The sequence below is a fragment of the Duganella hordei genome (genome assembly GCF_040369125.1).
In the GTDB taxonomy this organism is placed as follows: domain Bacteria; phylum Pseudomonadota; class Gammaproteobacteria; order Burkholderiales; family Burkholderiaceae_D; genus Rugamonas; species Rugamonas hordei.
The window spans coordinates 507,641-847,120 of the sequence record NZ_BPWI01000002.1 but is presented as its reverse complement, the minus strand read 5'-3'; the positions used below and the strand labels follow the sequence as shown (position 1 = coordinate 847,120).

Sequence of the window (339,480 nt, the reverse complement as noted above, 5' to 3'; positions counted from 1 at the left end):
CCAGCTTCCGCTTCGGCTAAACAGATCCGGGGTCAGATCCGACATTTGGACACGAGCTCTGCCGTAATGGCGATTACGGCAGAGCTCGTGTCCAAATGTCGGATCTGACCCTAATGCCGCAACCTGCGCGCCTTCAACGCCCAAGGCGCGGCGGCCTCGCACGCGTTCGACGGCTGGCTGAGGGCGACGATGGCCTTGCCGCCGAAGGAGCGCAGCGCGCAGCTGCTGGAATGGGAAAAAGCCCCGGCCGCGCGCATGGCGCATCCGCGCGAGGAGCATTTGCTGCCGCTGATGGTGGCGCTGGGCGCGGCCGAAGACGAAGCGGCGGCCGTGCCCTACCACGAAGACGCGTTCATGGGATCGCTGGCCGTCTCCAGCTTCCGCTTCGGCTAAACAGATCCGGGGTCAGATCCGACATTTGGACACGAGCTCTGCCGTAATGGCGATTACGGCAGAGCTCGTGTCCAAATGTCGGATCTGACCCCGGATCTTTAAGAGCCGCGCTTGCCGTTGGCGTAGGCTTCGGCCTTGGCGGCGGCGATGGCGGCTTTTTCGGCGGCCTTGACCGCCATCTCGGCTTCGTGGATCTGCAGCCTCTCCTTGCGCGTGGCCGGCGTCTCCAGCGAGATGCGGCCCAGGATGCCGCTGCGGTAGTCGCCCAGGAAGGTGTGCGAGGCCTTCTCGAAATCGAGGTCGCCGCCCTTCTGGCGGAAGCCGCGCTTGGCCGCCACGCCCTCCACCACGGCGATGCCGTCGAAGGTTTCGATCTCCTTGAAGCCGTAGCGCGCCACCAGCAGCTGCGGGTAGTGCTTCAACAGCTCGTCGGCCAGGAACACCGCCACCTCTTCCTCGATCAGCGCGTTCGAGCCGATCGCATGGCTGGCGGCCAGCATCAGGCCGTCGCTCGGCAGCGCGATCTTCGGCCACAGCATGCCCGGTGTGTCGACCAGGATGGTGTTCTTGTCCAGGTACAGCTTCTGCTGCTGCTTGGTCACCGCCGGCTCGTCGCCGACCTTGGCCACGCGCTTTTTCAGCAGCGCGTTCATCAAGGTCGACTTGCCGACGTTGGGTATCCCCATGATCATGATGCGCAGCGGCTTGGTCGGCACGCCGCGGTGCGGCGCCAGCTGCTTGGCCAGCTCGGGCACGCGGGCCACGTCGGCCGGCTTCTTGGTCGTCATCGCGAACGCGGTCACGCCTTCCTGCGCGTTGTAGTACGCCACCCAGGCCGCCGTGGCGGCCGGATCGGCCAGGTCGATCTTGTTGAGGATTTTCAGGCATGGACGCTGGCGGAACTTGCGCAGCTCCTCCACCATCGGATTGGTGCTGGCCTCGGGCAGGCGCGCGTCGACCACCTCGATTACCAGATCGGTGTTCTCCATCTGCTCCGCCGCCTTCTTCTTGGCGGCGTTCATGTGCCCCGGGTACCATTGTATCGACATGCTCTGACCTTCAAAATCGTTCTGACAATCCGCTATTTTACCCGCAGCCCCGTCCGGACTTCGGATATCATGGGTCGCTTTTCGATTTTTCTGATTATATAAACAACCATTTATCAAACCGGAGTGCTGAAGATGAGCATAGCTGCACCGTCCAACCCGAAGGAAATCACTCTTCGCGGCATTATTCTGGGCATTCTGATTACGCTGGTGTTTACGGCGGCTCAGGTCTACCTCGGCCTGAAAGTAGGTTTGACTTTCGCCACCTCGATCCCGGCGGCCGTCATCTCGATGGCGCTGCTCAGCGCCTTCAAGGATGCCACCATCCAGGAAAACAACATCGTCCAGACCATCGCCTCGGCCGCCGGCACGCTGGCGTCGGTGATCTTCGTGCTGCCAGGCCTGCTGATGGTGGGCTGGTGGGCCAAGGTGCCGTTCTGGCCGACCTTCGGCGCCTGCGCCATCGGCGGCGTGCTGGGCGTGATGTACACGATGCCGCTGCGCCGCGCGCTGGTGTCGCAGTCCGACCTGCCCTACCCTGAAGGCGTGGCCGCGGCCGAAGTGCTGAAGGTCGGCATGGCCTCGCGCGCCGGCGCCGCCGAAGGCAAGGCCGGCCTGTGGGCCGTGATCTGGGGCAGCGTGGCCTCGGCCGTCTTCGCCGCCGGCGCCGCCGTCAAGCTGATGGCCGGCGAAGTGTCGATCTACTTCCGCACCGGCGCGGGCGCCACCGGCATCGGCGCATCGAGCTCGCTGGCGCTGATCGGCGCCGGCCACCTGATGGGCATCACCGTCGGCGTCGCGATGCTGGCCGGCCTGGTCATCGCCTGGGGCATCATGGTGCCGCTGATGACGTCCCTGACGCCGGCCGCCGCAGGCGTCGACGCCGCCGGCCACGCCTTGGGCATCTGGTCCAAGGAAGTGCGCATGATGGGCGCCGGCGTGATCGGCATGGCGGCGATCATCACGCTGGCCGGCCTGGCCAAGCCCATCCTCGGCGGCCTGAAGTCGGCGATGGAGTCGTCGCGCAAGGCCAAGGCCAACGGCGGCGTGCTCGATCGCACCGAACAGGATCTGCCGATCTTCGTGGTCGGCCTGGTCACGCTGCTGTCGATGGTGCCGGCCGGCTGGCTGCTGGCGAGCTTCCTGCAAGGCGGCCCGCTGGCGTCGCTGGCGTTCCCGCTGGTGGCCGTCGGCATCGGCTACATCCTGATCGCCGGCATGTTCGCCGCCGCCGTCTGCGGCTACATGGCGGGCCTGATCGGTTCCTCCAATTCGCCGGTGTCCGGCATCGCCATCCTGACCATCCTCGGCGCCGCGCTGAGCGTGGGCATGGTCGGCCGCAGCGTCATGGGCCCGGAAGTGGCGCAGGCGCTGATCGCCTACGCGCTGTTCGTCACCACCGTGGTGCTGGCCGTCGCCGTGATCGGCAACGACAACCTGCAGGACCTGAAGACCGGCCAGCTGGTCGACGCCACGCCATGGAAGCAGCAGGTCGGCCTGCTGATCGGCGTGGTCGCCGGGTCGTGCGTGGTGCCGCCGGTGCTGGAGCTGCTCAATCACGCCAACGGCTTCGTCGGCGCGCCCAACCTCAATTCGATCTCGGACCAGCCGCTGGCCGCGCCGCAGGCGCTGCTGATCTCTACCCTGGCCAAAGGCGTCATCGGCGGCCAGCTGCGCTGGGACCTGCTGGGCTACGGCGCGCTGGTCGGCCTGCTGCTGGTGCTGATCAACTACGGCCTGAAGAAATCCAGCAACGGCAAGTACAGCCTGCCGCCGCTGGGCGTGGGCCTGGCGATCTACCTGCCGAGCGCGGTGATCACGCCGGTCTGCATCGGCGCCGTGACCGGCTACCTGTTCGACCGCGCGATGGAGCACAAGGTCGGCGGCGACACCGCCAAGCGCCTGGGCGTGCTGGTGATGTCCGGCTTCATCGTCGGCGAGAGCCTGTTCAACGTCGCGCTGGCCGGCCTGATCGTGGTGTCGGGCAAGGGCGAGCCGCTGGCCATCGCCAACTCGCTGAGCGAGGCGCACACGATGATCATCGCGCTGGTCGTCGGCGTCGCCGTGGTCTGGGGCCTGTACCGCTGGTCGGCCAACAACGGCCGCGCCGTCAACGCCTGATCCGCATCCGCCAAGCACAGAAGCCGCCCGTTCCGCCGGGCGGCTTTTTTTACGTCAGAGTTCCGCCAGCGCCTTCAGGTGCGCGACCACGCTGCGGCCCAGGGCCGACAGGTTGTAGCCGCCTTCGAGGCAGCTGACGATGCGGCCCTTGGCGTACAGGCGCGCCACCTCCATCACCTGCTCGGTCATCCACGCGTAGTCGGCCTCCACCAGGCCCATGCCGCCGATGTCGTCCTCGCGGTGGGCGTCGAAGCCGGCCGAGATGAAGATCATCTCCGGCTTGAAGGCATGCAGCGCCGGCAGCCACTGCTCGGTGACGACGCGGCGCACCACGTCGCCCTTGCTGTGCGCCGGCACCGGCACGTTGACCAGGCGCTCGGTGATCGGCTCCGGCTCGCAGTAGGGATAGAACGGGTGCTGGTAGAAGCTGACCATCAGCGCGCGCGGCTCGGCGATCAGCGCTTCCTCGGTGCCGTTGCCGTGATGGACGTCGAAGTCGACCACGGCCACCCGCGCCAGCCCGCGCGCGTCGAGCGCGTGCTTGGCGGCGACGGCGACGTTGTTGAACAGGCAAAAGCCCATCGGCTCGACCGGCCGCGCGTGGTGGCCGGGCGGGCGCACCGAGCAGAAGGCGTTCTGGATCTCGCCGTCGATGACGGCGTCGGTCGCGGCCACGGCGGCGCCGGCGGCGCGCTGCGCGGCCAGCCAGCTGTAGTGGTTGAGCGAGGTGTCGCCGTCGATCGGATAGGTGTCGCCCGGCGCCGGCACGTTGTCGCGCACGATGGCGATGGCGTTCTGGCTATGGTTGCGCTCGAGGTCCTCGATCCGCACCAGCGGCGCCTCGCGGTGCTCGAGCAGGTCGCTGATGTGCGATCCGATCAGCTGGTCGGCAATCGCCTGCAGGCGCGCCGGCGATTCGGGGTGCCAGTCGCCCATGTCGTGGCGGGCGCAATCGGGATGGCTGTAGATGGCTGTGGTCATGGTATTTTGTACTGCGGATCAATCTGTATCCTCTGCGCAGTTTCTCGCATAGAATCCGGTAAGCGCTAATCTACCACACATACCATGTACACAAAATTGCACGCCGTCGCACGGCAGGTGGGCCACATCATCGTCGGCAAGGACCTGCAGATCCGCCAGGCGCTCACTTGCCTGCTGGCCGGCGGCCACCTGCTGGTGGAGGACGTGCCGGGCGTGGGCAAGACCACGCTGGCCCACGCGCTGTCGCTGTCGCTGGGGCTGCGCTTCAACCGCGTGCAGTTCACCAGCGACCTGCTGCCGGCCGACGTCAACGGCATCTCCATCTACGAGCGCGAAAAGAACGGCTTCGTGTTCCATCCGGGCCCGATCTTCACCCAGGTGCTGCTGGCCGATGAAATCAACCGCGCCACGCCGAAGACCCAATCCGGCCTGCTGGAGGCGATGGAGGAGCGCCAGGTCAGCGCCGACGGCGTCACGCGCGCGCTGCCGGAGCCGTTCTTCGTCATCGCCACGCAAAACCCGACCCACCAGATCGGCACCTTTCCGCTGCCGGAATCGCAGCTGGACCGCTTCCTGATGTGCCTTTCACTGGGCTACCCGGACGCCGCCGCCGAGCGCGCGCTGCTGATGGGCGAGGACCGCCGCGTGCTGCTCAAGTCGCTGAAGCCGGCGATGACGCCGGCCGAGCTGGCCGCCGCCCAGCAGGAGCTGCGCCGCATCCACGCGTCGCCGGCGCTGATCGACTACGTGCAGGCGCTGGCCGCCGCGTCGCGCCAGAACGGCCTGTTCGCCGAGGGCATGAGCCCGCGCGCGGCCATCGCGCTGCTGCAGGCGGCGCGCGCCTGGGCCGCGCTGGAGGGCCGCGACCACGTGCTGCCGGAGGACGTGCAGGCGGTGCTGGTGCCGGTGTGCGCCCACCGTTTGCGGCCGCTGAAGTCGGCCCACGGCGTGGCGCTGGCCAGCCGCGATCTGGTGCTGCAGCTGCAAAAATCGGTGCCCGTCTAGGCAGCCATGGCCGCGCCGCTGCAAAGTCTCTACCGCAAGGCCCGCGACAAGTGGCTGTTCCAGCTGCGGGACAGCGAGCCGGGCGTGGTGACGCTGACGATGCGCCGCGTCTTCATCGTGCCGACCCGCCCCGGCCTGGCCTTCTGCGGCCTGCTGCTGGTGATGCTGATCGGCGCGCTCAACTACAACCTCGGCCTCGGCTTCGCGCTGACCTTCTTTGCCGGCGCCTGCGCGGTGGCCGACATGTACCTGACCGCGAAGAACCTGGCCATGCTGCAGCTGGCGCCGGGCCGCGCGCAGCCGGTGTTCGCCGGCGAGGAGGCGCAGTTCGAGCTGCACCTGAACAACCGCGGCAAGCGCGATCGCTACGCCGTCTGGCTGGGCTTCCAGGCCGACGGCGAGCCGCGCCAGGCCACCGACGTACTCGCCGGCGGCAGCAGCGCGGTGCGGCTGTCGGCCGCCAGCGCGGAGCGCGGCTGGCTGGCGGCGCCGCGCGTGCGCCTGGTCACCCGCTTTCCGCTGGGCCTGTTCCGCGCGTGGAGCTACTGGCGGCCCGACCTGAAGGTGCTGGTGTATCCGGCGCCGGAGACGCCGGCGCAGCCGCTGCCGTCGAGCGGCGCGGCCAGCGAGGACGGCCACGGCACCGTGGGCCTGGATAACTTCGCCGGCATCCGCAGCTACCAGCCGGGCGATCCGATGCGGCACCTGGCCTGGCGCCAGATCGCGCGCCACGATCCGGCGCTGGGCGGGCAGCTGGTGACCAAGCATTTCGACGGCGGCGCGGTGGCCGAGCTGTGCCTCGATTTCGCCGAGCTGCCGCTGCAGATGGAGCTGGAACAAAAGCTGTCGCGCATGACGCGCTGGGTGCTGGAGGCCGAGCAGCGCGCCCTGCCCTACACCTTCCGCCTGGCGCAGCACGAATACGGCCCGGCGCTGGGCGACGCCCACCAGGCGGCCTGCCTGCGCGCGCTGGCGCTGTTCGGGCACGCATCATGATGTCCTGGTTGCGCCATCTGCCGCGCGACAAGTCCGACACGCTGTTGCTGCTGGCGGCCGCGCTGATGGTGCTGGCGCCGCACTTCGAGCACCTGCCGGCGTGGATCACCGCCACCGTCTGCGGCACGCTGCTGTGGCGCGCCGCGCTGACCTGGCGCGGCAAGCGCATGCCGCCCTTGTGGCTGCTGCTGCCGGTGTCGATGGCGGCCATGGCCGGCGTCTGGCGCAGCTACCACACGCTGCTGGGGCGCGACGCCGGCGTGGCCATGCTGGCGCTGCTGCTGGCGTTCAAGCTGCTGGAGATGCGCGCCAAACGCGACCTGTTCGTGGTGGTGTTCCTCAGCTTCTTCGTCCTGCTGACCAACTTCTTCTATTCGCAGACGATGCTGACCGCGCTGTGCATGGGCGCCACGCTGATCGTGCTGCTGACGGCGCAGATGTCGTTCCAGTACACCGGCGCCGTGCCGCCGCTGGCCGCGCGCCTGCGCATGGCGGCCAGGATCGCGGTGCTGGCCGCGCCGCTGGCGGTGCTGATGTTCTTCGGCTTCCCGCGCATCCAGGGTCCGCTGTGGGGCCTGCCGGGCGACGCCCACACCGGCCACACCGGCATTTCCGACAGCATGGCGCCGGGCACGCTGTCGTCGCTGGCGCAATCGGAGGCGGTGGCCTTCCGCGCGCGCTTCCTCGACGACCTGCCGCCGCCCAAGCATTTGCTGTACTGGCGCAGCATCGTGCTGGGCGACTACGACGGCCGCACCTGGACCCGCGTGCCGCGCCGGCGCGGCCAGCTGCGGCAGGAGATCGCCATCGCCATGCGCGGCAAGCCGCTGCGGCTGCAGGTCACGCTGGAGCCGGGCAACACGCGCTGGCTGGCGGCGCTGGAGCTCAGCGGCCCGGAACTGAAGCTGGCCGGCTACCGCGTGCGCGATTCCGACGAGCTGGAATTCTTCACCACCGATCCGCTCACCCAGCGCGTACGCTACGAGACCACCGCCTGGACCGATTTCACCATCCAGGCCGACGACGACCCGCGGCGCATGGCGCGCTGGACCGAACTGCCGGCCGGCTTCAATCCGCGCACCTTGGCGCTGGCGCGCCAGCTGCGTCATGCCGATCCGGCGTCCGGCACGCCCCTGCCGCCGCTGCCGGCCGCCGATTCGGCCGCCCTCGCGCAGCAGCTGCTGCAGCGCTTCCACGACGGCGGCTACAGCTACACGCTGCAGCCGCCGCTGCTGGGCCGCGACGCCGTCGACGAGTTCCTGTTCAATAGCAAGGCCGGCTTCTGCGAGCACTACGCCGGCGCCTTCGTGGTGCTGATGCGCGCCATGGGCATCCCGGCGCGGGTGGTGACCGGCTACCAGGGCGGCGAACTGAATCCCGTCGACGGCTACGTCACCGTGCGCCAGTCCGACGCCCACGCCTGGGCCGAGTACTGGAGTCCCGGCCGGGGCTGGCGCCGCGTCGACCCGACGGGCGCCGTCGCCCCCGAGCGCATCGCCCAAAACCTGGCGCGCGCGCTGCCGCAGACCTCCGCCTTCGGCCTCGGCACCTTGATCGACTTGCAAAACGATCCCAATTCGTGGCTGGCGCAACTCAGATTTAACTATGCCGCGTTGAATAATTCTTGGAATCAATGGGTCCTGGATTACAATCCAGATAGGCAGCGAAGTTTCCTTGAAGAACTAGGCGCGGCCTTCGCCAACTGGCGCAGCGCACTGGGCGCGGCGCTGGTGTGCGCCCTGCTGTACGGGCTACGCTGGCGGCGGCAGCGGCGCCCGGCCGATCCGCTCGACGGGCTGTACGACGCCTTTTGCCGGCAGCAGGCGCGCCACGGTTATGCGCGCCGCGCGGACGAAGGGCCGCACGCTTACGCGGCGCGGCTGCGCGCGATGCCGGCCAGCGGGGAGAAACACGCGGCCATGGAACAATTTTTATCCCTGTACGGTACGCTGAAGTACAGCGCGGCAGGGGCCGAACCACGATCATCGTCGCTAACGACGCTGAAAACACTGCTACCTCTATGCCGATGAAGACTCTGATTACCGCCCTGCTGCTGGGCGCCGCCACCCTGGGCCAGGCCGCCGCCGTCGATCCCTACGGCTACAAGCTGCCGCCGAGCATGCAGCCAAAGAAGAAGCCGGCCGTGGTCAAGAAGAAAGGCCCGCCGCCGATCGACTACGTCGGCGAGTTCGTCAACTTCGGCGAGTGGAAGGACGTGCGCGCCTTCCTCGACGACGTGGCCGGCCGCGACGGCTTCGACCGCGCCGCGCTGAACACGCTGATGGGCCAGGTGCGCTACGTCGATTCGGCGGTGCAGCTGGTCAAGCCGGCGCCGCCGGGCAAGCCGAAGAACTGGCAAGCCTACAGCCGGCTGATCATCGATCCGGCGCGCATCGACGGCGGCGTCAAGTTCTGGAACGACAACCGCGAGGCGCTGGAGCGGGCCGAGTCGCTGTACGGCATCCCGGCGGAAATCCTGGTCGGCATCATCGGCGTGGAAACCGTGTACGGCCGCAACACGGGCCGCTTCCGCGTCATCGACGCGCTGACCACGCTGGCGTTCTCCTATCCGGAAGCGCCGCAGCGCAGCGAGCGCATGGCCTTCTTCCGCAGCGAGCTGGAAGCGACCCTGCTGTTCGCGCGCCAGAACGGCATCGATCCGCTGTCGCTGCGCGGCTCGTTTGCCGGCGCCATCGGCATGCCGCAGTTCATGCCCAGCAGCGTGATGAAGTATGCGGTGGATTTCGACGGCAGCGGCCAGGTCGACCTGCTCGGCTCGAGCACCGACGCCATCGGCAGCGTGGCGGCCTTCCTGGCCGGCCACGGCTGGGAGCGCGACAAGGGCGGCCCGCTGGTGTACTCGGCCAGCGTGTCGCCGAACCGCGCCTGGGAACGCATGATCAACCAGGGCCTGAGCGCCAAATACCCGGCGCAGGAGCTGGCGGCGGCCGGCGTGACCACCGCCATCCCGGTGCCGGAGCAACAGACCTATGGCCTGGTGGACTTGCAAAACGGCGCCGAGCCGACGGAATACTGGTTGGCCAACAACAATTTCTTTGCGATCACTCAATACAACCGCAGCTATTTCTACGCGATGTCGGTGGTGGAGCTGGGCCGCGCGGTGCGTCTGGCCCGGGGCGGATTGTAAGGAAGCGTAAAGTGCCTTGTTGCGCGGCTTTGCTGCTTGTATTGTTTAGTTGACACTCGGAAATTATTTGTCCACACTTGTGATAATTGCCGGCAAAAGTCAGCGCGCTTACAACAAAATTATCTTATAATTAACTTTATCAGTTAATCAAAAGTGTGCACTCTCAGCATATCATATGAGTGGGTGTATAATTCTCACACAATGTTGCAACCGGACAACAATACCCTATGGGCAATCAGGTTTTTTTATTGCTTATGAGTATTAGATGGCGTGTTGTTGTAGAATTGTGTATATATTATGAAACTTGTTATCCCGGAATCCGTGTCCGTGTTTGAATTCGTTCCTTGGTAAGGATGAACATTAACGCAGCAAAGCGAGCTCCGAGTGTTGTACTTTGCAGGACAACTTTATCAGAAGGAAAAGACGAAATCATGACAAACCAAGTCGGCATAGATATGAACAACGATGCGGATGGCGATGATCTGCTGCAATACAATCCCAACCGCCTGCTCGATACCCTGATCGAGAACCTGCGCCTGAAAAACGACGCGGCCCTGTCGCGCGCGTTGGAAGTGGCGCCGCCGGTGATCAGCAAGATCCGCCACCACCGCCTGCCGGTCGGCGCCTCGCTGCTGATCCGCATGCACGAGGTGAGCGATCTGAGCATCCGCGACCTGCGTTACTTGATGGGCGACCGCCGCAACAAGTTCCGCATCAGCGACAAGCAGTTCAAGCCTAAAGAAGGCGAACCAGGCGGCGGCCAAGGCTGATCGAGCCGTTGTCCTGCTTGCACTCCCTCCCCCTTACTCGGGGGGCGAGGGAAGTAATGCTTTACGCCACGCCTTAGCCGCGCCTTAAGCCGGAAATACCCCGGTCGACAGGTAGCGGTCGCCGCGGTCGCAGACGATGAACACGATGGTCGCGTTCTCCACCGTCTGCGAAATGCGCAGCGCAATCTCACAGGCGCCCGCCGCCGAAATCCCGCAGAAGATGCCTTCCTCGGCCGCCAGCCGGCGCGCCATGCGTTCGGCCGCCGCCTGCGACACCGATTCCACCTGGTCCACCCGCGAACGCTCGTAGATTTTCGGCAGGTAGGCTTCCGGCCATTTGCGGATGCCGGGGATCGACGAGCCCTCCTCCGGCTCGGCGCCGATCACCTGCACCTGCGGGTTCTGCTCCTTCAGGTAGCGCGACACGCCCATGATGGTGCCGGTGGTGCCCATGGCGCTGACGAAGTGGGTGACGCGGCCTTCGGTGTCGCGCCAGATTTCCGGACCGGTGCCCTCGTAGTGGGCGCGGGCGTTGTCGAAGTTGCCGAACTGGTCGAGGATGCGGCCCTTGCCGTCCTTCTGCAGCTGCTCGGCCATGTCGCGCGCGTACTCCATGCCGCCGGTCTTGGGCGTCAACATGATCTGCGCGCCGTAGGCGGCCATGCTCTGGCGCCGCTCGATGCTCAGGTTCTCCGGCATCAGCAGCAGCATCTTGTAGCCGCGCAATGCGGCCGCCATCGCCAGCGCGATGCCGGTGTTGCCGCTGGTGGCCTCGATCAGCGTATCGCCGGGCTTGATGTCGCCGCGCTCTTCCGCGCGCTTGAGCATCGACATGGCGGCGCGGTCCTTGACCGAGCCGGCCGGATTATTGCCTTCGAGCTTGCCGAGAATAATATTGTTGCGGGCCAGCGCATCGGCGCCGGGCAACCGGGTCAGCTGCACCAGCGGTGTGTTGCCGATCGTGTCTTCCAGAGTCTTGTAAGCCATCGTGTTCTATCTTCAGTGAATTGCGCCAAAACAGGCATTTTAATCCGAGTTGGACTTGCGCGTATTGCAAGCCCCGCCGCGGCTCCTCCGTATGGGGGAAACGGGGTGGAAGTTTTGGACTGCGAGGGCCGCATGCGATAGACTTGCACCATTTCTGCAACCCCTTTCATTTTCCGGAATCGTCATGGCCACCACCTCCACGGAACTGCTCCCCGAAGAAACACCGGACGAGCCCACGCCGCGTCCCCTGATCGACGTGGAGCAACGCCGCCACCAGATTTTCCCCACGCTGAGCGCGGTCGACGTCAAGCACATGATGCGCTTCGGCCATGTGCGCCACTTCAGCGATGGCGACATGATTTTCGAAGCGGGCAAGACCAGCTTCGGCCTGATGCTGGTGCTCAAGGGCGGCATCGTCGTCAGCCGCTACGACGGACTGGGCAACACCTCCTACATCACCACCCACACGCGCGGCCAGTTCAGCGGCGAAGTGGCGCAGCTGTCGGGCCGCCCTTCGCTGGGCAACGGCGTGGCCGAGGGCGACGTCGAGGTGCTGGTGGTGCCGTCCGAATCGCTGCGCGCGCTGCTGGTGGCGCACGCCGACCTGGGCGAGCGCATCGTGCGCGCGCTGATCCTGCGCCGCGTCGGCCTGATCGAACAGAATTCCGGCGGCCCGGTGATCGTCGGCCCGCGCGGCCACGGCCGCATCCACACGCTGCAAAGCTTCCTGGCCGCCAACGGTCATCCGCACGTTGTGCTCGATCCCGAGCTGGACCAGCAGGCCGCGCAGCTGATGGCGCACTACCAGCCCAAGCCGGAAGAGCTGCCGCTGGTGGTCTGCCCGGACGGCATCGTCAAGAAAAACCCGACCGTGGTCGACATCGGCCGCTGCCTCGGCATGCTGCCCGACATCGACAGCGAAAAGATCTGGGACGTGATCGTCGTCGGCGCCGGCCCGGCCGGCCTGGCGACGGCCGTGTACGCCGCATCCGAAGGCTTGTCGGTGCTGGCGCTGGAAACGCGCGCCTATGGCGGCCAGGCGGCCGCCAGCGCGCGCATCGAGAACTACCTGGGCTTCCCCACCGGCGTCTCCGGACGCGCGCTGGCCGGCCGCGCCTACGTGCAGGCGCAGAAATTCGGCGTCGAGGTGGCGATCCCGGCACCGGCCGGCCGCCTGGTCTGCGACACCTATCCGCTGCAAGTGGAAATGTGCGGCAGCCTGCAGCGGCTGAAGGCCAAGACCGTGGTGCTGTCGTGCGGCGCCCGCTATCGCCGGCCGTCGCTGGCCAACCTCAAGCAGTTCGAGGGCAAGGGCGTGTACTACTGGGCCTCGCCGATCGAGGCGCAGCTGTGCAAGACCGAGGAAATCGTGCTGGTCGGCGGCGGCAACTCGGCCGGCCAGGCGGCGGTGTTCCTGTCGGGCCACGCGTCCAAGGTGCACATGCTGATCCGCAAGGACAGCCTGGCTTCCACCATGTCCAGCTACCTGATCGAACGCATCCAGGCGACGCCCAATATCGAGCTGCACACGCACTCGGAAATCGTCGCGCTTGAAGGCGACGAGGACGGCCTGAAGCAGGTGCGCATCCGCAATTCGCAGAGCGAGCAGGAATGCGACTACGACGTCTGCCGCGTGTTCCTGTTCATCGGCGCCGATCCCAACACGGCGTGGCTCAGCGATTGCGGCGTGGACGTCGACAGCCACGGCTTCATCCGCACCGGCTTCGACGTGACCAAGGCGCAGTGCAAGGCCAACTTCGCGCACGGAGTGTATCCGAAGGAATTGCCGTCGCGGGCGGCGCTGGAGACCAGCGTGCCGGGCGTGTTCGCCATCGGCGACGTGCGCGCCACGTCCACCAAGCGGGTGGCGGCGGCGGTCGGCGAAGGCGCGGCGGTGGTGTCGCAGATCCACCAGTTCCTGGCGAACTTGCCTGCGGATAAGGTCTACAACTAGGACAGGCATGCCCGATTCCCCTCCATGAGGGGGATCGTTCTCTTTTGGCGTTCTCTTTTTGTCTCTTCTTATCAGTTTTGAACTTCGACTTCGTTCGACTGTCTAACAAACAGTAAGAGAAGAAAAACGACAAAATCCTGAAGGAGAAAGAGCATGAACCCTCTCACGCATTCGAAACCGCAGCCCACATCGGCCATTCCTCCTGCCGCGCTCGCTGAACTGCAGGACTACCTGCGCCAGAGCGGCAGCACGTTGTCTCCCGCCGAGGCGATCTCCCACGCCATCAAACTCTGGATAGCCAGGGACCGTGACGACGCGACGCCGATGCGCGGCTATCAGTGGAAACAACTATTCCTGCCCGATGCGACGCGTCTCCGCGTGCACATGAACAATGAATGGCATATCGCCGAAGTCAGCGGCGACGACTTGATCTACGAAGGCCGCGCCGTTTCGCCCAACCAGATGGTGCAACAAGTGACGGGAGGTGGCCGCAATGCCTGGCGCGAGCTGTGGATACGCTTCCCCGGCGAAAAGACCTGGGTCAACGCCGCCAGTCTGCGCACCCGGCAAAGCAAGCAGGCCGCCACGCCGCCGCTGTCGCCGGCCGATGCGATGGCGGCCGCCGCCAAGTCGATGAGCGTCGCACTGAGCACCGCGCTGACGCTGGTGGAACACGCCAATCACCAGGCGCAAAACACGCTGGAACGCCGCCTGCCCCGCTATCGCCGCGAGATCGACCAGATGGACGATATCCACTAAGGCATCATCATGCCCGCCCGAGACGGCGCAGCTGCGCCGCCTGATAGGCGCCGAAGGCGTCGTTGAACAGGCAGCGTATCAACGGGTCGTCGACGATGTCGGCATCGGCCGGCGCGCCGCTGATGCGCATGTACATCGACGTCAGCGACTCGCCCAGCGCCAGGCCGGCATACAGCTTGGCCATCGGGATTTCGGTATGCCAGGTCGGCGCCTCCCCGTCGCCGGTCGCGGCGATGGCATCGCCGTGGATGCGGTAGCGGAACTGGTGGACCGTGCCCGCATGGCCATACACCGACAACTGCCAGATGCACGGCGTGGCGAAGTAGCTGTCCGCCGGCAGTTCCATGTCCGCGTATTTTTCAGCCAGGCCGGTGCGGCAGTAGTCCAGCACCTGCGCGGTCTGCTGGTCGCCGAGCGCGGCGAAATGGCTGGCGATCTCCGAGGTCGGCGGCGGAGCGATATCTGGACGGTAGTCGTAGTCGACATCCTGCTCGCCAACGGGCAGCACCCAAGGCAGCGGCGCGGCCGGCGTCAACGCATGCGGCGTCAGTTCGAAGGAGACCGAAGGATTGAGCCGCACGACGACGGCGCCGGGCAGCCATGCCTCCACCTCGCCGGCGAACTGGCGGTAGGTGATCGGGAACAGAGCGTGGTTGTACCAGGACCACGGCTCCTGCACGAACTGGCAGGAACTGGGGACGACGTAGCGCGGCGCCAGCGCGCGCAGCTGCTCCGGCCATTCCTCGGGCAGCACGCTGGCCGCGCGGGGATCCGGCGCTCCCGCGCGCGACGGCGCGATGACGTCGATCTCGCGCATGGTCTGGAATGGCCACAGCACCATGTCCCACGGCGCGTAGGCCTTCAGCTGCTCCAGCGTTTCCGGGTCCATCCACGAATCGACCACGTTCAGCACATTCAGGCCGGCGGCGCGGATGTGGAACATCGAATCCACGTCCGAGTCCAGCGCCTTGCGCGGAATGACCTCGAACGCCCCCACCCGCACCGGCGCGTCGACCGCCAGCGCCTGCACATTGGTGAAACCCAGTTGCCGTACCATCGCGAACAGCTCGTCGAACAGGCAGTACAGATAAACCGGCGTGGCGCGATCGAGCAGGTCGAGGCTCTCCATCGAGCAGTGGTCGTCGTGGAAGTGGGAGATGAACACCGCATCGGGCTTCATGCCGCGTATCCGCGCATGATCGAAGCGCACGTCCGGGAAGGCGTGGCAGTTCCTGCTGAACGGGTTCTCGAAGATCGGATCGAATGCGATCAGCGTGCCGTCGCATTCGAAGACATAGCCGGCGTGCAGGATGCGAGAGATTTTAAGCGTCATCCCGCCATGTTAGCACCGCAGCGATGACGCTGCGGTTTGCCGGCCAGCATGAGACTTACTTGGCGGGGGCGGCGGCCTTGTCGGCCTTGGCGGCGGTTTTGTCAGCCTTGGCGGCCGCCTTGTCCGCTTTGGCCGCAGGCTTGTCGGCCGGCGCTGCCATCGGCGCGCCATCGAGCGGCTTGCCGTTCACGGTCAGGCCAGCCTGCGACAGCTTGACCGCGCTTTTCTCGCCGATGCCCTTGACGCGCTTCTCCAGATCCGGCCAGTCCTTGAAATCGCCTTTCTTGCGCTCTTCCAGGATGGCCTTCGATTTGGCCGGGCCGATGCCCTTGATCGAATCGAGCGCGGCCGCGTCGGCCTTGTTGACGTCGACTTGCGCGAAAGCGAAGCTCATGGTTGCAATCAGGGTTGCAACTGCCAGCAATAGTTTCTTGAACATGTCTCTATCTCCGTTGTGGGTGAAAAGCAAGGGCGACAATCGCGCCTTGAGTTCCCTTAACGGCCAACCTCGGCCGCGGTTGACAACGCGGCCTTTGACATGGATCAAGCGCTGAACAGCTCCTCGCGCGTGACCGTCGCCGTGCCCAACTTGCCGACCACGATGCCGCCGGCGCGGTTGGCCGTCTGCACCGCCTCGTTCCAACCGGCGCCCGCTCCCAGCATGCAAGCCATGGTCGCGATGACGGTGTCGCCGGCGCCCGAGACGTCGAACACCTCGCGCGCCTGCGCCGGCATGTGGAACTGCGCGCCGTCGGTGTACAAGGTCATGCCCTCTTCCGAGCGGGTCAGCAGCAGCGCGTCCAGCTTCAGCTCCGCGCGCAGCTGCTGCGCCTTGGCCGTCAGCTGTTCCTCGCTGTTCCAGCTGCCGACGATGCGCTTCATTTCCGACTTGTTCGGCGTCAGCACGGTGGCGCCGGCGTAGCGGGAAAAATCGTCGCCCTTGGGATCGACCATCACCACCTTGCCGGCCGCGCGCGCCGAGGCGATCATGTCGGCCACGTTGACCAGCGAACCCTTGGCGTAGTCCGACAGCACGATCACGTCGTAATCGGCCAGCAGCGCCTTGAACTGCACCAGCTTGTCGCGCAGCACCGTGTCGGTGGGCGCCTCCTCGAAATCGATGCGCACCATCTGCTGCTGGCGCCCGATGACGCGCAGCTTGATGATGGTGGAGATGGCGTCGTCGCGCTTGAGGTAGCTGTGGATGCCGCCGCCCTGCAGCAACTGCTCCACCTCGGTCCCCGCCTCGTCGGCGCCGACCACGCCCAGCAGGCCGGCATGCGCGCCCAGCGCGGCCGCGTTGCGCGCCACGTTGGCGGCGCCGCCCAGGCGCGCCTCGCGCTTCTCGATGCGCACGATGGGCACCGGCGCCTCCGGCGAGATGCGGCTGACGTCGCCGAACCAGTAGCGGTCCAGCATGACGTCGCCGACCACCAGGATGCGCACCTGGTCCAGCGCGCGGGTTTGATACGTCGTCACGGCAGTGCTCACGGCAACCTCTTCAAGTGCGGGTCAGGATGGAACGGCCGATGCCGTGGTATTCGAAGCCCGCTTCGGCCATCACTTCCGGTTCGAACAGGTTGCGGCCGTCAAAGATGATGGCCTGCTTCAGCGCGGCCTTGATGCGGTCGAAGTCCGGGCTGCGGAAGGCCTTCCATTCGGTGACAATCACCAGCGCCTCGGCGCCGGTCAGCGTGTCCATCGGGCTGGCGGCGAAACGCACGCGCGCCATCTCCTCGGCGTTCAGGTCCAGCTCCAGCACGCGCTTGGCCTCGGCCATCGCCACCGGATCGTAGACCGCCACGGTGGCGCCGCCGTCGAGCAGCTGCTTGAGCAGCACGCGCGCCGGCGCTTCGCGCATGTCGTCGGTGTTCGGCTTGAAGGCCAGGCCCCACACGGCGAAATGCTTGCCGCGCAAATCGTCGCCGAAGCGCTTGACCACCTTCTGCCCCAGCACCAGCTTCTGCTTGTCGTTGACCGCCTCCACCGCGCGCAGGATCAGCAGGTCCTGGTTGTACTGGCGCGCCGTGCGTTCCAGTGCCTGCACGTCTTTCGGGAAGCAGGAGCCGCCGTAGCCGGCGCCGGCGTACAGGAAGCTGTGGCCGATGCGCGGATCGGAGCCGATGCCGTGGCGCACCGCCTCGATGTCGGCGCCCACCTGGTCGGCCAGGTTGGCCAGCTCGTTCATGAACGAGATGCGGGTGGCCAGCATGGCGTTGGCGGCGTACTTGGTGAATTCGGCCGAGCGCACGTCCATCCAGAAGGTGCGCTCGTGGTTGCGGTTGAACGGCGTGTACAGCTTCTTCATCAGGCCGTGCGCCTTCTCGCCTTCGGCCGTGCTGTCGCAGCCGATGACGATGCGGTCCGGCCGCATGAAGTCTTCCACCGCCGCGCCCTCTTTGAGGAACTCCGGATTGGACACCACCGAGAAGGTCGACCCGTCGCCGCGCGCGGCCAGCTCGGCCTGCACCGCCGCCTTGACGCGGTCCGCCGTGCCCACCGGGACGGTCGACTTGTCGACGATGACCTTGAACTCGGTCATGTGGCGGCCGATGTTCTTGGCGGCGGCCAGCACGTACTGCAGGTCGGCCGAGCCGTCTTCGTCCGGCGGCGTGCCGACGGCGATGAACTGCAGGCAGCCGTGCGCCACCGAGGCGGCGACGTCGGTCGAGAACTGCAGGCGGCCGGCGGCGCGGTTGCGCGCCACCACTTCCTCCAGGCCCGGCTCGTGGATCGGGATGCCGCCGTTGTTGAGCAGGTCGATTTTCTTCTGGTCGACGTCGAGGCAGAACACGTCGTTGCCCAGTTCGGCGAGGCAGGCGCCGGTGACGAGGCCTACATAGCCGGTGCCGATAATTGTAATTTTCATGTGTATTCCGCCTTCTTGTTAGCAGCGCTGCCGCCCCGCCGTCATTCCCGCGCAAGCGGGAATCCATGCTGAGTATGGGTTCCCGCCTGCGCGGGAACGACTGCGGCGGCGCCGTATTTAATTCATGACATTCAGTTCTTCGGTGCGGCGCGGCGGGTAGGTCTCCCAGCGGCTGCATCCCGGGCACTGCCAGTAGAACTGGCGCGCCTTGAAACCGCAGTGGCTGCACTGGTAGCGCGCCAGCTTCTGCGTATAGCCGTGTACCAGGTTCTTCACCATCGACAGTTCCGGCACCAGGTTGGCCGGCGCGTCCATCAGGCGCGCCTCCAGCAGCTTGTCCAGTCCCAGCAGGGTCGGCGTGCGGCGCAGCTCGTTGCTGACCAGCTGCTTGGCCGCGTCGACGCCGTCCAGCTCCAGCACCGCCTTGTACACCACCTCGATCAGGTCGATCGACGAGGCCTGCTCCAGGTAGGACTTGAGCAGGCTGACGCCTTCCTGCGGGCGGCCCACCTTGCGGTAGGCGTCCATCATGCGCTGCGCCACCAGCGCCGTGTGCGGCACGCTGATCTGCTCGACGCGGCGCCAGGTCATCAGCGCGCCCTCGACATCGCCCTGCGCCAGCTGGGCGTCGCCGGTCAGCATCGTGGCGCGCACGTTGACGCGGTCGGCCTGCAGCGACTTCTCCAGCAGCGGCAAGGCGTCCTCCGGATGCATGTGCACCAGCGCGTCCTGCGCCAGCTCGCAGTAGAACTGCGCGATTTCCTTCTGGCGCGAGCCGGCGCCCGATTCCTGCAGGCCGATGGCCGCCTCGATCGCGCGCGGCCATTCCTTCTCGCGCTGGAAGATCTCCAGCAGCGCGCGGCGCGCCTGCACCGCGTACTGGCCGCTGACCATCGAGGTGAAGGTTTCCTCGGCGCGGTCCAGCAGGCCGGCCTTCAGGTAGTCCATGCCCAGCTCGTACTGCGCGTGCTCCTTCTGCTCCTGCGGCAGGTCGGGACGCGACAGCAGGTTCTGGTGCACGCGGATGGCCCGCTCGGTCTCGCCGCGGCGGCGGAACAGGTTGCCCAGCGCGAAGTGCATGTCGGCCGTTTCCGGGTCCAGCCGCACGATCTCGATGAAGGCGTCGATGGCCTTGTCGGGCTGCTCGTTGAGCAGGAAGTTCAGGCCCTTGAAGTAGCCGCGCGGCAGCGTGCGCGATTCGGACACCAGTTGACGAATGTCGACGCGCGCGGCGACCCAGCCCAGTCCGAAGAAGACCGGGATACCCAATAACCACCAGAGTTCGAATTCCATGCTTTGTGTTTTTTATTGTGTGTTGATGCTGTCCGGCTGCGGCTGGACATTGGGCTGCAGCGCCGAGCTTTGCAGCGTCGAGATCGTGGTCTTGTGTTTGTTCGTTTCGCGGCGGTGGCGGAACACCGTCGGCGTCAGCGCCAGCACGCCGAGGAAGGCGCCGGCCACGAAGAAGCCGAGCAGCATCAGCACCAGCGGCCCGTGCAGGTCATAGTGGAGGAAAAAGTGCAGGTCGACTTCCTGCGTATTTTTCAGGGCAAAGCCAAAAAACAGGACGAAAAGAACGAATCCAATAATCGTGGAGATGAATTTCATTGGCCAGGTTTCCTGTTCAGTATTTCTAAAAAAAAGCGGCATCCGTAGACGCCGCTTTTATTTTAACTCATCAGACGCTTCAGTCCTCGATGATCGGTTGCCCGACCATCGCGTCAACCCGCTCGCGCAATTGCTTGCCCGGCTTGAAGTGAGGCACCCGTTTTTCGGGCACCATCACTTTGTCGCCCGACTTCGGATTACGTCCGATACGCGGTGGCCGGCTGTTGAGGGCAAAGCTGCCAAAACCGCGGATCTCGATGCGCTGACCGGTCGCCAGGGCGTTGGTCATCGCATCCAGTATGGTCTTGACGGCATACTCCGCATCTTTGGCCACCAGCTGAGAATAACGCTCAGCCAGGCGGTTGATCAACTCGGACTTAGTCATCGACTAGTTCTTAGTTCTTGTTGTCGAGCTTAGCTTTCAGCAGCGCGCCCAGGCTGGTGGTGCCCGAAGCTGCGTTGCTGTCGCCAGCGATCTTCTGCATGGCTTCCGCGGTTTCAGCGCTATCTTTCGCTTTGATCGACAGCTGGATGCTGCGAGCTTTGCGGTCGATGTTGATGACCAGGGCTTCGACGGAATCGCCAACCTTCAGGTGGGTACCGGCATCTTCCACGCGGTCGCGGGAGATTTCGGATGCACGCAGATAGCCTTCGACTTCTTCGGACAGTTGGATCACGGCGCCTTTAGGCTCCACCGATTTCACGGTGCCGGTCACCAGCGCGCCCTTGTCGTTCATGGCGGCGAAGTTGTTGAACGGGTCGCCTTCCAGTTGCTTGACGCCCAGGGAAACGCGCTCGCGCTCAACGTCGATGGCCAGAACGATGGCTTCCAGTTCGTCACCTTTCTTGAAGCGACGCACGGCTTCTTCGCCGGTTTCGGTCCAGGACAGGTCGGACAGGTGCACCAGGCCGTCGATGTTGCCGGCCAGGCCGATGAACACGCCGAAGTCGGTGATCGACTTGATCGCGCCGCGGACTTTATCGCCCTTCTTGTGGGTCACGCCGAAGTCATCCCATGGATTCGCTTTGCACTGCTTCATGCCCAGCGAAATACGGCGACGCTCTTCGTCGATTTCCAGTACCATCACTTCAACTTCGTCGCCCAGCTGGACAACTTTGTTTGGCGCGACGTTTTTGTTGGTCCAGTCCATTTCGGAAACGTGCACCAGGCCTTCGATGCCTTGCTCGACTTCCACGAACGCGCCGTAGTCGGTCAGGTTGGTGACTTTACCGAACAGACGGGTGCCTTGTGGGTAACGACGGGACAGACCGGTCCAAGGATCGTCGCCCAGCTGCTTCACGCCCAGCGAGACACGGTTCTTCTCTTGATCGTACTTCAGGACCTTGGCGGTGATTTCCTGGCCGACGGTCAGCACTTCCGATGGGTGACGCACACGACGCCATGCCAGGTCGGTGATGTGCAGCAGGCCGTCGATACCGCCCAGATCCACGAACGCGCCGTAGTCGGTGATGTTCTTGACGACGCCGGTCACGACCGTGCCTTCTTTCAGCGTTTCCATCAGTTTCTGACGCTCTTCGCCCATCGAAGCTTCGATGACGGCGCGGCGGGACAGAACCACGTTGTTACGCTTGCGATCCAGCTTGATCACTTTGAATTCGAGGGTCTTGCCTTCGAACGGGGTGGTGTCCTTGACCGGACGGGTGTCGACCAGCGAACCCGGCAGGAAAGCGCGGATGCCGTTGGTCAGAACGGTCAGGCCGCCCTTGACTTTGCCATTGACGGTACCGACGACGATCTCGCCCGATTCCATGGCTTTTTCCAGTGCCAGCCACGACGCCAGACGCTTGGCCTTGTCGCGCGACAGGATGGTATCGCCGAAACCGTTTTCCAGCGATTCGATCGCCACGGAAACGAAGTCGCCTACTTTGACTTCCAGTTCGCCGTGGTCGTTCTTGAATTCTTCAACAGGGATGAATGCTTCCGATTTCAGGCCGGCGTTGACGATCACGAAGTTGTGATCCAGACGAACGACTTCAGCCGAGATCACTTCGCCCGAACGCATGTCTTGACGCGACAGGGATTCTTCGAAGAGGGCTGCAAAACTTTCCATATTAGACATTGTAACTTCCAGGTTACCAACAAGGCTCGCGATATGCGACTTCAGTTGGGTTAGGGTTGAAAAAACCGGGGCACTCAGAGCTTGCCCAGGCACGTACTATTTACCGACGGCCGCATACCACTGCAACACCTGATCGACCGCTGCCTCAGCGGTCATGTTCGAGGTATCAAGCACATGCGCCCCCTCTGCGGGGACCAGCGGTGCGATGGCCCGATTCGTATCCCGGTCGTCGCGCGCCTGCAAATCCATCAGTAGGTCTTCCATATTAGCAGAAAACCCCTTGTCAATCAATTGCTTATATCGACGCTCGGCCCGCGCCGCCACGGAGGCGGTCAAAAACACCTTCAACACCGCGTGCGGGAAGATCACCGAGCCCATGTCGCGCCCGTCCGCCACCACCCCCGGCGCCTTGCGGAAACCCAGCTGCAGCCCCACCAGCGCGTGGCGCACGGCGGGAAATGTTGCAATTTTTGAAGCGGTATTGCCCACCTCTTCCGCCCGGATGGCGTCGCTGACGTTTTCGTGCGACAAGATGATATCGCCGCCCTGGAAGCTGCACTGCAGGTGCTCGGCCAGCTTGGCCACGGCGTGCTCGTCGGCCAGGTCGGTGCCGCGGCGCAGCGCCGACAGCGCCGTCAGCCGGTACAACGCGCCCGAATCCAGGTAATGGAAGCCGAGCTTATCGGCAACGCGATGCGCGACCGTGCCCTTGCCGGATGCGGTCGGGCCGTCGATGGTGATGACTGGAATTGGGGAAGTTACCATTTAATTCACTTTACTTATTTTGCACTTCTTATTTTGCGATCGCCGCGAACGCCGCGAAGTACTCCGGGAAGGTCTTGCCGACGCACTTGGGATCGTTGATGCGCATGACGTTGCCCTTGCGCGCGGCGCCGTCCAGCGACACCAGCGAGAAGCACATCGCCATGCGGTGATCGTCGTAGGTATCGATGGTAGCAGGCGTGATGACCGCCGGCGGGGTGACCTTGATGTAGTCCGGGCCCTCCTCGACGATGGCGCCGACCTTGCGCAGCTCGGTCGCCATGGCGGCGATGCGGTCGGTTTCCTTGACGCGCCAGCTGGCGATGTTGCGCAGCGTGCTGGTGCCGTCGGCGTACAGCGCGGCCACGGCGATGGTCATGGCCGCGTCGGGAATGTGGTTGAAGTCGGCGTCGATGGCCTTCAGCACGCCGTTCGAGCGCGCCTCGATCCAGTTGTCGCCCATGGTGATCCGCACGCCCATCTGCTCCAGCGCGGCGGCGAAGCGCACGTCGCCCTGGATCGAATCCTTGCCCACGCCCTCGACCCGCACCGGACCGCCGGCGATCGCGCCGGCCGCCAGGAAGTAGGACGCCGACGAAGCGTCGCCCTCGACGTGGATGGTGCCCGGCGACTGGTAGAGCTGGCCCGGCTCGATGGTGAACGACTCCCAGCCGCTCTGCTCGACCTTGACGCCGAAGCGGCGGATCAGGTTCAGCGTGATTTCGATGTAGGGCTTGGAGATCAGTTCGCCGACCACGTCGATGGCTATCGCGTGCTCGCGCGCCATCAGCGGCGCCACCATCAGCAGCGCGGTCAAAAACTGGCTGGAGACGTCGCCGCGCACCGACAGGCGCCGCGCGTGGATCTTGCCCTGCTTGATGTGCAGCGGCGGGAAGCCCGGGTTGCCGGTGTATTCGACGTCGGTGCCGGCGGCGTTGAGCGCGTCGACCAGGTCGCCGATCGGGCGCTCGTGCATGCGCGGCACGCCGTGCAGCGTGTAGTCGCCGCCGATCACGGCCAGCGCGGCGGTCAGCGGACGGATCGCGGTGCCGGCGTTGCCCATGAACAGGTCGGCCGATTTGTTCGGCAGCACGCCGGCCACGCCCTTGACGTGGTGGATGGTGCCGCTGGCGGTTTTCTCTTCGGTCCACTGCACGCCCAGCGCACGCAGGGCGGCCAGCATGACGGCGGTGTCGTCCGAGGCCAGCAGGTCGACGATGGCGACGTCGCCCCGCGACAGCGCCGACAGCAGCAGGATGCGGTTGGAGATGGATTTCGAGCCCGGCAGGCGCACGGCGCCCTGCACGTGGGCGACCGTTTGCAGGTCGATGTATTCGGTAGTCATGCTGGTTCCTGAATTAGTCAGCGCGGTTAAACTTCTTTCGCTTGCGACGGCGGCGCCTCGGCCGCCTCGATCGCTGTGATCCACTGGTGGCGGGCATGCTGGGCGTTGCTGTACACGCGCTCCAGCCCTGCCCCGTCGCCAGCGGCCAGGCGGGCCCTCAAGCCCGTCAATTGTGCCAGATACGCATCCAGCTCCGTCAACAACGCCGACTGGTTGGCCAGGCTGATGTCGCGCCACATCTCGGGCGACGATCCGGCGATCCTTGTGAAATCGCGAAAACCGCTGGCCGCATACTGGAACAGTAAATCCGCATGCGGCTTGTTGGCGATGTCGTCCACCAGCGCATACGCCAGCAAGTGCGGCAGATGGCTGACGGCGGCAAACACCTTGTCATGCTCCTGCGGCGTCAAACGATGGATGACCGCGTCGCAGGCCCGCCACGCTGCCGCCACGCGCTCGACATCATCGGCCGCGTTTTCATCCAAGGCCGTCAGCACCACCTTCTTGCCGACGTACAGATCGTCGATGGCCGCCTCGGGACCGTTGGTCTCGCGCCCGGCGATCGGATGGCCCGGCACGAACTGGCCGATCTTGCCGCCCAGCGCGCGGCGCGCCGACGCCACCACGTCGGACTTGGTGCTGCCCGCGTCGGTGACCACGGTGCCCGGCCGCAGGTGCGGCGCGATCGCGGCCAGGATGGCCTCGGTCTGCGCCACCGGCGCGGCCAGCAGCACCAGGTCGGCGCCGGCCAGCGCCTCGCTCATATCGCTCCCGATGACATCGATGATGCCCAGCTCCCGCGCGCGCTGCAGCGAGGCGGCCGAGCGCCCCATGCCGACCACGCTGCCGACGGCGCCGGCCTTCTTCAGCGACCGCGCGAACGATCCGCCGATCAGGCCAACGCCAAAGATGACGACTTTGTTCAGCATCATTTTTACTCTGCCAGCGCCTTGGTCAGCGCGGCGATCAGCACGGCGTTCTCCTGCGGCAGGCCGATGGAGATGCGCAGCCATTCCGGCAGACCGTAGTTGCCCACCGGGCGCACGATCACGCCCTGCTTCAGCAGCGACAGGTTGACGCGGGCGCCGGCCGCCAGGTCCTTGCCGACCTTGACCAGCACGAAGTTGCCGTACGACGGCACATACTCCAGGCCCAGCTTGTCGAACGCCTCGGTGAACTGCTGGTAGCCGGCGGCGTTGTTGGCCGCGCTGCGCTTGAGGAATTCCTTGTCGTTGAGCGCCGCGATGGCCGCCGCCTGCGCCAGCGAATTGACGTTGAACGGCTGGCGGATGCGGTTCATCAGGTCCGTCAGCGCCGGCTGGGCGATGCCGAAGCCCACGCGCAAACCGGCCAGGCCGTACGCCTTGGAGAAGGTGCGCGACACCAGCAGGTTGGGATACTTCTTGACCCACTCGGCCGATTCGAACTGGTTTTCCTCGGCCAGGAATTCGTTGTAGGCCTCGTCCAGCACCACCACCACATTGGCCGGCACCTGGTCCAGGAAGGCCTGGATGTCGGCGGCCGGGATGAAGGTGCCGGTCGGGTTGTTCGGGTTGGCGATGAACACCAGGCGCGTATCGTCCTTGATCGCCGCCAGCATCGCCGGCAGGTCGTGACCGTAGGCCTTGGCCGGCACCACGATGTGGTTGGCGCCCACGCCCTGCGTCGCCAGCGCGTACACGGCGAACGAATACTGCGAATACACGATCGACTGGCCGCGCTCGACGAACGCGTGGGCGGCGATTTCCAGGATGTCGTTGCTGCCGTTGCCCAGCGTGATCCACTCGGCCGGCACGTCGTAGCGCTTGGACAGCGCGGCTTTCAGTTCGAAGCCGTTGGCGTCCGGGTAGCGGCCCAGGTCGGCGGCGGCGGCGGTCATCGCCTGCACGGCCGATTCCGGCACGCCGAACGGATTCTCGTTGGACGCCAGCTTGACGATGGCCTCTTCGTCGAGGCCGAATTCACGCGCGACTTCCGCGATCGGTTTGCCGGCCTGGTATGGAGCGATGGCGCGGACGTACTCCGGGCCGTAATTCTTGGACATAGTCTCTCTCTGATTCTGGTTGGTTAGGTCAAACTCACGGGATAGGATCCCAGCACCTTGAAGAAGGCTGCATTGCCCTGCAGTTCATCCAGCGCCTTGGCCACGGCCTCGTCCTGCACATGGCCTTCGACGTCGACATAGAAGTAATACTCCCAGGTTCCCGTGCGCGCCGGACGCGACTCGAAGCGCGTCATCGACACATTGTGCTGGGCCAGCGAACCAAGCAGGCGGTAGATGGAGCCGGCCTTGTGCGGTGCGGCCAGCGCCAGCGACGTGCGGTCCTCGCCCGACGGGCCGGCCTGCAGGTGGCCGATCACGGCGAAGCGGGTGCGGTTGTGCGGATCGTCCTGGATGTTGGCCTTGACCGTGCCCAGGCCGTAGCGCACGCCGGCGCGTTCGCCGGCGATGGCGGCGATCGCGTGATCGTCGCGCGCCATGCGGGCCGCCTCGGCGTTCGACGACACGGCGCGGCGCTCGATGTCCGGGTAGTTGTTGTTCAGCCAGATCTGGCACTGCGCCAGCGCCTGCGCGTGGGCGCAGATGGCGGTGATGCCGTCCATGTTGCCGGTGGCGGTCAGCAGGCTGTGGCGAACCGCGATCGACACTTCGCCGCTGATGGTCAGCGGCGTATGCAGCAGCAGGTCCAGCGTGCGGCCGATGGCGCCCTCGGTCGAGTTCTCGACCGGCACCACGCCGAATTCGGCGGTGCCGGCCTCGGTGGCGCGGAACACCTCGTCGATGGACGAGCAAGGCAGCACGTCGACGGCGGTGCCGAACTGCTGGTACACCGCCTGCTCGCTGTAGGTGCCTGCCGGACCGAGGAAGGCGATGGTGACGCGCTTTTCCAGCGAACGGCAGGCGGACATGATCTCGCGCCAGATGGTCTGCAGCTCGGTATTGCCCATCGGGCCGGGATTGCGCTCGGCCACGCCGCGCAGCACCTGCGCCTCGCGTTCGGGGCGGAACACGGGAGCGTTGGTCTCGGCCTTGACGTGGCCGACTTCCTGCGCCACCTTGGCGCGGCGGTTCAACAGGTCGAGGATCTGCGCATCGATGGCGTCGATCTGTTCGCGCAGGGGTTTGAGTTTATCGTTCATGAGAGTCTATTTACCGGCGCGGCCGGCGAATTCGTTCAAGTAGTCCACGAGCGCTTGCACGCCCTCGATAGGCATCGCGTTGTAGATCGATGCGCGCATGCCGCCGACGGACTTGTGGCCCTTCAGTTGCAGCAGCCCGCGCGCCTTGGCGCCGGCCAGGAATGCCTCGTTCCTGCTCTCGTCCTTCAGGTAGAAGGGCACGTTCATGCGCGAGCGGCTGGTTTTCGCCACGCGGTTCTGGTAAAAGTCGTCCACGTCCAGCGCCGCGTACAGCAGCTCGGCCTTGGCCTTGGCGCGCTTTTCCATCTCGGCCACGCCGCCCTGCTTTTTCAGCCACTGGAACACCAGGCCGGCGATGTAGATGCCGTAGGTGGGCGGCGTGTTGTACATCGATTCGTTGTCGGCCACCAGCTTGAAGTCGAACGCCGACGGGCACACCGGCAGCGCCTTGCCCAGCAGGTCGTCGCGGACGATGACGATGGTCACGCCGGCAGGGCCGATGTTCTTCTGCGCGCCGGCGAAAATCAGCCCGTACTTCGACACGTCGACGGGGCGCGACAGGATGTGCGAGGACATGTCGGCCACCAGCAGCACGCCGTCCTGCGGCGCCGGCACGCCGGCGTCGAAGTCGTACTCGACGCCGTCGATGGTCTCGTTGGTGCACATGTGCAGGTAGGCGGCGCCCGGCGTGAGCTTCCACTCCGATTGCGGCGGCACCGACGTCATCGACGACGCGGCGATATTGACGTTGGCGTACTTGGCGGCTTCCTTGATGGACTTGCCCGACCACGAGCCGGTATGAATGAAATCGATGGTCGCTGGCTGCGGCTTGTGGCCGACGAGGTTCAGCGGGATCAGGGCGTTCTGCGACAAACCGCCGCCCTGCATGAACAAGATCTTGTAGTTGTCCGGTACTGCCAGCAGCTCGCGCAGGTCGCGCTCGGCCGCCTTGTAGATCGACATAAACTCCGGTCCGCGGTGGCTCATCTCCATGACGGACATGCCGCTGCCATGCCAGTCCAGCATTTCGGCAGCGGCTTGCGCCAGTACTTCCTTCGGCAATACGGCGGGGCCGGCGGAGAAGTTATAGATGTGAGTCACGTTGCGGTCCTTATTTGGTGGATTGTTTTTCCTGCAGCTTCTGCATCAGCGGGGTGATGCGGCGCGCGGCGACCTGCTGGCCGATCTGCATGGCTTCGGCCATCAGCTTGGGCATGGTCGACAGCATCTTGGCGCCGATCGGCGTGCGGTAGAAGGCGGTGATCTGCTTCAACTCGCCCGCGCTGTAAGTGCGCGCGTACAGCGGTACGGTTTCGGTGAGGATGTCGTCGATCATGGCCGGGTCGTTCATCGCGCCTTGCAGCACGGCGACGGCGGCCGGCAATTCCGCTTCCATCTTGGCCAGCGCCTCTTTCTTTTGCTCCGGCGTGGTATTCGGGTTGTTCTTGATGCCGGCTTCGGCGCCGGCGCGCATGGACTGGCCGATGCTCTGCGACATCTGCTGCATCACGCCGGTCATCATGGTGCGATAGTTCATCGCATCGAACAGCTCGCGCGCGGCGGCGGTGGAGGCGGCGTCGGCCTGGGCGAACGCCGGGGCGGCGCCGACGAGGGCGAACGCGGTGATCGCGGTGCTGACAATGGCTGCTATCTTCTTCATATGTTCGCCTAAAAATTAAAAACAAAAAAACGGGGCCAGTCTTATTGTCGCATTTATCCGCGAAATAAACCTGACCCCGCTGACCCCGGACCGCAGTCCGGGGGCGTGTTTGCTATGACTTACTCGGGTTGAGCTTCGTCTGGCTTGGCATCGGGGCCCGGTTCCAGCTCGACTTCGTCGATGTCGGTTTCAACCACGCGCTGCAGGCCGGACAGCTTGGTGCCGTCTTCGACCGCGATCAGGGTCACGCCTTGCGTGGCGCGGCCCATTTCGCGGATCTCGGACACGCGGGTGCGGATCAGCACACCGCCGGTGGTGATCAGCATGATCTCGTCGGTCGAATCGACCAGCGTCGCCGCCACCACCTTGCCGTTACGCTCGGAGGTCTGGATCGCGATCATGCCCTTGGTGCCGCGGCCGTGGCGGGTGTACTCGGTGATCGGCGTACGCTTGCCGAAGCCGTTCTCGGTCGCCGTCAGCACCGACTGCTGCTCGTTTTCCGCCACCAGCAGCGCGATCACGCGCTGGCCCTCGTCCAGGTTCATGCCGCGCACGCCGCGGGCGTTGCGGCCCATCGGACGCACGTCGTTCTCGTCGAAGCGCACCGCCTTGCCGGCGTCGGAGAACAGCATCACGTCGTGCTCGCCGTCGGTCAGCGCGGCGCCGATCAGGAAGTCGCCCTCGTCCAGGTCGACCGCGATGATGCCGGCCTTGCGTGGATTGCTGAAGTCCTTCAGCGGCGTCTTCTTCACGGTGCCCAGGCTGGTCGACATGAACACGTAGTGGTCTTCCGGGAAGGTGCGGTTGGCGCCGGACAGCGGCAGGATGACCGTGATCTTCTCGTTGTCCGCCAGCGGGAACATGTTGACGATAGGCTTGCCGCGCGAGTTGCGCGAGCCTTGCGGCACTTCCCATACCTTGAGCCAGTACATGCGGCCGCGGTTGGAGAAGCACAGGATGTAGTCGTGCGTGTTGGCGATGAACAGCTGGTCGATCCAGTCTTCCTCTTTGGTCGCCATGGCCTGCTTGCCGCGCCCGCCGCGCTTCTGCGCGCGGTACTCGCTGATCGGCTGCGCCTTCATGTAGCCGGTGTGCGACAGCGTCACCACCATGTCCTGCGGCGTGATCAGGTCTTCGGTGCCCAGGTCGGTCGCGTTGTGCTCGATGTTCGAGCGGCGCGGATCCTTCTGCGGGTCGCCGAATTCGTTGACCACGTGGGTCATCTCGTCGGTGATGATGGTGGTCACGCGTTCCGGCTTGGACAGGATGTCCAGCAGGTCGGCGATTTCGGCCATCACGTCCTTGTACTCGTTGACGATCTTGTCCTGTTCCAGGCCGGTCAGGCGTTGCAGGCGCATCTGCAGGATCTCTTGCGCCTGGTCGTCGGACAGCTTGTACATGCCGTCGGTCTGCATGCCGTAGTGCTTCGGCAGGTGCTCCGGACGGAAGGCGTCGATGCCGCCTATGGTGCCGCCTTCGCCGGTACGGGCCAGCATCTCGCGCACCAGCGACGAATCCCACGAACGTTCCATCAGGCCGGTTTTCGCGACCGGCGGCGTCGGCGCCGCCTTGATGATGGCGATGAAGTCGTCGATGTTGGCCAGCGCCACGGCCAGGCCCTCGAGCACGTGGCCGCGTTCGCGCGCCTTGCGCAGCTCGAACACGGTGCGGCGGGTGACCACTTCGCGGCGGTGCGACAGGAAGCACTGCAGCATTTCCTTCAGGTTCAGCAGGCGCGGCTGGCCGTCGACCAGCGCCACCATGTTCATGCCGAAGGTGTCCTGCAATTGCGTCTGCTTGTACAGGTTGTTGAGCACCACTTCCGGCACTTCGCCGCGCTTGAGCTCGATGACCACGCGCATGCCCGACTTGTCGGACTCGTCGCGGATGTCGGAAATGCCTTCGAGCTTCTTGTCGCGCACGTTTTCGGCGATGCGTTCCAGCAGCGATTTCTTGTTGACCTGGTACGGCAGCTCGTCAACGATGATGGCCGTGCGGCCGCCGTCCTTGCCGTACTCTTCGTAGTGGGTCTTGGCGCGCATCACCACGCGGCCGCGGCCGGTGCGGTAGCCGTCGCGCACGCCGGAGACGCCGTAGATCGTGCCGCCGGTCGGGAAGTCCGGCGCCGGGATCAGTTCGATCAGCTCGTCGATCGAGCAGGTCGGGTTGCGCAGCACGTGCAGCGCGCCGGCGATCACTTCATGCAGGTTGTGCGGCGGAATATTGGTCGCCATGCCGACCGCGATACCCGACGAGCCGTTGATCAGCAGGTTGGGAATGCGGGTCGGCAGGACGGTCGGCTCTTTTTCCTTGCCGTCGTAGTTGGGCTGGAAGTCGACGGTTTCCTTGTCGATGTCGGCCAGCAGTTCAGCGGAAATCTTGTCCAGGCGGCACTCGGTGTATCGCATCGCCGCCGCGCCGTCGCCGTCGACGGAGCCGAAGTTGCCCTGGCCGTCGACCAGCATGTAGCGCAGCGAGAAGTCCTGCGCCATACGGACCAGCGTGTCGTAAATCGACGCATCGCCGTGCGGGTGGTACTTACCCATCGTCTCGCCCACCACACGGGCGCATTTGACGTAAGGGCGGTTCCACACGTTGTTCATTTCGTGCATCGCGAAGAGGACCCGGCGGTGCACCGGCTTGAGGCCGTCTCGCACGTCCGGCAAGGCGCGGCCTACGATCACGCTCATGGCGTAATCGAGGTAGCTCTTGCGCATCTCTTCTTCGAGGGAAATAGGGATTGTTTCTTTTGCGAATTGATCCATTGGCGGGTCGACTGATCTTTGACTGTGGTTTATCTTTTATGCAATGTAGGCCGCACGTACTGCACTTCTACCCTGCCCTCCCAAATTGGACAGGCAAGCGTGCGATTTTAGCATGCGGGCAGGACGATCAGCGCAAATCCCGCGCCTGCCCCGGCATCCTCGGCCCCGCGCACGATTCACAAGCTTGTAACCCCTTGTAATATTCATGACACATTACTCAATTATTATCGATAATCACGTTGCAACAAAACAACATTTTGGTCGAAATCGAAAAGGGCGCGTGTTGCACCCTTTTTACGGCCGAAGATCGCTTGTGGCAAAATGGATTAGAAGTTAATTGCTTGTTTCGCAATCGGGAGACGGGCGCGACGCCCGTGCGTGGTAGAATTCGCCCCACGTATTACACGTCGCGCAGTTTTTCTGCGGATATCACCCCCGAAAGGAAGAAAAATATGAAAAAACTGATTTCGATGCTGGCCGTGTCGGCTGCCTTCGCTACCTCGGCTATTGCACAAACCGCGCCTACCGCTCCTCCGTATGCTCCTGTGACCCAGGACATCAAGGCAGCAACCCCTAAGAGCGCATACGTGCAGGATGCACGCGGCGTCATCGCCCGTGATCCGTTCGGCCTGTGCTGGCGTACCGGCTACTGGACCCCGGCTGATGCCGTTCCAGGTTGCGACCTGCCAATCTGCGTCGAGCCAGAAAAGCTGGAAAACGGCAAGTGCGTAGCACCGCCGCCACCACCGCCAGCCGCTCCAGCCCCTGCTCCGGCACCGGCTCCAGCACCTGCGCCAGTCCCAGTGCCTACCGCACAAAAAGTCAGCTTCGCAGCGGATGCGTTCTTCGACTTCGACAAAGCCGTTCTGAAACCAGAAGGCAAAGCGAAGCTGGACGACGTGACCTCGAAACTGGGTTCGATCAACCTGGAAGTGATCATCGCCGTCGGCCACACCGACTCCGTTGGTACCGATGAATACAACCAGAAGCTGTCGGTACGCCGCGCTGAAGCTGTCAAGGCCTACATCATCTCCAAAGGCGTTGAAGCCAACCGCGTGTACACCGAAGGCAAGGGCGAGAAACAGCCGGTTGCAGACAACAAGACTGCAGAAGGCCGCGCCAAGAACCGTCGCGTAGAAATCGAAGTCGTCGGCACCAGCAAGTAATTTCAGCTGCGCCACACGGAACCCCGCCCCGGCGGGGTTTTTTTACGCCCGCTGCTTTAGAATAGCGGGATGAGTCCCGTAGCATTTATTTAGTCCTTACCAGAGCCCATGAACGCCGATCCATTAGAACTGCAAAAATTCTCCGACCTCGCGCACCGCTGGTGGGACCCGACCTCCGAGTTCCGCCCGCTGCACGAAATCAATCCGCTGCGCCTGGAATGGATCAACGCGCGCGCACCGCTGGCCGGCAAGAACGTCATCGACATCGGCTGCGGCGGCGGCATCCTCAGCGAATCGATGGCGCGCAAGGGCGCCACGGTGACCGGCATCGACCTGTCCGAGAAGGCGCTGAAGGTGGCCGACCTGCATTCGCTGGAATCGGGCGTGCAGGTGCGCTACAAGCTCATCGCCGCCGAAGAGATGGCGGCGCAGGAAGCGGGCCGTTTCGACGTGGTGACCTGCATGGAAATGCTCGAGCACGTGCCGGATCCGGCCGCCATCGTGCGCGCCGCCGCCACGCTGGTCAAGCCAGGCGGCCAGGTGTTCTTCTCCACGCTGAACCGCAACCCCAAGGCCTACCTGTTCGCCATCCTCGGCGCCGAGTACCTGCTGCGCATGCTGCCCAAGGGCACCCACGACTACGACAAGTTCATCACGCCGTCCGAACTGTCGCAATTCATCCGCAGCGCCGGCCTGGAACTGCAAGGCTTCAAGGGCATGGGCTACAATCCGCTGACCAAGATCTATTCCCTGAACGACGACACCAGCGTCAATTACCTGGTCGCCACCACCCGTCCGCTGTAAGAACTCATCCATGACCCTACCTACTCCTCCGCGCGCCATCCTGTTCGACCTCGACGGCACGCTGGCCGATACCGCGCCCGACCTGGCCGCCGCCGTCAACCTGCTGCGCGCCGAGCGCGGCCTGGTGCCCACCGCCTATGAACTGCTGCGCCCGACCGCCTCGGCCGGCGCGCGCGGCATGATAGGCGCCGCCTTCGGGCTGAAGCCGGAGGACGAAGGCTTCGTCGAGCTGCGCGACGGCTTCTTCCACAACTACCAGGCGGCGATGGCGGTGCACAGCACGCTGTTCCCCGGCATCGTCGAGCTGCTGGCCGGCATCGAGCAGGCCGGGCTGCAATGGGGCATCGTCACCAACAAGCCGTCGCGCTTCACCGATCCGCTGCTGCCGCTGATCGGCCTGGCACACGCGGCCTGCGTGGTGTCCGGCGACACCACGGCGCACGCCAAGCCGCACCCGGCGCCGCTGCTGGAAGCGGCCGGCCGCCTCGGCCTGGCGCCGGAGCAATGCTGGTACGTCGGCGACGACCTGCGCGACATCCAGGCCGGCAAGGCCGCCGCGATGAAGACCATCGCCTGCGGCTGGGGCTATTGCGGACCGGTCGAGCCGCAGGGCTGGCAGGCCGACTATCTGTTTGATAGTCCTTTGGAATTGTTGGCGCTGATGCAACACTCGTTGACGGGCAATACCGAACTGGCCGCGTAAACTTAGCGACTTAGCATTTGATACCGCTAACCGTTGTATAGACGTATCAATGGTAACGGTGTCATTTGAAGCCAGGCACTAAACGGTTGTTCAGGAAACTTAACTACGTATAATCGGCGCCTGACTGCGTAGTATTACTTATTTCCTCAAGGCCACAAACTCGCTGAACGGAAAGGGAGACAGTCACCAACTATCTCAACTTTCCAATCAGGAGCATCATGAATTTTCCTGAGATGGCTGCCACGACCTCGCAGCCTTACTCCGAGCAGTTCGCTGTCTTAGCCGCCAACCTGGACGAGCCAGGCGCCCCGCAAAGCTGGATGGCCAGCGTGGCCGACGCCAAATACCACTGGTACGACCTGGTGGCCGGCTTCCCCGAAACCCCTGACATCCGCGATCCGATCGGCCGCTATCAGCGCCGCATGCAGTTCGAGCTCGAAGCGCTGGCGGAAAAACGCCACCTGTTCTTCGCCGTCACCCGTCCGCGCGTGCGCTTCGACGTCGGCGGCGCGATCCAGTGGGGTTTCTTCTCGCTGAAGCTGACGCTGCCGCTGCTGATGGGTCTGGCCGAAACCAAGGAAACCATTTCCATCGAACTCAAGGTGCCGTTCGCCGCCACCCTGAAGAAGCCGGCCGTGACGCTGACGCCGAACTTCATCACGCTGAACTGGGGCGGCCTGGTCGAAGCGTTTTCGATCCACGACATCCTGCAAACCTACGCCCACACGCTGAAGGTGCCGAGCAAGGTGGTCTACGTCGGCCAGACCCGCGACGCCGAGGCCCGCCTGTCCAAGGGCCGCCTGCCGGCGCTGCAGAAGCTGCACGCGCAAGCGGCCGGCGAGCTCGACATGCTGCTGCTGGTGCAGCAGATGGATGTGCAGGTGACCTGCGCCGACGGCGATCCGGCCGACGCCCCGCACAACGCGCATCCGGTCGCGGCCGACGCGCTGCAGGGCGAGCGCATGGACGTCATCGAGGCGGCGCTGATCCGCTACTTCGAAGGCAGCGCCGCCAGCCGCGTGCGCAACCAGGAAGAGCGCACGCTGCGCGCCGCCCGGCTGCAGGACGCCCAGGCCAACAGCAGCCTGGCGCAGCTGACCATCGACCTGCAGCTCGACCAGGCCAGCCACTACCGCTACCTGGGCTCCGAGCACGTGGCCGCCGCCAAGCGCCACCTGCTGAGTTGCTACATCGCCGACGGCGCCGCCATGGTCGCGCCGCTGCCGTTGCCGGCGCCCGCCAAGGGCGCAAAAAATTAAAGCTCCGGAGGCCGGCGCGGATGCGCGCCGGCCTTGCCAGTGTTACATTGTGTGTAGAATTACCAGATTCCCCAGATTGCCATGTGGAAATATTCACGTGGACGTACTATACTGGGGGAATACATACGAGACACTCTGGAGCCCGCCCCATGACGAGCGATTTGCCCGACTCGATCGCTGACGACTATCCCGACCCTTCGCCGGATGAGCTGGGCGTGGGGGCGCTGTTCGCCGAAGTGCAGGAACCCTTCCACGACCTGCTGGCGCCGCCGGTGGACCACGACGACCTGCTGCCGCTGGCGCCGCGGCGCACCGCGTCGCCGCAAACCTGGACCGTCACCGTGGCCGACGCCAAGTTCCACTGGTACGACCTGGTGGCCGGCTTCCCCGAGATTCCCGACATCCGCGATCCGGTCGGCCGCCACCTGCGCCGCATGCAGTTCGACCTTGAGGCGACCACCGAAAAGCGGCTGATTTATTTCGTCGTCAACCGTCCGCGCGTGCGCTTCGACACCACGCGCAGCACCAGCTGGGGCTTCTTCTCGCTCAAGCTGACGATCCCCATCCTGCTCGGCGCCGAGGAAAAACGCGACAGCCTCACCATCGAACTCGAAGTGCCGTTTGCCGCCACGCTGAAAAAGCCCAGCGTCATCGTCACCGACCGCTTCATCACGCTGAACTGGGGCGGCTTGATCGAGGCGCTGTCGATCCACGACATCCTGCAGAACTATGAGAACACGCTGACCTTCCAGAGCAAGGTGCAGTACGTCGGCCAGACCAAGGATCCGATGGGCCGGCTGGCGCGCGCGCGCCTGGCGCCGGTGCAGAAGATCCACCGCGACAATGAAGAGTTCAACGACATGCTGCTGCTGATACAGCGCATGAACATCGAGGTGATTTCCGACGACGGCGATCCGGGCGAGCTGCCGGAGAACCAGAACCCGATAGCGGCGGACATCCTGCTGAAGGACCGCATCGACGTCATCGAATGCGCGCTGATACGCTACTTCGAAGGCCCTCAGATGCGCGGCCGCAGCGACAAGGAAGCGGAAGTGCGCAGGCAGCGCCTGCGCGAGGTGCAGGCGGCCAACCACCTGGAGCACTTCCGCATCGACCTGAGGCTGGACAATCCAGGCAAGTACGAAGACCTGTTCTCGGCCCACGCGGGCGTGTCGCGCACCCACATCATCGACTGCACCATCGTCGACGGCGAGGTGCTCGTCACCCGCGTGCCGGACAAGCCGGCCAAGGGCTGACGTAAGATAGCGTTTCGACGCTGTCACAAAACGGCATGCCGCGTCGTCTAGTGGACTGTAACGTTTAAGCGTTACAGTTCACCACGGATCAAGTCCACTATTTTTTCGCGCCATGACCGAGCACACCTCCCCCGCCGAACTGGCCACATTTGCCGCGCTGCGTCCGCGGCTGTTTTCAATCGCCTACCGCATGCTCGGCACCCGCGCCGACGCCGAGGACGTGGTGCAGGATGCCTGGCTGCGCTGGCACGGCAGCGAGAAGGAGGCGGTGCAATCGGCCGAGGCGTGGCTGGTGACCATCACCACCCGGCTGGCGATAGACCGCCTGCGCTCGCGCATGGCCGAGCGCGAATCGTATGTGGGCTGGTGGCTGCCGGAACCGATCGTCGAGATGGACGAGCGCACGCCCGAGAGCAGCGCCGAAATGGCCAGCGAAGTGTCGATGGCGTTCCTGTGGGTGCTGGAGCGTCTGTCGCCGGAGGAGCGCGCGGCGTTCCTGATGCGGCAGGTGTTCGATCACGATTACGCCGATATCGCCAACATGCTGGGCAAGAGCGAATCGGCCTGCCGCCAGATGGTGCATCGCGCGCAGGAGCGCGTGCAGCAGCAGAAGCCGCGCTTCGACGTGCCGAAGGAGCAGCATCACGACCTGCTGGGTAAGTTCATGGAGGCGGCCAAACTGGGCGACCGTTCCGCGATGAAGGCGATGATGGCGGACGATGTACAACTGGTGGCCGACGGCGGCGGCAAGGTCAACTCCTTCCTGCACATCCTGCACGGCGCGGGGCGGGTGGCCGGCGTGTACTGGTCGCTGGAACACCAGAATCCGACGCAGGTCGCCTACCGCCAGGCGCGCGTCAACGGCGAGCCCGGGCTGGTGCGCTATGTGAACGGCAAGCTGGAGTCGGCGCAGTCTTTCCTGGTGGAGGACGGACGCATCGTTTCGATCTTCATCGTGCGCAATCCGGACAAGCTGACCGGCGTGCCGCAATTTATTTGAGTTTTTTTGCGTGGGCTGTCACAAGACGGCAAACCGGCCCGTCTTACAGGTATGGAGGGCGCAATGGTGTGCCCTCAACCTGACAGAAAGGCCTCATCATGAACCACGCTGCCCGTCTCAACTTCTTCCAACTCGCTCCTGCCAACCTGCAGGCCATGATCGCGCTGTCCGGCACCGTCAAGAAAAGCTCGCTGGGCGCGCGCCTGGTGGAGCTGATCAATCTGCGCGTCTCGCAAATCAACGGCTGCGGCGTGTGCGTCGACATGCATTGGCGCGACCTGATCAAGCAGGAAGCCAATCCACGCCACGTGAACGCCATCGCCGGCTGGCGCGAAGCGCCGTTCTTCAGCGACCGCGAACGCGCCGCGCTGAACTGGGCCGAAGCGGTCAACGCGATTCCGCACCAACATCCGACCGACGCCGATTTCGCGCTGCTGAAAGAGCATTTCAGCGACAACGAAATCGCCGAAATGAGCTACGCCATCGCCGTGATCAAGGGTTGGAACACCATCAACGCCAGCCTGCGCAACCAGATCCCGGAAGTGCCGGCGCCAGGCTTCTAAAAAATACGGGCCGCCCGGGCGGCCCGTATTCACGACATCAGAACGAGTACTGCACCTACGAACTGAAGCTAATCCCGCTAAAGCAGCGGAGGCCTGACTTTAACGGCCACACCCGCGACGATCTCATAGGGCACACGCACTAACGGTCCTTCGCCCCCAAAGTCGCCGGGATTACGGGTAATAATGATCCGCCCGGATGCTTCCGCAGTCGCTCGGATAATACAATCTGGGAGCCTGAATTTAGGCGGGTGAGCGATACTGTTGCCTCGGATCGTCGTTGCACGGCGCATGATGTCGTTGTTCGGATGCACAATGCGAATACCAGCGTCGTCAAGGAAGGCTTGAAACTGAACCTTGGCGGGCTCGTCCATCACGCATGCCACTTCCATCCAGGTGATTGAGCTGATGATCGCGTCGTCGTAGCTCAGAATCTCCAACGCTGCAGCGGCATGGCCGTTCAGGTTGTCTATCAGGATGCTGCTATCAAAAAGTGCTATCGCCATTCGGCACGCATCTCGCGTTGATAGTCGCCCCCATCTTTCGGCTTGGTCGGGTCATCCTTCCATATGCCATGCACACTCATAATGGCGGCCAAGCGTTTGGCGCGAGCGGCGCTGGGCTTTTGCGCGGTCAGCAGGTTTAGCAGCTGCAGCTTGGTCATATGTGTCGGATCGATGCTACGGGCACGTGCAGCGGAATGCAGCACCGCCATCTCGCGATCATCCAATTCCACGGCAAGTTGCTCCATGACATACCTCAAATCAGTCATCACTACAGGTAGTGTATAGCATTTGAGCGGAAGTGCCAGCGTCCGGGTCTCAGGCTGCGGCGAGCACCTTGCCGACGATCTCGCAAACGCGGTCGACGTCGTCCATCGACATGTCCGCATGTAGCGGCAAGGTGACGGTTTCGCGCGCGATGCGCTCGGCGTTCGGGAACTGGCCGTCGGTGTAGCCGTATTGCCGGCCAACGGTGGTCAGGTGGCAGGCTTCGTAGGACATGCCGGTGCCGATACCCTGCTCCTGCAACGCGGCGCGGAAGCTCTTGCGCGTGTGGCCGAACTGCTCGTATGGAATCAGCACATTGAACATGTTCCAGCTTTGGCGCGGCTGTCCTTGCGGCGGCAGCACCACGCCGGGCAGTTGCGGAAAACGCTCGAAGTAACGCCCGGCCAGCGCCGCGCGCTGTGCCAGGAAGCGCGGCAACTGCTTCAGCTGATGGATGCCGATCACCGCCGATACGTCGGACATATTGAATTTTCCGGCGGCGATGGCGACATCGCGCGTGTCGTCCGGTAGACGCTGGATGCCGTGGAAGCGCAGCACGTCGACCAGTTTGGCCTCGTCCTCGCTGGCGACGACGATGGCGCCGCCTTCGATGGTGGTCATGTTTTTATTCGGATGGAAGCTGAACGTGGCGATGTCGCCGAAGCCGCCGATCGGCTGGTCCTTCCAGTACGAGCCCTGCACCAGCGCAGCGTCTTCGATCACGCGCAGCTGGTGGCGTTTGGCCAGTGCGTAGAGCGCGTCGATGTCGCCCAGGGCGCCTGGGAAGTGCGTCGGCATGATGGCTTTGGTGCGCGGCGTGATTGCGGCCTCCACCTGGGCCAGATCAATGGCACGGGTATGCAGGTCGCAATCGACGAACACCGGCGCGGCGCCGACCTTGACGATCATGTTCATCGCCGAGAAGAAGCTTTGCGCCGAGGTGATGACTTCATCGCCGGGACCGATGCCGCAGACCTGCAGCGCAATCTCCATCGCGCCGGTTGCCGACGTGACGACGCGTGTAGGCCGCGAACCAAAGCTCTCCGATAACGCCCGCTCAAGTTCGGCCACCTTTGGGCCGGTCGCGATCCAGTTGGAGCGCAGCACGGCGGCTACTGCCTGGATGGTGTCTTCATCGAGTTGAGGCTGGGCGAATTTGAGCATGGTGTGGCCTGCGCGGCAGAACTGGGAAGACCGATTCTAGCAGCGCCAGCGAATGCCCGCTTCGCAGCACCTTAATTCGTCAGGTCTGATTTGACGAAGTACTTGCGTGCATAGGTCAGCAGCTGGCCGTCGTTCGGATGATCGACGGTTTCGACACTGATCACTTTTTCCGCTGTTTCGCCATAGCTCTTGGCCATGTGGCGCATGAGCACAAGCTTTTCCACACCGGGGCCGACCACCAGGATCTGCTTGGCGTCGGTGACGGCGGCGATCACTTCGTCCATGTAGGTATGGTCAGGCTCGGCGCGGTTGTTGCCGGTAACGCCGGCTTTCTGATGCTGCGAGGTGGTTTTAATGACTTCCGTCATGGCGTCATCACGCGTGAAATGGATGACATGAGCTTCGGTCTGGTCGAGCCAGACGACTGCGTGTTGGAACGGCATGGGGATTTTCCTTGAGGTGGGGATGGCCGATAAGAAGGCCAGTGCGTGCAGCTTGCGCGCCTGTCCCCTGCCCGTCTGTACGAAACCGTACCCAGCTGCCATTCAATCAAAGGTTTCGGCCGGCGTCGCGCGTCTCCAGTACCTGGTCGATCAGGCCATATTCCACGCCCTGGCGGGCCGACATGTAGTTGTCGCGGTCCGAATCCTTTTCGATCTGCGCCAGCGTTTGCCCGGTGCGCTCGGCCATGATGGTGTTGAGGCGATGACGCTGGTACAGCACTTCGCGCGCCTGGATTTCGATATCGGACGCCACGCCCTGCGACCCGCCGTGCGGCTGGTGGATCATGATGCGGGCGTTGGGCAAGGCATAGCGCTTGCCTTTCGCGCCGGCGGCGAGCAGGAAGGAACCCATGCTGGCGGCGAAGCCGGTGCACAGGGTCGATACGTCGGGCCTGATGAACTGCATCGTGTCGTAGACCGCCATGCCGGCATACACCGAGCCGCCCGGCGAATTGATGTACAGTGAAATATCCTTGTTGGGATTGTCCGATTCCAGGAACAGCAACTGCGCGACGATCAGGTTGGCCGATTGCTCGGTCACCTCGCCCACCAGGAAGATCACGCGCTCCTTCAGCAGGCAGGAGTAAATGTCGAAGGCGCGCTCGCCGCGTGCGGTTTGTTCGATGACGGTGGGTACCAGACCCAGTCCCATGGGAGAATTCGAAGTCATGATCGTCCTTTGGCGGTGGAGTTGAATCACGGAGTTGACTCACTGCCCGCTTGACGTCCGCGGCCGGGTGCCGTGTGACGCGAAAAATATATATAGTTGGCGTGTCACATCCGGGCACCACCAAGCGTCAAGTGGTACCACCACCGCAACAGGAGATTCAAGATGCCACGCACCACCGATACCGACTGCGCCATGTTCGAGCAACTGCGCCCGCGCCTGAAGGCGATCAGCCGCCGCATCGTCGGCAGCGAGGCGGAAGCCGAGGATATCGTGCAGGACTGTTTTCTCAAGTGGCAGGGCGCCGAACAGGGGACGCTGACAACGCCAGCGGCGTGGCTGACTACTGTCGTGCAGCACCAGTCGATCGACCGCCTGCGCAGACGCGGCCGGGATGCGGTGGCGGCGCGCATCGCGATGGAGCTGGTGCCCGATGTGCCGCCTGCATTGCCGGAGGATGAGCTGGTGCGGCGCGCGGAGCTGGGTGAGGCGCTGGCCCGCTTGCTGGCATGCCTGACGCCGTCCGAGCGCCTGGCGCTGGTGCTGCATGAAGTCTTCGAATGCGAACATGCCGACATTGCGGCGGCACTCGGCACGAAGACGGTCAATGCGCGGCAATACCTTGCGCGTGCGCGCCGGCGGCTGCGTGAGGAGAGGGATGAGGCCTCGTCGGACGAAAAGCTGTGCCGCGAACTGGTGCTTCGCTTCCAGGCCGCGATCAACGGCCGGGACGTACCGGCGATGGTGACGCTGCTTGCTGACGAACAGCCGATGTCCGTGCACGAAACCCCGCAGTTGCGGATCCGCGTTGGCGCATGTGCCAATGATGCGTGGTATGGCCTTGCGTTGGCAGCCTAAAGACGTCTACAAGTTCAGTTGTTCCGGCAAGATGCCCAGCGCCAACGCGATCTTTTCACGGGTCGATTTACGGAGCTTTTCGCTATTCTCCTGGACGGCGTAGGACGGCTGCGAAATCCCAAACCTGCCGGCAACTTCCGCTTGGGTCAGCCCAAGATATTCACGCCACGCGCGGATCGGCGTAACACCGTCCTTGATGATCTTGCCGACCACGGCGTTAGGAACGTTGCGTGCTGGCACTTGCTTGGTCAGCACCAGGTAATCATTGTAGGGAATGACAGCGAACGCGGGCTGGCCATCCGGTCCGTTCAAGAACTGAATGTTAGTAAGTGCGTTCATTTCGCTTTCTCACTTGTGAGATGGTGATGATGACCGGGTTGCCGCCTTGGTCGATTTCAAAAATCACTCTGTAGTCCCCCACGCGCAAACGGTAACCAGCTACTCCTTGCAAGCGCTTGATATCCCCGACACAGCTCAGCCACAGCGCCAAAGCCTGGACTGCGTCATAGATCGCATCACGCTTCGCCTTTTCCGCAATCTTGCGAAGTTGGCGCACGGCTTGAGATTTCCAAACGATAGAGTTCACGGAATTATAGGCCACATATAGCCTTACAAAAATAAGGCTATAACGCGAATCCACCTGCGAACTTGCTCAAGCTTCCGTGCGGAATTAGATGATGTAAAGCAAAAAAACCGCCTCCGGCGGTTTCTAGTCGGACGAATCGGAGAGGCCTTGCGCTTGCAAGCGCAAGACCGCTCCGCAGGCGCCCCGCATGCGGGGCGAATTCCCTGCTCCGCCCCGCGTCCCGCGGTTTCGATTCCCGGCCAGCGCCAGCAATAGGATTAAAAACAAAGCCCCGCCAGGCTTTCGCCTGGCGGGGCTTTGTTTTTAATCCAGTGGTGGAGACGGCGGGAATCGAACCCGCGTCCGCAAGCACTCCACAGACAGTTCTACATACTTAGCACTATCATTTAATTTAACCAGTACAACACGGACGTGCACGTTTTGGACTAGCGATTCACCTTAGATTTAGCGCGGATTGAAGTGACCCCTCACAGCGCGAGTCCCTGTAAATGACTCCACAGCTTTTAACGGCCCACCCCAGGGACGAGGTGTTGTGGAGCTAACAGCAATTAAGCTGCCAGTGCGTACGAGTTATCGTTTGCAGTTAAGTTTTTTCTGGGTGTATTTACGAGGTAACCAGCCCTCGGTATGCCCTGCTCTGCTTTGCAACCCACGTCGAAGCCAGGTCGTCCCCACAGAACTTCATTTTACCGCATTTCGGGCCATGCAGTACATTCCCTTGCCCACCACGTCAAACGCCCGTCATATTTGGCCGTTATGATGGCTTCAGTTCTCACATGGAACGACCATTTAGCGCCTCGTACAGGCGGCTACTACCGGCGCCGGCGGTCGGGAAATATACCGGCACCAAATTCTCTGTCACTCACACCAGGCGGGCGTACAATCCGCCGATGCCGAGAAGCAATGTGACCAGCAAGCCCATCAGCCAACGGAACTGGACTTCGCTGTGTCTTGAGGCCTCTTTCCTGAATTCGTCCAGCTTCATATCCAGGAATCGGTAGTTGTCCCAGGTTTGCTGCCTCGCCTCGTCGAGCTTGGCATCGAGGAGTGTGTAATTGTCCCAGGTTTGCCGCCTTGCCTCCGCCAACTTGCCCTCGATCAGCCTCAGACCATCTGCGGTCTGCTTTCTAAGCTCCTGCATGCTTTCTGCCGTCTGCTTTCTGGCTTCTTCCAGCTTGGCCTCAATCAGCCGCGAATACTCGACCGCCTCGCGACGGGACTGTTCAATTTTGACCTCGGTCAGCTTGAAGTTCTCTGCAGTCTCCTTGCGCAACTCGTCTATCCGGGCGGTCACCTCCCGGCGCACTTCGTCGATACGGGCGTTGACCTCCTTGAAGCCGGCGCCCATTTCCTGTCTCATCAGAGTTAGTTCAGCGTCCATATCCCCATCCTCGGCGGCACCATTGCCCGTGTCAAGCTGAGCCAACGCTGTATTGGTCGAGTTCATCCACACACATTACGCTTTCGACCGGACCATCTGCTGATGCGTATCAATCGCTCTTTTGAGACAATTTGTTGCATCGCAGCACAAAATGCGCTAAATGGCTGAGAATTTTGAATTTGCCACAGACACTGCATTAAAATGATAGTCATCACCTCCCCCGCACCGGTCCTCGATCATGCCCGACGCCGCCTCTGATACCGCTCCCAGCCCGAAGAAACGCGGGCGGCCCCAGAAAGGGGAAAGCGGCGGCCTGCGCGCGGAATTGATCGAGAAATCGGCCCAGCTGTTCCGCACCAAGGGCTATGACAACACCACCGTGCGCGACATCGCGGCCGCCGCCGGCATCCAGGCCGGCAGCTGGTTCTACCACTTCAAGACCAAGCAGGACATCCTGGCCGCCATCATGGAACAGGGCATGGAGCGCTCGCTGGCCGAGATCGAAGCCATCGCCAGCCAGACGCTGCCGCCGCGCGAGATGCTGCGCCGGCTGGTCGAGGTCCACCTGCACACCCTGCTTGCGCCCGACCACCATTTCATCGCCGTGCTGCTGTACGAGTGGCGCTCGCTCGACGAGCCGGCGCGCGAGCGCCTCACCGCGCTCAAGGACCGCTACGAGGCGGTCTGGGACCGCGCGATCGCTGCGCTGCATCATTCGGGCGACTGGGCCATGCCGTCGCAGTTCGACCGCCTGCTGATCTTCGGCGCGCTGAACTGGACCGTGCAGTGGTATAAACCCGGCAACGGCGCCGACGTCAAGGAATTGGCGCAACAGGCCATGCTGTTCATCCTGCGCACGCCGGCCGCGCTTGAGGCACAATAGGGGCATCCGCAGAAATTAAGGAATGCCCATGATTTATGAAATCGCCGAGCTGTACATCAAGCCCGAATCCCACGCCGCCTTCCAGGCCGCGGTCGCCGAGGCGGTGCCGGTGTTCAAGGCCGCCACCGGCTGCCTGTCGATGCGCCTGGACCGCGACATCGAGGTGCCGGATACGTATCACTTGGTGGTCGGCTGGCAGACAGTGGACAACCACATGGTCGATTTTCGCGGCAGCCCGGGGTTCCAGACCTGGCGCGGCCTGGTCGGCAACCACTTCGCCCTGCCGCCGAAAGTCGAACATTTTGAAACCGTGGTGGCCGGCTTCTGAGCCTGCCATCGACAGCGCAGTCTCACTCCGGAGGCTATCATGACCCGCACCATCCACCGTAACTTCGAGCAGGTGACGGACGCCGAAAGCGCCCGCAGCGCCCTGCTGTCGAACGGCTTTCCCATCGCCAGCGTCAAGCTGACCAAGCACACGCCGCTGCCGCCCAACGTGGCCACCAGCACCGTCGGCAACATCCTCGACTCGCTGACGCCTGGCGGCCCGGCCGCCGCCGCCCACGCGCGCATGCGCAGCGGCGCCATGCTGACCGTCGATATCTACGATGACGACGACCGCGAAAAGGCCGACGCCATCATGAGCGGCTTCGGCGCCCATCCGGCCTAAGCCGCCCGGCCAGCCCCGTCACCCCGCCAGCGCGGTCGGTTCGTCGTCGCCGGCCGACGCCCGCTCGCGCCGCATCCAGTCGCCGGCGTCGGCCACCGTCAGCGGACGGGCGTAGAAGAAGCCCTGCAGCTAGTGGCAGCCGGCGTCGCGCGCGGCGATCGCCTGCTCCAGCGTTTCGATGCCTTCGGCCACCACCTGCAGGTTCAGCGCGGCGGCCAGCTGGCAGATCGCCGTCACCACCGCCACCGCGTCCGGCGCCGGCAGCGGATCGATCAGGCCGCGGTCGATTTTCAGGGTGCTCAACGGCAGCTTGCGCAGCATGCTCAGCGACGAGAAGCCGGTGCCGAAATCGTCCATCGCCACGTCGATGCCCAGCCCGCTCAGGTGCTGCAGCTGCTGCTGCGTGTCGTCCAGGTTGTCGATCGCCGCGCTTTCCGTGATCTCCAAGGTCAGGCAATGCGGCGGGATGCCGGTTTCCTGCAGCGTGCGCTCGACCAGCTGCAAAAAGCCGCGGTTGAGCAGCTGCACCGGCGACACGTTGACCGCCACCGGCACGCAGTGGCCGATCTCGGCGTGCCAGGCGGCGATCTGGCGGCAGGCGCGCTCCAGCAGCATCGCGCCCAGCTCGCCGATCAGGCCGGTGCGCTCGGCGATGGCGATGAACTCGACCGGGCTGACCATGCCCACGTCCGGCCGCATCCAGCGCGCCAGCGCCTCGAAGCCCAGCAGCCTGCCGCTGACGGCGTCGATCTTGGGCTGGTAGTCGAGGTAGATTTCCTGGTTCTTGATGCCCTTGCGCAGCGCCTGCTCGTTTTCCAGCGCCTTGCTCGACATCAGCTCGAAGCGCTGCTCGGCCATCGCCAGCGAGGTGCCCGGCGTGCGCTTGGCCTGGTACATGGCGGCGTTGGCGGCGCGCAGCAGGCCGTCGGCGTTGCCGGCGTGGTCGGGGAACACCGCCATGCCCATCGAGGCGTCGATGTAGTATTCGCTGCCGCCCACCTTGAGCGCCTGCTCGCACGCGCTCAGCAGGCGGCCGGCGATGTCGCGCGCGTTGCTGGCGTCGGGGTCGACGATGGCGAACTCGTCGCCGCCCAGGCGCATCAGCTCGGCGCGCGCGCCCAGCGCCTGCTTGACGGCGGCGGCGAAGGCCTTGAGCACCTGGTCGCCGGCCAGCTGGCCCTGGCTCTGGTTGAACAGCTTGAAGCGGTCGATGTTGACCACCACCAGCGTGCACTGCAGCGTGCCGTCGGCCAGGTAGCAGTATTCCTTGAGCCGCTGCATCAGCACCGTGCGGTTGGGCAGGCCGGTCAGCTTGTCGTGCGTGGCCTGGTGCACCAGCGCGCGGGCGCTGGCGTTGCGCTCGGTGTCGTCGGTGATCAGGATCTGCGTGGCGGCCACGCCGTCCCATTCGACCCGCCACGCCTCGAAGCGCAGCTCCAGCTCGCGGCCGCCCGCCACTTCGCGCCGGCCTTCCCAACTGGCGATGTCGAGCTGCTGCGTCTGCAACAGGCCGTGGTAGTGCTGCAGCGTGTCGTCGCTGAAGCTCTCCGGCGGCAGGTCGGCAAACACCACGTAGTTGCCCAGTCCCAGCGGCATGCCGTAGATGCCGCGCACGGCGGGATTGGCGTACAGGATGCGCTTGCCGTCGGTCACCACCACGCCCTGCACCGAATGTTCGGTCAACAGCTGGAAGCGGGCCGCCACCTTGCCGGCGTCGCGCACCGCGCCTTCCAGCGCGGACAGGCCGAACATCACGCCGATGGCCGCGCGCAGCAAGGTGGCGACCAGGATGTTGGCGGCGATGCCCTGCTCGCCGTACAGCACCACCGGCAGCTGGCCCAGGCTCAGCAGCAACAGCATCGGCCCGACCAGCCGCTCCAGCGGCTGGTTGCGCCACAGCCAGCGCGTGGCCAGCAGGCCGAGGCCGGCCAGCAGCGCCATGTTGAACAGCGGCCAGGTCAGCATGCGGTAGCCGGGCGCCAGCAGAGCGACGGCGGCGCCCAGGCCGATGGCGATGGCGGCGCCGCGCGTCAGCCGGCGGCCGGTCAGGTGCAGCACGCCGGAACTGAGGAACAGCACGTTGGGTATGGCGCCGGCCACCATCAGCGGCAGGCCGACGGCGTTGAACGGCGCCGGCGCCGAAATGCGGATCAGGTAGCCGGCCGACAGCAGCGAGGCGAACAAGGTCGACCAGCCCAGGTCGCAGGTGAAGCGCTGGGCCGGATGGCGCCGCCACACCTGCAGCAGCGCCACGCCGATGATGACGAACATGCCGAAGTTGATCAGGTACAGATAAGTCATGTCTGGCCGCCGGCCGCTTGTGCCGGATGGTGGAACACCTGGCGCAGGTAGGCCAGGAAGGTCTCGTCCTTGCACACCGTCTTGCCGGGCGAGTCCGACAGCTTGGCCACCGACTGGCCGTTGCAGCACACCAGCTTCATGACGATGTTCAGCGGCATCAGGCCGACATCGTTGGTCAGGTGGGTGCCGATGCCGAAGCCGGTCATGATGCGGTCGGCGAAGTGGCGGTACAGGCGGAACGCGGTCTGCAGGTCGAGGCCGTCGGAGAACACCAGGCGCTTGGTCTTGGCGTCGATGCGCAACGCGGCGTAGTGCGCCAGCGCCTTTTCACCCCACACCACGGGGTCGCCCGAATCGTGGCGCAGGCCGTCGAACAGCTTGGCGAAGTACAGGTCGAAGTCGTCGAGGAAGGCGTCCATGCCGACCACGTCGGTCAGCGCGACGCCCAGGTCGCCCCGGTATTCCTGCACCCAGGCCTCGAGCGAGGCCTTCTGGAAATCGCGCAGCCGCACGCCGAAGGCCTGGAACGATTGCATGTATTCGTGCGCCATGGTGCCGATCGGCACCAGGCCGAACTTCATCGCCAGGTAGACGTTGGAGGTGCCCTTGAAATACTCGGGCACTTCGCGCGCCAGCCGCTGCACCACCTCGTCGTGCCAGGCGCCGGAATAGCGGCGGCGGGTGCCGAAGTCGGAAAACTCGAACGGGTTGCGGCAGGCCGGCTCGGCGCCGAAGGCCTTCAGCGCGGCGATCTTGGCGCCCAGCCGCGCGCGTCCCTCGGCCAGCGCGGCGGCCGCGTCGAAGCGGCGGAAGTACAGCTCGTTGACGATGTACAGCACGTAGATTTCAAAGCCCATCACGTGCACCTGGGGGCCGCTGGCGTGGATCGCCAGGGTGTCGCCGTCGGCGCGCACGGTGATGAACTTGCGCTGGAAGCGGAACACGGTCAGGAAGTCGACGAAGTCGCTCTTGATGTAGCGCAGCGAGCGCAGGTAGCTCAACTCCTCGTCGGTGAAGCTCATCGAGCACAGGTGGTCGAGTTCGCGCTCGACGTCGGCCAGCAGCTCGGCCAGCGGCCAGGCCGGCGTGTTGCGGCAGACGAATTCGTACTCGGTGTGCGAGTTCGGATGGCCGTGCAGCAGCGCCTGCCACATGGTGAACTTGTACAGGTCCGTCTCCAGCAGGCTGCGGACGATGGGCTCGGTCATTGCGCTTCCTGGGCGTTGGCCAGCAGTTCGGGCAGCACGTCGGCGGCCTGCATCAGCTGCACGCCGCGCGCCTGCATCGCGCGCAGGAAGGCCTGGTACTGCGGCTCGAAGCCGGCGACCGGGCTCATGCAGTCGGTCACCAGCACCAGCTTGGACAGCGGCTGGCCGCCGAAGTTGTCGGCGATGTGCTCGACCGTGGCCTTGACGCAGTGGCTGCCGGCCTCGCCGGCGATGTAGATGCGGTCGGCCCCGGCCAGGGTGGCGATGAATTTGGTGTTGAGCTGGGTGTCGGGATCGTCGGCGTCCGGCACCTCGGCCATCACGGCGGAATAGTGCTCGGTCCACGGGTTGGAGCCCTTGGCCAGCTTGGCGACGATGCCCAGCGAGGCTTCCTCCCAGGCGCCGTAGGCGGCGCGCACGTCGTCGTGCACGTTGTTGCCCCAGGTGCCGATCTCGCAGTGCACCGGCCACACCATCAACTGGTAGCGCCCCGCCGCTTCCAGCTTGTCGAGGTAGTTCAGCGCCAGCGGCAGGGCGGCCGGATGGCGCGGCAGGTATTTTTGCGCGCGCACGTCGGCCGCGCTGATGGTGGTGTAGGGCTGCACCGGCGCGCCGTCGGCGGCGATCCAGAAGGTCGGGTGGGCGATGTCGAAGCGGTGGTGCGAGTCCAGCGTGATGCTGATGGCGCTGATGCCGGCGCGGCCGCGGTTGATCAGGCCGGCCAGCCGCAGCATGTCCTGGTGCGCGCCGGGCACCGGCAGCGCCGGCACATGGGACGCGCGGTGGCTGGCCGGCAAATCGCAAAAATCGTTTTGCGGGTCGATGACCAGCAAATGCAGATTCCGTTTCATGTAAGGCTCCATGACGATGTATGCCTTCATGATACCGTAACCATCAAAAAGCCCCGCAAGCGGGGCTTTAATTACGACAAATACTGTTGCTTACAGGCGCTAGGCGTCACACGGCGATCGCGGCGATCGAGGTGCGGCTCTTGGCGATGGCGGCGGCCACCGCTTCTTCGCCCATGGCCACGCCTTCGGCGACGATGAAGGTGACGTCGGTCATGCCGAGGAAGCCCAGCACCGAGCGCAGGTAGGTGGTCACGTGGTCGTAGGCGGCGGCAGGGCCTTCGCTGTAGGCGCCGCCGCTGGCGACGAACACATAGACCTTCTTGCCGCTGACCAGGCCTTCAGGGCCGTTGGCGCCATACTTGAAGGTGCGGCCGGCGCGGGCCACGTGGTCGATCCAGGCCTTCAGGCCGGAGGTGACGGAGAAGTTGTACATCGGCGCGCCGATGACGATGGTGTCGGCGGCCAGCAGCTCGTCGACCAGCGCGTCGGAGGTCTTGATGGTGTGGGCCTGGTCGGCGTTGCGCTGCTCGGCCGGGGTGAAGTAGGCGCCCATCATCTGCTCGGTCAGGTGCGGCACGGGGTTGGCGGCCAGGTCGCGGGTGATGACGGTGCCCGACGGGTTGGCTTCCTGCCATTTTGCGACGAACTCGGCGCCCAGCTGACGCGACAGCGAGCCATTTTGACGAACACTGCTGTTGATGTGGAGTACGGTTGCCATGATGTGCTTCCTTTCAAAGAGATTGGTTGCATGCATCATAGATCGAGTTTAATATCGATGAAACGGTGTAAATTTAAATGCTACTTATCGATAATATCGATATCAAACTTTCAAGATAACCCCATCATGCGCGATCCCGGCCTCCCCTCCCTCGACCAGTTACGCGTGTTCATCGCGGTCATCGACCACGGCGGCTTCGCCCACGCGGCGCGCGCGCTGCACCGCACGCAGTCGGTCATCAGCTACACCATCGCCAACCTGGAAGAGCAGCTCAACATCGAGCTGCTCGACCGCAGCAAGCGCAAGCCGGTGCTGACCGAGGCCGGCAAGGCGCTGCTGGCCGACGCCCGCGCCGTGTCGCTGAAGGTCGACGGCATGCGCGCCCGCGCCAAGGCGCTGTCGTCGGGGCTGGAGGCGGAGGTGTCGGTGGTGGTCGACGTGATGTTCTCGACCTGCAAGCTGGTGCGCATCCTGCACGCGTTCCAGAAGGAATTCCCGACCGTGTCGATGCGGCTGCGCACCGAGGCGCTGGGCGCGGTGACGCAGCTGGTGATGGAGCGCGAGTGCCATATCGGCATCAGCGGCTGGATGCCCGGCAGCCAGGACGTCGTCGAGCGCCAGAGCTGCGGCTTCGTCACGATGGTGCCGGTGGTCTCGCCCGAGCATCCGCTGGCGCAGATCGAGGGCCGGGTGCCGACCGACATCCTGCGCGAGCACATCCAGCTGGTGCTGACCGACCGCAGCACGCTGACCAAGGGCCAGGACTTCGGCGTGCTGGCCCTGCGCGACTGGCGCCTGGGCGACCTGAGCTCCAAGCACGCGCTGCTGCGCAGCGGCATCGGCTGGGGCAATATGCCGCTGGAGTTCGTGCAATGGGACCTGGACGCCGGCCGCCTGGTGCAGCTCGACATCGCCGAGGGCAATTCGTTCAGCTTCCCGCTGTACGTGATACGGCGCGGCGACGAGGAGCCGGGGCCGGCCACGCGCTGGCTGATGCAGCAATTCCTCGAGCTGGAGCAGCCTGGCGTGGCGCTGCCCAATCACGACGCCCGCCCGCAGCCGGTGCCCGGCGCGCCCAGCGTCGCCTACCACCCGCCCGGCGGGCACAAGCCGGCCGGCGCGCCGTCGGGCAAGGCGGATAAGCCGGGCAAGGCGGCGCGGCCACGGCCGCCGATGGCCGAGCCGCAGGCCGGCGCCAGCGCGCCGTCGCCTATTTCACTCCGGCGGCGCTGAGCTTGCCGCGCAGGCGGCGGATTTCTTCCGACAAGTCGACCACCAGCGCGGCGACATCGTCGTTGGCCTCGAAGTCGCGCTCGATCTGGCACAGCCGGCGCGCGCGCACCAGGTCGGCGCTGGTGAAGCGCCAGCCGGCCGTGCTGTCGGGCGCGTCGTCCAGCAGGATGCCGGTGCGCACCCGCTGCACCACCCAGTCCGGCTCGACGGCGCAGGCTTGCGCCAGTTCATCGAGCGTCAGCGCGGCCTCGTCGACCAGCACCGCGGTTACTATTGCCTGTCCCATCGCTCGTCCTCCATGACTTGTCCTCCATCGTTCATCCTGCCGCGCGCGGGTTGAACGCCAGCTCGCGCGCCATCGTTCGATACACTTCGCGGGCCTGTTCGGTGTTGGCCGGCGGCAGCACCACTTCCAGCAGCAGGTACAGGTCGCCGGCCTCCTTGCCGGGAATGCCGCGCCCGCGCAGGCGCAGCTTGCGCCCGCTCTGCGAGCCGGCCGGCACCGTCACGGTGACCTTGCCCGACGGCGTGCCGACCTCGATCTCGCCGCCCAGCGCCAGCTCCCACGGCGCCACCGGCACCGTTTCGTAGACGTCGCGCCCGTCGATGCGGTAGCGCGCGTTGGGGCGGAACTGGATTTCCAGGTACAAGTCGCCCGGCCCGGCCGCGCCCGGCTGGCCCTGGCCGCTCAGGCGCAGCTGCTGGCCGGCCGTCACGCCCTTGGGAATGTTGACACTGAGGTTGCGCTCGCGCGTGACGATGCGGTCGTGGGCGTCGCGTTCGGCCACCATCAGGCTGATGGTGCGGGTGGCGCCGGTGTAGCTGTCGCCCAGGTCGATGGCGATGCTGGCGTGGCTGTCCTCGCCGCGCCGCGGCGCCTGCTGGCGCCGGCGGCCGCCGCCGCCCAGGTTGGCGAACAGGTCGGCGAAGAAGTCGCTGCCCATGGCATCGCCGCCGAAGCCGCCCGGGCCGGCGCCGGCGCCGCCATTGCCGAAGCCGCGGCCCCAGTCCGGCGGCGGGCGGAATTCCTGGCCGGCGCGGTACTGGTGGCCGCGCCCGAGCTCGTCGTAGGCGGCGCGCTTTTCGGCGTCGCCCAGCACGCCGTAGGCCTCGTTCAGCTCCTGGGTTTTCTTTTGCGCATCCGCTTCCTTGCTGACGTCCGGATGGTATTTCCGGACCAGCTTGCGGTAGGCTTTCTTGATCTCTTCCTCGGTGGCCGTCTTCGGCACGCCCAGGGTCTGGTAGTAATCCTTGTATTCCACGTCGCGCGCTCCCGTAGTTCGTCCAGCACAGTCTACCGAAAAACGCGGCGCACCGTCGTGCGCCAGCTCACTTGCGGCCGGGCTTGTCCTTGTCGGCCTGCTTGGCGTCGCGGTTCGGCTCCAGCTCGCGCACCGACGACATCATGTCGTTGAAGTTCTTCAGCTCGGCGTATTCGCCCTTCTCCAGCACCAGGCACTTGCCCTTGTAATGCTTGCTTTCGCACACTTCCCAGGTGCCGCTGTGCACCACCACGCTGGAGGTGCGGTCGTTGAAGCCCAGCTTGTCCAGGTCCGGCTCCGAGCCGTGCAGCTGCAGCGCCGGGCCGCCGAAGTGGTCGCGCGTGTACAGCGTGATGTCGCCGGCCTGCGCCGCCGGGACGGCGGCGGCGCTCAGCAGGATGGTGCACAGCAGGGTCTTCATGACGGTCGTCTCCGCGGCGGGGGTGTGGCCCGAATGATAACGCATGCGCGTCAGCGCAGGCGGCGCAGCGACGAGATGCGGTCGTTCATATTGTCCAGCTGCTCGTAGCGGCCCGGCTCGAGCACGATGCAGCGGCCGCCGAAATCGGCATGCTCGCACAGCTGCCAGCGGCCTTCGTTGACGATGATGGAGCCGGTCTGGTCGTTGAAATCGTAGTCGGTCAGCGTGCGCACGACGTCGGTGTGCAGCTCGACCTTGGCGCCGCTGAAGCCGGCGTGCGAGTACAGGATGATGGGTTCGCCCCGGCGGCCGTAGCCACGGTCGTCGTCGCGCCAGCCATGGCGCCCGTCGCGCTCGCCGCCGCGGTAGTCACGGTTATCGCCGCGGTTGTCACGGTCGTCGCGGCCGTCCCGGTAATCGCGGCCGCGGCCGGCAACCTCGCGCGCCGACGACACCTGGTCGTTGAAGCCTTCCAGCACCGGGTACTCGCCGCGCTCGAGGACCACGCAGCGGCCGCGGAAATCGGCGTGCTCGCACAGTTCCCAGGCGCCGGAGCGCACCACCACGCTGGAGGTGCGGTCGTTGAAGCCCAGCGGCACCAGGTCCGGCGTGGTGTTGCGCAAGGTGACCGAGGCGCCGCCGAAGTTGGCGTGGGTGTACAGGGTGATCTCGCCCGCCTGGGCGCCGGCGGCAAACAGCAGCGGGGCGGCCAGCATCAGGGCGGCGGAAGTCAGGCGGTGCAGAAAGGTTTTCATTTGGAATACCGATGTTAGTTGTTGTTCAGCCATAACGTGCGGGCCGGCCGTTGCGACGACGGCCGAATTTTACTAAATTGCAAGCAATTGTAATCGAGCGCGAAATCGAACACGATGCGGCGGCGGCCTCGGCGCGGTAAAATCGCCGGCCCGACGCCACCGCCATCGTTCGCCATCCTTATGCCGCATACCTTCAAACCCGCCAACATCCGCCTCGAAGCCGCCGCCCTGTGGCGCCTGGCGTGGCCGATGCTGGTCGGCCAGCTGGCCACCGTCGGCATGGGCGTGGCCGACGTGGCCATGACCGGCCACGCCAGCGCCGACGAGCTGGGCGCGGTGTCGCTGGGGGCGTCGATCTGGTCCATCATCCTGGTCACCGTCAGCGGCACCATGATGGCGATTAACAGCGTGGTCGCGCACGACGTCGGCGCCGGCGCGCTGGCGCGCGTGCCGCACGTGGTGCGCCAGTCGCTGTGGAAGGCGCTGGGCGTGGGCGTGGTGGCCATGCTCTTGGCCAACCTGGCCACCCTGCTGTTCGACCACCTGTACCTGACGCCGTACGTGCACCGGCAAGCCTCGCTGTTCGTGCACGTGATCAGCATCGGCCTGCCGCCGTACGCCGCCTGCCGCACGCTGTACGGCTACAGCACCAGCATCAACCAGACCAAGCCGATGATGGTCATCGCGCTGCTGGGCCTGGGCTTCAACATCGTCGTCAACTGGCTGCTGATCTTCGGCCACTGGGGCCTGCCGGCGCTGGGCGGCGTCGGCTGCGCGGTGGCGACCGGCCTGTGCATGTGGCTGATGCTGGGCGCCATGCTGGTGTGGATGCGCCTGGCGCCGGCCTACCGCGCCACGTGGCCGTTCACCCACTGGGAATGGCCGCACTGGCCGGAGATCCGCGCCATGCTCAAGCTGGGCCTGCCGATCGGCGTCACCTATTTCGCCGAGGTCAGCGCGTTCGGCGCGGTCAGCCTGCTGGTGGCGCGCTACGGCGTGGTGCAGATCGCCGCGCACCAGATCGCGCTGAACTTCACCTCGCTGGTGTTCATGGTGCCGCTGAGCTTTGGCATCGCGCTGATCACCCGCGTCGGCCAGTCGGTGGGCGAAGGCGATCCGCGCAAGGCGCGCTTCGTGGCCTGGGTCGGCGTGTGGATGTCGCTGGCGTTCGGCGTGCTGTCGGCGCTGTTCATCGTCGTGTTCCGCCAGCAGATCGCCGCCGCCTACACGTCGGACGCGGCGGTGCAGGCCGTGTGCGTGCGGCTGCTGCTGTTTGCCGCGCTGTTCCAGCTGTCGGACGCCACCCAGGTGGCGACCTCGTGCGCGATCCGCGGCTACAAGGTCACGCGCCAGCCGATGCAGATCCAGCTGCTGGCGTTCTGGGGCTTCGCGCTGCCGCTGGGCTGCTGGCTGGGGCTGGCGCCGCAATGGCTGCCGTGGACGCCGGCCGCGCCGATGGCGGCGGCCGGCTTCTGGATCGGGCTGGTGATCGGCCTGACGGTGGCGGCCGTGCTGCTGAGCTGGGCCTTGCAGCGGCTGGCGCGCCAGCGCGTGGCGGCGGGCTAGAAACATAGCGATACATTACGCCGAAGGAAAAACGGTTTTCCATAGCGCATTCAGAATATTGCCATCTCGCCACAACCGGGCCGGTCTGGTATCGTCTTGGGTTCCGATAACCGAGAGACACTCACTCCATGCGATTTATTCTCTGCTTCCTTGCGCTGCTGGCCGGCGCCCAAGCCTCCGCCGAAAAACTGACGTTGGACCGGCTGCAGGCCGACCCGTCGCTGAGCGGCCCCGGCGTGCGCAGCCTGAAGGTGTCGCCGGACGGCGCCCGCGTGACCTTCCTGCGCGGCCGCGAAGACAACCAGTTCCAGATGGACCTGTGGGAATACAATCTGCACGACAAGTCCACCCACCGCCTGGTCGACTCCAAGACGCTGGTGCCGGACGAGAACCTGTCGGCCGCCGAGAAGGCCCGCCGCGAGCGCGAGCGCACCGCCAGCCTCAAGGGCATCCTCAGCTACAGCTGGTCGCCGGACGGCAAGCAGCTCTTGGTGCCGATCGCCGGCAACCTGTACCTGATCGACGTCAGCAAGCCCGACGCGGCGCGCATGGTCGCCTCGGGCAACGTGCTCGATCCGAAGATCTCGCCCAAAGGCCGCTACGTATCCTTCGTGCGCGACCAGAACCTGTACATCCTCGACCTGGCCAGCGGCAAGGAAAAGCAGCTGACCAGCGACGGCGCCGGCACCATCCACAACGGCGAGGCCGAATTCGTCGCGCAGGAAGAGATGGCGCAGACCACCGGCTACTACTGGGCGCCGGACGACTCGGCCATCGCCTACAAGCGCTACGACGAGGCGCCGGTGCCGGTGGTGCGCCGCTTTGAAATCTTCGCCGACCGCACCGACGTGGTCGAGCAGCGCTACCCGGCCGCCGGCGATCCGAACGTGCTGGTGCAGCTGAAGATCGTCTCGACCGCGACCGGCGCGACCCGCGACGTCGACCTCGGCGCCAACCAGGACATCTACCTGGTGCGCGCCGACTGGAGCGCCAGCGCCAAGGCGCTGCTGTTCCAGCGCCAGAGCCGCGACCAGAAGAAGCTGGAACTGGTGTCGGTCGACGCCGCCACCTTGGCGCAAAAGGTGCTGGTCACCGAAACGTCGCCGACCTGGGTCAGCATCTTCGACGACCTGCGCTTCCTCGGCAACGACAAGGGCTTCATCTGGTCGTCCGAGCGCAGCGGCCGCAAGCACCTGTACCTGTACGACATGAGCGGCAAGCTGCTGCACCCGATCTCGCGGGGCGAATGGGGCATAGACCGCGTGCTGGCGGTGGACGAAAAAGGCGGCCGCGTGTTCGTGCAGTCGAACCGCGACGCCGTCATCGACAGCCAGACCTACGCGCTCAAGCTCGACGGCAGCACGGCCGACAAGCCGGTCCGCATCACCCAGGGCGACGGCTGGCATGACTCGTCGTTCGCGCGCAACGGCGAAGTGTTCGTCGACACGTACTCCGACCCGAGCACGCCGCCGCAGGTCAGCATCCGCCGTCCGGACGGCGCCATGATCAGCTGGCTGGAGCACAACGAACTGAACGCGTCCCACCCGTACGGCAAGTACATGGACGCCCACCTGAAGACCGAATACGGCACGCTCAAGGCCAAGGACGGCCAGACCTTGTACTACTCGATGATCAAGCCGAGCGGCTTCGACGCGTCGAAGAAATACCCGGTGTTCCTGTCGACCTACGGCGGCCCGCACTCGCAGCACGTGGCGCGCAAGTGGGGCAACTTCTTCGACCAGTACATGGCGCAGCAGGGCTTCATCGTCTGGCGCCTGGACAACCGTGGCGCGTCGCGCCGCGAGCGCGCCTTCACCGACGCCAACTACCATCAGCTGGGCAAGGTCGAGGTCGAAGACCAGGTCACCGGCATCGAATGGCTGGGCAAGCAAAGCTACGTCGACGCCAAGCGCGTGGGCGTGTTCGGCTGGAGCTACGGCGGCTTCATGACCTTGCGTCTGCTGGCCGAGGCGTCGGACAAGATCGCCATGGGCGTGTCGGTGGCGCCGGTGACCGACTGGTCGCTGTACGACACCCACTACACCGAGCAGTTCATGGGCATGCCGAAAGAGAACGCGGCCGGCTATGACTACAGCGGCGTGTACTCGCACCTGGACGGCTTGAAATCGCCGCTGCTGCTGATGCACGGCATGGCCGACGACAACGTGCTGTTCACCAACACCACGCGCATGATCGACGCGCTGGTCAAGCGCAACGTGCACTTCGAGCTGATGACCTATCCGGGCGCCAAGCACGTCATCTCGGGACGCGGTCCGCAGCGTCACGTGTACGGCAACATCGAAGCCTTCTTCAAGAAAAACCTGATGCCGGAAGCGGCGAAGTAATTCGAACGCGGGTAAACCAAAAACAGCCGCCTCGTTCACCGAGGCGGCTGTTTTTTTATGGGCTGCGGCAATTAGTTGCGGTTGCCTTTGGTGATGTCCTTGACGGCTTCTTTCGCGTCGCCCAGGCCTTTTTGCAGCTTGCCTTCAGCTTGCTTGTTCAGGCCCTTGGCTTGCTGTTCCGAGCTGCCGACCAGCTTGCCGGCTTCCTGCTGGATTTTGCCGCCGATGTCCTTGGCCGTACCTTTGACTTGATCCTTGTTCATGGTGAACTCCTTAATGGGTGATGAAGCTACAGGGACACGCAGCGTTGTGCTGTGTGCATGCGTTCCACTATAGGCCGCTGCGCGCACCGCTTCTGTGCGCTCGCGAACGCAGTCCATCGATCAAGATTTCCGCCAGACACTAGCGAGCCACGGCTGCTGATCGCGCGGCAACCCTGCCGGGCGATAGTAATGTTGGACAGCGATAAAACCTGCTGCGGTCAGGTAATGTTCCCATGTGTCGTAGTCGTAGTAGCTGCCGTAGCGCGGGCCGTTCCAGCCTTCGCGGTTGTCGCCGCGCGGATTGGAGCTGAACAGGACGCCGCCCGTCTTCAAGGCCGCGTGCAAGTCGCACAGCACTTTCGGCAACGCCGCGCTGGGCACGTGGAACAGGGAGGCGTTGGCGTAGATGCCGTCAAAAAACCCGGCCGGCAGGTCGAGCTTGACGAAGTCCTGCTGCCAGGCCTGGCAACCGCTGTAGGCGCGCGCCATCTCGACGAATCGCGCCGAGCCGTCGACGCCGATCGCCTCGTGCCCCATGTCCTTGAACGTTTTCAGGTCGCGCCCCGGCCCGCAGCCCAGGTCCAGCAAGCGGTAAGGCGCCGGCGCGTCGATCGCATCGAGCAAGGCGGCGATGTTCTGGCTGACGTCATGGTCGATGGTGCCGGCGAAAAACTGCTCCGCGTTGCGCTCGTAGTGCTGCAGCGTGGTCTGCGTGATTTGTTCGATGTCGTCGGAATTCATGCCGCTAGTATACATACCGGGGTACCCGCACTCCACTCTCTCGTACAAACATGCTCTTTTGTATAGCTCTTTTTTGCTCTTTTCGCTTCAAATGAACTTCAGGCGGCGGACCTCGTCCAACAGAGACAGGAAGAAGCAAAAACCGTCAAAAAGAGCAAGGAGAAAGAGCATGAATGCACGAGAGGCTTGTTTGCCACCACCCGCTGCCTGTGCCCGACTGAAAGATTTTCTGCGTCGCAGCGGCAAGCGCTGACCACCGCAACTAAAACCATGGGCGACGCGTTGCACGCCGCCCTGCTATTGATCGAACACATCGACCATCAATCGAAAACATTAATGGAACGCCGCCTGCCTAAGCACCGCCGCGAATACGACGAACTCAGCGACGATCACTGATCGTCGCCGCGCTTTACCAGACCCGCACCCGGTCCTTCGGCGCCAGATACAGCGTCTGCCCCGGCTGCACGTTGAAGGCGTTGTACCACGCATCAAGATTGCGCACGGTGGCGGTGCGCCATTTGTCCGGCGCGTGGCCGTCGGTCAGGATGGCGCGGCGCAGCGCCTCGTCGCGCTCCTTCTCTCGCCAGCTCGCCGCATAGCCGATGAAGAATTGCTGGTCCGCCTCCGGCGTCACGCGCTTGTTGGCCAGCGTCGCATGGTAAGCGTCGTACGACGCCGACAGCCCGGCCAGATCCGCCAGGTTCTCGCTCAACGTCTGCTGGCCGTTGATGGCCAGGTCCGGGAACGGCTTGTACGCCGAATACTGCGCCGCCAGCACCGCCGACGCCTGCTTGAAATGCTTGCCGTCGGCAGCCGTCCACCAGTCGCGCAGGCGCCCCTTGGAATCGAACTGCGCGCCCTGGTCGTCGAAGCTGTGGCTGATCTCGTGGCCGATGGTCGCGCCGATGCCGCCATAGTTGACGGCGTCGCCGGCATTCGGGTCGAAGTACGGCGGCTGCAGGATCGCGGCCGGGAAATTGATCGCGTTCTGCATCGGCATGTTGACCGCGTTGACCAGCTGCGCCGGCATGCACCACTCGGCGCGGTCCACCGGCTGGTGCAGCTTGGCCAGTTGCTGCTGCGTGTGCAGGCGTTCGGCGCGCAACAGGTTGCCCAGCGCGTCGTCCGGCACCACCTGCAACTGCTCATAGCTGGCCCACTTCTCTGGATAGCCTATGCCCACATACAAGGTCTTCAGCTTGGCGTGCGCCTCCTTCTTGGTGGCCGGCGCCATCCAGTCCAGCTTGTCGATGCGCAGATGGAAGGCGTCGACGATATTGCTGACCATCTGCTGCAGGCGCTGCTTGGACTCGGGCGGGAAATACTTGGCCACATAAATCTTGCCCAGCGCATCGGGCATCGCCGCGTTGACTGCGGCCAGGCTGCGCTTCCAGCGCAGCGATTGCTGCGGCGTGCCGTTCAGCGCGCGGCCGTAGAAATCGAAATGCTGGTCGGCCAGCGCCTTCGGCAACGCGGCGCTGACCTGGTTGATGCTGTGGAAGGTCAGGAAATCCTTCCACGTTTCCAGCGGCACCGAGTTGACCAGCCTGGCCGCGCCGGCGATCGCGGTCGGATGCCATACGATGAACTTCTTCTGCCCGCCCAACCCGGCGCTTGCGAAGAACGCGGCCCAGTCCACGCCCGGCGCCTTGCGCGCGAAATCGGCCGCGCTCCAGTTGTTGTTCGCCTTCAGCACGTCGGCCGAATCCTCGCGGTTGGCGTGGGTGGCGGCGATCTTGGTTTCAAGCTCGAACACGCGCGCCGCGCGCGCCTCGGCACCGTCGATGCCGGCCAGCCTGAAGGTGGCGGCGATGTGCGCCAGGTACTTGCCGCGCAGCTCCTTCATCGACGGCGTGTCGTCCAGGTAGTAGGCCCGGTCCGGCATGCCCAGTCCGCCCTGCAGCAGATACGGCGTGTAATGCGCGCTGTCCTTCAGGCCTTGCGCGATCCACAGGCCGAACAGGTTTTCGGTGAAGAAATTGGTGGCGTTGAGCGGATCGACGTCGGCCTGCAGGCTGGCGCCCAGCGCCTTGGTCAGCGCCCGCTTGTCGCCGATGGCGGCGATCTGCGCCAGCGCCGGCTGCAGCGGCGCCAGCCCCTTGGCCTCGATGCCCGCCTCGTCCATGAAGCTGGCGTAGTAGTCGGCGATTTTCTTCGCCTCGGCCGACGACGGGTCGGCCGCCAGTCCCTCGATCAACTTGACGATGCGCAGATTGGTGTCTTCGACCAGTGCCGCGCCCACGCCCCAGCTGCTGCGGTCGGCCGGGATCTCCACGCTATTGAGCCACTCGCCGTTGACGTAATCAAAAAAATCGTCGCCCGGCAGAACCGCGGCCGGCGCGGCCCATGCGGCCGGCAAGGCGGCTACTAAAACTATACTGATGGCAAGGCGGCGCGCTGAAGCGGAGAGGTGCATGATTTGTCCCGGGATTGTCAATTCCAGCGAATATATCACGACATAAAAGAGACGCCGCCATAGCAAAATTCTTTCATTCGTCCGGGGAATCGCTATATAGTTAGCCTATAGCAACGCGCTAATCACCACGGAGATAATTATGAAGCTTGAAGCCCTGTTCCAGAATCCCACTGCGTTGCCCACGGCGCCCAAGGTCGTCGAAGAACTGATCAGCAGTTTCGACAAAGCCAGCGTCTCGACCGAAGAGATCGCGAAAAAATTATCGACCGATCCGGTGCTCAGCGCCAAGCTGCTGCGCCTGGCCAACTCCGCCTACTACCACGTGTCGCGCAGCATCGGCACGGTCGAAGACGCGGTGCTGATGCTGGGCTTCGTCACCGTGCGCACCCTGGTCATCAGCTCCGGCCTGGTCAGCGGCTTCAAGACCGTGCCCGGCCTCGACCTCAAGCAATTCTGGCGCTACAGCCTGCACACCGCGGTGTGCGCCAAATGGATCGCCAAGAAAACCAAGGAAAACACCGACCTCGCCTTCACCATCGGCATGATGCACGCCATCGGCCAGCTGGTGATCCACTCGGCCATGGCCGAGCAGGCGATGGCGCTCGACAAGGTGGCCGGCCCGATGGACTCGCGCCGCCTGGACGCCGAGCAAGCCTCGTTCGGCTACACCTTCGCCGACGTCGGCGCGGAACTGGCCAAGCGCTGGAAGTTCCCGCAAACCTTCTCGGAAACCATCCTGGCCTTCCCCGAGCCGCACCACAACGGCGAGCTGAACCGCCTGGCCGCCGTGGTTTCGCTGGCCGCCTGGCGCGCCCGCGTCGAGCAGGCCGGACTGAGCGACGATGAAATCGCCGCCTGCTACCCGGCCGACCTGGCCGAGGAACTGGGCCTGGACGACGACGCGCTGACCGACGAGATGCCGTCGCCGGACGAACTGAGCGCCGGCCTGGAAGAGCTGGTCAAATAAGCCAGATTAAGCAATACACAAGCAAAAGCCGCCGGTTTTCAGACCCGGCGGCTTTTTTTTCACCTTTTTCAAAAATATTTAAAAAAGACCCTAAAGTTCCGGTTTAAGGCGACGTTAATCTGGACATGCGGTAATCCATCTTACCGCTTAAACGAGCCCAAGGTGCGAACATGACCGCCAGCGAAGTCCTCTCGATGTACGAAAACATTGCCGGTTTGAGCAACCAGATGGTCGCCGCCGCGCGCATCGGCGACTGGGACGGCCTGAGCGACCTGGAAGGCCAGTGCGCCAGCGAAAGCCGCGCAGTCGCCACCGGCGTGCCGGCCCTGAGCGGCGCCCCGCGCCTGCGCAAGATCGACCTGCTGAAACAAATCCTGGCCAACGACCGCGAAATCCGCGACGTGACCGATCCATGGATGAACAAAGTGCCGGGCATGCAATAAAATGCTCCGAACGTAAAAAAAGCGCCTTCAAGGCGCTTTTTTTACGTCCGTACGACAGCAATCAGCCGGCCAGCGCCACCCGCAGCGACAGCGCGATGCCCTGCGCCGCCTTGGTGATCTCGTCCAGCGACGGGAAGCTCGGCGCGATGCGGATATGGCTGTCCTTCGGATCGTTGCCATAAGGGAAAGCCGCGCCGGCCGGCGTCAGCGTGATGCCCGCCTCCTTGGCCAGCGCCACGGTGCGCTTGGCCGAACCTTCCGGCGTCACCAGGTCGATGAAGTAGCCGCCCTGCGGACGGGTCCACGACACGCCCGGCACGTCGCCCAGGTAGTGCTCGAACTGCGCCAGCACCGCGTCGAACTTCGGCTTCAGCAGCAAACGGTGCTGTTCCATCAGCGCCTCGACCGTCGCCACATCCTTCAGCAGGCGCACGTGGCGCAGCTGGTTGATCTTGTCCGGGCCGATGCTGCGGATGCCCGCGTGCTTGGTCCACCAGGCGATATTGGCCGGCGACGCCGCCAGCGCGGCAATGCCCGAACCGGCCCAGGTCACCTTCGACGACGACGCGAACACGATCGCGCGGTCCGGATTGCCGGCCTTGGCGCAAGCGTCCAGGATATTGGCCACGGCCAGCTTCTGCTCCCCCAGGTGATGGAAGCGGTAGGCGTCGTCCCACATCAGGCGGAAGTCCGGCGCCGCGGTCTTCATCGCCGCCAGGCGCGCGACCACCTCGTCCGAATACACCACGCCGCCCGGATTGCTGTACTTCGGCACGATCCACATGCCCTTGATGCTGGCATCCTCGGCCACCAGTTTCTCGACCAGGTCCATGTCCGGACCGGCTTCGCTCATCGGGATATTGATCATCTTGATGCCGCGCGCCTCGCAGATGGCGAAGTGGCGGTCGTAGCCCGGCACCGGGCACAGGAAGGTCACCGGCTCGCGCACCCACGGCGCATGGCCGGGCGTGCCGTTGAGCAGGCTGTAGATGATGACGTCATGCATCAGCGACAGGCTGGCGCTGCTGTCGACCACCACCTGCGCGGCCGGCACGTCCAGCAGCTTGCCGAACAGTTCGCGCGCTTCCGCCAGGCCGATGGTGCCGCCGTAGTTGCGGCCATCGGTACCGTCGGCGGCCTTGTAGCCGTCCAGCGCATCCATCAGGGCATGGGACAAATCCAGTTGCTCGGGCGCTGGCTTGCCGCGGGACATGTCCAGTTTCAGGCCGAGTTGTTTGAAAGCTTGGTATTGCTCTTGATGCTGAGATGGCAGATCTGCTGCGGTCATAAGACTCTTTCAATAGTGGGTAGACGGGGGGACGTCGAATACTATAACCCAGATCGTCGAGCCTGAATAAGAGCTTGCAGCTATATGCTTATTACGGTTGCAACATGGATTCCGGCGTCACTTCGTGCAGCGGCTGGGCTTCCTGCGGCGCGCCGCCCTCGCCGACAGGCTTCTTCTTGCGGAATCCTTGCCAGATTTTCAACGGCCCGCTGCCCCGTTTTTTGCGCAGCAACACATAGCCGCCCGCCCCCAGCAACAACAGCAGGCCGGCGCCGGCGGCGATCATCGTCGTGGTGCCGAAGCCGCTTTCCGCCGGCTTGTCCTTTTCCTTCTTGTATTTCAGCTTGGGCAACACGCGCACCTTCTTGACCGAAGCAGCCGCCTCGGCCGACGCGCCGCCTGACGCCACCGAAGCAGCCGAAGCAGCTGTCGCGGCCGATGCCGCCTTCGCCGAGGCGGCTCGCGCCACCGGCGCCGGCGTCTGCGAGGCCGAAGCCGAGGCCGCAGCTGGCGATGCCGGCGACGCCACGGCCTTCCGCGCCGGCGACGTGGCCGCCCCCAGCGCGCCCTGCAGCATCTTCACCTTGCCCTCCAGCTCCACCAGCTTGCTGGACAACGCCGCGCTGTGCCCGTCCAGCGCCACGCACTCCTTCGCCGTCATGCCCGACGGCGCGCACGCCGCCGGATCCGCCGGCCGCTTGACGCCCTTCGGCAACGGCAAAGGCGGCAACGGCAACAAAGCCTGCGCCACCGTCAACGGCACCATGCCCTCCGCACGCGCCGGTTCCGCGCTGACGGCCGGTTTGGCAACCGGCGCAGGCGGCGATACCCGCCGCGAAGCAGGCGCCGGCCCGGCGGCGGCCTTCAAATCCCCCGGCTTGCCCACCTCCGACTCGTGCGCGGAAGGCAAAGGCGCCGGTCGCGCCCGCTGCGGCGCAGCCGGTACAGCCGGCACAGCGGCCACCGGCGCGGCTGGCGCGGCAACAACCGGCTCCGCCGCCCTGGCCGCCGGCAAGGCCACCTGCACCGGCGGAGGCGGCGGCGCCGGATTCGGATCCACCTGCAGCCATACCGTGGCCGCCCGCACATCCTGCCGGCCGGCCGCGCTCAACTCCAGGAACAAATGGACGTACTCCGCATCGATATTGCGGGTGGTGGTCACATGCAGGAACTGCCTGCCGTCGCGCCGGTAGATCGACATGTGCACCGAGCCCAGCGCCGGATTCATCGTGATGTTCGCGCCGCGAAACACATCCGGCTGCGCCAGCTTGACCTGCAAGGCCGACACCTCGTCCGGCGCCAGCTGCACCAGCTCGATATCGGCCGCCAGCGGCTGGCCGATGAAGGACCGCACGGTGACATCGCCCAGTTCGGCCGCCCGCGCCTGGGCAGCCGCCAGCAGCAGCGCGGTCGCGCCGGCAAGGATCGAGGTCAGAAAAGGTGTGCGCTGCTGCATGTCGGAGTCGCTGTGACGCGAATGTTAAAAGTGTATATCAGCTATAACGGCTGATTTTCCCCGTTTTGTAGCCCCCGGTTAATTTTTGCAGACTGCGCTACACTATATCGTCCTTGTCAAACTCACATCATTGCACCCCAGCGCAAAGGAAAAACCATGAGTACCCGAAGCGAACGTGACAGTTTTGGACCGATAGCCGTGCCCGACGAGCAGCTGTGGGGCGCGCAAACCCAGCGCTCGCTGGAACATTTCCGCATCTCCAGCGAGCGCCTGCCGCTGGAACTGATCCACGCGCTGGCCAGCGTCAAGCGCGCCGCCGCCCACGTCAACCTCGAACTGGGCCTGCTGGAAGGGCCGAAAGCGGTCGCCATCACCCAGGCCGCCGACGAAGTGCTGGCCAACCGCCACCCGACCGAGTTCCCGCTGGCGGTCTGGCAGACCGGCTCCGGCACCCAGTCCAACATGAACATGAACGAAGTGCTGGCCAACCGCGGCTCCGAGCTGATGGGCGGCGTGCGCGGCGAGCGCCGCATGCTGCACCCGAACGACGACGTCAACAAGGGCCAGTCCTCGAACGACATCTTTCCCACCGCCATCCACGTCGCCGCCGCGCAGGCGCTGGCCAACCACGTGCTGCCGTCGCTGCGCCAGCTGCGCGACAGCCTGCACGCCAAGGCCGAAGCGTTCGCCGACATCGTCAAGATCGGCCGCACCCACCTGCAGGACGCCACGCCGCTGACCCTGGGCCAGGAATTCTCCGGCTACGTCGCCCACCTGGACTTTGCCGAGCGCGCCATCAGCACCGCGCTGCCCGGCGTGCTGCAGCTGGCGGCCGGCGGCACGGCGGTCGGCACCGGCCTCAACGCGCACCCGGAATACGCGCACCGCATCGCCGCCGAACTCGAGCACAACCTGGCGCTGCCCTTCCGCAGCGCCGACAACAAGTTCGCCGCGCTGGCCGGCCATGACGCGCTGCTGTCCGCCCACGGCGCGCTCAAGACCTTGGCCGCCGCGCTGATGAAGATCGCCAACGACGTGCGCTGGATGGCGTCCGGCCCGCGCTCCGGCCTGGGCGAGATCACCATTCCCGAGAACGAGCCGGGCAGCTCCATCATGCCGGGCAAGGTCAACCCGACCCAATGCGAAGCGGTCACCATGCTGTGCTGCCAGGTGTTCGGCAACGACGTCGCCATCACCATGGGCGGCGCCTCGGGCAACTTCGAGCTGAACGTCTACAAGCCGATGATCGCGCACAACTTCCTGCAAAGCGCGCGGCTGCTGGCCGACGGCATGCGCAGTTTCGATGAACATTGCGTGCACGGCATCGAGCCGAACCGGGCCCGCATCGCCGAACTGATGGAACGCTCGCTGATGCTGGTGACGGCGCTGGCGCCGCACATCGGCTACGACAAGGCGGCGGAAATCGCCAAGAAGGCCCAGCACGAAGGCACGACCTTGAAACAGGCCGCGCTGGAGCTGGGCTACGTCAGCGCCGAGCAGTTCGAGCAGTGGATCGTGCCGCTGGACATGACACGTCCGGGCGCCAAAGGCTAGGTGGAAAGCTAGAAGCCGTAGGAGTAGCGCACGCCGGTCAGCCAGTCCGGCCGGGCGTTCGCGTCGTGGCCGGGATTGACGCGCCACATGACGGCGCCGGTCACCTTGCCCAGCCGGCCATCCTTGCCGAACATGGTGGTGTAGCCGAATTCCAGGTCGCGCTCGGTGGCCGTCGGCCGCAGGTTCAAGGTCGGCGCGCCGTAGACCGGGGCGCCGGCATCGCCGCCCTGCTGCGCCGGCCCGCTGAATTGCAGCGTGCCGCTGCGCACCTTGGCCGGGATCGAGAACGTCACCGCGAAGCGGTCGTGGTTGTTGAACAGCTCGCGCGTGGCCACGCCGACGCTGAACGCCACCGTCCGCACCGACGACACCTGCGCGATCAGGCTGTCCGGCGTGCCGATGCCCTCGGTCCGGCCGTAGGACGCCATCGCCATCAGCGAGCTGCGCGCGCTCAGCGCATAGCCCAGCGATGCCGACGTGAAGGTGGTGGTGGGGCGCACATACGAGGACAGCGTGGGCGTCTGCTGCGTGCCCAGCGCGGTGCCGTTTTCGCGCAGGATGCCGATGGTCACGATGCCGACCGCGCGGCCGATTTTCTTTTCGAACTCCGCACTGCTGAGGAAGCGCCTGCTGTGCTCGTTGAGCATCGGTCCCAGCGGATCGAGCAGCGCCAGGTTGTCCGGCAAGGCGCCGAAATGCAGCCGGGGGCCTCCGCTGAAGATGCGCGACTGGCCGTCATTGCGCGCCTGCACCTGCTCGCTGAGCGCCGACTGCCGGTCGGCCGTATCGAACAGCAAGGACGAACTGGCCCGTTTTTCAAACGCGGGCGGCAGGCTGGAAGAAGGGAAAGGGTCCGATGCGGCTGCGCCCACCACTGCTGGGAGCGGTAACAACATCCAGGCGACAAACCGACAAGACTTATTCATGATGCAACTCGCTGAGGGACAACCGTGCTGCACAAATATTCAGCAGTTAATTCAGCATAGCCTGTTTTTTTCTCGACGGCAACCTCAACCGGAACGCCGTCGGGGAGTAAACTGCGGGCCTGTCGGAATGCCGCTACACTACCGGAAAGGCGGAGCGGCGCCGATTTCACATCATAGCAACAGAGGATAAAATGCAGAAAGTAAGTTTTGAATTGAGCGGTGAATTTGTTGAGCTGAATCAGTTATTGAAGCTGGTCGGCCTGTGCGACAGCGGCGGCGCCGGCAAGATGATGGTGGCCAGCGGCACCGTCAAGGTCGACGGCAAGCAGGAGCTGCGCAAGACCGCCAAGATCCGCGCCGGCCAGCAAGTGACCGTCGGCGACATCCGCATCAGCGTCGACGCCGTGTAATTTCATCTTGCATTTGAGCAACAACGCGCTAAGCTGAAGGTAAGGGGTGGCGCGTTTGACGGCGCGCAAACCGGCGGACCGGCCCGTCGCTATATTGGGATAGCTTGTCGTGCGGCTTTTTCAACCAGTTTATTTATGAGCAGGGGAACGTCATGGACGATCCTGAACACAACTTGCCCACCCAGGAGCGTCTGCTGGACGACCTGCGGCAAGTGATCGAAAACGCCGAAGAGTTGCTGAAGAATACAGACCAGTACAATGGCTCGCTGTACCAGACCGCCCGCGCCAAGCTGGCGCAGGCGCTGCAGACCGCCACCGAAGAACTGGCGCGCTTCGAAGACATCCAGCTCGACCGCATGATCGAGCTGACCGCCGCCGCCAACCGCCTGCACCGGGACCTGACCGGCGAGGCGAAAATCCTGCGCGCCTTCAAACCGACCTGATCAGCGACGCCGCGCCAGCCACGCATCCAGCGACACCTTCCCCGGACCAAACGCCACCAGCACCAGCAGCAGCGCGCCCCAGTAAAAATGGTCGTTGATGGCGGCCGGGCATTCAAAGCTGAACAGCTGCGGGTAGGAAATCACCGCCATCGCATTGACGAAAAACAGCGCCAGCGCCGCCGGGCGCGACACCAGTCCGACAAACAGCAGCAGCGGCAGCAGCAGCTCGCCGGTGGCTCCGGCATACGCCGCCACATCCGGCGGCAGCAGCGGCACCTTGTATTCGTCATGGAACAGCGCCAGCGTGGCGCTCCAGTCGCCGACCTTGACCATGCCGGCTTTGATGAATTGCCAGCCCACATACCAGCGCAGCGCCAGGCTGATCAGTGAACCGCCCCACTCCGTCAGCGCGGCGTCGTAGCGGGACAGTTGTTGATGAATGCCGAGGATAGCTCTCATGATTCTGCTTTCAAAATTGGTTAGTCGCCGTTATGCGGCTATCCTGACAATCAAAGCGCAATCCATCCACAGCCGCAGATTGCCCGCCACGTCGTAGGCCTCGTCAAGCTCGAACGCCGCGTCCAGCGCCGCGCCGAACTCGCCGCCGGCCGCCAGCGCCGACAACGCCGCGTGGCTGGCCGCGTCGAGCGGCAGCACCTGCGTCTTCCACTGCGGCCGCGTGACCAGCCCGTGGCAAGGCAGCGCCAGCTCGGCGGGAAACTCGACGCCGCTGTCCGGCTGGTGCGCCTGCCACAGCGCGATCGTGGCCCAGTCCGACGCCAGCAGCGTGCACGCCGGGTGCAGCTGCATCCGCGCCGTTTCGATTTGTTCCGGCGACAATGCCGCCATCTGTTGCGGCGTCGCCGCTTCCGCCGACGGCGCATAGTGCGCGCGGTGCAGCGCCCATTCCAGCGTGGCCATGTCGGGCAAGTAGGGATAGTCGGCCACGTGCGGGAAGTGGCGCAGGAAGGTGGCGAAGTGCGCGCCGAACCGGTTCAGGTCGCCGCTGTCGGACGGATGTGCGCGGCCATAGGCCTGCGCCAGCCCGCCAAAGAATTCCTCGCCCACCAGTTGCCGGATCACCGGATAGACGGCGGCCAGCGTCTTGTCCCAGGTGGCGGTCAGGTTGCCGCGATACAGCGCGAAGCGATGCTCGTTCTGCTGGCCCTTGAACTGCGCCAGCACCTGCGGCGTCTGCCGGGCGTCGAACAGCGCGCCGGCAAACAGCTGCTGGCTGGCCGCCAGCGCCGGGGCGTCTTCCTCCACCGCCGCATCCGCCGGTACCGCCGGCACCGCCGCCGGGCCGATGCCGTTGCCGGCGGCGTGGCGCCGATGCAGCACCCTCGCCTTTTCCGCCTCGCCCAGCACCACTTCCAGCGCCGGTATATCGGTATCCCATTCGATCAAGGTCGGCACCGCGCCAAACCGTTGCAGCGCCGCCTCGTACAGGCGCCACACCGGCTCCGCCACCGTGTCGCCGTGATGGTCGATCACCGCCTGCGGCGTCACCAGATGGCCGGCCAGATGCATCTCGCCCACCATGCCGGGTTGGATCGAGGCAAGCGCGGCCAGCGCATCCTCGCCGTGGTTGCATTGGTTGACGTACAGGTTGTTGATGTCCAGCAGCAGGCCACAGCCGGTGCGCGCCGCCAGCGCCGCCATGAACTCGGCCTCGCTCATCGAGTCCTGGTGGAAGCGCACATAGGTCGACACGTTTTCCAGCAGCAGCTGGCGCTTCAGCGTGTCCTGGACCCGGCCGACGCGGGCGCTCAGCAAGTCCAGCGCGGCGCGGTCCAGGGTCAGCGGCAACAAATCATTGAGCTGGCGGTCGCCGACGGCGCCCCAGCATAAGTGCTCGGATACCAGCACCGGCTCCACGCGCCGCACCAGGTCGCGCACCCGTTGCAGATGCTGTTCGGAGAAGCCGCGCGCCGAGCCCAGTCCCAGGCCGACGCCATGCAGGCTGATCGGATAATCGCGCCGCAATTGCTGCAGCACATGCCAGTCCCAGCCGGCTTGATCGAGATAGTTTTCTGTATGAACTTCGAGCCAGGCGGCGCGCGGCCGCTGCTCGATAAACTGCCGATAATGCGGAGCCCGCAGCCCCACGCCCACACCCGGCATCCGCTCCGGTAGACGTGGCGACGTCATGGCTCCGCGACAGGCTGACGGATTACTTGGCTGGCGCGGTGGTTTTGCCGCCGGCCTTTTCGCAGGTGCCCTTGGCCACATATTTCCACTCGGCGGCGCCGTTGTCGGTTTTCGACTGGCCGGCGCAGGAATGCGCACCGTTGGCAGCGGCGCAATCGTTCTGGCCAGCCTTGGCGATGCCGTAGCACTTTTCCTTGTCATCGGCGGCGGCGGCGGAGCCGGCGCTTGCGGCGCATACGGTAACCAGGGCGGCGGCGATCAGGGCTTGACGTTTGTTCATGGTAAGTCTCCTAAGTGGAAGAAAAGGTTGAATGTGCAACGTAATCGTCTGCAACTGTACGATAGTCGGCAGGCGATGGTCCAGCCTTACAGGATTTTTTAGGTTTTTTTTCAAAAAAGGGAATCTCAACCCGAAAACAGACGCAGCGTACCAGCAATAACGCTTGTACGCATCAAACTGTTGACTGGATTCAAAACGGGGAGAAAGCGCGGCGCAGGAACACGCCAGCGCACCGCGCGCCGGGATGGAACGCGGTGAGTTGCCGCTCAGGCGGTCGTATTGATGGTGTTGCCGAGATGCGAAGGCAGATTCGGCGCCGATGGCACCGGAGGAATCGCCTCGATCAGGGCCGCAGCACTGGATGCCTGGATGTCCTGGGCTTTCTTCAACACGGCAACGCCGACAGCCTGTTTGGTACCAGTGTCTGCAATAGTCGTTGCGGCTTGAGCAATACCTGAAACGTCCATGTGATTCTCCATTAAGGCGTATCCTTAATTTACGGACGTTTCGGGCGTAACTTTAGGCGTTTGGCGGACTTTTTTTCAGATGGTCGCGCAGCCAGGCCAGCACCAGCGGCGGCTGGTTCAACTCCAGCCACGCCATACCGGCCGGCAAGTCGGCCGGCGCCGGCTGGTCCGAAGCCACCGCGATCACATGCGGATCGTGCGGATACAGCGGCGGTTTGCCGGAGGCGGCGCGGTAGACTTCCAGCTTGTCGATCGGATAGGACTTGAAGCCTTCGAGCAAGGTCAGGTCGGCTGGCGCCAGGCGGCCGAGCTGTTCTTCCAGCGATGGCTCGGGCGCGCCGCGCAGCTCGCGGATGATGGAGACGCGGAACGGCGATGCCACCATCACCTCGGCCGCGCCCGCCATGCGCAAGCGCGCGCTGTCCTTGCGCGGTGGCTCCAGTTCCAGGTCGTGGTGGCTGTGCTTGATGACATTGACCTTCAAGCCTTCGGCCGCCAGCTCGGCGATGAGAAACTCCAGCAAGGTGGTCTTGCCGCTGCCCGACGTCCCGATGACCGCCAGGACCTGGCGCTTCTTTCCCTGCTCTTTCTGCATTCACAGTACCCCACAGCACGATCTTGCCGCCATTATACGCAGCAGTCGGCAACCGGAGAGCTGCGGCTTATTCTTCCTTCAGGGGTTTGAAACTTTCTCTGCGGGCACCACCGGCGCCCAGCAGCAGCAAGCCGATGCAGGCCAGCGCCGCGCCGGAACCGATTTCCCGCTGCGGCGCTTCATGCTGTTCCGCCGCATGGGCACGCGGCAGGACGAAGGCGGCCGCTATCAGCAGCGGCAACAATTTCAAGTGTTTCATGATACATCCCTTGCATTGAGTTCAATGATGGAAAAATATCATTTTTACGTGACGACCTTGTGACACGTTCAATACGGAACGCGGTAGCGATAGCCCTTGAAATTGAACACCGCTTCCTTCGGCTGCAATTTCTCCAGCGTCAGCCCGGGCGCCACCTCCTCCCCCTCGTGGCGCAAGACCTTGTCGATCAACAGCAGGCGGTCCGCGGCATTTTTCGAATAGATATAGCCGCCGACGGCGATCTGCGGAATCGAACGCTGTATCGGCTCGGGCAGGTCGCGCAAGTTCATCACCGGCTCTTCCGGCGCGGCCTTGGACGGCAGCTGGACAGCGGCGGCCGGCTGAGGACGCGGCTGCGGCGTAATCGTCGCCACCGGCGGCGGCAGCGGGACGGCCGCCGGCGCTTCGGCCGGGGTCGCCTTCAGCACCAGGTCCGGCCGGGGCGCCTTGGGCGGCAGCTTTGCCGCAGGCGCGGCGGCCTGCTGCGCAACCTCCGGCTGGCCTTGCTGCCCGGGCCGCAGCACGATCGCCAGCAGCACCAGGACCAGGATCACCACGCCCATGCCCAGCAGCGCCAGCATCATCGGCTTCCTGCGATTGGCGCCGGCAGCCTGTTCGGCCGTCTGCAGCGTCGGCGCGTGCAAGGTCGGCGCCGTGCCCAGTTGACGTTCCGCCTGCGCCTTCTTCAGCGCTTCCAAGATATAAGACATATTATTTCCCTGCCCCGGCGGCGCTGGCCAGCAAGCGCGGCTCCTGCACGCCGCCCAGCTGATACAAGCGGATGAAAGTTTTCGGACCGGCCACGCCGTCCGCCTTGAGATGCTGCTCCGTCTGGAAATCCACCAGATGCTTGCGTAGGCCGGCGTCCAGCGGCTGGTTTTCCTGCGGCTTCTTCAATCCGTAGATTTGCGCCAGGCGCTTGGCCAGCCAGTCGACGTCGGGACCGTGGTCGCCGGTCGAGATCTCGTCGCGCCAGCTGCGCGGCGCGCGCCAGAACGTGGTGAACTCGCCATCGAAGCGCGCCGCCAGCGCATCGACGGCGATGGTCTGCGGCTTGCCGTCGGCCGCCACGATGGTCGCGCCGTGTTCGTCCAGCGCGGTCAGCAGCACGTAATTGGGCGCGGTCGGATCGTCGCGCAGCGTCAGCATGGCAGGGCGGTCGAGCAGGCGCAGGTCGTCGATGCCGCCCCGGGTTTGCAGGCAGCGCAGGTTCAGCCGCGCCGCCGTCGGGCAAGGCTCGCCCTCCGGCAAGGCCAGGCCCCAGATCGCCGCCAGTTGGCGCAAGGCCGCGGCGCCGCCGCCGGCAGCAGGCGCGGCCGCCGGAACAGCTGATGCGGCCGGCACCGGCGCAGGCGTCGCCGCCACCGGTGCCACAGCCGCCTGCGCGGACCGCACCACCGGCTTGACATCATGCGCCGCCAATTGCCACACCGCGACACTGATCGCCACGCCGCCCAGCACGCCCGCCGCCACCAGAGGCCAGCGCGCACCGGACAGCCAGCCGCCCTGCCCGCCGGCCGCCGCATCCTGTCCGGCAAACACCTCGGCCGCCGCCTTGCGCAGGATATTGCGCGTCACCTGCGGCTGGTTCTCCACGTACGCGCCCAGCAAAGCCCGGTCGCACAGCAGATTGATACGTCGCGGCACGCCCTTGGCCAGGCCGTGCACCAGCCCCATCAGCCGGCGCGGAAACGGCGCGATCGCGCCGGCCCCGGCCACCGCCAGGCGATGCTCGATATACGCCCCTGTTTCCGCCTCCGACAGCGAACCCAGGTGATAGCGCGCGATCACCCGCTGCGCCAATTGCTCCAGCTCCGGACGGGCCAGCATCGTGCGCAGCTCCGGCTGGCCGATCAGGATAATCTGCAGCAGCTTGCGCTCGCTGGTCTCCAGGTTGGTCAGCAGGCGCAACTGCTCCAGCACCTCGGCCGACAGGTTCTGCGCCTCATCGATGATCAACACGTTGTTGCGGCCCTGCGCGTGGCTGGCCAGCAGATAGGCATTGATCGCATCCACATAGCCCTTGACGCTGACCGCGCCCGCGCCCTGCGGCGCCAGCTCGATGCCGAACTCGTCGCAGATCGACAGCAGCAACTCCTCCACCGACAGCTTGGGATTGAAGATATAGCCCAGCTTGCAGTTCTCGGGGATCTGTTCCATGAAGCAGCGGCAGACGGTGGTCTTGCCGGCGCCTATCTCCCCGGTCAACAGCACGAAGCCGCCGCCGCTGCCGATGCCGTACAGCAGATGCGCCAGCGCCTCCCGATGGCGCTCGCTCATGAACAGGTAGCGCGGATCGGGCGCGATGGAAAACGGCGATTGCTTCAGATTAAAGAAATGCGTGTACATGAAGGCCCTGGCAACGCGCTATTTCAAGCGCTGCCGCACCGGCGGTGGTTGCACGGGAGGCAAGGGCTTGAACTTGGCGCAGTAAATCTTGGATTTGGTATCGAAATACACGATGCGGCTGGCCGGCTTGGCCTCGCGCACCGGGAACGCCGAGCTGTCGATTCTCGCATAATGCACGCCGACCTGGGTGATGATGGATTGCTCCAGCACCTCAGGGGTCGCCTCGGCCACGGCGCCGACGAAAATATAGGTGCTGGTGTCGTCGCTGACCATGACTTCGGAAATCGCCGTGCCCCACAGGCTGGCGCCGTCGGTCTTGAACCAGTAGGCGCCGCCGTCGTGCTTGTAAGGCTGGCCGAAGGCCTTGCGCAGGTACTCGTAGAAATAGAGGTTGTCGGTCTGGTCGCGGCACAGCAGGCCGTTGCCGATGATGGTGCCGAACGTGGTCGGCACCGATTGCGCGCCGGCGGCGCAGCAGGCCGCCATCAGCACGGCGCACAGGGCGCCGCGCGGCATGCGCGAGAGCGGCGGCATTATAACTTTGACAGCCAGGACCGGTTGGCGCTGATGCGTGCCTTGGCCGTGGCCGGAAGGGCTTCGTAACAGCCAGGGTATTGTTTCAAGGCGCTTTCCCGAATTTCCTTCTGCAAACCGTTAATCAAAAAGATATACAACACAGAGCCGTCGTCGGTGTTTTTAGTTCCCATGTATCGAATCATATGCGCTCCTTATTTCCTGCGCAGGTGTTTCCCCGGCAACACGTCATGATTCCTCATTATGACATTCCGGGGTAAAAACACATACTGTTTCGCAGCAGTGCGCCCTCCCTGTTGGTAACGGCCGCCACACAGCGAAGTTGAATTGCAGCTCAGTGCCGGTTTTTTGCAGTTGATCCCATCGTTATGCGCATCCGTCCCATTCCGCGCGCCGCCGTGGTGGTTTTGTCATATTGTTCAATCCTCGCCACTTCCCATAATCGAGATAAAAAATGAAGCAGACGATCCAATACACCGCGCTGGCCGCCGCCCTGCTGATGGCTGCCGTCGCCGTCCAGGCTGAAAACAAGGATGGCAAGGAAGACAACACCATCGGCACCGAAACGCGCACCGTGGCGCCGTTCACCAGCATCGCGCTCAGCGGCCCGTTCCGCGTGATCGTCACCGCCCAGGCCGGCAACGGCATCGAACTGTCCGGTCTGCGCCGCCAGTTCGCCGACATCGAAACCTCGGTCAGCGGCGACACGTTGACGGTGCGCCAGCCGCGCCAGAAAAAAGGCTGGAACTTCAACTTCAGCTGGGGCAAGGACAGCAAGCCGCCGATGACGATACGCATCAGTGCGGCCAACCTGAAGAGCCTGCGCAACTCCGGCAGCGGCGACGTCGACCTGCAGCAATTCCAGGGCCAGCAGCTGGCGTTGACCTCCGAAGGCCCGGGCGACATCCACGCCAGCGGCAGCGTGCGCGACCTGACGGTGAACGCCTCGGGCAGCGGCGACATCGACCTGCGCACCCTGAAAGCGGGCAGCCTGAACATCACCATGAACGGTCCCGGCGACGTCAACGCCAACGGCATCACGCAGGATGTCAACCTGGTGGTCAGCGGCTCGGGCGACCTCGACATCGGCGACATGCACGCCGGCAAAATCAACGCCGCCATGCACGGGCCGGGATCGGTCACGCTGCGCGGCACGGCCAAGGAAATCCGCGCCGAAGTGGCCGGTTCCGGCGATCTCGAAGCATGCTCGCTGTCGGCCGACGCCGCCAGCGCCATGCTGCACGGCCCCGGCGAAGCCTGCCTGGCCGGCAACATCAAGAAATTCGACGCCGAGGTGCACGGCTCGGGCGACCTGACGGTGCGCGGCCTGCAGGCGCCGACGGTGCGCGCCCTGCTCAGCGGTCCGGGCAATATGAACCTGTCGGGCAGCGTGGGGATGCTGAGCGCGGAAGTGAGCGGCTCGGGCGACCTCGACGCCAAGAGCCTGCAGGTGGCGCGCGCGGTCACGCGCAGCCGCGGCCCGGGCAACATCTACCTGGCCAAGGTCAGCGACGCGCTGGAAGCGGAAGTCAGCGGCTCGGGCGACCTGAGCGCCACCACCGACTGCAAGGACGTGCGGCTGAACATGCACGGCCCCGGCGAGGTCAAGCTGGACGGCAAGACCGCCAGCCTGACCGCGCAGCTGAGCGGCTCCGGCAACCTGAACGCCCGCCAGTTGTGGACCAAGCAAGCCGACGTCACGGTACGCGGCCCCGGCAACGCCGTCGTCAACGTCAACGACAAGACCACCACCTACGAGCGCAACCGCCAGCACACCAACTAAACTAAAGCGGGGTCAGTTCCGGCAACCTGCCACGCGTGGCAGGTTGCCGGAACTGACCCTAATGCCGTTAAGTTAAGGCGCGTCGTTCCCGCGAAAGCGGGAACCCATACTGAGTTTGCCCCGGACTCGCTGCATGGATTCCCGCTTTCGCGGGAATGACGATGAGCGATATCGCCTTAACTTAACGGCATTAGGAACTGACCCCGCTTTTTTAATCGAAGCAGAGGCGCTTCTTGGTGGCGGCGATCAGTTTCGCGTCGTATGGATGCAGGTTTTCGATAAACAGCAGTTCCGTCTCGTCCGGCTCTTCCAGACACATCGTAATCATCATCGGACCATCCTCCATGCGGCCCAGGAAATGCTTGGGCCAGCGGTTCTTGCGGTGGGTCTTCAGCACTTCCATTCCCAGCTTGGCCAACGGCGCCTTCACGCCGGCCGCCAACGCTTCGCGCTGCCAGTCGTCCCAGTAATCACTCATCTTCTACTCTCAAAATTGCACTAAACCGCTAGTGTACTCCCTCGGCCCCTCCGCCTACCAAAACCAGACCAAAGTGGCATGCAAATGCGACACCTGACCACTTGCTGCGTTTTTATTCAATAGCCAATAAAAACAATAACTTACAAATACATTCAAAGACGACAACGCCAGTCCACTTCAATATTTTATAATACCAGTTAAATACCTGTTGACAAGCTGGTTTGCCAACCATATAGTGCCCTCAACTCTCCGGATTACCGGATATCCCAGCGACAGTTTTCTCAGATAACCATGATCGAATTTTTAATCGGCGTTGATGGCGGCGGCAGCGGCACCCGGGTACGCCTGGCCCGCACCGACGGCGTTGAATTGGCGGAAGGCATCAGCGGACCGTCCGGCCTGCTGCACGGCATCGCCAACGCCTGGGCGTCTGTCGAGGATGCCGCCGGCATGGCCTTCCGCGCCGCCGAACTGGAATTCCCGGCCAAGGACAAGATCGCCATCGGCCTCGGCCTGGCCGGCGTGCACAACAAGCAGTGGGCGGCTGAATTCGTCGCCGCCAATCCCGGCTATGCCCGCGTGGCGCTGGAGACCGACGGCCATACCACGGTGCTGGGCGCGCATCGCGGCCAACCCGGCGCCATCATCGCGCTCGGCACCGGCAGCGTCGGCGAGATCAAGCGCGCCGACGGCAGCCACGTCGAAGTCGGCGGCTGGGGCTTCCCCGCCGGCGACGAAGCCAGCGGCGCCTGGATGGGCCTGCGCGCGGTCAACCATATACAGCAAGTGCTTGACGGCCGCCTGCCCGGCAGTGCCTTCGCCGACGACGTGGCCAACGCCTGCGGAGGCGAGCGCAACGCAATCCAGAACTGGCTCGCCAAGGCGACGCAGACCAATTACGCGCAACTGGCGCGCATCGTGCTGCAGCACGGCGAATCGAACGAGGCGGCGCGTCTGATCCTGCTCGAAGCGGGACGCGAAGTGGAAATCATGGCCAACGCGCTGGACACCACCGGCACGCTGCCGATCGCCCTGTGCGGCGGACTGGCCGCGCCGCTGCGCCCGTACATGCCGGTATCGATGTTGAAGCGGATCGTCCTGCCGCAAGGCGATTCCGCGGCAGGTGCCCTGCGGCTGATCCAACAACGCCTGAAGGAGTGAACCAGTGCTAGCCCAGTTGAGCGATTTCAAGCCGGATGCAGACAGCGATACCCCGTTATACATGCAGCTTGCGAACAAGCTGTCCGACGGGATCGCCGACGGCGGCTGGCGCGCCAACGAGGCTTTGCCGTCCGAGCGCGTGCTGTCGGAGATGCTCAACATCTCCCGCGTCACCGCCCGCAAGGCGATCGACATGCTGTGCGACCGTGGCATGCTGACCCGCAAGCGCGGTTCCGGCACCTACATCACGCCGAAACTGGAGCAGCCCTTGTCGCGCCTGACCAGCTTTTCCGAGGAGCTGCGCGAACGCGGCTTCACCGCCGGCTCGCGCTGGCTGCAGCGCGACATCGGCATCGCCTCGCCGGTCGAGCTGCTGTCGCTGGGCCTGTCGCCGAACATGCCGGTGGCGCGCCTGAAGCGCCTGCGCACCGCCGACGACGTGGTGATGGCGATCGAGACGACCACCATCCCGGCCCAGTACATGCCGAACCCGCACAGCGTCACCGATTCGCTGTACGGCTACCTGGAAGCCAACGGCACCATCCCGATGCGCGCGCTGCAGCATATCCGCGCCGTCAACGCCAGCGCCGAGCAGGCGCGCCTGGCCAATATTCCTGCGGGTGCTGCGATGCTGCATATCACCCGCGTCAGTTATCTCGACAACGGCGCAGCGGTGGAACTGACCCACTCGTATTGCCGCAGTGATTATTATGAATTCGTAGCGGAGTCGCGCAGATGAGCGATGCAATCAAAGGCAATATCCTGACATCGGCGGGCTGGGTCCGCGGTGAGATCACGTTCGGTGTACGCATCGCGGCCATCCAAGGCAGCAGCGTCGACCCTTCGCAAAACGAAGACGTCTATATCCTGCCGGGGTTTATCGACCTGCACGTGCACGGCGGCGGCGGCAAGGACGTGATGGAAGGCGGCGACGCCGTCCACACCATCGCCGCCATCCATGCAAAGCACGGCACCACCAGCATGCTGGCCACCACGATGACGGCGCCGCCGGACGATATCGACCTGGCGCTGAAAGGCATCGGCGCCGCCGCCGTCAGTCGCGGCAAGGGCGAGGCGCGCGTGCTCGGCGCCCACCTCGAAGGCCCGTACATCAACTCCGGCAAGCTCGGAGCGCAGCCGCCGTTCGCGCGTTCGGCCAAGCTGGCCGACGTCGAGCGCCTGGAAACCATGGCGCCGCTCAAGCTGATCACCGTGGCACCGGAAATCGGCGGCCATCTGGAACTGGTCAAGGAACTGTCCGACGCCGGCATGCGCGTGCAGATCGGCCATACGCTGGGCACCTATGAAGACGGCGTCGCCGCGCTGAAGCAGGGCGCGCACGGCTTCACCCATCTGTTCAACGCCATGACCGGCCTGCACCACCGCGAGCCGGGCATGGTCGGCGCCGCGCTGGCCCACGCCCAGTACGCCGAATTCATTCCCGACCTGCTGCACGTGCACCCGGGCGCCATCAAGACCGCGCTGCGCTGCATACCCAACCTGTACTGCGTCACCGATTCGACCTCCGCCACCGGCATGCCGGACGGCGAGTACATGCTGGGCCGCCAGGTCGTCATGAAATGCATGGGCGGCGTACGCCTGCCCGACGGCACGCTGGCCGGCAGCACACTCACTATGGACCAGGCGCTGCGCAACCTGGTCGGACTCGGCCTCGATCTGGCGGATGCCTCGGCACGGGTCTCAACGTATGCGGCCGATTATCTCGGCCTGCAAGAGCGGGGTCGTCTGGCCCCCGGCGCCTACGCCGACTTCGTGGTGCTCGACCGTGACCTGAACCTTAAAGCCGTCTATATCGAAGGAGAATTGTTGTGACCTCAATGATGTTGAAAGAAGCCCTGTCCGCAGCTGATTGCGTAGCCCTGCAACTGGCCAGCGACGGCGATCGTTACGCGGAACTGGGCCGCAAATTGAGGAGCACTTCCTTCTCGACCGCGCTGACCATCGCGCGCGGCAGTTCGGACCATGCCTGCGCCTACGCCGCCTACCTGATCATGGCGCGCCTGGGCCGCGTGGTGGCGTCGCTGCCGATGTCGCTGGTCACGCTGAACAAATCGCCGCTGATCACCCGCGACACGCTGGCCATCTCGATCTCGCAATCGGGCCAGAGCCCGGATGTGGTCGAGCCGATCAAATACTTCCGCGACGGCGGCGCCACCACCATCGCGCTGGTCAACGACATCGATTCGCCGCTGGCCCATGCCGCCGAATTCGCGATGCCGCTGCGCGCCGGCAAAGAGCAGAGCGTGGCCGCGACCAAGAGCTTCATCACCAGCCTGGTGGCCGGTGCCCGCCTGGTCGCGCAATGGCAGAACGATCCGGAGCTGTTGGCCGGACTGGAAGCCTTGCCCGACTCGCTGCGTGCAGCCGCCAAGGAAGACTGGACCTCGGCGCTGGAAGTGCTGGCCCCTGCCCGCAACATCATGGTGGTCGGTCGCGGCATCAGCTTCCCTGTGGCGCTGGAAGCCTCGCTGAAGTTCAAGGAAACCTCGGCATTGCAGGCGGAAGCCTTCAGCGGCGCGGAAATCAAGCACGGCCCGATGGCGCTGATCGAAGAAGGCTATCCGCTGGTGATCTTCGCCACCCGTGGCCCGACGCAGGCAAGCCTGCTGCAGCTGGCGACCGAAATGCGCGGCCGCGGCGCGCGCGTGCTGCTGGCCGCTCCGGCCGACGTGGCCGAACGCGACCTGACCTTGCCTGTCGCGGCAACGCCGGATCTCGATCCCATCGTGGCGATCCAGGCCTTCTACGTGATGGCGGCGCAACTGTCGGCGGCACGCGGCATGGATCCGGACGCTCCGCGCCACCTGAGCAAAGTCACCAAGACCAACTAAGCGGCCTCGCACCATCAATGAAGAAACGCTTATTGCTTGCGGCATTGATGGTGCAGACCCTGGCGGTCGCCTCGGAGAAGATCGAGTTCTGGACCTTCAGCATGAAGCCCAAATTCACGCCCTACTTCGAGACGCTGGTGAAGAACTACGAAGCCGGCAATCCGGGCGTGAAGGTGGAGTGGGTGGACTTCCCGTGGGACGTCATCCAGACCAAGCTGGTCACCCGCATCGTCGCCGGCACGCCGCCGGCGCTGGTCAACCTGAACGTGCCATGGGCCGATGAATTCGCCCGCGACGGTCTGCTGACGCCGGTCGACGCCCTGCTGGCCGACGCCCGCCCGCGCTACCTCGCCAGCACGCTGGAGGACCTGACCTTCGGCGGCAAGACCTACGGCTTCCCCATGTACAGCAACGTCGCCGTCATCGCCTACAACACGCAGATCTTCAAGGCAGCCAGCATCCCCCACGCGCCGCGCGACCTGGACGAGCAGCTGCTGTTCGCCCGGCAGATCGCCGCGCGCACCGGCAAGGCCGGCCTGTGCCCAGCGCTGTCCAAGATCGACGGGCTGATGATGCAGCAAGGGCTGGCCGTCATCAGGGACGGCAAGGCCGTCTTCAACTCGCCCGCGCACATCGCGCTGATCAAAAAGCTGGCCGATACCTACAAGGCGGGTGGCCTGCTGAAGGATGCGCTGTTCGCCGAAGATAACTTCCCCGCCGCGATCGACGCCTACAAGGGAGGCCGCCTCGGCATGCTGCTGGCGCCGCCCACCGCGGTCAAGCGCATCCAGAGCGACGCCAAGGACATCTACGCCATCACCGACGTCGCGCCAGCACCGCTGGGCCCCACCGGCATCGCCGACGGCGGCTGGCTGATTCACTTTGCAGTGCCGAAGAACGTCGATGCGAAGCTGCTGCCCGCCATCGGCAAGTTCGCCCGCTACCTGACCAACGACGCCAACCAGCTGGCCTTCGCCAAGCAGGCCAGCGTCTATCCTGCGATGGCGCAGGCGGCCAACGATCCCTTCTTCATGACGGTGCCGCCGGGCGCCGGCGCGGCGGAAAAGGCCGTATCGGCGGGCGCGGTGTCGATGCCGCATTCGCATACGCTGTACGTGGCCGGCATCACCGACTACGACGAACTGCGCCGCTACCTGGTCAAGGCTGTGGAAGCCGGCGTCACCGGCAAGCAGGACGTGAAGCAAGCGCTGGACCAGGCCGTCGCGATCTGGAACAGGAAACTCGTTTCGCAGCGGAGCCACTGAGATGACGCGCAACCTCACCGCCTGGCTGTTCCTCGCCCCCGCGCTGGCGCTGCTGGCGGTGTTCTCGTTCTGGCCCGTGGCCTTCGGTTCGCTGCTGGCCTTCACCGACTACAGCCTGATACGCGAAACCCACTGGGTCGGCCTGGACAACTTCCGCTACATCTTCGACAACGAGATGTTCGTCACCGGTCTGAAAAACTCGCTGATCTTCCTGCTGATGGTGCCCTTCGTGCAGATCGGCGCGCTGAGCCTCGCGGTCCTGGTCAACAACAAGCTGCCCGGTATCCGCTACTTCCGCGCCGCCTTCTACGTCCCCGTGGTCACGACGGTGTCGGTGGTCGGCATCATGTGGGGCTTCATGTTCCACGAGCAGGGTGCGCTCAACTACGTGCTGATGACGCTCCAATTAGTCGGTGCGCCGGTCGGCTGGCTGTCCAACGACAGTCTCGCCTTGTTCGCCATCATGTTCGTCACGCTGTGGCGCGGCCTGGGCTGGTACATGGTGATGTACCTCGCCGCGCTGCAAGCCGTCCCCGCCGACATGCAGGAAGCCGCCATCCTCGACGGCGCCAACCGCTGGCAGCGTTTCTGGAAGATCACGGTACCGATGCTGCGCCCGACCATCATGGTGTGCTCCATCCTGTCCGTACTGGCCGCGCTGAAGGCCTACCAGGAAGTCGACGTGCTGACGCAGGGCGGCCCGATGAACTCCACCTTCACCGGCCTGTATTACGCCTATGACCAGGGCCTCAAGCACCTGAAGCTGCCGCGTGCGCTGGCCGCCAGCTTCGTGATGTCGATCTTCTGCATCGGCATCGCCTTGCTCTGCCTGCGCTACATCAAGCCGAAACACAGATGATGAAGACCGCCCTCCACTATCTGCTGCTCTGCGCGATCGCGGTCGTCTGCGTGTTCCCGTTCTGGTGGACGCTGGTCACGGCCGTCTCCACCGAAGGCAACATCTTCGCCTTCCCGCCTACCTTCTGGCCGAACCAGCCGTCGCTGGACAACTTCATCGAAGTGTTCAATGCCATTCCGATGTGGTCCTTCTTCCGCAACTCGGTCTTCATCGCCGCCTGCACGGTGTTCTGGAAGCTGGCGCTGTGCTCGGCCGCCGCCTACCCGCTGGCGCGCATGCAGTTCAAGGGACGCAAGCTGGTGTTCGGCCTGATCCTCGCCACGCTGGTGCTGCCGTCGGAAGTCAACTTCCTGGTCAACTTCATCACGGTGACGAAACTGAGCCTGGTCGACACCTACACCGGCGTGATCCTGCCCAACGTGGTGACGGCGGTCGCCATCCTGCTGCTCAAGCAGGCCTTCGAGGAAGTGCCGCAAGACCTGATCGACGCAGCGCGCGTCGACGGCGCCTCCGAATGGACCATCTTCAGCAAGATCATGCTGCCGCTGATCGCGCCGTGGCTGGCCACGGTCGGCATCCTGACGGCGGTCGAAGCATGGAACGAATACATCTGGCCCTCGATCGTCATGAGCAAGCCGGACGAATTCCCGCTGTCGGTGGGCGTGCTGTATTTGCGCGGCACCTTCGGCAGCAGCACGCGCGTGATCGCTGCCGGGACAGTGCTGACCATCCTGCCCACGCTGGCAGCCTTCTTATTTACTCAACGATTCTTCATGCGCGGCATGGACGGAGCAGTGAAATGACTACACAAAACGAACTGAGAAAAATCGCCGGCCAACTCATCATGATCCGCTTCCCCGGCACCGTGCTGGACGCGGCCACCGCCGACTTCCTGAAAGCGAACAGCATCCGTGCCGTCTGCCTGTTCCGCGGGAACATGACCGACTCCGAACAGCTGGCCAAGCTGACCGCCGACCTGCGCGCGGTGATGGGCCCCGAATCGCTGATCGGCATCGACCAGGAAGGCGGCGCCGTGGTGCGTTCGACCTGGGTGCCCGCGCCGCCGGCCGCGATGGGCCTGGGCGCCGCCAACGACACCGACCTGGCCTACCGCACCGGCGCCGCCGTCGCGCGCGCCGTCAAGGCGCTCGGCTTCAACTGGAATTTCGCGCCGGTGCTGGACCTGAACAACAACCCGCACAATCCGGTGATCGCCGAGCGCTCCTTCGGCGCCGAGCCGAAACGCGCCGCCGAACTGGCGATGTCGTGGATGGCAGGCAGCCATGCGGAAGGCGTGGCCTGCTGCGTCAAGCATTTCCCCGGCCACGGCGACACCAACGTCGATTCGCACCGCGACCTGCCGACCGTGAACAAGCCGGTCGAAGAGCTGGACCGCCTGGAACTGGCGCCGTTCCGCATGGCCTCCGGCGCCGCGCCGGCCATGATGACCGCCCACATCGTCTACCCGACGCTGGACCCGGACAATCCGGCCACGATGTCGCGCCGCATCCTCACCGGCCTGCTGCGCGAGGAATGGAAGTACAAGGGCATCGTCATCACCGACGGCATGGACATGCACGCCATCGCCGGCCGCTACGGCGTGGGCAACGCCGCCGTGCGTGCGCTGACCGCCGGCGCCGACATGGTCATGGCCCTCGGCACCACCGAAACGCAGAACGAAACCCTGGACTCCATCGCAGCGGCCATCGCATCGGGCGAGCTGACGATGGACGAAGTCAAGGCCCGCCTGGACCGGCTGGCCTCACTGGCCCTGGCCTATCCATGCAAACCGCGCTCCTACAAGGAAGACGCCGCCGACCGCGAAGTGATGGCCGAAGGCTGGCGCCGCAGCCTGACCGCCTATGGTGCACCGCGCCGTCCGGCCAAGGGCGCCAATGTGCGTCTGGTGGTGCGCCAGGACGTCGTCAGCGACGGCGTTTCCGAAGCCGGCGTGCCGGCCGAGGAAGTGGCCGCATCGCTGCGCCGACTATACGATGTCGAACTGGTGACTTTCGCCAACGCCGACACCTTCGACTGGAGCGCGCTGCCGAAAGACGGCCGCTTCACCATCCTGGCATCGACCTCGCGCCTGCGCTACGGCCAGCACGCACGCGACACCTGGCGTCCCGACCTGCACCTGGCGTTATGGAACCCGTACCAGGCGCTCGACATCCAGGCGCCCTCGCTGATGACCTACGGCTTCGCCAGGCCGGCGCTGGACGCCGTCAACGGCTGGCTGTCCGGCGAACTGGAAGCCACCGGCCACGCGCCGGTGCCAGGCTTCGCATAAAAATACACGGGGAGGACACAGCATGGACAACAAACAAAACATACGCAATCCGAAGTTCTGGGTACCCAGCCTGTACCTGGCGCAAGGCCTGCCGTTCTTCGCGGTGGCGATCGTCGCCAACCAGATGTTGAAGAGCATGGGCGTGCCCAACGACGAGCTGAATCACTGGACCGGATTGATCGGCTTCGCGTGGGTGTTCAAGCCACTGTGGAGCCCCTTCCTGGAACTGGCCAGCAGCAAGAAGCTGGTGGTGGTCGGCTTCCAGATCCTCGGCGGCCTGTGTCTCGGCGGCGTCGCGCTGGCGCTGCACGCGCCGTTCTGGTTCGCCGCCTGCATGGCGATGCTGGCCCTGGTCGGCATCTCCGCCGCCACCCATGACATCGCGTGCGACGGCCTGTACATCACCAGCCTCGATGAAAAAGGCCAGGCGCAGTACGCCGGCTGGACCGGCACCTTCTTCAACGCCGGCAAGTTCTTCACCACCGGCGGCCTGCTGCTGCTGGCAGGCCACTTCGAGAAGACCATGGGCGTGGTGCCTGCATGGACCATCTGCTTCTGCATCCTGGGCGCGATCATGATCGGCCTGGGCCTGTACAACAGCTGGGCCCTGCCGCTGGCGAAGAACGAAGTCACCGCCGACACCAACGCCGCCGCCATCGCCCGCACCTTGTGGGAAGTGATCGTCGAATTCTTCAAGAAGCCCGGCATCTGGGTCTCGATCGTGTTCATCATCCTGTTCCGCGCCGGCGAAGCGCAGGTGCAGTCGATCGGCCCGCTGTTCCTGCGCGAGGCGCGCAACCTCGGCGGCCTGGGCCTGACCACCGCCGAAGTGGGCGCCGTGTACGGCACCGTCGGCACCGTGGCCTTCGTGGTCGGCAGCATCGCCGGCGGCTACTTCACCTCGTGGCTCAGCCTCAAGCGCGCCATCCTGTGGCTGATCCTCGCGGTCAACCTGCCCAACCTGGCGTTCTACCTGCTGTCCTACTTCCAGCCAACCGACCTGTCGGTGATCGGCGCCGCGCTCAGCGTCGAGATGTTCGGCTACGGCTTCGGCTTCGTCGGCCTGATCCTGTACATGATGCAGGTGGTCGCTCCGGGCAAATACCAGACAGCGCACTACGCCTTCTCCACCGGCATCATGCAGCTGGGCTTCGTGCTGTTCAAGCTGTTCAGCGGCGACATCCAGATCTCGCTGGGCTACCAGCACTTCTTCATCTGGGTCATGCTGTGCGCGATTCCGGTGGCGGTGCTGTCGCAGATCATTCCGATGACGGCGCGCCCGCAGCCGGAACAAGAGCAGCCGGCGCCGCAAGCGGCCCACGCAGGTTAATCCCATGGCCAGCGTCAGCCTCAAACAGATCGTCAAGAGCTACGACAAGACCCCGGTCATCCACGGCGTCGACCTCGATATCGCCGACGGCGAATTCATGGTCTTCGTCGGCCCGTCCGGCTGCGGCAAGTCCACGCTGCTGCGCATGATCGCCGGACTGGAATCGATCAGCGGCGGCACGCTGCACATCGGCGGCACGCTGGCCAACAACATCGCGCCCGCTCAGCGCAAGCTGGCGATGGTGTTCCAGTCGTACGCGCTGTACCCGCACATGACGGTGTATGAAAACATGGCCTTCGCGCTCAAGCTGGCCGGCCACAAGCCGGCCGAGGTGCAGGCCGCCGTCGAACGCGCCGCCGCCATCCTGCAGATCGCGCCGCTGCTCAAGCGCCGGCCGAAGGAGCTGTCCGGCGGCCAGCGCCAGCGCGTCGCCATCGGCCGCGCCATCGTGCGCAAGCCGGAGGTTTTCCTGTTCGACGAACCGTTGTCCAACCTGGACGCCAGCCTGCGCGTGCAGATGCGCGTGGAAATCAGCCGCCTGCACCAGGAGCTGAAGACCACGATGATCTACGTCACCCACGACCAGGTCGAGGCGATGACGCTGGGCCAGCGCATCGTCGTCTTCAACGGCGGCCGTATCGAGCAGGTCGGCACGCCGCACGAACTGTATAACCATCCGGCCAATTTGTTCGTGGCCGGTTTCCTCGGCACGCCGAAGATGAACTTCATCCCCGGCGAGATCGTCTCGGTATCGCGGCATGGATCGCAGCAGCGTGCCGGCGTGCTGCTGCCTGGCGGCTCCATCGTCGATGTCGATATCGATGCCGCCGCCGGCCCGCAGTGCGGCGACAAGGTCACGCTGGGCGTGCGCGCCGAGCATTTGTCCATCGCCGTCGAAGGGCAGGCCGACAACGTCATCGACGTAGGCGTCGGCCACGTCGAGTACCTGGGCGACCTGTCCATCGTCTACGCCACGCTGGCCGGAGTGCCCGAGATGATCGCCGTCAAACAGACCGCCGAGGCGGCTCCGCTGCATGCCGGCAGCCGCGCGCGCGTGCACCTGCCGCCCTCCCGTTGCCTGTTATTTAACGCCGGGGGCCGAGCCCTTGCGCGGGCGCAGGCACACGTTTGAAATTCGGAGTTTCGAGCGGTTTTATGTAACAATACGCAGGTTTACTCTACCGCGACGGTCTGGCGCATCCGCCGCCCGTCTAATTTGTTTGATTGAAGGATAACCATGTCCCACATTCGTCTCGCTCGCATTAGCCTGATCCTGGCCGCCATCGGCCTGAACGCCGCACCAGCCATGCTGGGCATGTCCCCGGTCTATGCCGCCGAAGCCGCCAAGCCGGCCGAACCGCCGAAAGACGCCGTGCGTCCGGAAATCTACAAGCTGATCGACCCGGCCCAGACCAAAGAACTGCTGGCAGCCAAGAACTACACCGAATTCCAGAACCGCATCAACACCGCCGCGGCGATGCCGAACATCACCCCATACGAAGCCTTCGTGCTGAACCAGATGCGCGTGCAAGTGGGCCAGGCCAGCGGCGACAATCCAGGCACCATCAAGGCGCTCAGCGAGATGATCGATTCGGGCCGCCTGAAGCCTGAAGACAAGCTGCGCTTCATCGACGCCGTCGCCGGCATCTACTACAGCAACCTGAAGGACTACGACAACGCCATCGTCTGGTTCAACCGCTACGGCACCGAATCCGGCGACGTGAACAAGCAGCGCCAGTACATCGTCCGTTCCTACTTCCTGAAGAACGATTTCGCCACCGCGAAAACCGAAGTGCTGAAGGATATCGAAGCGGCCAAGAAAGCCGGCGTCGCGCCGCCGAAGGATGAGCTGAACCTGCTGGGCAACGTCGGCATCAAGACCAAGGACACCGAGTTGTACCTGCAAGCCGTTGAAGAACTGGCCCGCTACTACCCTACCCCGGACTACTGGTTCGACCTGCTGAACCGCACCCGCGGCAAGAAGTCCTATGCGCCGCGCCTGGACCTGGATATCGCCCGCCTGAAAGCGGTCGCCACGCCGACCAAGATGGAGCCGGAAGACTACGCCGAACAGGCCGAGCTGGCCGTGCTGGGTGGCTTCTTCACCGAAGGCAAGATCGCGATGGACAAGGGCTATCCTGACGGTATCCCTGCCGGCAAGAACAAGGCCGCACTGCAGAAAATCCGCGACAGCGCCAACAAGGGCGCCGCCGACGATGCGAAAAACATCGACAAGGGTGTTGAAGCTGCGCAGAAGTCGAAAGACGGCGTCGGCCTGGTCAACCTGGGCTACAACTACATCACCCTGGGCCAGTTCGACAAGGGTATCGACCTGATGAAGCAAGGCATCGCCAAGGGCGTAGCCAAGAATCCTGAAGACGCCAAGCTGCGCCTGGGCTACGCCCTGGCCATGGCCGGCAAGAAGGACGAATCGATCAAGATCCTGGAAACCATCAACGCCCCCGACGGTCGTGGCGACCTGGCGCGTTACTGGATCATGTACCAGAACAAGCCGCCAGTCGCTGAAGCGCCTGAAGCAGCCAAGTAAAAACAAAGCCGGCGCAAGCCGGCTTTTTACATCAGGGCCGCATCGCGGCCGACAGGGCATCCAGCATCTGGTGCCCGCCGTCGCCACTGAGCTCCCAGAACATCGCCCCCCGCAGCCCCTGCGCCTTGATGTAGCCGGCCTTCTCCTTCAGCGACGCCGGATCTTCGTACGTGATCCAGACCTGCTCCGCCGGGTTGTACAGGTACGGCACCTTGGCCGACGCATTCCAGTATCGCTGGTAGCCCTTGCCGCCCGCCGTGGAGCCATCCGCCGCCAGCGTAATCACGCCTTGCTTCAGCAGATGGCTGAAGCCATACGAGTTGCCGCCGTTGGTGCCGCCCGTCGCGCCGCCGTCGCAAGTCTGGTACTGGCCGTCGCCATCGGCGCCCGCTGCGCAACCCTTCCAGCCGTAGCCATAGAACGGCACGCCCAGCACCAGCTTGTCCGCCGCCACGCCGGCCTGCAGGTAGCGCTGCACCGAAGCGGCGGAATAGAATCCGCTGGCCGTCACCGGATCCCTGGCGTCGGCCGACAACGCCGCATGATGGCCGCTGTTTTTCTCCCACGGCATGTGAAAGTCGTAGGTCATGATGTTGATCCAGTCCAGGCTCCGCGACAGCTCCTTGATCCACGCGCTGCCGCCGCCGTTTTCATTGATGTAGTTGGCGTTGCCGCCGGCGGCGATGGTGACGCTGTAATGCTTGCGGTCCTTCTTGCCGGCGCTGTCGAACGCCGCGCGCAGCTCGCGCGCCAACACGATGAAGTTCTGCTTGTCGGCCGGCCGCGCGCACACCGCGCCCGCCACGCAAGGCACGCCAGCCTCGGTCGGATACTCCCAGTCGATGTCCACGCCATCGAGCCCGAAGCGGCGCATCAGCCGCACCGACGACGCCACGAAGCTGGCCCGCGCCGCTGCCGAATCGGCCATGTTGGAAAACTGGTTCGACCAATCCCAACCGCCCACCGACACCACCACCTTGAATTTCGGGTTGCGCTTCTTCAGCGCCACCAGCGCGCGCAGGTTGGCGCCGTCGGCCGCATCATCGCGGAACGCCAGCGTGCCATTGGCTCCCTGGCACGGCGCGACGTAATTCACCGAAGGTTCCGGGTTGCCATGCTTGCCGTTCCAGCAGACGTCGACGAAGGCGTACAGCGCCATCGTCAGCTTGCCGGCATCGACGTTGGCGGCGGTGACGGGGAAATCGGCAGATTTCCAGCCGGGATAGTAGCCAACCACTTCAGGCGCTGCTCCTGCTGCGGCGGCGGGCAGGCTGAAGGCGCAGGCAAGCGCCGACACCAGGGCCCATCGAGTTAAACGAGTATTCATAATTCCCTAAGGTCAGGTGGCGTTCAGTTCAGCCACAAAGTCATACATATCGCCGCGGAAGTAGGAGCGGCAAAACTCCACCGCGCGGCCATCGCGCAAAAAACCCAGCCGCTCGACGGAAAGGCCGGCATCGCCCTCCTTCGCCTGCAGCAGCATGGCCTGCTCGGCATTGAGCAGCAACGCGGAGAGGCGCTGCAAGGCACGCACCGGACGGTTGCCGGCCTTTTCCAGCGCGTCGTACATGGACACGTCCACCGCGTCCAGCGACGGCAGGCAGGACGCCACGATGGTCGCGTACTCCAGGCACATCGGCACGTCGTCCGCATAGCGCATGCGGTTGAAACGGTAGACCGCCGCGCCGGGACTGAGCCGCAGCCGCATCGCCTCGTCCGGCGTGACGGTGCCCTCGGAACGCTTCAGCCACACGCTGCGCGGGGTTCGCCCACGCGCCCGCATGTCCTCGGAAAACGACGTCAGCTTGGCGAAGTTCTTCTCGATGCGCGTGTTGATGAAATTGCCGGAGCCGGGCCGCCGCACCAGCACGCCCTCGCCGACCAGGCCGTCGATCGCCTTGCGCACCGTGATGCGGGAGATCTCCAGGTCGGCCGCCAGCTGGCGTTCGGCCGGCAAGGCGTCCTCCGGCTTGAGCAGATGCTGTTCGATGGCCGAGCGCAGGGCCCGCTGCAGGCGCTGGTAGAGGGGTAGGTTACTGGTCTCATTGAGGTGCTGCCGGATGTGTACCAGTGGGGCCATATGATCGCGTTCCATAACGATGAAGACATCCTCTCCGTAGTTGTCGGACGATAATACCAAAAAAAGACCACAAGTCATCCAGCATTGCCAGCCCATCTTGCAAATATTTTGCGCAGTTTGGCAGGAACCCTTATAGCTACAGGGTTCTTGCCTGTTGTATATCGTCACAGACGCGCACCATACCACCACCCAGCCGGTATTACATTGCTCTACAGCATGGAGTGTGTATGCCTTATACAACAAACAAAAAAGAATTTTAAAGTGGTAGTGATCTGGTATTAAAACACGGGTATATTGGCGTTGGATTGGTTTTGTAGGTGGTTTTGAAAAGAAGTGAAAAGAATTACACATCAACAATCAGTGGGCTCGGCGGAGCCTTCATCAACGGGAGGGAACATGTATCACAATACTAACAACACGAAAATGTCCAAACTGACGCCTATCGCGACCGCGGCTGCCATCCTGGCGCTGAGCGTTTCGATGACCGCTCAGGCACAACAAGCCGCAACCGAGAAAGAGCCGGAAGTGGTGATCGTGAGCGGCATCCGCGGCTCGCTGCAGCAATCGCTGTCGGTCAAGCGCAATGCGTCGAGCAACGTCGACGTGATCACCGCCGAAGACGTCGGCAAGATGCCGGACAAGAACGTCGCTGACTCGCTGCAGCGCGTCCCAGGCGTGAACATCTCCACCTCGGGCGCTGGCTCGGGCGGCTTCGACGAAAACGACCGCGTCTCCATGCGCGGCACCGCACCTTCGCTGACCCAGACCCTGATCAACGGCCACGCCGTATCGTCGGGCGACTGGTTCGTGCTGGACCAGGTGGGCGGCGCCGTCGGCCGTTCGGCTTCGTACTCGCTGCTGCCGTCGGAAATCGTCGGCCAGGTCGTGGTTTACAAAGCACCGACCGCCGACCAGATCGAAGGCGGCTCGAGCGGCTCGATCGACATCCGCACCCGCCACCCGCTGGACTTCAAGGCCCCGCTGTCGATGGAAGCCAACGTGCAGGCGGTCTATTCGACGCTGGCTGAAAAAACCGATCCGCAAGTAAGCGCGTTGATCAACTGGAAAAACGAAGCAGGCACCATCGGCTTCATGGCACAGGGCTTCTCCGAGAAGCGCAGCCTGCGCCGCGACGGCCAGGAACTGCTGCAGTGGACCCAGGTGTCGCCGACCAACGCCGCCGTCAAGACCAATCCTGACCTGGCCAACGTCTGGTTCCCGCGCCTGATCGGTTCCTCGCTGTTCCAGCAGGAGCGCAAGCGCAAGGGCGGCCTGCTCGACGTGCAATTCAAGCCTAGCCGCGACTTCAGCCTGGAAGCGACCTACTTCCGCTCGAAGATGGACGCATCGAACTACAACACCAACTACATGACCGACATGAACGGTTCGGGCATGCTGGGTTCGGGCGTCGCGCCTGATCCAGGCTACGTGGTCCGCAACGGCACGCTGGTGTCGGCATCGTTCGCCAACAAGGGCACCGCCGCCGCACCACTGCGCTACGGTATCGTCGACGACATCGTCCGCGAAGGCGCTTACGCACAGACCGAGTTCCTCGACCTGGACGGCAAATGGCGCGTTACCGACAAGCTGGTACTGACCGCCAAGGCCGGCGCCACCAAGGGCAAGGGCGTAACCCCGAGCCAGGGCGTGTTCGAAGGTGACGTCAACAACTCCGGCGCCAGCTACACGCTGAACGGCCTGGGCAGCCCGGCGACCGTCAAGTTCCCGAGCATCGACGTGACCAAGTTCACCGGCACGCCGCTGGACTGGGTCTTCGGCGTATCGCCTGCGACCACCGACGACAAGGAAAGCTATGGCCAGATCGACGCGGCCTTCCAGCTGGACAGCGGCGTGTTCCGCGAAGTCAAGTTCGGTATCCGTGGCACCCACCACACCCGTTCCAACTTCGAAGTGGCGCAAGGTCCTAACTGGGCCAACACCGATGTCGGCGGCACCAGCACCAACCCGGCCTGGAACGGCACCACCTATCCAGGCAATTTCGGCCAGGACCTGGGCGGCGACTTCCCTAAAAACGTCTGGATCCTCGATCCCGCGATCCTGAACGCATGGGGCAACCTGCACTCGAACCGCGATGTCAGCCGCACCTACTACCAGGACATGTTCGACCTGACGGAAAACACCAAGGCGTTCTACGTCCAGGGTGAAATGGAAGGCGAAGGCTGGAGCGGCAACGTCGGCGTGCGTGTCGTGCGCACCGAAGGCACCTCGAACGGCTACCAGATCCTGCCGAACCAGCCAGCCGGCGAAACGCTGCCAGCGTATCCATGGGGTGGTTTCGTCAAGAAGACCGCGATCGACAACAACACCACGATCCCGCTGCCTAGCCTGAACCTGAAGTTCGACCTGCGTTCCGACGTGGTCGCTCGTCTGGGCCTGTCGCGCACCATGACCCGTCCCGACTACGGCGCATTGGGCGGCGCGGTGATCCTGACCGACGAAACCCACACCGGCAACGGCGGCAACTCGGCACTGAAACCGGTCAAGTCGAACAACCTGGACGCTAGCCTGCAATGGTACTTCGCACCACGCGCGCTGCTGTCCGCAGGTATCTTCTACATGGACCTCCACGACTACGTCGGCTACGGCACCAGCACCGGCAACTTCATCGACACCCGCGCTTCGCAGGAACAGAAGAAGCCAGTGTTCGCCAACTACACCATCACCTCGCCGATCAACGTCGGCGCCAAGGTCAAGGGTCTGGAACTGGCGGCACAGGTACCGCTGGGCATGGGCTTCGGCTTTGACGTGAACGGCACGCTGGCTGATTCGCACCTGGACTTCGGTGCCTGCCCTGCGATCCAGACGTCGACCTCGGGCGATCCATGCGACATGCTGGGCGCTTCGAAGACCACCGCCAACGCCGGCGTGTACTTCGAAAACGACAAGTTCAACGCACGTATCGGCTACGCATGGCGTTCCTCGTTCCTGGCAGCCCAGGACCGCGGCACTCCGCTGTACCAGGATGCGTCGGGTCAGTTGTCCGCATCGTTCAACTACAACATCAGCAAGAACATCCAGCTGACGATCAGTGGCCAGAACATGAACAACCCGATCCTGAAGAACTACATCTTCAACAAGGACCAGCCGGCACGCTTCTATGCCAACGGCGCCCAGTACTACGCTGGTCTGCATATCAAGTACTAAAACGTAACCGTTTCATTGTGTAGTCTGTTCCCGCCACGGCTCTCCCGGCCCTGGCGGGTTTTTTTATGCGATCATACGTTTCATGAACCAGCCTATCGAATACCGCGACCTGGATCCGGCCCGCTTCTTCAGCGACGTCGCCGGCAGCTACCGCCCGGCCGTCCTGCGCGGCTTCGTCAAGCACTGGCCGGCCGTGCACAAGGCGCGGCAGTCGCCGGAAGCGCTGTGCCAATATCTGATGGATTTCGACAGCGGCCACGAAGTCGACGCGGTGATGACGCCCCCGTCCGAGCGCGGGCGCCTGTTCTACAAGCCGGACATGGAAGGCTTCAACTTCGTCCGCAACAAGGTGCCGGTATCGAAAGTGATCGAACAGCTGGCGCGCTACTCGCAGTTCGACGCGCCACCGTCGGTGGCGGTGCAGAGCGCGCTGATCGACGACTGCCTGCCGCGCTTCGCGCTGGAGAATGTCGCCCCCGCCCTGCCGCCGTCGGTGCGTCCGCGCATCTGGCTGGGCAATACCATCACCACGCCCGCGCACTTCGACGAATCCTACAACCTCGCTTGCGTGGTCAGCGGCGAGCGCCGCTTCACGCTGTTCCCACCCGAGCAGGTGGACAACCTGTATATCGGCCCGCTGGATTTCGCGCCGACGCCGACGCCCATCAGCATGGTCGATTTCCGCGATCCGGATTACGCAAGGCACCCGCGCTTCAGGCAGGCACTGGACGCCGCGCTGGTGGCCGACCTGCTGCCCGGCGACGCGCTGTACATCCCGACGCTGTGGTGGCACCACGTGCAATCGAACGGCGTCCTGAACATGATGGTGAACTACTGGTGGAAGAACGAACAGCCGGCAGCGGACGCCGGCACCACGTTCGACGCGCTGGTCGCCACGCTGAAGTCCATGAAGCACCAGCCGCCGGAAGTGCGCGCCGCATGGGGCGCGATCTTCCGGCACTATGTGTTCGATCCGGAGCAAGACCCGGGCGCCCACATTGCGGAGCACAAGCAGGGCGTGCTGCAAAACGCCCGCCCACCGCGCCGCCCCTGACACAACGCATCTAGGCGGCTTTGTCCAGGCCGAAGATCAGCGACTGGTGCGCGGCCGCGCCGGCCATACCGCCGTCGGCCACGGCCATTCCTACATTGCCGAACATGCGGGCCGCGTCGCCGCAGACAAACACGCCTGGCACGCTGGCCGCCTTCATCGCATCGGTGCGCACGTGCGATCCGATCGCGCCTTGCTCCAGCGCGCAGCCCAGCTGCTCGGCCAGCGGACTGGCGCTGTGGATGCGCGTCAGCACGAACAGCCCCGCCATCTCCAGCGTGCGACCGTCCTCGAGTTCGACGGCGGCATGGCCGCCGATGGCCTTGACCTGCGTGCGCTCTATCGCGACACCACGCTCCTTCAGCGATGCCAGCTGCGCCTCGTCCGGCTCGAACGCGCCGTTGAGGAAGAACGTCACCCGCCCCCAGTCCGGCAGCATCAGCGCGTGATGGATCGACATCGGACCGGTGGCCAGCACGCCGATCGCGCCCTCCATCAATTCATAGCCATGGCAGTACGGGCAGTGGAAGGCGCTGCTGCCCCAGCGCTCGGCCAGGCCGGCGACAGGTGGCAACTCGTCGACCACGCCGGTGGCCAGCACCAGCCTCAGTGACTGGAACGTGCTGCCGTCGCTCAGCGTGACGCGAAAGCCGTGCTCCGTTCGCGCCGCCTGCTCCGCCGCGCCCTCCAGCCAGCGCACGGTCGGATACTTCATCAGCTGCGCGCGGCCGTCGGCGACGATGGCCGCCGCTTCGCGGCCGTCCTGGCCAAGAAAGCCATGCGAATGCCGGGCGTACCTGTTGCGGCGCTGGCCAGCGTCGATCACCAGCACGCGGCGGCGGGCGCGCGCCAGCGGCATGGCGGCGGACAGGCCGGCGTAGCTGCCGCCGATGACGATGACGTCGAACTCAGTCGTCGGATGGGGGATGTGCATGGGAAGCTCCTTTGTGATGTGCGTATCCGTCGTTGAAGCGGGCCGACAGGTCGGCAAGCGTCACGTCCTTGAAACGTTCGATCAGCAAGGCCTCGGCTTCGTCGAAGGCGCTGGCCAGCGCGTCGTTGACGGCGCGCTCCACCAGGCATTGAGGGTTCTCATCGCGGTTGCCCATCGCGAACACCGTGGGCGAACCGACCGCCTCGTAGATATCGCGCAGCGTCACCTTGCGCAGGTCGCAGGTGATGCTCCAGCCGCCGCCGTGCCCCTTGCCGGAGCCGACGTAGCCGCGCTCGCGCAGCCCAGCCAGCACGCGCCGCACCAGCACCGGGTTGGTGCCGAGGAAGCCCGCCAGCTCGTCGGAAGTGAACGGTCGCCCGGCGTGCGCCATGTGCAGCAGCACGTGCAGGATGGAAGATAGTTTGCTGTCTCGTCTCATGTAACTAATGATAGTACATAATCGGAAAGCGTGCACGCGGCACTATCGTCGCATCATGTTCAGCAGTTGCGCGCGCAGCTTGCGCGCCGCGTCCTGGTCGAACGGGGCCAGCACCCCGCGCGCGGCCGGCGGAATATGTCCGGCCTCGCCGCCATCGCTGTCGAACACGTAGTGGCGAAACAGTTCCTTCCAGGCCTGCCTCTGCTCCGGCGGCAAATCGCGCACCGTCATCAGCGCCAGCAGCAGTGCGTTCATCGGCGTGTCCATGAAGCCCGGCGACTGCCGCCACCAGTAGTTGACCAGCACATTGAAACTGTCCAGCGCCTCGATATGGTGCCACCACATGCTGGGAATGAAGACCGCGTCGCCGGCTTCCAGCTCGGCCACCTGCGCATGCTCCAGCGCGGTGGCGAATCGCGGAAACGCCGCGAAATCGGGACGTGCAAAGTCGACCATGCTGATCGCCTGCCCCGCCGGCGTAAAGTCGAGCGGCCCGATATACAGATTGTCCAGCTGCGCGGGCGGGAACAGCGTGAAGCGGCGGCGGCCGGCGGCCACGCAGGCCAGGTTGTCCGGCAAGTCGTAGTGCGCCGGGATGCGCGTGCGGTTGCCGACCCAGATGCTGGCCAGCGGATCGCGCGCGCCGAAGCCGATATCGTTTTCCGCACGGAAGCCCGGCAGGCAGGTGTCGACCGTGGTCGAGCCGACATACAGCGCGGGAGGCTTGTCGTCGTTCAGGTGGTCGCGCAGCGCGTCGAGCACCGTGTCGAAGCGCACCCGCGCCGTGTTGAAATTGAATCCGCTGACGTCGTCGTTGTAGAAAAAGCGCCCTTCTATCTCCGGGCCGCCGTGCATGGCGTTGACGGTGGCGTCGCGGTAGAAGCGGCGCAGGTAAGTGTCGGCCGCCTGTGCCGAAGTCCGCGCCGCGCCGACCATCGGCCAGGAAGCGGCCAGGCCGCGCAGGACAACGGGCTGGGTCGAGGTCAGTATCTCGTCCGTCAGCTGCTGCGGACCGACGCCCTCGATTTCACGGATGCGTTTAATGGCGGGCGGCATTCAGGCGGTTCTTTCGGTCCTGGTGATCTATATTGTTCAGTAAAACAGCCTTGGGCATGGGAATTCACAGTGCTTGATATGAAACAGGCCATCTTACGCCCGTTGCCGGGCAGACGGCCTGTTTCGCTAGGTTATAACCCGATTAGAACTTGTAGCGCGCACCCACCATGTAGCGTGGGCCTGCCTGCGTGACATTCAAGGTCGACATTTCGGTACGGCCATGCTGACGCTGGATGGAGTCGCCCAGGTTGATCGCTTCAAGCTGGAAGCTCAAGTTCTCGTTGAGGGTATAGCCGATGCTGACGTCCACCTGGCCATACTTGTCGGTATAGACCGGAGCGGCGCGACCGCCGCCGTCGACCGTCGACGCCAGGAACTCGCCGCGCCAGTTGTACGCCAGGCGCACCGACCACTGCTTGTCCTCGTAGATACCCACCAGGTTGGCGGAATTGCTCAGGCCCAGGATGGCGAACTGGTCGTTGACGTTGGCGTTGTCGTACTTCAGCGGCGAGTGCACATAGGTGTAGTTCGCCTGCACGCCAAAACCGCTGCGGCCGAACATATGCTGTACGTTCAGTTCCGCGCCGTTCACGCTGGCCGACTTCTGATTCGAGTACGTGGTGGTAAGGAAGCTCTCCAGCGGATCGGTCGGCAAGCCGGTGATGTTGCCGGCGATATTGCCGTCGGCATTCACGCCGGTCTTCTGCACGCCAGGCTGGCCGTTGAAGTTGTTGAAGATGTAGTTGCGGATGCAGCTGGTATCCGCCACGGTGCAGCCATGCGACAGCGCCGCGTTGTAGTAGGCGCCGCCGACCGGGGTGTGCAGGTTGTACAGCGGTTGCGGGACGACAGTCTGGCCGGCGTAGTTGTCCAGCCCCTTGCGGAACAGGCCCAGCGACATCAGGCTTTCCTTGTCGTAGTACCATTCCCAGGACAGGTCCAGGTTTTTCGACTTGACCGGTTTCAACGCAGGGTTGCCGGTCGACGCGGTGCCGTTGTAGGTGTTGGCGATGGTACCCAGGGTCAGGCCGCCCTGCAGCTGGTCGTAGCGTGGACGGCCGATGGTTTCGCCCGCGCTGGCGCGCAGTTTCATGTCGCTGCGGATATCGAAGTCCAGGTTGATGCTCGGCAGGACGTTGGTGTACGACGCGGTCGTGGTCGACATCGAGGTGCCGGCAAAGGTGACCGGCAGTTCATTCTGCGATACCCACACCAGCGCCGTCGCCGGCATCACCTGCGCCACCGAGGTCACTTCCGTTTTCTCCAGGCGAACGCCGAACGACGAATGGAACGGGATGGCCGTATCCCAATCGGTGTTGAAGGAGGTGTAGGCGGACGTCGATTTTTCCTTGAGCAGGCGATCGGTGTCGGCGGTGGCGAAGTTCGGCAGGTAGGCTGCCTGGTTGCCGACGGCGTTGGCCGTGGCCGCGCGCACGGCGGCGAAGTCGAAGGTGTACAGCGTGTTGTACGCGCCAGCCGTATTGCCGCCCGGGATCTTGTTGAAGTAATCGCTCAGGTTGTTGGCCTGGAACAGCGAGCCCGGATAGTCCGACGCCTTGGTCGCGCCGCTCCAGGTATTGTTCTGCACGTTCGAGAACGTGGAACGGTTCTGCGAATCGGTCAAGCCCAGGCCGAAGTTGACGCTCGATGCCTCGAACACCTGGATGGCGCCGCTCGCCTGCACCTGGTTGATCGTCGATTTTTCATAGCTGTTGTGGAACCACGAGCCGGCCGCCTGGATCGGCTGCGCCGTCAGGTTGGCGGCAGGCATGCTCAGCACCGGCAGCTTGTGGGTGAAATCGATGGTGGTGGTGCCGCGGCTGAAGCTGGCGTTGGCCAGGTCGTTCTCGGAACCGAACGGGCTGTCCGCGCCGGATTCGGCGGTCGAGTGGTGCGCATCGAACTCCAGACGCACTTTCGGCGAGTACTTCCATACGGTGTTGAAGCCGATCGACTGGTTCTTGGTCTTGGTGGCATAGTCGCCGCCGATGACCGAGATGTCCTGCGGGGTCGAATAGACTTCCGAATACACCAGCGGCGACTGCACGTGGCCGCCCGGCCAGGTGCTGGTCGAGGTTGGCGTTTGGCCGAACCAGACGCTCAACTCGTTACGCTTGGTCTGGACCTTGTTTTCCGAATAGGTCAGGTCCAGCGTGGTGGTCAGCTCCTTGACTGGACGGAACTGCAAGGCCAGCTGGCCATTGGTGCGCTGGCGCTCGATGCCGTTGACGCCGTAGCCGAAGTTCTGCGGGATCGAATACAGGTCGGTAGGACCGGGACGGTTGGTGATGTTCTGCGAACCCGGCTGGCCTGGCTGCGGCAGGGTCGAGCCGGCGGTGGTGTCCGAACCCAGGTACGGCCCCTGGTAGCCGTTGGCCAGGCCGGCGCGGTTGAAGCCCGAATCGCGCACCTGGTAGCTGCCGCTCAGCGCCACGCCGAAACGGCCGTCTTCGCTGGTGTTGGTGTAGATGCCCGAGATTTCAGGCGTCACGCTGGAGCCCTGCAGCGAACCCGGCAGGTGCTTGTTGGAGGTATCGGCGACGCCCTTGATGCCGATGCTCGAGTGCATGCCAGGGTTGTCGAACGGACGCGCGGTCATCACGTTGATGGTCGCGCCGATGCCGCCGGTCGGGCTGTCGGCACGGCCGGTCTTGTAGACCTGCAGCTGGGAAATCGCTTCCGACGCCAGGTTGGAGAAGTCGAACGAGCGGCCGGACAGGTCGCTCAGGTCGGTGGTCGGCATCTGGCGGCCGTTCAACAGCACCAGGTTGAAATCGGGACCGAGGCCGCGCACGGTGACCTTCTGTCCTTCGCCGTTGCTGCGGTCGATCGACACGCCGGAAATGCGCTGCAGCGACTCGGCCAGGTTGGTGTCCGGGAATTTGCCGATGTCCGAAGCGACGATGCCGTCGACGATGCCGTCGGCGTTGCGCTTCAGGTTCAGCGTGGACTGCATGCTGGCGCGCAGGCCGGTGACGACGACGGTGGTTGAACTGTCTGCCGGGGTTGCGGCCGAGGTGGCTGCTTCCTGGGCATATACCGGAGCAACCAGGCCGGCGCAGGCGCTGGCAACTGCCAGGCTCATTAAGCGCTGCTTGGTGTTGGGATGGAACTTGTTAGCTTTGTGATGATGTCGCATGTCTCTTCTCTTTCCTCGTTTGAATAATCAACACCGTTACGCGTCTTGCAACAGTGTCTTGTGGCACTACAAAAAACTCTTTACGGCCGAATATGAAAACGTTTTCATAAAAGGTCGAACTGACCGCCGGGGAACTGTGCAAAACCCGGAAAACGGTTGGACGAAAGGGGTGATTGGGGCTGGGGAGGGTTGGGAACCCGGCGCGACAGGGCCTAATGCAAATGATTGCGCAACCATTTTAATGTGAAATTAAAAATGACTAACGTTTTCAAGGCGCTAGTCTTGGTTGTTTTTTGACTGTCCAACATGCTTGTCTCCTCCGGCGCATTACTGCGGTTTATTGTTTTTTTTCGCCTGCTGCCTTCTAAAGGCGCCGCGATCAATTCAGTGTAAGAGGGTTAAAAAGTCATTGTCAATCAAAAATATATTTCAATTGTTATACGCTACCATTTGCTACCAATAAGGTATCCACTTGATGACGGAAAAATAACGCTATCGTCGCGGCTGCACAGGAGCCGGACTCGGGTGGAAGAATGGGAGTGCCCCGGAAGCAAACTTGCAAAGTGTGGCATTACCGCCACGACTCTGATCGCTCGGGCTGCTTGCGTTCCCGGGGCTGGGGAGTTTACAGCGTCGGCAGGATCTTGAAGGCGCCGTCCGCCGACGCCTGGCCCGCGACATCTTCGACCACGACATTCGATACGAAGGCGGCGGGCGGACCGCGCCTGGCCCAACCGACGAGGGCATCGACCGCCTGCGCATCGCCGTCCACGCCCGCCTCCACCGAGCCATCCCGGCGATTGCGCACCCAGCCGCCCAGGCCCAGCGCGGCCGCCTTCTTGGCGAAGGCGGCGCGGTAGCCGACGCCTTGCACCCGTCCTTCAATCAGCAGTCGGATCACGATACCTCCACAGCCTTTACGGCTTCTTCGCCGGCGCCGTCGCGGCGCCAGCCCTGGCCTTGGCTTCGTCGCCCGCCACCACCACGCTCAGCTTGGCCGGATCGACGGCCTTGCGGAAGGCCGCGTTGACTTGCGCCAGCGTCGCCGCCTTCAGCTTGTCCTCGTAGTCCTTGCTCCAGCTGTAGGTGCGGCCCAGATACAGGTTGCGCGTCCAGCCGGCGGCCAGCACGTTGTCCTTCGAGCGGTTCTGCACGCGCTGCTGCAGCAGGCCGGACTTGGCGCCCGCCAGTTCGGCGGCGGTGAAGCCGTCCTTCACCGCGCGCTCCAGTTCCTGCCTGATCGCCGCTTCCAGTTTCTGCAGGTTCTGCGGCGCGGCGATGGCGTCGATGCCGAAGCTGCCGGCGCGGTCGATCTCGCCCGGCTGCAGGCCGGTGCCGCCGCCGTATGACAAGCCATCCTTCTGGCGGATACGGTCCATCAGGCGCGATTTCAAGCCACCGTCACCGAAGATGAAGTTGGCCAGGTCCAGCAGCGGATAGTCCGGATCGTCGATGTTCAGGTCGAGGTTCAGACGCGCCGTGTAGAAGCCGTTTTCCTTGTCCGGCGCGTTGATGCTCTTGTGCAGCGGCGCCTTGTCCTCATTGGTGCTCTTCACCGGCGCGTAAGCCACCTTGCTGTCCCAGCCGGCGAAGCTTTCCTCTATGGTCTTGCTGATCGCGGCCTTGTCGAAATCGCCGACGATGGCCAGCTCGCCGTGATTGGCGCCGTAGTAATTACGATGGAAGGCGATCACGTCTTCCAGCTTCAGCGCCTTGACGGCGGCCAGCTGCTCGTCCACCGTCATCGGCGCGCGCACGTCGCCCTTCGGATAATGGTTGAAGTACAGGTCGACCTCGGTGCGCGCCAGCGACTGCGGCTCGTTGCGCGACGCTTCTATGCCCACCAGCCATTGCTGGCGCAGCTGTTCGAATTCCGCCGCCGGGAAGCTGGCGTCCTTCAGCACATGCGCCACCAGCCGCAACGCGGCGTCCAGGTTCGGCCCGGTGGTGTCGAAGCGATACAGGCTGCCGGATATCTTCAGCTTGGCGAAGGCGTCGGCCAGCTGCTCGCGGCTGTACTTGCTGGTGCCGCGCATCAGCATCTCATTGGCGGCCGTCGAGACGATGGTCGTGTTGAACAGGTTCTTCTCGTCGCCCCAGTGCAGCTGCATGTCCACCGACACGGCCTCGCCGCGATTCTTCTTGGTCAGCAGCGCCACCTTCAGGCCGCCGATGGTCTTGACCTCGGTGCGGGCGTTGATGTTGGCCTGGCTCGGGTCGAACACTTCCGACGTCAGCACGCTGTCCTTGCCCTTGAAGTCCTTCATCACCTCGGCCACCGTCGGCGCCGGCGGAATCTCGGCGCGCAGCGGCGCGTCTTCCGGCACGAAGCTGCCAACCACGCGGTTGTCGCGCTTCAGATAGCGCCCGGCCGCGGCGGCCACCTGCTCCGGCGTGATGCTCGGCAGCTTGTCGCGGCCCTCGAACAGCAGGCGCCAGTCGCCCAGCGCGATCTCTTCGGACAGGCTCACGCCGACCTTCTGCGGATCGTTCAGCGACTTCTCGATGCCGTTGGCGAAGTTGCGGCGCGCCCGCTCCATCTCTTCGGCGGTCGGCGGCGTCTGCGCGAAGCCTTCGACCGTCGCGATCAGCGCATCGCGCACCGGCTCCAGCGGCTCGCCCGCCTTCACCACCGCGCCGATGAACTGCAGGCCGGGCGCATAGCCGGTCTGGCCAAAGCTGAACACCTGCGCCGCCTTGCCGGTTTCCACCAGCGCCTTGTGCAGGCGGCCGGTCGGCGTATCGCCCAGGATCTCGGACATGAAGCTCAGCGCATCGCTGTCCTGCTGCAGCGCCGACGGAATCTTGTAGCCCAGCGCGATCAGCTGCATGTCGCCCTTGCGGCGCACCACGAAGCTGCGTTCGCCGTCCTGCGTCGGCTCGACCGTCCAGAACGGCGGCAGGCTGCGCTTGGGTTTCGGGATCACACCGAACGATTTGGAGATCCATGTCAGCGTCTGCGCCGGGTCGAATTTGCCGGCCACCAGCAGCACCGCGTTGTCCGGCTGGTAGTAGGTGCGGTAGAAGGCCTGCAGGTTCTCGATGCGCACGTTCTCGATGTCGCTGCGGTTGCCGATGGTGGAGCGGCCGTACGCATGCCAGTCGTAGGCCACGCTCTGCATGCGCTTCATCAGCACCGAGAAGGGATCGTTCTCGCCGCTCTCGTATTCGTTGCGCACCACGGTCATCTCGGAATCGAGGTCCTTGCGCGCGATGAAGGAATGGACCATGCGGTCCGCCTCCATGTCCAGCGCCCATTTCAGGTTGTCCTGGCTGGCCTGGAACACTTCGTAGTAGTTGGTGCGGTCGTAGGACGTGGTGCCGTTGAATTCCATGCCGCGGTTGGAGAATTCCTGAGGGATGCTGCGGTTCTTGGGCGCGCCCTTGAACATCATGTGCTCCAGCAGGTGGGCCATGCCGGTCTCGCCGTAGTTCTCGTGCCGCGAGCCGACCAGGTAGGTGACGTTGACCGTCACCGTCGGCTTGGACGCATCCGGAAACAGCAGCACCTTCAATCCGTTCGGCAGCCGGTATTCGGTGATGCCTTCGACGGAAGGTCCCTTGACCACGCCGGCCGGCAAGGCCTGCGCCCAGGCGCTGCCGGTGGCGATGAAGGACAGGCCGCACAGCATCAGGCTGGCGGCGGCGGCTTGTTTCAGACGGCTGTTGTTCATGGTCCCTCGCGAAAAAAACTGAAGAACAGGCAGCATACGCCCTACCCCGCCATCGTGGGTAGACGCTTAAGCAAATTTTAATTTCAGTTTTTTTCGGGCAGGATGCAGGCGTCGACCATCTGCAGGTCGTTGTCCTTGGCGAAGGAAATGACGAAGTGGTAAGCCAGCGGTTCCAGCGCGCGCAGCTTGCCGTTGACCACCACCGACTTGACGCCGTTGACGACCGTCGGCGTGACGTAAGGAGAGAACTGCAGGTGGGAGTCGCGGCCGCCGCCATAGCCTTCCGGCTTGAAGCAGGCCATCACGCCGCACAGGCGCTCAGCCCAGTCACTGGGACGGAACTGCCTGCCATCGCTGGTTTGGCCAAGGATGAAGAACGAGTCCTGCTGTTCTACCGGTTTTTGAACTGACTCTGCCATAGGCGGCTGCTTATGAGTAGATACTTGTTGGTAACAAGAATGCGTGGAAGACCCCGACGGGTTGCCTCGGGCGGATATCATTCTGTAAGAATCTTACGTATTATATCTTATAGAAGACCTGAATACGTAAGCCATTGATTTCAATCCATTTTCCTGCGCACTACGCCACTTTGGTGCAGAAAAATCATCTTACCGCACCACAGCAATGCCGCTATTGTACTCGCTTAGGGGGTCGCTCCGAGCCACACGGCGCCCGACAACAGCAATAACAACATCATCCACAGCAGCAGCGCGCGCCACACCAGGCCGACCGTGCTTTGCAGCGCACGGACATTGGGCTCCTCGCCCGGCAGCACCTCCGGCTCCTCGTCGCCGGCATCGACGGTGGCGGCATCCACCGGCAGCACCTTGGCGGCATTTTCCGCCGGCGTGCCCAGGCGCACGCCCATTGCGCCGCCGCCCGCCGACAGGATGATGCCGATCGCCTCGTCGGACCAGCGGTGGGCGAAATTGCGCCAGGCGTAGATAGCGTCTTCGAAGTTGCCGACCACGGCGAACGCCACGGCGGTCAGGCGCACCGGCAACCAGTCGATCCAATAGAACGCGCGGGCGGCGAACTGGCCGAACGCCTCGTTGCGCATGTGTTCAGGCTCGTTCCAGGCGCGCGCCAGGTGTTCCGACACGCGGTACATGACGGCGCAGGCCGGGCCCAGCGGCATCAGGAACCAGAAGAACACGCCGAACACGTTGCGGTGGGTGGTGATCAGCGATTTTTCCACGGCGATGCGGGCGATCTCGGACGTTTCCATGCCGACCGTATCCTGCCTGGTCCACTCGGCCAGCAGGGCGCGCGCGGTGGCGTCGTCGCCGGCGTTCAGCGCCAGCTGGATCGAGGTGAAATAGTGGCTGTAATGACGGAAGCCGAGCGTCAGGTAGACGATCAGCACGTTCCAGGCAAAGGCCGCCAGGAACCAGTTGTAATGCTTCAGGACCCAGTAAATCAGCGCGGTCGGCACCATCAGGATCGCCATCATCAGGAACCAGCCCATGCGGCCGTGGGTCGGGTGGCCGGCGTTGAACCAGGTTTCCATCCGCAACGCCAGCCGCTTGATTTCAGCGTAGATCGGATTGTCCGCACGCAGCGGTTTCATTTGCTCGATCAGCAGCGCGCATAGAATGGAAAGAAAAGTCATTGATGGTCCTTTAAGTCGGCAGTGCCTTGATGCCCGCTACGATAGCTTAGTGTGACTATGCACGCAAGAAATGGAACAGATTGCGCAGCATGCCGGCGGTGGCGCCCCAGATGTAATAGTCGTTGTACGGCATGGCGTAGAAGGTGCGGCGCCCGCCCGGCAAGTCCACCGTCAGGCGCTGGTGATTCAGGCCGTCCATCAGGAAGGCCAGCGGCACCTCGAAGATTTCCGCCACCTCGGACGGGTCGGCCGCCAGCTCGAACGGCGGCGTGACCAGGCCGACCACTGGCGTGACGCAATAACCGGTGCCGGTCAGATACTTGGGCAAGGTGCCGAGGATGTCGACGTGGCGGCGCGCCAGGCCGATCTCCTCTTCCGATTCGCGCAGCGCGGTGTCGATGGCGCTGCTGTCGTAGTCCTCGGCGCGGCCGCCGGGAAAGCTGATCTGGCCGGCATGATCGGTCAGGTGCGCGGTGCGCTGGGTCAGCAGAAGGGTCAGGCCGCCCTCGCGCGGCACCAGCGGGATCAGCACCGAGGCGGCGGTCGGCGGGCGCTCCGCCCTGCCCGGCAACGCCTGCTCGCCCGTTTCCGGAGTCCACAGCGGATGCTCGGCGAAACGGCCGCGCAGCCACGCGGGCGTCAGGCGCTCCGGCGCGACGGCGGCTTCGCCGGCGATCGACTCGATCGGCAATTGTTGTGGGTCGAACATAAGCTTGGCCAACTTGCTACCTCCAGATAAAAGAAAAGGCGCCAGCGGCGCCTCTTCCATCCAAACACAAACGCGGCTATTAAGCTGCGGTTGCTTTCGCCGCTGGGCGACGGTTTGGCAGTTTTTCCTTGATACGTGCCGATTTACCGGAACGATCACGCAGGTAGTACAGTTTAGCGCGACGTACGTCACCGCGGCGTTTCACTTCGATCGAAGCGATCAGCGGGGAGTACAGCTGGAAGGTACGCTCAACGCCTTCGCCGGACGAGATCTTGCGAACGATGAAGTTCGAGTTCAGGCCACGGTTGCGACGGGAGATGACGACGCCTTCGTATGCCTGGGCGCGCTTGCGGGTGCCTTCGACTACGTTAACGTTGACGATCACGGTATCGCCAGGGGCAAAGTCAGGGATGCTCTTGCCCAGGCGAGCGATTTCTTCTTGCTCGAGTTGTTGAATCAGATTCATTTTTATGACTCCATAAACCATCATGCTGGCGCGCAATGAGTTTTAAAAAAACTCGCCCAGTAGAGGATGGGGGTTAAACAAGCAGGTTTATAAGCCTGCCAAAAATCGCTCGTCGAGCTTGGTGAGCAGTCCTGCCTCACGCGCTTTGACAAGCAAATCGGGGCGCTTGCGCGCGGTCGCTTCCAGCATGCGCTGGCGGCGCCATTTCTCGATCTCTGCGTGGTTGCCGCCCATCAGCACCGGCGGCACGCCCACACCTTCATACGTTTCCGGCCGCGTGTAGTGCGGCGAATCCAGCAGGCCGTTGACGAAGCTGTCTTCGATCGCCGAGGCATCCGTGTTCAGCACGCCGGGAATCTGGCGGATCACGGCATCCATCAAGGCCATCGCCGGCAGCTCGCCGCCGGACAGCACGAAATCGCCGAGGCTGATTTCCTCGTCGATGCAGCGGTCCAGCAAACGCTGGTCCACCGCCTCGTAGCGGCCGCACAGGATCACCAGACCGGGTTCCTGCTTCAGCTGCATCACGCGCTCGTGCGTCAACTGCTTGCCCTGGGGCGACATGAACACCACGCGGGGCGCGGGCAGACCGGCATCGGTCTGGCGCTGCTTCGCCGCGTTGAGCGTCGCTTCCAGGGGTTTGGCCAGCATCACCATGCCGGGACCGCCGCCGTACGGGCGGTCATCCACGGTGCGGTGATTGTCGGTGGTGAAATCACGCGGATTCCACAACGACAAGCCACATTTATTCTGTTCAAACGCGCGCCGGGTCACGCCCGACTGCGTCAGTGCGGCGAACATTTCCGGGAACAGGGTCACGACATCAAATTGCATGGCGGGCCGCCCTCAATGTTGCGCTAATAAAACTAGTAATCAAGGCCCCAGTCGACGGTGATCTTCTTTGCGGCCTTGTCCACCTTGATGACAAACGCGTCCACAAATGGAATCAGGCGCTCCTGCGCCGCTGCCTCTGGATCAGCTTCGGGCGTTGCGGCTGGCGTAATGCGCAAGATCGACTGCGGACCGTTGCTCATCATGTCAGTCACCGTACCGAGGTGCTCACCTTGCAAATTCTCTACTTCCAGACCGATCAACTCGGTCCAGTAAAACTCGTCGTCGGACAACACCGGGAAACGACTCTTCGGTATCGACACGGCTGCGCCCTTCAGCGCTTCCGCGACATTCCGGTCGGTCACTCCCACCAGTTGCGCGACCACGTCGCCACCATGCAGCTTGCACTGCTTGACATCGACATCGTGCAGGTTCGGCTTGTCGATCCACCAGGTTTTCACCTGCAGGAGTGCATCCGCATCTTCCGAGAAAGGACGAATCCTGACCCAGCCAGCAACGCCGTAAGCACCGAAGACAAAGCCTACCTGTGCCAGATCGTCGGGGACTTGCACCCCGGATGCATTCTTATCGGTCAAACCAGCAACCAGACTTAAGCAGCTTTGTTCGAAGCTACCAGGCGAGCAACGGTCGGCGACAGTTGGGCGCCAACGGATTGCCAGTGAGCCAGACGGTCAGCGGTAATGCGCAGTGGCACTTCGCCACCGGATGCCATCGGGTTGTAGAAACCGATGCGCTCGATGAAACGGCCATCGCGACGATTGCGCGAGTCGGTTGCAACGATGTTGAAGAACGGACGCTTCTTGGCGCCTCCACGAGCTAAACGAATAACGACCATAATATTTCCAAAAAGTGTGCTAGGACGGAAAAAGCCGCAAATTATAGCGCGCTTTGCCGCGAAGCAGCAAGCGTTAATGAAATAATCGGGCAATGTTGGGGTAATCGAAGATTATCCCCCGAACCGGCGTGCGGGGCAATAGCCCTGACCATAAAAAAGGTCTGCCGGGGGCCGTATTATGACCGATACTGCATGTTTTCCGGCTATTTAAGCGACAACCATGACTGTTTTGCACCACACATCCCACAAAAACAAGACGTTGGCCGCGCTGCTGGCCTTCCTGTTCGGCGGTCTGGGCCTGCAGCGCCTGTATTTGCGCGGCCTGCGCGACCCGTGGCTGTGGGCGCACCTGGCCGCCCTGCCGGCCTGCGCGCTGGTCTCGCTGGCGGCGCCGGATGCCGACGGCTTCTACAAGCTGCTGCCGCTGATGGTGTCCGGCCTGGTCGGCTTCCTCGAGGCGCTGGTGCTGGGCTTGATGTCCGATGAAAAGTGGGACGCCCGCTTCAACCCCGGCTCCGGCAAGCAATCGGACACCAACTGGCCGCTGGCCGTGGTGCTGGTGGCGGCCATGATGGTGGGCGCCGGCAGCCTGATCGCCACGATTTCCCGCTTATTTGACTTGTTGTACACTGGTGGTTCCTACGGTTAACAAGGAGAACAAGACATGAACCGTTCCATGCTGGTGGCACTGGCCATCGCCGGCCTGAGCTCCACCGCCCAGGCCCAAAGCCCGAAAGAGCAATTCAACGCCGAAACCAAGCGCATCGCCACCCGCTACGCGGATGACAAGAAGCTGTGCGCCGAAGAAAGCAACTCGTCGACCCGCATGCAGTGCACGCGCGACGCCAAGTCCGAATACGACAAGGCCATGACCATGGCCAAGGCCCAGTACAAGGCCAGCCCGGCCAAGCCGGGCAGCTGCATGGAATGCGGCAAGGTGACCTCGATCGTCGTCAGCGACAAGGCCGGCGAAGGCAGCGCGCTGGGCGTCATCGCCGGCGGCGTTGCCGGCGCCCTGCTGGGCAACCAGGTCGGCAGCGGCCATGGCCGCCAGCTGGCGACGGTGGCCGGCGCGGCCGGCGGCGCCTATGCCGGCAAGAAGATCGAAGAGAAGGCCAAATCCACCAAGCAGTGGACCGTGCACGTGCAATACGACGACGGCAAGCAGGCCAGCTTCAACTTCGACCACGACCCGCGCATGCTGAGCGGCGACCGCGTCCGCAACGACAACGGCAACCTGGTCCGCAACTAGCGTCAAACAAACAGCCTCCGGGCTGTTTTTTTTCGCCTGTGCCACAATATCTTGCTGATTCGACCACTACAGGAGACATCGTGCAAGTACCGACCTTCCCCGCCCAATGGCAAGCGCTGGTAGACCAGGCCGCCACCGCCCTGCGCACGCTGGCGCTCGATGAGGCCGCCAAGGAAAAATTCTGCAACGATCCGCTGCTGCGGCCCTATATGCACAAGGTGTCGCAGCGCTATGTTGCCGGCCGGACGGTGGCCGAAGCGCTGCAGCGCGTCGAGCACATCATCGCGCAAGGCCATGCGGCGTCGGTGGAGTACATGGGCGAAAGCGTGCGCGACGAAGCGTTCGCGATGGCCGAGACGGAGGTGTTCATGGAGCTGGTCAAGGCTGTCGGCCAGCGCAACCTGAACTGCTCGATCTCGTTCGACCTGTCGCACGTGGGCCTGACGGTGGACAAGGAACTGGGCTACCGCAACGCCCGCCGCATCGCGCTGGCAGCCGCCGAGATCAACCGCGAGGCGATGATCTCGATGGAAGCCATCGACCGCGCCGACGACATCTACCAGCTTTACGCGCGGCTGCACCGGGAAGACGGCTTGCACAATGTCGGCATCACGGTGCCGGCCAAGCGCCACCGCACGGCGCGCGACCTGCCGTCGCTGATGAAGATCCCGGGCCGCATCCGGCTGGTGAAAGGCGCGTTCCTGGAGTCGGAGGAGGTCTCATATCACCGCAACAGCCCCGAGCTGGCGGCCGCCTACCGCCGCTACGCGCAGGAGTTGCTGCTGAGCGGCCACAAGTGCTCGATCGCCACGCACGACCGCGGCATCCAGCAAGACCTCGGCGCGCTGATACTGCAAGAGCGCATCGATCCGCGCTGGTATGAATTCGAATCGCTGATCGGCCTCGGCACCGAGCAGATCGTCGACCTGAGGGCGCGCGGCTTCCCCACCCGTGAATACGCGGTGTTCGGCGACGAACACTTCCTCTACGTACTAAACCGCATCGCCGAGGAACCGGTGCGCGTGTACCAGGCCATCGTCGACGTGATGGGCCGGCCGGCTTGAATTACCAGCCGCCGCCCATGTGCGGCGCGAAGCGCTGCGTCAGGAAGTCGACGAAGGCGCCGACCTTGGCCGACAGGTTCAGGCGCTGCGGGTAGACCGCAAAGATGTCGGCGGCCGGCAACGACCATTCCTCCAGCACCGGCAGCAGCCGGCCGGAACGCAGATACGGCGCCGCATCCCATTGCGAGCGCATGAGAATGCCGTAGCCTTCCAGCGCCCATGCCAGCGCCGTCTCGCCGTCGTTGGTGCTGAGCGTGCCGCGCACCTTGACCGTCTCCTGCCGCCGGCCATTGTTCAGCTGCCAGACGCCGTAAGCCGCCTCATCCTCGCGGATCACGATGCAGTCGCGGCGCTGCAAATCGTTGGGCGTGAGCGGCGCCGCGACCTTGTCCAGATACAGCGGCGAGGCGCACAGCAGCCGCCGGTTGGACGCGATCTTGCGCGCCGTGATGCGCGCGTCCGGCAGCTCGCCGATGCGGATGCCGACATCGTAGGCCGCATCGACCAGGTTCATCGGCCGCTCCGTCATCTGCAACTGCACCTCCACTTCCGGATAGCGCCGCGCGAACGCCGCCACCGCCGGCGCGATATGCCGCCGCCCGAAGCCGAAGCTGGCGTTGACCCGCAGCAGCCCCTTCGGCTCGGCGCGGCTGCTGACCACCTTCATCTCCAGTTCCTCGATATCGGCCAGGATGCGCGCGCCGTTGCTCAGGTAGACCTCGCCCTCGTGCGTCACGCTCATGCGCCGCGTGGTGCGGTTCAGCAGGCGCACGCCCAGCCGCTGCTCCAGCGCGGCCAGCCGCTTGGTGACCACCGGCGGCGTCACGCCCAGCTCGCGCGCCACCGCCGCCAGACTGCCCTGCTTGATCAGCAAGGCAAAAAACGCCAGGTCCGAGACCGCATCCATTATTAATCCTGAAGAAAGAATAGATTTAATTCTCACGAATTATATGCCTGATCTGCGGTTATACAATGCTCTGCAACCAGGAGATATCATGTTCCCTCACTTTGAACGGCACACCATCGACGTCGGCGACGTCCCCATTCACTGCGTCAAGGGCGGCAACGGCCCCGCCCTACTGCTGCTGCACGGCCATCCGCAAACCCACGCGATCTGGCACAAGGTGGCGCCGCAACTGGCCGAGCGCTACACCGTCATCGCCGCCGACCTGCGCGGCTACGGCGACAGCGGCAAGCCGGCCGGCCTGCCCGACCACAGCAACTATTCCAAGCGCGCGATGGCCGCCGACCAGCTGCGCCTGATGCGCCATTTCGGCCACGAGCGCTTCCTGGTGCTGGCGCACGACCGCGGCGCCCGCGTCGCCTACCGCATGGCGCTCGACCATCCGGCAGCCGTCAGCCGCCTGGTCACGCTGGACATCGCGCCGACGCTGGCCATGTACGAGAAGACCTCGATGGCCTTCGCCACCGCCTACTACCACTGGTTCTTCCTGATCCGTCCAGCGCCGTTCCCGGAGACGCTGATCAACTCCCATCCGGGCGACTACCTGAAGCACACCATCGGCGGCCGCAGCGCCGGCCTGGCGCCGTTCACCGACGAAACCTACGCCGAATACCTGCGCTGCCTGCAGGACCCGGCCACCGTGCACGGCATCTGCGAGGACTACCGCGCCAGCGCCACGATCGACCTGGAACACGAACGCGCCGACCTGGCCGCCGGCCGCAAGATCGCCTGCCCGATGCTGGCCCTGTGGGGCGCGCACGGCGCGGTCGGCCAGTGCTTCGATCCGCTGGCCGAATGGCGGGCACTGGCCAGCGACGTGCGCGGCAAGGCGCTCGACTGCGGCCACTACATCCCGGAAGAAGCGCCGCAGGCGCTGCTCGACGAAGTACTGCCTTTCCTCTCCACCCAGACGCCATAGAAAGCCGCGCCATGCCATCCACCCTGTACCAGAAACTGGTCGCCTCGCACACCGTCAGCCGCATCGACGCGCAGCACGTGCTGCTGTACGCCGACCTGCACATCATGAACGAATACACCAGCCCGCAAGCCTTCACCGCGCTGCGCGCGCAGCAGCGCCGCGTGCTGCGGCCCCGGCAGCAACTGGCCGTGGTGTCGCACATCATTCCCACGCACCCGGTCGGCAACGCGCAGCGCACCATCATGGACCCGGCCTCGTCGCTGCAGGCGCGCAACCTGAAGCGCAATTGCGACGAGTTCGGCATCAGGCTGCTCGACACCACCGACGCCGACCAGGGCATCGAGCACATCGTCGCGCCCGAACACGGCCTGATCCGCCCCGGCATGGTGGTCATGTGCGGCGACAGCCACACCACCACCTACGGCGCGCTGGGTGCGCTGGGCTTCGGCGTGGGTACCTCGGAGGTCGAGCACATCCTGGCGACGCAGACGCTGGTCTACCGGCTGGCCGGCGACATGCGCATCCGCATCGACGGCGCGCTGCCGCTGGGCACCTCGGTCAAGGACCTGATCCTGCTCATCATCGGCAAGATAGGCGCCCAGGGCGCGCGCGGCTACGCGGTGGAATTCTGCGGCACCACCATCGCCACGCTGTCGGCCGAAGCGCGCATGACGATGTGCAATATGGCGGTGGAGGCCGGCGCCCGCGCCGCGCTGATCCAGCCCGACCAGATCACCTTCGACTATATCGCCGGCCATGCCAGGGACCTGCGCGGCGCGCCATGGGAACAGGCCATGGCCAGCTGGCGGGAATTGTATTCCGACCCGGGTGCGCGATTCGACGTCGAGCACGCCTTCGACGCGGCCGAGGTGGAGCCTTACGTCACCTGGGGCACCAGTCCCGACCAGGCCATGCCCATCAGCGGCCTGATGCCCGATCCGGCCGCCTGCGGCGACACCCACGCGCAGGACGCCATCGCCCGCGCACTGGACTACATGGGACTGCGCGCCGCGGCGCCGATCGAACGCACGCCGGTCGACCGCGTCTTCATCGGTTCCTGCACCAACGGCCGCATCGAGGATTTGCGGCTGGCGGCCGCCATCGTGCGCGGACGCAGCGTCGCGTCCGCCGTGCGCGCGATGGTCGTGCCCGGTTCGGGCAGCGTGCGCCGCCAGGCCGAACAGGAAGGCCTGGCACAGGTCTTCATCGACGCCGGTTTCGAATGGCGCCAGCCGGGCTGCTCGATGTGCCTGGCCATGAACGACGACGTGCTGGAGCCGGGCGAGCGCTGCGCCTCCACCACCAACCGCAATTTCGAGGGCCGCCAGGGCCGCGCGGGCCGCACGCACCTGATGAGCCCGGCCATGGCTGCGGCCGCCGCCATCACCGGCTACATCGCCGACGTCCGCAAACTGGGAGTACACCATGCATAAGTTAGAAGGCATCGCCGCGCCGCTGCTGATCGACAACCTCGACACCGACCAGATCATGCCCAAGCAATTCCTGCGCATCATCACCAAGGAAGGTTTGGACCAGGGCGTGCTGTACGACCTGCGCTTCGAGCCCGACGGCGCGCCCAAGCCGGAATTCATCCTGAACCGCGCGGCGTACCAGGGGGCCAACATCCTGATCGGCGGCGCCAACTTCGGCTGCGGTTCCAGCCGCGAGCACGCCGTCTGGGGCTTGCAGCAATTGGGCATCGAAGTGGTGATCGCCTCCAGCTTCGGCGAGATATTTTTCGGCAACGCCTTGAACAACCGGCTGCTGCTGATCGTGCTGGAGCCGCCGCAAGTCGACGCGCTGGCGGCTGAGGCTGGCAGCGGCGCCCCCCGGCTGACGGTCGACCTCGACAGCATGACCGTGCGCGGCGCCGGCGGCCTGGCGTTTCCATTCACGCTGAGCGCGCGCCACAAGCGCATGATCACCGAGGGCCTCGACATGGTCGGCGCAACGATGTGCCAGCTGGACGCCATCGCCGCGTTCGAGCAACGGCATTTCCAGCGCCATCCGTGGGCGCAGGTGCTGCCTTGATCCGCTAGTGCAAGCGCAACTCGACCAGGGACATCATGCTGGCTTCGGCGTTGCGCAGCGCGCGGGCCGACTGCCGGGCGCCGGCGGCGACGGCCCAGGCCAGCACCCAGTGGCCGGCCTGGATTTCGTCCGAGGCGGTCTCGGCATGCAACAGGCGCTGGGCAGCGATATTCATGCGATGGATCGCATACGCCTTGCGGTCGGCGTTGACGCTGACTGCGGACAGGATGATCGATTTCATAGGGACCTCGTGGTTGGCATCCTCCTTGTACGCAATCCGCGCGGCAATGGATTCAACTTTTTTGAGGCCCAGCGCGAGCACAGGACGCCCCGTCAAGTCAGGCAGCGACATCCACTCTGCGACAATTGTCCTTTGATAATGTCTGCTACATATAGCCGGTCAGCAGCGCGCGCGCCCAGTCCGGGCGGCCGTTGCGCTGCGCCAGCTCGGCCATTGGACGGCTGTCGTACGGCACCGCGATCAGGCCGCTGGTCCATGCGCCGTCTATCCGCTCAACAATGGCGTAGCGCGCATCGGGCGAGCCGTTCTGGACCATGTGAAAAGTTGGATGTTCGTCGTCGTAAGCCTGCAATCCGACGCTGCCGGGGTTGACGATCAGCGTGCCGTTCGGCGCGCGCACGGCACGCGGCACATGGGTGTGGCCGCATATCACCAGCTCGGCCTTCACATCGCCCAGCCGCTGCGCCACCTCCTCCGGCGCGGCGAGCCGCACATGGGGCTGGCCGGGATCCACCGATTCCAGGAAGTATTCGAGATCGCTGCGCGGCGTGCCGTGGCACAGCAGAACCTGGTCGTTCAGCCGTTGGCAGGATTTGAGCGACGCCATCCAGGCCAGTTCACGCACGCCCAGCTGCGCCCGCGCATAAGCGTCGGACGGCCGGCGCTGCATATTGTCCGGCGCATCGGGATCCAGCTCCAGCACTTGCCGCTCGTGATTGCCGGCCAAGTGTATCCAATCCTGCGCCATCAGGAAGCGCACCGTCTCGCGCGGCAGCAGTGGCCCGGAGGCGCTGTCGCCCAGATTGACCACCAGATCCACGCCGCGCCGGTGCATATGGCCCACCACGGCTTCCAGCGCCGGCAAGTTGCCGTGTATGTCAGACAGAATCGCGATGCGCATAGGGCCTCCCGGGTGGTTCCACTTCACAGTGTAGCGCGATAGGCGTAAAAAAAGCAGCCCGAAGGCTGCTTTTCGTGAAGCGGCGAGACCGGCTTAGAACTGGTCTTCGCTCAGCGCCAGCACGCCGGCGCTGCCGTCGATGATGGCGATGCGCAAGCCCGAGGCTTGCGACAGGATGTGGTCGGCGAAGAAGCGCGCGGTGGCGATCTTGGCTTTATAGAAACCGGCGTCGCCATCGTTGGCGTCCAGCTTCTGCTGAGCGATCACGGCGGCGCGCGCCATCTGCCAGCCGCCCAGCACGATGCCGGCCAGCTTCAGGTACAGCACGCTGCCCGAAAACACGCCCTTGATGTCGCTCTTCATGTTGGCCACCACGTAATCGACCACCGCTTCCAGGTCCTTGCTGCCGGACGACAGCTGCGCCAGGATGGCCTTGAAGTCCGCGTTGTCCGACGCCGCCAGTTGCGCCTCGGTCGCCCGCACCTGGGCGATGATGCCCTTGGCCACGGCGCCGCCGTCGCGCACGGTCTTGCGGCCGACCAGGTCGTTGGCCTGGATCGCCGTCGTGCCTTCGTAGATCGTCAGGATCTTCGCATCGCGGTAGTGCTGGGCCGCGCCGGTTTCCTCGATGAAGCCCATGCCGCCGTGCACCTGCACGCCGTCGCGGGTAACGTCCTGCGACATCTCGGTCGACCAGCCCTTGATCACGGGCACCAGGTATTCGTACACCGCCAGGTTGGCCTTGCGCACTTCCGCGTCGGCGTGGCTGTGCGCCACGTCGCTGATGCCGGCGCCGACGTAGGCCAGCGCGCGCGCCGCCTCGGTCTGCGAACGCATCGACATCAGCATGCGGCGCACGTCCGGGTGATGAATAATCGATACCGGGCCGGCCGAACCGGCCAGGTCGCGCGACTGCACGCGGTCCTTGGCGAAGGCCACGGCCTTCTGGTAGGCCCGCTCGGCCAGGCCGATGCCCTGCAGGCCGACGCCGAAGCGGGCCGCGTTCATCATGATGAACATGTATTCCAGGCCGCGGTTCTCCTCGCCCACCAGCGTGCCGATGGCGCCGCCGTGGTCGCCGAATTGCAGCACGGCGGTCGGGCTGGCCTTGATGCCCAGCTTGTGCTCGATCGACACGCAATGCGCATCGTTGCGGGCGCCGACCGAACCGTCGGCGTTGACCAGGAACTTGGGCACGATGAACAGCGAGATGCCCTTCACGCCCGGCGGCGCGTCCGGCGTGCGCGCCAGCACCAGGTGGACGATGTTCTCGGCGAAGTCATGCTCGCCGTAGGTGATGAATATCTTGGTGCCGAACACCTTGTAGGTGCCGTCGCCCTGCGGCACGGCGCGGGTGCGCACGGCGGCCAGGTCGGAGCCGGCTTGCGGCTCGGTCAGGTTCATGGTGCCGGTCCACTTGCCCGACACCAGGTTTTCCAAATAGATGGCTTTCTGCTCGTCGCTGCCGGCGGTCAGCAGCGCTTCGATCGCGCCGTCCGACAGCAGCGCGCACAGCGCGAACGAGATGCTGCCGGAGTTGAGCATTTCAATGCATGGGGTCGCCAGCAGCTTCGGCAGGCCCTGGCCGCCGAATTCCACCGGGTGCTGCACGCCCTGCCAGCCAGCCTCGGCAAATGCCTTGAAGGCTTCCTTGAAGCCCTTGGAGGTGGTGACCTGGCCGTCGTGCCACCAGCTCGGTTCCTTGTCGCTTGGGTTGTTCAACGGCGCGACCACGCCGCTGACGAATTTCGCGTTCTCTTCCAGCACGGCTTCGGCGGTGTCCGGGGTCGCGTCTTCGTTGCCCGGCAGCGCGTTGACGCCGGCCAGGTCGGCCAGTTCGTTCATCACGAACAGCATGTCTTTCAGGGGTGCTTGATATGGCATCTTATGTCTCCAAGAAAAAGGCCACGGCAATCCGGCGTTCCGGATCAGCGTGGCCTGATGTGCGGTGCGCGGGCTTAGCCCAGTTCAGCAACCAGTTGCGGCACGATGTCGAACAGGTCGCCGACGATGCCGTAGTCGGCAACGGAGAAGATCGGCGCTTCAGGATCTTTGTTGATCGCCACGATGGTCTTCGAATCCTTCATGCCGGCCAGGTGCTGGATCGCGCCCGAGATGCCGACGGCGATGTACAGCGTCGGCGCGACGATCTTGCCGGTCTGGCCCACTTGCCAGTCGTTCGGCACGTAGCCGGCGTCGACGGCGGCGCGCGAGGCGCCCATGGCGGCGTTCAGCTTGTCCGCCAGCGGTTCCAGGATCTTGAACGCTTCGCCCGAGCCCATGCCGCGGCCGCCGGAAACGATGATCTTGGCGGCGGTCAGCTCAGGACGGTCCGACTTGGCCAGCTCGCGGCCGACGAAGGCCGATTTGCCGATGTCGGCAACTGCGGCGACGGTTTCGGTCGCGGCCGAACCGCCGGTGGCGGCAGCGGCGTCGAAGCCGGTCGAACGCACGGTGATGACCTTGATCTTGTCCGACGATTGCACGTAGGCGATCGCGTTGCCGGCGTAGATAGGACGCTCGAAGGTGTCCGGCGAGTCCACTTTGGTGATTTCGGAAATCTGTGCCACGTCCAGCTTGGCGGCCACGCGCGGCAGGATGTTCTTGCCGTAGGCGGTGGCCGGGGCCAGGATGTGGCTGTACGAACCGGCCAGCGCCAGCACTTGCTCGGCGATGTTCTCGGCCAGGCCGTCGGCGAAGTAAGCGGCGTCGGCCACTATGACTTTCGACACGCCGGCGATTTGCGCGGCTGCTTCGGCTGCGGCACCGGCGTTCGAGCCGGCAACCAGGACGTGCACGTCGCCACCGCACTGGGCGGCAGCGGTCACGGTGTGGAGGGTGCTGCCTTTCAGGCTAGCGTTGTCGTGTTCGGCGATAACTAATGCGACCATGGTTGTTCCTTTAGATGACTTTGGCTTCGGTGCGCAGTTTTGCGACCAGGGTGGCGACGTCCGGTACCTTGATGCCGGCCGAGCGTTTTGCCGGCTCGACGACTTTCAGGGTTTTCAGACGCGGGGTCACATCGACGCCCAGGTCTTCTGGCTTGGTCACATCCAGCGGTTTTTTCTTGGCCTTCATGATGTTCGGCAGCGTCACATAGCGCGGCTCGTTCAGGCGCAGGTCGGTGGTGACGATGGCCGGCAAGGTCAGCGCCAGCGTTTCCAGGCCGCCGTCCACTTCGCGGGTCACGGTGACCTTGCCGTCTTCCAGCACCACTTTCGACGCGAACGTCGCTTGCGGCCAGCCCAGCAGCGCAGCCAGCATCTGGCCGGTCTGGTTGGAATCGTCGTCGATCGCCTGCTTGCCCAGGATGATCAGTTGTGGCTGTTCCTTGTCCGCCAGCGCCTTGAGCAGCTTGGCCACCGCCAGCGGCTCCAGCTCGACGGCGGTTTCCACCAGGATGCCGCGGTCGGCGCCGATGGCCATGCCGGTGCGCAGGGTTTCCTGGCATTGGGTCACGCCGCACGATACGGCCACCACTTCGGTCACCTTGCCGGCTTCTTTGAGGCGCATCGCTTCTTCCAGCGCGATCTCATCGAATGGATTCATCGACATTTTGACGTTGGCGATATCGACGCCGCTGCCGTCGGACTTGACGCGCACCTTGACGTTGTAGTCGACCACGCGTTTGACGGGTACCAAGACTTTCATAGCTGTGCCTTTGGAAAAATTAAAGAATTCGGGACAAATAATGTGGGCTAGATTATATGAGAAATCCAGCCTGCACAAGAAATTTAAGCACGATCGTGCGTTTTTTGGCTAGTAGAAATCGTCTAAAAAATAAATGCTTTAGACGATATTTCTGTAGAAAAAGTAGCTAAGGGAAGACGCGGCGCTTATTTGCGCTGCATCAAAAAGACAAATTCGCGGCCAGTCTGGACATGCGACAACAGCGCATTGCCGGTTTGCTTGGCGAAAGCCTGGAAATCCCGCACGGAACCCGGGTCGGTCGCCATAATCCGCAGCACTTCGCCGCTCTGCAACTCAGACAAGGCTTTCTTGGCCTTCAGGATCGGCAGCGGACAGTTCAAACCGCGCGCATCGAGTTCCTTATGGAATTCCATGATTTCGTTTTCAAGTATCGTGTCGCTCATCAAGAACCCGCTCGTTTTGTTTAGGACTGTCGTCATACTACTCCAAAACGGGCCGCATGACGCGCTGCACCAAAATAGTTCATTGCGCGTTGCAAGTTTGCAACGCGAGCTGACGAGTATACAACAGGAATCCCCAGACGACAACGGCCCGCGCTTGACACGCGGGCCGCTTATTTACGGGCTTTTTACTGGCTTCTGAGCAACTTAGGCGCGCTCGCCCACCCATGCGGCAACACCCGCCAGAGCCGCCGGCAGACCGCTTGGATCGGTACCGCCGGCCTGCGCCATATCAGGGCGTCCGCCACCTTTTCCGCCCACTTGTTGTGCAACGAAGTTCACCAGCTCGCCCGCCTTGACCTTGGACGTGGCGTCCGCCGTCACGCCGGCGATCAGGCTCACCTTGCCGTCGGCAACGCTGGCCAGCACGATGGCGGCGGTCTTCAGCTTGTCCTTCAGCTTGTCCATGGTCTCGCGCAGGCGGGCCACGTCGGCGCCGTCCAGCGTGGCCGCCAGCACCTTGATGCCGTTGACGTCGACCGCTTGCGCGACCAGCTCGTCGCCCTGGCCCGAAGCCAGTTTCGATTTCAGCGCGGCCAGTTCCTTTTCCAGCGCCTTGACGTGGTCCTGCACCTGGCCGATACGCGCGGTCAGTTCCTCGGGATTCGACTTCAGCGCGGCCGACGCTTCCAGCAGGCGGCGGTTCATCGATTGCACCAGCGCCAGCGCGCCTTCGCCGGTGACGGCTTCGACGCGGCGGATGCCGGCGGCCACGCCGCCTTCAGCGATGATCTTGAACAGGCCGATGTCGCCGGTGCGCTGCACGTGCACGCCGCCGCACAGCTCTTTCGAGGTGCCGATGTCCAGCACGCGCACTTCGTCGCCGTACTTCTCGCCGAACAGCGCCATCGCGCCGTGCTTGACCGCGTCGTCGAAGGACATGTGCTGCGCCTTGGTCGCGTGGTTTTCCAGGATCTCCTTGTTGACCTTGGTTTCCACTTCGGCGATCTGCTCGGCCGTCAGCGGCGCGTTGTGGCTGAAGTCGAAGCGGGTCTTGTCCGGATCGACCAGCGAGCCTTTCTGCGCCACGTGCGAACCCAGCACTTCGCGCAGGGCCTTGTGCATCAGGTGGGTGGCCGAGTGGTTGCGGATGGTGCGCGCGCGCTTGGCTTGATCGACGTTGGCGCTGACCGCATCGCCCACTTTCAGCGCGCCCGACTCCAGCACGCCGTGGTGGCCGAACACGTCGGCCTGGATCTTCAGCGTGTCGCTGACGCTGAACTGCGCCGCGCCCGAGCTGATGACGCCCTGGTCGCCCACCTGGCCGCCGGATTCGGCGTAGAACGGCGTGGTGTCGAGCACCACGATGCCGGCCTGGCCAGCCTTCAGTTCCTGCACCGGCGTGCCGGCCGCGTACAGCGCGACGACCTTGCTGCTGTGCGTCAGGTTGTCATAGCCGACGAATTTGTTTTTCTCGCCCGAATACTCGACCTTGCTGTCCTTGGTGGTCTTGCCGCCCTTGCGCGACAGTTCCTGGCTTTCCTTCAGCGCGGCGTCGTAGCCGGCCTGGTCGAACTCGATATTGCGCTCGCGGCAGATGTCGGCCGTCAGGTCCGGCGGGAAGCCGTAGGTCTCGTACAAGGTGAAGGCGGTGGCGCCGTCGATGCCCTTGCCGTCCTTGGCCAGCTGCGTCTCCAGCACTTTCATGCCGGTTTCCAGCGTCTCGCCGAAGCGCTCTTCCTCGGCCTTGAGCATCTGTGCCACGCGGTCCTTGGCCTCTTCCAGCTCCGGATAGGCGGCGCCCATCTCGATCGCCAGGTCGGCCACCAGCTTGTAGAAGAACGGCTTGGTCTGGCCCAGCTTGTGGCCATGGCGCAGCGCGCGGCGGATGATGCGGCGCAGCACGTAGGCACGGCCTTCGCTGCCGGGAATCACGCCGTCGACGATCATGAACGCGGCGGCGCGGATGTGGTCGGCGATCACGCGCAGCGATTTGTTTTCCAGGTCGGTGGCGCCGGTTTCGCGCGCGGCGGCCTTGATCAGGTGCTGGAACAGGTCGATCTCGTAGTTCGAGTGCACGTGCTGCAGCACGGCGGCCAGGCGCTCCATGCCCATGCCGGTGTCGACGCACGGCTTCGGCAGCTTGTGCATCACGCCCGCTTCGTCGCGGTTGAACTGCATGAACACCAGGTTCCAGATTTCGATGAAGCGGTCGCCGTCTTCGTCCGGCGAGCCTGGCGGGCCGCCTGGAATGTCGGCGCCGTGGTCGTAGAATATCTCGGTGCACGGACCGCATGGGCCGGTGTCGGCCATCTGCCAGAAGTTGTCCGACGCGTAGCGCGCCCCCTTGTTGTCGCCGATGCGGATGATGCGCTCTTTTGGCACGCCGATCTCATTGGCCCAGATGTCGTAGGCCTCGTCGTCTTCCTGGTAGACGGTGACGGTCAGCTTGTCGACCGGCAGCGCGTAGACCTTGGTCAGCAGTTCCCAGGCGTAGTTGATGGCGTCGCGCTTGAAGTAGTCGCCGAAGCTGAAGTTGCCCAGCATTTCGAAGAAGGTGTGGTGGCGCGCGGTGTAGCCGACGTTTTCCAGGTCGTTGTGCTTGCCGCCGGCGCGCACGCAGCGCTGCACGGAGGTGGCGCGGGTGTACGGACGGCTGTCGGTACCGGTGAACACGTCCTTGAACTGCACCATGCCGCTGTTGGTCAGTAGCAGGGTCGGGTCGTTGCCAGGTACCAGGGAGCTGGAACGGACAATCGAATGACCCTTGGATTCAAAAAACTTGAGGAATTTGTCGCGGATTTCAGATGATTTCATGTCGTAAGCAGAGGTAGCTGGCAAATGCAAAGGGTTGATTATATATGACCACGCCGCAGGCAGGGTCTCAGGCGAAGGTGGGGCCGATCAAATCGATGCGGTCGGTGCAGAACCCGTCCACGCCCCAGGACAGGATCTCCCGGCCCCGCTGCGGATCGTTGACGGTATAGCAAAACAGGCCGTAGCCGGCCGCCTTGACCTGCGCCGCCAGCTCGCGCGTCAGGTGCTTCTGGTTGGTGTGGATGGCCACGGCGCCCAGTGCGCGCGCCTGCTCCTGCCAGTCGGCGGGGATCTTGTCCAGCAGATAGCCGCGCGGCAGCTCGGGCGCGGCGTCGCGGGCGGCCGCCAGCGCGTCGAAGCTGAATGACGACAGCAGCGGGATGGCGGCAGGGTCGCCGGCGGCGAGTTCGGCGGCATAGCTGTCGCGTGTCACTTTTGCAACCCAGGCGCCGGTTTCGCGCTCGAAACCGTCGGCCGGCTTGATTTCCACGTTCATCCAGATGCGTTGCGCCTTGCAATAATCGATGAATTGGGTGAAGAATGGTACCGGTTCATCGCGGAATTGCGGGCCGAACCAGCTGCCGGCGTCCATCGCGGCCAGCTCGACGGCGTCGGTGCCCGGCACGCTGCCCTGCCCCGCCACCGTGCGGCCGAAGTCGGGGTCGTGCATCACCATGCCGATGCCGTCGCGCGACAGCATCACGTCGAACTCGACGGCGCGGAAGCCATAGGCCAGCCCGGCGCGCAGTCCGGCCACCGTGTTTTCCGGCGCCAGCGTCCCGCCGCCGCGGTGTGCAACAATTTTTGGGTAGGGCCACATGGCTATGCCTCGGAAAGGTTGTCATGACAATCATATCAACACTATCACGAATGGCGCCAGCCGTGCTGCTGCTGTGGTCAGCTCTCGCCGGTGCCGAAGCGCTGACCCAGGAACTGGTGGTCTCCCGCGCCGCCATCCTGTACGCCGGCCGGCTCGACAAACTGACGCTGGACGCCGACCCGCGCTTCAGCGAGCGCGTGCGCAACATCGCCCTGCCGCTGATCGCCCAGGCCGGCCGCGACTACCCGGACACCGCGCACTGGGCCTGGGAAATCCATACCACCGGCGACCCGGAGCAGAACGCCGACTGCATGGCCGGCGGCAAGATCCTGGTCAGCGCCGACTACGTCGGCCGGCTGGAGCTGAGCGACGCCGAACTGGCCATGCTGCTGGCCCATGAAATCGAGCACGCCGCCCTGCATCACAACCTGAAGGAATACCAGCAGGCGCTGCTGCTCGATCCGCGCTGGGCGCAGCGGCCCTACCTGGAACTGGAACACGCGGTCGACCACGACACCGACCTGATCGACCTGCTGGCCGCCACCAATTACAGTCAGGAACAGGAAGCCGACCGCGAAGGCCTGCTGTTGGCCTGGCGCGCGGGCTGGCCGGCGGCGCGGCTGGCGACCTATTTCAAGAAGGTGGCGCGCGCCAGCGACCGTCCGCGGCGCAGCAAGCCGGACTATCCGTCGCCGCTGCAGCGCTGGCAGGCCGCGCGTGAACTGGCCGGCACATTGCAAAAAAATTATGTGCAAGCGCCCGACTGAGCCACTACACTAGCGGCCTGATAGCATTACTCAAAAGGTTACACACATCATGACAGCTCCAAAAGCGCTAGGCCATATCCGCGTCCTCGACCTGAGCCGCGTGCTGGCCGGACCGTGGTGCTCGCAGAATCTGGCCGACCTCGGCGCCGACGTCATCAAGATCGAACGCCCCGGCAGCGGCGACGACACCCGCGCCTGGGGCCCGCCGTACGCCAAGGACGCCGCCGGCAACAACACCACCGAGGCGGCCTACTACCTGGCCGCCAACCGCGGCAAGCGCTCGGTCACGATCGACATCGCCAGCGCCGACGGCCAGGCGCTGATACGCGAGCTGGCCAGCCACTGCGACGTGGTGCTGGAAAACTTCAAGGTCGGCCAGCTGAAACGCTACGGCCTGGACTATGAATCGCTGAAAGCCATCAAACCCGACCTGGTCTACTGCTCGGTGACCGGGTTCGGCCAGGACGGCCCGTACGCGCACCGCGCCGGCTACGACTTCCTGATCCAGGGCATGGGCGGCCTGATGTCGGTCACCGGCGAGCGCGACGACCTGCCCGGCGGCGGCCCGCAAAAGGCCGGCGTGGCGCTGACCGACCTGATGACCGGCATGTACGCCACCATCGCCATCCTGGCCGCGCTGACGCACCGCGACCGCAGCGGCGAAGGCCAGTACATCGACATGGCCTTGCTGGACGTGCAGGTGGCGATGCTGGCCAATATGGGCAGCAACTACCTCAACAGCGGCAAGCCGCCCAAGCGCTGGGGCAATGCGCACCCGAACATCGTGCCGTACCAGACCTTCCAGTGCGCCGACGGCTACATCATCGTCGCCACCGGCAACGACGGCCAGTATCAGAAGTTTGTCGAGGTGGGCGGCCGCGCCGACCTGGCCTTGCACGAGCGCTACGCCACCAATCCGCTGCGCGTGCAGAACCGCGACGAGCTGGTGCCGCTGCTGGCGGCCATGGTGCTGGCGCAGCCGCGCGATTTCTGGATCGGCAAGCTGGAGGAAGTCGGCGTGCCCTGCGGCCCGATCAACAACCTCGACGACGTCTACAAGAATCCGCAAGTGCTGGCGCGCGAGCTGGTGATGGAGGTGCCGCATCCGACGGCCGGCAGCATGAAGCTGGTGCGCAGCCCGATGAAGATGTCGGCCACGCCGGCCGACAACGCGCTCGCGCCGCCGCTGCTGGGCCAGCACACCGACGAGGTCCTGCGCAACCTGCTGGGCCAAAGCGACGACGACATCGCCGCGCTGCGCGAGCAGGGAGTGCTGTAATGGAAAAGCTGATCGCCGAATTAAAACGGCTGTACCTGCTCGACGACCAGGAGTGCTTCCCCGCCGGCGAACTGACGGCGCGGATGCTGGAGCAGCACTTGAGCGGCGAGAAAACCACGTCGCTCAACCTGGTCTCGGACAACGGCCTGGTGCGCGCGCTGATCGTCGATTTCAACCGCATGGGCGACGCGCCGGCGCTGCAGCATTGGGACCGCCTGTGCGGCGTGGCCAACGCGCTGCAGGACCAGCTCGGCCTGCCCGCGCCGGCCGTCAGCATCAGCGGCGCCGGCGGCTACTCGCTGTGGATGTCGCTGGCGACGCCGGTGCCGCTCAATCAGGCGCAGCAGTTTCTGCACCTGCTGCGCAAGACCTATTTCCCCGACATACCGAACGAAGAGATCGGCCTGCGTCCCGACACCGTGACCAGCACCACCGCCGAACTGCCGCCGTGCCTGCACATGGCCAGCGGCAACTGGGCGGCGTTCATCAATCCCGGCATGGGCGCCTCGTTCGCCGACGAATCCGGACTGGAAATGATGCCGCCATACGCCGCGCAGGCCGCGTTCCTGGAAGGCCTGCAAGGCATGACGGACAAGCAGTTCACGCACGCCATCAGCACCATGCACCCGCCGCACGGCAAGGAGCGCCCGCACAAGCCGGCCGAGCCGGCGGCGGCACCGCAGGCCGCCCCAAGCGGCCTGCTGCTGAAGGACGCCACGCTGGAAGACATCATCCAGCACCTGCACGCGAAAAACATCGAGCCGACGTTCAGGCACGTCATGCCGAAGTAAGCGGCCGGCCCCCGTCCGTTACGGGCTGATGCGCATATCCCGCTTCAGCTCCATGATCTGGCTGTGCATATAGCTCACCGCGCCGCGCAGCTGCGGCGACAGTCGCGGAATGTTGAGGCATACCTGCCTGGCCCGCTCGGCCAGCCGGTCCATTTCCCGGACCAGCTTGTGCAGCCGCAGCTCGTCCCTGGAAAACACCACCTCCTGCGCGGTGTCGGAATGCCGGTCCAGGCGCTGGATGCTGTCGCGCAGTTCGCTGGGCAGATTGGGCTCGCCGGAACAGGCTTGCGCGGCCTGCCCTATCGCTTGCTGAACCAGATGGAAACGGTGCTGGATGTCGTTCGCTTGCAGCATGATGAACTCCTCCTCGATGGATCGGGCACAGGCGTGCCGGTGCAGATTCGACCATCCGCTCCTTCCGCAGTTTCAAGCCCCCGCCCGCCTGTTTGACACAGATCAGACCGTGATCAAACTCCATCACTTGTTGCGCGCAAGCTAGTCGTGTGGCCATCGCATCTTGTGTTCTGTTAGTATTGATCCACATCGTTTCCGCCCAGCCGAATGGATATGGATCAGCAAGAATATCCCCCTCATGGTCGCGACCCCGGGCGCCAACTGGAAGCGTTGGATTGCCACGCGGACTTCGAACATTTTTTCGCCGACAGCCCCTACTTCGCCTTTGTCATGGACGAAAACGAGCAGCTGCTGGCCGTCAACCGTTATTCCATCGCGACCCTGGGGCCGACCCAGGCCGGCGCTGCCGTCGCCACGTTGTATACGACATGGGCGCTGGCGATGCTGCGCGGCGAAGCGCTGCCCGCCGTGCGCGCGCGCGGCTACTGGCGCGGCGAGCTGGAACTGCTGGACGTCGACGGCATCGGCCACATGGTGACGCAAACATTGGAATGGCGCGCAGCCACCAGCGGCCAGCAAGCGTCCCTGCTTTGCCTGGCCTACCCGCTGAACGACTACGACGTATTCGAATCCAAGCTGCGCTTCAAGCATCTGTTCGAAGAGCATCCGCAGCCGATGTGGGTGTACGATTTGGAAACGTTGCGCTTCCTGGTGGTGAACGCCGCCGCCGTCACCCACTACGGCTATACGGAGGCGGAATTCCTGCAGATGACGATCAAGGACATCCGTCCACCGGAGCAGATCGAGCGCCTCGAGCGCAACCTGGCCGTCGCCCCCGCCAAGGGCACGGAACGGGCCGGCAGCTGGATCCATCGGCGCCGCGACGGCAGCCTGATCGATGTGGAAATCTCCTCCCACTCGGTGACCGTCGCCGGCCATCTGGCCCGCTTCGTGGTGGCGCACGACATCACCGAGCAGCTGCGCATGGAGGCGGAGTTGCACGCCTCGCGCGAACTCAAGCAGCTGGTCATCAACCACATCCCGCACCAGATCTTCTGGAAGGGGCTCGACGGCGCCTACCACGGCTGCAACGCCGTGTTTGCCCGCTTCGCCGGTCTGTCCAGCACCGGCGACGTGGTCGGCAAGCGCGACGAGGACTTCCCGTGGGCGCACAACGCCGAGGCCATCCGCGCCGACGACCGCGCCATCATCGCCACCGGCCGGCCCCAGCTGAACCTGCAGGACCACATGACGCTGACCGACGGCAGCGTGCACTGGTACCTGATCAACAAGCTGCCGTTTCACGACCGCCTCGGCAACACCATCGGCGTGCTGGGCACGATCGAGGACATCAGCGAACGCAAGCAGGCCGAGCTGACGCTGCAGCTGCGCGGCCGCGCGCTCGACGCCAGCGTCAACGCCATCGTCATCACCGTCAACGGTCCGACCGGCGACCTGATCGACTACGCCAACCCCGCCTTCGCGCGCCTGTTCGGCTACCCTTGCGAGAGCGTGCTGGGCCGCAGCCTGGACATGCTGTTCGGCCAGGGCCGGCAGGACGAGCGCGACGCGCTGCACTCGGCCATGCGCTCGCGCCAGGAAGTGACGCTGCTGCTGCGCACCAGCCACCGCGACGGCGCCGCGCTGTGGACCCAGCTGCACGTGGCGCCGGTGCAGGCAACCGGCGGCGAGATCGACCATCACGTCTGCGTGCTGACCGACATGACCGAAACCATCGATTACCAGGCCCAGCTGGAGCACCAGGCCAGCCATGACGCGCTGACCGGCCTGCCCAACCGCGCGCTGTTCGGCGACCGCATGGCCCAGGCCATCAGCTACGCCCAGCGCTACGGCCACGGCCTGGGCGTGGTGTTCATCGACCTCGACAACTTCAAGCTGGTCAACGACAGCATGGGCCACCTGTCCGGCGACGAGCTGCTGTGCAGCGTCGCCACGCGCCTGCGCACCTGCATTCGCGACAGCGACACCGTGGCGCGGCTGGGCGGCGACGAATTCCTGCTGCTGCTGCCCGATGCCGATGCCACCGCCATCGCCGCGCTGCTGCAGCGCGTGCTGGAGGCCGTGGCCGCGCCTATCGCGCTGGGCAAGCAAGTGTTTACGGTCACCTGCAGCATCGGCGTCAGCGTCTATCCGGTCGACGGCACCGAGGCGCAGCAGCTGCTCAAGCATGCGGACATCGCCATGTACCGCGCCAAGGAGGGCGGCCGCAACCAGGTCCAGTTCTACGAGCCGGCCATGCACATCCGCATCGCCGAGCGCACGCTGATCGAGGCGGAGCTGCGGCACGCGTTGCCGCGCAACGAGCTGAGCCTGGAATACCAGCCCAAGGTCGACCTGCGCAGCGGCGCGGTGATCGGCATGGAGGCGCTGGTGCGCTGGCGCCATCCGACGCTGGGCATGGTGTCGCCGGCGCGCTTCATCCCGGTCGCCGAGGAGACCGGCTTGATCGTCGCCATCGGCCGCTGGGTGCTGCGCACCGCCTGCGCGCAGAACATGGCCTGGCAGGCCGCCGGGCTGACGCCGCTGCGGGTGGCGGTCAACCTGTCGGCGCGCCAGTTCCGCGATCCGGCGCTGGCCAGCGAGATCCAGGCCGCGCTGACCGACAGCGGCCTCGATGCGCAATACCTCGAGCTGGAGTTGACCGAGAGCCTGATGATGGACAACGTCGGCGCGGCGGTGTCAGTGGTGTCGCAACTCAAGCGGCTCGACATCGCGCTGTCGATCGACGATTTCGGCACCGGCTATTCCAGCCTGGCCTACCTCAAGCTGTTCCCCATCGACTACCTGAAGATCGACCAGTCCTTCGTGCGCGAAATGCTGACCGAGCCGAAGGTGGCGGCCATCGTGCGCTCCGTCATCGCGCTCGGCCACAGCCTCGGCTTCAAGGTCATCGCAGAAGGGGTCGAGACCGAGCCGCAGCTGGCCTATCTGCGGCGCTATCTGTGCGACGAGATACAGGGCTATTATTTCAGCCGGCCGCTGGCGCCGGACGCGTTCGCCGACCTGCTGCGGCAGGAACGCAGCCTGGCGCTGCCGAACAACGAGGAGCCGCGCCAGCAGCAAACCCTGCTGCTGCTGGACGACGAGCCCAGCATCCTGGCCGCGCTGACCCGCGTGTTCCGGCTCGACGGCTACCGCGTGCTGCGCGCCAACACGGCCGAAGAGGCGTTCAACTTGCTGGCGCTGCACCAGGTGCAGGTGGTCATGAGCGACCAGCGCATGCCGGGCATGAACGGCACCGAATTCCTCAGCCGCGTCAAGAAGCTGTATCCGGGCACGATACGCATCATCCTGTCCGGCTACACCGAGCTGGAGACGGTGCTGAACGCCATCAACCGCGGCGAGATCTACCGCTTCTACACCAAGCCGTGGGACGACCAGACGCTGCGCGAAAGCATCCGCGAAGCGTTTCAATATCACCGCCTGATCCACAACAGCATGGAACAGCGGGAACAGCCCGCCGCCGGCATCGAAACCCGTTCCTGAAGCCCACTAGCCGCCGCACACCGGCAACGCCAGCGCCTGCAGCACTTCGCCCTGCGGCGTCTGCACGAAGGCGCTGACGCCCAGCCTGCCCGCCGCCGCGCCGGCCGGCAGCGCCAGCACCTGCCTGAACGACGCCGCGCCGCCCGCCAGCGGCACCGGCGCCAGCCACTCGCGCACGACAAAATCATGCCGCAGCAAGCGGCCGCTGTTTTCGCCCGCCCTGACCTGGCTGGCAACGCCGTTCTCGACCAGCGCGATGAACAGCTTGCCTTCCCGCGCCGAACCGGCCTTCACTTCCACCGGCAGGCCGCCGGCGCCGGCCGCGCCCAGCGTGATGCTGATGTCGGCCTGCGCCGCCAGCCCGTTGACGCGCCTGACCGCGTCGGCCACGCCGCGCGGCCAGCCGCGCTGCTCCTTGCCGCCGACGAAGATCTCCGGCGTGTAGATGGTGCGGGAGCCGGCCAGGTCGCTCAGCCAGCGCTGGCGGTCGGTGAAGGTCTTGCTGGAAAACGGATCTTTCCAGCCGATGTAGTTCCAGTAATCGACATGCTCGGACAGCAGCACCGCCTGCTGCGCCGTGATGCCGTCGCCGCGCAAGCCGCTGACGTACTGGTCGGCCGGCGGGCAGCTGCTGCAGCCCTCGGACGTGTACAACTCCAGCAAGGCGATGCGGTAGGCGGGACTGTGCAGCGTACAACTGGCGGCGGCCAGCGCCGGCGGAATGTTCAGCGCGGCGGCCGCGGTCAGGCTCAGGATCAGGTGTTTCACGGGTGGCTCCAGACGGTAAGCGATGCAGCTTGGTCGCGCCGCCAGCCGCAACCTTACAAGGTGGCGCGATATTGACGGCAATTGAGCCTCCTCTGCTCGACGACAGCGCGCTGGCCGACTATGCCGTGGTCCACGCAGTGCCAACATTGGGTGGCGAGCACGACGCCCGCTGGAAGGGATTGCTGCTGGCATTGTAATAACCTGTGACAAAGTTGATAACTGCCTGAATTACAAGTTATTCTTCCGGCATGACCTTGCGACGACAACACCACCTTCCCGGACTGCTCGCCACTGCGCTGCTGCACATGGCGATACTCTATGCGTTCATCCAGCGCCAGCAAGCGGCCGATGTGCCGCGCACAACGGGCCCGGAGATCCAGTGGCTGCTGCCGATGACAACGCCGCCCAGGCCGCTGGATAAGTCGCGACCTGCGATCCGGCCCCATGCCGGCCGTCCGCCTGTTACCGCAATGCCGTCGCAATCCCGCGCGCCATCGATCCAGCAACCGGTCACCGTCGACAACCCAACGCCGGCAACGCAGCCGCCAGACGATCCGTTCGCCCTGCCCGCCACGGCAGCGCAAGGGCCGGCGACAGCTGTAGACATCCTGAGGCAAGCCAAGCTGGACTTGGGAAAAATCGACAAGGATTTGCGCGCCACCTTCCCCGCGCGCCCGTCGTCGCCAACACCGGACAGCAAACAGGCCATGCTGGAACGCGGCATCAGTGCCGCGCATGACGCGGTCGGCCCGAAATGGTTCCAGGCTGCCCGCATCACCGAACTGACGTCGCCCGATGCCCGCGCGCGCATCTACCGCATCACCACGGGCGTAGGCAGCTACTGCATCAGCATCGACGAAGGGAAGAAAAAGTACTACCTGTGCTGACCGGTTACCGCTCCGCCGCACCCAGCGGCGCCAGGCGGCGCAGGCGCAGCGCCACCAGCATTGCCAGCGCCAGCGCCGCGCCCAGCACCATCACCACGCCCGGCCAGCCGTCGCGGCCCCACATGACGCCGGTGGCCGAGCCGACCACGCTGGAACCGAGGTAGTAGAAGAACAGGTACAGCGCCGAGGCCAGCGACTTGTTGGTGGTCGCGCGCCGCCCCACCCAGCTGCTGGCCACCGAGTGCGTGGCGAAGAAACCGTAGGTGAACATGGCCACGCCGGCGACGATCAACGGCAGCCAGTTTGACAAGGTCAGCAGCAGCCCGCCCAGCATGATGGTCAGCATCACCCACAGCACGTGGCGGCGGCCGTAGCGGTCCGCCAGCCGCCCGGCCCACACCGAGCTGTAGATGCCCAGCAAATACAGGAAGGACACGGCCCCGACCAGGCTCTGGCTCAAGCCGAACGGCGCGCCCAGCAGCCGGTAGGCGATGTAGTTGTACAGGCTGACAAACGCCCCCATCAGCAGGAAGGCCAGCGCGAACAGCCACGGCAGGCCGGGATCGGACAAATGCAGCCTGAAGCCGGCCGGCAGCGAGCGCCAGCCGCCGCTGACCGGCACGAAATGGCGCGACGCCGGCAGCGAACGCCAGAACTCCCACGCCGCCAGCACGCCGGCCACGCCGACCGCCGCCAGCGCCAGCCGCCACGAGAAATGGTCGCTCAGCACCGAAGTGATCACTCGCCCCGCCATGCCGCCGAACGCGCTGCCGCTGATGTACAGCCCCATCGACAACCCCAGCGAGGTCGGCTCGATCTCCTCGCCCAGGTAGGCCATCGCGATGGCCGGCATGCCGCCCAGCGCCACGCCCAGCGCCGCGCGCATCAGCAGCAATTGCGGATAGCTGTGGGCGAACGCGCACAGTATCGTCAGCAGCGCCGAGATGGCCATGGCCGCCACCATCAGCGGCTTGCGGCCCAGCCGCTCCGACAGCGCGCTCGACGCCACCAGCGACACCGCCAGCGCGGCGGTCGATACCGACAGCACCATGCTGCTCTGCGCCGCGCTCAGCGCGAACTCGTGCGACAGCAAGGGCATCAGCGGCTGCACGCAATACAGCAGCGCGAAGGCGGAAAAGCCGCCGAAGAACAGCGCCCGGTTGCTGCGCTTGAACTCGGGACTGCCGACGGCAATGCGGGGCGCCGACATGGCGGAAGCTAGGGACATGGAATGATCCGGTCAGAGGTACGATGACCTCATCATAGGATTGCACATAACCACTGTCCAATATATATTTAAGCCGTTACTCATACTTTAAAAAGATAACAACCATGGAATTGCGCCACCTGCGCTACTTTGTCGCCGTCGCCGAGGAGCTCAGCTTTACCCGCGCCGCCGAGCGCCTGCACATCGGCCAGCCGCCGCTGAGCCACCAGATCCAGCAGCTGGAAGCCGAAGTGGGCGCTCAACTTCTCGAACGCAGCAAGCGCTGGGTGCGGCTGACGGAAGCGGGCAAGCTGTTCCTCGACGACGCCCGCCGCGTGCTGTCGCTGTCCGAACAGGCGGTGCAGACGGCGCGCCGGGCCGAGCGCGGCGAGGCCGGCGAACTGCGCGTGGGCTTCACCTTCTCCACCCCGCTGACGCCGCTGTTCGCCACCGTGGTCAACCGTTACCGCCAGCGCTATCCGGGCGTGACGCTGACCCTGCATGAAATGTCGACGCTGCGCCAGATCGACGCCATCGCCAACCGCGAGCTGGACCTGGGACTGGTGCGGCCGCCGGAAGCGGCGGTGCCCGATTCGGTCGGCATGACGGTGCTGCGGCACGACCCGCTGGTGCTGGTGCTGCCGCTGGAGCATCCGCTGGCGAAGCAGCAGGCGGTCGCCATCAGCGACCTCGAGGGACAACCGTTCGTCATGTATCCGAAGACGGCCGGCACTGGCATCTACCCGCAGATTTTCCGGCTGTGCCGCGCGGCCGGCTTCATGCCGACGGTGGCGATGGAAGCGGGCGAAGCGTCGACCATCATCGGCCTGGTGGCGGCCGGCTGCGGGATTTCGGTGCTGCCGAGTTCCTTCGACATCATCCGGATGGGCGGCGTGTGCTACCGCCCGCTGGCGGACCCGGAGGCCAACACCACGCTGCTGCTGGCGCAAAGAAAGGAAGAAGCGGCCCCGCTGGTGGCGGCCTTCGTGGCCGTGGCGCGCGAGGCTGCCGAAGCCTAGGAGTAGTCCGCGTCCAGCTCGGAACCGGCGTAGTTTTCCAGTTCCGCGAACAGCGTTTTCATCGCCGTGCGGCCCTTGATGTTCTGGATCACCGTGCAGCTCTTGCGGTAGCTGTCGATGCGCTCCAGCAGCACCGGGTGATGCTGCACCGGCACCTTGGCCACCAGCGCCGCCCAGCCCTCTTCGTAGTCCGGCTTGGCCTTGCGCACCGCCTTGACGAAGCGCTCGAACTCCTTCTGCCCGGTGCGCGCGACGATACGGCCGCCGCCCTCGATGGCGAAGATGATGGCCAGCGCGATCACGCCTTCCGCGTTCAGGTCGGAATCGCTGACCGGGCCTTCGCTGTTGTGGCGGCGCAGCCAGCCGGCCAGCCGCACCACGGCCTGCACTTCCTTGCGCTGTTTGAGCATGATCTCGTAGCGCTCCATGCCGTTCCAGTTCTGGTTCGGATCGGTCTGGCACAGGTCGATGAACAGGTCCCGCAGCCGGCGCGCCGAGTACACCGGATCGGTATCGTACTCGCCGACCAGCGCATCCTCCGGCAGCGCCGACAGCTCCTTGATCAGGCGGAAGCCGATCTGGAACGCGTGCTCGGCGCCGTGCTCGACCAGGAAGTCCAGCGCCGCGAGGTCGCCCTCGTGCAGCAGCGCGTGGTCCAGGCCCAGCGACACGCCGCCCACCGTCAGCTGCAGCGCCTTCTGGATGCCGTCGGCGGTGCGGTCGTTGGTGAACTTCTCGGCCACCATGGCGGTGATGCCGGTCAGCTCATCGGCCAGCGCGTAGGCCGCGTCGTCGTCCGGATGGGTCGCCAGTTGCTGGATCGCGCGGGTCAGGCGCGGCAAATTTTCTACAACGATTGCTGGCAGCATGTATCAGTATTCCATCACGAGAAAATGCCGGTGCCCAGGCTGCGGCGCGAACCAGGCTTGGCGGCGCTGCGCGTGGACGGTACCTGCTTGCGCAAGCGGTACAGCAATTCCTTGGTGGAGCGCTGCAGGAAGGTCGGCTCCTCGTCCGGGTCGTCGCTGAACTCGGCGTCGGCCAGGTCGGCGCTGTGGCGGAACTCGGGGAACAGCTCGAACAGCGCGCGGTCCCAGCCGTCTTCCGACGCCTGCGCCAGCGCGATCGCCAGCGGAACCACGTCGTTGTCGGACGAGGTCTGGCCGGTCAGGTACGGGCCTTTCGAGATGATCTCGCCGGCCACCTCCAGGATTTCCTTCGGCGCCATCGAGAACAGGATGGCGAACGCGGTCGCGCCGTGGTCGGTCGCCGAGGCGGCCTGCAGCAACTCGACGCGGCGATCCTCGTCGTCGGTGGAAAACACCACGCCGTGGATGTGCGCGAACAGCGATTCGGCGATGCGCTCCGGATCGTCCTCGATCTGGTCGTCCGGCCAGGTGGCGGCGAAGAACGCCAGGCTGTCGGCCCAGGCCTTGGGCGGCACCAGCAGGGTCGCCAGCGACATCTTGCCGCCGTCGAAGCCGGCCATGTGCAGCGCCGTCACTTGCGGCGGAATGTTGTTGAGCACCTCCACCACCGCCAGGTCGCCGAACTGGTCGGCCGCTTCGGCGAAGGCTTGCTCGGCATGGCTCAGCGAACCGGCCAGCACCAGTTCCGTCACTTGCTTGCTCAGCGCCGGCAGATTACTGGACTTTGTAGTTTCGTCGGACATGATTACTCTCCATCCTGGTCGAACATTTGGGCGAAGTCGTCGGTGGCCTGGTGATCGTCGTCGTCGACATCGTCGCCGTCGTCGTTGGCCGACAGTTGTTCCAGCGACTGGTCGTCGTCGTCCCACTTGCGCGGATTCTTGTACAGGAACGCCGTGATGATGGCCTGGCGCGCCAGGTCCGGCAGATTGTCTTCCAGCGCGGCGTACATGCGCGCCGCCTCCTCGCCCTTGCACGAGGCCATCGCGAACACGCGCGCGGCGTCGCCGAACTCGTAGTCCTCGGCCTCGGCCAGCAGGCCTTTCGGGTTGTTGAACTCGAGGTGGTCGACCAGCGCGAACGCCAGCATGTTGACGTCCTCGATGCCGCCGCCGCTGGCGTATTCGGACACCAGCGCGTCGATCATGCGCTGGTAGTTCTTGCGGTCCGGCGGATCGCCCAGGATGCCCTCGATCTGGCCTTCCAGCTCGCGCGATTGATAGGCGAACTCGGGGTGTACTTTTCTAGACATTGCTTGCTTTCTTGTTAGTGAGGCCGGCTCAGGCCGGTGGCAGCACGGTGCCATGCAGGTTGAACACCGAACGCCACAACTGGTACGCTTCCGCTTCCGCATCGATGATGATGCGGTGGTTCACGCTCTGGTTGTATTCCTCGCGCTTGACCGGGTCGGACAGGATTTCGTAGGCCTTGGTGATGCTCTTGAAGCGCGCCTCCGCGCCGGGCGCCTGATTGCGGTCCGGGTGGAAACGCATCGCCAGCGAGCGATAGACCTTCTTGATTTCGTCGTCGGTGGCGTTAGGCGCAATACCCAGTGTGTTGTAGTAATTTTCCATTTTGGAAACTCCGGGCCGTGATGCCGAACAATTAAAGACGAATTATACCTGTGCGGCAGGTCCAAACCGCCCGCGGGCCGCCGCAATGCAGCATTTCCCCTCAGCCAGCAGGAGGGATACGGTAAAATGCCCTTCACTCGAACTTTTGCAAAGCCAACTTTTCAGATGAGCAACGACAAAAACAGCCCAGCGCCCGTCCTGACCTCCAACTTCCTGCGCGCCATCGTCGAATCCGACCTGGCGGCCGGCACCCACGTCCGCGAGGGCATGCCGAGCGTGATCACCCGCTTCCCGCCCGAGCCGAACGGCTACCTGCACGTGGGCCACGCCAAATCGATCTGCCTGAACTTCGGCCTGGCGCGCGACTACCAGGGCCGCTGCAACCTGCGCTTCGACGACACCAACCCGGCCAAGGAAGAGCAGGAATACGTCGACACCATCATCGACAGCGTCAAGTGGCTGGGCTTCGACTACGACTATCCGACCGCCGACGGCGGCTTCGAGCACCACCTGCACTACGCGTCCGACTACTTCGACCAGTTGTACGCGATGGCCGAATACCTGATCGAAAAAGGCTACGCCTACGTCGACAGCCAGTCGGCAGACGATATGGCGGCCAACCGCGGCAATTTCAACACGCCGGGCAAGAACTCGCCGTTCCGCGACCGTCCGGCCGCCGAATCGCTGCAGATCTTCCGCGACATGAAGGCCGGCAAATACGCCGACGGCGAGCACATCCTGCGCGCGAAAATCAGCGAGGACGCGATGTCGTCGCCGAACATGAACATGCGCGACCCGGCCATCTACCGCATCCGCCACGCCCACCACGTGCGCACCGGCGACGCCTGGTGCATCTACCCGATGTACGACTACACGCACCCGATCTCGGACGCGCTGGAAAACATCACCCACTCGATCTGCACGCTGGAATTCCAGGACCACCGCCCGTTCTACGACTGGCTGCTGGAAACGCTGTCGGCGGGCGGCTTCTTCAAGCTGCCGGTGCCGCGCCAGTACGAATTCTCGCGCCTGAACCTGACCTACGTGATCACCAGCAAGCGCAAGCTGCGCCAGCTGGTCGACGAGAAAATCGTCGACGGCTGGGACGACCCGCGCATGCCCACCATCGTCGGCCTGCGCCGCCGCGGCTACACGCCGGAAGCGATCCAGCTGTTCTGCGAGCGCATCGGCGTGACCAAGTCCGACGGCTGGATCGACATGAGCACGCTCGAAGGCTGCCTGCGCGAGGACCTCGATCCGAAGGCGCCGCGCGCCACCGCCGTGCTGCGTCCGCTCAAGCTGATCATCGACAACTACCCTGAAGGCCTGAGCGAGGAATGCACGTCGCCGGTCCATCCGCACCACCCGGAAATGGGCGTGCGCACCTTCCCCATCACGCGCGAGCTGTGGATCGAGGAAGAGGATTTCATGGAAGTGCCGAGCAAGGGCTATTTCCGCTACTACCCGCCGATCGACGACAAGCCGGGCAGCCGCGTGCGCCTGCGCCACGGCTACGTGACCGAATGCACCGGCTACGACAAGGACGCGGACGGCAAGGTGGTGGCGGTGCACGTCAACTACTTCCCGGACTCGAAATCGGGCACGCCGGGCTCGGACAACTACAAGGTCAAGGGCAACATCCACTGGGTTTCCGCCGCCACCGCGCTGCAAGCCGAGGTGCGCCTGTACGACCGTTTGTTCACCGACGCCCAGCCTGACGCCGGCGGCAAGGACTTCATCTCGCTGCTGAACCCGAACGCCAAGGAAGTGGTCACCGCCTTCCTGGAGCCGGGCATGAGCGCGGCCCAGCCGGACCAGCGCTTCCAGTTCGAGCGCCATGGCTACTTCGTCGCCGACCGCGTCGATTCGACGCCGGGCAAGCCGGTGTTCAACCGCATCGTGACCCTGAAGGACAGCTGGGTCGCCAAGTAAAAGCGATTCGGGTAATAAGACTACCGCAGGCCGGCGCCCCCCCCGCAACGGAGGCGCCGGTTTTTTCTCGCCGGGAATTCGGTATCAAAATGTTAATAGAATGCCAAAAACGCAAATTTACTTGACTCGCATCGGTAAAGTTTCCTATATTCGGCCTTCATCCCCCGGTTTCAGGAGTTGCTTCAGGCACGTAACATGGCAACCTTCCTCGCTCAAAAACAGCTGTTCTCGCCGACCAAGCCGGTCTGGTGGGCCGGCGTCATGCTGTCGCTCGGCATCGGCGCGCTGTTTTATGTCGGCGTCTACCGCACCATCGAGCATGACGCCGAGGAACGTTTCCTGTACCAGTCGCGCAACGCGCAGTACAACATCACCTCGCGCATCAACGCCTACACCGACGTGCTGCGCGCCACCGCCAGTTTCTTCGACGCCAGCGACGGCGTCGACCGCGCCTCCTTCCACCGCTATGTCGGCGGCCTGAACCTGGCACGCCAGTTCCCGGCGCTCAACAACATCAACTACACCCGCTACGTCACCGACGCCGAGCGCGACGCCTTCGAGCGCAGCGCCGCCCACAGCGGCGACGGCCTGGCGCTGGGCTATCCGGATTTCTCCATCAGGCCGCCCGGACGCCGCCCCGCCTACTCGGTGCTGACGATGATCGAACCGGTGGCGCCGTTCCGCGACCGCATCGGCATCGACATCGCCGCCCGCGAGCGCGCGGCGCGCGCCATCGCCGAGGCGCGCGACACCGGCGCGCTGATCACCTCCGGCATGCCGATCGAGAACACCAAGGACGCCCAGGGCTGGGCGCTGGCGCTGCGCCTGCCGATCTACCGCAAGGACATGCCGCTGTACGACGTCGCCCAGCGCCGCGCCGCCTACACCGGTTCGGTCGGCATCGGCTTCAGCGTGCCGCGCCTGGTGCAGGCGGCGCTGGAGCAGATGCAGGTGCAGGATGTCCACCTGATGCTGTACGACGACGGCGGCATCAGCGGCAATGAAAAGACGCCGATCACGCTGCTGTACGACAACCAGGGCCTGGTGCACCGCGCAGCGCGTCCGGCCGACCAGTTCACTATCAGGCTGCCGCTCGACTTCAACGGCCGCCAGTGGAACGCGCATTTCAGCTCGCCCAAGTCGGTCTGGTACAGCAACTTCGACGCCTTCCTGCCGTGGCTGGCCATGCTGTGCGGCTTTGTCGGCTCGCTGCTGTTTTACCTGCTGTTCCACACCTTGTCGTCGTCGCGGCTGCGCGCCATCAAGATGGCCAAGGCGATGACCAAGGAGCTGCGCGACAGCCAGGCCAAGCTGCAGCAGTCGCACCTCAAGCTGCGCCGGCTGGCCGCCCATGCCGACCAGATCAAGGAGCAGGAGCGCAAGCGCATCGCGCGCGAAATCCACGACGACCTGGGCCAGAACCTGCTGGTGCTGCGGATCGAGGCCGACATGCTGGCCAGCCGCACGCGGCAGGGCCACCCGCGCCTGCATGCGCGCGCGCGCAGCACGCTGAGCCAGATCGACAGCACCATCAAGAGCGTGCGCCACATCATCAACGACCTGCGGCCGACGGTGCTGGACCTGGGCCTGAGCGCGGCCGTGGAATGGCAGATCGCCCAGTTCCGCCAGCGCTCCGGCATGGTCTGCGAGCTGATCGAACACCAGAGCGACATCAGCATCGACGACCGCTGCGCCACCGCCTTCTTCCGCGTGCTGCAGGAATCGCTGAGCAACATCATCCAGCACGCGCGCGCCAGCCTGGTGCGGGTGGAACTGCGCCACACCAGCGGCATGCTCACCATGACCATCAGCGACAATGGCGTCGGCATGCGCGACAGCAACCGCAACAAGGTCGGCTCGTTCGGACTGGTCGGCATCGAAGAGCGCATCAGCCTGCTCGGCGGCCACTGCGCCATCACCGCCACGCCGAACGGCGGCACCACGGTCACCATCTCGGTGCCGGTCGACTACGTGGCGCCGCCCTCGATCGACGACATCAACGACACGGCCCGCCTGGCGGCCGACGCGACAAACTGAGACGTCGGTCATCAGGTCACCGTCAGATTAATCTGGCACAGCGAGTAGGAATTTCCTGACAAACATTGAGAAAAATCAAGGAAGCGCTTCCTCGGCTGGGCAAAAATCAAGCGTACTCTGCTTTTTTCAACCCGCTTCATCCACTCAAAGGAAGTCTCCATGAATGCTATCGATGCTCTGGACCTCGAACCAATCAAAGTCAAGCTGATGCACAAGGAATCCGGCGAAGGCTGGTCGCTGGAACGCGCCAATGCCATTGAATTCGAATACCGCCGCTTTCTGTTCCTGATGAAGATGTTCCCGGCGGAACAGGCGGCGCCGCTGGTCGATGTCGATACCTTCTGGCACTACCACATCCTCGACACGATGAAATACGCGGCCGACTGCGACGCCGTGTTCGGCCAGTTCCTGCACCACTTCCCGTATATCGGCCTGCGCGGCGAGGACGACCTGGCGGCGCATGAAAGCATGGGCCTGCGCATGAAGGAATTGTACGAGGCGACGTTCGGCGAGGATTACCTGCGCCACACCGCCGGCCTGCAGACGGCCTACTCGGCCTCGCCGGCCAGCACCGCTTACTCGGCCTCGCCAGGCGCCACCGCATATTCGGCATCGCCGGCCCAGGCCGCCATGAAAACCGCGTATTCGGCCTCGCCGGCCAAGTTCGCCTACTCGGCGTCGCCGGTCAAGTTCGCCTACTCTGCTTCGCCGGGCCAGCTGGCCCAGTCGGTGACGGGTGCGGCACAAGCGGGCGCGGCCATCGACAAGGCGCGCCTGGCCGGCCTCTACACCGACCGCCCGCGCCTGGCGCCCGCAGCCTGACACCGTTCGCAGCACTACGGCGTCCGCGCCACAGGCAGGCGAAGCGCGCTCGCGGCATGCTCAGAAAAGTGGCATACTCAGGGGATATTTACAGACGATGGGAGTTCATCATGGCTGTCAATTCAGTAGCCTCCAGCACCGCCGCCGTCCAGGCGACGCCGCCCGCCCGCCAGCCTGAGCCGGTCAAGACGGTGGCGGACAAGCCGGTCGAGCGCGCTGCCCCGCCAGCGCCGCCCGCACCACCGCAAGTTGCCGCGGCGCCCACGGTCAACACCAGCGGCCAGCGTATCGGCACCACGATCAGCACCTCGGCCTGACCGAAGCATCGCCACCAACACAGCCGCATAAAACAACGGCGCGTTACCGCAAGGTACGCGCCGTTTTTCTTTATGCAGCCGAGGGCTTCATCAGGCCGCCATCAGTTCGCGCAATTCGCGAATGCTGAAATCGCTGATCTCATGCATGCGGATCAGGATGGTCGCGCCGATAGGCAGCGTGTTGTGGCGGATCTTGCTGATGACTGGCGGAGCCACTTCCAGGGCGCGCGACAGGGCGGCATCGTTCTTCAGTTGCAGCTTCTCGATGATGGCGTCCAACACGCGATTCGGGTTGTAGGTCGGCGATGCGGTGATTTCTTTGATAGACATAATGTTTTTAAGTAGGTTCCGGCCGTTTTTTGGAAAAAAACGACACATGGGTAAGAAAAATTTTTAGCTCATTTACCAATGAAGCACTACAAAACACAGACATTTATGCCGGTTTTTAGTGCTTAACCGAGATAATACACGCTTACGTTAACGAACGGCTAACTCATCACACATTTATGTGAGATTTAGATAGATTTTACCCCTATTTCTTGTGATAGGAAGTTTTTTGTTGTAAGAAAAGGTATAAATTCCGGTAAAGACTAGTTGGAACGGCTGATGCCGGCGGCGAGGAAGCACCATTCGACGGCCAGCAAGGTGGCCAGTTGCGCGATGGTGCCGGGGAGGAGGAGTGAGGAAGTGGAGGGAAAGTCAATATTGCCGTTATGGCCATGCCAGCCTAGTTGCCGGCGGATTTCTTCCGGCATCGGCGGTGGGCGGCGGTCGCATTCACGCTGGTGCATGTAGGCCCGAACCTGTTCCTTGGTAGGATGGAAAGTGGCTGGCATCCGCGTGGCTCCTTCATAAGATTACTAACAATATCGTATCATGTGACGACTTGCTTGATTTGAATCAAGCGAACCTGTTACCAGTTTGTCACAAAAAGCTGACACAGAGCTTGCATTACTGTAACTTCCGCCCTCCCCTTTACCTGTTTTTACATCGCGCCCCTTAAAGCCTATGACTTACGAAGAATTCCTTGATGAAGTAACAACACTCCTGCACGAGATCTACAATCTCGACGACGCCGCCGCGATCAAGCTGGTGGTCGACGCCCAGGCCGCCGATTATTTCGTCAAGCATGACGACGTCGAGGAGATGCGCACGCCGGCCCAGGCCAAGCTGGACGCCACCGCCCTGTACGAGGCCAAGCAGAACAAGGTCCAGACCCAAAAGAAACAGCAGCAGCGCCTCAGCGCGAAGAAGAAGTAAGGCCCTTCAGGGCGTCGGCCACGGTGGCATGGCGCAGCCGCACGCCCAGCTCGCGCTTGATGCGGCCGTTGGCCAGCCGGCGCGACTCGGACATGAACGACAGCAGCGCCGGCGTCACCACCTTCTGCAATTCCGCCCGCGGCAGGCGTGGCGGCCGCGGCAGCTGGAACGCATCGGCCACCGCATCGAAATACGCCGCCATCTTCATGTCGCTGTCGTCGACCGCGTGATATATACGGTTGGGCAAGGCGCGGAACAGCGCGCGGGCGATGATGGCCGCCAGGTCGTCCGCATGGATGTGGTTGGTGTAGACGTCGTCCGCCTCGATCAGCGCGGCCGTGCCGGCCTGCAGGCGCTTCAGCGGCAGGCGGTCGGCGGCGTAGATGCCCGGCACCCGCAGGATGGACAATTGCGCGCCGGCGCGCACCGCCCAGCGCCGCAGCACCTGTTCGGCGTCCACCCGGCGCAGCGCGCGCGGGTTGCGCGGCGCCACCGGACGGCTCTCGTCAAACAACAGTCCGCCGCAATCGCCATAGACTCCGGTGGTGCTGACATAAACCAGACGGCCGTGCTCAGGTAAAATGGCGGACAAATTACGCGTGCGGCGGTCCAGCGGCCCCTCGGCGGGCGGCGGCGCCAGGTGGACCACATGGCTGGCCAGCCCCGCCAGGCGGCGCAGGCTGGCCGGCTGGTCGAGATCGGCCACGATCGGCACGGCGCCCAGCGCGCGCAGTTCGGCGCAGCGCGATGGCTGGCTGGTGGTGGCAAACACGCGAAAGTGCGGGCGCAGCAGCGGCAACAGCCGCATGCCGACGTCGCCGCAGCCGACGATCAGCAGGCGCGGCCGCTTGAATTTACGAAGATTGTGGTTTTTCATTTGAAGGATTGTATGACGTTTCAAATTACTGTACAGCCTAGCGGCCACCAATTCAGCTGCGAGGAAGACGAAACCGTCCTGGCGGCGGCCATGCGCGCCGGCGTCGGCCTGCCCTACGGCTGCAAGAACGGCGCCTGCAGCTCCTGCCGCGGCAAGGTGGTGTCCGGTTCGGTCACGCACAAGCCGCACCAGGAGCGCGCGCTGACCAAGGAAGACGAGGCGGCCGGCTATTCGCTGTTCTGCTGCGCCATCGCGCACGAAGACCTGGTGATCGAAGCGCGCGAAGTGGCCGGCAGCGACGACTATCCGATCCGCAAGATGCCGTCGCGCGTGGCGACGCTGGAAAAAGTGGCGCCGGACGTCATCATCATGACCTTGCAGCTGCCCGCCAACGAAACGCTGAAATACCGCGCCGGCCAGTACATCGAATTCATGCTGCGCGACGGCAAGCGCCGCAGCTACAGCCTGGCCTCGCCGCCGGACCAGGACCAGCCGCTGAGCCTGCACATCCGCCACATGCCGGGCGGCCTGTTCACCGAACAGGTGTTCGGCACCATGAAGGAACGCGACATCCTGCGCTTCGAAGGCCCGATGGGCACCTTCTTCGTGCGCGAGGACAGCGACAAGCCGATGGTGCTGCTGGCCTCGGGCACCGGCTTCGCGCCGATCAAGGCCATCGTCGAGCACCTGCGCGCGCAAGACTCGCAGCGGCCGATGACCCTGTACTGGGGCGGCCGCCGTCCGCAGGACCTGTACATGGACGGCCTGTGCCGCCAGTGGGAAGCGATCCTGCCGAACTTCAAGTACGTGCCGGTGATCTCGGCCGCGCTGCCGGAGGATAACTGGAACGGCCGCACCGGCTTCGTGCACGCGGCCGTCATGGCCGACCTGCCGGACCTGTCGGGCCACCAGGTGTATGCCTGCGGCGCGCCCATCGTGGTGGAATCGGCCAAGCGCGATTTCGTCGCGCAGTGCCGCCTGCCGGAAGACGAGTTCTACGCGGACGCCTTCACCACGGAAGCAGATATCAACAAATAAAGCAGCAAGCATCCACCCAACCGGGAGCAGACAGGGATGCAGAGTCCCGAGGCTCTGCTCCCTGAAAGCTCAAATGTCCGACAGCATCGCCTCCGCTCCCCCCGCCAACGGCTTCAGCGTCCTGCGCCACCGTAACTTCGCCTTCTACCTTTCCGCCCGCACCCTCGGCACCCTCGCCGTCCAGATGCAAAACGTCGCCATCGGCTGGCAGGTCTATGCGATGACGCACAACCTGTTCGATCTCGGCCTGATCGGCCTGGCGCAGTTCGCGCCCTTCCTGCTGCTGATCCTGATCGCCGGCCACGCCGCCGACCGCTACGACCGCCGCAACCTGATCGCCATCGCGCTTGGCGCCCAGCTGCTGTGCGGCCTGACCCTGCTGGCCTTCACCGTCGCCGGGCTGACCGCCGTGTGGCCGGTGTTTGCCGTGCTGGTGCTGTTCGGCAGCGCGCGCGCCTTCATGGGGCCGGCCACGCAAGCCATCCTGGTCAACCTGGTGCCGCAGGAAAGCTTCAGCAAGGCCGTAGCGCTGAGCTCGTCGAGCTTCCACGTCGCCGTGATCCTCGGCCCCACCCTGGGCGGGCTGTTCTACCTGGCCGGGCCGAAAACGGTGTATATGATTTCCTCGACCTTGCTGGTGGCGTCGGTGGTGCTGATGTGCCTGGTCAAATCGGTCAAGCAGCCGAGCAACCGCGAGCCGGCCACCTGGCACACGGTGCTGGAAGGACTGCGCTTCGTCTGGTCCCGGCCGGTGGTGCTGGGCGCCATTTCGCTGGACCTGTTCGCCGTGCTGTTCGGCGGCGCCACCGCGCTGCTGCCGGCGCTGGCGCACGACGTGCTGCACATCGGCCCGTCCGGCCTGGGCATGCTGCGCACCGCGCCGGGCGCCGGCGCCGCGCTGTGCTCGATCGTGCTGGCCTTCTTCCCGCTCACGCGCCGCGTCGGCCTGTGGATGCTGGGCGGCGTGGCCGTGTTCGGCGTCGGCACGCTGGTGCTGGGCGCCACCACCAGCTTCCTCGTCGCGCTGACGGCCTTGTTCCTGATGGGCGCCGGCGACATGATCAGCGTCTACGTGCGGCACCTGCTGGTGCAGTATGAAACGCCGGACGCCATCCGCGGCCGCGTGTCGGCCGTCAACTCGGTGTTCATCGGCGCCTCCAACGAACTGGGCGAATTCGAGTCCGGCCTGACCGCCGGCTGGATGGGCCTGACGCGCGCCGTGCTGTTCGGCGGCGCCGCCACCCTGGCGGTCACGGGCGCCTGGGCGGTGCTGTTTCCGGTACTGTCGAGAATGGATCGTTTCCCGCACGAGGAAAAGAAATGAAGCTAAGCCTGCCGCTGCCCGGCATCATCCACAGCCGCCCCCACCTGAGCCTGGCGATCGCGCTGGGCGCCGTGGTGGGCCCGCTGCTGCCGCACGACTGGCCGCTGGTGACGCGCCTGCTGACCGCCTGGAACATCGGCGTCTGGTCCTATCTGGCGATGATGGGCTGGATGATGATACGCGCCGACCACCACGACATCAAGCGCGCCGCCTGCCGCCAGGACGAAAAGGGGCCGGTGATCCTGGCCACGCTGTCGGTGGCGGTGATGATCAGCCTGGCCGCCATCATCTCGCAACTGTCGACGCTGAAAGAGCTGCCGCCGGCCGACATGGTCTACCACTACGGCTTCGTGGTGCTGACCTTGACCGGCTCGTGGTTCATGGTCGGCACCATGTTCTGCTCGCACTACGCGCACCTGTACTACATGGAGGAAGGCGACGAAAAGCCGCTGCAATTCCCCGACCGCAACCTGACGCCGAACTACTGGGACTTCCTGTATTTCTCGTTCACGATCTCGGTCGCGGTGCAAACCTCCGACGTCAGCGTGCACAGCCGTGGCATGCGGCAGGCGGTGCTGGGGCAGTCGGTGCTGTGCTTCTTCTACAACCTGGCGATCCTCGGCCTGTCGATCAATATTGCCGCCTCGCTCATCAATGGTTAACTACTTAACGGGAACCTAAGTCGAAAAGGAGTAATATTGATCTGCAGTTCAAACAACAAGGAGCAAGCGTATGCAAATCAATATCAATGCCGACAAGACTATCGACCGCCATGCCGGTCTCGATGAACATGTACAGACTGTCGTGAGCAATGCCCTCCACCGCTTCGGCGAGCAAATCACCCGCGTCGAAGTCCATTTGAGCGACAACCTGGGCCAGAAATCGGCCGACGGCGACAATCGCTGCCTGATGGAAGCCCGCGTTACCGGATACCAGCCGATCGCCGTCAGCGATCACGCCGCCACCTTGCACCAGGCCATCGGCGGTTCCGCCGACAAACTCAAGCGCGCCATCGACAGCGCGCTGGGCCGTCTGCATGACAAGGACAAGCGTCATGCCAACGACGCCGTGCCGGCCGAGGTGGCCGACGACGACGCATAAGCTTGAAAGGGCGGGAGCCGGCGCCTAACGCCGCGCCAGCTCCCGCAAATACTTCAGTCCCTGCAGCGACCGGCTGCCATACCACGACATCATTTCCCCATCGACCAGCAGCACCGGCTTGCCGATCTGTTTTTCCAGCGCGTCCGCATGCGCCTCGGTAAAGCGGTACGGTTCGCTCGACAGCAGCACGCCGTCGATGCCGGCGATCAGCTCCGCCGACCAGCGGAATTCCGGATAACGCACCTCACCCAGCGGCGGCACGCGCCAGCCGATTTCCTCCAGCATGCGCGCGATATACGTATCCTCGGAAATGCTCATCCACGGATCCTGCCAGATGCAGTACAACATGGTCTGCGGCTGCCCCTTCGGCGTTGCCTGCAACAACGCATACTCCGCTTCGAACGCAGCGCACCACTCGGCCGCCTGGCGCTCGCGGCAAAACACGCCGCCCATCAGCCGCGCCAGTTCCAGGTTGTCGCGCGGGCGCAGCGGATGGGTAACCACGATGTGCGGAATGAATTCCGCCAGCAGGTCGACGGTCGGTTTCTCGTTCTCATCGATGTTCACCACCAGGTGCGTCGGCGCCAGCTTGCGGATCTTGTCGATATTCACATCCTTGGTGCCGCCGACCTTGGGGATGCCCTGCACCACGTCATGCGGATGAATGCAGAAGCCGGTGCGCCCGACCACCTGCGCGGCCAACCCGAAATCGCACAGCAATTCGGTGATCGACGGCACCAGCGAAACGATGCGCGCCTGCGGATCGGCGTGATGCACGGTGCCGAGCGCGTCGGTATAAGCCATGGTGGTTCCCTGTGATTGCAATGCCGGTATTGAAGCATTGACGGATACATCACGCAACAACTACGTGGGTGAAATTTACACTTTGTCCCGGACAGTTCAGCTATGATTACTGTGCTTGCTTACCAGCATCCTGAAAGACGACTTTGAAACAAATCTGCACATTCGGCAACTCCAGCCACCAGATCGGCGACTTGCACCTGTTGCGCAATTCGAACGACGACAACGCCATCGCCAAGCTGCTGGCAAACTGCCCGGTCATGCGGCTCGAGGCCGGCCAGGCGGTGACCGAGGCCAAGCACGCGCGGTTGTACATCGTGCTCAGCGGCGCGCTGTCGGTCGCCACCGACACCCGCACCGGAATGGCCGACGGCACCGTCAGCAAGATCCTGCCGGGCGAGAGCGTGGGCGAGCAGTCGGTGCTGGATGAGGAAGCCAATCTGTCGAGCATCACGGCGCTGGAGCAAAGCGATGTGCTGGTGATCGAGGCCGACCTGGTGTGGCAGCTGATCGATGAATCGAATGTGCTGGCGCGCAACCTGCTGCGGCTGCTGTCCTTCCGCATCCGTGCCGCCAACGCGCAGCTGCGCCGGCGCCAGAAGCTGGGCGAGTTCTACCGCCAGCTGTCGATGATCGACGGCCTGACCGGGCTGTACAACCGCGCCTGGCTCAACGACCTGCTGCCGACGATGATCGCCACCGCCCACGGTTCGCACGCGCCGCTGGCGCTGATCATGATCGACCTCGACCACTTCAAGAAATTCAACGACAGCCACGGCCACCTGGCCGGCGACCAGGCCTTGCGGGCGGCCGCGTCGGTGCTGAGCGGCGCGTTGCGGCCCACCGATTTCGCGGTGCGCTACGGTGGCGAGGAAATGATGGTGCTGCTGCCCGACACCAGCGACAAGGTCGCGCTGGCGGTGGCCGAACGGTTGTGCGAACGCATGCAGCAGGCGATCATCTTTGCCGACATGCGCCTGCCGCTGCCGCACATCACCGCATCGTTCGGCGTGGCCACGCTGCAGCCGGAGCAGGACGAGCAGGCGCTGATCGCGGTGGCCGACGCGGCGCTGTACCGCGCCAAGGAACTGGGCCGCAACCGCGTGGCTGGAACGGCTTAGGCGGGCTTGGCGTCGGCGGTGGCGGTATCGGCCGGCTTGGCCGTGTGCGCTGCGATAAAGTCCGAATAGCCCTGCTGCACCAGGTCGTAGGTCTTGTCGATATTGCTGGCGATATCGCCGTTCAATACCTTCAAGCCCTGCAGCACGTCGCGCGCCTCCTTGAAACCCTGGTCCACGCCCTTTTTCAAGGTATTGACGAAGTTGTTCAGCGTCGTTTCCTCGTCCTGCCCGGGATTTTGCTGCTTGTACGCTTCATAAAACGCCGTCGACAGCGATACAATGCGGCTCGCGGTGCCTTCCGGCGTATTATCCTGCGACACGGCGTTCTGGATGGCGTTGTCGCCGTAGTCGCCCTTAAGCGCTTCGTTGATGCCGGTCAGCGCCGTTTTCAGCACCACCGACAACGGATCGTTGGAAGAATTTAACGATACCGTCAAGGAAGCTTGTACGATAGACACATTTAGCTGCGCCTTGGCCTTGGCGGCGACCGACATGTTGCTGTCGTCCTTGGCCTGGACCGGCGCGGAGGATGTGCCTGCCGCGCTGCCCGATGTTGCCGATACTGGTGTCGCCATGATATTGCTCCTGGTTGCATTACCTTGGAATTATCGGCAGATTGACGAATAACTGTAGCCCCCCTGACTGCGCCCTATGACAACACAGACTTTCCTCTGGCACGACTACGAGACTTTTGGCGCCCAGGCGCGCCGCGACCGCCCGGCGCAATTCGCCGCGATCCGCACCGACGCCGACCTGAACGAGGTGGGCGATCCCATCATGTTGTATTGCAAGCCTGCCAATGACTTCCTGCCGGATCCGCAATCCTGCCTGATCACCGGCATCACGCCGCAGCAATGCCTGGAATGGGGCGTGCCCGAGCACAAGTTCGCCGCCACCATCGAGCAGGCGTTTTCCAAGCCGGGTACCATCGGCGTCGGCTACAACACCATCCGCTTCGACGACGAGATCACCCGCTTCATGTTCTGGCGCAACCTGATCGACCCGTATGCGCGCGAATGGCAAAACCAGTGCGGCCGCTGGGATCTGCTGGACGTGGTGCGCATGACCTACGCGCTGCGGCCGGAAGGCATCGAATGGCCGCTGCGCGAAGACGGCAAGCCCAGCTTCAAGCTGGAGCACCTGGCCAAGGCCAACGGCCTGCTGCACGAGGCGGCGCACGATGCGCTGTCCGACGTGCGGGCGACCATCGCGCTGGCGCGGCTGATCAAGCAGAAGCAGCCGAAGCTGTTTGATTTCTGCCTGGCGCTGCACAAGAAAGACCGCGTGGCCGACGAGATCGGCATGCACCTGGCGCCCAACCTGCGCGCGCCGTTCCTGCACGTGTCCGGCATGTTCCCGGCCGAGCGCGGCTGCATCGCGCTGGTGTATCCGCTGGCCACGCATCCGACCAACAAGAACGAAATCATCGTCTGGGACTGCACCTACGACCCGAGCGAGCTGTTCACGCTGGACGCCGACACCATCCGCACCCGCATCTTCAGCCGCAGCGACGCGCTGCCCGAGGGCGTGACCCGCCTGCCGGTCAAGAGCATCCACCTGAACAAGTCGCCGATGCTGGTCGCCAACCTGAAGACGCTGTCGCCGGCCATGGCCGCCAAGTGGGGCATCGACCTGGAGCAAGGCAAGGCCTACGCCGCGCTGGCCGCCGCCGGCCGCAACATGGATGTCGAGTGGGAGCAGGTGTTCCACCGCCCGGCGGGTGAGGAGCTGGACGTGGACGAGGATTTGTACAACGGCTTCGTCGGCAAGGAAGACCGCCGGCTGCTCGATTCCCTGCGCAAGGAGACCCCGGCCAAGCTGGCGACGGCATCGCCGTCGTTCAGCGATCCGCGCCTGCTGGAATTGCTGTTCCGCTACCGCGCGCGCAACTTCCCCGAGACCTTGTCGGAAGGCGAGATGGAGCACTGGGAGCAGCACCGCGCGGCCCGCTTCTACGACGGCGCCGGCGGCGCCCGCAGCATCGACCAGTTCTTCGGCGAGATCGACCACCTGCAACAGGATGCCGACGAGCGCGCCGAGCAGATCCTGGCCGAGCTATACGACTACGTTGAGATGGTGGCGCCCGCCCACTAGGCTGTCGCGCAGCTTGGCGGCGTCGACCTCGCCCATCCAGGTCGCCACCGCGAGGCAGGCGATGCCGTTGCCGATCAGGTTGGCGATCGGGCGGCATTTCAGCAGGCGTTCGATGCTGACGATCAGCACCAGGCCCTCGGCGGAAATCGCCGGCACCGCGGCCAGCGTCGCGCCCAGCGTGACGAAGGCCGAGCCGGCGATGCCGCTCGACGCCTTCGACGTCACCATCGCCACCAGCAGCACCGTGCCATACTGCGCCAGGCTCAGCTCCACCTGCCCCGCCTGCGCCAGGAACACCAGCGCCAGCGTCAGGTAAATGCTGCTGCCGTTCAGGTTGAAGGAATAGCTGGCCGGCACGGCAACGCGCGTCACCGCCGGCGCGCAGCCGGCTTCCTCCAGCCGGGTGATCAGCCTCGGCATCGCCGCCATCGACGATGCCGTGCCCAGCACCAGTATCAACTCATCGCCTATCCACAGCAGATACCGCCACAAGCTGAAACCGCACCAGCGTGCCACAGCACCCAGCACGATGACGACGAAAGCAAAGGTGGTCAGGTAGATCGCGCCGATCAGCTTGAGCAGCGGCGTCATCGACAGCAGGCCGTAATGGCCGACCGCGTAAGCGACCGCGCCCAGAGCGGCCAGCGGTGCCGCCTTCAGCACCAGGTTAACGGCGGCGAACAGCCAGCGTCCACCGGTTTCCAATGCCCGCCCGATGCGCGCGCTGCGCTCGCCCTGCCAAGCCAGCACGCTGCCGCAGACGATCCCGCCCAGCAGTAATTGCATGGTGCTGTTTTGCGCAATGCAATCGCGCAGCGTGGCCATGATGGCGCCGCCATGCGACAGTGCCGGCGCGACCGCAGCGGCATGCATGGCCGGCAGATGCACGCCGACGCCAGGTTCCAGCAACCATGCGCCCACCATGCCGGCCATCAGCGCCAGCAAGGTGCAGGCCTCAAAGTAGACCAGCAGCCGCAAGCCCAGGCGGCCAAGCTGGCGCAGATCGCGTAGCGAGGCGATGCCGGCCGCCACGGTGCAAAAGATCACCGGCCCCAGCAGCAGCCGGATCGCATCGACAAACCACGTGCCCAGCGGACGCAGCAGTTGTGCTTCTTCGGGCGCGCAATAACCCAGCGTCATGCCGATGGCGATGGCGCACAGGATCTGCATCGACGGGTAGTACAACACGGGCTTGCTCATCGGCGCACGCTCTGGAATCGCTTCCATGTTCGCGTAAAAAAAATGACTCCGGGGGCTCCAGTAACTCATGGCCGGGAGTCGCCACGGTCCATGATAACAGGGAGTTGCCGCCAGAAACTACAACGATGCTGAGCCGCATATTCTTCCAGCGGCAACTGCACGCTGGCGCCTTGGCGGAAGGCGCGGAAGCTCTGCTGCTGTTGCAGCGACGGCCACGCGGGCTGGCCGTCCACGTCCGGCGTGCCGTTGCGGACAAAGGCGGCCCAATGCGCGATCATCTGCGCCGACAGCCGGCGCTGCGCCTCGCTCATTCTTTCGGCGTGGTGAGCGAAGGCGCCGCCCGGCCACAGGTAGGGCAGCTCGGCGGCGTGCGCGGCGCCGAACTTGAAGGCGCCCGGTTCGCCGTATGGCGCCTGGCCATCCTCGAACTGGTAGAAATAAACCGGCGCATCCCGCGCCGCGGCCTGCGCCAGCGGCAGCATGGTGCAGCCGCCGAGACCGCGCATGCCGCTGTCGGTCAGGATGGCGCTGATCTTGTACGCGTATTCGAGCGGATCGCCGGCGTGGTCGTCGCGGTAGGCGTTGCCGACCGCGCCCCGCAGCGCCGGTGGCAGCAAGGTGGCGAGCCAGTCTTGGTAGCGCTGTTCATCGTAGCGGAAGAAACCGGGACCGGCCATGCGGCCCTCGTCGCGATTCGCGCCGAGCAGCAGCGGCACGCGCGCCCAATGGTGGCGGGAGATTTGCGCGACGGCGTAGTCCGGCAGCAAACCCGGCCGACCTATGGCGGGGGCCGCGCCGCCGCCGGCCTGCACCAGTTGCAGCGGCGTAGCGCGGCGCATGCAAGCCATGTCGATGCCATCGCAGCCGAGGCGACGCGCCAACGCTTCGGCACGCTGCCTGGCCTCGGCGGCGGTGTCCACATCGTGCAGGCAATCGTCGCTGGAAATGATGGCGGCGCGGAACAGGCCCCGCGCCTGCGACGCCGCCAGCAGCGGGCAGATCACCGTGCCGCCGGCCGATTCGCCGGCCAGCGTGACGCGCTGCGGATCGCCGCCCAGGCCCGCGATCGAGCGCCGCACCCACTGCAACGCCAGCAGCACATCCTGCAAGGCGTAGTTGCCGCCGTTAAAGAACCCCAGCGCGCCCAGGCGATAGTTGACGGTGACGACGACGATGTCGCCCTGCTCCGCCAACGCCGAACCGTCGTGATCATTGGCCGAGCCGCCCGTCGCGCCGCCGCCGTGCACGTAGACCAGCACGGCACGTGGCCGCTTCGACGCCGCAGCGGGGCGGTAGACGTTCAAGTACAGGCAATCCTCGCGCTCCGTGCCTGCCGCCAGCCCCACCGCGCTCTGCGGACAACGCGGCGGCAAGGCCTGCGCCGCCAGCCGGAACAGCCATGGCTCGGCGGCCAGCGGTGCAGTCCAGCGCTCCGCCGCGCCGTATGGCAGACCGGAAAACCGCTCGACCGCGCCCTGCCGCACGCCTTCCGCCAGCCCTTGCGGCAATCGCGCCAGCGGTCCGTTGGACTGCGCCGTGGCAACCGGAGCAGCGCCGGCCAGCGCCAGCAGCACAGACGCGATCCGCGCGCCGCCCCGCAAGCTCCACCGCGACATCACTGCGTCACGGCAGGCTTGATACGGGGATAAGTGCGCGTATCGAACGGCGGCGGCACATAGGACGGCACAAAATGGCAGCCTTCGCCATAGGCCGCCCTGGCCGCCTCGCAGCGCGCCAGCAACTGCACGGGATCGGGCCGCTTGCCCTGCTCGATCCAATCCATCATCGCACGCAGCAATGCGGCGTACTGCGGCGTGGCCAGCTTGCTGTGCTCGTGCTCGTCCGTGAAGCTCTGCACCAGCAGCGGCGACGCGCCGGCCGCCGCCACCGCCTGCCGGAACACCGTCTCCGCCTCGACAAACACGGTCGGATCGTCGATCGCATGCATGGTCAGCGTCGGCACGATCAGCTTGCCGGTCAGGTCGCTGTCCTCGGCCAGCGCGCGCACGCCTTCCGGCGAGGCGGCAAAGCGCGGCACGTCGCGGTTGAGCGCCGCGTCGTCGTCCGAACCGCGATACACCACGCCCATATTGCTGAACGGGTTCAGCCCCTTGAACTGGCGCAGCGTCAGGTCGCGGAACGTGGCCGTGGCCCAGTTCAGATGCGCACCCAGCGTCCGCTCCGGTATGCGCGTCACCGCCAGCAGGTTGCGCAGGATGCGCTGCTGCTCCGGCGTGCGCTGCGCCGCCGGTTTCGACAGGCCCGTGCAACTGTCCAGCCGCGCCGCCACTTCCTTGCTGCTCAACGGATTCTGCGCAGCCAGTCCCTGCCACAGCGGATATGCAGGCTCGTCCGGCAACGGCAGGTTGCGGCAATAGTACTGGACCAGCGCCCGCAGATCCGCGCGGAAGTCATACGCCAGCGAACCGCCGGACAACAGGCCGCTGGTCAGGATCACGCCATCGTAGGCCGGCTTGCCGTCGGCGTCGCGGCCGAACAGCTCGGCGGTCTTGGCCGCCACATTGCCGCCCCACGACTGCCCATGCAGCAGCGTGCGTTTCGGCCGTCCGAACTGTTTCCAGAACAAGGCCCGCGCATGGTCGGTATCCTCGGCCGCGTCGCGCACGCCGTAGCCGGCGTGGCGATAGCTGGACCCGGTCCATGCGTATCCTTCCTGCACCATCACCGCAAAGCGCTGCAGGTCCGACACCGGCTCCGACGGCGACGGCGGCTTCAGGCTGGGTCCGCCGTGGCTGTGCACCACCAGCGTGCCGTTCCATGCCTGCGGAATGGCGGTCAGATAAAAAGCCCCATTTGCGTCCTGGCCGGTATAGCAGCGCGTCTGCGCCGGCATTTCGCGCGGACAGCTTTGCGGATGCTGCGCCTGTGCCGTGCCGGCGGCGAGGAATGCCGGCACGATGGTTAGCCAGATGGGGAGGGAAATAGGCTTCATGTCAGAAAGTCGCACTCAGGTTGAGATAGAGGTAGCGGCCGTACGGGTTGTACAGACCGCCGTTATAGCCGCCCTGCGCCAGCGGCGGCAGCTTGTCGAACAGGTTGCGCGCGCCCAGCTTGACGCGGGCTTCCTGCAGCCATTTGTCCATCGGCAGCTTGTATTGCACGTAGCCGTTCCACAGCGTTTCGCCGCCTTCGCGCCAAGCCTGGCCGGCCGGCGTGAGGAAGTTGGTGTCGTAGACGGCGCTGATGTAATTGCCCGACAGCCCGACCTGCCACTCGCGCAGCTTCCACGTCAGGTTGGCGGCGACCTTCACTTCCGGATGGCCGTAGTTGCGCAGCTGGTTGTTCTCCAGGTCGCTCAAAGGCAGTGCCGCGTTCAGCTGGCCGGCGGCGCGCGCGGCGATCAGGTCGCTGATGCCGCTCAGCGGCGACTTGGTGAACTTGTCGGTGTAGCCGATGTTCAGGTTGCCGTCGAAGTTGCCCAGCGTGGCCGTGCGCTTGCGCCAGTTCAGCGTCACGTCGTAGCCGCTGATGTGCTGCGGCTGCAGGTTCAGGAAGGTGTCCTTGACGTCGGTGATGTTGCCGACCGGCGTCAGGCCGGTGCCGGCGAAGGCGGCCACATCGTCGGCGTTCGGCGCGGCGCGGATGATGCGCGGATCGCCAGCGCCGCCGGTGACGCGGCTCAGGTAATCGGCCGCCGACACATTGCTCAGGCCCAGCGTGCCGACGATGCCCACCTGGTCGATGCGCCAGCGGTCCACCGTCATGGTGAAGCGGCCCAGCGAGGCGGGAATAAAGGCCGGCTGCAACACCAGGCCGACGTTCGACGTGGTCGAGGTTTCCGGACCCAGTTTCGGATTGCCGGAGATGAAGTAGCGCACACCCGGCACCCGTGAGCAGTTGCTGAAGTTGGTCAGGCGGCCGGCGCGGATGTCGGCCTCGCACTTGAAGTAGTCGGTCACGCTGCTGGCGCGGCCGTAGGTGTAGTCGGCCGTGGTTTCCAGGTTGGGCGCCTTGAAGCCTTGCGAGTATGAAGCGCGGAAGCGCACGCTGTCGTTGACGTCCCACGACAGCGCCACCTTCGGCTTGGAGACGCTGCCGAAATCGCTGTAGTGCTCATAGCGGCCGGCCACCTGGAAATTGAGCGCCTGCACCAGCGGCACGTGCATCTGCTGCGAGATCGCCGGCACGGCGAACTCGACAAACGTGCCGCCCACCACGCGGCTGCCCTTGGACGACGGCGTGACGTTGACGCCGGTCGCGCTGGACGGCTGCGTCAAGCCGGTGACGGCGTCGAAGAACGGGATCGAGCCGTTGACGTGCGGATCGCGGTTATCTTCCTGTGTTTCGCGCCGCGCTTCGAAGCCGAAGGCCACGCCGACATCGCCGGCCGGCAGGCTGAACAGGTCCCGGCGGGACAGTTTCAAATCCCCCAGCAGCAGGCCGGTGCGGTCGGCGCGCTTGACCCGGATGCGGGTGGCGTCCAGCGCGGCCTTGGAGCTGGGCGTGCAGTCGCCGCCGCCGGCGCCGTTGATGCAGCTGCCGTTGAAGGGGTTGTAGGCGTCCGGCGTGGACAGCGCCAGCTGCTTGTACAGCGCATTCGAATCGACGCCGTCCGAGATGTCGGTGGCGGTGGCGACCGAGTACAGCAGGCCGGTGTCGTAGTCGAAGCCGGCCTTGGTGCCTTTCAGCGCGATCAGGTAGCGGTACTGGTAGTTCTCGACATCGACGCGGTCGGGGCCGAAGTCGTTGAAGCGGTAATTGGTGAAGGTCAGCGGCAGGCCCGAGGCCGGCACGTTGCTCAGGTTGGGCAGGCGGTTCGGATTGGTCGTGCCGTCGGCAAATTTGACCGGGCCGAACGGGTTGTAATAGTTCGACGCCGGCACGCCGACCGGCACCAGGCTGGTCGGCTGCGTGGTCAGGGTCTGCGCGGTGGCGTGGTAGACGCCCAGCTCGCCGTAGACGGTAGTGACGTCGTCCAGGTCGTAGTGGCCGCTGAGGAACATGTTCTGGCGCTGGATCGCCGGCGACACGGTGATCGCATCGTTGGCCGCGTTGTTGTACTTGAGGATGTTGCCGGCGCCGGTCGTGCCCTGCGCATTGCCGGCCGTGCCCAGGCACAGGTTATTGCCCAGCTGCGTGACGCAACCGGCGATATTGTTCGGCTGGATGTGGAAGGCGCCGGCCGCCGTGGTCAGCGACGTCGTGCCCTGCTTGATCGCCGACGTCACCGGACCGCTGCCGTTGAACACCGAACCGTTCATCCATGAGCTTTGGTTGCCGCGTCCGTCCGCCGTGCCGTTGCCCGCCCACGGCGTGCCCACAAACAGCGCGCGCTTGTCCTGGTCGGCGGTGAACGGCATATCGCTGGGGTTCTGGTGGCTGCGGTTGAGCACGCTCAACGACATCGACAGGTTGCCCCGGCCATCGGCGAAATTCTTGCCACCGAAAATATTGGTATTGGTTTCCGAGCGGCTGGTGCCTTCGGCGTGGCCGTACTGGCTGCTGACGGTCAGTCCGTTGAAATCGGTTTTCATGACGGTGTTGACCACGCCGGCCACCGCGTCCGAGCCGTAGATCGCGCCGGCGCCGTCGAGCAGGATCTCCAGACTCTGGATGCCGGACGCGGGAATCGCGCTGGAGTTGTAGGTGATCAGCGGCACGGTGTTGTTGCCGTTGCTGGTCGGGTGCGTGACCAGGCGGCGGCCGTTCAGCAGCACCAGGGTATCGCCGAGGCCGGCGCCGCGCAGGTCGATCGAGCTGACGTCGCCGCGCGCGGTGTTGCTGGTCTGCGCCTGGTTGGTCGGATTGAAAAATACGTCGCCCACCTGCGGCACCTGGCGCAGCAGGTCGTCGCCGTCGACCGCGCCGGTGGCGGCGATCTCATCGGCGGTGATCACGGCGACCGGCAGCGCGGTGCTGATGCGGGCGCCCTTGATGCTGGTGCCGACCACGGTGACCTTGGTCATTTCCTCGGCCGGCTTGGCCGGTGCATTGGGTGTTTGCTGCGCCTGCGTGGACACCGCAGCCGAGCATAGTGCGACTCCCCACAGCAGTTGCCTGCGTTTTTTCTGATACGTCATTGCTATCTCCAATATTTTTTTGTTGTACGCCGCGTCTGTAGCGCAGCGAAGCCATCCTAGACGGCGGTCATCCTGATGTAAAATATCTTAACTTCGCATGTTCGATACTTAATAAATATGGAGTCCTCTTGGAGCTCAGGCATTTGCGCTATTTCATCGCCGTCGCAGAGGAAGAGCATTTCACGCGCGCGGCCGAACGCCTGCAGATCCAGCAGCCGCCGCTGAGCCAGCAAATTCGCGCGCTGGAGGAAGAATTGGGATTTCCGTTGTTCCGGCGCCACCCGAAAGGCGCGGCGCTGACGCCCGGCGGGGTCGCCTTCCTGCAGGAGGCGCGCGCCATCCTGTCCAGCGTCAGCGAAGGTTCGGCGCGGGCGGCGCGGGCGGCCAGCGGCGCCGAAGGCCATCTGTCGGTGGGCTTCACCAGCTCGGCGGCGGCGCATGCGATGATTCCGCGCCTGATGCGCGCCTACCGCGCAGCCTGGCCGGCGGTGCGGCTGGACTGCCGCGAAGGCAACGCCGCCGAGCTGACCGAGGCGCTGACCGCCGGCACGCTGAACGTGGCTTTTTTACGCCAGCCGGTCAGCCGGCCGGACGGCATCGTTTTTCATACGCTGCTGGAAGAGGAAATGCTGCTGGTGCTGCCCACCGGCCATGCCGCGCTGAGCGGCCACGGCGGACGTGGCATGCCGCGCATCGCCTTGTCGGCATTGCGGGACGAACAGTTCGTGCTGGTGCGGCGCGGCGGTGCGCCGGGCATGTATGCGGATCTGGTGGCGGCCTGCGTGCGGGCCGGCTTCACGCCGAAGATCGCGGTCGAGGTGGACCGCATGCTGACCAATATCAGCCTGGTGGCGGCGGGAACCGGCGTGTCGGCGGTGCCGGCATCGATGCGCGGCTTCCACGAAGGCAGCGTGGTCTACTGCAGGATCGCCGACGGCGGCCTGGCAGCGCCGCTGACGCTGGCCTGCCGCGCCGCCGACCCGCCGCCGACCCTGGTCAATTTCCTGGCCGAGGCCGAGCGGTTGGCGGAAGTGCGGCTGAAGTACGACTGACTAAGCCCGGTGCAGGTTGATGGCGTTGCGGGTTTCCTCAGCAACGCGGCGGGCGGCTGCGGCAAAGTCCTCGCTGCTGCCCTGCGGCGCCGCGTACAGGATCGCGCGCGACGAGTTGATCATCATGCCGGTGCCGGCGGACGTCTTGCCCGACTTGACCGTGGCGGCGATATCGCCACCCTGCGCGCCGATGCCGGGCACCAGCAGCGGCATGTCGCCGACGATGGCCCGCACCTGCGCCAGTTCTTCCGGGAAGGTGGCACCGACCACCAGCGCGCACTGGCCGTTGCCGTTCCATTTTTCCGCCACCAGGCGCGCCACGTGCTGGTACAGCGGCTTGCCGTCGACGTTGAGGAACTGCAGGTCCGAGCCGCCGGGGTTCGAGGTGCGGCACAGGATGATGACGCCGCGGTCGCTCCACTCCATGTACGGCTCCACCGAGTCCGAGCCCATGTAAGGATTGACGGTGACGGCATCGGCGCCGTAGCGGTCGTAGGCTTCGCGCGCGTACTGACGCGCGGTGGCGCCGATGTCGCCGCGCTTGGCGTCCATGATCAGCGGGATGTGCGGGTAGTTGTCGCGCACGTAGTGGCAGATTTTTTCCAGCTGGTCTTCCGCGCCCAGCGCCGCGAAGTAGGCGATCTGCGGCTTGAACGAACAGGCCAGGTCGGCCGTCGCGTCGATGATTTCGCGGCAGAAGTGGTAGATGCCTTGCGCATCGTTCTGGAATTGCGCCGGCAGCCTGGCCATGTCCGGATCCAGGCCCACGCACAGCAGGGAGTCGTTGGCCGTCCATGCGGCGGATAATTTGTTGATGAAAGTCACGACGCACCCTTCTATTTTGTTGCAAACCCTCTATTGTACCGCGCCGGCATCGGGCGGTTCGCATCGGGCTGTTAAAATTTGCCCTCTCTCCATAGAAAGCGTATTCCATGAAATTATCCCAAAAAGTCGCGATCGTGACCGGCGCCACCCAGGGCATAGGCCTGGCCTGCGCCCAGCGCCTGGTGGCCGAGGGCGCCAAGGTCATGCTGGTCGACATCAAGCCGGAGGGCGCATCCGCCGCCGCCACGTTGGGCGAGCAAGCGCGCTTTTTCGCCGCCGATGTGAGTCAGAAGGCCGACGTCGACGCGCTGGTGGCCGCCACCATCGCCGAGTTCGGCCGCATCGACATCCTGATCAATAACGCCGGCGTCACCCACGCCGCCGATTTCCTCGACCTGACCGAGGACGATTTCGACCGCGTGCTGCGCATCAACCTGAAGTCCATGTTCTTGTGCGGCCAGGCCGTGGCGCGCCAGATGGTCAAGCAGCAGAGCGGCTGCATCATCAATATGTCCAGCGTCAACGCCGAGCTGGCGATCCCGAACCAGGTGCCGTACGTGGTGTCGAAGGGCGCGATCAACCAGCTGACCAAGGTCATGTCGCTGAATCTGGTGTCGCACGGCATCCGCGTCAACGGCATCGGCCCCGGCACCATCCTGACCGAACTGGCCAAGCAGGCGGTGATGGCCAGCCCGGAAGCGCGCCACACCATCCTGTCGCGCACGCCGATGGGCCGCTGCGGCGAACCGGAGGAAGTGGCGTCCATCGCCGCCTTCCTGGCCAGCGACGACGCCAGCTACATGACCGGCCAAACACTTTATGTGGACGGCGGACGCCTCGCCTTGAACTACACGGTGCCAGTTAAATAAAGGCTTGCGGGGCAGTTATGCGCATTGCTGATGTCTGGTATCTGAAACGACAATTAGACACATATCTATCGCGACGGCATAATTACACCTGTCTCCACTATTCTCCTCCAAGAAAATAGTTTTAAGCCCGCTTTCACCAGCGGGCTTTTTTTTTGCCCATTTTTTTGTCCACTGTCATAGCCGCGTCATATTCGCTCCATATACTGATTACATCTTGAGTACATGCAACCGATAGGCATGACTGAAGAAAGGTGCACCGGGGTCCCGGTGCACCACTCCCGCTTTCTTCCGCTGCATGGTATTGTCTGGTTCATGATCAAGCAATTCATCCTGACGAATTCCCACGCACGACTACGCTACTGGACCGCGATCGTCCTGTACCTGATGATACTGGTGCTGGGCTCCCTGCCCGGCGCCCGCCAGGACATCGCCCAGGTCGCTCCTGGCCTGATCCTGCATTCGGTCGCCTACGCCGGCCTGACCTTCCTGCTGTTCACCGGCGGCACAGGCAGCCTGGCGCAACGGGCCGGCAAGGCGGTACTGACCATCGCCCTGATGGGCGCGCTCGACGAATACGTGCAGAGTTTCTTCCCGTACCGCCATGGCGCCGTGTCCGACTGGCTGGTCGACTGCAACGCCGCCGCGCTGACGGCCGCCTTTATGTGGGCCCTGTGGACCCGCTTCCGCATCCCGCCGTCGCGCTGATATCGCCTGTGCAGTCCGCGGACGCACACAAGGCCAGCTCGACATCCAAACGCATCTGCTGCAACTGCTCGGCCTTGGCCACACGTACCAATTCATGCAATGAATGCGCCAACAAGTGCCGGCTGCGGGGCGTGCCGCAGGTTGCATTAATTAACTCTTCGATAATAGTATCTGTCACGTGTGTCAACATATCGATGTCCTATAAAGTGATACCCGACAATTATTGCTTGCGACTAGCAACTTTCAATTGATGTACATCAATTGGCCGTCCGTAGAGCGGGAACAAAACGGCGGCGCCGCCCTCTGACTCAAATGGGGAGCCATTTTGATTAATCGAACGGGGGAGGAACTATGAAGATGAATATGACCCAAAAAGCCATCGCCGCACTGTGCATGCTGGCCGTGGCCGGCTGTGCGGCGGATCGCAGTAGCAGCAGTAGCGACAGCGGCATGTCCAGCAGCAGTTACCCATCCAGCAGCGGCAGCACCGGCAGCATGGCCAACACCACCGGCTCGGGCGCCACCGGCACATCCGGCAGCAGCCCGAGCATGGCCGGCAGCGGCACCGCGTCCACCGGCAGCAGCTATGGCAGCGGCGCGCAGCCCGCCACCAGCACCTCCAGCTCGGCGCAAACCTCGTACGGCGTGGTGCAGGCCATCGACCAGATGCAGCGTCAGGATGTGGGCGTCGGCGCCGTGGGCGCGGCGGCGGCGGGCGGCAGCGCCGGCTTGCCGACCGACAAGGTCTACCGTGTCACCGTGCGCATGGACGACGGCACCAGCCAGATGGTGGTGGTCGACTCCATGCCCTCGTACAAGATCGGCGACCGCGTCCGCTACAACAACGGCATGCTGAGCAGCTATCAGTAGAGCTGTTCGACCTGATAGCCGCGCCGCTTCAGCAGTTGCGGCAGGCCGTCGTCGCCCACCAGATGCAGCAGGCCGACGCCGACAAACGCGACCTGGTCCTGCTGCATGATGCGCTCGATATTGCTGGCCATCTCGGGATTGCGCTTGCCTAGCAGCACGCGATTCATGAAGCCGGCCGAGATCGTGTCGCCGCTGGTGGCGGACTGCCACGCCGCGTGGATGCCCGGGGCGTCTGCGGCGCTCCAGGCGTCGATCAGGGCGGTGGATTTCTTCAGCGAGGCGCCATCGGCCAGGTCGGCCAGGTTTTCGAGCAGGTACTGCTCCTGCTGACGCTCGTCCAGCGTGTCGAACAGGCTCAGCTGGTAATCGGCGCTTTCCAGCTGGCGCACGGTTTTATCCTGCTTTTGCGCCGCCGCCAGCAAGGCATACTCCACCGCCTGGCTGCGCTGGTAGCCGTGGACTTCCATTTCCGCGCCGATCAGCAGGTTGGCGATCAGCCACGGCTTGTATTGCTGAACCGATTGCAGCGACAGCCCGGCTTGAGCCAGCGCCTGCACCGTCAGCCGCAGCGTGGCCGGGCTCAGATGGTTTTGCACCGTATCGCCGTCGGCGTAGCGGCCATGGCGGGCCAGCGCCAGCTGGAATGGCGCGGCCTCGCGGATGTCGAGTTCGATCACCAGCGCCTTGGAATCGAGCAAGGCGCGCGTCACCACCGGGTCCAGCGGGTCAACGCCGTCCCTGCCGACATGAATGGTCCCAAACAGATAGCTGGTCTTGCCGTCGTGCGTGACCCGGTACAGCTGGCCGCGATGCGCGGCCGGCGCCATCTCGGTCAGGCCGGCGCCGAACGCCGCCTGGCATACACCAATCAACACGCTAAATAAAATGGCAATTTTCGACGGCATGAGTTTTCCCCGCGAGGGCACGGAATGCCATCGAGATAATATTTACATTGAATAAGGGATTGGTAACGCGGCTTGGGTTACTGTTTCCAATAGTAAATCAGGAAAACGCCAAAGAAAATATCTTTTTAAAGGCCGATGAAAATATCGGCAAAAGCAGCACATTTAAATATCAGGCCGCCAATAAAATAACTATTAAAAGATCAAGTTATTAGCGCTTTAATACTTTAACTGATGTCATACCCACATTCTTGCCATGGGTTTCATTGATAAATGTCGTACCGGCCCGACATACCGCCCATGATCCCATTTTCCATACTCGACCTTTCCCCGATCGCCGAAGGCAGCAATCCTTCCGCATCGTTCCGCAACACGCTGGACCTGGCGCAGCACGGCGAACGCTGGGGCTACCAGCGCTACTGGCTGGCCGAGCACCACGGCATGCCCGGCATCGCCAGCGCCGCCACCGCCGTCGTCATGGCGCACGTGGCCGGCGGCACCTCGACCATCCGCGTCGGCGCCGGCGGCATCATGCTGCCGAATCACTCGCCGCTGGTGATCGCCGAACAGTTCGGCACGCTGGAAGCGCTGCATCCGGGCCGCATCGACCTCGGCCTGGGCCGCGCGCCCGGCTCGGACCAGACCACCGCCCGCGCCTTGCGCCGCACGCTGGAAACCGACGCCGACGCCTTCCCGCAGGACGTGCTGGAACTACAAGATTACATGTCCGACACGCCGCGCCAGCGCGTGCTGGCCGTGCCCGGCAAAGGTGCCAAGGTGCCGCTGTGGATACTGGGATCAAGCACCTTCGGCGCGCAGCTGGCTGCGCACCTCGGCCTGCCGTTCGCCTTCGCCTCGCACTTCGCGCCGCAGATGATGATGCAGGCGGTGTCGCTGTACCGCAGCAACTTCAAGCCGTCGGCGCAGCTGGACAAGCCGTACGTGATGTTGGGCTTCAACGTCTTCGCGGCCGACACGGACGAGGAAGCCCACTTCCGCGCGACGTCGATGCAGCAAGCCTTCGTCAACCTGCGCACCGGCAAACCGTCGCAACTGCCGCCGCCCAAGACCGGCTATCTGCAATCGCTGGGGCCGCAGGAGCGGGCCATGCTGGACACGGTGCTGTCCTGCGCCGCCATCGGCGCGCCGGAGACGGTCGGCCGCCAGCTGCGCGAATTCATCGAGCGCACCGGCGCCGACGAGCTGATGATCACCTCGCAGATCTTCGACCATGCGCAGCGGCTGCGCTCCTACGAAATCACCGCCGAAGTGCGGCAGTCGTAAGAAAATACCTGCGCTCAGCAGCAATTTGTTATCGCCGGTAAAATTACCGCCTGCAAATTGAAGGAGCGCCCAGTGAGCCAGTCCCACGCCCAGCAAGACATCTCCTCCGGCATGGTCTGGCTGTTCGCCACCGCGACCGGCCTGATCGTCGCCAATCTGTACTATGCGCAAACGCTGATCGGCCCGATCAGCCACGCCACCGGCCTCGACCCCGGCGCGGCCGGCCTGATCGTCACGCTGACGCAAATCGGCTACTGCCTCGGGCTGCTGTTCATCGTGCCGCTGGGCGACCTGCTGGAAAACCGGCGCCTGATCTTCATCGCCCTGCTGACCACCGCGGTGGCCCTGCTGGCGGCCTCGTTCACCGGCAGCGCCGCCCTGTTCCTGCTGGCCGCGTTCTGCATCGGCCTGGGCTCGGTGGCGGCGCAGATCGTGGTGCCGTTTGCCGCCCACATGTCGCGTCCGGAAAAGCGCGGCCAGACGGTGGGCAAGGTGATGAGCGGCCTGCTGATGGGCATCATGCTGGCGCGTCCGGTGGCTAGCCTGGTGGCCGATGCGCTGAGCTGGCATGCGATCTTCGTCATCTCCGCGCTCACCACCACCGCCTTGGCGTTCTTGCTGCGCGCCAGGCTGCCGCAACGCCAGCCGGATTCCGGCCTGCACTACTTCGCGCTGCTGGGTTCGATGTGGCAGCTGCTCAAGACCACGCCGATACTGCGCCGCCGCGCTGCCTACCAGGCCTGCATGTTCGGCGCCTTCAGCCTGTTCTGGACCTGCGTCTCGCTGGAGCTGACCGGCCCCTACTTCCACCTGAGCCAGTCGGGCGTGGCGATCTTCGCGCTGGTGGGCGTGGCGGGCGCGATCGCCTCGCCGATCGCCGGCCGCCGCGCCGACCAGGGCAAGAGCCGCTCGACGACGGCCGCCGCGCTGACCTTGGGCGCCATCGCCTTCGCGCTGCCGCTGCTGATCCATTCGACGCGCCTGGTCGACCTGGGGGTGCTGGTGCTGACCTCGATCATATTGGACATGGGCGTCTCCGCCAATCTGGTGACGGGCCAGCGGGCGATCTTCGCCTTGCCGCCGGAAATCCGCAGCCGGCTGAACGGCCTGTACATGGCGCTGTTCTTCATGGGCGGCGCGTTGGGATCGTCGCTGGGCGGCTGGATGTTCGCCGCCCACGGCTGGACCGGCGTGCTGTGGACCGGCCTCGCCTTCCCATTGACCGCCCTGTGCATCTTCGCCACCGAATAAACCGTAATCCGGGGTCAGATCTGACAATTGGACACGGGCTCTACCGTAGCAGCAGCTACGGTAGAGCCCGTGTCCAATTGTCAGATCTGACCCCGGATCCAGACTCCGGATTTAATGCGACCAGAGGCGGACCTGGCCTTGCAGCGAGACGTTGCCGTTGATGTTGAGACTGCCCAGGTTGCCGGTGACCGGCGCGTTCGGGTCGGTCTGCACGCTCAGCGATTCGAAGCCGAAGTTGGTGTAGCGTACATATCCCGGCAGGCCGATGGCGATGTAGTCGCCGCCGCCGTCGCTGCGGTTCTGCACGCCCAAGGTGACGGCAAACATGTCCACCATGCCGCGCACATTCTTGAACACGATGTAGCGGTTCTGCCCGTCGCCGTTGAAGCCCAGCGACAGGCGGCTGTCGGCCACCGCCCCCACCAGCGTCGGATCGTTCAGCGAAATGTGCGCGGCAAAGCTGATGCCGTCCTGCCCGCTCACCTGCGACAACTCCTTGTCGTCGAGCGCCTGCAGCGTGCCGCCCCGCGCCACGCCCGCCGCCAGCATCAACAGTAAATAGAGTGCGCGCGCCATCAGTGCTTGAACTTGATATCGAGGTACTGGATCTGGATCGAGCCTATGCGCGACGATCCCAGGTCCACCGCCGGCTGCCCCGGGCTGACGAAGGAAATATTGTCGACCGCGATCCCGCCCGCCGGCGCCACGCCGCTGCCGTAGCGCGGGTCCGGCCAGTCGATGCCGATGTGCAGCCGCGGCCCCGTCTCGTCGGTCAGCGCGTTGATCACCGCCGGCTGCGAGGCCACGTTCGCCAGCATCCACGGCGTGTTGTTGAACACGCCGTTGCCGTCGACGCCGCCAATGTGCACGCCGCTGAGCACCATCGCCTCGGTCGCATCCGTGCGTCCGCGCGGCTGGAACGACAGCTGGCCGATATCCATCCGCAGCGCAGCGCCGAAGGCGATGCCGTCGTTCACCTGCGGCGTCGAGAACTGCAGGCCGCCGCCATAGAACACCATGTCCTTGACCACCACGCTGCCCTGCTCCCGCGTGACGCCGTCCGCGCCCACGCCCCAGTCGTAAGCCATCTGCCAGCGCTGGTCGGCACTGGTGTTGAGCGGGAAGGCGATGTTGATGACGTCGGCCAGCCCCGGCGCGCCGGACACGATGTCGAGTTTGTAGGGGTCGGAAAACGGCAGCGGATTGTCGCTGCGCGAGGCGCTGAGTTTTTCCGCGTACAGGCTGGTGCCGGTCGGCGTGGTGTAGGTGACGCGCGCATCGCCGCTCATGGCGAAACCGCTCAAGTCGAAACTGACGCCGTCGCGCCCGCGCACCGACGACAGCGCCGCGTCGTTCAGCGGCTCCATCGCCAGCGCCGGCAAGGCCGCCAGCAACGAAGACAACAGCAACGCGCGCGCCGCGCCCATCACTTCACCTTGGGCAGGTTGGGCGGAACGATGCCGGTGGTATTCAAGGCCTGCAGCTTGTCGCGCCAGTTCAGCCAGACGCCGGCCTGCGCCGGATCCGACACCGGCGCCCCGGCCGCCGTCGGGAATTGCACGCCGTTCTTCAGCACCGACACCCAGAAGTCGCGGCTCGGGCCGCTGGCGTCGCCCGCCGTCACGCCGCCCAGCTGCGCGAACGACAGGCACGGCGCCGTGCACGAGCCGTCCCAGCGCTTGCCGCCCAGCGCGTCGGTATGCGAATCGAGCAGCACGCCCGTGCCGTCGGCCGCCAGCCCGCTCACCTTCATCGAGCCGGACAGGGTGTTGATCTTCATGCCGACGTCGCCGCTGATGGCGTCGAAGCCGAAGCGCATGCCGATCACTTCACGCGCCGCGCCGTCGCCGGCGTTGCGGTACACAAATTCAAAATAGGGATTGCTGATATGCACCAGGCGCTGCGCCTCGGTGCCGTCGCTGCGGCCGAACTGCAGCAGGCCGATGTCGATGTCGGCGCCGCCGCCGTTGCGCAGCGAGTAGTTGTATTCGCCCAGCCGCATGTTGCGCAGGTTGGCGCTCAGCGTGATGTCGGCGTCCAGCGCGATCTTGCTGAAGTCGTAGCCGCCCAGGCTGCTATTGGTGAGCGCGACCAGGCCCTGGCCACGCGTGTTGGACAGTTCCTCTTCGCTCAGCGGCTGCATTTGCGCCGACGCCGGTTGCGTGCCGCAGGCCAAAGCCGCGCACAGCGCCAGCGCACGCCAGGTGGTGGGGGTTCTCATGATGGCGGGAGCGGCAGCCGCGCACGCGGCCGCCGCAGCTCAGCTGATTAGTGAGCGAAGATCCACACGGTGGTGCCGCGCATGTCGATCTGGTTCATCGCTACCGAGCCGAACGACGCTGCGTTGTTGCCCATCTTGATCGCATCGACCGACACGTTCAGGTAGTGGCCGTCCGCGACCACGGAGGCTGGGATCGCGATCTGCACGACGTCGCCGCCGGTCGCCGGGCTGTAGAAGGTGCCTGGGTTGGTCACGCCGGCGGCGCCGGCAGCGGCCAGGAAGGAGTTCTTCGACAGGATATCGATGTTGGCGGCGATCAGGCCGTTGACCTTGATGCCGTTGAACGATACCGAACCGCCACCCAGGCCGTTGGCGTCGAGCGCGTCGGTGTCGGTGTAGGTGAACGAGTTGATCTTGATGTTCAGGTTGGCCGCGATCGACACGCCATCCTGGCCGCTGACGGTGCTCAGTTCAGCGTCTTGGATTGGGGTCATGGCCGATGCCGAGAAGGCCAGGGTTGCCAGGGCTGCTGCTACTGCGGTCTTGATGAATTGCATGTGTCGTCTCCGTGATGGTTTTGGTGTGGTTTTTTTTATACTGCGGGACCATCTTATGGCCCCGCAGCTGCTATCGTCCATGACTCGTCAGGCCAAGCTACAGGCCTTGCGAGCCGCCGGCATTAGTGTGCGAAGATCCACACGGTGGTGCCGCGCATGTCGATCTGGTTCATCGCGACCGAACCGAACGACGCTGCGTTGTTGCCCATCTTGATCGCGTCGACCGACACGTTCAGGTAGTGGCCGTCCGCAACCACCGAGGCTGGAATCGCGATCTGCACGACGTCGCCGCCGGTCGCCGGGCTGTAGAAGGTGCCTGGGTTGGTCACGCCGGCGGCGCCGGCAGCGGCCAGGAAGGAGTTCTTCGACAGGATGTCGATGTTGGCGGCGATCAGGCCGTTGACCTTGATGCCGTTGAACGATACCGAACCGCCACCCAGGCCGTTGGCGTCGAGTGCGTCGGTGTCGGTGTAGACGAAGGAATCGATCTTGATGTTCAGGTTAGCTGCGATCGATACGCCGTCCTGGCCGCTGACGGTGCTCAGTTCAGCATCCTGGATCGGGGTCATGGCCGATGCCGAGAAAGCCAGGGTTGCCAGGGCTGCTGCGATTGCGGTTTTAACGATTTGCATGGTGGTATCTCCGAGTTAAAGTTGGAATTTTTTGTCTGGGCTCACGACCGTCAGGCTGATCCTGGGCTCCGGGTAGGAGCCGCGGCGCGCACTGTCCGGTGCCGTGAAAATCTTAATATTTGACTATTAATTAAGTTAATCATATGAGTCGGCCCCGACACGGGTCCATCTTTTCACGCTGACTTGGAAAGCCAACGTCTTGGCCTTGAGAGCCATACAGAGTGGGGGCTGTGCCACGCAAGTGTTGTCTGCGATAGCATAAGTTCAGTCCAAAATTTCTAGAGTCACATTTCTAAAAAACTTAATGCCTGACACAGGCAAAGCATGCGTTAATAAGTTACAAAAATACAAAGACGAGTTGTCGCCCTAATAAAGCACGGTCGTTCTAATCTAGAATATTGGAGACAGCATGAAACCAGCATTGGGGCGCCCGACGCCTCTGGGCGGAGCTCATTCGCGAGCTTTGCAAGCACCCTCGCTTCATCATTTTTTAAGCGCGCGCTTGAGCACGCCGTCGCGCGTGCGCAGCTGCCTGAGCTCGGCAGGCTGACGCCATGCTGATGCTGTTGCTGGGCGTAGTCGCCGCCCTGATAGGCGGCGCCGGTGTCATGTCCCGACACGAGCCGCAGGACCGTCCGAAGAGCCAGTTCGAGATGCCGCAAGCCATGCTGGGCGGCGGCGCCTACGTGCAATCGGTGAGCCTGGAACCGTTTTCCGAACTCAAGTACAAGCACATCGTGCGCCAGGCGTTCGACTACAGCTGCGGCTCGGCCGCGCTGGTCACCATCCTCAACTATCACCTCGGCGTGATGGTCAACGAACAGCAAGCCATGGAAGGCATGCTGGACAAGGGCGAGAAGGAAAAGATCATCGAGCGGCGCGGCTTTTCGCTGCTCGACATGAAGCGCTACGTCGGTTCGCTGGGCCTGTCCGGCGCCGGCTTCAAGGCCGAGATCAAGGACCTGAAGACGCTGGAGGAACCGGCCATCGTGCCGATCGACTACGCCGGTTCCAAGCACTTCGTGGTGCTGCGCGGCATCCGCGACGGCGTGGTCTACATCGCCGATCCGTCGGCAGGCAACATCGTGTTCTCGGTCGAGGAGTTCGCGCGCTGGTGGGACAAGAACACGCTGTTCATCATCTCGCCGGCCAAGGGCCAGCGGCCGGTGGCGCAGCTGGCGCTGACCGACCAGGAACTGGGCGTGACCGACATGGACCGCGTGACCGGCAAAGGCCAGCAGACCGGCATCAGCAACTCGGCCCAGCTGTTGCTGCGCGCCGTCAATTCGGGCGCCGCCGGCACCTGGATGCATCGCAATTAATTCCGCAGCGCCCACACTTTCTCGAGGATGACGATATGATTTTCCGTACCATGCCTGTTGCTGCAGCCATCGCAACCATCATGATGGCGCTGCCGGCCACGGCGCAACAGACCAGCACCGGCAACGCCGCCGCCACCGCGCCGGCCAGCGCCGACGCCGCGCGCGACGCGCTGGCCAAGAAGGAAGGCGAAGGCGACCAGAGCGCGCTGCTGAAGCAGACGCTGACCGCCGTCGACAAGCAGTACTCGCTGATACGCCGCAACCAGCTGTCCGTCACCTACGACCTGAGCTATGCCTACGTCGGCGAGGAGCGCATCGTCACCGACCTGGCCAACGGCAGCACCACGCTGTTCAACATCGAGAACACCAGCTCGCACACGGTCACCAACACCTTCTCGGCAGACTACGGCCTGCTCGACAACCTGACCGGCAACGTCACCTTGCCGCTGATCTCGCGCTACTCCGACAACAACCTGTCGAACGGCATCTCCAACTCGCTGGGCGACCTCAGCCTGGGCGCCCGCTGGCAGCCGTTCGAGGCGCGCCGCGACACGCCCAACCTGACCGTCACCACCAATGCCCGCCTGCCGACCGGCCGCAGCCCGTTCAAGATCATCGCCGGCAGCGGCGAGGCCACCGGCAGCGGCGTCGGCGCCTTCTCGGCCGGCCTCAACGTCAACAAGATCGTCGACCCGGTCGCGCTGTTCGGCTCGCTCAACTTCACCGCCAGCCTGCCGGCCAAGCATCTGTACCAGGTCAACGGCACCCGCATCCTGACCCGCGTCCAGCCCGGCAACTCGGTCGGCTTCGGCATGGGCTTCGCATATGCGCTGTCGTACGGCATTTCCACCACGATCTCCTTCCAGGAGGCGATCTCGGCCGGCTCGAAGCTGCGCTTTGCCGACGGCCTGGAAGCCAAGACCCATATGCAGACGTCGAGCATCCTCAACATGGGCCTGGGCTACCGCGTATCGCCCAAGACCACCGTCAACGTCTCGGTCGGCATCGGCCTGACGCCGGACTCGCCGCAGTTCACCATCGGCATGAACCTGCCGCTGAATTTCTGATATGGCCATGCACAGCAACGTCCTCATGCGGAGGCGCGCCACGGCCATGGCCGCAGCGGTTGCCGGCGCGTGTGCCGCGCTGTGTCCGCTTTCCGTCCACGCCGCGCTGACCGAAAACCTGACCACCAGCGTGGTCGCCATGTCGCTCGGCAACGCCGTGACGGCCGACCCGCCCGGCATCGCGTCGATCCACTTCAACCCGGCCGGCCTGGCGCGGCTGAGCGGCGACGGCGAGAGCATCCACAACTTCGTGGCCTCGATCCGCACCTCGGCCGCCTTCACGCCGGGACCGAACTTCGACATCGGCGGCTGGACCGAGGATCCGATCTCCAACACCCGCACCGGCCCGGTGCGCCAGGTGATGTACGTACCCGGCTACGGCATGCCTGGCTGGCGCCTGCCGGCGGTGGCCGTGCCCGGCATCGGCATGTACTGGAACAAGGCCGGCTCGCCGTGGACCTTCGCCACCGACAGCTATATGTCGCAGGCGATGAGCTTGGACCGCACCACCGATCCCAACGATCCCGGCCAGTACCAGGGCCGGCAGGAACAGATCCAGCGGCTGGTCTACCTGTCGCCGTCGATCGGCTACAAGTATTCGGACACCCTGCGCTTCGGCGTCTCGGTGCCGATCGCCCACGCCGCCTTCGTGGTCGACACCAATATGCGCTTCCCCAACGAGCTGCTGGGCGTGTTCGGCCAATTGCAAAAAGGCTGGTGCCCGGAAAACGGCGGCAACATCATCGACGTGTTCGGTTTCGGCGTGTGCGGCGGCGGCAAGGACGGCATGGTCAGCCCGTTCAAGAAGGCCGCCAACATGCGGCTGGAACTGACGGCGCCGGTCGATCCGACCATCAACCTCGGCGTGCTGTGGGAACCGGCGCCGTGGCTGGGCCTGGGCGCGGTCTACCAGGGCGGCTCGAAGACGCACTACACCGGCACCTATGTGTTCGACACCGAGCCGATGCTGCGCAACTTCGTCAAGGGCCTGAACGCCTCGCTGCTGGGACCGATCGCCGGCGCCGTGCTGGGCTTCCCCAGCTCGATTCCGGCCACGCAGCGGGGCAATATGAGCGCGATCATCCCCTTCCCCTCCCACGTGCAGCTCGGCATCAAGCTGCGGCCGGTGCATTTTGCCCAGCTGAACGTCGACGCCAGCTACGCCCGCTGGAGCGACTGGGACGCGCTGCGCTTCCAGTTCGACCAAAGCATCAAGCTGCTGGAAGTGGCGCGGCTGTACGGCATCCCGGATTCGACCCGGCTGGTGATCCCGCGCGGCTACAAGAGCGTGGTCAACTTCGCCTATGGCCTGCAGCTGTATCCGATGGAGCGGCTGGCGCTGCGCTTCGGCTTCGAGCCGCGCAAGTCCTCGGTACCGGCCGACAAGATCGACTTGCTGGCGCCGCTGCCCAACACCAAGCTGCTGAGCGCCGGCCTGAGCTTCAAGCTCAACAAGAACACCGAGATCAGCGTGACCGGCTCCTACATGACGGGCAAATTCAACACGCCGGCCAACACCGATTGCAATATGAACTGCAGCAATTTCCTGAACATCATCTACAACCCGTATGCCGGCCAGAACGTCCAGGGCGACATCCATGTGCGCTATTTCGGTTTTGAGATCAACAAGCGTTTCTGATTTTTTGAGGAGCAAAAACATGACATCGACGAATACTCTGTACAAACGCGGTTTGCTGCTGCTGGCCCTGGGCGCGGCCTGCGCCGGCGCCCAGGCGGCGACGGCGCCGGTATCGCCGGCCAAGCAGGCACTGGTCGACCAGGTCCTCAAGCTGTGGAACCCGGACAACATCGGCCAATCGATGCTGCAAGTGCCGGTGGGCGACGCGGTGCAGCAGGCGCGCGCCATGCTGCAGGGCCGCGCCGCGCCGGAGAAGCGCGACGCCGCGATGAACGACATCGTCGGCGAAGCCAAGCAGTTCATGGCCGAGGCCACGCCAATCACCAAGGGCAGCGCCGACAAGCTGATCCCGACCACCATCGCCCCGCTGCTGGCCGAGCGCTACACCGAGGACGAGCTGAAGCAGCTGATCGCCATCCTCGAATCGCCGGTCAAGAAAAAGTTCGAGGCCATGCTGCCGGAAATGCAGAAGACCCTGGGTGAAGGCGTGGCCGCCGACACCCGCTCGGTCATCGATCCCAAACTGCAAGGCCTGAAAGAAAAAATCGGCCTGCGCCTGCGCACCGCGGTCACGCCATGACTTACTCCTCCGCCCTGCATCTGGTGCGCGGCGTCAAATCGCGCCTGACCCATTCCGGCGTGGAAGCGGAAGCGCTGTTCGCGCAAGCCGGACTGGACGAAGGGGACGGCCTCGCCTGCGACGCGCTGACCCTGTCCGACAAACTGAGCCACCTGTGGGAGCTGGTGGTGGAAAAATCGGGCGATCCGCTGATCGGCCTGAAGATCTCGTCGCCGCACCGGCTCGGCTGGCTGGGCGTGATGGGCCACATCATGCTGGTGTCGCCGACGGTGCAAAGCTCGATCGAGCGCTGCCACGGCCACACCCGCGTCGGCCTGCTGCTGCCGGGCGCGCGGCGCGACGTGCCGCAGCAGCGCTACGACTTTGTCTGGTGCGTACTGCTGCGCTCGCTGCGCTGCGCCGCCGGCCGCGACGACATCGCGCCGGTGGTGGTCGAATACACCTTTCCCGAGCCGGCCAACGCCCACGTGTACCGCGAAACCTTCGGTTGCCCGGTCAAGTTCTCGATGCCGCACAACGTCATGGAGTTTTCCGACACCGACCTGGTGATGGCGCTGCCGGCCAACCCGCCGCTGATGCCGGGCAGCGGCGAGCGCGTGCTGGCCTCGCTGGCGCGCGCCGAACCGCCGACCTTCAGCGCCAAGGTGCAGGGCCTGCTGGCGAGCCTGCTGCCGAAAGGCCCGCCGCACCGCGACGACGTCGCCGCCCAGCTGATGATGAGCGAGCGCACCTTGCAGCGGCGGCTGGCCGAGGAAGGCACCAGCTTCACCAACCTGGTCGACGACACCCGGCGCGAGCTGGCGCGGCAGTCGCTCAGTTGCGGCGAGCTGTCGCTGAAGATGCTCAGTTTCCAGCTGGGCTTCTCCGAGCCGAGCGCCTTCTACCGCGCCTGCAAACGCTGGTTCGGCATGGCGCCGTCGGACATCCAGCATCTGGCGCACCAGCCGGGACCGGAGCCGGAATCGATGAACGCCACCACGCCGCGCAAGTCGGCATAAACAACAACGAGGGAGATGGCGATGGGATGGTTATCGAATAATCAAAGCAAGTCGATGCTGGGTCAGCTGCTGGTCAAGCAGAAGCTGATTACCGAAGAACAGCTGGCCAGCGCGATCGAGCTGCAGCGCGCCACCGGCCAGCGGCTGGGCGACATTTTCGCCGAGCTGAACCTGATCTCGCAGCAGCACATCGAACAGGCGCTGCGCAAACAGCGCCGCCTGCGGATGGCGGCGGCGATCGCCACCTCGCTGCTGGCGCCGATGGAGACCTACGCGGCGCAGGCGCTGCCGTCGCTGGCGATCGGCACGCCCATCATCCTCAGCAAGGACCAGCAGGGCTTGCAGATCAGCGAGCGCTCCGGCCTGCAGGCGCTCAGCGAAGAAGAACTGGGCGAGACCTCGGCGCAAGGCCTCAGCGACGAACTGGTGACCGCCGTCAAGCAGGCCAGGAACAACGGGCTGGAAGTGGTCGGCGACATGGCCAAGCTGGTCAATCCGATACTGGGTTTCCTGGAGGCGGACACCAGCATGAAGAACGTCGTCTACGACCCGAGCAAGGCCTCGGCGACGATCAACAAGGACGGCTCGCTGACGCTGAGCATGCCGTCGTCGATCGGCGAGATCAACTTCAACAACATCCGCGTGAAGGGCACGGAAGGCGCCAGCTTCGGCAGTATCTCGATCAAGGGCATAGACCTGACCGGCACCACCATCACGATGGCCTTCCACCACTAAAAAATCCGGGGTCAGATCCGACATTTGGACACTAGCTCTGCCGTAATGGCTATTACGGCAGAGCTAGTGTCCAAATGTCGGATCTGACCCCGGAGTTGGCTTACTTCAAGTTGCGCGGCTTGGCGAAAGCGTCGCCGGCTTTCCATTCGGGCAGCTTGGCGCCGTTGGCGATCAGGCGGCCCAGGTTGAGCGTGTATTGCGCCGTCTGCACCATGCCCGACAGATCCCAGCCCGCATCGTACTCGTCGCTGACCTGGTGGTAGCGCTTATCGTACGCGTCGGCCTTGGCTTTCGAGCCGGCCGGATCCTTGATGTACTCGCGGCCCGATTCGATCGAGAACGCCGGCACGCCATTCTTGGCGAAGTTGAAGTGATCGCTGCGGAAGTAACCGCCCGCCAGGTCCGGTTCCGCCTCGGCGATGTGCATGCCCATTGCCTTGGCGGCCGTCTCGGCCAGCTTGCCCAACTCGGTGCGCTCGCTGCCCTGCGTGCCGATGTCGCGCGTGGCGCCGACGAAGTTCAGGCTATCCAGGTTCAGGTTGGCGGCGGTCTTGGCCAGCGGCCACAGCGGCGACGCGGAGTACGCGGCGCTGCCCAGCAGACCCTGCTCTTCAGCGGCCACCCACAGGAACATCTGGCTGCGCTTGGCCGGCGCGCGCACGGCTTCCTGCGCAATCGCCAGCAAGGCGGCCGAACCGGAGGCGTTGTCGACCGCGCCGTTGAAGATCGTGTCTCCACTATCCCCCTGCTTGCCCAGGTGATCCCAGTGCGCGCTGTAGATCACTACCTCATCCTTCAGCTTTGCATCCGTACCCGGCACCACGGCGGCGATGTTGAACTGCTCGACCTTGCGCACGGCGGCCTTCATCTCGCCACTCAGCCTGGCGGCCAGCGGCACCGGCTTGAAGTCCTTGCTTTCGGCGGCGGCGCGCAGCGCGTCCAGGTCCTGGCCTGCGGCCTTGAACAGCGCGCGGGCGGTATCGTCGGTCATCCAGCCCTGCAGCTCGGTGCCCAGCGTGCCCGCCGCCAGCTGGAAGCGCTCCACGCCCGACCAGCTGTTCTGGATCACGCTCCAGCCGTACGACGCGCTCGGCGTGGTGTGGATCAGCAACACGCCGGTGGCGCCCTGGCGCTTGGCTTCCTCGAACTTGTAGGTCCAGCGGCCGTAGTAGGTCAGCCCCTTGCCGTTGAAGCGCTTCGGCTGCTCGGCGGTGGGCTGCGGGTCGTTGACCATCATGACCAGGATCTTGCCCTTGAGGTCCATGCCCTTGTAATCGTTCCACTGCTCGTCCGGCGCGGTGATGCCGTAGCCGACGAACACCAGATCCGCGTTGAAGCTGTGCGCGGCGGTCGCATCGCCGGGCGCGAACACCCAGTCCTTGCCAAAGCTGATCGGCAGCGCCTGGCCGCCCGCTTCCAGTTTCAGCGTGCTCTCGGCCGGCTGCGTCTTGACGCCGGCGATCTGCACCGACTGGCGATAACTGTCGCCATTGCCCGGCTTCAGACCCAGCGCCAGTGCTTGCGTTTCCAGATAGGCAACGGTCAGGTCGGCGCCGCGCTGGCCGGTGCCACGGCCTTCCAGCACGTCGCTGGAGAGGAAGGCAAGGTGCGCACGCAAAGGCGCTTCCTGCACGGTGGCGGCGTTTTTCGCGGCGTGGACAGGGAATGCCAGCGCCAGGCTTATGGCCAAGGCGGAGGCAACAAAGGATGGAGTCATTTTTTGCATGATTTCCTGGATAGGTAAGGGATGGGCGCGGTCCGTTAAATTGCCGCGCGCACATTGTATGCGATCGCCGCGCTAAAATGGCGGCATGACAGACCGCTCCCCCTACATCGGCCGCTTCGCGCCCTCGCCCACCGGCCCCCTGCACATCGGCTCGCTGGTGGCGGCCATGGCCAGCTACCTGGACGCCAAGGTGCACCACGGCCAGTGGCTGGTGCGCATCGAAGACGTCGACGGCGACCGCAACGTGCCCGGCGCCGACGAGCACATCCTGGCCTCGCTGCAGCGCTGCGGCATGCAGTGGGATGGCGACGTCACCTGGCAAAGCCGCCGCACCGATTTGTACCAACAGGCCTTGCTGCAACTGGGCGACCTGGTTTATCCCTGCGGCTGCTCGCGCAAGGAAATCGCCGATTCGCAACTGAGCCTGAGCGGACGCCAGGCACAAACGCTGATCTATCCCGGCACCTGCCGCCACGGCCTGGCCCCGGGCAAGAGCGCCCGCGCGCTGCGCCTGAAGGTGCCGCGGCAACCGCACTGCGTCGTCAGCTTCGACGACCGCTGGGCCGGTCATGTCAGCCAGGACCTGACCGACGACGTCGGCGACTTCGTCATCAAGCGCGCCGACGGTTTCTGGGCCTATCAGCTGGCGGTGGTGGTGGACGACGGCGCGCAAGGCATCACCGACATCGTGCGCGGCGCCGACCTGCTCGATTCCACGCCGCGCCAGCTGTACCTGCAGCAAGTGCTTGGCCTGCCGCGTCCGACCTATCTGCACGTGCCGGTGGTGGTCAACGAGTCCGGCGAAAAACTGTCCAAGCAGACCGGCGCGCAAGCCTTCGACAACGGCGCCGCGCCGCAACAGCTGTTGCGGGACGCCATGCTGCCGGCTGCGCGTTTCCTCGGCATGGACATCCGCGCCGGCAACATCGAGGAATTCTGGCGCGCCGCCACGCCCGCATGGGAACAGGTTTTGCGCCAAAGATAAGGTGCGCTGCGCGCGTCCTACTTCATCTACACTGAAACGATGGAAGTCGAACTCAAACTTCTGCTGTCCCCGGCAGACAACGACAAACTGCTCAAGCATCCGCTGGTGGCCGCCCACGCGCGCGCGCAGCCGCGCACCCAGCAACTGTCGGCCCGCTATTTCGATACGCCGGACCTGCACCTGATGCGCCACGGCGCCGGCCTGCGCGTGCGCAAGGCCGACGGTTCGTGGACGCAAACCATGAAGGCCGGCGGCAGCGTGCAAAGCGGCCTGCACCGGCGCAATGAATGGGAAGGCCCGGTGGACCGGCCATGGCCGCGCCTGGGCAAGCTGCGCAAGCTGATCGGCGAGGACGGCCAATGGCAGGCGCTGCTCGATTCCGCCGACCTGAAACAGCGGCTGGAACCGCTGTTCGTCGTGACGGTGGAACGCCACGTGTGGGACCTGGACGTCGACGGCAGCCATATCGAAATGGTGCTCGACCACGGCCGCATCGAGCGCCACGGCCATCAGGTGCCGGTCAACGAGATCGAACTGGAACTCAAGGAGGGCGATCCCGCCAGCCTGTTCTCGTTCGCGCTGCAGCTGCAGGAGCAAATTCCTGTGCGCGTCAGCAACACCAACAAGGCGGAGCGGGGCTACACGCTGTGCCGGCAGACCGGCACCGTGCCCTATCGCGCCAAGCCCGTGCAGCTGGACGCCGGCGCCACCGTCTCCGACGCGCTGCAGGCCGTGCTGGGCAACTGCCTGCAACACATCCAGCGCAACGAGAACGCCGTCATCGAGGGCGACGACGCCGAGACGCTGCACCAGATGCGGGTCGGCGTGCGCCGCCTGCGCTCGGCGCTGAAGCTGTTCGACGCGGTTGCGGCGTGCCCGCCTGGGCTGCTGGAGGACATCAGCTGGCTGGGCACGCAGCTGGGCGCGGCACGCGACTGGGATGTGCTGCTGACCTCCACGCTGGGCCAGGTGCAGGCGACGCCGGGCGGCAAAGGCGGCCTGCTGGACCTGCAGGCGCTGGCGCTCGACGCCGCGCGCACGGCGCGCCAGCGCGCGGCGCAGGCACTGCTGTCGTCACGCTATTCGCGCCTGCTGTTGGCGCTGGGCTTGTGGATGCAGCAGCTTGCCTCCGAGCCCGGCCTGCAGGCGCCCGCCGCCGATTTCGCGCAGTGGACGATCCAGCGCCTGCACCAGAAATTGCTGAAGCGGGCCAAGCGGATGGACGACAGCGACGCCACGACCATCCACCGCACGCGCATCGCGGCCAAGCGCGCCCGCTACGCGATGGAATTCTTCCACACGCTGTATCGCGGCAAGGCGGTGCGCGACTATCTGAAAACCCTGTCGACGCTGCAGGATGAACTGGGGCAGCACAACGACCTGGTCGTGGCCGACCGCATGCTGCAGGAATTGGCGGAGGCGCCGAACGGGGCGGCCGCCGGCGTCGATTTCGCGCGCGGCTACTTGCGGGCGATACATTCCCAGCGCAGTGTCGATCCCGCTGAAATACGCAGGCAGCTGCACGCGCTGCGGCAACCCCGCGCCATCTGAACGGGGACGTTTACTGGAGCGGCTGCTGCAAGGCCGGCACCAGCTTCGACGCCACCGTCCACGTCAGCTTGCCGGGGCAGTTCGCATGCTGCACGGCGGACAGCGCATCGTCCGCTTCAGTGTCGGCCTGCGCATACTCCTTGCTGGCCGTCACCTTGAAATGCAACACCGGATCGGCCGAGCTGGCGGTTTTCGACAGCGTCTGCAGCAGGCCGCGCGCGGCGAGAATCTTGCCGCAGCGTTCAATGCCCACGCCGTCGTCCGATTCGATCTCGATGCTGAACACCCAGCGCTCCGCGTAACCGCGCACCGCCAGGGCCGGCGTCGGACGCATCAGGTCCGAGGGCAAGGTGGCGGCGCCGGCAAACATGGCGACGCCGGACAGCAGCAGCCCGGCAAAAATTCGGCGATACATCGGCACTCCTCGTTATCCGCTAAAACCCTATGTTATCAGGATAGGGTACAAGGTAGCCACGAGCGCCAGCGCCATCACCACATTAAAGATCCGCACCGAGCGCGCATCCTGCAATACGCGGCGCATCGCCACGCCGAACATCGCCCACGAACCGACGCAGAAGATGCCGATCACGCCGAACACGCCGGCCAGCAGCGCCACGTCGCCCACCCTGAAGCCGGACGGCAGATAGGTGGTCAGCGCGCTGACCGCCATCACCCAGGCCTTGGGATTGATCCACTGGAAGGCCGCCGCGCCAAGAAAGCCCATCGGCTTGGAGACGGCGGCCTGCTCTGCGCTCATCGGCGCCGCACGGGCCAGCTTCCACGCCAGCCACAGCAGATATACCGCGCCGGCGTATTTGAGCATCACCTGCAGCATCGGCGCCTGTTCGAACACCGCGTGCAACCCCATGCCGGTGGCGAAGATCATGAAGGTGAAGCCGCAGCATATGCCGAACAGGTGCGGCAGCGAGCGGGCAAAGCCATAGTTCAGGCCCGACGCCAAAATCATCGCGTTGTTCGGGCCGGGCGTGATGGTGCAGATGGCGGCAAAGGTGCACAGCGGAAGCAGCAGATCGAGCGACATAAGAATATCCGGTGATGGGCATGAATATTCATTGTAGTGAAAGCACACGATACTGCACCAGTACACTTTCACAAACAGTTGCGAGTGGTGTACTGGTCATTTAGCCCATACAAGCGTGCAATAGCGTTCAAGACAGGCGCGGCGCCACATGAAACGATGAGCTTTTAGCCCAACTGGAGCAAGCATGGAAACAGCAATCGCAACCCCGCGCTGCGTGGTGATAGTGAACAGCGACCTGGCCGCGGGTCGCGCCGCAAACGCGGCCGCCGTACTGGCCTTGACGATGGGCCAACGCCACCCGTGGCTGGTCGGCGGCGCGCTGGTCGACGCCTCCGGCTTCCCGCATCCGGGCTTGATACCCATAGGAATAGCGGTGCTGGCCGCCGGCACCGGCGAGCTGGCGGCGATACGCGGCAAAGGCATCGCCGCTGGCTGCGACGTGGTCGATTTCCCCACGCAAGGCCAGCAGACGACCGACTATGCGGCGTTTCAAACCGCGGTGCTGGCGGTGCCGACGGACGATCTGTCGTATGTGGGTGTCGCGCTGCTGGGCGAGAAAAAAGCTGTCGGCAAGATCGTCGCCAACCTGGGCCTGCTGAAATAGACGGCGCCCCTAGCGGGTGGCCTTGCCCAGCACAGCGCGCTGATACTGGCCCGGTGTGATGCCCATGAAACGGCGGAACCAGCGCGTCAGGTGGGCCTGGTCGGAAAAGCCCGACATGACGCCAGCCTCCACCAGCGCATGGCCGCGCCGGATCAGCTGTATCGCCAGCCGCACCCTGGCCTGGCGCTGATATGCATGAGGCGTCATGCCCAGCGCGCGTTCGAAGGCGCGGAACAACTGGAACGCCGGCAGGCCGGCAGCGGCGGCGATATCCTCCAGGCTGACCTGGTCATCCAGATGCTGATCGAGGAATTCGCGCGCGCTGCGGACCGCCGCCCGCTCCGCGCCGGCGTCCGGCGGCGTCACCGCATGATGCAGGTAGCGGCCAGTCAATCCGGCAGCGAAGTTAAGGTAAGCCTGGTCGCGCAACAGCGCGGGCCCCTGCTCCTGCGAACAGCGGTGCATGGTGTAGAGCGCGTCGGCCAGGCCGGCGTCGCGGATGATGGGCCCGGCCAGCGGGCGGGCATGCGCGGCATGCTCCTCGCCGGCGAGGCGGCGCAAATGCAGCATGTCGACATAGAGCGTGCGCTGCCGCCAGCCGCCGTCATCCACCGGCCAGCCGGCATGCGCTTCATCGGCATCTATGGCATACAGGTCCCCCTGCCGCGCCACGAACTCGCTGCCGCGCATGCGGATGCGGATCGCGCCATGCGTCAGCAGCGCAAAGCATGCCGTTTCATGCGTGTGCACGTCGTAGCTGAAATCCACGAAGCGCCCGCGCAACAACTCCGCCTTCAGTTCGGGCGCGTGCCAGATGGCGATGTCGCTGGAATCCTCCCGGTCTGTCACTGTTTTCCCTTGCGCTGGCGGCCCAGCAGTTTGTAAAAGCCCTCCAGCTCGCGCCGCACCAGGTCCTGGCCATTCTCGATGACGAAATCCTGGAACGACGCCGCCACCTTGGGGATGGGCTGGTCGGTCAGGTGCATGATATGCCAATCTGCCTCCACCGGGTTTTCCTGCATCGGCAGGATCGCCAGCAGGCCGGCCTCGAATTCCAGTCCGCAGGCGTGCACCGACAGGAAGCCCAGCCCAAGCCCGGCAGACACCATGCGCTTGATCGCTTCGTTGCTCGACACCTCGGAACCGAACTCCAGCGGGTGGCCGGCGTCGCGCAGCAGACGCTCGACGGCGGTACGGGTACCGGAGCCGCGTTCGCGCACCAGCAGGTTGGCCGCCATCACGTCGTTGAGCGTGATCTTTTTCTTCTTCATCAGCGGATGCGCGGGACTGGCGACAAACGCCATCGGGTGCCGCGCGAACTTGGCCGCGTTGGTGCGCAGCTCGCGCGGCGGCGTGCCCATGATGGCCAGCTCGATCTCGTGCCGCGCCAGCATCTGCACGATCTCGGCGCGGTTGCCTACCTGCAGTTTCAACCGCACGTCCGGACGTTCCATCGTAAACGGCACCAGCAACGGCGGCAACAAATGTTCCGCCGTGGTGACCGCACCGATGCGCAGCGTACCGCTGGTGACGCCCTGCAGCGCGGCCAGCTCGTCGCCGGCCTGCTCCCACAGCCGCAGGATGCGCTCGGAAAATTCCACCATCACCTCGCCCGCCGCCGTCAGCTGGATGTTGCGGCCGACCTTGCGCGTCAACGCGATGCCGGCGATCTCCTCCAGTGTGCGGATTTGCAACGATACCGCGGGCTGCGTGACGTGCAGCGCGTCGGCCGCACGCGACACGCTCTCGTGCCGCGCCACCAGCACCAGCGACTGCAGCTGGCGAAAACTCGCATGATACATAAGCCGTTCCTTATCGATTATCGAATATGTTTAATTTTTCTTTTGTTCATTCTACCTCTATATTGATAATCATCTGATATCGTTTTAAGCGAGACCGACATGAGCATCGACGTGATCTTCCTGGGCCTGGACGGCGTACTGTTCGACACCGAAGCGCTGCACCTGGCCGCGTGCAACGCGGCATTCGCCAACGCCGGGCTGTCCGTACGCTGGACCTTGCCGGCGCTGCGCAGCGCCGCCACCACCCACGGTTACGCCCGCGCCATCGGTTCCGCCATCGCCTGCGAGCTGTTGTCGCGCGACAAGCAGCGCGTCGCCGAACTGTTCGCCGACAAGCACCGCCAGTTCCACCAGGCGATCAGCGCCAGGCCGCCGCAAGCGCTGCCGGCCGCGCTGGCCCTGATCGACGACGCGCTCAACGCCGGCTGCAAAGTCTGCGTGCTGACCGACCTGCCCGCCCCCGCCACGTCCGCGCTGCTGGCCAACTGCTTCGGCGCCGACGTCAACAGCCTGTTCACGGTGGTGACCGGCGGCGCCAATTTCGACGGCCCGTCCGGCACCGGCCCCTATGCCCGCGCGCTGCACGCGATGGGCGTGGCGCCGCAGGACGCGATCGCCATCGACACCGCCGTGCCCGGCCTGCGCGCCGCCGAGGAAGCCGGCCTGTGGACCGTCTCCGTCGCCCCTTACGGCAACGACGTCGTGCGTCCACGCCAGTTCATCACGTTCGACGCCTTGCGCGAACTGCATTCCAGTCCCTACACGCCGGACCAGCACCAGCGGGACGTGCTGGCCGCATAGGATAGACAGCAGCGGCAAGCTGCGCACAGTTTTTTACACTCGTCTGGAGGCATCATGGAAACCATCGTCATCGTAGGCGGAGGTGCGGGCGGACTCGAACTCGCCACCCGCCTTGGAGATACACTCGGCAGCGCCAAGCGCGCCCGCGTGGTGCTGGTGGACCGTTCCCACGGCCACTTCTGGAAGCCCCTGCTGCACACGGTCGCTTCCGGCAAATGCGACCCGCAAGTGGTGGAGCTGGCCTTCCCGGCGCAGGCGCTGGAGCACGACTTCGAATTCGTGCAAGGCGAAGTATTGTGCCTGGACCGCGCGCACCAGACCATCACGCTGGCGCCCCGCCACGGCAAGGGCAGCGACGGCGCCTGCCGCACCATCGCCTACGACAAGCTGGTGCTGGCACTGGGCTCGGTGACCAATTTCTACAACGTGCCCGGCGCCGCCGAACACGCGCTCACGCTCGACAGCGTGGCCGATGCCGAAGCGTTCCGCCGCCGCTTCAACGAAGCCTGCATCAAGGCCGGCGAACAGGGCACGCAGGTGGACGTGGCGATCATCGGCGGCGGCGCCACCGGCGTCGAGCTGGCGGCCGAGTTGAGCACCAGCGCCCGCGCGCTGGCAGCGTACAAGGTGCATGCGCTGGACCCGGACCGCGACATCCGCATCAGCGTCATCGAGCGCGGCCAATACCTGCTGCCGCAATTGCATCCGCAGCAGTCGCAGCGCGCCGCGCGTCACCTGCGCTCGCTCGGCATCGAGGTGCTGACCGGCACCACCGTCGCCGAAGTAACGCAGGACGCCGTCATCGACGCCACCGGCGCCGTGCACCGCGCCGACCTGACCTTGTGGGCGGCCGGCGTCGAGGCGCCGCAGCTGTGCGCCACCTTCGGCCTGCAGGTCAACCACCTGAAGCAGATCGTCGTCGACGCCAGCCTGTGCTCGGCCAACGACAGCCAGATCTACGCCTTCGGCGATTGCGCCAGCTACACCTGCCCGGTCAAGGGTGCGGCGCCGCCGCGCGCCCAGGTCGCCCATCAGCAGGCGATGTTCCTGGCCGAGCTGCTGACGCGCCGCAACGGCACGCCGCGACCGCACTTCCGCTACCACGACTACGGTTCGCTGGTGTCGCTCGGGCCGCAATCGGCGGTCGGCGTGCTGACCGGCGCGGTCACCGGCAAGAGCGTGCGCGTCGGCGGCGCCGTCGCCGGCCTGCTGTACCGGCTGATGTACCAGAAGCATATGCTGTCGCTGCACGGCACGCTGCGGGTGGCGACTCAGGCTCTGGCCGACTGGCTGCGCGCACGCATCCTGCCGCCGGTGAAGCTGCACTAGGCTTGGGCATATAATGGGGTCATGAATACTCCAGACCTCACCATGCTGATGGCGGCGTACAACGCCTCGATGAACGAGAAGCTGTACGCCGCCGCGGCCAGGCTGCCGCACGCCGAGCTGGCCGCCGACCGCAAGGCCTTCTTCGGCTCCATCCTCGGCACCATGAACCACCTGCTGGCGGGCGATACCATCTGGCTCAAGCGTTTCGCCGCCCACTCGCCGAAATTCACCGCGCTGGCGCCGATGCTGGACATGCCGCAGCCGTCCGGCCTGACGCACACCTTCGGCGACGACCTGCCGCCGCTGCACGAACACCGCCTGCGGCTGGACGCCATCATCACGCAATGGGCGGCGCAGGTGGAGGCGCACGACCTGGCGCAAACCCTCGAGTACCGCAGCACCAAGGGCGACTTGTACCGCAAGCACTTCGGCAGCGTGGTGCAGCACTTCTTCAACCACCAGACCCACCACCGCGGCCAGATCACCACGCTGCTGTCGCAGGCGGGCGTCGACATCGGCGTCACCGACCTGCTGCTGTGGGTGCCGGACCTGCCGGCATGAAGATCGCCGTCTACAGCGCCCAGCCCTACGACCGCCGCTTCCTCGGCGAAGCGTGCCCGCCGACGGCGGAAACGGTTTACTTCTCCGATCCGCTGACCCTGGACACGGTGGCGCTGGCGCAAGGTTGCGGCGCCGTCTGCGTGTTCGTCAACGACGTGCTGGAGACGCCGGTGCTGGAGGCGCTGCATGCGCTGGGCGTGCGCGCCGTGCTGCTGCGCTGCGCCGGCTTCAACAACGTCGACCTGGGCGCCGGCGCCCGCCTCGGCCTGTTCATGGCGCGGGTGCCGGCCTATGCGCCGGAAGCGGTGGCCGAACACGCGCTGGCGCTGGTGATGACGCTCAACCGTAACACGCACCGCGCCTACGCGCGCGTCCGCGAAGGCAACTTCGCGCTGGATGGCCTGCTGGGCATGACGCTGCACGGCAAGACCGTCGGCATCGTCGGCGCCGGCCAGATCGGCACGGCCGCCGCGCGCATCTTCAACGGCATGGGCTGCAGGGTGCTGGTGAGCGATCCCTCGCCGTCGCCGCAGCTGGACCGACTGGCCGCGCGCGTCGGCCTCGACGAGCTGCTGGCCGCGTCGGACATCGTCTCGCTGCATTGCCCGCTGATGGACGCCACCCGCCACATGATCGACGCCGCCAGCCTGGCGCGCATGAAGCCCGGCGCGATGCTGGTCAACACCTCGCGCGGCGGCTTGATCGACACCGCCGCCGTCATCGAGGCGCTGAAATCGCGCCACCTGGGCGCGCTGGCGATCGACGTCTACGAACAGGAGGCCAGCCTGTTCTTCCACGACCACTCCAGCGACATCATCGCCGACGACCTGTTCCAGCGGCTGATGACCTTCCCCAATGTGCTGGTCACCGGCCACCAGGGCTTCTTCACGGTGGAGGCGATGCGCGAGATCGCCGCCGTCACCTTCGCCAACCTGGCCTGCCACCTGAACGGCAGGCCGTGCGCGAACGCCTTGCCGGTCAGCTCGTGACGGGCAGGGTCAGGATGAAGCGGGTGCCTTGACCCAGCGCACTCTCGACTTCGATCTTGCCGCGCAGGAGGCCGTAGACGATGTTGTAGACGATGTTCAGCCCCAGCCCCGAACCGCCCCGACCCAGCTTGGTGGTGAAGAACGGATCGTAGATGCGGCTCATGTTTTCCGGCGCGATGCCGGCGCCATTGTCGCTGACGACCACCTGCACCCGCTCGTCCTCGAGCGCGCGGGCCGACACCAAGATCTCGCCGTCGGCGCGGCCTTCGAAGGCGTGCGTCAGGCCGTTGTTGATCAGGTTGATCAACACCTGGCCGAACGGGCCGGGATAGCTGTGCATCTGTATCGTCGCCGGAATGTCCTGGCGCACCGTGATGCCGCTCTTCTTGAAGGTCGGCACCAGCACCAGCAGGATCTCGTTGGCCAGGTCGGACAGCAGGAACTCGCGGCACTGCGACGTGGTGCGGTCCACCGCCACCTGCTTGAAGCTGGACACCAGGTCGACCGCGCGATGCAGGTTGCGCAGCACGATCTCGCCGCCACTGCCCACGTCGTCGATGTAGGCCTGCAGTGTCGAGCGCTTGATGCCCTCCTCGCTCATGCGCTTGAAGACGCGGGTCTGGTCGATCAGCGTGCTGACGGCCAGCAGGCTGTTGCCGATCGGCGTATTGAGCTCGTGCGCCACGCCGGCCACCAGCGATCCCAGCGCCGCCAGCTTCTCGCTGCGCACCAGCTCATCCTGCGCGCGCCGCAGCGTCTCCAGCGATTCAGCCAGCTCCCTGTTAGCCTCCTGCATCTGCGCCGTGCGCAGCTGCACCAGTTCCTCCAGCTTGTCGCGATACTGGATCAGCTCCACCTCGCCCTTCTTGCGGTCGGAAATATCGGTCGAGATGCCGCCCATGGCCCAGACATTGCCGGCCTCGTCGCGCAGGCAGAATTTTTCCGAGATATAGGTGCGCAGCTCGCCCTCGGCGTTCGGCACGGCCTCCTCGTAGATGTAGGAATTCGGCGACGCCAGCGCCATGCGGTCGCCGTCGCGTATCACCGCCACCGTCCGCTCGTCGAACAGGTCGGCGTCGCGGTGGCCGATCGGGTCCACCGAGCCGGCCGGCAGCACCTGGCGCAGGCGCTGGTTGACCATCAGGTAGCGCCCCTCCAGATCCTTGACATAGATCACGGCCGACGACTTGTCGGCGATGTTGGTTAGCAGCGACTGGCTGACCCGTAGCGCGGCGTCGCGCGCGGCGATGGTCGCCAGCATGGTGTTGAAGGTGGCCGACAGCCGTCCCACCTCGTCGTTCGAAGCGACCGGCGCGCGCAAATCGTAGCGCTGCTCGCGCGTGACCTGGTCGGCCAGCTTCGACAGCGCCAGCAAGGGCTGCGTCACCAGCCGCCGCAAGCCGATCGCCTGCAGCATGCCGCCGATCAGCAGCGTCAGCGCCACCATCACCAGCACCAGGCCGTATTTGCTCAGGCGCTCGGTCACCGGCGGCAGCGCGTAGTCGACCTGCAGGTAGCCCACCACCTCGTGCTGGAAACGCACCGGCGCCAGCATCGACAAGCTGTCGCCGTGGAAGCTGTGGCCCGGCGCCGCCATGTCGTCCGGCCATGTGCAGCGCACGGCGCCGCTGCCGTCGCCATCGCTGCCGCTCGCGCGGCGGGAATAGCTGGCGAAGGTTTCGTGCAGCGGATCGAACAGGCAGGCGCTCTCGATGTCCGGCGTGCCGCGCAGCGCGGACAGCGTGCGGGCGGCCGCGCTGCGGTCGCCGAAATTCAGGTCCACGTCCAGGTTCACCGACACCAGCTCCATGCGGCTGGCCAGGTCCGCCACCAGCCGCGTGCGCACCACGCTGATGTCGTAGGTGACCAGCGCCGCCAGCGCCACCAGCATCGCCGCCAGCGCCGTCGCCAGCGAGACGATCAGCAGCTTGCGCTGCAGCGCCATGTCTTGCCAGCGCATCATCAGTGCGCTCATTTCGCGTCTCCGCCGACCACCCGCTCGGCCAGCGCCAGCATGCGCGGATTGAGGCTGACGCCCGAATGCTTGGCCGCCGTCAGGTTCACTTCGAAACGGATGCTGCCGTCGACCAGCATCAGGTTGATGATGCCGCCGTCGGCCAGGAACGACGACGAGTCGCCGATGGTGAGCACGGCCTGCCCGCGCAGGCGGGTCAGCCAGGCGGCCTGGCGGCTGCGCTCTCCCACGGCGAGGTAGACCGCGTGGCAGGCGTCGGTTTCTTCGATGCGGCTGATGATGCGCAGCTCCAGCGGATGGCTGCCGGCGGCGCGGCTGCGCAGCTGGCGCGCCACGTCGGCCGCGCCGGCGCCGGCCATGCATACCACCAGCGGCGCGTTCGGATCGGCCAGCGCCGGAGGCGGCCAGATGGCGTAGCGGGTGAAGTTGAGGATGTAGGCGGCCTTGACCTGCTGCTCGGGGATGGCCTGTTCGGCGCTAGCGCTAACACAACCCAAGACAGCCAGCAGGCAAGCCCGCACGGCCAGCTTCCTGATTTCGGCGGCGCCCAGTCGTCTCATCGTGCACGCATCTCCTTGTAGCGCAACCCGCATGTTTGCGTGGTTACAGCACGTCACGATTCTATCCGAATAGCCCGCAGCGCAAGTTTTTTTTGCGTGGCGCAAGCCGGTTGTGCGCGAAACACAACGTAGTAGGCGCGTAGTCTGCAACACCGGCGCCGGCCGCTTGTGATCGTGTCGGAATTAGGCAATACTTTGTTAAAAATCGCAGCGGAGGGATGTTCTTTTGACCGACTGTAAAGAGCAGCATCGCATGTCCGCGGCACCGCTACGCCTTCATTGGCGCCTGGCCGCATGTGTGGCCGCTTGCGCCTTGCTACCGTTGACCTGCGCGGCCGCCGACGGCGACAACGACCTGTTCGACCTCAGCCTGGACCAGCTGCGCAACGTCAAGGTGCTCACCGCCACCAAGACCGCCACTCCGCTGCACGCCACGCCGGCCGTCGTGACCCTGGTCACGGCCGACGACATCGCCCGCTACGGCTACCAGACACTGGCCGAGGCGCTGTCCCACGTGGCCGGATTCATCGAAAGCGACGACCGTCTCAATCACAACTTCGGCGTGCGCGGCATCAACGCCGGCGCGCAATCGGCCAGCCGCGCCATCAAGATCCTGCTGGACGGCCAGCCCATCGCCTTCCGCAGCACACAGCAGCAGCTGATCGGACTGGAGTTCATCCCGATGAACATGGTCGAGCGCATCGAGATCGTGCGCGGGCCGGTGTCGGTGCTGTACGGCGCCGATGCGCTGCTGGGCGCGGTCAACGTCATCACCCGCCGCGACGGCACCGAACAGCGCCTCGCGCTCGGCCATGAATGGTCCGGCGGCGGCCGCGACGCCAGCGTGCTGGCCGCCAGCGGCAGCGCGCAGTTCGGCGCCGCCGCCGGCAACGGCGATACCGCCGCCGCCGCAGCGCCGGCCTGGCTTGCCTGGGGCGTGCAGGCATCGCGGGCCGATCGCAGCGGCCTTGCGCTGCCGCGCATCTCGCCCGACTACAAGCGCTACGCCGCGCTGGGCGCGGCCCCGGTCGACGATGCCGCGCCCCGCAGCGCCTACCTGCGCCTGGGCTGGAGCGGCGCGCAGGACGAGCTGCTGGCCAGCGCCTTCTGGCAAAGGCAGGACAGCGACAACGTCTTCGCCAGCCTCAATCCGCAGCTGCATCCGCCCAGCCACGTCGATCTGCAGCAGGGCTTTTTGCGCCTCAACGCCAACCACCGCTTCAACGACGAACACATGTTGCGCGCCGCCGTCAGCTACGGCGAGGGCGAGCCGGGCGACGGCGACCGCGTGCAGACCGGCGCCAAGGACTATTACCTGGTGCGCGACTTCGGCTACAAGGCCGTCGACGGCAGCGTTGAATGGCTGTGGCAACCGAGCGCGCAAGCTAGCCTGCTGCTGGGCGCCGACATGCTGCGCGACCGCGAAACGCTGGAATCCTTCCAGCGCCACAGCCTCGTCGACGGCAGCATTTTCCAGCTCAGCCAGCCGTCGAGCAAGACGCTGCGCAACACCGGCCTGTATGCGCAGTGGCAGTTCCCGCTGCTGGCCCAGTGGCAGGCGATCGTCGGCGGTCGCCAGGACCGCCACTCGGTCTACGGCAAGCAGGAATCGCTGCGCGCCGGCGTGGTCGGCACGCTGCCCGGCGACTGGGGCGTGAAGCTCCTCAGCGGCACGGCGTTCCAGGCGCCGTCGGCCGAGCTGCTGTATCGCAGCGCCGTGCAGCCGGGCGACATCAAGGGCAACCCCGACCTGGCGCCGCAGAAGACCCGCACCATCGAACTGCAACTGAGCACGCCGCCGGCGCCGCACTGGAACGGCGCCCTCACCGTCTACCACACCAAGGTCAGCGACCTGGTGACGCTGGAGCAGGCCTTCTTCAACCTGGTGGCGCGCAACAGCAGCGACAGCAAGGTCAATGGCATCGAGCTGGAACTGCGCTACCAGCAGGACTGGTTCAACGCCTACGCCAACCTGAGCCGCGCCAACACCGACCGCGGCCTCAACCGCTACACGCTGGCGCCGCTGGCACAACGCAGCGAAGGCGAACTGTTCCCCACCAACAGCGCCAACTTCGGCGCCAGCGCCAGCCTGCTGGAGCAAAAGCTCCTGCTCAGCATGGACACGCGCTACGTCGGCGCGCGGCCGGCCGCCACCGCCAACGTGCTGCTGGCAAACCAGGCATATCATTTATCCAGTTACACCGATACCACGCTGAGCGCGCGCTGGAGCCTCAGCCACCGCTCCAGCATCCGCCTGCAGGTGCGCGATTTGTGGAACAGCCGGTACGTCGATCCGGGCGTGGGCGGCATCGACTATCCATCGCTGGGCCGCCGCTATGGAGTGCAATATGAATACCGCTACTAGGTCCGCGCTGGCCGCCGCGCTGGCGATGCTGGTCTCCTGCGGCGGCGGTGGCGGCGGCACCGGCGACGCCACCACGCCGCTGCCGGCCAATCCGGTCAAGGCGCTGATCGATCCGGACGCCATCAACATCGGCTCGGTGGGCTGGCGCACCTCGACCCGCGACGCATTCCTGCTGGCGGCCAAACAGATCAACGACGCCGGCGGCGTGCTGGGCAAGCGGCTGAACGCGATCGCGCTGGTCGCGCGCGACAACGCGGAGGCGCAGGACATGGGCCAGCAGCTGCTGGACGCGGGCGTCATCGCGCTCAACGTCTCGACCTCCACCCGTGTGCTGAACCTGCTGCCGCAGGCGATGGCCAAGGGCGTGCCGATACTCACGGAATCGAGCTCCTCGCCGGCGCTGACCAGCGTGGCCGACAACGACCTGGTCTACCGCATCGGCGTCTCCGACGTCGACGCCACGCCGGTGCTGGCCAGCGTCGCCTGGCAGGCCGGCAAGCGCCGCGCCGTGGTGCTGGTCAACGAGGGCGATGCCTTCGGCGCCGGCCTGGCCAGCCTGTTCTCGCCGGCCTTCCGCCAGATCGGCGGCGAGGTGGTGGCCACGGTCACGATACCCTTCGGCCTGAAAAGCGGCTTCGCCTCCTACCTGCAAAAAGTCTACGACGCCAAGCCGGACGTGATCCTGAACGGCATCCTGGCGGCCGACATCTCGGCCAATGTGCTGAACGAGGCGCTGCCGTTCCAGAGCAACGCCATGTGGCTGCTGCCCGGCACGGCGGCCGGCAACCAGACCTTCATCGACAACCTGGCCGATCCCGGCAAGATCCTCGGCGGCGCGCGCGGCGCGGCGGCCACCATCGGCGCCTACGGCAACAGCTCCTACCAGGCCTTCCGCGCCGGCTACATCGCCCAGTACGGCGCCGAGCCGCAGGACTTCACCGCGCCCACCTACGACATCGCGATGGTGATGGCGCTGGCCATCGAACGCGCCGGCCTGGTCAACAACAGCAAGACCCCCACCGGCCTGATGGTGCGCGACAGCCTGCGCTTCGTCATGAACGCGCCGGGCGACAAGGTGAGGCCGGAAAACATCGCCGCGGCATTGACGCAGATCAAAGCCGGCAAGGACGTCGATTACGCCGGCGCCTACGCCGACATCGACTGGGACAGCCACGGCGACATCGTCGGCATGGTGCCGTTCACTGTGTTCCGGCTCGACGCGGCGGCCCGCAGCTGGGACGCCAGCGAGCAGCTGATCATCTCCATTCCCCGGTGAGCGGCATCGCTTGTGCTGAAAAAGTGATCGCTTAGATACTTTTTTAACGGTACCATCGAAGTTCCACACTTTATGGGGAAGGTCATGTCTCTCGCTTACCGCGCCAATGCCGATTTCGCCAAGCTGAATCACCCGATGCGGGTACCGCTGTCGGCGGAAATCCACTCACGCCCCTTCCTGCAGCTGCAAGCGCCGGAAAGCCTGACCCATTTCGCGCTCTATGTGCAACAGGACCAGCCATCCCAAAAAGTCCACCGCAGCACCCAGCACCAGATCCTGCAGCAGCTGTGCATGCACTACGGCGTGGCCGTGCCCAATCCGCAGGCGCGCTATTTCTTCCATGATTTCGGCCGTTTCCGCCTGAAATGGGAGTGCCACACCGAGTTCGCCACCTACACCTTCGTCGAGCGCGGCGATCCGGCCACCGGCTGCGTGGAAGCGTTCGAGCGCATGCCGCTGCAGCACGTGCCGCAGGAGTGGCTGGCCGGCCTGCACGGCAAGATCATCGTCGCCTCGCACGTGTTGCTGTGCAAGGGCGAAGCGGACGACAGCGGCGTGGTGGAAGCTATCCGCGACATGTTCCAGGGTAAATCGCTGGTCGGCAGCAGCGTCGGCAGCGGCGCCGAGGTGTGGACCGACTTCCTGATCCAGCCGGACGGCTTCAGCCGCTTTGTCGTGCGCGACCTCAACCTGCGCGAATTCCAGGCCGGCCGCCTGGTCGGGCGCCTGCTGGAGATCGAAACCTACCGCATGATGGCGCTGCTGGGCCTGCCGCAGGCCGAGGCCACCCAGCCGATGTTGAACGGCATCGAGAACGAACTGGCCGACCTGACCGCCCAGCTGGTACAGGCCGACCAGCCGGACGGCCAGCCCGGCGAGGCGCGCGAGGAGCAGACGCTGCTGCACCGTATCACCAGCCTGGCGGCGCGGCTGGAGAAGCTGTCGGTCAACAACAGCTACCGTTTCGCCGCCTCGCAGGCGTATTTCAGCCTGGTGCAGGCGCGCATCCACGAATTGCGCGAAGTGCGCATCCCCGGCATTCCGACGCTGGCCGAATTCATGGGCCGCCGGCTGGCGCCGGCCATGCACACCTGCACCTCGGTGTCGCAGCGGCAGGAAGGGCTGGCCAAGCGTATCGCCCGCAGCAACGACCTGCTGCGCACCCGCGTCGGCATCGAGCAGGAACGGCAGAACCGCAAGATCCTGCAATCGCTGGACGCGCGCGCGGCACAGCAGCTGCGCCTGCAACAGGCGGTGGAAGGCTTGTCAGCGGTGGCGATCTCCTACTACACGCTGGGCCTGATCGGCTACGCGGGCAAAGCCATGAAGGCCAGCAACCTGCCCGTCAATCCGGACATCCTGACCGGCATCGCGGTGCCGCTAGTCATAGGCAGCGTGTGGCTGGGCTTGCGCCGGCTGCACAAGGAGCTGACCGGTCCGGGCGGCGCGCTGGCCCGCCACGGCGCCTGACGCACGACGGCGCGCCCGGCATCAGGGAGCGACGCTGACGTCCAGCTCCTTCTTGCCGGCCCAGCGGCCGCGCAGCGCGCGGGCGGGTTCCGACCAGCTCAGCTGCAGCGTCGCGCTGACCTTCTCGCCGCTGTGCTCGTTCAGCGTCAGCTTGCCGTCACGCTCGGCGCCATCAAGCGCGATGGGCTGGCGGAACTTATCGTAAAAATACGTCCCCTGAATGGAGCCGTCGCTCTCTTTTTTCAGCGTCATCGTGATCGCCATCGGCCCCAGGCTGCCGTGCAGCACCTGGCCGGAATAGCCGCCGCCAGCCGGCACCGCCCCCGTTCCCACCAGCAGCGCCTTGCCATACGGGCTCAGGCGCGGCGACAGCTCGGCATAGGGAATGGCCAGCCTCACGCTGTCGACATCGTCCAGCGCGCGCTCGGCATGGCTGGAGCAGCGCGGCGCACTGACGTTGTAGTTCTGCGTGGCCGCCTCCAGCTGATAGGACTGGAATGCCGCAAGCAAGGCGGCATCGGACTGGCCATCCGGCTGATTTTCCGCGTCGGCGCAATCGCTGTTGAACGCCACACGCTGCTCCAGATCGTCGATATCGTCTTTGGACGCGTTCTTTTTCTTGCGCAGCGCGTCCAACAGTGTTTTCTGCCGCGCCGCCTCGTTGCGATAGCTTGCCAGGCGCTGCTTGTGCATCTGCCGCGCCAGATCGCGCATGCCGGTCACGCTGAACATGTCCTCCGCCTCCATCGACCGCCCGCTGGCCATGTCGAAGCTGTAGTAGGTCTGCGAGCTCTCGCAGTAGGCGGCGCAGAATTCGCTGTCGAAGGCGATGGTCAGGATGCGGCCGTCGTTGCGGCTGATCTTGAAGGATTGGGAGGTGATGCCGTCAAGGGCGATGCCGTCGGCCGCGCCCACAGACTTGCCTGCCTGCTTGGGCGCCAGCACGCCAAAGCGCGAGAGAAACAGCTTGTCGTTGATTTTCGCCGACACCAAGGGATCGCCGGCCTGCACCAGCGGCATGACGATATCGCCTGCGGGCACCGGCTTGCCATCGCCCTGCTTGCCCTGAACCGCCAGACTACGGACAACGGCGGGCGCGGCCGCCTGCGCCAGGCCGGCACAGCACAGCAGCAGCAACAAAGGAGAGAAACGCATGACCGACCCCGCTATGGTGGAAAAACCACAGCATGTCCTGATTGCCTGGCGTGGTCAACCTTTAAGGCGCCGTCAGCTGGCCGGCTGGCTGAACCGTCCGCTGAGGAAGCTGGCGATGCGGTCCTGCGTGGCCTCCAGGTAGGGGATGTTCATGTGGTCGGAATCGGGCACGGTTTCGTCCGCATGCAGCCGGCCCAGTTTCTCGACCAGCAGGTCCGTATGCGAATGGGGCACCACGTCGTCGAAGGCGGCGCGCAGCACATAGGTCGGCGCCTTCAGCTGGTGGGCGTACTTGATCGATTCGAATTTATGCTGCAGCACGTAGTCGATCGGCAGCGCCTTGAACCGGCGCTTGGCGATGGCCAGGATCGAATCGTAAGGCGTGATCAGCACGATGGAATTGGCGTCGCGCTCCATCGCCACCTGCACCGCCACGCCGGAACCGAGGCTGCGGCCGACCACGGCGATGCGCTTCGGGTCGACGTGGTGGCGTTCGCTGAGCCAGTCGAACAGCATGCGGCCGTCCTCGACGAAATGAGTTTCGGCCGGATCGCCGTGCGAATCGCCGTAGCCGCGATAGTTCACCGCCAGCACCGCCATGCCGGGGAACAGCTTGCCCGCGTCGCGCGCCACCCACGACACTTCTTCCGACCGGCCGCCGAAATATACGACGCCCGGATGCGGCCCCTTGACCGGCGGCGTCATCAGCCAGCCGGACAGCCGCGTGCCGTCCTTGGCGCGCACCACGATGGGCCGCGTGCGGTGGCCGGAGCTGTACGGCTTCAGCACCTCGCGCTTGCTGCCGATGGGATTGAACAGCAGCCGCTTCTGGCTGGCCGCCACCGCCGCCGTGAGTCCGACCCACAGCACACTGACGATGCCGGCTAGACCGGCGACTTTTTTGGAATGATTCATACCCATTACTTTACTCTTGTCCGGCCCTGTCGCGGCGCCGATTTTGACCTTGATGCGTGGTTTAGGCCACACTGCCAGTATAATGTGCGCTCCGTTTTTTCATGCCATGTAGATAATGAAACCTGCCATCGTCCTGTTGCATAGCTCCATGAGTTCCAAAGCCCAATGGGCCGACCTGACCGCGCAACTGGACGCCGGTTTCCGCTGCATCGCCGTCGATCTGCTTGGCTACGGCGCCTCGCCGTTCCCAGCCGACGTCGGCGCCGGCTACACCCACACGCTGGCCCATGAAGTGGACGCCGTCAACGCCGCCATCGCCTCGCGCCTGGAACCGGGCGAAGCCTTCCACCTGATCGGCCATTCCTACGGCGGCGCCTCGGCGCTGCACATGGCGCGCCGCATGCCCGAACGCGTGCTGTCGCTGACGCTGTTCGAGCCGGTGGCGTTCCACCTTCTGGCGGACGAGCATCCGGCGCGCGCGGAGATCGTCTCGGTGGTGGCCTGCATCAACGCCAGCGCATCGGACCGGGACGCCACCCGCATCTTCATCGACTACTGGAACCGCGCCGGCGCCTTCGACGCCGCGCCGCCGGCCGCGCAGGAGAAGATGATCGGCATGATCGCCAAGGTGCGGCTGGACTTCCAGGCGCTGCTGGGCGAGCAGGCCACGCTGGCCGACCTGTCGGCGCTGACCATGCCGTCGCTGGTGATGTCCGGCCTGAACAGCCCCGCCTCCACCCGCCTGCTGGCAGAAGCGCTGGCCGCCGCCCTGCCCGACGCCACCGCACTGCAAACGCGCGGCGGCCACATGGGACCGATCACCCACGGCGCCGTCGTCAACCCGGCCATCGTCAACTTCCTGGCCGGCGCCGAAGTCACCGCCGATTGACAAAGCCGGCTCAGGTGTGACACTGTCTGGGCTTCGCCCTCAGCCGGAGTGTCATGCCATGCGCCGTTCTGCCTTGTTGTCCGCCCTTCTGGTTTCAGCCTGCGCGCAGGCGGCCGACTACAACCTGCCGGCGCGGCCGGACACCGTGGCCTGGGGCTACTACTCCGGCCAGTCCAAGCCGGTGCTGACGGTGCACAGCGGCGACACGGTGCGCATGCAGACCCTGTCCACCTGCGGCACGCCGGAACGCATGATCGCCAACGGCGTCAAGCCGGAAGACATCCCGCCCTACACCGCCGCCATCTACAACGAAGTGAAGGACAAGGGCCCGGGCGGCCACATCCTCACCGGCCCGGTGGCCATCGCCGAAGCGGAACCGGGCGACGTGCTGGAAGTGCAGATACTCAAGGTCGACCTGGACGCCAACTTCGCCTGCAACGGCTTCGCGCTCGGCAAAGGCTTCCTGCCGATGGAGTATCCGTACAGCCGCAGCAAGATCATTCCGCTGGACCGGCAAAAGATGATCGGCCACTTCGCGCCGGGCATCGAGATTCCCCTGAAGCCCTTCTTCGGCAGCATGGGCCTGGCGCCGGCCGGCGGCAAGATCGACAGCGCGCCGCCGTTCGCCCACGCCGGCAACATGGACAACAAGGAGCTGGTGGCCGGCACCACGCTGTACATCCCGGTCGCCGCCAAGGGCGCGCTGTTCCAGGCCGGCGACGGCCATGCGGCGCAGGGCAACGGCGAGGTCGATATCACCGCGCTGGAGACCTATTTGAGCGGCAGCTTCCGCTTCATCGTGCACAAGGACCGTCACCTGATCTGGCCGCGCGCGGAAACGCCGACCCACTACATCTCGATGGGCTTCAGCCCCGACCTGAAGACCGCCACCGAACACGCGCTGCGCGACATGATCGACTTCCTCGTCACGGAAAAACACCTGAGCCGCGACGACGCCTACATGCTCTCCAGCGTGGCGGTGGACATGGAAATCACCCAACTGGTCGACGGCAACGTCGGCGTGCACGCCATGCTGGCCAAGAAGGTCTTCAAATGATGCGGACCACGCTGGCCATCGCGGCACTGATGCTCTCCACCGCCCACGCTGCGCCGGCGCAGGCGCCGGTCGAGGTCCACGCGCTGTACGCGCCGCAAACGGTGCCGGGCAGCGACGGCGCGCGCCGCCTCTACTATGAACTGGACATCGGCAACTACTACGCCGACACCGGCACGCTGAGCCTGACCGAGGTTGCCGTGTATGCCGACGGCGACGCCAAGCCGCTGGCCACCTTCAGCGGCGCCGGCCTGGCAGGCCTGCTGCGTCCCAACAAGGAACTGGAGGCCGACAATAGCCTCGCCACCAAGGGCGGCGCGCATGCGCTGATCCTGATCGCCGCGCCGCTGCCGGACGGCCGCAAGGCGCCGCAAACGCTGCGCCACAAGCTGACCTTCAAGACCGACAAGGGCATCGTGCAAACGGCGGACGACATTCCGGTCGCCGTCGCCGCCCGGCCTCCGGTGGTGCTGGGCGCGCCGCTGCGCGGCGGCCTGTGGCTGGCCGACGAAGGCCCCGGCCACGCACAATCGCATCACTGGGGCAGCGTGATCGCACAGAACGGCCGCCTCACCATCCCGCAGCGCTATGCCATCGACTTCTTCGGCCTGGACCCGAAAGGCCACGCCGTACAGGTGCCGGTGGAAAAACTGGCGGAGAGCCGCGTCGAAGACTGGGCCGGCTGGAACACCGACGTACTGGCCGCCGCCGACGGCATCGTGCGCGACGCGCAGGACGGCGTCGCCGACCGCAAGCCCTTGTCGCCGCAGGATGAGCCGGAAGAACTCAGCGCCCGCACGCTGTACGGCAATTTCGTCGTGCTGGAAGTGGCGCCCGGCATATTCGTGCACTACGCGCATCTGCGCCAGGGCAGCGTGCAGGTCAAGCCGGGGCAGCGCGTCAAGCGCGGCACGGTGATTGGACATCTGGGACTGACCGGCGGCGCCGGCGCGCCGCACCTGCACCTGCACGTTTCGGACAAGCCCACCTTCGCCGATTCGCAAGGCCTGCCCTTCGTGTTCGACAGCTACACGCCCGCCGGCCGCACCACGGAAAGCGACGCGATGAACAACACCTCGACGATACAGCTTGCGCCGCAAGCGCCCCGGCAGCACGGCCGCATGCCACTGGATGGAGACATCATAGGTTTTTGACCGTGGGCGGCGACACCCAGCCGCGTGTCGAAGTTCTGCATCAGGCCATCCTGGAGGGCCGCGCCTTCGAGCGCCATCACGGCGCGGATCGCGTCCAGCGTGAAGCCGAGATTCTGGCCAATGTGAATCAGATGCAGCCGCTCCAGCGCCGACTCCGCATAGACACGGTAGCCATTCGCTCCCCGCGCCGCCTTGGGCAGCAGGCCCGCTTGCTCGTAGAACCGGATCGCCGACGCCGCGATGCCGGAACGCTCCGCCAACTCGCCAATTTTCATATTTCGCTCCCAACCGCCTGGCCAAGGCGGCGATGGAAGAAAACATGGCGGACGCCGGCCAGCTTCCCGGTCCGGCGTTAAACCGTTTATACGAAAGCTGGGCGCAAGGCGGCGTGGGCCTGATCATCACCGGCAACGTGATGATCGATGGCCGCGCGATGACCGGTCCGGGCGGCGTGGTGCTGGAGGCCGCCACGCCGCTGGCGCCGTTCCGGCGATGGGCACAGGCGGCGCGCCGGCAAGGCGCGCAGGCGTGGATGCAAATCAATCATCCCGGCCGCCAGGTGATGGCCGACATGGGCGGCAACGCGTGGGCGCCGTCGGCGGTGGCGCTGGACATGGGCAAGCACAGTAAGCTGTTTGCGCAGCCGGTCGAGATGAGCACAGCGCAGATCGAGGAAGTCATCGCCCGCTTCGCCGCCACCGCGCGCGCCTGCTGCTGGCGGTGGTAAGTGCGGTGCGCTCGCGCGTGTCGGCCGGTTTCAGCGTCTCGGTCAAACTGAACTCGGCGGACTTCCTGCGCGGCGGCTTCTCCGAGGACGACGCGAAGCAAGTGGTCCTGCTGCTGAACGAGCTGCCGGTGGATTTGATCGAGCTGTCCGGCGGCAGCTACGAAAGCCCGGCCATGCAAGGCCGCACCGCAGACGGCCGCACGCTGGCGCGCGAAGCCTACTTCCTGGAATTCGCCAAGGACCTGGCGGGCATCGCCACCGCGCTGGCCGAAGTGCCGGACCTGCCGCTGCAATGGCGCGACGGCCGCGAGCCGGCAGCATTGCCGCCGGCAGTGGAATGGAAAGACAAAACCATGGCGTCGGTCGCCGCCATGGGCTTGGTCAAGCGCCGGCTGCGCGCCCTGGGTGACGGCGCAAGCAAAAGACGCCGCTACTCGCCGCTGTGGACCGTGATACTCGGCCAGCTGCGCACCGCCAGCCTGACCAGGCGTTATCGCGCATGGCGCGTAACGGCTGCCGGCTGATGGCCGCCGGCTAGTCGCCCACCACGATATCGATGGTGTTCTCCAGCCAGATGCCAAGGTTGGGGGTGCGGGCACGCTGGCCGGCCGGTCCCAGCTCCTCCGGCGGATGGAACTTGGTGCCGATGGGGACGATCGCGTTCAGGAACGAGATGTCACCCAGCGGAAAATCGATGTGAGTGGCCTTGGGCTCGGAGCCCGCGCCGCTCGCTTCCGTCGGTGTGAACATGCGCAGCGCGATGTCGTCGCTGTGGTTGATGAAGGTTAGCGGCAGGTTCTTCGTCGCCAGCTGCGCCCAATACACCTTGTCGTGGAAGCCCTTGAATTCCGGATAGTTCCATGACAGGCCGGATACCGTGTCGTTGTAGGCTTTCTGCCAGACGTCGAATTCCACGCCCTGCGTGCGGTTCTTCCAGACGCGGTAAGGTCCCTTGCCGAGCCAGCGCATGGAGTTCACCTGCGTTTCAGGATAATCGAAGCTGACGCCCAGCGCATCGACAGGCTTGCCGCCTTCCATCTGATAAGCGTAGTTCACGCTCAACGTGCCGGACGCGCCCAGGCGCCACTTCACCTTGCGCAGGTTGCCGGTATATTCGGCCTGCACGACGACGGCGTCGCCGTCACGGCCGGCCTGAATATTCTTCAGTACGGCCTTGCCGGCGACCAGACGTGGGCCGTTGGTCAGCGGCGCGACGATACCGCCCTTCTTCAGCTCCCGCAGATAACCGGTGGATTTGTCGATGGCGACGCTCAGTTGGCCGGCCCGCATTACAAAGCCATCCGCCAACTCCGCGACCTCGGCCCCCGCCGACTGTGTCACGGGAGCTTGCGCCGGCAGCATGCGCTGGGCGACCTGCGCGGCGCTGGCGATCATCCATGACCACGTGTAGATCTCCCGCCCCTCGCTGTCGGCCGCCGTGAAGTACAGCACGTCCTGTTGTGCCCAATCCTTGGGCAAGGCCATGCTGGCGTAACCGCGCATGCCGGCTGCCACATCGGGCGCCTTGACGGCGCCTTGCGCCACCACCGTATGTCCGGGTTCGCGGCCGAACTTCGCCAGCTTCCAGCTCAGCTTCAACTGATTCAGGTTACGGAAATCGTAGCGGTTCTCCAGTACGATCTTGCCGTCGAACGTGGGCGGCAGGTATGACAACTCCCCCATCGGCAGATACACCGGCGACCAGATCTTCTTGATCGCAAAGAAGCTGCCCTCTTTCTCACGGTACGGCCCGAGTATGCCATCCGGCGCCTGGTTGCCCGCCACGTCGATGGCACCGCCTTTGTCGCCGCGCACGATGCCCTCGTCGACAAACGCCCAGATAAAGCCTCCCGCGCTCAAAGGATTCGCGAGCATCGCGTTCCACCAGTCGTTCAAGCTCGCGCCCGCGCCGCCGTCGTACAGGCCATGCAGGAACTCGGTCGGCATGAACACGTCGCGGCCATGGAACAGGGAGGTCGCGCAACAGTCGTAGCTTGGATAGTGCGCCGTGTCGATGCCGCCGAAGTTCTCCCACGGATGTATCACCGGCCGCCGCTGCGCATCCCACTTCGGATACAGCGCGTCCAGGTCGCGATTGAAGCCGCCCTCATTGCCGTTGGCCCAAAGGATGACCGAAGGATGATGCTGGTCGCGCTGTACCAGTTCCTTCACCAGCGGCGTGGCGACATCGGTGTCGTAGGATTTCTGCCAGCCGGTCAGTTCGTCGATGACATACAGGCCCAGCTCATCGGCCACGTCGAGGAAATGCGCATCCGGCGGATAGTGCGACATGCGCACCGCGTTCATGTTCATTTCCTTCATCAGCTTCGCGTCCTGGTAGCTCAGGTCCTTGCTGGTGGTGCGGCCGGAAGTCGGCCAGATCGAGTGCCGGTTTGAACCTTTAAGGCGCACCTTGCTGCCGTTGACGTACAGGCCGTCGCGCTTGCGCAGCTCTATCGTGCGGAAGCCTATGACCTTGCTCACCTCATGCACCACGCGCTTCCCGCTGAGCAGCTGGAAGCGTACCTGATAACGTTGTGGATACTCGGCCGACCACGGAATGACGTGATCGATATGGCCGTGCAGGTGCGCCTGTCCCGCCACAACCTCCGCATTGATATCCTTGCCGAGAGCTTTGCCGTCAAGCGTCGTGACGCGGGCGCTGATTTTGCCGTCCGCTTGACCGGCCAGGAACACGTCGGCATCGAAGTCACCGGTGTGGCGCGCATCCACGCTCACGCGTTCGATATTGTGCTGTGGCTTGGCCTCCAGCCATACCGGCCGGTAGATCCCGCTGAACAGCCAGAAATCGGCGGTACGCTCGGCACGATTGACCGACTCGTTGGCGGAGAAGCGATTGACCGTTACCTCCAGCTGGTTCGCCTCGCCGACCTTCAGCAGTTTGGAGACGTCGTAACGAAACTCATAGAATCCGCCTTGATGCACCGGTCCCGCCGGCTGGCCGTTGATCTTGACCAGCGTATCGGTCATCGCAGCGCCGAACACGATGTCGATCTGTTTTCCTTGCCAAGCCGCCGGCACATTGAATTTGTAGCGGTAAATGCCGGTCGTATCGGGCGCCGGATCCTTTTGCCAGTCGCTGTAGTAGCGGTAGGTGCCGTAGCCTTCCATCTCCCAGTTCGACGGCACCGGGATGGTCTTCCATGCACCGCTATTGCGCCCTCCGTTGACGAAGAACTCCCAATCCACGCGGTGGTCCTTGTCCGTGCCGCTCAGGTACTGTACCTGCGTCGGCTCCGCAAAAGCAAAGCTGCCGGCCGCCAGCAACAGGCAGCACAGCGCGCCGCGTATCACAGCGCGCCCCCCAGGCGTTTGCTCTCGCCGACCTTCAGGTTCAGGGGAATGACCTTGTCGCCGTAGCGCACCTTGCCGGCGCCGGATCCGGCGGTGCGGCGTATCGTGGCGGAGGTCAGCTTGCCGCCGGCCCAGGCCAGGTCGACTTCGTAGCCGCCGCGCGCCTGCAGGCCCTTGACCGAGCCGGCCGGCCACGCCGACGGCAGCGCCGGCAGCAGATGCAGTTCGCCGGTCTGCGACTGCAGCAGCATCTCGCAGATGGCGGCGACGGCGCCGAAATTGCCGTCGATCTGGAACGGAGGGTGCGCGTCGAACATGTTCGGGTAGGTGCCGCCGGCGTTGTTGTTCTCGCTGCCCTTGCTGCCCTGCTGCGCCGCGCGCGCGCCCGGCTTGGCCAGCTGGCCGCGCAGCATCTTGTAGGCATGATCGCCATCCAGCAGGCGCGCCCAGTAAGCGGTCTTCCATGCCATCGACCAACCGGTACCTGCGTCGCCGCGCCCTTCGAGCGACTTGCGCGCGGCGGCCGCCAGTTCAGGCGTCTTGACCGGAGAAATCTGGCGGCCCGGGTAAAGGCCGAACAGGTGCGAGACGTGGCGATGCGTATCGCCCGGAGTATCCAGTACCGGATCCTTCTTCTCGTCCATCCATTCCAGCAGCTGCCCCCAGCTGCCGACGCGCGGCGCGGCCAGCTTGTCGCGCATGGCTGCGATCTCGTTGCGGAAAGCCTGGTCGTCGCCCAGTGCGTCCGCCGCTTCCACGGTGTTGTTGAACAGGTCCCAGATAATCTCCTGATCATAGGTGACGCCGTCCTCGATCGGACCATGTTCCGGCGACCAGCCCAGCGGCGCCACCAAGCGGCCGTCCGGCAGCTGCTTCAGGTAGTCCTGCCAGAAGTGCACCGCTTCCTTCATCATCGGATAGGCCACGTTGCGCAGGAAGGTCTTGTCCTGCGTGTAGGCATAGTGTTCCCAGAAGTGTTGGGCATACCAGGCATTGCCGGTCTTGTTCCATACATAGCGCATGCCGCCGAAAGGATTCGACTCGGTGCGCACGGTCCAGCCGCGCACCGGCTTGCCGGCGCTGCTGACAAAAGTCTCCTCGCGCTGTACCGCCTTGCCGCTCAGGTCCGTCGGCGCCATCGGCACGGATTCGGGATGCGCGATCGCGTGCGCCGCCGTGTCGGCAACCAGCTTGCGGTACACCGGCGACACGCCCTGCACAAACGAGAAGAACGGCAACGCGTTCCCCGACAGGTTGGCCGGTTCCGCCGGCCAGTAGTTCATCTGGATGTTGATGTTGGTGTGGTAGTCCGAACTCCATGGCGGCGTCAGGCTGTTGTTCCACAATCCCTGCAGGTTGGCCGGAAGCGTATCGCGCGAGCTGGAGATCAGCAGGTAGCGGCCGAACTGGAAGAACTGCGCTTCCAGGCCGGGATCGTTGCCCTCCGCCGTGTAGGTCTCGATGCGCTGGTCTGTCGTCAGCGCCGCGCGTGCAGGTGTAGCGGCGCCGAAGTCCACGTTCATGCGGTTGAACTGCGCGCGGAAGTCCTTCTGGTGCTCCGCCAGCAGCGTCGCCCACGGACGCGCCGCCGCGCTGACTTGCGCAGTCACGCGCGGCAGCGGAGGTTCGCCCTGGAACTTCTTCGCTGCATCCAGCACGTAGCTGGTGCCCGCGCCGATGATCAGCGTAACGGCGTCGCAGTCCTTGAAGGTGATCTTGTTCCCGTCCAGCGCAATGGCGCCGCCTTCGTTCAACACTTGCACCTGGCTGGCATAGTTCATCGCATTGGGCAGCGAGCCGGTAGCGACGATGCGGTTGCCCAGCGCGTCGATCTTCGCGTCGTGCATGTCGGTCAGCTCTATCGATCCGGTGTACTGCCCGCGCTTGCTGGCGGTCAGGCGCATCGCGATCACCTGCGCCGGGTAGCTGGCGAAGGCTTCGCGCTTGAACTTAACGCCGCCATGCGTGTAGCTGACGCTGTGCAGGCTCTGGCCTATGTCCAGCCGGCGCGCGTAATCGGTGGTGGCCTGCTCGTGGCCAGGCAGATTGATGTAGACGTCGCCGAACGCCTGGTACGCGCCCAGCGCCTTGTCGTCGCCGGTCCACAGCGTGATGTCGTTGAACTGGATGCGCTCGCGCGCCAACTGCCCAAAGATCATCGCGCCTATGCGGCCATTGCCGATGGGGAGCGCCTCCCGCTCCCATCCCTGCGCGGTGTCCGGGGCCGGCTTGTTGTAGCGTAGCGTGAGGTCGGCGGCCGAAGCGGTCACGGCCACCAGCGTCAAGGCGACTAGGAAAGCGGCCACATAGACCGCGGCGCGCAGGAGTCGGTTCATTTGGGCGTTATCTGGATCAGTACGACGTCGTTCACCCGCATGGCCACCTTCAGGCTGGCGGTACCGGATTTGAGGACGCGCAGGTTGCGCAGTTCCGCGCGGTCCGTGGTCTTCGCCTGCAACTGCTCCAGCTGCGCGGCGCTCAGCGTCTTCGGCGATCCCATTTCCAGGTAGGCAGTATGCGCATCGTTGGCCTTGAAGCCGGTGCGCTGGATGCTGACCGCATAGGCGCCGGGCTTGAAGCCTTTCAGCTCAAGGCTCAGCGCCTTGCCCGGGGTGGTCGGGAACACCTTGGTGTAGAACGGCCGGTTGCTCTTTTCCTGCTTCGGCGTCTGGAAATCCCAGGCCAGCACCTGCACGCCGCGGCCGTCGCGCGCGACGTAGCTTTGCGCATCCGATGTTTTCAGCTCGGTATCGCCCAGCTGGTTCAGGTACTTGTACGCGAACCAGCTGGGCTTGCGCACGCCCTGCGGATTCATCAGGCCAAAGCCGCCTTCGAAGGGCGCGGTCGGCGGACCGGGCTCCTCGAACAAGTCGCTGTAGGTCCAGTAGCTCATGCCTTGCGCAAGCCCTTCGGTGGCTTTGAGCTTGCTCAGGATATAAGGCGCGCTGACATAGGAATCGTGCACCGGATCGCGCGGCGTGTAGCTGGTGCTCCACTCGGTGAAGTACAGAGGCAGGCCAGCCCTGCCGGCGTCGGTGATTTGCTGGCGCACATTGCGCACGTCGCCGACGATGGCGTCCGGCGACGGCGACAGCTTGGTATCGCTTTGGCCCTTCTCGTCAAGGAAACCGCCATCGACGCCATAGGTATGCGTGGTGATGAAATCGACCGGCGCACCGGAAGCCTTGGTATGCGCCAGGAACTCCGGCACCCAGGCCGCGCCGGCGGTCGACGGGCCACCGACCTTCAGTTCCGGATCGAAGCTCTTGATGGTGCGCGCGGTCAGGTCGTACAGGCCGAAGTAAGCCTGCTGGTCGGCCTTTTCCCAGAAGCCGTCAAGGTTAGGCTCGTTCCATACTTCGAAGTACCAGGAACGCACTTCTTCCCTGCCGTAGCGCTGCTCGATGTGGCGCACGAAGGCGTCCACCAGCGCCGCCCATTTCTCCGGATCGGGGTGGGAGGTGTTGCCCTTCCAGTAGAAGATGCTCAAGTCCGAGCTGCGCATCGCCAGCGGCGTGAAGCCCAGCTCCACAAAGGGCTTGATGCCGATCTTCAGCAGGCGGTCGTACAGATAGTCCAGCTTCGACCAGTCGTACACGCCCTTGCCGTCGACTTCCTTGTACGTCCCCAGCACGTCGTGAAAAATGGCGTGGAAGCGGATGTAGCGGAATCCCAGTTCATCCCTGGCGATCTTGAGCTGGGCCAGGCTGTCGTCGCGTATCAACGTGCCCGGATAGTCGGAGCCGACCGACAGATCGGCGAAGCGGTCGCGCGGCGCCGAAGCGCCGCCCAGATCGACGGGGATGCGGCGGACATCGGCGGCGGCCGCCGCCGATGTTCCCAACGCCAGCAGCAAAGGTAGTACGGTTTTCAGTTTCATGCTCAACGCTTTACGGTAATGGCCTTGCCTTCGTAGCTGACGACCTTGTCGGCCGCGTCGAAGTCATCCGAACTCGATACGCCGGCCTTGATGAAGCGCACCTTGAACTGGCGCTTGGCCACCATGCCCTTGTACTGGCCGGCGCGCTCGCCGATGGTGACGGCGCCGGTCTTGTCGTTGTAGCTCAACGGGATGCGGCTGAACTCACCGCGCTGGTAGGCGTTCGTCACGCCGTCATCCTCGTACAGGCTGAATTTGCCGTCGGCGCCGGTGTAGATATTGAGTGTGAGCGGTGCGTCCGGCTTCTCGTCCACGTACTGCGTCACGGGGCCCATCGGCAGGATCGCGCCGGCCTTCACCAGCAGCGGCATGCGGATCTCCGGCGCGTTGATCGACGCCGTGGTGCCGCCCTTGTACAGCTGGCCGGTGTAGAAGTCATACCAGTTCGCGCCCTTCGGCATGTACACGCTGCGCTCGCGCGCGCCGTAGACATACACCGGAGCGACCATCATGTTGTGGCCGAACAGGTACTGGTCCTTGATGTCCTTGACCGCCTCGTCCTGCGGGAAGTCCATCACCAGGCCGCGCATGATGGCGCCGGATTCGTAATGGATATCCGCCGCGGCCGAATAAATATAAGGCATCAGGCGATAGCGCAGCTTGTCGTACCAGACCATCGAATCGCGCATCGGCGAACCGGCCGGCGAGATTTCGTGGATCTCGCGCTTGACCACCTCGCCGTGGGAACGGAACAGCGGCGAGAACGCGCCGAACTGGAACCAGCGCAGATTCAGCTCGCGCCATTCCTTCATGTCCTCCTCGCTGCCCTTGGCGGCGCCGGTGTCGCGGTTCTCCTGCGCCGAGCCGACATCGCCGAACTGGTAGCGGGTTTCCTGCGCATAGCCGCCGATATCGTGCGTCCAGTTCGGGATGCCCGACATCGAGATGCTGACGCCAGCCGATATCTGGTCGTACAGGTTGTTCCAGCGGCTGGCCGTATCGCCGCTCCACACTGCGGCCGCGTTGCGCTGGATGCCGGCGAAGCCCGAACGCGACAGGATGAACTGGCGCGTGTCCGGCTGGTCCTTCTTCAGTCCCTGATAGAAGCCCTCCGTATGCACCAGGCTATACGGATTGAAGGTGATCTCGCCGCCGCCATACACGGTCGGTCCGACCAGTTTCTTGAAGTCGGCAGGACGGGTGTTGGACAGCACGTCCGGTTCGGTGTTGTCCATCCACCAGGCGTCGAAGCCCAGGTCCACCAGTTTCGGCTTCATCTGGCGATAGTAGATATCGCGCGCTTCCTTGGTGTACGGATCGTAGTGGCTGTTCTTGTAGCCGGGGCCTACCCAGTCGAGGGCGCCGTCTTCGACGTTCTTGGTCCACATGTGGCCCTTGGCCGCAAGTTCCTTGTAGTTGGCGGTGTTCGAGTAGAACTTGCCCCAGATCGAAATCATGATGCGGGCGTTGGCCTTGTGGACTTCATCCACCATCGCTTTCGGATTCGGGAAACGGACCGGGTCGAAATCGTGCGAGCCCCACTGGTCCTGCGGCCAGTAGAACCAGTCCTGCACCATGTTATCGACCGGCCAGCCCTGCTTGCGGTATTCGCGCAGCACGCCCAGCAGCTGCTCCTGCGTTTCATAGCGCTGGCGCGACTGCCAGAAACCGTAGGCCCACTTCGGCATCATCGGCGCCTGTCCCGTCAGGTGGCGGTAGCCGGCGATGACGTTGTCGATGCTCTCGCCGTTGATGACGTAGTAGTCGATGCCCTGCGCGACTTCCGACGAGAAGGTCAGCGAGTGGCGCTCGGCGTCCGGCAACGGATCGTTATGCGTGATCGCGACCATGCCGCCGGTCGGCTTCCATTCCAGGTGCAGCTTGACCGGCTTGTTGGCCTCGAACTTGACCTCGAAATTGTGGTACCACGGGTTCCAGCCCTGGCGCCACACGTCCATCACCTGCTTGCCGTCCAGGCTCAGCGTCGCATAGTCCGACGAGTACAACTGCATCTTGTGCACGCCCGGCTTGTCGCTGCTCAGCGTCGCATCCCAGACGACCTTCACGCCGGTGGCCTTCTTCGGATCGCCCAGCTCCTTCGGCCAGTTCTCGGCCACGTCCTTCAGATACTGGTAGGAGATGTCCTTCTCCTGGCGCGTCAGCACCAGTTTGTCATTGACGTAGTAGCGCGCCGTCAGGCCGCCCGGCTTGCCCTCGTCGTCGACCAGTTTCAGGTCGCGGCTCAGGTAACCGTAAGGCTTGGCGTTGCCGAAGCGCGAGATGGCGTTGTTGTCCCACAGGACGCCGTAGTTCTTGTCCGAGACGACGAAAGGCACGGCGATCGCCATGTTGTGCTGCATGAGCAGCACGTCCTCGCCGTTGAGGTTCATCTGATGGTTCTGGTGCTGGCCCAGGCCGTAGTAGGCGTCCTTGGTGCCGTGGTTGAAGCCTTCCTTGATGGCGAGGAAAGGCTTGCCGTCGACGTCGACCGGCGCCATGCTTTCCGAGGCCTGGCTCAGGAAGGCCTTGCCGGCCGCATTGAAGAATTGAACCTGGCCGGTCGCCAGCGACACCGCCACCGAAATCTTCTTCGCCTTCAGCGTGACCTTGTCCTTGCCTGAAGCGGCGACTTTGAAGTTACCGCTAACAGGAGCAGCCACGGTCATCAGCGATGGCGTCAGCGTCTTGCCTGCCTGGTCGAGCTTCACCACGTGGATGATGTTATCGCCCATGACTTCCAGCCGCACCTCTTTGGCGGCGCCGCTGTCGGGCTTGACCACCACGCCGGTGGCGGTTTTTTCAAACGTGCCGGCCGACGCGTGGCCGGCCATCATCACCGCCAGGCACGAAGCCGCCGGCACCATCGATTTGAATCGCATTCTTTCTCCTGTTATTTTTAATACGTACCCATTTTGACTTTGAGAACCACCGGATTGCCGGTCAGGTTCAGGCCATAATCCGTCTGGTCGCCGTTCCAGTTGCGCTCCATGATCCACTTGCCCGACGCATCGAAGTAGCCTTCCTCCACGCGCGCCAGCATCGACGGCTTGCCGTCGGCGCTGCCGAAGCTCACCCGTGCGTGCTGGCCCACGACGATAAATTCATTGTCGCCGATTTGCGCGATCGAGACGCCGCCATTGGGCTGCTCGGTATTGGCCGGCATGTCCTTCACCTTGGCCAGCCATTCCGCATCGCCGAACTGCCACAGGCGGAAACTGACGGTGGCGTCCCAGTTCTTCATCTTGATGGTCTGCGGCTTGCGGTCGTCGCCCTCGGCCACGCCGTGCGTGCGGCCCTCGAACGCCCACTTGGCCCACTGCCGCTCCATCGGCCGGAACGCCGCGTAGATTTTACCGAAAGGCTCGACCATGGTCTTGTCGACGGCCTTGGAGCCGAGCGGGAAGTTGCTGTAGTCGGCGTAGTCGATGCCGAACGGCGAGAAGGCCAGCGAACCGCGGCCCAGCACCAGGTAGGCATAGCGCACGTAATTGGCGGCGTTGCTCATCTCCGGCAGCATCAGCGGATTGTCGGCGCGCTGGAAGCGGTCCAGCGTGGCGGTGAATTTGTCCGACTCGGGTCCGTAGATGTCCGGCGCGGCGATGTCGATATGCGGCGCGGCGGCCTTGTAGATATCGATGACGTCGTAGGTCGGGCCGCCGCTGGCGAAGTTGCCCTTCCACGGCATGACCGGCGATTCCAGCGGATCGCGCAACGCGTTGTTGACGTACATCGGCAGGTTGTAGACGGCGCGGCCGGCCTTGGCGATTTCCTCGATATAGCTGGCGATCGAGTAGGCGTGGAAGTATTCGTCGGCGTAGTCGCCGTAGACCTGCTTCCAGGTTCCCGACGCGGCCAGCGTCGGCTTCTTGTGATCGAGCACGGCTTGCGGCACCTTCTGCTCGAACGCCGCCTGCGCCTTCGGCGCGAAATCGCGCACGAAACCGTAGGTGCCGACTTCATTCTCGACCTGCATCATGATGACGGTGCGCTGCGCCGTATCGACCTTCTTGATATGTTCCATCAGCGCGACAAAGGCCTTCTTGTCGGCCTTCATCGTTTCCTCGCTGTTCGGGGACAGGCAGTAGATCGTCTTGCCGTCCTTGTCCACCATGCGCGGGAAGCGCTTGTTATCGAACTTGACCCATTCCGGCGTGTACTGCGGGCCGGTGTTCTTCCAGGTGCCGAACCACAGCAGCACCAGGCGCATCTTGTTCTCGCGCGCCTGGGCCAGCAGGGTGTCGACATAGCTGAAATCGAACTTGCCCTCGACCGGCTCGATCTGTTCCCATGCGACCGGGATTTCGAGGGTGTTGGCGTGCATGTCCTTCAGCGCCGGCCAGACCTTCTTCAGGGCCAGCGGATAATTGCTTGAATTGTGCGCCTGGGCGCCGAACATCACAAACGGCGCGCCATCGACCATCAGGGCGTGGCGGCCGTCCTTCTTCACAATCTGCGGCAAATCGGCGGCCGCCGCACCAGCTGCGGCCATCAAAAAACTCATGGAGGTAACAAGCTGGCGGGCGGTGTGCTTCATCTGGTTAAAGCCTTTCGTGATTTAGAAGTCGTAGCTCAGTTTTGCCACCACGCGACGGCCGGTCTTGAACCATGCGCGGCCCATCATACCGATATTTTGCTGCATCAGCTGCTTGTAGGTCGAGTCGGTCAGGTTCTGCGCTTCCAGACCCAGTTGCAGCTTGTCGGTGAACTTGTAGAACATCGACGCATCGAGCTGGCCGTAGGAGTCGGACCAGGTAGGCAGGCCCCATGCGACGTTGGTCTGGCCGTAGGTCGGGCTGGCAGGATTGGTATCCAGACCGTCCGTACCCTGGGTGCCGTTGACGTTGACCGCCTGCAGCGCCTTCGAACGCCAGTTGTAAGCCAGGCGCGCCGAGATCTTGCCCTGATCGTACAGCAGCGCGAGGTTATAGGTCTGGCGCGACAGGTTTTCCAGCGGCAGATCGCCGAAGGTGGTGCCGTTGGTGTCGCAGCCGTTCAGGTTCAGGTTGACGTTGTCTGCGGTGTTCCCGCCGGTGCAGTACTTCTGATACACAGGCTTGTACAGATCGCGCTTGCTGTCGACGAAGGTGAAGTTGGCTTGTACGCCCAGGCCGGACCATGCACCCGGCAGCTTGTCGAAGTACTGCTGGAAGGCCAGCTCGAAGCCGCGGGCATAACCCTTGGCGCCGTTGACCGGACCGGTGACCGTGAAGTCGTGCTGTTTGCCGGCGGTGTCAGGCAGCTGCACCACGTAGGTCTGGTTGACCACGATGTCTTTCAGGCGCTTGTTGAACACCGTCGCGGTGAACGAACCGGTAGGCGCGAAGTACCACTCCATGGTCGCGTCGAGCTGCTTGGAGGTGGTCGGACGCAGCAGCGGGTTGCCGGTGCCGGTACCGGTCAGGCTGACGCTGTTGACGGTGGTGACGCCGGTGGCGGTATTGGTCGAGGTGTTGGCCGTTTCCGACAGCGTGGTGTAACCCTGCAGCTGCGTGAAGTCCGGACGCGACAGCGCCGATGCGACGGCAAAGCGGAACTGCAGCGTGTCGGTCGCTTTCAGGCGCAGGTTCAGGCTAGGCAGGAAGTTGTGGTAGTCGTTCTCGTAATCCTTGACCTGGGCGAACGGCAGGATGTTCGGGACCGGCACGCCGACCTGGTTGCCGCCGTTCGGTGCGGTCGAGGTGAACACCGTGTAGCCGCGCGCGCTCGAATCGGTCTTGACGTAGCGCAGGCCGATGTTGCCGTCGATCGGATACTTCAGGTTATCCCAGCCGAAGCGCAACTGGCCATACAGCGCCTTGGTCTTTTCCGACTGGTCGTTGGTGCCGGCGTAGTTGTCCGCACCGAAGGTCGCTTGTTTCCACGGGGCGCAGGTGCCGGTAGGATTTTGCTCTTTGCACAGGATGTCGTGGTAGGTGTGCAGCTGCGCGTAGCTGCCCGGGAAGCCTTGCGCCAGCGAGACGTTCGGGAACACCACGGACGGCACGGACACGCCACCGTTGAAGAAGTTATTGAACGAGTGCAGGTTGGTATTGCCGCTGAAGCGCGGGTCGCCCAGCGACGCCAGTTTGCTGATATCCCAGCCCACCTGCCATGGCTGGGTGATGGCCGCCCAGTTGTAGCTCGGGTTGGAGTTCTGCGTCACCGCGTCGCGGTCGGTCAGGCGCACACCAAAGCGGAAGTCGCGCAGCACAGGATTATCGAAATCGTACTTGGCGTCGGTGCGCCACGCGGTTTCATTGGCCTTGCTCTGGTCCAGGTGTTCCATGGTGAACGCCCAGTAGTAGTTCTTCGGGTCGGCCAGGTAAGCGCGGTCGGCATCGGTGAACAGGATCTTCGGCACGTTGCCGCTCAGGTCCAGCGTCTCCTTCGGCATCGTGACGCCGGTGGCCACGGTGGAGTCCACGCTGCGGGTGGTGGCCTTGATGTGCTGGACGTCGGTGGTGACGGTCCAGTTGTCATGACGCCAGCGCAGGTTCCACGACAGGTCGGTGGTATCGGACTTGCGGTTCGAGGTACGGGTATCGTCGCCGAAATTGATGCCGCCGTCGGTTGGATCGGTCAGGGTGCCGGTCTGCAGCGCGCCTTTGGAATTGAAGGTGGCGTCAGGCGAAACCTTGATGTTGTAGGGGCTGGACTGGGCAAAGATCGCCTGCTCGTCCCACTGCATCTCGTACTTCGACTTGAAGTAGGTCAGGGAGCTGGACCAGTCGTCCTTCTTCCATTGCAGCGCGCCGTATGCGCCTTCGCGCTTGCGGTTGAATTCCAGCGTACGCCATTGCGCGCCTTTCGGTACGTAGACGGTATTGCCCTTGGCGTCTTTCAGCGGATAGTAAGGCTCGACCTGGAAGGCGTCGGTGCGGGTGCCGCTTTCCGAATAAGCCAGGTCCAGCAAGGCGCCGATTTCACCCAGCGGGGTTTTCCAGCGGTTCGACACCAGGCCCGAAGCCGATGGCGAGGTCTTGCCCTTCTTCAGTTCCGACCAGGTGCGGTCGGCCGAGACGGAGGCCTTGAAGCCCTTGTAGTCGAACGGCATGGCGGTGCGCAGATTCACCAGGCCGCCAACGGCGCCTTCGACCTGTTCCGCCGATGGGTTCTTGTAGATGTCGACGCCAGCCACCAGTTCCGGCGGCACGTCCTCGAAGTTCAGCGAGCGGCCGCCGTTGGCGGAGAACGAATCGCGGCCGTTCAATTCGGAGCGCACATAGCTCAGGCCACGGATCGATACGCCCGAACCTTCGACCGAGAAGTGCTCCGGGTCGCCCTTGGACATCGTGCGGTCGATGGTCACGCCGACGACGCGCTGCAGCACCTCGGTCACCGAACGGTCGGGCAGCTTGCCCATATCTTCGGCGACGATCGAGTCGACGATCTCGTCGGAATTCTGTTTGATCTTCTGTGCCGACTGCAGCGCAGCGCGCTGGCCGGTCACGATCACCGCCACCGGTTCGGTCGTCGGGGCGTCGGTCTTGGCGGGCGCGGTTGCGGTTTGTGCATACACCACCGTGCCGGACATCATTGCCATCACGCCCAGCGCGATCGCGGTTTTATTGAACTGTTTCATCTACACTCTCCAGAGTTATACGAATATTTCATGGCTCGTTGGCCATTTGTTATGGGTGCTAGTTACCTGCTTGTGGTTATTCAGTAGGGAAGCGCAGGGCGAATCTGCCCGCGGGCGCGAAATGGCGCTGGTAGTCGGTCTTCATTGATCTGGTCTCGCTCGTCGTTTTTTTATCGTGATGGCGGTTCTGGCGGGGCGCCGGGCCATCCGATGCTATGAGACCATTTTGCAAGTTACCCCTCATGGCCGCAATTGCGAAATTCACCAACGCCGAGAATGATAATGGCCAAGCGTAGCGTGCATCCGACAGGGCATGCAGCATAAAGGCGCGCGGCCCGGCGATGCGGGCCGCGCGTAGGCGGGACTGGAGGATGTGGCGCGGCTTACTTGATGCCGAGTTGCGCTTTGGTGTAGAAGCCGTCGGTGACGACCAGGTCGATGTTGGCCTTGGTCAGCGCGGTCGGTTTGAGCAGCAGCGTATCAACTTGTTTAAAGCCGTTCTGATACTGGGAATTGTAGGCCGGCTTCTCGCCGCGCACCAGCTGGATGGACAGCCGGGCCGCTTCCGAGGCGATCAGCTTGAGCGGCTTGTAGACGGTCATCGTCTGCGAACCGGCGAGCACACGCTTGACGGCCGCCAGGTCGGAGTCCTGGCCGGAGACGGCCACTTTGCCGTCCAGCTTTTGGGCCGCCAGCGCCTGGATCGCGCCGCCGGCGGTGGCGTCGTTCGACGCGACCACGGCGTCGATCTTGTTGCCGTTGGCGGTCAGCGCGTTTTCGATGATGGACATCGCCTCGGACGGACTCCAGTCCTTGACCCACTGCTTGCCGACGATCTTGATATCGCCCTTGTCGACCAGCGGCTGCAGCACCTTCAGCTGGCCTTCGCGCAGCATCTTGGCGTTGTTGTCGGTCGGCGCGCCGCCCAGCAGATAAAAATTACCCTTGGGCTTCACCGCCACCACGCCCTGCGCCTGCATCTCGCCGACCATCTTGTTATCGAAGGAGATGTAGGCGTCGATGTCCGCGTTGAGGATCAGGCGGTCGTACGAAACGACTTTGATTTTCGCCTTCTTCGCTTCGCGGATGGCGTTGTTCAGCACCGTGGCGTTGAAGGGAACGATGACCAGCACGTCCACGCCGCGCGAGATCAGGTTCTCGATCTGGGCGATCTGGCGCTGCTCGCTGGCGTCGGCCGATTGCACGAACACCTTGGCGCCCTGCTGCTCGGCGGCGGCGACGAAGTAGTCGCGGTCGCGCGCCCAGCGCTCCAGGCGCAAGTCATCGATCGAGAAGCCGATCTTTGGATTCTTGGCGTCGGCCATGGCGTTGCCGCCGGCCGTCGCCATCATGACGGCGATGGCCGCCGCGCTGAGTAATTTCTTCATTGATTCCGTCTCCTGTTGGCCTGGGTCTGAGCCCCAACAGCATATTAGCTTATCCAGCTATCAAGCGCCGTACCAACCGGCGTCGACGAAATATTCGCGGCCGCTGCAGCGGCCGGCCGCATCGGAGGCCAGGAACAGGGTCAGCGCCGCCACGTCCTCCACCTCCACGCGCTGCGGCAGGCACTGGCCGGCCAGGATGCGCGCCTCTTCCTCCGGCGTATGCCACAGGGCTTCCTGGCGCGGCGTGCGCACGGCGCCGGGAATGATGCTGTTGACGCGGATGTTGTGCGGACCGAGATCGCGGGCCAGGCCGCGCGTCATGCCTTCGATGGCCGCCTTGGCCGTCATGTAGAGGGTCAGCTCCGGCAAGGCCAGGTGCCACGAGATCGAACCGAAATTCAGGATCACGCCGCCGCCCTGCTCGCGCATGCCGGGCACCACCGCCTGGGCGCAGAAATAATGATGGCGCAGGTTGACCGCCATGCGGTTGTCCCAGTAGCCCTGACTCACATTACCCACCTTGTGGCGGTCGTCGTTGGCGGCGTTGTTGATCAGGATGTCGACCGGGCCTATGTCGGCGAACACCGACGCCACCTTGTCGAGATTCGTCAGGTCGCAGCGGATGTAGCTTGGCGGCGTGGGCAGGATGGAAAGCGCGGCCTGCAGCGCGAACGATTCCTGCTCCGCGATGTCCAGGAAGTGGACGCGGGCGCCCTGGCGCGCAAACGCCTCGACGATGCCGGCGCCGATGCCGCTGCCGCCGCCGGTGACGACGACACGCTTGCCGGCCAGGCCGGGGTAAATTGCATTGATATTTTTTTCCAAGGTCTTATCTCCAGGCAAACTGCGTGGAGGATTCTGACCCGATTCACCAGTGACGGCAATTATGAAACTCACCAATCCCGATCATGATTTAGGCGACGCTGCGCAGATCCGTCACAGTCGCGCCGTCGCCTTTGGGCGCGCAGTTGAGCATCGCCCGGTCCTGGTAGGCGCGCGGCGTGCAGCCCAGCTCCCGCTTGAACACCGCGTGCATGTACTGCACCGATGTGAAGCCGCAGCTGAGCGCCACGTCGGAGATGCTGCGTTCGCCGCGCGCCAGGATATCGGTGGCGGCGTCCAGCTTGAAGCGCAGGATCACGTCGTGCACGCTGCAATCGAGCTCCTGGCGGAAGTACGACTCCAGCGACGAGCGCGAGATGCCGACATACTCGGCCACCTGGTGCGTCTTGATGCCCTGGCAGGCGTACTGGCGGATGAAGTGGCGCGCCCGCATCACGTGCGGGTGCTTCGGCGTTTCGTGGCGGGTCGAGGTCAGCACGTTGATGCCGACCGGCGGCACCAGGATGCGCGTGCCGGCCAGGCGCACGCCGTGCAGCATCTGGTCCAGCAGGTGCGCGGCGGTGCGGCCCATCTCCTGCGCGCCCTGGATCACGGAGCTGAGCGGAATGCGCGTCAGCATGCGCGCCAGCGGGTCGTTGTCGATGCCGATCAGCGACACCTGCTCCGGCACCTCGATGCCGGCCATGATGCAGGCCTGCAGCAACTGGCGCGCGCGGGCGTCGGTGACGGCGATGATGCCGACCGGCTTCGGCAGGCTGTGCAGCCACTTGATCTGCTGCTCCACCGCCTCGTCCCACGACGGCGCGCTGGTGCCCAGGCCGCGGTAGATCTGCGGCTCCATCATGTCCTTGCGCATCAGCGTGCGGAAGGCGGTTTCGCGCTCCTGCGCCCAGCGGTTTTCCTGCGCTTCCGGCTGGCTGAACATGGCGAAATGGCGCAGCCCGGCCTCGATCAGGTGATCGTGGGCCATCTTGATCAGTTTGAAATTGTCGGTGGCGACGTAGGGGATGGAGCCGGGATAGTCGGCCTCCCTGGCGTAGGAGCCGCCGACCGCCACCACCGGAATGCGGCTGCGCTCCAGTGCGGAGGCCACGGCCGGGTCGTCGAAGTCTGCGATGATGCCGTCGCCCTGCCAGTGCTCGATGCCGGGCAGGCGCAGGCGGAAGTCTTCCTCCAGGAATAAATCCCAGGATGCACGGGTGCTGCTCAGATGCGACGCGATGCCTGCAATGACTTCACGATCAAAAATCTTGTTTGCATTAAACAGCAGCGCAATCCGATGTGACTTCTTCTGCATTTTTCATCCTACCTCGGTCAGGAAAGCACTGGATATTGTGCATGCCTACGAGAAAATACAGGAATGAAAAAAACGCAATCAGCTATATGAATTTTTTATAGGAGACGTTGCGGACGGCCAACAACGATGCCCCGGCCGGCCGTGCTCATAAAGACAACACCGAAGGTATTGGCGTCGCCGACGACGAACTGGGCGTCGCCGGGGCCGCCGTATTGATGGGCGTCGTCGTTGACGCGCAGCCAGCTGGCGCCGGTGTCGGTCGAGCGGAACAGGCCGCGCACCCCGCCCACCGAGCCCCAGATGTAGACGGCCGGATAGCCGGCGCCCGGCGCGGCCTTGCCGAAGCCGACAGCCGCCGCATAGCCGACATTGCCCAGGTTGGCGAAACTGGCGCCGGAATCGGTGGAACGGGCCAGGCCGCCATCGTACAGCGCGACCCAGACATCCCCTTCCCGGCCCGGCGCCGCGCGCACCACCTTCGAGCCATGGGCCGACGCCAGGCCGCCCGCCGGCGCGAAACTGGCGCCGCCGTCGCTGCTCACCAGCATTTTGGCGCCGCTCAGGGCGTAGAACTTGCGCGGGTTGACCGGATCGGCGACCGGACGGCCGCCGTCCAGTCCCTTGACGGCAGTCCAGCTGTCGCCGGCGTCGGCCGAGTAGTAGCTGACGGCGGATTTTGCCGGGCTGTGCACGATGACCTTGCCGTCCGCGCTGAGGGCCAGCTGGCCCTGTTTGCCTTTCAGGCTGGCGGTTTTCTTCCAGCTGACGCCCATGTCGCCGGACAGGTACATCTCGCTGCCGACCCGCACCACCACCTTGGGATTGCCGGCGGCATAGTCCAGGCCCCAGGTGGTGCCCATGGTCGGCGTGTGGATGGGCGCGTATTGCGTGACGTCGGTATGGCGGAAGCCGTCGTAGTCGCCGATGGCCGAGATGGCCGGGCCGCCGGGTATGCTGATCATGTTCAGCGGCACGGATTCCTCCAGGCCCGCGTCCTCGAACTTCCACACCGCCGGCGCGGCGTGGATATCGGTGGACTTGAAGATGCCGTTGCCGGAAACGACCATGACGGTGTTGGTGTCGAACGGATCGAACTCGATGCTGGCGGTCCAGTGGATGAAGCTGCCGGCGATCCAGCTGACGCCGTTGGCGTCGATCAGCACGCCCTGGTCGACGATGCTTTTCCAGCTCTTGCCGCCGTCCAGCGTCTCGAAGAACTTGTCGCCCATGGTATGGGGCTGGCCGTAGTAGCTGATGGTGGAGACGATCATGCGGTCCGGGTTGCCGGGGTCGACGGTGATGCCGGCATAGGCGCGGTTCAGCGGCGGCGAGATGTTGCTCCACCTGGCGGCGGCGATATCGTACTTCCACACCTGGCCCTGCTCCATGCCCTCGCCGTGCGCCACGTCGCCCCACGGGCCGGCGCCCTGCGCGTAGACCACCACCAGGCTGCCCTTCGCCAGCACCGCGCGCTGCGGCATCAACGCGGTCGGGCCGCCGGTCAGCGCGGTGAAGGTCTTGCCGGCGTCGTTGGACATATACATGTTGGCGCCGACCGAACCATAGCGCGACACGCCGGCGAAGATGCGCGATGTTTCCCGGTCCTTGTCATTGGCCTTGCCGCCGGCGCTGGCCGGGTCGAGCACCACGAAGCTCACGCCGTTCTTGTTGGGCGTGGTGTCGACCTGCAGGGCATCCAGGTGCCGCCAGGTCAGTCCCTCGTCCACGCTCTTGAACATGCCGTTGGCGCGCGTGCCGACATACAGGATCTTGCCGTTGGCCGGATCGACCTGCAGCTTCTCGCCATTGCCGCGTCCCATGCCGTTGCCGTGTACCTTGAACTGCCCGGTCACGTCGATCTTGGTGAAGGTCTTGCCGTAGTCGCTGGATTTCAGGATCGCGCTGGCGCCGCCGTTCATGTAGGCGATGCCGGTGGACAGGTAGACCTTGGCCGGCGCGCTCGGATCGATCGCGATCGACTCCACGCCCAGCAGGCCGGTTTCCTGGTCCGATACCCAGTCCAGCAAGGGGATCCAGCGCTTGTTGGCGCCGTCCCAGCGGTAGGCGCCGCCGACGTCGGTGCGCGCGTAGATCAGGCCCTTCTCGGTCTTGCTGGTGATGATGCCCGAGACGAAGCCGCTGCCGCCGATGGCCACGTTGCCCCATGCGTAGGATTCGCCGGCGCCCATCAGCCGCTTCAGTTCCGGCGCCATCGACCGGGCCCAGATCTCGTAGCCCTTCTCGTTTGGATGCAGCAGGTCCGGCATGATGTCCTTCGACAGCGTGCCGTCCGGCGTCAGGAATTCCTTGTTAATGTTGAGGAAGAAGACATGCTGGTTGTCGGCAAAGCCCGAGATGATGCCGTTGACCTGCTCATTGATCCGGCGCAGCTCGTCGTCGGGCGTGGCGCCGCGCGGGAAGATCGCCAGCAGCAGGATCTTGGTGTCCGGCAGGCGGCGGCGCAGTTCGTCGATATTGCGCTTGATGCCGATGGCCGTGGTCTTCGGATCCTCGTGGCGATGACCGGTGTTGTTGGTGCCGAACATCAGCACCGCCACCTTCGGCGCGATGCCGTCCACTTCGCCGTGCAGCAGGCGCCACAGCACGTTCTCGGTGCGGTCGCCGCCGAAGCCCAGCGCCAGGCCGTTCATCGGCTTGTAATAGCGCTCCCACACCGGCGCGCCGCTCTTCTCCCAGCCCTCGGTGATGGAATCGCCGATGAAGACCACCTGCGCGCTCTTGCCCAGCGCCTTGGCTTCGGCCAGCTTCTTCTCGTGGCGCGGAGTCCACCAGTCGATAGACCAGGATTCGTTGAGCTTGTCCGGCGTGACCGACACCGTCTTGTAGTCGGGGCAGCTGGCGTTGGGCTTGCCGCTGGCCTGGTAGCGGATGTTGGCCACCGACACCTCGCCGGTGCCGGTGGCGTCAAGCAGGAACGGCCGCGTGATGGCGCTGAGATCGTCACCGTCGTGCACGAAGCAGCTGACCGGGAACACCACGTGCTGCCAGCCCTTGCCCTCCATCGCGCGCGCCGGGATCACGTAGGGCACGTTGCGGCTGCATTTTTCTCCGCAGCCGAGCGCGAAGCTGAGGCCCCCGTGCGACATTTCCTGGACGTTGACGTCCAGCGCCAGCACCCCGCGCGCCAGGTAGGGGCGCAGATCGACCGGCTTGTCGCCTTCCACGCCCAGGCTGGCATACCAGGAGTCCTTGAAGCTCAGGGTCAGTCCCTGGCCGGCCTTGCTCGCGACGACATGGTTGGACGGTATCGTCAGCGACGGCGGGATCACGGCGGTGTCGCCGTCGAGCCGCATGGTCGTCTCGAAGTTCGCCACCGTCACATGCCCCGAATCCAGCGGCTGGCCGGTATAGACTTTCAATTCCTGAGGCGCGGCCGCCAGCGCGGAGGTCGACAATACGGCCAGCGACGCCGCCAGGCGCCAGTTCGGGATTTTCATAGGGGAATGTCTCGCTATTTTGTTATAAGGACATTCTGCAAGCTGCCCTATGGCGCGGCAATTGCGAAATTCACCAAGGGGGGCAATGATTTCAGTCGGGCGTACGGCGCAGCGCAAGCTGGTCCGCTGCGCGTATCTTCGCATCGGGCGCCAGCACGCGGGTGATCACTTTCGGGTTGATGCCCATACCCTGCAAAAACTCCACGGCGCCGGGCGTGCCGATATCCCGCTGCACTTCCAGCGCTTGCCGCACGATGAACTCGAGCGAGTGCCAGCCCGCAGTGTCCGACGTTTGCTGCGCACGCTGGCGTCTGTCGTGAACTGGATTCATGTTGTTTCCTCGTCCGGGACTGGTGGCTGCAATTGTATGTCAGGACGAATCGCGGTGTCGCCCGCAAGAGTTTGACTAGTCTCCGCCGAATCGCTCATTGATATGTCTGACGGCTTGCGCAACCCCGTCCTCGAGCGCCATCGCCCTGGCAATGGCTTCCGCCCGGGTTGTCATTTCCGGCGTGTCCTGCACCAGCCTGAGCCGGCCGGCCAACTGCCTGGCTGTCAGGCTGCGCCGTTTGCTTATCCCGCCGGCCACGCCCATGCGCTGCAATTCCCGCCCCCAGTGCTCCTGCTCGCTGATGTGTGCCACCACAACGGATGGCCTGCCGGCGAGCGTGGCCGACTGCGTTGTTCCGGCGCCGCCATGATGGACCACGGCCTGGCATCGCGGGAAGATCAAGTGGTGCGGCCCGCCCGAGACATACAGCACCTGGTCGCTGGACTCGAAGCCGCATTCGCGCCAGCCGGGACTTTGGATAATGGCGCGGCAGCCCGCCGACCTGGCCGCATCGGTAAGCAGGTGCAGCGTTTCGCTCTGGCTGGCCAGGTCGCGCGGCATCCAGCTGCCAAAGGTCATGTAGACCGGCTTCGCGCCGGCGGCCAGGAACGATGCCAGCGTCTCGGGCAAACGCCCCTCCAGTTCGATGTTGGGCATATCCAGGAAACCGCACACTTGCAGCGACGGCGGCCAGTCCGGCTGCCGCTCGCATATCTGCGGGCTGACCGCCGCCAGCGTCAGGTGCGGCGACAGCCAGACTTCCGTCACGATATCCTCCGTCGGACGCATGCCGAGGCGTTTGCGCAGCCTGTTGGGATAATGGCCTGCGGCCCGATGCAGCAGCGTCCTGGTCAGCCACCACAAGGCCCGATTGCCCAGGCGGCCCAAAGGAATCCCCAGCGGATGGTTGAACGCACTCGGGATCGCCGCATGCGACAGCAGCACGCTGACATAGGGCCGGCCGGCTTGCTCGGCCGCGATTTGCAGCGGATGCATGAAGTAGTGGCCGATCAGCAGGTCGGCGTCCGCGCATAGCTCCTGGGCCGCCGCGAACATGGCCTCTTCCGCCGGCGCAAAGCACAGCCGCAGAATTTCGGCCATTTGCGTCATCGGATTGCGCGTATTATAGGCAGTCCGGGCTATCTTTTCGGCCTCGTCCGGCGAGATAGCGGGCGATGCGATCACGCGGATTGTTACGCCGTTCCGCGAAGCGAGTCCTTCATATGCAGCGTTATCGAAACTGGTGATCAACAACGTGACTTCGTGGCCCGCTGCCTGCAGCCCTTCCGCCAGCGCGAGAAACGGCCGGACATCGCCGTGGCTCCCCCATGTCTGCATGCCTATTTTCATGACGTCTCGCGTGATTGCAACAGCTGGGATTGTAGCTTGATCACCAATATTCAGCAGACGCCGGAAGAGAATCGTAGAATAGCGTATCGATCGACTTTCAATCCAACCGAAGAACCCATGACCGACGACCATCCAGCAGCAGCCCAGCCAACCCCGCGCCGCCAGAAAGCCTATCGCGTCAAGCGCTCGACGGTCCACGGCAACGGCGTATTCGCGCAACGCGACATTGCGGCCGGCGACCGCATCATCGAATACAAGGGCCGGCAGATCTCATGGGAAGAGGCGCAGGAACGGGCCGCGCTGCGAGGCGGCCCGCACAACCACACCTTCTACTTCAGCCTGGCTGACGGCGACGTGATCGACGGCGGCGACCACGGCAACGCCGCGCGCCTGATCAACCATTCGTGCGATCCGAACTGCGAGGCGATCGAGGACGAGGGGCGCATCTACATTTACGCGCTGTGCGATATCAAGAGCGGCGAGGAGCTCAGCTATTCGTATCCGCTGATCTACGAAGGCCGACACACGCCGGCGATCAAGCGCGCCTTCGCCTGCCGCTGCGGCGCGGCCAACTGCAGCGGCACGATGCTGGCGCCCAAGCCGAGGAAAAAGAAGCAGCCGGTGGAACGCGAGAAGGAGCTGGAGCCGTTATCGATGGCGGCCAGCGTGGCAGAGGATTCGACAACTCAGGCATTGGTGGTTCCTCAAGGAGAAAAACATGCCGACCAAATACATAGACAACTATGAGATCGAGTTCTCGGCCGAGCCGCTGGAAGGCTGCAGCCAGTGGGGCGCCTACATCGCGGTGTTCGCGCCATCCAGCAATCCCATGCACCGCATAAACCTGCTGCACAAGCACCGCGTGGCGGTGGGCCAGCAACTGGCGGACGAAGCCGCCGCCCACGCCGCCGCCGAGGCTGCGGCACCGGACATCGTCGCATCGATCAAGACCGGCAAGGCACGACGCCCTTAGCGAGCTCTTGCGGTACTTGCCCATCGGCTGATATTCTTGTCCCAATGCTACTATTGGGATGCCAGCCATGAGCCAGAAAGCCAGAGTCTCCCACCGCCACACGACACGCCATGCGGCAACGCTGACGATGATCGACGAGACCCGCCATGCCGCCAGCACGGTGGACTTGTCGCATGGCGGCGTCAGCCTGCAGACGGACTGCCAGATCAAGCTGGCGCAATACTGCGCCGTCTCGTTCCAGGTGCGGCTGGGAGATGCCAGCCACAACGTGCTGGCGATGGGACAAGTGGTCTACAGCGATGCGGATGCCGAACTGGGCTTCAAGACCGGCGTGCAGTTCCTGCGCATCGACGACGCCAGCGTGGACGTCATCAACCGCTTGCTGCAAGCGTAACGGGCGAACCGCCCGCATAAGGTCCATCTTCATCGATGGACATTTTTTTAAATATTTACATAAGCACTTATATAATGTGATAGCATAAACGCATGAAACAAGGACTCGGAACCCAATTGCGACACCTCATCGAACTGCTGGACGGCGCGGTCCAGCAAGCCTATGTGGACGCGGGCCTGAACTACCGGCCGCGCTACACGCCGATCATGCGCGCGCTGGTACAGCAAAAGAGCGCAACCATCGGCCAACTGGCCGAGCTGGCCGGCATCACCCAGCCGGCGGCAACGCAAACGGTGGCGCTGATGAAGAAGGAAGGCCTGCTGCTGGTCGCCGCCAGCGGCGAGGATGGCAGGCAGCGCGTGGTGCGCCTGACGCGCCAGGGCGAGGAACTGCTGCCGCATCTGCAGGCGTGCTGGCAAGCGACCAGGCACGCGGCGGACAGCCTGGATGCGGAACTGGATTTCCCCTTGTCCGAGTGCCTGGCGCAAGCCATCGCGGTGCTGGGGCAGCGCTCCTTTGGCGACCGCATCCGCAGCGCAAACAAGAAAGTACGCCCAACTCCCTAAGAAAGCGGCTATGGAAAATACTCTGGACATGACAAGCAACAAACCCACCGTGGCATCGCGCGTGATGGCATATCCGCTGGTCCGCATCGTGCTCGGCCTGGTGCTGACCTTTGCGCCGGTGCCGCTGACGATGATCATCGCCTCCAAGCTGGTGGACAAGCCCCACCGCATCGCGTGGCCGCAGCTGCTGGCCGCCGTGCTGGTGTGGTTCGGCTACCGCTACTATGTGCGCCGCATCGAAAAACGCCAGCCGGCCGAGCTGGCGACGCCGGGCATGGCGCGTGAACTGGGTGCCGGCCTGCTGCTCGGCGCAGCGCTTGTGGCGATGACTTTTGCCGTGCTGGCGGCGCTGGGCGTCTACCGCTTCGACGGCGTCAACGCGGTCGGCGTCATGATGCTGCTGCCGCTGGCCGAGCTGCTGCTGGTCGGCATGGCCGAGGAGATGATGTTCCGCGGCGTGATCTTCGGCGTCAACGAGCGCTCGCTGGGCAGCAAGGCCGCCATCGTGATCTCGGCGGCGGTGTTCAGCCTGGGCCACCTGCCGAACGAAGGCGTCTCCTTGCTGGCGATGGGCGCGCTGGCCGCCTATGGCGTGCTGCAGGCCGCGCTCTACATGAAGACGCGCCGCCTGTGGGTCTGCATCGGTTCCCACGTCGCGTGGAACTACTGCGTCAGCGAAGTGTTCTCGTCGACCGTGTCCGGCCACGCGGCCACCGACGGCCTGCTGCGCGGCGAGCTGGTGGGCAACGCCATGCTGACCGGCGGCGCGTTCGGCGTCGAAGGTTCGCTGATCACCCTGCTGCTGATTACGGCCGCCGCCGCGTTCTGGCTGCGCCGCGCCTTGCAGTCTCAACAGGCGCGCATATCGGATTGATGCAACGGAGCCGGGTGCTATGTCCGCTGGCGAACTCATCCTGATCCTACTTTATCAGCGGTATTGCGCTGATATGGTGCACGGTCCGGAGCGGGCATGATGATTACACCGATCGCATTTGACGGCGACGGAACCCACCCACAATCTGGAGATCATCATGAATTCGAATCAAAAATCAGGCAGCACCGGCACCAGCAGCAAATCGGATGACACGTCGGCAAATCGCTCTTCGTCCGCAGGCAACGCATCGTCCAAAAATGAAGGCTCCAGCAAGCAGTCGGGTAGCGGCGGCACCCAAGGCGGCACCCACGAGCAGCATGTGGAAGCCGGCCGTCAAAGCCACAAGAACGACGACAAAAACGAAGGTTCGAGCGGCGGCTCTTCCGGCGGCAACAAGCAGTCCGGCGGCAGCGGTTCGTCGTCGAGCAAATCGCGCTAAGCACCAGACACCGGGCCGCTTGACGGCCTGAGCGATCACAAGAGCCGCAGTCGCTCCGCTTCAAGGCGGACGGCTGCGGCTCTTGTCGTTATCGGTGCGCCATCAAGTCTGTGCGGCCATCCGCATCGGATTGACGCAATACGGCCGCTCGCGGTACTCGAAATAGTCGAAGTCGGCATGCAAGGCGCTGCCCGCCATATCCTGGCACGCCATGCCGACAAAGGCGCCGGTAAAGTTGGGCTGGCCGGGCGCGTTGGCTTCGTCCGACAGAATGCTGGCGTCGAATTGCTGCGCCAGCCAGTGCCAGTCGCCGCCGTCCAGCCGATAGCCGAAGTACAGGCGTTCCTCGTCCACTTCCACGCGCAACTGCACCGGCAGGCCCGGCGGCAGCGCGATCGGCGCCGTGAAGGTGTCGGTCTGCACGTGATTGGGCAGGCTGCTCATCACGCGCAAGTGCTTGCCCACCACCTCGTCATGCGTGATGTACAGGTAGTGGAACTTGGCGCCGCCGTAATAGCAGATCAGCCCCGCCTGCTGCTGGTAATGCTCGGGTTCGAATTCAACCACGGTGGACGCGCTGTAGCAATGCGCCTGCTGGCGGCGCGCCACCAGCGCCTGGCGGAACTGGCTGCCCAGGCTTTCGCGACCATACAAGCGCAGATGGCCTGGCCGCTCGGTCAGGCTGAACAACTCTTCCGGCCATGGCGTGCGCAGCCACTGGAAGGCTATCGGCAATTGCGCCGCATCGAACTCCTCGCGCGCAGGCTCGGCCTCGAAGCGGTGCTCCGGCAAGGCCGGCGCCGCGGCCTGCAACTGCGCCGTCCCTTGTCCATCGGCGGTGCGCAGCCAGCCATCCTCGCCCCACACAACCGGCTGGATGGCGGTTTCGCGCCCCAGCGTGCACGTGCCGCGATTGCGCAGCGGCCTGCCGCACAGATACACCATGTAGGTCTGGCCGTCCTGGGTTTCCACCAGGTCGGCATGGCCGGCCCGCTGCAGTTCGGCATCGGGGCGATGGCGCGAACTGAGGATGGTCCGGTCGGGGTGCAGCTCGTACGGTCCATGCAGGTCGCGCGAGCGCGCCATCGTCACGCCGTGGTTCCAGCCGGTGCCGCCCTCGGCGGTGAGCAGGTAGTAGTAGCCGTTGCGCTTGTACAGGTGCGGCGCTTCGGTCAGGCCGTGCGCCGTGCCCTTGAAGATGTTTTCGCGACGGCCGATCAGCCGCCCTTCCCCCACCGAGTACTCCTGCGCCACGATGCCGGCGAAGCGGTTGCTGCCCGGACGATGGTCCCACAGCTGGTTCAGCAGATACTTGCGGCCGTCGTCGTCGTGGAACAGCGACGGATCGAAGCCGCTGCTGTTGAGATAAATCGGATCGGACCATAGCCCATCGATGGCCGGACTGGTGACCAGGTAATTATGGAAGTCGCGCAAGGAGGCGCTGCCGGTGGCGCCGCCGGTCGACGTGCGGCCATAGCGCTTGACGTCGGTGTAGATCAGCCAGAACAAGCCGTCCGCATAGCTCAAGCAAGGCGCCCACACGCCGCAGGAATCCGGCGCGCCCAGCATGTTGAGCTGGCTGGCGCGCGTGAGCGGACGGCCCAGCAGGCGCCAGTTGACCAGGTCGCGCGAATGGTGGATCTGCACGCCCGGATACCATTCAAAGGTGGACGTGGCGATGTAATAGTCGTCGCCCACCCGCACGATGGACGGGTCGGGATTGAAGCCAGGAAGGATGGGGTTTTGAATCATGATGATGTTTTCGAGAGAGGTTCACGCACCAGGCACCACAGCAGCAACGCGGCCAGCAGGTCGAGCACCGCCAGGCTGACAAAAAACGGCGTGTAGCCGACGCGCGCCATCAGCCCGCCGATCAGCAGCGAAAAAATCAGCAGACCCAGGTTGCCGAAGGTGCCGCACATGCCGGCCACGGTGGCCACCTCATTGCGCCGGAACAGGTCCGACGACATGGTGATGACGGTGACGGACAAGGTCTGGTGCGCAAAGCCGGCCAGGCTGAGCAAGGCGATCGCTGCGTAAGGGCTGTCCACGAAACCGACAAAGGCCACACCCATCATCATGCAGGCGCCAAGCGTGAACGCGCCGCGGCGGGCGTTGATAAGCCGCACGCCGCGCTTTTGCAGCGCCAGCACCACCAGCGGCCCGAACAGGCAGCCCATGTCGGCGGCCAGGAAAGGCAGCCAGGCGAACATGGCGATCTGCATCAGATCGAAATGGCGCACCGTGGTCAGGTAGAGCGGCACCCAGAACGCCAGCGTGCCCCAGGCCGGATCGGCCAGGAAGCGCGGCAAGGCGATGCCCCAGAAATTGCGCATCTTGAGGATGCTGAGTATCGACGGCCGCCCGCCGTTGCCTTGCAGGTGCTGCTCCTGGCCGGCGGCGATGTGCTGCGCCTCTTCGGCGGACAGGCGGCGATGGCGGGCCGGAGCGTCGTACAGCAGCAGCCAGGCCGCCACCCAGACCAGGCCCAGCGCGCCGGTGATGACGAAGGCTGACTGCCAGTTGTAATGCAGGATGGCCCACACCACCAGCGGCGGCGCCAGCATCGAGCCGAAGGACGCGCCGATATTGAAGATGCCGCCCGCCAGTCCGCGCTCCTTGGCCGGGAACCATTCGGACACCGCCTTCATGCCGGCCGGATTGGCCGATCCCTCGGCCAGCCCCAGCAGGCCGCGCAAGGCAGCCAAACCCTGCCAACTGGTGGCCATGCCGTGCGCCATGCAGATGACCGACCAGGCCGCCGCAAAAATGGCGAATCCGTATTTCAGGCCGATCACATCCAGCACGTAGCCGCACAGCGGCTGCAGCATGATCGTGCCCTGGAACGCGGCGGTGATGTACGAGTATTCCTGGGTGGTGATGTGCAGGTCAGTGAGCAGCGTGGGAGCGGACACCGCCAGCGTGCTGCGGGTCAGATAGTTGATGATCGCCCCCAGCATGATCAAACCTATCATCCACCAGCGTAGTCCTTTGATCTTGAGCGAGGGCATGTTTGCGCAACCACTTTATTATGGGATTGCAACGATAGCACAATATCCAATCGAAATGGTTGCGCAAACTTCGCGACAAGCAGGGGCCGAACTACGTGATATCCTTATCGTCAGGAACAATAACGTTATTTGCCTTAAAGCCGGGCGCCGATGCATAGGCTCCCCAAATCTTGTCCACGTATCCAGCTGTCGCACCGCCGGCATTGCTGAGATTATTCGGATCCGGAACGCTACCGGAGTTGTACTGCCTGAGCGCCAGTTTCCAGGCGTCGTCGCTGGAATAGCCTTTTGCCGCCCATTCATCGTGATAGCCCTTCATCAGCGCCGCCCCTGCCAGGAGATTCAAGCGAGGGTCGTTCTTGATCTGGTCCCAGCTGGCGTTCTTCAGTTCAGGCGGCAACTTGTCGCGGTTGTTTTTCTGGAAGTCTTCCCATGTGGCCTGCTGTATCTGCATCAGGCCAAAGCTCTTCCCGCCATCACCCAGTGAATTGGGATTGCCGCTACTCTCGGCCATCATTTGTTGATAGAGCAGCTCTGGCGGGATGCCGGTTTTCTTGGATGCGTCCAGGATTTGCGGCCCCCATTGACCGTAACTTGAATCGCCAGACGGCGACTGCCCACCATTGACCGTAGATACCCTCATGACTTTCTCCCTCTAAATTCGTTAAGAAATGGTTGGAACTAGTGAGGGACAAGCCTACGCATGGTCGCACAACGGCCAATCCGCGCCCTCCTGATTAGGTGAGAAAGCAGCACTGAGCAGTTCCATTCGTTATGGGGTCGGCGATGGAGAGGGACGGTTCGAAGTCTCCATGCCGCTAATTTAATCGATGTTCAGCCAGCAATCACCGTCGCGGCGGCGCCCGGCGCCGACCAAGACTCGTTCTGCAATGCGGTCCGGCACCCGGCTCTGCGCGAAATATTCTGCGGCATCGGTCGCGCCAAGCATTTCCAGGAACACGAGCCCGACGTCGATACGCTGCGCCGTCAAGCGGTCGCGCCGTCGGCACCAGGTGTGATCGATATTTGCGGGTGGCTTTTCCATTTGGAAATGATAGCCATATGCAAGTTGGTCCATTTGATGCATATCAAACTTGTTTATCATCAACGATTTTGTGACTTGCAAATATGTACACTCAGAATCAATTCTTCCCGATAACGAAAGGACTGACAATGAATACCCGCATGGCTTTGACGTCGACGTACGATCCAAGTAATCTGCTCGATACGCTAAAAAATATCCTTCATTTGAAGAACGATGCTGCCTTGTCGCGTACGCTGGAAGTCGCGCCACCGGTGATCAGCAAGATTCGTCACCATCGCTTGCCCGTCAGCGCCTCGCTCCTCATTCGCATACATGAGGCCACCGAGTTAAGCGTCGCAGACTTGCAGGCCATCATGGGGGATCGTCGAACAAAGTTCCGCCTTTCACCGGCACAAGGCCGGCCGAAGTAAGCGGACGACGTGAGCAGGCCGTCTAATTGAAGAGAGTTCTCTCATTCGAAACATCGTACTGGAGAAGCTCGCTTTTGAACCTGTCCGCCCACTTCGTTAAAAACTTCACCGTTGCAGGTGTTTCGAGATGAGCCTTCAGCGATTCCTGATCTTGCCAGCGCTGGACGAGCAGCATGCGTCCGGCGCCGGCATCATCCAAGGTGACGCTGTAAAACAGGCATCCCTTTTCTGCTCTCGTGCTGACAGAAACGGCCTGAGTATCGGCAACGAACTCCTTCACATCGGATGGATTCAGATGAAGGTGACCCATGAGAATAATCATTTTGCGTGTCCTGTTCTGCTTGATTAAATCGGCAAACCGCCTCACGCGACCGTAAGCACGAGCTTGCCTTGAATATGGCCGCTCGCGGCGCGTTCATGCGCCTTGCGGGCATCGGCAAGCGGATAAATGCTGTCGACCACGGCGCGAACCGTCCCGGCGTCAAGCAACCGCGCAAGCTCTGCGAGCTGCGGCCCGCTCGATCGCACCTGGGTCGCCGAGACCGTGACGCCGAGCTTTTCCGCTTCCTCGGCGCCGGAAAAGCCCAAGGGGAAGATCGGGAACAGCGCGCCGCCACGCTTGAGCGTGCGCAGGAAGCGGCCGGTGGTCGGGCCGCCAACCGCATCGATGACGAGATCGATGCCGTGGACGGCATCCTCGGGCTTAATCTTTGTGTAGTCGATGAATTCATCCGCGCCGAGGTCGCGCAGGAGCGCCTCGTGTTTGCCTGACGCTACCGCGATCACGCGCGCGCCCTTCCACTTGGCCAGCTGCACCGCGAAGTGCCCCACTCCGCCAGCGGCGCCGTTGACCAGGACGGTCTTGCCCTCGAGTGGCACGGGCACATGTGTGTGCGGCTGAAGCGGGTTCGTCTCGTTGTGCCCGAGTTCTATCATGAACTGCCACGCGGTGAGCAACGACATCGGCGCCGCGGCTGCATGCACATGATCGATGCCGGCCGGCTTGAGCGCAACTTCCGATGCCGGCACGCTGACGTACTCAGCGTAAGCCTTGCTGTCGCCGGCAAGGCCGTTCGGAAAGCGCACCATTGAATACACTTCATCTCCGACGATGAAGTCCTTCACGTCATCGGCCACCGCTTCGACCACACCCGACACGTCCGTCCCCAGAATAACCGGAAAGGACACTTGCGGCCGCCACTCGGGAGGCAGCATTTCATAGCCGTCGCGCAGGTACCAGTCGGGTGGATTGATGCCGACCGCGTGAACGCGGATGAGCACTTCGCCCGACTTCACTTCAGGACGCGGCGCATCCTCATAACGCAGAACCTCAGGGCCACCGAATTCGTGCTGCCGAATCGCTTTCATCGTGTTGGTTGACATCGCTTTCTCCTTGGCTACAAATGAGCTATCATTACCGGAGCAGCGCTCCGAATATAATTGAATATACGGAGCGGTGCTCCACTTGTCAAGGAGGTCTATGCGGGCCGATGCAAAAAAAAATTATGACCACATACTCGCCGTTGCGCGCGCGGTGGTAACCGTTGACGGAGCCGACGCTTCGCTACGCGACATTGCGCGCAAGGCGGATGTAGGGCTTGGCACGCTATATCGTCACTTTCCGACGAGAGAGGCGCTGCTCGAAACCTTGCTGCGCGCCAGCTTTGACGAGCTGACGGCCCAGGCACGCGAAGTGGAAACTGCGGGAGGAATCGATGTTGCGCTCGTGGCATGGCTGCGCGACGTTGTCGCCTGCGCGCGCAACTACAAAGGCGTTATCTCGGCAATGATGGCGGCCATGGAGGATGAAAACTCCGCCCTGCACGCTTCGTGCGTCACGATGCGTGCAGCCGGCACACGGCTTCTTGTGCGCGCCCAGGCCGAGGGGCTGGCGCGCACCGATATGGATGGAGAGGATTTGTTCTCGTTGGCTGCGGCGCTGGCGTGGCTGGGCGATCAGCCTTCGTCCGCGCCACGCGCGGAGCGTCTCTTCAATATCATCGCAAGCTCGATCTTGACGGAATAAGCACTCCGCTAGCCGCCAGACGGTTCGTCGCCCAGCGCGGCGGCACAGCGCTTGAGTAGTTGGCAAAGAAGCTGAGCCTCTTCAGTTGAAAGCGTAGATAGCATCTGGCGTTCCACCACGTCGGCTGCTTTCGCTCCCTCGGCGACGGCCTTTTGGCCTGCCTTCGTCAACTCGGTCATGATGACCCGGCCATGCTCCGGATGCGGGCTCCGCGTAATCAGGCCGCCGCGTTCGAGATTGACGAGGATTCCTTGCATGGTCTGCGGCGTCACGAACGCTGCGCGCGCCAACTCGGCATTCGAGATGCGCGGATTGCCAGCGACTGCAAGCAGGACAGCGTTCTGGGGTGCCGTGATGCCGAGCCGCGCGAGTTCGGCATCCAGTCGTTGCCTCAGCCGGTGTTGCGTGATCTTCAGGTTGTAGCCGATCCAGTCGGCTCCGCTCCGAGGCGCTGTTTTCGCCGTTGACATATCAGGGACCTTACATTAATATCAGGAACCTTATATTACTCAATAGGAGCTCGCATGACAACCCCAATCGGCCCAGACTTCATCGCCTTGCAAGTGCGCGACCTCTCCGCGTCCCGCAAGTTCTACATCGAGATCTTCGGTTTCGAAGCCTCGTCGCACTGCCCTCCCGGAGCGGTCATTTTCAAGACGGAGCCTATCCCGTTCGCGCTGCGAGAGCCTCTGCGCCCACTGCCCGAAGCGGGACCACTCGGTGTCGGCATGGCGCTCTGGCTCGCGTGCACCGACGCCGATGCGCTGCACGACCTGATTGTCGAGCGGGGCGGCGTGATCCTCAGCCCGCTCGCCGACGGTCCTTTTGGTCGCTTCTTCGTCGCTGGCGATCCCGATGGCTACGCGATCACCTTTCATACGGCGCGGAGCTGACCGCGCGCCTTGCGAACGTCGGCTTTGCGGTGCGGATTCAACCGGCCCCTGTCGGTTCGGTCGCGGTTCCGGTATCATTCGGCATGAATAAGATTTCTTTCAATCCATTTGTCATTGGCGTCGCCGGCGGAAGCGGCAGTGGCAAGTCGACGGTGTCCCAGCAAGTGCTGGCTTCGTTTGGCGCCGATATGGTCTCGGTCGTGATGCAGGACGATTACTACTGCGACCAAACCCATCTCACCCCTGAAGTCCGCCGCCAGCAGAATTACGACCATCCGCAGGCTTTCGACTGGCCCTTGCTGGTACAGCACGTCCAGGCCTTGCGCAATGGTGAAGCGATCGAAATGCCGGAGTACGACTTCACGATCGACAACCGCTCCAACCGGACCATTCCAGTCAAGCCGGCCCCGGTCATCGTCATCGAAGGTCTGTTTGCCTTGTATGACGCCGACTTGCGCGACATGATGTCGCTGAAGATCTTTGTCGACACCGCCTCCGACATCCGCTTCATCCGCCGCATGCAAAGGGATATTACCGAGCGCGGCCGCTCAGTGGAAAGCGTCGTCGGCCAGTATCTGGAAACCGTGCGCCCGATGCACAAGCAATTCATCGAGCCAACCAAGCGCTACGCCGACGTCATTATTCCGCACGGCGCCAATGGCCCGGCAGTCGATATGATCACTACCAAGGTGGCGAGCGTTATCGGCCAGTTGAAGCGGCCCTGATTTTATCGGCGCGAGGCGTTGGCAACGGAATCAATGTAGTCGGCCCAGTCCTGGCTTCGGGGTGCTCCAGCGCTATCTGTGGGGTGATCGGAATATACGCGCGAACGAACGCATCAAATAACGGGCACGATCGGCAAACCACCGCTATCGGTCAGGCTCGAAGCCTGCTTTACGAGTGCGGTGTGATTGTATGACTGCGCGTTAACGTAATCTAGACGTATTTGTCAACACGTGCACGCAACTCAATTACAGCCATACGCTTTCACGCCATTAGTGCCATTTGGAGATCGGTATGCATGGCCAAGGAACTTTTTGTGCGCTACACCATTTGCGCTATTCAGATCATCTGTCTTTGGGCCGCCAGCATAGACCATAGCGTTATTGAGGTTTGCCCACGCAGCGGCCTGCATAGTTGATTCGCTCGACGAGTAATTTATTTGCAGGTCCAAATTCAGAATTCGATAATCCATCCATTGGACTGTTCGCGCGCACCGCGTAGGAGTGCGCTCTTTAAGAGCTTGTGCAACGATCCAACCCGTCGCACGGTGGTCGGCATGAAAGTCCCCAGCTGGCGCTACTTCAGTGCCCTCAAAATATTCAGGTATGTTGATCCACGTGTCATTACCATCTTGCTCTTTTTGAACAATCGCCGAAATGAAGGATTTGAGCTGGGCCATCGTATAGGTCTGCCCCCCGTCAACGGACGAAATTGTGAGTCCAGGATTTGCAGACGAATTTTCCTTCAGATAGGCTAAGCCGGAATTGCTCGATGCATCTCCATCAACGAGTCTGAGGACATAGAAAATGATATTGGGATTCCCACCAATACGGTTCTTCTGCACGGCGCGCCCATCGATGTAGTCATCCACCCATTGATCAACCTGGCTCGAATTTGCCCAAGTTCTTATTGCAGCGATATTCCCGACTTCACGAGTGTAATAATACGGCGCAACTGGAGGTTCCATGCCATTTGGAAGAGCGGGCAGGTCGGGGTATACCCCGCCCCCTACAACAACTGGCGTACCGGCGCTATTACGTACAAATGAGCCGGTGGTAACCAGCACAAACACTACCTTCGCGTTAGATGCGATATCGGCTGCGGCATTTCTCTCCATGAAGAGTGTTACATCATCGCCGTGGGGCGCGATGTAGAACGCCGTTGCCGATGCTCCCCCAGACAAACACATAAACAGCATTGTAAATGCAACCTGCCAGTACTTTCGCATAGTGACCTCCTTGTTGTAGAGCAATGAATTTATCACACAAGCACGCGGAAATTACAATGTTTTCTTAATCACCACGCTCGACTGCGGCAGGTCGGCCCGCTGCGCGGCGTCGAGGTCGGTCGCGCCATCCCACGACAGGAGCGTCCGTCGTCTGTATAGCTTCGGATGAACTTTGCCTCGCGGGTGACGCGGGCGCCGCGGCCGATCACTGCGCCCCACCGGCCTGTCACCTCCAGGCCACCGCAGATGGGGCAGTAGCGGATCAGCCTGGCTGCGAGTGCGGCGTCGTGAAGGTTTTCGTCGACGGACGGGCGGATGTCGCGTATGCCTGTGGCGAGGATCCCGCCGAAGCCTCGATCAGACCGTTCGCCGTACGGCAGTGGAAAACGTCGCCGGATCGCTCCACCGTCGCAACTTCCGCAGTGGCGATCCAGGCACCGTAAAGGATCGCCTGCTCCCCGATGCGCCGGACGAGGTCGCGGCCGGTGATGCAGCCGGGGAAGCCCGGGTAGTTCCTCGTCAGCGGGATCGATGCGCCCCGCCCCGCGCACCGTTCGATGACTTGGACGGTCAGCCGGAAGCGATCACGATTCCTCAGTCGACCTTGACCAGGTCCTTGAAGATCAGTTGACCCCAGCTATTTCCGCGCGCCTGCACCAGCAGCCCACCTTCCGCAAGGCCGCCAAGTTTGATCGGCGCGAAACCAAGTTTTTCCGCGAGCGCGGCAACCTCCGCTGCCGCGCCGTCATCGTCGCTCGCCAGGAAAACGACTCTCCTGCCACCATTTACGGACGGATCTTGCTCAAGGACGGCAGCGACCAAATGGTTGAAGCCCTTGACCAGTCTTCCACCCGTGAAGGCCTGCGCGACGACCTTGGCGGAAGAAGGCTGTCCTCCCAGTTCCTCAGACGGCACGCCGTAGGCGTTGGTCACATCGATGATGGTCTTTCCTTCCCAGGCCGGCAGCGCCTTCGCGACATCCTTGTGCGACTCGTAACGGACAGCCAAAAAGACGATGTCCGCCTTGACGGCTTCCGCCAGTGTTTTGGGAATGATCCCGGGTCCGATCGCGGCCGCGGCGGAAGCGAAGCTTGCCGGGTCGCGCGTGGTTGCAACGGATACTTCGATGCCGCTTCGGGCAAACGTCTTGGCCAGAGCCTGGCCGAACTTGCCGAAGCCGATACTTGCGTAGCTCATATATTTTCCTTGGGTTTAGCACGCCCTGCCGGCTCCGACTTTCGAATGGAGTGGGCCAACCGGACGTTGGGGATCAGAGTTGCGCCAGGCCGCCGTCGACGGCGACCTCGCTGGCGGTCATGAAGCTGCTGTCCGACGACGCGAGGAAAGCGGCCGCAGCCCCGATCTCAGACGGATCGGCCATGCGCTGGAGCGGAGTCAACGAGGCGAAGAACTTCTGGCCCTCCTCGCCCAGCGCTTCCTTCGCGAGTTCGGTCGCTGTCGCCCCGGGCGACAGCACGTTGACCCGGATGCCGGTGCCCTTCAGATCTTCCGCCCAGGTCCGAGCGAGGTTGCGCACCGCCGCCTTGCTCGCGCTGTAGGCGCTCATGCCCGGGGCGCCCGTGGTGCCCGCGCTCGATCCGGTCAGGATGATCGAACCGCCCTCGCCCATCAACGGCAGCGCCTTCTGGACTGTGAAGATCGTACCCGTCACATTGGTGTCGAAGGTTTCGTCAATGTGCTCGGCGGTGATCTTGCCGAGCGCAAGCTGGCTTCCCGCTCCGGCATTGGCGAAGACGATATCGAGGGTTCCGCGCTCGGCCTTCACTGCGGCGTAGAGTCGGTCGAGGTCAGCCTCATCGGAGACCGAGCCCTTCACCGCGCGGGCATTGGGCCCGAGCTCAGCCACAGCAGCATCGAGCGCTTCCTGCCGGCGGCCGAAGATGAACACGAAGGCGCCCTCCTCGATGAAGCGCTTTGCCGCGGCGCGGCCGATGCCGGTAGCGCCGCCGGTGATCACGGCGGTCTTTCCATTCAGTCTGGTCATGATGTGCGTCTTTCCTTGCAGTTTTAAGGAAGCAGGGATTTGCTTCCTTGACCCCAATATAGACCCATGCTAACCTAAGGACAAGTATGCACTTTTTGGTAAGTACCCTAACAATGACGGCAATGACGACCATGACGACTCACGAAACCTGCGGTACCGGCGGCTTCTCCTGCGGGCTCGACGCCACGCTCCGCATCATCTCGGGCAAGTGGAAACCGCTGATCCTGTTTTTCCTGCGCGACGGCCCAAAGCGCTACGGCGAGCTCAAACGCCTGACCCAAGGCGTCAGCGACAAGGTGCTGATCCAGCAATTGAAGGATCTGGAGGCCGATCACGTGCTGGCGCGGAATGATTACAAGGAAGTGCCGCCTCGCGTGGACTACACGCTGACCCCGCTCGGTCGCAGCTTGGCCGAGGCGATCGTCCCGCTGTGCACCTGGGGAAACGAGCACATGGAGGAAATGGCGAGCCTGTTCGCCAAGCGCGACACTTTGCGCTATCCGGATGCCCAGACGGAGGAATGAAATGATGCACACCGATCTCGACTCGGTGCTCGCCGCGCTCAGTGTCCGTGAGCCAATCTTCCATCGCCGGGAATTTGGTACCACCCGCGAAGACCTGCTCAGAATGACGGCTGACGATTTCTGGGAAATAGGCGCAAGCGGCCATGCCTATGATCGCGACTTCGTCATCGAAACGCTACTGGAACGTTACAAGACACCCGAGCCTGACGACTGGGCGTGCTCGGACTTCACTATTCGGCAAATTGCGCAAGACCTTTATCAGCTCAACTATGTTCTGCAACAGCAGGGTAGAAGAACACGTAGGACGACGCTTTGGAGGGATGCAGGTGGTGCGTGGAAAATTGTTTTCCATCAGGGTACTTTATATCTTGATTATCCAAGCGCCCATGAAGGGCAGTTCCGGCAATCTGGCAATGGTTAGGGGAATAGTTCCTTAGGGAATTTTTGCGCTGCGCGCGGCGCCTCCGGCGCGCCACCGCGTAGCGGTGGCAAATTGGACGATTCGGAGAGGCTCGCCCCGGTAGGGGCGATGCCTTCGAATCCCCCACGCAGTGCCCGCAGGGGCACTGCTTCTCTCCGCCAAGGCACAAAAACGAAAAGGCCACCCGAGGGTGGCCTTTCGCTTTTGTGTCCTTGGCGGAGAGAGGGGGATTCGAACCCCCGATAGGCTATGAACCTATACACGCTTTCCAGGCGTGCGACTTCAACCACTCATCCACCTCTCCTGCATCCTTCCCCTCTCGGAGAAGCCGCGAATTATAGCAAAGATTCCAGAGAGTACCAACATTATTTGCCTCTCCGGCCTATTGCCCGCATCTACGCGGAGCTCAAAGGCGCCGCCAAAGCAAACTCAGCATGGATTCCCGCTTTCGCGGGAATGACGTGAGTAAGTTAGACGCATGCGGGTGGTTATGACGTCTGTGCGCTGTTAGGACGCTTCCTTCAACTGCTCCAGAATCGCCGGATTCTCCAAGGTCGACACATCCTGCGTAATCACCTCGCCCTTGGCCAACACCCGCAGCAACCGCCGCATGATCTTGCCCGAACGCGTCTTCGGCAGGTTATCCCCAAACCGGATCTCCTTCGGCTTGGCGATCGGACCAATCTCCTTGGCCACCCAATTGCGCAACTCCAGCGCCAGCTTCTTGGCCTCATCCCCAGTCGGACGCGCCTGCTTCAGCACCACGAACGCGCAGATCGACTCACCAGTCGTCTCATCCGGCTTGCCCACCACCGCGGCCTCAGCCACCAGCGGATTGGCCACCAGCGCCGACTCGATCTCCATCGTGCCCATGCGGTGACCCGACACGTTCAGCACGTCATCGATACGGCCCGTGATGGTGAAGTAACCCGTATCCTTGTTGCGGATCGCGCCATCGCCCGCCAGGTACATCTTGCCGCCCAGCTCCTCAGGGAAATAGCTAGCCTTGAACCGGTCCGGGTTATTCCAGATGGTACGGATCATCGAAGGCCAAGGACGCTTGACCACCAGAATACCGCCCTGCCCGTTCGGCACATCCACACCGGCCTCATCGACAATCGCGGTCATGATGCCCGGCAGCGGCAAGGTGCACGAACCCGGCACCATCGGCGTCGCGCCCGGCAGCGGCGTGATCATGTGGCCGCCGGTCTCGGTCTGCCAGAAGGTGTCGACGATCGGGCACTTCTCGCCGCCCACCTGCGTGTAATACCACATCCACGCTTCCGGATTGATCGGCTCGCCGACCGTGCCCAGCAAACGCAGCGACGACAGATCGTAATTCTTCGGATGCACCTTCGGATCCACATCCGACGCCTTGATCAGCGAACGGATCGCCGTCGGCGCGGTGTAGAAGATGCTGACCTTGTGCTTGGCGATGGTCTCCCAGAAGCGGCCGGCGTTCGGGAACGTCGGGATGCCTTCGAATACCACTTGCGTCGCGCCCACCGCCGTCGGACCGTAGGCGATGTAGCTGTGGCCCGTCACCCAGCCGATGTCGGCCGTGCACCAGTACACGTCGGTCGGCTTGATGTCGAACGACCACTTCATCGTCAGCGCGGCCCACAGCAGGTAGCCGCCGCTCGAATGCTGCACGCCTTTCGGAGTGCCGGTCGAGCCCGACGTGTACAGGATGAACAGCGGATGCTCGGCATCCACCCACTCCGGCTCGCACTCGGCCGATTGGCTGGCGACCAGGTCGTGCAGCCAGATGTCGCGGCCTTCCTTGAAGGCGATGTTGCCGCCGGTGCGTTTGTAGACGATCACGTCCTTGATGGTGTCGCAGCCACCTAGCGCCAGCGCTTCGTCGACGATGGCTTTCAGCGGCAGGTGTTTGCCGCCGCGCATTTGCTCGTCGGCGGTGATCACGGCCACCGCGCCGGCGTCGATGATGCGCTCCTGCAGCGACTTGGCGGAGAAGCCGCCGAACACCACCGAGTGCGTGGCGCCGATGCGCGCGCAGGCCTGCATCGCGGCCACGCCTTCTACCGACATCGACATGTAGATGATGACGCGGTCGCCCTTCTTGATGCCGCGCGATTTCAAACCGTTGGCGAACTTGCAGACCTTCTCGTGCAATTCCTTGTAGCTGACGTTGACCGACTTGCCGTCGTCCGCCTCGAAGATGATCGCGGTCTTGTCGGCGTTGCCGTTCTGCAGATTGCGGTCCAGGCAGTTGTACGACACGTTCAGGTGGCCGTCTTCAAACCATTTGTAGAACGGCGCGTTGTCTTCGTTCAGGGTCTTGGTGAACGGCTTTTGCCATACCAGGTTTTCCTTCGCCAGGCGCGACCAGAAGCCTTCGTAATCGGCCTCCGCCTCGGCGCACAAGGCGTTGTAGGCGTCCATGCCGGCCACGGTGGCTTGGGCTACAAACGCTGCCGGGGGTTCGAAGATGCGGGATTCCTGCGGTCCTTGTTGGGTTGTAGTGCTGCTCATGCTTGTCTCCATCCAGTGTTGTAATCGTTTGGCATTAACTTAAACTTTATCGCTTACTGAGCCCTTACAGATTGGCGGTCCCCGGCGGAGGATGTGGCGCTCTAGGCAATTTTACCAATATTCCATCAACCGTACGCAGTATCCACACGCCGATGCGATTGCTGAGCAGCACGTGTAAAATGTCGCCAGTCATAATATAAAGGAGTTCCGCCGTAATGATTGAGCCAAAACAGAAACTGCGCCCGCTGCCCGCCTTTATCTTCATGACGCGCTGGCTGCAGTTGCCGTTGTACCTGGGCTTGATCCTGGCGCAGTGCGTCTACGTATTCCATTTCTGGGTCGAGCTCAAAGACCTGATCGGCGCCGTGATGGGCAACGAAGCCTCGCTGCAGCACATCCTCGAAGCGGTCGCCGTGCACGCGCCGACGCCCGAAGCCGCGGCAGCCGCCGCCCACGCGCCGGCCAAGCTGACCGAAACCACCATCATGCTGGTCGTGCTCGGCCTGATCGACGTGGTCATGATTTCCAATCTGCTGGTCATGGTGATCATCGGCGGCTACGAGACTTTTATCTCCCGCATGAACCTGGACATGCATCCCGATCAACCAGAGTGGCTGTCGCACGTGAACGCCTCCGTGCTGAAGACCAAGCTGGCGATGGCGATCATCGGCATTTCGTCCATCCACTTGCTGAAGACCTTCATCAATGCAGCCGTCTACGACCCGCAAACACTGATCGCACAAACCGTGATCCACGTCGTCTTCCTTTTGTCGGCCCTGGCGATCTCCTACACCGACCGCATCACCACGCTGACCCACAACGAATCCCATTAACCACGCGAGAACATCATGACCATCATAAAGCAAGAAGACCTGATCGAATCCGTTGCCGCCGCGCTCCAGTACATCAGCTACTACCACCCTGCCGACTACATCGAGCACCTGGCGCGCGCCTACGAGCACGAGCAAAGCCCTGCCGCCAAGGACGCGATCGCGCAGATCCTGACCAACTCGCGCATGTGCGCGGAAGGCAAGCGCCCGATCTGCCAGGATACCGGCATCGTCAACGTCTTCCTGAAGATCGGCATGGGCGTGCGTTTTGAAGGCTTCACCGGCACCGTCACCGACGCCGTCAACGAAGGCGTGCGCCGCGCGTACAACTTCGACGACAACAAGCTGCGCGCCTCCATCGTGGCCGACCCGCACTTCGACCGCAAGAACACCAAGGACAACACGCCGGCCGTGGTCCACATGGAACTGGTCGAAGGCAACACCGTCGACGTCAAGGTCGCGGCCAAAGGCGGCGGCTCGGAAAACAAATCCAAGATGATCATGATGAATCCATCCGATTCGCTGATCGACTGGGTGCTGAAAACCGTACCGACCATGGGCGCCGGCTGGTGCCCGCCAGGCATGCTGGGCATCGGCATCGGCGGCACCGCCGAGAAGGCGATGCTGATGGCGAAGGAAGTGCTGATGGAAGACATCGACATGTACGAGCTGAAGCAGCGCGGCCCGCAGAACAAGCTGGAAGAACTGCGTATCGAACTGTGCGACCGCATCAACGCGCTGGGCATCGGCGCGCAAGGCCTGGGCGGCCTGACCACCGTGCTGGACGTGAAGATCATGACCTACCCGACCCACGCCGCATCCAAGCCGGTCGCGATGATCCCGAACTGCGCCGCCACCCGCCACGGCCACTTCGTGCTGGACGGCTCCGGTCCTGCCTACATGACCCCGCCTCCGCTGTCGACCTGGCCTGACGTCAGCTGGGCGCCGGACACCGAAAAATCCAAGCGCGTCGACCTGAACACGCTGACCAAGGAAGAAGTGGCCTCGTGGAAGCCGGGCCAGACCCTGCTGCTGAACGGCAAAATGCTGACCGGCCGCGACGCCGCGCACAAGCGCATCCAGGACATGCTGGCCAAGGGCGAGGAACTGCCGGTCGACTTCAAGAACCGCGTGATCTACTACGTCGGCCCGGTCGATCCGGTGCGTGACGAAGTGGTGGGCCCAGCCGGCCCGACCACCGCAACCCGCATGGACAAGTTCACCGATATGATGCTGGAGAAAACCGGCCTGATCGCGATGATCGGCAAGGCCGAGCGCGGCCCGGTCGCCATCGAGTCGATCCAGAAGCACAAGTCGGCCTACCTGATGGCCGTCGGTGGTTCCGCTTACTTGGTGTCGAAGGCGATCAAGGGCGCCAAGGTGCTGGGCTTCGCGGACATGGGCATGGAAGCGATCTACGAGTTCGACGTGGTCGACATGCCGGTCACCGTGGCCGTGGACGCCGCCGGCACGTCGGTGCACAACACCGGCCCTGCGGAATGGAAAGCCCGCATCGAGCAGCTGAACGTTCCTGTCGTGACTGCCTGATGCAAACAGCCCGCTCCCCCGGCAGCCCGATCGGTGTGTTCGACTCCGGCGTGGGCGGGCTTTCGGTGCTGCGCCACATCCGCGCGCAGCTGCCGAATGAAGACCTGATCTACTTCGCCGATTCCGGCCATGCGCCGTACGGCGAAAAAACCGAACAATACGTAGTCGACCGCTCGCTGGCGATTGCCGCCTTCCTGCTGGAGCGCGGCGCCAAGGCGCTGGTGGTCGCCTGCAACACCGCCACCGTGGCCGCCATCAAGGCGGTGCGGGCGCGCTATCCGGATCTGCCGGTGGTCGGCGTCGAGCCGGGCCTGAAGCCGGCCGCAGCGGCCACGCGCAACGGCAAGGTCGGCGTGCTGGCGACGGCGCGCACCCTCAAGGGCGAGAAATTCCTGCAACTGCGCGAGCAGATCAGCGCGGCCAGCAAGGCCGAGTTCCTGCTGCAGCCGGCCGTCGGCCTGGTCGACCAGATCGAGCTGGGCGACCTGCAAACGCCGATGATCGACTCGATGCTGGAAAAATACGTCGCCCCGCTGCTGGAGCAAGGCGCCGACACGCTGGTGCTCGGCTGCACCCACTATCCCTTCGTCCAGACCGGCATCGAACGCGTGCTGCGCGACCACGGCCGCCAGGACGTGATCCTGATCGACACCGGCGACGCAGTCGCCCGCCAGTTGGTGCGGCTGCTGGACGCAGCCAAGCTGCTGCGCCCTGAACCGGCCGCCGGCGAGCCCGCCGCCACGCTGCGCGGCTACACCACGGCCGACGTCAGCGCCCTGGCGCCGGCCTTCGCCAGCCTGCTGGGACTGCATCCGCCGGTGGAAAAGGTTGCCGTTTAAGCAAAGTAGGCTTTTTGAAGAGAAACTTTGCATTTAGATTTGCAGGATTCAAAACTGGCTTGTATAATTCGGCACCTGTCTACGAAACACTAGGCAGAGAGAAGTAAATCAGTGGTGGCTGTAGCTCAGTTGGTAGAGTCCAGGATTGTGATTCCTGTTGTCGTGGGTTCGAGCCCCATCAGCCACCCCAAAAGACACCAACAAATCAAATAGTTACAGATGTTGATTTGTTTCACACAGTGATGAAAACAGCCAGCTTATAGCTGGCTTTTTTTATTTTCGCTGCCGTAGCGCAAACCACCGTTCTCCCAAATGATTATCGTATATACGAAAAATACTTGATCAATGTATTTTCCGTATATACAATTAATCACGTGCAGATCACTTTTGACCCCGACAAAGACCGCACTAACCAACAGAAACATGGCGTTTCGTTGGCAGATGCGATCGACATCGACTGGGATACCGCGATAGAGGAACAGGACGACAGAGAGGATTACGGCGAGGACAGGTATAGAGCCTTCGGTGCCATCGGAGATAGACTTTACTGCGTGGTATATGTAGACCGCGAAGATGGACGAAGGATTATCAGTCTACGAAAAGCAAATGCCAGAGAGGTGAAGAGTTATGTCGAAGCGAACCACTAACGAGAAAGAGGCGGCGCCAGCAGAGAGGGTACCGCAACTGGACGAGGATAGGCGGCGCGCGGTGGCGCGCAAAGCCAAAGCGCTTGCGCTCGTCATGCCTACGGAGGAAGAGGACGCCGCGATCACCAAGGCCGCCCTAGCCGACCCGGACAACCCGCCAATGACCGACGCAGAATTGGCCAAACTCAAGCCAGCGCGTCGTCCGCGCGGTCGGCCAACACTGGACGTGACCAAAGTGCCTACCAGCATCCGCTTTGACAACGTTGTACTGGACTCATTCAAGGCTCTGGGAGATGGTTGGCAGACCCGCATCAACGATGTGCTGTTGCAGTACCTGGTCGAGACACATCAGCTGAGCCACCGATTCCACGCCACGGTGCAAGCTGTCGGGAAAGAGCAGAGCAAACTGGATGAATTCCTGGTCGTGGCACGGAATGCTGTGCACGCCCAAGAAAAGGTGAAGCAACATCTGCTAGCTACCGGCCGCGAAGAGGCAGCACGCGGTGAAGTCTACACAGTGGATATGGGCAACGCCATGGTAGACAATCTGCCGATCATCATCTAACCGACATACGACCGCGTCTCAGTGCAACCTGAAAAACCGCCGTATGCTCGCCAAATAGTTGGCCTGTTGTACTTGCACTGGTTCTGGATGATCGCTGCGGATGGCGTCCAGCACCTGATTGCGGTCGCTGAGCACATGGGCGAATTCGTCAGCAAGCTCCGGACGGTCGTGCAGGATGTTTTCAAAGTTCTCCTTGTCCAGCCGATAGCACAGCGCATCGGTCCTGGCGGTGACCGTGGCGCCGCGCGGCGCGCCGGTCAGCAAGCCTATCTCGCCGAACACGTCGCCGGCCTTGAGCGTGGCGCACCAGATGCGTTCCTTCCCTTCGGATTCGAACCAGACGTCGGCCTCGCCATTGACCAGCAGATACAGCCAATGCGCCACCGCGCCCTGGCGGGTGATGATGTCGTCCTTCACAAACGGCGTGTTGCGCAGCGCCTTGGCAAGCTTGGCCAACTCCTCTTCGGTAAGACCGGAAAACAGCGCGACCTTGCTCAAGGCCTTCTTGCGGATATCCATTTCCGCCAGTAGCCGCACGCTCGAGCGCCGTTCCGAATCCGCGTTGAGGCGTATGTCCATGCAAGGATGGGCCAGCGACATGTTCTGCCGCTGCAAGGCGCTGTAGAAATGGATGCGCACGGCGGAATCGGTGCCGTCGTCGTGGCCCGGATTGGTGAGCCAGTAGCGCACCGCGTACTGTATCAAGCCTTCGCGGTAGTCGGTGACGATGCATTCGGGCGGCCGCTCCACCGAGATGTACTCGATATGCGTCTGGCGCAGGGCAGTCTGGACGGTGGCGATGACTTGCTGCGGCGGCACCCCATCCTCCACCCAGAAATTCACCCAGCGCCGGAACTCCGGCTTGCTCTCCCGGCTGTAGACGTCCACTTTCGATTTCATCAGCACGCTGTTGGGGATGACGATCAGGTTGCCGTTGTTGGTGCGCACGGCCGTGTGCCGCCAATGGACTTCCACCACCTTGCCGCGCACGTCGTCGATCTTGATCCAGTCGCCGATGCGCACGGAATTGTCGAGCTGCAGGGCCAGCCCGCCCAGGATATTGCCCAGCGTTTCCTGCATCGAAAAGGCGACCACGCCGGTGATGACCGCCGACGTGGTGACCAGTCCGCTCAAGTCCAGCCCGACCACGCGCAGCCACACCAGCCCCCAGACGATATAGGTGATCACCAGCAGGATGTCTTCCATGATGCGCGGCGGGTGCATGCGCAGGGCCGGCAGCAGCGCGCGGAACGCGGTCAGGCCCAGGATGCGTATCAGCAGCAGCCCGAAGCCGAGCACGGAGGCGCTCTCGAGCAGGCTGGCGGCCTGGCGCTGGTCCATGTCCAACATCAGCTTGGAGGACAAGCTGAGCAGCAGGCACAGGCCGCCGAACAGCAAATTATTGCGGAACATGTGCTGGCTGTCCGGATCGGAGCGGGTCAGCAGCAGTTGCATCATGCTGCTGAGGAGGACAGCGCCGACCAGGCCGGCGTGCCATGGATTGATCCAGGGGCCATCAATCGTCAGCATCTTGTGTCCTCATCCGTTGCTTGCTTGCATGTATTGTGAACTCATCCATGCGCAATGTGAAACAACAACAGCGCGGAGGCTGGATGCTTTCAGCCAAAAACAACGCTTTTCCATTTGAGGGTCGCACTCGGCTGATTTACGGCGTATGCTCAAAGTGAGTATTGCTCCACAGCAGCAAATTTTACAAACAGATCACAACCCTACCCCGTTGTCGCATCGATTGACTTTGCCGCCGTCAGTGGCTCCACACTGATTTGCGCACAAATTTCACCGCAGCCAAATCCCGCTGCCAGTACATCATTTAGATCCTCACATTTGCTTCGCACGTAATGGGCGCGGCCCAGAACATATCGGGAAAAAAAATGAATATGACACTTAAAGCTCGCTTGAGCACCCTGATCGGCTTTCTTGCCCTGATCTCCATCCTCATAGGTTCGCTGGGAGTTTACGGGCTGAGCCAATCCAATGCGGACTTGAAGTCCGTCTACGAGGATCGCACCGTGGCATTGGAGCAGGTCTCGCGCATAGACCGTCTCCTGGTCAGCAATCGACTGAATTTAACGGAGGCTCTTCGGCAAACCGATGCTGCGGAGATCAAGGCAAGAACTGATCAGATTGAAAAAAATATCGCCGAGATCGTCAGTACGTGGGATAGCTACATGGCGACCGCCCTCACGCCGAAAGAAAAAGAAATCGCCGACAAGCTCGCTATCGACAGGAAGAGAATGACCAGCGAAAAAATGCTGCCGGCCGTCGCGGCATTAAAAGCGGGCCAGCCTGAAATGGCGGCGCAATTATCCGTGCAGCTGCAATCGTTGATCCCAGCAGTAACGGACGGCATCAATGCCCTGCGCAAGCTGCAAGTTGACGAGGCAAAGAACGAATACGAAGGATCGAAAGAGCGCTACGGCGTGATGCGCGGCATAGTTCTGGGGGCCATCGTCCTGGGCACGCTGGTGGGCGCCTCGGCTGGCTTCTTCCTGATCCGCGATGTCTATCATCAACTCGGCGGGGAACCGAAATACGCTTCGCAGATCGTGCGCAGCATTGCCGCCGGCGACCTGACCGTGACCGTCGACACCAGCAGCGGCGACACGCACAGCTTGTTGTTTTCGATGCAGACCATGCAGCGCAATCTGGCGCAAACGGTGGGCGAAATACGGGTCTCCACCGACGCCATCGCCACCGCCTCCAGTCAGATAGCCAGCGGCAATCTGGATCTGTCGACGCGCACCGAACAGCAAGCCAGTTCGCTGGAGGAAACCGCCTCGGCCATGGAAGAATTGACCTCGACCGTCAAGCAGAATTCGGAAAATTCCAATCATGCCAACCAGCTTGCCATCTCCGCCTCCGCCGTGGCGCAGCAAGGCGGCAGCATTGTGGCGCAAGTGGTCGATACGATGGGTGAGATCAATGCGTCGTCGCGGAAAATCGTCGACATCATCGCCGTCATCGACGGCATTGCGTTCCAGACCAATATCCTGGCCTTGAACGCGGCGGTGGAGGCGGCCAGGGCAGGCGAACAAGGCCGCGGTTTCGCCGTCGTCGCCTCTGAAGTGCGCAACCTGGCGCAACGCTCCGCCGCAGCCGCCAAGGAAATCAAGACCCTGATCGGCGACTCGGTTGAAAAGGTCGAGATAGGCGCCAAACTGGTCGACCAGGCGGGGTCGGCGATGCGCACCATCGTCGACAGCGTCAAGAACGTGACCGACATCATGGAAGAAATCACGGCCGCCGGCAACGAGCAGACGGCCGGCATCGAGCAGATCAACCAGGCGATAGTCCAAATGGATGAGGTGACACAGCAAAACGCCGCATTGGTGGAACAGGCCGCCGCTGCCGCGGCATCGCTGCAAGATCAGGCCAGCTGCCTGACGGAGGTGGTCGGCGTGTTCAAGGTCGCGGCGAAAAACGCCAGCCGGCCCGCCATCCCGACAAACAACCGCCGGGCTCCGGCCGCCAAGCCAAGACTTGCTTTAGCTGGGAAGCGGCCTGCCTTGACGGCATAGGCGGCAATTACCAACTGCATTGAAGTTACAATATTTTGCCGCCGCCTGTTGCCCACGGGAACTGGATTAACGCTACAATGATAACGTTTGCATGCGCATGCAAAGATCAGCCCACTCAGAATACTGCCATGTCCGAAGAAAAAACCCCTCTCTACGAAGTCAGCACCTACAGCAAGGACACGCCGGTCGGCCGTCCCGACACCGACGGCCGCGCCGCCGTGTTCGTGCCCACCGACCTGTACGACCTGAACAACTCCGCCGCCATCCGCAAGGGTGCCGGCATCGTCGGCTACGGCAACCCGGACGGGTCGCTCACCGTCTACTTCGAAGCCAACCGCTTCGACGACAGCAGCCTGCACAAGTGGGAAAACAAGGCCCGCAAGGCCTACGACCGCATGGTGGCCGGCGCGCCGACCGTGTCCAAGGCCAAGCTGGACTCCAAGTTTGTCGAGCAAGTCGGCATCATCGACGGCCGGGGCATCCAACTGAAGCAGCCGGAACGCCTGCAACACTGGCTGGAAGTGTCGAACGCAACGGACACCGCGCCGGAAGGCGCTATCGTCGTCTGGAAGACCAAGTAAAAGTTGGCAAAAAGATAGAGACGGGCAGTTGTCCTACATTTTGTCGGACTTTTTGCTGATGCCCGTCCGACATTTCCCGGATTATTCTGATCGCATGGTCAGTCCAATCTCAATCCGGGAGTTTGTCATGGCACGCTATCTCCATATCGCATTCGGCGCACTGTTGCTCAGCCTTGCCTGCGCATCGACCTACGAGCTGTGCTCGGAAAACGTGATGTCGCCTGTTGCCGCTGTGTATCAGCTGCGCTAAGCGGCTGCGCTAGAGTCTTATTCCTTCAGGCCCAGCATATTCACCAGGCGGTTCAGGTCACCCTCTTCCCGGATAATCTCGGCCATCAGCTCGGGCAGCGGCATGCGCCCCCAGTTGACGGCACGGCGCAGCAGATACGGCGTCGGACTGTGTGGTTCCACCAGGCTTAAATAATCGGCGATCGCGCCCAGCGCGGCATAGGCCTCGTCGCGGTTCTTCCAGCCGGACATCAGCGCCACCGGCGGCGCCAGCCCCTCCGCCATCCCCGTCGTTTCCTCGTAGTTGCCGGATTCTTCCTCTGTCGCCATTTCCTCACCTTTTTGCTCGGGGATCAATTGCTGCAGCACGCGTTCCACCGCCACCAGCGTCCCCTTCAGTTTAGACAGATTCGGCGCCTGCGACCCCAGTTGCAGGTCGACAAAAGCCAACATGGTTTCCAGGCAATTTAGGCAGCGCTGCATCACCTGTTGCCGGTTGGCCAGCTCGCGGCCCAGCCGCTGGTGTGCGTAAGTGATCACTTCGATGCGCGTCAGCTGCGGCTCGCCGTCGTCGCCCGGCTCCATCGCGTGGCCCGCCAGTTCGCGCGCGGTCATGCGGTCCCAGTCCGACAGCGTTTGCGCCGGCGGCTTGCGGGTGGCGATCTTCAGGATCGGCATGTTCACCCGTACCGTCGTCGAGAACGACGCGTTGAGCCACTCCAGCGGCGCGATGCGGGCGTCGGCGTCGCCGTCCTGTATCACCGGATGCAACGGCTCCCAGTACTGGCGCAGCATGCGGTCGACCAGGCTCAGGCCCCGGTACAGGCCGTCGATGCCGTACTGGCGCGTCCACGATTCCAGCAGCCAGGCGGCGATCTGCAAATCCTTGGAGCGCGTCGTCAGCATGGTCTTGCAGCGCGCTTCGATCAGCGGCCAATCGGCCTTCTTCAGCGGCCGCTCCCACTGCCCCATCGGCAGGCTGGGATCGTCCTCCTCGCGCGCCAGGCGGATCTCGGTAAAGATCGGATCGTAGCGCAGCGCCGGGCCGCAAGGCATGTCCTCGGTGATGGGCTTCAGCAGCAGCTCCAGCTCCTGCTGGTTTTCCATGCTCATCAAAGAAAGCGGTATCGGCAGGCTCGGTGCGTTCATAGGGGCTATCGGGGTCGGGAAACTGGGTGTCTTGTCGTCGGAAATCAGGGAGCGCGCCTTGTCCACAAGGTTGCGCAAATTGTTCTTGATGGTCGCCATACGCCTCCGCTACGGTAGCAGCTTGCCGAGTTCGCGCGCAAAAAACTTGGCCGCCAGCGGCGACGTCAGCTTGTGCAGGTCCACCACCGTGGCGCCCGGCGGCACGTAGATCTTTTCCGACAGCGCCCGCAGCCTGCCGGTATCGAAACCTTCGTCGACCTCGTGCATGGCGATCACCACGTGGTCGGAGCCGTTGTCCAGCAAGGCCTGGAACGGATTCGGGCCGGCGTAATGCGACGGCCAGCCATCGTCTATGCACGGATGCAGGTTGTAGAAGCCCAGCCGCGGCACCTGGAACAGCCGCGCGTCGATGCGCTGGCCGAAAGTGGCGCCTATGCACAGGTCCGGCCGCCACTCCTCCTCGTACAAGCGGTAGAACTCCGGCGTCTTCACGCGGCCCTTGTAGGCGGCCAGGCCATGCGACTGCGCCAGCCGCTCGACCATCACCTCTTCCTCCGCACAGTGCGGATACGACCAGACGCGGCGCTCGCGGCTGACGAAGCCGGAGCCGACGTCGTCGGTCGCCACGCCGACCACGCGCACGCGCTGCGCCAGCGGCCCCTTCAGCAGCTCGCTCAGCACATGGAAGCCGCGATGGAAGCTGCCGAACACGGCAACACGAACCAGGGGCGGCAGCGATGACATGACCACTTCTCCGATCACCAGGCCGGTGCCTTGACCGGGAACACCGGCGGCCACACCAGCGGCGTGCGCTTGCCGGCCGCGCTGACGGTCAGCCGGATGAAGACCTTGGCGCGCGTGTCGCGGGTGGCGATCTTGCCGTCGCCGATGGCCGTCATCGGGAACTCGAACTTCAGCAACTGCGAACGCGCGCCGGTGGCAGGCGCGGCATCCGCTTCGCGGTAGGCCGACACCAGGCTGAACAGCGCCCATGGATCTTCAAAACGATAGCTGATGGTGCGCTCGTCCACCGACATGCCCGGATGGCCACCCTCGGCCTTCGGTATCACCGGGCCGTCCTGCGCCACGCGCAGGGTCAGCACCACCGGCAGGCCGGGCTCCCAGCGCAGCGCCCGCGCTGGGTCGCGCTGGTGCAGCGTCTGGCTGCCGATGGTCAGCGCCCAGTCGATGATCTTGTTGCCTTCGCTTTCGACGGCGGTGTTGGCGCGGAACTCCACCATCACATCCAGTCCGACCGGCTGGCCTTCCTCGGTCGGGTACAGCGGGGCCAGGAAGTCGCGCACCTTCTGCATCTGGTCGTCCACCTTGCGCACCGTGGTGGCCGCCGACGGCCGCGACGGATCGCGGTCGGACGCCAGCGCCAGCACGTGCACGCGGTCGAACAGCTTCAGCACCGAGCCGACTTCCTCGACGTCGGCCGGCACCTTGTCGCTGGCCACCTTGCCGCCGTCCGGCGTCAGCGCGCGGAACGGCGCGCGGTTGGCCAGGCCGCTGTTGAAGGCGTCGGCGAAGCGGGTCCAGGCGTCCTGGTAGCCGGTCTGCATCAGCTCGCGGCAACGCGAGTACAGGCCGGCCTGCAGGCCCTGCATGCGCTCGGAGAACACGTCCGTGGCGCGGCGCTGGGCGGCGCGCGCGGACAGCTTGTCGAGGCAGTTGCCGATGTCGATGTCGGCCGCGGTGGCCAGCACGAAGTGTTCGAGCGCGGTCAGGCTGCTGGTCGGGCTCTTCAGTTTGTAGCGGTTCAGATCGGCCACCGTGGCCTGCCAGCGTATCACCAGCGGATTGCCGGCCTGCGTGCCGCCCAGTTGCAGCAGCAGCCCTTCCGCATCCTTGCCGGTCGCCTCGATGAACGATTGCTGCTGCGAGACGTAGCCGGCCAGCGCGCCGGCATCGGCCGCGCCGAACGCGTCCATCAGCGGCGCCTTCTCGCCGTTCCACGAGCGGAACGAGCGGTCGCGCGGCACGAACACTTCGGCGCGGGTCAGCGTTTCATCCAGCTGCTGCAGGCGCGACAGGGCGTCGCGGCTGAGCACGGCGGACAGGTTGTCGGCCACGCCGATGGCGCCGATATCCTGCAGCCACGAGCGCACCCGCAGGGCGCGCGCGCGATCGGCCTCGGCGGACGGCGCCTGCACTTCGCGCGCCGATACCAGATAGGATTGCGACAGCATGTCGCGCGCCGTCTCGCCCAGCGCGGCGTCGGCCAGGTGGGCGGCCGGCGCCTGCAGCATGGCCGGGAACTTCGGCAGGAATTCGGTCTGCACGCGCTTGCGCGAGTCGGCCAGCGCCAGCACCTGGTCCAGCCGCGCGCCATCCCAGCTGACGGTGGCGCCGGACGGCACCTCAGGCAGCCGGCTCAGGTGGTTGACCTTCATGAACGGCTGCGTCAGCAGGCCGTTCAAGGCGTCCAGCAGCACCTTGCGGTCGGCCGCGAAGGCCCACGAGGAATTGGCTTCCGACCATTCCAGGCCGGAGCTCAAACCCTGCGCATGGCTGTCGGCCGACAGCGTCGCATCCCACGAAGAAATGAATTGCGTGAAGCCGTCGTCGACCTGCTTGCGGGCGTCGTCGGAAGCGCTCTTGCCCAGCAGCGAAACGCCTTGCACCTTCTGCAGCAGGTTGTCCCAGGCTGGGCCCAGGTCCAGCGTGTTGCGGTGCATCCAGGCGCCCTTGCCCGAGACCAGGTACAGCTCCTGCGCCCGCAGCGCGGTGCGCAGCGCCTGCCAGATGGCGATGGTGGTGCTGGCTTCGGCCTTCGGATCGGCCTCGTACAACGCGGCCGAACTCTCGGCGATGGTCTGTTCGGCCTTCAGCAAGCCGTTGTTGACGTACAGCCGCTTGGCCGTGGCCTTGACGGCCAGCTTGAACGAACAGCTGGCGGCATCCTGCAACGGCTCTATCGTCAGCGACTGCACATCCTTGGCCACCTGGCGGAACAGCTTGGCGGTGCGGTCCGGATTGCCGTTCAGCTCGGTACCCAGCAGCACCCGCACCACCAGCGCCAGGTCGTCGCCGGAAGCCGGCCCGGAGGTGGTCGATTTCAGCCGCATCATCGCCTGCAACACCTGGTCCAGCTGTTCCATGCGCGCCACGTATTGCAGCAGCGCGGAGAATTCCGGCAAGTCCTCGATGTTCAGCGCGCTGTTCGGCATCGCCGTCATTTCGCTCCAGCGGGCCGGCAAGGTGCAACGGCCGCCGATGATCAGGCTGCCCGAAATCGGATCGATGGGCACGCCGGTCAGCTCGCTCACGCGCGCATAGGCGGAGCGGCGCAGCGGATCGAAGGCGTTGTCGGCGAAGCCTTTTTCCATGCGGTTCTGCACCCGCTGGTGCAGGTTGTCGAACCAGCGCCACGAACCGGGCATGAAGAAGGAACCCAGGTGGGCATTGCCCATCTGCTCGATGTTCAGCAGCGCTTCCATCGCGCGCTGGCGGCTTTGCGCCGGGTCGATCACGTTGCGGCTGGTGGCTTGCAGGCTGGCGCGCGAATCGCGGTCCAGCTTTTGCAGGTAGACCACGACGTCGGAACTGAGGCGGTGCAGGTTGACGGTGGCGAACACCAGGCCCAGCACCCACACGACCGGCACGGCGACCGCGCTCCAGCGCGCCACCCGGCTCATGGCAGGACGGCGCATGCGGTGCACCGACGACGAGCGTACCAGTCCGGCCTCGGCAAATATCTTGCGTTCGAAGATATCGCGCAGGAAGGCCGGCACGGCGCTGCCCTGCCCCGGCAGCATAGCCTGCGCCGGCGCGTCGGTGGCCAGCGTCGGCTCGGCCCATTCAGGCAAGGCGGCAGGCGCGGTGGCGGTCGTAGCGGCATCGACGGCCGGCAGGCCGGCATCGGCAGGCGCATGGCCGTCGCCCAGCAGCGCCGCTTCGTCGCTGCAATCGCCGGTCAGGTAGATGCCGCGCAGCAGGAACGGCTCGTGGTAGGCGCTCGGCCGCATCAGTTCTTCGGCGAAGATCTTCAGGCCGGCGCGCAGGCGCTCGATCTGGTTCGGCAGCAGGAAGTACTCGCTGCTGTCGGAGCCGGACGGTTCCAGCGCGCACAGTTCGGAACAGCTGTCCGACAGCGTGCGGCCGATCTCGTTCATGGCCGTGTCCATCCACTGCGCCTGGAACGGCGCGGCCAGTTCGTGCGGCGACGACCAGCCCAGCATCGAGCGGCGCAGCGGCTCCGGCAGCGCGGCGGCGAAGCGGGAGAAGCCCGGTATCACTTCGCAGTCGGCGATGGCGATATAGATCGGGAAACGCAACGCCAGCCGGTTCTGCGCCAGCCACAGACGGCGGTGGATGGCCTTGGCGCGCGCGGCCAGGTCCAGCTGTCCTGCGCCCTCGGCGTCGAGGAACATGCTGGCCGGGATCGCCACGACGATGGAATCGAACGGCCGGTCCGGACGGTAGTTGCGGCACAGGCCGAGGAAATCGTCCCAGGTGTTGTTGCCGTTGGCGGCGTCCGGATCGGGCGAGCCCAGGTAGTCGGCCTGCAGCTGCACCGCCACGCCCTGGTCGAAGAAGTTCCAGTTCAGGCCCTGGGCGCCGGCGGTCAGCGTGCTGTCCGCGCTGAGCGCGCTTTGCAGGCCGGACTGCAGCAGCGGCAGTTCGCGCCCGTGGCTGCCTTCGTTGAGGATCAGCGTCCACGGCAGGCTGTAGCGTTCCGAGCGCGCCGCGATATTATTTTCAATCAGCTCCACGGCAACGCGGAACGATTGCTTGAGCGAGTCGGCGCTGATCAGGCGCGGCTGCTGGTCGGCCGGCTTGTCGGCTTTTTCCGCTCCCTTCATCGCCGCCCAGATGACGATGGCGAACAGCAGCATGACGAGCAGCGTCAGCAACAGCAAGGTGGCGATGGCCGTGTTATCTGACAAGAAATTCAACACTATGCGTCGTCCCGATTAGTTGGTCACACGGTCGTGGCGAGCGCGGCGCGCACGGGCCACGATTGCCACAGCCACAGCAGTTCCGACAAGCCCAGCAGCATCAGCAGCGCCAGCACGAACACCAGGCCGCTGCGGTTGAACTTGGGCAGGCGCCGCGCCGCCAGGTGCGACAACGTGCTGGCGTACGCCTGCTCGGACAGCGTGCGGTCGCGCCCCTGCAGGTCGGCCGGCCGCAGATACACAAACTGGAACAGCTCGCGCCGGTACTCGGCGATCTTGTCCTGCTTCTGGCCGCGGTAGCGGCCCTGGAATCCCAGCGACAGCAAATACAGATACAGCCGGCCCAGGTTGCGGCGCGACGGCTCGCGTTCGCGCAGCAGCTGGTCCAGGTCGTCGAACACGCGCTCGCCGGCAAAGCTGGACTTGAACAGCGTGGTCTCGATCAGCACGTGGCGCCAGTAGGCGCGCCCCGCCCATTCGGTGTTCAGCAGCACCTCGTCGGCCAGCGCGGCCTTCAGGAAACGCCCCTGCACCTCGGCTTCGATGCCGGCCTTGCCCGCCACGCGGCGCGCCTCCAGCGACTGCAGCTCGATCAGCTGGCACAGCTGGCGGCTCAGCGCCTCGGCCGCCGACCTGGCCTCGCCCTCGCCGACGCGGGTGGCCGCCTGCGCCGAGCGCTGCAGCACGTCGTAGAAATCGCGGAACTGCACCGACGCCAGGTCCACGCCTTCGCTGATGCCGCCGCTCCAGGCGGCCGGTGCCGTCGATGCGTTATTGGCTGCCATCGTCATCATCCTTTAATGAACAACACGACTTCCTGCGGCCGCTGGGCCTGCAGGCTTTCGTTGGCGTTGCTGATCAGCAGAGCCTGATCGGCCACGATAAATTCGTCCGATACCTCGACGCTGAACAGCGTGTAGCCGGCGCTGGCGCGCAAGCCCAGTTCCGGCGCCGCGTCGATGCGGGTGCGCTGCGCGCCCAGCACGCGGCGGTCGGTCAGCGAAGTCCACACGGTTTGCGAGCCGATCACCGCGCCCGCCATCCACTGCGCGGCCGCGCTGTCCTGCTGGCCGCGCAGGCCGATCACCAGCCGCGAGCCGAGCCAGTCCGGCTGCATCGCCAGCGAGAACGACTGGCCGTCGTAATTGAAGGTGCAGGTCTTCCATTCCTGGCTGACCTCGGCCACCAGGTCGGTCAGCGCCTTGAGCACGGCGTCGAAGCCGGGCCAGGCATCGCCATGGTCGTAGGCCGGCGGCGTGATCGGCACGGCGCCGGGACGCAAGGTCGCCAGCGGTCCCAGCTGCGCGCACAGCGCCAGGTACAGCGGCAGCGGCTGCACGGCCGGCGCCGACAGCAACGCTTCCAGCAGCGGCAGGTTCAGGATCAGGCTCGACAGGCGGGCCTTCTGCTCCAGCAAGTTGATGCGGTCCTCGGTGCGCGACGACGGCTGCGCGGTCTGGCGCGCCAGGAACACCGCCTTGTTGCGCATGTGCGTGGCCAACTGCAGCGCGCGCTGGCGCACCGGCGACGTGGCCGGCACGTCCAGCATCGCCGGCAGGTAGGCGCCGCGGTGCACGATCTCGTTGCCCTTGTTGACGGTCATCAGTTGCATCGAGGTGTAGGCGGCCGACGGCACCGGTCCCGCCGCCAGCCCCAGGTTGACGGCCATGCGCGGCACATCGGCCGCCAGCGCCTTCGACACTTCATCCTCCACCAGCGCGCTGGCGACGCCGCGGAACATCGACGGCTGGCCCGGCTGGTGCAGCGCGCGCGTGTTGCCGACCACCAGGTATACCGGCAAATCCTGCTGCGCCATCGCATCGTTCCACTGCGACAGGTCCAGCTCCAGCGACTGCCCCTGGGCCAGCGTGCTGTCGTAGGTGACGGCCATGCCGTTGGGCAGGATCGCTTCCAGCTGCAGGATGCGCAGGCGGCCGGTCGGCAGTCCAGACTCGTCGATGACGAGCTGGCGCACGCCCCAGCCGTAAGGGTTGGTCGCCATCGACTGCCAGGCCAGCAGCGCGTCGATGCGCGCACCTTCCTGCTGGAAGTGCTGCGGCGTCAACATCATCCCTTCATGCCACTGGATGCGATTGGAAAGTTGAGGTGCGGTCATTGAATGTCTTCCATATTCTTTATTGCGGCGCGCCGGGCTTGAGTTCGCTGGCGCTGAAGCCTTGTGCATTCAGCTGCACGACATAGCCGGCGTTGTTCAGCAGCAGCCGGGCGCGGTGTTCGCCGGCGTTGGCGTAACCGGCAAACACCAGCGCGGCCCAGGCCTTCTGGCCATTCCATTTTTTGTCGTTCAGCTTGACCGTCTGGTTCGGCACCAGTTCGTACGGATACACGGTCAGCGCTTCCGGGAAGGTGCGCTGCAGCTCGGCGCGCGTGGCGAACCATTTGGCGGCCGGCATATTGGTCAGCGAGTCGAGCATGGCGGCGTCCTTGACCAGCACCACGTCGACGGCGATCGCGCTGTTGCTGTTGGCGTCGTCGGCGGCGCGCAGGGTCAGCACCTTCCAGTCCGGCGCCACCGGTTTCGGGTCCATGCCCACCAGCGAGCGCATGGTGTTGCAACCGCTCAGCAGCGCGGCCGCAAAGGCGAACGCAAGCAGGCTGCGGCGGGTCATGGGCGCTTCCATTCGGTGGCGGGCGTAGGTTTCATCTTCAGCTGCATAAGTCGGTCTTCAAAAAGCCCTGCGCAGGCCATAGCCCACGCCGGCGCAAAACACTGTGAACAAAGCGATCAACAACAGGAACAGTACGAACAGCGCTTGCTTGCGGGTGAAGACGAGCTTGATCGTAGACGGATGCCACACCTCGGAAACTTGCTCGGTATTAATATACAGACCATCCGCTACCAAGGCAATCAACGCCGACGATATAAGAAAGGAAAGTAAATTCCGTGGTCCTTCGCACAACACTTCGACCAGCATAAACACCGGCAAAACAGCTTCCAGCGGCAGGCCCATCGAGGCCAGGACGAAGCTGCCGAGTATCACGGATTTCACTCCGGCAATACCGACCGACCACAGCGCGGCGGTCCAGGACAGCACGCAGATCCACGCGATGTCCGTGATGGCCAGCGGATGGTTGTACAGGTTGGCTACGAAGATCGACAGCACCGCGAAGAACATCGCCTCGCCAGCCTTGATGAACACCGGCGCGATCGGCGACACCAGCTCGACCAGGCCGCGGCTGAATCCCAGCCGCACGCTCATGCCCTGGATGAAGCCCGGCACGGCGGCCACCGCCACCGGCGCGAACAGGCAGACCGTGATCGGCTCACGCAGCGCCAGCAGCACCAGCAGCGGCGACTTCTTCAGGCGCCAGCAGATGATCGCGACCGCCGCTCCGCAGACCAGCAGCGCTGCGGTGAAGAACGCGGCCAGGAAGCCGCCCATCAGCAGGATCGCCTCGACGCCGGCGGTGGCCGTGGCGGCTGCGGACAGCACGAAGGCGGCGGCCGGCAGCAAGGTGTTGAAGCGGTTGACCAGCGATTCCAGCGCGCGGTACATGCCTTCGAAGATGCCGCTGAGCTGGGCCGAGCGATGCGCATCCTGCACCGCCACCGCCGCGCCGAAGCACAGCACGCCGATCAGCACCGACGGCAGCGAGCCGTAGGCCAGCACGCCGAAGAAATTGTCCGGCACCAGTTCGCCCACGTCCCATCCCGCCGCCGCGCCGCCGCCGGCGTCGCGCATGGTCATGCTGAACTGCGACTCGGAACGCAGCGCCAGCTTGCCCAGCGCCGCCGTCTGCCCCGCCGACATGCCCGAGCCGGCCGCCGAGATGCTGGCCACCAGCACGCCGACCACGGCGCACAGCAGCATCGCCACCAGCGCCATGCCCGCCAGTTGCGCCAGTTGGCGCGGGGAATCGGGCTCGGACGGCAGCCGCTGCAAGCCGAAGTAGACCGCCAAGATCACGAACGGAAACGCCGCCATCTGCAGCAGCGACAGATACAGCGTCGACACCGCCGCCAGCAGCCCGGCACTGTCGGGGAACAGCGTGCCCACCCAGCCGCCCAGCAGCATCGCGCCCAGCAGCGTGGCCGGATGCTGGAAGATATCCTTCAGCTGGAAGATGGCGGGTTTGACGAGGGTCTGCATGGCCGGTCCTAGAGCTTGACGGGTTCGGCGCAGATGGCCGCGACGGCGGCGCAGCTGCCGATCACGGTCACGGCGGTGCGCGCCATCGCGCAGATCGGATCGACCGCCACCAGCAGGATGAACGCGGCCTCGAACGGCAGCGAGAAATAGCTGCAGATGGTGCCGATCAGCGATACCGTCACCACGCCCGCCATGCCCGACGAGGCAAAGCCCGACAGCACCGACACCAGCACCAGCACGCCCAGCTCGACCGGCGACATCGCGCGGCCGTACAGCGCGGCGATGAACAGCGTGCCGCAGGCGAAGTAAGCGACGGCGCCCACGCGCAGCAGCGAAATACTCAGCGGCACCAGCAACTCCACCCGTGCCCGCGCGAACTGCAAATGATCGACCAGCCCGCTGACCATGGCCGGCATGCAGGTGGCGCTGTTGTTGGTCGCCACGCCCAGCGCGAACGGCTCGCGCATGGCCGCCATCACGGCCGCGAACGGTACGCCGGCGCGGCGGCCGATCAAGATCATCGCCAGCGCCATCAGCAAGGTGGACACCACCAGGAACAGGATCACGAAGCCGGCCATGGCGCGGATCGGCTGCAGCCCGGTCTGCGCCACCTGGCTGGCCGCCATGCAGACCAGGATGAACGGTATCGGCAGGTTGACCCAGCGCGTCAGCGTCTGGCAGGCATGGTAGATGGTCTCCAGCGCCTGGTGCAGGCCGCTCGATATGCGGCTCGGCACCTGGCCCGCCGCAAAGCCGAACAGCAGCGCGAACACCAGCGCCTTCAGCGTCTCGCCGTTGGCCAGCGAGGCGAAGATGTTTTGCGGGATCAGCGACTGCAGCACTTCCTTCAGGCTGGCGCGGTGCGGCGGCTCCTCCACCGTGCGCATCGCCATTTCCGTGTTGCTGCGGTCGCCGTCGGCGCTGACGATCTTGCCCAGCGCGATGCGGGTTTCGTTGGGCAGATTGCCTCCGGGGCGCACCAGCACCGAACAGGCCGTCGCCAGCACCGCCACGATCAGCGAGAACGCCACGAACACCACCACCACGCGCTTGAAGATGCGGGCGGCGCCGCCGTCGCGGTACAGGTTCTGCAGGCTGAAGATGACGGCCGAGATCATGAACGGCAGCACGATCATTTTCAGCAGGTCGACATACACCACGCCGACCACGCTCAGGTGCAGCGCCAACGCGGGAGCGGCCCAGCCCAGCACGCCGCCGGCGAGGACGCAGGCCAGCACCGTCCACGGGTTCAGGGCCCAGTGCTGGTAACGCTGCATGCTTGTTGCATCCACGTGGATTTCCTTATTTGGTCGATTTGAGCATGCTGCTCACGGTGGGCTTCTCGGCCCGTTGCGCAATCACTTCATTGACGAACGACAGCAGGGTCTGGTCGCGGATGCCGACCATGATGCTCAGCGGCGACTCCAGGTCGTTGAAGGTCACCGTGCGCAAGGTCAGCGCCAGGCTGGGGTCGTTGTTCACGATCTGCATCACTTCCAGCTCGTCGCGGTAGGCCGCCACCACATCGCCCTTCTTGGCGGCCTCGACGGCTTCGGTCCAGGTCGGATAGCTGACCAGCTTGGCCTTGGGGAAGTTGCGGCGGCCGAACTCCTCCCATGACGACCCGGCGATGACGCTGATGGTGCCGGTGAAGTTGCGGATCACTTCCGGCAGCGGCCGGTCGCCGGCGACCTCGGCAAAGCGGATGCGGTTGATCAGTAGCGCGTGGCCGAGGCGCATGTAGGAGTTGGAGAAATGCACCATCTGGCCCCGCTTGAGCGTGCGCGCCAGGCGGCTGATGCCCAGGTCGGCCTGGCCGACCGCGACCTGCTCGGCCACGCTGTCGAAGGTCTTGGGGCTGCGGTCGAAGCGCACCGGAACGCCGAGTTCCCTGCCGATCAGCTTGGCGAGGTCGACATCGGTGCCGACCAGGTCGCCGCTTTTATTGACCGAAAAGAAAGGCGGGTTATCGGCGGCCAGCATCGAGACCACCAGCTCGCCGCGATTGACGATGCGGGCGATGTCCGGTGCCAGCTGGCGGCCGTCGGCCATCGGGACCAGCGGCGAACGGCCGGCGTCGGCGGCCGCAGCAGCGGTGGCCGCGCGCGCGGTCTTCTGCCCGCCCTGCGCCCAGCCGGCATTGCACAGGCACAGTGCGGCCAGCAGCAGCATCAAGTTGCGCAGGCGGCTCATTGGGCGGCTTTCTGCACGGCGTTGGCGCGCTCGGTGACGGGCGCGGCGGCGGCCGCCGCGTCGTTGGCGATCTTGCCGGTGATTTGCTGGCGGGCGCGGTCGGCGGCGTTGCCGGCTGCGGTGGCGCCGGGCACAGGCTTATCCACCATGCTCTGGCCGACCTGGTAACCCAGGGCGAACAGCAGCACCATCAGCGCCACGCCGGAAAAGAGGGCCAGCGCGATCAAGCGGGGAGTCAAGCTGAATCGGTATTCCATGATAGCGTTCGCGGTTAAGAGTTCAGGGGATGGAAACGGTGGTCTGGCCCGGCGCGTTGATGCCGATCACGCCGCCCCACATGCACATCAGTTTCGACGAATTGTTCAACGCCGGCATATTGCCGATCAGGACGGTCGGCGAGCCCGGCACCCACGGCGCCGTGGTGGCGGGAATGCACGGCATCGGCGTCAGCACGCCCAGCGCCGCCGCCGTGGCCGCCGCCACCATCGGGTTCGCCATCGACTGGCACATGCCGAACGGCAGGATGTTCATCATCGGCTTGTTGTCCATGATGTTGGCGTCCGGCACCGCGGTCAGCACGCAGTTGGCCGGCAGCACCATCAACGTCCCCGGCGCCACGCCGAAGGTACATTTGAGCATCGCGCCCATGCAGGTCTGTTGTCCCATCAGCTTCCCCTCACCAGCTTTTGCAGCCGGTCCAGAATTGCGGGTGTGGCCGCGACATTATCGGTGCGCTTGCCCTTGGGGTCGAAGCGCGCGGGCGAGCCGACCGGCTTGCCGTCGCGGTAGATCACTTCTTCCATCAGTTCGCCGTCGGGCCAGTAGCGGCGCAGCGGGCCGTGCAGCAAATTGGCGCGGTAGGTGCAGGTTTGCACCACGCCGCCCTGAGCGTCGAAGTCGGTGGACTCGCCGTCCATCAGGCCGGCCTTGTAATGCGACTTGCGCACGCGCAGGCCTTCGTAAAAGAATTCGGCCGGGCCGTGGATCTGGCCGTCGACCATGTTCAGGCGCGCGGTCAGGTGGCCGGCTTCGTCATACGACAGCGATTGGCCGTTCGGTACGCCCGCCACCATCATCTGCCGCGCGACGCAGCGGCCGTTGACGTAGGTTTCCATCTGGCCGTGGGCGACGCCGTGCTGGAACTGCGATTGCTGCACCAGCCTGCCGTCCTGGCCGTAGACGCGCATGGTGCCGTGCATCTTGCCGGACTCGAAGTGCGTCTTCATCACGGGATCGCCCTTGTCGCCGTACTGCTCGAACGGGCCGTGCAGCACGCCGTCGCGCAGCCATGCGCGCTGCAACAGCTGGCCGGCGTCGCTGTGCTCCTCGAGCAGTTGCGGCTCGGCCGGCGGCACTGGCTCGGCGGCTATTTGCTCTTCCGGCAGTTCGGTCTCGGTCGCCATGTCAGTTCACCTTGGCCAGTGCGCCCTTGAGGGTCAGCATCGCGCCGGCCTCCACGGTCTGGGTTGCATCGGCCTTGCTGTTGATGATGGGCGCCTTGTTATCCATCTGCACCGCCGCCTGGTTGACCATCTTCATGCCGGCCTTGTTGGTCAGGTCGGTGCCGGACTGGTTGGTCAGCGTGGTGCCCGACTTGGCCGTCAGCGCCGTGCCGGCCGTGATGTCGTAGGTGGTGCCGGATTCCTCCTTCACCGACGCGCTGGACTTGATGCTGATGTCGCCGGTAACGGTGATGGTCAGCTTGCCGTCGATGGTGAGCGCATAGTCGCCCGTCACCTTGTGCGTGAACTTGGCGCTGTTGGTGTGGGTTTCGTCGCCCGTCACGGTCACCTCGCGGGTGCCTTTGACGTTGTGCGTCTCCTTGCCCTTCTGGACGTCGACGGTGCGGTCGCCTTCCTGCAGCGTATGGATCTCCGCGCCCTTCTTCACCGTGGTGGTCAGCGCGTTCTCGATCTCGGTCAGCATGTCCTTCTGCGCGTGCATGTACAGCTGCTCCGAATCCTTCTTGTCCTCGAAGCGCAGCTCGTTGCCGGCCGCGCCCTGCTTGGACGACCAGGTGCGCATGATGGTCTGCGTCTGGTTGGCGGGCAGCTCGGCCGGCGTGGCGTTCTCGCCGTTGTAGACGCAGCCCGTCACCAGCGGCCGTTCCGGGTCGCCGTTCAAGTAAGTGATCACCACTTCCTGCCCCACGCGCGGCAGGAACAGCGCGCCGAAGCCCTTGCCGGCCACCGACTGCGCCACGCGCATCCAGGTCGAACTCTTGTCGTCCTTGACGCCGTCGCGGTCCCACGGGAACTGCACCTTGATGCGGCCGTACTTGTCGGTCCAGATTTCCTCGCCGCTGGGCCCCACCACCAGCGCCGTCTCGCAGCCGACCGCGCGCGGACGCGCCGTCTGCACCGGCGGGCGGAACGGCACCGTCGCCGGAAACGCCTCAAACGAATTGGTGTACATGTCGTCGCGCGCCGTGTGGTGCACGCGGCGCAGCACGAAGGCGGCATTCAGCGCGGTGACGAAATGGTCGGACAGCGTGAACTTGGTGCCGGCGCTGAACGGATAGCAGAAGCTGTCGCCGCGCAGCACCTCGGCGTTGACCTGGCTGGCTTCCACGCGCAGCTTGGCGATGGCCGTCGCCGCGCTGACGGCCAGGTGGCCGGTGGCGAATTCGTACACCGCGCCGCTGCCGTCCGTGGCCGAATGCGTGCCCTCCAGCGAGGTGCTTGGATTGATGAAATCGTAGTCGTTGACGGTGGCCTTCTTCACCGCGATGGTGTTCTCGTGGGCGAAGCGCGACACCGTGTCGATCGGGTTGTTCATGCCGGTGCGCGGGAAGAAGCGCACCGCCGCCGCGCCCGTGCAGTCAACGAAATTGGACGACGCGTCGCCCAGCACCATCGTGTGCGCGCTGCTGGTGAAGGTGAAGAAGTAGAAGATGCCGTTCTGCTCCATCAAACGGCTGATGAAATCGAACGCCGTCTCGTCGTACTGCACGATGTAGTCCTGCGCGGTGTAGGTCTGCGTCAGCTTGTCGTCGAAGGTGATGCTGAAATCGCCCAGCACCGCCTTGATGATTTCCGCCACCGTCTTGGCCTGGTAGATCTTGCGGTCGCGCGACAGCGTCAGCAGCCAGAGCATGGGCACCACTTCCGCCTCGTAGGTGGCGAAGTCCATGTCGAAGCCGCTCTGGATGAAGCGCGACACCATGCCGGTGATATAGCGCTTGGTCGCGCCTTCGACGTTCATGGTCACCGTCATGGTCTTGCCGACCACGGTGGCGGCGCTCAGGCTGGTGCTGCTGGAACGCATGTGCAGGTTGAACTTGAACAGCTCCGATATGCCCTCGCTGCCTTCGACGGCGTCGAGCAGCAGGTCGTTGTCGCCGAACGGCGACGACACGGCCAGCAGGCCGCCGGGCTGTTCGAAGCCGGTCTTCATGGCTGCCCTCGCAGCGGATGGTCGCGGAAGGTATAGGCGAAGTGGTCGTCGGCGCCCACGCTCATGTGGATGGCGGTGAACGGCTTCAGCTCCGACATGCGTTCCAGCACCAGAGACGACAGCAGCGGAAGCACCGTCTGCGTCAGGATGAAATCGATGTTGCGGGCGCCGCTGTCGACTTCCGTGCAGCGCGCGGTGACGACCTCGGTCACGCGGTCGTCCCAGGTGAAGCGGGCATTGTGGTTCTCGGCGAAGCGCGCCGCCAGCTTGGCCAGCTTGAGATCGACGATATTGCTGATCTGCTCATCGCCCAGCGGATAGTACGGCACCAGCACCAGCCGGCCCAGGAAGGCGGGGCTGAACTGGCGCAGCAGCGCCGGCCGCAGTTGCTCGATCAATTCGGTCGGATCCGGACGCTTGCCATTGGCGCAGGCCTGCGTGATGACGTCCTGCGCGGCGTTGGACGTCAGCAGGATCAGCGTGTTCTTGAAATCGATGGTGATGCCTTCGCCGTCTTCCATCGTGCCCTTGTCGAACACCTGGAAGAACAGCTCCAGCACGTCCGGGTGGGCTTTCTCCATTTCGTCCAGCAGCACCACGCAGTAGGGCCGGCGGCGCACGGCCTCGGTCAGCACACCGCCCTTGCCGTAGCCGACGTAGCCCGGCGGCGCGCCCTTCAGGCTGGAGATCGAGTGCGCTTCCTGGAACTCCGACATGTTGATCGTGACCATATTGCGCTCGCCGCCGTACAGCATGTCGGCCAGCGCGAAGGCGGTTTCGGTCTTGCCGACGCCGCTCGGACCGACCAGCATGAACACGCCTACCGGCTTGCTTGGATCATCCAGCTCGGCGCGGAAGGTGCGCACGCGGCGGGCGATCGCGTCCAGCGCCTGCGACTGGCCGACCACGCGGTCTTCAAGGCGCTCCTTCAGCTGCAGCACGGTGTGGATCTCGTCGGCCAGCATCTTGCCGACCGGGATGCCGGTCCAGCCGGAGATGACGCCTGCGACGATCTTCGAGTCCACGCAGACCGGCACCAGCGGTTCGTCGTCCTGTATCGCTTCCAGGCCTTTTTGCAGTCGCTGCAACTGGTCGCCGCGCGAAATGCGTTCCTCGTCGTCGAGCGCGGCGCCGTCGTCGGCCGATGCGGCGATCTCGCGGCGCAGCGCGACGATTTCGTCGACTGCGCGGCGTTCATCCGCCAGCTTGTCCTTCAAACGTGTTTGCTTGGCCAGCAGCAGCGCCAGTTGCGCATCGAGCTTGGCGATGGCCACGCCCTGGTCCTCACCGCGCGCGTGATGCTGGCGGGCGATGCGCAGTTCTTCGGTGGCCAGCACGATCTCGTGGTCCAGCGATTCCAGCTGCGGCGGCGCGCCGGCTTGGCCGATCGACACGCGGGCGCAGGCGGTATCGAGCACGCTGATGGCCTTGTCCGGCAACTGGCGGCCGGTGATGTAGCGGTGCGACAGGCGCACGGCGTCGGTCACGGCTTCGTCGAGGATCTCGACACCGTGGTGTTGTTCCAGCGTGGCGACCATGCCGCGCAACATGCCGATGGCGGCTTCCGGCGCGGGCTCCTCCACCTTCACCACCTGGAAGCGGCGCGCCAGCGCGGGATCGCGCTCCACGTATTTCTTGTACTCGGCCCAGGTGGTGGCGGCGATGGTACGTAGTTCTCCGCGCGCCAACGCGGGCTTGAGCAGGTTGGCGGCGTCGCCCTGCCCTTCGCTGCCGCCTGCGCCGATCAGCTGGTGCGCTTCGTCGATGAACAGCACGATGGGCGTGGCCGAGGCGCGCACTTCGGCGATCACCGATTTGAGGCGGTTTTCAAATTCGCCCTTGATGCCGGCGCCGGCCTGCAGCAGCGCCAGGTCCAGCGTGCGCACAACCACGTTGGCCAGCGACGGAGGCACCGCGCCCGATGCGATGCGCTGGGCGAAGCCTTCCACCACGGCGGTCTTGCCGACGCCCGCCTCGCCGGTCAGGATGGGATTGTTCTGACGGCGGCGCAGCAGGATGTCGATGATCTGGCGGATCTCGGCGTCGCGGCCGCGTATCGGATCGATGCGGCCGGCGCGCGCCAGTGCCGTCATGTCGACCGTGTACTGGTCCAGCGACGGCGTGGCGCCACCGGCGGTCTGCGGCGTTGGCATGCTGCCCGCCGGTTGCGGGTACGGCGCGCTGGCCGGCGTACCGGTGGCGGGCGGCACGGCGGATGGCGTCGTGACCGTGCCGCCGTCCTCCGCCGATCCGGCCAGCAGCGCCGGCAGTTCCTTCTTCAACTGGTCGCGCGGAATCTTCAGCAGTTCGGGCGCGGTCTCGATCAGCATGCCGCGCAGACTGTCCACTTCCAGCATCGCCAGCAACACGGTGCCGGAGCGTATCTGCTGGCTGCCCAGCAGCATGGAGCTCAGCAGCCACGCCTCCTGGAACAGTGGCATGAAGTGCGGCGACAGCGCCGGCGTGCGGCCGTTGCCGCGCTTGAAGCCGTCCATGCTGCGTTGCAGCTGCGCCGTCACCGCGCTCTCGCCGATGCCGAAGCGCTGCAACAGCAGCACGAAGTCCGGCACCCGTTCTTCCAGCAGCGTAAACAGCAAGTGCTCCAGCTCGACGTTGTACTGCGTCTGCTTCACGCAAAGCTCGGCGGCATGACCCATCGCCCGCTTGCATTCGGGATTGAGCTTGGACAGCAGTGTGCGGATATCGATTTCCATGGCGCTCAGCCTTCCTCGTTCGACAGCAGGAAATTGGCCGGCTGGTAGCGCACCGGCGTGGCGTCGTCCGCGCTTCGCGCGCTGCACAGCCAGGTGCTCAGGCCCAGACGCGGCGGCAGCGCTGCGGCGGCGCTCAGGCGCGTCTCTGGACGAACCGCCAGGTCGAGCCGCAGCCGCACCTGGAAGTCGCGCTGCAGATGGCGTCCCACCAACCAGCCGAGCAGCGAATTGTTCTTGGCGCCCGGCAGCAGCGCCGCATACTGCGCCGGCTGCAGCGGCGGCCCATCGAGCGCCATGCCGGCGCCCTGGTCCCAGGCGCGCGCGCCCAGGCTGGCGCCCATGCCGAGACGGGACTGTAAGATGGCAGGCTTGCCGGGATCGTGCAGTGTGGCGCGGTCGCACGGCGCCAGCGGATGCCAGCCGCCGACGAACTGCTTGCCCGAGAAATGCACGCCCATCCGGTCGCGCACCACGGCCAGCAGCGACACCATCGAACGCGGCGCGGCGCCTTGCAGGCCGGCGTGGCGCAGCCATGCCTGTTCGCCGTCCGGTCCGCGCACGCCCTCCGCGCGCCCCAGGCTGGCCAGCGCGTCGAGGCTGCGCACGATAGGCGCTTCGTTGATGCTGCCGGTGCTCAGCGCCATGTGGTGCTTGCGGCGGCTGCGGTACAGGAAGCCCAGCAAACGCTGATTGAAGATGTCGAGGAAATCCAGGCCGGAGTTGTCGCGCGCGCGGCGGCGGTCCATCAGCAGCTCGGTGAACGGCGTAGGCAGCGGGCCTTGCGAGCCGGCCAACGTCAGCACCGGCGACTTCAAGGTCAGCGGCGGGCCTGGCTGCTTGCTGTCGTGCAGATCGCTGATGTCGCTGGGAGCGAACGACATCTCCACCTGCGCCTTCAGCCGCAGCGCCTCGTCCATGCCGACCGAGGTGCCGACCGGCGCGCGCGCAGGTTCGCTGCGCTCCAGGATGCTGATCGCCTGGAACAGATCGAAGGCATGCGGGTCGTCCCGCAGCAGCGACATCAGATCAGACATTGCCGTCCACTCATGGCAGGCCACTGCATCCACGGTTCGCCGCCGCGCGTGACGGCCAGGCGGACGAAGGAATTAGCGGAGGTGTACAAAGCGAAAAACCGCGACAGCACGCCGGCCAACACCAGCGGCGAAGTGCCGACAAACGCATCGGCGTCGAACTCCAGCACGATGTCGGTGCCGCGGCAGTGGCCGCGCCAGGTGTCCGTGCCCAGGCGCGCCGTGGCGACCGAGGCCACCATGCTTTTTACGCCGCGCACCTGCGCCTGGTCGCGGGCGCTGTCGCCGGCGAACAGCATCAGCATTTTGCGCAGCGTGTCGACGCCGGTGGTGCCGTCCACCAACGAGCGGTGGTTCAGGCGTAGCAGCGCCACCAGCGACCACAGGGCCTTGGCTTCCATCACCGGCGGGCGCTGCGCGCTCGGCTGGTACAGCGTGCGTATCACCGTCGACGTGGAGATGCCTTCGCCGTAGAAGCGTGTGCCGGGGCCGATCTGTTCGGCCAGGCCGCGGTTGGTGCACAGCAGCTGGGCGTAGACCACCGGTTCGTCCGGCATGCTGCGCACGTCGCTGCGGTCGATAAAACTCAGGTAGACGTCGGTGCCGGTGATGCCCTTGCGCAGGCTCATCTCGCGGCGCAGCGACCAGTACACATCGGCGTCGTCCGACTCGTCGGCGGTGGATTCGGCGTAGACGCTGGGGATGATGGTCGGGCGGTCGGCGCGCGGGTCGGACGCGGTGACCGACACCACCGAATGCACCTCCATCACCGCCTCGCGCTGGTAGTCCGGCACCAGCATGTATTCGTAGTGGCGGCGGTGCAGGCGTATCGGTTCGCTGGTGACGGGGAACAGGTTCACGGCCGGCACGCAGCCCAGCAGGAAGTTGTCCGCGCTGAGCTGCGACAGCACGCGCGCGCGGCGGTTGAACACGAAGCGCACCGAGAAGCCGGTTCCGCTGCCCAGCAGTCCGCGCAAGCCCTTCAGGTCGAAGAACTGGAACTTGCGCGGGAAGGCGAAGTATTCCTGCAGCAGCGCGTAGGCCGGATGCGCGTGCGCGGGCTGGGCCAGGATGGCTTCGTTTTCTTCAAAACCGACTTCGGCCAGCGCGTTGGGACCAAGGCGGTGCACGGCGCCGTCGCCGGACACCAGCTCGATGCGTTCCAGGCCGCTGATCAGCAATTCGTGCAGCGGCATCGTCGTCATCAGGTCGCCGGACAGGTGCAGGCGCAGGCTGTCCAGTTCCAGCTCGGAGACGTCGAGGCCGGGGTCGCAGCGCAGGTCCAGGCGCAGGGTCGGCCGGTTTTCCTGCGTGTCTTCCATCTTGGCGACGGCCACCTGCAATGGCCACAGCGTGGTGTTCCACGCCACCTGGAAGCGGCAGTTCTCGCCGGTGGACGCGGTGGTGGTCAGCATGGCGCCGCGCACGACCGGCATGCCGGCCATGACCTTGCCCTGCGAGGAATCGAGCGTCATGCGCACCACCGTCATGGCCGGCACGGGCTGCGTCAGGCTCGGGCACAGGTTGTCCAGCATGGCGCCGGCGATGGTGGGGAAATCGCGGTCGAGGTCGCGGTGCACGCGGGCGGTCAGGAAGGCCACCGATTCGATCAGCCGTTCGGTGTGCGGATCGGCAGATTCGCCGCCGTTCAGCACCAGCCGCTGCGCCACCTTCGGATAGCGTTCCGCGAAGTCGGCCGACTGCGTGCGCAGATAGGATAGTTCGCGGCGGTAGTATTCAAGGATATCGTCGCTCACGGCGTGGCCTCCCGCTGGCCGGTCGTCATGCGGCCGCCTGCATTGCCGCTGAACGGGCGTCCAGGGCGACGTCGAAATTCACCCGGCACAGCTGCTGGCCGAGCATGACCACGGCGGCGATGGAGGCGCGGGCGGCGTAGGGTTTGACGGGATCGGCCAGCACCTGCACCTTCACATGCGACAGGCGCGGCTCGAACAGCGCCAGACTGCGTTCGAGCACGGTCGACCAGACGTACAGGTCCTGGTCCGATTGCGGCGACAGCGCCAGCATATCGGGCAGGCCATAGTCGAGGATCGTGGGATCGCCTTCCAGGAACTCCTGTATCGTCAGCGCGTTGCGTACATTGAACAGCCGCATCAGGTCCAGCTGCAGCGAGTGTTGCAAGCCGCCGCCATCGAGCAGCCTGCCATCCGGGGAAGCGTGCGCCACGCCGGTCAGCCGATCAAACAACGGAACAAGCGACGCCGTGATGGCTTTAGACATAGTTTCTCAACGATACGCGGTGATGATGAACAGGCCGGCGGCGCGCCCGCAGGCACGCGCCGGCTACGTGCATCAATCCGCTTTCATCGTCTCCAGGTTCCAGTTCCACGTGCCGGTGCCCTTCGCGGTCGAATCCGACTGCTGCTGGGTGTAGTCGCACTTGATCTTGGTGAAGCTGATCGAGAACGAATCCGACGGAATGCCGCCGCCGCCGGAAGTGCTGATGTTCGAGATCATGGCGTTGGTCATCTCGTACTTGAAGAAGCTCATGTACTTGCCATTCTCGACGCGCCCCACGTGCAGCGTGGCGGTGCCGATCTTGGTGCCCTGGGTACAGGCCTTGTACATTTCCGTGGTCGACAGGTCGGACATTTTCGAGAACGAAATCTCGGAAAACACCGGACGGCCGGAGGTACGCTCGGTGTTCGAGGCGTCCATTTGCAGCGGCATCGAGGCGCTGTGCGAGTACGAAAGCACGATCACCTTGTCGGTATAACCGGTCACCATGCAGTTGCCCTTGATGGTGGTGCCCAAATCCAAAATAAGTACGTCAGACATTGCTGGCTCCAAATTTTTATAAGCAGACCCGGGCGCCGCGATGGCGCCGGGTGTGCGGGAACTTCATTGTGTATGGCGGGATATCAACCGGCGGCGGCCGGCAGTTCGGCCACCAGGCGGATCGACGTGGTCAGTTCTTCCATCTGGAAGTGCGGTCGCAGGAACACCGTGGCCGAGTAGGCGCCAGGCTTGCCTGGCTTCTCGGTCACATCGACGCGGCCTTCGGCCAGCGGGAAGCGGGCCTTCTCGCCTTGCGTCGCGTTCGGGCTCAGCAGAACGTAGGAGCTCAGCCACGAGTTCAGGTAGTTCTCCACGCTTTGACGGGTCTGGAAGCTGCCGACCTTGTCGCGCATGATGACCTTGATGTAGTGCGCGAAGCGCGAAGCGGCCAGCACGTACGGCAGGCGCGACGACAATGCCGCGTTGGCGTTGGCCGTGTCCAGGTTGTACAGCTTCGGCTTGTTGACGGTCTGGCCGCCGAAGAAGGCGGCAAAGTCCGAACCCTTGGAATTGACGGCGGCGATGAAGCCCAGGTCGTTCAACTCTTTCTCGCGGCGGTCGGTGATCGCCACTTCGGTCGGGCACTTCAGCACGACATCGCCTTCGTCGGTCTTGTAGGTGTGCGCGGTCATGCCCTCGATCTTGCCGCCGCCTTCCACGCCGCGGATCGCGGTGGTCCAGCTGTGCTTGGCGTAGGCGTCGGTGATGCGCAGGCCCAGTTGGTAAGCCGAGTTGGCCCACAGGTATTTGCTGTGGTCGCGGCCGTCGACGTCTTCCTCGAAGCTGAAGCTCTCAACCGGGCTGGTCTTGGCGCCGTACGGCAGGCGCGCGGCGTAGCGCGGCAGCACCATGGCGATGTAGCGCGAGTCTTCCGATTCGCGGAAACCGCGCCAAGAGGCCAGTTCGGCGCTCTCGAAGATCTTCGACATGTCGCGCGGCACGCCCAGCTCGGTGAACTCGGTCATGTCGAACAGCGACGGCGCGGCGGCCGTGATGAACGGCGCGTGCGCGGCGGCGGCGACCTTGGACAGGCGCTGCAGCAGGGCGATATCCTGTGGATGACGGCCGAAGTAGTAATCGCCGATCATCAGCGAATACGGGGCGCCGCCGAAGGTGCCGTACTCTTCCTCGTAGACCTTCTTGAACAGCACGCTCATGTCGTGGTCGACGGCGCTCTCCAGGTCTTTCAGCAGTTCTTTCTTCGACACGTTCAGCAGACGCAGCTTGAGCGTCGGGCCGGTCTCGGTGCCGTAGACCATGTCGTGCAGGCCGCGCCAGGAGCCTTCCAGTTTCTGGAATTCCTCGTGGTGCATGATGGCGTTCAGCTGGTCGCTGAGGATGCGGTCGATTTCGGCCACGCGCTCGTTGATCGTGGCGACCACGCCCTTGTCCGGTGCGGTTTTCATGCCTTCGTCCAGCACCTGCGAAGCGAATTGGCCCAGCAGTTTTTTAGCGTAAGCGTTTTGCGACGGATCGACCGCCATCTTGCCTTCCTGGACGATACGGTCCAGCAAGCTCAGTTCGCCGGCGGATTCCGTCGACTTGGCACCGCCTTTGGCGGATTGACTAGTAGCCATGATTTAGCTCTCTTTGGTAAACGATGAGGGGAAGCGCGAGGGGCGCGCTATCAGGATGGGGTCGCTTCCGCGTCCGCCGCCGGCGCTTCAGCGGCCGGTCCCTGGTCCTTGAGGGTTTTCAGCTCTTCCGAGTTCTGGACGATGTTTTCCAGCAACGCGTCGAGCTCATCGTTGCCATCGAGCTTGCCGAGCAGGTCGCGCAATTGCTGGCGCACTTCCAGCAGCTTGGCCAGGCGCGGCACCTGCTTGACGATGGCTTCCGGATGGAAGTGATCGAATTCGGTGAAGTTCAGTTCGACCTTGAGGTTGCCTTCGCCCTTGTAGGTGTCCGGCACCGAGATGTCGAGGCGCGGGGCGATCTTGCCCATCACTTCGTTGAAGTTGTCGCGGTCGATTTCAATCAGTCGTCGGGCTTTGAGCTTGGGCGGCGGCACCAACGGCTGACCGGACAAATCGGCCAGCAAGCCTACCACCAGAGGCAGTTCTTTCTTTTCAGTGGCGTCACCAATTTCGACGTCGTACGTGATTTGCACACGTGGCGGACGATTGCGTCCCACCCATTTTTGTAAGCTGTCTGACATTCACATCTCCACATTCTGGTGACGAGCGGCTGACGATCGACTACTAAAAAAACAGGTGGAATGGAGTCCTGGAGTGCTCTCTCGCCGCCACCACTTCGCTGCGCCGCAACGTAATTGATAGGTACAATACTTTCCAATACTCAATTGATAATAAATGTAAATTCTTCTAGGAACAAGCTTTTTTACTTTTCCCCGCGTCATATTTTCGCCACGGACTTGCGATTGCTCAATGTGACATTTGCGTGACATTTCAAGTGGACGGCGGAATGCCCGGCGGGGCTGGAGGGATAGCATCTTTCAAGTCGCTGAGCGATGCGAGTGGGTCGTGAGATGGAAGCTTGGCCGCAGCGTCTTTGGCGGCGGCCAGTTTGTCGGCCAAGGTCTTGGCGGCCGTGGCCTGGTCGGCGGCGGCTTTGCTTGCGGCGGCATCCGTTGCGGCTTTTGCAGTGGCTGCCGTGGATTGCGGTGCGTCGGCTGCACCAGACGATGTGGGCTTGGCATCGGCAGCAGGAGAGACGCCGCCAGAAGCGCCAGCGGTAGGCGTGTCGCCAACTCCCGCCGCGCTGGAGCCAGTCGCCGTCGTACCGTCAGGTGCTGCCGCGGTGGTGGCCTTGCCGGCTGCATCGACATTCGGAGGCGTGCCGCCAAATGCGGCTTTTGCTGCCGCCTGATCGGCGGCTGCGGCAGCGGCTTTGGTTGCTGCTGGCGCGGCTTGAGCTGCATCTGCCGCAGCCTTCGTCGCGGCGTCGACGCCGGCGGGCGGCTTGATGCCATCAGGGATAGGCATGCCCGCTTTGCCGGCCGACGCGAGGCTATCCGGCACGGCACCAGCGGGCGATTCCAGCGTTGCATCCGCTGCAGGCGTTTTGCCGGCAGGGACGCCCTCGCCCGCTTTCGGCATCGCGCCGCCGGATTTTGTGCGCTGCGCATGCGCGGCACCTGCAGATGCTGGAGCGGCGCCGTCGGCGGCAGTCGCGTCGGGCACCGCCATGCCGGCATCGGCATCGGTGGAGGGCGCATCCGCAGAGGGTGTTGCCGCCTCAGCGCCAATCGGCGCAGGCTCAGAAACGGCCGGGCCATCAGGTTTAGTATCGGCATCCGCTTTCGCATCGCTGTCGGCTTTGGCATCGGCGGCCGGCGCGTCGGTGGTGGCGGACGATGCGGACTTGGCGTCAGCGTCAGCTGTCGCACCGCCCGCATTGCCGGCGGCGGAGGCGCCGTCTGCCGCGCCGGAGTCAGAAGCTGCCGCCGAATCGGCAGGTGCTGCAGCGCCGTCGGCGGTTCCTGCTGCGGCGCCAGCGGCACCGGCGGTTCCTGCTGCGGTACCGGCAGCATCGGCTGTACCGGCAGCGCCAGCGGGACCGGCTGCACTCGCGGCAGCAGCAGCGGCCTCGGTGGCGGCCTTGTCGGCGGCATCGGCATTCGCGGACGTGCCGCCGTTCTTGACCACCTCCGCATCGACGATCGCCTCCGCCTTGATCGCCTCGGCGCGCGCCGCGTTCACCTGCGCCTGCACCGACTCAACCTGCGCCAGCGTTTGATTGATGCCCGCCTGCGCCTGGTCCTTCATCGCAGTGGTCTGCGCCGTGGCATCGTCCGCCGCCGCGCCCACGTCCTTTTCGCTGGCGACGATCTGCGCCGCCAACGACTGCTCCGATTCCTTGGCCGCTTGCGCCGCCTGCTCCGCCTTGTCCGCCTCGGCCTTCACATCGGCCAGCAGCGCCTCCGTATCCGGCACATACGGCTCCATCGTCGTCTCCGACTCCTTCTGAGAATCAGCCAGCGACGACGACATCTCCTCCATCGCCCCATCCGCATCCGCCGCGACGCTGTCGGCATCCTGCTTCATGCCATCGAACGAAGCCTGCACCTGCTCCGACACCGAGCCGCTCTCCGAGATCGAATCGCTGGCCTCCTGCGCGCCGGAGGCCGTGTTGTCCGCAGCCGTCTGCACCTCGCTCACGCCCTGCGACGCCTCGTCCGCCGCCGCGCGGGCACGGTCGAGCAAGTCATTGGCCGCCTGCTTCGCCTCGGATTGCCAGTCATTCACCGCATCGACCACGCTGCCGGCGCTTTGCACCTGCGACTGCAACTGGGTAAACGTCCCCGCCACATCGTCGTAGAACTGCGCGAACGGCGCTATCTGCTCGCCCACTTCGCGGATCTTCAAGCTGGCGATGGCCTGCGACGCCTGGTCCACATACGACAAGGCCTGATCCGCCGCCTGCCTTACCTGCTGCTGCGCCGAACCGCTCACCGATTCCACCTTGCCTTGCGCCGTCGTCAGCGTGTCGGTCAGCTTCTGCATAGGCTGCATGGCCTGCTGCTTCACGCCCGCCAACGCGGCACTCAGCTTGCCCAGGCCGTCCTGCGCCATCGCCGCCGCCTTGCCGACTTCCACCTTGCCCTGCGCCAGCACGTTCTGCAGCGGCGCGCCTGCGGCCTGTATCTGCGCCTCCAGCGGCTTGAAGGTGCGGTCCAGCAGATCGTTCAACTCCTGCTGCAGGCGCCGCACCAGCGGTTCGCATTGCAGCTTGGCCAGGCACTGCTCGGCGGCCGTGCGCACCTGGTCCAGCACCTGATGCACCGCGGCCGCTGCCTTGTCGAACTGCTCCTGCATCAGCGGCGGAATCTGTTCGGCGGCGGTGGCCACCTGCTGCAGCGCCGCCTGCATCTGTTCCAGCAAACCGATCAGCGCATCAATCGCCACCTGCACTTGCGCGATGGCCTGGTCCAGCAGGGGATTCAACGAATCCACCAGCGTGATCGCCTGGTCCATCAGGCCGGTGGCCTGGTCGCCCGCCGTCTTCACCGCCGTGCGCGCGGTGGTGATGGCCGTCTTCACGCCCGGGATCATGGCCTTGATGCCCATGAACAGCGTGCGCGCCATCATCAACGCCGGCGCCTTCATCATGTAGCGCGTGCAGATTTCGATCGCGCTGGTGCACAGCGCATCGGCCTGATCGAGCTCGCTGGAGGCCGCGTCGAGCGCGCCGTTGGCCTCGGCCACGAACGGCGGGATATTGTCCTTCACCTGCGTCAGCATGGCGATCGCCTCGGCGATCATGGTGCGCACAGGGATGAAGTTGTCCGGTAGTTGGCGCAGGATGGTCTTGGCGTTTTCGGCCTCCTCGTCCAGCTCCTTCATCAGCTGCAGCACCTTGCCCACTTCGTCGCGGATGACGTCCAGCACTTCCTGCAAGGCCTGCTGAATGGCATCCACGCGCAACTCCAGCGCATCGACCGGCTCCATCGCGCGCTGGATCATGGTGTCCACTGTGTTGGCGGCGGCGGCCAACTGGTCGATGACGATATCGACCTGCGTGCGGGCGGCGGCCAACGGCTTGATGAGGATGTCGCCCAGCCTTCCCAGCTGTGCCGAGGCTTCATCGAACAACGCATCGCAGTTGCGCGCCTCGTCGCCCAGCGCGGCGCTGGCGCTGTCCACCTGATCGATGGTCGCCTGCAACGGCGCCAGCAGCGCATTGCCTTTCTCGTTCAGCAGGTCGGATACGCCGCCTATCGTTTTCGTGGCTTGCGCGGTGGCTTGCTGCATCGCCGTTTCGAGGTCGCCGACGTTGCCGTCCAGCGTATCGCGCAGCGCCTTGACCTGCGCCAGGCTGTCGTTCTGCAGCTGCTCGGCGCGCGCCAGCACGGCCTGCACAGCAGCGTTGCCGGCACCCGGTCCGCCCTGCAGCTTGCCCAGCTGCTCCAACTGCTGCGATAGCGGCAGCAGATCGCGGCCGTACTGCTCGACCATGGCGCCGGTGCGCTTGGCCAGGTCGGCCAGCGCCTGGCCGCGCCCCGGCAGGCTGTTGAAGAAGGTCATCTGCGCGCCGAAGTCCGGCACCAGTCCGGACAATTCCGGCAGCAGGGTACTCATCGCCTCGACCGCCTCGTTGGCCGAGTCGATGACCTTTTGCACGCCGGCCGTCTGCGCCAGCATGCGCTGCGGAATGGCGGCGGCGTCGTTGGCCAGCTGGCGCAAGTCGCTGGCGGCCTGCTCCAGCACGCCGGTGCAGCAATCGATGATGGGCTGCGGATTCAGCAGGTCCGGTATCGCCTTCATCTGGTCGGCGACCTTTTGCATGTCCTGGTTCAGCGAAGTGGCGGTGGCCGTGACCTCGGTGGCGAAGGTCTTGCCCTGCTCGACGATGGTGTCGGCCGCCTTTTGCACCGCGTTGGCGATGTTGACCGGGCACTGCGGCAGCACTTCGATAGAGTGGTCGATGACTTTCATTTACAGGGATCCCAGCGTGGCCGTGCTGCGCGAAGTGGCGTCGCTCAGCGAGGTCTTGATCGCCGCCACCTTGGACGGCGCCGGCTCCAGCGACAGCGAGGCCGAGCCGATGGTGCCGATGGTGGCGTTGACCTGGGCCAGCGCCTGGTTCAGCTCAGGCAGCACCTCGGCGCCTTCGATGCGGATGTCCTCCAGCACCGGCAGCAAGTCCGGCACCACGGGGATTGCCGGTACCGCGCTCAGTGCCGGCAGGGCCGACAGCGCGGCGGCCGATGCGGCCGCGCCCGCACTGGGCGGCGCCACCAGCCGGCCCGGCTGGGCCTGGCGGCTCAATTCCTCCATGACCACCACCGCGCCGCTCATCAGGCGTCCGGCCAGCGCGTGCAGCCAGCCGTCCGGGCCGGAATTGGCGGTCGCCAGCGAGGGGCCGGAGCGTTGCAGTATCCAGCGGAGTTCGGCGCGCGCGGCCGGTTCGCCCAGCCAGTAGCGCAGGTAGGTGTAGGCGTCGGCGGCGGACGAGAAGCGCCGCCGCGAACCCAGCGTGTGCTGGCCGCCCTGCCCCTGCAGCAATGCCTGTCCGATCTGGCCGCCAGATTCGTAGAAGGTGACGCGGCTGGAATGGCGCCATAAGCTGGCCAGTGGATGCAGCATGAAAGTCTTGGCAGATGTTTAAGCTGTGCAGGGTCGAACGACAATAACATGAGCAGCTTGATAACGCAAACCCACAGAAGCTGCCCAGAAGCCACATCCCGAGCCGCCGTCGTTGCATGATGAGGTCGCCTCGGGTAGCATGGAATTCGAACTGGGACCCAGAGAAAAACGACAATGTGGAATCGCGCTTTATTTAAAATACTGGGTCTGGCTGGCTTGCTGTTTCTGTCGCTGGCTGCGCAGGCCGACGCCGGCAGCAGCCCGACACTGGACACCATCCGCAAGAACAAGGTCATCCGGGTCGGCGTCAAGACCGACTTCAGCCCCTACAATTCGCTCAACGCCAAGCGCGAGGTGGTCGGCTTCGAAAGCGACATCGCTGAGCTGATCGCCGACCGCCTCGGCGTCACCCTCAAGAAAGTCAGCATCACCACCGAGAACCGCTTCCAGAAGCTGGAGCTGGGCGACGTCGACATCCTGATCTCCACCGTCGGCGACACGGCCGCGCGGCGCAAGATCGCCACCGCCATCGAGCCGGGTTACAACGAGACCAGCGTCAACGTGCTGTTCCGCCCGGGCGAGGCCGTGCCGGCGTGGAATCAGATCCGCCACGAGACCATCTGCGCGCTGCAGGGCAGCTATTTCAACAAGCCGATGAGCGAGCGCTACCTGCTCGAGCTGCAAACCTACAAGACCGTGCGCGACGCCCAACTGGCGTTGCGCGACGGCCAGTGCTCCGGCTTCCTGTACGCGACGGCGGCGCTGGCCAACACCGCCCAGCTGCCCGAATGGGCCGGCTACAAGATGCCGCTGCCGAACGCGCTGATCACGCCGATGGCGATCTTCATCGCGCGCGGCGAGCAAGGCAGCGAGCTGGATCTGGCACTGGGCAATATCCTGGCCGACCTGCACCGCACCGGCTGGCTGCTGGAGGCCAACAACCGATGGGGCATCGCCTCGACCTCCTGGCTGAAGGCGCAGAAGGAACTCTGGTCGGCGCGCGACGAGCACGGGCAGTACCTGTGCGTGCGCAACAATACCGGCAACTGGATCGCCGCCTGCCGCGCCGCCGAGTACGTGTCAAGCACCGAGGTCAGCGGCGTGCAGGCGGTCGGCCTGTGGATCAAGGAACAGCTGGGCGTGGACCTGAACTTCGTCTACGACCCGTACGACCGCGCGCAATTCTTCACCGGCATCTGCTACACCATGTTGCTGATCACCTGCAGCATCGCCATCAGCATGGCGCTGGGCATCGCCGTCTCGGTCGCGGTGGACGGCCGCGACGGCTGGACCGCGCGCGCCATCCACGCCATCATGGCCTACGGCAGGCTGACGCCGCCGCTGCTGATGATGTACCTGATCTTCTTCGGCCTCGGCGGCTGGACCATGCGCGAGTTCGGCATCAAGCTGCCGGCGTTCGCCGTGGCGGCGTTCTGTTCCGGCTACTACACGGCCGGCCTGGTGATGCGCGCCTTCCTTGAGGCGGCCAGCCACGTCCGCACCTATGAAGCGGGCTTCGTGCTGCACCTGCGCAACCTGGGACGCACGGCGCAATACGCCAACTGGCCGGTCAAGCAGGCGCTGATCAACCTGACCAAGCAGACCATGATCGCCTCGGCCATCGCGATCCCGGAACTGCTGAGCGCCAGCAGCCTGCTGATCGCTGAAAAAGGCAACATCTTCCTGACCATGACGGTGCTGCTGATTACCTTCTACCTGATCACCAGCCTGTGGACCAGGATCTTCAATTACCTGGAAAAGGCCTTGCTGCCGACCGTGGGGCAACCATGAACAACGAAACCCTGAGTTTCCTGCTGACGTGGACGCCCTTCCTGCTGCAGGGCTTCATGTGGAATGTGTTCATCGCCGTGTGCGCGGTGGCGCTGGGCACGCTGATGGGCGCCGGCCTGGCTTGGCTGCGGGTGAAGAAAACCGGCCCCGTCGGCACTGCGGCCGAGCAGGTCTCGACCTTCTTCCGCGGCGTGCCGACGCTGGCGCTGATCTTTTACGCGGTGTTCGTGCTGCCCAGCGAATTCGCGCTGCCGGGCACCGAGATGACGATCCATATTCCGCAGTGGGTGAAGGCGGTGATCGGCTTGTCGGCGGCGCCGCTGTCGTTCACGTCGGAGAGCCTGGTGGTGGCCTACCGCGCCTGGTCGCGCGGCGACATCGGCGCGGCCCTGCTGTTCATCCCGACCTGGATCAATGTGTTCCTGATTTCGTTTGTCGCCTCGAGCGCCTCGTCGCTGGTCGGCGTGAGCGAGCTGGTGAGCCGTTGCAACACGGTGATCGCCGCCACCGGCACCAGCGTCATGGTGCCGGTGTACATTTACTGCAGCTTTTACTTTGTCATCACATCGCTGGTGTTCACGGCGCTGATCGGCAAATTCAAGACGTCACGCTTCATGGCCGGGGTGCACACCCGGCTCTCGCACGCCCACGCCGCACTGCGCAACTGACCTCGCCCGGAAACCGACGCCATGCCACTCACCTTCAAAGAAGAGATTGAACTGCAAGCCGCTTTCATGCACATCAAGCGTGAGCGCCGCGAGTCCCTGCAGGCGATGTTCGGCGGCACCCAGCTGCGCGCCAAGAGCCGGGTCGAAGACGCCAAGACGCTGGCCAAGGACGCCAAGGACTGCAAGAAAAAACTGGGCGCCATTCCCGGCGTCGCGGTGCCGCATTTCAGCATACCGCAGCTGAACATCGACCTGTTCAAGGGACTGGACCTGCCCGGCCTGATCGACTTCCGCATCCCGGGCGTAGGCTTGCCGAATTTCGACATCAACCTGATCCCGGACATCCACCTGGGCTCCATTCCAGGCTTCAACCTGCCCACGGTAAGGCTGAACCTGAAGGGCCTGATCAAGTTCAAGGACTTGCTGCCCGATATCTCGCTGCGCGCGCTGGTGTTCAAGATCGCGCTGAAATTCCCGGAAATAAATATCCCCTCGCTGCTGTTCGACCTGAGCAAGATACTGAGCATTGATTTCGATGTGGCGTTCCCGCGCATCCGCGACCTGTTCCCGGACTTTTTCAAGATCGACCTGAACGTCAGCCTGCCGCACCTGGCGATACCGGACATCAGCCTGCCCAACGTCAACCTGCCCAACCTGGACCTGCCCAACATCAACCTGGGCGAGATCGACTTCAGCAAGATTCACATCCCCGGTTTCGACTTCCCGACCATGCTCAAGGTGCCGGGCTTCGACAAGGTGCTGCGGCTGCTGTTCGAGCTGTTCGACAGCCTGGACATCGAAGTCATCCTCGCCGAACTGGGTGTCGAGTTCATGGCCGACTTCATCAGCTCGGCGCTGCCGCTGGTGCAGCAGGTCAAGGCCGGCGCCAAGGCGGCCAGCAACTGGGGCACAGCGGCGATGGACTGGCACAAGGCGCAGAAGACCACGGTGCAGCGCGGCTTCCTGCTGCCGGGCGACGCCCGCGACGCCTGCGACGCCGTGGCCGCGCTGCTGCGCACCAGCCGCAACGAGCATGCGGCGCTGGCGGCGATCCAGACCACCCAGCTGGCGGTGTCCACGGCCGGCCTGTTCGCCGACCTCGGCGGCGTGACCGGCCCGGCCGTGGCGGCCGCCAGCGCGATCGCCACCACCTGCCAGAAGATCATGATCATGGGCGCGCGCTACAAGGAGATGAAGAAGGTCAACCAGATCCTGAGCGCGTCGGCGATGGAAGCGCTGTCGTCGAACATCTTCCGGGTGTCGCCGCTGCTGGGCTGCTACTACCTGGCCAACAACAGCACCAGCAGCGTGCTCAACATCCTGTGCGACAACATCATCGAGGATGGCTGGATGGCGCAATGGGAACAGAACAAGCGCCAGCATCTCGATCCGCTGCTGACGGAGTGCGCGCGCTTCATTTCGGAATCGCGCTACGTGCTCGATCCGGTGCGGCAGAACAAGGGGATGTTTGTCGAGAAAAGCAGCATGGACAAGCTGAAGGAAGGAATGGCCTTGTACATCAAGAAAAAGCGCGGCCTTGCGCCGGCGCACGCCAGGGTGGCGACGCACAAATACGTGGGCTGACGGCAAAGCTCGCCGCAGGCGCGGCGAGCTTTAGCAACCGGTCAGCGGCGGTGGTAGCCGCGCCCACCCCAGCCGCGTCCGCCGCAGCACCAGTGGCCGAACGAAAAGTCCAGGCCGATCGATACCGGCGGGTAATAATAGGCCGGTGCCGGCGCGTAATAAACCGGCTGGGCGACGTAGGTGGTCGTATAGACCGGCTCGGTGGTATACACCACGCGCGACGCGCTTTGCGCCGGCAACTCTTCCGTCCACGTGCCCGACTGCACGCTGCTGCCCGCAGGCACGGTCGACACGGTATGCCACTGATACGGATCCTGCACGCGGGCGCTGGTGTAATACGGCTGCTGCACTGCGCAGCCTGTCATTGCCGCCAGGGCGGCCACTACGGCGATGATGGTTTTCATGGCGAATTCTCCTTGTTCCAGATGTTACTATATAAGGAAGTGCGGCAATGCTGGAGTCCCATTACAGCTTGTTACACCCGATGTAACAGACGAAAAAAAAGGAACCGCGCGCGGTTCCTTTTTTGTCTGCAACGCCGGGCTTACTCCCGCTGCTTAGTCCAGCTTCCAGGCGTAATCGACCTTGGTCCAGGTTTCGGCCGGGGCGCCGTCCTTGGTGCCCGGCTTGAACTTGCAGGCGCTAATGGCCTTGATCGCGGCCTTGTCCAGGTTCTTGAAACCGCTGCTCTTTTCAACCTTGGAATCGGCCACCGAGCCGTCCGGCTTGATCAGGAAGGACATCGATACCGTCCCCTGCTCTTCGTTCATCAGCGACGCTTTCGGGTATTCGGCCTTGCAGTTTTTTGCATCGAAACTGGCCGGAACTTCAGCAGCAAACGCCACTGGTGCGCTCGAAACGAGCACTGCTGCAATCACACTTAACCAACGCTTATTTGTAGACATCTGATTTCCCCAAGTGTTTTAGTATCCGGCACTTTGCTGATTTATTACAGTTTCCAGCTGTAATCGACTTTGGTCCAGGTCTGGGCCACGGCGCCGTCCTTGGTGCCCGGCTTGAACTTGCAGGCGCTCAGGGCCTTGATGGCGGCCTTGTCGAGGTTTTTGTAGCCGCTCGACTTGTCGACTTTCGACTCAACCACGTTGCCGTCCGCAGCCACCAGGAAGGACATGGTGACGTCGCCCTGCTCTTCGTTGATCAGCGATGCCTTAGGGTATTCAGCCTTGCAATTCTTGGAGTCCAGCGATGCTGGCACTTCGCCGGCGAAAGCGGTCGAAGCAGCGGACAGGATGACGGCGGCGAATACACTGGTAGAAAACTTATTCATTATGCAATTTCCAAATAATTATTATTAAAAACTGGTTAGTCGAATCCCACAGCGGACCTACGTGCCGCGCAAAAGCGCGACGGCAGACTGCGGCAAAGTTTTAGAACTCTTCCCACTCATCGCTGCCGGCGGTGCTGGCTGCCGAGGCGACTTTCTTCGGTTTGGCTGCTGCGGCTGGCGCGGCGGCCAGTTTTTTCACAGGAGCGCGGGCGGTGATCGGTTTGACCACTGCCTTGGTGGCGGCAGGCTGGTACACAGGAGCCGTAACGCGCTCCTCGCCTTCCACCAGTTTGAAGATGCTGACCACGCGCGACAGTTCGGCGGCCTGGTCTTGCAAGCTTTGTGCGGCGGCGGCGGCTTCTTCCACCAGCGCGGCGTTTTGCTGGGTCATGCTGTCCATCTCGATGATGGAGACATTGACCTGTTCGATACCAGCGCTCTGCTCCTGGCTGGCGTTGGCGATTTCGCTCATGATGTCGGTCACGCGGCGGACCGAGGCAACCACCTCGTCCATCGTCACGCCGGCCTGGCCGACCAGCTTGGTGCCGGCGCCGACTTTTTCGACCGAGTCATCGATCAGCATCTTGATTTCTTTTGCCGCACCGGCCGAACGCTGGGCCAGGTTGCGCACTTCCGACGCCACCACGGCGAAGCCGCGGCCTTGTTCGCCGGCACGTGCCGCTTCCACCGCGGCGTTCAGCGCCAGGATGTTGGTCTGGAAGGCGATGCCATCGATCACGCCGATGATGTCGACAATCTTCTTGGCCGATGCGTCGATCGAGCTCATGGTGTCGACCACTTCCGACACCACTTTGCCGCCCTTGATCGCCACGTCCGACGCGGCCGACGCCAGCTGGTTGGCTTCGCGGGCATTGTCCGCATTCTGTTTAACGGTCGAGGTCAGTTCTTCCATCGCCGACGCGGTTTTTTCCAGCGAGCTGGCCTGCATTTCGGTACGCGACGACAGGTCGATGTTGCCGGCGGCGATTTCACGCGAGGCGGTGCCGATGGTTTCGGTGCCGGAGCGGACCTGGCCCACGATATCGACCAGGCTGTTGCGCATTTCTTTCATTTCGGCCAGCAGGCTGTCCTTGTCGTTGCCGGCGGTATCGATGGCGATCGACAGGTCGCCGTTGGCGATGCTGCCGGCGATCGACGCGGTGTAGTCAGGCTCGCCGCCCAGTTGTTTCAGCAGGCCGCGGGTGATCACCACGGCGGCGGCTACCGAGATACCGACAGCCAGCAGGCCCAGCACGATCATGAAGCTGCGCGCGCTGGAGAAGCCGCTGGCGGCATCCACTTGTACTTGTGCATTCAGCTTGTCTTCCAGCGTGGCCAGCTGGTCGAGCGCGGCCATCCATTTTTTCTGGGCTGGACGGATTTCCTTGATCAGTACCTTGGTTGCTTCTTCGGCCTTGTTGGCCAGCCACAGTTCGGACGCCTTGGCGATGGCCGGCATGGCGATCGCTTCCTGCTCCTTGATGGTCGCCAGCAGCGCCTTTTCTTCAGGCGTGGCTTCGACCGAGAACTGCGTGCTCAGTTTGTTTTGTGCATCGGCGTACTTGCCGGCCAGTTCCTTGATGCGATTCATCTCCGGCTCCATGTCGCCGGCATCGGTCATCAGGGTCAGGATACGCAGCGACGTGATGCGGTCGCCCACGTTCGCGCGCATATCGACCACCAGGCGCGAGACGACGTTGTTCACGCTGATGACGTGGTCCAGGCGATCCTGGATTTGTGCCATGCGGAAGATGCCGACGGTCGTCACCGCCACCAGAAATAAGAGAACCAGCGCGAATCCGAGACCCAGGCGCGTTCCGACTTTCATTTTTGCTAAATTCATTTCGTCTCTTCGTAAGTGACACAGTTGATAAGAGTGCCCTGGATGGCTTCGTCTTTTGCACGGCACTATCCACTCGGCCCTTGCTGCTAGGTAATATATGTGACAGTAGCAAACAATGACTGCGAATGCAAAACTAGCGGTTCGGGGAATGCTGATGTGTCGCTTTTGAACCGCAAATACACAGAAGGAACAGCGTGGATATGTGTGTATATTAGGGAATTATAGATGCAAATTTTGCTTCAAAGCAAGCAAAACCTGCCTTAAAAATACGCAAGCGAACTTTCTGCGTGGAAATACCAACACACCCGACGATTGTTTGCCAAATAGGCTAGATCATGCGGCAATGCGCAGGTGCGAGGCGGCTTCGAGCAGCAGGCGGGCGTCGCCGGCGGCGAGTTTTTTGGAGTCGGACAGGACCTGGCGGAAAGCGCGGGCACCCGGCAGGCCTTGCATCAGGCCCAGCATGTGGCGGGTGATGGAATTGAGCTTCAAGCCGTTTCCACCGTGCTGGGCCAACTGGGCCTGAATGTAGGGAATCATTGCTTCCAGGACCTGTTCGCGGGTCTTGGGCGTGGTGGCGGCGCCATAGTAACGCTGGTCGAAGCCGGCCATCATGAACGGATTGTGATACGCCTCGCGGCCCAGCATGACGCCGTCCAGGTGCTTCAGATGCTCGTCGATTTCGGCTTCGGTCTTGATGCCGCCGTTGATAATGATTTCGCAGTCAGGAAAATCGCGCTTCAATTGATAGGCGAATTCGTACTTCAGCGGCGGCACTTCGCGGTTTTCCTTGGGCGACAGGCCCTTCAGGATGGCGTTGCGCGCGTGCACGATAAAGGTGGTGCAGCCGGCCTGGTTGACGGTGCCGACGAAGTCGCGCACGAAGTCGTAGCTCTCGGTCTGGTCGATGCCGATGCGGTGCTTGACGGTGACGTCGATGCTGACGGCGTCGCGCATGGCCTTGACGCAGTCGGCCACCAGCTGCGGCTCGGCCATCAGGCAGGCGCCGAACGCGCCCTTCTGCACGCGCTCGGACGGGCAGCCGCAGTTCAGGTTGATCTCGTCGTAGCCCCACTTCTCGCCCAGTTTGGCGCTGGTGGCGAGGTCGGCCGGATCGCTGCCGCCCAGCTGCAGCGCCACCGGATGCTCTTCATCGCTGAAGCGCAGGTGGCGCTCGACGTCGCCGTAGACCAGCGCGCCGGTGGTGACCATTTCCGTGTACAGCCAGGTGTGACGGCTGATCTCGCGGTGGAACACGCGGCAGTGGCGGTCGGTCCAGTCCATCATCGGCGCGACGGACAGGCGGCGGCCCGGCACTGCGGGGGCCTTGGCGGTGGTCGGCAGGTTGATGATGGTCATGGCGGCAACACTCGGTATCGGTCGGGGGTCGACATTATAGCTCAGGCGGCGGGCGGCGTCCGCAGCGCCCGCAGGATGTCGCGCCAGCTAAGGATGCCGACCAGCCGGTCGGCAGCGCTGAGGATGGGAATGCACGAAATATTGTGCGCATTAAACACGTCGATGGCGTCGTCCACACTGGCGTCCGCGCGCAGCACGACGGGGCGGCGTGACATGATCTGGTGGACTTTCTTGTTCAACGTGGCCACGTCCTTGTAGGTTTCCACCGAGCTGCCGAGGTTGGGGCTGAGCGCCTTGTACAGATCGCGGTCCGAGACCACGCCCAGCAGCTCGCCTTGCTCCATCACCAGCACGTGGTGGAACTTGCCGTGATCGAAGATTTCCTTGACCAGGCTGAGACGGTCGTCCAACTCCACCGTCACCACGTTCTTGCTCATGATTTCCTTGAGTTCCATGCCCTCCTCCGCAGATGCCGATTGAAGTCCATAGGCTACAACACAAACGGCAGCGTCACCAGTCCGACCAGGTAGCGGGCCGGCTTCTTGCCGGGATTGGCGTAGCTGATGTGCTGGTCCTCGCGGATGGCCAGGCAGTCGCCCTGCTCCAGCCGCCATTGCCCGTCGCCGGCGCTGATGTCCATCACGCCCTCCAGCAGCCACACCTGCTGGTAGACGTCGGACTCGCGCAGCACCTGCTCGTAGGCCACGCGCTGGCCGGGCGGGAAGATCACTTCGACCAGCTGCATCGGCGAGCGGGCCGGCGGCGACAGCTGGCGCCGCACGTAGCCGGAGGCCGGATCGGTCCACACCGCCTGCTCGACCGCGCGCCGCAGCGGCGATGGCGCGCTCGGCGCCACCTCTCCCGCCTCGAACAGCGAAGCCAACGTCACGCCCAAGGCGCCGGCCAGCTTGTCCAGCACGGTGGCGGTGGCGCTGCTCTCGCCGCGCTCGATCAGCGAGATATTCGACCGGCTGACGCCGCTGCGCTCGGACAAGGCCGTCAGCGACAACTGCCGCGCTTCGCGCAAGGCCAGCAAACGGCTGGCAATAAGTTCGTTGATATCCATGAAATCCATTATACTGGATTTTATCATCCAATAAACTGTCGCCCACCGCCACCATGCAAATCGCCTTTGAATCACCCAACCAGCCCGAGGTCATCGCCCTGATCGCCGATCTCGACGCCTACCAGCTGACCTTGTATCCACCCGAATCCGTGTACGCGCTGGACCTGGACTCGCTGATGCAGCCGCACGTCAAGTTCGCCGTCGCGCGCGACACCGAAGGCGCCATCGTCGGTTGCGGCGCCATCGTATTGACGCCGGAGTACGGCGAGATCAAGCGCATGTACGTGCAGCCGGCCCAGCGCGGCAAGGGACTGGCGCTGGGCGTGCTGTCCCTGCTGGAACAGGCGGCGCTGGACCAGGGCTGTCCGCTGCTGGTGCTGGAAACCGGCCCGGCGCAGCCGGAGGCGATCGGCCTGTACCAGCGCCACGGCTTCCAGCGCTGCGCGCCCTACGGCGGTTATCCGGACGATCCGCTCAGCGTGTTCATGGAAAAACCGCTGCCGCGCCTGTAATCAGTGGACTACGCCTTTTTCTTCTTGCGCACCACCGCCAGCTTGGGCGCCTTCGGGCCGAACATTCCGGCCACGCGTTCCAGCCGCGCGGCGCCGTCGCCGGTCAGCGTGCCGGTGGCGCCGGCCACCTGGCGCACGATGCCCAGCGCCGCCGCGCGCGCTTCCGGCTCGGCCGGCAGCAGCAGCGGCAGGTCGCGCATCGCGGCCGCCTCGTCCACCTGCAGCATCAGATACTGGTCGCGCACGATTTCCTTGAAGTGGGTGAGGCTCATTTCCTTGTCGTCCGAGGTGCGCAGACGCAACTGGCGTATGGTGGCGAAGGCGCGCTCGTCGGCGGCGCTCATCTCCGGGCTGCGGTAGATATACAACAAGCCGCGGATGATGGCTTCGGCCACCCCGCCCTCTCCCGTCTTCAGCGCCAGCGCGGCGCGGTGCGCCACCAGCGCCGCCTCGCGCGCGATGTCGCGGCCAATGCGGCGCGGCCTGCCGCCGTCGGTGCGCAGGCCCACCAGCGCCTGCAGCACCGGCGAGCCGTAGACGTTCAGGAACAACTGTTCGGTGGCGTGGTCGCGCAGGTCGCGGTAGCGGTCCAGCGCGGCGACGATCCGGCCGGACATCGCTTCCTGCATCTGCAGGAAGATATTGTCGGCCGCCACCGGGCGGCGCTCGGCGCGCACCTTGGCCGCCATCGCCGGAATGCCGTTCAGCAGCGGATTCTTGCTGGAGAAGGCCGTGTAGCGCAGGCGCAGCGGATGCAGCTCGCGCTGCCGCTCCGCGCTGCTCTCGCTGACCATGGTCTTCACCAGCGGGCTGGCGAAGGTGCGGTACAGCCCCTGGTTGATTTCCGACACGCGGGCGACGGTGGCGAAGCGGCGCTCGTCCTCGACATCGTTGCCGCCCAGCGCCCGCAGCGCATCGAGGCCGCGCCGTTCGAAACGCATCACATAGTCGCCGGCCGCCAGGTCGCCGGCGGCGATTTCGGCCTGCAGCATTTCCTCATCCTTGTCGAGGAACACCGCCTCGTACAGGCCGGGCGGCATGATGTCTATCATGTCCATCGCCGCGGTGAATTCCTCGTGCTCCTTGTTGGCCACCGAGGCCGAGACGAAGATGCCCAGGTGGCCTATGTCCTCGTGCATCGAGTAGATGATGGTCTGGCCGCCCGCCACCAGCGCGGCGTCGTCCTCGTACAGGTCCAGCACCCAGCCCAGCGCCTGCTGCGGCGGCGTGATGTCGTCGCCCCACGAGCAGAACACCACGATCGGCGACTTGATGTTGCGCAGGTCGATGCGGTGGCCGGCGCTGTCGAGCAGCGCGGCGTCGCTCAGGCGGTTGCCGACGAACAGCGAGTCGGCGATGTACTGCATTTCGCCCGCGTTCAGCAGCACCGGATTGCCCCACCATTTCTCGAACTCCAGGAAGCGCGGCGCCTCGGTGTCGATCTTCGAATACGCGTTGTAGTTCTTGCTCCACAGCGTGTTCGACGGATTCATTTTCTCGAAGTTGGCGACCAGTTGCGCGCCGTCGAAAATGCCGTTGCCGAGGTCGCCTGCAAGCGAAGTCATCCATGTACCGCCAAGCACGCCGCCCAGGTAGCGCAAGGGATTCTTGCCGCGCACGCCGGCCCAGTACGACAGCGGAGCGCCGGCCAGCACCAGCGGGCCGACCAGGTCAGGATTGAGCGCGCTGGTCATCATGATCTGCCAGCCGGCCTGGCAATTGCCGATCAGCGCGGGCTTGCCATCGGCCTGAGGATGCAGTTCGGCCACCCTGGCGATGAATTGCGCCTCGGCGCGGCACACGTCCTCGATGGTCTGGCCCGGCACCGGCTGCGGCAGGAAGCCGACGAAATAACAGGGATGGCCGGCCTTCAGCACGACGCCGATTTCGCTGTCCTGCTTCATGCCGCCGATGCCGGGGCCGTGGCCGGCGCGCGGATCGAACACGATGAAGGGGCGCTTGGCGGGATCGGGGGTGATGCCGTCCGGCGGCACGATATGCAGCAGGCCGTAGTTGACCGGGCGGGCCAGGTCGCGGCCGTCGAGCACGACCTCGAACTCAAAGCTCAGCACGTGCGGCGCGGTCTGCTCGGCGCGGTGGTTGCGCTCGTCGCCGCGCTGGCGCAGCACGTCCATGAACAGCACGCTGCGCTGGCAGGCGTCGATCCAGTAGTCGGTCGCCTGCTGCGCCAGAAGGAAGGGATTGGCGGGCCATTGCGGCCAGCCCTGCTTGTCGTCGCTCACCGGAGTCTCCTTGATGCTGGCTATGCTGCCATGCATCAAAGTACCCCAGTGGAAATGAAAAGGCAACCGAATCCCGAGACGAAAAAAAACCCCCACCTGGCCCGGGGGCTGGTGGGGGTTTTCAGACTGCCGTCAGATCATCAGTTGAACTTGTGATCGTACTGGACAGTGAACTTGGCCGAACGTGGAGCCGTAGCCGACAGAGGCGCCTCGTAGTTGGCCGACACAGCGGTACCGCTGTTGTAGGCTTCGGTCACGTTCTGGATGGTTTGACGGTTGAACACGTTGAACACGTCGATCTTGAACGCCAGGCCCTTCACCGTCTGCGGCGAGTAGGTGGCGTTCACGTCCAGGCGGGTATCCCATGGCAGACGGCCCAGGGTACCGCGCGGCACCAGGACGTTCTTGCTGCGGTCGGAACCGAAGCAGTAGAAGGTCTGGTTCGAGTAGTTCGGCGAATCGCCAGGAGCTGGAGCGCTACCGATGCAGCTGCGTGGACGGCCGGAAGCTGCCAGGAAGTTGCCGCCGAACGAGAACTCCTTGTTCAGGATGTAGAAGCCGTAGGCTTTCAACTGGTGCTTGCGGTCGTTAGGCAGCAGGCCGTTGGCGCCCACCATCAACTCCGGATAATCCCAGACCGAGGTGGCCGACACGTCGGTCTGGCCGTTGTCCGAACGCACCTGGCCTTCGGTGTTACCCTTGTTCTTCGACAGGGTGTAGTTGACCTTGCCGTACCAGCCGTCGCGCAGCGGGTGTTCAGCGAACAGGTCCAGCGCCGCATAGGTACGGGTTGGATCTTCAGCGAAGCCGATCTCCTGTTTGGTCAAATGCACCAGTACGTCGTTCTTGCCGCCACCGGCAAAGTCGATGTAGAAGCTGTTGTCGCGACCTGGATTCATGGTCTGGCAAGTGTTGCCCCACAGTGGATTGGTTTTGTAGGAGGTGATGTTGTGGGCGTCGGCCCATTTTTCGAACGGACGCACATCGCAGAAATCGTCAATGGTCGATTTCAGCTTCTTGTAGGTGGCCTTCGCGCCGAAGTTCAGCGTTGGCGACCATGCCTTCTCGAAGCCAACCACCAGTTCGTCCTGGTACGACGGCTTCATGTCCAGCGCGGCAAGGGTCTTGGTGTCCTTGTCCTGGCCGAACTCGTTGTTACCCGACAGCGGGACGGTCAGCTGCTGCCCGAGGATCGGTGAGCCGTCGGCGTTTACGCCCGTGTAGGTGTAGTACTGGTCGGTGTTGGTCGAACGGCCTGCGCCGCGCACGGCGATGTGGGTCGGGATCGGCACCGAGAAGCGACCGGCGCTACCGAAGATCTTCAGCGATGCATCGCCGTTGGCGTCCCAAGCGACGCCCAGGCGTGGCGAGTAGGCGGCCTTCATATCGAGGAAGGTGACGCCGGAGTCGTTGATGTTCTGGAAGCCTTCGCGACGCAGGCCACCGGTGATCAGCACGTTCTGCGAGATCTGGAACTTGTCTTCCAAGTATTGCGCGGACTGCTTGGCGAAGGAGTCGGTCACGTCCGAGAACAGGCCCTTGCGCACGTAGTAGCCCTGCGCGGCCAGGCCGCCGTAAGGTGTCAGCGCCGGTACGGAGCCGCCGGTCACGTCGAATGCCGCGCCCGGTTTGTCCGTCTTCAGGTATTCCCAAGTACCGCCACCAGCCTTGAATTCCCCTGCATTGAGGGAAGCAACCTTGGTGTGGTCAAGGCCGCCGCGCAGCGTATGCTTGCCGAGCTGCCATTCGAGGTCGACGCGGTAATTCTTGACGTCGTCCTTCGAGCCGTTCGCCAGCACGTTGCCGCTCTGCGGCTGCGGGTTAGGATAGGCTATGCCAGGGGCTTGGTTGGCCACCAGCGCGGTCGTGGAGAACAGCACCGCTGTCGGATCGTAGTTCGGGAACTCGTTCAGGTGGCGCGACACGGTCTGGCCCCACAGGCCGGTCAGCGTCAGGTCCTGGGTCAGGTTACCGGTGTACTTCAGCATGGCGGTCTTGCCGCCGTTGCTGTCGACGTCGGTGCGGGTGGCGCGCGAGGTGATGTTGTTCTTGCGGCCGGCGATGGCGTAGTCGGCCGCGGTGACCGCGCCGTTGGCGCCGGTGCCGATCATGCCAGAATCCTGCACCTGCTCTTTCGGCGTGTCGCCGAACGCGGTGAATTCCAGACGATGATTGTCGGTGATGTTGTAATCCAATTTCAACAGGTAACGGGAGGTGCGAGTCTGACGATCGCGCCATGCGTTCTGGCCCAGAGAAGTCGCGACACGGGTCAGGTTGACGAAGGATTCATCACGGTCGCCTTCTTCGGCGGCGGCGAAAATGAACAGCTTGTCCTTGATCAGCGGGCCGCCGAGGTAGACGCTGGTGATCTGCTCTTCATAGGTGTTCTTGTCGCGGCTCTGGCGCAGCGTGTCATCAGTCTTGCTGCCTGGCACGCCGGTGTGGCCGTAGTTGAAGTTCCTGTAGGTCGCGCGCAGGTTTTGCGGCTGGAAGCTGGTCATCACGCCGGCTTCCCAGGTGTTGGTACCGGACTTCGAAATGACGTTGACCACACCGCCGGTCGAACGGCCGAATTCGGCGCCGTAGGAACCGGTCAGCACTTGCGCTTCGGCGATCGCGCCGAATGGCAGCTGGGACGCGCCCAGGCCGGTCAGTGGGTTGACCACTGGGAAACCGTTGATGTAGTACGAGTTTTCCGACGCGGCACCGCCGGCGAAGGAGGCACCGCCAGCGAAACGGCTGTCGACGCGGGTGGTGTTCGGGGCCAGCTGGATGATGCCTTCGATGTTGCGGGCGATCGGCAGGGATTCCAGTTGCTTGGCGGTGAACGTGGCGCCGCTTGGGCTGGTCGACACGTCGATGGTGCGGCGCTGGCCGGACACTTGAACGGTCTGGATCTGCTGCGCAGGGAACACCACTTCGGTGCTCTTGCCCAGGGTTGCATCGGCCTCGGCGGTGCCGATGACGGCGTCGCCCTTGACCAGGGTCAGCTTGTAGCTACCGGTCGGCAGCGAGGTCGCCTGGAAGCGGCCCGATGCGTCTGGTACCAGCGTGCGGCGGACGCCGGTGGCTGGATTTTCGATGTGAACTTTCACATCCGGTCCTGGCGAGACGACGCCGAAGATGGTACCGGTCGCATTCGACTGCGCCATGGCAGGCTGGATAACGCCGGTCATGATGATAGCAGTGCCAAACGCGACTGTTAACGCGTGAGCAATAACGGTTTTTCTTAACATGTGATTTCCCAATTTCCCGATTGAAGAAGCTTGTTTGACGTCAAGTCTGTGAGTGAGCACATCTTGTCGCCACCAGCTGTGTTTTTTAATAGCCCCAACTTTTTTCCAACTACGAATCGCTTTATGGGCGATTCCCTTTAAGCTTGCTTTACGGTGAGTAAAACGAACTCAAGCATCGATAAAACCACGCGGGCCAAAATGGTGTCAATTGCAAGTGCGGAATTTTCATCAATAAAACAACATTTATCTTTCCTCTAACGCAATGGCGCATCATATTGGTGCGTGATTACCCCTATTTCGCGCATAAATATCACTGATTTGGTGCAATTTCTCTACCAAAAATAGGTGGTTGGCAGACGCGGTTTTAACTATCGGGACCGGTCACCAAATTTTATATGGTGGCCCATGATGGTGCGATTTGGGCAAAACGCAGCAGAGCGCCGCCACGGGCCGCAAAATGACAAAAAGCCGCCCAGCTTGCGCTGGACGGCTTTCACGCCTGTAAGGGCGGTTTTTAGGCTCTGGAGGGCTTATGCGCCTTCGCGCGATGCCTTCTTGCGTTCGTGTTCCTTCAGGAAACGCTTGCGCAGGCGGATCGATTTCGGCGTGATCTCGACCAGTTCGTCGTCGTCGATGAATTCGACGGCGTATTCCAGCGACATCTGGATAGGCGGCACCAGGCGCACCGCTTCATCGGTACCCGACGAACGCACGTTGGTCAGCTGCTTGCCCTTGATCGGGTTGACCACCAGGTCGTTGTCGCGCGAGTGGATGCCGATGATCATGCCTTCGTACACCGGGTCGTTGTGGACCACGAACATGCGGCCGCGATCCTGCAGTTTCCAGATCGCGTAGGCCACGGCGGCGCCGTCGTCCTGCGAGATCAGCACGCCGTTGCGGCGGCCGCCCAGCTCGCCCTTGGTGTTGTCCACCGGCGCGTATTCGTCGAACACGTGCGACATCAGGCCGGTACCACGGGTCAGGGTCATGAATTCGCCCTGGAAGCCGATCAGGCCGCGCGCCGGGATCTTGTATTCCAGGCGGACACGGCCCTTGCCGTCCGATTCCATGTTCTGCAGGTCGCCGCGGCGGCGGCCCAGTTCTTCCATCACGCCGCCCTGGTTGGCTTCCTCGACGTCAACGCTCAGTTGCTCGAACGGCTCGTGGCGCACGCCGTCGACCATCTTGAACACCACGCGCGGACGCGACACGGCCAGCTCGAAGCCTTCGCGGCGCATGTTTTCGATCAAAATCGTCAGGTGCAGCTCGCCGCGGCCCGACACTTCAAAGATGGTGTCGTCGTCGGTCGGCGCCACGCGCAGCGCGACGTTGGCTTTCAGTTCGCGGTCCAGGCGGTCGCGCAGCTGGCGGCTGGTGACGAACTTGCCTTCGCGGCCGGCCAGCGGCGAGTTGTTGACCATGAAGTTCATGGTCAGGGTCGGCTCGTCGACGGTCAGCATTTCCAGCGCATCCGGGGTGTCCGGCTGGCAGATGGTCGAGCCGATGCCGATTTCCTCGATACCGTTGATCAGCACGATGTCGCCGGCGACCGCTTCGTCCACCAGCACGCGCTCCAGGCCCTTGAAGTTCAGCACCTGGTTGATGCGGCCCTTGATCGGGGTCGAGCCTGGGCCGTTGAGGACGATGACGTCCTGGCCGGCCTTGATGCGGCCGCGCGAGATACGGCCGATGCCGATCTTGCCGACGTAGGACGAGTAGTCCAGCGAGGTCACTTGCATCTGCAGCGGACCGTCCGGATTGTCGTCACGGACAGGAACGTGCTTCAGGATCGCTTCGAACAGCGGGGTCATGTCGCCTTCGCGCACTTCCGGGTCCAGGCTGGCGTAACCGTTCAGCGCCGATGCGTAGACAACCGGGAAGTCCAGCTGTTCGTCGGTGGCGCCCAGTTTGTCGAACAGTTCGAAGGTCTGGTTGATCGCCCATTCAGCGCGCGCGCCCGGACGGTCGATCTTGTTGACCACGACGATAGGCTTCAGGCCCAGCGCCAGCGCCTTGCGGGTGACGAAGCGGGTCTGCGGCATCGGGCCTTCCTGCGCATCGACCAGCAGCAGCACCGAGTCGACCATCGACAGCACGCGCTCCACTTCGCCGCCGAAGTCGGCGTGGCCCGGGGTGTCGACGATGTTGATGTGGGTGCCTTCGTACTCAACCGCGCAGTTCTTCGACAGAATGGTAATGCCGCGTTCTTTTTCGAGGTCGTTCGAGTCCATCACGCGGGTTTCAACTTGCTGGTTTTCGCGGAAGGTACCGGATTGACGCAGCAGTTTGTCGACGAGGGTGGTTTTACCGTGGTCAACGTGGGCGATGATGGCGATGTTGCGAATTGCGCGTTTTGTAGTAGACATGGTCGTTATATTTGCTGAAAAACTGCGGGTGCGTACGTAACGTACGAGAGTGGCCAATTTCTGGAACCGCGTAGTATAGCATGTTGCGGTGCAACTCCCTCTGAAATCCTGAATATTTTCAAAGAGTTGCTTTATTGGCGGCTAGGGTGACGCCGGTGGCGAATTAAAGGCGATCAGGCGCTCCGGCGCCAGGATGCTGTACTCGCCGAGGATGGCGGTGCCGAGCAGCTTGCCGTCCAGGTAAACCCGGACCCTGCCCTGCCCGGCCGGCACCACGACCGCTTCCTTGCCCAGCGCCAGGCGCTGGCCGTTGAGGAAGCGTTTGGCCAGCTCGGCCGTCAAGTGCACGGCCGGAAAGCTCGACAGCAACGCATCGACCGGCGCCAACAGGCTCAGCGGCGCTTCGTGCGCCGTCAGCTGCTCCAGGGTCAGCATGCCGTCCATGGTCAGCGCGCCGACCTGGGTGCGGCGCAGCGCGTTCAGATGGGCGCCGCAGCCGAGCGCCTCGCCGATGTCCTGGCCCAGCACGCGGATGTAGGTGCCCTTGCTGCAGGTGACCGACAGCTTCAGGAACGGCGCCTCGTAAGACACCAGCTCGAGCTTGTGGATGACCACGTTGCGCGCCTCGCGCTCCAGCGTGATGCCGGCGCGGGCGTATTCGTACAGCGGCTTGCCGTCGCGCTTGAGCGCCGAGTACATCGGCGGCACCTGCGCGATCGGGCCGCGGAAGCGCTCCAGCACGGCGTGGATCTGCTCCAGCGTGACGTCGACGGCCCGGCTGGCTATCACTTCGCCTTCGGTGTCGCCGGTGTCGGTGGTCTGGCCCAGGTGCACCGTGGTGTCGTACGATTTATCGGCTTCCAGCAGGTCCTGCGAGAACTTGGTGGCCTCGCCAAAGCACAGCGGCAGCAAGCCGGTGGCGAAGGGGTCGAGGGTGCCGGTGTGGCCGGCCTTCTTGGCGTTGAGCACGCGCTTGGCCTTGATCAGCGCATCGTTGCTGGAAAAGCCGACCGGCTTGTCGAGCAGCAGCACGCCGTCGACCAGGTCGCGGACTTTCTTGGGATGGTTTTGCTTCATCGGTGCAGCGTGCTTACTCGCCGTCTTTCTTCTCTTCGGCCGGCGCCTGGTCGTCGTCCAGCGAGCGGGTGCTGTTGGCCTGGTCGATCAGCAGCGACAATTCCATGCCGCGCGCGGTCGACGTGTCGTGCACGAAGTGCAGCATCGGCAGCGTGTGGATGTGCAGGCGCTTGCCCAGCTGGCCGCGCATGTAGCCGGCCGCGGCGCTCAGGCCGTCGACGGTGTTCTTGACCTGCTCCTTGCTGTCTTTCAGCATGGTGAAGAAGATCTTCGCGTGCGCGTAGTCCGGCGTCACTTGTACTTCGGTGATGGTGATCATGCCGACGCGCGGGTCCTTCAACTCGTAGGCGATGATTTCCGACAGGTCGCGCTGGATCTGGTCGGCCACGCGCTGACCGCGCTGTGGGATGTTTTTGCTATGTTTTGCCATGATATTCCATAAACGGCAAGTGGACGGGAGCTGATGCCCCCGTCCACTTTACCTGTTGCTGCCCTATGCGCCGGAGCTTACAGCGTACGAGCGATTTCCTGCACTTCGAACACTTCCAGGGAGTCGCCCACCTGGATGTCGTTGTAGTTCTTCAGCGACAAGCCGCACTCCAGACCGGCGCGGACTTCTTTCGCGTCGTCCTTGAAGCGTTTGAGCGAGTCGATCTCGCCGGTCCACACCACGATGTTGTTGCGCAGCAGGCGTACCGAGGACGAACGCTTGACCACGCCATCGGTGACCAGGCAACCGGCGATGGCGCCGACTTTCGAGACCAGGATGACCTGGCGAATCTCGACCTGACCGATGACGGTCTCGCGTTTTTCCGGTGCCAGCATGCCCGACAACGCCGATTTGATCTCGTCGATCGCATCGTAAATGATGTTGTAGTAGCGGATGTCCACACCGTTCGACTCGGCCAGCTTGCGCGCCTGGGCGTCGGCACGGGCGTTGAATCCGATGATGACCGCTTTCGAGGCGACCGCCAGGTTGACGTCCGATTCGGTGATGCCGCCGACCGCTGCGTGCACAACCTGTACCCGCACTTCGGAAGTCGACAGTTTCTGCAGCGAGCCAACCAGCGCTTCCTGCGAACCCTGCACGTCGGTCTTGATGATCAGCGGCAGGTTCTTGACTTCGCCTTCGGCCATCTGGTCGAACATGTTTTCCAGCTTCGCGGCTTGCTGCTTGGCCAGTTTCACGTCGCGGAACTTACCTTGACGGAACAGACCGATTTCGCGCGCCTTGCGCTCGTCCGCCATGACCATGACTTCTTCGCCGGCTTGCGGCACTTCGGTCAGGCCCTGGATTTCGACCGGGATCGATGGACCGGCTTCGTTGATCGGCTTGCCATTTTCGTCCAGCATCGCGCGCACGCGGCCGTAGGAAGAGCCCGCCAGGATCACGTCGCCGCGCTTCAGCGTACCGGATTGCACCAGGATGGTCGCGACCGGGCCCTTGCCCTTGTCCAGACGTCCCTCGACCACCAGACCGCGCGCAGGCGCATCGATCGGGGCTTTCAGTTCCAGCACTTCGGCTTGCAGCAGCACCTGTTCCAGCAGCGCGTCGATGCCGACGCCGGTCTTGGCCGATACCGGCACGAATGGCGATTCGCCACCGTATTCTTCCGGCACCACTTGTTCGGCAACCAGTTCCTGCGTCACACGGTCCACGTTGCCGCCCGGTTTGTCGATCTTGTTGATCGCCACCACCAGCGGCACGCCGGCCGCTTTCGCGTGGGCGATCGCTTCCTTCGTCTGCGGCATCACGCCGTCGTCCGCCGCCACCACCAGGATGACGATGTCGGTTGCTTTCGCACCGCGGGCACGCATCGCCGTAAAGGCTTCGTGACCCGGCGTATCGAGGAAGGTGATCGTGCCGCGTGGCGTATCCACGTGGTAGGCGCCGATGTGCTGGGTAATGCCGCCGGCTTCGCCCGACGCCACCTTGGCGCGGCGGATGTAATCCAGCAGCGAGGTTTTACCGTGGTCGACGTGACCCATGACGGTCACCACCGGAGCGCGCGGCACCGATTCAAAGTGAGCGTGCTCACCCTGGTCGGCCAGCAGCGCTTCCGGATCGTCGATCTCGGCGGCGAAGGCCTTGTGACCCATTTCTTCGACCAGTATCATCGCGGTTTCCTGGTCCAGCACCTGGTTGATGGTGCACATCTGGCCCAGCTTCATCAGTTGCTTGATGACTTCGGAAGCCTTGACCGACATCTTGTGCGCCAGTTCGGCCACGGTGATGGTTTCCGGCACGTAGACGTCCTTGATGACGGCTTCGGTCGGCGCCTGGAAGTTGGTTTCGCGGTCATCGGCGTGCGAGCCGCGACGGCCGCCCTTGCCGCCACTGCGCCAGCCGTCACGGCCGCCGGTCGAACCGGTGTTGCCACGGCCCTTGTTGGCCGCGCCGGGTGCGCCGCGTTTCTTGGCGTCGTCCTGCCAGGTCGACGAGACATTGGCCGACTTGATCGACTTCTTGTCCGCGGTGACCGGCTTCTTGTCGTCTTTCTTCTCGCCAGGCTTGGCCACGGCGCCGGTGGCAGGCTTGTGCAGCGTGCCTTCGGCAACCTTGGCCTTGACCGGCGCGGGCGCCGGTTCAGGCGCCTTGATGGCGCGGCGCGGCGCGTTCATCATGGCCTTGATCTGGGCAACCTCGTCGGCCACGGCTTTGCGTGCGCGCTCGGTGGCATCCGCTTTTTCGGCGGCTTCCTTGGCGGCGACGGCGGCCTTCTTCTTGGCTTCCTCGGCGGCGGCTTTTTTCTTTTCCTCGGCGGCGGTGTCGGCTACCGGCGCGGTGCCGGCAGCTGCGGCGGTCGCGGCGGCGGCGGCCTTGGCGGCGGCTTTCTTGGCTTCAGCGTCGGCTTCCTTCTTGGCTTCCGCTTCGGCGGCGGCGGTGGCGCGCGCTTGCGCTTCCTTCTCCGACTCCAGCTTGGCCAGGCGCTCCTGCTTCTCGCGCAGTTCCGCTTCCTGACGTGCGATCAGTTCTGCCTGCTTGCGTGCCTCTTCTTCGCGGCGTGCGACTTCAGCGGCGTCGACCACCGGGGCGGCAGGCGCCGCCGGCGCGGCGACGACCGGCTCGTCGCGCTGGACGAAGGTACGCACCTTCTTCACAGCGACCTGAATCGTGCGGGCCTTGCCATTGGCGTCGGCCTGCTTGATTTCAGTGGTTTCTTTGCGCGTCAGCGTGATCTTCTTCTTTTCGGTATCAGCCGAGGCGCCGTGGGTACGGCGCAGGTGATCGAGCAGCTTATCCTTATCATCTTTCGACAATGGATCTGACGTCGAACTTTTTTCGACGCCGGCAGAACGCAGCTGCGTCAGCAGCAAGTCTGCAGGCATCTTCAGTTCGGTGGCAAATTGGGCTACGTTGTTACTCGCCATTCAGTCCTCTTTTCTATGTGTCGCGGAGATGATAAAGATACTCAAATTAAGCCTTTGCAGATTCGGCAAGACTCCATGCCTTGGCCTGGAGGCCTTTGGCACGGTCGTCGTACTTCGAGTCAACCAACTTCATCTCATCGTCGGTCACATCTTCAAATTCACTCTTAATCAATGCTCGTGCACGGTCTGCGGACAACGCCAGGATGGCGCCGAATTCGTCGTAGGCCAGTGCAGCAAATGCTTCCACCGTCTTGATGCCAGCCAGACCCAGCTTGCCGGCGGTGACGCGGTCCATGCCTTCCAGACCGACCAGCGCCTCGTCCATGCCTTCCAGGCCTTCTTCCGAAGCGATCGCTTCGGTGACCAGGGCGTCACGGGCGCGGGTACGCAGTTCGTTGACGGTGTCTTCGTCGAACGATTCGATTTCCAGCATTTCGGAGATCGGCACGTAGGCGATTTCTTCCAGGCTGGCAAAGCCCTCTTCCACCAGGATGTCGGCGACTTCCTGGTCGACGTCCAGTTTTTCCATGAACAGTGCGCGCACCGCCGCGGTTTCCTGGGCTGCCTTGTCGGCCGATTCCTCGGCCGTCATGATGTTGATCTTCCAGCCGGTCAGGTCGGAAGCGAGGCGCACGTTCTGGCCGGAGCGGCCGATGGCGATCGCCAGGTTTTCCTCGTCGACCACGACGTCCATCGCGTGCTTCTCTTCGTCGACCATGATCGACGAGACGTTGGCCGGAGCCAGCGCGCCGATGACGAACTGCGCCGGATCTTCGGACCACAGCACGATGTCGACGCGTTCGCCGCCCAGTTCGCCGGTCACGGCCTGCACGCGCGAACCGCGCATGCCGACGCAGGTGCCGATCGGGTCGATGCGCTTGTCGGCCGTGTAGACGGCGATCTTGGCGCGGACGCCGGCGTCGCGCGCCGCCGATTTAATTTCCAGCATGCCTTGCTCGATTTCCGGCACTTCCAGTTCGAACAGCTTCATGATGAAGTCCGGAGCGGTGCGCGACAGGATCACTTGCGGGCCGCGCATATTGCGGTCGATGCGCAGGATGAAGGCGCGGACGCGGTCGCCGATACGCAGGTTCTCTTTCGGGATCATCTGGTCGCGTGGCAGGCGGGCTTCGATCTTGCCCGACTCGACGATCGCATCGCCGCGTTCCATGCGCTTGATGGTGCCGGTCACGAGCGCGTCGCCGCGCTCCAGGAAGTCGACCAGGATCTGTTCGCGCTCGGCGTCACGCACGCGCTGCAGGACCACCTGTTTGGTGTCCTGGGCGAAGCGGCGGCCGAATTCGACGGATTCGATAGGCTCTTCGATGTGGTCGTCCACTTCGATGTCCGGAATCTGTTCCTTGGCTTCGAAGTGCAGGATTTCCTGGTCCGGCAGCTGCAGGCCGGCTTCGTCGGGCACCACGTGCCAGCGGCGGAAGGATTCGAACTCACCCGACTCGCGGTCGATCGAAACGCGAATATCCACTTCACCTTCATAGCGTTTCTTCGTGGCTTGCGCCAACGCGAATTCAAGCGCGCCGAAAACCACATCTTTATCGACGTTTTTCTCACGCGCCAGCGCGTCTACCAATAACAAAACTTCGCGACTCATGCTTTGCGTCCCTTAAAATCCACCTTTGGCACCAAGCGTGCCTTATCCACATCGGCGAGCGTAAACTCCAACAACGCCGGACCTTCATTGCTTTCAAATTCCAACGACAAATTATCGCCCTGGGGTTCTTGCAGAACGCCCTCGAACGATTTCCGGTTGTTCGTACCCGGCATTGCGGTGCGCAGTTTGACGATTGCTACGCAACCGGCAAAACGCACGAAGTCTTCCAGCTTGCGCACCGGGCGATCCAGCCCTGGCGACGAGATTTCGAGACGCTCGTAGTTCACGTTCTCGACCGTCAGCACGTGCGACAGCTGGTGGCTGACCGTGGCACAATCCTCCACGGTAATCGGGCCTTTTTCTTCGGCGTCGGCGGCGTTGAAATCGATAAAGACGCGCAGCAGTCCGCGCTCGGCCCGTTCGACATCAACCAGCTCATAGCCCAGACCCGTTACGGTCTTTTCAATTAATTCCGGCAGCTGCAAGAAATTCTCCAGATCAAGGCCTGTTTCAACATATTAAAAACAGGCCGTTCAAAACGGTTCACCAAAAAAAAAATGGGCATCTGCCCATCTTCTTGTAATACCCAGCCAGATGAAAGCATTCTCAGGGGAAGTACCCCGCGAAGAACTTTTACTAGGCTGATTATTATAACCTTATATGATCTCCGCTGCAATGCCGCACGAGTCGGAAAAGCAGGCACGCAACAGTTCAAATAAGGCTACAAGCCTTGCAAACAGGCGCTATCGCCGGTTTGCAAGGACGGGGGTTTAACCCTTGCGACGACGCGGCATGCCGTGGTCGATCGCACCGCCGCGTGGCGGCTGGCCGCGGCGCGGCGCGCCGGAATTACCAAAACCGAAAGTCGTCTGCAACGGATCCGGCTGGCGCGGACCGCGGCCCGGACCCTTGGCCGACTGGCCGCCGCCCTGACCCGCTCCACCCTGGCCGCCTTGCGGACGCCCCTGCCCTTGCGGACGGCCGCCCTGGCCCTGCGGACGCGCCGGGCCTTCGCCCAGCGGACGGCCGCCGGCGTAACCGCCGATGCCCTGCGGACGACCACCCGGACGGCCCGACGTCTGCGCGCCGGCCGGACGGCCCTGGCCGTTGCCATTGCCGCCTGGACGGCCGCTGCCCTGGGCGCCGCCTGGACGACCCTGGCCATTGCCGCCCGGACGACCCTGGCCGCCACCGAAACCGCCGCGGCCCTGGCCGCGCGGGGCCTTGGCGAACGGCATCGCGTTGTCGTTGCTGACATCGGCGCGGTTGAAGTTCGGTTCGTCGTGATCGTCCTCGTCATCGTCGTCGAAATCGCGGTCATCGCCACGGCCGCGTTGCGGACGCTTTTCCGGGCCCTTGTTCTGGGCCGGCTTGGCTTGCTGCGGGCCTTTGCCGCGCGGCGCAGGCGCATCGCCCGCACCTTTCTTCTCGACGCCGTACGCCGCCATCAGGTCGCGCACGGTGTTTTCTTCCATCTCTTCCCAGCGGCCGCGCTTCAGGCTGCTTGGCAGGGTCATCGCGCCGTAGCGGGTGCGGATCAGGCGCGACACGGTCAGGCCGATCGCTTCGAACATGCGGCGCACTTCGCGGTTGCGGCCTTCGCCGATGATCACGCGGTACCACTTGTTGATGCCCTCGCCGCCGCCGTCGGCGATCTTGGAGAACTGCGCCAGGCCGTCTTCCAGCTCGACGCCGGCCAGCAGCTTCTGGCGCATGCCTTCTTCCAGCACGCCCAGCGTGCGCACCGCGTATTCGCGGTCGATGCTGTAACGCGGGTGCATCAGGCGGTTGGCCAGGTCGCCGGAGGTGGTGAACAGCAGCAGGCCTTCGGTATTGAAGTCGAGGCGGCCGATGGCCAGCCACTTGCCGGCCTTCATGGTCGGCAGGCGGTCGAACACCGATGGACGGCCTTCCGGGTCGTCATGGCTGACGATCTCGCCGGCCGGCTTGTGGTACACCAGCACGCGCGGCGGCTTCTTGCTGACGCGGCGCTGGATCAGCTTGCCGTTGATGCGCACCGCATCGGTCGGCAGGATGCGCTGGCCGATGTGGGCCGGCTCGCCGTTGACCGACACGCGGCCGGCAACGATCAGGTCTTCCATGTCGCGGCGCGAGCCGAGGCCGGCTTCGGCCAGGACCTTGTGCAGCTTCGGCGCGTCGTCGTCCGAGGTCAGGTCGCGGCGCACGGCTTTCGGCGCCTGGCGGCCCTTGCCCGACTCTTCGCTGTCGAAGGCGTCGGAGGTGACGTAGGAGAACGCTGCGTCGGCATCGTTGGCCTTGGCGCCATTGGCGTTCTGGCCGGGACGCGGCTTGCCGTTCTTGCCCTTGCCGTTCTTGCCGTTGCGTTGACCATCGCGCTGGCCGTCGCGCGGACCGCGCTCGTGGCGCGGCTTGCCGCCGTTCGGTGCGGCGCCCTCTTCCGCCGGGGCGGCTTCGCCTTCGGCGGCAACTACAGGGGCCGGGCGCGGCATCATCGCCTCGCGGGCGGCGCGCTGTTCGCGCATCTGGCGCGGGCCGCGCGGACCGCGTGGGCCACGCTCACCGGCTTCGGCAGGAGCGGCTTGCGCTTCGACTGCGGGGGCTGGTGCCGCGGCTGGCGCGGCGGCTGCAGCTGCTGCGGTATCGGCAACAACCGGCGCGGCCGGCTTTTTGGCGCGCGGCGCCTTGGCCGGAGGTTCAGTTGCAGCTGCAGCTGCGGGAGCGGCTTGCGGCTGGGCTTCGGCGCCGTCGGCTGCCGGAGCGGCCTTGGCGGCCGGCTTGGCGCGCGGTTTTTTCACCGGGGCTGCGGCGTCTGCGGCAGCCGGTGCGGCGACCAGGTCGGCCTCCGCCTTGGGCTTGCGCTTGGCCTTGACCGGCGCGGCGCCGGACTCGGCGGCGGCGCTCGGCGCATGCGCCTCGCTATCGGCTTCGATCTGGGCTTTGGTGCGGCGTTTAGGCTTGGCGGCCACTTCGGCCGGCGCTACGTCGTTGACTGTCTCAGGGGAATTAGGATTGTTCATTATTCATTTCTTGGTTGTGCTCAGCGTCAACCGTTAAATCTGGCGCAGGGTCGTGATTAATTGGTTCTGGGCCGGCTTCCGGGCTGGTCGACGCTGGTTCAGCTTCGACGACGGGCAACTCGCTTTGCGCGGCTTTCTCAAAGTTTTCCTGCAGGGCCGCTTCCAGCGCTTCCATATCCGGACCGCCACCCTGCATATCGCTGATTTGCTGCAAAGGAGGCAGCTGGGACAGCGAATTCAAGCCCAAATCATCCAAAAACTGCTTGGTGGTGCCCAGCAAAGCCGGGCGGCCGACGACGTCGCGGTAACCGATGGCGTCTACCCAGCCCCGGTCTTCCAGCATCTTGATCGTCTGGGAATTAACGGCTACGCCGCGTATCTCTTCAATATCGCCCCGTGTCACCGGCTGGCGGTAGGCAATGATGGCCAGGGTTTCCAGCGTCGCCCGCGAGTACTTGGGCGGCCGCTCCGGGTTCATCCGGTCGAGATACAACTTCATCTCGGGGCGGCTCTGGAAGCGCCAGCCGGTCGACAGGCTGATCACCTCCACACCCTTGCCGGCCCAATCCAGCCTTAATTCTTCGAGCAATTCCTTGATCGTATCGGAACCGACTCCGGGACCGCGCGGCCGGTCTTGATCGTCCACTTCGACAAACAGCTTTTTCAGACTGTGGATCGACAATGGCTCACGAGCGCATAGCAAGGCGGTTTCGAGGACTCTTTTAGCCTCTGCTGTATCCATAGCAATCTTGTGGTTGCATTTTCATGCAAGAAAGAAATCAATCACATTCAGTGAGGCAATGGCCAGCATCTACGACGCTGCCTGCTGGAATACTCGCTGAAGCTGTTTTTCCGACGCCCGGGCCGATGCGCGCCAGGCGGGAGAGAGGGACATGCCAGCGGCGGCCGAAGCCATCGCTTCATACATAAAACGTGCTCTGGAAGCGTGGTTTTCGGGCGAAAACATACGCGGCCAAGCTAAGACGTTTCATCCAACAAGCCGAATTGTACCTGATAAAACCGCAAAACGCGCATTTCGCGTTCTTCGAAATGTAACTTGCCTTACGCGGCAGCAAGTCTTTCTGATAAGATTGCCGAAACACCTACGAACGCCGGGTATTCCGCCGTGATCACCCAGGTCGGCACTTCGGACAGGTATTTGTTGAAACGGCCCTTGGCTTCGAAACGGGCGCGGAAGCCGGAGCGGTCGAAACGCTCGCCCAGGCGCGGGACGATGCCGCCGCCTATATATATACCGCCCTGCGCGCCCAGCGTGATCGCGACGTTGCTGGCGATGGTGCCCAGCATGCAGCAGAACGCTTCGATGACTTCGTCGCACAGCGTGCATTCGCCGTCCAGCGCGCGGCGCGAGATTTCGGCGGCGCTCAGCTTTTCGGCCGGCATGTCGGTGTGGTCGGCCAGGGCGCGGTAGATCAGTTCGATGCCGGCGCCGGACATCAGGCGCTCGGCGGAAACGTGCTCGAATTCCTTCCAGGCGAAGCGCAGGATGGCCACTTCGGTTTCATTGGCCGGCGAGAAAGTGACGTGGCCGCCCTCGCTCAGCAGCGCGGTCCAGCCATCCTTGCCCGGGATCAGGCCGGAAACGCCGAGGCCGGTGCCGGCGCCGATCAGGCCCAGCGGGGTGCCGGCGATGGACGTGCCGCCGCCGACCTGGTGCTTCTGGGTGGCCGACAACTGCGGCAGGGAACTGGCCAGCGCGGTGAAGTCGTTGACGACGACCAGCGTGTCGAAATTGACTTCGCGGCGCAGCGCCTCGATCGAGAATTCCCAGTGGTGGTTGGTCATGCGCACCATGTCGCCGGTGACCGGATTGGCAATCGCAATCGCGCCGTTGCGGATGCCGGTGACGCCGGCCTGGGTGACGGTCGGCGAGGCCAGATAGGCAACCAGGGCGGCGGCCAAGGTTGGATATGCGGCGCAAGCCAATACTTCGATCGCCTCAATCTTGCCCGGAGCGGTTTCCAGCGCAAAGCGCGCGTTGGTGCCGCCGATGTCCGCCAGCAGACGCGGGCCACCAGGGAATGCGGTGGTCAGGAAGGGAGGCGTTTGGAGGGACTGAGCTGTCATGATAGATCGAAAATAGTTGAGGCCTAAGCTTAAAGTATTTTCACCATTCGAGGCAAGTGAAGTTTGTAGTTTTAGTACAGTTGCGGCACGTTTGCCACGTAAAATTACAATGTGGAATATTTTTTTCGTAGTATGACTACGACTTCGACCACCATACGAACCGGCCGCGACCGACTTGCGCCAGCGCAACACTCATCCCACCATTTGCAGCCACTCTTTCGTTTCCACCGTCTTTTATGGAGGCCAGAATGACTACGCATGCGACGCACAAGAAGCGAGCTTTGCACGGGGATACTACGGAGCGAAATCCATCCGATGTTCCAGATGCGTCTAAAACCGCGCTTCGCGAAGCCATGCGACTGGAAAACACGCCTGGCGCTCAATTTCAGGATCTGCTGTGGCTCATGGCGCAGGAATCGAGCGGCAAAGTCGGGGCCCGCAACAGCCACTCATCGGCTCGCGGCCTGTTCCAGCTATTGAGAAACAACTACGACCTTAATCCACGTGGAATCAACTCCTTTGGCAACGGCGTGGAGGAATGCCAAGGCGGAATACGATACATTATGCAGCGCTATCGCAGCGCCTCCAATGCACGCATATTTTGGCAAAAACATCACTGGTACTAACCATGAAAATCTTATCCACCCTGGCGGCCGCCACGATTCTGCTCGCACCTCCTCAGGCCAGCGGCGCAGCCGACGCTTCGCCGCCGCAGTTTTCCAGTCATCAGGTGAGCGATATCTACTCCGGCCCGACAGCCAAGCCAAGGCTGTTGACAAAAAAAGACCGGGAATTCGGTTCGCGGCTGCGCGAGGCCGCCGCGCAGCACGTCAATTTTGCGGGGCATTTTGTGGTGGCGACCTGGGGTTGCGGAGCTTCCTGCGTCATGGGGGCGATACTGGACGCGCGCAGCGGCAAGGTGACCTGGCTGCCCTTCATCATCTGCTGCGGCGATTACGACAGCGCGATGCCGGTCGATTTTCGTCCCGACAGCGCCCTTATCGTATTTAAGGGCATGAGAAACGAGCAGGGTCCCGGCGGAACTTACTATTACGTGTATGAGCGCGACAAACTAAAACTGCTCGCCGAACAGCCTCAGCCGGCGAATTAGCCGACTGACGCGGTGTTGTCGGTGGAAACAGCCTGCGGCGTGCCGAAGGCGGCGTTCCAGGCGTCGAGGCCGCCGTGCAGCGGCTGGGCACGCTTGTAGCCCTGGCTGATCAACCCTTTCGCCACGTGGGCGGCGGTGACGTCGTTCGGGCAGCTGCAGTAGACGATGATGTAACGGCTCTTGTCCAGCGCGGCAATCTGCTCGTTCGGATCGCCGCCGTTGAACAGCAACGCGCCGGGCACGGCCGGCTCCAGCATCTGCGCCGTCACGCTGCGCGCATCGACCAGCACCGGCTCATGCCCCTGCTCCAGCAGTTTTTTCAGGTCGGCGATCGTGATCCGCTCGATGTCCACCGACTGGTGGAAACGCTTGCGCTCCACATATTTGAACGAGACGAACAGCAACAGCAGCACGCCCAGCACGATCAGCGCCGTGGTGCCCATGGTGCTGAGCACGTCCAGCACCTGGTCGACGCTGGTGTGGAAGAAGGCGCCGATGGCGATGCCGGTCCCGCTCCAGAACAGGCCGCCCAGCACGCTGAAGCCGAGGAAGGTGGCGTTGGTGGTGCCCATGGCGCCGGCCAGCGGCGGCGCGATGGTGTTGAAGCCGGGGATGAACTTGGCCACCACCAGCGCCTTCGGGCCCCAGCGGTTGAAATTGTCCTCGGTCTGGCTGACGCAGTAATCCGGCGACAGCGAGATCTTGCACAGCAGCTTGAGGATGCGCTTGCCGTAATAGCGGCCGGCGCGGAACCAGAAATAATCGCTGATCAGGCAGGCGAGCAGGCTCACCGCCAGCACGGCGGGCCAGCGGGTGTCGCCGTCGACCGACAGCGCGCCGGCAACGATGAGTATCGGGAAGGCGGGAATCGGCAAGCCGATCTGCTCGACCAGCACGACCGCAAACACGATCAGTACGCCGTATTCCTGCAACAGTAAGATTAAGTTCGCCATTCGGATATCTTAACTTAAAAAACGCTTAACCGTGCCGCGGTATCGCCGCCAGCAGCGCTCGGGTGTAGGGATGCGCGGGGTTGCGGTACAGCTGGTCGGAGTCGGCCATTTCCACCACCGCGCCCTGGTGCATCACCATCACCTGGTCGGCGATGTATTTGACCACCGACAGGTCGTGCGAGATGAAAATATAGGACAGCCCGAACTCGTCCTGCAAATCCTGCAGCAGGTTCAGCACCTGTGCCTGCACCGACACGTCCAGCGCCGAGACCGATTCGTCGCAGACCAGGATCTCCGGCTTCATCGTCAGACAGCGCGCGATGGCGATGCGCTGCCGCTGGCCGCCGGAGAACTCGTGCGGGTAGCGCTGGAAGGCAGATGCGGGCAATCCGACTTTTTCCAAGAGTAAATACGCCATCGCGGCGCGCTCGCGGTCGTCGGCGCCGATGCGGTGGATGCGCATAGGCTCGAGCAGGATCTGGCCGACCGTGAAGCGCGGGTTCAGCGAGGCATACGGATTCTGGAAAATGATCTGGATGCGCCGCTTGTAGGCCTGGAACTCGCGCGCCGGCATGCCGATCAGGTCGCGCCCTTCGAACATGGCGGTGCCGCCGGTGGCCTGGTGCAGGCGCAGCAAGGTCAGGCCGACCGTGGTCTTGCCGGAACCGGATTCCCCCACCACGCCCAGGGTCTTGCCGCGCGCCAGCGTGAACGACACGTCCTTGACCGCCTTGAACTCGCGCTTGCCGAACCAGCCTTCGCGCAGGTAGAAGCTCTTGCTCAGATTGTTCACCACCAGCACCGGCTGGTCGTCCGGGCCGCTGCCGCGCTGGCGCTCCAGCGGATGCAGCGGTGTCACGCCCTGCCCTTCGGCGATGTCGCCGCCGGCGTGGCGCTGGTGCTCGACGCCGGCCATGTAGTCGGCGATCACCGGCAGGCGCCATGGCCGCGCGTCCAGCGTCGGGCGGCAATGCAGCAGGGCCTTGGTGTAGGCGTCCTGCGGCCGGCTGAAAACGTCGTGGGCGGCGCCCGCCTCGCGCACTTCGCCGTGGCGCATGACGATGACCCGGTCGGCGATCTCCGCCACCAGGCCAAGGTCGTGGGTGATGAACAGCACCGCCATCGCATGGCGTTTCTGCAGGCGCGCGATCAGCTCCATGATCTGCTTCTGGATCGTGACGTCGAGCGCGGTGGTCGGCTCGTCGGCGATCAGCAGCTTGGGTTCGCAGGCGATGGCCATGGCGATCATCACCCGCTGCTGCTGGCCGCCCGACATCTGGCTGGGATAGGCGTCGATCTTGCCGGCGGGATCGGGGATGCCGACCTCGTCCAGCAATTCCAGCGTGCGCCGGCGCGCCTGCGCCTCGCTCATCTTCATATGCAGGCGCAGCACTTCGCCTATCTGCGCGCCGACCGTGAACACCGGGTTCAGCGACGACATCGGCTCCTGGAAGATCATCGCCACATCCTTGCCGCACATGGCGCGGCGCTCGGCGCGGCTCATCGTCAGCAGTTCGCGGCCGTCGAAGCGGATGCTGCCTGCCGGGTCGATGATCGTGGTGTCCGGCGGCAGCAGGCCCATCACCGCCAGCGAACTGACCGACTTGCCGCTGCCCGATTCGCCGACCAGCGCGACGGTGCCGTTGCGCGGCACGCTGAACGACACGCCCTTGATGGCCTCTACCGTGGTGTTGCGGCCGGTGCGGAAGGCGATGCGCAGGTCGGTGATTTCCAATAGGTTTTCGCTGGTCATCATTTCACCTTGGGATCGAGGGCGTCGCGCAGGGCGTCGGTGAACAGCGAGAACGCCGTCACCAGCAAGGCCATGGCGATGGCGGCGGCGGTCAGCTGCCACCAGCGGCCGAGTATCAGTTCGTTCTGCGCCTCGTTGAGCATGCTGCCCCACGACACCACGCCGACCGGCACGCCGAAACCGAGGAAGCTGAGGATGACCTCGGCCTTGATGAAGCCGACCACCAGGATCGACATCTGCACCAGCACCACATGGCTGACGTTGGGGAAGATGTGCGAGAACATCTTGCGCCAGTGCGAGGCGCCGATGGCGTCGGCGGCCAGCACGTATTCGCGCGCCTTGTGCTTGATGTATTCGGCGCGGATCAGGCGGTAGGGGCCGGTCCAGCCGGTCAGGCCGAGGATCAGCACGATCGTCAGCACGCCCTTCTGCTGCAGCACGGCGGCCACGGCCAGTATCATCAGCACCGAGGGGATGGCGGTGAAGATGCTGTAGAACCAGTTGAAGAAGTCGTCCACCACGCCGCCCCAATAGCCGGACAGCGCGCCGAACAAGGTGCCCAGCCCGACCGCCAGCAAGGCCGCCACCAGGCCGACCACGATCGAGGTTTCACCGCCCTTGATGGTTTTCTTGATGATGTCGTGGCCCCATTTGTCGCCGCCGAACGGCAGGGTCGCGCGCCTGCCGGCGCCGGCAGGCGCGGACGCCCCGGCGGCGGCGCCACGCAGCTGGGCCATGTCGCCGGCCAGCGGATCGAAGGGATTGTCCGGCAATGGTTGAGCTGGAGCCGGCGCGGACGCAACCCCGGCAACGGCGCCGACAAAACCCGGCGGCGCATAATTCACGCCAACCTCGTTCTCCCAATCCGCGGCGATCAGCCCGGTCGCCGACAGCACCAGCATCAGCAGGAACGCCGCCACCACGGACAGCGACACCATCGCCACGCGATCCGCGCGCAAGCGCCGCCAGGCCAGCAGCCACAAGCCGGGCGATCCGGCATGCACGAGCGCCGTCATGCCAGCTTCACCCGCGGATCGACCGCCTGGTACATCAGATCGGTCAGCAGGTTGAACACCATCGTTGCCGCCGCCACATACACCGTGATCGCCTTAATCACCGGAAAATCGCTGCGCTCCACCGCCAGGATCACTTCGCGCCCGATGCCCGGTATGCCGAAGAAGCGCTCCAGCAGGAAGGCCCCGATCAGCAGCGCCGGCAGGTTCGACATCACATGCGTGATGATCGGAATCGCCGCGTTGCGCAGCACGTGCACCCACATCACGCGCCGCTCGCTCAAGCCCTTGGCGCGCGCGGTGCGCACATAATCCTGCCCGGCCTCGTCGAGCACGAAGCTGCGGTACAGGCGCAAGGTCGGCGCGATCGACACCGCCAGCCCGATCAGGATCGGCAGGGTCGAATAGCGCAGCAGGTTTTCCCAGAAGCCCTGGCCCCAGCCCTGCACCGGGAACAAGCCCAGCCGGTAGGCCAGCCCGTACTGGAACACGATGATGTACACCAGGATGCTGATCGACATGCCGACCGTGCAGGCGATCATCACCACGCGGTCGGTCAGCGAGCCGCGCACGAAGGCAACGCAGAGCGCCAGCGCGATGCCCAGCACCGTCTCCAGCAAGGTCAGCGGGATCAGCACCGTCAGCGACGGCCCCAGCCGCGTGGCGATGATGTTGGACACCGGCTCGCCGGTCGCCCAGCTGAGCCCGAAATCGAAGCTGGCGATCTGCTTGATGAAGATCCACAGCTGCACGTAATACGGCTGGTCCACGCCCAGCTGGTGGCGGATGTTGGCGATGCTGTCGGCGTTGGCCATCTTGCCGGCCAGGATGTAGGCCGGATCGCCGCCGACCCAGTTAAACAGCAGGAACACCAGCAGCACCACGCCCAGCATGGTCGGCAACATTTGCCATAGGCGACGAACGATATAAGCCAGCATGCGATCTTGGTCCTTAGCGGTTGATGTCGCGAAAAGTGCCTAACAATACATGAGATAGCACAGCGCCGAAATGGCCTGCGGAAACAAGTTGTATATGGGAATCGTCCCTTTGTCGCATAAATGTAACGTTCTGTTTCGATATTAATACAGGTTCATGACATTGCTTTTGCACCAACTTGTTGCATAGCGACTACGTCCAGCCAAGATTTTCCCTATTTTTTTGATCCAAAATCAATGTTTCCCAAGATTTCCTTGCCTTGCGCACCAAATTAGAGCGTTTTTTTGCTCAAATTTAGAGCACTGTTGCCGTGAAGTTAATAATGCAATGCTACTACTAAATTGCAAGTTTGTTCATTGACAGCAAATGGCGCCGGGTGATCTGATGCCCAGATGAAAAGAACGTTTGTGTTTTTTTCAACCGGCGATACAGCCGATAAAAAATATAAATCACACCCCGTGTTCATCGTTTCAAATTTGGGAGCCTAAATAATGATGGTTGAAACAGTATTGTCCCGCTCCGTACGCCTGATTTGCGCCAGTGGCCTGGCTATGGGCATGCATGCGGCAGTGGCGCAAACCGCGCCGGACGCACCGATCCAGCGCGTAGAGATCACCGGTTCGAGCATCAAGCGTATCACCGCCGAAGGCGCGCTGCCGGTCCAGACCCTGTCCAAGCTGCAGATCGAGCAGAGCGGCGCGAGCAGCGTAGCCGACCTGATCGCCACGCTGCCGTCGATGCAAGGCTTCACCACCTCGTCGATGTCGGTCAACGGCGGCGGCGCCGGCATCCAGACCGCGTCGATCCACGCCATCGGCGAGGGTTACACGCTGGTGCTGCTGAACGGCCGCCGTCTGGCGCCAGCCACCTCCGGCTCCACCGTCAACCTGGCCAGCATTCCGCTGGCGGCAGTTGAGCGCGTCGAGATCCTGACCGACGGCGCCAACACGCTGTACGGCTCGGACGCGATCGCCGGCGTGGTCAACTTCATCCTGAAGAAGAACCAGACCGACTTGGTCATCGAAGGTTCGTACAACCAGCCGAAATCCACCGGCGGCTCGACCTCCAATGTGTCGATCTCCAAAGGCTGGGGCGACCTGGACAAGGACGGCTTCAACATTCTGCTGTCGGCGGCCCACGACGAAAGCAAGGCCATGTTCGCTTCCGAGCGCGACTTCTCCAAGTCGGGCGTGGTCGCCTTCTCGGACAGCGGCAAGAACTACTCGCTGTATCAGCTGAGCTCGAACTCGATTCCGGGCAACGCCACCGTCAAGTACAAGAATGCCAAGGGCGTCGCCAGCAGCGCCGCGTTCGGCCCGAACTTCCTGGAAACCGGCAAGTGCAACGGCCCCAACCTGTTCAACGTCGGCAACCGCTGCCTGTTCGACTACGCCGCCACCGTGCAGGACACGCCAGGCCTGAAGCGCGACAGTGTGTTCGGCTCGCTGAACTACAAGATCAACGACAACGCCAACTTCTTCATGGAAGCGCTGGGCTCGTCGTTCAGCAACACCGCGCAATATGCGCCGCCGGCGCAGCCGCTGGGCATTCCGGTCGGTAGCGCGCTGTACAAGAAATCCATCCTGCCGTACCTGGCCCGCCTGGGCATCGATCCGGCATCGGTCACCAGCGTGGCGATGAACCTGCGCCTGGTGGACGCCGGCGGCCGCGCCGACGAATACAAAACCGACGCCAAGCACCTGGCCTTCGGCATCGACGGCACGTACAAGAACTTCGACTACCGCGCCGCGTTCACGCACTCGGAAAACACCCAGAAGGATACGGCGGCCGGCGGCTACATGAGCCTGAACGCCTTCGACGCTCTGGTCAACAACGGCAAGTTCGATCCGTTCGCGCCGTCGGGCACCTCGAAGGACGTGCTGGCCCCGGCCGTGCTGCACAACCTGCTGAACGAGACCAAGTCCAAGCTCGACGTGCTGCAAGCGAGCGCTTCGACCGAGCTGTTCAAGATGCCGGCGGGCACCGCCCAGCTGGCGGTCGGCGCCGACTACACCAAGCAGCAGTATTCGGAAGCGCCGGATGCGTACTCGCAAGGTCAGAACGTGCAGCAGCCTAACTTCACCGACGCCATCGTCGGCGGCGGCGCTGGCGCCCTGCCGATCGACGCCAGCCGCAAGAACTACGGCGCGTACGGCGAGTTGCTGCTGCCGCTGATGAAGACCATGGACCTGACCGCATCGACCCGTTACGACCATTTCGGCTCGGTCCACAACGACAAGAACTTCGACTCCGCGGGCAATCTGATTGCGCCGGGCTCGCAGGGCGAAACCGCCAGCAAGGCCACCTACAAGCTGGCGCTGCGCTGGAATCCGATCGACACGCTGCTGCTGCGCGGTTCCTATGGCACCGGCTTCAAGGCTCCGACGCTGACCAACATCGTCAAGCCACTGGTGAACGGCGGCTCGTCGCAGTTCCACGCCTGCCCAATCACGTCGGCCAGCGATCCACGCTTCCCATTGTGCAACCCGGGTTCGTCGGAATATACGCTGCTGACCGGCGGCAACGCCTCGACCGGCGCCGGCTCGCTGAAGCCGGAAGAGTCGAAGCAAGCCACGCTGGGCTTCCGCCTCGAGCCGGTGGCCAGCCTGTCGATCGGCTTCGACTTCTGGGACGTCAAGCTGACCAACCAGATCCAGACGCTGTCGGAAGACACCGTGTTCGGCAATCCCAAGCTGTACGACAGCCTGCTGCGCAGCTACTTCGATCCGATCCAGAAGCAGAACGTGCTGGCCGCCGCGCTGACCCCGTTCAATCTGGCCAGCTCGCACTTCCAGGGTATCGACTGGGACCACACCTACAAAACGGCCACCCCGTTTGGTAAGCTGAACGTGCAGTGGACCGGTACCTTCATGACCAAGGCTGAGCAGGAAACCCCTGAAAGCGGCGTGGAGAAAAACATCGGCCGCTTCAACTCCTACTCGGACGTGACGTTCCGCTGGATCTCGAAGCTGACCGCGTCGCTGCGCACCAGCGACCGTTTCACCCATGCACTGACGGCTAACTACCACTCGGGCTATACCGACCAGGTGTACACCGAAGACGACAGCGTCGTCCGCGTGGTCAATGCCGACGGCAGCCTGGGCGACTACGTGGCGTTCAAGCGCAAGGTGTCCTCGTACACGACCTTCGACTGGCAGAGCAAGATCGCGTTCAGCAAGCAGTTCACGCTGACCGCCGGTGTCAAGAACATTGCCGACATCACTCCGCCGTTCACCATCCGCAATGCCGGTGGTGGCAACCAGTCCGGTTACGATGGCCGCTACACCGACCCGCTGGGTCGTCAGTTCTACCTGGTTGGTTCCTACAAGTTCTAATCAGCCTGTAGTTTTTTAATAGCCAAAAGAAAGCCCCATGTGTGCCCGAACACATGGGGCTTTTGCTTTTAGAACTTGACGTTGCCGGTGAGGTAGAACGCGCGTCCCATCGGATCGGCGTAACGGCCGTCATAGCCCAGCTGGTTGCCGCCGCCGGCGTTCTGCAGGGTCAGCGGAGGCTTGCGGTCGAACAGGTTCTTGATGCCTGCGGTCAGCGCGAAGCGGCCGAAGTCATACTTGCCCTGCCAGTCGAACGTCGTGTACGACGGCGTCCACAAGCCGGCAAACGCCACCGAGTCGCCAACCCCGCCGCCCGGCGCGACGGCGAAGATCGCCGTATCGACCGGATAGGCCTGGTCGTGATAGCCCGACTTGTAGTGCGCGGTGAGCGTGTTGGTCAGCGCGCCGTTGGTCAGACTCAGGCTCAGGTTGGTCTGCACGCGGAACACCACCGCATTGTCCGGACCGAACACACCGAGGTCGGTATTGGCGACGCCACCGGCCACCGTGGTGTAGTTCTGCTTGATCATGTAGGTGCCGTTCCAGGCCGCCTTGACATCGCCGATGGCGGTCTTGTTGCGGTAGCTGAAGTCCCAATCGACGCCGCGGTAGTTCGCCACGCCGCCGTTGATCGGCGCCAGCAGGTAGGCGATCGTGGTGTAGCCGGCAGGATCCGGATACGGATTGACGAACAGGTTTTTATACTGCTGCGGATTGGCGAAGCCCACCTGCTCCGGCGTGCCGGCCGACAGCACCTGGTTGCGGATCTGCACGTTCCACAGGTCCAGGCCCAGCGACAGGCCGCGCAGCGGTTCGATGCGGCCACCGAAGGTCCACTGCTTGGATTTCTCCGGCTGCAGGCCGGCCGAGCCGCTCTGGCCGTTCGGGCCGATCAGCAGGTCGTACTGCGCATTGCCGACCAGGCAGCCCGGCGAACCGGGGAACGGGCAGGCATAGCTGCCGGCCGTGCTGCCGTTGAAGGTGTTGGAGCCGGCGATGTCGCTCAGGTTCGGCGCCTTGAAACCAGTGCCGTAGGCGGCGCGCACCAGCACCGTATCGACCGGGGTCCAGCGGGCGCTGACCTTGTAGGTGCCGGCACTGGACGTATTGCCCAGTTCGCCGCTGGCCAGCTGCTGCTGCACGCCGCTGGCGTCCGGCGTTGGCGAGAAGATGTAGTTGCTGTGCACCTTGTCGTAGCTGTCGTAGCGGCCGGAGACGGTCGCCTCGAACGTTTTGTGGATAGGGAACAGCACCTCGGTAAACACGCCCCAGTTGTCGCGGCGGGCGTCGAACGGCACCTGGCCGTAGGTGCCGCCGACCGGATAATCGGCCGACGCCGGCTGCGTCGAATAACCCGAGTTGGCCAGGATCAGCGGGTGATAGCCGATCTGGTAATGGGTCTTCGAGTAGTCGCCGCCCAGCGAGATGATGGACGTGCCACCCGGCAGGTCGAACAGGTCGTGCTGCGCGCCCGCGTGCAAGGTGTTGAGCTTGGACGTGGTGGTCGAGAAGTTGACGCCGTTCAGCAGCGCGCCCGCCAGCTGGTCGGCGCCGATGCCGGTGACCGGATCGTATTTGCCGGCCGCCACCAGCGCTTCGAGCTGGTTGAAGTCGGAATAGCCGCCGGCGGCGTTGTCCTTGATCTTCGATTGCGACAGGATCAGGCTGGCGTTGTAGGCCCAGCCGTAGGCGTTGCCGTCGATGCCGGTCGAGAAGTGGCGCGCCTCGGTCACGTATTCGTCGGTGCGGCCGCCGATCAGCACCGAGCGGTAGCCCAGCGTGGCGTCGTTGGTCGGGTTTTCCAGGTTGTTGGCGTTCAGGTAGGGCTGCACGTATTTGGCGTACAGCGCCGGGAAGCGCGTGGTGGAGTTGACGCCCATCGGCTGCGCCGACGGCGCGTACTGCGCGTGCATGTTAAAGCTCGACAGCACCAGCTCGGCCCAGGCCTTGGTGTCGTCGTTGATCTGCCAGGTGCCTTTCAGCAGGCCGCTGTCGCGGCGCGAGCCTGGAACGTCTTCCACCGTCGCGCCGTAGTTGAAGCGGCACTGCGTGCCCAGCGGACCTGCCAGCGCGCTGCCGCAATTGCCGTTGGCGGCCAGGTAGGGATTGATCGCGTAGCCGGTGGTGTCGGCGGTGGTGCCGCGCGGACGGGCGTTGAAGGTGATGTTGGCCGGCTCGGTGTTGCCGGTGCGCTGGTCGAACCAGTACTGCTTGCCGCCGCTGTTGAACTTGAAGAACGCGCCCTGCGCCGAGAAGTCGCGCTGCAGCGCCGTGATGCGCTGCTGCTCGTCGTGGCTCAGGGTCAGCAGCACATTCCACTTGTCGGTCTCGAGGTCGCCCCAGCCCTTGGTCAGGCCGGCGCTGTTCCACTTGCCGCCGGAGGCTTTCGGCTGGCCGTAGGTGGCATAGGCCTCGCCCTTGGTCATGTTCTTTTTCAGGATGAAGTTGACCACGCCGGCGATCGCGTCGGAGCCGTACAGCGCCGAGGCGCCGTCGCCGAGGATCTCGATGCGCTCCACCGCTTCAAGCGGGATGCTTTCGATGTTGACCGCGTAGCCGCCGCCCTGGCCGTTGCCGATCGCGCTGGGGGCCATGCGCTGGCCGTCGAGCAGCACCAGCGTGTACTTCGACGGCAGCGAGTGCAAGGCCGCCGTGGTGACGCCGGCGCCGCCGCCGTTGACCGAGCTCGATGATGGAACGAAGCCCTGCATCGACGGCAGCATCTGGATCAGGTCGGTCGCCGAGGTGGCGCCGGTCTGCTTGATGTCGGCCTGGGTCAGCACCTGCACCGGCAGCGCGCCTTCCTTGGCGATGCGCTTGATCGACGAACCGGTGATCTCGACGCGCTGGATCACCTGGTTGTCCGCGGGCGCGGGCGCATTCTGCGCCAACACCGGCATGGAGAAACTGGCCGCGACACTCCCCAGGAACATCAGTCGCAAAGAGCGTGACAATACTTTTTCTTGCATCATAAAAACCTCCCTATATTATTTTTGGCCGCAGTCGTCCAACGCCCTCTTCCAGGGAGGAAGCGGGTCGCATAAAAAAACCGGATGGCTTGCGGTGCGTCTAGGAGGGTGTTCAGCGACACCACCCATGTTTTATATAAAAACATGCAACGGAATTGGGTGTCAATCGTACTGAACCTGCTTTCATGATTCTTACAACAACCTTGCCAGTCTAGCGCAAAAAGAAAGGGCCCCATGTCGCCATCGGGGCCCTTCGCGGCAAGTTATTGCTTACAGACTACGTTACTTTGAAGCAGCCTCCGCGGCCTGCGTGGCCAGCCGGCGCGCGCGCACCGACGCCGCCAGGTCCTTCAGCACCTGCACGCTGCTGTCCCAGTCGATGCAGCCGTCGGTGACCGACTGGCCGTAGGTCAGTTCCTTGCCCGGCACCAAGTCCTGGCGGCCGGCGACCAGGTGCGATTCGACCATCACGCCGACGATGCGGTTGTCGCCGCCGGCCACCTGGCGGCCGATGTCGGCGCACACCGGCACCTGGTTTTCCGGTTTCTTCGAGCTGTTGGCGTGCGAGGCGTCGATCATCAGGCGCGGCGCCAGGCCTTGGGCGGCGATCGCCTTGCAGGCTTCCTCGACGCTGGCGGCGTCGTAGTTCGGCGTCTTGCCGCCGCGCAGGATGATGTGGCAATCCTCGTTGCCGTTGGTCGACACGATGGCCGAGTGGCCGCCCTTGGTCACCGACAGGAAGTGGTGCGGCTGCGAGGCCGCCTTGATCGCTTCGACGGCGATCTTGACGTTGCCGTCGGTGCCGTTCTTGAAGCCGACCGGGCACGACAGGCCGGACGCCAGCTCGCGGTGCACCTGCGATTCGGTGGTGCGGGCGCCGATCGCGCCCCAGCTGATCAGGTCGGCGATGTACTGCGGGCTGATCACGTCCAGGTATTCGGTGCCGGCCGGCAGGCCCAGCTCGTTGATGTCGCGCAGCAGCTCGCGCGCCATGCGCAGGCCGTCGTTGATGCGGAAGCTGCTGTCCATGTACGGGTCGTTGATCATGCCCTTCCAGCCGACGGTGGTGCGCGGTTTTTCGAAGTAGACGCGCATGACGATTTCCAGGTCGCCGGCCAGTTCCTGGCGCAGCGCGACCAGGCGGCGCGCATACTCCATCGCCGCCTTCGGGTCGTGGATCGAGCATGGGCCGATCACCACCATCAGGCGGTCGTCCTGGCCGTGCAGGATGCGGTGCAGCGCGATGCGCGCGTTGGCCGCCGTCTGCTCGGCCGCTTCCGAGCAGGCAAACTCGCGAATCAGGTGGGACGGTGGCGTCAATTCCTTCATTTCGCGGATGCGTAAATCGTCGGTACGGGGCATGCTGTTCTCCAGGTGATCGAAAGGTCGGGTAAAAAATCGGGGTAAAAAAAAACCGCCTCGGGGAGGCGGTTTTCTTGGAATTTGCTGGAACTCGTTTTTTGCTTCTACGTGCACCGGCCGCTACTCCACCGCCTTTGGGTTGGAATTGCTAAAGTAAAAATAGCCGGTAAAGAAGAAGCGGGTCATGAACGGGTTTCCGTAAGTGTTTAAACGACTATAACGCCAGCTTCCAGCCTTGGCAAGTAGTTTATTGGCATAAGCTAATAAGCGGGGTCAGTTCCGGCAACCTGCCATGCATGGCAGGTTGCCGGAACTGACCCCGCCTTTTTCAGGCGGTGCCGCCGACGGTCACGCCGTCGATGCGCAGCGTCGGCTGGCCGACGCCCACCGGCACGCTCTGGCCTTCCTTGCCGCACACGCCCACGCCCGGGTCCAGGCGCATGTCGTTGCCGATCATCGAGACGCGGTTCAGCACTTCAGGACCGTTGCCGATCAGGGTCGCGCCCTTGACCGGATAGGTGATCCTGCCGTCCTCGATCATGTAGGCCTCGCTGGCCGAGAACACGAACTTGCCGTTGGTGATGTCGACCTGGCCGCCGCCGAAATTGACCGCGTACAGGCCGTTCTTGACCGAGGCCAGGATCTCGGCCGGGTCCTTGTCGCCGCCCAGCATGTAGGTGTTGGTCATGCGCGGCATCGGCAGGTGGGCGAACGATTCGCGGCGGGCGTTGCCGGTCACCGGCATCTTCATCAGGCGCGCGTTCATGGTGTCCTGGATGTAGCCCTTCAGGATGCCGTCCTCGATCAGCGTGGTGCACTGGGTCGGGTTGCCTTCGTCGTCGATGTTGAGCGAACCGCGGCGGTCGGCCAGCGTGCCGTCGTCGACCACGGTGACGCCCTTGGCCGCCACGCGCTCGCCGATGCGGCCGGAGAAGGTCGACGAACCCTTGCGGTTGAAGTCGCCCTCGAGGCCGTGGCCGATCGCCTCGTGCAGCAGGATGCCGGGCCAGCCCGGTCCCAGCACGACGGTCATCGGGCCGGCCGGCGCCGGGCGCGCGTCCAGGTTGACCACCGCCGACTGCACGGCGTCGGTGGCGTATTGATCAAGCAGCGCGTCGCTGAAGTAGCCGTAGTCGTAGCGGCCGCCGCCGCCCGACGAGCCCACTTCGCGGCGGCCGTTCTGTTCGACGATGACGGTCAGCGACACCCGCACCAGCGGACGGATGTCGGCCGCCAGCACGCCGTCGCTGCGCACCACCAGCACCACGTCGTATTCGCCGGCCAGGCTGGCCATCACCTGCACCACGCGCGGGTCCTTGGCGCGCGCCATCTTCTCGACGCGCTCGAGCAGCTTGACCTTGGCCGTCGCGTCAAGCGAAGCCAGCGGGTCGTTGGGCAGGTACAGCGAGCGGCCGCCGGTCGGCGTCATGGCGCCGGCCACCTTGATCTTGCCGGCGCCGGCGCGGGCGATGGTGCGCGTGGCGGAGGCCGCGTCCATCAGCGCCGCTTCGGAGATTTCGTCCGAGTAGGCGAAGGCGGTCTTGTCACCGGACACGGCGCGCACGCCGACGCCCTGGTCGATCGAGAAGCTGCCGGTCTTGACGATGCCCTCTTCCAGGCTCCAGCCTTCGTTCTTGGTGAATTGGAAATACAGGTCGGCGTAGTCGACCTTGTGCGTGAACATCGCGCCCAGGGTCTTGAGCAGCTTGCCCTCGTCCAGCCCGAACGGCGTCAGCAGGATGTCGCGCGCCACGGCAAGGGTGGACAGATTCGGTTCAAATGGCTTCATGATGGTGTCTTCTAAGAGTGTGGTGCAATTTTACATGGTCCGGTGTTTCAGCGCCGGCAGGCTCTGGCGCACGCTGTCGATGAACATCAGGTCGATATCGCCGTGGACCACGCCCTCGCCCTCGGCCAGCACGGCCTTGACCGCGCCCCACGGGTCGATCAACATGCTGTGGCCCCAGGTGCGGCGGCCGTTGACGTGGGTGCCGCCCTGCGCGGCCGCCAGCACATAGCACTGGTTTTCGATGGCGCGCGCGCGCAGCAGGATTTCCCAGTGGGCCTGGCCGGTGGTGTAGGTGAAGGCGGCCGGCACCACGATCAGCGCCACCGGGCCCATGGCGCGGTACAGCTCGGGGAAGCGCAGGTCGTAGCAGACCGACATGCCGACCTTGCCGAACGGCGCCTCGACCACGCCGACCTGCTTGCCCGGCACGATGGTCTTCGATTCGTTGTACGACTCCGTGCCCTTGCTGAAGCCGAACAGGTGGATCTTGTCGTAGCGGCCCACGTGTTCGCCCTGCGGGTTGTAGACCAGCGTGGTGTTGACGACTTTTTCCGCATCGTCCGAGGCCAGCGGCAGGGTGCCGCCGATCAGCCAGATCTCCAGTTCCTTCGCCAGCGCGGCCATGAAGTCCTGGATCGGCCCCCGGCCCAGCGGCTCGGCCACGGCCACCTTGTCGCTGTCGCTCAGGCCCATGATGGCCCAGTATTCCGGCAGCAGCACCAGCGTGGCGCCGCTGTCGGCGGCCTGCGTGACAAGGCGGCGCGCGGTGGCGATATTGTCCGTCACGGACGGCGAGGAAATCATTTGTACTGCGGCGACTGTATTCATGGCGATCCCGTGTCAGGTTTTAGTGCATGCCCTTGGCGGCCGGCGGCTCCACTTTCGAGGCATCGAGCTTGGTGACCACCGGCGCCTTCCACGGGCCGGTCACCTGCATATGATAGGTCAGCGCCTTCATCACCGGCGCGCTGAGGAACAGCTGGGCCAGGAAGCTGCCCAGGCCGATCACCGGATTGACGGCCAGCGCATACACCAGCGGCGCCGTGCCCAGGTTCACTTCCGGTATCACCACCACATGCAGATTGGTCGTTTCGTTGGCGATGTCGGCGCTGCCGTCCATCAGCACAGTTGCGGCCACGCCGTGCATTTTCAAGTTGTCGGTCTTGGCGATGCCGTGCAGGATGGAGGCGTTGGCGGTGATGCCGTCAAACGCCAGCCCCTCCGAAAACACGTCGTGGAAGTCCAGCTTCAGCAGGCGCGGCAAGGCTTGCAGGCTCAGCACGCCGAGCAGCTTGGCGGCGCCCGGATCCTGCTTCAGGAACTGGCCTTTTTCCACGTTCATCTTGATGTCGCCGGACAGGCTGGGCAGGTCCAGCGAATACGGCAGGCCTTTCCACGCGATGTCGCCGTTCAGCGTGCCCTTGCCGCCCTTCAGCGTGCCGGCGAAGCCGAAGCGGTCCAGCAGCTTGCCGGCGTCGGCGATGTCGAGGTTGAAGTTCAGGCTGGTGTTGTGCACGCCGTCGCGGCTGACCCATTTGCCGGTGCCCTTCAGCTCGCCGTCCGGGTTGGCCAGCGACAGCTTGCTGACGCGCCATTCGCGCGTGCTTTGCATCTGCGCGTTGTTGGCCTGCAGTTCCAGCCGGCCCAGCTGCTTGTTGAACAGCTCGAAGCGCTCGACCACCACGTCCAGCGCCGGGATGGTGGCGGCGGCGCTCTTGCCGTCGAGCAGGTCCTGCACGTCGCTCGACGCCGATTCCGGGATCACCAGCGACGACAGGCGCGCCGTCACCTTGCCCAGGCCGGAGCCGGTCGACGGTTCGCTCCACGTCAGGTAGCCGTTGGCCTGGCTGGAATCGATGCTGGCCTGCCAGATCGTTTTCTGGCGCGACACGCCGACCACGACGTTTTCCAGCTTGCGGTCGCCGACCACCAGTTCGCTGGCGCGCGCGGCGATGGTGTCCGGCATCACGTACTGGGCGATGTCGACGCCGTCGTTTGCCGCAGCAGCGGCGTCGCCCTTGCCGGCGATCTCGGCGCCGAAGTCCAGCCAGTTGTCGACGTTGAGCGCGCGCAGGTTGATGTTGAAGGCCATGCCGCTGTCCGGCTCCGGCGCCGGCGCGTTGACGCCTATGCCGCCGCGCACCAGCTTCCACGGCGCCTTGCCGATTTTCTGGCGCTGGTAGCGGGCCGAGATGCCGTTGCCGAGGCCGATGCGCATGTCGTCGCGCAGCGCGCCTGTGCTGTCCGGGTTCAGCGCGCTGGTCAGCAGGAAGCGCACCGGCATGCTGTCGGCCGCCGCCTTGTTCACCGGCGCCGGCAAGTCCACGCCCAGCCCGGCCAGGCTGGAATCGACCGCCACCACCACCTGGTGGTCGCGCACGGTGACGGTGCCGTTGTAGCGGGTGGCGCCGGAGAAGTGGCTGGACAGGCGCTGCATCGCCGGCATCGCGTAGGTCTTGCGGAACCCGTCGGCCGTCATCGTGCCGCCCAGCTTGACGACGATGGAATTGTCCTTCTGGCTGCCGCCGGTGATCGCCACAGGACCGCCTAGGAAGATGCCCGACAGCTGGTTCAGGTTGACCCCGTGCTCGTTGAATTCGATCTTGCCCTGCGACGATTGCACCGGCGGCAGGTCGTTCATCAAGGTGATGTCGTTGTTGATCAGTTGCAGCGCGCCCTGCACCTTGGCGTCGATGATGTGCGCCAGCGGCAGGCGCAGGCTCAGCGCCAGCTTGGCGTTGCCGCCGGCCTGGGTTTCGTCGGTGAAGTGCGAGATCCATTCCAGCACCGGGCTGGCGGCGACGTACTTGAGGAATTCCTGCATGGCCCCGGCGGCGTTGCCGTCGATTTCCAGCATCGAATCGTGGATCGCCAGGTTGGGGATCACCGCCTTGACGCCGGACAGCGCGACGCCACCGGTGGTGGCCGTGTCGCCGCGGATTTCCATGCGCGCGCGGTCGAACACGAAGCTGCCCTTGATGTGCTCGGCCTGCGGCCACAGCGGCAAAGGCTTGCCGTCCTTGCCCAGCTCCTTGCCGTCGTGCAGATAATGGCCGGGCGAGTAATTCAGCTTGCCTTCGGTCAGCCTGCCGGCCACGCGGAATTCGCCGTGGGTCTTGTCGCCGGGGTTGTCGGCGTTGAACGGGAAGTGCGCCAGATCGCCGCGCAGGCGCAGCGTGACGTCGTTGGCGACGCCGCCTTCAAGCGCGCCGGTCAGCCAGGCCCGCAGCTCGTGCGGCGTCTGCATCGGCAGATAGTTGTCGATGCGGTCCAGCTGGAAGCCGTTCAGCGTGCCGGTGAAGTCGACCTTGCCCATGCCCTTGCCGGCCAGCGGCATCGTGTGCGAGCCCTGCAGCGTGCCGCTCAGTCCCTGCTGCAGGAAGTCCATGCTGTCGACCTGGAACAGCAGCTGGTTGTCCGGCTCGAAGGACCAGCGCGCCTTCAGGTTCAGCTTGTCGAACGGCATCGATGGTTCGCTGAAGTAGTCCGGCATCTGCAGCACCAGCTGCTCCGAAGCCAGCGCGAAGCTGCCGCCCTTGTCGGTGGCGTCGATGCTGCCGCTCAGGTTGTCGAAACCGGGGATGGCTGGCATGCCGGCGATGGCAGGCGACTTGGCCGTCTTCGGTTGCGCCAGGCGCGGCGGCTGCGGCTTCAGCCCCAGCCCGACCAGGTCGCCCTTGAAGCGGTAGGATTGCAAGGCCGGATAAGCGCCCTGCCACTCGGCGGAGAAATTCTGCAACAGCCCGCGCGGCGCGAAATCGGCCAGCAGCTTGCGCTGGTGGTCGTTCAGCGGCAGGCGCTCGGCCAGGCCGGCCATGGTTTGCAGGTCCAGCTGGCGCGCGCGGATTTCAAAGCGCTCCGGCTTGGCGCCGGCGGCGGCCGTGTAGTGCTCGGACAGCGAGGTCGGCGCCATCACCAGGCCGTCGCTGGTGGTCAGGGTCAGGTTGCTCAGTTCGATGCTGTGGCCGCGCGCGCCGAAGCGCGGCTTGACCGCGCCCTGCTTGACCAGCGGCGCCACGGGCGAAGTGTCTTCGCGGGCGGCCAGGCGGCCGGTCAGCTGGCGCAGGTCCAGCAGCGGCAATTCCTTGCCCAGCACGGCGGACACGTTGACCAGGCCGACATCGGCGGTCACGCTGGTCACGCGCGACTGGTCGATGCCGATCCAGGTCCGCAGCGAACCGCCGCCGCTGTTCAGCTCAAACGGAAAATCCAGCCAGGGTTTCCACGTCGCCAGATCGGTGTTGCGGATGTCGGCATAGACCTCGCCCTTCCACATCGAGACGTTCGACACGCGGGCGCCGAAGGCAGGATGGGAGAAATCGGCGCGCAGGTCCAGCGGTGCGGCCAGCGCGGCCGGCGGCGTCGCCTTGAGCGCCAGCTGATGATGCAGCCACTGGTTGCGCAGCAGGATGTTGACGCCTTCCAGCGCCAGCGGCGGCGCCGAACGCATGCTGTCGGTCCATTGCAGCCGGCCTTCGCGGATGACGATCTCGCGCTGGGACAGCAGCCAGTCGGCGCCCTTGCCGTCGCTCGGCTTGTTCAGGTCGATGTAGATGCCGGCCACGTACAGGCGGCCGTCGGCTTCGCGGCGGACGGCGAGGTCGGGCCGGGTCAGCTCCAGCGTTTCGAAGCGCACGTCGGCCGCCACCACGCTCCACCACGACAGCGTGGCCGACACGCTCGGCAAGGTCAGCGCCTGGTTGCCCAGCGGATCGTGCAGCACGACGTCGCCCAGGAACAGGCTGGGGCGCAGGCCCTTCCACGAAGCGTAGATGCGGGAAATGGTGACCGGATTGCCCACCGCGCGGCTGGCGAGGCGCTCGATATCGCCCTTGTAGTGGTCGATATTCGGCAGCACGGCGTAGCGCAGCGTCAGGAACAGGATGGCGAAGGCGAAATACAGCAGCAGGAACAGCTTGACGGTGAAGCCGAGCACATGATGGGTGGCCAGGTTGCAGACGCGATAGGCGGCACTGAGCCGGTGCCAGCGCGCAGCCAAAGGGCCCTCGTCTGTCACAGTCTCCTCATCTTGTTTTTGCATCAATAAGCTAATAAATCAGGCCATGCGTCAAATAAATCGCTAAACTCGGTTCCAAGCTTTTATGCCTGCGCAGCAATTCTACCGCATCAGGTGGGCAAACCAGCGCCACTTAAGGCGGATTTACACGGATTACATCTCATTACAGCCTATGACCGCACCATCGATTGCCCCCACCGTTTCACGTTTTTACCAACGCTGGCTGGCCGCCGCTCCCGACCGCGGCGGCAAGATTGATGAATTGGCGCAATTATCGCTTGCCCAGATCGATCTTGCTGACTATTTGACAAAAGAATCCCTCTCCGTGCCGGACGGCGCGCCGCCATTGCCGCTGCCGCGCGCGATGCGCCGGCTGCGCAACCTGCTGGTGTGCGGCCTGATCCGGCGCGACCTGGCCGGCAAGGCCAACCTGGCCGAGGTGGTGGAGGCGATGACGCGCTTCGCCGATTTCGCGATCCAGCAGCACCTGCGGGCGCTGACCGCGGAAATGGTGGCCGCCCACGGCACGCCGATCGGCCGCGATTCCGGCCTGCCGCAGGAGCTGATGGTGCTGGCGATGGGCAAGCAGGGCGGCGGCGAGCTGAACGTCTCGTCCGATATCGACCTGATCTTCGTCTACCCGGAGGACGGCGACACCGCCGCCACCGGGGCGGGCCAGCGCAGCCTGTCGAACCACGAATTCTTTATCCGCCTGGGCAAGAAACTGATCGCCGCTTTGGCGGAGATCACGGAAGATGGCTACACGTTCCGGGTGGATATGGCCTTGCGGCCGAACGGCGGCTCGGGCCCGCTGGCCGCCAGCCTGAGCATGGTGGAGCAGTATCTGATCGTCCAGGGCCGCGAATGGGAGCGCTATGCCTGGGTCAAGGCGCGCGCCGTCACCGGCCGCGGCGAGGATATCGCCGCGCTGGACGCCATCGTGCGGCCGTTCTGCTTCCGCCGCTACCTGGACTTCGGCGTCATCGACGCCATCCGCAATATGCACGCGCAGATCCGCGCCGAGGTCAACCGCCAGGAGCGGCTGCACCCGGACCGCAGCAACAACGTCAAGCTGGGGCGCGGCGGCATCCGCGAAATCGAGTTCCTGGCCCAGGTGTTCCAGCTGATACGCGGCGGCCGTGACGCCGCGCTGCGCGACCGCTCGACCCGCACCACGCTGCGCATCATCGCTGAAAAGGGTTTGCTAAGTCACGCCATCGTCTATCAACTGCTGGCTTCCTACACCTTCCTGCGCAATCTCGAGCACCGCCTGCAATATATCGACGACGCCCAGACCCATACGCTGCCGGCCAACGACGCCGACCGCCTGCTGGTGGCGCAAATGATGGGGCTGCCGGACGTCGCCACCGTGCTGACCCAGCTGGAAGCGCACCGCCAGTTTGTCGCCGGCCAGTTCGACGAAATGTTCTCGGACAAGAGCAACGGCGGCGGCGAGAACGACATCAACCCGCAATCGAGCAATGAATGCGCCGATCCGGACAACCGCGAATCCATGGTGGCGCAGTTTGCCGCGCTCGGCTTCGACGATCCGGAAGGCGCGGCCAAGCGGCTGATCGCCACCTGGCAGGCGCCGCGCCTGCAATCGCTGCCGGAAGCCAGCCGCAACCGGCTGCTGGGTCTGGTCAACGCGGCGCTGCCGCTGATCGTCCAGGCTTCGCGCGAGTCCAGCGGCGGCAACCAGCAAGCCACCTTGGGCCGGCTGCTCGACTTCCTCGAGGCGATCGCGCGCCGCTCGGCCTACCTGTCGCTGCTGACCGAGTACCCGCACACGCTGGCGCGGGTGATCCGCATGGTGCACGCCAGCGGCTGGGCCGCGCAATTCCTCAGCCAGCACCCCATCCTGCTGGACGAATTGCTGGACGACCGGGTGCGCAACGCCGTCTTCGATCCGGTGGCGCTGGCCGCCGACCTGGAGCTGCAACTGGCCGCGGCGCCGGGCGACACCGAGCGCCAGATGGATATCCTGCGCGAAATCCACCACGCCCAGCTGTTCCACCTGCTGGCGCAGGACCTGGCCGGCGACCTGACGGTGGAAAAACTGGCCGACTACCTGTCGTCGCTGGCCGACACCATCGTCGCCGCCGCCATCAAGGCGGTGTGGCAGACGGTGGCCACGCGCCACCGCGAGGTGCCGCAGTTCGCCGTCATCGCCTACGGCAAGCTGGGCGGCAAGGAACTGGGCTATGTCTCCGACCTGGACGTGATCTTCCTGTACGACGACGCCGACCAGGAAGCGCCGGCCCAGTACGCCAAACTGGCGCAGCGCTTTATTACCTGGATGACCTCGCACACCTCGGCCGGCATCCTGTTCGACATCGATACCGCGCTGCGCCCGGACGGCGCCAGCGGCATGCTGGTGTCGAGCGTGTCGGCGTTTGAAAAATACCAGAGCAACTCGGCCTGGGTGTGGGAGCACCAGGCGCTGACCCGCGCCCGATTCTGCGCCGGCGACGCCGCCATCGGCCGCCGCTTCGATGAAATCCGCGAAGCCGTGCTGCGCAAGGAACGTCCGGCCGACGGGCCGCTGAAGCAGGAAGTCATTGCAATGCGGAAACGAATGGTCGATGCCAAGCCCAACCTCAGCGCGCTGTTCGACCTGAAGCAGGATCCGGGCGGCATGATCGACATCGAATTCATCGTGCAGTTTCTGGTGCTGCAGCACGCCGCGGCCTACCCGCAGCTGACTGGCAATATCGGAAATATTGCCCTTTTAAAAATGTGCGGCGAACTGGGTTTGATCGATGCCGGACTGGCCGCCAGCGTGGCCGACGCCTACCGCCAATTGCGCAAGCTACAGCACCAATTAAGGCTGCAGGGACAGGATCTGGCGCGCGTCGATCCGGCCCTGGTATCGGCCCACGCGGCGCAGGTAACAGCCTTGTGGAACAGTATATTCGGCGACAACGTTGTCGAATAGCAACGCGCTGTTAATATTGCTGTTATCCTGAGTTAAACTTATCTGAATAAGAGCGCCCAGCGCCGTCACAGTCTTACTCAAACAGGAGAATGATATGAAAGCATTATTTGGTGCGGCGGTGTTCGGATTAAGCATGTTTGCGATATCGTCGTCCGCGTTGGCTGCCGACAAGGGCACAAAGGAAGAAGCGGTTGCCATGGTTAAAAAGGCCGTGGCCCTGATTAAATCGGACGGCAAGGAAAAAGCATTCGCCGCCATTTCGGATCCGTCGAATACCACCTTCCATGATCGCGACCTGTATATTTATGTGTACGACCTGAATGGCGTCGCTTTAGCTCACGGCAATAACCCTAAAATGGTCGGCAAGCCTTTAATCGGGCTCAAGGATAATGAAGGCAAGCCCATGATTAAAGAAATGGTCGACCTCGCTAAAACCAAAGGCAGCGGCTGGGTGGATTTCAAGTGGCCAAATCCCGTCACCAAGGCCGTCGAGGCCAAATCCGGCTATGTGGAAAAGGTCGAGGATATGCTGGTCGGCTCCGGCATTTATCAATAAAACCAGCCTGCCATCTGCGCCAGCCGGGACGATGTCCCGGCTTTTTTTTCGTCCGTGCCCTTGGAACATGCCAGAAACTGGCATGTAAATGCCATATTTGAGCTTGGCTTCGTGGGGAACTCTTAGTCTGACTCGTCTGTCTATCAGCGGTGGCATCCCGTTAATAAACAATAAGGAGTCGGAAATGACGCAAGCAACCATAATCACCCGCTCGGTTCGCATACTCTGCGCCGGCGGCCTGGCCCTTGGCACACAAGCCGCATATGGCCAGGAAACTGCTGAACCCATGCAGAAAGTGCTGATAACCGGCTCCCGTATTGCATCGCCGGCAGCGGAATCTCCTTCGCCATTGCAGATATTAAGCTCGGCGGATATTGCCGCGTCCGGTGCAAGCAATCTGCAAGATTTATTGCAGAAGAATCCGACCATGGGCACGCCCACCGTCAGCCGCACCAATTCAAATTTCCTGACATCGAGCGGCGGCGTGTCGACTATTAATCTGCGCAACCTGGGCGATTCAAGAACGCTGGTATTGGTTAATGGCCGGCGCTTTGTTTCCGGCATGCCGGGAGAAAGCGCGGTCGACCTGAATACGATACCCACCGATTTTATCGAACGGGTGGAACTATTAACCGGTGGTGCCTCGGCGACTTATGGCTCCGATGCGGTGGCTGGTGTGGTGAATATTATTTTGAAGAAAAACTTTAATGGCGTGCTGGTGGATGCGCAGACCGGAAAAAGCAATGAAGGGGATGATTTTAAAAAGAAACTGGCACTGACTTTCGGCACCACCAGCGCCGACGGCGCCAGCAATGTCATGGGCCATTTCGGCTATTCCAAACAGGGCGCGGTGTACTCGCGCGACCGCGATTTCTCGGCCGTCGACCAGACCTCGGCCATCGCCCAGGGGCATCCCGAACTTGCCTTCGTGGCAAAAAAACCCAACTACTCCGGCTACGCGCCGCAAGGCCATTTCTTTGGCGACAGCGAGGATTTCACCTATGATGCAAATAACAATATTATCCCGTGGAATCAAAATGGCACGGCCGGCACCGGCGCCGGCGCCACCGGCTTCAACCGCTCGGCCTACCGCCTGATCGCCGTGCCGACCGAGCGCTATCTGTTCGCCACCACCGGCAACTGGGCGTTCAACCAGAACCACAGCGCCTTCTTCGAGGGCAACTACGCGTCGACCAAGGCCGATACCAACATCGAAGCCTTCCCGCTGGGTTCGGACCAGGTCTACAAGCCCAGCGGCCAGGTGCCGGCGGCTACGCTGATCAACGGCGTGGTGGTCAAGAATCCGCTGGTGCCGCAGTATTTATATGACCGCATCAGCGACACCGACGGCGACGGCGTGCCGGACTACTTCTTCACCCGCCGCCTGTCGGAATTCGGCGCGCGCCGCGCCACCGTCGACCGCGACACCTTCCGCCTGGCCACCGGGCTGAAAGGCACGATCAAGGACTGGAGCTATGAAGCCTTCATCGCCTACGGCAAGACCAAGGAGGCGCAAAGCTCCACCGGCCAGGTCAATGTGATGAGCCTGCGCAACGCGCTGGAAGCCATCCCCGGCCCCGACGGCACGCCGGTCTGCCGCGACGTCCACGCGCGCGAGGAAGGCTGCGTCCCGATCAGCCTGTTCGGCTACAACAGCATCACGCCGGACGCGCTGAAATACGTCACCGCGCCCGGCTCGCTGACCACGGCGATCACGCAGAAACTGGCCGGCGGCTCGGTCAGCGGCGAGCTCCCGCTCGGCCTGGCCGCCGGCCGCATCGGCATCGCCGCCGGCCTCGAGTGGCGCGACGAGGATTCCAGCGCCATTCCCGATCCGCTGACCCAGTCCGGCCTGAACGCGGGCAACGCCCTGCCCCCGACCTTCGGCAGCTTCACCGTGCGCGAGGCGTTTGTCGAAACCCGGGTGCCGCTGCTGAAAGACCAGCCGTTCGCGCGCGAACTGAGCTTCCTCGGCACCGTCCGCCACGGCGACTATTCCACCGTCGGCAGCGCCAACAGCTGGAATGCCGGCCTCGAATGGGGCATCACCTCGGACTTCAAGCTGCGCGGCACGCGCGCGCAATCGACGCGGGCGCCGAATATCAACGAGCTGTATCAGGCGCCCAGCCAGGATTTCCCCACCGGACTGGTCGATCCCTGCGAAGGCGTGTCGTCCGGCGGCACCAGCGCGCTGGCCGTCAATTGCCGCAATGCGCCGGGAGTTGCCGCCAATATGGCTGCACATGGCGGCATTTTCACGTTAAATCAGGCCGACCAGCAGGGCATCAGCGGCTATGACCGGGGCAATCCCAACCTGAAGGCGGAAAAAGGCCGCTCCACCACGATAGGCCTGGTGATCACGCCGCGCTCGATTCCCATGCTGAGCCGTTTCACCTTCACGGTCGACTATTTCAACATCAAGATCGCCGACGCCATCGTGCAGACCGACCGCCAGTATGCGCTGGACCAGTGCTACAACCAGAACAACCCAACCTTCTGCAGCTTCATCACGCGCCGCCCCTCCGCCGTCGGCAACCTGAGTTCCGGTTCGATCAAGTACAGCGACGTCGCGGTCACCAACTCGGGCGGCTTCGGCACCGAGGGCGTGGACCTGACCGGATCATGGTCGGACAAGGTCGGGCCGGGCAACCTGAGCGCCCGCCTGGCCTGGACCTGGCTGCGCGATTTATGGCAGAAGGCGACGCCGGAGGCGGAGAAGAACTTCGATGTCGGCGAGATCACGGCAGCCAACACCAATGCGCCGCGCAACCGCGCCAACCTGAACCTGGCCTACAAATGGGGGAACTTCGGCGCCACCTGGGTCGCCACCTACACCGGGCCGGTCTCGCTGGACGACCAGTTCCTGAAAAGCCTGAGCATCGCGCCCGGCACGGTGGGCGTCGGTTCGCGCACCTACAACGATTTCCAGTTCACCTACGACGTGCGCAAATCGATGCAACTGTACCTGGGCCTGGACAACGCCTTCAACGCCAAGGCACCGCCCATCATCAGCGGCCTGCCCGGCGACAAGACCGGTACCGAAACCGATACCTCGACCTACGACGCCATCGGCCGCCGCTACTACCTCGGCCTGCGGGTCACGCTATAAGGGTGACAGATTTCCGGATTAGTGTTGTTTTTGCATGATTTCGATATGTAATATTGGCAATTTTTCCGATCTGCTAAATATAATCTAAGGGCGCTACACGATCTGTAACGCATACATGCCTAACGGTAATTATATAAAAAGCAAAATCGGGAGTTAGAGTGAAAAAAATTGCACTGAAACAGGGCGTCATCGCGGTCGCGTTGACGCTCGCCTCATCCCACGTGGTATTGGCACAGGACACGGATGCAGCGGGCAAGCCGCTGGAAAAGGTCGTCATTACCGGTTCCAACCTGAAACGCATCGACACGGAAACGGCGACGCCGGTCCAGATCCTGCGCCGCGAGGAAATCAACCGCCTCGGCGTCAACTCGGTGCGCGACATGATCGACACCCTGACCTCGTCCAACACCAGCGCCTACGGCAGTTCGCTGTCCGACATCGGCGGCTCCAACTCCTTCGCCGGCGGCGCCTCGTCCGCCTCGCTGCGCAACCTGGGCAAGCAGTCGACGCTGATCCTGCTGAACTCGCGCCGCGTCGCGCCGTATGCGCTGGCCGACTACAACGAAGTGTTCACCAACCTCGATTCGCTGCCGCTGGACGCCATCGACCGCATCGAAGTGCTGCGCAACGGCGGCTCGGC

At 64.2% G+C, this 339,480-nt stretch carries 303 protein-coding genes, 2 tRNA genes, 1 other RNA gene and 3 pseudogenes (1 of these 309 running past the window's edge); 125 read left to right on the top strand and 184 right to left on the bottom strand.

The features are described from left to right. Positions 1-120 precede the first annotated feature (120 nt). Positions 121-393, top strand: a pseudogene (locus ABWW33_RS08055) (DODA-type extradiol aromatic ring-opening family dioxygenase); the annotation flags it as partial. A 98-nt stretch (positions 394-491) separates the two neighbouring features. On the opposite strand, the gene ylqF reads toward ABWW33_RS08055, so the two are convergent. After that, a complete protein-coding gene (gene ylqF / locus ABWW33_RS08050) occupies positions 492-1,442 on the bottom strand; it encodes a ribosome biogenesis GTPase YlqF (protein WP_176655099.1) in 951 nt (316 codons plus the stop codon). 132 nt (positions 1,443-1,574) lie between these two features. Between ylqF and ABWW33_RS08045 the strand changes: the two genes are divergently transcribed. Further along, positions 1,575-3,560 (top strand): OPT family oligopeptide transporter, encoded by a 1,986-nt coding sequence (locus tag ABWW33_RS08045; protein ID WP_353400688.1) that lies wholly within the window; start codon positions 1,575-1,577, stop codon positions 3,558-3,560. Positions 3,561-3,614: 54 nt separating this feature from the next. Here ABWW33_RS08045 and ABWW33_RS08040 read toward each other — a convergent pair whose 3' ends face one another. Then, on the bottom strand, positions 3,615-4,541 hold the full coding sequence (locus tag ABWW33_RS08040) for a histone deacetylase family protein (RefSeq protein ID WP_353400686.1): 927 nt from the start codon (positions 4,539-4,541) through the stop codon (positions 3,615-3,617). An 84-nt stretch (positions 4,542-4,625) separates the two neighbouring features. Between ABWW33_RS08040 and ABWW33_RS08035 the strand changes: the two genes are divergently transcribed. The 5 genes from ABWW33_RS08035 (at position 4,626) to ABWW33_RS08015 (ending at position 10,460) form a co-directional block, all read left to right on the top strand. After that, positions 4,626-5,546 (top strand): AAA family ATPase, encoded by a 921-nt coding sequence (locus tag ABWW33_RS08035; protein WP_176655096.1) that lies wholly within the window; start codon positions 4,626-4,628, stop codon positions 5,544-5,546. Positions 5,547-5,552: 6 nt separating this feature from the next. Continuing rightward, positions 5,553-6,542 carry a DUF58 domain-containing protein gene (locus tag ABWW33_RS08030; protein ID WP_353400684.1) on the top strand — a complete coding sequence of 330 codons (990 nt, stop codon included), beginning with the start codon at positions 5,553-5,555 and terminating at the stop codon, positions 6,540-6,542. Beyond that, positions 6,539-8,572, top strand: a complete 2,034-nt coding sequence (locus ABWW33_RS08025; protein ID WP_353400682.1) for a transglutaminase TgpA family protein — start codon at positions 6,539-6,541, stop codon at positions 8,570-8,572. Before ABWW33_RS08030 ends, ABWW33_RS08025 begins: the two co-directional genes overlap by 4 nt. Further along, positions 8,563-9,690, top strand: a complete 1,128-nt coding sequence (mltB, locus tag ABWW33_RS08020) for a lytic murein transglycosylase B (RefSeq protein WP_176655093.1) — start codon at positions 8,563-8,565, stop codon at positions 9,688-9,690. Before ABWW33_RS08025 ends, mltB begins: the two co-directional genes overlap by 10 nt. A 431-nt stretch (positions 9,691-10,121) precedes the next feature. Further along, positions 10,122-10,460 (top strand): hypothetical protein, encoded by a 339-nt coding sequence (locus tag ABWW33_RS08015; RefSeq protein WP_166107892.1) that lies wholly within the window; start codon positions 10,122-10,124, stop codon positions 10,458-10,460. A gap of 84 nt (positions 10,461-10,544) precedes the next feature. Here the strand turns inward: ABWW33_RS08015 and cysM are convergent, their stop codons facing one another. Further along, entirely contained in the window at positions 10,545-11,447 is a 903-nt protein-coding gene (cysM, locus tag ABWW33_RS08010; RefSeq protein WP_353400680.1) for a cysteine synthase CysM, read from the bottom strand. A gap of 184 nt (positions 11,448-11,631) precedes the next feature. Between cysM and ABWW33_RS08005 the strand changes: the two genes are divergently transcribed. Both ABWW33_RS08005 and ABWW33_RS08000 read left to right on the top strand, forming a co-directional pair. Next, positions 11,632-13,401: an FAD-dependent oxidoreductase gene (locus ABWW33_RS08005; protein WP_176655091.1), complete on the top strand. Its 1,770-nt coding sequence runs from the start codon at positions 11,632-11,634 to the stop codon at positions 13,399-13,401. Positions 13,402-13,554: 153 nt separating this feature from the next. Further along, entirely contained in the window at positions 13,555-14,160 is a 606-nt protein-coding gene (locus tag ABWW33_RS08000; RefSeq protein ID WP_353400678.1) for a hypothetical protein, read from the top strand. Positions 14,161-14,167: 7 nt separating this feature from the next. Here the strand turns inward: ABWW33_RS08000 and ABWW33_RS07995 are convergent, their stop codons facing one another. From ABWW33_RS07995 to gyrA, 16 genes are all read right to left on the bottom strand, one after another. Next, positions 14,168-15,493 (bottom strand): MBL fold metallo-hydrolase, encoded by a 1,326-nt coding sequence (locus ABWW33_RS07995; protein ID WP_353400676.1) that lies wholly within the window; start codon positions 15,491-15,493, stop codon positions 14,168-14,170. A gap of 55 nt (positions 15,494-15,548) precedes the next feature. Next, on the bottom strand, positions 15,549-15,932 hold the full coding sequence (locus ABWW33_RS07990) for a ComEA family DNA-binding protein (protein ID WP_353400675.1): 384 nt from the start codon (positions 15,930-15,932) through the stop codon (positions 15,549-15,551). 104 nt (positions 15,933-16,036) lie between these two features. Further along, positions 16,037-16,984 (bottom strand): D-glycero-beta-D-manno-heptose-7-phosphate kinase, encoded by a 948-nt coding sequence (gene rfaE1 / locus ABWW33_RS07985; protein ID WP_353400674.1) that lies wholly within the window; start codon positions 16,982-16,984, stop codon positions 16,037-16,039. A 10-nt stretch (positions 16,985-16,994) separates the two neighbouring features. Further along, a complete protein-coding gene (locus tag ABWW33_RS07980; RefSeq protein ID WP_176655086.1) occupies positions 16,995-18,362 on the bottom strand; it encodes a UDP-glucose dehydrogenase family protein in 1,368 nt (455 codons plus the stop codon). 117 nt (positions 18,363-18,479) lie between these two features. Then, positions 18,480-19,655, bottom strand: coding sequence for a lipopolysaccharide assembly protein LapB (lapB, locus tag ABWW33_RS07975; RefSeq protein WP_176655085.1), 1,176 nt, complete (start codon positions 19,653-19,655; stop codon positions 18,480-18,482). A gap of 12 nt (positions 19,656-19,667) precedes the next feature. Beyond that, positions 19,668-19,970 (bottom strand): LapA family protein, encoded by a 303-nt coding sequence (locus ABWW33_RS07970; RefSeq protein ID WP_176655084.1) that lies wholly within the window; start codon positions 19,968-19,970, stop codon positions 19,668-19,670. 79 nt (positions 19,971-20,049) lie between these two features. Beyond that, positions 20,050-20,355: an integration host factor subunit beta gene (locus ABWW33_RS07965; protein WP_008446215.1), complete on the bottom strand. Its 306-nt coding sequence runs from the start codon at positions 20,353-20,355 to the stop codon at positions 20,050-20,052. Between the two features lie 10 nt (positions 20,356-20,365). Then, positions 20,366-22,042, bottom strand: a complete 1,677-nt coding sequence (rpsA, locus tag ABWW33_RS07960; RefSeq protein WP_176655229.1) for a 30S ribosomal protein S1 — start codon at positions 22,040-22,042, stop codon at positions 20,366-20,368. 105 nt (positions 22,043-22,147) lie between these two features. Further along, complete coding sequence (cmk, locus tag ABWW33_RS07955) at positions 22,148-22,816, bottom strand: (d)CMP kinase (RefSeq protein WP_176655083.1); 669 nt, start codon at positions 22,814-22,816, stop codon at positions 22,148-22,150. A gap of 28 nt (positions 22,817-22,844) precedes the next feature. Next, positions 22,845-24,158 (bottom strand): 3-phosphoshikimate 1-carboxyvinyltransferase, encoded by a 1,314-nt coding sequence (gene aroA, locus ABWW33_RS07950; RefSeq protein WP_353400670.1) that lies wholly within the window; start codon positions 24,156-24,158, stop codon positions 22,845-22,847. Positions 24,159-24,184: 26 nt separating this feature from the next. Continuing rightward, positions 24,185-25,087, bottom strand: a complete 903-nt coding sequence (locus ABWW33_RS07945; protein ID WP_353400711.1) for a prephenate dehydrogenase — start codon at positions 25,085-25,087, stop codon at positions 24,185-24,187. Positions 25,088-25,092: 5 nt separating this feature from the next. After that, a complete protein-coding gene (gene hisC / locus ABWW33_RS07940; RefSeq protein WP_353400668.1) occupies positions 25,093-26,202 on the bottom strand; it encodes a histidinol-phosphate transaminase in 1,110 nt (369 codons plus the stop codon). 23 nt (positions 26,203-26,225) lie between these two features. Continuing rightward, positions 26,226-27,299: a prephenate dehydratase gene (pheA, locus tag ABWW33_RS07935; RefSeq protein ID WP_176655080.1), complete on the bottom strand. Its 1,074-nt coding sequence runs from the start codon at positions 27,297-27,299 to the stop codon at positions 26,226-26,228. A gap of 6 nt (positions 27,300-27,305) precedes the next feature. Beyond that, on the bottom strand, positions 27,306-28,400 hold the full coding sequence (gene serC, locus ABWW33_RS07930; protein WP_176655079.1) for a 3-phosphoserine/phosphohydroxythreonine transaminase: 1,095 nt from the start codon (positions 28,398-28,400) through the stop codon (positions 27,306-27,308). 10 nt (positions 28,401-28,410) lie between these two features. Further along, positions 28,411-28,959: a DUF2059 domain-containing protein gene (locus ABWW33_RS07925; RefSeq protein WP_176655078.1), complete on the bottom strand. Its 549-nt coding sequence runs from the start codon at positions 28,957-28,959 to the stop codon at positions 28,411-28,413. Between the two features lie 119 nt (positions 28,960-29,078). Beyond that, positions 29,079-31,724, bottom strand: a complete 2,646-nt coding sequence (gene gyrA, locus ABWW33_RS07920) for a DNA gyrase subunit A (RefSeq protein ID WP_176655077.1) — start codon at positions 31,722-31,724, stop codon at positions 29,079-29,081. A 452-nt stretch (positions 31,725-32,176) separates the two neighbouring features. On the opposite strand from gyrA, the gene ompA reads away from it, so the two are divergent. The 7 genes from ompA (at position 32,177) to ABWW33_RS07885 (ending at position 38,475) form a co-directional block, all read left to right on the top strand. Then, entirely contained in the window at positions 32,177-32,890 is a 714-nt protein-coding gene (gene ompA, locus ABWW33_RS07915) for an outer membrane protein OmpA (RefSeq protein WP_176655227.1), read from the top strand. A 108-nt stretch (positions 32,891-32,998) separates the two neighbouring features. Next, complete coding sequence (gene ubiG / locus ABWW33_RS07910; RefSeq protein ID WP_353400667.1) at positions 32,999-33,694, top strand: bifunctional 2-polyprenyl-6-hydroxyphenol methylase/3-demethylubiquinol 3-O-methyltransferase UbiG; 696 nt, start codon at positions 32,999-33,001, stop codon at positions 33,692-33,694. A gap of 10 nt (positions 33,695-33,704) precedes the next feature. Beyond that, positions 33,705-34,397: an HAD-IA family hydrolase gene (locus ABWW33_RS07905; protein ID WP_353400665.1), complete on the top strand. Its 693-nt coding sequence runs from the start codon at positions 33,705-33,707 to the stop codon at positions 34,395-34,397. Between the two features lie 218 nt (positions 34,398-34,615). Beyond that, positions 34,616-35,656 (top strand): hypothetical protein, encoded by a 1,041-nt coding sequence (locus ABWW33_RS07900; RefSeq protein WP_353400663.1) that lies wholly within the window; start codon positions 34,616-34,618, stop codon positions 35,654-35,656. Between the two features lie 149 nt (positions 35,657-35,805). Further along, entirely contained in the window at positions 35,806-36,912 is a 1,107-nt protein-coding gene (locus ABWW33_RS07895; protein WP_353400661.1) for a hypothetical protein, read from the top strand. Positions 36,913-37,024: 112 nt separating this feature from the next. After that, on the top strand, positions 37,025-37,912 hold the full coding sequence (locus tag ABWW33_RS07890; protein ID WP_353400660.1) for an RNA polymerase sigma-70 factor: 888 nt from the start codon (positions 37,025-37,027) through the stop codon (positions 37,910-37,912). A 98-nt stretch (positions 37,913-38,010) separates the two neighbouring features. Beyond that, positions 38,011-38,475: a carboxymuconolactone decarboxylase family protein gene (locus ABWW33_RS07885; protein WP_176655044.1), complete on the top strand. Its 465-nt coding sequence runs from the start codon at positions 38,011-38,013 to the stop codon at positions 38,473-38,475. 77 nt (positions 38,476-38,552) lie between these two features. Here the strand turns inward: ABWW33_RS07885 and ABWW33_RS07880 are convergent, their stop codons facing one another. From ABWW33_RS07880 to clpP, 5 genes are all read right to left on the bottom strand, one after another. After that, positions 38,553-38,978 carry a PIN domain-containing protein gene (locus ABWW33_RS07880; protein ID WP_353400658.1) on the bottom strand — a complete coding sequence of 142 codons (426 nt, stop codon included), beginning with the start codon at positions 38,976-38,978 and terminating at the stop codon, positions 38,553-38,555. Next, positions 38,969-39,223, bottom strand: coding sequence for a hypothetical protein (locus tag ABWW33_RS07875; RefSeq protein WP_353400656.1), 255 nt, complete (start codon positions 39,221-39,223; stop codon positions 38,969-38,971). Before ABWW33_RS07875 ends, ABWW33_RS07880 begins: the two co-directional genes overlap by 10 nt. A 70-nt stretch (positions 39,224-39,293) precedes the next feature. After that, positions 39,294-40,406: a DegT/DnrJ/EryC1/StrS family aminotransferase gene (locus ABWW33_RS07870; RefSeq protein WP_353400655.1), complete on the bottom strand. Its 1,113-nt coding sequence runs from the start codon at positions 40,404-40,406 to the stop codon at positions 39,294-39,296. Between the two features lie 71 nt (positions 40,407-40,477). Then, positions 40,478-40,849, bottom strand: a complete 372-nt coding sequence (locus tag ABWW33_RS07865) for a translational machinery protein (protein ID WP_176655040.1) — start codon at positions 40,847-40,849, stop codon at positions 40,478-40,480. Positions 40,850-40,955: 106 nt separating this feature from the next. Continuing rightward, positions 40,956-41,579: an ATP-dependent Clp endopeptidase proteolytic subunit ClpP gene (gene clpP / locus ABWW33_RS07860; RefSeq protein ID WP_353400653.1), complete on the bottom strand. Its 624-nt coding sequence runs from the start codon at positions 41,577-41,579 to the stop codon at positions 40,956-40,958. Between the two features lie 162 nt (positions 41,580-41,741). On the opposite strand from clpP, the gene ABWW33_RS07855 reads away from it, so the two are divergent. Further along, a complete protein-coding gene (locus ABWW33_RS07855; RefSeq protein WP_353400652.1) occupies positions 41,742-42,434 on the top strand; it encodes a sigma-70 family RNA polymerase sigma factor in 693 nt (230 codons plus the stop codon). A 6-nt stretch (positions 42,435-42,440) separates the two neighbouring features. On the opposite strand, the gene ABWW33_RS07850 is transcribed toward ABWW33_RS07855, so the two are convergent. From ABWW33_RS07850 to ABWW33_RS07835, 4 genes are all read right to left on the bottom strand, one after another. Continuing rightward, a complete protein-coding gene (locus ABWW33_RS07850; RefSeq protein ID WP_353400650.1) occupies positions 42,441-42,773 on the bottom strand; it encodes a helix-turn-helix domain-containing protein in 333 nt (110 codons plus the stop codon). Then, positions 42,757-43,020: a type II toxin-antitoxin system RelE family toxin gene (locus ABWW33_RS07845; protein WP_353400648.1), complete on the bottom strand. Its 264-nt coding sequence runs from the start codon at positions 43,018-43,020 to the stop codon at positions 42,757-42,759. The genes ABWW33_RS07850 and ABWW33_RS07845 overlap by 17 nt, the downstream gene beginning before the upstream one ends. 312 nt (positions 43,021-43,332) lie before the next feature. Next, positions 43,333-43,693: a transfer-messenger RNA gene (gene ssrA / locus ABWW33_RS07840) on the bottom strand. Positions 43,694-43,882: 189 nt separating this feature from the next. Continuing rightward, the gene (locus ABWW33_RS07835) at positions 43,883-44,467 is read right to left on the bottom strand and encodes a hypothetical protein (RefSeq protein ID WP_353400646.1); all 585 of its coding nucleotides are present in this window, start codon (positions 44,465-44,467) and stop codon (positions 43,883-43,885) included. 172 nt (positions 44,468-44,639) lie between these two features. Here ABWW33_RS07835 and ABWW33_RS07830 point away from each other — a divergent pair, with 172 nt between their 5' ends. The 3 genes from ABWW33_RS07830 to ABWW33_RS07820 are packed head-to-tail and all read left to right on the top strand — an operon-like array spanning position 44,640 to position 45,954. Further along, positions 44,640-45,284 (top strand): TetR/AcrR family transcriptional regulator, encoded by a 645-nt coding sequence (locus tag ABWW33_RS07830; protein WP_353400644.1) that lies wholly within the window; start codon positions 44,640-44,642, stop codon positions 45,282-45,284. 28 nt (positions 45,285-45,312) lie between these two features. Next, positions 45,313-45,612 (top strand): antibiotic biosynthesis monooxygenase family protein, encoded by a 300-nt coding sequence (locus ABWW33_RS07825; RefSeq protein WP_176655034.1) that lies wholly within the window; start codon positions 45,313-45,315, stop codon positions 45,610-45,612. Between the two features lie 39 nt (positions 45,613-45,651). Further along, on the top strand, positions 45,652-45,954 hold the full coding sequence (locus ABWW33_RS07820; protein WP_353400642.1) for a hypothetical protein: 303 nt from the start codon (positions 45,652-45,654) through the stop codon (positions 45,952-45,954). 129 nt (positions 45,955-46,083) lie between these two features. Here ABWW33_RS07820 and ABWW33_RS07815 read toward each other — a convergent pair whose 3' ends face one another. The 4 genes from ABWW33_RS07815 to ABWW33_RS07800 all read right to left on the bottom strand — a co-directional run bounded on the left by ABWW33_RS07815 (position 46,084) and on the right by ABWW33_RS07800 (position 51,032). Beyond that, positions 46,084-48,255, bottom strand: coding sequence for a putative bifunctional diguanylate cyclase/phosphodiesterase (locus ABWW33_RS07815; RefSeq protein ID WP_353400640.1), 2,172 nt, complete (start codon positions 48,253-48,255; stop codon positions 46,084-46,086). Beyond that, positions 48,252-49,463: a nicotinate phosphoribosyltransferase gene (gene pncB / locus ABWW33_RS07810; RefSeq protein ID WP_353400638.1), complete on the bottom strand. Its 1,212-nt coding sequence runs from the start codon at positions 49,461-49,463 to the stop codon at positions 48,252-48,254. Before pncB ends, ABWW33_RS07815 begins: the two co-directional genes overlap by 4 nt. Beyond that, entirely contained in the window at positions 49,460-50,314 is an 855-nt protein-coding gene (locus ABWW33_RS07805) for a cysteine hydrolase family protein (RefSeq protein ID WP_176655030.1), read from the bottom strand. The genes pncB and ABWW33_RS07805 overlap by 4 nt, the downstream gene beginning before the upstream one ends. 106 nt (positions 50,315-50,420) lie before the next feature. Next, on the bottom strand, positions 50,421-51,032 hold the full coding sequence (locus tag ABWW33_RS07800) for an FMN-dependent NADH-azoreductase (protein WP_176655029.1): 612 nt from the start codon (positions 51,030-51,032) through the stop codon (positions 50,421-50,423). Between the two features lie 126 nt (positions 51,033-51,158). On the opposite strand from ABWW33_RS07800, the gene ABWW33_RS07795 reads away from it, so the two are divergent. Beyond that, positions 51,159-52,265 carry a LysR family transcriptional regulator gene (locus ABWW33_RS07795; RefSeq protein ID WP_353400634.1) on the top strand — a complete coding sequence of 369 codons (1,107 nt, stop codon included), beginning with the start codon at positions 51,159-51,161 and terminating at the stop codon, positions 52,263-52,265. On the opposite strand, the gene ABWW33_RS07790 is transcribed toward ABWW33_RS07795, so the two are convergent. The 4 genes from ABWW33_RS07790 to ABWW33_RS07775 all read right to left on the bottom strand — a co-directional run bounded on the left by ABWW33_RS07790 (position 52,243) and on the right by ABWW33_RS07775 (position 54,703). Continuing rightward, on the bottom strand, positions 52,243-52,551 hold the full coding sequence (locus tag ABWW33_RS07790) for a chaperone modulator CbpM (RefSeq protein ID WP_176655027.1): 309 nt from the start codon (positions 52,549-52,551) through the stop codon (positions 52,243-52,245). The two genes, ABWW33_RS07795 and ABWW33_RS07790, sit on opposite strands and share 23 nt — an antisense overlap. A gap of 31 nt (positions 52,552-52,582) precedes the next feature. Continuing rightward, positions 52,583-53,527, bottom strand: coding sequence for a DnaJ C-terminal domain-containing protein (locus ABWW33_RS07785; RefSeq protein ID WP_176655026.1), 945 nt, complete (start codon positions 53,525-53,527; stop codon positions 52,583-52,585). Between the two features lie 67 nt (positions 53,528-53,594). Continuing rightward, positions 53,595-53,948 (bottom strand): beta/gamma crystallin-related protein, encoded by a 354-nt coding sequence (locus tag ABWW33_RS07780; RefSeq protein ID WP_353400631.1) that lies wholly within the window; start codon positions 53,946-53,948, stop codon positions 53,595-53,597. 50 nt (positions 53,949-53,998) lie between these two features. Further along, a complete protein-coding gene (locus tag ABWW33_RS07775) occupies positions 53,999-54,703 on the bottom strand; it encodes a beta/gamma-crystallin (protein WP_176655024.1) in 705 nt (234 codons plus the stop codon). A gap of 180 nt (positions 54,704-54,883) precedes the next feature. Between ABWW33_RS07775 and ABWW33_RS07770 the strand changes: the two genes are divergently transcribed. Next, positions 54,884-56,269: an MATE family efflux transporter gene (locus ABWW33_RS07770; RefSeq protein WP_353400628.1), complete on the top strand. Its 1,386-nt coding sequence runs from the start codon at positions 54,884-54,886 to the stop codon at positions 56,267-56,269. A 128-nt stretch (positions 56,270-56,397) separates the two neighbouring features. Then, entirely contained in the window at positions 56,398-58,614 is a 2,217-nt protein-coding gene (locus ABWW33_RS07765) for a S9 family peptidase (RefSeq protein WP_353400625.1), read from the top strand. A 71-nt stretch (positions 58,615-58,685) separates the two neighbouring features. On the opposite strand, the gene ABWW33_RS07760 is transcribed toward ABWW33_RS07765, so the two are convergent. Together ABWW33_RS07760 and ABWW33_RS07755 are read right to left on the bottom strand one after the other, a co-directional pair. Further along, on the bottom strand, positions 58,686-58,877 hold the full coding sequence (locus ABWW33_RS07760) for a CsbD family protein (RefSeq protein WP_176655021.1): 192 nt from the start codon (positions 58,875-58,877) through the stop codon (positions 58,686-58,688). A 120-nt stretch (positions 58,878-58,997) separates the two neighbouring features. Further along, positions 58,998-59,618, bottom strand: a complete 621-nt coding sequence (locus ABWW33_RS07755; RefSeq protein ID WP_353400622.1) for a class I SAM-dependent methyltransferase — start codon at positions 59,616-59,618, stop codon at positions 58,998-59,000. 186 nt (positions 59,619-59,804) lie between these two features. On the opposite strand from ABWW33_RS07755, the gene ABWW33_RS07750 reads away from it, so the two are divergent. Further along, a complete protein-coding gene (locus tag ABWW33_RS07750) occupies positions 59,805-60,014 on the top strand; it encodes a hypothetical protein (protein ID WP_353400619.1) in 210 nt (69 codons plus the stop codon). 13 nt (positions 60,015-60,027) lie between these two features. Here ABWW33_RS07750 and ABWW33_RS07745 read toward each other — a convergent pair whose 3' ends face one another. Further along, positions 60,028-62,034 carry a M13 family metallopeptidase gene (locus tag ABWW33_RS07745; RefSeq protein WP_353400617.1) on the bottom strand — a complete coding sequence of 669 codons (2,007 nt, stop codon included), beginning with the start codon at positions 62,032-62,034 and terminating at the stop codon, positions 60,028-60,030. Between the two features lie 139 nt (positions 62,035-62,173). Here ABWW33_RS07745 and ABWW33_RS07740 point away from each other — a divergent pair, with 139 nt between their 5' ends. Together ABWW33_RS07740 and ABWW33_RS07735 are read left to right on the top strand one after the other, a co-directional pair. Continuing rightward, positions 62,174-63,001, top strand: coding sequence for an HDOD domain-containing protein (locus ABWW33_RS07740; RefSeq protein ID WP_176655017.1), 828 nt, complete (start codon positions 62,174-62,176; stop codon positions 62,999-63,001). A gap of 170 nt (positions 63,002-63,171) precedes the next feature. After that, a complete protein-coding gene (locus ABWW33_RS07735) occupies positions 63,172-63,444 on the top strand; it encodes a flagellar protein FliT (RefSeq protein WP_176655016.1) in 273 nt (90 codons plus the stop codon). Between the two features lie 61 nt (positions 63,445-63,505). Here the strand turns inward: ABWW33_RS07735 and ABWW33_RS07730 are convergent, their stop codons facing one another. Next, positions 63,506-64,732 carry an aspartate aminotransferase type Ic gene (locus ABWW33_RS07730; protein WP_176655015.1) on the bottom strand — a complete coding sequence of 409 codons (1,227 nt, stop codon included), beginning with the start codon at positions 64,730-64,732 and terminating at the stop codon, positions 63,506-63,508. 91 nt (positions 64,733-64,823) lie between these two features. Next, positions 64,824-66,188 carry a type IV pilus assembly protein FimV gene (locus tag ABWW33_RS07725; protein ID WP_353400612.1) on the bottom strand — a complete coding sequence of 455 codons (1,365 nt, stop codon included), beginning with the start codon at positions 66,186-66,188 and terminating at the stop codon, positions 64,824-64,826. Between the two features lie 156 nt (positions 66,189-66,344). On the opposite strand from ABWW33_RS07725, the gene fumC reads away from it, so the two are divergent. Further along, the gene (gene fumC, locus ABWW33_RS07720; RefSeq protein WP_176655013.1) at positions 66,345-67,742 is read left to right on the top strand and encodes a class II fumarate hydratase; all 1,398 of its coding nucleotides are present in this window, start codon (positions 66,345-66,347) and stop codon (positions 67,740-67,742) included. Positions 67,743-67,750: 8 nt separating this feature from the next. On the opposite strand, the gene ABWW33_RS07715 is transcribed toward fumC, so the two are convergent. After that, positions 67,751-68,668 (bottom strand): hypothetical protein, encoded by a 918-nt coding sequence (locus ABWW33_RS07715; RefSeq protein WP_176655012.1) that lies wholly within the window; start codon positions 68,666-68,668, stop codon positions 67,751-67,753. A gap of 191 nt (positions 68,669-68,859) precedes the next feature. Between ABWW33_RS07715 and ABWW33_RS07710 the strand changes: the two genes are divergently transcribed. Continuing rightward, positions 68,860-69,078 (top strand): RNA-binding S4 domain-containing protein, encoded by a 219-nt coding sequence (locus tag ABWW33_RS07710; protein WP_176655011.1) that lies wholly within the window; start codon positions 68,860-68,862, stop codon positions 69,076-69,078. 152 nt (positions 69,079-69,230) lie between these two features. Next, entirely contained in the window at positions 69,231-69,521 is a 291-nt protein-coding gene (locus ABWW33_RS07705; RefSeq protein ID WP_176655010.1) for a hypothetical protein, read from the top strand. On the opposite strand, the gene ABWW33_RS07700 is transcribed toward ABWW33_RS07705, so the two are convergent. The 10 genes from ABWW33_RS07700 to ABWW33_RS07655 all read right to left on the bottom strand — a co-directional run bounded on the left by ABWW33_RS07700 (position 69,522) and on the right by ABWW33_RS07655 (position 76,329). Further along, entirely contained in the window at positions 69,522-69,980 is a 459-nt protein-coding gene (locus ABWW33_RS07700; RefSeq protein WP_176655009.1) for a DoxX family protein, read from the bottom strand. 30 nt (positions 69,981-70,010) lie between these two features. Further along, on the bottom strand, positions 70,011-71,672 hold the full coding sequence (gene bufB, locus ABWW33_RS07695; RefSeq protein ID WP_353400607.1) for an MNIO family bufferin maturase: 1,662 nt from the start codon (positions 71,670-71,672) through the stop codon (positions 70,011-70,013). Positions 71,673-71,694: 22 nt separating this feature from the next. Next, a complete protein-coding gene (locus ABWW33_RS07690) occupies positions 71,695-71,952 on the bottom strand; it encodes a BufA1 family periplasmic bufferin-type metallophore (protein WP_176655007.1) in 258 nt (85 codons plus the stop codon). Positions 71,953-72,218: 266 nt separating this feature from the next. Further along, a complete protein-coding gene (locus ABWW33_RS07685; RefSeq protein WP_176655006.1) occupies positions 72,219-72,419 on the bottom strand; it encodes a YjfB family protein in 201 nt (66 codons plus the stop codon). Between the two features lie 52 nt (positions 72,420-72,471). Further along, on the bottom strand, positions 72,472-73,014 hold the full coding sequence (gene mobB, locus ABWW33_RS07680; RefSeq protein ID WP_353400604.1) for a molybdopterin-guanine dinucleotide biosynthesis protein B: 543 nt from the start codon (positions 73,012-73,014) through the stop codon (positions 72,472-72,474). Positions 73,015-73,081: 67 nt separating this feature from the next. Continuing rightward, positions 73,082-73,273, bottom strand: a complete 192-nt coding sequence (locus tag ABWW33_RS07675; RefSeq protein ID WP_353400601.1) for a hypothetical protein — start codon at positions 73,271-73,273, stop codon at positions 73,082-73,084. Between the two features lie 68 nt (positions 73,274-73,341). Next, on the bottom strand, positions 73,342-73,983 hold the full coding sequence (locus tag ABWW33_RS07670) for a general secretion pathway protein GspB (protein ID WP_353400598.1): 642 nt from the start codon (positions 73,981-73,983) through the stop codon (positions 73,342-73,344). A 1-nt stretch (position 73,984) separates the two neighbouring features. Continuing rightward, a complete protein-coding gene (locus ABWW33_RS07665; RefSeq protein ID WP_353400595.1) occupies positions 73,985-75,622 on the bottom strand; it encodes an ExeA family protein in 1,638 nt (545 codons plus the stop codon). Positions 75,623-75,640: 18 nt separating this feature from the next. Next, positions 75,641-76,156, bottom strand: coding sequence for a hypothetical protein (locus ABWW33_RS07660; protein WP_353400592.1), 516 nt, complete (start codon positions 76,154-76,156; stop codon positions 75,641-75,643). Then, entirely contained in the window at positions 76,156-76,329 is a 174-nt protein-coding gene (locus ABWW33_RS07655) for a hypothetical protein (protein WP_353400589.1), read from the bottom strand. The genes ABWW33_RS07660 and ABWW33_RS07655 overlap by 1 nt, the downstream gene beginning before the upstream one ends. Positions 76,330-76,610: 281 nt before the next feature. On the opposite strand from ABWW33_RS07655, the gene ABWW33_RS07650 reads away from it, so the two are divergent. Further along, positions 76,611-77,939 carry a GIN domain-containing protein gene (locus ABWW33_RS07650; protein ID WP_353400586.1) on the top strand — a complete coding sequence of 443 codons (1,329 nt, stop codon included), beginning with the start codon at positions 76,611-76,613 and terminating at the stop codon, positions 77,937-77,939. Between the two features lie 211 nt (positions 77,940-78,150). Here the strand turns inward: ABWW33_RS07650 and ABWW33_RS07645 are convergent, their stop codons facing one another. Beyond that, the gene (locus tag ABWW33_RS07645) at positions 78,151-78,417 is read right to left on the bottom strand and encodes a hypothetical protein (protein WP_353400583.1); all 267 of its coding nucleotides are present in this window, start codon (positions 78,415-78,417) and stop codon (positions 78,151-78,153) included. 291 nt (positions 78,418-78,708) lie between these two features. Here ABWW33_RS07645 and ABWW33_RS07640 point away from each other — a divergent pair, with 291 nt between their 5' ends. The 11 genes from ABWW33_RS07640 (at position 78,709) to ABWW33_RS07590 (ending at position 90,722) form a co-directional block, all read left to right on the top strand. Continuing rightward, positions 78,709-79,578, top strand: coding sequence for a glucosamine kinase nucleotide-binding domain-containing protein (locus tag ABWW33_RS07640; protein WP_353400580.1), 870 nt, complete (start codon positions 78,709-78,711; stop codon positions 79,576-79,578). A 61-nt stretch (positions 79,579-79,639) separates the two neighbouring features. After that, complete coding sequence (locus ABWW33_RS07635; protein ID WP_218087982.1) at positions 79,640-80,317, top strand: GntR family transcriptional regulator; 678 nt, start codon at positions 79,640-79,642, stop codon at positions 80,315-80,317. After that, positions 80,314-81,411, top strand: a complete 1,098-nt coding sequence (nagA, locus tag ABWW33_RS07630; protein WP_176654995.1) for an N-acetylglucosamine-6-phosphate deacetylase — start codon at positions 80,314-80,316, stop codon at positions 81,409-81,411. Before ABWW33_RS07635 ends, nagA begins: the two co-directional genes overlap by 4 nt. Positions 81,412-81,416: 5 nt before the next feature. Beyond that, positions 81,417-82,430: an SIS domain-containing protein gene (locus tag ABWW33_RS07625; RefSeq protein ID WP_176655224.1), complete on the top strand. Its 1,014-nt coding sequence runs from the start codon at positions 81,417-81,419 to the stop codon at positions 82,428-82,430. Positions 82,431-82,447: 17 nt separating this feature from the next. Beyond that, positions 82,448-83,695 carry an ABC transporter substrate-binding protein gene (locus tag ABWW33_RS07620; protein WP_353400576.1) on the top strand — a complete coding sequence of 416 codons (1,248 nt, stop codon included), beginning with the start codon at positions 82,448-82,450 and terminating at the stop codon, positions 83,693-83,695. Between the two features lies 1 nt (position 83,696). After that, a complete protein-coding gene (locus tag ABWW33_RS07615; RefSeq protein WP_353400573.1) occupies positions 83,697-84,554 on the top strand; it encodes a carbohydrate ABC transporter permease in 858 nt (285 codons plus the stop codon). Next, a complete protein-coding gene (locus tag ABWW33_RS07610) occupies positions 84,551-85,357 on the top strand; it encodes a carbohydrate ABC transporter permease (RefSeq protein ID WP_176654993.1) in 807 nt (268 codons plus the stop codon). The genes ABWW33_RS07615 and ABWW33_RS07610 overlap by 4 nt, the downstream gene beginning before the upstream one ends. Next, complete coding sequence (nagZ, locus tag ABWW33_RS07605; protein WP_353400570.1) at positions 85,354-86,844, top strand: beta-N-acetylhexosaminidase; 1,491 nt, start codon at positions 85,354-85,356, stop codon at positions 86,842-86,844. Before ABWW33_RS07610 ends, nagZ begins: the two co-directional genes overlap by 4 nt. Positions 86,845-86,866: 22 nt before the next feature. After that, complete coding sequence (locus ABWW33_RS07600; protein WP_353400567.1) at positions 86,867-88,174, top strand: MFS transporter; 1,308 nt, start codon at positions 86,867-86,869, stop codon at positions 88,172-88,174. 4 nt (positions 88,175-88,178) lie between these two features. Further along, positions 88,179-89,306: an ABC transporter ATP-binding protein gene (locus ABWW33_RS07595; protein ID WP_353400565.1), complete on the top strand. Its 1,128-nt coding sequence runs from the start codon at positions 88,179-88,181 to the stop codon at positions 89,304-89,306. A 105-nt stretch (positions 89,307-89,411) separates the two neighbouring features. Next, complete coding sequence (locus ABWW33_RS07590) at positions 89,412-90,722, top strand: tetratricopeptide repeat protein (RefSeq protein WP_176654989.1); 1,311 nt, start codon at positions 89,412-89,414, stop codon at positions 90,720-90,722. Positions 90,723-90,753: 31 nt separating this feature from the next. Here ABWW33_RS07590 and ABWW33_RS07585 read toward each other — a convergent pair whose 3' ends face one another. Together ABWW33_RS07585 and ABWW33_RS07580 are read right to left on the bottom strand one after the other, a co-directional pair. Next, the gene (locus ABWW33_RS07585; protein ID WP_353400561.1) at positions 90,754-92,049 is read right to left on the bottom strand and encodes a glycoside hydrolase family 18 protein; all 1,296 of its coding nucleotides are present in this window, start codon (positions 92,047-92,049) and stop codon (positions 90,754-90,756) included. A gap of 12 nt (positions 92,050-92,061) precedes the next feature. Then, complete coding sequence (locus tag ABWW33_RS07580; protein ID WP_176654987.1) at positions 92,062-92,802, bottom strand: GntR family transcriptional regulator; 741 nt, start codon at positions 92,800-92,802, stop codon at positions 92,062-92,064. A gap of 396 nt (positions 92,803-93,198) precedes the next feature. On the opposite strand from ABWW33_RS07580, the gene ABWW33_RS07575 reads away from it, so the two are divergent. Together ABWW33_RS07575 and ABWW33_RS07570 are read left to right on the top strand one after the other, a co-directional pair. Then, positions 93,199-95,967 carry a TonB-dependent receptor gene (locus ABWW33_RS07575; RefSeq protein WP_353400558.1) on the top strand — a complete coding sequence of 923 codons (2,769 nt, stop codon included), beginning with the start codon at positions 93,199-93,201 and terminating at the stop codon, positions 95,965-95,967. An 82-nt stretch (positions 95,968-96,049) separates the two neighbouring features. Further along, positions 96,050-97,021 (top strand): cupin-like domain-containing protein, encoded by a 972-nt coding sequence (locus ABWW33_RS07570; RefSeq protein ID WP_353400555.1) that lies wholly within the window; start codon positions 96,050-96,052, stop codon positions 97,019-97,021. A 10-nt stretch (positions 97,022-97,031) separates the two neighbouring features. Here the strand turns inward: ABWW33_RS07570 and ABWW33_RS07565 are convergent, their stop codons facing one another. From ABWW33_RS07565 to rpsP, 13 genes are all read right to left on the bottom strand, one after another. Next, the gene (locus tag ABWW33_RS07565; protein WP_353400552.1) at positions 97,032-97,952 is read right to left on the bottom strand and encodes an NAD(P)/FAD-dependent oxidoreductase; all 921 of its coding nucleotides are present in this window, start codon (positions 97,950-97,952) and stop codon (positions 97,032-97,034) included. Continuing rightward, complete coding sequence (locus ABWW33_RS07560) at positions 97,927-98,391, bottom strand: Rrf2 family transcriptional regulator (RefSeq protein ID WP_176654984.1); 465 nt, start codon at positions 98,389-98,391, stop codon at positions 97,927-97,929. Before ABWW33_RS07560 ends, ABWW33_RS07565 begins: the two co-directional genes overlap by 26 nt. A 42-nt stretch (positions 98,392-98,433) precedes the next feature. Continuing rightward, a complete protein-coding gene (locus ABWW33_RS07555; protein WP_176654983.1) occupies positions 98,434-99,447 on the bottom strand; it encodes a cupin-like domain-containing protein in 1,014 nt (337 codons plus the stop codon). 142 nt (positions 99,448-99,589) lie between these two features. Continuing rightward, on the bottom strand, positions 99,590-102,532 hold the full coding sequence (locus ABWW33_RS07550) for a TonB-dependent receptor (RefSeq protein WP_353400549.1): 2,943 nt from the start codon (positions 102,530-102,532) through the stop codon (positions 99,590-99,592). A 679-nt stretch (positions 102,533-103,211) separates the two neighbouring features. Next, complete coding sequence (locus ABWW33_RS07545; RefSeq protein ID WP_176654981.1) at positions 103,212-103,487, bottom strand: acylphosphatase; 276 nt, start codon at positions 103,485-103,487, stop codon at positions 103,212-103,214. A gap of 16 nt (positions 103,488-103,503) precedes the next feature. Continuing rightward, positions 103,504-106,260 (bottom strand): M16 family metallopeptidase, encoded by a 2,757-nt coding sequence (locus ABWW33_RS07540; RefSeq protein WP_353400546.1) that lies wholly within the window; start codon positions 106,258-106,260, stop codon positions 103,504-103,506. Positions 106,261-106,343: 83 nt separating this feature from the next. Beyond that, positions 106,344-106,679, bottom strand: coding sequence for a DUF3579 domain-containing protein (locus ABWW33_RS07535; RefSeq protein ID WP_176654979.1), 336 nt, complete (start codon positions 106,677-106,679; stop codon positions 106,344-106,346). Positions 106,680-106,903: 224 nt separating this feature from the next. Continuing rightward, positions 106,904-107,872 (bottom strand): CobD/CbiB family protein, encoded by a 969-nt coding sequence (locus ABWW33_RS07530; RefSeq protein ID WP_176654978.1) that lies wholly within the window; start codon positions 107,870-107,872, stop codon positions 106,904-106,906. A gap of 55 nt (positions 107,873-107,927) precedes the next feature. Continuing rightward, on the bottom strand, positions 107,928-108,581 hold the full coding sequence (locus ABWW33_RS07525) for a CoA pyrophosphatase (RefSeq protein ID WP_353400543.1): 654 nt from the start codon (positions 108,579-108,581) through the stop codon (positions 107,928-107,930). 79 nt (positions 108,582-108,660) lie between these two features. Beyond that, a complete protein-coding gene (gene rplS, locus ABWW33_RS07520; RefSeq protein ID WP_353400541.1) occupies positions 108,661-109,047 on the bottom strand; it encodes a 50S ribosomal protein L19 in 387 nt (128 codons plus the stop codon). Between the two features lie 87 nt (positions 109,048-109,134). Further along, positions 109,135-109,881 (bottom strand): tRNA (guanosine(37)-N1)-methyltransferase TrmD, encoded by a 747-nt coding sequence (trmD, locus tag ABWW33_RS07515; RefSeq protein WP_353400538.1) that lies wholly within the window; start codon positions 109,879-109,881, stop codon positions 109,135-109,137. A 32-nt stretch (positions 109,882-109,913) separates the two neighbouring features. Continuing rightward, positions 109,914-110,474 (bottom strand): ribosome maturation factor RimM, encoded by a 561-nt coding sequence (gene rimM / locus ABWW33_RS07510; RefSeq protein ID WP_353400536.1) that lies wholly within the window; start codon positions 110,472-110,474, stop codon positions 109,914-109,916. A 14-nt stretch (positions 110,475-110,488) separates the two neighbouring features. Further along, complete coding sequence (gene rpsP / locus ABWW33_RS07505; RefSeq protein ID WP_008446017.1) at positions 110,489-110,734, bottom strand: 30S ribosomal protein S16; 246 nt, start codon at positions 110,732-110,734, stop codon at positions 110,489-110,491. A gap of 220 nt (positions 110,735-110,954) precedes the next feature. On the opposite strand from rpsP, the gene ABWW33_RS07500 reads away from it, so the two are divergent. The 3 genes from ABWW33_RS07500 to ABWW33_RS07490 all read left to right on the top strand — a co-directional run bounded on the left by ABWW33_RS07500 (position 110,955) and on the right by ABWW33_RS07490 (position 113,050). After that, complete coding sequence (locus tag ABWW33_RS07500; RefSeq protein WP_353400533.1) at positions 110,955-111,383, top strand: TM2 domain-containing protein; 429 nt, start codon at positions 110,955-110,957, stop codon at positions 111,381-111,383. Between the two features lie 15 nt (positions 111,384-111,398). Beyond that, positions 111,399-111,986: an outer membrane lipoprotein gene (locus ABWW33_RS07495; RefSeq protein WP_353400530.1), complete on the top strand. Its 588-nt coding sequence runs from the start codon at positions 111,399-111,401 to the stop codon at positions 111,984-111,986. A gap of 80 nt (positions 111,987-112,066) precedes the next feature. Then, entirely contained in the window at positions 112,067-113,050 is a 984-nt protein-coding gene (locus tag ABWW33_RS07490; protein ID WP_353400527.1) for a proline dehydrogenase family protein, read from the top strand. 1 nt (position 113,051) lies between these two features. On the opposite strand, the gene ABWW33_RS07485 is transcribed toward ABWW33_RS07490, so the two are convergent. After that, complete coding sequence (locus tag ABWW33_RS07485; RefSeq protein ID WP_176654971.1) at positions 113,052-113,957, bottom strand: LysR family transcriptional regulator; 906 nt, start codon at positions 113,955-113,957, stop codon at positions 113,052-113,054. An 88-nt stretch (positions 113,958-114,045) separates the two neighbouring features. Between ABWW33_RS07485 and ABWW33_RS07480 the strand changes: the two genes are divergently transcribed. The 3 genes from ABWW33_RS07480 to leuD are packed head-to-tail and all read left to right on the top strand — an operon-like array spanning position 114,046 to position 116,964. Then, positions 114,046-114,933 (top strand): alpha/beta fold hydrolase, encoded by an 888-nt coding sequence (locus ABWW33_RS07480; protein ID WP_353400524.1) that lies wholly within the window; start codon positions 114,046-114,048, stop codon positions 114,931-114,933. 11 nt (positions 114,934-114,944) lie between these two features. After that, the gene (gene leuC / locus ABWW33_RS07475) at positions 114,945-116,366 is read left to right on the top strand and encodes a 3-isopropylmalate dehydratase large subunit (protein WP_353400521.1); all 1,422 of its coding nucleotides are present in this window, start codon (positions 114,945-114,947) and stop codon (positions 116,364-116,366) included. Continuing rightward, entirely contained in the window at positions 116,359-116,964 is a 606-nt protein-coding gene (gene leuD, locus ABWW33_RS07470) for a 3-isopropylmalate dehydratase small subunit (protein WP_353400518.1), read from the top strand. Before leuC ends, leuD begins: the two co-directional genes overlap by 8 nt. Before the next feature lie 4 nt (positions 116,965-116,968). Here the strand turns inward: leuD and ABWW33_RS07465 are convergent, their stop codons facing one another. The 8 genes from ABWW33_RS07465 to ugpQ form a co-directional block, all read right to left on the bottom strand. Continuing rightward, complete coding sequence (locus ABWW33_RS07465; protein ID WP_353400515.1) at positions 116,969-117,205, bottom strand: hypothetical protein; 237 nt, start codon at positions 117,203-117,205, stop codon at positions 116,969-116,971. A 145-nt stretch (positions 117,206-117,350) separates the two neighbouring features. Then, complete coding sequence (locus ABWW33_RS07460; RefSeq protein WP_353400512.1) at positions 117,351-118,106, bottom strand: metallophosphoesterase family protein; 756 nt, start codon at positions 118,104-118,106, stop codon at positions 117,351-117,353. Positions 118,107-118,199: 93 nt separating this feature from the next. Beyond that, positions 118,200-119,990, bottom strand: coding sequence for an acyl-CoA dehydrogenase (locus ABWW33_RS07455; protein WP_353400509.1), 1,791 nt, complete (start codon positions 119,988-119,990; stop codon positions 118,200-118,202). Positions 119,991-120,064: 74 nt separating this feature from the next. After that, entirely contained in the window at positions 120,065-120,997 is a 933-nt protein-coding gene (locus tag ABWW33_RS07450) for an electron transfer flavoprotein subunit alpha/FixB family protein (RefSeq protein ID WP_176654964.1), read from the bottom strand. A gap of 10 nt (positions 120,998-121,007) precedes the next feature. Then, positions 121,008-121,757: an electron transfer flavoprotein subunit beta/FixA family protein gene (locus tag ABWW33_RS07445; RefSeq protein WP_176654963.1), complete on the bottom strand. Its 750-nt coding sequence runs from the start codon at positions 121,755-121,757 to the stop codon at positions 121,008-121,010. A 185-nt stretch (positions 121,758-121,942) separates the two neighbouring features. Then, positions 121,943-122,200 carry a sulfurtransferase TusA family protein gene (locus ABWW33_RS07440; protein ID WP_008445984.1) on the bottom strand — a complete coding sequence of 86 codons (258 nt, stop codon included), beginning with the start codon at positions 122,198-122,200 and terminating at the stop codon, positions 121,943-121,945. A gap of 204 nt (positions 122,201-122,404) precedes the next feature. Continuing rightward, positions 122,405-125,014, bottom strand: a complete 2,610-nt coding sequence (gene alaS / locus ABWW33_RS07435) for an alanine--tRNA ligase (protein ID WP_353400505.1) — start codon at positions 125,012-125,014, stop codon at positions 122,405-122,407. Between the two features lie 67 nt (positions 125,015-125,081). Next, positions 125,082-125,834 carry a glycerophosphodiester phosphodiesterase gene (gene ugpQ / locus ABWW33_RS07430; protein ID WP_353400502.1) on the bottom strand — a complete coding sequence of 251 codons (753 nt, stop codon included), beginning with the start codon at positions 125,832-125,834 and terminating at the stop codon, positions 125,082-125,084. Positions 125,835-125,857: 23 nt separating this feature from the next. On the opposite strand from ugpQ, the gene ABWW33_RS07425 reads away from it, so the two are divergent. Genes ABWW33_RS07425 through ABWW33_RS07415 form a run of 3 tightly spaced genes read left to right on the top strand, consistent with a single transcriptional unit; the run spans position 125,858 to position 128,671 of the window. Then, positions 125,858-126,601 (top strand): M48 family metalloprotease, encoded by a 744-nt coding sequence (locus ABWW33_RS07425; RefSeq protein ID WP_353400499.1) that lies wholly within the window; start codon positions 125,858-125,860, stop codon positions 126,599-126,601. A 49-nt stretch (positions 126,602-126,650) separates the two neighbouring features. Then, positions 126,651-127,880, top strand: coding sequence for a CaiB/BaiF CoA transferase family protein (locus tag ABWW33_RS07420; protein WP_353400497.1), 1,230 nt, complete (start codon positions 126,651-126,653; stop codon positions 127,878-127,880). Beyond that, on the top strand, positions 127,880-128,671 hold the full coding sequence (locus ABWW33_RS07415) for a hypothetical protein (protein WP_353400494.1): 792 nt from the start codon (positions 127,880-127,882) through the stop codon (positions 128,669-128,671). Before ABWW33_RS07420 ends, ABWW33_RS07415 begins: the two co-directional genes overlap by 1 nt. 18 nt (positions 128,672-128,689) lie before the next feature. On the opposite strand, the gene ABWW33_RS07410 is transcribed toward ABWW33_RS07415, so the two are convergent. Then, a complete protein-coding gene (locus ABWW33_RS07410) occupies positions 128,690-129,025 on the bottom strand; it encodes a hypothetical protein (RefSeq protein ID WP_176654957.1) in 336 nt (111 codons plus the stop codon). Between the two features lie 213 nt (positions 129,026-129,238). On the opposite strand from ABWW33_RS07410, the gene ABWW33_RS07405 reads away from it, so the two are divergent. Beyond that, on the top strand, positions 129,239-132,532 hold the full coding sequence (locus ABWW33_RS07405; protein ID WP_353400491.1) for an EAL domain-containing protein: 3,294 nt from the start codon (positions 129,239-129,241) through the stop codon (positions 132,530-132,532). A gap of 6 nt (positions 132,533-132,538) precedes the next feature. Here the strand turns inward: ABWW33_RS07405 and ABWW33_RS07400 are convergent, their stop codons facing one another. Further along, complete coding sequence (locus ABWW33_RS07400) at positions 132,539-133,300, bottom strand: DUF1223 domain-containing protein (RefSeq protein WP_353400489.1); 762 nt, start codon at positions 133,298-133,300, stop codon at positions 132,539-132,541. A 71-nt stretch (positions 133,301-133,371) separates the two neighbouring features. Here ABWW33_RS07400 and ABWW33_RS07395 point away from each other — a divergent pair, with 71 nt between their 5' ends. After that, the gene (locus ABWW33_RS07395) at positions 133,372-133,497 is read left to right on the top strand and encodes a hypothetical protein (RefSeq protein WP_353400486.1); all 126 of its coding nucleotides are present in this window, start codon (positions 133,372-133,374) and stop codon (positions 133,495-133,497) included. Between the two features lie 108 nt (positions 133,498-133,605). Next, complete coding sequence (locus tag ABWW33_RS07390; protein WP_353400483.1) at positions 133,606-134,187, top strand: hypothetical protein; 582 nt, start codon at positions 133,606-133,608, stop codon at positions 134,185-134,187. Positions 134,188-134,191: 4 nt separating this feature from the next. Here the strand turns inward: ABWW33_RS07390 and ABWW33_RS07385 are convergent, their stop codons facing one another. Next, positions 134,192-135,415 (bottom strand): MFS transporter, encoded by a 1,224-nt coding sequence (locus ABWW33_RS07385; RefSeq protein WP_353400481.1) that lies wholly within the window; start codon positions 135,413-135,415, stop codon positions 134,192-134,194. A 104-nt stretch (positions 135,416-135,519) separates the two neighbouring features. Here ABWW33_RS07385 and ABWW33_RS07380 point away from each other — a divergent pair, with 104 nt between their 5' ends. After that, positions 135,520-136,413 (top strand): LysR family transcriptional regulator, encoded by an 894-nt coding sequence (locus ABWW33_RS07380; protein ID WP_176654952.1) that lies wholly within the window; start codon positions 135,520-135,522, stop codon positions 136,411-136,413. Here ABWW33_RS07380 and ABWW33_RS07375 read toward each other — a convergent pair. The 4 genes from ABWW33_RS07375 to ABWW33_RS07360 are packed head-to-tail and all read right to left on the bottom strand — an operon-like array spanning position 136,410 to position 138,916. Then, a complete protein-coding gene (locus ABWW33_RS07375; protein ID WP_176654951.1) occupies positions 136,410-137,282 on the bottom strand; it encodes a hypothetical protein in 873 nt (290 codons plus the stop codon). The two genes, ABWW33_RS07380 and ABWW33_RS07375, sit on opposite strands and share 4 nt — an antisense overlap. A 14-nt stretch (positions 137,283-137,296) precedes the next feature. Next, positions 137,297-138,085 carry a hypothetical protein gene (locus ABWW33_RS07370; RefSeq protein WP_176654950.1) on the bottom strand — a complete coding sequence of 263 codons (789 nt, stop codon included), beginning with the start codon at positions 138,083-138,085 and terminating at the stop codon, positions 137,297-137,299. 2 nt (positions 138,086-138,087) lie between these two features. Further along, positions 138,088-138,594 carry a hypothetical protein gene (locus tag ABWW33_RS07365; RefSeq protein ID WP_176654949.1) on the bottom strand — a complete coding sequence of 169 codons (507 nt, stop codon included), beginning with the start codon at positions 138,592-138,594 and terminating at the stop codon, positions 138,088-138,090. 28 nt (positions 138,595-138,622) lie between these two features. Further along, positions 138,623-138,916 (bottom strand): DnaJ domain-containing protein, encoded by a 294-nt coding sequence (locus tag ABWW33_RS07360; RefSeq protein WP_176654948.1) that lies wholly within the window; start codon positions 138,914-138,916, stop codon positions 138,623-138,625. Between the two features lie 165 nt (positions 138,917-139,081). Here ABWW33_RS07360 and ABWW33_RS07355 point away from each other — a divergent pair, with 165 nt between their 5' ends. From ABWW33_RS07355 to ABWW33_RS07340, 4 genes are all read left to right on the top strand, one after another. Beyond that, positions 139,082-140,848, top strand: coding sequence for a glutamine--tRNA ligase/YqeY domain fusion protein (locus ABWW33_RS07355; protein WP_353400475.1), 1,767 nt, complete (start codon positions 139,082-139,084; stop codon positions 140,846-140,848). 195 nt (positions 140,849-141,043) lie between these two features. Beyond that, positions 141,044-142,885, top strand: a complete 1,842-nt coding sequence (locus ABWW33_RS07350) for a sensor histidine kinase (RefSeq protein ID WP_353400473.1) — start codon at positions 141,044-141,046, stop codon at positions 142,883-142,885. Between the two features lie 159 nt (positions 142,886-143,044). Further along, positions 143,045-143,707: a glycine-rich domain-containing protein gene (locus ABWW33_RS07345; protein ID WP_353400470.1), complete on the top strand. Its 663-nt coding sequence runs from the start codon at positions 143,045-143,047 to the stop codon at positions 143,705-143,707. A gap of 110 nt (positions 143,708-143,817) precedes the next feature. Further along, on the top strand, positions 143,818-144,024 hold the full coding sequence (locus ABWW33_RS07340; protein WP_353400467.1) for a hypothetical protein: 207 nt from the start codon (positions 143,818-143,820) through the stop codon (positions 144,022-144,024). Between the two features lie 90 nt (positions 144,025-144,114). Here ABWW33_RS07340 and ABWW33_RS07335 read toward each other — a convergent pair whose 3' ends face one another. Continuing rightward, on the bottom strand, positions 144,115-144,354 hold the full coding sequence (locus ABWW33_RS07335) for a hypothetical protein (RefSeq protein ID WP_008445950.1): 240 nt from the start codon (positions 144,352-144,354) through the stop codon (positions 144,115-144,117). A 260-nt stretch (positions 144,355-144,614) separates the two neighbouring features. Next, positions 144,615-144,860 carry a hypothetical protein gene (locus ABWW33_RS07330; protein WP_176654943.1) on the bottom strand — a complete coding sequence of 82 codons (246 nt, stop codon included), beginning with the start codon at positions 144,858-144,860 and terminating at the stop codon, positions 144,615-144,617. 172 nt (positions 144,861-145,032) lie between these two features. Between ABWW33_RS07330 and ABWW33_RS07325 the strand changes: the two genes are divergently transcribed. Further along, the gene (locus tag ABWW33_RS07325; protein ID WP_176654942.1) at positions 145,033-145,284 is read left to right on the top strand and encodes a hypothetical protein; all 252 of its coding nucleotides are present in this window, start codon (positions 145,033-145,035) and stop codon (positions 145,282-145,284) included. Here ABWW33_RS07325 and ABWW33_RS07320 read toward each other — a convergent pair. Continuing rightward, positions 145,265-146,161 (bottom strand): SDR family oxidoreductase, encoded by an 897-nt coding sequence (locus ABWW33_RS07320; RefSeq protein ID WP_353400462.1) that lies wholly within the window; start codon positions 146,159-146,161, stop codon positions 145,265-145,267. The genes ABWW33_RS07325 and ABWW33_RS07320 overlap by 20 nt on opposite strands. A 12-nt stretch (positions 146,162-146,173) precedes the next feature. Here ABWW33_RS07320 and ABWW33_RS07315 point away from each other — a divergent pair, with 12 nt between their 5' ends. From ABWW33_RS07315 to ABWW33_RS07300, 4 genes are all read left to right on the top strand, one after another. Further along, complete coding sequence (locus tag ABWW33_RS07315) at positions 146,174-147,199, top strand: CDP-6-deoxy-delta-3,4-glucoseen reductase (protein ID WP_353400460.1); 1,026 nt, start codon at positions 146,174-146,176, stop codon at positions 147,197-147,199. A gap of 73 nt (positions 147,200-147,272) precedes the next feature. Further along, positions 147,273-148,523 carry an MFS transporter gene (locus ABWW33_RS07310; protein ID WP_176654939.1) on the top strand — a complete coding sequence of 417 codons (1,251 nt, stop codon included), beginning with the start codon at positions 147,273-147,275 and terminating at the stop codon, positions 148,521-148,523. Then, on the top strand, positions 148,520-149,185 hold the full coding sequence (locus tag ABWW33_RS07305) for a DUF1345 domain-containing protein (protein WP_353400457.1): 666 nt from the start codon (positions 148,520-148,522) through the stop codon (positions 149,183-149,185). The genes ABWW33_RS07310 and ABWW33_RS07305 overlap by 4 nt, the downstream gene beginning before the upstream one ends. A 70-nt stretch (positions 149,186-149,255) precedes the next feature. Then, positions 149,256-149,624: an HPF/RaiA family ribosome-associated protein gene (locus tag ABWW33_RS07300; protein WP_176654937.1), complete on the top strand. Its 369-nt coding sequence runs from the start codon at positions 149,256-149,258 to the stop codon at positions 149,622-149,624. Between the two features lie 24 nt (positions 149,625-149,648). On the opposite strand, the gene ABWW33_RS07295 is transcribed toward ABWW33_RS07300, so the two are convergent. Next, entirely contained in the window at positions 149,649-150,428 is a 780-nt protein-coding gene (locus tag ABWW33_RS07295) for a helical backbone metal receptor (protein WP_353400454.1), read from the bottom strand. 143 nt (positions 150,429-150,571) lie between these two features. Between ABWW33_RS07295 and ABWW33_RS07290 the strand changes: the two genes are divergently transcribed. Continuing rightward, positions 150,572-151,546 (top strand): GGDEF domain-containing protein, encoded by a 975-nt coding sequence (locus ABWW33_RS07290; protein ID WP_353400451.1) that lies wholly within the window; start codon positions 150,572-150,574, stop codon positions 151,544-151,546. On the opposite strand, the gene ABWW33_RS07285 is transcribed toward ABWW33_RS07290, so the two are convergent. Further along, positions 151,543-152,121 (bottom strand): DUF5610 domain-containing protein, encoded by a 579-nt coding sequence (locus tag ABWW33_RS07285; protein ID WP_176654934.1) that lies wholly within the window; start codon positions 152,119-152,121, stop codon positions 151,543-151,545. The genes ABWW33_RS07290 and ABWW33_RS07285 overlap by 4 nt on opposite strands. 76 nt (positions 152,122-152,197) lie before the next feature. On the opposite strand from ABWW33_RS07285, the gene sbcB reads away from it, so the two are divergent. Then, the gene (sbcB, locus tag ABWW33_RS07280; protein WP_353400449.1) at positions 152,198-153,640 is read left to right on the top strand and encodes an exodeoxyribonuclease I; all 1,443 of its coding nucleotides are present in this window, start codon (positions 152,198-152,200) and stop codon (positions 153,638-153,640) included. On the opposite strand, the gene ABWW33_RS07275 is transcribed toward sbcB, so the two are convergent. From ABWW33_RS07275 to ABWW33_RS07260, 4 genes are read right to left on the bottom strand one after another with little or no spacing between them, the layout of a single operon-like run. Continuing rightward, a complete protein-coding gene (locus ABWW33_RS07275) occupies positions 153,602-154,867 on the bottom strand; it encodes a cation:dicarboxylate symporter family transporter (protein ID WP_353400446.1) in 1,266 nt (421 codons plus the stop codon). The genes sbcB and ABWW33_RS07275 overlap by 39 nt on opposite strands. Positions 154,868-154,905: 38 nt before the next feature. Continuing rightward, on the bottom strand, positions 154,906-156,456 hold the full coding sequence (locus ABWW33_RS07270) for a carboxylesterase family protein (RefSeq protein WP_353400443.1): 1,551 nt from the start codon (positions 156,454-156,456) through the stop codon (positions 154,906-154,908). Further along, positions 156,456-157,793, bottom strand: a complete 1,338-nt coding sequence (locus ABWW33_RS07265) for an alpha/beta hydrolase family protein (RefSeq protein WP_353400440.1) — start codon at positions 157,791-157,793, stop codon at positions 156,456-156,458. The genes ABWW33_RS07270 and ABWW33_RS07265 overlap by 1 nt, the downstream gene beginning before the upstream one ends. 1 nt (position 157,794) lies before the next feature. Beyond that, complete coding sequence (locus tag ABWW33_RS07260) at positions 157,795-160,881, bottom strand: TonB-dependent receptor domain-containing protein (RefSeq protein WP_353400437.1); 3,087 nt, start codon at positions 160,879-160,881, stop codon at positions 157,795-157,797. Positions 160,882-161,009: 128 nt separating this feature from the next. On the opposite strand from ABWW33_RS07260, the gene ABWW33_RS07255 reads away from it, so the two are divergent. Next, positions 161,010-161,933 (top strand): LysR family transcriptional regulator, encoded by a 924-nt coding sequence (locus ABWW33_RS07255; protein ID WP_176654928.1) that lies wholly within the window; start codon positions 161,010-161,012, stop codon positions 161,931-161,933. On the opposite strand, the gene pyrF is transcribed toward ABWW33_RS07255, so the two are convergent. After that, positions 161,934-162,758 (bottom strand): orotidine-5'-phosphate decarboxylase, encoded by an 825-nt coding sequence (gene pyrF, locus ABWW33_RS07250; protein ID WP_176654927.1) that lies wholly within the window; start codon positions 162,756-162,758, stop codon positions 161,934-161,936. 107 nt (positions 162,759-162,865) lie between these two features. Between pyrF and ABWW33_RS07245 the strand changes: the two genes are divergently transcribed. From ABWW33_RS07245 to ABWW33_RS07235, 3 genes are all read left to right on the top strand, one after another. After that, on the top strand, positions 162,866-163,627 hold the full coding sequence (locus ABWW33_RS07245) for an SDR family NAD(P)-dependent oxidoreductase (RefSeq protein ID WP_176654926.1): 762 nt from the start codon (positions 162,866-162,868) through the stop codon (positions 163,625-163,627). 312 nt (positions 163,628-163,939) lie between these two features. Then, a complete protein-coding gene (locus tag ABWW33_RS07240; protein WP_353400432.1) occupies positions 163,940-164,332 on the top strand; it encodes a VanZ family protein in 393 nt (130 codons plus the stop codon). 357 nt (positions 164,333-164,689) lie between these two features. Continuing rightward, entirely contained in the window at positions 164,690-165,202 is a 513-nt protein-coding gene (locus ABWW33_RS07235) for a hypothetical protein (protein WP_353400429.1), read from the top strand. Here ABWW33_RS07235 and ABWW33_RS07230 read toward each other — a convergent pair. Beyond that, entirely contained in the window at positions 165,196-166,107 is a 912-nt protein-coding gene (locus ABWW33_RS07230) for a TraB/GumN family protein (protein ID WP_353400426.1), read from the bottom strand. The genes ABWW33_RS07235 and ABWW33_RS07230 overlap by 7 nt on opposite strands. Positions 166,108-166,404: 297 nt before the next feature. Here ABWW33_RS07230 and ABWW33_RS07225 point away from each other — a divergent pair, with 297 nt between their 5' ends. Together ABWW33_RS07225 and ABWW33_RS07220 are read left to right on the top strand one after the other, a co-directional pair. Then, positions 166,405-167,388, top strand: coding sequence for an LLM class flavin-dependent oxidoreductase (locus ABWW33_RS07225; protein ID WP_353400423.1), 984 nt, complete (start codon positions 166,405-166,407; stop codon positions 167,386-167,388). A 111-nt stretch (positions 167,389-167,499) separates the two neighbouring features. Next, complete coding sequence (locus ABWW33_RS07220) at positions 167,500-168,639, top strand: MFS transporter (RefSeq protein WP_353400708.1); 1,140 nt, start codon at positions 167,500-167,502, stop codon at positions 168,637-168,639. A 111-nt stretch (positions 168,640-168,750) separates the two neighbouring features. On the opposite strand, the gene ABWW33_RS07215 is transcribed toward ABWW33_RS07220, so the two are convergent. The 5 genes from ABWW33_RS07215 to ABWW33_RS07195 all read right to left on the bottom strand — a co-directional run bounded on the left by ABWW33_RS07215 (position 168,751) and on the right by ABWW33_RS07195 (position 172,049). Further along, positions 168,751-169,215 carry a hypothetical protein gene (locus ABWW33_RS07215; protein WP_176654921.1) on the bottom strand — a complete coding sequence of 155 codons (465 nt, stop codon included), beginning with the start codon at positions 169,213-169,215 and terminating at the stop codon, positions 168,751-168,753. Then, positions 169,215-170,066: a hypothetical protein gene (locus ABWW33_RS07210; protein ID WP_353400420.1), complete on the bottom strand. Its 852-nt coding sequence runs from the start codon at positions 170,064-170,066 to the stop codon at positions 169,215-169,217. The genes ABWW33_RS07215 and ABWW33_RS07210 overlap by 1 nt, the downstream gene beginning before the upstream one ends. Then, complete coding sequence (locus tag ABWW33_RS07205; RefSeq protein ID WP_176654919.1) at positions 170,066-170,860, bottom strand: hypothetical protein; 795 nt, start codon at positions 170,858-170,860, stop codon at positions 170,066-170,068. The genes ABWW33_RS07210 and ABWW33_RS07205 overlap by 1 nt, the downstream gene beginning before the upstream one ends. 47 nt (positions 170,861-170,907) lie before the next feature. Next, positions 170,908-171,417, bottom strand: coding sequence for a DUF6160 family protein (locus ABWW33_RS07200; protein ID WP_176654918.1), 510 nt, complete (start codon positions 171,415-171,417; stop codon positions 170,908-170,910). A 122-nt stretch (positions 171,418-171,539) separates the two neighbouring features. After that, on the bottom strand, positions 171,540-172,049 hold the full coding sequence (locus ABWW33_RS07195; protein ID WP_176654917.1) for a DUF6160 family protein: 510 nt from the start codon (positions 172,047-172,049) through the stop codon (positions 171,540-171,542). A gap of 554 nt (positions 172,050-172,603) precedes the next feature. Between ABWW33_RS07195 and ABWW33_RS07190 the strand changes: the two genes are divergently transcribed. From ABWW33_RS07190 to ABWW33_RS07165, 6 genes are read left to right on the top strand one after another with little or no spacing between them, the layout of a single operon-like run. Beyond that, on the top strand, positions 172,604-173,371 hold the full coding sequence (locus tag ABWW33_RS07190) for a C39 family peptidase (RefSeq protein WP_176654916.1): 768 nt from the start codon (positions 172,604-172,606) through the stop codon (positions 173,369-173,371). 35 nt (positions 173,372-173,406) lie between these two features. Continuing rightward, the gene (locus ABWW33_RS07185; RefSeq protein WP_176654915.1) at positions 173,407-174,438 is read left to right on the top strand and encodes a transporter; all 1,032 of its coding nucleotides are present in this window, start codon (positions 173,407-173,409) and stop codon (positions 174,436-174,438) included. A 46-nt stretch (positions 174,439-174,484) separates the two neighbouring features. Then, positions 174,485-176,077, top strand: a complete 1,593-nt coding sequence (locus tag ABWW33_RS07180) for an OmpP1/FadL family transporter (RefSeq protein WP_353400414.1) — start codon at positions 174,485-174,487, stop codon at positions 176,075-176,077. Between the two features lie 19 nt (positions 176,078-176,096). Then, positions 176,097-176,657: a DUF2059 domain-containing protein gene (locus ABWW33_RS07175; RefSeq protein WP_176654913.1), complete on the top strand. Its 561-nt coding sequence runs from the start codon at positions 176,097-176,099 to the stop codon at positions 176,655-176,657. After that, entirely contained in the window at positions 176,654-177,655 is a 1,002-nt protein-coding gene (locus tag ABWW33_RS07170; protein ID WP_176654912.1) for an AraC family transcriptional regulator, read from the top strand. Before ABWW33_RS07175 ends, ABWW33_RS07170 begins: the two co-directional genes overlap by 4 nt. A 21-nt stretch (positions 177,656-177,676) precedes the next feature. Next, positions 177,677-178,390, top strand: a complete 714-nt coding sequence (locus ABWW33_RS07165) for a cyclic di-GMP-binding domain-containing protein, MshE-related (RefSeq protein WP_353400410.1) — start codon at positions 177,677-177,679, stop codon at positions 178,388-178,390. Between the two features lie 100 nt (positions 178,391-178,490). On the opposite strand, the gene ABWW33_RS07160 is transcribed toward ABWW33_RS07165, so the two are convergent. Further along, positions 178,491-180,116: a M28 family peptidase gene (locus tag ABWW33_RS07160; protein WP_353400408.1), complete on the bottom strand. Its 1,626-nt coding sequence runs from the start codon at positions 180,114-180,116 to the stop codon at positions 178,491-178,493. An 85-nt stretch (positions 180,117-180,201) separates the two neighbouring features. Between ABWW33_RS07160 and gluQRS the strand changes: the two genes are divergently transcribed. Continuing rightward, positions 180,202-181,101: a tRNA glutamyl-Q(34) synthetase GluQRS gene (gene gluQRS / locus ABWW33_RS07155; protein WP_353400406.1), complete on the top strand. Its 900-nt coding sequence runs from the start codon at positions 180,202-180,204 to the stop codon at positions 181,099-181,101. A gap of 39 nt (positions 181,102-181,140) precedes the next feature. Further along, entirely contained in the window at positions 181,141-182,652 is a 1,512-nt protein-coding gene (locus ABWW33_RS07150; protein WP_353400403.1) for a CYTH and CHAD domain-containing protein, read from the top strand. Between the two features lie 10 nt (positions 182,653-182,662). On the opposite strand, the gene ABWW33_RS07145 is transcribed toward ABWW33_RS07150, so the two are convergent. After that, positions 182,663-183,067, bottom strand: a complete 405-nt coding sequence (locus ABWW33_RS07145; RefSeq protein ID WP_353400401.1) for a hypothetical protein — start codon at positions 183,065-183,067, stop codon at positions 182,663-182,665. Positions 183,068-183,094: 27 nt separating this feature from the next. After that, positions 183,095-183,694, bottom strand: coding sequence for a LysE family translocator (locus ABWW33_RS07140; RefSeq protein ID WP_176655660.1), 600 nt, complete (start codon positions 183,692-183,694; stop codon positions 183,095-183,097). Positions 183,695-183,878: 184 nt separating this feature from the next. On the opposite strand from ABWW33_RS07140, the gene ABWW33_RS07135 reads away from it, so the two are divergent. Continuing rightward, positions 183,879-184,298 (top strand): DUF2000 domain-containing protein, encoded by a 420-nt coding sequence (locus ABWW33_RS07135; RefSeq protein WP_353400398.1) that lies wholly within the window; start codon positions 183,879-183,881, stop codon positions 184,296-184,298. 9 nt (positions 184,299-184,307) lie between these two features. Here the strand turns inward: ABWW33_RS07135 and ABWW33_RS07130 are convergent, their stop codons facing one another. Further along, the gene (locus ABWW33_RS07130) at positions 184,308-185,147 is read right to left on the bottom strand and encodes a helix-turn-helix transcriptional regulator (RefSeq protein ID WP_353400395.1); all 840 of its coding nucleotides are present in this window, start codon (positions 185,145-185,147) and stop codon (positions 184,308-184,310) included. After that, positions 185,144-186,100 carry a LysR family transcriptional regulator gene (locus ABWW33_RS07125; protein WP_176655657.1) on the bottom strand — a complete coding sequence of 319 codons (957 nt, stop codon included), beginning with the start codon at positions 186,098-186,100 and terminating at the stop codon, positions 185,144-185,146. The genes ABWW33_RS07130 and ABWW33_RS07125 overlap by 4 nt, the downstream gene beginning before the upstream one ends. A 99-nt stretch (positions 186,101-186,199) precedes the next feature. Here ABWW33_RS07125 and ABWW33_RS07120 point away from each other — a divergent pair, with 99 nt between their 5' ends. Genes ABWW33_RS07120 through ABWW33_RS07105 form a run of 4 tightly spaced genes read left to right on the top strand, consistent with a single transcriptional unit; the run spans position 186,200 to position 189,780 of the window. Beyond that, a complete protein-coding gene (locus ABWW33_RS07120; RefSeq protein ID WP_353400392.1) occupies positions 186,200-186,901 on the top strand; it encodes an HAD family hydrolase in 702 nt (233 codons plus the stop codon). Positions 186,902-186,955: 54 nt separating this feature from the next. Beyond that, positions 186,956-188,230, top strand: coding sequence for an NAD(P)/FAD-dependent oxidoreductase (locus ABWW33_RS07115; RefSeq protein ID WP_176655655.1), 1,275 nt, complete (start codon positions 186,956-186,958; stop codon positions 188,228-188,230). A 21-nt stretch (positions 188,231-188,251) separates the two neighbouring features. Further along, entirely contained in the window at positions 188,252-188,791 is a 540-nt protein-coding gene (locus ABWW33_RS07110) for a DinB family protein (RefSeq protein ID WP_176655654.1), read from the top strand. Continuing rightward, positions 188,788-189,780, top strand: a complete 993-nt coding sequence (locus tag ABWW33_RS07105; RefSeq protein WP_353400388.1) for a 2-hydroxyacid dehydrogenase — start codon at positions 188,788-188,790, stop codon at positions 189,778-189,780. Before ABWW33_RS07110 ends, ABWW33_RS07105 begins: the two co-directional genes overlap by 4 nt. Here the strand turns inward: ABWW33_RS07105 and ABWW33_RS07100 are convergent. Further along, positions 189,770-191,755 carry an ATP-binding protein gene (locus tag ABWW33_RS07100; protein ID WP_353400385.1) on the bottom strand — a complete coding sequence of 662 codons (1,986 nt, stop codon included), beginning with the start codon at positions 191,753-191,755 and terminating at the stop codon, positions 189,770-189,772. The two genes, ABWW33_RS07105 and ABWW33_RS07100, sit on opposite strands and share 11 nt — an antisense overlap. Continuing rightward, on the bottom strand, positions 191,752-192,315 hold the full coding sequence (locus ABWW33_RS07095; RefSeq protein ID WP_176655651.1) for a TOL_0243 family YfiR-like periplasmic protein: 564 nt from the start codon (positions 192,313-192,315) through the stop codon (positions 191,752-191,754). The genes ABWW33_RS07100 and ABWW33_RS07095 overlap by 4 nt, the downstream gene beginning before the upstream one ends. Before the next feature lie 253 nt (positions 192,316-192,568). Between ABWW33_RS07095 and ABWW33_RS07090 the strand changes: the two genes are divergently transcribed. From ABWW33_RS07090 to ABWW33_RS07080, 3 genes are all read left to right on the top strand, one after another. Further along, on the top strand, positions 192,569-194,680 hold the full coding sequence (locus ABWW33_RS07090) for a TonB-dependent receptor plug domain-containing protein (RefSeq protein ID WP_353400382.1): 2,112 nt from the start codon (positions 192,569-192,571) through the stop codon (positions 194,678-194,680). Continuing rightward, positions 194,664-195,956: an ABC transporter substrate-binding protein gene (locus ABWW33_RS07085; RefSeq protein WP_353400380.1), complete on the top strand. Its 1,293-nt coding sequence runs from the start codon at positions 194,664-194,666 to the stop codon at positions 195,954-195,956. Before ABWW33_RS07090 ends, ABWW33_RS07085 begins: the two co-directional genes overlap by 17 nt. Before the next feature lie 84 nt (positions 195,957-196,040). Further along, positions 196,041-197,426 carry a DUF3422 family protein gene (locus ABWW33_RS07080; RefSeq protein ID WP_176655648.1) on the top strand — a complete coding sequence of 462 codons (1,386 nt, stop codon included), beginning with the start codon at positions 196,041-196,043 and terminating at the stop codon, positions 197,424-197,426. Between the two features lie 21 nt (positions 197,427-197,447). On the opposite strand, the gene ABWW33_RS07075 is transcribed toward ABWW33_RS07080, so the two are convergent. Together ABWW33_RS07075 and ABWW33_RS07070 are read right to left on the bottom strand one after the other, a co-directional pair. Continuing rightward, positions 197,448-198,581 carry a hypothetical protein gene (locus ABWW33_RS07075; RefSeq protein WP_353400377.1) on the bottom strand — a complete coding sequence of 378 codons (1,134 nt, stop codon included), beginning with the start codon at positions 198,579-198,581 and terminating at the stop codon, positions 197,448-197,450. 72 nt (positions 198,582-198,653) lie between these two features. Next, positions 198,654-199,496 (bottom strand): alpha/beta hydrolase, encoded by an 843-nt coding sequence (locus ABWW33_RS07070; protein ID WP_176655646.1) that lies wholly within the window; start codon positions 199,494-199,496, stop codon positions 198,654-198,656. Positions 199,497-199,611: 115 nt separating this feature from the next. Between ABWW33_RS07070 and ABWW33_RS07065 the strand changes: the two genes are divergently transcribed. From ABWW33_RS07065 to ABWW33_RS07055, 3 genes and pseudogenes are all read left to right on the top strand, one after another. After that, entirely contained in the window at positions 199,612-200,385 is a 774-nt protein-coding gene (locus tag ABWW33_RS07065) for an alpha/beta fold hydrolase (protein WP_353400374.1), read from the top strand. 58 nt (positions 200,386-200,443) lie between these two features. Next, a complete protein-coding gene (locus ABWW33_RS07060) occupies positions 200,444-201,442 on the top strand; it encodes an acetamidase/formamidase family protein (protein ID WP_176655644.1) in 999 nt (332 codons plus the stop codon). Continuing rightward, positions 201,439-202,407: pseudogene (locus ABWW33_RS07055) on the top strand (M23 family metallopeptidase); the annotation flags it as partial. The gene ABWW33_RS07060 and the pseudogene ABWW33_RS07055, both read left to right, overlap by 4 nt. A gap of 59 nt (positions 202,408-202,466) precedes the next feature. Here the strand turns inward: ABWW33_RS07055 and ABWW33_RS07050 are convergent. Continuing rightward, positions 202,467-202,868 (bottom strand): MerR family transcriptional regulator, encoded by a 402-nt coding sequence (locus ABWW33_RS07050; protein ID WP_353400371.1) that lies wholly within the window; start codon positions 202,866-202,868, stop codon positions 202,467-202,469. A 17-nt stretch (positions 202,869-202,885) separates the two neighbouring features. Between ABWW33_RS07050 and ABWW33_RS07045 the strand changes: the two are divergent. Then, positions 202,886-203,844 (top strand): annotated as a pseudogene (locus ABWW33_RS07045) (oxidoreductase). Between the two features lie 10 nt (positions 203,845-203,854). On the opposite strand, the gene ABWW33_RS07040 reads toward ABWW33_RS07045, so the two are convergent. The 12 genes from ABWW33_RS07040 to ABWW33_RS06985 form a co-directional block, all read right to left on the bottom strand. Next, complete coding sequence (locus ABWW33_RS07040) at positions 203,855-206,635, bottom strand: glycoside hydrolase family 2 TIM barrel-domain containing protein (RefSeq protein ID WP_353400369.1); 2,781 nt, start codon at positions 206,633-206,635, stop codon at positions 203,855-203,857. Then, on the bottom strand, positions 206,632-208,971 hold the full coding sequence (locus tag ABWW33_RS07035; protein ID WP_353400366.1) for a glycoside hydrolase family 95 protein: 2,340 nt from the start codon (positions 208,969-208,971) through the stop codon (positions 206,632-206,634). The genes ABWW33_RS07040 and ABWW33_RS07035 overlap by 4 nt, the downstream gene beginning before the upstream one ends. Beyond that, positions 208,968-210,515, bottom strand: a complete 1,548-nt coding sequence (locus ABWW33_RS07030) for a GH39 family glycosyl hydrolase (protein WP_353400363.1) — start codon at positions 210,513-210,515, stop codon at positions 208,968-208,970. The genes ABWW33_RS07035 and ABWW33_RS07030 overlap by 4 nt, the downstream gene beginning before the upstream one ends. Positions 210,516-210,517: 2 nt before the next feature. After that, the gene (locus tag ABWW33_RS07025; RefSeq protein ID WP_353400360.1) at positions 210,518-213,394 is read right to left on the bottom strand and encodes a TIM-barrel domain-containing protein; all 2,877 of its coding nucleotides are present in this window, start codon (positions 213,392-213,394) and stop codon (positions 210,518-210,520) included. A 17-nt stretch (positions 213,395-213,411) separates the two neighbouring features. After that, entirely contained in the window at positions 213,412-215,004 is a 1,593-nt protein-coding gene (locus tag ABWW33_RS07020; protein WP_353400357.1) for a GH35 family beta-galactosidase, read from the bottom strand. A gap of 66 nt (positions 215,005-215,070) precedes the next feature. Beyond that, positions 215,071-218,076, bottom strand: a complete 3,006-nt coding sequence (locus ABWW33_RS07015; RefSeq protein ID WP_353400354.1) for a TonB-dependent receptor — start codon at positions 218,074-218,076, stop codon at positions 215,071-215,073. A 383-nt stretch (positions 218,077-218,459) separates the two neighbouring features. Next, entirely contained in the window at positions 218,460-219,464 is a 1,005-nt protein-coding gene (gene xylF / locus ABWW33_RS07010; protein ID WP_176655638.1) for a D-xylose ABC transporter substrate-binding protein, read from the bottom strand. Between the two features lie 60 nt (positions 219,465-219,524). Next, complete coding sequence (gene xylB, locus ABWW33_RS07005) at positions 219,525-220,289, bottom strand: D-xylose 1-dehydrogenase (RefSeq protein WP_218088014.1); 765 nt, start codon at positions 220,287-220,289, stop codon at positions 219,525-219,527. An 88-nt stretch (positions 220,290-220,377) separates the two neighbouring features. Beyond that, positions 220,378-221,604 carry a XylR family transcriptional regulator gene (locus ABWW33_RS07000; protein WP_176655637.1) on the bottom strand — a complete coding sequence of 409 codons (1,227 nt, stop codon included), beginning with the start codon at positions 221,602-221,604 and terminating at the stop codon, positions 220,378-220,380. A 95-nt stretch (positions 221,605-221,699) separates the two neighbouring features. Next, complete coding sequence (locus ABWW33_RS06995) at positions 221,700-225,062, bottom strand: GDSL-type esterase/lipase family protein (RefSeq protein WP_353400349.1); 3,363 nt, start codon at positions 225,060-225,062, stop codon at positions 221,700-221,702. Positions 225,063-225,153: 91 nt separating this feature from the next. Further along, positions 225,154-225,393, bottom strand: a complete 240-nt coding sequence (locus ABWW33_RS06990; protein WP_176655635.1) for a hypothetical protein — start codon at positions 225,391-225,393, stop codon at positions 225,154-225,156. 75 nt (positions 225,394-225,468) lie between these two features. Then, positions 225,469-226,743, bottom strand: coding sequence for a glycosyltransferase (locus ABWW33_RS06985; RefSeq protein WP_353400346.1), 1,275 nt, complete (start codon positions 226,741-226,743; stop codon positions 225,469-225,471). 117 nt (positions 226,744-226,860) lie between these two features. Here ABWW33_RS06985 and ABWW33_RS06980 point away from each other — a divergent pair, with 117 nt between their 5' ends. From ABWW33_RS06980 to ABWW33_RS06955, 6 genes are all read left to right on the top strand, one after another. After that, entirely contained in the window at positions 226,861-227,490 is a 630-nt protein-coding gene (locus tag ABWW33_RS06980) for an SET domain-containing protein (RefSeq protein ID WP_176655633.1), read from the top strand. After that, positions 227,462-227,716 (top strand): hypothetical protein, encoded by a 255-nt coding sequence (locus tag ABWW33_RS06975; protein WP_176655632.1) that lies wholly within the window; start codon positions 227,462-227,464, stop codon positions 227,714-227,716. Before ABWW33_RS06980 ends, ABWW33_RS06975 begins: the two co-directional genes overlap by 29 nt. A gap of 67 nt (positions 227,717-227,783) precedes the next feature. After that, positions 227,784-228,110, top strand: coding sequence for a PilZ domain-containing protein (locus tag ABWW33_RS06970; RefSeq protein WP_176655631.1), 327 nt, complete (start codon positions 227,784-227,786; stop codon positions 228,108-228,110). A 116-nt stretch (positions 228,111-228,226) separates the two neighbouring features. After that, the gene (locus ABWW33_RS06965; RefSeq protein ID WP_353400343.1) at positions 228,227-228,676 is read left to right on the top strand and encodes a MarR family winged helix-turn-helix transcriptional regulator; all 450 of its coding nucleotides are present in this window, start codon (positions 228,227-228,229) and stop codon (positions 228,674-228,676) included. Positions 228,677-228,686: 10 nt separating this feature from the next. After that, positions 228,687-229,550, top strand: a complete 864-nt coding sequence (locus ABWW33_RS06960; RefSeq protein ID WP_353400340.1) for a CPBP family intramembrane glutamic endopeptidase — start codon at positions 228,687-228,689, stop codon at positions 229,548-229,550. 157 nt (positions 229,551-229,707) lie between these two features. Then, positions 229,708-229,989, top strand: a complete 282-nt coding sequence (locus ABWW33_RS06955; RefSeq protein ID WP_353400338.1) for a hypothetical protein — start codon at positions 229,708-229,710, stop codon at positions 229,987-229,989. A gap of 102 nt (positions 229,990-230,091) precedes the next feature. Here ABWW33_RS06955 and ABWW33_RS06950 read toward each other — a convergent pair whose 3' ends face one another. The 4 genes from ABWW33_RS06950 to ABWW33_RS06935 all read right to left on the bottom strand — a co-directional run bounded on the left by ABWW33_RS06950 (position 230,092) and on the right by ABWW33_RS06935 (position 234,078). Further along, a complete protein-coding gene (locus ABWW33_RS06950) occupies positions 230,092-231,741 on the bottom strand; it encodes a glycoside hydrolase family 43 protein (protein WP_353400335.1) in 1,650 nt (549 codons plus the stop codon). Then, the gene (locus ABWW33_RS06945; protein ID WP_353400332.1) at positions 231,738-233,000 is read right to left on the bottom strand and encodes an MFS transporter; all 1,263 of its coding nucleotides are present in this window, start codon (positions 232,998-233,000) and stop codon (positions 231,738-231,740) included. Before ABWW33_RS06945 ends, ABWW33_RS06950 begins: the two co-directional genes overlap by 4 nt. 91 nt (positions 233,001-233,091) lie before the next feature. Next, the gene (locus ABWW33_RS06940) at positions 233,092-233,643 is read right to left on the bottom strand and encodes a transglycosylase SLT domain-containing protein (RefSeq protein ID WP_176655625.1); all 552 of its coding nucleotides are present in this window, start codon (positions 233,641-233,643) and stop codon (positions 233,092-233,094) included. A gap of 180 nt (positions 233,644-233,823) precedes the next feature. Continuing rightward, positions 233,824-234,078 carry a hypothetical protein gene (locus ABWW33_RS06935; protein ID WP_176655624.1) on the bottom strand — a complete coding sequence of 85 codons (255 nt, stop codon included), beginning with the start codon at positions 234,076-234,078 and terminating at the stop codon, positions 233,824-233,826. A gap of 95 nt (positions 234,079-234,173) precedes the next feature. Here ABWW33_RS06935 and ABWW33_RS06930 point away from each other — a divergent pair, with 95 nt between their 5' ends. Then, positions 234,174-234,455, top strand: a complete 282-nt coding sequence (locus ABWW33_RS06930) for a hypothetical protein (RefSeq protein WP_176655623.1) — start codon at positions 234,174-234,176, stop codon at positions 234,453-234,455. Between the two features lie 22 nt (positions 234,456-234,477). On the opposite strand, the gene ABWW33_RS06925 is transcribed toward ABWW33_RS06930, so the two are convergent. Together ABWW33_RS06925 and ABWW33_RS06920 are read right to left on the bottom strand one after the other, a co-directional pair. Beyond that, complete coding sequence (locus ABWW33_RS06925) at positions 234,478-234,777, bottom strand: putative quinol monooxygenase (protein WP_353400328.1); 300 nt, start codon at positions 234,775-234,777, stop codon at positions 234,478-234,480. Between the two features lie 41 nt (positions 234,778-234,818). Next, on the bottom strand, positions 234,819-235,838 hold the full coding sequence (locus tag ABWW33_RS06920; RefSeq protein WP_353400325.1) for an NADP-dependent oxidoreductase: 1,020 nt from the start codon (positions 235,836-235,838) through the stop codon (positions 234,819-234,821). A gap of 97 nt (positions 235,839-235,935) precedes the next feature. Between ABWW33_RS06920 and ABWW33_RS06915 the strand changes: the two genes are divergently transcribed. Next, the gene (locus ABWW33_RS06915; protein ID WP_176655620.1) at positions 235,936-236,481 is read left to right on the top strand and encodes a TetR/AcrR family transcriptional regulator; all 546 of its coding nucleotides are present in this window, start codon (positions 235,936-235,938) and stop codon (positions 236,479-236,481) included. Between the two features lie 8 nt (positions 236,482-236,489). Here the strand turns inward: ABWW33_RS06915 and ABWW33_RS06910 are convergent, their stop codons facing one another. After that, positions 236,490-236,951, bottom strand: a complete 462-nt coding sequence (locus tag ABWW33_RS06910) for a MarR family winged helix-turn-helix transcriptional regulator (RefSeq protein WP_353400321.1) — start codon at positions 236,949-236,951, stop codon at positions 236,490-236,492. 54 nt (positions 236,952-237,005) lie between these two features. Between ABWW33_RS06910 and ABWW33_RS06905 the strand changes: the two genes are divergently transcribed. Further along, positions 237,006-237,374 carry a VOC family protein gene (locus ABWW33_RS06905; RefSeq protein ID WP_353400318.1) on the top strand — a complete coding sequence of 123 codons (369 nt, stop codon included), beginning with the start codon at positions 237,006-237,008 and terminating at the stop codon, positions 237,372-237,374. Between the two features lie 83 nt (positions 237,375-237,457). After that, positions 237,458-238,099: a uridine kinase gene (gene udk / locus ABWW33_RS06900; RefSeq protein ID WP_176655617.1), complete on the top strand. Its 642-nt coding sequence runs from the start codon at positions 237,458-237,460 to the stop codon at positions 238,097-238,099. A 242-nt stretch (positions 238,100-238,341) separates the two neighbouring features. Here the strand turns inward: udk and ABWW33_RS06895 are convergent, their stop codons facing one another. From ABWW33_RS06895 to ABWW33_RS06885, 3 genes are all read right to left on the bottom strand, one after another. Beyond that, the gene (locus tag ABWW33_RS06895; RefSeq protein WP_353400315.1) at positions 238,342-239,325 is read right to left on the bottom strand and encodes a hypothetical protein; all 984 of its coding nucleotides are present in this window, start codon (positions 239,323-239,325) and stop codon (positions 238,342-238,344) included. A 594-nt stretch (positions 239,326-239,919) separates the two neighbouring features. Continuing rightward, on the bottom strand, positions 239,920-240,522 hold the full coding sequence (locus ABWW33_RS06890) for an NADPH-dependent F420 reductase (protein ID WP_353400312.1): 603 nt from the start codon (positions 240,520-240,522) through the stop codon (positions 239,920-239,922). 73 nt (positions 240,523-240,595) lie between these two features. Then, complete coding sequence (locus ABWW33_RS06885; RefSeq protein WP_353400310.1) at positions 240,596-241,330, bottom strand: SDR family NAD(P)-dependent oxidoreductase; 735 nt, start codon at positions 241,328-241,330, stop codon at positions 240,596-240,598. A gap of 122 nt (positions 241,331-241,452) precedes the next feature. Between ABWW33_RS06885 and ABWW33_RS06880 the strand changes: the two genes are divergently transcribed. Continuing rightward, positions 241,453-241,854 (top strand): winged helix-turn-helix transcriptional regulator, encoded by a 402-nt coding sequence (locus ABWW33_RS06880; RefSeq protein WP_413448228.1) that lies wholly within the window; start codon positions 241,453-241,455, stop codon positions 241,852-241,854. A gap of 1 nt (position 241,855) precedes the next feature. After that, a complete protein-coding gene (locus ABWW33_RS06875) occupies positions 241,856-242,275 on the top strand; it encodes a nuclear transport factor 2 family protein (protein ID WP_353400307.1) in 420 nt (139 codons plus the stop codon). A 213-nt stretch (positions 242,276-242,488) separates the two neighbouring features. On the opposite strand, the gene ABWW33_RS06870 is transcribed toward ABWW33_RS06875, so the two are convergent. Both ABWW33_RS06870 and acs read right to left on the bottom strand, forming a co-directional pair. Beyond that, a tRNA-Ser gene (locus ABWW33_RS06870) sits at positions 242,489-242,579 on the bottom strand. Positions 242,580-242,782: 203 nt separating this feature from the next. Beyond that, positions 242,783-244,771 carry an acetate--CoA ligase gene (acs, locus tag ABWW33_RS06865; protein WP_353400305.1) on the bottom strand — a complete coding sequence of 663 codons (1,989 nt, stop codon included), beginning with the start codon at positions 244,769-244,771 and terminating at the stop codon, positions 242,783-242,785. 215 nt (positions 244,772-244,986) lie between these two features. Between acs and ABWW33_RS06860 the strand changes: the two genes are divergently transcribed. The 6 genes from ABWW33_RS06860 to ABWW33_RS06835 all read left to right on the top strand — a co-directional run bounded on the left by ABWW33_RS06860 (position 244,987) and on the right by ABWW33_RS06835 (position 249,200). Beyond that, positions 244,987-245,604, top strand: coding sequence for a YqhA family protein (locus tag ABWW33_RS06860; RefSeq protein WP_176655608.1), 618 nt, complete (start codon positions 244,987-244,989; stop codon positions 245,602-245,604). Between the two features lie 15 nt (positions 245,605-245,619). Continuing rightward, on the top strand, positions 245,620-247,149 hold the full coding sequence (locus ABWW33_RS06855) for a fumarate hydratase (RefSeq protein WP_176655607.1): 1,530 nt from the start codon (positions 245,620-245,622) through the stop codon (positions 247,147-247,149). After that, positions 247,149-247,988: a glutamate racemase gene (gene murI, locus ABWW33_RS06850; protein WP_353400301.1), complete on the top strand. Its 840-nt coding sequence runs from the start codon at positions 247,149-247,151 to the stop codon at positions 247,986-247,988. The genes ABWW33_RS06855 and murI overlap by 1 nt, the downstream gene beginning before the upstream one ends. Before the next feature lie 114 nt (positions 247,989-248,102). Further along, positions 248,103-248,178, top strand: a tRNA-His gene (locus ABWW33_RS06845). 184 nt (positions 248,179-248,362) lie between these two features. Further along, the gene (locus tag ABWW33_RS06840; RefSeq protein ID WP_176655675.1) at positions 248,363-248,635 is read left to right on the top strand and encodes a BrnT family toxin; all 273 of its coding nucleotides are present in this window, start codon (positions 248,363-248,365) and stop codon (positions 248,633-248,635) included. After that, positions 248,616-249,200 (top strand): BrnA antitoxin family protein, encoded by a 585-nt coding sequence (locus tag ABWW33_RS06835; protein WP_353400298.1) that lies wholly within the window; start codon positions 248,616-248,618, stop codon positions 249,198-249,200. The genes ABWW33_RS06840 and ABWW33_RS06835 overlap by 20 nt, the downstream gene beginning before the upstream one ends. 18 nt (positions 249,201-249,218) lie before the next feature. On the opposite strand, the gene ABWW33_RS06830 is transcribed toward ABWW33_RS06835, so the two are convergent. Next, the gene (locus ABWW33_RS06830; protein WP_353400295.1) at positions 249,219-250,730 is read right to left on the bottom strand and encodes a cyclic nucleotide-binding domain-containing protein; all 1,512 of its coding nucleotides are present in this window, start codon (positions 250,728-250,730) and stop codon (positions 249,219-249,221) included. 362 nt (positions 250,731-251,092) lie between these two features. Here ABWW33_RS06830 and ABWW33_RS06825 point away from each other — a divergent pair, with 362 nt between their 5' ends. The 3 genes from ABWW33_RS06825 (at position 251,093) to ABWW33_RS06815 (ending at position 253,570) form a co-directional block, all read left to right on the top strand. Beyond that, positions 251,093-252,739, top strand: coding sequence for a methyl-accepting chemotaxis protein (locus tag ABWW33_RS06825; protein ID WP_353400292.1), 1,647 nt, complete (start codon positions 251,093-251,095; stop codon positions 252,737-252,739). A gap of 128 nt (positions 252,740-252,867) precedes the next feature. Beyond that, entirely contained in the window at positions 252,868-253,320 is a 453-nt protein-coding gene (locus ABWW33_RS06820; protein WP_176655602.1) for a hypothetical protein, read from the top strand. A 127-nt stretch (positions 253,321-253,447) separates the two neighbouring features. Further along, complete coding sequence (locus ABWW33_RS06815; protein WP_353400289.1) at positions 253,448-253,570, top strand: hypothetical protein; 123 nt, start codon at positions 253,448-253,450, stop codon at positions 253,568-253,570. Positions 253,571-253,587: 17 nt separating this feature from the next. Here the strand turns inward: ABWW33_RS06815 and tssA are convergent, their stop codons facing one another. From tssA to ABWW33_RS06705, 22 genes are all read right to left on the bottom strand, one after another. Beyond that, the gene (gene tssA / locus ABWW33_RS06810; RefSeq protein WP_353400286.1) at positions 253,588-254,697 is read right to left on the bottom strand and encodes a type VI secretion system protein TssA; all 1,110 of its coding nucleotides are present in this window, start codon (positions 254,695-254,697) and stop codon (positions 253,588-253,590) included. Positions 254,698-254,805: 108 nt separating this feature from the next. After that, a complete protein-coding gene (locus ABWW33_RS06805) occupies positions 254,806-255,441 on the bottom strand; it encodes a formyltransferase family protein (protein WP_176655600.1) in 636 nt (211 codons plus the stop codon). 14 nt (positions 255,442-255,455) lie between these two features. Continuing rightward, complete coding sequence (locus ABWW33_RS06800) at positions 255,456-259,589, bottom strand: type VI secretion system protein (protein WP_353400283.1); 4,134 nt, start codon at positions 259,587-259,589, stop codon at positions 255,456-255,458. 35 nt (positions 259,590-259,624) lie between these two features. Next, complete coding sequence (locus ABWW33_RS06795; RefSeq protein WP_176655674.1) at positions 259,625-260,392, bottom strand: DotU family type IV/VI secretion system protein; 768 nt, start codon at positions 260,390-260,392, stop codon at positions 259,625-259,627. Continuing rightward, positions 260,392-261,717 carry a type VI secretion system baseplate subunit TssK gene (tssK, locus tag ABWW33_RS06790; RefSeq protein WP_176655598.1) on the bottom strand — a complete coding sequence of 442 codons (1,326 nt, stop codon included), beginning with the start codon at positions 261,715-261,717 and terminating at the stop codon, positions 260,392-260,394. Before tssK ends, ABWW33_RS06795 begins: the two co-directional genes overlap by 1 nt. Positions 261,718-261,736: 19 nt before the next feature. After that, entirely contained in the window at positions 261,737-262,231 is a 495-nt protein-coding gene (locus ABWW33_RS06785) for a hypothetical protein (protein ID WP_353400280.1), read from the bottom strand. A 57-nt stretch (positions 262,232-262,288) separates the two neighbouring features. After that, the gene (locus tag ABWW33_RS06780; protein ID WP_353400277.1) at positions 262,289-263,713 is read right to left on the bottom strand and encodes a dicarboxylate/amino acid:cation symporter; all 1,425 of its coding nucleotides are present in this window, start codon (positions 263,711-263,713) and stop codon (positions 262,289-262,291) included. Positions 263,714-263,721: 8 nt separating this feature from the next. After that, entirely contained in the window at positions 263,722-265,005 is a 1,284-nt protein-coding gene (locus ABWW33_RS06775; protein ID WP_353400275.1) for a dicarboxylate/amino acid:cation symporter, read from the bottom strand. A gap of 10 nt (positions 265,006-265,015) precedes the next feature. Continuing rightward, positions 265,016-265,906: a substrate-binding periplasmic protein gene (locus ABWW33_RS06770; RefSeq protein ID WP_353400272.1), complete on the bottom strand. Its 891-nt coding sequence runs from the start codon at positions 265,904-265,906 to the stop codon at positions 265,016-265,018. Continuing rightward, positions 265,903-266,163: a hypothetical protein gene (locus ABWW33_RS06765; RefSeq protein ID WP_176655594.1), complete on the bottom strand. Its 261-nt coding sequence runs from the start codon at positions 266,161-266,163 to the stop codon at positions 265,903-265,905. Before ABWW33_RS06765 ends, ABWW33_RS06770 begins: the two co-directional genes overlap by 4 nt. Positions 266,164-266,185: 22 nt before the next feature. Further along, entirely contained in the window at positions 266,186-266,572 is a 387-nt protein-coding gene (locus ABWW33_RS06760; RefSeq protein WP_176655593.1) for a DUF4280 domain-containing protein, read from the bottom strand. Continuing rightward, a complete protein-coding gene (locus ABWW33_RS06755; RefSeq protein ID WP_353400269.1) occupies positions 266,572-267,309 on the bottom strand; it encodes a toxin-antitoxin system YwqK family antitoxin in 738 nt (245 codons plus the stop codon). Before ABWW33_RS06755 ends, ABWW33_RS06760 begins: the two co-directional genes overlap by 1 nt. Before the next feature lies 1 nt (position 267,310). Further along, positions 267,311-269,302 (bottom strand): type VI secretion system Vgr family protein, encoded by a 1,992-nt coding sequence (locus ABWW33_RS06750; RefSeq protein ID WP_353400266.1) that lies wholly within the window; start codon positions 269,300-269,302, stop codon positions 267,311-267,313. Then, a complete protein-coding gene (tssH, locus tag ABWW33_RS06745) occupies positions 269,299-272,016 on the bottom strand; it encodes a type VI secretion system ATPase TssH (RefSeq protein ID WP_353400264.1) in 2,718 nt (905 codons plus the stop codon). The genes ABWW33_RS06750 and tssH overlap by 4 nt, the downstream gene beginning before the upstream one ends. A gap of 5 nt (positions 272,017-272,021) precedes the next feature. Continuing rightward, positions 272,022-273,050, bottom strand: coding sequence for a type VI secretion system baseplate subunit TssG (tssG, locus tag ABWW33_RS06740; RefSeq protein ID WP_353400261.1), 1,029 nt, complete (start codon positions 273,048-273,050; stop codon positions 272,022-272,024). Beyond that, complete coding sequence (gene tssF, locus ABWW33_RS06735) at positions 273,038-274,804, bottom strand: type VI secretion system baseplate subunit TssF (protein WP_353400258.1); 1,767 nt, start codon at positions 274,802-274,804, stop codon at positions 273,038-273,040. The genes tssG and tssF overlap by 13 nt, the downstream gene beginning before the upstream one ends. 25 nt (positions 274,805-274,829) lie before the next feature. After that, positions 274,830-275,288, bottom strand: coding sequence for a type VI secretion system baseplate subunit TssE (gene tssE / locus ABWW33_RS06730; RefSeq protein ID WP_353400255.1), 459 nt, complete (start codon positions 275,286-275,288; stop codon positions 274,830-274,832). Positions 275,289-275,360: 72 nt separating this feature from the next. Continuing rightward, positions 275,361-275,846 (bottom strand): Hcp family type VI secretion system effector, encoded by a 486-nt coding sequence (locus ABWW33_RS06725; RefSeq protein ID WP_176655587.1) that lies wholly within the window; start codon positions 275,844-275,846, stop codon positions 275,361-275,363. An 83-nt stretch (positions 275,847-275,929) separates the two neighbouring features. Then, positions 275,930-277,423, bottom strand: coding sequence for a type VI secretion system contractile sheath large subunit (gene tssC / locus ABWW33_RS06720; RefSeq protein ID WP_176655586.1), 1,494 nt, complete (start codon positions 277,421-277,423; stop codon positions 275,930-275,932). Positions 277,424-277,473: 50 nt separating this feature from the next. Next, a complete protein-coding gene (tssB, locus tag ABWW33_RS06715) occupies positions 277,474-278,004 on the bottom strand; it encodes a type VI secretion system contractile sheath small subunit (RefSeq protein ID WP_176655585.1) in 531 nt (176 codons plus the stop codon). A 250-nt stretch (positions 278,005-278,254) separates the two neighbouring features. Further along, positions 278,255-282,244 carry a hypothetical protein gene (locus ABWW33_RS06710; protein ID WP_353400250.1) on the bottom strand — a complete coding sequence of 1,330 codons (3,990 nt, stop codon included), beginning with the start codon at positions 282,242-282,244 and terminating at the stop codon, positions 278,255-278,257. Next, on the bottom strand, positions 282,245-282,895 hold the full coding sequence (locus ABWW33_RS06705; protein ID WP_353400247.1) for a hypothetical protein: 651 nt from the start codon (positions 282,893-282,895) through the stop codon (positions 282,245-282,247). Between the two features lie 174 nt (positions 282,896-283,069). On the opposite strand from ABWW33_RS06705, the gene ABWW33_RS06700 reads away from it, so the two are divergent. From ABWW33_RS06700 to ABWW33_RS06690, 3 genes are read left to right on the top strand one after another with little or no spacing between them, the layout of a single operon-like run. Continuing rightward, entirely contained in the window at positions 283,070-284,686 is a 1,617-nt protein-coding gene (locus tag ABWW33_RS06700) for a transporter substrate-binding domain-containing protein (protein ID WP_353400244.1), read from the top strand. Then, on the top strand, positions 284,683-285,354 hold the full coding sequence (locus tag ABWW33_RS06695) for an ABC transporter permease subunit (protein ID WP_353400241.1): 672 nt from the start codon (positions 284,683-284,685) through the stop codon (positions 285,352-285,354). Before ABWW33_RS06700 ends, ABWW33_RS06695 begins: the two co-directional genes overlap by 4 nt. Before the next feature lie 21 nt (positions 285,355-285,375). Further along, the gene (locus ABWW33_RS06690) at positions 285,376-286,938 is read left to right on the top strand and encodes a hypothetical protein (RefSeq protein WP_353400238.1); all 1,563 of its coding nucleotides are present in this window, start codon (positions 285,376-285,378) and stop codon (positions 286,936-286,938) included. A gap of 41 nt (positions 286,939-286,979) precedes the next feature. On the opposite strand, the gene ABWW33_RS06685 is transcribed toward ABWW33_RS06690, so the two are convergent. The 7 genes from ABWW33_RS06685 to ABWW33_RS06655 form a co-directional block, all read right to left on the bottom strand. Then, entirely contained in the window at positions 286,980-287,342 is a 363-nt protein-coding gene (locus ABWW33_RS06685) for a hypothetical protein (RefSeq protein ID WP_176655579.1), read from the bottom strand. 153 nt (positions 287,343-287,495) lie between these two features. After that, positions 287,496-287,843, bottom strand: coding sequence for an energy transducer TonB (locus tag ABWW33_RS06680; RefSeq protein WP_176655578.1), 348 nt, complete (start codon positions 287,841-287,843; stop codon positions 287,496-287,498). Between the two features lie 44 nt (positions 287,844-287,887). Next, on the bottom strand, positions 287,888-288,226 hold the full coding sequence (locus ABWW33_RS06675) for an energy transducer TonB (RefSeq protein WP_176655577.1): 339 nt from the start codon (positions 288,224-288,226) through the stop codon (positions 287,888-287,890). A gap of 100 nt (positions 288,227-288,326) precedes the next feature. Next, positions 288,327-290,069, bottom strand: coding sequence for a methyl-accepting chemotaxis protein (locus ABWW33_RS06670; protein WP_353400234.1), 1,743 nt, complete (start codon positions 290,067-290,069; stop codon positions 288,327-288,329). Positions 290,070-290,402: 333 nt separating this feature from the next. Continuing rightward, positions 290,403-291,428, bottom strand: a complete 1,026-nt coding sequence (gene dusA, locus ABWW33_RS06665) for a tRNA dihydrouridine(20/20a) synthase DusA (RefSeq protein ID WP_353400231.1) — start codon at positions 291,426-291,428, stop codon at positions 290,403-290,405. Between the two features lie 41 nt (positions 291,429-291,469). Further along, positions 291,470-291,883, bottom strand: coding sequence for a CBS domain-containing protein (locus ABWW33_RS06660; RefSeq protein WP_353400228.1), 414 nt, complete (start codon positions 291,881-291,883; stop codon positions 291,470-291,472). A gap of 35 nt (positions 291,884-291,918) precedes the next feature. Then, positions 291,919-292,494: a helix-turn-helix domain-containing protein gene (locus ABWW33_RS06655; protein ID WP_353400225.1), complete on the bottom strand. Its 576-nt coding sequence runs from the start codon at positions 292,492-292,494 to the stop codon at positions 291,919-291,921. A gap of 53 nt (positions 292,495-292,547) precedes the next feature. On the opposite strand from ABWW33_RS06655, the gene ABWW33_RS06650 reads away from it, so the two are divergent. After that, positions 292,548-293,006: a GNAT family N-acetyltransferase gene (locus ABWW33_RS06650; protein WP_176655573.1), complete on the top strand. Its 459-nt coding sequence runs from the start codon at positions 292,548-292,550 to the stop codon at positions 293,004-293,006. 8 nt (positions 293,007-293,014) lie between these two features. Here the strand turns inward: ABWW33_RS06650 and ABWW33_RS06645 are convergent, their stop codons facing one another. The 11 genes from ABWW33_RS06645 to ABWW33_RS06595 form a co-directional block, all read right to left on the bottom strand. Continuing rightward, on the bottom strand, positions 293,015-295,285 hold the full coding sequence (locus ABWW33_RS06645; protein ID WP_353400222.1) for a DUF3141 domain-containing protein: 2,271 nt from the start codon (positions 295,283-295,285) through the stop codon (positions 293,015-293,017). Positions 295,286-295,389: 104 nt separating this feature from the next. Then, positions 295,390-298,425 (bottom strand): TonB-dependent receptor, encoded by a 3,036-nt coding sequence (locus ABWW33_RS06640; protein WP_353400219.1) that lies wholly within the window; start codon positions 298,423-298,425, stop codon positions 295,390-295,392. Positions 298,426-299,015: 590 nt separating this feature from the next. Next, positions 299,016-300,851 carry a translational GTPase TypA gene (gene typA / locus ABWW33_RS06635; protein WP_176655571.1) on the bottom strand — a complete coding sequence of 612 codons (1,836 nt, stop codon included), beginning with the start codon at positions 300,849-300,851 and terminating at the stop codon, positions 299,016-299,018. 141 nt (positions 300,852-300,992) lie between these two features. Then, the gene (gene truB / locus ABWW33_RS06630) at positions 300,993-301,928 is read right to left on the bottom strand and encodes a tRNA pseudouridine(55) synthase TruB (protein ID WP_353400216.1); all 936 of its coding nucleotides are present in this window, start codon (positions 301,926-301,928) and stop codon (positions 300,993-300,995) included. A 13-nt stretch (positions 301,929-301,941) separates the two neighbouring features. Beyond that, entirely contained in the window at positions 301,942-302,358 is a 417-nt protein-coding gene (gene rbfA / locus ABWW33_RS06625) for a 30S ribosome-binding factor RbfA (RefSeq protein WP_176655569.1), read from the bottom strand. A 77-nt stretch (positions 302,359-302,435) separates the two neighbouring features. Continuing rightward, entirely contained in the window at positions 302,436-305,300 is a 2,865-nt protein-coding gene (infB, locus tag ABWW33_RS06620) for a translation initiation factor IF-2 (protein ID WP_176655568.1), read from the bottom strand. Between the two features lie 46 nt (positions 305,301-305,346). After that, a complete protein-coding gene (gene nusA / locus ABWW33_RS06615; RefSeq protein WP_176655567.1) occupies positions 305,347-306,912 on the bottom strand; it encodes a transcription termination factor NusA in 1,566 nt (521 codons plus the stop codon). Continuing rightward, positions 306,909-307,397, bottom strand: coding sequence for a ribosome maturation factor RimP (gene rimP / locus ABWW33_RS06610; protein WP_176655566.1), 489 nt, complete (start codon positions 307,395-307,397; stop codon positions 306,909-306,911). The genes nusA and rimP overlap by 4 nt, the downstream gene beginning before the upstream one ends. Positions 307,398-307,682: 285 nt before the next feature. Beyond that, positions 307,683-309,911 (bottom strand): pseudouridine synthase, encoded by a 2,229-nt coding sequence (locus tag ABWW33_RS06605; RefSeq protein ID WP_353400211.1) that lies wholly within the window; start codon positions 309,909-309,911, stop codon positions 307,683-307,685. Then, positions 309,898-310,653, bottom strand: a complete 756-nt coding sequence (scpB, locus tag ABWW33_RS06600) for an SMC-Scp complex subunit ScpB (RefSeq protein WP_176655564.1) — start codon at positions 310,651-310,653, stop codon at positions 309,898-309,900. Before scpB ends, ABWW33_RS06605 begins: the two co-directional genes overlap by 14 nt. A gap of 320 nt (positions 310,654-310,973) precedes the next feature. Continuing rightward, entirely contained in the window at positions 310,974-311,999 is a 1,026-nt protein-coding gene (locus ABWW33_RS06595) for a glucokinase (RefSeq protein WP_176655563.1), read from the bottom strand. Positions 312,000-312,247: 248 nt separating this feature from the next. Here ABWW33_RS06595 and ABWW33_RS06590 point away from each other — a divergent pair, with 248 nt between their 5' ends. Next, complete coding sequence (locus ABWW33_RS06590; protein ID WP_353400206.1) at positions 312,248-312,625, top strand: aggregation-promoting factor C-terminal-like domain-containing protein; 378 nt, start codon at positions 312,248-312,250, stop codon at positions 312,623-312,625. 2 nt (positions 312,626-312,627) lie between these two features. After that, complete coding sequence (locus ABWW33_RS06585; RefSeq protein WP_176655562.1) at positions 312,628-313,110, top strand: hypothetical protein; 483 nt, start codon at positions 312,628-312,630, stop codon at positions 313,108-313,110. Here the strand turns inward: ABWW33_RS06585 and ABWW33_RS06580 are convergent. Genes ABWW33_RS06580 through ABWW33_RS06565 form a run of 4 tightly spaced genes read right to left on the bottom strand, consistent with a single transcriptional unit; the run spans position 313,107 to position 317,767 of the window. After that, entirely contained in the window at positions 313,107-314,063 is a 957-nt protein-coding gene (locus ABWW33_RS06580) for a VTT domain-containing protein (protein ID WP_353400203.1), read from the bottom strand. The genes ABWW33_RS06585 and ABWW33_RS06580 overlap by 4 nt on opposite strands. Positions 314,064-314,088: 25 nt before the next feature. Then, positions 314,089-315,816 (bottom strand): ABC transporter ATP-binding protein, encoded by a 1,728-nt coding sequence (locus ABWW33_RS06575; RefSeq protein ID WP_353400706.1) that lies wholly within the window; start codon positions 315,814-315,816, stop codon positions 314,089-314,091. Continuing rightward, positions 315,816-316,832 carry an ABC transporter permease gene (locus tag ABWW33_RS06570; RefSeq protein WP_353400200.1) on the bottom strand — a complete coding sequence of 339 codons (1,017 nt, stop codon included), beginning with the start codon at positions 316,830-316,832 and terminating at the stop codon, positions 315,816-315,818. Before ABWW33_RS06570 ends, ABWW33_RS06575 begins: the two co-directional genes overlap by 1 nt. Continuing rightward, a complete protein-coding gene (locus ABWW33_RS06565) occupies positions 316,829-317,767 on the bottom strand; it encodes an ABC transporter permease (RefSeq protein ID WP_176655559.1) in 939 nt (312 codons plus the stop codon). Before ABWW33_RS06565 ends, ABWW33_RS06570 begins: the two co-directional genes overlap by 4 nt. Positions 317,768-318,322: 555 nt before the next feature. Between ABWW33_RS06565 and ABWW33_RS06560 the strand changes: the two genes are divergently transcribed. Continuing rightward, a complete protein-coding gene (locus ABWW33_RS06560; RefSeq protein ID WP_353400197.1) occupies positions 318,323-321,100 on the top strand; it encodes a TonB-dependent receptor domain-containing protein in 2,778 nt (925 codons plus the stop codon). 68 nt (positions 321,101-321,168) lie between these two features. Here the strand turns inward: ABWW33_RS06560 and ABWW33_RS06555 are convergent, their stop codons facing one another. The 5 genes from ABWW33_RS06555 to ABWW33_RS06535 form a co-directional block, all read right to left on the bottom strand. Next, positions 321,169-324,072: a TonB-dependent receptor domain-containing protein gene (locus ABWW33_RS06555; RefSeq protein WP_353400195.1), complete on the bottom strand. Its 2,904-nt coding sequence runs from the start codon at positions 324,070-324,072 to the stop codon at positions 321,169-321,171. A gap of 279 nt (positions 324,073-324,351) precedes the next feature. Then, positions 324,352-325,431 carry a 3-deoxy-7-phosphoheptulonate synthase AroG gene (aroG, locus tag ABWW33_RS06550; RefSeq protein WP_176655556.1) on the bottom strand — a complete coding sequence of 360 codons (1,080 nt, stop codon included), beginning with the start codon at positions 325,429-325,431 and terminating at the stop codon, positions 324,352-324,354. A 328-nt stretch (positions 325,432-325,759) separates the two neighbouring features. Continuing rightward, a complete protein-coding gene (gene tldD / locus ABWW33_RS06545; protein ID WP_353400192.1) occupies positions 325,760-327,220 on the bottom strand; it encodes a metalloprotease TldD in 1,461 nt (486 codons plus the stop codon). A 30-nt stretch (positions 327,221-327,250) separates the two neighbouring features. Further along, entirely contained in the window at positions 327,251-328,048 is a 798-nt protein-coding gene (locus tag ABWW33_RS06540) for a carbon-nitrogen hydrolase family protein (RefSeq protein ID WP_353400189.1), read from the bottom strand. Between the two features lie 19 nt (positions 328,049-328,067). Then, complete coding sequence (locus tag ABWW33_RS06535) at positions 328,068-332,237, bottom strand: YhdP family protein (protein ID WP_353400186.1); 4,170 nt, start codon at positions 332,235-332,237, stop codon at positions 328,068-328,070. Between the two features lie 172 nt (positions 332,238-332,409). Between ABWW33_RS06535 and glnE the strand changes: the two genes are divergently transcribed. The 4 genes from glnE to ABWW33_RS06515 all read left to right on the top strand — a co-directional run. After that, the gene (gene glnE / locus ABWW33_RS06530) at positions 332,410-335,175 is read left to right on the top strand and encodes a bifunctional [glutamate--ammonia ligase]-adenylyl-L-tyrosine phosphorylase/[glutamate--ammonia-ligase] adenylyltransferase (RefSeq protein ID WP_353400183.1); all 2,766 of its coding nucleotides are present in this window, start codon (positions 332,410-332,412) and stop codon (positions 335,173-335,175) included. A gap of 94 nt (positions 335,176-335,269) precedes the next feature. Next, positions 335,270-335,731, top strand: a complete 462-nt coding sequence (locus ABWW33_RS06525) for a cache domain-containing protein (protein WP_176655551.1) — start codon at positions 335,270-335,272, stop codon at positions 335,729-335,731. Between the two features lie 184 nt (positions 335,732-335,915). Beyond that, positions 335,916-338,840, top strand: a complete 2,925-nt coding sequence (locus ABWW33_RS06520; RefSeq protein WP_353400180.1) for a TonB-dependent receptor domain-containing protein — start codon at positions 335,916-335,918, stop codon at positions 338,838-338,840. A gap of 158 nt (positions 338,841-338,998) precedes the next feature. Beyond that, positions 338,999-339,480, top strand: partial view of a TonB-dependent receptor plug domain-containing protein gene (locus ABWW33_RS06515; protein ID WP_176655549.1) — the 5' end (the start) only. Its footprint extends 2,440 nt past the window's final position; only the first 482 of its 2,922 coding nucleotides appear in the window; the start codon lies at positions 338,999-339,001; the stop codon falls past the right edge of the window.

Coding starts and splice junctions, on each gene's coding strand:
- ylqF (WP_176655099.1), bottom strand. CDS start 1,442: ATGTCGATACAATGGTACCCGGGGCACATGAACGCCGCCAAGAAGAAG.
- ABWW33_RS08045 (WP_353400688.1), top strand. CDS start 1,575: ATGAGCATAGCTGCACCGTCCAACCCGAAGGAAATCACTCTTCGCGGC.
- ABWW33_RS08040 (WP_353400686.1), bottom strand. CDS start 4,541: ATGACCACAGCCATCTACAGCCATCCCGATTGCGCCCGCCACGACATG.
- ABWW33_RS08035 (WP_176655096.1), top strand. CDS start 4,626: ATGTACACAAAATTGCACGCCGTCGCACGGCAGGTGGGCCACATCATC.
- ABWW33_RS08030 (WP_353400684.1), top strand. CDS start 5,553: ATGGCCGCGCCGCTGCAAAGTCTCTACCGCAAGGCCCGCGACAAGTGG.
- ABWW33_RS08025 (WP_353400682.1), top strand. CDS start 6,539: ATGATGTCCTGGTTGCGCCATCTGCCGCGCGACAAGTCCGACACGCTG.
- mltB (WP_176655093.1), top strand. CDS start 8,563: ATGCCGATGAAGACTCTGATTACCGCCCTGCTGCTGGGCGCCGCCACC.
- ABWW33_RS08015 (WP_166107892.1), top strand. CDS start 10,122: ATGACAAACCAAGTCGGCATAGATATGAACAACGATGCGGATGGCGAT.
- cysM (WP_353400680.1), bottom strand. CDS start 11,447: ATGGCTTACAAGACTCTGGAAGACACGATCGGCAACACACCGCTGGTG.
- ABWW33_RS08005 (WP_176655091.1), top strand. CDS start 11,632: ATGGCCACCACCTCCACGGAACTGCTCCCCGAAGAAACACCGGACGAG.
- ABWW33_RS08000 (WP_353400678.1), top strand. CDS start 13,555: ATGAACCCTCTCACGCATTCGAAACCGCAGCCCACATCGGCCATTCCT.
- ABWW33_RS07995 (WP_353400676.1), bottom strand. CDS start 15,493: ATGACGCTTAAAATCTCTCGCATCCTGCACGCCGGCTATGTCTTCGAA.
- ABWW33_RS07990 (WP_353400675.1), bottom strand. CDS start 15,932: ATGTTCAAGAAACTATTGCTGGCAGTTGCAACCCTGATTGCAACCATG.
- ABWW33_RS07980 (WP_176655086.1), bottom strand. CDS start 18,362: ATGAAAATTACAATTATCGGCACCGGCTATGTAGGCCTCGTCACCGGC.
- lapB (WP_176655085.1), bottom strand. CDS start 19,655: ATGGAATTCGAACTCTGGTGGTTATTGGGTATCCCGGTCTTCTTCGGA.
- ABWW33_RS07970 (WP_176655084.1), bottom strand. CDS start 19,970: ATGAAATTCATCTCCACGATTATTGGATTCGTTCTTTTCGTCCTGTTT.
- ABWW33_RS07965 (WP_008446215.1), bottom strand. CDS start 20,355: ATGACTAAGTCCGAGTTGATCAACCGCCTGGCTGAGCGTTATTCTCAG.
- rpsA (WP_176655229.1), bottom strand. CDS start 22,042: ATGGAAAGTTTTGCAGCCCTCTTCGAAGAATCCCTGTCGCGTCAAGAC.
- cmk (WP_176655083.1), bottom strand. CDS start 22,816: ATGGTAACTTCCCCAATTCCAGTCATCACCATCGACGGCCCGACCGCA.
- aroA (WP_353400670.1), bottom strand. CDS start 24,158: ATGACTACCGAATACATCGACCTGCAAACGGTCGCCCACGTGCAGGGC.
- ABWW33_RS07945 (WP_353400711.1), bottom strand. CDS start 25,087: ATGCTGAACAAAGTCGTCATCTTTGGCGTTGGCCTGATCGGCGGATCG.
- hisC (WP_353400668.1), bottom strand. CDS start 26,202: ATGTCCAAGAATTACGGCCCGGAGTACGTCCGCGCCATCGCTCCATAC.
- pheA (WP_176655080.1), bottom strand. CDS start 27,299: ATGAACGATAAACTCAAACCCCTGCGCGAACAGATCGACGCCATCGAT.
- ABWW33_RS07925 (WP_176655078.1), bottom strand. CDS start 28,959: ATGAAGAAGATAGCAGCCATTGTCAGCACCGCGATCACCGCGTTCGCC.
- gyrA (WP_176655077.1), bottom strand. CDS start 31,724: ATGGATCAATTCGCAAAAGAAACAATCCCTATTTCCCTCGAAGAAGAG.
- ompA (WP_176655227.1), top strand. CDS start 32,177: ATGAAAAAACTGATTTCGATGCTGGCCGTGTCGGCTGCCTTCGCTACC.
- ubiG (WP_353400667.1), top strand. CDS start 32,999: ATGAACGCCGATCCATTAGAACTGCAAAAATTCTCCGACCTCGCGCAC.
- ABWW33_RS07905 (WP_353400665.1), top strand. CDS start 33,705: ATGACCCTACCTACTCCTCCGCGCGCCATCCTGTTCGACCTCGACGGC.
- ABWW33_RS07900 (WP_353400663.1), top strand. CDS start 34,616: ATGAATTTTCCTGAGATGGCTGCCACGACCTCGCAGCCTTACTCCGAG.
- ABWW33_RS07895 (WP_353400661.1), top strand. CDS start 35,806: ATGACGAGCGATTTGCCCGACTCGATCGCTGACGACTATCCCGACCCT.
- ABWW33_RS07890 (WP_353400660.1), top strand. CDS start 37,025: ATGACCGAGCACACCTCCCCCGCCGAACTGGCCACATTTGCCGCGCTG.
- ABWW33_RS07885 (WP_176655044.1), top strand. CDS start 38,011: ATGAACCACGCTGCCCGTCTCAACTTCTTCCAACTCGCTCCTGCCAAC.
- ABWW33_RS07880 (WP_353400658.1), bottom strand. CDS start 38,978: ATGGCGATAGCACTTTTTGATAGCAGCATCCTGATAGACAACCTGAAC.
- ABWW33_RS07875 (WP_353400656.1), bottom strand. CDS start 39,223: ATGGAGCAACTTGCCGTGGAATTGGATGATCGCGAGATGGCGGTGCTG.
- ABWW33_RS07870 (WP_353400655.1), bottom strand. CDS start 40,406: ATGCTCAAATTCGCCCAGCCTCAACTCGATGAAGACACCATCCAGGCA.
- ABWW33_RS07865 (WP_176655040.1), bottom strand. CDS start 40,849: ATGCCGTTCCAACACGCAGTCGTCTGGCTCGACCAGACCGAAGCTCAT.
- clpP (WP_353400653.1), bottom strand. CDS start 41,579: ATGACTTCGAATTCTCCCATGGGACTGGGTCTGGTACCCACCGTCATC.
- ABWW33_RS07855 (WP_353400652.1), top strand. CDS start 41,742: ATGCCACGCACCACCGATACCGACTGCGCCATGTTCGAGCAACTGCGC.
- ABWW33_RS07850 (WP_353400650.1), bottom strand. CDS start 42,773: ATGAACGCACTTACTAACATTCAGTTCTTGAACGGACCGGATGGCCAG.
- ABWW33_RS07835 (WP_353400646.1), bottom strand. CDS start 44,467: ATGAACTCGACCAATACAGCGTTGGCTCAGCTTGACACGGGCAATGGT.
- ABWW33_RS07830 (WP_353400644.1), top strand. CDS start 44,640: ATGCCCGACGCCGCCTCTGATACCGCTCCCAGCCCGAAGAAACGCGGG.
- ABWW33_RS07825 (WP_176655034.1), top strand. CDS start 45,313: ATGATTTATGAAATCGCCGAGCTGTACATCAAGCCCGAATCCCACGCC.
- ABWW33_RS07820 (WP_353400642.1), top strand. CDS start 45,652: ATGACCCGCACCATCCACCGTAACTTCGAGCAGGTGACGGACGCCGAA.
- ABWW33_RS07815 (WP_353400640.1), bottom strand. CDS start 48,255: ATGACTTATCTGTACCTGATCAACTTCGGCATGTTCGTCATCATCGGC.
- pncB (WP_353400638.1), bottom strand. CDS start 49,463: ATGACCGAGCCCATCGTCCGCAGCCTGCTGGAGACGGACCTGTACAAG.
- ABWW33_RS07805 (WP_176655030.1), bottom strand. CDS start 50,314: ATGAAACGGAATCTGCATTTGCTGGTCATCGACCCGCAAAACGATTTT.
- ABWW33_RS07800 (WP_176655029.1), bottom strand. CDS start 51,032: ATGGCAACCGTACTCCACATCAACAGCAGTGTTCGTCAAAATGGCTCG.
- ABWW33_RS07795 (WP_353400634.1), top strand. CDS start 51,159: ATGCGCGATCCCGGCCTCCCCTCCCTCGACCAGTTACGCGTGTTCATC.
- ABWW33_RS07790 (WP_176655027.1), bottom strand. CDS start 52,551: ATGGGACAGGCAATAGTAACCGCGGTGCTGGTCGACGAGGCCGCGCTG.
- ABWW33_RS07780 (WP_353400631.1), bottom strand. CDS start 53,948: ATGAAGACCCTGCTGTGCACCATCCTGCTGAGCGCCGCCGCCGTCCCG.
- ABWW33_RS07775 (WP_176655024.1), bottom strand. CDS start 54,703: ATGAAAACCTTTCTGCACCGCCTGACTTCCGCCGCCCTGATGCTGGCC.
- ABWW33_RS07770 (WP_353400628.1), top strand. CDS start 54,884: ATGCCGCATACCTTCAAACCCGCCAACATCCGCCTCGAAGCCGCCGCC.
- ABWW33_RS07765 (WP_353400625.1), top strand. CDS start 56,398: ATGCGATTTATTCTCTGCTTCCTTGCGCTGCTGGCCGGCGCCCAAGCC.
- ABWW33_RS07760 (WP_176655021.1), bottom strand. CDS start 58,877: ATGAACAAGGATCAAGTCAAAGGTACGGCCAAGGACATCGGCGGCAAA.
- ABWW33_RS07755 (WP_353400622.1), bottom strand. CDS start 59,618: ATGAATTCCGACGACATCGAACAAATCACGCAGACCACGCTGCAGCAC.
- ABWW33_RS07745 (WP_353400617.1), bottom strand. CDS start 62,034: ATGCACCTCTCCGCTTCAGCGCGCCGCCTTGCCATCAGTATAGTTTTA.
- ABWW33_RS07740 (WP_176655017.1), top strand. CDS start 62,174: ATGAAGCTTGAAGCCCTGTTCCAGAATCCCACTGCGTTGCCCACGGCG.
- ABWW33_RS07735 (WP_176655016.1), top strand. CDS start 63,172: ATGACCGCCAGCGAAGTCCTCTCGATGTACGAAAACATTGCCGGTTTG.
- ABWW33_RS07730 (WP_176655015.1), bottom strand. CDS start 64,732: ATGACCGCAGCAGATCTGCCATCTCAGCATCAAGAGCAATACCAAGCT.
- ABWW33_RS07725 (WP_353400612.1), bottom strand. CDS start 66,188: ATGCAGCAGCGCACACCTTTTCTGACCTCGATCCTTGCCGGCGCGACC.
- fumC (WP_176655013.1), top strand. CDS start 66,345: ATGAGTACCCGAAGCGAACGTGACAGTTTTGGACCGATAGCCGTGCCC.
- ABWW33_RS07715 (WP_176655012.1), bottom strand. CDS start 68,668: ATGAATAAGTCTTGTCGGTTTGTCGCCTGGATGTTGTTACCGCTCCCA.
- ABWW33_RS07710 (WP_176655011.1), top strand. CDS start 68,860: ATGCAGAAAGTAAGTTTTGAATTGAGCGGTGAATTTGTTGAGCTGAAT.
- ABWW33_RS07705 (WP_176655010.1), top strand. CDS start 69,231: ATGGACGATCCTGAACACAACTTGCCCACCCAGGAGCGTCTGCTGGAC.
- ABWW33_RS07700 (WP_176655009.1), bottom strand. CDS start 69,980: ATGAGAGCTATCCTCGGCATTCATCAACAACTGTCCCGCTACGACGCC.
- bufB (WP_353400607.1), bottom strand. CDS start 71,672: ATGACGTCGCCACGTCTACCGGAGCGGATGCCGGGTGTGGGCGTGGGG.
- ABWW33_RS07690 (WP_176655007.1), bottom strand. CDS start 71,952: ATGAACAAACGTCAAGCCCTGATCGCCGCCGCCCTGGTTACCGTATGC.
- ABWW33_RS07685 (WP_176655006.1), bottom strand. CDS start 72,419: ATGGACGTTTCAGGTATTGCTCAAGCCGCAACGACTATTGCAGACACT.
- mobB (WP_353400604.1), bottom strand. CDS start 73,014: ATGCAGAAAGAGCAGGGAAAGAAGCGCCAGGTCCTGGCGGTCATCGGG.
- ABWW33_RS07675 (WP_353400601.1), bottom strand. CDS start 73,273: ATGAAACACTTGAAATTGTTGCCGCTGCTGATAGCGGCCGCCTTCGTC.
- ABWW33_RS07670 (WP_353400598.1), bottom strand. CDS start 73,983: ATGTCTTATATCTTGGAAGCGCTGAAGAAGGCGCAGGCGGAACGTCAA.
- ABWW33_RS07665 (WP_353400595.1), bottom strand. CDS start 75,622: ATGTACACGCATTTCTTTAATCTGAAGCAATCGCCGTTTTCCATCGCG.
- ABWW33_RS07660 (WP_353400592.1), bottom strand. CDS start 76,156: ATGCCGCCGCTCTCGCGCATGCCGCGCGGCGCCCTGTGCGCCGTGCTG.
- ABWW33_RS07655 (WP_353400589.1), bottom strand. CDS start 76,329: ATGGGAACTAAAAACACCGACGACGGCTCTGTGTTGTATATCTTTTTG.
- ABWW33_RS07650 (WP_353400586.1), top strand. CDS start 76,611: ATGAAGCAGACGATCCAATACACCGCGCTGGCCGCCGCCCTGCTGATG.
- ABWW33_RS07645 (WP_353400583.1), bottom strand. CDS start 78,417: ATGAGTGATTACTGGGACGACTGGCAGCGCGAAGCGTTGGCGGCCGGC.
- ABWW33_RS07640 (WP_353400580.1), top strand. CDS start 78,709: ATGATCGAATTTTTAATCGGCGTTGATGGCGGCGGCAGCGGCACCCGG.
- ABWW33_RS07635 (WP_218087982.1), top strand. CDS start 79,640: ATGCAGCTTGCGAACAAGCTGTCCGACGGGATCGCCGACGGCGGCTGG.
- nagA (WP_176654995.1), top strand. CDS start 80,314: ATGAGCGATGCAATCAAAGGCAATATCCTGACATCGGCGGGCTGGGTC.
- ABWW33_RS07625 (WP_176655224.1), top strand. CDS start 81,417: ATGATGTTGAAAGAAGCCCTGTCCGCAGCTGATTGCGTAGCCCTGCAA.
- ABWW33_RS07620 (WP_353400576.1), top strand. CDS start 82,448: ATGAAGAAACGCTTATTGCTTGCGGCATTGATGGTGCAGACCCTGGCG.
- ABWW33_RS07615 (WP_353400573.1), top strand. CDS start 83,697: ATGACGCGCAACCTCACCGCCTGGCTGTTCCTCGCCCCCGCGCTGGCG.
- ABWW33_RS07610 (WP_176654993.1), top strand. CDS start 84,551: ATGATGAAGACCGCCCTCCACTATCTGCTGCTCTGCGCGATCGCGGTC.
- nagZ (WP_353400570.1), top strand. CDS start 85,354: ATGACTACACAAAACGAACTGAGAAAAATCGCCGGCCAACTCATCATG.
- ABWW33_RS07600 (WP_353400567.1), top strand. CDS start 86,867: ATGGACAACAAACAAAACATACGCAATCCGAAGTTCTGGGTACCCAGC.
- ABWW33_RS07595 (WP_353400565.1), top strand. CDS start 88,179: ATGGCCAGCGTCAGCCTCAAACAGATCGTCAAGAGCTACGACAAGACC.
- ABWW33_RS07590 (WP_176654989.1), top strand. CDS start 89,412: ATGTCCCACATTCGTCTCGCTCGCATTAGCCTGATCCTGGCCGCCATC.
- ABWW33_RS07585 (WP_353400561.1), bottom strand. CDS start 92,049: ATGAATACTCGTTTAACTCGATGGGCCCTGGTGTCGGCGCTTGCCTGC.
- ABWW33_RS07580 (WP_176654987.1), bottom strand. CDS start 92,802: ATGGCCCCACTGGTACACATCCGGCAGCACCTCAATGAGACCAGTAAC.
- ABWW33_RS07575 (WP_353400558.1), top strand. CDS start 93,199: ATGTATCACAATACTAACAACACGAAAATGTCCAAACTGACGCCTATC.
- ABWW33_RS07570 (WP_353400555.1), top strand. CDS start 96,050: ATGAACCAGCCTATCGAATACCGCGACCTGGATCCGGCCCGCTTCTTC.
- ABWW33_RS07565 (WP_353400552.1), bottom strand. CDS start 97,952: ATGCACATCCCCCATCCGACGACTGAGTTCGACGTCATCGTCATCGGC.
- ABWW33_RS07560 (WP_176654984.1), bottom strand. CDS start 98,391: ATGAGACGAGACAGCAAACTATCTTCCATCCTGCACGTGCTGCTGCAC.
- ABWW33_RS07555 (WP_176654983.1), bottom strand. CDS start 99,447: ATGCCGCCCGCCATTAAACGCATCCGTGAAATCGAGGGCGTCGGTCCG.
- ABWW33_RS07550 (WP_353400549.1), bottom strand. CDS start 102,532: ATGAGCCTGGCAGTTGCCAGCGCCTGCGCCGGCCTGGTTGCTCCGGTA.
- ABWW33_RS07540 (WP_353400546.1), bottom strand. CDS start 106,260: ATGAACAACAGCCGTCTGAAACAAGCCGCCGCCGCCAGCCTGATGCTG.
- ABWW33_RS07535 (WP_176654979.1), bottom strand. CDS start 106,679: ATGGCAGAGTCAGTTCAAAAACCGGTAGAACAGCAGGACTCGTTCTTC.
- ABWW33_RS07530 (WP_176654978.1), bottom strand. CDS start 107,872: ATGACTTTTCTTTCCATTCTATGCGCGCTGCTGATCGAGCAAATGAAA.
- ABWW33_RS07525 (WP_353400543.1), bottom strand. CDS start 108,581: ATGTTCGACCCACAACAATTGCCGATCGAGTCGATCGCCGGCGAAGCC.
- rplS (WP_353400541.1), bottom strand. CDS start 109,047: ATGAATCTGATTCAACAACTCGAGCAAGAAGAAATCGCTCGCCTGGGC.
- trmD (WP_353400538.1), bottom strand. CDS start 109,881: ATGCAATTTGATGTCGTGACCCTGTTCCCGGAAATGTTCGCCGCACTG.
- rpsP (WP_008446017.1), bottom strand. CDS start 110,734: ATGGTCGTTATTCGTTTAGCTCGTGGAGGCGCCAAGAAGCGTCCGTTC.
- ABWW33_RS07500 (WP_353400533.1), top strand. CDS start 110,955: ATGACTGTTTTGCACCACACATCCCACAAAAACAAGACGTTGGCCGCG.
- ABWW33_RS07495 (WP_353400530.1), top strand. CDS start 111,399: ATGAACCGTTCCATGCTGGTGGCACTGGCCATCGCCGGCCTGAGCTCC.
- ABWW33_RS07485 (WP_176654971.1), bottom strand. CDS start 113,957: ATGGATGCGGTCTCGGACCTGGCGTTTTTTGCCTTGCTGATCAAGCAG.
- ABWW33_RS07480 (WP_353400524.1), top strand. CDS start 114,046: ATGTTCCCTCACTTTGAACGGCACACCATCGACGTCGGCGACGTCCCC.
- leuC (WP_353400521.1), top strand. CDS start 114,945: ATGCCATCCACCCTGTACCAGAAACTGGTCGCCTCGCACACCGTCAGC.
- leuD (WP_353400518.1), top strand. CDS start 116,359: ATGCATAAGTTAGAAGGCATCGCCGCGCCGCTGCTGATCGACAACCTC.
- ABWW33_RS07465 (WP_353400515.1), bottom strand. CDS start 117,205: ATGAAATCGATCATCCTGTCCGCAGTCAGCGTCAACGCCGACCGCAAG.
- ABWW33_RS07460 (WP_353400512.1), bottom strand. CDS start 118,106: ATGCGCATCGCGATTCTGTCTGACATACACGGCAACTTGCCGGCGCTG.
- ABWW33_RS07455 (WP_353400509.1), bottom strand. CDS start 119,990: ATGCCATATCAAGCACCCCTGAAAGACATGCTGTTCGTGATGAACGAA.
- ABWW33_RS07450 (WP_176654964.1), bottom strand. CDS start 120,997: ATGGTCGCATTAGTTATCGCCGAACACGACAACGCTAGCCTGAAAGGC.
- ABWW33_RS07445 (WP_176654963.1), bottom strand. CDS start 121,757: ATGAAAGTCTTGGTACCCGTCAAACGCGTGGTCGACTACAACGTCAAG.
- ABWW33_RS07440 (WP_008445984.1), bottom strand. CDS start 122,200: ATGAGCGACACGATACTTGAAAACGAAATCATGGAATTCCATAAGGAA.
- alaS (WP_353400505.1), bottom strand. CDS start 125,014: ATGAAATCATCTGAAATCCGCGACAAATTCCTCAAGTTTTTTGAATCC.
- ugpQ (WP_353400502.1), bottom strand. CDS start 125,834: ATGTGGCCCTACCCAAAAATTGTTGCACACCGCGGCGGCGGGACGCTG.
- ABWW33_RS07425 (WP_353400499.1), top strand. CDS start 125,858: ATGACAATCATATCAACACTATCACGAATGGCGCCAGCCGTGCTGCTG.
- ABWW33_RS07420 (WP_353400497.1), top strand. CDS start 126,651: ATGACAGCTCCAAAAGCGCTAGGCCATATCCGCGTCCTCGACCTGAGC.
- ABWW33_RS07415 (WP_353400494.1), top strand. CDS start 127,880: ATGGAAAAGCTGATCGCCGAATTAAAACGGCTGTACCTGCTCGACGAC.
- ABWW33_RS07410 (WP_176654957.1), bottom strand. CDS start 129,025: ATGCTGCAAGCGAACGACATCCAGCACCGTTTCCATCTGGTTCAGCAA.
- ABWW33_RS07405 (WP_353400491.1), top strand. CDS start 129,239: ATGGATCAGCAAGAATATCCCCCTCATGGTCGCGACCCCGGGCGCCAA.
- ABWW33_RS07390 (WP_353400483.1), top strand. CDS start 133,606: ATGGCGATACTCTATGCGTTCATCCAGCGCCAGCAAGCGGCCGATGTG.
- ABWW33_RS07385 (WP_353400481.1), bottom strand. CDS start 135,415: ATGTCCCTAGCTTCCGCCATGTCGGCGCCCCGCATTGCCGTCGGCAGT.
- ABWW33_RS07380 (WP_176654952.1), top strand. CDS start 135,520: ATGGAATTGCGCCACCTGCGCTACTTTGTCGCCGTCGCCGAGGAGCTC.
- ABWW33_RS07375 (WP_176654951.1), bottom strand. CDS start 137,282: ATGCTGCCAGCAATCGTTGTAGAAAATTTGCCGCGCCTGACCCGCGCG.
- ABWW33_RS07370 (WP_176654950.1), bottom strand. CDS start 138,085: ATGTCCGACGAAACTACAAAGTCCAGTAATCTGCCGGCGCTGAGCAAG.
- ABWW33_RS07365 (WP_176654949.1), bottom strand. CDS start 138,594: ATGTCTAGAAAAGTACACCCCGAGTTCGCCTATCAATCGCGCGAGCTG.
- ABWW33_RS07360 (WP_176654948.1), bottom strand. CDS start 138,916: ATGGAAAATTACTACAACACACTGGGTATTGCGCCTAACGCCACCGAC.
- ABWW33_RS07355 (WP_353400475.1), top strand. CDS start 139,082: ATGAGCAACGACAAAAACAGCCCAGCGCCCGTCCTGACCTCCAACTTC.
- ABWW33_RS07350 (WP_353400473.1), top strand. CDS start 141,044: ATGGCAACCTTCCTCGCTCAAAAACAGCTGTTCTCGCCGACCAAGCCG.
- ABWW33_RS07345 (WP_353400470.1), top strand. CDS start 143,045: ATGAATGCTATCGATGCTCTGGACCTCGAACCAATCAAAGTCAAGCTG.
- ABWW33_RS07340 (WP_353400467.1), top strand. CDS start 143,818: ATGGCTGTCAATTCAGTAGCCTCCAGCACCGCCGCCGTCCAGGCGACG.
- ABWW33_RS07335 (WP_008445950.1), bottom strand. CDS start 144,354: ATGTCTATCAAAGAAATCACCGCATCGCCGACCTACAACCCGAATCGC.
- ABWW33_RS07330 (WP_176654943.1), bottom strand. CDS start 144,860: ATGCCAGCCACTTTCCATCCTACCAAGGAACAGGTTCGGGCCTACATG.
- ABWW33_RS07325 (WP_176654942.1), top strand. CDS start 145,033: ATGACTTACGAAGAATTCCTTGATGAAGTAACAACACTCCTGCACGAG.
- ABWW33_RS07320 (WP_353400462.1), bottom strand. CDS start 146,161: ATGAAAAACCACAATCTTCGTAAATTCAAGCGGCCGCGCCTGCTGATC.
- ABWW33_RS07315 (WP_353400460.1), top strand. CDS start 146,174: ATGACGTTTCAAATTACTGTACAGCCTAGCGGCCACCAATTCAGCTGC.
- ABWW33_RS07310 (WP_176654939.1), top strand. CDS start 147,273: ATGTCCGACAGCATCGCCTCCGCTCCCCCCGCCAACGGCTTCAGCGTC.
- ABWW33_RS07305 (WP_353400457.1), top strand. CDS start 148,520: ATGAAGCTAAGCCTGCCGCTGCCCGGCATCATCCACAGCCGCCCCCAC.
- ABWW33_RS07300 (WP_176654937.1), top strand. CDS start 149,256: ATGCAAATCAATATCAATGCCGACAAGACTATCGACCGCCATGCCGGT.
- ABWW33_RS07295 (WP_353400454.1), bottom strand. CDS start 150,428: ATGGCTTATACCGACGCGCTCGGCACCGTGCATCACGCCGATCCGCAG.
- ABWW33_RS07285 (WP_176654934.1), bottom strand. CDS start 152,121: ATGGCGACACCAGTATCGGCAACATCGGGCAGCGCGGCAGGCACATCC.
- sbcB (WP_353400449.1), top strand. CDS start 152,198: ATGACAACACAGACTTTCCTCTGGCACGACTACGAGACTTTTGGCGCC.
- ABWW33_RS07275 (WP_353400446.1), bottom strand. CDS start 154,867: ATGGAAGCGATTCCAGAGCGTGCGCCGATGAGCAAGCCCGTGTTGTAC.
- ABWW33_RS07270 (WP_353400443.1), bottom strand. CDS start 156,456: ATGTCGCGGTGGAGCTTGCGGGGCGGCGCGCGGATCGCGTCTGTGCTG.
- ABWW33_RS07265 (WP_353400440.1), bottom strand. CDS start 157,793: ATGAAGCCTATTTCCCTCCCCATCTGGCTAACCATCGTGCCGGCATTC.
- ABWW33_RS07260 (WP_353400437.1), bottom strand. CDS start 160,881: ATGACGTATCAGAAAAAACGCAGGCAACTGCTGTGGGGAGTCGCACTA.
- ABWW33_RS07245 (WP_176654926.1), top strand. CDS start 162,866: ATGAAATTATCCCAAAAAGTCGCGATCGTGACCGGCGCCACCCAGGGC.
- ABWW33_RS07240 (WP_353400432.1), top strand. CDS start 163,940: ATGATCAAGCAATTCATCCTGACGAATTCCCACGCACGACTACGCTAC.
- ABWW33_RS07235 (WP_353400429.1), top strand. CDS start 164,690: ATGAATATGACCCAAAAAGCCATCGCCGCACTGTGCATGCTGGCCGTG.
- ABWW33_RS07230 (WP_353400426.1), bottom strand. CDS start 166,107: ATGCCGTCGAAAATTGCCATTTTATTTAGCGTGTTGATTGGTGTATGC.
- ABWW33_RS07225 (WP_353400423.1), top strand. CDS start 166,405: ATGATCCCATTTTCCATACTCGACCTTTCCCCGATCGCCGAAGGCAGC.
- ABWW33_RS07220 (WP_353400708.1), top strand. CDS start 167,500: ATGGTCTGGCTGTTCGCCACCGCGACCGGCCTGATCGTCGCCAATCTG.
- ABWW33_RS07215 (WP_176654921.1), bottom strand. CDS start 169,215: ATGGCGCGCGCACTCTATTTACTGTTGATGCTGGCGGCGGGCGTGGCG.
- ABWW33_RS07210 (WP_353400420.1), bottom strand. CDS start 170,066: ATGGGCGCGGCGCGCGCGTTGCTGTTGTCTTCGTTGCTGGCGGCCTTG.
- ABWW33_RS07205 (WP_176654919.1), bottom strand. CDS start 170,860: ATGAGAACCCCCACCACCTGGCGTGCGCTGGCGCTGTGCGCGGCTTTG.
- ABWW33_RS07200 (WP_176654918.1), bottom strand. CDS start 171,417: ATGCAATTCATCAAGACCGCAGTAGCAGCAGCCCTGGCAACCCTGGCC.
- ABWW33_RS07195 (WP_176654917.1), bottom strand. CDS start 172,049: ATGCAAATCGTTAAAACCGCAATCGCAGCAGCCCTGGCAACCCTGGCT.
- ABWW33_RS07190 (WP_176654916.1), top strand. CDS start 172,604: ATGCTGATGCTGTTGCTGGGCGTAGTCGCCGCCCTGATAGGCGGCGCC.
- ABWW33_RS07185 (WP_176654915.1), top strand. CDS start 173,407: ATGATTTTCCGTACCATGCCTGTTGCTGCAGCCATCGCAACCATCATG.
- ABWW33_RS07180 (WP_353400414.1), top strand. CDS start 174,485: ATGGCCGCAGCGGTTGCCGGCGCGTGTGCCGCGCTGTGTCCGCTTTCC.
- ABWW33_RS07175 (WP_176654913.1), top strand. CDS start 176,097: ATGACATCGACGAATACTCTGTACAAACGCGGTTTGCTGCTGCTGGCC.
- ABWW33_RS07170 (WP_176654912.1), top strand. CDS start 176,654: ATGACTTACTCCTCCGCCCTGCATCTGGTGCGCGGCGTCAAATCGCGC.
- ABWW33_RS07165 (WP_353400410.1), top strand. CDS start 177,677: ATGGGATGGTTATCGAATAATCAAAGCAAGTCGATGCTGGGTCAGCTG.
- ABWW33_RS07160 (WP_353400408.1), bottom strand. CDS start 180,116: ATGCAAAAAATGACTCCATCCTTTGTTGCCTCCGCCTTGGCCATAAGC.
- gluQRS (WP_353400406.1), top strand. CDS start 180,202: ATGACAGACCGCTCCCCCTACATCGGCCGCTTCGCGCCCTCGCCCACC.
- ABWW33_RS07150 (WP_353400403.1), top strand. CDS start 181,141: ATGGAAGTCGAACTCAAACTTCTGCTGTCCCCGGCAGACAACGACAAA.
- ABWW33_RS07145 (WP_353400401.1), bottom strand. CDS start 183,067: ATGTATCGCCGAATTTTTGCCGGGCTGCTGCTGTCCGGCGTCGCCATG.
- ABWW33_RS07140 (WP_176655660.1), bottom strand. CDS start 183,694: ATGTCGCTCGATCTGCTGCTTCCGCTGTGCACCTTTGCCGCCATCTGC.
- ABWW33_RS07135 (WP_353400398.1), top strand. CDS start 183,879: ATGGAAACAGCAATCGCAACCCCGCGCTGCGTGGTGATAGTGAACAGC.
- ABWW33_RS07125 (WP_176655657.1), bottom strand. CDS start 186,100: ATGTATCATGCGAGTTTTCGCCAGCTGCAGTCGCTGGTGCTGGTGGCG.
- ABWW33_RS07120 (WP_353400392.1), top strand. CDS start 186,200: ATGAGCATCGACGTGATCTTCCTGGGCCTGGACGGCGTACTGTTCGAC.
- ABWW33_RS07115 (WP_176655655.1), top strand. CDS start 186,956: ATGGAAACCATCGTCATCGTAGGCGGAGGTGCGGGCGGACTCGAACTC.
- ABWW33_RS07110 (WP_176655654.1), top strand. CDS start 188,252: ATGAATACTCCAGACCTCACCATGCTGATGGCGGCGTACAACGCCTCG.
- ABWW33_RS07105 (WP_353400388.1), top strand. CDS start 188,788: ATGAAGATCGCCGTCTACAGCGCCCAGCCCTACGACCGCCGCTTCCTC.
- ABWW33_RS07100 (WP_353400385.1), bottom strand. CDS start 191,755: ATGAGCGCACTGATGATGCGCTGGCAAGACATGGCGCTGCAGCGCAAG.
- ABWW33_RS07095 (WP_176655651.1), bottom strand. CDS start 192,315: ATGAGACGACTGGGCGCCGCCGAAATCAGGAAGCTGGCCGTGCGGGCT.
- ABWW33_RS07090 (WP_353400382.1), top strand. CDS start 192,569: ATGTCCGCGGCACCGCTACGCCTTCATTGGCGCCTGGCCGCATGTGTG.
- ABWW33_RS07085 (WP_353400380.1), top strand. CDS start 194,664: ATGAATACCGCTACTAGGTCCGCGCTGGCCGCCGCGCTGGCGATGCTG.
- ABWW33_RS07080 (WP_176655648.1), top strand. CDS start 196,041: ATGTCTCTCGCTTACCGCGCCAATGCCGATTTCGCCAAGCTGAATCAC.
- ABWW33_RS07075 (WP_353400377.1), bottom strand. CDS start 198,581: ATGCGTTTCTCTCCTTTGTTGCTGCTGCTGTGCTGTGCCGGCCTGGCG.
- ABWW33_RS07070 (WP_176655646.1), bottom strand. CDS start 199,496: ATGAATCATTCCAAAAAAGTCGCCGGTCTAGCCGGCATCGTCAGTGTG.
- ABWW33_RS07065 (WP_353400374.1), top strand. CDS start 199,612: ATGAAACCTGCCATCGTCCTGTTGCATAGCTCCATGAGTTCCAAAGCC.
- ABWW33_RS07060 (WP_176655644.1), top strand. CDS start 200,444: ATGCGCCGTTCTGCCTTGTTGTCCGCCCTTCTGGTTTCAGCCTGCGCG.
- ABWW33_RS07050 (WP_353400371.1), bottom strand. CDS start 202,868: ATGAAAATTGGCGAGTTGGCGGAGCGTTCCGGCATCGCGGCGTCGGCG.
- ABWW33_RS07035 (WP_353400366.1), bottom strand. CDS start 208,971: ATGAACCGACTCCTGCGCGCCGCGGTCTATGTGGCCGCTTTCCTAGTC.
- ABWW33_RS07030 (WP_353400363.1), bottom strand. CDS start 210,515: ATGAAACTGAAAACCGTACTACCTTTGCTGCTGGCGTTGGGAACATCG.
- ABWW33_RS07025 (WP_353400360.1), bottom strand. CDS start 213,394: ATGCGATTCAAATCGATGGTGCCGGCGGCTTCGTGCCTGGCGGTGATG.
- ABWW33_RS07020 (WP_353400357.1), bottom strand. CDS start 215,004: ATGGCCGCAGCTGGTGCGGCGGCCGCCGATTTGCCGCAGATTGTGAAG.
- ABWW33_RS07015 (WP_353400354.1), bottom strand. CDS start 218,076: ATGAAACAGTTCAATAAAACCGCGATCGCGCTGGGCGTGATGGCAATG.
- xylF (WP_176655638.1), bottom strand. CDS start 219,464: ATGAAGAAATTACTCAGCGCGGCGGCCATCGCCGTCATGATGGCGACG.
- ABWW33_RS07000 (WP_176655637.1), bottom strand. CDS start 221,604: ATGCAGAAGAAGTCACATCGGATTGCGCTGCTGTTTAATGCAAACAAG.
- ABWW33_RS06995 (WP_353400349.1), bottom strand. CDS start 225,062: ATGAAAATCCCGAACTGGCGCCTGGCGGCGTCGCTGGCCGTATTGTCG.
- ABWW33_RS06990 (WP_176655635.1), bottom strand. CDS start 225,393: ATGAATCCAGTTCACGACAGACGCCAGCGTGCGCAGCAAACGTCGGAC.
- ABWW33_RS06985 (WP_353400346.1), bottom strand. CDS start 226,743: ATGAAAATAGGCATGCAGACATGGGGGAGCCACGGCGATGTCCGGCCG.
- ABWW33_RS06980 (WP_176655633.1), top strand. CDS start 226,861: ATGACCGACGACCATCCAGCAGCAGCCCAGCCAACCCCGCGCCGCCAG.
- ABWW33_RS06975 (WP_176655632.1), top strand. CDS start 227,462: ATGCCGACCAAATACATAGACAACTATGAGATCGAGTTCTCGGCCGAG.
- ABWW33_RS06970 (WP_176655631.1), top strand. CDS start 227,784: ATGAGCCAGAAAGCCAGAGTCTCCCACCGCCACACGACACGCCATGCG.
- ABWW33_RS06960 (WP_353400340.1), top strand. CDS start 228,687: ATGGAAAATACTCTGGACATGACAAGCAACAAACCCACCGTGGCATCG.
- ABWW33_RS06955 (WP_353400338.1), top strand. CDS start 229,708: ATGAATTCGAATCAAAAATCAGGCAGCACCGGCACCAGCAGCAAATCG.
- ABWW33_RS06950 (WP_353400335.1), bottom strand. CDS start 231,741: ATGATTCAAAACCCCATCCTTCCTGGCTTCAATCCCGACCCGTCCATC.
- ABWW33_RS06945 (WP_353400332.1), bottom strand. CDS start 233,000: ATGCCCTCGCTCAAGATCAAAGGACTACGCTGGTGGATGATAGGTTTG.
- ABWW33_RS06940 (WP_176655625.1), bottom strand. CDS start 233,643: ATGAGGGTATCTACGGTCAATGGTGGGCAGTCGCCGTCTGGCGATTCA.
- ABWW33_RS06935 (WP_176655624.1), bottom strand. CDS start 234,078: ATGGACCAACTTGCATATGGCTATCATTTCCAAATGGAAAAGCCACCC.
- ABWW33_RS06930 (WP_176655623.1), top strand. CDS start 234,174: ATGAATACCCGCATGGCTTTGACGTCGACGTACGATCCAAGTAATCTG.
- ABWW33_RS06925 (WP_353400328.1), bottom strand. CDS start 234,777: ATGATTATTCTCATGGGTCACCTTCATCTGAATCCATCCGATGTGAAG.
- ABWW33_RS06920 (WP_353400325.1), bottom strand. CDS start 235,838: ATGTCAACCAACACGATGAAAGCGATTCGGCAGCACGAATTCGGTGGC.
- ABWW33_RS06915 (WP_176655620.1), top strand. CDS start 235,936: ATGCGGGCCGATGCAAAAAAAAATTATGACCACATACTCGCCGTTGCG.
- ABWW33_RS06910 (WP_353400321.1), bottom strand. CDS start 236,951: ATGTCAACGGCGAAAACAGCGCCTCGGAGCGGAGCCGACTGGATCGGC.
- ABWW33_RS06905 (WP_353400318.1), top strand. CDS start 237,006: ATGACAACCCCAATCGGCCCAGACTTCATCGCCTTGCAAGTGCGCGAC.
- udk (WP_176655617.1), top strand. CDS start 237,458: ATGAATAAGATTTCTTTCAATCCATTTGTCATTGGCGTCGCCGGCGGA.
- ABWW33_RS06895 (WP_353400315.1), bottom strand. CDS start 239,325: ATGCGAAAGTACTGGCAGGTTGCATTTACAATGCTGTTTATGTGTTTG.
- ABWW33_RS06890 (WP_353400312.1), bottom strand. CDS start 240,522: ATGAGCTACGCAAGTATCGGCTTCGGCAAGTTCGGCCAGGCTCTGGCC.
- ABWW33_RS06885 (WP_353400310.1), bottom strand. CDS start 241,330: ATGACCAGACTGAATGGAAAGACCGCCGTGATCACCGGCGGCGCTACC.
- ABWW33_RS06880 (WP_413448228.1), top strand. CDS start 241,453: ATGACGACCATGACGACTCACGAAACCTGCGGTACCGGCGGCTTCTCC.
- ABWW33_RS06875 (WP_353400307.1), top strand. CDS start 241,856: ATGATGCACACCGATCTCGACTCGGTGCTCGCCGCGCTCAGTGTCCGT.
- acs (WP_353400305.1), bottom strand. CDS start 244,771: ATGAGCAGCACTACAACCCAACAAGGACCGCAGGAATCCCGCATCTTC.
- ABWW33_RS06860 (WP_176655608.1), top strand. CDS start 244,987: ATGATTGAGCCAAAACAGAAACTGCGCCCGCTGCCCGCCTTTATCTTC.
- ABWW33_RS06855 (WP_176655607.1), top strand. CDS start 245,620: ATGACCATCATAAAGCAAGAAGACCTGATCGAATCCGTTGCCGCCGCG.
- murI (WP_353400301.1), top strand. CDS start 247,149: ATGCAAACAGCCCGCTCCCCCGGCAGCCCGATCGGTGTGTTCGACTCC.
- ABWW33_RS06835 (WP_353400298.1), top strand. CDS start 248,616: ATGTCGAAGCGAACCACTAACGAGAAAGAGGCGGCGCCAGCAGAGAGG.
- ABWW33_RS06830 (WP_353400295.1), bottom strand. CDS start 250,730: ATGCTGACGATTGATGGCCCCTGGATCAATCCATGGCACGCCGGCCTG.
- ABWW33_RS06825 (WP_353400292.1), top strand. CDS start 251,093: ATGAATATGACACTTAAAGCTCGCTTGAGCACCCTGATCGGCTTTCTT.
- ABWW33_RS06820 (WP_176655602.1), top strand. CDS start 252,868: ATGTCCGAAGAAAAAACCCCTCTCTACGAAGTCAGCACCTACAGCAAG.
- ABWW33_RS06815 (WP_353400289.1), top strand. CDS start 253,448: ATGGCACGCTATCTCCATATCGCATTCGGCGCACTGTTGCTCAGCCTT.
- tssA (WP_353400286.1), bottom strand. CDS start 254,697: ATGAACGCACCGAGCCTGCCGATACCGCTTTCTTTGATGAGCATGGAA.
- ABWW33_RS06805 (WP_176655600.1), bottom strand. CDS start 255,441: ATGTCATCGCTGCCGCCCCTGGTTCGTGTTGCCGTGTTCGGCAGCTTC.
- ABWW33_RS06795 (WP_176655674.1), bottom strand. CDS start 260,392: ATGACGATGGCAGCCAATAACGCATCGACGGCACCGGCCGCCTGGAGC.
- tssK (WP_176655598.1), bottom strand. CDS start 261,717: ATGACCGCACCTCAACTTTCCAATCGCATCCAGTGGCATGAAGGGATG.
- ABWW33_RS06785 (WP_353400280.1), bottom strand. CDS start 262,231: ATGACCCGCCGCAGCCTGCTTGCGTTCGCCTTTGCGGCCGCGCTGCTG.
- ABWW33_RS06780 (WP_353400277.1), bottom strand. CDS start 263,713: ATGCAGACCCTCGTCAAACCCGCCATCTTCCAGCTGAAGGATATCTTC.
- ABWW33_RS06770 (WP_353400272.1), bottom strand. CDS start 265,906: ATGAGCCGCCTGCGCAACTTGATGCTGCTGCTGGCCGCACTGTGCCTG.
- ABWW33_RS06765 (WP_176655594.1), bottom strand. CDS start 266,163: ATGGAATACCGATTCAGCTTGACTCCCCGCTTGATCGCGCTGGCCCTC.
- ABWW33_RS06760 (WP_176655593.1), bottom strand. CDS start 266,572: ATGGGACAACAGACCTGCATGGGCGCGATGCTCAAATGTACCTTCGGC.
- ABWW33_RS06755 (WP_353400269.1), bottom strand. CDS start 267,309: ATGGCGACCGAGACCGAACTGCCGGAAGAGCAAATAGCCGCCGAGCCA.
- ABWW33_RS06750 (WP_353400266.1), bottom strand. CDS start 269,302: ATGAAGACCGGCTTCGAACAGCCCGGCGGCCTGCTGGCCGTGTCGTCG.
- tssH (WP_353400264.1), bottom strand. CDS start 272,016: ATGGAAATCGATATCCGCACACTGCTGTCCAAGCTCAATCCCGAATGC.
- tssG (WP_353400261.1), bottom strand. CDS start 273,050: ATGTCTGATCTGATGTCGCTGCTGCGGGACGACCCGCATGCCTTCGAT.
- tssE (WP_353400255.1), bottom strand. CDS start 275,288: ATGTCTAAAGCCATCACGGCGTCGCTTGTTCCGTTGTTTGATCGGCTG.
- ABWW33_RS06725 (WP_176655587.1), bottom strand. CDS start 275,846: ATGTCTGACGTACTTATTTTGGATTTGGGCACCACCATCAAGGGCAAC.
- tssC (WP_176655586.1), bottom strand. CDS start 277,423: ATGGCTACTAGTCAATCCGCCAAAGGCGGTGCCAAGTCGACGGAATCC.
- tssB (WP_176655585.1), bottom strand. CDS start 278,004: ATGTCAGACAGCTTACAAAAATGGGTGGGACGCAATCGTCCGCCACGT.
- ABWW33_RS06710 (WP_353400250.1), bottom strand. CDS start 282,244: ATGAAAGTCATCGACCACTCTATCGAAGTGCTGCCGCAGTGCCCGGTC.
- ABWW33_RS06705 (WP_353400247.1), bottom strand. CDS start 282,895: ATGCTGCATCCACTGGCCAGCTTATGGCGCCATTCCAGCCGCGTCACC.
- ABWW33_RS06700 (WP_353400244.1), top strand. CDS start 283,070: ATGTGGAATCGCGCTTTATTTAAAATACTGGGTCTGGCTGGCTTGCTG.
- ABWW33_RS06695 (WP_353400241.1), top strand. CDS start 284,683: ATGAACAACGAAACCCTGAGTTTCCTGCTGACGTGGACGCCCTTCCTG.
- ABWW33_RS06690 (WP_353400238.1), top strand. CDS start 285,376: ATGCCACTCACCTTCAAAGAAGAGATTGAACTGCAAGCCGCTTTCATG.
- ABWW33_RS06685 (WP_176655579.1), bottom strand. CDS start 287,342: ATGAAAACCATCATCGCCGTAGTGGCCGCCCTGGCGGCAATGACAGGC.
- ABWW33_RS06680 (WP_176655578.1), bottom strand. CDS start 287,843: ATGTCTACAAATAAGCGTTGGTTAAGTGTGATTGCAGCAGTGCTCGTT.
- ABWW33_RS06675 (WP_176655577.1), bottom strand. CDS start 288,226: ATGAATAAGTTTTCTACCAGTGTATTCGCCGCCGTCATCCTGTCCGCT.
- ABWW33_RS06670 (WP_353400234.1), bottom strand. CDS start 290,069: ATGAATTTAGCAAAAATGAAAGTCGGAACGCGCCTGGGTCTCGGATTC.
- dusA (WP_353400231.1), bottom strand. CDS start 291,428: ATGACCATCATCAACCTGCCGACCACCGCCAAGGCCCCCGCAGTGCCG.
- ABWW33_RS06660 (WP_353400228.1), bottom strand. CDS start 291,883: ATGGAACTCAAGGAAATCATGAGCAAGAACGTGGTGACGGTGGAGTTG.
- ABWW33_RS06655 (WP_353400225.1), bottom strand. CDS start 292,494: ATGGATATCAACGAACTTATTGCCAGCCGTTTGCTGGCCTTGCGCGAA.
- ABWW33_RS06650 (WP_176655573.1), top strand. CDS start 292,548: ATGCAAATCGCCTTTGAATCACCCAACCAGCCCGAGGTCATCGCCCTG.
- ABWW33_RS06645 (WP_353400222.1), bottom strand. CDS start 295,285: ATGCATGGCAGCATAGCCAGCATCAAGGAGACTCCGGTGAGCGACGAC.
- ABWW33_RS06640 (WP_353400219.1), bottom strand. CDS start 298,425: ATGACCGGCGTTATCCAGCCTGCCATGGCGCAGTCGAATGCGACCGGT.
- typA (WP_176655571.1), bottom strand. CDS start 300,851: ATGTCTACTACAAAACGCGCAATTCGCAACATCGCCATCATCGCCCAC.
- truB (WP_353400216.1), bottom strand. CDS start 301,928: ATGAAGCAAAACCATCCCAAGAAAGTCCGCGACCTGGTCGACGGCGTG.
- rbfA (WP_176655569.1), bottom strand. CDS start 302,358: ATGGCAAAACATAGCAAAAACATCCCACAGCGCGGTCAGCGCGTGGCC.
- infB (WP_176655568.1), bottom strand. CDS start 305,300: ATGGCGAGTAACAACGTAGCCCAATTTGCCACCGAACTGAAGATGCCT.
- nusA (WP_176655567.1), bottom strand. CDS start 306,912: ATGAGTCGCGAAGTTTTGTTATTGGTAGACGCGCTGGCGCGTGAGAAA.
- ABWW33_RS06605 (WP_353400211.1), bottom strand. CDS start 309,911: ATGAACAATCCTAATTCCCCTGAGACAGTCAACGACGTAGCGCCGGCC.
- scpB (WP_176655564.1), bottom strand. CDS start 310,653: ATGGATACAGCAGAGGCTAAAAGAGTCCTCGAAACCGCCTTGCTATGC.
- ABWW33_RS06595 (WP_176655563.1), bottom strand. CDS start 311,999: ATGACAGCTCAGTCCCTCCAAACGCCTCCCTTCCTGACCACCGCATTC.
- ABWW33_RS06590 (WP_353400206.1), top strand. CDS start 312,248: ATGACTACGCATGCGACGCACAAGAAGCGAGCTTTGCACGGGGATACT.
- ABWW33_RS06585 (WP_176655562.1), top strand. CDS start 312,628: ATGAAAATCTTATCCACCCTGGCGGCCGCCACGATTCTGCTCGCACCT.
- ABWW33_RS06580 (WP_353400203.1), bottom strand. CDS start 314,063: ATGGCGAACTTAATCTTACTGTTGCAGGAATACGGCGTACTGATCGTG.
- ABWW33_RS06575 (WP_353400706.1), bottom strand. CDS start 315,816: ATGACCAGCGAAAACCTATTGGAAATCACCGACCTGCGCATCGCCTTC.
- ABWW33_RS06570 (WP_353400200.1), bottom strand. CDS start 316,832: ATGACGGCGCTCGTGCATGCCGGATCGCCCGGCTTGTGGCTGCTGGCC.
- ABWW33_RS06565 (WP_176655559.1), bottom strand. CDS start 317,767: ATGCTGGCTTATATCGTTCGTCGCCTATGGCAAATGTTGCCGACCATG.
- ABWW33_RS06560 (WP_353400197.1), top strand. CDS start 318,323: ATGCATGCGGCAGTGGCGCAAACCGCGCCGGACGCACCGATCCAGCGC.
- ABWW33_RS06555 (WP_353400195.1), bottom strand. CDS start 324,072: ATGATGCAAGAAAAAGTATTGTCACGCTCTTTGCGACTGATGTTCCTG.
- aroG (WP_176655556.1), bottom strand. CDS start 325,431: ATGCCCCGTACCGACGATTTACGCATCCGCGAAATGAAGGAATTGACG.
- tldD (WP_353400192.1), bottom strand. CDS start 327,220: ATGAAGCCATTTGAACCGAATCTGTCCACCCTTGCCGTGGCGCGCGAC.
- ABWW33_RS06540 (WP_353400189.1), bottom strand. CDS start 328,048: ATGAATACAGTCGCCGCAGTACAAATGATTTCCTCGCCGTCCGTGACG.
- glnE (WP_353400183.1), top strand. CDS start 332,410: ATGACCGCACCATCGATTGCCCCCACCGTTTCACGTTTTTACCAACGC.
- ABWW33_RS06525 (WP_176655551.1), top strand. CDS start 335,270: ATGAAAGCATTATTTGGTGCGGCGGTGTTCGGATTAAGCATGTTTGCG.
- ABWW33_RS06520 (WP_353400180.1), top strand. CDS start 335,916: ATGACGCAAGCAACCATAATCACCCGCTCGGTTCGCATACTCTGCGCC.